Genomic DNA, 461373 nt, shown 5'->3' with positions numbered 1-461373 from the left:
GCGGATCCATCGCGATGAACATCGCGATGTCCATGAAACGCGGGGGCCTGCCGATGATGATGAACGGTTCGGCGGAGAACGCCTCGTGATTCTTGTCGACCGCGATGATGTCGGCGTGTCGCGTGACCGACCAGAACGGACCGAAGGGGCTCTCCGAACGGAAGTGCACCGGCGCCTCGTTGCGGACACGCTCGAAGTACGAGCGCCACATACCCTGGCGATACAGGAACGGGTTACTCAGGTCGATTTCGGCGAGATCGACCTCGTCCACCGGCGGGATCGGGGTCTCGGTGAAGATCTTCTGGCCGTCGGTCCTTGTGACGATTCGGCGGGTCTTGTCATAGACATGCGCCCCCCGGATCTGAAGGTCGATCGGGATCATTGATTGCGCCTTCTCGGCGACGGTGGCTGCGATGCTCATGATTGCATTCCTTCGTCGTTGCGGGTCAGAGTTGGAATTCCGGGAGGCGAACAGTCAGGCCGTCCCACTCCTCAGTCGCGATCATCTGGCAGGACAGCCGCGAGGTTCCTTCCCGTTCCGGATGCATGCTCAGCATCTCTTCCTCGCCCTCGCCGCTGCGCCCGACGGTCTTGATCCACGCCGGGTCGACAATGACGTGACACGTACCGCAGGCCGCTTCGCCACCACAATCACCGTCGATGCCGGGGACGGCTTCGTCGACGGCGGTCTGCATGAGCGACTTCCCCTCCACGAGATCGGCTTCGTAGTCGTCTCCATCGTGGGTGATGTATGTGATCGTGGCCATGGCCACCTCCTTGCACGTATGAGGTTCCCCTTGAGTGTGAATGTGCGGATCCCGACCGATCCATGTGTGAACGTCGCAATCTGTTGTTAATCTGGCTCACGTGACCCTCGGTGAATCCGGTGTGCCCCCGTTGGCGTTTGCACAGCTTCTCGACAGCGGTGCGCTGGGCACGGAGGCGACGAGCGCATTCGGTCGGATAATGGCCCAGGAGGGCACCGACCTCAGAACGTTGATCACGCAAGAAGCGCAGGTGCCGATGCAATGGTTTCATGACGTGTATCCGACGATGGGGCCGCACGACGGGTTTCGGCTGGGCCTCGCATTCGCTGAGCACGCTCAGCTGACCTCCTTCGGTCCACTGAGCCTGCCGCTGGTCAGTGCCGGGTCGGTCGTTGACATCGTCGAGTTGCTTCGTTTTCTGCCGTTGATCTCGACGGCGCTAAGTGCGGACTTTCATCATGGCGCCAGTGGTCTTACCATCGGTCTCGCAGGGCGCACCGACAGCGCGGGTACCGACTGCTTTGCCGTCACTTATGGGGGCCTGACCGTTCTGCGTCTGGTGAAAATACTCACAGGAGATGTGTCCTCAGCAGAGTTACACCTGACCTGCCCGGCGCCGACCGAGCCGCTGAACGTGGGAGAGATAGGGCATCGAGTCGTCTTCGATGCGCCAGCGTCATTTGTTCGCATACCAGCCGAGGCGCTTCATGAGGTGTGCCGCTTTTCCGATCCCGTCGCCTACCGGATCGGTACCGCCGAACTGCGACGGCTCTGCGATCAGCGGCGTCACAACTCGTACACGCAGCGCGTCCGAGCCCAGTTTGATGCAGACCCTGCTCGAGTCAACGCTAGTCGGATCGCAGCAGAGCTGTCGGTATCGGTAAGCACACTCAAACGGCACCTACACGCCGAGGGCACCACCCTGCGCCGCCTACGACAGCAATTCATGCAGGAGCACGCCATCCTCCGACTTCTCGATCCCGGCGTCGGAATCGGCCAGATTGCTACCGAACTGGGGTACTGCGACGTCGCAAGCTTTTCTCATGCGTTTGCTCGGTGGGTCGGCTGCTCCCCGTCGCAGTTTCGACTTCGACGTGCACGCCCGCCAGCCGCATGAATGCTCGACCAGCCCAATCGGGGCGTCAGCTGATTACACCACAACGAATTTCGCGACTGGTTCATAACGTTTCGATACGGTAACCCGGGCCCGCCCCGTCCGAAGCGCACGGTCGTTACAAGTCAGCCAGCATCGCCTACGCGGCAATTCTCAGCCACACCTCAACGTCTGCCGCCTCGCCGAGGACACCAGCCGGTTCGTTCTAGCCACCGTTATGGCCGCCATGGTGGGGTTCTCGAACAGTCTCGGCGAGGAAGTCGGTCGTTATGGCATCGGAGTCTCACTCGTCTGCCCTTCGGAGGTCAACACCGACTACTTCGAACGGAACGATGCAGACATGGGGTGGTACCCCCGGATGTCGCAGTGGTTTCCGGTTCTGGAGCCCGAAGACGTCGCTCGACGAACTGTCCGGGCGATACGCACCAACCGGCGTGAGGCCATCTTTCCCTGGGAATGGCGCTGGCCACCTGGCTGCACAAGCGATTCCCGAAGATGGGGATCAGTGTTCTCAAAGCGCTCGGCTTGGCTTGTTCCGTCCACGCGTCATCCCGCCGGGGGAGCTGGCGGGCTTGCGAACAAGGCGAGAATGACAGCGTGGATCTGCACGACGGATTCGGCACGCGAACCCCGGAGCTGGAGCAGGTGGCTCACGGTGAGTCGTACGAAGATCTCGGTGATCGACTCCAGCGCGAATTCGTCGAGATCGGGCTTCCGAGAACGGATCTGATCGGCTACCACCTGCGTCGCCCGCCCGAGGACGACCTCTGAGTCGACGGTGACCAGCGACAGGAGTTCGCCGCCCTGGAGTCTGCCCGAGATGATCGACATCAGAAGCTCGTTGTCCTCACCAAGGGTCAGTGTGCGCTCCGCGGCGGCTGTGAGTCCGTCAACGATGTCCTGTTCGTCCGCGATGCCCTCGACGACCCCGTGGAGGAAGCGGTCTGCCTCGCGTGCGATCAGCGATGCCGCAAGCTGATCCCTGGTCCCGACCTCGTTGTAGAGGGTCGTACGGCTGATTCCGACCTCGCGCGCCACCCGGGACATGTTCACCGCGGACCATCCCCGTTCCACCACGAGATCGCGAGCGGAGTCGAGTATGCGATCGCGCAGCAGGTCGCGTACTTCGTCGTGGAAGCTCGGGGGCGTAGCCATGTGTCCATCATGCCCGAATTGGCATGCAGGCCTAAGGCGCCCGCCTGAGTGTTTGACACATTAGGCAATTATGTGTAGAAACAATACAGTTCATCTCACAGTGTCAACACACTGTGTCCGGCCGCACCGCCCCGCTTGGCCAGGACGGACAGAAGCGGCGACCGGCACACGGTCATCACAGGGACGTGTTCCTGTAGAGGCTCAATCAGCCACGTAATACCCACGCCCACAGACGATTGCGAGCATCCAATGAACGCTGAGGCGAGCGAGAAAGACACCGACTACGACGTCCTGGTGATCGGCTCCGGGTTCGGCGGCAGCGTCACCGCCCTTCGCCTGGCAGAGAAGGGCTACCGGGTCGGCGTTCTCGAAGCCGGCCGCAGATTCGACGATGCGGACTTCGCCAAGACCAGCTGGGACGTTCGACGATTCCTGTGGGCGCCGAAGCTGGGTGCGTACGGGATTCAGCGCATCCACCTACTTCGCGACTGTGTCATCTTGGCCGGGGCGGGAGTCGGGGGGGGCTCTCTCAACTACGCCAACACCCTTTACCAGCCGGGATCAGCATTCTTCGGCGATCCGCAGTGGGCGCACATCACAGACTGGGAAGACGAGCTGACGCCCTACTACGACCAGGCGCGTCGCATGCTGGGCGTGGTCACCAACCCGCACATGACGCCTGCCGACGAGATCATCCGGTCGGTGGCCGACGACATGAGTGTCGGCGACACGTTTGTCCAGACTCCGGTCGGGGTGTACTTCGGCGAGCCCGGTCGTACCGTGTCGGATCCCTACTTCGGTGGGGTCGGACCGGATCGCACCGGCTGCATCGAGTGCGGCGAGTGCATGACAGGTTGCCGTCACGGTGCCAAGAACACGCTGCTCAAGAACTACCTCGGGCTCGCCGAACGCGCTGGAGTGGTGGTGAATCCGCTGACCACCGTCACCGACGTGCGTCAGCGACCCGATGGCTCCTGGACAGTCGACACAGTCAAGACCGGTGCCTGGATTCGTAAGCGCGAGAAGGCGTTCACCGCTCACAATGTCGTCTTCGCGGCGGGTACCTGGGGTACCCAGCAGTTGCTGCACAAGCTCAAGGACTCCGGCCGCCTTCCTGAGCTCTCGACGCGACTGGGCGAGTTGACCAGGACCAACTCCGAGTCGATCCTCGGGGCCACCCGTTACCGCGTCGACGAATCCCTCGACCTCACCAAGGGCGTGGCGATCACGTCGTCGTTCTACCCCACGCCGGACACCCACGTCGAACCCGTCCGATACGGCAAGGGCTCCAACGCGATGGGGTTGTTGCAGGCGCCGATGACCGACGGCGACGGACGGTTGCCGCGATGGCTGCGATTCATCGGCGTCGCGCTCCGGGATCCACTCGCCACAGCACGTGTCCTGGCGGTGAAGGGCTGGAGCGAGCGGACCGTGATCGCACTGGTGATGCAAAACCTCGACAACTCGATCACCACTTTCACAAAGCGCGGTCTGTTCGGTCGCCGGCTCACCAGCAAGCAGGGGCACGGCGAGCCCAATCCCACCTGGATCCCCGCGGGCAACGAAGCCACGCGGCGCATCGCCGAGAAGATCGGCGGCACCTCCGCCGGAACGTGGGGCGAGGTGTTCAACGTGCCGATGACCGCACACTTCCTCGGCGGATGCGTGATCGGGGACGATGAGGACAACGGTGTGATCGACCCATATCACCGCGTGTACGGCTATCCGTCGCTGAGTGTGGTCGACGGTTCGGCCGTGTCCGCGAATCTGGGCGTCAACCCGTCGCTGACCATAGCTGCTCAGGCCGAGCGGGCCGCCGCGTTGTGGCCGAACAAGGGGGAGAAGGACCTTCGCCCGATCCAGGGTTCGGGTTATCGGCGCATCGAGCCCACCGAACCCCGGTCGCCGATCGTGCCGGTCTCGGCGCCTGGAGCGCTGCGACTGCCCATCATTCCTGTCCGTCGAGTGGCAGACGAGAAGATCTCGCGGGCCGCAACGCGTGAGAGCTCCGACGCCCGATGAGCGCACTCGCCCCCGAAACAGCGCTCCCGGAACGACGCCAATCGTCAACGCTCGCACCGGTTCTCAAGAAGGCGCGCCACGGTACCGAAATGGTCGGCGACTTCTTCCTCACCTTCTGGGGCATCGTCAAGATGCTCCCACGGCGTCCCTTCCAGTGGCGTGAGCTGGTGGCGCAGGCGTGGTTCATCGCGAGCGTATCGATTGTCCCGACCATGCTGATGTCGATCCCGTTCTGCGTCATGGTGGTGTTCCAGATCAACGTTCTGCTGAACGAGATCGGTGCGATCGACCTGTCCGGTGCGGGCGCGGGTGTGGCCGTCATCCGAGAGATCGGACCCATCGTCACGGTTCTCGTCGTCGCGGGCGCAGGTGCCACCGCGATCTGCGCCGATCTCGGTTCGCGCACCATCCGCGAAGAGATCGACGCCATGAAGGTGCTCGGTATCGACCCGATCCAGCGACTCGCAGTTCCGCGCGTGATCGCCTCCTGCGGCGTCGCGGTGTTCCTGAACGGCCTGGTGACCGCCATCGGCCTGGCCGGGGGATACGTGTACGGCGTCTTCCTCCAAGGTGCCACGCCGGGTCAATACATCACCGCGATCCCGATCCTCACCGGAATTCCCGACCTACTCATCAGCGAGCTCAAGGCCGGCATCTTCGGTCTGCTGGCCGCACTGGTGGCCTGCCATCTCGGCTTCAACGCGGGAGGCGGACCGAAGGGTGTCGGCGACGCCGTGAACCAGACCGTTGTCTTCAGCTTTGTGCTGCTGTTCCTCGCGAACGCGGTCATCACCACGCTCGCACTGCACTGAAGGCCTCGACATGACTGCGCGAACACAAGAGCAGGGACCACGTTGACATCGACTCAGATGCCCACCGAACCGTCGCGGCGACTGACCGACCGGTTGGACGCCGGGAAGGCGCTGAAGCCCGCCGAATCCTTCGGAGAGAAACTGGCGTTCTACGGGGTGGCGCTGCGGGCGGTACCCAAGGCGATGACCCACTATCGTCGCGAGACCTTGCGCCTGCTAGCTGAGGTGTCGCTCGGCGCAGGTGCACTCGCCATCATCGGCGGGACCGTCGTGATCATCGGATTCCTCACGGCTGCAGCCGGATACGAGGTCGGTCAACAGGGATCGAGTTCACTGGGGCGCGTCGGTGTGGAAGCGATGTCGGGCTTCATTTCCGCCTTCTTCAACACCCGCGAAGCGATCCCGGTCATTGCTGGCGTCGCACTCACGGCGACGGTGGGCTCCGGTTTCACTGCGCAACTCGGTGCCATGCGCGTGAGCGAGGAGATCGACGCGCTCGAGGTGATGTCGGTTCAGTCGCTGCCCTATCTGGTGTCGACGCGGATCGCGGCGGGACTCGCCGCTGTGGTGCCGCTGTACGCGATCGCCCTCTTCACCGGGTACGCCGCCACCAAGTTCGTGAGCGTGTTCCTGTCGGACCAGTCGCCGGGCACCTACGACCACTACTTCCAGCTGTTCTTGCAGCCCGGTGACATCGCGATCTCACTGTTGAAGGTGATCGTCATGGCGGTCGCCGTGATGGCGGTGCACTGCTACTACGGCTACAACGCCAGCGGTGGACCGGCCGGGGTCGGCGTCGCTGTCGGCCACGCCGTCCGCACGTCACTGATCATCATCATGATGGTCGACTTCATCGTCGGTATCGCCTTGTACGGCGGCGTCCACGCGACTGTGCGGGTGTCGGGATGATCGAACACTCACGCAGACAACACCTGCTGTACGCGTTCGTCGCCTTCGCCGTGGTGGTGGGCGTCGTCGTGGCTGCGCTGATGTCGTACAACGGCAGGTTCCAGGCCACCGGGTCCATCTACCTGAACGCCCCGCGCACGGGGCTGCTGCTGGTGCCTGGATCGGACGTCAAGCTGTACGGCGTAGTGATCGGTCGTGTCGCATCTGTCGACGTGTACGGCGATCACGCTCGCATCGAGCTGGCGGTGGAGGAAGACCAGCTCGGCGATCTGCCGACGAACGTCCGGGCGGAGATGGAGCCGACCACGCTCTTCGGCCGCAAGTACGTCGCGCTGACGATGCCGGAGCAGCCGGCGGCATCGACGTTGAGCGCCGGTGCCACCATCGACACCTCGCAAACGCCGGTCGAGGTCTACGACACTTTCGAGTTGCTTGTCGGAATTCTCGACCGTGTGGACCCGGCGCGGGTGAATGCAACCCTGACCGCTGTGCAGACCGGCACCGTCGATCGGGGCGAGAAGCTCGGCGAGCTGGTCGACTCGGTGAACACCTACCTCGCGACCTTCAACAAGTCACTGCCAACTCTGCAACGGGATCTCGAGCTCGGTGCGGACAATCTCGACACATTCGCCGGACTGTCACCGGACCTGATGGCCACCGTCCGTCACCTCACCACCACCTCGAAGACGATTGTGGAGAACCAGTCGCAGCTGACTGCGTTCCTGTTGAGCTTCACCGAGTTCGGGAACACCGGCAACCGGTTCATGACTAACGCGGGCACGCCACTGGTGAAGGCCGCCGACGCCCTGGCGCCGCCGGCGCAGGTGCTCGGAGACTACGGACCGATCTACCCGTGCTTCCTGGACGGACTGAACACGAGCCGCAAATATCTCGAGCGGGCGTTCGGCGGAGCGAGACCGGGCCTCGACATCGTCGGCACCCTGCTCATCGGCGACCCGCCATACCGACCGGGCATCGACGCGCCCGAACACACGGCAGGAACGGCGGGACCGAGCTGCTACGGCTACCCGCGCGCACCCGGCGAAAAGGGGCCGGGGCACGTCGACTTCGACGACGGCAGTCACGCGTACCGCGATGTGAAGTCGATCGAAGACGTCATCGGAAACCCGTTCGCCTCGATGATCTACGGAATGACGAAATGACAATCACCGGACCGGCCATCAAGCTGGGGATCTTTCTCGCTGTCAGCTCGCTGATCACCTCGGCTCTGTTCGTGATCGTCGGCGACCTGCGTTTCGGTCCGACAACGGTTTTCCGCGCTCAGTTCATGTCCGCATCCGGCCTGCGGACCGGCGACGACGTCAAGGTGGCCGGTGTGGTGGTCGGGAAGGTCACCGATGTGGACATCGTGGACTCCGGTGCGGCTGCGCAGACGGGTCTGGGAGCAGAGGTCCGTATGGACGTCGACTCCCACATCCCGGTGACGACCACCACCAACGCCTACATCAGGTACAAGAACCTGATCGGTGATCGGTACCTCGAGCTGAAGACCGACCCCGGAGACGTGGGTAGGAGGCGGTCAGCCGACAGCGTGATCCCGGTATCGCAGACCAAGCCGGCTCTCGACATGGATGCACTCGTCAACGGGTTCAAACCCCTACTGACCGGGGTGAATCCAGAGCAGACCAACAAGCTGTCCGCTGCGCTGGTCTCGGTACTCAACGGCCGCACAGCCGATATCAGCGATCTGATCACCCAAATGGGTGAACTCGGCGAAACCATCGCCGATCGCGACGCGACGATCGGATCGGTGGTCACCGATCTGAACACCGTGCTCGTAACGGTAGCGGATCGCCGGGAGGCCTTCGGCAGCGTCGTCGTCCAGTTGCAGGAGCTGGTCTCCGAGCTTGCCGGTGATCGCCGGCTGATCGCCGACGGCCTCACGAACATCGCGGGCGCGACCACCGAGCTCGACGAGCTGCTGTCCCGAGCCCGCCCCGATCTCACCTCCGACATCGAGCATCTGCGCGGTCTGGCCCAGAACCTGAACAGCAACACTTCAACGATCAACATGCTGCTCGCGAAGATGCCGGAGGCCTATCGGCTTCTGGGCAGGTCGTCGGGCTACGGCAGTTTTGTGAACTTCTTCGTGTGCGGCCTCGCGATCCGCTATCCGACGCTCGACGGCGGACATGCGGACACACCGATGGTCCAAGTCCCAGCTCGGCGCTGTAAGTGAGGGAGACAACCAGATGAGGTCAAAACATCATGAGATCTGACGACTCCCGCCGTCGAATCCGGGCCGGTCTCATCGGAATCGGCGCGATACTCGCGGTTCTCGCGCTCGCGTTCAACTACCGCTCGATTCCGTTCCTGCCCGGCGTGACCGTCGTGGTCGCCGAGTTCTCCGACGCCAGTGGCCTGAATCCCGACGACGAAGTGCACATCGCCGGCGTGGCCGCGGGGAGTGTGCAGTCGATCGAGCTCGCCGAGGACCACGTCGACGTGACGATGCGGCTCACCGACGGCTGGGAGAAGCTCGGTTCCGAGACCACGGCCTCGATCAAGGTCGAGACCGCGCTCGGGCGTCGCTTCGTCCAACTCACGACCGCCGGCCCCGGCGAGCTCGGCGACCGAATCCCGGTGTCGCGGACAAGTTCCGGCTTCGACCTCACCGAGTCACTCGACCAGCTCACCGAGACCGTCGGAGACACCGACAAGAAGAGCGTCGTCGACGCGGTCGAGAGCCTCGACAAGGTCATGAACGATCTCCCGTCCGACATCGGCGGCTCCCTGGAGAACGTCGCCGCTGCGGCACGGACGGTGTCGTCGCGCGATGCCGGAATCCGGACGCTTCTGCAGAAGGCCGATTCGGTTTCCGACGTGCTGGCCGAGCGAAAGGGCAACATCACCAGGCTCATCGACGACGGGTCGGTGCTGTTCGAGACCCTCGTCGATCGGGCCGAGGTGATCCGCAGGCTGCTCACCAGCCTGCGCGCAGTATCCACCGAGATAGAGACGTTCGTCCATGACACCGGATCGTCCACCCCACAGATGCTCGAGGAGGTCCGTCAGGTGACGGCCACGCTCAACGCCAACTACGCCAACCTCGAAAAGTCGATCAAGGGGATGCGCACATTCGTCATGCAATTCGCCGACGTCCTGGGCAGCGGACCGTTCTTCTCAGTACTGCTCCAGAACATCACGCCGGCCAATCTCCGCGGCCAGCAGCCGGGCAGTCCGGGAGGCGGGCGATGAGCACGTCATCAGCCGTCAACCGACTCGGCGGGCCCGCGGTCATCGCCCTCGTCATCGTCGCCATGGTGGCCGTGACCGCGGCGAAGGTATGGGAGAGCACGCACACCTCACGGGCCACAATCTGGTTCACGGACGGCACCGGGCTGTTCGTCGGCGATCCGGTCAAGATGCGCGGCGTCACCATCGGCACTGTCGAAGCAGTGGAGGCCACACCGGCGAAGGTTCGCGTCGAGGTCTCGTACGACGACTCGGCGTACGTGGACTCCGAGGCACGGGCGGCGATCGTGGCGCCGACCCTCGTCTCCGGTCGGTATGTTCAGTTCGTCAACCCGGTCAAGCGATCGCCGGCTGGTGCGCTGGAAGACGATGCCGTGGTGGAGGTCGGCCGGACCGCGGTCCCGGTCGGGTACGACGAGATCAAGAAGCAGGTGACCGACCTCGCGCACCAACTCGGACCTTCCACCGGCGATGAGAAGGGGGCGCTCAGCCGACTCATCGACACCTCGGCCGGTGCGCTCGACACCAGCGGCGGCTCACTCCGGAAGTCGGTCGATGCGCTCTCCGACGCGATGAGGACGCTCTCCGCGGCCGGCCCCGACCTGTTCAGCACAGTCCGCAATCTCCAGCAGGTCGTCACCGCGCTGCGCACCGCCGACCAGCAGATCGTCGGTTTCGCCTCGCAACTCGACGACGCGTCGGCCGTGCTCGACGACAATCGGACGCAACTCGATGCCGCGATCCGTGCCCTCAACTCGATGGCCCCACGCCTGCGCGACTACTTGAAGCAGAACCAGGGTGCGCTAAGCCGTGACGTCAAGGACCTCACCAGGGTGTCCCGACTGCTCGTCGACAGGCAGGACGATCTGGCTCAGATCCTGCACACGGCGCCGACCGCGCTGTCGAACCTCTACAACATCTACGACCCGGACTCGAACTCACTGACGGCCGGTCTCGCGGTGGCCGACTTCCCGGATCCGGTGTCGCTCATCTGTGCACTGCTGACAACCGTGGACGCTCCCAAGTCGGAATGCCAGAAGGCCGAGACCACCCTGACCCGGGTCATCACGTCCGAGATGGCACGCTCGACCGGTCGCCCCGAGGAGGGAGGACGCTGATGGGACACAAGCGCTTTCACGTCGGCGCGGGACTGATCGCGGCGGCCGTCGCGATGTCGACGGTGGCGGGCTGTCGGTTCGACGGCGCCAACTCGTTGTCACTGCCAGGCGACGCCGTCTCCGGTGACAGCTACAGCATCACCGTCCAGTTAGCCGACGTGCAGAACCTGGTGTCGAACTCCCTGGTCAAGCTCGACAACGCGAATGTCGGGCAGATCCGGTCCATCACAGTGCGCGAGTCGTTCGCCGAAGTGGACGTGGAGCTCTCCGAGGGAGTGGAGATCCCGAACGGTTCGACCGTGAAGCTGGCACAGACCTCGGTGCTGGGCGCGCAGTACCTGGAGTTCATTCCTCCCGCGGAGCAGACGCCGGGCAAGCTGTTGCCCGGCGACACACTCGATGTCAACAGCTCCGCAGCCTATCCGTCGACCGAGTCGGTGCTGGCGGCCTTGTCGCTGATCCTCAACGGCAGTGGCCTCGAACAGCTCCGGTCGATCATGACCGAGCTCAACGACGCCACCGATGGCCGCACAGCCGCTGCCAACCGAGCGATATCTCAACTCAAGACCTTCGTCTCCGGACTACACAAGCAACGTGATGACATCGGCCGCGCCATCGATTCGCTCGGCAAGCTCAGCGCCACGCTGGCCGATCAGAGTTCGACCGTGGCGGAGGGCATCGACAACCTGGAACCCGCCCTGACCGTGCTGGCGGACCAACGCGAGGAGCTGGTCACGATGCTCGATCGCGTAGGAGTGTTCGGCGCAAAGGTGGGCAGCGTGATCGCACGCAGCAACGCCGATCTGAACTCCATTGCCGCGGAACTCCGTCCCGCACTGAAGGGGCTCGAGGAGTCCGGCGACGACCTGGTCGGCTCGCTCATCGTCGGGCTCACCGTTCCGTTCCCGGTGACCGTCATCGACAAGGGAATGAAGGGTGACTACCAGAACCTCTTCCTGACCCTCGACCTGTCGGTGGGCGCCATACGCGACAAGGTGCTCGGCAGTATTCCCAAGGTGGCCCTGGCCAGGATGGCGGCCTCGCGGCAAGCCGCGGACCCACTCCGCGCTCCATTCGGACTGCGCACCCCCACAACGGATCACAGCCCATCGAAAAAGACCTCACCGCAGCCCGCCGGGATGGGGGGCCCCCGATGAAACTCACCAGACTGGTGCGATGGCAGCTCGTCGTATTCGCTGTCCTCACCGTGGTCAGCGTAGTCTACGGGACTGTCACCTACGTCGGCATCGGTCGGGTCACCGGCATCGGATCGTATCGCGTGGTCGCCGAGTTCGACACCGCCGGCGGCATTTACGAGACCGGACTGGTGACCTATCGAGGTGTAACCGTGGGACGGGTGGATTCGGTAGACGTCGATCTGGCCGACTTGTCGGCGCCGGTTCGCATCACCCTGCGCATCGATTCGGACAACACGATCCCGCGAAACAGTGCGGCGCACATCAGGAGTCAGTCTGCGGTCGGGGAACAATACGTGGATCTGATTCCCCGCGACAACGGCGGGCCCGCGCTGACGGACGGAGACGTGTTGTCGGCCAAGGGCAATGAGGCGCCCACGCCCACCAAAGACGTCCTGGAGAGGACCATGAACCTCGTTGCGACGATCTCGCCCCAGAATCTGGAGACGACCGTCGACGAGGTGTCCGACGGGCTAGGACAGACCGGTGATCGCCTGGCTCGGTTGATCGACGCATCACAGCGGCTGCTCGAGTTGGCGCAGATCGATATCGGCCCCACCACCCGGCTGATCGACGACGCCGAACCGCTGTTGACCACTGGCAACCGGGTGGCCGCCGACCTGACCTCTGCGGTGGCGAACCTCGCGTCGTTCACCGATCAGCTCGCGCTGAGCGATGAACACTTGCGGACTCTGCTGACCCAGACCCCGTCGGCAGCCGACCAGGTGTCGGCCACCCTGACCGAGCTGACGCCTACGCTGCCGACGCTGCTCGCCGACCTCCAGTCCGTGGGACAGGTGCTGCGCGTCAACGTCCCCAACCTCCGGCACATCCTGACCGTCTATCCGGCGTTCACGTCGGGAACCCTGAACTCGGTCGACGGCTACGCGCTCGGCCAGAGTCCGCAGGCTCCACTCGACATCAAGCTCGGAAACACGCTGAACCCGCCCCCGTGCACCGAGGGATATGGCGGCAGCCGACGTCGTGACGCATCGGACATGCGGACTGTGCCGGTGGTTCCGGACCAGTACTGCGACGCGCGCCCCGACAACCCGAAGGTGGCGCGTGGCGCCCGGAACGTCCCGTGCGCGACCGACCCCCGCGTGAGGACTCCCTTAGTGGCCGATTGCCCCGGGGGACTTCCGTCCACGTGGCCGGAGATGTTGTCGCGTCCGCACTCTATGGGCGACGCCGGCGGTGACCCAGGGGCGAAGAGGGTGCCGAAGCGCTTACGTACAGCGTCGAAGCCGGTGCCGTATTCGGAGACCACCGGAAGGTTCCGAGGGCCCGACGGGGTGACGTACTTCGTGGGAACACCCACCAACTCAGCTTCGGCGAAAGGAAAGGCGACATGGCAGTCGTTACTGATCAAGTAGAGGCCACCGGTCCGGAAGTCGACGACGACGCGGTCGGCCCGGAGAGCGCCGGCGAAGGGGCGGGCACTGCTCCACTCCGGTCCGTGGTCACCGTGTGGGCGCTGGTGGCGGCCCTCGTGGCGGTGCTCGCGCTGCTCGGCGTGAAGGGCACCGATCTCTATCAGGCCAAGCAGGACGAGAAGCGGAACTCTGAGGTACTCGACGTCACCCGCGAGGTGGTCGCCGGACTCGTCAGCCTCGACTACCGCCGGTCGAAGGCCGACCTGGATCGGATCAAGTCCGTCGCCACCGGATCCTTTCAGCAGCAGTTTGAACAGCTGGCGACGTCGTTCGAGCAGGTCCTTTCCTCCGGCGAGGTCCTCTCGACTGGATCGGTCAAGGAGGCGGGGATCATCACCGCCGACGACGACGCCGCGCAGGTCCTGGCCGCGGTCAGCTCGATCGTCAAGAACACCGAGGCACCCGACGGGCAGCAACGCGTCTATCGGATGAAGGTGGATCTGACGGCCGCCGACCATGCGTGGAAGGTCAGCAACGTGGAGTTCGTGTCATGAACGCGGGGAGCGCGGACCAAGAGGCGTCGACCGACGCGAAGGCGGCAGAACCGAGGAGGAAGCCATGAACAAGGTTGTGGAGCAAGATATCTCATCCGAGTTCGCCGAGGCGGAGGTGGATCGCGACGTCGACACCGACGCGGCGCCTACCGACGGCGCCGAGAAGCAGGACAAGGTGCGCGGCGGTCATGTCAAACGACTCGGCCCCGTCGTTGTGAGCTGGCCCGCCAGACTTTCGACAAAGGCGCGTAACGGGTTGGTCAGGGTGCTGGCGGCACTCGTGATCGCCGGCGCCGGTGGACTCGGCTACGTGTGGTTCGCGACGAGCGCGGCGACGACGGAGGCATCGGCGGGGCAGTCCGCGCTTGCATCGGCACGTACCGACATCCCCAAACTGCTCAGTTATGACTACCGAACAGTCGACACCGCGCTGCCCGAAGCTGCCGAGACCATGCTGACCGGCAGGTTCCTCGACGAATACACCCAACTGGGCGAATCAGTTATTCAACCTGCTGCCAAGAAGGAGCAGATCGTCACGAACGCCGAGGTGGTCGACGCCGCACTCGTCGCGTCGGACGCCGATCACGCAACCGTCCTGCTCTTCGTCAACCAGACGACGTCCAAGAAGGACGCTGAGGGGCCGCGACTCGACGGCAGCCGCATTCGCGTCCAGATGGCCAAGGACGGCGATCGCTGGAAGATCTCCGAATTCACACCGGTGTAGCCGCGGAAACCCTGAGCCATCCACACCACACCATGGAGAACAACTCATGACTCTCACCACCGATTTCACCACAGTCGCGGAGCTCGACAGTGCGCTGCTACGACTCAGCGCAGGCGAGCGCCGGTGGGCAGACCTCCCGCTGACCCGGCGCGCCGACCTTCTGCAACAGGTGGCGCACCAGGCGGCCGAGCAGGCATCGGATTGGGTTGAGGCCGCGTGCCGTGCGAAGCGGATCTCGCCCTCATCGCCGCTCGCAGGCGAAGAATGGCTGTCGGGGCCGTACCCGGTCATCACGAACGCTGCCACGCTGGCCCGTTCTCTGCGCGACCTGAGCAGCGGCGACAGTCCCATCGCCCACGTACCGACTTCCGTCGCTCCCGGCGGTCGTGTTGCGCTCGACGTCTTTCCCCATCAGATCTGGGATCGGCTACTGCTGTCGGGCGTCTCGGCCAAGGTCTGGCTGAAGCCGGGGGTGAGTGTCACCCAGGCGCGGTCGGCGGCGGGATTGGCGCAACTCGACCCCGCGACGACGCACGGCATGTCAGTCGTCCTCGGCGCCGGCAACATCACCTCGATCGCCGTGCTGGACACCCTGTACGAGCTGATCGCGCACAATCGCGTCGTGATCCTCAAACTGAACCCCGTCTTGGGCGAGATGTTCGACGCGATCAACGCCGTCCTGCGACCCCTGTCCGAGCGCGGCTTCGTGGAGGTCGTCAGGGGCGGTGTCGAGGTCGGCTCGTATCTCGTCGATCACCCGAATGTGGCGCATGTCCACATCACCGGAAGCTCGGCAAGTCACGACGCCATCGTCTTCGGCACCGGCCCGGAAGGCGAGGCCCGTCGCCGGGCCGGCGTACCGAAGCTCGGCAAGACCATCACCAGTGAACTCGGCGGCGTATCACCCACCGTCGTCGTCCCCACCGGGTGGTCGGCCAAGGACATCCGTTTCCAGGCGGAGCACCTGGCCACCCAGCGTCTGCACAACGGCGGCTACAACTGCATCGCCGCCCAGGTTGCCGTGATCCCGTCCGAGTGGTCCAAGAAAGGGGAGTTCCTCCGGGAACTCCGCGACCAGATCGACAAGGCTCCCGCGCGGCCAGCCTATTACCCCGGAAGCGACCAACGGGTCGCCGCGGCAGCCCACCGGCACGCCACGGCCAACGCACGCGAGAACGGCCGGCTGCTGATCGAGGGGCTCTCACCGGACCAGGTGGCCGAGGCCTTCACCGTGGAGTACTTCTCGCCCGTGCTGGCCGTCGTGGAGATCCCCGGAGACGGGATTGCCTACCTCCGGGCAGCGAGCCGCTTCGTCAATGAGCGGCTCGAGGGCACTCTCGGCGCCAACGTCTTGGTGCACCCGAGATACCGCCGCAAGCTCGGTCGAGAGTTCGAGTGGTTCGTGGAATCGCTCCGCTACGGCACGATAGCGATCAACGCGTGGACGGGGGTCGGTTATCTCACCGCAGCAGCACCATGGGGCGGCTTTCCCGGTGCGACCCTCGTCGATGTCGAGAGCGGAATCGGATTGGTACACAACGCATCACTGGTGGACGACACAGAGCGCACGGTCGTGACCGGCCCGTTCCGCCCGCTGAGCCGATCTCTGATCACCGGCCAGCTGTCGATCACGCCGAAGCCGGCGTGGTTCGTCAGGAACACGCATGCGCACCATGTAGGCCGAAAGATGGTTGCATTCGCGGCAGATCCGAAGGCCACCCGGCTGCCGTCGCTCTTTGCGTCCGCCTTACGCGGCTGACGCACCGCGCGCAGCGAGGTGCCCCGTCACGAAGCGTACGGGGTGTGGTGCGTCCACCTCAGGCCGGCTCGAGCGCCCGCTTGGCCTTCTCCAACGCGGCGAGCGTGCGCAACACGGAGTCGCGCTTCGCGGTCAGGTCGGACACCTTGGCCTTGCCACTCAAGCCGCCATCCTTCTGCGCGACCTGCAGACGTTCCTCGATCTCGGTGAGCTGCGCCAGGAGGCTCTGCGCCCGGCTCATGAGCTCGGCGCGGTCGGGTCGTGAGACGTTCGCCGGCCCGGCGACGCCGGACCTGACATTCTGCGGCTTGGTGGCCACCGCCTTCCCGCCTGCCTTCGTGGGCAGTCGTCGTCGCGGTTCGACGCTTCGCCGCCGGGAAGCAGCAGGGGGAGTCTGCGTGCGCGTCTGGTTGAGCACCGTCCGCGCCTCTCGCCGCGGAACTCCGCGACTTCGTCGGTGGACGAGCACCACACGCAAACACTCGAAGTGGTTTCGGTCACGAACGCATCGGCAGCAGCGGGATTCACGGGGAAAAGAGTACGAAACAAAGTTTCTCACCCGGAAATCGGGTTTCCGGTACACCGTATCCCGCCGCTGACTTGACCCGCCGGACCGTCCCCGACGCGCTGTTCATCGTCGTCGAGCAACTCGGACCCACCCTCGTCGTTGCGGACACGAGCTCGAGCCGGCGGCGGGGCAGTGGCGTTTACCGGCCACCCCCGGCGGGAACCTCATCTGCGTGCGATTACCTTCGGTACAGATGACGACGTGTCGGGCTGGAACAACCGGCCCTGCTCGACGGTGACGACCGTGTACCTGGCCGAGGCATTGCTGGTTGTGGCGGAGGGTCAGCAACCTCCGGGTCTGATGCCGGCCCGGCAGCAGATGGCGGTGTCCCTGGGCTGGCACATCGTCCTTGCGTGTTTCGGGGTGGCGTTCCCGACGATGATCTTCGTGATGCGCCGTCGCGGCATCGTGCGCGACGGCCCTGTCGCAATGGGACTGGCCCGACGGTGGGCCAAGGTGTCGGCAGTGCTGTTCGCGATCGGCGCGGTCTCGGGCACGATCCTCAGCTTCGAGATGGGTCTGCTGTGGCCCGGTTTGATGGGCCGGTTCGGTGACGTGCTGGGATTGCCATTCGCGTTCGAAGGGCTGTCGTTCTTCGTCGAGGCGATCTTCCTCGGGATCTACCTCTACGGCTGGGACCGCATGCCGCCTCGACGCCATCTGCTGATGCTGATTCCGATGGGCATCGCCGGGGTCGTCGGGACGTTCTGCGTGGTCTCGGTCAATGAGGTTCCCCCCGAACCGTAGAGGCATCGATAGTGAGGAGCACGATGCCAGAGAAGCGGAAGAAGTACGACCGGGAGTTTCGTGATGGGGCGGTCCGGATCGTCGAGGAGACAGGTAAGCCGATCGCCCAGGTCGCTCGAGACCTGGGGGTCAACGAGGGCACCTTGGGTAACTGGGTCAACCGGGCGCGCGCCGAGCGGGAGGGCCGCGGCGAGCTGACCGTTGATGACGCTGCTGAGCTCAAACGGTTGCGTGACGAGGTCGCCGAGCTGCGCATGGAGCGTGATGTCCTCAAGCGATCAGTGGTCCTGTGGGTGAAGGAGGCGACGAAGTGAGCGTGGCACGCTTTATCGCCGACCAGAGGACCAACTATCGGGTGCCACACGCGGTGTCCTGCCGGCTGCTCGGGGTCAGCGAGGCGTGGTTCTACAAATGGCATAAGCGGACCCAATCGCCGGGTGCGGCAACGGGTTTGCACACCACCCGCGACTATCGCCGGGACACCATCGACCGGGCCGTGGCGGTGGCGTTCGACAAGGCCCGCGGCCTGCACGGGTCACCGCGCCTGCATGCGGATCTGCGTGCTGACGGGTGGACGGTGACCGAGAAGACTGTCGCTGATTCGATGTGTCGTCAGGGCCTGGTCGCGCGGCGGATCCGCCGGCGCAACGGGCTGACCCGTCAGGACAAGACCGCCCCGAAGTTCCCCGATTTGTTGGGTCGCGATTTCACCGCACAGTGCCCCGATCAGCGGTGGGTCGGCGACATCACCGAGATCCCGACCGCGGCGGGCAAGCTGTATCTGGCCACGGTCATCGACCTCTACAGTCGCCGCCTGCTGGGGGCGGCCACCAGTCGTCACCCGGATGCAGCGTTGGCGTGTGCGGCGATCGAGATGGCGGTCGCCACGCGGGGCGGTATGCAGGCGATATGGCGTGATGACGATGCGCAGAAGCTGATTTTCCACACCGATCGTGGGTCGACGTACACCGCGAAACGGTTCACCAGGCTGTGCCAGAAGATGGGTATCCGGCAGTCGATGGGCCGGGTCGGATCGTGTTTCGACAACGCCGCAGCGGAGGCATTCTTCTCTTCTTTGGAGTGGGAAGTGTTGTCACGCAACGAGTTCCATACTATCATGGAGGCGCAGGCGGTCGTGTTGGAGTGGTGCTACGGCTTCTACAATCACCAGCGTCGCCACAGCGCGATCGGGATGATGAGTCCGGTCGACTACGAGAACACCGCAGTCACCGAGCCCGAAGCCGCATAGAGGAGTCCTCCACGATTCCGGGGGAACCACAGTTGGACTTGCTATTCCGGTAAGGGTTGAGCGCCGCGCCATCGTATCGGCGCCCATCCACTTCTATGCCATAGTGCTGGATCGTGCGCCACTCCACATTGAGAAACTCGTACGCAAGGTCCGGTGAGGACGGGATGGTGAGTCCACCGGCGCGAGCCAGGCCGATCTCGTACATTTCGAGCGGTGATAGCTCGAGGCCGGGCGTCTCAGGGAGACACAAGCCTTCGTGTTTCGACCGGTGGTACACCCGAGCTGTCCACTCGCGAATTATCGACTCAAGCTCGGCGACGTAGTAGAACGCTTGACTCTCAATGTCTTCACCGCGGTGATAGACGTCGGGTCCCTTGTAGCCCGGCAGTTGCTGAAGCAGGCCGAGCCGAATGGTCTTGAAGAAGCGTTCGACAGTTGGCTTGTCTGACGCCTTCTTTACGATCGCAGGCTGAATCGAGATTCCGAGTCGCGCACAGGCGGATCTGACATGGTGCGAGAGGTAGATCTTGCCATGGTCAACAACGATTGACTCGGGTAGGCAGCCTGGGATGCTCGGAGTGGCATCGTCTGCGGTCGGGTCGTCGCGTTCGATTGCGATCGAACTAGGCACGCCGTGAAACGGCCACGCTCCGTCGTCGACCGGTTCTTGGGGCGTGACCGACTGGTGTAACACATTGGCCACGTCGATTGCCTTGGTTGAAATCGGGGTCAGGCGCAGACCGACAATGCAGCGTGTATAGAGGTCTTGCGCCACAGTGAGTTCGACCGGCACCCAACGCAGCGTGATCGGCTCCATCGCGAACACGTCGAGGCGCGTTGTGTCGAGTACGAAGTACTCTCCGGGGCGCGTGGCGCGCAAACGGCCATACGGGGCCTCCGGCCGGTCGGCGGCGATTCGCCGTGCCTTTCCGCTGCCAAATGAATAGCGACCCTTGGAGAGCTCGTCCAGCCAGCGGTAGGCGGTCGCATTGGATGGGGTGGGCGCCAGATCGGCGCCACACCGCTCGGTCAGCAGATTGTTGGCCTGGTCGATTACTATGTTTCTGCTGGGTGTGGATTCGCGTGTGTACCGATTGAGTACGTCGAGGCACGCCTCCCGCCAGAGTGGGTCGATCGGCGAGCGCTGTTTCCTTGCTTCGACGAGGCCGGCTGGTCCTGACTCTTGATACGCCTTCACCCAGCGTTTGACGGTGCGGTCAGACATGTTGTGTGCGAGAGCGACCGTTTCGGAGCTGCGACCGATAGAGTCGCGTGCTGTTGTGATGCATCTCCAGTACTGCTTCGACGACGGCGAGCCGTGCGTTGTAAGTCTCTTGCTGTTTCTTCGTAAGATTCGAAAGCAGTTGTCCGGACGTCTCGCAGGGCCTGCGAGGTGCGTCGAGCGGCTGAGAAGACCTCACGAGGTGTGGAGTGCTCACCGCTCGTGTGCCGCGATCCGATTCGACTATCGACCGACTGTCGCTGATCTCGACTATGCGGACCACGGATCCGTCGATCCACACCCGATCGCCAACAGCAAGTCGATAAGTGTTGCTCATACGGCCTCGGCTCGATGGATCAAGGTGTTGTCGCCGAATGGCCGGGTGAGATCGGCCGTGAAGGTGCCCGTCCACAGAAGCTCGAGGACGATGTGTCGAGGCCGTGCAATCCGCTCGGCTGCGAGTGTGGCTTCAGCGTGCGCGATTGAGAGCTCCTCTGGAAATCGTTCGAGCACCGTCTGGAACAGGGCCGCGCGCGACTCGCGGCGAGCCTGAGAAGCGAATCTGATGTTGTTGATCAACGCCGAGTCCTCGCCGGTCCAAACCTCATAATCGGCGGAGAGGCGCTTGGACACCACCTTGGTCCACGTGAACACGGCCTTGACCTCGTCTTTCTGCGCGATTCGTGGATTCTTGACGTCCACGACCAAATATGACCCATCAGCCCGCGTCAGTAGGAGATCGGGACAGTGGCGTCGGCCGGTACCTCTGTCGTCGCCGGTGATCCAGAAAGGTTGCGCCGTGATCCAAACGACTTCGGGATCGAAGTCGGCAAGCAAGATGCGGTCGCGTTCGAGAAGGCTTTCGTAAACCACGTGGTCGGCTGTTGTACGGGTCCAAAAAAGACCTGGATAGTGGCGTTGGCCGGCGTGGGACGGTGGCAGGCGCACTGGCTGGGCTCGGGCCATCGAGCTGATCGAGTGATCCCTGACCTGACTGATGGTCTCGTCACCGGCTTCGGTAACGAAGCGAATCTCGGTCGCACCGATCTGATCAGGCATTTTGCTATCGTGCCGCATGACAGCCCGATGAGAACGATGACACGCCTATGACAAGCCGATGAGAAAATGACACGTTCGGTGAGAAGCTACACTGTTCACCCCTGGCATAAAACACGCGGGAACAAACTTCCAGCCACCCCGGTTGAGTCGATCAGACTTAACTCTGGAGGTTTCATGTCGCAGACATATTCACTGCCGGTCCTCTTCGTCCCGGACGTCGTCGTCCTGCCCGGCATGGTCGTGCCGATCCCGCTCGACGATGCAGCTCAGGCAACCGTCGACGCCGCTCGGGCGAGCGAGACCGGAAAACTGCTGGTCGCCCCACGTCTGGACGACCGGTACCCCACGTACGGGGTCATCTCTTCGATCGTTCAGGTCGGGCGTATCCCCGGCGGCGGACTGGCCGCCGTCGTCAAGGGTGAGCAGCGAGCGCAGATCGGGGCCGGAACACCCGGCCACGGCGCCGCGCTGTGGGTCGAGGCCACCGAGGTCGAGGACTCCGAGGTCACCGATGAGGTCCGGGACCTGGCCGGCGAGTACAAGAAGCTCGTGCTGGCCATGCTGCAGCGCCGCGAGGCGTGGCAGCTCATCGACGCCGTCAACAAGATGGCCGACCCGTCGGATCTCGCCGACACGTCGGGCTACGCCGCGTGGCTCACCGACGAGCAGAAGCGCGAGCTCCTCGAGACACCCGACACCGCCGCGCGGCTGCGGCTGCTGATCGAGTGGACCGGTGACTATCTCGCCGAGTCCGAGGTCAGCGAGAAGATCGCCGAGGACGTTCGCGCGGGGATGGACAAGCAGCAGAAGGAGTTCCTGCTCCGTCAGCAGCTCGCCGCCATCCGCAAGGAGCTCGGCGAGGACGAACCCGAGGGAGCCGACGACTACCGGTCGCGCATCGACGAGGCCGACCTGCCCGAGAAGGTGCGCGAGGCCGCACTGCGGGAGGTGGGCAAGCTCGAGCGTGCCAGCGACCAGTCGCCGGAGACCGGGTGGATCCGCACCTGGCTCGACACCGTCCTCGACCTGCCGTGGAACACCCGCACCGAAGATTTCACGGACATCAAGGGCGCCCGCGAGATCCTCGACGCCGACCACCACGGCCTCGACGACGTGAAGGACCGCATCGTCGAATACCTGGCCGTGCGTGCTCGACGCGCCGACCGCGGACTGCAGGTCGTCGGCGGACGCGGATCGGGTGCCGTTATGGTGCTGGCCGGTCCGCCCGGCGTCGGCAAGACGTCGCTCGGTGAGAGCGTTGCCCGGGCGCTGGGCCGCAAGTTCGTGCGCGTCGCCCTCGGCGGTGTGCGCGACGAGTCGGAGATCCGCGGTCACCGTCGTACCTACGTCGGTGCGCTCCCCGGCCGTATCGTCCGCGCCATCGGCGAGGCGGGATCGATGAATCCCGTTGTGCTGCTGGACGAGATCGACAAGGTGGGCTCGGACTACCGGGGCGACCCGGCCGCGGCCCTGCTCGAGGTCCTCGACCCCGCGCAGAACCACACCTTCCGCGACCACTACCTCGATCTCGACCTCGACCTGTCCGATGTGCTGTTCCTCGCGACCGCCAACGTCGTCGAGAACATCCCGTCGGCCCTGCTCGACCGCATGGAGCTCGTCACCCTCGACGGCTACACCGAGGACGACAAGGTGGCCATCGCTCGCGACTACCTGCTGCCTCGACAGGCCGAGCGGGCAGCGTTGACGACCGACGAGGTGACCGTCACCGACGCGGCGCTCCGTGAGATCGCGGCGAACTACACCCGGGAACCCGGTGTGCGACAGTTCGAACGGCTCCTCGCGAAGGCGCTGAGAAAGGCGGCGACCAACCTCGCTCAGGAGAGTGCCACGGCACCGATCATCATCGACGAGCCGGACCTGCGCGACTACCTCGGCCGTCCCCGGTTCACCCCGGAATCGGCCGAACGGACCGCAGTTCCCGGTGTCGCAACGGGTCTCGCCGTCACCGGGATGGGTGGCGATGTCCTCTTCATCGAGGTCAACGCCACCGACGGCGAGCCCGGTCTCAAGCTGACCGGCCAGCTCGGTGACGTGATGAAGGAGTCGGCGCAGATCGCGCTGTCGTACGTGCGGGCGCACGCCCAACAGCTCGGCGTCGACCCGGAATCGCTCAACAAGACCATCCACGTGCACGTTCCGGCCGGAGCCGTGCCCAAGGACGGTCCGAGTGCGGGCGTCACCATGGTCACCGCGCTGGTGTCGATGGCGACGGGGCGACGGGTCCGCGCCGAGGTCGGCATGACCGGTGAGGTCACGCTCAACGGCCGCGTCCTGCCGATCGGCGGGGTCAAGCAGAAACTGCTTGCGGCACAGCGCAACGGGCTGAAGACCGTTTTCATCCCGCAGCGCAACGAGCCCGATCTCGACGACGTGCCGGCCGAGGTCCTCGACGCCCTCGACGTGCGTCCGATGACCGACGTCGCCGAGATCGTCGCGCAGGCTCTGGAACCCGCAGTGGGAGAACAGATCAGCGCGGCCTGAGATACACGAGCGGGGCATCGTCCGGGATCACCCGGGCGGTGCCCTGCTTTCTTGTCATCGCAATCCGACAGTGCGGGCAATCCTCTCCAACACGCTGTACACAACCCAGGCGAGACTCGTCATGGCAGCGGCGGGCACCAGCCACAACGCGCCGACGGCGGCGATCAGGCTGGCGGCCCACTGCCGTCCCCACAGGGGTGCGGCGACGAAGATCATCAGCAGTGCCACCACGAACGACCAGCCCGGCGACGACACCGGCCACGGCCAATCGAAAAGCCACGGCCAATCGAACAGCAGCGCACCCGCGGAGCCGATGGTCGCGATGATCCCCGCGACGCTGAGCACCAGCCACAGCACGATGCTCAGACGACGGTAACCGCCTGCGACCCAACGGGTACGGAGCGCGACGGCCGACCACATCAGCCAACGCTTCAGCCAGGGCACGCCGGACGTGCGCATCATCTCGCGGAAGAACCGATCGGACAGGGTGTCGCTGCCGAGCGCACCTGAGTTGACGGCGTCGGAAATGAGCTCGTCGTGGATCAACGCTGCCAGCGAGTGCTTTCCGTAGGAGTCCTCGAACCAGCGCATGAAGCGCGGGACCGATGCCAGATCCGTCGGATTGTCCTCGCGCGGAACGAACGTCCGGGCCCGGTCGACCGCCGCACGGGCCTGCGACTGCTCCATGCCACCGCGTACCAGCTTGGCCACCAGATCGTTCTCGACGCCCTGGTCGGAGTATCGAAAGGTGTTGAGGACGACGAACTGCCGCTCGTCGATCTGAACGATCCCGACGCTGCCCCTACCGGTCGGATCGTCGACCTCGAAACCCGACGCCGGCGCCACTCGCCATGGAACCCAGCGGGTGGTGCTCGATGTGGCGTCGCCCATCTCGACCTCCCGACCTCGGCGCCTCCGACGGTAGCGCCGCACGGTAGAGCGCCGAGCAGTAACCGGGGGACAGAGATCCAAGTGCAACCCGACGGTGCGTGAACCGCGAGCCGTCGATCACCGTGGGGCAGCGCTCGACGTCCACTCCGCGACGGCATCGGTATAGAACGCCATCCGTTCGCGTAGGGCATCAGGCTCGATCCCGAACTCCTCGGGGCTGTACCGGTGTCTGCCCTTGCCGTGCCGCGGCTGCTCCGCATTGTGCTGGGCGAGCATCGCCGCCACATCCGGGGCATCGAGATTCGCTGCTGCGTAAACCCGTTCGACGGTCTCCCCAGGGCGGGACACCAGGTCCCGGTAGTCGATGTCGACGACGGTCGCCGAACCAGCCGTTGGGGAGGCGCGGAACTCGAGCGCTCGACGGAACCACAACTCCGACTGTTCGATCTGGAAGCGGCCGACGTCGTGGCCGTCCACCTCGTCGCTGTAGGTCGACCGGTAGGTCGCGAACAGGCTGGCGCCCGACGCCACGGTCTCCACGATGTCGCGATGCAGATGGACGATGCAGACACCCGGGTATGTCCGGGTCAGTGCGGCCAGTTCGGGCGTGTGGGCCGGTGCCTTCAGCAGCCATCGCCGCCGGGAACCGTCGTCGAGGATCTGCAGCATCGTCCGATGTGCTGCGTATTCGCCGGTGAAGTCGTGGTCGGCCAGCCATCGGGAGTAGCTGTCGAGGCGCATCGTCGAGCTGAAGCCCCAGTTGCGCATGGTCGTTCCCATGCCGAGGACGCACTCCTCCGGGAGGGCCGGTCCGGAATCGTGGACGGCGGCCATCGCCGGATTCAGCACGTGGAGCGGGTTGGGCTCGGCGGCCTGCGTTTCGATCAGCCGTTCGCGTTCCTCCGGGGACAGCCTTGCAACCCGCCACGGGGCGTACAGCTCCACCGGACGCGGCGCGCGGAGTCTGGGGTCGCGCGCCATGAGCCGGTACAGGAACGTCGTCCCGGTGCGCCAGCCGCCGATGATCACGATCGGCGGGAGTACCTCGCGTTCGGCCACTTCCGGGCTCTCCCGCAGGGTCTTGTCGAAGATGGAGCGAGCCCGCAGTTTCCCGATCACCGCGTCCTGCGCATTACGGATGCCGACAGCGTTCAGACGCCCGTCCTCGGCCGCCGACGCCAGATACTGCTCCAGGCCCGGCCGCCACAGTGCCGGGTCGCCCAATCCCTCGACACCGTGCTCGGCAGTGGCCCGTTCGACGATCGTGTCGGTTGCCTCGACCCCTAGCCGGTACCGCTCGGGACGGGTAATCCGATCGGCTTCTGCGGCCGCGTAGATGCTCTCGGCGACCTCACTCCGCTGCGGTGGCGTCCACGTCACCATCACTCGCCTCGCAGTTCGTCGAGCCGGACCACCCGAGCGGACGGCAGAGGAGGCGTGTCGGCAGGTTGGAGGAAGCGCATCACGATGATCCCGAAGTCGCGCCCCTCGGAGTCGATCCAGTCGCCCGAGCCGCCTGGGTTCTCCGCCGCGACAACGAATCGATACCGTCCGTCGACGACCGTCGCGGTCGCACCCGTATACGACACCGGGCGGTACCGGAAGTCGAGCGAGTTCAGAAAGCGGCTGTACGCCAACATGTTCCAGTATCGACACTCCACGACATCCCCCTCGATGGCCAGTGCCTCGCCGGGTCCGAGCTGCCAGCCGCCGCGGACGTAGTGGATTCCGGGTTCGGTGAACACGGCGCCACCGGCCATCTCCGACCAGTGCCGCAACACGTTCGGTGGATCGAGATCGTCCTTGGTCGACATCTCGAAGATCGTCGGGAGCATCGAGGTCGTGGCCGCCAAAGAGTCCAGCGAGGACGCGAATCTCGCCGCGTCGATGGACGGCGGCACCGGCGGTTCGACGACCGGCTCGATACTGCACCAACCCATTTCGTCCCGAGCCACGTCGTCGTGGAAGAACCGGACCCAGACGACGCCGGCCTTCTCCGGTAGCTCCAGCCGGTCACCGGCTCCCGGCGCGGTGCCGCCGAGCACGATCTCGAAGGCGCCGTCGTCGTCGAATCCGATGGTGTCGCTGTCGATGCGGGCCGTTGCCTCGGCGCCGATGCCGCCGATGCCGCCGGTCCGGCGGTAGACGGTCACCGACATGTACGACGCATCGCCGCGGTTCCCGCGGATGCGGTACGCGCGGTCACCTCGGACCTCGGTGACCCAGTACCGGAAATCGGGGTTGTCCATCAGGAACTTGTGCCGCCACCCGTTGAACGGCACGAGCTCCGGGCGTTCTCGGTCGACCTCGAAGCGCGACAACTGATTCGACAACCCGCGCACCAGTGCGCGGAATCCGTCGGCCTGTTCTGCCGGGGCCAGGCCCGCGGTGTCGGCGGCGAGTTTGTCACCGGCGGAGCGGAGTGCGTCGACCAGACCGTTCCACGCGGCGACCTCTGGTCGGGCGTCCTCGGTCACGGGAGCCGGACCCGGTCGTCGTGCCGGTAGTGGGGTCCGATGTCATCGATGAGGATGCCCGGCTCGGCGTCGACCACCGCCGGGATGGCGTCGAGCACGGCCCGTACCGACGCGGTCGTGATCGGGTTGGTGTGGCCGGACCCGACGCCGAACTCGAGCTGGGTGCGCATCTCGGCCGGTTCGCCGCTGATGACCAGTGTGTACGCGATCGGGCTGGTGAACCCGCCGAACGGCAGATCGTCGCCTCGATACACCGCTTCGGCGCCGGGAGCGGGCCGAGTGGGTACCGAAGCGAGATACCAGCATTCCTCGTTGGTGAAGAAATGATGGTCACCGAGGTAGCCGCGATGCGTCAGGTGCAGGGCGGCCGCAGTGCCCTTCCTGATGGTGGTCGCGCCCACCTGCGCATCACGTTCGGCGGGGATTCCGCGTAGCGACGTCTCGACCCTCACCTCGGAACTGTCCACGCCGTACAGCGCATGGGCGACGTTGCCGGTGAGATCGCCGTAGTAGATGTCGCCGCCGCGTGCGACCGGGGATTCGGCACTGAGGGAGTCGAGTTCGGCGCCGAAGCCGAGTGCTCCCAACCCGCCCCACATCGATCCGGCACGAGAGAAGTCGACGGCCTCCACCGACCGCACATGACTGACCGACGACATCGCCCTGGCCATCGTCATCGCGACCCGCTCGACGATGAACGTGGGATGGACGCCGGTGCCGTGCAAGGTGGCGCCGCCGGCATGGCAGGCCTCGAGCATCCGGTGCGGGGACTTGCGGAACGGGCTGAGCCAGTTCGGCATCGACACATTGTGGTACGCCGCGGTCGCCACGACGTTCTTCCCCGCCTCCAGCAGATCGACGACGTCGTCGTCGAGCCCCTCGATCACCGGGGCCGGCGCCGGGGTGAGGACGACACAGTCCACGTCGAGTTCCTTGAACGCCTCGCGGTCGCGGGTGGCGCCGATCCCGATCGGATCAGTCCGGACCAGCTCGCCGATGTCCCTACCGTCCTTCTCACGGTTGTGGACGAGGGCGCCCACCACCTCGAAGGCGGGGTCGGCGAGTGCGGCCCGGATGACGGCACCGCCCACCTCGCCGGGACCCCAGACGGCGATGCGATACGGACGACAGGGTGGGGAGTCCCTGGTGCCCCTCGTGGGTGTAGGACTGGTCTGCGTCATGGGCGATCCTCGGCAACGGTCAAGTGGAATCGTGTGCTTCCTGTTGCTGGTGAATCTGCCCGGCGGGCCCGGGTGTGTCAAGGACCACATCATCAGGTCACCAGTTGAGCGAAACTCGCTCAACTTTTTCCAGTCATCCGGGAACAAACCCGCGAGGGGTCCCGTTACACACTTCGAGAAAGCTGAGTGAGACTGACTCAAGTAAGTTTGACTCGACGATCCATTGTGAGTAGGACATGAGTCGGACGCACTGAAGTCCGGTCCCGCCGGGTTTCGGACATCATCCCCGCGTCATCGAACCGCGGGGCCAAAGGACTTGGGGTGCACACCCACAAACTAGGAGGAAGCCAAACATGTCTCGTGCTGTTGGAATCGACCTCGGCACCACCAACTCCGTGGTTTCGGTGCTCGAGGGTGGCGAAGCGTCGGTCATCGCCAACGCCGAGGGCTCGCGGACCACGCCGTCCGTGGTCGCCTTTGCGCGTAACGGCGAGGTGCTCGTCGGTCAGCCGGCCAAGAACCAGGCGGTCACCAACGTCGACCGCACCATCCGCTCGGTCAAGCGCCACATGGGTGAGGGTGACTGGACGGTCGAGATCGACGACAAGAAGTACACCCCGCAGGAGATCAGCGCGCGCACGCTCATGAAGCTCAAGCGCGACGCCGAGGCGTACCTCGGTGAGGACGTCACCGACGCCGTGATCACCGTGCCCGCCTACTTCAACGACTCCCAGCGTCAGGCCACGAAGGAAGCCGGTCAGATCGCCGGCCTCAACGTGCTGCGCATCGTCAACGAGCCCACCGCGGCCGCCCTGGCCTACGGACTCGACAAGGGCGAGAAGGAGCAGACCATCCTGGTCTTCGACCTCGGTGGCGGTACCTTCGACGTCTCGCTGCTCGAGATCGGCGACGGTGTGGTCGAGGTCCGCGCGACCTCCGGTGACAACCACCTCGGTGGTGACGACTGGGATCAGCGTGTCGTCGACTGGCTCGTCGAGAAGTTCAAGGCTCAGAACGGCATCGATCTGACCAAGGACAAGATGGCCCTGCAGCGTCTGCGTGAGGCTGCCGAGAAGGCCAAGATCGAACTGTCGAGCTCGCAGAGCACCTCGATCAACCTGCCGTACATCACCGTCGACGCCGACAAGAACCCGCTGTTTCTCGACGAGCAGCTGTCGCGCAGCGAGTTCCAGCGGATCACCTCTGATCTGCTCGAGCGCACCCGCGCACCGTTCCAGGCCGTCATCAAGGATGCGGGCATCTCCGTCGGCGATATCGACCACGTCGTGCTCGTCGGTGGTTCCACCCGTATGCCGGCCGTCACCGACCTGGTCAAGGAGCTGACCGGTGGCCGCGAGCCCAACAAGGGCGTCAACCCGGACGAGGTCGTCGCCGTCGGCGCCGCCCTGCAGGCCGGCGTTCTCCGCGGCGAGGTCAAGGACGTGCTGCTGCTCGACGTCACCCCGCTGTCCCTCGGCATCGAGACCAAGGGCGGCGTGATGCACAAGCTGATCGAGCGCAACACCACCATCCCGACCAAGCGCTCCGAGACCTACACCACGGCCGAGGACAACCAGCCGTCGGTGCAGATCCAGGTGTACCAGGGTGAACGTGAGATCGCCTCGCACAACAAGCTGCTCGGCAGCTTCGAGCTGGGTGGCATCGCGCCTGCGCCGCAGGGTGTCCCGCAGATCGAGGTGACCTTCGACATCGACGCCAACGGCATCGTGCACGTCACCGCGAAGGACAAGGGCACCGGCAAGGAGAACTCGATCCGCATCCAGGACGGTTCCGGCCTGAGCAAGGACGAGATCGACCGCATGATCAAGGACGCCGAGGCGCACGCCGACGAGGACCGCAAGCGTCGCGAGGAGGCCGAGACCCGCAACCAGGCGGAGTCGCTGGTCCACCAGACCGAGAAGTTCCTCAAGGACAACGAGGACAAGGTCCCGGCCGACGTGAAGGAAAAGGTCGAGGCTGCGGTCAACGACGCCAAGGAAGCACTGAAGGGCACCGACTCGGCCGCGATCAAGACCGCGATCGAGAAGCTGTCCGAGGAGTCGCAGGCTCTCGGCCAGGCGATCTACGCCAACGCCGCTGCGGAGTCCGCCGACGGTGAGGCCGGCGCTGCCGCCGACAGTGATCCCGATGTCGTCGACGCCGAGGTCGTGGACGACGCCGACACCAAGGAGAACAAGTGACCGCAGGATCCCATTCGTCGAATGGGTCTGGCGAGGAGCCGGTGACGGTGACCGACCGTCGTCGCATCGACCCGGAAACGGGTGAGGTGCGCGACGAGCCGGCCGCCGGCCCCGGCCCGGCCGACGCCGAACCCGTCGTGGACGAGTCCGACACCGAACAGCCGGCCGACGAGGCATCCCCGGACGCCCGGCTCGCTGAGCTGACGGCCGACCTGCAGCGGGAACGCGCTCAGTTCGCCAACTTCCGGCGGCGAGCTGCCGAGGAGAAGCAGGGATCGGTTGCCTACGGCAAGCAGATCCTGATCGACAAGCTCCTCCCGGTCCTCGACGACCTCGACCGTGCCCGCGAGCACGGCGATCTCGAGACCGGCCCGCTCCGGGCGGTCGCCGACAAGCTGACCGCAGTGCTGAACGCGGAGGGCCTCGAGTCCTTCGGGGCCGCGGGTGAGGAGTTCAACCCCGAACTCCACGAAGCGGTTCAGCACGACGGCACCGGCGACCACCCGGTCATCGGCGCGGTGTACCGCTGCGGTTACCGACTGGGCGAGAAGGTGATCCGCACCGCCATGGTGACGGTCACCGATCCCGAGCCCGCCGGCGACCAGACCGGTGCACAATAAGGCAACAATCGCCCGTGCATGAGGGGCGATCCGACCACCGATCCCTGAGGTGCGAGGAGCGCAAGCGACGAGCCACGAAGGGCGAGGAACCCTTCGTGGCTCGCTCCGCTCGCACCTCAGGGGGCGGGGGAACAACTGAAATACCCATCCAGACAACAGAAGACTTGAAGGAGGTGACGTCTGGTGGCTCCACAACGTGAGTGGTTGGAACACGACTTCTACAAGGACCTGGGCGTTGCTTCTGACGCTTCGGCTGAAGAGATCAAGAAGGCCTATCGCAAGCTCGCACGCGAGCTGCACCCGGATGCCAATCCCGGCGATTCCGCGGCCGAAGAGCGCTTCAAGCGGGTGTCCGAAGCCCATAGCGTGCTGAGCGATCCGGAGAAGCGCAAGGAGTACGACGAGACCCGTGCGATGTTCGCCGGCGGACGATTCCGCGGCGGCGGCAACGGGTTCCCGGGCGGCGGTTTCCCCGGCGGCGGTACGACGTACACGACCGGGGGCGACTTCGACCTCGGCGACCTGTTCGGCGGCGGTCAGGCCGGCGGCGGTGGCGGATTCGGCGACATCTTCGACGGACTCTTCAACCGGGGCGGCGGATCCCAACGCACATCGACGGCCAGCCGTCCCCGTCGCGGCAAGGACCTCGAAACCGAGACGTCGCTGTCCTTCAAGGACGCGGCGCTCGGCACGACGGTCCCGCTGCGGGTGACCAGCCCGTCCCCGTGCACCACCTGTCACGGGTCGGGTGCCAAGCCCGGCACCAGCCCGCGAGTGTGCCCTAATTGCAACGGCTCCGGCTTCGTCAGCCGCAACCAGGGTGCCTTCGGGTTCAGCGAACCCTGCCAGGACTGCCAGGGCACCGGCTCGCGGATCGACGACCCGTGCACCGACTGCTCCGGCAGCGGAGTCAAGAACCGGACGCGCACCATCAACGTGCGTATCCCGGCCGGAGTCGAAGACGGACAACGGATTCGGCTGGCCGGCCAGGGTGAGGCCGGACGTCGCGGAGCACCTTCGGGCGACCTCTACGTCGTCGTCCACGTCACGCCGCACAAGCAGTTCACGCGCAGCGGCAACGACCTTCGGGTGCAGCTCCCGGTTCGGATCTCGGAACTGGTTCTCGGCGCGACGGTGTCGGTACCGACACTCGAGGGCTCGGTCGGGGTCAAGATCCCGCCGAACACCACCGACGGCCGCACGCTCCGCGTGCGCGGCCGCGGCGTCCCCAAGCGGTCCGGCGGTGCAGGCGACCTGCTGGTGACGGTCAAGGTCGCGGTGCCGGACAAGCTCGACGACGCTGCGATCGAGGCGATGCGTGCCTACGATCAGGCCGAGCGGGCAAGCGGTTTCGATCCACGGGCGAACTGGGGGAAGTGAGTCATGGCCGGTCAGAAGAACTTCGACGCCGACGGCGCGACCTTCATGATCTCGGTGGCCGCCGAGCTCGCCGGCATGCACGCCCAGACCCTGCGGACCTATGACCGTCTCGGTCTGGTCACCCCGCAACGCACGAGCGGCGGCGGTCGCCGCTACTCCTCCCGCGACGTCGACCTCCTGCGTGAGATCCAGCGTCTCTCGCAGGAGGAGGGCGTCAACCTCGCAGGGATCAAACGGATCATCGACCTGAGCAATCAGGTCGAAGCGCTGCAGCAGCGTGTCCGTGAGCTCTCCGACGAGGTCGCTGCGTCGCGGAATCGTCGCGGGGGCGAGCTCGTCCCGGTGCCCCGGACCAATGCCCTCGTCGTGTGGCAGCCGCGGCGGAAGCGCTCCGGCGACTGAACGGTCCGGTTCGTTTCGTCAGGGCGACCGGTAGGTCCCGCGTACCTTGGAGGTATGGCTTCCGACACCGTCACCACCGTTGACACGGGCCCGCACCGCGTTTCACGGCGCATCGTCGTCGACGCGCCGGCTGCCGAGGTCTTCGCTCTCATCGCCAACCCGCATCGTCATCCCGAACTGGACGGTTCGGGGACGGTGCGGGACACGCCTGTCAAGGGTCCGGAAAAGCTCACCCCCGGCGCGCGATTCAGCGTCGGGATGAAGCAGTTCGGTGTTCCGTACACGATCACCTCCACCGCGACCGACGTCGACACCGACCGCGTCGTCGAGTGGAAGCACCCCATGGGCCATCACTGGCGTTGGGAGCTCGTCGCCACGTCGCCGACCACCACGCAGGTCACCGAGACCTTCGACTACTCCACGCTCAAGTTCCCGAAGATCATGGAGCTGATCGGTTACGACAAGAAGAACGGGCAGGGCATCGAGGGCACGCTCCGCGCGCTCGCAAACCGGTTCGGCTGATGCCACCGCCATCTTGCCGACAGCATGTCGATAAGATGGCGGAGACCTATCAGACCCGCACCAGGAGTCGACGAAATGTTCGTGATCACCAACCGCATCGATGTCACCGAGAACGCCGAGGCCTTCGAGAAGGCATTCTCGGACTCCATGCGCACCACGCTCAAGGGTGTTCCCGGCCTGCACCGCGCCACCCTGATGCGTCCGGAGGCCGAGGGCCTGCCCTACGTTTCCACCATGGAGTTCGACGCCAAGGAGGACTTCCTGGCGTGGCTGAAGTCTGATTCGTTCCGCGCATCGCACTCCGACGACCAGGCCTCGGGCATGCAGGCTCCGTCGGCCGTCGAACAGCACACCCTGATCGAGACCTTCAACGCCTGATCAGGCCGTCCCGGGGCGGCCGCGAAAGGAAGCCTCTCCATGGAATTCGAGGACGATTCGCCGTCATCCGGCGAGGAAGCGGTGGTCGTCCTCGGAGTCGTGGCCGCTCCCGGACAACCGATCGGGCTCGCGCGCAAGCTCGTCGACGCAGACCTGACCGAGCACGTCCAGACCAGCTTCCCCGGAGCCCGATGGCAGATCGAGGTCGTCGAGGCATCCCTGGTGCAGCCGCCCGCGACCGACGCCCAGATCGTCGACGCCGCGAGAGACGTTCTCCTCGAACGTGAATGGGACCTGGTGGTCTGTCTGACCGACCTCCCCCTCCACGTGGGCCGGCGCCCCGTCGTCGCGCATGCGAACGCGGTGCACGGCGTCGCGGTCCTGTCGGTGCCCGCCCTTGGTCCGACCGGACTACGACAGCGGGCGCGGACCACGGTCATCGGTCTCGTCGGCCGACTCCTCGGTGCCGACGCCGACGACCTCCGAGACCACGAGAAGTCCCCGTCGAAGTCGCCGCTGCGGCACCGCGTCCGCCAGTTGGGCACCGACGTCGACGACGAGGGCACCGCCTTCACCGCCCGGGTGCTCACCGGCAATCTCCGCCTCCTCTCCGGGATGGTGCGCGCCAACCGGCCGTGGCGCCTCGCCCTCGGGCTGACCCGGGCACTGACCGGCGCCATCGCGGCCGGGGTCTTCGCGCTGGTCACCGCCGACATCTGGCTGCTGGCCGACACCTTCGGTTGGGTCCGCCTCACCGGCGTCGCCGTCGGCTCGATCGTCGCCATCACCGCCACCCTGATCATCGGCGCCAACCTCTGGGAACGAGGATCGTCGCGGCAGTCGCGCGAACAGATCGTCCTGTTCAACACCGTCACCGTCATCACCGTCGCGCTGGGGGTCGCGGCGTTCTATGCCGCTCTCTTCGTCCTCGCGACCGTCGGCGCGCTGTGCCTCGTGGTCCCTCAGGTCTTCGGCGACGCCCTCGGTCACGACCCCGGAATCACCGACTACCTGGAGGTCGCGTGGCTGACGTGCTCACTGGCAACCGTCGGCGGGGCGCTCGGTGCGGGGTTGGAGACCGACGAGGCGGTACGCGACGCCGCGTACACCCAGCATCCCGCCGACTCGGTCTGACGAGGTACCACCGACGGTCCGGCTGCCACAGATTCGGCCCCAGCCGTTAGGCTGCATGGGCAAATGTCGATGTGGAGGTGACGATGACCCAAGATCCGGCGAGTGGGGGACTGCCCGGATCCGTGGTTCTCGGGATATCCGTCGTGGACGATCAGATCGCATCCGTGGTGCGCGACGCCGATGGCCACATCCTGGCCAGCAACCTCGTCGACCTGCCTGATCCGTCGGCTCCCGCGGTAGAGGCCGCGATCGTCGAGCTGGTCGATTCGGTGCCCGTCGTCGTCGACCTGATCGGTGTCTCCGTGTCCCGCGAGGACGTCCGCAAGCACCTGTCACAGGCCTTCGGGTCGAGTGGCGCCGCCGAATCCTGGCACGACCGTGTCGTCGTCACCGGTTACGCCTCGGCACTCGCCGAGATCGCGTGCACTCATGCCACCCGTGGCGGCGTCGTCGCGGTCGTGGATCTCGATCGGGAGGCCGCACCGGCATCCGGTACGACGGTGGCCACGGTCGACACGACCTCGGGGGCGGTCCTCGGAACAGCCGATTTCACCACCCACCGGCTCGCGTCCGTCACCGATCCCGACGGGGCATCGGCACTGGCAACCGCGATCGCCAAGCTGCCGCGCGGTCGAGACATCACCTCGATCATCGTGGTCGGACCCGGCGCGGAGATGCCGGGCATCGCCCCCGCCTTCGAATACGCCGCCCAGCGTCCCGTCACCGTCGCGGACAATCCGCCGCTCGCCTCGGCGATCGGCGCGGCCGACGCCGCCCTGGTGGCGCTGTCGGCCCCGGCGGCGGCCACGCGGGTGTCGACCGGACGACGCTGGTGGTTCGTCGGCGCTGCGATCGGTGCCGCGGTGTTTCTCGGCGCGGTCGGCCTGACCCTGCTCCTGGCCGCCGAGGGCGAGACCCCCGAACCGACTCAGGTGACGGTCACCGAGACACCAGCGGCCGTCACGATCACCGCCGACGCGAAGACGGTCACCCCAGACCGAGACCGAGACCGGACGGGCCCGCACGACCACGATCACCAGCACGCCGCGCCCGGTCACCCGCACGACCACGGTGACCGAGGAGATCCCGGGACCGTTCACCATCACCGAGACCGAGACGACCACGGTCGAGGTCCCCGCAGCCGGATCGCCGGCGCCCTGACGCCCTGACCGGCGCGTCAGTACACCGGGTCGTGTTGGATGCGGCTCGCGCGGACCCCGGCGATGATGAGTTTGCGTCGGGTCGCCTCGATCATCTGCGCCGATCCGGCGATGAGCACCTGGTGGTCCTGCCAGTTCCCGGCGTTGACGACGACGTCGGCGAGCGTGCCGATCTCGTGGTCGATCCCGAGTTCGGCCGGCGTCGCCACCGCGGTGATCCACCACGGATCGCTCTCCTCCTCCGACACCGCGGTGACCTGCAACCACGGATTGGTGGACGCGATCCGTCGCAGAACGCTCAGGTCATAGAGCTCACCGGGGTAGCGCATCCCGTAGAAGATGTGTGTCGGGGGCGAGTCCGCGCGCTTGGACATCTCGATGAGCAGAGCACGCAGGGGGGCCAGTCCGGTGCCGCCGGCCACCATCAGGACGGGCCGATCCCGGTCGACGTGCAGCGTGCCATGGCTCTGCGACAGGGTCCAGACGTCGCCGATGCTGGTCTCGCTGACGATGGCCGAGCTGACCGTCCCACCCTGAATGGCCCGGACGTGGAACTCCAGCTCGCCGGCCGGGTTCGGCGGGATCGACGGCGAGAAGTTGCGCCACTGCTTGGGCCATTGCGGGACGTGCACCTCGAGGTACTGGCCGACGTGGAACGTCAGCGGCGCATGCGAGATGAGACGCACGACGGCGAGGTCGCGGCTGATGCGGTACTTCTCCACGACTTCCGCCGTCCACCGGGCGGGATGGGTGGCGGTCTCGGCGGCCCCGCGCATCACGCCGGTGACGAGCATCATCGCCTGTGAGACGGTCTGCTGTGCCTCCTCGTCCCAGTACCCCTCCATCAGACTGGCGAACTCGCCCATGAGGGCCGCATACATTACGTGATAGTGCTCGGGTTCGACCCCGAACTTGCGATGGTCGCGGCCGAGCTGGGCGAGGAACTCGACGAGGTCGGCGTGACCGGACTCCGCGGGAATGGCCTCGAGAACGTGGTCGATCACGCGATGGAAGGCGATCTGCTGTGCGGCCATCGAGACGCCGAACAGATCCCGAAGGTCAGGATCGATCGCGAACATCCGGGTGTAGACGTTGGTCACGAACCGGTCGGGCTGTCGGTTCACCGCTGTTCGCAGCTGATGCAACGTGTGGCGTGAGTGGCTCGCCATTCTCTGTGGACAACCTCCGTCGGCGTTCGTCCCCCGCCTGTTCCGAGAGCTCAACCCTAACGCCCGACGGTACAGAATTCAGGATCCGTCATCGTATGTCGGACTGTGATCCGGTGTGGCAAGGTACCAGCATGACGTCCCTCGACGGTGTCCTCCCGGCCATCGTCGACGCGCATGTGCAGCACTGGGATCCGCGGCGCACCCCATGGGCGGTGACACGCTCGTCGCGGCTGTACGGGCTCGTCCCCCGATTGGGGGACCGGGCATTCCCGTTCATCGCCTCGCGCGCCGACCGGGAGTTCGTGCTGACACCGCGAACGGTCGCGCGCCCGTACGAGCCACGGCAGTACGCCACCGACGCGGCTCTCGTCTCGACGGTCGTCGGGGTGCCCATCGACACCGTGGTGCACGTCGAGTCGCACTGGCGCAAGGCCCTACCCGCTGGGGAGCAGGCGTCGGCACACAGCACTGCCGTGGAGGAGACGCGCTACCTGGAGCGACTTCCGTTCGGTCACTCGGGGGCTCCGCGTCTGGGGGCGATCGTGGCTCACGGTGACCCGCGCGACCATGACTTCGCCGAGACGCTGAATCAGCAGTTCGCGGTCTCGCCGCGGGTTCGAGGTGTCCGCCTGGTGGCGACGCGCCATCCCGATCCGCGTGTCCGCGACGGCGGCGACGCCGACAACATCCTGGCGTCGCCGGCTTTCCTCGACGGTTTCGCCGAACTGGCTGGGCGCAAGCTCGTCTTCGAGGCTGCGGTCTACTCCCACCAGCTCTACGACGTCGTCGTGCTGGCGCGGGAGTATCCCGACACGACTATCGTGCTGAATCACTTCGGGATGCCGGCCGGGGTGTTCGGCCCGATCGGGACGCGCACCGGTGCGACGGCCGCGGCGCGCGCGGACATCTGGCGGTTGTGGCGGGAACGGATGACCACCCTGGCGTCGTATCGCAATGTGGTGGTGAAGCTTTCCGGACTGGCCATGCCGGTTCTCGGTTACGGCCGCGAACGGTGGGGCAACATCGGGGGGCAGGCGACGCTGTGCGAGATGATCGGCCCGTTCGTCGAACACGTCGTCACCCACTTCGGTTCGGACCGCATCATGTTCGGCTCGAACTACCCGATCGACCGCCCCAACGCGGCGATCGACGTCCTCGTCGGTGCCCTCGTCGATTGTGCGTCCCAGTGGGGAGACGAGGCGTTGCGACGTATCTTCCGCGACACCGCGGTTCGCGTCTACCGACTCGACGAGACCTGACCGGCGGGCGGTCCGTCACGGATGACGCGGACGCCCCCACCATCGCGATCGGGTCGGCTCGGGGACGGGCACGTCACGCATGAGGCGGACCAGGATGTCTACGAATTCCGCACACGTCGGATAGCGGTCCTGTGGTGCTTTGGCGAGCGCCTTGGCGAAGATCGAATCCATTGCCGACGGGAGCCACGGACGGCGCCGGGTGAGCCGCGGCGGGTCGTCGTTGATGTGTGCGTAGGTGATCGCGAAGGACGTGTGCCGCGGATACGGCGGTGTGCCGGTGAACAGTTCGACGAGGCTGCACGCGAACGAGTAGTTGTCGCTGGCCGGGGAAAGGCGATGTGCCTGAAGTAGTTCCGGCGAGGCATACCCGATGGAACCCTGTACCCGGCCGTTGCGCGCGAGCGGCCTTGTGTCGTCGAGGAATTGGGCGATCCCGAAATCGGAGAGATAGGCGTCCACCGGGGTGGGGTCGTCCGCGTCGGAGCCGAGCGGCCGGGAGAGCAGAATGTTCGCGGGCTTGACGTCACGGTGAAGAATGTCCTGTCCGTGCGCGTGGTCGAGGGCGTCGGCGATCTGTCCGGCCACTCTGAGGATCGTGTCCACGTCGGGTTCGGCGTTGCCGCCGGGGACGAGTGCGGTGGCCGCCGGGCCGGCGGCGTACTGCATCGCCAGCCACATCGACGGTTGGTGGCGAGGGCCGAGAGAGCCGGGCGGCGCGGCGATCTCGCCGTGAGCCCGCATCCGGACGATGTGCGGGTGGTCGAGGAGCGAGGCGATCCCGAACTCGCGCTCGAACCGTTCGCGGACCCGGGCGTGATCGGCGGCGTTCGGGTGCAGCACCTTCAGCGCGACCGGTCCGTCGCCGTCCTCGCGATGGGCACGGAAGACGTCCGCGCTCGCACCACCGCCGACGAACTCGTCGATGGTGAAGCCGTCTACCCGGTCGCCAGCCTCGAACACCCTGCCCAGGGTAGAGCGACGACGATCCGCGGGTGCGGTGCCGGACGAGGGTGTCGAGACCCGGGTGCCGGAATCGGACTCGACCGTCAGGATTTCGGTGTCAGCCGGAAGATCGGGAACTTCCGTCCCTGGGCGGTCTCGGTGTACTTGACGAACTGGTCGGTGAACGCCGTGAACTTCGCCCAGGCGGCCTCCCAGTCGGCGTCGGTGATCTCGGCGACCTGGGTCTCGTGGCGTTCGATGCCCTCGGCTGCGGGGGCTTCGACGGCAACCGAGTCGGGGTGCGCCCGGAGGTTGTGTACCCAGGCCGGCGTCGTCGGCGAACCCGCGAAGGAGCCGATGACGAGCCACGACCCGTCGTCGGCGAGGCCGAACAGCGGGCTGATGCGCGGCTCGCCGGACTTGGCGCCGAGGGTGTGCAGCAAGACGAGGTTCTTCCCGAAGCCCGCGGTCTCGACATGTCCGTTGTTGGCGCGGAACTCGTTGATGATGGTCGAATTGAAGTCGTTCACGACCTCCTTGATACGCCTACAGAGCTCTGACCGGCAGGTGTCTCGAAGTGAAACCGCGTGCCGGGCGTCGAAGAATACGCTGAACGCATGAGTGCCGAAACGAGTTCGTTGGCCGCCGCCCTCCCCGGCGGAATGGTGATCACCGACCCCGACATCCTCGCCGGTTATCGCCAGGACCGCGCATTCGACCCGGACGCCGGTACCCCGCTCGCGCTCGTGCGCCCGACCTCGACCGAGGAGGTCCAGGCGACGGTTCGGTGGTGCGCCGAGAACCGGATCCCGATCATCACGCGCGGCGCCGGCACCAGCCTGTCCGGCGGCTCGACCGCGGTGGACGGCGCCATCATGATCTCCACCGAGAAGATGCGCGAGATCGCCGTCGACCCCGCGACGCGCACCGCCGTCGTCCAGCCCGGGCTGTTCAACTCCGAGGTCAAGGCCGCGGCTGCCGCCGAGGGTCTCTGGTACCCGCCGGACCCGTCGTCGTTCGAGATCTGTTCGATCGGCGGCAACGTCGCCACCAATGCGGGCGGGCTGTGCTGCGTGAAGTACGGGGTCACCACCGATTACGTGCTCGGACTGCAGGTGGTGCTCGCCGACGGCCGCGCGGTCCGGGTGGGCGGCAAACAGCTCAAGGACTCCGCCGGGCTTCCGCTGACCAAACTCTTCGTCGGCAGTGAGGGACTCCTCGGCATCATCACCGAGGTGACCCTGCGACTGCTCCCGCCGCAGGGGCCGGCGAGCACGGTGGTAGGGGTCTTCGACTCGGTCCACGACGCCAGTCGTGCCGTCCTCGCCGTGACCGGTGAGATTCGTCCGGCGATGCTGGAATTCATGGACTCGGTGGCGATCAACGCGGTCGAGGACATGCTGCGCATGGGACTCGACCGGGACGCGGGCGCGCTGCTCGTCGCCCAGTCCGATGCGCCCGGGGCGGCCGGCGCCCAGGAGGTCGAACTCATCCGGAACGCCTTCGAGTCGAACGGCGCGGGCGAGGTCTTCACGACCGACGACCCCGCCGAGGGCGAAGCGTTCACCGCCGCCCGGCGTGCTGCGATCCCGGCGGTGGAGAAGCTGGGATCTCTGCTGCTGGAGGACGTCGGGGTCCCGTTGCCCTCGCTGCCCGATCTCATCGACGGCGTCGCCAAGATCGCGGCGGACAACCAGGTGATGATCTCGGTGATCGCGCATGCCGGCGACGGCAACACGCATCCGCTGATCGTCTTCGATCCGGCCGACACCGCAGAGGCCGACCGGGCGCAGACGGCGTTCGGTCAGATCATGGACCTCGCCATCGAACTGGGCGGCACCATCACCGGCGAACACGGCGTGGGCCGGCTCAAGAAAGGCTGGCTGCCCGATCAGGTGGGTCCGGACGTGATGGAGCTGACCACGCTCATCAAGAACGCCCTCGACCCGGAGGGGCTGCTCAATCCGGGCGTGATCCTGTAGGTGTGGTGCTCGCCGAGCCGCATCGCGATTGTCGCCCGCTCGGCGGCAACGAAATCAGGAAAATGAAAAAAGCACCTGCCGAGGTCCTCCCGTCCCCTCCGCGGGGGGACCTCAGCAGGTAGCCCAAACGCGAATGGCATCTGAATACGATGCCATGCAAAAACGAGCATATTGCGTCAAAGGTCAACCTACAATCACATCAATCTGGATAACTGACAGGGGATGGTTGATGAATGGTTCTGGGGACGTAGGACTCCGCGATATCGACCTACGTCGACTCCGCATGTTCGTCGTCGTCATGGAGGCGCCGAGCCTCCGCGTCGCCGCCGACACCCTGTTCATCAGCCAGCAGGCGCTGTCGTCGGCGATCCGTGAACTCGAGCGACAGTTGGGCGTCGAGCTCTTCTCCCGCTCGCGCCGCAGCCTGACCCCGACGCCTGCAGGGGAGGCGCTCTACCGCGGCGCGGTACCCCTGTTGGCCGGTGGTGAGCAGCTCGCCACGCAGGTCAGACGCGTGAACGCCGGGGCGCCCGCGCCGTTCGTCATCGGTCACGCACCCGACCTCGCGTCGTCGGAGGTCTTCCGCATCATCGAACCCGTGGTCCTCGCCGACCCTTCGGTGCCGATCACGGTGCGCCCGGTGTTCGCCGACTTCATGCGTGATGAGTTGTTGTCGGGGTCGATCGACCTCGCGCTGGGACGTGGTGTGTCGGCGCCACCGGACATGGCGACCACGATCGCCACCGAACACGAACTCCGCCTCGCGGTCCGCAGTGACCATCCACTCGCCGCGCACGCCCGCGTCGACATGGCCGCCCTCGCCGATTACGAGATCGTCGTGTGGGGGCCCGAGCACGAGTACGAGTACACCGACATCCTCGTCGGGCTGTGCCGGAGAGCGGGTTTCGAGCCGCGCATCATCCTGTCGACGCTCCTCGGCACGCCGCCGCACACGGCGGTGATCGCCCATCCGAAGGCGTGCGCGTTCGTCACCAACGAACCCGGCTGGATCTACGCGAATTCCATCCGCATCGTCGAGTTCACCGATCCGCCGTTCGCGCCCGTCCGTGCGATGTGGCTGCCCAACACCGCCTCGACGCTGCGCCGGCAGATCCTGGCAGCGGCGGAAGGGGTGGTGTGAGGCCTCGAGCCGGACGTCTCAGTGGCGCTCGAGGATCGCGGCGAGATCGGCGCCGTCGGGGAGTGCGCCGTACTCGAAGCTGCGGTCGGGGCCCAGTCGGCTCGCGATGAACGCCTCCGCGACGGCTGACGGGCTGTGCCGCACCAACAGTGACGCCTCGAGCGCCAGGGCCATCGACTCGACGGTCGACCGCGCCCGGCGCTGGGCGTCGGCCGGGGCGAGTCGCGACAGTTCGCCGAGTTGTTCCCGGAGTCGGTCGAGGTGCGCGTCGAGAGTCCGGTCGGCGCCGCGGGCGAGGGAGACCTCGGCGTCGAAGGCGGCGACCGATTCGGGTTCCCGGGTCATCGCACGCAGGACGTCCAGGGCGATGACGTTGCCCGATCCTTCCCACACGGCCATCACCGGCTGCTCGCGGTAGCGCATGGCGAGGGGGAAGTCCTCGGTGTATCCGTTGCCGCCCAGGCATTCCAGCGCCTCGTAGGCGTGGTGCGGCCCGCGCTTGCAGATCCAGTACTTGGCGACCGCGGTCGCAAGTCGGCGGAAGGCGCGCTCCTGAGAGTCCGCATCCTCGTCGTGCGCGCGGGCGAGGCGGATCGCGGTGGTGGTCGCGGCCTCGGATTCCAGTGCGAGATCGGCCAATACGGCGGTCATCGCGGGCTGGTCGGCCAGTGTCGCACCGAAGGCGGCACGATGGCGGGCATGCCAGACGGCTTCGGCGACGGCCTGGCGCATGCCGGCCGCAGAACCGAGGACGCAGTCGAGGCGGGTCTGCGCGACCATCTCGATGATCGTGCGCACGCCGCGGCCCGGTTCGCCGATCATGACGGCGACGGTGCCGTCGAGTTCGATCTCGCTCGAGGCGTTGGACTTGTTGCCGAGCTTGTCCTTGAGGCGCTGAATGCGGAAGACGTTGCGGGTGCCGTCGGGCAGGATGCGGGGGAGCAGGAAACACGAAAGTCCTTCGCCACCAGTGCCTTGCGCCTGTGCGAGGACGAGGAATGCGTCGGACATGGGTGCCGAGCAGAACCACTTGTGGCCGGTGAGAAGGTATTCGGCCCCCGGGCCGCCGGTCCCCGCGGGAACGGCGACGGTGGTGTTGGCGCGGACGTCGGAACCGCCCTGCTTCTCGGTCATCGACATCCCGAAGATCGCCGACCCCTTGGTGGCGCTCAGTGCGGGGGAGTAGCTGCGGGACAACGCCTTCGGTACCCAGTTCGCGGCGACGTCGGGCTGCAGTTCGAGCGAGGGGATGACCGCGTGCGTCATCGACACCGGACAGGCGTGGCCCGGCTCGATCTGACCGAAGAGCATGAACGCGGCCGCACGCACGACGTGAGAACCGGGTTGCGGGTCCGCCCAGCAGCGTGTGTGGGCGCCGTGGGCGATGGATTCGGAGATGATCCGGTGGTACGCCGGGTGGTATTCGACCTCGTCGATGCGGTGACCCCAGCGGTCGAACGTCCGCAGCACCGGCGTGATGGTGTTGGCGAGATGCGCGTCGTGCTTGAAGGATTCGCTGCCGACGAGTGCGCCGATCTCCCGGAGTTCGGCGTCACCCCAGGCGCCGTCGTGTCGTGCGACGGCCTCGGTGAGGACGGTGTCGAGTTCGTACTCGTTGACGTCCAGTCGCGGAGCGGACTGGTTGAAGACCTCGTGGGTGAGGTGAGGCTGCGGGTGGATGTGCGTCGCGAAGTGGGTCATCATGCCTCCTGGGGCGTGGGTGCGAGTGGCCGGTCCAGAACGCGGTCCGGGATCTGCAGATTCGTGAAGATCACGGCGACCGCGTCCTCGAGTCGGTAACCGAAATCGGCTCCGGTGGCGGCCTTCTGGACCGCGAGACCGAAGATCGCGGACCAGAAGGCCTTCGCCTCGACATCGATCCCGGCACGCAGCTGCCAGCCGGTGCGCACCAGCGTTGACATCAGCGCCTGCTCGCCGCGTTCGTGCAGCGTGCGCAGGGTGTCGGTGATGTGTTCGCGGAGATCGGAGCGGCGCGACGTCAGCAGCATGGCTGTGGTGAACAGTTCGATGTCCCGCGCGCACGGCCCCAGTAGGGTTCCGACGAGGGTGTTGGTGTAATCGCGGACGGTCGTGGTCTCGGCGGCGGCTTCCTCGGCTCGGCGGCCGGCGCGCAGCACGCCGGCACAGGCGACCTCGACGAAGAGTTGTTCCTTGGAATTGAAGTAGTAGGTGACCTGGTTCGGGTAGGCGTCGGCGCGTTGGCAGATCTGGGCGACCGACGCCGCCTCACCGCGCTCGGCGAACACCTCGGCGGCGGCACGCAGCAGCGCCTGGCGGGTTGCCTTGCCGGCTTCCCGGCTCGCGCGTCCGGTGGTGGCCACAGAAGTCCTGTTCATTCGACAACAGTGTTTGTATGGCAAACAATAAATGGGTTCCGAACCGGAGGCAAGAGGTTCGGCGCTAGGCGGTGTTTCGTGTGACATCCGTTCGAAGATGTCCGAATTGCATCGCTACTTGTCCATACTTGTCAGTATCTGGTGGTATCTGTCCAAGCCTCGGCAGGGCATCACTCATTCTGCAGCGGAGCGCTAAGTGGTCGCCGGAGGTGGTGAATAGACCGGCCGCGTGCAGTCCGCCGGTACGGGCGAAGGTTTTCTGGGCAGTGCGCATCCGGTCCGGTAGCCCAGCGAGGACGTCGGCAGTGACGCGACACGAATCGCGTGCCGGTGGGTGCAGGGTGCGTTGACGGATCGCGTCCAGGGAGGCCTTGCCGCAGACACCACACGAGGAGGTGGTGTAGAAGTTGCGTTCGATTCCGGTGTCGGGCAGCGAAATACCTGGTGCAAGAGTGACGTCGATGACGTTGTACGTGTTTCGGCCGCTGTCATCGAAGCTGTCGCAGTAGCGGATCGCCGAAACATCGTGAGGGTCGGTGATGAGTCCTTCGGTGAAGAGAAAACCTAGCGTCAGATCGATGTCGTTTCCGGGGGTGCGCATCGTGATTGCAAGTGGCCGGCGGTCAACGCGTATCTCCAGAGGTTCCTCGACGGCGACGCTGTCGGGCCAGGGTGTGACTGCTCCGGCGTGGATCCGGGTGGCGCGGAGACGTGCGGTGATGCGGCCGGTCACGGGCGGTGGCGTTCGAGACGGACTACTACAGCTTTGGATACGGGTGTGTTGGATGTGTCGGCGACGTGGTCGAGGGGGATGAGTGGGTTGGTTTCGGGGTAGTAGGCGGCGACGTTGCCGGCGGGTGTGGGGTATGCGACCAGTCGGAAGTTGGGTGCGCGGCGTTGTTCGGTGGTTCCGTCGGGTCGAGGCCATTCGGAGATGAGGTCGACGATGTCGCCGTCGGTGTATCCGAGGGCTGTGAGGTCGGCGGCGTTGATGAACAGCACCCGTCGACCGTTCTTGATGCCGCGGTAGCGGTCGTCGAGTCCGTAGATGGTGGTGTTGTATTGGTCGTGGCTGCGCATGGTTTGCAGGATCAGCCGGCCCGCCGGGACGGGGACCCATCGTAGTTCGTTGACGACGAATGTGGCTTTCCCGGAGTCGGTGTGGAAGCGGCGTTCGTCGCGCGGTGGGTGGGGTAGGGCGAGGCCGTCGGGTTGGCGAACGCGGGTGTTGAAGTCGTCGAATCCGGGCACGGTGCGGGCGATGGAGTCCCGGATGGTGTCGTAGTCGTCGGCGAATTGTTGCCAGGGCACCGGGTGGTCGGCGCCGAACAGTTCCTGCGCGAGTTCGCAGACGATGGCGACTTCGCTGCGTAGGTGTTCGCTGACGGGGGTGAGTCCGCCGCGGGAGAGATGGACCATGGACATGGAGTCCTCGACGGTGCCCAGTTGTTTGCGGCCGCCGCGAATGTCTTTGCCGGTGCGGCCGAGTGAGGGAAGGATCAGCGCGGTCCGTCCGGTCACGAGGTGGGAGCGGTTGAGTTTGGTCGACACCTGCACGGTCAGTGCACAGTTGCGCAGTGCGGCTTCGGTCACCGCGGTATCGGGGGTGGCGGCGACGAAGTTGCCGCCCATGGCCATAAAGACCGACGCTTTCCCGTCGCGCATCGCGCGGATGGAGTCCACGGCGTCCAGTCCGTGGTGGCGGGGGCAGGTGATGGCGAACTCGGTGTCGAGGGCGTCGAGGAACTCATCGGGCATCTTCTCCCAGATGCCCATGGTGCGGTCGCCTTGGACGTTGGAGTGGCCGCGGACGGGGCACACTCCGGCGCCGGGTTTGCCGATCATGCCGCGCATCAGCAGTAGGGCGACGGCGTCTTGGATGGTGGCGACTCCGTGGGTCTGTTGGGTCAGTCCCATGGCCCAGCAGATGATCGTCGCTCGTGAGGTGATGAGTGCCTGCGCCGTGGTGTGGATCTGTTCGAGGGTGAGCCCGGTCGCTTCGACGACCGTGTCGAGGTCAACCTGCCGGATGTGGTCGGCATAGGCCTCCCACCCGGTGCAGTGGGTGGTGAGGAAGTCGTGGTCGAGGACGGTGCCGGGTGCGGCGTCTTCGGCGTCGAGGACGAGTTTGGCCAGGCCTTGGAAGAGTGCTTGGTCGCCGCCGATGCGGATCTGAAGGAAGTCGTCGGCGATGGCGACACCGTGTCCGAGGACGCCGTGGACTTTCTGGGGGTCTTTGAACCGCAGTAGCCCGGCTTCGGGGAGGGGGTTGATCGCGATGATGTGGGCGCCGTTGGCCTTTGCCTTCTCGAGTGTGGAGAGCATGCGGGGGTGGTTGGTGCCGGGGTTCTGGCCGGCGATGAGGATGAGGTCGGCGTTTTCGATGTCGGGGACCGAGACCGAGCCTTTGCCGATGCCGATGGTCTCGGTCAGGGCTGAGCCGGAGGATTCGTGGCACATGTTGGAGCAGTCGGGCATGTTGTTGGTGCCGAACGCCCGGATCATCAGTTGGTAGACGAACGCGGCTTCGTTGCTGGTGCGTCCGGAGGTGTAGAACACCGCCTGATCCGGGGTGTCCAGGGCGCACAGTTCGTGGGCGATGATCGCGTTGGCGTGGCTCCAGCTGATCGGCGTGTAGTGGGTTGCGCCCGGAAGCAGAACCATCGGTTCGGTGATCCGTCCCTGCTGCCCGAGCCAGTAGTCGGTGCGTTCGAGCAACTCGGCGACCGAGTGTTGCGCGAAGAACTCCGGGTCGACCACCCTACGGGTGGCCTCCTCGGCGACCGCTTTGGCGCCGTTCTCGCAGAACTCGGCATGCTTGCGATGGCCGGGAGTTTCCGGCCACGCACAGCCGGGGCAGTCGAATCCGTTGCGCTGGTTCAGTTTCAGCAGGGTTTGGGCGGTACGCACGACGCCCATCTGTTCGACGCCGCGTTGTAGTGACACCAGCACGGCTTTGACGCCGGCGGCGTGGGTCTTCTCGGACGAGACGACGAGGTCGTGTTCGTTGATGTCGCGACGTGGCGCAGGGCTGGGCACGGTGTGAGTGATCTCCGGTAGGTGTCAGACGGTGCGGCGAGAAGCGCGGGGGCGCAGTTGCGACCGGGCGAAAGCCGACAGCTCGGCTGGCACGGCTGTTGTGCCTCGGTAGTCGAGGATGCGTTGGTAGAAGGTGTCGACGGTGATTCCGTAGGTCACCAAGATGTCCTCGGGGGGAGGTCCGCCGAAAGGCAGCCACTGTATCGCGAGCTCCACCATTGCGTGGTGGTCGGATGTCATCGATGGCCCCTTTCGTCATCGTCGCGCACACCGTGGGCGCGGTGGTTCGGCGCGTGTGGAGTCGCCTCGCGGATCGGTGTTCGGCGCGATCCGCGAGGCGAGGTCATGGGTCAGTCGCGCCGGTGGCACGCTGACGATGGGGGCGTCGATGTTCTCGATCGATACTGGTCAGCGAGTGTCAGGTTCCGAGACGTCTGAATCCGCAATTCGTGGGTTCACGCTTGCACAGGTCATACGTGGCGAGTGGTGGTGTTCGAGGTGCCGGGAACAAACAGGTGCCGGAAAGGATCGATGTCCCGCACTTCGGAGTGCGTCCCCGTCGGCCGACTGGTGCCAGTCGGCCGACGAGACCCACTACACCGGTGTGCCGGCGTGGGGGGTGCTGTCGCGAGCCTTGTCGTTGTCTTCATCTCGGTCGCTCAGTGAGCGGCGTCGACCGGAGATCACGGCGATAGCGATGAGCACGGCACCCCAAGAGCGCCAGACCGATCGGTGCCCAGATACTCAGGATGTCGAGTTGGCGAGATTGAGAAGACGCGGCGGCTGCCCCGTCTGCGACGGACTGATCGGTCAATGAGGTGTCGACAGCCAGCGCCGGCATCAAGTCGACCGTCTGACCATTGACGCTGACCCCGGCGATGACCTGCTGGTTGAGCGAGGCGTCGATCGGTGCGCCGGTGGTGGCGTCTGCTGCGAGTTCGATTGTGGTCTGTGCGGTGTAGATGAAGGGCACCACCTCCGGGAGAGTAGGAGCAGCATTTCCCAGCTGCTCGCGCAGTTGCGGAGGCAACAGCGGCGCCAGGCCGGCGACCGTGGCCTTCGGTAGCGATGGAGGGAGGGCAGCGAGAACAGCGGGGTCCTGGAGGGGTCCCCGTGCGTTGATCGTGTACTTCAAGACTTCTCGGCCCTCGACCTCGCCAGCCCCATGGTACTGCATCGGAACAGTGGTCCTGGTCGCGGAATCGTAGTATTCGTAGGCGGTTTCGGGGGAGGGGCGAAGGGGGAGCGCGATAGTGATCCCACGGTGCGGTTCGGTCGCGGACCCCGCGGATGAACCCGTGGCGGCGTCCATGCTGCGGCGGTCGATCGCGTACGTGTGATTCACCGGCAGCTTGGTGTCGCCGGCCTCGAGCGTGATGTCGTCGTGGGCGATCGCGGTGTCCCCAGACGTGCTCGAGACGTAGATGTGACGATCGATGGTGACCGGCACATCGCGGGCGATTACGTTCGCAGTGTCGCCTTCCTGAAGCGCTGTTGCGTTGAGAAGCGTTCCGACACCGGCGTACTGAGTGGTGACGTCGAGAGTGTCAGGCAGCCGCGACATCGTCGGCACCAGCCAGAGCCGCACCACAGCGGCGACGATCAGCAGAAGTACGCCGGCGATGATGGCGATCTTCGATCTCAGTTGTAGTTGCACGAGAATTCCCTCTTCCGTGGAGCTGGGTCGTCGGCGAGATGCCGACACAACGTCGCCACCCTGTGGTCGAACGCGTGAGTGACCGTGACGCAAAAAGTGCTGCACCGCAGCCAATTTCGATAACTCTGTCAGTGTGAGTCAGATCCGTGCGCCTGAAGGCACAGGTCCGTGCGCGTGACGACATGGCCGCAACCGCAGACCGCTCCTAGTGTTGTGAGTCACAGGCGGAGAGTGTCGGTGGCTCAACCCACGTGAATCGGCACAGCCTCGGAGAACACGCCGGCCCCTCGGGCGGACGGCAGAATCGAAAGGTGGCTCAGGCCAATGAATGACGTGATCGTGAAGACCGATCTGACCATCGCAACCATCGATGGTTTCGAGGTGGCGGCCGACCTCTACCGTCCGTCCGGGGAGGCCCCGCCGTTGGTGATCTACATCCACGGTGGAGGCTGGCAGCTGGGAGACAAGGCCGACGGCGCGTCGGAGCGGCTCGAGGGGCTCGCTTCGCACGGGGTGGCGGTGTTGTCGGTGAACTACCGCTTGGCGCCCAAGGCGGCCTTCCCGAACCCAATACATGACGTCAAAGCCGCTGTTCGATGGGCACGAGCGAACGCAGCCTCGCTCGACGTCGACGGGGACCGTATCGGCATATGGGGAGCTTCCGCCGGCGCCTACCTGGCGACCATGGTCGGTCTGAGTGACAGGGACACCGACCTCGAGGGCGATGTAGGTGGCAACCAGGACCAGTCCAGCCGAGTCGATGCGGTCGTGCACTGGTTCGGACCCTCTGATCTGTCTGCCAACTCTCGTCGAAGTCCAGTGGAGAGCTTCCTGCTGCCACCCCCGTTCGAGACCGCCATTCTCGGCGAGAGCGAAGTCGAAGCACCCACCGCTGCATCGTGGAATGCGAGTCCGTTGTCGCGCGTGCATCGCGCAGCACCTCCGTTCCTCATCGCGCACGGAGACCGTGATCGCATCACCCCCATCGAGCAGAGCCGCCACCTCCATGACGCGCTGGTCGCGGCGGGCGCCGATTCGACCTTCACAGTGCTGGGTGGTGCCGGCCACGAAGGCCGTGAATTCGACAGCACTGCGAATCTCGCGCAGACCGCTGCATTCCTACGCGCGCACCTGACACCTCGAGACTGACAACCGAAATCTGCGATAGCACGACAACTGCGGCCGTAAGCGCCATCTCAAACCCCTGACAACAGCCCATGCACAACGAAAGGACGCAACGATGACCCAAGAATCGATCACAGCGGAGAAAAGCGCACCAGAAGGCGTGCCGGTGTCCGATGTGAACTTGCACGTCGACGAGATCCTGACGAACCCGTATCCCACCTATGCCGCGCTGCGCGAAACCGGCCCGGTCGTGTGGATGAGTCACTACGGGTACTACGCCCTGCCTCGCTACGAAGAGGTGTCGTCCACGCTCGCCGACTGGGAAACCTTCACCAGCGGTGAAGGTGTCGGCTTCAACGACATGTTCAACTCGATCCGCGAGACCAGCCTGATGAACGAGGGCGACCTGCACGATCAGATCCGTCAGGTCGAGGGCTGCCCGATCAAGAAGGGCCCGCTCGAGGAGCTCAAGCCCCGGCTGGCGTCCTTCTCCGACGACCTTATCGCCGAACTTCGCGATCGGCCCCAACTCGACGGTGTCGCCGACATCGCCATGCGGATGCCCATCGACGTGGTCACCGATCTCGTAGGGATCGCAGAGGCCGGGCGAGCTCAGTTCTTCGAGTGGGGTAAGGCAGGATTCGACAGCATCGGCCCCCTGGACGCACCCCGCACCGGCGATGCCCTGCAGACGATGGGCGGCTACTTCCAGTACGCGGCGGAGAACTTCCCCAACAACATCCGCGAGGGTGGCTGGGCCGATCAGCTGTTCAAGAACGGCGCCGAGGCCGGATGGACAGAAGACTTCTGTCGCGGAGTGATGAACGACTACGTCTACCCGAGCATCGACAGCACGATCAGCGCGATCGGTATCGGATTGCTGCTCTTCGCAGAGAACCCCGACCAATGGGACCTCCTACGTAAGGACCGTTCGCTGTTGTCCCGGGCCATTCCGGAGATCGTCCGGCTGGCCTCGCCGCTGCAGTTCTTCACACGAGTGGCGACCGCCGATGCCACGGTTGCCGGCACGGTGATCCCCAAGGGGTCCCGAATCATCGTCATGTACGGCTCGGCCAACCGTGACGACCGACAGTTCCCGGACCCCGATCGGTTCGACATCACCCGAGATCCCACTCAGCATCTCGGATGGGGTCGTGGCAAGCACTCTTGCCTCGGCAAGCCTCTGGCACGCCTCGAGATGACCACCCTGTTCAACGCCCTGGCCGACCACGTGGAGCGCTTCCACGCCGGCAACCACCGATACGAGCCCAACAACATCATCCGCAGCCTGGGTGAGCTGGAGCTGACGATCACCTGGGCTGACTAACGCCACGTAGGCGTGCAGATCGACCGGGCATCGTCCGCCCGGATGGAAAGAAGGTAATCATGAAGATCGACATCGATTTCGACATGTGCGATGGACACGGTGAATGTGTCATCGCCGCCCCCGAGGTCTTCGACCTCAACGAAGACGGCGACACCGTTGTGCTGTTGGACGAGAACCCTGACGAGGGTTTGCGACCGAAAGTCGCTGCGGCCGTCAAGCTCTGTCCTCTCGCGGTCATTCGAGTCGAGGACGACAAGTGACGAAGACGGTTGTCGTCGGCGCTGGGCTGGCCGGACTCCGGGCAGCCCAGCGCGTCCGCGAACGTACCCCTGAGTCCGAGATCGTCATCGTCGGGGACGAAAAGCACCGACCGTACAACCGTCCGCCCGTGTCGAAGGAACTTCTCGGCAGCACGATGACGGCAGCGGAGTGCGTATTCGAGGACGCGACAGACGATTTCACGTGGCTACTGGACAACGCCGCCACCGGGCTGAACCCCCAGTCCAAGGTTGTGCAGCTGGCTCAGGACGACCTGCACTACGACAACCTCGTCATCGCCACGGGCCGTGGAGCGTACCTACCGTCGGCGTTCGCCGGCCTCGAGGGAGTCCACGTTCTGCGCGGCCTCGACGACGCCGCGGCATTTTCCGCGGCTGCTGCCTCGGCGAAGCGGGTGGTCATCATCGGCGGAGGGTTCATCGGTTGTGAGGTGGCGGCGGTACTCGCCGTGGCAGGGACCGTATCGGTCACCGTCGTGGAGATGGCGAAGACGCTGATGCCGGTCCTGGGGCCTACCATCGGCTCCTTCGCAGGTGAGGTTCACTCCGCACACGGAGTGAACCTCCGATGCGGGACCGGCGTGATCGAACTCCGCGGGGACACTCGAGTCGAACAGGTGGTTCTCACCTCGGGAGAAGTGCTGGATGCTGATCTGGTCCTGGTGGCGATCGGCTCGCGACCCAACACCAGCTGGTTGTCCGACTCCGGTCTTCCTCTGGCGCAGGGGTCGGTGGTCTGTGACGAGTTCTGTTTCGTCAAGGGCTATCGAGACATCGTCGCGGTCGGTGACGTCGCGACCTGGGATCATCACGGCGTGGGCCGGCAGGTGCGCGTCGAGCATTGGTCGAATGCGGCCGAAATGGGCCTACATGCGGCGGAGAACCTGACCGCCGCGCACCACCCGGTTGCATACATGCCGATCCCGACATTCTGGACCGATCAGTACGACCTCCATATCAAAGCCGCAGGTTTTGTGGCCTCGGCGGAGCGATTCGAGCCGACTGCGAATCGGGGGCCGACCAAGTGGAGCTGGGACGGCATCGCCGGGGGCTCGCTGGTTGCTGGGGTCACGGTGAATGACAACAAGGGGTTCATCCAATACCGCCGGCGTTTGGCGACCCCGAGTCCAGCCGCGGTGTGAGGCGTTAGTTGCTGGGGCCCGCTGACGTGTTCATGCCGTCAGCGGGCCCAGCCGACGATAGCGCCCCGGACTGAGTCCGTATTCGTCGGTGAACGAGCGACTGAAGTGAGACGACTCCTTGAACCCCACTTCGCCGGTGAGTGCGGCGACCGTGATGTCGCTGGTCACCAACAGCGACCGAGCCCGCTCGAGTCGGGCGCGGACCAGCCACTCGCGGGGAGTGGTTCCGTCGGCGGCGAAGAGTTTCTGCAGGTACCTCGTCGACATGCCCAATTCGGATGCTGCCCCTGCCACCGTGAGGGAGCTGTCGCCGAGTCGAGCTCGGAGGTACGTCTGCGCGCGACGATAGTCGGCAATGTGTGCTCTCGTCGTCGTCGATTGGGGTACACCGGCAGCAGTCAGCGCGACGACGATCATGTCCATGGCGGACTCGGCCAGCGCTGTGGATTCGGGCGAGTCGAGCTCTGTTCCGTGCGCTGCGATTTGCTCGAGAAACCTGCTGACCACTGCTCCCGCGCCGCTGGTTCCGGCGACTCGCCGCAGTATCGCCGCGTCGAGATCGCTCTCGCGGACACGACTGTGCATCACCGGGCGGGGTATGCGAACTACTGTTTGAGCAAACCGGCATGGGAAGTCGAAACGGTAGGGCTGCCCTGAGTCGACGACGGTGAAGTCGCCTTTGTCCAGGACGACAGACCTGCCATGTTGGGTGACAGTGCCGGGGCCACCAGTCACCGCACAGAGAAAGAAATCCTCGTGATCGACGTCGGAGATCATCGCCGGCGTCCGCACCACCGCGTGTCCGTCAGCGCGCACAGTGCTCAGATACAGGTTGCCGAAGTCACGGCCCGTGAGACGAGCGTGAAATCTCCCTCGTTCGGTGTACCACTGGGGATCCATCTCGCAGTACATCTCCGACAAGGTGTCTGTCCACCATGCGCGACCACCTGACCCCGACAACAACTCGCCGGCGTCAGACGGACAGTCTGAGACGCCGTTGCTTTCTCCCAGCGTTGCGATCTTGGAGACCATCGACATCACCTCTGTTGCATCTCGAACACCAGTGTTCCTTGTCAAATCAAGTGGCGAGTACACGGCAGTGGCGTGACTGTTCACAACCGCCACATGGGTAAGGCTCGCCGCGCTCGTCACGCCGGCAGGTGAGACGAGTGGCCGACCACCAGGGGTGATCGGCCACTCGGTTCACAATCTCACGTCGATCTGGCGACCGCGTGTACGCGTCACCCGGTCAGTTCGGCGCACCGGCAACCGCGCGAGAGTGCTCGATCGCATCGGGGAGGACGTCGGCGGCAGCTTCAGACTCGGGAGTGGGCGCTCCTGGCCCGAAGTGCGAGAACTGTTCGATGTGCTGATCCAGCGACAGGGGGCTCGGTGTGCCGTAGGTGAAGTAGGTCTCCCACGGAAGCTTCGCGCCGCCGATGGCCAGCCCGGTATCGATGTCCGACATCTGCCAGGTCTGGGTCTCCGCGGAGGGGTCGAGGTGCATGTACCCAGCCTCGCCGAACAGTTCGATGCGATTGCCACCGGGTTCGAACACATAGAGGAACTGCCCCTGGGTGATGCCGTGCCGGTCAGGCCCTGCCTCGATCTGAATGTCGTAGTCGCGGAACATCTCGGCGGCATCGATGTTGTGCTGACCGGTGCCGTAATAGAAGGCAAGGTGATGCAGTTTGCCTCGACCGCCGGTCATGTCGCGCAGGCAGGCCACCTCGTGACCGAGAAGGTTGGAACTCATCCATGCGCCCATCTCGACGTCGCCGTCTACAACACGCTCGGTCGTTCGGAAACCCAGATGCCGTTCGAACGAGTCCTTCATCGCGGTCACGTCGGAAGCCATCAGATTGAGATGATCGATGCGCTTCACAGGGATGCCCTGCAACGGCTTCTTCGATGGCCGGGTCAGGATCTTGCTCTGCAGCTCCGGCGGCGCGACGTACTTCTCGGCTTCCCAAACCAGCGAGAAATTGTGTCCGTCTGGCGTCTGGTACTCCAGCGTCTTGCCGTAGCCGAACTCGTTCTCGCTCCAGTTGCTGTCGATATTGGCGTCCGAGAGCGACTTCGCGCGGCGCTCGAGTGCCTCGGGTGAGCTGGTGCGCAGAGCAGCGTGCCCCATTCCGGCCTGGGCCGCTTCGGTGATCTTGAGGCTCCACTGGTAGGGGTCCTCGTAGGCACGCAGGTAGACCGACTGGCCCTCACGCTTGGTGACATACATGCCGAGGAACCTCGTGAAGAAATCCTCGGTTTCTTGCGGCTTCGGGCTGAACAGCTCGACCCGCGCGAGGTGCGCAATCTCGAATCGTGCGGGGTTCTCGCTCATCAGTTACTCCTGTTGATCGTTGCGGCACCGAACTCGTGCCTTCCAATGTGGATGCTACGAGCATGGCGGCCCATTGTGATCGCAGTCACCTATGTCCAGCGATCCTGGACATCACGATCGGATGAGTGCGGCAGATTCCGAATGAGTCGACGGCGTCGTTTGGGGTGGCATTTTTGCTCGTAGCCTCATCCTCAACGCGTCGAGAGAAGGAGAAGCTCATGAGTCGTTTGAGCGCTGCGATTGTCGGGTCGGGAAACATCGGTACCGACTTGATGTACAAGCTGCAACGATCGGAATGGGTCGAGCCGCGCTACATGGTCGGCATCGATCCTGACAGCGAAGGGCTCAAGCGTGCCGCAAAGGAGGGACTAGAGGCCTCGGCGGGCGGTGTCGACTGGCTTCTGTCCCAGTCGGAGTTGCCCGATCTGGTGTTCGAAGCGACCTCGGCGAAGGTTCACGCCGCGGTCGCGCCGCGCTACGCGGAGGCCGGTATCACCGCTATCGACTTGACCCCGGCCTCGGTCGGGCCCTATGTGGTTCCGGCGGTCAATCTGCACGAGCATCTTTCGGCGCCGAACCTGAACATGGTCAGCTGCGCCGGACAGGCCACGATCCCGATCCTGTACGCCATCAACGAGGCCGCCGATGCCTCCTACGGCGAAATCGTTGCCGCGATCGCGTCCAAGAGCGCAGGACCGGGCACCCGACAGAATCTCAGCGAGTTCAGTGAGAAGACCGGACGCGCGCTGGCCGCGGTCGCCGGCGCCGACACAGCCAAGGCGATCTCGGTGATCAATCCCGCCGAGCCGCCGATGAACATGCGCGACACGGTTTATGCCATCGTGCGCAACCCCGACGCCGCCGCCATCGAGCGGGCCGTGATCGACATCGTCGGCGAGGTCCAGAAGTACGTTCCGGGGTACTCCCTCAAACTCGTCGACGTCGACGGCGACCGGGTGACGGTGATGCTCGAGGTCGTCGGAGCAGGCGATTTCCTTCCCACCTATGCCGGCAACCTCGACATCATCACCGCCGCGGCGGCCCGAGTCGCCGACGTCATGGCCCAGCAGACCATCGCAACAGGAGCACGCCAGTGACCACCAACGCATCCACCACCGACGCTGCCACCAAGAAGGTCACGCTGGTCGACACGACCTTGCGCGACGGCATGTCGAGTGTCTCGCATCAGTTCACCCCCGCCAACGTCGCCGAGATCGCCGCCGGCCTCGACCGTGCCGGAGTGTCGACCATCGAGGTCGCCCACGGCATCGGACTCGGCGCGTCCTCACTGCAGTACGGGTTCGCGGCCGCGACCGACCCCGAGTACGTGCGCGCCGCCGTCGCCGCCGTCGACAACGCCGACATCGCCGCCCTGTACGTGCCGGGCATCGCCACCCTCAACGAACTGCAGTCGGCCATCGACGCGGGCATCAAGACCGTCCGTGTGGCTGTGCACTGCACCGAAGCCGACTGCGGTCAACAGCCCATCGAGTGGGCCAAGGACAAAGGCCTGACGGTCATGACATTCCTGATGATGAGTCACAAGCTGGACGCAGAGCCGCTCGCCGAACAGGCTGCCAAACTCGACTCCTACGGCTCCGACGTCGTCTACGTCGTCGACTCCGCGGGCGCCTTGGTGCCCCGGCAGGCCGGCGAACGCGTGGCGGCGCTGCGCGAGGCGATCTCGGCCGACATCGGCTTCCACGCCCACAATAACCTCGGCGTGGGAATCGCCAACGCGCTCACCGCTGCCGAGAACGGCGCGACGTTCATCGACGGCTCACTGCGCGGCCTGGGCGCCAGCGCCGGCAACGCGCAGACCGAAGTCCTCGCCGCCGCGTTCGAACGCGCGGGGTGGGACACCGGTGTGGACCTGTTCCCGCTGATCGACACCGCTGAACACGTCGTGGCGCCGCTGATGAAAGAACCGCAGATCGTCGACGAAACGGCGCTGGTGCTCGGGTATGCAGGCGTGTACTCGACGTTCTTCCATCCGACCAAACGCGCGGCGAAGAAGTTCGGTGTGTCCACCCGGGAGATCCTGCTCGAACTCGGCCGCCGCGGTGTCATCGGTGGCCAGGAAGACATGATCATCGACGTCGCCTCGGAACTTGCAGGACGCACCTACGAAACCCCCGCCACCGCCGGGGTCTGAAAGGACCATCGATGACTTCGACAGAGCAACGTAGCGAAGTACGCCACCTCATCGGCGAGAACTGGGTTCCGGCCTCCGACGGCTCCACCTTCGAATCGCGCGATCCGCACGACGGCTCGCTGCTGGCCCTCGTCCCCAAGGGAACCGCAGAGGACGGTACCGCGGCGATCGACGCTGCCCGTACAGCGTTCGACCAGGGTCCCTGGCCGCAGATGTCACCCAAGGAACGCGCAAAAATTCTGCACGCGGTCGCCGACGCCGTCGACGACCACCGCGACGAACTCGCGCAGCTCGAAACCCGCGACGGCGGCAAGACCATCACTCAGTCACTGCACGCGGAGATCCCGCGGGTGGCGCACAATCTGCGGTTCTTCGCCGATTACGTGTCGATGGCCGCGAACGAGGCCTACCCCGACGGCGACCTGCTGTCCTACGTCCTCTATCCGCCGGCCGGGGTGGTGTCGGCGATCAGCCCATGGAACGCCCCGCTGATGCTTGCCACCTGGAAGATCGCGCCCGCGTTGGCTTTCGGTAACACCGTCGTGCTCAAGCCTGCGCCGCAGACACCATTGACCGCGCATCGATTCGCCGAACTGGCCCTCGAAGCCGGACTTCCCCCCGGTGTACTCAACGTCGTGCACGGCTTCGGCGGCGAAGCGGTTGCCGGACCGCTGACTTCCGACTCACGCGTCGACCGCATCACCTTCACCGGATCCAGTGCGACCGGGGTGAAGATCCTGCAGGCTGCTGCGCTCAACCACACGCCGGTCTCGGCGGAAATGGGCGGCAAATCGGCCAACATCGTTTTCGCTGACGCCGATCTCGATGTGGCAGTGCCGATGTCGCTACGGGCGATCTTCGGCGGCAATGGGCAAGTCTGTCTGTCAGGGTCGCGGCTGCTGGTGCAGAACTCCATCATGGAAGAGTTCCTGGAGCGATTCACCGAGGAAGCCCGCAAGCTGGTCGTCGGCGATCCCAAGGACTCGGGCACCTTCATGGGACCTCTGATCGAAGCCCGTCATCTGGAGAAGGTGCACAGCTACGTCGAGCTCGCGCAAGAAGAGGGCGGCAAGATCGTCACCGGCGGCGAACGGCTCACCGACGCCGCCCGCGCCGACGGCTTCTACTACCCGCCGACCGTCATCACCGGACTGACCAACCAGTCCCGCACCGCCCAGGAAGAAATCTTCGGCCCGGTGGAGACCGTCCTGGGTTTCGACACCGAAGACGAAGCCCTGCGGATCACCAACGATTCGCCCTACGGGCTGGCCGGCATCCTGTTCACCCAGAACCTGGACCGCGCCCACCGGATGGCCGCACGCTGGAAGGCCGGCACGGTATGGATCAACACCTTCTTCGAACGTGACCTGCGCTTGCCCTTCGGCGGGGAGGGCATCAGCGGCCTCGGCCGCGAAGGTGGCCAGTACTCGCGTGAGTTCTTCACCGAGCCGCGCGCGGTGACCATCCGCCTGCGGCGCTAGTGCAACCACTGCAGTGCGTCGTGGTTGGCGCCACGGGCGCAATGGGCACGGTGATCACCGACCGACTCGTCACGCGCGGCTTGCGCGTTGTGGCGGTCGGTCGGGATCGCGCTGCCCTCGACACCCTGGCCGCGACCAGTGAGCTCATCGCTGTGTGCCCTACCGACATCGGTGACGACCGGGCCGTCGCCGACATCCGCGCCGCGATTGACGGCCCGGTCCAGCTGGCGTTGTTCGCTGCGGGTCTACCGGTGCGGGGGTCGGCAGACACCATCGATCCACACGCTCTCGCCACCGCGGCCAACATCAAAACCGGGGGAGTGGTGCGGCTCCTGCATGCGGTACGCGACCACTTTGTGCCGGGCTCACGGTTCGTGTCCATTGCGGGATCTCTCGGAATCGAACCGGGCCCGCTTGACGCGGCACCAGGAACAGCCAATGCGGCCCTACTGAACTTAATGCGGCAGATCAGCGCTCTCTACGGACCGCGGGGAGTTACCGCCCACACCATCGCGCCCGGTCCGATCGACACCCCCCGGCTACGGGCGTTCGCGGCGCGCGAATCCGCAGAGACCGGACGTCCTGTCGAGGAGATCTGGGACACCTATGTCGCACGCACCTCGCTGGGCCGGCTCCCCACTCTCTCCGAAATCGCCTGGCTCGTCGACGTTCTCCTGGCGCCCGAGGCGGCGGTCTTGCATGGAGCTGTGCTCACAGCCGACGGCGGTGTACGCCACGGCATCCTGTAGACCGATCGGAGCTCCGCGTGCCGGTAGCGCACTTTCATCTCCCCGCTGACACCTTCGACGGGTCCCAGCAACGCACAGTGCTGTTGCAGGCCTCACGAATCTACTCCGAGGTGCTCGACTCGCCCATCGAACGGGTGCGAGTTTTCATCGTCTCTCATCCGCCGAGCTCGATCGCGGTGGCCGGTGCTGTCGTCGCAGAAGGTGGTGCAGTGGCACCGTATTTCACTGCGATCGTGCTCGCAGGCCGTCCTGCTCGGCAGCGGCAGCTACTGCTCGAGCGGTTCACGGACCTGCTCGTCGAGGTCCTTGCAGTTGATCGAGCCGCAGTCCGCGGTCAGATCATCGAGGTCGAACCAGATAACTGGGGCATTGCCGGACGGGCGGCAAGCATCGCGCGAGCCGACGAGAGCGCGGCCCGCGCCGCCGGCATCAGCCGTCCGTCTGAGTGACCAGAACACCTCACACGCCGCAAGGCACCACGACGACGACGGATCGCGGGCACACCGGGGTGTGCCCGCGATCCGTCCCTGTGGTCAGCCGGTGATGTCGCGACCGAAGATCTGGCGGGCCAGAACCCACCGTTGCACCTCGTTGGCGCCCTCGTAGATCTCGCCGATCTTGCTGTCACGGTATATCGCCTCGACCGGGCTCGATGAATCGTCGTCGCCGAGTTGGCGAGTGAACCCGAAGCCGCCGAATGCCTGCACGGCGTCGCGTGCCATCTGCACCGAGACCTCGGTTCCGCGCAGTTTGGCCATGGCTGCCTCTGGCTCGGGGAACGCGACGCCGGCGTCCACTCGCAGCGCGGCCTTCAAGTAAAGGTCACGTGCGGTGGCGATCTCGGTGGCGCGATCGGCCATCAGGAACTGCCAGTGCTGCTTGGCGGCCAGCGGTCCGCCGAAAGCGTGCCGGGTGCGCAGATGGTGTGCAGTGTGATCGAACGCGGCTTGAGCCATGCCCACGCCGGCGGCGGCGATGCCGATCCGGCCGTAGGTGAGCGTCTGCAGGGCGACTTTGAGGCCGCCGTTCTCGTCGCCCAGCAGGGCCTCCGGGCCGAGGTGGACGTCATCGAGGATGACATCGGCGGTGATCTGTCCGTTGTTGCCCAGCTTGCGATCTGGGGTGCCGATGGTGACCCCGGGGGTCGAGGTGGGCACGATGAACGTGGACAGCTTGGCCCCGGTCTGGGCCAGGACGACCACCACCGACGCCACGACGGAGTTGGTGATCCAGCGCTTGCGGCCATTCAGCGTCCAGCCGTCAGCGGTCCGTTCTGCGCGGGTGCCGACCGCAGCAGGTGACAGGTCACTCGACGCGCCAGGCTCGCTGGTGGCGAACGATCCGATGATCTCGCCGGCCACCAGCGGAGCCAACCAGCGTCGGCGCTGCTCGTCAGTGCCCTGATTGATCGCGTTGCCGGCGAGAATGCAATGCACGTCGAAAATGGCCGCCACACTGTTGGAGTAGTACGCCAGCTCTTCGACCGCTGTCGCTGTCGCCGTCGCCGGATGTTGCAGACCATTGCCCCCGACGTCTTTCGAGAAGGGCAGGCGGAAGACGTCGTGCTCGGCGAGGGCATCGAACGCGTCCCGGGGGAATCCGTCGAGACGCTCATCACCGTGCGCGATGCGAGTAGCGATGGGGGCGATCGCAGTCCGCGCGATGTCGCGAATGTTGTGCCGAACCGAGACGATCTCGTCCGGCGAGAGCAAGTCGTGGTAAAGCTCGTCGGCAATCCGGGCGGGTTCTGCGGCGACGGGCCGGAGATCGGTGGTGGTCATAGCGACTCCAAGGGGTGAGCGGTCATGTTCCCCTTAGGTTTACGGCCCACCGCGACCCGGTTGCCAGGAGTAATCGGACAATCTGAATTCGGTCGTGGCCGCCCGGAGGTGTGGTTCAGCCACTCTGGCTGGCGGCCCGTTCGGCAATCGTCACATCGCCGGCCGCCCAATGAGTGGTGGGCACCTCCCGCACGACGACCCGAATGTTGCCCAGAGGGGCGTCGACCGCCCGTTGCGCGGCCAGGGTGAGTTCGTGCACCAGATTCCGGATCTGCTCGGGAGTGCGTCCCTGGGCGATGGTCACGTCGATAAAGGGCATGTCATCCTCCAGACACAGAGATGGAGCCAAGTGAGGTGAAATGGGCGGCGACCCGCGCCCCGGGATAGACCGGCACCGCGTCGGTCATGCCGCCGGTGAGGACGATCCAACCGGCCTCGAGTGCATGCCCCCTGGTAGCGAGCGTGTTGGCCGCGAAGGCCAGGGCCTCGGCCGGGTGGCCAAGAACCGCAGCCCCTGTCGCCGTGTCGACGACGTGGCCGTCGACTTCCAGCAGGCACGCCTCGAGAGCCAGATTGAGTTCCTCCACGCGTCGGCTGACAGGCCCGGTGAGGTAGGCACCTGAGGAGTTGTTGTCGGCGACGGCGTCAGCCAGCGTGAACTTGAAGCCCGAGTACCGGCTGTCGATGATCTCCAAGGCGCCCACCACATGATCGACGGCGCACAGCGCCTGAGCAGCGGTCACCCCGGGCCCCTCCAGGCGCCGGCCGAGCACAAATGCGATCTCGGGCTCCGCGCGAGGATGGATCAGCTTCTCCCGCGGAACGGCAAGTCCCGTAGGCAGGGTCATGGCGTCGGTGAGCCACGCCACCGATGGCTCATCAACACCCATCTGCTGCTGTTTCGCACGAGACGTCAGACCCAGTTTCACACCGGTGACGACCTCGCCCCGTGCGCGACGATCCGCGAGGGCGATGTCCTGCGCGGCGTACGCCACGTCGAGGTCGAGGTCTGGCCACTCAGCTTGCAGCGAAGTCCGGGGCTGCCGTGACCGTTCCGCCGAAATGAGGATGTTGGCCACCCGTGCGGCGTTCCACGGGTCGGTCGTGTCCGCGTCTGTCATCAGTTGTCCTTTCCCACAACGGCTGTGACGCTGCCCAAGCCGAGAACCTCGGCGACGATGGCGCTGCCCGCCGTAACCGGGAAGGCCTTGGTCATCGAGCCGGGCAACACCACATGGCCAGGTTCGAGAGTCACCCCCAGGGGGCCGACAGTGTTGGCCAGCCACACCAACGCGTTCAACGGCGATCCCAACACCGCCCCGCCGGCACCGGTGGCAACCAATTCGCCATTGATATGCAGAGCGCATCCAGCCAGACGCAGGTCCAGCTCGGACAACTGCACAGGCGTGCTTCCCAAAACGACGCCGCCGGACGACGCGTTGTCGGCGATCGTGTCGAAGATCCCGATCTTCCAGTCCCGGATTCGCGAGTCGACGATCTCCAACGCCGGGAGCACGAAGTCAACCGCGCGCGCCGCGTCGGCGACCGTGACACCCGGACCACGCAGGGGTTGGCCCAGGACGAAGGCGATTTCCGGTTCGATCCGCGGCTGTATATAGAGATCCGGGGCGATGGGATCGTGCTCGAGATGGAACATGCTCGCGGTCAGGTGGCCGAAGTCGGGTTGGTCGACACCCATCTGCTGCTGGATCGCCCGCGAGGCCAGACCAACCTTATGGCCTTTGACGACATCGCCGCGCTTCTCCCACGCCTGCACCTGAGCCTGTGCGATCTCGTACGCGACAGACAGCGGTTGATCGGCGAACTGGCCGGCAATGGGCTCGATAGGGATTTTGGAGTCGTAGGCACCAAGCAGTCCCGCGACTGCGGACTGAACGTCGGACGTCATGAGATCAGCACTCCAGTGGGTTCGGGGCAGGATCGTGCTCAACACGGACCTGCTGTGACGTATTGCACCTGGACTCAGCGTGGTGGAGCATCTGCAGTCATGCAACCAAACCGTTCCTCTCAGCGGGACAACCCGCGCGGAACCGGGGCCGAGGCGTCCAGCGCCATTGCCCGAACGATGCTGCTCCTCGAAGCGCTCGAATTCGAGTCGACCGGTCTCGGAGTATCCGAACTCGCCCGCCGGACCGGCCTGTCGAAATCCAGCGTGCACCGGATGGCCGCGGAGTTGGCATCGCTGCGCATACTCGAACGTCACGGCACCGAGTACCGGCTGGGACTTCGGCTGTTCGAACTGGGCCAGAAGGCACCCCGGCACCGGAGCCTGCGTGATGCTGCTAAACCGTTCATGTCCGATCTGCGCGAAGCCACCGGCCACTCGGTGCATCTCGCGGTGCTTGACGGCACCGCGGTGGTCTATCTCGACGTGCTGAGGAGCCCGACAGCTCCTCCTCTGCCAACTCGATCGGGAGGACGTTGGCCTGCGCACGGCACCGGTATCGGCAAAGCCATCCTCGCCTACTCCGACGAGGCCACCGTCGACCTGATCGTCGCGAATGGGCTCCCACGCTTAGCCGAACGCACCATCGACACACCCGGCCGTTTCCGCGCTGAGCTGTCCAGAATCCGGGACAGAGGCGTTTCCTACGACCTCGAAGAGTCACGCGCGGGGGTCGTGTGTGCCGCCAGCCCGGTCTTCAGTCACGACGGAACCGTTGTTGCAGGCCTGTCAGTCTCCGGATGGCAAAACAGGATCAATCTCGACCAAACGGCGTCCGCGGTACGCACCGCTGCTCTGGGGTTGTCCCGCCAACTCGGCAGCGGTCACTGAGGGCTAGTGTCCTGAGTCATTAATTCGTGTGCAGTAGTGGGCGATGGAGTCGAGGATCTGGTCAGCGGTCTTGACCCACACGTAGGGGCGGGGGTTGTCGTTCCAGGTCTCGATCCACGCTCTGATGTCGGCATTGAGTACTCGTACGGTGCGATGGGTGGAGCGTTGGAGTTTCTTGGTGGTCAGTTCGGCGAACCAGCGTTCGACGAGGTTCATCCAGGATGAGCTGGTGGGAGTGAAGTGGACAACAAACCGCGGGTGCGCGGTCAGCCATCGCTTGACCGCGGGTGTCTTGTGGGTGGAGGCATTGTCCATGACCAGGTGGACGTCGAGCTCGTCGGGTACCTCGGCGTCGATCTTGCGGAGGAATCCGATGAATTCCGTTGCGCGATGCCGTGAGTGAAGCGAACCGATGACTTTGCCCGACGCGATGTCCAACGCCGCGTACAGGCTGGAGGTGCCGTTGCGCACGTAGTCGTGGCTGGCCCGTTGCGGGGTGCCCGGGAGCATGGGAAAGATCGGCTGGGTGCGATCGAGCGCTTGGATCTGGGTCTTCTCGTCAACGCAGAGCACCAGGGCACGTTCGGGTGGGTTCATGTAGAGCCCGACGACGTCGCGGACCTTCTCGGTGAACATGGGATCTTTCGACAGCTTCCACGAATCCTGTTTGTGTGGAGCCAATCCGAACGCTCTCCATACACGCGACACGGTTGACTGTGACATGTCGAGATGCTCGGCCATCGACCGAGTCGACCAGTGTGTCGCATTCTTCGGAGTGGTCTCGAGAGTTGCGGTGATCAGGTCTTTGATCTGCTCGTCGCCGACGGTTCGAGGTCGCCCGGGCCGGGGTTCGTCGAGCAACCCCTCGCAGCGGTGCTCGACGAACCGGCCTCGCCATCGCCGCACGGTACCTCGGTTGAGGCCGAGTCGTTGTGCCACTTCGGTATTCGACCCGCCATCAGCGGCAGCGAGAACGATTCGTGATCGCATCGCCAAACCCGAGGCCGTCGTTCGCCGACGCGCCCACCCTTCGAGCTCACGGCGCTCGTCATCGGTCAGAACAATATCCACTGCTCGCGGACCCCGGGTTGCCATTCCCCAGTCTATCAACCGAATGACAATTAATGACTCAGGACACTAGTTGGGCACTGCCCGCAAAAGCGGGCTATCACGTTCCATCGGCTTCTCGGCAGGTTCCGAGGCCTGAATCAAGGCTTTGGAGACGGCTCCCGCAGCGGCAACAACCGCCGCCTTGTACTCCCGTTGTGACGGGACAAATCGGCTCGCCGGGGCAGTCATACTCAAAGCCGCCACTACAACCCCCATGTCGTCCCGGATCGGTGCAGCGACGCAATGAACTTCGGCGACAGCCTCTCCCGCGTCGAGCGCTACACCCATCCGACGTACCGAATCCAACTCCTGGAGCAGCGACTTGGGATTGGTGATGGTGGCAGGTGTCAACCGACGCAGCGGCTTGTTGGTCACGTTGCGTTCGATCTCACTGACGTCGCACTGGGCCAACAGTGCCTTGCCCACTGCGCTGCAGTGGCCCTCTAGGTGGGCCCCCACTCGAGCGCCCGCGACGTTGATGACGTGGTTGCCCAGCACCTTGTCGACGTAGAGCACGCGGTAGCGTTCCATCACCGCCAGATGCACTGTCTCGCCGAACTTGCCCGACAATTCGTGCAACATCGGGGCGGCCGTCGACCTCACATCCATGCAACCGTTAAGCGTCTGGTTAAGTTCCACGACACGCCACCCGATGCGGTAGCGACCACGCGTACGGCATTGCAATAGGCCGGTTTCCACCAACGAGGACAGCATTGCGTGTGCAGTAGAGCGGGGTACACCGAGTGCTTCGGCCACCTCGGAGACGCCCCATTCGGGGCGTTCGATCGTGAACAGATCGAGAAGGGGACCGATCTTCTGCACGGTCTGGATCGCGGCCATCGGGGGAACCTCCATCACTCGCGGTCCAAACATCGTGTGGCTCGCCTCACACGTATGTCCAGCACACTGTTCCTCTGAGCGGGACGGCGCCGCGGGCGCCTTCGTCACCGCCCGACGCATAGACGCATTCGTCGACCAGTGTCGGGGAAACGCCTGCGGTTGTCTGAGCAGTCGAGCCTTGTCGCAGACAATAGCGATCGTGTCCGGGATCAGGATCGACTCCTTGAGCATTCGCAGCGACTGGACCCCTAGCGAATGGACGGCCACACCGCATCCGCTGAGCGAACAACGGCCGCGTGGGGAAGTGGAGCAGCGCCTGCCTGTGATAGGCGCTCAGCAGCTACAGCGCCAAGTACTGCCTGTTAGCCGACCGAACTAGTGGTTTCTTTGGACAACTACAGCGGAAGATTCTCAGGACAAGAGTGGGAGGGATGCGCGAAGGCGCGCTGATGATTCGGACAAGTTCGATCGGATCTCACACGTCGCTCCCGCGTTGTCGGGAACCCGTTCCTGATACCGAAGTCGCCTGCCTCGATGGGTACGGACCGCTCGCCGCCGACGGCGGGCTGAAGTGGAGGAAACATGCTCGGCGTGATCATGGACGCCCCTGGGGAGATCCGGGTGGACGAACGAGAGAACCCGACGATCGAGGAGCCCACCGACGCGATCATCAAGATCGCCGCGACCTGCGTGTGCGGGTCGGACCTGTGGCCGTATCGCGGCATCGAAGACGTCGACCACGCGCCGATGGGGCACGAATACGTCGGTACGGTCACCGAGGTGGGAGACCAGGCGTCGACGGTGAAGGTGGGCGACTTCGTCGTCGGCTCGTTCTTCGCATCCGACAACACCTGCGAGATCTGCCGGGCGGGTTATCAGTCCCGGTGCGTCCATGCGGAGCCGATGGGTGCCATCGGCACCCAGGCCGAATACGCCCGGGTGCCGCACGCCGACGGCACCCTCGTCGCCACCCCTGGGCAGCCCGACGCCGACCTCATCCCGTCGCTGCTGGCCGCGTCGGATGTGCTGGGAACCGGGTGGTTCGGCGCGGTGGCGGCCGAGGTGGGCCCGGGGAAGACGGCGGCCGTCGTCGGCGACGGTGCGGTGGGTCTTCTCGCTGTCCTCGCCGCTCAGCGGCTCGGCGCCGACCGGATCATCGCGATGAGTCGGCACGCCGACCGGCAGGCGCTCGCCCGTGAGTTCGGCGCCACCGACATCGTGACCGAGCGCGGCGACGAGGGCGTGGCCAGGATCAAGGAACTCACCGACGGTCTCGGGGCGCACTCGGTCATCGAAGCGGTCGGGACACAGGAGTCGATGATGCAGGCGATCCGCTCGGCACGCCCCGGCGGGCACGTCGGATATGTCGGTGTCTCCCACGACGTGGAGTTGCCCGGGATGGAACTGTTCTTCTCCGAGATCCACCTGCACGGTGGTCCTGCCCCGGTGCGGCGTTTCCTGCCCGAGCTGATCGACCTCATCTGGAAGCGGGAGATCGATCCCGGGAAGGTCTTCGACCTGACCCTCCCGCTCGACCGGGCCGCCGAGGGCTACCGGGCCATGGACGAGCGTCGCGCGATCAAGGCGCTCTTGAGCGTCTGACGTCACCGTCCGACTCGCGCCGAGAGCTGATCGTCGACGACGCGGCGGGCCGACGATCAGACGGAAGGGCGGCAGTCACCAGCCCGGTCAGGACCGCTTCCAGGCGGTCACCTCGAGCGGGAAGAGAGCAAGGCGCCCACTTCTTCGGTACCGCCCAGACGGGTGATGGTCAGGGCTTCATCGTCGAGGTGCTGGGCAAATTCCCGCTGGTAGGACGCTCGAACGAGCCTCCGTGCCTGGCCGACGGCCGACGTCTGTCGATCGAGGAGCAGGGACACAACACGGTCGACGTCGGTGGCGAGTTCGTCCAGCTCCACCACCGCATCCACGAGGCCCCAGGCGAGTGCGGTCGACGCATCGATACGTTCGTTGAGAACGAGCATCTGAAGCGCCCGCCGCATGCCGATCGCGCGGGGGAGGCCGATCGACACCCCACAATCCGGTGACAACCCGATCATCGAGTACGCAGCGACGTAAGAGCTGGCGGGAGTGGCGGCCACATAGTCGGCTGCAAGGAGAAGGCCGAGCCCGGCGCCCGCAACCGGGCCCTGGATTGCGGCGACTATCGGGACGGGCAGCTCGTCGAGTGCGATGAGCGAACGATGTATGGACCCCGCGAGGTCGGCGAGGAACCGCGGGCGGTCCGACGCCGCTGCCATCGCCCGTACGTCGCCGCCCGCGCAGAAGATCTTTCCGGTCGAAGACAGGCGGACGACCCGTACGTCGGCATTCTCGCGGATCGACGTGATCGCCTGCGCGAGGCCGCCGGCGACCTCGAGATCGAGTGCATTGCCCGCGGACGGCCGGTTGAGTTCGATGGAGGCAACACCTCGATCGTCCACTCCGAAAATGACCGAACTCATGCCCACTCCATCCAGAAATCCAGTTCCAGCTCCACGTCGCCGGGTACGACGCGATAACCCGAGAAATCGGTCACACCGTCACCGGCCAGGACCTCGTCATCGATGAAGCACCGTCCGGTGACGAGGTCGGAGGGCTTGGTGATGATGCTGATCGCTGCATCGGCCATGATGTCCGGCGTTCGGCTACGCGAGATGAGTTCCTCACTCAAGATGTTGCGAACCGCGGCCGTGTTGATGGTCGTTCGCGGCCACAGCGAATTCACGGCGATGCCGTCGCCGGCGAGCTCGGCGGCAAGTCCGATGGTTACGAGGGACATCGAGAATTTCGAGATCGTGTACGCAGTCCCTATGTCCGCGAACCACTTCGGCTCGAGGTTGAGCGGCGGCGACAGGGTCAGGACGTGCGGGTTGGCCGATCGCCGTAGATGCGGGATGGCGGTCTTCGTCAGGAGAAAGGCGCCGCGCGCGTTGATGTCCTGCATGAGGTCGTACTTCTTCATGCTGATATCTGCGGTCGGTGTCAGATCGAGCGCGCTGGCGTTGTTCACGACGACGTCGATGCCACCGAACTGTTCGACCGTGCGCACGACGGCGTCGGCCACCGACTCGTCGTCCCTGATGTCACCGACAAGTGGCAGCGCCTTGCCGCCGGCCGACTCGATCGCAGCAGCCGCGGTGTAGATGGTGCCGGGCAGCTTCGGGTGCGGCTCGGTCGTTTTCGCGATCAGGGCCACGTTGGCTCCTCGACGGGCCGCCTGGATCGCGATCGCCTCGCCGATTCCTCGGCTGCCGCCCGACATGATCAGGGTGCGGCCTTCCAGTGATCTGTCCTCGGGTTCAGTGTGCACGACTGGTCCTTTCGCGAAGGGGCGCCGCCTTCAGGCGCGATGGAAAGTGGGGATTCTCGATGTATTCCAGGAATTACACGAGAGGATCCGGCCCGGAGGGTTCCCCAGGCGCGAGTGCTCCGGACGGCGCTGCGCCGATGACCGGATCGGATCAGGTCTGAGAGTTGTTCAGTCGAACTCGATCCCGATGCGGTCGCTCGTCGGGGTCGCCTGACAGGTCAGCAGGTAGCCGTCGTCGATGTCCTCGGGTTCCAGTGCAATCCCGTTGCCGTGGTCTACTTCTCCGGCGGTCAGGCGTGCCACACACGACCCGCAGTCCCCTTCGCGACACGAGTACGGGGCGTCGACGTCCGCGGCGAGGAGCGCGTCGAGCAGGACGGTGTCCGTGCCGCACCGGATGGCTCGGACGTCTCCGTCGATGGTGACCGTGATCTCCGATGCGCCGGAGCCCTCGTGAACGGGAGCGTCCAGCGTGAACGGATCCCCGGTCAACGACACATATCGCTCGACGTGTACCCGGTCGTGGTGGATGCCGTGTGCCCGCAGGGCGTGCTCGACGAGGTCCATGAAAGGTGCTGGGCCACAGATGAACGCTTCGCCCGTACCGACTGCGTCGGTGAGGACTCCGCTGACCGCATCCGCGGTGGGAAGACCCCGCTCGGTTTCGAGCCAGTGGTTCACGGTCAGTCGCGCGGGATGACGAGCTGTCAGTTCGTCGATCGCGCTCGCGAAGATGGTCGACTCATGGTCGCGGTTGGCGTAGAACAACACCACGTCGGTGTCGTGCTCCGCCAGTGCCGAACGCAGGATCGACATCACCGGGGTCACCCCGCTGCCGGCCGCGAAGAGGTACAGCGGTCCTTCCCAGGACCGTGGCGTGAAGACGCCCGACGGTGGGAGGATATGCAGCACCAATCCCGGTTCGGCGTTGTCGCACAACCAGTTCGACCCGTAGCCGCCGCGGGTTCGTTTGACGGTGATCGCCGGGGAGGCGTCGACGTTCGGGGCCGTGGACAGGGAGTAGCTGCGGGCGACGGGGCCGGTGCGGTCACTGGGGATACGGACGGTGATGAACTGTCCGGGCCGATAGTCGGTGCCGGCAGGGAAGTCCAGCACGATCGTGCGGGCCTCCGGGGTCTCGTCGATGACCGCGGTGACGGTCACGTCGATGCCGAGGGTCCGTGCGACGGGAGAGATGGTCGATTGGGTCATGTGGTGGTCCTGGAGATGAGGGGAATGGCTCGGTACCACAGTTCGCCGAGTGCGGTGCCGAGTGCTTCGAGTCGCTCTCGTCGAGGGGTGCTAGTCGGCAGCCCGACATGGATGTAGGCCATCTGTTCGGTGGCACATCCCAGCGTCTCCGCGAGCAGATTGGTGTCACAGCTTTCGATCGCGCCGCTCGCGACGAGGCGTTCGAGCCAACGTTCGGTGCGTCGGACGAAGTCTCCACGAAGGTTGAGCCACAACTGTTTGAATCCCGGGTTCTCGCTGGCCGCGGCGGCCTCGCGGAGCAGGCGCAGCATGTGGCGGCTACGGGCGTAGGCCTGTAGATATGTCGTGTTGACCTCGATCAGCGATTCCAACTCACCGTGGGTTCGGTCGGGCCGCAACCGGGCGGTGGCCAGTTCCTGCAGCGACGGCCGGAGAGCCGCGAGGAAGATGTCGTCCAGGCCTACGAAGTGACGGTAGAAGTTGCCTTGAGAAACGTTGGCGCGGTGGGTGATGTCCGAGATGCGGGTGCGGGTGTATCCGTACTCGGTGAAGCACTCGGTGGCCGCTTTCACCAGTTTGTCGCGGGTCTGTTCACCGCGCTTGTTGGCGCGTTTGGTCGAGACCGCGGTCTCGTCGAGCAGTCCGGCCGCCGAATAGGCCGCGTTGATCCCGTCGTGCTCGCGTGTGTCCGGGCCGGTCTCGGTACTCATCGGGTCGCTGCTTCCAGCGACCGCGCTGCCTGTAGTGCCTTCAGCGGATGGTCATCAGGCAAGGTGTCGGGGAGGAACGACAGCAGTTCGTCGAGATACTCGTCGCTGGTGTCCCCGGAGTTCAATGCGTCGCCTGCGTAGACCTTTCCGGTCGTACCGTCGACGGTGACCGTCTGTCCCGCCAAGGTCTGCGAGAGGCCGATCCCACAGCCGACGACGCACGGCACGCCGATCTCGCGGCACACGAGTGCGGCATGAGAGGTGGTTCCGCCGACCTCCGTGACCACGGCGACGGAGTCGAACATCGCCGGGACATCGGCCGGGGAGGTCGATGGGCGCACGAGGACCACGCGTTCGCCCTCGGCGGCCGCGATGCAGGCGGCGTCGGTGTCCGTGTAGACGACGCCGACGGCGGCTCCCGGTCCTGCGCCCGTGCCCGAGGCGAGCAGTTCGGCGCACGCGTCGGCCGAGTTGTGCTGCGCGAGCGTCTCGGCCTGCTCTGCGCTGATCCGCGAGACGGCCTCCTCGCGGCTGATGAGGCCCTCACGGGCCAGATCGACGGCAATGCGTACCGCCGCACGTGCAGACCGTTTGCCCGATCGACATTGCAGCATGTAGAGCGTGCCGCTCTCGACGGTGAACTCGATGTCGACCAGATCGCGATGCTCGGCTTCCAGAGTGGCCGAGATCGCACTCAGATCCTGGTGCAGCTGCGGGGAGTGAACCTGGAACTGATCGATCGTCTGCGGAGTGCGTTCTCCGGAGACCACGTCCTCTCCCTGTGCTTGCGAAAGCCATTCGCCGAAGAGCTGAGGGTCGCCGGTGGCCGGGTCGCGGCTGAAGATCACACCGGTGCCGGACTGCTCGTCGCGATTCCCGAACACCATGGCCTGCACGGTCACCGCGGTGCCACCGCCCTCGCCGAGTCCGTGGTGGCGGCGATACGCAGTGACCCGCTCATTGGTCCACGAGCGGAACACCGCGCCGATGGCCTCGCGCAACTGGTCGTGCGGATCGGCGGGGGGTGCGGACGTGGCGTCACCGAGAACGATCTCGCCGTATCCCGCGCAGAACCGCGCCCAGGTGTCGCGCGCCCAGTCGTGGTCCCCGGTCGCCTCGGCCAGCTCGGCGGTCAGCTGCTCGGTCAGACCGAGGTTGAGGACGGTGTCCATCATCCCTGGCATGCTCTGCGCGGCACCCGAACGCACCGACACCAGAAGGGGAAACGGTCCGGCGCCGAAAGTCTTTCCGGTCTGCTGTTCGAGGACATGCAGTTGGTTGACGACCTCGTCCCACACCTCGTCGGGGAGCTGGCCTCCGTTGTCGTGGAACCGTGCACAGACCGGCGTGGTGATGGCGAAGGCCGGCGGGACCGGCAGCCCCAGCGACCGCATGCGGTTGACGCTGTAGGCCTTGCCTCCAAGCAACTCCCGGTCGGCCGGAGCGGTCCCGTCCAGTGCCAGGACAGCGGGTGTGTTCATCAGAGTGGTCCTTTCACTTGGTGGTGTCGACCCGAGCTCGAGGCTGGGACAGAGGGGTGGGGAGGGCTGCTAAACGCAGCGCGGTGAGTCCGCCTTCGACCGGGACGTCGATGCCGTTGACCCAGTCTGCAGCAGGGCTGAGCAGGAAGTCGATCACCGACGCCGATTCCGCGGCGGTGCCATGGCGGCCGACCATCGATGCCGATCGTGCAATGGCGTCGACGCCCATGGACTGTTCGAAGTCGGTGAGGATCGGGGTGTCGGTGGGTCCGGGACTGACCGACAGCGCGCGGATACCTCGGGCCTGCAGAGACGCCGACAAGGCGATGGTCCAATCCACGACAGCACGCTTGGACGTGTCGTAGGCCGCCGGGCCGTCTAGCTGTGTCCGGTCCAGCCATTCACGTAGCTCGTCGCGGTCGCGGACCTCGAGGAGTTCGACGATGTCGTCGTGCCCCAGGCTGTTCCGGTGTGCCGCGATCGAGGCCACGTTGACGACCGCACCTCCTGACATCCGCTCGAGCACAGCGAATGTCAGCGCCCGCAGGCCCAGGGTGTTCACCGCCAGGACGGTCTCGGCCGGCGCGGTGCCCGGCACCCCGGCGACGTTGGCCAATGCGTCGACGTGGTCGGGTAGATCCAGTGTTGCGATGGCCGCCAGGTCGGACAGGTCGCACCGGAGGGAGTGCGCGCGATCGTCCGGGCAGGCGGCTATGTCGATCGCGATGACGCGGGTGTCCGGCTCTCGGTCGAGCAGCCGATTCACCAGGGCCAGACCGATTCCCGACGCGGCGCCGGTGACGATCACCGTACGTGCGATGGAGGAGGCGTCGTTCATGCCATCACCGCCGATACCTCGGTGAACTCGGCGATACCCACACTGCCGAGTTCGCGTCCGTAGCCGGAGTTCTTGACCCCACCGAAGGGGACGGTGGGCCGTTCGCGGGTACGCACCCCGTTGATCTTGACCTGGCCGACCTCGAGGTGTGTCGCGACTTCGACCGCGTGATCCCGGTCTGCGGACCACACCTCGGCGGACAGGCCGTACTGGCTGTCGTTGGCCACCTCGATCGCCTCGGCCACATCGCGGTAATACTGCACCACCAGGACCGGTCCGAAGATCTCCTCGCGCACCGCGGACGCGGAGCGGTCGAGATCACCGAAGACGATCGGGGCCACGAAGCAGCGGGAGTTGCCTATGCCGAGTTGCTCTCCGGTACCGGCGATCACGCGACCACCGTCGTGCCGGGCGAGATCGATGTGGTCCAGAACTCGGCGGGCGTGCGCGGCTGATGCCAGCGGACCATGGGTGGTCTCGGGTGCTGTCGGGTCGCCGAACACGAGTTCGGCGAGCGCATCGCCGATCAGCTGCTCGATGCGGTCGGCATGCGCGGCGGGGAGCACGAGTCGTGTGGTCGCGTTGCAGGCCTGGCCGGAGTTGACCAGCCCGGAGGCCAGGATCCTCGGGACGACGGCGTCGAGGTCGGCGTCGGGTAGCACCACGGCGGGTGACTTGCCGCCGAGTTCGAGCGTGGTCCGGGCCAGTGACTCTGCGGCCGCCGCAGCGACCGCTTTTCCGCCGCGGACGCTACCGGTGAACGACACATGGGTGATGTCCGGGTGTGACGACAACGCCTGCCCGGTCTCTGGTCCCGTGCCGTTCACGATGGCGAATGCGCCTGCGGGAAGCCCGGCTTCGAGGAAGCACCGACGGACCAGTGCGGCATCGAAGGGCGTCGCCTCGGAGGGCTTGAGCACCACGGTGCAGCCGGCGGCGAAGGCGGCGGCGACCTTGGCGATGATCTGATGTACGGGCATGTTCCACGGTGTGATCGCCGCGACGACGCCGCCGGCAACGCGGCGCACGATCGCGCCGTCCACGGTCTGCTCCCAGGGAAAGCGCTCGGCAGCGTCTGCGGTGGCGCGCAGGACCGATGCAGGCAGCACTTGCTGGGTGGCGGTGGACAGAGCGGTCGGCATTCCCATCTCGGAGGTCACGGTCGCCGCGATCCGGTGACCATGGTGATCGATCAGATCCGCGGTCGCACGCAACACCGTTGCCCGATGCGCCGCGCTGGTCCGGGACCATGACGGCAGGGCGGCCACGGCTGCGGCGACGGCCTCGTCGACGATGGCACCACCGGCCTCATGGGTCGTACCGATCGCGCGGTCGGTGAACGGGTTGATCACCGGGATCGGTGCGCCATCGGCGATGACGCGGTCCTCGATCAGGGCCGCGGGACCCGCTCCGACGCCGGCGGGTGTCTCCTGCTCGCCGATAGCGCTCATCGGGTTGCTTCGATCCGGACCGGGAGCGACTTGATGCCACGGAAGAAGTTGCTCTGCAATCGATTCGGCTGATCGAGCACCTTGATGTCCAGTCCGCGCTCGATGACGCGGGTGAAGAACAGCCGTGCTTCCATCCGCGCGAGGTTCGAGCCGAGACAGGCATGCGCGCCCCACCCGAAGCCGACGTGCTCGTTGGGGAAGCGGTTGCCGACGAACGTCTCCGGGTTCTCGAAGGCGCGTTCGTCGCGATTTGCCGAGCAGAACCACATCACGACCTTGTCGCCCTGGCGGATGGTCTTGCCGTGCATCTCGAGGTCGCGGGTTGCGGTGCGCCGCATGGAAAGGACCGGCGAGACCCAGCGAACCATCTCCTCGACGACCACCCGGATCTTGGCGGGGTTCTCACGCATGAAGTCCCACCACTGCGGATTCTCGGACAGGACGTTGACCCCGCCCGACAGCAGATTGCGCGTCGTCTCGTTGCCCGCGACCATCAGGATCAGGTAGTAGGCGTCGAGGTAGCCACGGCTGAGCGGTACACCGTCGAGTTCGGCCGCGGTCAGCACGCTGATCAGATCGTCGGCGGGGCATTCACGGCGGAGCTTCTCCAGCCCGCGGAAGTAGTCGAAGACCTCGTCACGCGCTTTCACCGCGGTTTCGGGTCCCTCGGAGTAGTCGGGATCCTCGCTGGCCATCTGGTTCGTCCAGCGCAACAGGTTCGGGCAGTCCTCGAGCGGTGCGCCGAGGAGGCGCCCGATCATCACCAGGGGGAGCTGCGCGGCGATGGATGCGACGAAGTCGACGTCACCGGTGCCGGTGTGGGCATCGAGGAGTTCGTCGATGACGGCGGCGATGTCGCCTTCGAGCGACTTGAGCTTCACGGGCCGCACATGTGGGGTGACGATGCCGCGCAGCTTGCCGTGCTCGGGAGGGTCGACGTGGTGGATGCTGCGCGCACCCTCTCCTTCGGCGCGTCGACTGGCGATCTGGGTACCCTGCGTGACAGTGAAGTCTTCGGCGTTGGAGGCCACGGCCTTGATGTCCTCGTAGCGGGTCACCGACCAGAATCCCGGGCCATCGTGTTCGGCGTTCCAGTGCAGCGGGTCCGTGTCGCGCAGCTGTGCGAACAGCTCGTGGTCGACGCCCGCGGCGAAGGGGCTGAGATCCATCAAGTCGATGTTGTCAGCGATTGTCATGTCGTCTCCAAAAGACTCTGGTTTGTGACTGCACTTTCACTAAACCATAGTCTATGGTGTGTTGTGAACCACAACAAGAGAAAAGTCCGAGGTTGCTTGCCTGCGATAACCGGCTGATCGTCCGGGGGTGAGCAATGCGACTTGCGATTCGCAATCAGGAGTGACGTGTACCCACCGTCGACCGTGCGTGACCGCCCCGACGCCATCGCCTATGTGATGGCGGGGTCGGGGGAGCGCATCACCTACGCCGAGCTCGATCGACGATCGAACCAGCTGGCTCGATTCTGGCAGTCGCGCGGCGTCGGCCCGGGCGGCTCGGTCGTGTTGGTGATGGAGAACAACCTGGCCTGGCCGGTGGCGGTGGCCGCCGGGATGCGCAGTGGCCTCTACGTGACGCCGGTCAACTGGCACCTCAAGCCTGCCGAGTTGGCGGCACTCATCAGTGAGGACCGTCCGGCGGCGATAGTCACCAGCGTTGCGCTCGCCGGGCAGGTGGTCGCCGCGGTGGGCGGCACGACCGACGATCACCCGGTGATCGTGTGCGCCGACGGGGCGGTCGAGGGGTGTGTCGAGTGGGATACGGCCCTCGCCGATCAATCCACCGACCCGCTGGAAACCGAGTTGCTCGGTGCGCGAGTGCTCTACAGCGGCGGGACCACCGGGCGCCCGAAACGGTTCGCCCAGCCACTGCTCGGAGTACATCCCTCCAAGGCGCCGCGCCGACACTCCGGGCTGGTCGACAAGCTCGGGGTCGGTGCCGACTCTGTCCTGCTCTCCCCGGCACCCAACTATCACGCGGCGCCGTTCACGTTCCAACTGATCACCTTGGCTGCCGGCGGCACGGTGGTGTGCATGGAGAGGTTCGACGCCGCAGGGGCGATGAGGGCGATCGTCGACCACGGCGTCACCCACTCACAGTGGGTGCCGACCATGCTGGTCCGCCTGCTGCGTCTACCGGATCGGGAATCCATCGCGCTCTCGCCCCGTCACCAGGTGGCCTTCACGTCCGGTGCCCCGTGCCCGCCGCACGTCAAGGCGGCGATCATCGACTGGTGGGGGCCGATCCTCCACGAGTACTACGGAGCCTCCGAAGGCTATGGCCACACCTACATCTCGCCGCTGGAGGCGCAGTCGCACCCCGGGTCGGTCGGCCGCCCCCTCGGCGCTGCCAGGGTGCACGTCACCGACGCCGACGGCGCCGACGTCGACCCCGGCGAACAGGGCACAGTCTGCTTCGAGGCCACCACCGGTTCCGGTGACGCCTCCCGTCCGGCACTGAAGCAGATGGGGGACATCGGGTACCTCGACGACGAGGGTTTCCTCTATCTCGTCGGGCGTCGTGGTTTCATGATCATCTCGGGCGGGGTCAACATCTACCCCGAGGAGATCGAGACGGCCCTGATGGCTCACCCCGCCGTCGCCGACGTGGCGGTGGTCGGTGTCCCGGATGCCGAGTTCGGCGAGTCGGTCAAGGCGGTCGTCGAGGTGCGCCCCGGAGCGGTGGTCACCGAGGCCGAGTTGATCGACCATGCGCGCGAGCGCCTGGCGCACTTCAAGGCGCCCAGATCCGTCGAATTCACCACGGACCTACCCCGCCTACCCACCGGCAAGCTCGACAAGCGCACACTGGTCGACCGCTTCGCCACCGCGGACGAGGGCGCCGGCCCCGGTTCGTCGAAGGTCCCCGATTCGCAACAGTTGCCCAGCCCGTCGACGTTTCAAGGAGAGAAAGTATGACGACTAAGACCTCAACCGCCGAATTCGATGTGCTGCACGCCCTCAAGGTGAAAGGGCTCGCCAGTGACGAGGCCTTGGCTGCGCTGACGGGTCTGGCCTCCGACACGTTGACCGCGACGGTCGATGCGCTCCGGGAATCGGGCTTCGTCCTGCGCCGTGAGGGCGGACGCATCTCCGGCACGATGATCACTCCGGCAGGCCGCGAGGAGTACGAGCGGTTGGCCGCGGAGTTCGTGCTCGGTGATTCCGAGCGTGTGGCAGTAGGTACGTTCCACGAAGCCTTCGGGCCGATCAACGGCGATTTCAAGAGAATCTGCTCCGCGTGGCAGGTTCGTCCGGACGAAACGCCCAACGATCACACCGATCCCGACTACGACGCATCTGTCGTCGCCGAGTTGGGCGAGGTTCACGAGCGGGTCTCCGCTGCGCTGGATGCGGTCGGCGCCGACATTCCCCGGTTGGGTCGGTACAGCGCCCGACTGTCGGTCGCACTGCAGAAGGTGCGCGACGGCGACACCGCGGCGTTCGCCCGTCCGATGTACGACAGCTACCACGACATCTGGATGGAGTTGCACCAAGACCTGCTGCTGACGTCGGGCCGCGAGCGCGGCGCCGGTGACGAGTGAGGACTCGGTCCGGCAGCAGCGACTGAGATCCATGTCGATTGAGCCGCCCGTCACCTGGTGACGGGCGGCTCAATCGGTGTACAGGTTGCTCGGCGCTGTCAGGCGAGTCGCGTCAGACCCAATGCGTCGTCCAGTCGCTCCGCTGCGTCCGCGTCGCGAAGGGGCTCGGTGTCCGCGTCGACTCCGCGCAACGCCGACACCGAGACCGGTTGGGTCGGTACAGCGCCCGACTGTCGGTCGCACTGCAGAAGGTGCGCGACGGCGACACCGCGGCGTTCGCCCGTCCGATGTACGACAGCTACCACGACATCTGGATGGAGTTGCACCAAGACCTGCTGCTGACGTCGGGCCGCGAGCGCGGCGCCGGTGACGAGTGAGGACTCGGTCCGGCAGCAGCGACTGAGATCCATGTCGATTGAGCCGCCCGTCACCTGGTGACGGGCGGCTCAATCGGTGTACAGGTTGCTCGGCGCTGTCAGGCGAGTCGCGTCAGACCCAATGCGTCGTCCAGTCGCTCCGCTGCGTCCGCGTCGCGAAGGGGCTCGGTGTCCGCGTCGACTCCGCGCAACGCCGACACCGAGACGAAACCGTCGGCCACGGCGGCACTGTCGGTGCCCTCGCGGAAGCCGGCATCTCGCAGCACACGATTGATCAGCAGTGCGTTCTCGGTGCGTGAGAGTCGAAGGGAGAACATGCTCCTGGCGGCGAGCGAGGTCATCCGGATACCACGAAGATCGGCGAAGTCGACGTCAGGAACATTGACGTTCAACGTCATTCGCGGGGCGTTGGAATCGGCGATCCACCCGACGATGCGCTCGGTCACCGCCGCGGCGGTGTCGTAGCGGCTACGCGGGGCGAAGCCGCAACTGACCGCGATGCCCCCGACTCCGGCCACGCGCGCGGCGAGGACGGCCCCGACCGTGCTCGAGAACAGGATCGAGCGTCCGGTGTTGTGGCCCTCGTTGATGCCGCTGACCACGAGCTCAGGCGGCGGTCCGAACGCGCCCGAGCAGAACGCGATCGTCGTCAATGCCGGCGGACAGTCCAACGCGAACACCGGGGTGTCACCGAGTTCGGCGAGCCGGTGCTCGGTCGTGGGAATCAGCGCGCCGTCCTCGATGGTGCCCAACGAACTGCCACTGCCGCTGCGCTCGGAACTAGGTGCGCCGACGACCACCTCGTGTCCCGCCGTGATCAGCGCCGACGCGACCGCGATCAACCCATCGGCGTCGTATCCGTCGTCGTTGGTGACCAGCACTCGCATCAGACTTCTCCTCTCGGCAGCCTGTCATCACCGGCGTGCCTGCCGTAAATAGTGACTCACTCATCACATCTGTGTCCAGTAGGGACGGAGTCGCCGGACGAAATCGCGTGTTTAGGCGGGCGACAAGCAGCTACGAGTGGTTGACAACGTGAGTGGTGTCACAGAATAATGTGACACAGCGTTCGCTAACCGCCAAGCCGGCGGCGCGATGTCGGAAGCGGTTCGAGGATTCGGCCGCTGACCCAAAACAAAACGGAAGGACGCCCGGACACATGACTGCCTGGCCGATCTCGAACGAGACCTCGAAAGTTTTCCCGCTGTACTCCCGCGCCAACGTCGGTGAGATCTTCCCGGACCCGATCACCCCGCTGAACGCTTCCCTCGGGTTCCAGCACACTCTTGAACCCGGATGGCGCGATGCGTTCATCGCGTGCGGGGTGTGGGACGACGACCTCTACGACGACTCGGTCGACTTCAACATCCTTCCGGCCTTCGGGAGCTACCTCTACATCAACATGTCCCTGATGCGCCTGTTCGGTGTGCGGGTACCGGGCATGGGTGCCGAGGCGGTCGACCTGCAGTACTTCGGCGACATGCCGGGCATCCCGAGCTACGAGAGTGAGAAGCGGGACTTCGACCAGAGCCCCGAGTACGAGGCCAAGGCCGGCGCGTGGCTCGCCGAGCAGGTTCTCGGCGCGACCGACCTCGCCGCCTACGACGCCGATCGCGACGAGGTCGACGCGATCCGTCGAAATCGGCCGGACATGACCACGCTGTCCGACGCCGAGCTGGTCGAGCGGATGAAGTCGTTCGAGACCCTCTTGCGTCGACTCTTCAAGCATCACATCGAGGCGAGCCTGAAGTCCGGTGTCGGGCTCGGTGCCATCGCACAGCTGGCCGAGGCGGTCGGTAAGCCGGAACAGTCCCTCACCCTCGTCGCGGGACTCGGCAACGTCGATTCCGCCGGCCCCTCGCTGCGTATGTGGGATCTCAGCCGTCGGGCTCAGCATCCGGACGTCGCGGCTCTGTTCGACGCAGGCACCAAGGGCCTCTACGCGAAGCTCAGGGCTTCCGAGTCGGCCGCGGTAGCGGAGTTCACCGCCGAGCTCGACACGTTCCTCGCCGACTGGGATTTCCGTGGCCCCGCCGAGTGGGAGATCCGAGCCATCACCTGGGGCGTCGACCCGGACCTGGCCCTGGCGACCATCGATCGGATGCGCGATGTCTCGGATGACGAAGCGCCGGAGGCGAAGTCCGCCGAGCGCGCCGCGCAACGCGATGCTGCAGCAGCGGCGATCCGTGAGACCCTGGCCGCCGACGCGGAAGCCTCCGCGCAGTTCGAGGCGGTTCTCAATGCGTCCGCGTTGTGGATGCGAGGCCGCGAACGAGGCCGAACCACCGCTGCCATGCTGATCCACGAGCTCCGTCTACCGGCTCTCGAACTCGGTCGTCGCTTCGCGGACAAGGGCGCGATCGACTCGAGCCGCCAGATCTTCATGGTGTTCGCCGACGAACTGCCGGACTTCCTCGAGAACCCGGAGTCCTACCGGGAAACCCTGGTGGAGCGGGAGAAGGTCTACCTCGACCTCTTCGATCGCACACCGCCGTTCGTCGTGGACGGCACCCCGCCCCCGGTCAGCGAATGGCCACTGCGTTCGGAATCGACTGTCGCTGCCGCATCCAGCGGTGACACCATCACCGGCGTTCCCGCCTGTGGCGGCACTTCGCGCGGCCGCGCCAGGGTTCTCACGAATCCCGATGATCCCTCGGCCCTGGAGCCGGGTGACATCCTCGTCGCACCGATCACCGATCCGTCGTGGACTCCGCTGTTCGTCGCCGCCGCTGCGGTCGTCGTCGACGTGGGCGCCCCGTTCTCTCACGCTGCGATAGTCAGTCGCGAGCTGGGCATTCCCTGCGTCGTGTCGGCCACCGAAGCCACCCGGCGGATCACTGACGGAGCCATGGTCGAGGTCGACGGCACCTCCGGCACGGTCACTCTTCTCTGACCGGACTCGGCGCCCCGAACCCGGGCGGCCCCGACGGACATCTCCGTCGGGGCCGCCCGTCCATCTGATCCGGGTTCGTTCGTCGGCTGATCGTCAGACCTCGCGGTCCGCCAGTTCCCCGGCATTGCGGGTCCACGCCAGATATCCGATGCCGACGCCTGCGAACCACACTGCGCCGACGATGAGTGCGATCCGACCGTCCTGGTCGAAGAACAGCAGCACGAAGACGAGCGCGAGGAAGGCGAGGGCGAGCCACGTCGTGACCGGGGCACCCGGCACGCGATAGTCGGAGGGAGGCAGTTCGCCGCGCGCGACCTTGCGCCGGTACGCAAGCTGGCAGAGGAGGATCGTCGACCAGATCACGATGATCCCGACCGTCGACACGGCGGTGATGTACGCGAAGGCGTGTTCGGGGTCGAGAACATTGACGACGACGCCGAGGACCATGACGGCCGCGCTCAGGGTGATCCCCGCGGCCGGCACCTTGCGGTTCGACAGCTTGGTCAGCTGCTTCGGGGCGTCGCCCGTGTGCGCCAGCGAGCGCAGCATGCGGCCGGTGGAGTAGATGCCCGAGTTGCACGACGACAGGGCGGCGGTCAGCAGGATGAAGTTCACGATGCCCGCGGCGCCGGGGATGCCGATGTAGGAGAACACCGAGACGAATGGGCTCTCGCCCTCCTGGTAGTCCTTCCAGCTGCGCACCGACAGGATCACGAACAGCGCGCCGACGTAGAAGATGCCGATGCGGAACGGCACCGAGTTGATCGCCTTGCGCAGCGTGACCCGCGGGTTCTCGGCCTCACCCGCGGTGACGCCGACGAGCTCGACGCCGACGTACGCGAACATGACGATCTGCAGGCTGAGCAGGGCATTGCTGAAGCCGGTGGCGAAGAACCCACCCTGGTCCCAGAGGTTGGAGACCGACGGCCCGACCTCGGGGCCGAAGCCGGAGATCGGCAGCAGCACCCCGATGCCGACGACGATCATGCCGAGGATGGCGGTCACCTTGATCGCCGAGAACCAGAACTCGGCCCTGCCGAACAGCCCGACGGAGATGAGATTGGCGCAGAACAGGACCAGGAGCGCGACCAGTGCGGTCACCCACACGGGGATCGACGGCCACCAGTAGTTGATGTACTTGCCGGCGACGGTGATCTCGGCCATGCACGTGGTGGTCCAGACGGCCCAGTACGTCCAACCCTGGCTGAAGCCGGCGAAGCGTCCGAGGAACTCGTCGGCGTACTCGCTGATGCCGCCCGAGATCGGACGGTAGATCAGCAGCTCGCCCAGCGCTCGCATGACGATGAAGATCGCGAGGCCGGCGAGTGCGTAAGCCAGGACCAGCGCCGGGCCCGCCTTCTCGATCGCGCCGCCCGACCCGTAGAACAGGCCGGTGCCGATCGCGCCGCCGATGGCGATCATCTGGACGGTGCGCGCGGTGAGCCCGCGTTCGTATCCCTCGTCGACACCCGGTTCGGCGTTGCCCTGCTCGATCGTCACGTGGAGAACTCCTGACCGCCGGTGTTGGTTGGCGGGGTTCAGAGTAAACCCGCGCAACAACGCGACTTCACCAGCCTGAATTGTCCGATCTGTGCAGGTCAGTCGGCGATCTCGGAGGCCTGACAGGACGCGGGACCAAATCACGACCCGGCGTTGTTGTGCACGGTGACGCCGGACGAGCTCCGCCAGACCGACGAGCGGCCGGCGTCGACAGGAGGAATCGTGAGCAACGAATACCGCAAGACCCCCGAGGCCTTGAATCGCCTCACCGACGCGCAGTTCCGCGTCACCCAGCGCGACGGCACCGAGCGCGCCTTCGACAACGAGTACTGGGACAACCACGAGCCCGGCATCTACGTCGACGTCGTCTCGGGCCAGCCGCTGTTCTCGTCGACCGACAAGTACGACAGCGGCACCGGATGGCCGAGTTTCACCAGGCCCATCGACGACGCCGCGGTGACCACCAAGACCGATCGGACCCTGTGGATGCGCCGCACCGAGGTGCGCTCGTCGGGCGCCGACAGCCACCTCGGCCACGTCTTCGACGACGGTCCACGACATGCCGGCGGACAGCGCTATTGCATGAATTCGGCTGCGCTGCGCTTCATCCCGGTTGGTGACCTCGAGGCCGAGGGATACGGCGAGTACACCGAGCTGTTCCGCACCACAACCCACATCGAAGAGGAGACCGCATGACCATCGACACCGGTCAGATCACCGTTCGCCCCGGCACCGAGACCGCAGTCCTCGCCGGCGGATGTTTCTGGGGGATGGAGGACCTGATCCGCAAGCAGCCGGGAGTCCTCGACACCCGCGTCGGCTACACCGGCGGACTGAACGACCACGCCACCTACCGCAACCATCCCGGTCATGCGGAGGCCGTCGAGATCGTCTTCGACCCCAACGAGACGACCTACCGGGACATCCTGGCGTTCTTCTTCCAGATCCACGATCCGACGACCCGCGATCGTCAGGGCAACGACGTCGGGACGAGCTACCGCTCGGCGATCTTCCCGCTGAGTCCAGAGCAGGAGCAGGTGGCCCGGGACACGATCGCCGACGTGGACGCCTCGGGTCTGTGGCCGGGGCCGGCCGTCACGACGATCGAACCGGCGGGTCCGTTCTGGGAGGCCGAACCCGAGCATCAGGACTACCTGCTCAACTACCCGAACGGATACACCTGCCACTTCCCGCGTGCGGGTTGGGTGCTGCCGAAACGAGGTGCGTCGACCACGCCGTGAGCAACCAGGACCGGTCGAGGCCGGTGGATCGGCAGAGGTGACTTGGATCGACAGCAGGTAGGGGTCGAGGCCGAGATGCCACAATCGCCAGACCACCGGGCTGATCGAAGGAGCCGACATGACCGATGCCGACGCGGCGAAGGTGCTAGTGATCGGGGCCGTGAACGTCGACCTGGTTGTCGCCGCCGAGCGACTCCCGGCTCCCGGGGAGACCGTCGTCGGTCCGGGCGTGAGCAGTCATGGAGGCGGTAAGGGTGCGAATGCCGCGGTGGCGGCAGCGCGCGCCGGAGCCGTCGTTCGGTACTGCGGCGCGGTCGGTGACGACGAGATGGGTGCGGGCGCGCTCGGCGGACTGGCGGACGAGGGAGTCGACGTGACCGAGGTTGCCCGGATCGACGGCGTCTCCACCGGCGCGGCGCTGATCGTCGTCGACCCGTCCGGCGAGAACCAGATCGCGGTGGGTTCCGGAGCGAACGCCCGGGTCGCCCCGGAGAGTGTGCGTGCAGCCGTGGCCCGAGCAGCGGACTGGGGTGCCGGATGTGTGCTGATCAGTACCGAGATAGCTCCCGACGCCGCGGTCGAAGCGGTGAGAGCTGCTGCTGAGCACGGCATCCCATGTGTCGTGAATCCGGCGCCGGTCCTCCAGGAGCTCGTCGGGGTGCTCTCGGTCGCGGACTTCCTCACGCCGAATTCCTCGGAACTGCGCGACCTGTACGCGCAGACCCTGCCCTGCGACCGGCGCGACCCGGCCGCAGCCGAGATGGCAACGGCGCTGGCCGAGCACCTCGACGTCACCGTCGTGGTCACGCTGGGCGCTGATGGAGTCCTGGTCGTCGACCGTGCCGGCGTCACATCGGTGCCGGCGGGAGAGGTCGAGTCGGTGGCCGACACGACCGGCGCGGGCGACACCTTCAACGGCGTACTGGCCGCTTCACTGGCAGCCGGGCACGACCTCGTCACGGCAGCGCGGCGCGGTGCGGCAGCGGCGTCGCTGTCGGTGGCCCACGTCGGGGCGCGTACCGGGATGCCGACCGCCGAGGCCATCGCGCACGCCGCGTCGGCAACCTAGCGCGACAGAGGTTTCGGCCGCTCCATGTACCGGTGGTGTTCGTTGCTGGGCAGGAAGTAGTCACCCCGACCGCCGGCGCGTAGCAGCGGCTGGGCACGGGCGGTCTCGTAGACCAGGTCGTCGGTCAGCAACTCCGTCGAGATGTGCACCTTCACGACCTCGCCGAGCACCATCCAGGTGTCGACGGAGTCTCCTGCGGCCGAACGCAGTTGGAAGGCGTCGGTGACCAGGCACTCGAAGGCGACCGGGCTCTCCGCGACCCGGGCCGGGCGTACGAGTTCGGAGTCGAGGGCGGTGAGACCGGCGTGCTCGAATTCGTCGGCGTCCGGGGGGAGCGCGGCCGAGGTGGCGTTCATCTTCTCGCCGATCGAATCGGTCGCGAGGTTCCACACGAACTCGCCGGTCGACTTCGCATTGGCGACAGTGTCTTTCCAGCCGACGCTCGCGAAGCCGATGATCGGCGGGGTGTAGTTGAACAGGTTGAAGAAGCTGTAGGGAGCGAGATTTCGCACCCCGGCGTCGGACACCGTGGAGATCCAGCCGATCGGACGCGGCGCGATGATCGCGTTGAGGGGGTCGTGAGCGAGACGATGCCCCTCTGCGGGGGCGTACGAGTGGTACCGGCTCATCGCTTCACCGTACGTGACCGGGGTACGGTGAAGCGGACATGGACCGGGCGAGACGACGGAGGCCGGAGTGACCTTCTCCCGTGCTGGTGAGCGCGACGCCGACCGGGTTCTGCGATCTCTCGCGAACATCCGCGATCTCGGGGGACTGCCGCTCGTCTCCGGCGGAACGACCTCGCCGGGAGTGCTGATCCGCAGTGACGCGCCCTACCCGGACGACGACGATCCCGTCGGTGTGGCGTGGCCGCCGTCGACCGTGGTCGACCTGCGTGACCCGTCCGAGTCGGGTGCAGTGCGGGTGACGTGGCCGGCGGAGGTCCGACTGGTGCACCGTCAGGTGTCGTCGGGAGCACGCGTGGACCGCCTCGCCGACACCGCACTGACCGACATCTACACGGCGATGATGCAGACCGGCGGGCATCGGCTGACGGCGGCCCTGAATGCCTTCGACCCGGCCGGCTCGACCCTCGTCCACTGCGCGGCCGGTAAGGACCGCACCGGCGTGATCATCGCGATCGCCGAACTCCTCGCCGGTGTCGACGAAGCCGCGATCGTCGCCGACTATCAGCAGACCGAGCAGAACATCGCCGGGGTCCTCGCGCGCCTGCAGCACCGCGACCGGGTTCCGAGAGGCATGACGCTCGATGCGCCGATCCTGCGTACCCCGCGGGAGGCGATCGATCTTGTCGTCGACGCCGTGACCGGGCACCGGGGCGGCCCGTGGGGCTGGTTCCGGGCCAACGGTGGTGACGTCGGTCATTTCGAGGGCTGGGTGGCACGATTCGCGCCCGGCACGGCACCCGGGTAGGGCGATCTCGCAGTCGGCCCGTCGGGCGTCAAGGGGTGGGCGCCCGACGGGCCTGGCGGAGGAACGTCGGGGTGGTGCATTCCTCCGCGAGGCGTATGCCCGACGCTATGCCGCGTCAAACCCGGGTGCGTCGCGAAGTCGGCGGACTCGATGACCGCAGGCCGCATCAGGGCTGCGTGTCAAGTGATTTCACGATGGCTCGTCGCAGTTCGGCCTGGTCGTCGAAGAAGGACGTGTGCGGACCGTACCGCCGGAAGGTGTCGCTCCCGCGCCCGGTCACGACCACGATGTCGTCGGGGCCCGCCATGGACACCGCCCGGGTGAGCGCGGCTCGGCGATCCGGTTCTTCGACGACCACTGCGGAGTCCCCGAGGCGCGCTCCTCGTAGAACCTCGGTTCTGATCGCGTCTGGGTCCTCGTCCTCCGGACTCTCATCGGTGACGATGACGACATCTGAGTGCTGTGCTGCCACCTGGCCCAGCGGTCGGCGCTTGCCGGGATCCCGTCCGCCGGTCGCGCCGACCACCAGGATCAACCGTCCGCTCGCGAGCGATTTCAGGTAGGGAAGCAGCGCATGCTGACCTGCGGTGTTGTGCATGTAATCGACGATCGCCACGAACGACTGGCCGGCGTGGACGGGTTCACAGCGGCCCGCGACACCGGTCACCGACGAGATCCCTTCTGCGGCCGCCGCGACGTCGACCCCGTCGGCCACCACGCTGGTGAGGGCGAGGAGCGCGTTGGCGACCTGGTGCGGGCCCAGGGTCTGCAAGTGAATGACGCCGACGCCGTACGGCGTGTGAGCGGTGAACCGGGTTCCCGTGTCGGCACAACGGATGTCGGTCGCGTACACGTCGGCGGCGGCATCCTGTGCCGAGCACGTCCACGTCTCGGGAGCAGTGCCCGCTGCGAGGCGTGCACCCCAGTCGTCATCGATGCTGATCGCAGCGATCTGCGTCCGATCGACGGTGAACATGCACGCCTTGGTCGCGAAGTAGCTCTCCATCGAGCCGTGATAGTCCAGGTGGTCGTCGCTCAGGTTGGCGAAGGCCATGACGCGGAAGGCAGTGCCGTCGACGCGGTGCTGGTCGACGGCGTGGGAGGAGACCTCCATTGCACACCCGGTGACACCGTGCCGTCGGAAGGTCGCCAGCGTTCGCTGCAGCATCGGTGCCTCGGGGGTGGTGCGTGTCGGTACCAGGTCGTAGCCAGGGCCCCGGATGCGTGCGCCGGAGATGAGTCCGGCCGATTCGCCCGCCGCGGTGAGTGCGGCGTCGATGAAATGGGTCGTGCTGGTCTTGCCGTTGGTACCGGTGACACCGAAGACGCGGAGGTCGCGGGAGGGTTCGTCGTGGAACCAGGACGCCAACGGTCCCATCGCTTTTCGCGGCTCGTCGATGATCAGGGTGGGGAGTACCGACGACGGTCGGTCGCTGATCGCCAGGACCGCGCCGGCGGCCGCCACCTCGTGTTCGAAATCGAGTCCGTGCCAGCGACTCCCCGGAATCGCCAGGTACGCATCACCCGGGCGGACGGTGCGCGAGTCATCGACCAGGTCACGAACCATCCGGTAGCCGGCATGGGGATCACCGACGATCGGCGTTCCGAGATACTCGGCGAGCCGATCGACGGTCATGCCCGATTCCGGGCTCACCCGAATCGGGAGCGTCATCCACCGGAGGTACCCGCCGTCGGGATCGCGAAACCTGAGGTCACACCCGTTCGAAGATCGCGGTGAGCCCCTGGCCGCCGCCGATGCACATGGTTTCTAGGCCGAAACGCGCCTGGCGCCGGTCGAGTTCACGCAGCAGCGTCGTCAGGATCCGGACGCCCGTCGCACCGACCGGGTGGCCGAGCGAGATGCCCGATCCGTTGACGTTGGTGCGTTCGAAATCGGCGGCGGTGAACTTCCACTCCCGGGTGACCGCCAGCGCCTGGGCGGCGAAGGCCTCGTTGAGTTCGACGAGATCGATGTCGGAGAGTTCGAGACCCGCGCGGGCCAATGCCTTGGCGGTGGACGGGACGGGGCCGATGCCCATCACCTCCGGTCCGACACCGGCGACCGCCCAGGTGACCAGGCGGGCGAGCGGTTTGAGTCCGAGGCGCTCGGCGGTCGCGCGGGTGGTCACCAGCGTGGCTGCGGCGCCGTCGTTCTGGCCGCTGGCGTTGCCCGCGGTGACGGTCGCCTCGGGATCTGACCTGCCCATGATCGGCCGGAGGCGGGCCAGTGACTCCAGCGTGGTGTCGGCGCGGGGATGTTCGTCGCGGTCGACGATCTTTGGCTCACCTTTGCGCTGCGGAACCGACACTGGGACGATCTCTTCCGCGAACTTGCCGCTGTCGATGGCGGCGACGGCGCGTCGATGCGATTCGACGGCCAGCTCGTCCTGCTCCTGACGCGGGATCGAGTACTCCCGGCGAAGGTTCTCCGCGGTCTCGAGCATTCCTCCGGGGACCGGATGGTTCTTGCCGCCCGACGTGACGCGGCCACGGGCCAGTCGATCGTGTAGGGCTGCCGGCGCACCCTTGGCACCCCACCGCATCGACTCGGTGTAATACTCTGCGCGACTCATGGATTCGACGCCACCGGCGATGACGAGGTCGGCGACCCCGGTCTGGATGCGCATCGCGGCGTCGAGAACCGCCTGCAGGCCCGAGCCGCAGCGACGATCGAGCTGCGAACCGGGCACGGTGATGGGGAGACCCGCATCGAGTGCGGCGACACGTCCGATCGCCGGTGCCTCGCCGTTCGGATAACACTGACCGAAGATCACGTCGTCGATACTCGCCGGGTCGACAGCGGTGCGGCGCAACAGCTCCGAGAGGACGGTCGCGGCCAGTTCGGTGGCCGGGACGTCGACGAAGGCGCCGCCGTAGCGCCCCACGGGTGTGCGAAGCGGCTCGCAGATGACGACGTCGTCGGCGGCAGGTGGTGGCGTGGTGACGGTCATGCAGGTGTTCCTTTGCGGTAGTTCACTTCCTGGCCGGCCCACCGCTGCGCCCACTCGCGCAGTTCGACGGCCCGTATCTTGGTTCCGTTGCCGCCCACCGTGGTCGGCATCCGCTCGATCACGTGTACCGCCGCGGGCACCTTGAAGGCGGCCAGGCGATCACGGCACCAGGTCTTCAACGACGAGGCGTCGAGGTCCGCGCTGGCATCCACCGGCACGACGAAGGCCACGGCCTCGGTGTAACCACCCGAACCGGTGATCCCGACGACCTTCGCGGTCTGCACGCCCGCGTGTTCGGCGAGGCGGTGTTCGATTTCGGCCGGGTCGACGAGGAAACCGCGCAGCCGCAGGACATCTCCCATGCGGCACACGTAACGGAATCCCCCGGTGTCGAGTGCACGTGCGAGATCGCCGCTGCGGAACCAACCGTCCGCGGTGAACGCACGTGCGGCGGCATCCGGGTTGCCGAGATAGGCGTCGACGACGTTGGGGCCGCGGAACTGCAGCTCACCTTCTTCGCCGATGTTCAGGACACGGTTGTCGAGCGGGTCGACGACCCGTACCTCGATGGCGGAGTCGACCGGACGGCCACCGCCGTTCCAGCGCAACGACTCCGGGTCGTCGGACGACCAGAGCAGGGCCAGGGCGAAGACCTCCGACGAGCCGAAGACGCCGGTCGTCTGGGCTCCGGCCTCGTCGCGTGCCCAGCGCGCGATGTCGTGGGACCGGCCGAGGAAGTCGGCGATGCCCAGCCACCGCAACGAGGCCAGATCGGTTCGCCGGCCGGCGTGCCAGGTGTCGTAGAGGCGCCCGAACAGGTCGTCGCCGCCGACGATGTGGGTGACGCGTAGCGACTCGACCCTCTCGAGGGTGGCCGCGGCGTCGAAGACGGGTTCCATCAGGAGGGCTGCGCCGCCCGCGAGACCGGCCATGGCCGTGCTGAATCCGAAGACACCGGACACCGGCAGGACACCGAGGATCACGTCGCCCTCGCGGACTCCCATGATCACCGAGTCGGCATGCGCATGCCGGACCACGGCCGCATCCCGGTGGGCGGCGAGCTTGGGGTGTCCCGGTGGAACCGGAGGTCGTGAACGCGACCGCGAGTTCGCCGGAACGCGCGGCCCGGTCGCCGGCCGGGGTCCATTCCGCCGTCGACGGGGTCGTCGGCGCGGAAACACCGGTGGTGTCGCCGCTACCGGCGATCCAGGCGCCGGCGCCGAGGTCGAAGTCGGATGCCGTCGCCTCGGGATTCGACGGCCCGGGGACGACCGCGATCACCGGGACGGGGTCGGCCGCCGAACTCGCCTCGCGCAGGGTGCCCAAGATGTCGAGGCCGTGAAACTCCGCGGGGACGGCGACCACCGCGGGTCGTGCCGACGTCAGGATGTGCGCGACCTCTCCGACGTTGTATCGGGTGTTGACCCCGATGACGTGCGCGCCGAGCGCGGATGCGGCGAACTGCCAGACCAACGCGTCGGACCAGTTGGGCAGGTACACCGCCAGACACCGGCCGCGGCGGATGCCGATGCGGGACAGCTCGTCCCGCAACTGGTCGACCCGACGGCCGAGTTCGGAGCGGGTGACGGGGATGACCTCGCCGTCGGCGACATCCATCGCGACCGGGCTGTCGGGGGACTGGTGGACGAGATCGGCGAGCATCCCGGCGAGCGTGGGATGGGTCGTGACGGTCATGCCACGACCTCCGGGGTACGGGTCCCGGCCGGAAGGGATCGCAGCCAGGCGTCGGCGCGTGTTCCGAAGTCGGGGAGTTCTTCCATCGGGTAGTGGCCGTACCCCTGCAGCTCGGTGAACTGCGCACGCGGGCCGTCGAGTTCGTTGATCTCGGCGGCGGCGCGACGGACGGCGTCGACGCTGATCCACGGGTCGTCGGCGCCGCAGATCAGATGCAACCCGCAGGTGAGATCGGAGAGCCGTTCGCGGACGTCGTGACTGCCCCAACCGATCAGGTCCGACGACGAGATCTCCGGGTCCTCACGTTTGTGCATGAGACCGATGAGATGGGCCTGTGCGGCGGGTACCGCCCGCCCCACGGAGGCGAGACTGCCGAGGTACGTGCGCTCCGCACGGGCCGGTCCGGCCACATCCTCGAGTTCGCGTCGCAGGCCGGCGATCTTGACGCGGCCCGGTCCGGTCTCGGCGGCCATCGCGATGGCCCCGGCGAGCGGATACTCCGGCCGCGTCGCCAGTTCCAGGGTGAGTTTGCCGCCGATGGAACAGCCGATTACGTACGGCCGTTCGACGTCCAGCTGCCGAAGGACAGCGGTCAGCCAGTCCGCGTAGTCGACGAGACTGGTGATCGGGCCCGTCGGGCAGGGTTCGGATCGACCGTGACCCGGCAGGTCCGGCACGACGACGCGGTACCCGCGGTCGGCGATGTCCTGTGCGGCGCGGCGCCATTGGACGCCGCTCTGCCCCGCGGTGTGGATGCACAACACGGTCGGGATGTCGACGATGCACTCCCCGGAGGTCGTGGAATCGGTGGTGACGATCTCGACGAATGCCAGAGCACCCTGGATCTCGAGGTAGCGCGCCTCGATCATGAGTGCACCTCCCGTGCCATCGACCGCGCGTTCTGGATGATCACGTGCAGCGGCTTGGTCAGTCGCAGGTATTCGTAACCGTTTCCGGTCGAGGAGAACTCACCGCGCAGTGCGCGGCGCATGAAGTCGTCCTCCTCGGACAGCATGAGATCCACCCAGGTGGCGGGGGAGGCCTCGAAGGTGAACGTGGCACCGAGCGGGGCACGCCGTGTGACGTCGATGATCTGGCCCTTGTAGATGCGCAGGTGCACCTCGAGATCGCCGCACCGCAGTCCGACGGTGCCGTCCCACGTGGACACCGACGAGGTGAACGCGGCGTCGGAATGCAGCCGCTCACGCAGCTGCCCGCCCCACTCGATGGAGCAGAAGTCGAGCGCCGGGATCACTTCGGGCCGGACGTCGGGACGCCAGGTCTCCGTTCCGGATTCGTGGACTCGCCCGGTGTCGTCGAGCAGGCGGACCTCGCGTTCGATCCCGTCGGCGCCGACCCTGGTCACCACGGTCGTCGCGCGGACATGGTCGGTTTCCCCGATGGGGGTGGTCGTCGACCAGGTGAGGCCGACACGCTCGGCGCGAGGTACGGGGTCGGTCAGACACTCCGCCAACGTCATCCCGAACGAACGTGAACGAGAGGGGATTCGGTACCCGTGACGGTCGAGGACGCCGGCGGCGTTCTGTGTGGCGGTGGAAGTTCGGACGCCGACCCGGAGCGACGCGGTGGCGGTGGTCATGACCCGGCCCTGCCCAGCAACTCGTCGGAGATGATCCGCATCTGGATCTCGCTGGTGCCCTCGAAGATCTTGGTGAGACGGGCGTCGCGCCAATGCCGTTCGACCTGGAAGTCGGTGGTGTAGCCCGCGCCGCCGTGGATCTGGACGGCCTCGCTGGTCACCCGTTCGGCCATCTCGGTGGCGACGAGCTTGCACATCGAGGCCTCGAGCGAACAACGCCGGCCGGTGTCGATGTCGGTGGCGACCGAGTACATCAGTTGCCGGGCCGCTTCGATGTCGGCGGCCATCTTGGCGATCTTGAAACGCAGGTGCTGGAAGTCCGCGAGTTCGTGGCCGAACTGCTTGCGGGTGTGCATGTAGGCGATGGAGTCCTCGAGCGCGGCGCGGGCCAGGCCGATGGCGCGGGCGGCGGTGTGGGCGCGCCCGACCTCGAGGCCGCTCACCGCGAGGTAGAAGCCCTTGCCCTCCTCGCCGAGCATCCGGTCGGCCGGGATGCGGAAGTTGTCGAAGGACAGTTCCCACGTGTTCCAGCCGAAGTAGCCGATCTTGCGGACCTTGGTCCCGGAGATGCCCTCCGGGAACTCGCCGCGTTCCTTCTCGACGAGGAAGGCGCTGATACCGCGATGCGGCTTGGCCGGGTCCTTGTTCGGGTCGGTACGGGCGAACAGCACGAGGTAGTCGGCTTCGTCGGCGTAGGTGCACCACATCTTGGTGCCGTTGACGACCCAGTCGTCGCCGTCGCGGGTCGCCCGGCACGAGATGTTGGCGACGTCGGAGCCTGCCTCGGCCTCGGACAGCGCGTAGGCGCCGAGGTATTCACCGCGTGCGACGCGGGGGAGCAGTGCGGCCTCCTGCTCGGGGGTGAAGCCGCCGCCCATGCCGTTGCCGCGCGCCAGCAGCCCGGACACGCTCATCCACGCCCGTGAGAGTTCCTCGGCGACAAGGCAGTACTCGAAGACGCCGAGCCCAAGACCCCCGTACTCCTCGGGAATCATGATGCCGAAGAACCCGACCTCGGCCATCGCCTTCTTGAGGGTGTCGGGAATGGTGCCCTGGACGGGGTCGAGTTCGTTGGCAACCGGCAGGACCTGCTTCATCGCGAAGTCCCGGGCGAGATCGCGGATCGCGAGGCGCTCCTCGGTCAGGTAATGCGGGCTGTCGGTGCGGGGCTGTGACGGCCGATGGGTCATGGCCTTCTCCTAGTGAATGTGGGCCGCAGTGAAGGGGGATATGCGCGCGGCCACTCATTAACGTGCGTTCACCATTAGAGCAGCGGGTTAGCCCGCGGTCAATGCCTCATCGGCGTTCGGGCGGAATCCGACGAGGTTGAGTGCGTACTGTCCGTAGTCCTCGGCGACCTGGCTCGCGGTCCGAGGGCCGTCGGGACGGAACCACACCGGGATGCCGGCGCACATCAGAAGAACCGCGGTGACCGCCTGGTGTACACGTTCCACATGGAAGAGTCCCTGGTCGACCGCGGTTTCGGCGATGTCGATGAACTGTTGCTCCTGCGCGTCGCGCGAGCCGACCACGCGCTTGCGGTCGATCTCGCCCAGGTAGCGCAGTTCGGTGTTGGCGACCAGGCATTCACGTGGTCTCTGTGCGGTGTAAAGGGCGTGCGCGACGACGGCTGCGCGCCACTGCTCGACGGGATCTTTTCCGGCCCGGCGGATCGCGTTGCGGGTTGCGGTGAACTGTTCGTCGCTCGCGGTGCGGAGGATCTCGACCAGCAGATCCGATTTGTTCTCGAAGTGGTTGTACACGTTCGCGGCGCTGCAACCTGCGCGGTTGCCGATGGTTCGCATCGTCGCACCGTGAAATCCGGCGGTGAAGAACTCGTCGAGCGCGGCGTCGAGAATTCGGTCGCGGGACGCTGCGGTCGCCGACGGCGATCGGGTGTTCATCTACTGAGGGTAAGGCGGAGCCGTCCGACCAGCAAGGACGCGTAGCGCATGTTGGTTGACGCGTCCCGTCGCGCCGGTTTATGGTGTCGCTCACATGAACGAGCGTTAATCTTGATCATCAACCACGCGGCCCCGATCGGGGGCCGACTCCGGAGGATGCGCATGACCACGAGCACCGAACCCGATCTGGCCGCGCGGGTGACGCGCCTCGAAGATCTCGAGGCGATCCGCGCCCTGGACGCGCGGTATTGCCGCCACCTCGACGACGGGAACTGGGATGACCTGATGTCGCTGTTCACCGACGACGGCGAATTCGACGGCCTGTCGAACCCGCGTGGCAAGACCGAGATGCGGGCCTTCTTCGCAGGCCTCGCCGATGGTGGCCTCACATCGTTCTGGCATTTCATCACCAACCTCGAGATCGAGATCGACGGTGACAGAGCCGTTGCCAAGTCCTTCCTGTGGCAGCCGTGCGTACTCGACGGTGTCGCGTCGATCGCAGCCGGTCGTTACACCGACGAGTTGGTCAAGCAGGACGGGCAGTGGTTGTACCGGGTGAAGAAGGTGCGCTTCCATTTTTTCGGCCCACTCACCGACGGGTGGGACGAGAATCAGTTCGCGCTGGACTCGGCGCGCGCTGCGGCGGTGAACCGATGACGCCGGCGGCCGGGGTGCGCTGGACCGACGTGCTGTCCCTGCCCGAGATCGTCGAACTGCGTCGGCGGCGCCGAACCGTCACCATCGGTCTGGGTATTGCGACGATCGCGCTGTTCGCGGCGTTCATCGTCGGCTTCGCCTACTTCCCCGAAACCCTGGGTAGCACGATGATTGTCGGAATTCCGTTGTCGCTGTGGGTGGTTCTCGCGGAGTTCGTCGGCACCTGGGTGCTGGTGTTCTCCTACTTCAAGCTGTCGGCGACCTATCTGCAACCGGCCGCGGACTCTGCGGCCGCCGCGGTGATGTCGGCCATCAGGGACGCCGACGCGACGGGCATCTCGACGAGGGAGTACTCGGCATGAGCAACGACACCGACTTCTTGGCCATCGCCATCTGCGTGGCGGTCATCTCGCTGACCCTGTGGATCACCTTCGCGGTGGCGCGACGGTCGCGCAGTGCAGACGGGTTCTTCGCCGCGGGCCGGTCGATCAAGAGCTGGCAGAACGGCTTTGCCATCTCCGGCGAGTTCATCTCGGCGGGCAGCTTCCTGGGTACCACCGGATTGATCTTCTACAAGGGTGTCGACGGAACGATCATCCTGTTCACCTCGGTCATCTCGTTCATCCCGGTCCTGTTGCTCCTCGCGGAGAAGATGCGCAACATCGGCAAGTACACGATCGGCGACGTTCTGGTCTTCCGGACCGAGTCCCGTGGTGTGCGGGTGGCCGTCGCCCTCAGCACCGTCGCGACCGGAACATTCGTCCTGCTCGCCCAGTTGGTCGCCGCGGGCACACTTCTCGAGGCGATCTCGGGAGTTCCGTTCTGGGTCTCGGTGCTCGTAGCGGGAACCCTCATGGCGGTGTATGTCTTCGTCGGCGGGATGGTCGCCACCACCTGGGTTCAGGTGATCAAGTCCTCCATCCTGGCCATCCTCGCGGCGGTGATCGCGGTGGGCGTGCTGGCGAAGTTCGGTTTCAGCCTCCCCTTGCTGTTCTCGTCGGCCACCGAGCACGCCGTGGAGGGCGACGCGATCTTCACCCCGGGCATCATCTTCGGCGACGGTGGAACGATCAATCTGCTCTCCTACGCACTGACTTTCGCGCTCGGCACGGCCGGCATGGCGCACATCCTGATCCGGTTCTTCACAGTGCCGGAGGCGGAAAGCGCGCGTCGCTCGCTCGGATGGACCGTGGCGCTGTGCAGCATGTTCTACCTGATCGTCGTCCTCATGGGCTTCGGCGCGGCTGCTGTTCTCGGTGGCGACGGTTCCGAGAAGGTCGGTCCCGGAGGCAACCTCGCGGCACCGGTGCTGGTCACGGAGCTGGGCGGCGGGGAGGGAACCCTTGGCGGGTCGCTCGCGCTCGCGCTCGTCTCGGCAGTGGCCTTCGCCTCGATCGTCGCGGTGGTCGCCGGCGTGGTGATCTCCGCTGCCGGCACTTTCGCGAGAGATGTGTGGCCGTCGCTGGTCCGGGCGAACGGTGGCGCCGGTGACCCGGCGGTCGAGGTCGACGAGGAGCAGCAGGCTCGGGTGGCCCGGTACGGCGCAGTGGTGTTCAGTGTTTTCGCCATCGGGATCACCCTCACGATCGGCGACGACACCAACATCACCTACTTCATGGGGATGGCGTTCATGGTGGCCGGCAGTGCTCATCTCCCGGCGCTGGTACTGAGTCTGAGCTGGCGGCGCTTCACCGCAGTCGGGGCCAGATGGGGAATCCTCACCGGATTGATCTCGACGATCCTCACCCTCATGCTGACCGACGCCCTCTGGATGGGCAGCGGCGACGCTCCCCTCGGCATACAGCTGCCGGTGATCATCACCATGCCCCTCGGTCTCATCGCCTGCGTGCTCGGGTCGCTGCTCTCCGGGCGGAGAACCGACCTGGCCGTTCACGACGACGAGAAGTTCGCCGAGATGATCGTGCGTGCCGAGACGGGTATCGGCGCGGAAGTTGCCACATCGCACTGAATTCGAACCCTCGTCGCACCCCTCGGTGACACGCCGCGGGGTGCGACCCGTTTCGGAGGGGGCCGAAACGACCTGCCGTCCGCGGGTCGTAGGTAGGGTCGGCCGTGGTGTGATCGGGTGACCGGACACCTGCATCCCGGAAACTTGGGACGAGGTGACCCCGCGGAGCTTCGGCGACACCATGGACATCAACGTGACCGGGGTCTGGAACACCGTGACCGCCTCGGTTCCTCATCTGATCGACCGGGGCGGGGGATCGGTGATCCTGATCAGTTCGCTCGCCGGAAAGAAGTTGCAGCCGTTCATGGTCCACTACACGACGAGCAAGCATGCGCTGGTCGGGATGTCGCGTGCGTTCGCCGCGGAGTTGGGACAGCACGACATTCGCGTCAACACCGTCCACCCGGGTGCGGTGATCACGCCGATGGGTTCGGGCCGGATGGTCGAACGCATCCAGGAGACCAACAAGGCCAATCCGCGGCTGGCGGGTATGGGAATGACCTTCCTGAATCAGTTCGCCGCCGAGGCCGACGAGGTCGCGAACGTGGTCGCATTCCTGGCGTCGGACGAGTCGAAATTCATCACCGCCGAGGAGATCTCGATAGACGGCGGTGCGCAGCACTTCTGACTTCTAGGTGGTGCCGCGGGCCATGAGCTCGACCGGCAGGCGCCGGGACTGCACCTCGCGACCTGCCGTCAGATCCAGCAGCCCGCGCACCGCGGTCTGGCCGATCTCCAGGGCGGGGGAGTGGATCGTCGTGAGCGGTACGGGAAGCTGCGCGGCGATCGGGATGTCGTTGTAGCCCACCAGGGCCAGGTCCTCGGGGATGCGGAGTCCGAGGTCGCGGGCGACGCCGAGGACGCCGACGGCGATGGTGTCGGACACCGCGAAGATCGCCCGCGGCCGGTTCGGTGCGTCGAGCAGGATCCGCCCGGCTTCGGTGCCTCCGCGCACCTCGAAATTCGAAGGGACGATGTGGCTCTCGGGCAGCGCGATGCCCGCCGCGGCTGCCTCGGTGCGGAAACCCTCGAGCCGGTCCGTCGCCGTCGTGGCATGGGCGGGACCGGCGATGACCGCGAGGTCGGTGTATCCGCGATCGATCAGGTGGCGTGCGGCGAGCGCACCACCGCGCACGTCGTCGCCGCCGACGAACGGGAGCCCGGCGTCGGCATGCCGGGTCAGGGTCATCATCGGCACATCGCCGACCCGCAGCGAGGCGATGAACTCCTTGCCCGGTCGGTGCAGACCGCTGAGCAGTAGGCCGTCGACCTGGCGCCCGACGAGCAGTTCGATGGCCGCGCGCTGGGCTTCCGGGTCGTCGGGCGGGCTCGACAACAGCACCGAGTAGCCGGCCCGCGTCGCTTCCTGCTCGATGCCCTGGTAGGTCGTGGCGACCACGCCGTCGGTGAGTCGGGTCATCACGACGCCGAGGGTCGTGGTCTTGCGGGTACGGAGACTCGCCGCCCAGAGATTGCGCTGGTAACCGAGCTGATCGGCGACCTCGCGGACCCGCAGCGCCGACTCCGACCACCCGTCCGCGGGTTCGGATTGCCTCAGAACCCGAGAAGCCGTCGACACGTGGACACCCGCGGCTTTCGCGATCTCCTTGAGGGTCGGCGTTCGCTGACCACCGGCCACGCTCGTTCCCCCATCTGTCGGTAGTGCGGTTGACGCTGCTCGTTCGAGCACCTACCGTAGCTCATGCAAACGTTCTCGCAAACGTTCTCAGACCGCTTGTACGATCAAAAGCACGCCCGATCCCCGGAGGTTCCGATGTCCCGACCCAGCACCTTGGCGCAGCTCTTCGCCCTGGACTCGTTGCTCGATGCGGACGAGATCGCGATCCGCGACACCGTCCGCGACTTCGCCGACGCACGTCTGCGTCCCCACATCGGCGACTGGTTCGAGGACGCCAAGCTGCCGGCCCGCGAAATCGCCAAGGAGCTCGGCCAGATCGGCGCCCTCGGCATGCACCTCGAGGGCTACGGTTGCCCGGGCACGAGCGCCACCGCCTACGGTCTCGCCTGCCTGGAACTCGAGGCCGTCGACTCCGGCATCCGCAGCCTCGTGTCGGTTCAGGGTTCGCTCGCGATGTTCTCCATCCACCACTGGGGTTCGGAGGAGCAGAAGAACGAGTGGCTGCCGCGGATGGCCGCCGGCGACGCGATCGGCTGCTTCGGCCTGACCGAACCCGACTTCGGCTCCAACCCGTCGGGCATGCGCACCAACGCCAAGCGTGACGGCAACGACTGGCTGCTCAACGGCACCAAGATGTGGATCACCAACGGGTCGATCGCCGACGTCGCGGTCGTCTGGGCGCAGACCGACCTCGCCGACAGTCCGGCGGGCATCCGCGGCTTCGTGGTCCCCACCGACACCCCCGGGTTCTCCGCTCCGGAGATCCACAAGAAGATGTCGCTGCGCGCCTCGGTCACCTCCGAGCTCGTCCTCGACAACGTCCGCCTTCCCGCTTCGGCGATGCTGCCCAAGGCGGAAGGTCTGCGCGGCCCACTGACCAGCCTGAGCGAGGCCCGCTTCGGCATCATCTTCGGCGCGATCGGCGCGGCACGTGACTGCCTCGAGACCGCCATCGACTACTCGCAGTCGCGCGAGGTGTTCGAGAAGCCGCTCGCCGGCTACCAGATCACCCAGACCAAGATCGCCGACATGGCGCTCGAGGTCGGCAAGGGCCACCTGCTCGCCTACCACCTGGGTCGTCTGAAGGATCGTGGTGAGATCCGCCCCGAGCAGATCAGCACCGGCAAACTCAACAACACCCGCGAGGCCATCAAGATCGCCCGCGAGTGCCGAACGATCCTGGGCGCCAACGGCATCACCCTCGAGTACCCGGTCATCCGCCACGCGAACAACCTAGAGTCCGTCCTCACCTACGAGGGCACCTCCGAGGTCCACCAGCTCACCATCGGTCGCGCCCTCACGGGCCAGTCCGCGTTCCGGTGAGTGATCGCGGCGCTCTCGACGGACTCGTCATCGCCGACTTCGGCCGGGTGCTCGCCGGGCCGTACGCGACGATGCTGCTCGCCGACCTCGGTGCCGAGGTCGTCAAGGTCGAGCGACCGGGAGTCGGCGACGACACCCGGTCGTGGGGTCCGCCCTGGGGTGGGTGGCCAGTCGTCGTACTTCCTGTCGGTCAACCGCAACAAGCGGTCGGTGGCGATCGACCTCGCCGATCCCGACGGGCTCGAGGAGGCGCGACGCGTCGTCGAGCGGGCCGACGTCGTCGTCGAGAACTTCATGCCCGGCACCATGGACCGGCTCGGTCTCGGTTACGACGCCGTCGCCGACCTCCGGCCCGACATCGTCTACTGCTCGGTGACCGGTTTCGGTGGCGCCAACCAGCTCCCGGGGTATGACCTGCTGATCCAGGCGGTCGGCGGGCTGATGAGCATCACCGGCCCCGACCCGCAGGCGCCGACCAAGGTCGGTGTCGCGGTGGTCGACGTCATCACGGGATTGCACGCGGCCGTCGGCATCCTGTCTGCTTTACGGCATCGGGACCGGACCGGGGAGGGGCAGCGGATCGAGGTGAACCTGCTGTCCTCGCTTCTCTCGGCGCTGGCCAACCAGTCGTCTGGCTATGTTTCTGCCGGAGTGGTCCCGACCGCGATGGGCAACCGGCATCCGAGCATCGCGCCGTACGAGGTCTTCCCGACCGCCGACCGGCCGTTCGTGCTGGCCGTCGGCAACGACCGCCAGTTCGCCGCACTGTGCGAGGTCCTCGGACGCCCCGACCTGCCCGCGGACGAGCGGTATGCGACCAACAGTGCCCGGGTCGCGAATCGTCAAGAGCTGGTGGCGATCCTGAACGACACGTTGTCGACGGCGAGTGCCGATCACTGGTTCGACGCACTCACCGCCCGACGGGTGCCGTGCGGACCGCTCAACGACATCGCCGACGCCATCGCGCTGGCGGATCGATTGGGACTCGACCCGGTCGTCGAGATCGAGGATCCGCGGCGGGACTCGCCGTTCCGGTCGGTGGCCAACCCGATCAGGATGAGCGCCACGCCGCCGAGGTACCGGTCGGCACCACCGCTGCTCGACGAGCATGCCACGGTGTCGGACCTGGTCTGACTCACGCCACAAACCCACCCATTTGCGGTCTTCCACCCCTTGACAGGATGCGCTGACAGGACACGGGCGCGGGGTGGGTTCGCCGAAAATGGTTGGGTTTGTTGGTGTTCGGGCTAGGCGGAGGCCAGCTCGCGGCTCTCGGCGAGTTCGCGGTAGGCAGCCACGACGGCGTCGAGCTGCGCAGGGGAGTGCCGACCGAGTCCGCATTCGGTGGAGATCCCGAAGTCGGGCAGGAACTCCGACGCGATCGCCGCACGCTCGCGGGCACCTTCGGCGCCGTCCTCTGCGTGCAGCAGGCCGAGGAAGATCTCGGTCGACGGCTCGACGGCGAGGTTCTGCAACGGCTGCCAGTGCGCACGACGATTCCAGGCCGCGACGGTCGCGGCGTGGATGGCGTCGATGGGTCGGGTCACGTGCCGCGACAGGCCGTTTGCGACGGCGACGATCGCCGACGCGTCGCGCGGCAGGATGTGGCGTCCCCCGCGCGCGGCGGCCTCAGCGTCCGGCGGATCACCCATGAACGGTGACGCCCCGAACTTCGAGTCGCCGTAGCAGAGGTGGAAGGTCAGTTCGGCGTCCTCGGGAACCCAGGACGCCAGACGTGCGGTCGCCGCGAAGATCGCCTCATGTCCCGTATACGGATTGGGGAACCAAGCCTCGACGGTGGCCAGCTCGGTCGGCAGATCCCACTGGACGGCGAGGTCGATCGCCGGGATGAGGGTGAAGAGTTTCTCGACGCTCGCGAGTAGGGCCTGTTCGTAGGCCAGCGCGACCTCCACCTGGGAGTCGAACTCCACGAAGGAGTTCACCGCGTTGAAGGGCGTCGGGATCGAGACGAGGAACCTCGATTCCGGCACCAGGACGCCCTTCTCGCGGGCCTCGACGAACTTCTCGTACGACGCGGCTGCTGTCGAGTGGTAGTCGACCTCGCCGAATTCGACTGCGACACCGCGCTTCGCCCGGGCGCTGCCGTCGACGACGTCGAGGGTGGGGTTCTCGAGGAACAGTGCGCGCTGGGTGAGAACCCAGTTGGCGCGGTCGCCGGGCTCGCCGTCGGGGACGCGGAGCACGGCCGGCTGGAGGTGGGTGCCGACGAGCGAGTAGGCCGCGTCGACGTCGGGCACGTTGATGCTGCCGGTGAGATAGAAGCTGGTCATGGAAAATCCTTGTGGTTCAGGAGAGTCGGAACGGGGGACAGGGTCAGAGGAGGACGCCGAGACGCGGTGGCCGCGTGCCGTGCAGGGTGTTGTTGCCCAGGTGGACGTACTTCCACCGGGCCGGGTCGTGCAGGGAGTGGACGCGGACGTTGCGCCAGTGCCGGTCCAGTCCGTACTTGCGATCGGTTGCCGATGCGCCGGCGAGTTCGATTACGCCCGAGGCGATCTCGACCGCGAACTCGTGGGCGAGAGCCTTGGCCGCAGCCACCGTCAACGACGCCGCCGCGGCCGAGTCGCGCGTCAACTCGACCTCCGCGCGGGCTGCGTCGATCAGGGAGGAACCCTTCTCCAGCAACGCCTCCAATGCGTACAGACGGGCGGTCAGCTCGCCGAACCGGCGGACGACATGAGGTTCGTCGGCGGCATGCTCGACCTGCGCCTCGAACCAGGGCCGGGACCGGGTCCGGACGAACTCCGCGCCATCGGCCAGAGCGGCGCGCGCGATGCCGACGTCGATGGCGGTGTGCAGGGCCTGGTCGAAGGCGCCCAGGACCGACGGGTCCGCGGTGACCGGGTCCGGGTCGGGCCCCTCGTCGAGGATGAGGTGATCCGGGACCGACACCTGATCGAGAACCACCTCACCGCTGGCGGTTCCGCGCTGTCCGAAGGACGACCAGGCCTCGAGGTTCAGGCGCACACCCGGATCGGTGGCCCGGACGAACACCGTGGCGCCGTGATCGGTGCCCTCGACGCGGGCGCCGACGCCGATCCAGGTCGCGCCCAGTGAACCGGTGGCGTAGTACTTCTTGCCGTCGAGCTGCCAGGTGCCGTCGTCGAGCCTGCGGACGGTGGTCTTGCGTTCCGCGGCGGTCCGGGTGCCGCGTTCGGCCGACGCGTTGCCGAGCTGCGCGCCGGCCAGGATGTCGCCGAAGATCGTCGGCGCCGGTTCGGTACGACCGAGCCCGCGGATACCTGCGCTGAGCACGAAATGGGAGAGCAGGAGCTGACCGACGGCCGAATCCGCCTGCGCCAGGCGCCGGATGACCTCGACCGCGACGGACTGCGGGAGGTCGGGGCCGCCGTGTTCGGCGGGTACGAGGATGCCCAACAGGCCGGATCGGGCGACGATCTGCAGTTCCTCGGCCGGCGGCACCCCGTCCAGCTCCCGCTGCAGCGAATTCGCACCGATCGCGGCGGCGACGGAATCGGCGGCCGCGAGCGCGGACGCGCGGTCGGACAGCACCGGGGCGCTCCGGGCCGCGGAGATCGGGGGAGTGTCGGTGGCGGACGTGGGGGCCATCGTCGAGATCCTTTCGTGGACGATCGGTTTCGCGCCAACGCTAAGGTCCCGCCAGGTTGTCTCGGCTATGCGTCAAGCAACGCTTACAGGTCGTGCAGGAACGGTGTAGGCCGGACGGGGGGAGCGGTCCGTGGATCGTTGTGCCCCCACCGCCCGGGCGACCGACAGCAGGGCCGCCACCGGACCGCCGGGCGCCGGCGGGGTGTTCGTCGCCAGCGCGATCCGGCGGACGGGCGGTGGACAGACGACCGGGCGGATCACCACATCGTCTCGCGCACTCCGCAATGCGAGCGACGGTACGAGCGAGACCCCGAGGCCGGCGGCGACGAGCCCCTGGACCGTCGAGTAGTCCTCCGCGCGGAACGACACCGACGGTGTGAAACCGGCCCGTCGGCAGGAGTCCAGGAACACCCGGGCGTCCGGACAGGTCCCGGTCGCCGAGCTCACGACCCACTGCTCCGCGGCGAGGGCGGCGAGGGGAACCTCCCGCACGCCGGCCAGGCGATGGCCGGGTGGCAGCACGACGAAGAACTCGTCGTCGGACAGCGGTGTGGTGCACAGGTCCTGGTGCTCGCTGCGACCCCCGGGGACCTCGGTGATCACGCAGACCTCGACCTCGCCCTCCCGCAACAGTGCGGTGCCGTCGTCGGGGTCCGCCGCGACGAGTCGTACCTCGGTGCGCGGGAACGCCTCTCGTAATCGGGCGACGGTGCGCGGCAGGATCTCCGACGCCGCACTGGAGAAGGAAGCGATGCGGATGACGCCGGACTCGGGTGCAGCGGCTTTGTGCAGGTCGCGTTCGGCGGCGTCGATCGCTGCCAGGATGACGGCGGCGTGGTCGACGAGTCGTGCGCCGGCTGGGGTCGGATGCACTCCCGACGAGGTGCGCACCAACAACTGATGGCCGAGTTCGCGTTCGAGCGCGGTGATCTGCTGCGAGATCGCCGACGTCGTGTATCGCGTCGTCGCGGCGGCCGAGGACATCGAGCCGCACCGGACGACCTCGGTGAACACCGCGAGCTTGCGTACGTCGAACACGCCGAAACCATAGAGCAAGCTCCGCGTCGAGCAGACGGTTCTGCTCAGCGCGACCGAAAGGGTCAGTACGCCGATGCGGGCTGGGTCGGGGTGATCCCGTGATGCAGCTCCGCGACATCCGGATGCGCGCGGGTGCGCGACTTCCAGGCGTTCTCGCCGTAGGTGTTGAAGATCGGGTTGCTCGGATCGGCCTCGACGCCGCGCGACGCGGCCGCCAGCGCGGGGGGAAGGTCGATGATCGGGATGACTGCGTCGAGGGCGGGATTGAGGAAAAACGGGATCGAGACCCGGTCGGTCCCTGGGCGGGGCGCGCGGACCCGATGCCGGGTCGCCCGGAGGTAGCCCCCGGTCGCGACCTCGAGCAGTTCGCCGATGTTGACGATGAACGCTCCCTCGACGGGCGGGACCGCGATCCAACTGCCGGTGGCCGTTTCGACTTCGAGCCCCTCGGAGCCGGGTTCGACCAGCAGCAGGGTGAGCACTCCCGAGTCCTTGTGCGCACCCACGCCCTGGGTGCTGTCGGCGGTACCCGGGTAGCGAACCACCTTGATCAGGGTCGCCGGTAGTTCCGCGAACGCCGCGTCGAAGAAGGATTCCGGGGCACCGAGCGACACCGACCAGTGCCGCAGCAACCGCAATCCGACCTCCGACAGCGCAGCACCCCAGCTCTCGAAGGCGGTGCGGAAGCCGGCCGGCGACCACGGCCAGAGATTCGGCCCCTGCAGCCGCCAGTACCCTTCGGCGCCGGGGATGACCGAGCGTTCCGGGCCGATGTCGATCTGCTCGCGCCAATCGACCTGGCCGTTGGTCAGTTCGCCACCGAGCCGCGAGTACCCGCGGAACTGTGGGCTCTGGAGCTGACTGATCTCGTTCTTGACGTCGTCGGGTAGCGCGAAGAACTTGCGGGCCAGCCGCAGAACCTCGGCGGGCGACTCGACCGGCACCCCGTGGCCGGTCAGATAGAAGAACCCGTGGTCGTGAGCGGCCTCTCGGAGCGCCGTCCGAAAGGTCGTGGGGTCGGTGTCCGCGTCGCCGAGATCGAGGATGGGGAGCATGGGGCAAAGCCTGCCAGAGCGACGTACGCGGGCGGAACGTCGTTCAGGGACCGTGAAACCCCGTTCATGAGGTTCGTAGGCGCTACGTTGGTATTCGGGTCCGTAAGCAGTGCGGCGGTATCGACCCGGCTCGCTACGTGGTCGGCCGCCTCGAGAGGAGTTGGATCGTGACCGAAGCGACCGACAATGTTCATCTCCGCATCGCGGAGCTGGCACGGGGGATGCACGGCGACGAAGCCGACGACGAGCAGGTTGCCAAGACGATCGTGGCAGGTGCGGTGGCGGAGATTCCCGGAGCCCAGTACGCAGGCCTGACGGTCACAACCGACAGGCGCTCCATCGAGTCGTTCGGGGCGACCCACGAGATCGCTGAGGTCCACGACCGGATCCAGGCCGAGGTGGGGGAGGGGCCGTGCCTGTCAGCGGCCTTGCACGATCGGGTTGTCCGTGTCGACGATCTCGAGACCGACGAGCGGTGGCCGAGATACCGGAGCCTGGCGATGGGCAGGGTGCCGATCCGGTCCGTGCTGTCGTTCCAGCTCTTCGCCAATCGCAACAAGATCGGCGCGCTCAACGTCTTCGCGGACGAGCCCCGTGTCTTCGACCTCCATGCCGAGGACATCGGCGTCGTCTACGCCACCCATGCCGCGTTGGCGTGGAACACGATCAAGAAAGACCAGCAGTTCAGCAGTGCCCTCGCGAATCGCGACGTGATCGGACAGGCGAAGGGCATCCTGATGGAGCGCTTCGACATCGACGCGCTGGCAGCGTTCGATCTCCTGAAGAAACTGTCCCAGGAGTCGAACACCAAGCTGGTGGAGATCGCACGGCAGATCACCCTGAAGAGGTGACCTGCCGGCGCGCTGCATCGAGTTCTACTCGGAGACCGCGAACTCCGTTGTGCTGGGGCCTATCTCTCCCTCGGTGAGCGTGCGGCCCGCCTCGTCGACGGTCTCGAAGACACGGATGAAATCCGCCATCCCGGTGAGTTCGAGGGGACGGCTGATGGTCCGTTCGCCCACGAGCACAACGGGAATCGATCGTGTCGCGGCGTCGTCTACGAATGTCTGTAGGAGTACGAGCCCGACGGTGCCGAAGAAGTTCACCGCGGAGAGGTCCAGGACGACGCCGTGGACGCGGTCACGCACGACACGGTCGAGAGCGGCGGCGAAATCCGCGGCCGTCTCGCGATCGACGCTGCCTGAGAAGCGTTGTACGCAATACGATTTCGCCGATTCGAAACGTCGAGTGGACGTTTTCGCGGCCGAGTCGGTGCTGGCGTCGAATGCGGAACGGAAGATGGTGCAGGTGGTAAGAGGCATGAGGTGCTCGTCTCAGTTGTGCGTCACAGACACGATCTGACGGTGACCGAACTGCCAGTGCCCGGGCCGGTGGGGCGCGGGACCCAAGTTCACGATCGTCCTCTGATAGAGATAAGCCGTGATATTGCGTGAGTCGTCGAGCCTTGGGGTGCTCTCTGACCCTTGTGTACGCAGCTCCTACCTGAACCGCACTCCTCACCCTACGGGTCCTTCGGATGCCGAACAAGCCCGAAGGGGGCACGGCAAAAAGATTCCGAAAATCCCACATCGTGAGACGCCGAAAGTGGACGTGTGGCGAAGAACATGATTGTCTAGTACCTGATCCGCGTCGAGTCGCGTGCGCGGCATCAATCCATGCTAGATGGGGCAGCAGTCAGCCCATCGGTCGCAAGATCTGAACGTCTGGGTGGTGACAAATGGCGACACAACGCGCCGAGCACGACGATTACAGCGACGTCCTCCCGATACTGCGAGAGATTCGCAGTGAACGCGACGACGACCTACGTGCCAAGAAACGCGACGAAGTGATCGAGCGGTGCCTACCGCTCGCGGATCACGTCGCACGGCGGTTCTCCGATCGTGGCGAACCGGTCGATGATCTGCGCCAGGTTGCGCGGATCGGTCTCATGCATGCGGTCGACAGATTCGATGTCGAGCGTGGCAACAATTTCCTCGCTTTCGCGGTCCCGACAGTGATGGGCGAGGTCAAGAGGTATTTCCGTGACAGCACGTGGTCGATCAGAGTGCCACGTCGTGCGCAGGAGGCCTCGCTCAACATCGCGAAGGCGAGCGAGGAGCTCTTGCAGTCCCTCGGTCGGTCGCCGCGGCCGAGTGAGATCGCCGAGCACCTCGGTCTGCCGGTCGGCGAGGTTATCGAAGGGATGGTCGCGCGGTCCGCATACACCGCGAGTTCCATTGACGCTGAAGCTGGTTCGTCCACGGACGGCTGGACTCTCGCGGACACGCTGGGCGACGAAGACGAGCGCCTGGACATGGTCGAGGAGTTCGTCACGCTACAGCCGGCGCTTGCTCGACTCACTGAACGCGAACGAACGATCCTCACCCTGCGGTTCTTCCGTTCGATGTCCCAGAGCGAGATCGCTCGCCAGATCGGGATCTCCCAGATGCACGTGTCGCGGCTCCTCACCCGGATCCTCGAAACGCTGCGTGAAGAGGTCGCCGACGACGAGGAGTACGAGGAGCCGCTGCTCAAGCACGCGTAAGACGCTGCCGGGCCACGTAATCGGTCACCGAGGGCCCATGCCGGGAGCACCTGGCATGGGCCCTCGATCCCGCTCAGGGCTTCAGGATGACCTTCACCATGCCGTCGGCCTTGCGCTGGAACTTGTCGTACGCCTCCGGCGCCTGATCGAGCGGCAATTCGTGGGTGGCGAAGGTGTCCACCCCGAGCGGGTCGGCGTCGGTCAGCAGCGGGAGGATGTCGTCGGCCCACCGCTTCACGTTGGCCTGTCCCATGTGCAGCCGGATCTGCTTGTCGAACATGGTCAGCAGCGGCAGCGGGTCGGCCATACCGCCGTACACGCCCGACAGTGAGATCGTCCCACCGCGTTTGACGATGTCGATTGCGGAGTAGAGCGCGCCGAGCCGGTCGACTCCCGCCTCCGACATGGCCTTGCGGGCAATCGGATCGGGGAGCAGCCCGACGACGGTCTGCATCGCCTTGTTCAGCGGTGACCCGTGGGCCTCCATGCCGACGGCGTCGATGACCGAGTCGGTGCCGAGGCCACCGGTGAGGTCGCGGATCGCCTCGCCGACGTCGTCGACCTCGTCGAAGTTCACCGTCTCGATGCCGCGACCCTGTGCGCGCCGGATGCGTTCGGGTACACGGTCGACGCCGATGACTCGAGCTCCCTTGTGGCTGGCGATGCGCGCGGCCATGTCGCCGATCGGGCCGAGTCCGAGAACGGTGACCGTTCCGCCGCTGGGGATCTCGGCGTACTCGACAGCCTGCCAGGCCGTCGGTAGGACGTCGGACAGGTACACGTAACGCGAGTCCGGATTCTCCAGCGGCACCTTGATGTGGGTGAACTGTGCTTGCGGCACGCGGAGATACTCCGCCTGCCCACCCGGCACCGATCCGTAGAGCTGCGAGTAGCCGAAGAGTGCGGCGCCCATCCCCTGATCTGCCACCCGGGTCGTCGAACACTGGGTCATCAGCCCGTCGTTACAGAACTGGCATGCGCCGCAGGAGATCTGGAAGGGGATGACGACGCGGTCCCCGACCCGGAGGTCGCCGGTGTCCGAACCGACCTCCTCGACGATACCCATCGGCTCATGGCCGAGGATGTCGCCGGCGTTCATGAACGGGCCGAGGACTTCGTAGAGGTGTAGATCGGAACCGCAGATATTGGTCGAGGTGACCTTGATGATGGCGTCCGTGGGTTCGATGATCTTGGGGTCGGGCACGGTCTCCACCGAGACATTGCGTTTTCCCTGCCAGGTCACTGCGCGCATTTCAGGCCTTTCCGTCGTCGTGTCGATCTGTGGAGCGTTCGTCTCGCGCTCGTTGGTGCTTGCCGGCATGGTCGACCGGGAAGTCGTGGTACCGCTCCTCGTACCGCTCGGCTTCCTCCGCGGTTGTCTCCGGCTGGATCGGATCCTGATGTGCGCGTTCGCCGTCGCGTCCGGCGCGGCGCCGCAGGAGCACCCGGCTGCCGATGAGGAGACCGACGGCCAAGACGCCTGCGACGACTGCGCCGATGGCCAGCCACACGGTCGCGTCGTGGTCACTCGCCCCGGCGGCGATTGCCACACCGCCGAGAACGAGCATCAGCCCGAGGCAGGACAATCCGAGGAGGCCGATGGCCTTCAGGCCGCGCGACTTCCGTGCCGGCCGGCGTGCGATTGCTTCGCGCGAGGCGACTTCGCGTTCCGGTGTGAGATCTGGCATAACCGTCCCTTCGCGAGGTGGTGTGAACTCATTGGGATGACGATCGGGTACCGCAGAGGCCTCCTCCTGAAACGTCAGACGGGTCTGCACCTGTCGTCGCTGCAGCTGAGAGCGCTGCAACGAGCCTGGAGGCGCTGTCGATACAGAAGGTGCTCTGCTAACGTTGCGAGTCGAGCTGTCGGTGCACGGGGGAGTCGTGCAAATGGAGATACGCGGTTTGGATTACGTCAACCTGGGGCATTCATGAGCGGTCCGATAAGAATCCACTCAAGACGACGTGTGAAGAAGACTCATTTGATGACCGACTCTGACGCCACATCCCAGCTGTCGATCGATGGCAGTCTGCCAACGGTTCTGCGGGTCCCGGCAGCCACCGACCGCCTTGCGTTGGTGCGTGCCCTCGTCGAGACGGCTCTGTACATCGACGACTGGTCCCTCGACGACGTGATCGACGCAAAGGTCGCGGTGGACGAAATCTGCTCGCAGATGATCTCCGCGGCAGCCGAGGAATCTTCCCTGGAAATAGTCCTGCACCTCGCCACCAACGGGGTGGTCGGGGAGGTCCGGGGTGAACTCGTGAACGATGTCGAACTGGACGAGTCGACCTTTGGATGGCGCATCATCCAGACCGTCACCGACACCCATTCGATCAGGTACGCCGACGCTGCGCCCGGGGACGACACCCGGAGGGTGGCCATCGGATTCTCGAAGTTCCGGGAGTAGTCACGGTCGTCAGCCGGGCAGCGCCTCCGAAGCTGTCCGGCGCCAGTCGTCGGCGGTCTCGTCGTAGCGGATGAGACCCATCTGGGCGAAGCCGTTGAGCCATCCCTCCATCGGCCAGGAGCCCCACCGCCGGTGGAACGTCCGCGCATTGCGGATGATGTCCTCAAGATGCTCGACGGGCGGATTCGACACTGGGTGATACTGGTGATAAGCATCGGCGCCGCCGACCCAGGCGATCCGAAAACCGTTGCGCGCGGCACACATCGCGAAATCGGTGTCCTCTCCGCCGTAGCCGCGGTAGCCGGTGTGGAACCCTCCGATGTCGAGCCAGTCGGCGACGTGAACCGCGAAGGACAGAGACCAGAACAGCGACATCGCCGACGACAGTTGCGTCTGGCACGGACCCGGAGCGGGTCGTGCCGGATGCGGATCGAGGAAGCGATGGAGCTCGTGCGGATCGAAGGTCAGCTGGTCATGCGGCAGGTAGGTCACGGGCCCGCAGTAGAGGAGTCGCAGTTCCGGTGTCGCGGCACAGGAACGGAGATAGCGTTCGATCATGACCGGTCCGGGGATACAGTCGACGTCCAGGAACACCAGTAGTGTCGCGCCTGCCTCGATCGCGGTGCGGGCACCGGTGTTTCGGGCATGGGCGAGCGGCAGTGTGCCGGGCTCGTTGCTGATGTGGACCACCCGCATCGGATGCCCCGGTGGCGCCGAATCCGTGACGACGGTGTCGATGCCGGGGTCGTTCATGGCGACGATCACGTGGATTTCGGGACGCACCGTCGAGTACTCGAATGCCTCGAGCTGACGCCGCAGATGCCGGTGGCGTCCCGACACGATGGTGATCACCGCGACGGTTTCGGAGCCGGAGCCGTCAGAGATGCCGTGACGGTAGGTCGGTCCGGTCGTCACCGGGCGACCGCTGTGACAACGCGGGCCGCACGCTCGGCTGCGCCGGCGGTCTGCCATCGGGACCACATCGGCACGGATTCATCGACCGACTCGACGATGGCCCGCCAGCGGGCGGCGTCGGGCCAGGACGAGGCGACGAGAGCGAGTTCGGACCGCGCGAGGTTGTTCGCGGTGGCACGCTGTTCGGCGAACGGGCGGTCCTCCGGCATCACGACGGCGGGGCGTCCGGCCGCGGCGGCGTCGGCCACACTCCCTTGACCTGCACCGATGACGGCGAGGCGGGCGCTGCACAGGAACGGCCACGGATCGTCGACCCAGGTGCCGAAGGCAGGTCCGAGGCCGACCACCTTCAGGTCGGGGAGTGCCTCGGCCAGGCCGATCGCGGGATGCCGTGCGCCCCGATTGCCGCCCGCGCCGGTGAGGACCAGGATGTCGGAGGCGAACGTGGGGTGGCTGACCCGAGGACGGCCGTCGAACCGGGAGATGCCGCCGGTGAAGACCGTCTTGTGCAGATGCTCTCCGAGCCAGTCCGGCCGGTACAGGTCGCCGGGCCAGGGGGCGATGATCGCGTCGGCGGCGCGGTAGGCGAGCTGGTGCGGCAGGTCGTCGCGCACACCCGGCATCGCCATCACGACGACCGGTACTCCGAGCAGCCGGAGGAACAGGGTGACCTCGACCGACACGTCGACGACCATCGCAGCCGGCCGCCGGGCCGCGACGAACTCCGCCAGCTGGGCCATCCGGTTGCGCAGCCCCGCGTCCTGGCGTGGTGCCCAGTGCAGCAGCCCGCCCGCGTCGACGTCAGTGGGGGTGGGATCGACGTCGTCCCGGTCGAGGGTGATCACCTCGCTGAAGGCTGGATCGGTCAGTTCGGCACTGGTCAGCGCCACGACCTCGGTCTGCAGATGCGCGGCGATCGCGGCGGATCGGGAACAGTGTCCGCGGCCCTGATGATGGACGTAGTAGCCGATCATGCCGGGCACGCCTCCGCGGTCGACGACGCGGTCAGGCGTTCCCGGTCGGCCACCATCTCGGCGTAGATGCCGGTGTACCGGTCGATCATCGCGATGTCGGAGCAGTGTTCCTCGGCGCGTCGACGAACCTCGCGCCGGTCGAGGGTGAACGCCTTCTCGGCGGCTTCGGCAAGTGCGTCGACGTCGTCACCCGGCACGAGCACGCCGGCGGTGTCGCCCACGATCTCCGGGATTCCGCCGCGGGCGAATCCGGCGACCGGCGTTCCGCTGGCGATGGATTCGGCGACGACGAGTCCATACGGTTCGTTCCACACCGGCGTCACCAGGGCGGCGCCGGAGGAACCGACCAAACGGGCGAGTTCGTTCTGGTGGAGGTGGCCCTCGTAGCGGACCCGGTCGCCGAGGAACGGGGCGACGCGGTCGCGGAAATAGCGGTCGTCGCTGATCGGCCCGGCGAGCCGCAATCGGCGGCCGGTGATGCGGGCGGCCTCGATCGCGAGGTGGGCACCCTTCTCGGGAACGAACCGACCGAACCAGACCAGGTCGTCGCCGCCGGTGCCGGTCGGCCAGCGATCCAGCTGAACACCGTTGTGCACCACCGGTATCGAGCCGAGAACGTGCGACCACGCCTGTGCGGTGTGCCGACTGACCGCGACACACCTGGTCTCCGGTGCCAGTGCCAGCGCCGACTCGAGCCACGGCGTGGGTGGGGTGTGCAGGGTGGTGACCATCGGGGTCTCCACCGACGGGCCCATCGCCACCGGCAGGTAATGCAGGCTGTGATTGTGGATCACGTCGAAGTCGCCGGGGTTCCGGGCAAACGAGAGCATCAGCGACAGGTAGGCGTGGTGGTCCTGCAGCGCCTCGATCGGCGGCATCGACACATCCGATCGAGCGGTTGCCGACGGCTCGAAAAGCTCGGCGCGCAGACGATCTGACTCAACCGGCAGATCGCTTCCGGCGCCGGCGAACAACGTGACCTCGTGGCCGGCCACGGTCAGCGCCCGGGTCAGGTGCCACACATGGGCCTCGAGGCCTCCGGCGAATGGTTGCGCTATCGGGAAACGACTGGACGCGACGACCGCGATCCGCAGCGACTCACGCATCCAGCACCCGCGTGTAGAGCCCGGCGTGCGCCTGGGCGATCGTCGACCGTTGCGTGCGGCGGTCCCGCCACATCGCGGGCGCCGGCCGAGCCGAATATGCCTGTGCGAGTGCGGCGACCAGTGACTCCGGATCGAATCGGTCTTCGGTGAAGTCGTAACCGAAGCACTCCTGCTGCTGGTGGTAGAACCCGCAGCTCGGCGCGATGACCGAGGTGCCGAGATCGTGGCAGGCCTCCAGCCAACCGGAGTGGGTGCCGAATCGGTAGGGCAGAACCGAGACCGAGATCTTGCTGAGGTAGTCCCACAGCTGATCGTCGGTGTAGTACTCGTGCACCAGCACCCGGGCGTACGGGTGGCGCGACAGCGCGAGCGCAGTGGTGCCGAAATCCGGGTTGTAGTAGTGATTTCCGGGCACGAAGACGTCGTCGTGGAGGTTGATCTGAATCGTCATGTCCGGGTAGTCGGAGGCGGCCTCGAGCAGCGTCATGATGACGGGCAGCGGGTCCATGTTGGCGCGCACGCTCTTCGCGTGCACGCCGACGACGAACTCGTCGGTCGAGGTGTCGCGCGGGGCGAACCGGGCCGGCGGCACGACATGCGGGTGCGGAATGACGGTCGCGGTCCGGGCCCAGCGCTGCGAGATCTGCTCGGCCGCTCCAGATGTCAGCGTGATGACCTCGTCGGCGGCCGGGACCAGGAGGTCGAGAACCTCTTCGTGGGCGCCGGGTTCCGGATGGTGCGGGTTGCGGAGGTCGTGCAGCGTGTAGACCAGCGGTTTGTCGTGCCGGTCGAGCTCGGTGAGGACGTCGGCCATCACAGCAGGCGTCACGGCGTCGAATCCGAAATGAAGGTGGAACACGTCGAACTCGTTGTGGTGCTCGGCAATCCACCGCGGGTCGAGCATCCGCGGCGGCCACCAGCGGCCGGGTAGCTCGGCGCCATCCGCAGGCGCCGGATCGGGGAGCCGGGTCACCGACACCGAACCCGTGTCCAGGACGCTGACCGATCCGTTCAGCGGTGAGAGGTGACGCACATAGACGTGCGACTCGGGGACGGAAGCCACTCGGATCTGTGCGGTACCCGTCCGCGTCGTCCGTGAGCTGCCCGTCATCTCGAGGGTCGCCGCACCGCCCAGTTCCCCGCCTGATCCGTTCACTGTTCCATCCGATCACTTCATGACATGACCGGCTGCGTGCTCAACCGGGTCCGCTGGATGCGGCGTGGCCGCCGCAGAATTGCCGACACTCGGCACTTCGCCTGCAGATACCCCGGATGAAGAATTGTGAAACCACGACGGCGCGCGTCGTGGTGGACCTCAGTTCTCGTTTTGGTGAGCGTTCAGGAGCAGGTGGTCGAAAGACTGGCGCACGGGATCGGGCAGCACGACGTACCTGTGCACGCCCGACACGATGTTCTTGGCCAGCTCGTTGACCTTGACGTTCGCCGTCTGGGACCGCCAGCGCATCACCTCGAAGGCGCGCTCAGGACTGACTCCGTAGGCCATCGAGATCATGCCCTTGGCCTGCTCGATCACGCCCTGGTTCTCGCGGAACCGCGCGACGTGCTCGTCGACCTGGAACTTGACCGTCTCCTCGTCATAGCCGGTCAGATCGAGATAGAACCCCTCGGCGCCGATCGGTTGACCGCTATCGTCGATGATCTGCTGCGAGACCACGGCGACGTGATGGACCGTGCCGGAGAGGTCGATGATCCGGTGCCGGCTGGAGAACGGCGTGCGTCGGCTCAGCATCGTCGCGACCATCTCGTCGAACGCGTGGCGGTCGTCGGGGTGCTTGTGCCCGGCCAGGAGTTCGGTCGTCGGGGTGACCTCACCAGGCTGGTAGCCGTGCATCTCGGCGACCTCGTCGGACCACCACCATTCCTCGGTGTCGAAGAGGAACCGGAAGCTGCCGACATGCCGAATCCGGGAATCATCGGCAGAAATGTTGTCAATCTTTGGCACGGTCACCCCTAGAACTTCGAAAAGGCACGCGGGAACTGCACGCCGACGGTCTCGGGCGAAATATGAGCTTACCTGGGATCCGCTGGACGCGAGCCGCGACCCGTGCTGCATCACGACGAGGTGGGCCTTCTTGGAAAAACTACAGTTCAGCGGCATTGTTTCGGCGATCTGATCGCCGGGTAGGCCGTTATCCACGGTGGCCGGGCGCGGCCGCCGGTGACACGCGAGGAGGTCTTGATGAGCACCAGCAGTGACGGCTCCGACGCCGTGGCGGCGACCGAAGGCGTCAATCCCGATCTGACCTCGACGGTCGGTGCGGAGGACCTCGACGAGGACCATCTGGCGCGCGACCCGCTCGAGGACGGTATGGATCCGCCGGAGGGCTGGTCGGCCAGTGACCGCACCGGGACGACGGCCCGTGAGCAGCGGGAGGGCGAATCGCTCGAGGAGAAGCTCGACCAGGAGATCCCCGACGAGAACCCCTGATCCGAGCGGCGGCAGAGTCGCCACCTCCTGTGCAGACGCGCCTGTTCCACATGGTGCGGCTTCGGGGAGGTGGCGATTCTCGTTTCTGAGGGCGGACGCGCGGGGCAGGTTTTCGATTTCACCGCAGCGGGCAACCGGCGGCCATGAGCGATCGAGAGAACTCCCCGCACGAAGCGACGACGATCCCCTACCCGGGCGAGACCGCCGACATGCCTGACCGTCCTCGCGACGAGATGACCGAGTACCGCGGCCGCGACCTGCTGGCGGGTAAGACGGCTCTGGTCACCGGCGGCGACTCGGGCATCGGCCGGGCGACCGCGATCGCGTTCGCCAAAGAGGGCGCCGACGTCGCAATCGCCTACCTCGAAGAGGACGAGGACGCACGGCACACCGTCGGACTCATCGAGGCCGAAGGACGTGAGGCGCGCGCGTACCGCGGGGATCTGGGTGACCCGGCCCATTGCGCCGCTGTCGTCGAGCGCACCGTCGCCGAACTCGGTGGATTGAACATCCTGGTGAACAACGTCGCCTACCAGCAGGTCGTCGACGACTTCCTCGAGGTCGACCCCGAGCAGTGGTACCGGACGTTCGACGTGAACATCCACAGTTTCTTCCACACCACCCGTGCCGCCGTGCCTCATCTGACCGGTGGCGGCGCCATCATCAACACCTCGTCGATCAACGGATTGCGCGGCAACGACAGCCTCATCGACTACTCGGCGACCAAGGGAGCGGTCCTGGCCTTGACGTACTCCCTCGCACAGTCGTTGATGGAGAGAAAGATTCGCGTCAACTGTGTCGCGCCCGGACCGGTCTGGACCCCGCTGATCCCGGCGACGATGCCGGCGGAGGCCGTGAAGGACTTCGGGACACAGGCGCCGATGGGCCGCGCCGCCCAGCCCGACGAGATCGCACCGTCGTATGTCTTCTTCGCCGCCGACCAGCTGTCGTCCTACTACACCGGCGAGGTACTCGCCCCGATCGGTGGCGAAACACTCCCGGGCTGAGGGGGATTCGTCGTCACGGGATCGGCAGTGGTCCAAGCTGTTCCCGCGCGGTAGAGCTCCGCAGTTGCCACGGGTCGGGAGGCCGGCGAAGCGTTCGGCGAGGTACTCGGCGGCGAGTGGTTCGAACGGGAGGAAGGCCTCCTCGGGTCAAGCCGTCCGCTGGTTGTAGGTGACACCGACTCCGCGCGAGCAGGGACGTCGAGCAATCCGGTGTGGGGCGCGATCTCAGCACCAGGCCAGGTGCCCACCGGGTCGAATGTTAGGTTGCGTAACGATGTCAGTTCAGTCCGTTCCCCGTCCCGCCGCGACCGTGCGGTCCAGGTGAGGCCTTCGCGCATGACGCGCCAGCACGTGACGAACGAACGGACCACCGCAGGCGTGATCATCACCGCTGTCGGCGTGATGCTGGTGGCGGCCAACCTCCGCCCTGCCGTCGTCTCGGTCGGGCCCCTGATCGGGACCATCTCCGCCGACGCCGGATTCAGCAGCGCGGTGGCGGGTCTGCTCACCGCGTTGCCCGTCCTCTTCTTCGGCATCTCGGCACCCGTCGCGCCGAGACTCGCGAACCGGTTCGGGATCGAGCGGGTGATCTTCGGCGCCCTGCTCGTGCTCATCCTCGGCATCGTCGTACGTTTTGTGCCGTCGTCGGTCGCACTCTTCCTCGGGTCGGCGGTCATCGGCGCTGCCATCGGCACCTGCAACGTGGTCCTGCCCGCACTCATCAAGCGGGACTTCGCGCACCGGTCGGGTTTGATGACCGGCTTCTACTCGATGACGCTGTCCGGCGGTGCCGCAGTCGCCTCCGGGGTGAGCGTGCCGATCAACGACGCGCTGGGCGGGGACTGGCGTCTCGCGCTCGCCTCCTGGGGACTTCTCGCGCTCGTCGCGGTCGTCGTGTGGATCCCGCAGCTGTCGCACGTGCACCGGGTGACGGCGGCGAGCCCGACGTCGTCGCTGTTGCGAAACCCGATCGCGTGGGCGGTGACCGTCTTCATGGGCACCCAGTCGCTGATCTTCTACACCTTCGTGGCGTGGCTGCCGCAGTACCTGGTCGACGAGAACGGGATGACCCCGGTGGGAGCGGGTGCTGTCGTCGCCTCGGCGCAGGTGGTTGCCCTGATCATGTCGTTGGTCGCACCGATCGTCGCCGGCCGGTTCGACGACCAGCGCGTGGTGACCTTCGTCGTCCTGTCCGTCTGCGCGGTCGGTTTCGCCGGGCTGATCGGCACCGACGTGTGGCCCGGGTTCTGGGCGGCATGCGTGATGGTCGGCCCCGGCGCTTCCATCAGCCTCTCTCTGCTCTTCATGGTTCTCCGCAGCTCGGGGTCGAAGCAGACCGGCCAGGTCTCCGGAATGGCGCAGTCGGTGGGTTATCTCGCCGCCGCGGTCGGGCCGATCCTCATCGGCCTGATCCACGACGTGACCGGCTCCTGGACGGTGGCGATGGCGGTGCTCTCGCTCGCCCTGGTTCCGCAGGCCCTGGCGGCCCTCGGCGCCGCCCGCAACGTCAAGATGACCGACTGAGACAGAACCGACGAACCATCTCATGTAGACGGGCGTCGGCAGCTACGCTGTGGCGCATGCATTGCGTGGTCGTGGGCGGGGGACTCGCCGGTCTGGCGTCGGCGGTATGGCTCGCGGAGGCTGGGCAACGGGTGACGCTCCTCGAGCGGCGCGGTTCGCTCGGTGGCCGCACCATCTCGATGCCGCTCGCCGCGGTCGACGATGTGCCCGACAATGGGCAGCACGTCTTCGCCAGCGGGTACGAGCACCTGATGCGGTATCTCGAGAGTGTCGGCACGCGTGAACATGTCGAGTTCCCCGGGCACATGACCATGCGGATGCCGGGTGGTGCCGCCCGGAAGTCGGCCTTCGGCGGACTGACCGGCCTGCGAGCGGCGATCGGCGATCTCCCCGGGGTCACCGGGCTCGACCGGATACGGACCGCGCTCGCCCAGGTGCGGCTGATCCGGCACGCATTCCGGCAGCCTGAATGGCTCGACGAGGTGACCGCCGACGAGTGGTTCCGTCGCATCGGCATGCCGCAGTCGGCGCGGGACGCACTCTGGGACGGCATCGTCATCGGTCTCACCGGCGACAAGACCGAGATCTCCTCGGCCAAGGTCCCGGCAGACCTGCTCGTCACCGGCGCCCGGCGCGCCGTCGCGACCCGGACCCCGGTGTCCATCGGCTTCCCGACCGTGGACCTCGACACCCTCTTCATCGCGGGCGCGGAGAAGCGCTTCGCCGATGCCGGCGTCGACGTCCGGCATCGCGCGGTGGTGTCCACCATCGACGTCGCCGACGGCACGGTCACCGGGGTGACGCTCGCCGACGGGGAGAAGGTCGCCGCCGACGCCGTCATCTGCGCGGTACCCGTGTGGAGTGTGAAGGGGCTGCTCGACCAGGTGCCGGGTCACGAACAGATCTATGAAGCCGTCGAGAACCTCACCCCGGTCCCGATCGTGAGTGTCAACCTCTACCTCGACCGGTCGATCGGCATGACCGACTGGGGCGAGATCCTCTACGGCGGTGAGGGAGTGCTGGAACAGGTCTGGGACCGCCAGCGCATGCACGGCCGCGAACCGAAGGGCGACTGGTTCTACTCGACGACCGTGTCGGCGTCGTATGACCTGATCGGCAAGACCAACGCCGAGATCACCGACATCCAGATGGCCATGCTGCGCAGATACTACCCGCAGGCCGCGGACGCGCAGGTGATCCACAGCCACGTCGTACGGATGCCCAAGTCGACGTTCGCGCAGCGCCCCGGAACCGCGGGAATCCGCCCCGACCAGCGCACCGCAGTCGACGGTCTGGCTCTCGCCGGGGACTGGACCAGGACGGACTGGACCACCACGATGGAGGGCGCCTGCCAGAGTGCCGCGCGGGCCGTCGACGTGATCCTGGAGTACGCGAACTCGCGACGTCGAGACGTCTGAGACCGTGCGACAACGCGGCTTTCGCAACCGGCATACCAGCATGGTTGCAGGGGACCGCATTTCCCTGGCAGGGTGCACACATACGGCCTGATCAGGCGCGTGCAGATGACCGCGTGCCTCGTGCAGCCGTATCTCTTTGCGGTCCGTCATCGCGTGATGCGGACTCGCGCACAACACAATCACCTTGCCTGCCGCCGGATGTCTTTCCCGAGCGGCCTGCCGGATGAGGGAAAGGATCGACTCGATCGTGGTAACTCAAACAGCAAACAAGAACACCCAAATCACAAAGACCGAAATCCCCAAGAGCGACAACCAGGCCCGCGGCGTCGACGTGTACCGAACCCGTCTCGCCCACCGCAGCCAGATCGAACCGCGCCCCCACAACACCGTCTGGGGCAGCATGGGGAACCCGGGGCCGCTGTCGGCGCCCGAGCTGCGTCTCTACGCCGACCGCGGGTACCACACCGAGAACAAGATTCTGTCGGCCGCGGACATCGACGCGTGTCTCCGCGAGGTCTCCGACATCACCGACCGTCTCGGCGAGGACGACCGGGTGATCCGCGAATCCTCCAGCGGCGACGTGCGTTCGCTGTTCGCCGTGCACAGGCTCAGTGAGCTCATCGCGGAGATCTGTGACCGTGACGCGATTCGCGGTGTCGCAGAACAGATCCTGGACGACGAGGTGACGATCCACCAGAGCCGGATCAACCTGAAGCCGGGCTTCGCCGGAGGACCCTTCTACTGGCACTCCGACTTCGAGACCTGGCACGCCGAGGACGGGATGCCCGCGCCGCGCGCACTCAGCGTCTCACTGGCACTCACCCCGAACCTGTCCACCAACGGTCCGCTGATGATCATTCCCGGATCGCATCGCCGATTCGTCAGCTGCGTGGGTGCGACACCCGATGGCTACCACCGTGAATCGCTGACCTCGTACCGGCCGCCGTTCGGCACGCCGGAAGAAGAGGATGTCGCCACGCTCGCCGACGAACTCGGGATCGACACGATCACCGGCCCGGCCGGCTCGGCGCTCTACTTCGACTCCAACTGCCTGCACGCCTCGAGCGGCAACATCACGCCGTACCCGCGGAGCAACCTCTTCGTCGTGTTCAACGCGAAGTCGAATGCGCTGCAGGAACCGTTCGGTGGCACCCCACCACGACCGGACCACCTCGCGCACAGGTGACCTGAACAGAGTGCGGGATCAGTGCCGGAAAACGGCACTGATCCCGCACTCTGTCTGTTGGGGGTGTCAGAATCCCGCCGACGATCCCAGCTCCGGGGCGGGTCCGGCGAAGTAGTGCTCACCGTCGAACCGGGCCGGGAGGCCGGCAGCGAGGTACGTGCCGATCCCCGGCTGATCCAGCTCGGTGAACAGCGGATTCTGCTGTAGCACTCCGGATTCGACGACCTCGTCGAAGGTGCGGTAGCGCTCCGACAGCACCGCGCTCTTCGCCAGGGCCTCCTCGACCTCGGCGGTGGTGTGGCGTTCGAACCACGCGGCGAACAGCGGCGTGAGGATTCCGCGATGGGTGTAGCGGTCGGCTTCGCTGGTGAAGTCAGCGCCGAGTGCCTTCTCGATCGCGGCCACCGCGTCGCTGGTCTCGGTCATGGCGACCAGATCCCGGAAGTGGCGCGGCGTGAGGGCGACGAGCATGAAGCGGCCGCCGTCGGCGGCGACGAAATCCGTTCCGTACGTGCCGTAGACGTCGTTACCGGTCGCCGGACGGCTCCCGCCGCCGAGCTGCGGTTCGGTGAGGTAGCCGAGCGTCCCGGCGATCGCGAGGGCGGTGTCCTCGAGGGGCAACGTGATCTGGGCGCCGGCGCCGGTCTGGTCGCGGCGTCGAACCGCGGCGGTGATCGCCAGAGCGGCGTACAAGCCGCAGGCCACATCCCATGCGGGTAGGGCGTGGTTGACGACGCCGGCGTAGTCGGTGGGGCCGGTGATCGACGGAAAGCCCAGTGCCGCATTGACCGTGTAGTCGACGCCGGGGGTGCCGTCGGTGCGTCCGAGCAGCTCGAGGGTGATGACGTCGGGGCGCTTCGCGGCCAGCGTTTCGTGACTCATCCACGCGCGACCGCCCGCGTTGGTGACGAGGATGCCGCCGCCCGTACCGCTCTCGGTGACGAGATCTCGGATCAGCTTCTGCCCCTCGGGCTCCCGGAAGTTCGCGGTCACCGACTTCTTTCCCCGGTTGAGACCGGTCCAGTAGATGGAGTTGCCGTCGGCGGTGACCGGCCAGCGGTTGGTGTCGGCGGCACCGCCGATGGGGTCGACGCGGATCACCTCGGCGCCGAGCTGGGACAGCGTCAGACCGCACAGCGGTGACGCGACGAAGCTCGACACCTCCACGATGCGAAGGCCCTCGAGGGGGCGGTCATTGGTGCTCATGAGCGAAAGATCCTCCGGGGGGCGGGTTTTCGGGTCAGGCCATCAGGACGTGGTAGCGCCAGTCGAGGACGTCGCGGTCCCCCTGGCCGTCAGCGTCGCCGTGGGCGACGACCTTCGACCGAAGCCGCAGGAGCCCGCCGCCACCGTCGAGCGGGGTGGCTTCCTCGACGTGGATCTCTGAGCTGAGGGTGTCGCCCTCATGCACGGGGCCGGTGTGGTCGCACGCGTCCCAGGCCACCACGGTCACCAGGTTCGGCAGGGCACGGTTGGCCTGCGACAGAGCGAGTCCGATGGTGTGTCCGCCGTAGACGAGTCGACCGCCCGCGGCCTTGCCCGCCACCCGCTCGTCATGGTGGGTGGCCGCGATGTTCAGCGACAGGCGCGCGAGTTCCGGTGCGCTGGAGACCACGTCGGCGCTCGAGCGGAAGACGCGTCCGGCCAGATCCGGGGAGAAGTGCTGTCCGCCGAACGACGACCGGAAGGCGGCCAGATCCCAATCGGGCAACGCGGGGTCGGCTTCGTCGCCGGGCCCGATGGCGCTCAGGTCGTCGGCGTGCACGGTGCGATTCGGGTCGGCGCTCGGTGACAGCGGCAGCATCGCGCAGCGGTAGAAGTCGAGGACCGTCGCGCCGTTCTGATCGGTGGTGACCATGTGCAGCGCGGCCAGGCCGGTCGGGGCGCGGCCGGGCTTGGACTTGTTCTCCCGCAGCCCGACGACCTCGGTCACGGTGGTGAGCGTATCGCCGATCTTCGGGTAGCTCAGGAAACGTAGCCCGCGGTAGAACAGGTTGGCCTTGACGTGATGAGTGGCGAGTGTCGACTGTCCGATCGCGACGTCGGTGACGAGCCCGGGATGTGCGAGCGTGCCCTCGCCCAGGACGCGGCCCGCCAGATGTGCGTCGAGTGAAAGCCGCAGGCGGTCACCGAGAATCGACTGATGGCCGGCGGCGAGGCCGGAGGTGAGTGTCAGCGACGAGGCGTCGTCGAAGACCTGTCCGTGGGTCAGTTCGTCGTAGTATGGTCCGCCGACCGCGATCGCCTCAGTCATCGACTGCCGCCTTCGCGAGGACCCGGCGAGCGGAGACGGCGAGTGCCTCGTCGAGCATCCGGCCGTCGAGCTCTGCGGCACCTGCGCCCGCGGCAGCCGCCTTCTCCAGCGCCTCGAGTACTCGTCGCGCGTCCTCGACGGCGTCGGAGTCCGGGGTGAAGATCTCGATGGCACTTACCAATTGCGCAGGATGGATCACCCCAGGTTCCGTCGAAGCCGAGGTCGCGGACCCAGCGCTTGGCGTCCCGAAAGGTGTCGTCGTCGGCAATGGTCAGGTGGGGGCCGTCGACCACGTCGACACCCGCGGCGCGGGCGGCGAGTAACACCGAGTCCTGCACGACATGCCACGTCTGCATGGGCAGACCCGACGCGCGGCCCAGCGACGCACCGAGATCGGCGTACCCGATCAGAACGGCATCGAGACGGTCGGTGGCCGCGCAGATCGCTGCGGCATCGCGGATGCCGCGCGGGGTTTCCAGCAGCGCCTGGAGCCGGACCGGGGAGTCGCCGAGCTGTTTGTCGGCCTCCAGGAGGTCGCCGGGGGTGTCGGCCTTGGGGAGCACCACCGAGGTCAGGTTCGGCATCTGCGCGCACGCCGCGAGATCGTCCGATGCCCACGGGGTGTCGATGGCGTTGATGCGCAGCGAGACCGCGCGACCGGCACCGAACTCGGCGACGAGTTCGGCAGCGGCGGCGCGTGCGGTGTCTTTGTTGGCCGGGGTGACCGCGTCCTCGAGGTCGAGGACCACCTCGTCGGCGATCGAGGCCAGCGCCTTGCGTGCCTTGCGGTCGTCGGAGGCCGGGGCCACCAGAACGCCTCGTCTTCTCTGCACCATTGCTCCCAAGTGATCGTGACAACCCGGATGTCGGGTTCAAATGTGCGGCCAAAGTGTGCCGTCACGGTTCTATCAGACCTGGACGTCTGAAGGAAAGGTTGACATAGGTACGGCCGATGGCCAAAATGGCCGTACAAATCCGCCCGATCACGAAGAGCACAGGTGAGCCCCTCCATGAGCACGCTGTCAGCCGAAGAATCCTTCCTCGTCGAGACCGTTCGGCGATTTGTCGATCGCGAGGTCAAGCCGACCGTGCAGGAGGTCGAGCACGCCAACGAATACCCGGAGAAGTGGATCGAGCAGATGAAGCAGATAGGGATCTACGGCCTGGCCGTGCCCGAGGAGTACGGCGGCTCGCCGGTCTCGATGCCCTGCTACGCGCGGGTGACCCAGGAGCTCGCCCGTGGTTGGATGAGCCTCGCGGGTGCGATGGGCGGTCACACCGTCGTCGCCAAGCTGATCACGCTGTTCGGCACCGAGGAGCAGAAGCAGAACTATCTGCCGCGGATGGCCACGGGAGAGATGCGGGCGACGATGGCCCTGACCGAGCCCGGCGGCGGTTCCGACCTGCAGGCGATGTCGACCGTCGCGAAGGAAGACGGTGACGAGCTGGTCATCAGCGGCGCCAAGACCTGGATCAGCAATGCCCGACGCTCGGGACTGATCGCGCTGCTGTGCAAGACCGATCCGGCGGCCCGGCCGCGGCACAAGGGCATCTCGATCGTCCTCGTCGAACACGGTCCCGGACTGACGGTCTCGCGCGACCTGCCTAAGCTGGGTTACAAGGGAGTGGAGAGCTGCGAGCTCGCGTTCGACGGTTACCGAGCTCCCCGGTCGGCGATCCTCGGCACGGTGCCCGGCCAGGGGTTCGGGCAGATGATGAAGGGTCTGGAGACCGGGCGCATCCAGGTCGCCTGTCGCGCACTGGGTGTCGCGACAGCCGCCCTCGAGGACTCGCTGGCCTACGCGCAGCAGCGCGAGTCCTTCGGTCAGCCGATCTGGAAGCACCAATCGATCGGTAACTACCTCGCCGACATGGCGACCAAGCTGACCGCGGCCCGGCAACTCACCTGGCACGCTGCCGAGCAGTACGACAAGGGCGAGCGCTGCGACATGGAGGCCGGCATGGCGAAGCTGTACGCCTCCGAGGTCGCGATGGAGATCGCTCTCAACGCAGTTCGCATTCACGGCGGTTACGGTTACTCCACCGAATTCGACGTCGAGCGGTACTTCCGCGACGCGCCGTTGATGATCGTCGGTGAGGGCACCAACGAGATCCAGCGCAATGTGATCGCCGCGCAGCTCGTGGCGCGGGGCGGTATCTGACGGCGACGGTTCGGCCGGCAGCGGTGGTACTCGAGCAGGGGAGTGGGATGGGCGAGGTCGGGCAGTCCGAGCCGGCGTACAAGGTGCTGGCCGCCGAATTGCGTTCGCACATCGCGCAGGGGCTCTACAAGGGGGGCGTCCGGCTGCCCACGGAGTCCGAGCTCTCGCAGGAGTACGGGCTGAGCAGGCAGACGGTGCGCCGCGCCTTCCTCGAACTCGTCACCGAGGGTTCGGTGTACCGCGTGCCCGGTCGAGGGACCTTCGCAACCGAGAACGCCGGGCAGTACCTGCGGCAGCTCGGGTCGATCGACGACCTGATGAACCTGTCCACCGACACCGAGATGCGGGTCCTCGAATCTCCCTCCCGTCGAGTGGATCTCGAGAGCGCAGGGCGCCTGCGCCTCGACACCGACGTCGTCTACCGGATCGTGTTCCAGCGATTGCACGACGGTGTGCCGTTCGTGGTCACGACGGTGTCGTGGCCGGAGTCGGTGGCGCGGCTCGTGATCGACGCGCCTGAGGTGAAGGCCGGGGCGACAAGCGACTCCACGATGATCGGCCTGCTCGAACCGCATCTGCGGTATCCGATCGACGAATGCGCGCAATCGATCACGGCCACCACCGCTGACGCCGAGGTCGCACGGCGTCTCGGCTGCCCAGAAGGACACGCCGTGCTGCGCGTCGACCGGCTCTACACCGACTCGAGGGGGCGAGCCGTGGAACTCGCGGTCAGTTACTTCCTGCCCGAGCATTACACCTACCGCGTGACGCTGCGCCGCAGCGGCCTATGAGGTAGATGCGACCCTGAGGTGCCCGAACGAGAGTGGCCCAGCAGTCCAGGACTGCCGGGCCACTGTCGTGTCTCCCGAGGATCAGTCGGCGGCGGGTGCCGGTTGCTCCTCGACGATGCTCGATGCCTTTGCCTTGGTGGGGATCAGCAGGGTGATCGCCACGCCGACGAAGGCTGCGGCGGCCGCGATCAGGAAGCACCAGGTGAACGTCGATTCGTCGGGGACCTCGGTGCCGCCCAGCGAGATGGTCGCGCTGGCCAGGACGAGGGCCATGACGGCGGAGGCGACGGTGGTGCCCAGCGAACGCATCAGGCCGTTCAGGCCGACGGCCGCGCCGGCCTCGGTCGGCGGCACCGAGCCCATTATCAGGGTCGGCATGGCCGCGTAACCGATGCCCACGCCGATGGCGCAGATGATCGAGGCGAGCATCAGCTTCCACGCCGAGTCCATGAGGAAGAAGGCGAAGATGTAGCCGGCGCCGAGGATGGTCGCACCGATCGCGAGGGTGAACTTGGCACCGATCCGGTTGATCAGCAGACCCGAGAGCGGTGCGAAGAACATCATCATCAGGCCGCCCGGGGCCATCCACAGGCCCGCAGCCAGAATCGACTGTCCCAGGCCGTATCCGGTCGCCTCGGGGAGTCGCAACAGCATCGGCAGGATGATCGCCTGCGCCATCATGCCGAAACCGATGGCCGCAGCCGCGATGTTGGTCAGCAGCACGGCCGGACGAGCCGACGTCCGCAGGTCGACCAGCGGCTCCCGCTGGCGGAGTTCGAAGAATCCCCACAGAACCAGCACGGCGATGCCGCCGAGGCCCAGACCCAGCGTGCTGGCCGAGGTCCAGCCCCAGTCGTTGGCCTTCGAGACGGCGATGAGGAAGGCCGAGAGGCCGATGGCCAGGCCAACGGCACCGGGGATGTCGAGGCGTCCGCCCGCGGCGGTGTTCACGCGGGGGAGGAAGACGAGGACGGCGACCACGATGAGCACGCCGAGGCCGGTGGCGACCCAGAAGAGAGCGTGCCAATCCCAGGTCTGGACGATCCAGGCCGACAGGGGTAGGCCGATGGCGCCACCGACGCCGAGGGTCGCCGACATCGCGGCCACGGCCATGGACGTGATGCGCGGCGGGGTGATCTCGCGGATGAGGCTCATGCCGACCGGGATGAAGCCCATCGCCAGGCCTTGGACGCCGCGTCCGATGATCAGCGGGATCAGGGAGTCGCCGAGCGCGCAGAGGAGCGAACCGAAGGTGAGCAGCGCGGCGCTCGCGAGCAGGACGCGCTGCTTGCCGAACATGTCACCGAGACGGCCGGCGATCGGCATCGCGACGGCTGCCGCGAGCAGCGTGGCGGTGATGATCCATGAGGCGTTGCCGATCGAGGTGCCGAGGAGACGCGGCAGATCCGGCTGGATCGGGATGATCAGGGTCTGCATCAGCGAAGCGACGAGGCCGCCGAAGCAGAGCACCACGACGCTGATGACGGCGCCGGCGGGTGCCTTGTCGGCTGCGGCCTGGTCGGCGGCAGGCGCCTGACCTTGTACGTGGCTCATATCTGAGACCTCCTTCGAGGTATGCAGCATACATATGTAACGTACATAGGCAAACCGGACAGTAGATTGTCCTGGTCGAATGTGATGGAGGAGCCATGTCCGAGGACCACGCGCCGTGGCAATCGCCGGTACACCGAGACCTGGCGGCTGAATTGCTGCGCATGTCCCGGCGCCGGAGCCTCGTCCATCCGTCCGTGGGACTGGAGAAGTCGGCGTTTGCCATTTTGTGGGTTCTGTCCGACGGGCGGCCGCGGACCCTTCGTGAACTGACCGAGGAGCTCGAACTCGAGCAGTCCACGGTGAACCGACAGGTGAACGCCGCGATCAAGCACGGCTATCTCGAGCGTTTCGAGGTGGAGGACTCGTTGTCCAAGCTGATCCGCCCGACCGAACTCGGCCGCGAGGCCTTCAAGCGCGACGGGTTGTTGCGTGCGCAGCGGCTGGAGCAGGTCTTCGCCGACCTCGCGCCGGGCAACCCCGAGGCGCTGCTCCACGAATTACGGGCGTTCAACGATGCCTATGAACGGACGCAAGACCGGCATGGGACCGGTGAGCGGGACAAGAAGAGCGATCAGAGGTTCAAGAGAGGGCTGGCATGACCACTGGGAGCGGCACGTACGTGGTGACCGGATCGGCGTCGGGAATGGGAGCGGCGGTGGCCAGATCCCTGTCCGGGGAAGGTCACACGGTGATCGGCGTCGATCTGCGGGATGCCGATGTGGTCGCCGACCTGTCGACCACGCATGGTCGGCAGAAGGCCGCCGCGGACGTCCTGGCCAAGGCCGGGGGCAAGCTCGACGGTGCGGTCCTCGCCGCCGGGATGGGGCCGACCAAGGGGCGCGAGCGGATGATCACCGAGGTCAACGTCCTCGGCGTCACCGACCTGTTGACTGCCTGGCGCCCGGCTCTGGCTGCTGCGGACAAGGCGAAAGTGGTTGTCTTCGGCTCCAATTCGACGACCGTGACACCGCTGGTGCCGCGCGGTGCGATCCGCCGGCTCATCAACGGAGACGCCGCCGGCGCCACCCGGCAGATCCTGCGACGCCGCGGAGTCACCGCGCCCGTCGCGTATGCGGCGTCGAAGATCGCGGTCACCCAGTGGGCCCGCTGGCAAGGCACCAAGCCGGAGTGGGCGGGCGCGGGCATCCGGATCAACGTGATCGCCCCCGGCCCGGTGATGACGCCGCTGTTGCAGGCTCAGCTCGACAGCCCGCAGGCCAAGGCCGTGACGTCGTTCCCGGTTCCGGTGCGCGAGTTCGGAACCCCGGAACAGCTCGCCGCGTGGGTGATGACCATGCTGTCGCCGGCCGCCGACTTCATGGCCGGCACCGTCATCACCGTCGACGGCGGAACCGAGGCCCTCATGCGTACCCGGGACTGGCCGAAACCGCTGCCGGTGCGCGGGATCCCGAAGCTGGTGTGGAAGATGTACCGCGCCCCGAAGGACGGGCAGGTCGCCCAGTACTAGCGCGCTAGGTGCTCGCGGTCGTCGAGGCGAATGGTGAACGCCGCCAGCACGACTCCGACGACGACGCCGACGAGTGTGTCGCCGATGCGGGCGGCCGCGATCCCGGTGCCGACGGGATGGCCGATCGAGGTCAGCAGCAACGCCATCGCGGTGACAAAGGTAGAGGCCACCGCGTAGTTGCGGGTCACCGTCAGTTCCGCGGCCGTCTGACAGGCCACGACCACCACGACCAGCGGCCAATAGCCGAGGCCGGCAAAGATCAACACGGCCGCGAGCAGGGCGCCTGCGGTGTTCCCGACGAGTCGCTGGATGCCTCGTTGAACGGCGTGGCCGTAGTTCACGCCCTGCAGCGTGGCGATCGTGCCGAGCGTCGCCCACAACGGGTGATCGAGTCCGACGCCGGCCGCGAACGCGCCGGCCACCAGGGATGCGAGGCCCACGCGGGCGGCGCTGAACCACAACGCCTTGTCCTTCGCCGTGCGGTGGTGGCCGGGGGCTCGTGTGGTGCCCGGCCGGGTCTGAGGGGCCGTCCGTGGCGTGCGGATGTCGCTGCGCACCTTGCGGAGTTCGGCCTCGAGCCGCGCGAAGTCGTTCCGTCTGGGCGATCCGGATTCGCGGTCGTCGAGGGCGTCCTCGGCGGCGTCGAGCAGTGTCACCAGCTCGCGGACGTGATCGTCGACGCGGCGCTTCGGGGTGTATGCGATGGTCTCCCGAGCGCGGGCGATCACCGCGTGCGCTGCCGTAACCGCACGGTCGCCCTGCTGTTCGATCGCCGACACGGCGGCGAGGGCGCGGGCCACGGCCACCCGCGCCGGGCTGTGCGGATGGGACAACGCGGGAGCCATCGCCACCACCCATCCGACGAGACCGCCGAGGACGGCGGCCCCGGTGACGGAGGCGGCGTCGGCCCAGGTGTCCGCGAACCCGGCTGCACCCGCCGCGGCGAAGATCATGACAACGGGCCCGGGGCCGGTGATGCCGAAGACCAGGACGAGCCAGTAGGCGATCCCCGCGCCCGCCGACACCAGCACCACCTGAGTCCAGATCGATGCGCCCATCACGCCGAGCACGGCGCCGAGTGCCGTGTAGGCGACGATCAGTGCCGCGACTCCCGCGAGCTTGCGGGCCAGCCGGGGGTAGGGCTCGTAGCGAAGGAACGCGGCCGCCAGTGAACCGAGCGCGGCGAACCCGGCGATCTCGGTCAGGCCGAGGAGTCCACCGGCGACCAGGACGATCGCACCGGCGAGTCCGACGCGGAAGGCGATCGCCACTGTCGGGTCGGCCCGGCGGAACTCGAGCGTGCCGCGCCACGCGGCCGGGGACACCGAATGTGCCAATGCCCTGCGCGAATGCTGCAACCGGCTGGGGTCACGGGTCGATGTGGCGGAGTCGTGCATCCGTCCACCGTAATACTTTTGCAGTAAAATATCTATAAAACATCTGTGAAGGGCTAGGATCGTCGCATGTCAGAGCGCTCCGAGGGATCGGATTACGTCGATCGTGTCCGCGGGGAGTGGGCGGCGCGGTACCCCGACCTCGACATCCGGCCGGTCGATGTCATCGGGCGCATCGTGCGGATCAGTTCGCTGGCGCTCGTCCGATTCGACCGCGACCTCGCGCCTCGCGGGATCACCCGCACCGAGTTCGACGTGCTCGGTGCACTCGCCCGCAGCGACGTCCCGCTCCGCGCCAGCGAGGTCACCTCGGTCGCCGGGATCTCCGGGGCGTCGACCACCAAGAACGTCGAACGCCTCGCGTCGATGGGGCTGGTCGAACGGAAACGCCTCGAACGAGACGGACGGGTGGTCCTGCTGTCGCTGACGGCGGCCGGGCGTGCACTCGTCGACGAGGAGTTCCCTCGTCGCGTCGAGAGCGAACACCAGATGCTCGCCGACCTCGACGACACGGAGATCGAGACGCTGGTGGACCTGTTGAGGCGGGTCACGCGCAACGTGGAGTGAACCCGCCGGTCTCGAAGTGGGCGCGCTAGAGTCCGACGCGTTCGAGGGCCTCGTCGAACTCCTCGGATGCCTCTTTCTCGGTCTTCCCGTCGGCCAGGGCCTGCCGGTACACCGCGAAAAGCTCGGTGCTGCGCTCGGAATAGCGTCGGGTCCAGCGTTCGGCGTCCTGTCGCCAGTAACCGATGACGTCGTAGGACTCTCGGCCCCAACGCAATTCGCTTCGCAGGTGTTTGCGGACGGTCCGCGATTCGGAGGCCTCACCGGCAAACCAGCAGTACCCGGCCGTGTTCGGGAGGTCCAACCCTGCGACGGTCTCCGCCAGTCGGCTCGGGGTCCGTCCGTTGCCGCCGATCAGCGTGACCATCTCGACCTCGCGCTCGGGTAGGTAGGCGAGGTCGGTCGGCGACGGCACCTCGGCCACCACGGTCACGCCATCGGTCGACGGGAGTTCTTCGACGATCCGCGCGAGCGCGGGGAGTCCGGCGAGGTCGGCGGCCAGCACGAGTCGGCTGGTCCGGGCCGGCGGAGTGAACCAGCTGCGGGCGTGCGTCATGACGACGTCGTGGCCGGGTTCGGTGCGCTGGGCCCAGGTGGTCGCCGGCCCTGCGGCGTGGATGACGAAATCCACGACGACGGTTCCCGCCATCGGGTCGGCGGCGCGGATCGAGTAGTTGCGCCCATCCGGCGCGGGAACGGTGTCGTAGTAGGCCCAGACTCCGTCCCGGCACTCCATGTCCGGAGTGGAGCGCTGCGACTCGAAAGGGAAGTAGATGCCCACCGCCTCGTCGGCGACGCCAGGTAGTCCCAGGCCGGGCAGGTCGGCGACGTCGAATGTCAGTCGGCGCAGGTTGGGCGTCAGGTGATCGGCCCTGCGGACGCGTGCTCTCGAGTAGCCCATGAGGTCACCCTAACCTAACTACCGCCGGGCACCCGGGGTCTGGCCTCTGTTACTAGGATATGCAACCATCTGTGGAGGCCTGTCGGTGTGGAGAGGAGTTTCGATCGTGTCGGAACAATCAGTGCTGGTCCCGTCTGTCCTGACGGAGGAGAACGGGTCGGCGCGGTCGCTGATCCTCAACCGTCCGAAGTCGATCAATGCGATCGACCACGAGATGGCCACCGAGATCGCGGAGCGACTCGACGAATGGGCCGGTGACGACACGGTCGCGGCCGTCGTCCTCTACGGCGCCGGCGAGCGCGGACTGTGTGCGGGCGGGGACATCGTCGCGATCCATCGCGACGCCGCGGCGCTCAGCGGAAATCCCGACTCCACCGACATCGACGCCGAGAACTCGCCGTCGGCAAAGTTCTGGTTCGACGAGTACCGCCTCAACGCCGCGATCTCGAGCTACCCCAAGAGCTATGTCGCGATCATGGACGGCATCGTCATGGGCGGCGGTGTCGGCGTCTCCGCGCACGGCAACGTGCGCATCGTGACCGACCGCACGCGTCTGGCCATGCCCGAGGTCGGCATCGGATTCGTCCCCGATGTCGGTGGTACGCATCTGCTCTCGCGCGTCCCGGACGGGCTCGGCCTGTATGCCGGACTCACCGCGGCCCACCTCCGTGGCGCCGACGCGATCGCCATGGGGCTCGCTGACCACTTCGTCCCGTCCGAGTCGCTGACCGCGTTCATCGAGGCCATCGGAACATCCGGAGTCGACGCCGCGATCGCGGAGTATGCCACCGAGGCCCCCGAGTCCGAGCTCGCCGCACAGCGTGAGTGGATCTCCGAAGCCTTCGCCGCCGGGACCATCTCGGAGATCATCGAGCGTTGCCGCGCGGTCGGCACCGAGGCGGCCACCAAGACCGCCGACACCATCGCGGCCAAGAGCCCCACCGCGCTCGCGGTCACGCTGCGGTCGCTGCGCGAGGCTGCGAACGACGCGACCCTCGAAGACACCCTGGTCCGCGAATACCGCGTCTCCCTCCGGTGCCTCCTGCATCCCGACATGGCCGAGGGCATCCGCGCACAGGTCATCGACAAGGACCGCAACCCGAGTTGGGCAGAATTCTCGGAGGCGGGCGTCGACGCGTTCTTCGCACCGCTGCCGCACGACCTGACGTTCCCTGCCTGACCGACCACCTCAACCGGAAGAAGGAAACACGTGACCGAATACCAGACCATCCTCGTCGAACGCCGCGGCCGGGTCGGCATCATCACCCTCAACCGCCCCAAGGCGCTCAACGCCCTCAACTCCGAGCTCATGAACGAAGTGGTCGGCGTCGTCAAGGAATTCGACGTCGACGAGGCCATCGGTGCCATCGTCATCACCGGTTCGGAGAAGGCGTTCGCCGCCGGCGCCGACATCAAGGAGATGTCCACCAAGACCTACGCCGAGGTTGCCAACCAGCAGTTCTTCGGCGCCTGGGACGAGCTGGCACGCACCCGCACCCCGATCGTCGCCGCGGTCACCGGCTACGCCCTCGGCGGCGGCTGCGAACTCGCCATGCTCTGCGACTTCATCATCGCCGGCGACAACGCCGTCTTCGGTCAGCCGGAGATCAACCTCGGCGTCATCCCGGGCATCGGTGGCTCGCAGCGCCTCACCCGCGCCGTCGGCAAGGCCAAGGCGATGGACATGATCCTCACCGGCCGCAACATGACGGTCGAGGAGGCCGAGCGTGCGGGCCTCGTGTCGCGCGTCTTCCCCAAGGAAGAAGCCCTCGCCAAGGCCATCGAGATCGCCGAGGTCATCGCCTCCAAGTCGCTCATCGCGTCGGCCCTCGCCAAGGAGGCCGTCAACCGTGCCTTCGAGTCGGGCCTGACCGAGGGCGTCCGCGCCGAGCGGGGCCTGTTCTACTCGACCTTCGCCACCGACGACCAGACCGAGGGGATGGCCGCCTTCGTCGAGAAGCGGGACCCGAACTTCACGCACCGCTGATCTGAAAAGCCGCGAACCCACCCTTTTTCCGTATTCCCACCCCGCGCTCGGCTGGTGGGTTTGCGGAAAAAGGGTGGGTTTGCCGCGTTCAGGAGAGCGTGCGCAGAACCGCGACCGCCCGTTCGATGAGCGGGGTTCGACGAGCCGCCGCGTAGGCGGCCGCCAGGGCCACCTGGTCGATCGGTGCGGACAGGGGTCGGTAGACGACGCCGGCCACGCCGAGCGCCGAGGTCGGTTCGGGCACGATCGCCACTCCGAGTCCGGCCGCGACCAGCGTCACGAGCGTCGATGTCTCCTCGACCTCGTGCCGGATACGCGGCACGAAACCCGCGCGCTCCGACGCGGCGGCCAGGACTCCGGCGATCACCGACCTTCCGCCACCCACGTGCGAGATGAAGTCATCGCCACGGAGTTGCGCGATGTCCACGGTCCGGTCGTCCGGGGTGTCGGCGAGCGGATGGTCCGCGGGGAGCGCGACGATCAGCCGGTCCTTCCGGATCGACTCGACGTGGAGGCCACGTGTCTCGACGGGCATGCGCAGCAGCGCCAGGTCGATGTCGCCCGACTCCAGTGCCGCTAGCTGTTCGGGGGCCAGCATCTCGCCGCGGACGCTGACATCCACGTCGGGCAACTCGTCGCGCAGGGCGCGCACGAAGCGGGGGAGCAGCGAGTAGGTCGCCGACCCGACGCAGCCGATCGCGAGGTTGCCCTGACGGCCGTCGGCGATGCGTTGTGCTCGACGACCTGCGGCGTCCACGGAGTCGAGGATGGCCTCGACCTGCCGGAGGTAGTCCTCACCGGCGGCGGTCAGTTCGACGCGACGTGTCGAACGGACGAGCAGGGCGATGCCGAGTTCTTCCTCGAGCTGACGGATCTGCTGGGACAGCGGCGGCTGGGCGATGTGCAGGCGTTGGGCCGCGCGGCCGAAGTGCAACTCCTCGGCGACCGCGCGAAAGTACCGCAGGTGGCGCAGCTCCATGCGGTCATCCTACCGATTGATACTCCACAAATATGAAAGGTGGCCAAATGGATACTTCTCCATATAGCTGCAGGTCCCTAGGCTGGGTGCATGGCTTCTTCGACTACCGCGGACACCGACATCGTTCTCTGTTCGCCCCTGCGCACCCCCGTCGGGCGCATGGGCGGGGCACTCGCTTCCGTGCCGGTCACCCGTCTGGCCACCGACCTGCTGAAGGAACTGGCATCGCGCACCGGACTCGGTGAGGGCGACATCGACGACGTCATCCTCGGACAGGGATACGCGAGCGGTGAGTCGCCGGCCCTCGGCCGGATCGCCGCACTCGACGCCGGTCTGGGCGTCGGTGTCCCCGGCATGCAGATCGACCGTCGATGCGGCTCGGGCCTGCAGGCCATCCTGACCGCCGCGTCGTCGGTGGCGACCGGCGGTGCGCGTCTCGTGGTCGCCGGTGGTGCCGAGTCGATGTCGAATGTCGAGCACTACGCGCTCGGTCTGCGCTCGGGGATCAAACAGGGCGGCGTCGAGCTGATGGACCGCCTCGATCGTGGACGTCTCACCGCCGGCGGCGAGTCGCATCCGGTGCCCGGCGGCATGATCGAGACCGCCGAGAATCTACGCGCGAAGTACGGCATCTCCCGCGCCGACCAGGACGAGTACGCCGCGCGGTCGCACCACCGGGCCGTCACCGCACACGAGGAGGGCCGCTTCTCAGACGAACTCGTCCCGGTCACGATCCCCGGACGCCGCGGCAAGCCCGACACCGTCGTCGACCGTGACGAGCACCCGCGCGCCGATGCCACCGCGGAATCCCTCGGCAAGCTGCGCCCCATCCGGCTCAAGCTCGACGCGGAGTCCACGGTCACCGCGGGCAACGCCTCGGGACAGAACGACGGCGCGGCCATGTGCGTGGTGACCACCCGCGCCGAAGCACGGCGTCGTGGACTGGAACCGCTTCTCGCCCTGCGTTCCTGGGCCGTGACCGGCTGCGAGCCCGAGACGATGGGCATCGGCCCGGTCGGCGCCACTGCGGCCGCACTGAACCGCGCCGACCTCACCCTCGACGAGATGGACCTGATCGAACTCAACGAGGCATTCGCCGCGCAGGTCCTCGCCTGCCTCGACGAATGGAAGATCGATGCCGGCGACGAACGTCTGAACCCCAACGGTTCCGGGATCTCCCTGGGCCATCCGATCGGCGCGACAGGCGGCCGGATCCTCGCCACCGCCGCCTACGAGGCCCGCCGTCGAGAGGCGCGCTACGTCCTCGAGACCATGTGCATCGGTGGCGGACAGGGCCTCGCCGCGATCTTCGAGGCGACCCGATGAGCGCCCCGGTGCAGGTGCACGCCGTCGTCTCCGGACGCACCGATGGTCCCGCGGTGGTCCTGTCGAACTCGCTCGGGTCCACGCACCGCATGTGGGATGCGCAGCTGGCCGCCCTCGAGGCACGGTTCCGCGTCGTCCGCTACGACACCCGCGGTCACGGTGAGTCCCCGGTTCCGCAAGGGCCGTACACGATCGACGATCTCGCCGACGACGTCATCGCCCTGCTCGACCGTCTCGACATCGAGCGCGCGCATCTCGTGGGTCTCTCCCTCGGCGGCATGACCATGATGCGGGTCGCCGCGCGCAATCCCGAACGGGTCGACCGGGTGTCGTTGTTCTGCACCGGGGCTCAGCTCTCGCCGCGGGAGGCCTGGCTCGACCGGGCCGCCATGGTGCGTGACCAGGGAACCGGTGCCGTCGCCGAGTCCGTTGTGCAGCGGTGGTTCACACCCGAGTACCTGAGTACCTACGGCAGTTCACGAAAGTTCCACGAGGACATGGTGGCCGCGACCCCGGCCGAGGGGTATGCCTCGTGCTGCGAGGTCATCGCCGAGATGGATCTCCGCGGCGACCTGCCGTCGATCACCGCGCCGGTGCTCGCGATCGCAGGCGCCGACGACCCCGCGACGCCGCCGGCCAAACTCGAGGAGATCGCGGACAACGTGCAGAACGGCCGCCTCCTCGTCGTGCCCGACGCCGCCCACCTGGCGAACGCCCAGCAGCCCGACATCATCAACCCCGCCCTGATCGAACACCTGGAGCAGCAATGAGTTACGACAAAGTGGTCGCCTCGGCAGCCGATGCCGTCGCCGACATTCCCGACGGTGCAAGCCTCGCGGTGGGCGGTTTCGGCCTCGCCGGCATCCCCGGCTTTCTCATCGACGCCCTCCTCGCGCAGGGCGCGAAGAACCTGACCATCGTCTCCAACAACTGCGGTGTCGACGGCGCGGGTCTCGGTCTGCTTCTCGAGAACCGCCGTATCGACAAAGTGATCGCCTCCTACATCGGCGAGAACAAGGAGTTCGGGCGCCAGTTCCTCTCCGGTGAGGTCACCGTCGAACTCACCCCGCAGGGCACCCTCGCCGAGCGGATGCGCGCCGGCGGCAGCGGAATCGGCGCCTTCTTCACCCCCACCGGTGTCGGCACCCTCGTCGAAGAGGGCGGACTGCCGTGGCGCTACAACGCCGACGGCACCGTCGCCGAGGCCTCCCCGCCCAAGGAGGTCCGCACCTTCAACGGCAAGCCGATGGTGCTCGAGGAAGCGATCGTCACCGACTACGCACTGGTGCGCGCCGCCGTCGTGGACAGGGCCGGAAACTGCAGATTCCACGCCGCGGCACGCAATTTCAATCCGCCGGCCGCGATGTCGGGCCGCACGACGATCGTCGAGGCGGAAAAGGTCGTGGAGGTCGGCGAACTCGGGCCCGACGAGATCCATCTCCCCGGCATCTTCGTCCAGCGCGTTCTCGAACTGACCCCGGAACAGGCCTTGCGCAAGGGAATCGAGAAGCGCACCATCCGCGAGCGCCCGACCGCCGCAACCGTATAGGAGACCGCCATGACCTGGAACCGGAACGAGATGGCCGCCCGAGCGGCAAAGGAACTCACCCGCGGCGACTACGTCAACCTGGGGATCGGTCTGCCGACCCTGATTCCCGACCAGTTGCCCGACGACTCGGGGATCTACCTCCACGCCGAGAACGGCATCCTCGGCGTCGGCCCCTTCCCGTACGACGACGAGGTCGATCCCGACCTGATCAACGCCGGCAAGCAGACCGTGTCCGTGCTGCCCGGGGCGTCGTACTTCGACTCCGCCACCAGTTTCGCGATGATCCGCGGCGGGCACGTCGACGTGGCCGTCCTCGGTGGGATGCAGGTGGCGATGAACGGCGACCTCGCCAACTGGATGGTGCCCGGCGCGCTCGTGAAGGGGATCGGCGGCGCCATGGACCTCGTCAACGGGGCCGGCAAGGTGATCGTGCTCATGGAGCACGTCACCAAGAAGGGGGAGCCGAAGCTCCTCGAGCACTGCGCCCTGCCGCTGACCGGCCGGAGCGTGGTGAGCCGCGTCATCACCGACCTGGGCGTGTTCGACGTCGCCGGAACGGGTTTCGAGGTCGTGGAACTGGCTCCCGGTGTCGACTTCGCCACCGTCGTCGAGAAGACCGGTGCCCCGGTGACCGATCGCACCGCGGTGCACGCCGCGGTCTGAGGCCGGTACGCAGCGGTCGACCGAACCTGCGATCAGGGTCGGAGATGGCGGTCTCTCAACGGCGCGAGGCCGCCAGCTCCGACCGTGACCGCAGTCCGAGCTTCGCGTAGATCCGGGTCAGGTGGTACTGCACGGTCTTGGGCGAGATGAACAGTTCGGCAGCCACCTCACGGTTGGAGAGCCCACGCGCCACGAGCGCGGTCACCGCTTCCTCCTGCGGGGTGAGCTCGGCGACGTCCTTCGCGGCGTGGGCATTCTCGACGCGTGAGACCGCCAGGCCGCCGGCCTTCAACTCGCGGTCGCAGCGCTCCACGTAGGTCGTCGCGCCCAGCGAGACGTACAGATCGCGGGCGGTCCCGATGACGGCGTCGGCGGCGCGTCGTTTGCCTGCCCGTCGCAACGTCTGGCCGTACGCGAAATTGACCCGCGCCTGGTCGTAGCGGAGCCCGAGGCCGTCGAGGAGTTCGATGCCCTCCTCGAAAGTCCGACGCGCACCGTGTATGTCGCCGGTGGCACCGAGGAACCGTCCGCGCGCGTACTTCATCCGGGCGGCAGACGAGCGGTGTCCGCGTTCCTCCGACCGTTTCTCGTAGGCCCGGAGCAGATCGTCGGCCGCGTCGTATTGACCCTCCAGGACGAGGGCATTCGCCAGTACGTCCACCCCAGGGCCACAGGCCGGGTTCGGACAGCGCGGGGACGCTCTCGGACATCGTTCTCAGCGGTGCGAGGATGCGCCGGACCTTTCCGTAATCCGCCGCGGCCTCGGCGAGCTGAGCACGTGCCAGCATGTCCGGGATGCGCATGATCTCGTAATCGCCCGCGGAGGTGGTGTTCTCGGCGACACTGCGGTGAGCTTCCTCCCAGTCGCCCCGCAGCGAATGAATCTGGCTCGCCGTCCAGTTCAGCAGCGGCGTCGTCAGCGCGATGCCACTGGATCGTGCCAGCCCATGGCCGGCTTCCACGTTGCGCATGGCCTCGTCCCAGTCGCCGGTGAGGAACTGCACCCGTGCCAGCCAGGCCACCGCCCACATCGAGATGCGCGTGGAACCGCCCAACTGTGCCATCGACACGGCGGTCTCGAGATTGGTTCGGGCGGCGTCGATCTCGTCGAGTCCCAGCTGCAACCACCCGCGACCCATGATCGCGCGCTGCGCCTGCGCGCCGTACCGGATCTGTTCGGAGACCGAATCGTACTCGGCGCGGGCGGCGTCGGGATGCCCCGACCACGCCAATCCGAGCCCACGGATGACCGCGGCCTCCACGCGGGCCGCCGACCCGCTCCCGGCCATCGTGATCGCCCGATCGGCCCAGGTCACCAACTCGGCGCCCTGGCACCGTACGAGGTTGTGCAACACGCGGCGCTGGGCGATCAGGGCGGCCACGTCGGGTTCACGATCGACGTTGACGATGTCCCAGGCGCGATCGAGGCGCAGCTGCGCTTCCGCCGAGCGTCCCCGCAGGATGGCCAGGTACGCCAGCGTCGCATTGCGCAGCGGTGTCTCGCGCAAGCTCTCCACCGTCGGGACCAAGGCGCCGGCACCGGTGCAATCACCCGCGGCGAGAAGCGAATCGACCGCGAGGGTCACTCGGGTGTCGCGCTCGAGCGGATCGGGCGTGAGCCGGCCCGACTGGCGGTAGAGACCGGCGGCCTCCGCCCATGCGCCGTCGGCACCGCGCATGCGGGCGAGATCGGCCAGGTCGTCGGCGAGACCGGCATCGGCGGTCGGGGTGGCGGCCACCCGGTGATGGAGCCGGCGCGCCGGATCGACGACCACGTCGGCCGCCCGTCGGTGCGCAGCGCCCACGGCCTTCATCCCCAGGACCTCGAGGATGGCGGCGCGCACCAGGGGGGTGACGATCCGGGGCTGCACCTCGGCGGGCGTCAGCGCGCCGTCGGAGGTGACCAGACCGGTGCGTCGCGCGTCGTCGATCGCCGCCAGCGGGTCCTCGACGCCGGCGAGGGCCAGAGCGGTCGAGAGTGGTTCGGCGACATCGAGTATCGCGAGCGCCTCGATGAGCGCGCGGGCGGGCGTGCCAGACTCCGGGAGTCGCTCGCGCACCGCACGGACGACGTGTGCGGGGGCCGGGAGCTGGGCGTCACTGCGTGACCAGGTCCCGGCCGGTACCTCGTCGAGCAGGGCCACGATGTCTCGTGGATTGCCCGACGTGTGCCGGGTCAGTTCCGCGCGCATCGCGGGATGGAGCACGATGCCGCGCTGTCCGGCCAGATCCGCGGTGCCCTGTGCATCGACCCCCTCGAGTCGCAGCTCGTCGAAGGCCTGTCCGGCGAGGCGGGTGCCGGGCCGAGCTGTCGTCACGACGACGAGGATGCGACGTGCCCGGTGCTCCCGGATCAGCGTCACCAACGCGTGGAGCGACTCCTCGTCGGCGAGGTCGGCGTCGTCGACAGCCACGAGCACCGGGCCATCCGACGTCGTCGCCTCGAGTAGGGCGTCCACGAGATCGCCGGCGCGATCCGGCTCGACCTGCTGGTCCTGGAGGAGTTGACGGATCAGCGAACCCGGAGTGGCGGCCTGCCAGGGCGAGACCCGTGCCCACAACGAGGTGCCGGCGTCCGGGGACGCCAGGTGGTACTGGACGAGGTGGGTGAGCAGGGTCGACTTGCCGCAACCCGGATTCCCGGAGATGGCGATCAGTTCCGCCCCGGAAACGGTGCGGAGCCGCGACGACAACACGTCGATCTCGCGGTCCCGACCGACACATGCGGCAGTGACCATCATCGCTCCATGGTAGGTAACCGTGGACGCCGGTGGCCTCGGGTTCCTATCCCTGGTCGCCGCCCGCGACCGGCAGGACCGTGCCGGTGATGTACGACGCCTCGTCCGACGCCAGGAAACAGATCGCCGCGGCCTGCTCGTCGAGCGTCCCGTATCGGTTCATCAGGGACGACGCCTTGGTCTGATCGATGTGGGCCTGATACCACTGCGCCTCGGTCTCGTTCCGCGGCTCGGGGGTGCCGCGGGAGATCCGGCGGGGCGGGGCCTCGGTGCCACCGGGCGCAGCGGCCACCACGCGGACACCGGCGTCGGCGTATTCCATCGCCAGCGACGCGGTCATCGCGTTGACGGCGCCCTTGGCGGCCGAGTAGGGGATGCGATGGATTCCGCGGGTCGCGGCGGAGGAGACGTTGACGATCACCCCGCCGCCGTTGTCGATCATCGACGGCAGAACAGCTCGGCACGAGTACAGCGTGGTCATCAGGGACCGGTCGATCTCCGCCCGGATCTGTGCGTCGGTGAACTCGGTGAACGGTTTGAAGTTGATCGCCCCGCCGACGTTGTTGATCAGCACGTCGACGCGGCCGTAGGAGGCGATGGCCCGGCGGACCACCGACTCGGCGCCGTCGTAGGACTCCAGGTCCGCGATCGCCGACACCGCCCCGGGACCGGTCGACTCGAGGTCACGCGCGACCTCCTCGACGAGGTCCGACCGGTCGGCCAGGACGACCTTTCCGCCTTCGGCGCTGATCCGGCGCGCGGCCTGTTCACCGATTCCCTGTGCGGCGCCGGTGATCACCACGACCTTGCCGGCGAAGCGGCCGGGGGTGACGAAACGCGGTCGGCGCGAAGTCATCTCGTCGGCCATCGCACGACGCATCGTCTGCTTGGACCGTTCGGCATGAGCGGCGATCAGCTCCCGGGCGGCGTCGTGGTCGCCGGATTCGAAGGCCGACACGATGTCGAGATGGTCCTGTGCGCACAGCGGGTGGCACCACGTCGCGTTGCGCAGCACCTCGGTCATCCGGCCCTTCACCCCGAGGGCCTTGTAGGCCTCGAGCAGGTGGTCGTTGCCCGTGAGCGTGAACAGGTAGTCGTGGAAGGCGGCGTTGGTCTCGGTGTACTGGGCGGCATCGACGAACCGGTCCCCGTCGACGTAGGGCACGGTGGCGTCGGCGAGCAACCGGTAGCCGGTCAGCTGCTTGGTGTTCAGGCGGCCGAAGGTCAGTTCCAGCGCGCCCAGTTCGAGCGCGGCACGCGCCTCGAACAGGGCGTCCGACTCGTGGATGGCCGGGTGTTCCTCACCGATCTGATAACCCTGCGAACCGACCACGGTCGGAGCGGTGACGGGCTCGGCGGAAGCGGTGTCCTCGTGCGGGGTTCCGGTGACCGGCGCGGGAGTCGGACCGGAAGCGTGTAGCTGGGTGAGGTCCGACGCCGCGAACATCTCCTGCCCGGCGATCGTGCGCACGGTCCCGGTCGCGTCCGACACCGTCGGCCGGATCGCGCCGTCGTCGGGATCGAGGTCCGGGCCGCCGATCCCGCCGCGCCACATCTGTTGTCCGGCAACGCGTACGAGCGAGTCGTCGTCGGGGGTGCCGGATTGGGGTCCCGGCCGGCTGTCGAGTTCGGCAGCCGGCAGCGTCAGCTGTCCCGCGACCGCGCGGGCGTCGGTTGCGAATAGGAGCTCTTCCACCGCCGCACGACCAGTCGCCGCCGCCACGACGACCGGAGCAGACTCGTCGGTCTCGGCCCCGGCGACCTCGTTCTCCGCGGCGGCCGTGGGCTTGGCGGCCAGCGCGAACTTCTCGTAGTAGAAGCCGGTCGGTTCGATCCCGGCCTGCGCGACGTGCTTGCGCACGGCCTCGACCATGGGCGGCGGACCGCAGAGGTAGATCGCGACGTCGCCGTCGTAGAGATGAGCCGGTTCGATCAGGCTCATCACATAACCCTTGTTGGTCGCCGAGCTGGCCGGGTCCGAGACACAGTGGTCCCAGGTGAAGCCCGGCAACTTGTCGGCGAAGTACTCGATCTCGTCGGTCGCGACCAGGTCGGTGTCGGTGGAGACACCGTAGATCAGGTGTACCTTCCGACGGCTGTTGTCGGCGTGCAGCTTTCGCAGCATCGACAGGATCGGGGCCAGGCCGGTGCCGCCGGCCAGCAACAGCACCGGGCGGGTGGCCTCGCGAAGGAAGAACGAACCGTGCGGCCCGGTGAAGCTGATCTCCTCGCCCTGGGTGGCGCGGTCGGTCAGATACGTCGACATCGCCCCGCCCGGGGTGAGCTTGATCAGGAAGACCAGTCGGTCCTCGTGTGGCCCGTTGGCGAAGGAGTACGACCGCCGGATGGGATTCCCGTCGCCGTCATCGCTACCGGGGACCTCGATGTTCACGTACTGGCCGGGAAGGAACGCCAACTGTCCGCGGTTCTCGATCCGGATCTCCAGGCGCATCGTCGACTCCGAGAGACGATCGAGCCCGACGACGGTGCCGGTGAACCTCGCGGCCTGTGTCTTCGCGACGTCCGAGGTGGCCGCGATCTGCAGCACCAGATCGGATTTCGGCTTCATGCAGCACGGCAGCGCAAAACCCTGTGCCGATTCGTCGTCGGAGAGAGCATCCTCGATGTAGGTGCCGCCGTCGTAGTCGCCGGACTCGCAGAACGCCTTACATGTTCCGCAGGCGCCGTCGCGACAGTCGAGCGGAATGTTGATGCGCTGCCGGTAGGAGGCGTCGGCGACGGTCTGATCCTCGCGGCAGGTGACGAATCGGGTGACCCCGTCCTCGAAGGACAGCGCCACCTGATGGGTGTTCGCGGTGCCGGCGGCGGCGCCGGCCTCTGCATCGGTGGTGACAGTCATGGACGGGATCCTCTTGATCGGCGTTTCGGGTGGTCGGGGCTGGTGAGGTGAAGGTCAGAAGTGGTACACGTCCACCACGTGGTGGATGTAGTCGTTCTTCAGCACGATCGTCTTGCGCCGGATCAACGGGCGTTCACCGGAGAAGTCGATGGTGTAGAACGAGGTCCCGTAGTACGGGTCGACCGTGTTGTACCGGAAATACATCGTGTGCCAATTGAATCGGACGTCGACGAGGTCGCCGCGCCGTTCGATCACCTCGACGTTGCTGATGTTGTGGCTGGTGCGCGGTTCGGGAAGGGAGGTGGCCGAGGACCTCTCGGTACGAATCCGGAACACCCGGTCCTCGAGGCCGCCCTTGTTGCCGTAGTAGATGAGCGAGATCTCGCGCTGCGGGTCCTCGGTCAGGCGATCGTTGTCGTCCCAGGCGGGCATCCAGTACACGACGTCGTCGGCGTAGCAGTCGAGCCACTTCTCGAACTCGCGGTCGTCGAGATAGCGCGCCTCTCGATAGAGGAACTGCTCGATCATGTTCTGCGTGATCAGTTTCCCGCCGGCGTCCGTCCCGGTCGCGGCGGTGTTCTCGGTGGTCGTCATCCCGTTCCCCTTCAGTGCTTCTCGGCGGCTGCGGTCGCGGATTCCTCTTCGGCGGCCACCGCAGCGCGCATCGTCTCGAGCCAGTAACCGTGCTGGACGGGGTAGAGGCCCTCGTCCTCGTTCTTGACTCCGGCGGAGATGACGCCGGTCATGCCCAGCGACTCGGCGACCTCGTCCGGTCCGGTCAGCCAGTGCTGCGCACCTCGGCTCATGTCGTTCCACGGAGCGGCCTGCGCGCGGAAGGTGAGCTGGCAGGAGCGGAACTCCTCGAGATCGTCGGGGGTGGCCATACCCGACGCGTTGAAGAAGTCCTCGTACTGGCGGATACGGTGCGCGCGTGCGGAGTCGCTCTCACCCTTGGGGGCGATGCAGTAGATGGTGACCTCGGTCTTGTCCGGCGCGATCGGCCGGAAGTGACGGATCTGGGTCGAGAACTGGTCCATCAGATAGACGTTCGGGTACAGGCACAGGTTGCGCGAGCCCTTCACCATGAACTCGCCCTTGGCGTCGCCGTGGGTCTTCTTGAGGTCGTCCATCTTGTCCCAGAGCGGCCGGTCCTGCGGATTGGCCGCCCAGGTCCACAGGCATAGATGGCCGTTGGGGTACGACCAGTAACCGCCACCGGACTTGCCCCATCCGCCGGCGTCGAGTGCCTTGGTGTCGTTCTTGGACTCGCCGGTGCCGCGCCGCGAGGTGGTGGCGGCGTAGTTCCAGTGGGTCGCGGTGACGTGGTACCCGTCGGCGCCGTTCTCCGCCTGGACCTTCCAGTTCCCGTCGTAGGTGTAGGTCGACGAACCGCGCAGCACCTCGAGGCCGTCCGGCGACTGGTCCACCAGCATGTCGATGACCAGGCGGGTGTCGCCGAGATGATCGTCGAGCGATTGCACGTCGTCGTTCAGGCTGCCGAACAGGAAGCCGCGGTAGCTGTCGAAGCGGGCGACCTTGGTGAGGTTGTGTGAGCCGTTGACGTCGAAGGTGTCGGGGTAGCCCGCGCCCTCGGGGTCCTTGACCTTCAGCAGGGTGCCGTCGTTGCGGAAGGTCCATCCGTGGAACGGGCAGGTGAGGGTCATCCGGTTGTCGGTCTTGCGGCGGCAGATCATGGCCCCGCGGTGGGCGCAGGCGTTGATGAGGCAGTGCAGCTCGCCGCTCTTGTCCCGGGTGATGACCACGGGCTGCCGGCCGATGTAGGTGGTGAAGTAGTCGCCGGGGTTGGGCACCTGACTCTCGTGGGCCAGGTAGATCCAGTTGCCCTCGAAGATGTGCTTCATCTCCAGCTCGAAGATGTCCTCGTCGGTGAAGATCCGACGGTTGGCGCGATAGACGCCGGCCTCGCGGTCGTCGACGACCGCGTCGCCGAGGACAGAGTTCACGTGGTGAAGATGTTCCGTTACGGACGCGGTCATGTGCTGTACCTCCAGATTTTGGCTGCTCATTGCACTGTCGCACCCGCGTGGTGCCGATCACACTAGGGCAATGGCCAGTCCTGACCAAGCATCCGATTGATAAACAGCTGCGATCAATACGATCTGCAAATGTCTTTGTCTTGTATGTATTCGACCTTTACCGTGGAATGCGTGGTCGCGGTCACACTTGATGACCGGCGACGGGGTTCTACGAGAAAAGACGAGTCATGGAGCTGAGGCACCTGCGCTACTTCGCAGCCGTAGCCGAGACCTGCCACTTCGGGCAGGCCGCGGCGACTCTGCACGTGGCCCAGCCGGCTCTGTCCTACGCGATCCGTCAGCTCGAGGCGGAACTCGACGTCACGCTGTTCGTGCGCACCACGCGCCAGGTGTCTCTGACCCCTGCGGGCGCATATCTCAAGGAGCAGGCCGAGCGCGTCCTGGCTGGCGTCGACGACGCCGTCGACGGGGTGCGGCGGATAGCGGCGGGACGGAGCGGCCTGGTGCGTCTCGGTCTCACCGGAATCGCCGCGTTCTCTCATCTGCCCCGTATCGCTCGCATCGTCAAGCGTGAACTACCGGACGTCGACCTCGACATCCGATCCGACATGCTGACACCGGGGCAGTGCGACGCTCTGCGCGCCGGTGCGATCGATCTCGGCATCCTCCGTCCGCCGGCGACCGGGGAAGACATCGAGTCCCGGGTGATCGACGTCGAACAGCTGGTGCTCGCCGTCTCGGTCGATCACCGGCTCGCCATCGAGCCCGTCGTGTCGGTGGCGGACCTTCGCAGTGAGTCGTTCGTGATGTACGACAGCCGGGACTCGGCAGTCAATGACGCGGTGGTGAAGGCATGTCGCGCAGCCGGATTCGTTCCCCGGCGGGCGCATCAGGCATCCGGTACCCCGGTGTTGCTCGCGCTGGTGGCCGCCGGACTCGGGGTTGCCGTCCTGCCGGCCTCCGTGCGTGCCCTCCCGCTGGACGGGCTCGTCGTCCGCGACCTCGCCGACGCCGACACCGTTGAGGTCGCACTGGCCTGGAAAACCGGTGTCGAGAACCCGGTGGTCGGCGCGGTCGCCGACGTCATCGCATCCGCTTTCGCAACCGGTTCGGCCGACGCCGACCCGCGCGACCTCAGCGCTCAGCTCAGTGCCCAGTTTGGAGATGAAAGATGAAGATCACCCGAGTGGACGCGATTCCATTCGCGATTCCGTACGTGAAACCGCTGAGGTTCGCCTCGGGCGAGGTGCACGTGGCCAATCACGTGCTGGTCCGTGTACACACCGACACCGGGGTGGTGGGCGTCGCGGAGGCGCCGCCTCGGCCGTTCACCTACGGAGAGACCCAGGACGGCATCATCACCGTCGTCAACACGATCTTCGCCCCGGCGATCGTCGGGCTCACCCTGCTCGAACGTGAGGTGGTCGCCGCCCGGCTGGCGCGGACGATCGGCAACCCGGCCGCCAAATCAGCTGTCGACATGGCGATCTGGGATGCGCTCGGCAAGACCCTGGGGCTTCCCGTGGGCGACATGCTCGGCGGGTTCACCGACCGGTTGCGCGTCAGCCACATGCTCGGTTTCGCCGAGCCCGCGAAGATGGTCGCCGAGGCCGAGAAGATGGTCGAGACCTACGGCATCCGGACCTTCAAGGTGAAGGTCGGCAGGCACCCGGTGGGCCTCGACACCGCCGTCGTCCGGGCATTGCGCGAACGGTTCGGCGCCGAGATCGAGCTCTACGTCGACGGCAACCGCGGCTGGACCGCCGCGGAGTCGGCCCGAGCCATGAAGGAGATGTCCGACCTCGACCTGCTGTTCGCCGAAGAACTCTGCGACGCAGCCGATGTGATGGGCCGACGCTGGCTCGTGGAGCAACTCGACGTCCCGTTCATCGCCGACGAGTCGGTGCCCACGCCGGCCGACGTCACCCGGGAGATTCTCGGACGCTCCGCCACCGCGATCAGCATCAAGACCGCGCGGACCGGCTTCACCACCTCGCGCCGGACCCACCACCTCGCCGAGGGGCTCGGCATCCCGGTGGTCATGGGCAACCAGATCGACGGCCAGGTCGGCACAGCGTGCGCGCTCGCCTTCGGCAGTGCCTTCGAACTGACCTCGCGCTACGCGGGCGAGCTGTCGAACTTCCTCGACATGAGCGACGACCTGCTGACCGAGCCCCTGCAGATCCGAGACGGCCACCTGTACCGGTCCACGGCTCCGGGTATCGGCTTCGAGGTCGATCCGGAGAAGCTCGAGCGTTACCGAACCGACAACTGAAAACACCACCAACACAGATCGTTTCGTGGCAGCCCCACGAGCAGTGAGTACAAGGAGAAAATCATGACCACCACCGAGCACCCGAACGAGGTCGCGACCGCAGCCGCGTCCGGCGCATCCGCCACCGAACGGTTCCACGCCGACAAGTCGCCCTTCGAGGCCGTCAAGGACACCCCGCCGGAGCGTGTGGCCACGCTGATCAACGAGGTCCTCGCGGGCGTGCACGCGACGATCCGCAAGCACAAGGTCACCTACGACGAGTACAACGCCCTCAAGGCATGGCTCATCAATGTCGGCGAGGACGGCGAATGGCCGCTGTTCCTCGACGTCTGGGTCGAGCACGTCGTCGAGGATGTCGCCACCGAGCACCGCGAGGGCAACAAGGGCAGCATCGAGGGTCCCTACTACGTCCCGAACGCGCCCGAGCAGGGCTCCAGGGGAGCAGTGCCGATGCGTGAGGACGAGAAGGGCGATCCGCTGCTGTGGAACGGCCAGGTCCGCTCGTGCGACGGCACCCCGCTCGCCGGCGCCAAGGTCGAGCTGTGGCACGCCGACGACGACGGTTTCTACTCGCAGTTCGCTCCCGGCATCCCGGAGTGGAACCTGCGCGCCACCTTCACCACCGACGACCAGGGCAACTTCGAGATCACCACGATTCGCCCGGCGCCGTACATGATCCCGACGGACGGCTCGTGCGGAAAGATGATCGCGGCGGCCGGTTGGCACCCGTGGCGTCCCGCCCACCTGCACCTCAAGGTGTCGGCGCCCGGCCACGAGCAGCTCACCGCGCAGCTGTACTTCCCCGGCGATGCCCACAACGACGACGACGTCGCCAGTGCGGTGAAGCCCGAGCTGATCCTCGATCCCCAGGACGACGGCAAGGGCGGCTACACGGTCGCCTACGACTTCGTCCTGGACCCGGTGAAGTAGATGCTGTTCCATGTCCGCATGGACGTCAACATCCCCGACGATCTCGACCCGGACGTCCGGGCAGACACCGTCGCCCGGGAGAAGGCGTACTCGCAGGACCTACAGCGCACCGGCAAGTGGCCGCACATCTGGCGGATCGTCGGCGAGTACTCCAACTACTCGATCTTCGACGTGGACTCCAACGACGAGCTGCACACGCTGCTGTCGGGTCTGCCGCTGTTCCCGTACATGGACATCAAGGTGACGCCGCTCGCGACACATCCGTCGGACATCAAGGCCTGACGCACACACGACCTGCCCCGCCGGCCTTACGCGTCGGCGGGGCACGTCGCGTTCAAGGGTGGCGAGCTCACGCCAGGTTGCGGTCCTCGCCGTCGATCAACACCGAAAGCATTGCGTCCCAATGTCGCAACGGCAGCAGGTGGCCTTCACCGGGGAAGACTGTGAGATCAGCGTCGGGTAGGTGGCGCGCCAGCCACTCGCCGTTGGACAGGGTCGTCATCGCGTCGTCGGCGCCGTACCAGAGGTGAACGGGCGCAGAGACGTCGGCGACCCGAAAATCCCACGGGCCGACGAAGGCGACGTTGTCCCAAGCGATGGCGTCGGGCCCTCGATGCAGCGCTTCGGAAAACGACTCGAAGAGCATCCGCCGTACCGACAGATCCTCGATGACCGCGGCGTCGCTTGTACCCCACATCCAGTCGATCCAGGGCGCGGCGGGGTCGTTCCTAACCGACATCATCGCGGCGAGCATGTCCCGGTTGCCCTCGAGGAAGGTCTCGGCCGCCCGTCCGGGGTCTGCCGGCAGATGCGCGAGGGCTCGGCGGTCGTTGTCGGTCAGGAGCTCTCGAGCCCCGGGTACGTCGAGCGCGGGTCCGGGGCCACCGGACACACCGACGCCGGTCACGCGGTCGGGCATCAGCGCTGCTGCGGCAAGCGCGAAGGGCCCGCCACCCGACCACCCGAAGACGGCAAAGCGGTCGAGTCCGAGGCGGTCGGCCAGGGCCTCGACGTCGCGTGCCACTGGCGTGAGGCCGATTGGTGCGGGGTCCGACGCGCCGTATCCGGGGCGGTCGAAACTCACCACCCGGACGCCGTGTCGCTGGGCGATCTGATCGCCGAAAGCGGCCTCGAGACGGGAGCCCGGAGTCCCGTGGAAGTGTACGACGACAGGTCCGGTGGCCTCGCCGACGTCCCGCGCCGAGATCGATCGTCCCTCGATGTCCATCGTGAACTCCGTCATCGTGCGGAGCCTACGTGGAACGTCACGGTTCTGTACGTACCGTGAACATCGTGATCTCTGGCGGCGCGAGAACCCTCACGGGCGGACCCCACGCACCGGCGCCGCGCGTCGTGTACAGGACGGTGTTTCCGATGCGGTCCAGTCCGGTGACCGAGGGCTGTTGCAGCGGAACGAGATAGCGGATCGGCCACATCTGACCGCCGTGCGTGTGTCCGGAGAACTGCAGGTCGACGCCGAGTTCGGAGGCCTCGACGGCCTGCTTGGGCTGATGTGCGAGGAGCAGCACGAAGTCATCGGGTGACGAACCCTTCAGCGCGGCGGTGAGATCGGGCTCGTACGGTTCGGGTGCGGTGGCGTCGTGCACGCCGGCGAGCTGGATGGTCGCGCCGTCGACCGTCAACGGGACCCGCGAGTTCCGCAGTGTGCGCACTCCGTAGAACTCCCAGGTGTCGAGCCAGCGTCCGCCGTCGTCGGAGTAGTACTCGTGATTGCCGCTGACGCCGAACACCCCGAGCGGTGCGCGGAGATCGGCGAGCGGCTCCAGAGTGTCGCGGACGTACGGGATCTTGCCGTCGGTGAGGTCGCCGACGAGGAGCACCAGATCCGGGTTCCGCGCATTGACCTCGTCGACGACGCGGCGGGTGAACCCGGCGTCGCGCGCAGGCCCGACGTGAAGGTCGGAGACCACGGCTATCCGCAGTCCGTCGAATTGCGCGGGCAGGTTGTCGAAAGTCGTGCTGACCTCGGTCACCTGCGGCCGGGAGGCCTCGAACACGCCGTAGCCGGTGACCCCCAGCGCGGCGACGACCACGGTGGCCGTGGCGATCCGGAGACGACGCAGTCTGCGCGGGGCCGCTTCGGCCGTCTCGCCGATCCCGGTGCCGCGGCGTCGGATCCGGCGAATGATGTTCGCCCCGGACGAGATCAGTCCGATGATCGCCAGTCCGAGGAACAGGTAGAAGACCACGCCGATCCAGATGAGGCCCACCGACCCGATCGGCCGCGCCCACGACGGGTCCAGCGATCGGCCACTGGCGAAGCCGATGACCGCCAGTGCCCACATCACGGTGAGCGCGACGTCGGCGACGCCCGACCACGGCCGGGGGAGTGCGGTGGCGCGGACGATCCGGCGGTGCAGCCAGAAGGTGATCAGACCGAAGAAGACCGCCGGAACCAGCACGGCCAGGAACAGCGCCACGAAAACGGCCCCCTGAGAATCGCGGAGTTCGTCCGCAGGCGCGGACCGCCTCATTCTTGCATCGTGGCCGTCAGGGGCCCGCCGGGGTGCGGGCCGTGCGTCGATAGGCTGGCCGTCATGAGCGATGTACTGATCACCCCGCTCGACCTGGCCGAGATGCTGCTCGGGACGCCGCCGGTGGTCCTCGACGTGCGCTGGCAGCTCGGCGACTTCGACGGTCGCGAGGCCTACCGGGAGGGCCACATCCCCGGCGCGGTGTACGCCGACCTCGACTCCGAGCTCGCGGCTCCCCCTCCGGAGCGGAGGGCGGCCGACACCCCATCCCGGCGATCGAGGACCTTCAGGCCGCCGCCCGGAGCTGGGGGATCAACGACGGTGTGCCGGTCGTGGTCTACGACGACTCGGGCAACCTGGCGGCGGCCCGTGCCTGGTGGCTGTTGCGTTGGGCGGGCATCGCCGACGTACGCCTGCTCGACGGCGGCCTCGCCGCCTGGCGAGCCGAGGGCCTGCGCACGACGACCGGTGACGGTGGGCGTCCGCGCGCCGGAACGGTCACGCTGACCGGCGGCAACCTCCCGATCGCCACGATCGACGACGTCGCTGCCGGCGCCGCGACCCTGCTCGACGCCCGCGCCGGTGAGCGGTACCGCGGGGACGTCGAACCGGTCGATCCCCGCGCCGGACACATCCCGGGAGCTCGCAGCGCCCCGACCGTGGACAACATCGACGAGGCCGGACGGTTCCGGTCGGAGGCGGAACTGCGCCGTCGCTTCACCGATCTGGGGTGTCATTCCCGGCGAGGTGGGCGATGTGGTGGTCTATTGCGGTTCGGGGATCAACGCAGCCCATGAGATTGCTGCGCTCGCCGTCGCCGGGATCGACGCGACCCTGTTCCCCGGCTCGTTCTCCCAGTGGTCGTCGGACCCCGACCGGCCGGTGGCTCTGGGCGACCAGCCCTGACCCGGGACCAACCGTGACCCGGTACCGAGCAGAATCCTGACATCCACTCAGGGCCACTGTTCCCAGTCGGCAACGGGGTCGCAGTAGAGAACCTGCGTCTGTTTGCAACGACGCCGCGCCGGGCAGCGGATGTGGGTCGGGCTGGCTCATCGTCGGGACTTCGGTGGATCCCCGGCTGGTTTCAGCGCCCAGGACGGAACCCAGTGCGTCACCTTCTCCTGCCGGTCCTTGGCGGTGATCGTGTAGGTGACCTTGCCGTACCAGGCACCCCATTCGTCGCGCCCCCATTCGGTCAGAACGCCGAGGTGGACGGACCGTATCTGAAGGCCTTCGGGGTGGTATTCGCCGGTGAAGTGGGGTGCGTTCGGGTAGAGCGCGCCCAGGTCGATGAGCACCGCCTTGTGGCCGACCCGCACGAACGCCGGCCGATGTGGTTGGCCGTTGTCCCCGCCAATCCACTTCATGCCCACTTCGGAAGTATCGCACGTATGTTCGATTCATGGCAGTGGAGGTGGCCGGTCGTCTCGTCGGCGGGCTGGCTCGATATGCCCCTCCGCTGGCGGTGGGAACGCCCCTCGGCCGGCGCCTCGGGCCTTCTCGGCCAGCAGGGGAGGCGCCGCCCCGCAGTCGGGGGGAGCCGGTCGCGCCCACCTGGTCCGTTCCCGCTCAAGCTGCGAAGGTGAGCGGGAACGGAACTGGTGCGCGGGAATCGTTTTCACACTATGGACTTGTCAAGGAACGGATGCGGTCCCGGCTGATCACCGGGTGCGAAAGGTGCTGCGCGAAAGTCTCTGCGTCTCAGGCGGCGTCGTCGAGTCGCATGGTGCGGCGGTTATAGGCGGGTAGTGGGCGGCGTCGGGGGTCGATGTCGGCGGGCGGGATGAGCCAGGGGTGCCGGTCGTATCCCATGACGACGTCCCACCCGTGGTGGTGGACACGGGTGTGGCAGCGCTGGCAGAGCAGGCAGCCGTTGTCGAGGTCGGTCTCACCGTCGTCGGTCCAGTGCTCGATGTGGTGGACCTGGGTATGTGAGTGTGGCGCTCCGCAACTGATGCAGCATTGGTCGCGGATGATGATCGCCTTGCGTAGATGTGGCGGGAAGAGTCGTCGTTCGCGGCCCATCTGTAGTGGCACGGTTTCGCCGTCGATGAGGACCTCGATCAGAGTTCCATCGCAGGACAACCGTTTCGCCGTTGCGTGTGTGACCGATCCGGTCCAAGGTAGGAAGCCGGGATCACCGCCGTCGGCGGGGATGGTCAGCAACGTTTGGGTTCGCGGGGCCCCGATGGTGTCCATCGCCGCACCCGTTGCGGCCTGGTCGAGCAGCACTTCGAGTGCGTCGACGCGGTTGTCGTCGGTGGTGTGGTGCGAGAGGGTGTCCAGGGATCTGTCGTCACACGCGGGGATGCCGCCGTTCTCGTCGGCGATGGTGTTGCCGATGGCCCCGGCGTGTTTCTGTATCTCGGTGGGGGTGGCACCCGATAGTGCCTGGGTGAGGAGTTCGGTCTCGTAGACCGTCCGGTCGCCGTCGGAAAGCTCTGTGGGTGAACGCTTCTCGATGGTCATCATGCCGCGAACAATGGCATCGACAACTTCACCCGATAGGCGTCCGTCGGTGGCGCAGGCCTCGACCTTGCTCAGCGTGCCGAGGTTCTCGGCGATACGTGCAGCGCGTGTCGCGACCGCAGGTGGGAAGCCCATCTCGATCAACAGTCTCTTGGTGGTGGAACCATGTCGTTCCGCGACCTTGAGGTCATCGAGATTCGCTGTGTGCGAGCCGAGTTGATGGTCCGCCGCGTTGCGGATCAGTCGAATCATCTCGAGTTGGGCGAAAGTCTTTGCCCCGGTAGGGTCGTCGGCGGGTGGGGTGATTTCGACGAGTCGGTCGAGGATTGCGTCGAGTGGAATTGTGTCGGTGGTGAGCATGACGGCTTCCGTCCCTCTCATGGAGGTGCATTGCGGTTGGGTGGGACCGTCGTTGACTACTGCTCCGTCATCAATTTCAGCTGTCTTCAGTTCTACCTCGGGGGTCTGACAAGAACTGCGGACCCGCTTCGCCGCCCAGGCTGATCGATGAAGGATCACACACAGCACGGCGAGACGAAGGCCTCAATCGAACCTCCGGCCTGCGAACCTCGCCAACCCGTGTGAATATGGTCTGAACACTCTGGAAGGTGCGGGTGACGCCGATGAAGGAACGTTTTGTTGGTTGCATCGTGGGGGGTGCGGTCGGCGACGCACTCGGGGGATCGGTCGAGTTCATGTCGCGATCGGCGATCATCGAGCGATTCGGCCGGTCGGGCATCACCTCGTACGCGCCGGCATACGGCGGAACGGGCACCATCACCGACGACACCCCAGATGACCCTCTTCACGGCAGAAGGGCTGCTGCGCGCGTGGCTACGGGACTGCGACGGCGGGATCTCGTGTTTTGCGGCGTCGACGGCCCGCGCCTACCTGCGTTGGTTCATCACACAGGGGGAGCACCCCCGGCACGGCGTGCTGCCGATGGGCGAGCGCATCAGCTGGCTGACCGAGCAGCGGGAACTCCACAGCCAGCGCGCCCCCGGCACGACCTGCCTGAGTGCTCTGCGTTCCATGACGCGCCCGGGTGCGCCGGCGTCCAACAACAGCAAGGGGTGCGGTGGGGTCATGCGTGCGGCGCCGGTCGGGTTGTTCGCCGCCCGCGCCGAATGGTCGGCGTTGGGCACTTTCGACCTCGGAACCGAGATCGCCGCGTTGACCCACGGCCACCCGTCGGGGTCGCTGACCGGCGGAGTCCTTGCGGTGATGGTCCGCGAACTCGTCGAAGGTGCGACGCTCGACGAGGCGCTCGGCGCGTCGAAGGCCATCCTGCGGACCAAGCCGGAACACGAGGAGACCCTGGCCGCCATCGAACTCGCGGAACAGTTCGCCGGCGACGACGTCGCGCCGGAGGAAGCGATTTCCCGCCTCGGTGAGGGGTGGGTGGCCGAGGAAGCTCTCGCGATCTCGATCTACTGCGCGCTCGTCGCGAGCGACTTCGAAGCGGGCGTCGTGCTCGCGGTCAACCATGATGGTGACTCGGACTCGACCGGAGCGATCACCGGCAACCTGCTCGGCGCGCGCGATGGTGCCGGTGTCATCCCGCAGCGATGGCTCGAGCAGCTCGAACTCCGTGACGTCATCACCGAGGTGGCCACCGACCTGTACGAGTTCGCCGACTGGGATCTCGACGCCCCGGTGGCGGAGAGGTATGTGGGTCTTCAGCCGACGGGCTGACCGATCCCGGCGTGTTGGAGGAATCGTTCGACGAGTCGGTCGCATCGGGCCGCGGCGTCTGCTGAGGCCGTCTCGATGTCGGCGGCGAGGGCGCGGGTGTCTACCGTCCCGTCGTCGCTGCCCGACCGGGCGCTCGTGAATCCCTTGCGCCATCCGGAGAAGCAGTCCGGTGTGATCTCCGGGTGGAACTGCACGCCCAGATGTGGACCGGAGACGTAGGCCTGCACCCCCGCGTCGTTGACCGCGATCACCTCGGCGACATCCGACACGGTGATGGTGTCGTGGTGGAACTCCATCCACGGGCCCGCATCGACCAGATCGGGACGGGTGGTGCTGACGGTGACGAAGCCGTGCTCGGGACGCGTGCTCGGCGCCACCGAACCGCCGAGAGCCCGCGCGAGGATCTGGGCGCCGAAGCAGATACCGAAGATCGGGACCTGTCGGCCGATTGTGTCGGAGAGGTACCGCAGTTCGGGTTCGACCCACGGCAGTGCAGCGTCGAAGGCCGAATCCGGGGAGCCGGTCACGCACACCAGGTCGAATCCGGTTGACGGGGGCGGGGGCCCGTCTTCGACGTCGTGGATGACGACGTCGAATCCGCGGTCGACGAAGGCGGGCAGCAACGAACCGAGCACCGTTTCGCGCCACTCCGGCCGCACACCGTGAACCAGTGCGAGAACCCTGCCGCCCACTCGAACTCCTTCCGAACATCTGTGACCGGTCAGGTTAGTCGTTCGCGCGGCCGGGAAGATGGTCGGGGCGGCCGCGGATCGGCGGTGACGATCGGCGTGGTTCGGCCGGCGGTCGGGATCCGGGCAGGTCAGAGTGTCGCTGTTCGACGACCGAGGTGCGCAATACGGGCGCCACGATCAGGTTGCCGATCGGTTACAGCGGTCGGATTGAGTACTCCTGCACGGTGATGCCGACGGTGGCGGCCGGCGCCCCTCACGGCCACCGGTGGCAAGGAGGCAGGACACATGACAACGAAGGTCGCGGCGGGCCGAGGCGACGCCGGAACCCGTTTGCTCGCAGGAGCATCGGGTGTGGGCTTCATCCTCGCGATCTGTGGTTCGAATGCGATGACGCCGCTGCTCCCCGGTTACATGGACCGCCACGGTTTCGGGTCGGCCGCGGCAGCGGTCCTGTTCGCCACCTACTTCGTCGCACTCATCGTGATCCTGCTGATCTCGGCCCGCGGTCCGCTGATCCGGCACACGCGCAAGGTCCTGCCCATCGCGTTCATCACGGCGATCGTCGGCGACCTCGTGGAGATCGTGGGCGCCTGGTACCCGTTGGTGCTCTTCCCCGGCCGATTGATGACGGGCGCGTCGGTGGCGCTGAGCACCGGTGCGGCGGCCGCGATGATGGTCGCCGCCCGTGGTGAGAAGGGCCGTGCGTTCATGGCGACCGGCTCGCTCATCGGTGCCGGTACCGGTCTCATCGCGGCGATCCTCATCGCCGTGTATCTGCCCTGGCAGTTGGTGACGGTCTACGCCATCCGCGCGGTCGCGATGACGATCTGTCTCGGGTTCCTGTTCGCCGGATTGCGGGCGGCACCGGATCTCCTTGCGCCGGAACATGACCCGGTTCCGGCTATCGTCGAGCCAGAGGTCGCGGACGTACCGTCGGCACGCACCGGTGATCTCGACGTGGTGGTCGAGGAGTCCCGATCCCACGACCCCGGTGCGTACCTCGTCGGGGCGCTCGCCTGGGCGATCGGTGCCCTCGCCGTCGGTGCGATGCCGAACGCGATCCTCACGACGGGCATCAGCGACTCGTTGCTCGTCGCCCAATGTGTCGGCGGCGCATGCCTGATCGTTTCGATGCTGGCCAACTTCGCCGGCGTGGGCCTGCGCGTCATCACTACTCTGCCTGCGGTGACGCTGCTGCTGGCAATCGGCTGGTCGATCGCCGTCGCGGGGCTCGCGGTCGGCCGGCTCGAGATCATCCTGCTGGGCACCGTCATCGGCGGCATCGGTCAGGCCGGCGGATATCGGGTCGCGTTGGCTTACATCACCATTGAACTCACGCCCATCCAGCAGGGCCGCGTGGCGGCGACGTTCTCGGCCTTCGCCTACAGCGGGGCGGGGGTGATGGTGCTGCTCGACGGTATCGCCGGAGAGCTCGCCGGGACCATCGGCGGGGCCGTGGCGATCGGTGTGGTCTACTCGGTCACCTCGGTGGTCGCGATCGCGTTGGTCCTGCGTCGTAAACGAAGGACGCCGTGGCCGCCCGTGACCCGACCGGCGGATCGCGAAACAGCGGACACTGCATCGCCGTCGGTCGCCGATGACTCCGCAGGTCAACGGAGTTTCGGTCGGTAGGTGCCGGGAATGTGCCTACGGTGGAGGCCATGGCACCCCTGGCACGCGTCTCCGGTCCGATCACCTGGCTCGCAGTGATTCTCGCAATGGCGCAGGTGGTGGCACCGGTTGTGCCGTTCTCCGGAATCGGGGCCTCACCCAACGAGTCGACGACCGATCTGCTCATCACACCGGCAGGATGGACGTTCTCCATCTGGAGTCTGATCTACCTGCTGTCCGTCGTCTTCGCCCTCGCGGTCGTGTGGAGAGGTGCGACGGGGACCGCAGATCCGCGTCGCCTGCTGATCGATCTCGAGATCGCCTTCGCCGGCGCGGCCATCTGGATTCTGGTGTCCGCGGCGGAATGGACATGGGTCACCCCGATCGTGCTGACCGTCATGACGGTGGTGCTACTCGATGCCGCACGCATCGCGGTACGCCCCGCCGACGACGCGGCACCAGGCTGGTTGCGCGTGCTCACCCGCATCCTGGTTGGCATCTACGCCGCGTGGGCCACCGCGGCGGTGTTCCAGAACTGGGCGGCTGCGATCGGCGCCGACCTCGCCGACCCGCAGTCCCTCGGCTGGCAGCTCACCATCCTCATCTTGTGTGCAGTCTTCGGACTCGCGGTCACCGCCGCGGTCGGGTCCGTCCTGGTCGCCTACCCGCTCACGCTGATCTGGGCGTTCCTCGGCATCCTGGCCACCGCCCAGGGTGAGACGACAGCCATCGTGGGCGTTGCCATCGCCACGATCGTCGCGCTGGTGGTCACCACGGGTGTCGTGTTCGTGTCGCGGCGTCGAGGTGCTGGTGCCATCTCGACTCCGAAGCCGGTCCGGCGCTAGTCTTCGCGGGTCCGCCGACTGCCCGCGTGCCAGTCCTCCTGCTCGGGCGTCTCGTCGGCGGTCACGCCGAAGGCGCGCAGTTGCGGCTTCTCCCGCAGGCTCCGCTTGAGTTCAGCGAATCCCGGGAAGCTCGCCAGCCCGATCACGTGGTCCCACAACGTGACTGCGTCCTCGTCGCTCGGCAGGCGGCTGATGACCGGCCCGAAGAAGGCGACGCCCTCCGGTGGCCGGAAGTGGATGATCGGCGTGCCGACATCGCGTCCGGTCAGGGCGAGTGCCTCGTCGGTCTCGGCCCGGATCTCCGCGTCGAAACCGGTGTCCTCGAGCGCGTCGATGTGATGGGTGGGCAACCCGAGCCCCTCCAGTACCGGGGTGAGGAAGCCGACGGTGCCGCGGTGGTCGGTGTTGTCGACGGTGTACGTGCCCGTGTGTTCCTCGAAGAACAGCGTGCCGAGGGCCGTGTAGAACGGATCGATTGCGGTGCGGCCATGCTCGCGACGGATACTCGCGGCGACGCGGAGCAGCCGGAGACCGGCGGTGTGCCCGGCCTCGTACTCGGGTGGAAAGTGCGCGGCGTAGTCGATGTGTGCGTTCAGCAGACGCAGCGAGATGAACCGCCAGTCGACGCTGTAGTCACGTTGCGCCTGAACCTTGCGAACCCATTTGCTCGTCATCCACGCGAACGGGCACACGGGATCGAAATAGAAGTTGATGTCGGCATCGACCATGGTGTCGACGGTAGTGCCGAAAAACGCCCCGGGTGAACAGATCACCCGGGGCGTTCTCGATCTGTGCGGCGAGGACTAGAGGTCGAGCGAAGCGAGAGCCTCGTTGAAGGTCTTGCTCGGACGCATGACGGCAGCGGTCTTGTCCCAGTCCGGGTAGTAGTAGCCGCCGATGTCGACCTGCTGACCCTGCACGGAGTTCAGCTCCTCGACGATCTGCTCCTCGTTCGCGGCGAGGGTCTCGGCCAGCGGCGCGAACTGCTTGGCCAGCTCGGTGTCCTCGGTCTGGCCGGCCAGCTCCTGGGCCCAGTACAGAGCGAGGTAGAACTGGCTGCCGCGGTTGTCGAGCTCACCGGTCTTGCGCGACGGGCCCTTGTCGTTCTCGAGCAGCTTGCCGGTCGCGGCGTCGAGCGCCTTGGCCAGGATCACCGCACGCTGGTCGTCGAACTTCTTGCCCACGTCCTCGAGGCTGACCGCGAGGGCGAGGAACTCACCCAGCGAATCCCAGCGGAGGTGGTTCTCCTCGATGAGCTGCTTGACGTGCTTCGGTGCCGAGCCGCCCGCACCGGTCTCGTACAGACCGCCGCCGGCCATCAGCGGCACGATCGACAGCATCTTCGCGCTGGTGCCGAGCTCCAGGATCGGGAAGAGGTCGGTGAGGTAGTCGCGGAGGATGTTGCCGGTGGCCGAGATGGTGTCCAGGCCGCGGACGACGCGCTCGAGGGTGTACCGCATGGCGCGGACCTGCGACATGATCTGGATGTCCAGGCCCTCGGTGTCGTGCTCGGGAAGGTACTTGTGCACCTTCTTGATCAGCTCGTTCTCGTGCGGGCGGTACGGGTCGAGCCAGAACAGGACCGGCATGCCCGAGTCGCGGCAACGGTTGACGGCCAGCTTGATCCAGTCCTGGATCGGGGCGTCCTTCACGATGCAGAGACGCCAGATGTCACCCTCTTCGACGGTCTGGGTCAGCAGGACCTCACCGGTCTCGATGTCGGTGATGTTGGCGGTGCCGCCGACCGGGACCTCGAAGGTCTTGTCGTGCGAGCCGTACTCCTCGGCCTTCTGCGCCATCAGGCCGACGTTGGGGACGGTGCCCATCGTGGTGGGGTCGAACTGTCCGTTGGTCTTACAGAAGTTGATCATCTCCTGGTAGATGCGGGAGAAGGTCGACTCCGGGTTGACCGCCTTGGTGTCCTTGAGGCGGCCGTCGGCGCCGTACATCTTGCCGCCGGCGCGGATCATCGCGGGCATCGACGCGTCGACGATGACGTCGCTGGGGGAGTGGAAGTTGGAGATGCCGCGGGCCGAGTCGACCATGGCCAGCTCGGGACGGTGCTCGTGGCACTTGTGCAAGTCGTCGATGATCTCCTCGCGCTGGGCGCTCGGGAGCGACTCGATCTTGCTGTAGAGATCCGACAGGCCGTTGTTGACGTTGACGCCGAGCTCGTCGAACAGTTCGCCGTGCTTCTCGAAGGCGTCGCGGTAGAAGACCTTGACCGCGTGGCCGAAGACGATGGGGTGCGAGACGCGCATCATCGTCGCCTTGACGTGGAGCGAGAACATGACGCCGGTCTTGTAGGCGTCCTCGATCTGCTCTTCGTAGAACTTGATGAGCGCCTTCTTGCTCATGAACATGCTGTCGATGACGTCGCCGTCGGTGATGTCGACCTCGGGCTTGAGGACCAGGGTCTCGCTGCCGTCGTCGGGGATGAGTTCCATCTTGACCTTGCGGTCGCCCTCGACGGTCATCGATTTCTCACCGTGGTAGAAATCGCCCTCGCGCATGTGCGCGACGTGGGTACGCGAGGCCATCGACCACTCGCCCATGCTGTGCGGGTGCTTGCGCGCGTACTCCTTCACGGCCTTCGGCGCGCGGCGATCGGAGTTGCCCTCACGCAGAACCGGGTTGACCGCGCTGCCCAGGCACTTGGTGTACCGGTCGCGGATCGCCTGCTCTTCCTCGTTCTTCGGGTTGCCGGGGAATTCGGGAAGGTCGTAGCCCTTCTCCCGGAGTTCCTTGATCGCGGCGAGGAGCTGCGGCACCGAGGCACTGATGTTGGGGAGCTTGATGATGTTGGTGTCGGGATCCTGGGTGAGCTTGCCCAGTTCGCCGAGGTTGTCGGTGACTTTCTGATCTTCGGGGAGGAGATCGGAGAACTCGGCGAGGATGCGCGCTGCGACCGAGATGTCGCTGGTCTCGACTTCGATGCCGGCCGCTCCGGCGAACGTGCGCACCACCGGTAAAAACGCGTGGGTGGCGAGCATGGGGGCTTCGTCGGTCAACGTGTAGATGATGGTCGGCTTCTGGGTGCTCATGCCTGATGTTCTCGATTCTGTCTGTATTAACCGGTGTCGCCGGCGACCTTGTGAGTCAGGCTTCACCGATACCACGCTTGCGGTGTGCTCGTGTGACAACTACTCCCCGATTCTGCCCCCTGTGATCAGCCTCGCGTTCAGGGGCCTCGGGTCTTGTGGTTTGATGCCGCCGGAGACGGGTCGTCCCGGTGCTCTTGAAACCGGCGTCGATGCAGGTAGTTCACATCCTCTCGCGTTCGACGTGACTTCGCGCGTGGGCGATGGCCTCGTCGAGGGTGTCGACGAGATGGTTGTCGTGGCGTAGGGAGTCGACGACGCCGACACCTTCGAGCAGCGCGAGGTGCTCGGGTTGCACCCCCTTGATGATCACGGTGACGCCGCGCTTCTCGAGATCGGCCACGATCTCGGCGAGCGAGCGGGCGCCGGTGGCGTCGAGCATGCCGAGGTGCGACATCCGGATGATGACGACTGACACCGACTCGTTGCGGTCGGCGCCCGCGGAGATGGTGGTCGAGATCTTCTCGGCAGCGCCGAAGAACATCGCGCCGTCGAGCCGGAGCAGGGCGATGCGCTCGTCGCCGGGTTGCGCGGGCCCCGGCAGCGGCTCGCGGGTCACGCTCGCCCGCTGGGCGACCTGGCGCAGCGCGAAGAACGCCGCTACGACGATGCCGATCTCGACGGCCTCGATGAGGTCGAGCGTCACGGTGATGATCGCGGTGACGACGAAGATCAGGGCGTCCGAGTGGGTCGACCGCAGGATCGCGCGGACGGTCCCGACGGACACCATGCGGAACGCCGTCACCATGAGCACGCCGGCGAGCGCGGCGAGCGGGATCTCCGACACCGGGCCGGTGGCCAGGTAGACGACGCCCAGGAGCAACAGGGAGTGCACGATCGCGGCGACCCGGGTGCGGGCGCCGGACCGGACGTTGACCGCCGTGCGGGCGATCGCGCCCGTCGCGGGCATGCCGCCGAAGAGACCCGACGCGATCGACGCCAGGCCCTGCCCGGACAGCTCGCGGTCGGGTTCGTACGGGCCGGTGGGCGACATGGTCGCCGCGACCCGAGCCGAGAGCAACGACTCGATGGCCGCGAGCGCGGCGATCGCCACCGCCGCGCTGAACATCGCCCGCAGTGCCTCGGAGTCGACGTGCGGGATGGAGGGCGCGGGCAGCGACGACGGCAGTTGCCCGATCGTCGCCACGTCGAAGCCATCGGTGAAGTAGACGATCAGGGTGACCGCGATGACCGCGGTGAGAGATTCGGGAATGGAAGCATGGACACGCGGCAGCACCACCATGATCACCGCGACCATCGCGACGACGGTCAGCGTGGACCAGGCCTTCGACCAGTCGGCGTGGACGACGACGTCGATCGCGGCGTTCAGGGTCCGCATGCCCGCCGGGGCTGCCGTGTTGAACGCGGCCGGCACCTGTTGCAGGAAGATGATCGCCGCGATGCCGAGGGTGAAGCCCTCGATGACCGGCCACGGGATGAATGTCACGGCGCGTCCGAGTCCGAGTACGCCCGCGATCAGCACCAGCAGGCCCGCGAGGACGGTGACCATGGCGATGCTGCTCAGGCCGTGTTCGGCGACGATCGGCGCCAGGATCACCGCCATCGCGCCGGTGGGCCCGGACACCTGGACGTGCGAGCCGCCGAAGACCGCGGCGACGAGACCCGCGACGACCGCGGTGATCAGGCCCGCGGCGGCGCCGACGCCGGAGCTGATGCCGAAGGCGAGCGCCAGGGGGAGGGCGACGATGCCACGGTCACGCCGGCGAGGATGTCGGTCTTCCAGCTCCGGGGGAGGTCGGCGTAATCGCTGCGTCGGGGGGCGAAGCCCTTGATCCGGGAGAGCGTGCCGGTGACGGCGTTGGTACTCACCGGCGGGTCACCGGTGGAAGTGACGAGATGGCGTCGAGGTGCTCGCGCTGAGCGTCGAGGGTGTCGATCAGGAACGTGCGCGCGATGACCAGGAGATCGGAGATCTTCGGGTGGGCGAGTTCGTAGAAGACGGCGTTGCCGACGCGGTTGGCGGTGACCACCCGGTGCCGCTTGAGGACGCCCAGATGCTGCGACAGCAGCGTCGGCTCGAGGTCGGTGGCGGCGAGGAGTTCACTGACCGGCGTCGGATCACCGTTGGCGCTGAGCACCTCGAGGACCCGGATGCGAGCGGGGTGCGCGAGGGCCTTGAACAAGTTGGCCTTGATCTCGTACAGCGGCTTGTCGGGGCCGGGATCGGTCACGGGTCACTCCAACGGCGGTCGGTAGGCAGGCAGTGCCAGTTGATGACTTGACGGATTGAGCAATTCATCAATCCACACTATAGCTCGTCCCTGAACACGGAAGCACCCCGCGGCCCTGGTCCGCGGGGTGCCCCCGATCGATCAGGCTGGATCAGCCCAGATCGAAACGATCGTTCTCGGCAACCTTCACCCACGCCTTGACGAAGTCGTTGACGAACTTCTCGGCGTTGTCGTCCTGAGCGTAGACCTCCGACAGCGCGCGCAGTTGCGAGTGCGAACCGAAGGACAGGTCGGCGGCGGTCGCCGTCCACTTGGTCGCGCCCGACGAGCGGTCGACGACCTCGTAGACGTTCTCGTCGGTGCCCGACTTCCACTCGTAGTCCATGCTGACGACGTTGCGGAAGAAGTCGTTGGACAGCACGCCCGGGCGATCGGTGAACACGCCGTGCTTGGAGCCGCCGTAGTTCACGTCGAGGGCACGGAGTCCGCCGATCAGCACGGTGAGCTCCGGAGCGGTGAGGCCGAGCATGTAGGCGCGCTCGAGCAGCAGCTGCTCCAGCGGGGCCTTCTCACCGCCACGGCTGTAGTTGCGGAAGCCGTCGGCCGCCGGCTCGAGCACCTCGAACGAGTCCACGTCGGTCTCCTCCTGCGAGGCGTCCGTGCGACCCGGGGTGAACGGTACGGTGACCGGGAAACCGGCGGCCTCGGCCGCCTTCTCCACGGCGGCGGCGCCACCGAGGATGATCAGGTCGGCCACCGACACCTTCTTGCCGCCGGACGCCGAGTCGTTGAAGTCCTTCTGGATCTGCTCGTAGACCGGCAGGGCCTTGGCGAGTTCGCTCGGCTCGTTGACCTCCCAGTTCTTGATCGGTTCGAGGCGGATGCGTGCACCGTTCGCGCCGCCGCGCTTGTCGGTGCTGCGGAAGCTCGCCGCCGACGCCCACGCGGTCTTGAGCAGCTGGGTCGGCGAGAGTGCCTCGAGCAGCTTGCCCTTCAGCGACGCGATGTCGGAGTCGTCGACGAGCTCGTGGTCGACGGCCGGCACCGGGTCCTGCCAGATCTGCGGCTCGGCAACCCACGGTCCGAGGTAGCGGGTGACCGGCCCCAGGTCGCGGTGGAGCAGCTTGTACCAGGCCTTGGCGAAGGCCACCTCGAGTTCCTCGGGATGGTCGAGCCAGCGGCGGGTGATGTCGGCGTAGATCGGCGACTCGCGCAGGGCCACGTCGGTGACCAGCATCGTGGGTGCACGTCCCGGTCCGCCGAACGGATCGGGGATCGTGCCGGCTCCCGCACCGTCCTTGGCGACGTACTGCCATGCGCCTGCGGGACTCTTCTGCAGCTCCCACTCGTAGCCGTAGAGGATCTCGAGGAAGCTGTTGTCCCACTGGGTCGGCGTGTTGGTCCAGACGACCTCCAGACCCGAGGTGATGGTGTCCTCCGCCTTGCCGCTGCCGTAGCTGGACTTCCAGCCCAGGCCCTGCTGCTCGATCGGTGCGGCCTCGGGCTCGGGACCCACGAGATCGGCGTCGCCGGCACCGTGGGTCTTGCCGAAGCTGTGGCCGCCGACGATGAGGGCTGCGGTCTCCTCGTCGTTCATCGCCATCCGGGCGAAGGTCTCCTGGATGTCGTAGGCGGCCGCGATCGGGTCCGGCTTGCCCTCGGGCCCTTCGGGATTGACGTAGATCAGGCCCATGGTGGTGGCGCCGAACGGCTTTGCCAGCTCGCGTTCACCGGAGTAGCGCTTGTCGGTGCCGAGCCACTGGTCCTCGGGGCCCCAGAAGACCTCTTCCGGCTCCCAGATGTCCTCGCGACCGAAACCGAAGCCAAAGGTCTTGAAGCCCATGGATTCCAGCGCGACGTTGCCGGCGAAGACCAGCAGGTCCGCCCACGAGAGCTTGTTGCCGTACTTCTGCTTGATCGGCCACAGCAGGCGTCGGGCCTTGTCGAGGTTGGCGTTGTCCGGCCAGCTGTTGAGCGGGGCGAAGCGCTGCGCACCCTGACCGCCGCCACCGCGGCCGTCGAAGATGCGGTAGGTGCCGGCGGCGTGCCAGCTCATGCGGATGAACAGGCCGCCGTAGTGGCCGTAGTCGGCGGGCCACCAGTCCTGCGACTGGGTCATCAGCGAGACGAGGTCGGCCTTGAGTGCCTCGACGTCGAGCTTCGCGAATTCCTTCTTGTAGTCGAAGTCCTCGCCCAGCGGGTTGGACAGCGGGGAATGCGCATGCAGGACCGACAGATCGATCTGCTCGGGCCACCAGTCCTTGTTGGTCAGCGGCGCATGCGCTTTGGGCTCCGGCGACGGGATCGCCGGGTTCTCGCTCTCGCTGTTGCTCCGGGTGTCTTCTGCGGAATTCGGTGGGCGGCTGTCGGAGGTCACGACATTCCTTTCGATGGTGGAACCGATTGGGCTGCGATCACGGGCGTGATCAAATCGGGGTTGAACTGACGCAATCCGGGCAGAGTCCCCAGTAGATGACCTCGGCTTCGTCGAGGACGAAACCGTGATCGTGGGAGGCGGTGAGGCACGGTGCCTCGCCGACCGCGCAGTCGACGTCCTCGACGGTTCCGCAAGAGCGACAGACGACGTGGTGATGGTTGTCGCCGGTGCGGAATTCGTAGAGCGACACCGAACCCGACGGTTGGATCCGCCGGATGAGACCGGTCTCGGTGAGTGCCCGGAGGACGTCGTAGACGGCCTGGCGGGACACGTTGGGCAGCGTCTGGCGAACGATGCCGTAGATGGTCTCGGTGTCGGTGTGGGGATGTTCGTCGACGGCATGCATGACCGTCACCCGTGGTTGGGGTGACTCGAAGGTCCGCGGCCCGGAGTTGCTGGGCATAGTCCGATGTCGATGCCACGCGACCACCTTAGGCACATCACCTACGAGATGACGTCGTTTTTCTGGATCTGATCAAAACTCCGTGGGAACAGCTGGTTGACACCGATCAGCGCAGGGAGAGCGTGACGCGGTCGGGGCGCAGGTAGTCCTCCGGGTCACGGAGATAGCGGACCTCGGGACGCGCGTCGATGGTCTTCAGGGCGTCGAAGAAGGCTCGTTCGCGGTTGACGGCGGGAGTCGCGATCACCGGGAACCAGTCGTCGTGATGGTTGGGCACAAAGACTTTCGGGCGCAGCGCGTCGATGTAGCGCATCGGATCGCCCAGTCCGTTGGTGATCTCGTTGAACCCCTGAATGGACCCGACGTGCAGGTCGACGGGCCCGAGATCGCGCAGGCCGGCGAGGATCGCCCGACCACCGGGATCCTGGCTCACCGGCCCGACCGAGTCGTTCCAGACGATCCGGCGGCCGCCGACGGAGAAGGCATAGAGGACCGCACCGCCCTCCGGATCGTTCAGATGCCCGGCGAGACGGCCGAGTTCGTCCGCATGCGGCGGATCGGTGATCAGACGGTCGCTCGGTGGGATGGGCAGCAGCGGGGGATGCTGCCCCGTGGGCGTCTTGAGGGTCGAGTGGATGTTGCTCATCGCGGTGACCGTGATCCCGGGGATGCCACGGTAGATCTGGGGTGCTGCCGGGACGCGCACCGGCCGCGACCACCGCGTCGCAGGAGACGCCGGACCCGCGGAAGAACGCGCAGTGACCGGCCGACCCGACGAGCCGCGCACCGGAGGCCTTCGCGATGTCGGGGGCATCGGCGGCGTGGTCGAAGTGCCCGTGCCCGATCAGGATGTGCGACGGCTTGATCGCGGCGATCTGCGCGCGGGTCGTCGGGACCTGGTTGCGATAGGCGTTGGGCACCCACGCGTCGGTGAGGAACACCTTGCCCGCCATGGCGACAGCGAAACTCGAGACGCCGAACCAGGAGAAGATGACGCGGTCGTCCCGGACCGCGCCGGTGGTCTGGTCGACATTGTGGGCGCCGAACACGGCGGATCGGGCGGAGGCCAGTGCGGGGTCGGCGTGGGCGGTGCCGACGCCCGGCAACGAGGTGGCGACGACGGCCAGGAGCAGTGACAGGACCAGAACGACGCGACGGTGCATGAGTGGGGAGTCTACGGCTGCGGCAACGGGAGTCGTCCGGGATCGTGATCCCCACAGCGCCTATGACTTGGCGCAGGCCGGCGCCTCGGCGTCCTCCGACAACGGCTTGCCGGGCGGCATCACGTAGAGGACGTCGAGGATCACCGGAACGGTGCCGAGGTTGGTGCCCTCGTGGGTGTTGACCTTCCCGCCGGGCTCCTCGATGATCTGGCCCGCCCGGTAGACGACCGGCTTGCAGTCCGCTCCCGGGTGGGTGAGAGTGCCCTGCCGGACGAAGCCGTAGATCTGGGCGTCGTGGTAGTGCCAGCCGGTGGTGCCGCCGGGGGCGATGGTGATCTCGCGGACCTCGACGTGAGCGCCTTGGGGGATGAACGGCAGCAGTCCGGCAGGGATGTCGGTGTGGGCGAGGGTGACCGCTGAGATCCCCGACGAGGGAGTCGCATTCGCGAGGGCCGGCCCGAGGAGGGCGGGCGTGAGGAGCGTGGCCGCGGCGAGGGCGGTGATTGTTGCGGTGCGGAAGGTCATCGCGCGAGATTACGACGCGACTGGGCGCGTGAGCTGCGATTTCGACGAATCGGTCGCGATTCTTCGCTCACTTCGTCCGTTCGCGCTCACGCGATATCGATGAGCGCGAACGGATCCCGTGATCGCGACGTCAGACGCGCGCGGTGCGGACACACGACGACGGCCGCCATCCGAAAAGGATGACGGCCGTCGTGTTGTCTTGTGCCAGATCAGCTGTCGATGCCGACCAGTTCCTTGGCGAGCTCGGCGAAACGGATCTCGATGGCCGAGACCACCCGCTGGCGGTTCTTGTGGGTCTCCTCGTAGGCGAGGGTCACCCGCAGATCGGCCGGCGTGGTGAGGTCCTTGACCGCGGCCACGGCATCGCCGACGTTGAGGTCGGTGTAACCCTCGATCGGCAGGTCCTCGGCCTCGACGGTCCCGGTGATCTCGCGGAGCTGGTGGAGTGCGTCCGCGGCACCCTTGGCGCCGTTGTCGCGGGCACTCTCCTCGACAGCCTCGAGGGCTGCGTCGCGGCCGGCGGCGACGGTCTTCGAGACAGCGGTGCCCGCGTTCTCGATGGCGTCACCGGCGCGTGAGGCGGCATCCGCGGCGTCGTCGACGGCGCTCGCGAAGCGGCTGCGTACCAGCGCGACCGGATCGGGGATCTGTCGGGCGAAGTCGGCGGTCCGGTCGATGGCCCACGAGGCGCCGTTGGCCGGTGCGGTGAGCGCACGCGCGGCGAGTCCGCTGACCCACTGGGTCGGGCCACGACGCAGTGCGGTCGGCCCGCCCAATGCTTCTTCGGCGAGAACGGTGGTCAGCCAGTCGGCCGTCGCGGTGTGGGCGACGATCAGCTTCTCGGCGAGATCGACGAGTGCCTTGTCCTCCTGACCGGTGGCGAGGGCCTTGAGGTACGTCGAACGTGCGAGGAGTCGCTGCTCGAGGGCGAGATCGTCGAGGAGTGCCTCGTCCAGCGGCTGGGCCTGCTCGACGACGGTCTTCGCCAGGGCGCCGACCCGGCCGATCACGGGGCGGATCACGTCGACGAGTCCCCCGCGTTCGCGGAGGGCTTCCTCGATCGCGACGGCGCGCAGCCGGGCGTTCTCGGCGTTCTCGGCGAGCTCCTTGCGGATCGCGTCGGTCCGGGCCTGGGCCTGACGCGTCTCGGCGATCTGGATCTCGGTGTGGGTCATCGCGAGGATTGCACGAAGTTGCTGGTGGACGGTGGTGGTCGAAACAGTCATTCGGTCTCGCTCCCTTCTCATCCGCGACGGGATGTGTACGTCCAGAGTGTTGCCACGACGACCGGGTACGTAACCTCCCTCTCGACACCCGCCGCAGTGTTGATACAAAAACTGTTGTGCCACAAACACATACATGGACAGTGAGGTGGGTCACAGCCGGGTTTGGTGGACGGGGTGAAAAGGGCGAAGACGACAAAACGCCCCCGGTCGACGCATGGTGCGTCGTCGGGGGCGTTCTGCCGGGATCGTCCCGGCTCGATCAGTAGGAGTAGAAGCCGCGTCCGGACTTGCGGCCCAGGTGACCGGCGTCGACCATGCGGCGCAGCAGTGCCGGCGGCGCGAAGTGCGGCTCGGCGAACTCGTCGTACAGCGACTCGGCGGCGGCAAGGGTGATGTCGAGGCCGATGGTGTCGACGAGGGTCAGCGGTCCCATCGGGTAGCCGCAACCGCCCTTCATCGCGGTGTCGATGTCCTCGGCCGAGGCGTAGCCGGAGTCGTACATCCGGATGGCCTGACAGAGGTACGGGATGAGCAGGGCGTTGACGATGAAGCCCGAACGGTCGCCGGCGTTGACCGGGTTCTTGCCCAGAACGTCCTTCACATAGGTGCTGACCGCTTCGGCGGTCTCCGGCGAGGTGACCAGGGTCGAGATGATCTCCACCAGCGGCATCACCGGGACCGGGTTGAAGAAGTGGACACCCACGACGCGCTCGGGACGCTTGGTCGCGGTGGCGACCTTGATGATCGGGATCGACGAGGTGTTGGTGGCCAAGATGGTGTTCTCGCCGACGGCCTCGTCGAGGCGCGCGAAGATGTCGCGCTTGAGCTGCTCGTTCTCGGGAGCGGCCTCGATGACCAGGTCGCGGTCGGCGAGGTCGGCGTAGTCGAGGCTGACGCGCAGACGGCCGAGCGCGGCGTCGGCGTCCTCCTGGCTGAGCTTGTTCTTGCTGACGGCGCGGGCCAGCGACTTTTCGACGCGCGCACGCGCGGCGTCGGCGAACTCCTGCTTGACCTCGATGATGACCACATCGCTGCCGGACTTCGCGCACACCTCCGCGATGCCGGCTCCCATGGTGCCGCCGCCGATGACGCCGATGTTCTGCACAGTAAAACCTCCGAGTCGAGTTACACGACAAACGGTAGTACGTCGGTTGGGTCCGGCGGAGTCGAGGTCACCCGCGCTCTCGGCCTGACTCGCCCCGCGGACCTGGACGATCGACCAAGCGGTTCCCGTGCGCAATCCCACGTGTTTACGATGGCGGAGCGCGGGGCTGTCGCCCCGGTGCACGCCGAGGTGGGAGTTCCGTATGAAGCGCAAGTCGGGGAATGACGTCACCAGGCCTTCGTGGCTCGTCGCTTTCGCTCCTCCCACCTCAGGCAGCTGGGGGCCGGGCGCTGTCGCACCCCGCACCCCAGGCGGCAGGGCGTCGGTGGGCATCACGATCTTCTCGGTGTTCGCCGTGGTCGTCGGCCTGCTGGGTATCGGAGCCGGTACCGCGGAGGCCCGCACGCTCGACGGCGTCCGGTACGCACAGGCGAGTCCCGGAGCGCCCTACCGGCAGACTTGGACGTCGCCACGGAATTTCGTCGCCTCGGTGTGGTCTCCGTCGATGCAGACGCAGGTCCCGCTGCTGATACAGACCCCGGCGAACGGCAACCAGGCCGCACCGGTGATGTACATGCTGAACGGGTCGTCGGGCGGCGAGGAGAACGACGACTGGACCCACGCCACCGACGCGAACGCCTTCTACGCCAACAAGAACGTCTGGACCGTGACCCCGATCGGCGGCGCGGCGACCTACTACGCCAACTGGCGGCGCGTGGACCCGGCGGCGAACTTCCGGTACCAGGTGAAGACGTCGCGACCGCTGCGCTGGGAGACGTTCCTGACCTCCGAACTGCCTGCGACGTTCGAGGGGAGGCACGGCGGATACAGCTTCGGGCGGTCGCGTGGCATCGCCGGGATCTCGATGTCCGGCAACTCGGTGATCCGCCTCGCGGAGAATCATCCCGGTCTGTACCGGGCGGTGGGTGCCTACTCGGGCTGTGCCGAGACCGCGACGCCCACCGGGCAGCTCTTGCTGAGGAATGTCGCTTTCGTTCCTTACGGAGCCGACGCGACGAACATGTACGGGCTGCCGGGCGACCCCGAATGGGCTGCGCAGGACCCCGTTGTCAACGCATACAAGCTGGCTCGTCGCACGCCGGCACTGTGGATCTCTGCGGCCACCGGCCTGCCGGGCGGGCACGACAACCCGGCCGACCGCTCGGTCCGCGGGGACGTCGGAAAGCTTGCTGCGCAGGTGACGGCCGGCGGCTTCAGCGAGGCCGCCGCCCGGAGCTGCACGGTCACCCTGGCTCAGCGGCTTGCGGCCCTTCGTATCCCGGCTGTCGTACGGTTCCCGGCGGTCGGGACCCACTCGTGGGGTTACTGGCAGGACCAGATGCACCAGTCCTGGCCCATGTTCGCCAGGGCGCTGGGGGCGTGAACTGCCTGCAGATGCGACGACAGGGCAGGCCGCGTACCTCGTACTTCAGCCGCCTTTCAACTTTCCGGGACTACGTTCGAGATGTGGACCCGGCTGAGCAGCACCGCCGACGATCGCCCGTCGAGGACCCGTCCCGGGGCGAACGGCGATGACGGCGACGCGACGTGCGTTGTGGATGTCCCAGGTCCTTCAACCGGACGTCTCTCACGTCATCGCATTCGGGCTCACCCTGCGTGGGCCGCTCGACGTCCCGCGTCTGGTCGAGACGACTCGTGCGGTACTCGAACACGTCGGGTGGGATGACGTACACATCCCGGCGGGATTCTCCCCGGCCGAGCCGACTACGCCGGATGGCGGTGTCGCCGAACCACTCCGGCGTGCGAACTCCTCACTCGAGTCGATGGTGAGTGTCGATCTCTCCCGGTCCGCTGATCCGGAAGCCGAAAGCGAGAGCCGCGCACAGCAGTTCATCGACGACGCCGACGGCGCAGACCTCACGATGCCGTTGTTCCGCAGTGAGCTGCACCGGCTGGCCGAGGATCGGCACCGATGGGTGATACGTGTCCACCACGTGCTGACCGACGGTGCCGGGGTCTTGCGGGTCATGGGTCATGTCGCCGATGTGTACGGCGGCTCGGCCTCGGCGGCCGATCTTCCGGTGTCAGACCCCGTTCAACTGGCGGCCGACGAGGACCGGTACGCCGTGTCGCGCCGTCGGGAATCCGATGCGCAACATTGGAAATCCGTTCTCGCCGGACATGAACCGTCGTTGCTGTCTGCAGTGCCCGCGCGGATGACGTCGGAGATCACCCGCGTGACAAGACGATTGACGAGTCCACGATCCGCCCGGTCGGAGGAGCTCATCGCGGCGCTGGCCGGTTTGTGCGCGCGGCTTCTCGACACTGCCGACGTGGGGCTCGCGCTCCCGGTCGCGGCGCGTACGTCGGCGGTGCGTCGAATCGCGGTGCAGCCGCTGTCGAATGTGGTGCCGCTCGCCCTGGGCGGGATCGGTGACCTCACGGCCGCGGAGTCGGTCGAAGCAGTGTCGTCGGCAGTGATCGACGTGTTGCGGCACCAGCTCTACTCGCGTGAGGACATGCTTCGCGACAGCCCGCGATCCGCCGCTGTCGGGGTGGTGGTCAACCTGTTGCCCTCGTTCTCCCCGCCGGTCGTCGACGGGCTCCACTGGTCCCTGGAGGTGATGCGGACCGGCCCGGTCGGTGACGTGGCGGTGACGATGCACCCTGCCGATCAGCTCGGGCACCGGGCGGTCACCTGGGAAGCGCCGACGGTGAGCTTCGACGCTGCGGCACTGGACACTCTTGCCGCGCGATACGACAACTTCCTGACGGCCCTGGTTCGCGAGATCGACGACGGAGTTGCGATCCCCGACGACGCGGTCTTCCTGGAGGGGGAGTGGGAACGTTTCCGGCGCCGTAACGGACCGCCGGCACCGCCGTTCAGCCCGACGGCCGCGTTGTTCGCCGACTACTGTGCAGCCGATCCGTCGGCGCCCGCGCTCGTCGACGGCGACATCGAGTGGTCACGCTCCGAGCTCGCGGAACGGGTTGGTCGCGGTGCTCGGCGGCTCGCGGCGGCGGGCGTGCGGGCAGGGGACCCGGTCGTCGTCGCCGTGGAGAGGTCGGCAGCCTCGGTGGTCGCCTTCTGGTCGGTACTGATGGCCGGCGGCGCCTGGGGTGCCGCTGGGAGATCCGACGGCCCCGGAGGCGCGAACGCAGGCGCTCCTCGCCCGCAGCGGAGCACGGGTCGGGGTGTGTGACCCGGGGGTGGTCGTCGACGGCCGTGTCCGCTGGGTCGACTTGACCGAAGAAGGGGACACCGCAACAACTTCCGTTGACACCCCAGGAGTGGAGACCGCCGGGGCTCGACCGCGGTCCCGACGACACGGCGTACATACTCTTCACCTCGGGTTCGACCGGGCGACCGAAAGGTGTGGTCATGCCGCACCGCGGGATCCCCGACCTGGTCGCCGAGATCCGAAAGTCGTATGCGCTGACCTCCCGGTCACGGGTGCTGCACGTCTCGTCCCCGACGTTCGACACCGGCTTCGTCGAGATGCTGTCCGCCGTCGCGACCGGCGCGACACTGATCGTCGCGCCGGCGTCGACCCGGGGCGGCGATCCTCTCGCCGAGCTCATTCGGCGAGCGGGCGTCACCCACATCATCATGACGCCGTCGGTACTCGACACCCTGCCGGTCGACCTCGCGGACGGGCTCACCCAGGTGATCGTCGGCGGTGAGGCCCTGCCGCCCCGACTGGTGGACAGCTGGAGTGGACGTGTGCCCATGCGGAATGCGTACGGTCCCACGGAAACCCGGTGCAGTATCAACATCTCCCGACCGCTGTCGCCGGACGGTGAGATCACTGTGGGCCCGCCGATGGTCGGGGTGACCGAGTCGGTACTGGACCGGCGTGGCCGACCTCAGCCGCCGGGCGGACTCGGCACTCTGTACTGCGCGGGAACGCAATTGGCCGACGGATACCTGGACGACCCCGAGCAGACCGCCGAGGCATTCGTCGAATGCACCATCGCCGACGATGCGGTGATGTACCGAACCGGTGACATCGCCACCTGGACCGACGCCGGTGACCTGCGCATCCTCGGCCGGCGTGACGGCCAGGTCAAGTTGCGCGGTCTCCGGATTGAACTCGGCGAGATCGACGCGGCACTCATACGCTGTGCAGGAGTCCGGCGCTGCGCCACGACGTTTCGCGATCTGCCGTCGGGGAGTCCCGGGATCGTGTCCTTCGTGGTCCCCGACGACACCTCCCGCCCTCCTGGTTCGCGTGCGCTCCGCCGGGAGCTGGCGCGGATGCTGCCGTCGTACATGGTGCCGACCATGGTCGTCGTCCTCGAAGAGATGCCTCGTGCCGCCACCGGAAAGCTGAGTGTCGCCGCGCTGCAGGACGTCCCGTTGCCGGTCAACGCGCCGTCGCGGGAGGCGGCGGGCCCCCACGAAGCGCTGCTGGTGAAAGTGGTCGGGGAAGTGCTGGGCATCGAAGCGGTGGACCCGATGATGGGTTTCGTGGAACAGGGCGGCGACTCGCTGGCCGTCGTGCGGGTGGCCCAGGGACTCGCAGAGGCGGGACACCCGGAGATCGGACCGAACGACGTGTTGACCGCGCCCGATCTCGCATCCCTCGGCGAATTGATGACGGCGGCGACGACACCGGTGCGCGATGTGTCGGCGGGCGCCGCGACCGCTGAGCGTTCTCTGACGCCCGCCGAGCTGACTGTGGTGCGCGAGCCGGGTCATCCGTTCGCGCAACTGATCTGCGTCGCCTGGGTCCCTGCGTCATGGGCGCGGCCGGGCACACAGGAGACAACGGCGCTCATCGGCGCCCTCCTCGAACGGCACCCGGCGCTGCGTTCGGTGTATCCCGACACCGCCACGGGCCCGGTTCGGCGGACGACGGGCCGCGATGTCGTCGACGCGGTCGTGGACCTCGCCGACGTGGTCGAGGTGCCGGATCGGGAGCGGCTGCGCGCAGAGGCGAAAGAGATGGCGGCCGGCCTCGATGTACGGGTCGCGCCGCCGATCGCGGTGCGTCTTCTCGTCGGTCCGGACGGCGACGTCATGGCCGCGGTCGCGGTGATGCATCACATAGCGGTGGACGGGCGCTCGCTCGGGGTGCTCGCCCGCGACGCCGAGACACTGATGACGGGCGGGGCTCTGGCGCCGGAGAGTGCGTCGTTCGCGCTGGAGACCACGACGCCGCCGGGCGCCGACGAGGACGACCTCGAGCTGCACAATTTCTGGAAGGAATTGCTCGTGCAGCAGAGCGATTCGGTCTTCGAGTGGGACGGCGTCGACCCGGGGTCGTGGGCGAATGATGTTGCGGTCCGGCGTCGTGGACTGATCGACGCCGCTGCCTACGAACGCTTCCGAAACCGCGCGGCAGCCGAGCACATGACGCCGTTCGAGGCATTCGGAGACGTGGTGGCCACAGCTCTGGCGAACATCGCCGGACAGACCCGCGTCCTGGCAGCCACGACGGTGTCGAAGCGACCGGCGGGTGCGGAGGACATCGTGGGGAACCACGTGCTCGCGGTCATCACCCCGTTGTCGGCCGGTGATGATCGGGATGCGTCGGTCACGCTGCGACGCAACTGCATTCGTGCCGCGACGGCACCCATGGAGGACATCCTCGACCTGGCTGGACGGACCGTCGACGCCGACCATCTGTTCCCCGTGCCCGTCCTGCTCGGTTGGTCGCCGGTGATCGCACCTCCGGCGTCCGGCGGTACCCTCTACGCGTTCCCGCCTCGCCGTACACGTTGGTTGCTACAGGTAGAGGGATGCCCGGCGACGACCGGTGAGCTCGAGATCGGCGTCACCGGTGCGGCTGCGGCGTTGGGGGTCGAGAGAACCGAGCGGGTGCTCGCCGAGGTGACCGCGTGCCTGCGTCGATGGTGAGATGAGCCCGGCTGTGCCACAACATCTCCGGCCCGGCAGATTCAGATGGCGGAGCGTCCGCATGCGGCTCACCGTCCTCGGCGTCGCGATCCTGTTCGCTGCCTTGGCGGTTGCCGGTGGATTGGTGCTCATCGTCGTCTATCGCTCGCTCGCCGACGCTGCCGATGTGGCGACGTCGACCCGGAGTCAGGAGATCGCCGACGCGTTGGCACGGGGTGGGCTCGGCGCTGTACAGCCCACGGAGATGGAGCCGACGGACTCGATCGGCATCGTGCAGATCGTCGACGCCGAGGGGTCGGTCCTGGCCGCGAGCGGCGAGCACCGGCTGACCCGGGCGCTCGTCGCGCCGGTCGGTGCCGGTGTCCGGTACACCGCGGTCGATGTGGCCTTCCCGGGGGACGACACCGAGTATCGCGTGACGGTGCGGGGTGTGACGACGCCGGACGGTGAGGTACTCAGCGTCGTCGTCGGATCGGGTGAGGGGTACATCCACGCGACGGTCTGGACGGTCTTCGCGGTGCTGTGCGTGGTGTTCCCGATCATTCTCGTCGTGGCGACGGTGACGACCTATCAGCTCGTCGGCCGGACACTGCGGCCGGTGGAGGCCATCCGCGCCGAGGTCGCCGAGATCTCGAGATCCGGCGTGGCGAGGCGGGTTCCGGTGGCCGGCACCGACGATGAGATCGACACCTTGGCCCTGACGATGAACGAGATGCTGGATGCGCTCGCATTCGCACGCGACCAGCAGATCCGGTTCGTCGGCGATTCCTCACACGAACTGCGAAGTCCGCTGGTCACGATCCTGGGTCTGCTCGAACTGGCGGTTCGGACCGGCGAACCGATCGACTCCGAGACCGTGTCAACCCTGCTCCTGCCGGAGGCGAATCGGTTGCGCGATCTCGTCGACGACCTCCTGCTCCTGGCCCGAGCCGACGAGTACGGACTCCAGCCGTCGCTCGAGGAGGTCGATCTCGACGACATCGTCAACGACGAGGTGACGCGGCTCGACCTGACCACCGATCTCCAGATCAAGGCGACCGTGCTGCCGGCGCGTGCGTTGGGGGACCGCGACCAGCTCGGCCGCGTGGTGAGAAACCTGTGTGACAACGCCGTCCGGCACGCCCGATCCACCGTCGCGTTGACCATGGACGTCGGTCCGGAGTGGGTGACGGTGAGCGTCGCCGACGACGGACCCGGCATCCCCGTCGACGATCGGTCCCGCGTCTTCGACCGCTTCGTTCGGCTCGACGACTCCCGGGATCGCCGCGGCGGCACCGGGCTCGGCCTGTCGATCGTGGACGAGATCGTTCGTGCACATCACGGCACGGTCACCGTTTCCGACACCGCGGGCGGGGGTTGCACCATCGGGGTGTCGCTACCGCGATGGGGCGTTCACACCGTCGGGTCCCCACCGTGCTCGTCGAGCCGATAACCGGCACCGCGGACGGTCTCGATGGAGCGGCAACCGAAAGGGGTGTCGATGTGCCTGCGGAGATAGCCCACGTACACCTCGACGATGTTGTCGTCTCCTCGATAGTGGGCATCCCACACCGCCTGCAGGATGGCGGTCTTGCTGACAACGGCGCCCTTGTGGCGGATCAGGTATTCGAGCACCGCGAACTCCCGGGCGGTCAGGCGGATGGGCGTCTCGCCGCGCCGGACCTCGCGTCGCGCCGGATCGAGTGAGAGTGATCCGGCCCGGAGGACGGTGGGTCGTTCCGGAGCGCCCCGGCGCGCGAGGGCACGCAATCGGGCGGACAGGACGACGAAGGAGAACGGTTTGACCAGGTAGTCGTCGGCGCCGAGGTCGAATGCGTCCGCCTGGTCGTATTCACCGTCCTTGGCGGTCAGCATGAGAACGGGGGTCCACACGCCGCGGTGCCGCAGCTCTCGAACGAGTTCGTAGCCGTTGAGGCGAGGCATCATGATGTCGCTGACGATGACGTCATAGCTTCGGGCGCAGGCGGATTCGACACCCTCGACGCCGTCGGCGGCCGTGTCGACGGTCCATCCCTCGGCTTGCAGTGTCCGACGCAGGGTCTCGGTCGCCCGCGGATCGTCCTCGACGACCAGTACGCGCATGTGTTCCAGTATCTGCCCGGAATCGCCCGGTTCGACGTGATTCACGCGTTCGTGCGTGTCAGGACCAGACCGCCTTGGCGCCGGTGTCCCCGGTCATGAACACGATGTACACCGAACCGAGTGCCACCACGACCGTTGCGATCCCCAGCGCAACTGCCACTGCGCGCTGCGAGAGCTTTTCTGAGGCAGGGATTTTCGTATGTAGGGTAGTCATGAACCGCTCGTCGTGCAGCGCCCACCAGAGGACGGCGAGCGCGAACAGCGGCCCCACCCAATAGATCACCTGCTCGCCGAATCCGGCGTGGCGTTCGATCGCGGGGCTGGGGCCCACCTGCTCTTCCAGTGATTCCCCGGCACTGGTGGTGAGCGGAAGTGCGATGAGCGCGACGAGAGTCACCAGGGGAGTGAAGATTCCCAGGCGGGCACGAGCGGCCGGCCAGCACACCGCGGCGATCGCCATGAGGGCGCTGAGCGGCACCAGCACCACGACGAGGTGCACCAGTAGCGGGTGAAGAGGTAGGCCGTTGATCGTGTTCACGCAGCGACGGTAACCCCGTGGTGTTGAAGGGGAGCTGAATCTGTCGAGCAGGTCACGTCCGGTGGAACGAACCGTCGTCGGTGCGCGTGACCTGGCCGTGGCGCGCAAGTCGTTCGAGATGGAGCTGCCCGGTACGGCGTTCGACGGCGTCGACGAACGGCATCTGTACGTGCGGCCGGTACACGAGTCGGTGCTCAACGATCTCGTGGAGTTGTCGGGGCCGGTCCAGGAACTCCAGCAAACGTTCCTCGCGGCGGTGGATGACGCCCTCGTACGCGGTCAAGCGTTCACGGAAGTCCTTGGAGCCCTCCACGACCCCCTTCTGATGAAAGGTTCCGTACCACCGGGCGTCGACCTCGCGCACACGCGCGATGGAGGCGAGATAGTCGTCGACGCTGCTGCCGACGTCGCCGTACATGGGGCCGAACGATGTGAGATCGATGTCGGCGATGTAGAAGAAGCCGGTCGGTTCGACGAGAACGCCGCAGTGTCCGCGGGTGTGGCCGGGGAGGTGGACGACGGTCGCGGTGACGTCACCGAGGTCGAAGACGTGCCCGTCGCCGATGCCTTGGGTCTCCGGGAAGCCGGGCGTGAGCGCGAAGGTGTCGCCGATCTGGGCGTCGACTGCGGCGCGTTCCTCCGGCGTCAGCCCGTACCCGTCGAGCAGGACCTGGAGTGAGCGAACCCCACCGACCTCGTCGTGATGCGCGAACTTCGCGGTGTCGAAGTGGCGCAATCCGGCGATGTGGTCCTCGTGCGCGTGGCTGATCATGACCGCGTCCGCATCGACCGGGTCGTGGTCGACGTCGAGGGACGGGTCGAGAACCAGCGTCGCCTCGGAGCCGTGTGCCACCACCGTGTTGCCGCGGGGGAAGGCTCCGCCCCCGGCGGGCTCCAGCACCGTGACTTCGTCGAAGCGGGTTTCGGTGAAGTTCGGCGCAGTGGTCACCTCGTCTGCCTACCTGCGTGGTGCCTGGACTGTCAACGGCGGTCGTCGCCGGGAGAGGGGGTCGTCGCCCGGGCGGTCAGCGGCAGGACGATCCAGGCCAGCGAGAACAGGACGAGCGTGCAGAGGCCGGCGACGACCGAGGGCACGGGCCCGGCGGTGGCTCCGAACACGACGGTGATCGCACCCGACAGCGCCAGACCGAGGAGAGTCAGCCCGGCGAAAGACAGATAGTGCGCGCGGTTGACCACCAGTGCGAGTTGATGCTGACGGAACAATGCGCGATGCAACGCGACCGGCGCGGCGAGCAGGATCGCCGCCCCGACAGCGAACGAGACGGTGACCAGGTAGACGACGCGTAAGGCACCGCCGAGTTCTTCGAAGCCGTCATGGAACGGCAACGTGAGGAGAAACCCGGTCAGGACCTGCACTCCGGTCTGCACCACGCGCAGCTCCTGGAGCAGCGAGTTCCAGTTACGGTCGAGGCGTTGTGTCTCGGTCTCGTCGCGTTCCGCCCTGTTCCAGTCGGCATCGCCCGATCGCCGTTCGGGAGGTTCGCGGTGCGGTGGGTTGGCCACCCTCTCATCGTGGCACCTGCCGGAGCCGATCTCCGCGTCCGCCGTGTTTCAGAGCGGTCACCGATGACGACCCCTGGCGGATCCCCGCGAGCCGGAGGACCATCGGTCCATGGCCACGTCACTGGATGAAGTCACGAAGTCTCAGGTGGGTCTGCTGCGGTGGACGGACATGCGCCGGCGTGTCCGCGCCTTCGCCGACGGCCAGGTGGTCGTCGATTCCGCTGCGCCTATCCAGGTGTGGGAGCCGCATCGGGTGGTCGGGTGTTACGCGGTGCCGTCCGCAGACATCGTCGGGCCGCTCGAACACCACACCCCGACGCTGCCGCCCGCCGAGCACCCGCCGATCCTGACCCCGGCGCACCCGTTCGCGCTGCACACCGCATCGGGCGCGACGTACGACATCGTTGCCGACGGGCGGACGCTCGCCGGGGCCGGCTTCCGGCTCGACGACCCCGATCTCGCCGGGTACGTACTACTCGACTGGGACGCGTTCGACGAATGGCGTGAGGAGGAGCAGACCGTGATGGGCCATGCGCACGACCCGTACCAACGCATCGACTGCCTGCCCACCAGCAGACACGTCGTCGTGCGGATCGGCGACACCGTGCTGGCCGACAGCCGGCACCCGACGCTGCTTCTCGAGACCCACCTACCGGTCCGGCACTACATTCCGCGGGAAGACGTCCGGATGGACGTCCTCCAGCGTTCCGACACCGTCACGGTCTGCGCGTACAAGGGGCAGGCGACGTACTGGTCGGCGATCCTCGGCGACGAGGTGATCCCCGACGTCGCGTGGACCTACACCGATCCGCTGCACGACGCGGAGCCGGTGCGGGACCTCATTTGCTTCTACGACGAGCGCGTCGACCTGGAGATCCGCTGATCACGAGAACGTCGGCGGGTCCGCAGGCCGCTTCAACTGGGCGAAGCTCGAGGTGCCCGCGAGGGTGACGAGCGCGGAGTAGAGCGCCTCGGCCTCGTCGCCGGTCGGGAGGTCGGCCAGCACGGGACCGAAGAAGAACGTGCCGTCGATCCCGAGGATGGGGCTGCCGCCGTCCTCTCCGAGGGCGTCCTGACCACGCTGGTGGGAGTCGCGCACCGCGCCGTCGAACGTTTCGTCGTCCATCGCGTCGGCCAGTTCGGCGGGGAGGCCGGCCTCGGTCAGCACCTCGGAGACGACGGCGGGTGTCATCTCGTCGCCGGCATGGTGGATGCGTTTGCCGAGTGCTGTGTAGAGCGGGTCGATCGCATCTGCACCGGTTTTCGCGGTCGCAGCAGCGACGACGCGACCCAGGCGGCGGGCGGTGTCGAGTTGGCGGCGCTGTTCGTCGGAGTCGGGTTTCTCGTTCTCGTTGAGGATCGCGAGGCTCATGAGATGCCAGTCGACCTCGGCGCCGTGTGTGGCCGCGCGTTCCCGGAGCCATCGTGACGCGGCCCAGGCGAACGGGCACACCGGATCGAAGTAGAAGTCGAAGTGGGTCATGGATGTCCGTGTACCCAGTTCGACCGGCTTCGACGCGTGTGTCTCAGCGCAGCGAGTAGCGGATCGGCAGGTGCTTGAGTCCGCCGACGAACACGGTGGCGGCCAACTCGGGTTCGCCGGCGAACTCGATCGAGTCCAGACGCGGGATCAGTTCGCTGAACAGGCTCCTCATCTCCATCCGGGCCAGGGCTGCGCCGAGGCAGAAATGCACGCCGTAACCGAACGCGAGGTGTTTGTTCGGGAAGCGGGCGACGTCGAAGGTGAACGGGTCGTCGAAGATCTCTTCGTCACGGTTCCCGGAAGTGTAAGCGAGGTAGACGGATTCGCCCTCGGCGATGGGTACGCCGCGCACCGTCGTGTCCGCGGCGGCGGTACGCATGAACTCCTTGACCGGTGTGGTCCAACGGATCATCTCCTCGACGGCGGTGCCGATGAGGTCGGGCTCGTGCCGGAGGCGGGCGAGTTCGCCGGGGTTCTCGATGAGCGCGCGCAGACCGCCAGAGATCGCGTCCTTGGTGGTGTCGTGGCCGGCGCTGGCGACGATCACGTAGTAGGACGCGGTGTCGACGTCAGACATGGGCTCACCGTCGATGCGGCCGTTGGCGATTGCCGACGCCAGGTCGCCGGTGGGGTTCGCTCGGCGCGAGGCGGTCAGCTTGCTGAAGTAGTCGAAGAAGTCGAGCAGTGTCGCCAGTCGTTCCTCGACGGTGGTGCCGCGCTGGTACTCCGCGTCGTCGCCGCCGAACAGTTCCTGGGTGAGCTGGTGCATCCGCGGGAAGTCCTCTTCGGGCAGCCCGAGCAGCGACAGGATGACGTACAGCGGGAAGTGGACGGCGACATCCTCGACGAAGTCGCATTCCGGACCGATCTCGGCCATCTTGTCGACGAAGCGCTTGGCGAGTGCGTCAACCTGGATCTGCAGCGCACGCAACGCCTTTGGCCGAAACCAGTCCTGTCCGATCGCGCGGACCTTCTTGTGGTGGGGGTCGTCCATGTGGATCAGGGTGCGCAGTCCCGCTCCGGACTCGAGTTGTGACTTGGCGAAATCGTCGGCCGCAGCGGTCACCAGCACGGGTCGCGGCTCGCTGAGCCACAGGTTGTGATCGCGCTCGATGTCCATGATGTCGGTGCGCTTGGTGATCGCGTAGAAGGGGCGGTAAGGCCATTTGTCCACATACGCGACCGGATTGTTCGCCCGGAGATGTGCCATCGCGGCGTGTAGTCGTGGTTCGTCGGCGTACGCCGTCGGATCGGCAAGTACGTTGGCGGCCTCGTCGGTCATGCTGGTGCTCACCGAAGGCGTCCTTCCGTCGAGTGGGTGTCCTCGCTCCGAGTGTCCGATACACGTGTGTCCCAGATCGGCAGATTGACGAACCCGCCCCATTTACGCTGGACACATGCCTTATCGGGTCCTGGCCGACGGCATAGCGGTCCTGCACATGATGTTCCTGCTGTACGTGATGTTCGGCGGGTTCATCGCCTGGCGGTGGCCGCGCACGATCCTGCTGCACCTCGTCGCGGTGGCCTGGGGGATCGCATCGGTGGTCCTGGGCTTGGAGTGCCCACTCACCGACGCCGAGAATTGGGCGCGTCACCAGGCGGGCGAGCGAGGACTGCCGCCCACCGGATTCATCGACAACTACCTGACCGGGGTGATCTACCCGGAGTCGGCACTCGGGCTGGTGCGCGGGTTGGTCGCTGTGCTGGTCATCGTGTCGTGGGTGTGGTTGTGGTGGCGGGTGCGGACCGGTTCGCGCCACCGCAAAATCGCGAGTTCGGGGTAGACGCGCTACCTGGGGCCAGCGCTTGTGGAGCGAGGTCGCGATCGTGACGGACGGCGGGTGGGTTCAGCGGGTGCCCCGCGGCAGCGCGCGCCGGGGTCTCAGCAGCGGGAGCATCCAGTCGTACACGGCGTCGTCGTTGAGCAAGGTGAAGTGGTGGGCGCCGCCGATGTGGAATCCGTCGTCGACCTCGAATCCGAGGTGATGCTTGCGATCCCGACCACCGCCACTGTTGGTCAGCACCAATCCGTCGCCGACGATGCGGCCGAACGGGTGGTCCGGACGTTGGGTCACCGTGGCCGTCACGTAGAGGTGTCGCGCCCCCTCCATCAGGGGCGGATAGTCGACGGCGGGCTGCGAGAAGGCTTCCGGATCGGCGTCCCGCCAGTGTTCCTCGGTGACGGCCCCGCGGAACAGGTCGCGAACCCCGGCGCTGCGACGACCGAGCAAGGTGCCGAACGGTCGGCTCGTCGGCCACAGGCGCAACGCTGCCGTTGCGCGGTGGACTCCTCGAGCCAGCGGTGCCCCGAGGTGGGGAGTGCCGAGGCATACGGTGTGTCGAACGAGCTTGGGCCAGTAAGCATCACGCGCAGCGCCTTGATGGCATGCGCTGCGGATGACCAGACCGCCCATCGAGTGGCCGATGAGGGTGAGGCCGGTGATCGGAACCGGCCACAGCAAGACCAGGTCGTCGAGCAGTCGCGCGAGATCGCGGCCGTTTTCGCTGATATGGCGTCCCGTGTTGTACCGGATCTGAACCTCGGTGCTGCCGAGATCGTGGGCGAGGCGAGTGCCGTAAGTGGGCCGTTTGCCGCGTTCCCACGCGAACTCGGTCTCCATCAGGCCGTGCAGGAAAATCGTCAGGTGTCCGGTTGCCTCGGGGAAGGCGGTCGCGAGTCCATCCGGGGTGATGGGAACGGCCGCGCCGTCGACGCGGATTGCGATGTCGGGGGCCAGGGGCGAATGCTCGGCGGTCAGCTGATCGCCGATCAGTCCGTCGAGGATGCCGAGGGCCACGGCGCCTCGTTTGGTCTCGGAGGGAACGCCGCTGTTGTGCACCGCCAGCGACTCGGCCAGGTCACCGGCCACGTCGACGGTCGACGTGATCGCCGAGTAGATGGACGTGCTGATCGCGTCGTGCACCATCTGGGCGGGGCGGACCCTCGGACCCCACACGACCCGCAGGCCGGTGAAGACGGTATCGGCCACGGATGAATGGACGGTCGCGATCCCCGCGACCGCTTTGTTCAGCTCATCGCGGCCCAAGGCTGCCAACGCCGGCAGTTCGCGAGTGCGTACAGGTTCGGCAGGCATGATCTCAGTGTACGTCTGTCCACTGAAAGCTGAGCCCGGATCGGCGAGTGTCTCGTCACCGGGCTGGTGCGGGTGGCGCTTCCTCTGAGAAACCGCGACCCTGGGGTGAGTGGCACACATCACAAAAATGGTAAGCATGAGCGGAATGGACTCAACTTTGTTGGCGTTGCATCCCTCGTATGGCTCATACTTGAGCCTGTTGGACTAAAGAGAAAGGTGCACGCGAGTGGACAGCTTCACCCCCACCACGAAGACACAGCAGGCATTGAGCGCTGCTGTGCAGGCGGCGGCCAGTGCTGGCAACCCCGACGTGCGGCCCGCCCACATCCTGGTGGCACTGCTCGATCAGTCCGACGGCATCGCGTCGCCGCTGCTCAAGGCAGTGGGCGTGGACCCGTCGAATGTTCGTGCGCAGGCCCAGATGTTGGTCGACCGCATGCCGACGGTCGCGCAGGCCAGTGCCACCCCACAACTCTCCCGCGAATCGATCGCGGCGGTCAGCGCAGCTCAGCAGCTGGCCGGTGAACTCGGCGACGAGTACGTCTCGACCGAGCACATCGTCGTCGGTCTGGCGACCGGTGACTCCGATGTCGCCAAGTTGCTGCACAACGCCGGAGCAACCCCCCAGGAACTGCGGGATGCGTTCGTCGCAGTCCGCGGGAGCCGACGGGTCACGAGCGAGGACCCGGAGTCGACCTACCAGGCGCTCGAGAAGTACTCGACCGACCTGACCGCGGCCGCCCGCGAGGGCAAGCTCGACCCGGTCATCGGTCGCGACACCGAGATCCGGCGCGTCGTGCAGGTGCTCAGCCGACGGACCAAGAACAACCCGGTCCTCATCGGTGAGCCCGGCGTCGGCAAGACCGCGATCGTCGAGGGCCTCGCCCAGCGTGTCGTCGCCGGTGACGTACCCGAGTCGCTGCGGAACAAGACCGTCATCTCCCTCGACATGGGTTCGATGGTCGCCGGCGCGAAGTATCGCGGCGAGTTCGAGGAGCGGCTGAAGGCCGTGCTCGACGAGATCAAGAATTCCGACGGCCAGATCATCACCTTCATCGATGAGCTGCACACCATCGTCGGAGCCGGTGCCACAGGCGATTCCGCGATGGACGCCGGCAACATGATCAAGCCGATGCTCGCTCGTGGTGAGCTGCGGCTGGTCGGTGCCACCACCCTCGAGGAATACCGTAAGTACATCGAGAAGGACGCCGCGCTCGAGCGTCGATTCCAGCAAGTGTACGTCGGCGAACCGTCGGTCGAGGATGCCATCGGCATCCTGCGCGGCCTGAAGGACCGGTACGAGGTGCACCACGGTGTGCGCATCACCGACTCCGCATTGGTCGCTGCCGCAACCCTTTCCGACCGCTACATCACCTCGCGCTTCCTCCCCGACAAGGCCATCGACCTCGTCGACGAGGCGGCGTCGCGGCTGCGGATGGAGATCGACTCGCGCCCCGTCGAGATCGACGAGGTCGAGCGCATCGTCCGCCGGCTCGAGGTCGAAGAGGTTGCGCTGCAGAAGGAAACGGACGCGGCGTCGAAGGAACGGCTCGAGAAGTTGCGCGCCGAACTGGCCGACCAGAAGGAGAAGCTCAACGAGCTGTCCGCACGGTGGCAGTCGGAGAAGACCGCGATCGACGCGGTACGCGACCTCAAGGAAGAGCTGGATCGTCTCCGTGGAGAAGCCGAACGCGCCGAGCGCGACGGTGACCTCGGACGCGCAGCCGAGCTGCGGTACGGCCGAATCCCCGGACTGGAGAAGGAACTCGAGGCCGCGCTGGAGAAGACCGGTACCGATCCCGGGCAGGACGTCATGCTCCAGGAGGAGGTCGGACCCGACGACGTGGCACAGGTCGTGTCGTCGTGGACCGGAATCCCGGCCGGACGCATGCTCGAAGGTGAGACCGCCAAGCTGCTGCGCATGGAGGACGAACTGGGCAAGCGAGTCATCGGACAGAAGGCTGCCGTCGAGGCCGTCTCCGACGCGGTGCGTCGTGCCCGGGCCGGCGTCGCCGACCCGAACCGGCCACTGGGTTCGTTCATGTTCCTCGGCCCGACCGGCGTCGGCAAGACCGAGCTGGCCAAGGCACTCGCCGAGTTCTTGTTCGACGACGAGCGGGCGATGGTCCGCATCGACATGAGCGAGTACGGCGAGAAGCACAGCGTCGCAAGGCTCGTCGGTGCTCCACCCGGTTACGTCGGGTATGAGGCCGGTGGTCAGCTGACCGAGGCGGTGCGGCGTCGGCCGTACACGGTGGTCCTGTTCGACGAGATCGAGAAGGCCCATCCGGACGTGTTCGACGTGCTGCTGCAGGTGCTCGACGAAGGTCGACTCACCGACGGCCAGGGACGGACGGTGGACTTCCGCAACACCATCCTGATCCTGACGTCGAACCTCGGCGCCGGTGGCGACAAGGAACACGTCATGAACGCGGTGCGCTCGGCCTTCAAGCCCGAGTTCATCAACCGCCTCGACGACGTGGTCATCTTCGACCCGCTGAGCCCCGAGGAGCTGGTGGCGATCGTCGACATCCAGCTCGGACAGCTCAAGAAGCGGCTGGCCCAGCGTCGCCTCGACCTCGAGGTCTCGCCGAAGGCCAAGGAATGGCTGGGTGCACGTGGATTCGATCCGCTGTACGGCGCCCGTCCGCTCCGCCGCCTGGTGCAGCAGGCCATCGGCGACCAGCTCGCCAGGCAGCTGCTCTCCGGCGACATCCGCGACGGCGACATCGTTCCGGTGAACGTCAGTGCCGACGGCGAGTCGCTGGTCCTCGGCTGATCACGAGTGACGCGACCAGGGGCCCATCCCTTCGGGGGTGGGCCCCTTTTGGTTGTCCTCGGTATATGACACCCGACGGGTGGACCTCACTTCGACGATGCGACGTCGATCGAGGTCGCGCAGTCGAAACGAGGTTCGGCGGTGGCGACCAGTGGGCTCAGCGCACGACCTCGCGGTAGCCGGCGTCGATACGACGGGTCCACCCCCGGGCGTCGAGGTGTTCGAGTAGTGGGATCACGACCCGCCGTGTCGTGCCGAGCGCCTGGCGTGCCTCGGTGGTCGTGAAGGGCTGGTCCAGCGCGGCGAGCGACCGCATGGCCAGTGCCGGCGCGGTCGGCAGCAACACCACGCCGTCGCGGAGTCGGTGGATGCGGCCCGTGCGTTCGGCCGCGGCGAGTTCTCTGGCGCCGAGTCCGAGCGCGCTGAGGTCGTCGGCCTCGGGGGCGCGGAACGGGTCCTCGGCCAGACGCCGCTCCAGTGCGCTCATCGCCTCCTCGGCGTCACCGAGATCCGGGATATGGCCAGGCATCGAGAGATACCCGTCGACGGAGGCGACCCCGGCCTCGGCGATCACGGTCGGCAACAGCGCCGCGTCCGGGAGTTCCAGCATCGCAGGGACTCCCGAGATCGACAGACCGGCCGACATGGGTTCCCGTTCATGGACTTCGCCGACCGCAGAACGCAGACGCCCGGTCCATGCAGCGCAGGATGATTCGTCGACCCACCAGTCGTCGACGACCCGGACCCCGGACGGCGCCGTGTCCTCATCGCCGACGAGACCGAGTCGCCGGAGCTCCGGCAGGCGCACCGCGCCACGTCGAGCGACCTCGTCCGCGGCGCCGTCGGCGTCGCCCATCTGCGCCAGAACCGCTGCCCGGCGAGCCGAATCGCCGCGGCGACGGAGTGCGGGCGGGTCGGGATGCAGGACGGTCCCGCCGCCGACGATCCGCTGACCGGGATTCCGCAACACCAGGCGGTCGCCCCGCGAAAGCGGCACGGTGCGTGCGAATGTGAGACGTGCGTGATCGGCGTCGAAGGGACGTAGCCGAGCGGAGAGTGCCGCCGTACCGAGGTGGACGACGAGATGTTCGGGCACCTCGTCGAACGCGACCCCGCCGACGCGCCTGATGTCGGCCTGAGCCGACGAATGCCACGCGCCCGGGGTGATCAGGGCGTCGCCGCGGGCCAGGGCGTCGACCCCGACGCCGCGGAGGTTGGCCGCGACCCGGCTGACCGGCTCCACCGTCGTGAGAGCTGTTCCTTCGCTGTGTAATCCGCGGACATCGACAGTCCGGGGCGCATCGGCGCCCACCAACTCCAGGGTGTCTCCGACCCCGATGGTGCCGGCGGCCAGCGTGCCGGTGACGACGGTTCCCGCCCCGGTGCGGGTGAAGGAACGGTCGATCCAGAAGCGCACGCGGCCCGACGTCGGGGGCCGTGGCGTCCGGGCGAGGACCGCATCGAGGGTGGTGCGTAGTTCGTCGAGCCCCCGTCCTTCCAGTGCGGACACCACCACGATCGGAGCCTCGGCGAGCCCGGTGTCGGCCAATTCGACACGGGTGGAGGCGATCACGTCCCCGATGCGGGTATCGGTAGCCCGGTCGGCGCGGGAGATCACCAGCAGTCCGTGCTCGACGCCGAGCGCGGCCAGCGCGTCACGGTGGTCATCGGACTGGGCGCTCCACCCCTCGTCGGCGGCGACGACGAACATCACGACCGGCGCGGGGCCGAGTCCGGCCAGCATGTTGGGGATGAACCGCTCGTGACCCGGGACGTCGACGAAGGCGACATCGGCGCCGGAAGGCAATGTGGTCCAGGCGAACCCGAGGTCGATCGTCAGTCCGCGGCGGCGCTCCTCCTCCCAGCGGTCCGGTTCGATGCCGGTGAGGGCTCGGACTAGCGTCGACTTGCCGTGGTCGACGTGCCCCGCGGTGGCCACCACGTACTTCACGCGTGCGACCTCACGCCTCGTCCAGCGCCTGCTTGATCGCGGTGAGGACCAGGGCGTCATCGGCCTCGGGGACGCAGCGCAGGTCGATGAGGCACGCGTCGTCGTGGACACGTGGCAGGACCGCCGGGTCGCCGAGTCGCAGACGTTGTGCGGTGCTCACCGGCAGACGCACCGCCCAGCCGGGCAGGGGCACGCCGGGTGCGCCGCCGCCCCCGACTCGCCCATCGTGTTCGACGACCGGGAAACCGGTTGCGGCACCCAGGCTCTCAGCCCGCTCTCGGAGACGATCGGTGTCGGCATGCAGGTACTCGTACACGGGGGGACGCGGTCCGCCGACCGTCGCCTCCATCGCGGCGAGGGCGAGCTTGTCGGCACGAACGGCGCGTGCCAGCGGGTGCTTGGCGACTCGCCGGACCAGCTCGGCGTCGCCGAGGAGGAGTCCGGCCTGGGGTCCGCCGAGCAACTTGTCTCCACTGGCGATGACCAGATCGGCACCGGCGGACAGCGTGGTGGCGGCGTCCGGTTCGTCGGGGAGCAGGGGATCGGGTTGCAGGAGTCCGCTGCCGATGTCGGCGACCACCGGTACGCCATGGGCCCGGCCCAGGTCGCGCAGTTCGGTCAGCGAGGTCTCGCTGGTGAATCCCTCGACGCGGAAGTTGCTCGGATGCACCTTCAGGATGGCGCCGACATCGTCGCCTGTGACGGCGTCGGCATAGTCGCGCAGGTGGGTGCGGTTGGTGGTCCCGACCTCATGTAGGCGTGCCCCGGTCGAGGCGATCAACTCGGTGAGCCGGAACCCGGCACCGATCTCGATCATCTCGCCGCGACTGATCACGACCGCCCGCCCGGCGGCCAGCGCGGTGGTCGTGAGGACCAGGGCCGCCGCCCCGTTGTTCACGATCAGGGCATCGCCCGCCGCGGGGCAGGCCCGCAACAGCGCGGCGCGGGTGACCGCACCACGTTTGGATCGTTGGCCGGTGTGCAGGTCGAGTTCCACGTCGACGTAGCCCGACGCGGCGACAACCGCGTCGAGCGCCGCGGCCGACAACGGGGCGCGACCGAGGTTGGTGTGCACCACCACGCCGGTGGCGTTGAGGACCGGACGGGCCGACGACACCCGGTGAACGCTCACGGCGTCGGCGACGCGTTGCGCGACGTCGTCCGGTGGGATCTCGCCGCGTCGGGCCGCCTCCTGGGCATCGCGGATGATCTCTCGAACAGCCGTGTCACCCAATCGCTCCCGCGCTTCCGTCACCAGCGGCAGGGCCAACAGGGCGTCGGTGCGCGGTATCCGTCGACGTGGGTCGGACACGCAGCCTCCTGGGTAATGGCGGAGGCGGACGGGAATCGAACCCGCCAGGCCGAGATACTCGACCTCCTCGGTTTTGAAGACCGGGGAGCCCACCAGGACCCGTACGCCTCCGTGCGTCTTACAACCTAACGCGTGTCATGTTCGGGCGCCGTCAGTCCTGCTGGTGCGGCCAATTGCCCTCGGTGATCAGCTCTTCGAAGTGGCGGATGAGTTTGGGATTGAGGTCGTCCTCGACGGCGCGTCGGAAGTCGTTGTCCCACCTGGCCAGCCATTCCTCGTCGCGTTTCATCAGAAAGATCGGCCAGCCGTGGGTGATGTCGAGCTCGTCGGAGTAGAGATCGGTGGACCCGTCTTCCCGCATGTACCAGTAATCGTGTCCGGACTCCCAGAACGCCTGCAGCTCGCCGGCCGTGACGTAGTACTCGCCGTCTGCTTGCCTCATCTCCCCGATGGTAGCCATCGTCGCGCCGCCCCATGAGCGATCGGATCGACGCTAGGGTCGGCGGGGTGACTGTCAGCAGCGAAACCCCTGGCCGACTGACCGGATACGCCCACGGTGGCGGTTGCGCGTGCAAGATCCCGCCGGGCGAACTCGAGCAGGCCGTCGCCGGGCTGACCGGGCAGTCCGGCGACGACATCATCGTCGGGCTCGACGACGGTGACGATGCGGCCGCGGTCCGTATCCGCGACGACCTGGCCGTCCTCTCCACCGCCGACTTCTTCACGCCCGTCGTCGACGATCCCTTCGAGTGGGGGCGGATCGCTGCGGCCAATGCCCTCTCGGACATCTACGCGATGGGCGGGACGCCGGTGGTGGCGATCAACCTCGTCGGCTGGCCGCGCGGCGTACTGCCGATGGAACTGATGACCGAGGTGCTGCGCGGTGGTCTCGCGATCGGCGCCGAGGCCGGATGCCCGGTCATCGGCGGTCATACCATCGACGACCCCGAACCGAAGTACGGCATGGCGGTCACCGGGGTGGCGGCACCGGAGAAGCTGCTGCGCAACGACGCCGGCGCACCCGGCCTGCCCGTCACGCTGACGAAGCCGATCGGGGTGGGGCTGCTCAACAACCGTCACAAGCAGACCGGTGAGGTCTTCGACGAGGCGATCTCGCCCATGACCACACTGAACCGCGACGCATCGACGGCCGCCGTCGACGCCGGGGCACGGGCGGCCACCGACGTCACCGGCTTCGGCCTCCTCGGGCATCTGCACAAGATGTGCCGCGCATCGGGCCTCGGTGCGGTCCTCGATCGCAGTGCGGTTCCGGCCGTCAGCGGTGCCCGCGAAGCCCTGCGCGACGGGTACGTCTCCGGTGGTACCCGGCGGAACCTCGACTGGGTGCGCCCGCATCTGAGCACCGACGACGGCGTCTCCGAGGACGACCTGCTGTTCCTCGCCGACGCCCAGACCTCCGGTGGGCTGCTGGTCATCGGTGAGGTACCGGGGTACCCGGTGATCGGGGAGACCGTCGTGGGGTCCGGGATCAGGATTCGGTAGCGGGACCGGTCGTGATCGAGTCGCCGGTGATTCCGGCTGCCCGCCGGGCGGCGAGCCGGCGCTTCTGCGGCTCGATCGTGTAGCGGGGGTTCTTCGCGGATTCGATCCCGGCATCGAAGACACCGAAGCGTGTACAGGCCGAGGCGGCGAGCAACGCGACACCCGACGCGACTGCCACCGGGCGCGAACGTCCGCTGACCAGGGCCCCGATGCCGCCCGCGACGGCGAGCCGCTCGCTCCACCGCAGGAGCTTCCCGGCCGTCCCGTCGTGCAGCGGTTCGGCCGTCACCGGGTCCATCCGGCTCTCCATGATCCGCATCGCGGCGAGGTCTCCGACGACCCCGAGTGCGGCCAGCGTGCGAGCCGGTCCGGCCTGCGATGTCCGGGTGGTGACAAGCGCCAGACCGCTCGATGCCAGGCTCGCGGAGCTGACGAAGACGAACGGCAGGTCGCGGTGCATGGCGTTCCAGGTCGGCACCGCGGTATCGGACAGGAGCACCGCGGTGTAGACGGCCAGCGGCGGTCCGGCGACCGCGGCGGCCAGCCCGGCCGGCGCTTCTACCGCGCGCAACAACGGGCGCAGCACGCCGAGCGGTAGGCGGGAACCGGTCATCCGGTCGACCTCGCCGACCGCGGCCACACCGAGGGCGCCGCTGAACGCCGAGAGAATCCAGGAGCCGACGCTCATCGGTGAGGTCACCTTGAACGTGCGCAGCATGTTGTAGAAGCGGTCGGGGCGCCCCAGATCGGCGACGAGGGCGATCGCGCCGAGTCCCACCGCGCCGAGTCCGCCGAGTCTCGCGTTCCGGCGCAGTTCGTCCCGGCCGGTGAGTTGGGCGCCGGCCGCCAGCACGCCCGAGCCGCCGGCGACGCCGCCGAGAAACAGGTAGGCGGCCACCTTCTCGTCCCACGGTGGTGGCTTGACGACGGGATGGCCGTAGTACGAGGAGAATTCGGCGTCGGGCACCATCGACATCTCGCGGTTGCCCTCACCTTGGCCGAAGCCGCTGCGCTGCTTGCGCTTTCCGCCACGTCCGCGTCTGCCGCGCCGAGGGGGCTCCGGAGGTCGGAAGGAATCGAACTCCGACGACGTCACCGGCCACCTCTCAGGAACGACACGGCGGCCGCGGCCAGCATACCCACCGCGGCGACGCCGGCCCGTTTGTACATCGCCGGGAGATCGGCGGTGCACACGCGCGGATCCGGTGGCAGGCCGTAGACCTCGGGTTCGTCGAGGAGCAGGAACACCGAACCCGTGCCGCCGACACCGTCGTCGGGGTTGGCGCCGTAGAGACGCGCCTCGGTCATGCCCTGCTCGTGGAGTTGCGCGACGCGCGTCTGAGCGTCCGCGACGAGGTCGTCGTGATCGCCGTACTTGATCGAGGTGGTGGGGCAGGTCTTCGCGCAGGCGGGCGTCTCGTCGTCGAGGAGGCGGTCGTAACAGAGCGTGCACTTCTGCGCGACACCCCGTTTCGGCACCTCGGGCTGCTCGCCTTTGCGTTCTCCGGAGCGGGTCGTCGGCGCCGCGGTGCCGTCGGCGCGGCGTTCGACGACGCCGAACGGGCAACCGGCGACACATGTTCCGCATCCGTTGCAGACGTCGTCCTGGATGACGACGGTCCCGAACTCGGTGCGGAACAACGCCCCGGTGGGGCACACGTCGAGGCACCCGGCGTGCGTGCAGTGTTTGCAGACGTCGGAGGACATCAGCCAGCGGAACTCGGGTGTGTCCGGCGGTGTGACGTCACGGACGCCCGCGGCAGAGGCCTCGGTGGTACCGGCCGACGGTTCTCGTCGGTCGGTACCACCGAACCCCTCACGGTCGGGCATCGACGGCATACCGAGTCCGACCAGTGCTCGCCCCGACTCGCGGGCCTCCGCGATACGGTCGGCGCTCTGTTCGATGAAGGCGACGTGGCGCCACGTGCTCGCACCCAGCGCGACGGTGTTGTCATACGACATGCCGGTCAGTTCGAGGTCGCCGTCGCGCGGGTTGGCATTCCATTCCTTGCAGGCGACCTCACAGGCCTTGCAGCCGATGCAGATCGAGGTGTCGGTGAAGAACCCCTTCCGGTTCTCGTGGGTGTGCCACCCCACGTCGGAGGTCGGATCGGTCGGTCCGGACAGCTGCCCCATCTACTCCTCCGCCTTTCCGGTGATGTGCTGGTTGTCGGTCTCGGTGGTCACGCCGGCGCGCTCCTGGTACGCACGTACCAGTTCGACCAGGGCGGTGCCCTGGGGTCGACGACCGGCGATCACATCGCACGAGCCGACCTTCGACTCCTGGATCTGCACGTTGGGATCCAGTGTGACCCCGATCAGGTCGTTGGCGGCATCACCGCTGACCACGGCGTCGGAGCCGACGCCCCAGTGGTACGGAAGGCCGACCTGGTGCACCTGACGGCCGTTGATGATCAACGGCATCATCCGGTCGGTCACCAGGACGCGAGCCTCGATGGCACCGCGTGGCGAGACGATCGTCGCCCACCCCTCGTTGGTCAGTCCGCGCTCGGCCGCCAGCTGCGGCGAGATCTCGCAGAACATCTCGGGCTGCAGCTCCGACAGATACGGCGTCCAGCGGCTCATCCCGCCGGCGGTGTGGTGTTCGGTGAGCCGGTAGGTGGTGAACACGAACGGGTACACCTCGGCGCCGGGCGTCTCGCCGCTGGGGGCGTCGAGATTGTCCTCGCGCGGGAAGAGCACCCGTGCCGGCGACTGCTGCTGCGGATACAGCGAGTTGACCACGGGCGACTCCTGGGGTTCGTAATGCGTCGGGAGCGGACCGTCGACGAGACCGCGCGGCGCGAAGAGCCAGCCCTTGCCGTCGGCCTGCATGACGAACGGGTCGTCGCCGCACAACGCGTCGACGCCGCCGAGTGACGGGTCCGGCCGCGCGTCGGGCGCGAGATCGACCGGGAAGTCCGGTACGTCGGGTCCCACCCAGCGGCCGGCGTCGGCGTCCCATTCCATGTACCGCTTGCGTTCGCTCCACGGTTTGCCATCGGGATCGGCGGAGGCGCGGTTGTAGAGGATTCGACGATCCGCCGGCCACACCCAGCCCCACTCGTGCTGCGTGACGCCGTCGCCACCCTGGGGTACGCGTCGGGCCGCCATGTTGTGGGCGTCGGCGTACACGCCGGTGTAGATCCAGCAGCCGCCGGCGGTCGAGCCGTCCCGGGCCATCTGGGTATACGACGTCAGGTTCTTGCCGGCGTCGGGTCCGGAGACGCGGTACCCGTTGATCTCCGACAGCACGGCCTCGGGTTCGGGGTTCCCGTGTTCATCGAGGGGATAATCCCAGGTGAGATCGAGCAGCGGGCGGTCGCGTTTGTCGGTCGAGTCGGCGAGACGCTCACGGATGCGTCGGCCGAGTTCGAAGAAGAAGTCCATCTCGCTCTGGCACTGGCCGGGCGGCTGGACGGCCTGATGGCGCCACTGCACCATTCGCTGGGTCTGGGTGAACGAGCCGGCCTTTTCCACGTGGGTGGCGGCGGGCAGAAAGAACACCTCGGTGGCGATGTCCTCGGTGCGCAGCTCACCGGATTCGATCTCCGGCCCCTCCTTCCACCACGTCGCCGACTCGATCATGTTGAGATCGCGCACCACGAGCCACTTCAGATGCGACATCGCCATCCGCGCCTGGCGGCCGTTGGCGGAGCCGACTGCGGGGTTCTGTCCGAGGACGAAATAGCCGTCGACCTTGCCGGCGAGCATGTCGACCGTCGTCTGGTAGGTGCCGGCGGGACCCGTCAGGCGCGGCAGATGGTCGTAGCACCAGTCGTTCTCGGCGGTTGCGGCGTCGCCGAACCAGGCCTTGAGGAGGCTCACCATGTAGTCCTCGGCGTTGGCCCAGTACCCCTTCTCGTTCTTCGACGTGATCGCCTCGATGTAGTCGTCGAAGGTGTCGTGCTTTCCTGCCGACGGCATCGGCAGATAACCGGGCAGCAGGTTGAACAGCGTGGGGATGTCCGTCGAACCCTGGATGCTCGCGTGGCCGCGCAGGGCCATGATGCCGCCGCCCGGACGTCCGACGTTGCCGAGCAGGAGCTGCAACACCGATGCGGCGCGGATGAACTGGGAGCCGAAGGTGTGCTGGGTCCAACCGGTGGCGTAGCCGAAGCAGGTCGTGCGGTCGCGGCCGGAGTTGTCGGTGACCGACCGGGCGAGGTACTCGAAGTCCGCGAGGGAGATGCCGCACATGTCGCGCACCATCTCGGGCGTGTAGCGCGAATAGTGCCGGCGCACGATCTGGAAGACGCTCCGCGGATGCTCCAGCGAGTCGTCGCGCACCGTTGCGCCGTGTTCGAGCGGCGGTCCGCCGGAACCGTGTTCGTGGCCGACGGCGCGATCTTTGGCGGGCGGGCCGGCGTCCGGTTCCCCGGGCGATTCGACCGTTCCCGACGTGTGCTCGGGTCGGCTCGACCCGCCCGGTTCCTCATAGGCCCACGAACTGGCATCGTATTCCCCTGTCTCCGGGTCGAATCCGGAGAAGAGGCCGTCGAGGTCCTCGGTGTCGCGGAAGTCCTCGGAGACCAGCGTCGCCGCGTTGGTGTAGGCGACCACGTACTCGCGGAAGTACTTCTCATGGCTGATCGCGTAGTTGATCAGCGCGCCGAGTAGGACGACGTCCGAGCCGGCACGGATCGAGATGTGCTTGTCGGCCACCGCCGAGGTTCGGGTGAACCGCGGGTCGACATGGATGACGCGTGCCCCACGCGCCTTGGCCTCAGCGACCCACTGGAAACCCACCGGGTGCGCCTCGGCCATGTTGCCACCCATGAGGATGATGCAATCGGCGTTGGCCATGTCCTGCAGTGATTGCGTTGCGCCGCCGCGTCCGAACGAGGCCCCCAGACCGGGAACCGTGGCGGAGTGTCATATGCGCGCCTGATTCTCGATCTGGATCGCACCCGCCGCGGTGAAGAGCTTCTTGATCAGATAGTTCTCTTCGTTGTCGAGGGTGGCGCCGCCGAGTGAGGCGATGCCCATCGTGCGGCGCAGTAGTCGGCCGTCGTCGTCGTGTTCCTGCCAACCGCGACGCCTTGCTTCGAGGAAGCGGTCGGTGATCATGTCGATCGCGGTGTCGCGGTCGAGGTCTTGCCATTCGGTCGCGTACGGCGCGCGGTACCGAACAGTGGTCTGACGCAGCGGGTTGTTGACGAGCTGTTCGCTCGACGCTCCCTTGGGGCACAGGCGGCCACGGGAGATGGGGGAGTCGGGGTCGCCCTCGATCTGGACGACGCGCTCGTCCTTGACATACACCTTCTGCCCGCATCCGACCGCGCAGAACGGGCACACGCTCTGCACCACTCGGTCGGCGGTGGCCGTACGCGGCTCGATGGCCCGTGTCTTCGCCGACGTGACGGCCGGTCCGCGCCCGAAGACGTCGCCCGACCGAAGCTGGCGGAACACCGGCCATTCGAGGGGGCTGAAGGCTGGCACGAGTTCGAGTCTAATCACCTTCGCGACGTGCGTGCTGGCATCATCGCCACCATGAACCGAAAGCCACCTCCTCTCCACGTCGTCGGCGGCGCGCGATGAGCAGGATGGATGCCGTCGAGCTGCCGGTCACCGCCCTCGCCGAATTTCTGGAGTCGACGGCCTTCGCCGAGATGCTCGACCCGGAGGACGAGCGGTCCGCCTCGCGGGACGCCCGGGCGCGCAAGGCCGAGGTCGTCGACGTCGTGCGCGCGATCGACGCCAACGCCGGTCGACGGTTCGTCGACCGGGAGCGCGCCGGCGAGGTCATCATCGGGGGTCTGCGCGGAGGTGGGCTAGGGGTGCGGCCCACGGTGGTCGATGCGGTGCTGAACCTCCTGCGGCCGGTCGGTGTTCCGGCCCCGGGTGCGCCGAAACCCGTTCCCGTCGAAGTCCAGTCGGTGCTCGGGGTGTACGTCTTCGCGCTGGTCGATCCGAGGGATGCCTCGGTGTTCTACGTGGGTGCGGGACGCGGGAACCGGGTCCACCACCACGCCCGCGCGGCGCTGGCCGGCGTGCCACCCGACGCCGGGGAGGCGGTGGGGGAGGCCGACTCGCCGGCGATCTTCAACGCAACCGAGGAACGCATCACAGACATCGACGCCGACGGATTCGGTGTGGAGCACTGGATTCTCCGACACGGCGACGACGTCGTCGACTCCGCCGAGGGGCTGGCGTCGTATATGCAGCAGTTCACGGTCGAGTTCGCCGACCTGGCGCGACTCGCGCTGACGAACAGCGTGCCCAGTGGCGCGATCCAGCTCTACGAGATGGTGTTGCAGCATGCGGCGCCGCTCGCACCGCCGCTACCCGAGCCGTGCGTGCTGGTGAAGGTCGACGACGCCGCGCGGCCCGAAGCCGGCGCCGAACAGGTCTACGAGTGGGCGCGCAGCGGATGGCGTGCCGGACCGCATCGCACGGTGCCCGACCTGCCGGTCCTGGTGTTCGCCGACGACATCGTCCGCGCGGTGCACCGGGTCGACTACTGGGAGGCGTACCAGGATGCCGACGGCAATCTCGACCCGAAACGGTGGGTTTACACCGGTGCGCCGGATGCCGAGCTGGAAGAACGGTACGTAGGGACCAGCCTGCGCGAGGTCCGCGAGCGACGGGGCGGCAAGTGGAACCACAACGGGTGGCACCCGTACGGACAGGTGTGACGGGTCCGAGATCGCCTAACCGGTCGCGGCCAGTCCCGGCACGGTCTGACGCAGCCGGATGAGGCCGTCGCGGATGCGTGACTTGACCGTGGGGAGGGCGACCCCGAGGTGCTCGGCGACCTCGCGGTAGGTGAGGCCGTGGAAGTAGGCCAGCTCGATGGCCTGCCGCTGGATGGGGGTGAGACTCTCGAGGCCGGTGTGGATCAGGCGGGCGATCTCGCGGCGCTCCACCGACTCGCTGACCTCGTCGATCTCGCGGCTGGTGTCGGCGATGCCGTAGGCGACGGTGCGCCGGGTCGCGGCGGACTCCGACCGGACGCGGTCGACGGCCCGACGATGAGCCAGGGTCAGAATCCAGGAGAGTGCCGAACCGGAGCGGGGGTCGTAGGTCTCGGCGTTGCGCCAGACGGCCAGGAAGGTCTCCTGTGTTGCCTCTTCGCTGTAACCGGGATCGCGCAACACTCGCAGGGTCATGCCGTACACCCGGTCGCAGGTGGCGTCGTAGAACTGGGCGAAAGCGTCCATGTCCCCGGTCGCCACGCGGGCAAGGAGGCTGTTCAGGTCGGATTCATGCATCACGAAACTCCTTGGCGCAGTGGTGTTGTCACGCTTCCGGGGCGGGATTCGGCGTCGGTGCCGGAGTGCTCTCGGTGCGATGTGTCCAACGCTATGCGGGCGGCAGCCGGAAGTGATCAGCGAGAGACACAACGGGATGCTTTCGCAATCTTCGGTAACGAAACGATAACGGCGGCCATCTGTCGTGACCGTGCCGTAGCCTCCTCGCCACGAGAGGAGTCGTATGTCCGAGGACACCATAGAGGGGCCAGACGGTCGGCTGCGTTGCTTCTGGGCGGGCCGCGAGCCGGAGACCACCTACCATGACACCGAATGGGGATTCCCGACCACCGACGATACGTCGTTGTTCGAGCGGGTGTGCCTCGAAGGCTTCCAGTCGGGCCTCAGCTGGCGAACGATCCTGACGAAACGGGAGAACTTCCGCGCGGCCTTCGTCGGCTTCGATGTGGAGAAGGTCGCGCGCTACACCGACGCCGACGTCATGCGCCTGTTGGGCGACGCGGGCATCATCCGCCATCGCGGGAAGATCGAAGCGGCAGTCAACAACGCGCGGCGGGCCGTCGAGCTCATCGACGAATTCGGCTCGCTCGAGTCGTACTTCTGGGGATATGCGCCTGCCGGTGATCACGTGCCGAATTCGATGACGACGTCACCCGAGTCGGTCGCGATGTCGAAGGACCTCAAGAAGCGCGGGTGGCGTTTCGTGGGGCCGACCACGATGTTCGCGCTCATGCAGGCGACCGGGATCGTCAACGATCACGCCTACGGATGCGTGATCCGGGACGAGGTGGACGCCGCACTCCGCCAGCGATTGTAGACAATCGAACAATGTGCCATCATCCGGAGCATGAACGCCCAGATCGGCATCGGGATGGTGTGCCCGTTCGACATGGCTCTCGACCGGGAGCTGTGGCGGTGGATGCCGGACTCGGTCTCGTTGTACTTCACCCGGACCGGCTACATCGGCGCACCCGTCGACGTTGAACTGTGCCGGGATCTCAACAATCACGCCGAGATCGCGGCGGCCGTGAAAGCTGTCTCCTCGGTCGGGCCGCGTGCGTTCGGCTACGCATGCGCGTCGGGCAGCTTCGTCTACGGGATGGCGGGCGCGATGGAGATCTCCCACTGCATGCTTGCCGCCGGTGCGGACCGGGCGGTGACGACCTCGGAGGCGCTGATCCGGGCGCTCGACACGATGGACATCGGCACCCTCGCCGTCGCGACGCCGTACACCGCGGAGCTCACCGGATTGCTCTGCGACTTCCTCGCCGAATCCGGGCGGAGCGTCGTGGCCCAGACCGGCCTCGGTCGTGATCGCGAGATCTGGAAGATCCCGTATCACGTGACGGCAGACCTCATCCGCGCCGCGAATCATCCCGACGCCGATGCCGTCTTCGTCTCCTGCACCAACCTGTGGACCTACGACATCCTCGCCGACCTCGAGGCCGAGCTCGGCAAGCCGGTCCTCTCCGCCAACCAGGTGACCGCATGGGCGACGCTCTGCGATGCCGGTGTGCTCGGCGGCGAGATCACACCCGCGGACTGGTCGACAACTCACGCGCAATCGCTGTTCGCCCGTAGCATTGCCGCATGACCTCTGAGGCCGCGACCTTCGGCGAGGCGGGTACCGCCAAGTACGTGAACCTGACGACCTACCGCAAGGACGGCACTCCGGTGGCGACCCCGGTGTGGGCGGTACTCGACGGTGCCCGATTGCTCGTGTGGACCGAAACCGAAGCGTGGAAGGTCAAGCGAATCAGGCGGAATCCGAAGGTCCTCGTTCAGGCCACGGATGCGCGGGGCAAGAAGCTGACCGGCGAGCCGGTCGCCGGCACCGCGGTGGTGCTCGACGCGGAGGGCACCGCACACGTCCGAAAGAAGCTGATCGAGAAGTACGGGCTGCTCGCGCGGGTACTGATCTTCGCCAGCAAGGTGCGTCGTGGAGAAAGCGGCACCATCGGGATCGCGATCACCGCGACCTAGTGGCACGCCCCCGGTGAGTACGACCGGGTGACAAGGGGTCGTCAAGAACGGCCGGCGTCCCGTAAGAACGGCGTTAAGAACTCTCCGGTGCCCCGCGGGGCGCGTGATCCTTCGGTGTGCCCACCGCACGGTGGGCCATCGGTGCGATCAGAGAGTGAGTCATCGTGGCGGATCTGCTGTTCCTGCTGCTCGCCATCTCCGGCTTCGGCTTGTGCGTACTGGCCGTTCGCGGCCTCGACCTGCGGATCAAGTCGTGACCGCCGACGGGGTGATCAACGTAGCGCTGCTGGCGCTGGCGGCGGTCACGGTGCTGCTCCTCCTCCTGGCTCTCGTGTTCCCGGAGAGGTTCTGAGAAGCGATGAGCACAACTGTTGCCGGGCTCCTGCAGGTCGGGACGCTCGTCGTGATCCTGGCCGCCGTCTACGTGCCGTTGGGCGACTACATGGCGCGTGTGTACACCGGGGATCGAGACCTCGGCGTCGAGGGCATCCTCTATCGACTGGCCCGCGTCGACCCGCGTAAGCAACAGTCCTGGGGTGGGGTATGTCCTTGCCGTACTGGGGTTCTCGGCGGTCTGCTTCGTGGTCCTCTACGCGATCCAGAGGATGCAGGGAGCACTTCCGCTGTCCGACGGCAAGTCCGGTGTGTCTCCGGCGACGGCGTTCAACACCGCGGTCTCCTTCGTCACCAACACCAACTGGCAGTCGTACTCACCCGAGATCGTGATGACCAACCTGACCCAGATGGCGGGACTGGCGGTACAGAACTTCGTCTCCGCCGCGGTCGGGATGGCCGTTGCCGTCGCGCTCGTCCGCGGGATCGTCAACCGCCGGGCCACCGGTGAGATCGGGAACTTCTGGGTGGATCTGGTCCGCGGGGTGATCCGGATCCTGTTGCCGCTGAGCATCATCGTGGCGACGTTGCTGCTGAGTCAGGGGGTCGTGCAGTCCTGGCACAGCGGATTCGCGTGGACGACGACGGATGGCGCAGAGGTGCGCAGTGTCATCGGCCCGTTCGCTTCCCAGGAGGCGATCAAAGAACTCGGTACCAACGGCGGCGGGACATTGTCGGCGAACTCGGCGCACCCGTTCTCCAATCCCACGCCGTTCTCGAATCTGGTCGAGATCTTCGCGCTGCTGGTGATCCCGGTCTGTCTCACCCGGACCTACGGAACCCTCGTCCGGGACCGGAGCCAGGGGCTGACCCTTCTCGGTGTGATGGCAGGGATCTGGGCGATCATGCTCACCGCCGTATGGATCTTCGAGAGCCACGCGTCCGGGTCGGCGTCCCACGCGGCGGGGGCCATGATGGAAGGCAAAGAGGTGCGCTTCGGGATTCCGGGTTCGGCGCTGTTCGCGGTCTCGACCACCGGGACCTCGACCGGTGCCGTCAATTCCGCGCACGACAGCTTCTCCGCGGGCGGTGGGGGCGCGGTCCTGTGGAACATGCTCCTCGGCGAGGTCGCGCCCGGTGGGGTCGGATCGGGGCTGTACGGAATCCTGGTGATGGCGATGATCACCGTCTTCATCGGTGGACTGCTGGTCGGCCGGTCGCCGACGTTCCTCGGAAAGCGGATCGGTCAGCCCGAGATGACAACGGCGGCGCTCTATGTCCTCGTCATGCCGGCACTCGTGCTCGCGGGTACGGCGATCTCGGTGATCCTGACGGCGACCGGGGAGGCGCAGGGGAACAGCGGCGAGCCGGGAACGCCCGGTGCGATCCACGGTTTCAGCGAGGTTCTCTACGCATACGCGTCGGCGGCCAACAACAACGGCAGTGCCTTCGGCGGGCTCACGGTGACCGATGACTGGTTCCAGGCCTCCCTGGGCGTGACGATGCTGCTGGGTCGGTTCGTGCCGATCGTGCTCGTGCTCGCCCTCGCGGGCCTGCTCGCCCGGCAGCGTCCGCGCGGCCAAGCCGATGAGAGCGCAGCCGAGCGCACCCCCGAGAGCGCCGGTGTCACCGGAGCCGGCCCCAGCGGCCTCGCGGGACCCGGTCTCGGGCGCGTCGTGCTGGAGGCCACGGCGGCCGATCCGGTCGCACGTCCGGAGGCGCTCTCCACCCTGCCCACGCACGGCTTCCTCTACGGGTTCCTGCTCATGGCGACCATCGTGCTGGTCGCCGGACTCACCTTCTTCCCGGCCATTGCGCTGGGACCGATCGCGGAGGCGCTGCTGTGACCACACGACTGATCGACACCGACCGCAGCGCCGCCCGCGCCGAACGCGACGCGCGCCACGAACCGGAACTGGTGTCCCGTGGCGCTTTCGATCTCCGCTCACTCGTGACGTCGATGCCCCTGGCCCTGCGGAAACTGAACCCTCGCGATCAGGCCCGTAACCCGGTGATGTTCGTGGTGTTCCTCGGCGCTGTCGTGACCACCGCCCTGGCGATCCTGCGCCCGTCCTGGTTCAGCTGGACCGTCGCGGCCTGGCTGTGGTTCACCGTCGTCTTCGCCGCGCTCGCCGAGGCCGTGGCCGAGGGGAGAGGGCGGGCGCAGGCCGAGAGCCTGCGAAAGATCAAGCGTGACACCGTGGCCCGTCGGTTACGAGGGGGTCGGTTGGGAGACGGGGCCGTCATCGACGAGGTGCTCGGTGGTGCGCTGCGCGTCGGCGACCTCATCGTGGTGGAGGCCGGAGAGGTCATCGCCGGCGACGGGGATGTGGTCGACGGCATCGGCACCGTCGACGAATCGGCGATCACGGGTGAGTCGGCTCCAGTCGTCCGGGAGTCCGGAGGAGACCGCTCCGCGGTCACCGGCGGCACCGTCGTGCTCTCCGACCGGATCATCGTCAAGATCACGACGGCACCGGGCGAGACCTTCGTCGACCGCATGATCGCGCTGGTCGAAGGTGCGGACCGCAAGAAGACGCCCAACGAGATCGCACTCGACATCCTGTTGACGAGCCTGACGATCATCTTCCTGCTGGCGGTGGTGGCGGTCGGACCCATGCAGCAGTACGCGGGTCGGTCGCCGGACCCGGTCGGACTGATCGCGCTGCTGGTCTGCCTCATCCCGACCACCATCGGCGCGCTGCTCAGCTCGATCGGCATCGCGGGGATGGATCGGCTCGTTCAGCGCAACGTGCTCGCGATGTCGGGCCGGGCGGTCGAGGCCGCCGGGGACATCGACACCTTGCTGATGGACAAGACGGGGACCATCACCTACGGCAACCGCCGGGCCACCGCCCTGCACCCGGCCCCGCACGTGCCGGTCGACGAACTGGCGCGGGTGGCCTCGGAGTGCAGTCTCGCCGACGACACTCCCGAGGGGCGGAGCATCGTCGAGTTGTGCCGGACCTCGTACGGGGTGGAACCGGTCGCGGAGGCGCCGACCGTCGGCGGGACTCGCCGCGAGGTGGTCGCCTTCACCGCCCAGACCCGCATGAGCGGCGTCGATCTGCATGACGCCGAGGCGACGGTGGTGTACCGCAAGGGAGCGGCCGACGCACTCGGACGCTGGGTCGCCGACTCGGCGGGAAGCGTGGAACCGGCGGTCCTCGCGGACGTGGAGCGCGTCTCCATCGATGGTGGTACTCCGCTCCTGGTCGGGGTGCACCAGGAGGGCCACCCCGCCCGCGTGCTCGGAGTGATCGCGCTGACCGACGTCGTGAAGCCGGGGATGACCGCGCGATTCGCCCAACTGCGCTCGATGGGAATCCGCACGGTCATGGTCACCGGCGACAACCCGCTCACCGCCCGGGCCATCGCGGCCGAGGCCGGGGTCGACGACTTCGTCGCCGAGGCCACCCCCGAGGAGAAGCTCGCGCTCATCCGTTCCGAGCAGCAGGCCGGACGCCTCGTCGCGATGACCGGAGACGGAACCAACGACGCACCCGCGCTCGCACAGGCGGACGTCGGGCTGGCGATGAACACGGGGACCTCGGCGGCCAAGGAGGCCGGCAACATGGTCGACCTCGACTCCGATCCGACCAAACTCATCGAAGTGGTCGCGATCGGGAAGCAACTGCTCATCACTCGCGGGGCTCTCACCACGTTCTCGCTCGCCAACGACCTCGCGAAGTACTTCGCGATCCTCCCGGCGATGTTCACCGTCGTCCACCCGCAACTCGACGCTCTCAACATCATGCGTCTGCACTCTGCGGAGTCGGCCATGGTCTCGGCGGTGATCTTCAATGCGCTGATCATCGTCGCGCTCATCCCACTCTCGTTACGGGGAGTGCGATATCGCCCGTCGTCGGCCTCGAAGCTGCTCGGGCGCAATCTGCTCGTATACGGCCTGGGTGGCGTGCTCGCCCCCTTCGTCGGCATCTGGCTGATAGACCACGTGGTCCGTTTCCTTCCCGGGATGGGGTGAGCGAGATGAAGATGATCGTTACCGGCCTTCTCCGGCAAAGCGTCGCAGCACTCGGGATGCTCCTCGGGCTCACCCTCATCCTCGGATTCGCCTATCCCGCCGGGGTGTGGGCGATCTCGCGGGTCGACTCGTCGAGTGCCGAGGGTTCCCGTCTCGTCGACGCCTCCGGATGTGTGGTGGGCTCGTCGCTCATCGGACTCGATCCACAGGTGCCGGCGGGTGGGCCGGACCCGTATCTCCACGCGCGTGTCCTCGGTGCCGAGGGTGCACCGATGGCCACCGGCGATCCGTCCGCGTCGGCGGCGAGCAATCAAGGTCCGAACAGCGTGATCCTCCTCGACAACATCGAGGATCGACGGGCGCTCATCTCCGCTCGGGAGGGCGTGGCGCCGCAGGCGGTTCCGGCTGACGCCGTCACCGGATCGGGGTCAGGGCTCGATCCCCACATCAGTCCGGCATACGCCGAACTGCAGGTGCCGCGACTGGCGCGCGAGAATCGCCGCTCGCCGGAGGCGATCCGCTCGCTGATCGCCGCCCACACACAGGGCAGACAGTGGGGGTTCCTCGGAGAGCCCAGTGTCGACGTCCCGTCGGTGAACGTGGCGCTCGGTCATGGGCCGGCCACGTGTCACACCCGTTGACCGGCGATAGAATCGGCGGATGACCTCAGCGGCGGGACCGGGGACGACGCCGGTCACGACACCGCAGGCGGCGTCGCACAGGCGCTCGGACGGGCGAGGCAAACTGCAGGTCTTCCTCGGATGCGCGCCCGGTGTCGGGAAGACCTACGAGATGCTCGCGCAGGCCCGGAACCTTCGGGACGAAGGTGCCGACGTGGTGATCGCGGTCGTCGAATCGCATGGGCGGCCGGCGACTGCGGCCCTCGTGGAGGGCCTGGAGGTGATCCCCAGGATCGCCCGCCCGTATCGGGGGTCGACATTCGACGAGATGGACCTCGACGCGGTCCTGGCGCGCCATCCGCAGGTGGCGCTGGTGGACGAACTCGCCCACACCAACACCCCGGGATCTCGAAATGCCAAGCGTTGGCAGGACATCGAGGAGATCCGCGACGCCGGCATCGACGTCTGCTCGACCGTCAACATTCAGCACCTCGCCAGCCTGAACGACGTCATCGCCCAGATCACCGGCGCCGTGCAGAGGGAGACGGTGCCCGACGACGTCGTTCGCGGCGCCGACCAGATCGAGCTCGTCGACATCGACCCGCAGGCGCTACGGCAGCGCCTGTCCGCGGGCAAGGTCTACCCGAGCAGCCGGGTCGACGGGGCCCTGGGCAACTACTTCCGCCAGGGAAATCTCACCGCGCTGCGCGAGCTGACGTTGCTGTGGCTGGCCGACCAGGTCGACGACAAACTCGCCGATTATCGTGCGGCACACTCGATCACCGACACCTGGGAAGCCCGAGAACGAGTCGTGGTGGCGATCACCGGCGGGCCGGAGTCGCCCACCCTGCTGCGTCGTGCGAGTCGTATCGCGTCGCGATCGAGCGCGGAATTGCTGGCCGTGCATGTGGTCCGGGGAGACGGCCTGAGTGATCACGGCGTAGATCTCACCGCACTCAGAGAACTCGCCGCCGGGTTCGGCGCGCGGATCCACACGGTGGTCGGCGACGACATCCCGGCCACCCTGCTGGAGTTCGCACGTGGGGTCAATGCAACACAATTGGTACTGGGTACCTCCCGCCGACCGCGTTGGCAACGGATCTTCGACGAGGGTGTCGGGGCGACGGTCGTGAGCGGCAGCGGACGCATCGATGTGCACATGGTCACACACGAGGAGACACCCCGCCGACATCGGCTCGACATCCGCGACACCAGGTTCCATCGACCGTTGAGCTGGATCCTCGCGGTGCTCGTGCCGGTGGCGGCGACCGGTGTGCTGCGGCTGCTCGATCCCTGGCTCGGGTTCACCAGCCAGTCGGCGCTGTTCTTCGTGTCAGTTCTCGCGGTGTCGATGCTCGGAGGTATCGCGCCCGCGGCGTTGTCGGCGGTGGTCTCCGGGCTGCTGTTGAACTACTTCTTCACCGATCCCCGGTTCACCTTCACCATCGATCAACCGGACAACCTGATCACCATCCTGGTGATGCTGCTGATCGCGACCGCCGTGGCCGCGCTGGTCGATTCGGCGACCGTGCGGCGCGCCCAGGCGCAGGACGCCACGCGCGAGGCGGAACTGCTCGCGATGTTCTCCAGCGTCGTGCTCGGCGGCGCCGATGTCCCCGGTCTGTTGGAACGGCTACGAGAGACCTATGACCAGTCGGCCGTCGCCCTGGTCCGTCGTACATCGAAAACCTCTCGGACAGTTGAGGCCTGGGTCGGCGACCGCCCGCTGAACGGTCCGGACGAGGCGGACACGACGTGTTCGGTACCGGGTGAACAGTTCGAGCTGCTGCTTCGCGGGCCGAAACTCGGTGCGCGGGACCGGCGGGTGCTGGCCGCGGTCGCCGGGCAGGCGGCAGGTGCGGTCGAGCGGCACGCGCTGGAGGTCGAGGCGGCATCCGCCGAGGCCCTGGCCCGAACCGATGAACTCAGGCGTGCGTTGCTGTCCGCGGTTGGCCACGACCTCCGCACCCCGCTCGCGGCGGCCAAGGCCGCGGTGTCCAGTCTGCGCAGCGATGACGTCACCTTCAGTCCCGACGACACCGCGGAACTGCTGGCGACGGTGGACGAGTCGGTGGACCACCTGGCGGGACTCGTCGGCAATCTGCTCGACTCCTCCCGTCTCGCCGCAGGCGCCGTACGCCCCCAGATGCAGCACACGTTCCTGCCCGAGGTCGTGCACCGCGCCGCGGCCGGGGTGCAACGGCTCAACCCGGACCTCGTCCTGACCATCGACCTCGGCCAGGCCTGGGCCTACACCGACCCGGGTCTGCTGGAACGTGCCCTGGCAAATCTCATCGACAACGCCCACCGGCATGGCGGGCCCGACGTCGAGATCACCGTCAGCGGAACCGGTGACGACCCGCCGCGCTGTGTGATCCGCGTCGTCGACCACGGGCCGGGGCTGCCCGCCACCGACCGCGAGCAGGTGTTCGCGGCTTTTCACCAGGGCGGCGACACCGCGGGGGCGTCGTCGGGGGTGGGGTTGGGGTTGTCCGTGGCGAACGGATTCATCACGGCGATCGGAGGAGAACTGTCGACCGCCGACACACCCGGGGGCGGTGCCACGATGATTGTGAATCTGCCTACCGTGGCGGACATTTCCGGGCCGGAGGAGGGGATACGGTGAACGCCGACAAGAGCCGCGTCCTCGTGGTCGACGATGAGCCCCAACTGCTGCGAGCGTTGCGGATCAATCTGAATGCGCGCGGTTTCGCGGTCTCGACGGCGGCGACGGGGACGGCGGCCCTGTCGGCGGCCGCGCGGTTCAACCCGGACGTCGTCGTACTGGACCTCGGGCTTCCCGACATCGACGGGTTGACGGTCCTCGAGGGTTTGCGCGGATGGACGACCGTTCCGGTCATCGTGCTCTCGGCGCGGACCGACGCGGCGGACAAGGTGGTGGCGCTGGATTCCGGGGCCGATGACTACGTCACCAAACCCTTCGGGATGGAGGAGTTCCTGGCCCGGCTTCGCGCCGCGCTCCGTCGCGGCGCGGCGTCGGGGGTGACGACAGAGTCGCCGGTGGTGGACGCCGGGGCGTTCGTCGTCGACCTCGCCGCGAAACAGGTGACGCGTGCGCAGGAGCCGGTCCATCTGACCCCGACGGAGTGGGGAATCCTGGAGATGTTGGTACGGCACGAAGGAAAGCTGGTGTCCCAGAGCGACATCCTGAACTCGGTGTGGGGTCCCGGGTATCTGGGGCAGAGCAACTATCTTCGCGTCTACCTGGCGAGTCTCCGACGGAAACTCGAAGAAGATCCGGCACACCCGCGTCACCTGATCACGGAGGCGGGGATGGGCTACCGATTCGTGCGTGCATGATCGGCCCAGCGGACATCCCTTCGGGTCTGGCAGAGCAGTCCACCCTTGGGCCCGCCTGGCAGGACTGGCTTCGCCGGCTGCCTGCAACCGCGTCGGGGCTTCTCGTCGACTGGGAACTCCGTCGCGACGGGCACGAACTGTGGCACGGTTTCGAGTCATTGGTCATTCCGGTGGTCGGTCACGACGGCCGGCGTGCGGTCCTGAAGGTCGCCTTCGACGGTGACGACGAAGGCGCCCAGGAAGCACTCGGGCTGCAGCACTGGGCCGGTCGTGGTGCGGTGCGGATGCTGCGCGCCGACCCTCGGCGACGCGCCCTGCTCCTGGAGCGGCTGGACCGGACCGACCTCACCTCGGTCGACGACGACGCGGCGTGCCAGGTGGTGGCTGACCTGTACGGCGCACTGCACATACCTGCTCCCGGCCGGATGTCACTGCTCACGGCCCACCTCGAGCGGTGGCTCGCGGGTCTGGAAACCATGCCCCGGGATGCACCGGTGCCGAGAAGGTTTGTGGAACAGGCTCTCTCGCTCGGCCGGGACTTCCTCTCCGACGCGGCGACGGTCGGCGCCGTCGTACACGGCGACCTCCACCACGAGAACGTGCTCGCCGCACCCTCCGGCGACCGGCGCTGGCTGGCGATCGACCCCAAGCCGATGTCGGGGGACCCGCATTACGAACCCGCGCCGATGCTGTGGAACCTGCTCGATCGCCGGCACGGCGACCCGCGGTGGGTGATCCGGTCGCGCTTCTACACGATCGTCGACGCCGCGGGCCTCGACCCGGACCGGGCGCGGGACTGGGTCACCGTCCGCATGATCCTCAACGCGCACTGGGCGATCCAGGATGCGGAGAGGGCGTCGCGTGTGCTCACCGCCGACGATCGCGAGTGGATCACCACCTGCATCACGGTGGCCAAAGCGGTCGTCGACTGACCGTCAGCGAGTGAACAGAGTGCCCAATTCCGGTATGACCGCGGAGATCCCGGCGAGACGCAGGCCCTGCCACGCGGTGACCTGATTGGCGGTCAGCACGGGCTTCGCGAACTTCTCCTCGAGTCCGGTGATCCACCTCGCGGTGTGCAGGGCGGTGTCGGGGATCAGGATCGCCTCCGCGTCGGGATGGTCGGCGGCCGCGATCATGTCGAAGAGGCCGTCCCCGTCGAGGAACCCGGCCTCGGAGGCGGTCTCGATGTCGTTGGCGCGCAGCGCGACCACCTCGATGCCGCCGTCGCCGAGGAAGCCGATGAACCGCGAGGCCAGGGGATCGGGGTACGTCGCGGCGATCGCCACCCGGGCCAGTCCGAGATGGTGACATGCCTCGACGAAGGCCAACGAGGTCGACGAGACGGGGCGGTCGGCCAGTGTGGCGATGTCGGCGACCTGGCGACGGGCGCCGTCGAGGCCGTGGACGAAGCTCCCCGAGGTACAGGCCCACATCACCGATACCGGCTCGTCGGCCTGGGCTCGTCGCAGCCCCTCGGCGAGGCGGTGCTGCTCGCCGGCCGCGGCCATGGCGTCGACGGTGTGGTCGTCGGAATCGATCTCGGTGATGGTCACCGGCAGCCGGACCGCGGCGCCCGAGGCCACGAGTGCGGACTCGATGAGTTCGTAGTCGTCTTCGGCAGCATGACCGGGATAGAGCATCGCGACGGTGGTTGTCACCCGCACACCTCCAAGGTAGATTGTCAACAATCTACCAAGTGCGACAGATGAGGGGGCGCATGTCGGAAACGGCCCGCTGGCTCAGCGCGATCGAACTGGCCGACGCCTACCGGACCGGTGAGCTGACGCCAGAGGCGGTGGCCGTCGAATTGCTCGACCTCGTCGACCGGGTCAACCCGTCCGTCAACCCATTCTGCCTCGTCGACCCGGACACGACGCTCGCCGCCGCCCGGGACTCCACCGAGCGTTTCCGGGCGGGCGCGCCGCTGGGGCCGCTCGACGGGGTGCCGGTCAGTATCAAGGATCTGCTGCTCACCCGTGGCTGGCCGACGCTGCGCGGCTCGCTGATGATTGAGCCGGACCAGATGGCCTGGGATACCGACGCCCCTGCGGTCGCGCGACTCCGCGAGGCCGGCGCGGTGATGCTGGGCAAGGTCACCACGCCGGAGTTCGGGTGGAAGGGCGTCACCGACAGCCCGCGCACCGGCGTCACCCGCAACCCGTGGAACACGCTGCGGACGTCCGGTGGGTCGAGCGGTGGTTCGGCCGCGGCACTCGCGGTCGGACTCGGTCCGCTGTCGGTGGGAACCGACGGCGGTGGATCGATCCGGATACCGGCCGCGTACTGCGGGGTCGTCGGGTTCAAGGCGACGCTCGGCCGGGTGCCGATGTATCCGCCGAGCCCGTTCGCCCCGGTCGCGCACGTCGGACCGATGACCAGGACGGTCGGCGACTGCGCGCTGCTCCTCGACGTTCTCAGCGGGCACGATCCGCGGGACTGGGCGGCGTTGGCGACCCCGGACGAGAGTGCTGCCGCCGCGATCGCCGATGTCCGGGATCTCTCCGATCTCCGGATCGGGTACAGCTCCGACCTCGGCTTCGGATCGAACGATCCTGGAGTGCAGGCGAATACGGATCGCGTCGTGTCGGTGCTCGAACAGCTCGGGGCGACGGTGGAGAAGGTGGACCTCGGTTGGGATGACCCGGCGTGGGCATACCACATCATCTGGTTCGCCGGAGCCGACGTGGTGGTGCGAGGACTCGGACCGGGGGCGGAGAAGAAGGTCGATCCGCTGCTTCTCGAGGCGCTCGACAGACATCGGGACTTCACCGCAGGCGATTTCGTGAGCGCGAACGCGCTGCGCATGGAGATGGGCACCACGATGGGTCTCTTCCACGAGGAGTTCGACCTGCTCGTCACGCCCTCGATGCCCACGGTCGCCTTCGAGGCGGGACGCACCGTTCCCGAGGGATCGGCGTCGCCGGACTGGACGTCGTGGACGCCCTACAGCTATCCGTTCAACCTCACGGGGCAGCCGGCGATCACGGTGCCCAGCGGATTCGTCGACGGTCTGCCGACGGGTGCGCAGTTCGTCGCTGCGCGACATCAGGATACGACCGTGCTACGGGTCGCGGCGGCCTATGAGGCGGCCGCCGGCTTCACGATGTTGGGAGATCGTCCGTGACCGAGCGGCCAGCCGAACGATTCATCACCGTGACACTCGAGGAGCGAGGCGTGACGGCGGTGGCGCGGATGCTCGATGCCGAGGCGCCCCGGACCGCCGGCGCGGTCTGGGACGCATTGCCGCTGGGTGGCCAAGTGTTCCACGGAAAGTTCGCGCGCAACGAGATCTACACGCTGCTACCGGCATTCGCGCCGGTGGAACCGGGTGCGGAGAACACAACCATCACGCCGATCCCCGGCGATCTGTGCTATTTCACCTTCGACGGTGTTTTGGACAACCCCGCATATGGGTACGATCCCACATCCGCGCCGGCCGAACATCGGCTGCTCATCGACCTCGCCGTCTTCTACGGAAGAAACAACCTGCTGGTCAACGGCGATGTCGGCTGGGTGCCGGGGAACGTGTTCGCCACCATTACGGCGGGCCTGGAAGACTTTGCGGCGGCTTGCAACGACGTCTGGATGGGCGGCGCGCGGGGTGAAACGCTCACCTATGCGCGCTTGGAGCGGTAAGAAAGAAGGAATGACGGTGGCGATCACAGTGGATGAGGACGACTCGGGCGCGGACCGCCCGGGAGGTCGAGCTACCACTCCTCACCAGGCAAAACGAGGCGGTTCGACGCGCCGTCGGGTGCTCACGCCTCTGGTGCAGGAGTCGACACCGGCGATCATCGCGCGTAAGTTGCACAATGCCATTGCGAACGGCGACTTCCCGCCCGGGTCGCAGTTGACGGAGTCCGGTCTCGCCGCAGACCTGGGCGTCAGCCGCGGTCCGTTGCGTGAGGCGATGCAACGTCTCACCGCGGAGGGTCTGCTGGTCAGCCATCGCAACCGGGGCCTGTTCGTCGTCTCGATGGAGAGAGACGACATCCGCGACATGTACGTCGCGCGCACAGCGGTGGAACGTGCTGCCGTGCAACAGGTCATCGCGCGCGGCGAATCAGAGGCGGTGGCCGCGCTGGACGAGGCCGTAGAGGCCATGCGCGCGTTCGTCGACGAGCCGAACGGTGCCGGGATGGCCGAGGCTGACATGGGATTTCACCAGACGCTGGTGGAACTCGCGGAAAGCCAGCGCCTTTCGCGTCTCCACGAGACGATCCTCGTGGAGACACGAATGTGCTTGCGAGCCATGCGAGGAACATATTCATCGGGAAAGGAACGGATCGACGAACACCAGGCGTTGGTGGACGCCATAGCTGCGGGGGATTCTGCCAAGGCGGATGCGCTGATGATCGAGCACATGGCCGACGGGCTGCGTCGATTGATCGGTGACGGCGACGACGCCGGCGATCTCACCGCATCCGGGAGCTGATCGCTCGCGGTTCGGATGTTCATGGTCGGTCGAGCAGGCTGCCGTCCGTGCACAGGGTTCACCAACGCCGGAGATGACCCAGCGAGGGGCGAATTCACGGCCCCGATGACATTCAGGAAGCGCAGATGAGCGACACGACGCCAGCGGACACTTACGAGCAGCTCGCCCCGGACCCGGAGTCACCCGAGGGACGGAAACTACTCCACAAGGCCATCGGTGCCTCGGCCATCGGAAACGCCACCGAGTGGTACGACTACGGCGTCTACGCCGCGGCCTCGGTCTACCTGACCCAGGCCTTCTTCCCGGGTGATTTCGGAACCATCGGCACCATGCTCGGTTTCGCGGTCTCCTTCGTGCTCCGCCCGCTCGGCGGAATGATCTGGGGACCCATCGGCGACCGCATCGGCCGCAAATCCGTCCTGGCCATGACGATTCTGCTGATCTCGGGCGCCACCGCGCTCATCGGCCTGCTGCCCACCCACGCGTCGATCGGTGTGTGGGCGCCCGTCCTGCTGATCCTGCTCCGCGTCGTCCAGGGTTTCTCGACCGGCGGTGAATACGGCGGTGCGGCAACGTTCATGGCCGAGTACGCGCCGGACAACAAGCGCGGTAAGTACGGTTCATTCCTCGAGTTCGGTACCCTCGCCGGCTTCTGCGGCGGTACCGCTTTCGTCCTGCTCCTGCAGCTGGGACTCTCCGATTCGCAGATGGATCAGTGGGGTTGGCGCATCCCGTTCCTGCTCGCGCTGCCCATGGGCCTGATCGGGCTGTACCTCCGCTCGCAGATGGACGACACCCCGGTCTTCCAGGAGCTGGAGCAGGAGGACGAGATCAAGGGTTCGGCGTGGACCCGGTTCAAGGATCTGCTCGTCAACTACCGGCGACCGATCCTGACGATGTTCGGCATGGTCATCGCACTCAACGTCGCCAACTACACGCTGTTGGCGTATCAGCCGACCTACCTGCAGAACACCATCAACCTGTCCGAGACCTCGGCGAGCGTCGTCAACCTGATCGGGCAGCTCGTGATGATGTTGCTCATCCCGTTCTTCGGCTGGTGGTCGGATTCGACCGGGCGTAAACCGATGTGGTGGGGATCGCTGGTCGGCCTGTTCGTCCTCGCGCTACCGCTGTACTGGCTGATGGGCCAGGGATTCGTCTGGGCGATCGTGGCATTCGTGATCCTCGGCGCGCTCTACATCCCACAGCTCGCCACCATCTCGGCGACCTTCCCGGCGATGTTCCCGACCCAGGTCCGATACGCGGGCTTCGCGATCTCCTACAACGTCGCGACCGCTGCCTTCGGCGGTACGGCGCCTCTGGTGAACGATGCCGTCGTGGAGGGCACCGACTGGAACCTCTTCCCGGCCGTGTACATGATGGGCGCCTGCGCCATCGGCATGGTCGCGCTGCTGTTCCTGAAGGAGACCGCGGGCTGCTCGCTCCGCGGCACCGAGATCCCCAGCAGGGAGAACGACTTCCACGAGCTGCAGAAGAAGCCGGCGGAGTCGAGGGCCTAGCCCAGCAACCTCAGCCCGGCGAGCGTGTACGCCTTTGCCGCAGTGACGAGATCTGCGATGGCGACCGACTCGTCGGGCTGATGTGCGTCGGTGTTGATGTTGCCCGGGCCCAGGACGATCGACGGGATTCCGAGGTCGCGGCTGACGAAACCGCCGTCGCATGCGGCGGTCCAGCCGCCGACCGAGGTCGCGGTGCCGGCGTCGGTGACCGAGCCGACCGCAGTGGTGACGAGCGGGTGGTCCGCGGCGGTCGCGAAACCGGGCATCTCCATGGTGACGCGCACGTCGACGGTGATGCCGTCGGTGTCGATCTTGTTGTCGCGGATGGTCTTCCGGAGGTCCTCGGCGATGGCGTGCGGATTCTCGAAAGGCATCAGGCGACGGTCGATGCCGAGGGAACACGTCGGCGCGACGACCGAGATGCCTTGTCCACCTTGGATGGTGCCGACGTTCCAGGTGCCGCAGCCGAGCAGGTCGTCGAGCGTCTCGTGAAGGTGTTCGTGGTCGGCGCGGATGATCTCGACGATCGCCGCGGCGGCATTGATGGCACTGCGCCCGTCGGCGGGACGGCCGGAATGGGCGGCGCGGCCGGTCACGTCGATCTCGATGTACGACGCACCGCGGCAACCGCGGACGATCTGCATGTCGGTGGGTTCGGCGACGATGCAGCCGAGGAAGTCGTGATCGGCGGGACGGCCGACGAAGTCGCGCACGCCGATGCCGTGCTCCTCCTCGTCGACCGTGCACACCAGGCGCACCGGGCCGGAGAGTTCGACGCCGACGTCGCGTGCACGAGACAACACGCTCATTGCCGCGACGACGGCCGCGATCCCGCCCTTCATGTCGGTGGTGCCGCGCCCGTAGAGACGGCCGTCGCGGGTCCGCACGGTGTACGGGTCGGCGGTCCAGTTCGGGCCCGCGGGCACCACGTCGGAGTGGCCGAGGAACATCAGGCCCGGGCCGTCGCCGCCGGGGAGGGTGGCGATCAGGTTCGGACGCCCGGGAGCCACCTCATGGGTGTCGACGTCGAAGCCGAGCGCGCGGCACGCCTTCTCCAGGATCTCGACGGCGGCGCCCTCGGTGCCGCCCGGATTCTCGCTCGGCGCCTCCACCAGCGCGGTGGTGAGCGCGGTGATCGCGGCCTCGTCGATCAGGTCGACGAGGGACTGCTCGGCCGGACTCAGCTCAGTTACGTGTTCACCGCTCACCGTGCCATCTTCTCAAGACTGGACGTGAGGCGTCGAATACCTTCGTCGATCCGGTCCGGCGTGCTCGACGCGAAGCACAGGCGCATCGAATTGCGGAATCGGCCGCCCGGCGACAGTGCCGGGCCCGGGATGAAGGCGACGCCATCGGCCAGGGCGATCTCGAACAGCTCCCGGGTGTCGATCTCGGCGAACTCCTCCCGCAGCGTCACCCACAGGAAGAAGCCGCCTTCCGGGTTCGTGGTGACCACGCGGTCGCCGAGGTGGCGGGCGATGGAGTCGAGCATGGCGTCCTTGCGCTCGCGATACAGCGAGCGGATGCCGGCGAGATGGTCCTCGAGGCCACCACGCGCGATGTACTCCGCCACGATGTGCTGGTTGGGCACGTTGGTGCAGGTGTCCATGGCCTGCTTGCCGTTGATGAGCAGCTGCCGCAACGACGGGTCGGCGTCGACCCAGCCGACTCGCCAGCCGGGAGCCAGGATCTTCGAGAAGGTCCGCACCGAGAAGATCAGCGGATCGCCCGGGCTCAGCGTCTGGAAGGTGGGGATGTCGGTACCCGCGAAGCGGAGCAGCCCGTACGGGTCGTCATCGATGATGACCGAACCCCAGGTGTGGGCCAGGCGCAACAGCTCGCGGCGTCGTTCCTCCGACATCGTGACCCCGGACGGGTTCTGGAACGTGGGGATCGTGTAGATCGCCTTGGGGGTCTTGTGGGTGTGCGCCACCAGATCGGCGAGCTGGTCGACCTGCATGCCGTCGTCGTCGACGGGCACCTCCAGCAGTTGTGCCCCATAGGACAGCGCGGTGGCGCTGCCATTGGTGTACGTGGGGGACTCGACGATGACCAGGTCACCGGGGTCGACGAACAGCTTGCAGGCGAGGTCGAGGCCCTGCATGCCGCCGGTGGTGATCACCAGACGGTCGTGGGTCGACGGATCGGGCGTCGTGGCGAGGTAGTCGACGAGCAGCTGCAGCAGCCGCGGTTCACCTTCGGTGGCGCCATAGGTGAACGACGTGTGGTCGAGGATCTCGCCGGCGATCTGACGGAACTCGTCGGCCGGAACGGCCTCGTCGGCCGGTGAACCCATCGCGAAGCGCACGATGTCGTGGGACTGTGCGGCAAGCAGGGAGGTCGACGAGTCGATCATCGACCCGACCAGGTCCTTCGACCGCCCGGCCAGAGGCAGCGTGGGGCCGGAATGCCGTACGTCGTTCACGGGTTCGGTCGTTGTGGTCATGTCGTGCACCTCGTCTCACCAGGCCTTCGTGGCTCGTCGCTTTCGCTCCTCGCACCTCAGGCAGCAGTTGGGTTGTCGTGTATTCCTTGGGCTTCAGGTGGCGTTGTCTATTTCTGGATCAATTCCCGCGGGAACGACGTGAAACACTCGACGCCGGTGGGGCTCACCCGCACCGATTCGGAGAGCTCGAAACCGTAGTTCTCCATCCACATTCCGCAGACGATGTGGAAGGTCATGTTGGTCTCCAGGATGGTCTCGTCCTCGGAGCGGATGCTGATGGTGCGCTCACCCCAGTCCGGCGGGTACCCGATGCCGATCGAATACCCCAGGCGCGACGGCTTTTCGAGGCCGTACTTGGCCAGGGTCCAGTTCCAGGTGGAGGCGAGTTCGCGTGTCGCCACACCCGGCTTGATCGCCTCGAGGACGTTGTTCAGGCCCTCGGCGGTCGCCTTCGCGACGTAGTCGAGATCCTTGTGTGGAGTGCCCAGCGAGACCGTCCGTGCGAGCGGGCAGTGATACCGGTTGTGGGCGCCGGTCAGCTCGATGACCACCGCCTCGTCCTCGACGAAAGTTCCCTGATGCCAGGTGAGATGAGGGGTGTCGGCCGCCGCGCCGGTGGGCATCATCGGCACGATCGCCGGGTAGTCGCCGCCGTAGTCGGGTGTCCCGGTGATCTGTGCCTGTGAGATCGCCGCCGCCGCATCACACTGCCGCACACCGACGTCGATCGTGTCGATCGCCGCGCGCATGGCCTCCGAACACACCATCCCGGCCTGACGCATCAGCTGGACCTCGGCCTCGGACTTGACCGACCGCACCCAGTTCACGAGCTCGAAGTTGTCGACCAGCTTCCACTCCGGGATCGCATTGTGCAATGCGCGATAGGCCTTGGGGGAGAAGAAGTGCGAGTCCATCTCCAGGCCGACCGATCCGCCACGGGAGGCCGGCGCGATCGCGTGCCGCTGACGGAGTGACCACGCGACCCAGTCGAAAGGATGCACGTGGGGTCGGTGTACGTAGCTCTCCGGGTAGCCGACGATCTGGTCGTCGGGCAGCCATGTGGTGCGGTGCGCACCACGGGCGTCCATCTCCCGGGCGTAGAAGACCATCTCGCCCTCGATCGGGACGAACAGCATCTGCGGGGTGTAGAACGACCACGCGTTGTACCCGATCAGATAGAAGATGTTGGCCGGGTCGGTGACGATGATCGCCGACAACCCCTGACGGTCCATGAGTTCACGGACCTTCGTCAGGCGCTGTTCGTACTCGCTGTCGGTGAACAGCTGAGCACCGAGGTACATGGGCTTGCTACTCCTTGGTCACACGTCGGTGGTCGGGGGATGTTCTGTTCGCGTACTCAGCGGCGGATCGGCGTCGCCGTGTACTTCATGTCGAGGAACTCCTCGATGCCCACGCGGCCACCCTCGCGGCCGAGGCCGGACTCCTTGACACCGCCGAACGGCGCGGCCGGATTCGACACGATGCCCGTGTTGACCCCGACCATACCGGCTTCCAGCGCTGTCGACAGGCGAGCGCAACGGTCGACGTCCTGGCTGAAGAAGTAGGCGACCAGACCCCACGGGGTGTCGTTCGCGAGGGAGATCACCTCGTCGTCGGCAGCCGGATCGAGGGGGTTGTCGGCGTCGCCGAACGGGATGATCGCCGCGACCGGACCGAAGATCTCGTTGCGCACCAGGTCGGCCTCGAGCCCGACACCGGTCAGCACCGTAGGCGGGTAGAAGAAGCCTGGACCCTCCGGCGCCTCCCCGCCGCAGGCCACGGCGGCGCCCTTCGACACCGCGTCGTCGACGAGCGAGGCAACCTTCGCGACGGCCTTGGGTTCGACGAGGGGTCCGACCTGTGTTCCGTCGGCGGCGCCGTCGCCGACCTTCAGTGCGGCCATCTTCGCCGTGAACTGTTCGGTGAACTCGTCGATCACGCTGCGGTGCACGAAGATCCGATTCGCCGCGGTGCACGCCTGACCGGTGTTGCGCATCTTGGCCAGCATGAGTCCGTCGACCGCGCGGGAGATGTCGGCGTCGGCGCACACGATGAACGGGGCATTGCCGCCGAGCTCCATGGAGGTGCGCATGACGGTTCCGGCGGCCTGCCGCAGCAGGGTCTTGCCGACCTCGGTCGAGCCGGTGAAGCTGACCTTGCGGGCGAGCCCGCTGTCCATCCACTCGGTGACCACCGTCGACGGATCGGTGGTGGTCACGACGTTCAGCACGCCGGCGGGCAGACCTGCCTCGACGAGGATGTCGGCGAGGAGAAGGGTGGTCAGCGGGGTGAGTTCGGCGGGCTTGAGAACCATCGTGCAGCCGGCCGCGATGGCCGGCCCGATCTTGCGGGTTCCCATGGCCAGCGGGAAGTTCCACGGCGTGATCAGGATGCAGGGACCGACGGGCTGCCTGCTCACCACGATGCGGGTCCCGCCGTCTCCGGTGGTGGTGTGGTCGCCGCCGATGCGCACGGCCTCCTCGGCGAACCACCGGAAGAACTCGGCGCCGTAGGCAACCTCACCCTTGGCCTCGGCGAGCGGCTTGCCCATCTCGGCCGTCATCACCGAGGCGATCCCGTCGACCCGGCTCATGATGAGTTCGTAGGCGCGGTAGAGGATTTCGCTCCGGTTCCTCGGCGACGTGGCCGCCCATTCCGCCTGATGCGCGGCCGCGGTCTCGAGCGCGCGTCGGGCGTCGGTCGCGTCGGCGTCGGCCACCTCGGCGAGCACCTCGCCGGTCGCGGGATTGAGCACGTCGAACCGGTCGCCGGCGGCGGCCGGAACCCATTCACCGCCGATGAACAGATCGGTGTGGATCGACGAGATGGCGTCGGGGACCTGGGGTGGTGGCGATGGCCGTCATGATCGGGCTCTCCTCGGTTGGTCGGCGGGCGGTCGGGGTCGGGTCGTGGAGGTGAGAAGCTCGGCGAGGTGGACTCCGCGGATCTCGCGTGCGTCGGTCAGTCCGACGTCGACAGCGGCGAGGTGTTCGACCGCCATCGCGCAACTGAATCCGTCGGTGACGACGGGGCGATGCGGGTCGTCGCGCAGCGCGGGTGCGAGTCCGTTCTCGGCGACGGCCATGCTGACCTCGTAGTGGCCCTTCTCGAAGCCGAAGTTGCCCGCGACACCGCAGCATCCGTCGGCGGAGTGCACGGTGACGCCGAGCGCTTCGAGAGCGGCGGTGCCGGTGCGTGCGCCGAAGACCGCGTACTCGTGGCAGTGGGTCTGGAGGGTCACCTCGTCCGGAAGGGGCGGCGGTTGCCATCCTGCGTCGAGGAGGGTCGGGAGGTGGGCGGCGAAGCTGCGTACCCGGGCGGCGACGCGACGCGCGCTGTCGGTGGGTACCAGTTCGGGCAGATCCTTGGCCAGTGCCGCAGCGCAACTCGGCTCGGGCACCACGATGGGCCGGTCGGTGCCGTCGTCGAGATTCGCGGCGGTGCGTCGAAGAGTCTTGCGCGCCTTGCCCAACTGCCCGGTGGAGATCCAGGTGAGGGCGCAGCAATTGTCCGCCGAACAACCGACCTGCTCGCCCGTCGCGCCCAGTACCTCCGCGGCGGCGGCGGCCACCCGCGGGCGGAAGGCGCGGGTGAACGAGTCGACGAACAGGATGACCTGCGAGGTCGGGGACACCGGGGCGAGATCGGCGAGATGCGCCTTGCGGGCGCGCCGGGTCGCGAAAGCCGGCATCGTCCGACGAGGGTCGAGGCCGCCGGCGCGTGCGGCCAGACCGCTGATCTTCGACGACAGCGCGCGATTGATCAGCGGCGCAGCCGTTCCGGCCGCCGACAGCCAGGCCGGCATCCAGCCCAGGGAGTAGTGCGACAGCGGGCGCAGACGGCGGCGGTAGTGGTGGTCGAGGAACTCCGACTTGTAGGTGGCCATGTCGACGCCGGTCGGGCAGTCCGTCGAACATGCCTTGCAGGACAAGCACAATTCGAGAGCGTCGGCGACCTCGGGTGAACGCCAGCCCTCGTCGACCGATGGGGCGGTGCGCATCATGTCCTGGAGGACGCGGGCCCGACCCCGCGTCGAGTCCTTCTCGTCGCGGGTCGCCCGGTAGCTGGGGCACATGACGCCGCCGGTGTCGGCGCGGCACCGGCCGACGCCGATGCAGCCCTGGACGGCGTGGACGAACGGATCGAGGAGCGGGAGCTCGTGAGAACCGCCCCTGGCCTCCGCCCCCGAGGGAGCCGCCGCCGACGTATCGTCGCCGGCGCCGCTGCTGAGGGCGGATCTCGGGGTCGTATCTCGGGAGTCGTGGCCGTGGCCGAGGTCGAAGGTGGTCGGCCAGGTGCGCCGGGGGACGTCGGCGAGGGCGAGGTCGGCGGCGATGGACGGCGGGTCGACGATGCTGCCCGGGTTGAGGTTGCCGGTCGGGTCCCAGATCGACTTGAACCGTGCGAAGGCGGCCATCATCGCCGGTGAGTACATGATCGGCAGCAAGGCCGAGCGGGCCCGACCGTCACCGTGCTCGCCCGACAACGAACCTCCGTGACGCACAACGAGTTCCGCGGCGTCGGTGCAGAAGTGTTCCATCACGGCGCGTCCGTCGGGGGTGCGCAGGTCGAACGTGATGCGCACATGCATGCAGCCGGCACCGAAGTGGCCGTACATGACACCGGTGAGACGGTGCCGGTCGAGGAGTTCGGCGAAGTCGTCGAGGTAGTCGGCCAGACGCTCGGGGGCGACCGCCGCATCCTCCCAGCCGGGCCAGGATTCGTAGTCGCCGCCGACGCTTTCGTCGTCGGGGTCGGCCAGGCGCGACGACAGGCCGGCGCCGTCCTCGCGGACGCGCCACAACGCCGTGCGCCGTGCCGGGTCGTCGACGACGGTGGCATCGATCATCCGGCCCTGGCCACGCAGGTGGTCGAGGAGTCGCTTGGCGGTCGCCGGAACGTCGGATTCGCCCTGTGTCTGGGCGCTTTCGGAGTCGATGTCGATGAACAGCCAAGCCGAACCCTCGGGGAGGCCGGCGACCGTGTCCCGGCCGCGGCGCGCTGCCATCGTGGCGACGATCTTGCGGTCGATGCCCTCGATGGCCGACGGTGCGAACGGGAGGATCGCGGGCACATCGCGGGCGGCGTCGGCGGGGGAGTGGTAGCCGACGCAGAGCAGGAGTTGCGAGGTGGCGACCGGGACGAGGCGCACCTTGGCCGACACCACGATCGCGCAGGTCCCCTCGCTCCCGACGAGTGCACGGGCGACGTCGAATCCGTTCTCCGGCAACAAACGTGCGAGGTGATACCCCGAGACCTGGCGGGGGATGGTCTCCAGTTCGGTGCGTAGGATCGCGAGGTTGCTCGACGCGAGTTCTCGCAGCTCGGAGGTGATCTCGGCGGCCCGTGCCACGGCCTTCCGGTCGTGGGAATCGGTGGCGTACAGCCCGTCGCGTGTCGCGGTGAGCAGCATCCCGTCGGCGGTGACGAGGTGGAGTTCGATCACGTGATCGCTGGTGCGTCCGTACCGGACGGAGTGGTTTCCGCAGGCGTCGTTGCCGATCGCCCCGCCCAAGGTCGCCCGTGACGCCGAAGACGGGTCGGGGGCGAAGGTCAGCCGGCCGTCCGTCGCCGACCGTGCCCGGGCCGCCAGAGTGGTGAGCACGATGCCCGAACCGGCCACGGCCGTGCAGGTCTCGGCATCGACCGACACCACCTGATCCAGGTGACGGGACAGGTCGATGACCACGCCGTCGCCGATGGCGTTACCCGCCATCGAGGTACCGCCGCCGCGCACGATCACCGGGACGTCCAGCGCGTGACACCTCGCGACAATCGTGGCGACCTCGCGCGCGGACCGCGGGAAGGTCACGGCCCGCGGCGGGACGCGGTAATTCGAAGCGTCGTAGGAGTATTCGGCCAGACGTCGGGGCGAGGCGTCGGCATCGACGCCGAGATCGGCGAGTTCGTCTGCGATGTCCACCGGCCTAACCTAGTGCGGCGTGCAGCGCCGCGCCGAACCGCGCGACACCGAGGTCGATCTCGTCCGCCGTCACGACCAGTGCGGGGATGAGACGGACGACGTTGGCCGACGGCCCGCAGGTCAGCGTCAACAAGCCCTGAGCCGTGGTCGCCTGCTGCACCGCGACGGCGGCAGGGGCGTCGGGCACCCTGTTACCGGCGGCATCGGTGGTGACGAACTCGATACCGGCCATCAGGCCGAGGCCCCGGACGTCGCCGATGCCCGGGAACGGTGCGCACACCTCCCGCAGGCCGGCGAGCAGCTGCTCTCCGCGCACGCGGGCGTTCTCCACGAGTCCCTCGGCCTCGATGACCTCGAGGGTCGCGATCGCGGCCGCCGCGGCCACGGCATTGCCGCCGTAGGTTCCGCCCTGTGAGCCCGGCCACGCCTTGCTCATCAGCTCGGTCGACGCGGCGATCGCCGAGATCGGGAACCCCGACGCCAGGCCTTTGGCGGTGATGATGATGTCGGGGGTCAGGCCCTCGGCGTGCTGGTGGCCCCAGAACTTGCCGGTGCGACCGAACCCCGCCTGCACCTCGTCGAGGACGAGCAGGATGCCGTGACGGTCGGCCCGCTCGCGGAGGCCCTGCAGGAAACGCGGCGGAGTCGGCAGGTAACCGCCGTCGCCGAGGACCGGCTCGATGAGGAATGCGGCGGTGTCGTTGGGGGCGACGCGCGACTGCAGGAGGTAGTCGAGTTCGCGCAGCGCGAAGTCGACGGCGGTGTCGGTGTCCCAGCCGTAGCGGAAGGCGTACGGGAACGGCGCCATGTGCACGCCGCTCATCAGCGGGGAGAAGCCCGCCGAGAAGCGGGTGCCCGCGGTGGTGAGGCTTGCGGCCGCGACGGTGCGGCCGTGGAATCCGCCCTGGAAGACGATGATGTTCGGCTTCGCGGTCGCCATCCGGGCGAGACGGATCGCGGCCTCGACGGCCTCCGAACCCGAGTTCGCGTAGAAGACGGAGTCCAGACCGGTGGGCAGGACCCCACCCCAGACGCTCGGTCAGCTCGAGCAGCGGCGGGTGCATGACGGTCGTGTACTGGGCGTGGATCACCTTCGCGCACTGGGCCTGCGCGGCCTCGACGACATGCGGGTGGCAGTGGCCGGTACTGGTGACACCGATGCCGGTGGTGAAGTCGAGGTAGTCGCGGCCGTCGGTGCCGTGGATCCAGGACCCCAGCGCATGGTCGACGACGACGGGTGTCGCCTGCTTGAGCGCAGGGCTGAGGGAGGCCGTCTGGTGGGTGCGGGTGGGGGAGTCAACGCCGGCAGTCATGGGTACACCGTGACGGCAGATCGTACGATTGTCAACAATGTGACAGTCGGCGGTGCTCAGGAGAGGTTCTCGGGTTACGGTGGCCGCATGAGCACCCGACGTCCGGTCCTCGCGCTCCTCGGTGCCCCAGGTGTCGCGCCGCCATCGAACCTCGATCGGCTCGCCGAACTCGCCGAGATACGCCATTGCGTCGCAGACGATCTCGCGGACGCACTCCCGGGGGCGGACGTGCTGGTGTTGTGGGACTTCTTCTCTCGGGCGCTCGCCGACAACTGGGGTGAGGCGACCGCGTCGCTGAGGTGGGTGCACGTCTGCGCGGCGGGTGTCGACTCGCTGCTGTTCGACGAGCTGAAGGCGTCCGACGTGGTGGTGACCAATGCACACGGCGTCTTCGACCGGCCCATCGCGGAGTTCGTTCTCGCCTCGATCCTCGCCCGTGACAAGCGATTACACGAGTCGATGAACCTGCAGCGCGATCACGTCTGGAAACACCGCGAGACCGTCGGCACGTCACGGAGTTCGGCCCTCGTCATCGGGACCGGCGGGATCGGCCGTGCCACCGCGCAGCTACTCCGCGCCGTGGGGATGCACGTCGTCGGCGGCGGACGGACCGCGCGGGAGTCCGACCCCGACTTCGGCCGGGTCGTCGCCACCGCCGAACTCGCCGACCATGTCGGCGACTTCGACAACGTCGTCACCATCGCACCGTTGACCCCGCAGACCGCCGGGATGATCGACGCAAACGTGCTCGCGGCGATGAAACCGGGCGCGCATCTGATCAATGTGGGCCGCGGGGAACTGGTCGACGAGGCTGCGCTGATCGACGCGCTGCGGTCGGGGCACCTCGGCGCTGCCTCGCTCGACGTGTTCGCCGCCGAACCGCTGCCCGCCGACAGCGAGCTGTGGGATCTACCCGGCGTCGCGATCTCCGCGCACATGAGCGGCGACGCACTGGGCTGGCGGGAGGCGCTGTCGGAACAGGTCCTGGAGAACCTGCGTCGATACATCGGGCTGAACGACGCCGCCGATGGTGCCGTCCTCGCCGAGACGCTGGTCAACGTCGTCGACAAAGAACGCGGTTACATATCGGCCACACGACGATAGGGCGGATGACGTCGTCGCGGCCCGGCCGATAGTAGGCTGTAGCGCGATGACCACCGTCTATTTCCTGATCGCCGCCGTGGCACTCGCGGGTGCCGGCGTCCTGTTGTGGCTCGACCGTCAGCGGTCGAGCGTTGCGCGGCACCAGCGTGCGATCTGGGGGGATGAGCACGAGTTCAAATTCCGCGAGACGGACACCAAGCTGCGCAAGGTGTTTCGTCGGGCGACGATGAACGCCCCCGATCACGTCGAGGTCCGCGACGTCGCCTACGGCCGCTACGGCGGCGTGGAGACCGTCGTCTTCGATCTCGCCGAGACCGCGACCGTGATCGCCGTCCGCCGATCGTCGCCCTCGCCCGTCGTCGTCGACCTCCGTCACGAGGATGTGCTCGCACCCGCCGAGGAGGACGTCGAACTCCTCGGTGCGATGGGGCCGCGAGTCATGTTCTCCAACAACCTCGACGTCGCCCGTCGTGTGTGCGATCGGCGGATGGTCGCCCTGGCCAACAAGGCCCCGGCGTTCGTCGAAGTGCTGTGGAACGAGGGCAACTGGGCACTCGGCTCGCTGCCGCTGACCAATGATCCCGCGACGCTCAACACCGGCCTCGAGGTGGTCCGACGCTTCGCCGACCTGCTGCGCGTCCTGCCGCCGATGCGCGAACCCGAGGACTCGCCCGATCCTCGCGACCCGCACGGGCCCACGCGTGCCGAACTCGCCGACGAGAAGACCGAGTCGATGCGCGACAAGCGTCGTCGGCAGGCTGCGGCGGCTCCCGCGACGGAGGCCTCCCCGGCCGCCAAACCGACCGTGCCGCCGGTCCGCACGGCGCCGCCGGCGACCGGTACCTCCTCGACGACGGGCCGGGGCATGGCCCCGATGCCGGTCCGCGGGTCCGCGACGCGCAAGTCCGAGGACGCGCCGCGCCGGGCCGAGGACACCGGCGAGCGGCCCAATCGCCACCGCAGCTGACCCGACAGGGCTGATCAGACCCCGTCGCGGACCCCGTAGGGTAATCGTCATCCAATGCACACCGGCCGACCGCCGGAGAGTTCGAGAGTGAGTGGTCGCATGTCCTCGTCAAGCCCGGTTTCCGACGGCACGCCGCCCCAGGTCGACGCTGCGGCGCGGGCACGACTCGCCGAACTGGTCCGCGAACTCGCCGTCGTGCACGGCAAGGTGACGCTGTCCTCCGGCAAGGAGGCCGACTACTACGTCGACCTTCGGCGCGCGACCCTGCATCACGAGGCCTCCCGCCTGATCGGCCGGCTGATGCGCGAGCTGACCGCCGACTGGGACTACGTCGCCGTGGGCGGCCTGACACTCGGCGCCGACCCGGTCGCGACGTCGATCATGCATGCCGACGGCCGTGACATCGACGCCTTCGTGGTGCGCAAGGCCGCGAAGGCCCACGGCATGCAGCGTCGTATCGAAGGACCGGACATCGTCGGGCGCAATGTGCTCGTCGTCGAGGACACCAGCACGACGGGCGCCTCGCCCTCGACCGCGGTGGAGGCCGTGCGCGAGATCGGCGGCGACGTTGTCGGCGTCGCGACCGTCGTCGACCGTGCGACCGGCGCGGATGCGGTCATCACCGGGCTGGGCGTGCCCTACCGCTCGCTGCTCGGTCTGAGCGATCTCGGCCTTGCCTGACACACCCGATCCGCACGCCGGGGTCGCCGGCCCCACCGAGTGGGTGACGGGGCCCCCGGTCGGCGTCGGCCCCTGGTCGGTCGAACACCCTGATGAGCCGATCCCGGACGACGACCACCTCGATCCCGAGCTGCTCGCGAACGGCGACACCCGCAACGTCGTCGACGCGTACCGGTACTGGAAGCGTGAGGCCATCGTCGCCGACATCGACACACGTCGGCACCCGCTGCACGTCGCCATCGAGAACTTCGCCCACGACGCCAACATCGGCACCGTCGTACGTACCGCGAACGCTTTCGCCGTCGCGGCGGTCCACATCGTCGGACGACGCCGCTGGAACCGGCGCGGCGCGATGGTCACCGACCGCTACCAGCATCTGATGCACCATGACACGGTCGGCGACCTGCTCGACTGGGCGCGCGGAGAAGGTCTGTCGGTCGTCGCAGTGGACAACACCCCCGGATCCCGGCCGCTGGAGACCGTGGAACTACCGCGCGAATGCGTGCTGCTGTTCGGTCAGGAAGGTCCGGGCGTGAGCGACGATGCCCAGCGGCAGGCCGACATGACGGTGTCGATCGCGCAGTTCGGGTCGACCCGCAGCATCAACGCCGGCGTCGCCGCCGGGATCGCCATGCACGCATGGGTCCGGCAGCACGCCGATCTGGATCAGGCCTGGTAGGCGCCTACTCAGCCGGGGGAGTGGGCGCGGGGTCCTTCGAAGGTGCCAGGGGCTCCTCCTCGACGACTCCCTTACGGGCACGCAGGATGCGCTTGCCGATCTCCGAGATGATCGGGAGCACCGACACGAGGACGATCAGCAGGAAGATGTAGTCGACGTTGTCTCGGATGAACTCGATCTGGCCGAGGAAGTAACCGAGCAGGGTCACACCCGCGCCCCAGGCGACCGCGCCGATGATGTTGTAGGTCAGGAAGACGGGATACCGCATGCGGGCGGCACCGGCGACCAGCGGCGCGTACGTGCGGACGATCGGCACGAAGCGGGCCAGGATGATCGTGACCGGGCCGTGCTTCTCGAAGAACTCGTGGGCCTCGTTGATGTAGGACTCCTTGAGCACCCGCGCGTTCGGTTTGAACAGGGTGTACCCGAGTTTCTTGCCAATCCAGTACCCGACCTGATCACCCAGGAACGCGGCGATCGGGATGGTGACCAGCAGCACCCCAGAGTGGGGCGAAGGGCTCGATGTCCGACGACTTCGCGGCCACGATCAGGCCTGCGGTGAAGAGCAGGGAGTCGCCCGGCAACAGCGGGAACAGCAGACCCGACTCGATGAACACCACCAAGAGCAGACCCGCCAGCATCCAGGTGCCGAACGAGTTGAGCAGGTTGACCGGGTCCAGGAATCCCGGCAGAAGCGCCAGGTTGGTGGTCGTGGTGGCAAGTGCTGAGTCGATCACGGGATCCCAGAGTACCCACGAATGCGACCTGGGCGGAATCTCGCGACCCCCGCGACGACGAATCGCGCCGTCCACGGGACGATCCCGACCCGCCATCCCGCCCCGCCCGAACTAAGCTCCTCGCAGGATGTCCGGTTCGTCGAACGACCCCTCCCCGCACCCCTCCGCAGCCTCCCACGACACCGCCGACGTGATCGTGGTGGGCAGCGGGTTCGGTGGCGCCGTCGCGGCATTGCGGCTGGCCGAGCAGGGTCGGCGCGTGCTGGTGCTCGAACAGGGGCATCGCACACGCCCGAGGATCTCCTCGCCGCTCGCAGCGACCCGCGCAAGTACCTGTGGATGCCGGAGCTGGGGCTGCGGGGCTTCTTCTGGCAGCGGGTGCTGCGACACGTCGGAATCATCGGCGGCGCAGGTGTGGGAGGCGGCAGCATCGTGTGGGCCGGGGTACTCCTGGAACCCAAAGATGGGTTCTTCACCGACCCCGCCTGGCCCGAGGTGGCCGACGGTTGGCGCGCCCAGCTGACCGAGCACTACCGCACCGCCGCCCGCATGCTCGGGCGGGAGACGACGCGGTTCGTCGGCGAGATGGACCGCCATCTCGAGACCACCGCCGAGAAGATGGGCGCAGGACAGACATACGGCCCCACGCCCATGGCGATCTGGTTCGGTGCGCCCGGTGAGGAGGGCGTGACCGTCCCCGACCCGTTCTTCGGCGGCGAGGGCCCGGATCGCACCGGGTGCCGACTCTGCGGAGCCTGCCTGATCGGCTGCCCGTACGGCAGCAAGAACACCCTGGACCTGAACTATCTGTGGCTCGCCGAGCGTCGGGGAGTCCGGATCCGCCCGGACACCCGCGTCGAGACCGTGGCCGCGATGCCCGAGGGCGGATACGAGGTGCACACCGCCGACGGCGAGGTCCTGCGCGCGGCCGAGGTGGTGCTGGCCGCGGGCGTGCTGGGCACGGTCGAGGTGTTGTTCCGCTCCCGCGAGCAGGGGCTGCTGCCGCACGTCTCACCCCGATTGGGTCACGGGGTGCGCACCAACTCGGAGGCCATCACCGCCGTTCTGGCCGACGATCCGGACGCCGATCTCACCCGAGGCCCGACCATCTCCAGCGAGTTCTATCCGGACGAGGCCACGCACGTCACCCAGAACCGGTACGTCGGCGGCTGGCACATGCGGCTGCAACTCGGCCCGCTGGTCGACGGTGACGTTCCCGCCCGGCGGCGGCGCGCGGCGCTGGCGAGCTCGGCCGCCACCCGTTCCGGCAGCTCCGGCTGATGACCGCGCGCAATTTCATCGAGCGTCTCAGCGTGTTCACGGTGATGCAGAACGTGGAGAACGAGATCCGCCTGGTGATGGACCGCTCCCCGGTCACCCCGTGGCGCCGAGTCCTGCGGTCCCGCACCGGCGGGGGTGCCCCCGCCCCGAGCTACCTGCCGCAGGCCAACGAGGTGGCCCGGCGGTTCGCCGAGTCGGTGGGCGGCCGGCCCCTCAACCTGCTTTTGGAGAGCGTGGGCGGCAAGTCCAGCACCGCGCACGTGCTCGGCGGGGCCGCGATGGGGGCCGACGCCTCCGCCGGCGTGATCGACACCGACCATCAGGTGTTCGGCCATCCCGGGCTCTACGTGGTGGACGGCTCGTCGATCCCGGCGAACGTGGGCGTCAACCCCAGCCTGACCATCACCGCCATGGCCGAGCGGTTCGCCGCCCGCTACCGTGCTCGCCGGACCTCGTCACCCGATCACGCCTCGAGCATCGGAGCACAGTGACCACCATCCTGCCCACCTCCCTGGGTCGCCTGCGCACCCTGTTCTCGGAGACGACGCCCCCGACCACGCTGCCCGCCCCGGGCGACTACCTCATCACCTTCGTGGGACCGGCCCCTCTGAAGGCGGTGGCGCCGCGGGCGATCGCGCTCGGCGGGATGCGGGGCTGGCGCGGGAAGCGGTTCGCCACCGGGGGCGACGCCGTCAACCTGGTCGACGACGCCGACGGCTCCCTCCGCGAGCTGATGCCCATGCAGGTGACGCTCGAGCGCTCATGGCTCGACGGCCGCCCGGTCATCGTGTGTTCGTACGGGCAGGACGGGCCGATGCCGTGGCGGTGGGTCTGCGACGAGTTCCGGGCACTCGACGACCACCGGCTGCTCGGGCTGACCTTCGCCGGCGGCCGGTGGTCCGCGCCGCTGGCCGCGCCGTTGCTGCTCACCCGCGCCTGAGTCGAGGACGGTGCAGGTCCGGGGCCCAATGGTGGGCGCACCCGCCGGTGTGGCACCTGCCATACTGAGGGAAGTCCGGCCGCGGGAAGTCCGGCTGCTCGCCACGGAGAACAACCGACGGCGAGAGAACCCGAACACCAGAGCACATCAACACCCTGGAGGATTCGTCGATGCCCATTGCAACCCCGGAGCAGTACGCAGAGATGTTCGACAAGGCGAAGAAGGGCGGTTACGCATTCCCCGCGATCAACTGCACCTCGTCGTCGACCATCAACGCCGCGATCAAGGGCTTCGCCGACGCCGGCAGTGACGGCATCATCCAGTTCTCGACCGGCGGTGCCGAGTTCGGTTCGGGCCAGGGCGTCAAGGACATGGTGACCGGTGCCGTGGCACTCGCCGAGTTCGCACACGTCGTCGCCGCCAAGTACGACGTCCTCATCGGCCTGCACACCGACCACTGCCCCAAGGACAAGCTGGACACCTACGTGCGTCCGCTGCTGCAGATCTCGCAGGAGCGCGTCGACGCCGGCCAGAACCCGCTGTTCCAGTCGCACATGTGGGACGGAAGCGCCGTGCCGCTCGACGAGAACCTGGAGATCGCCAAGGAGCTCCTCGCCAAGGCGGGCGCGGCCAACATCATCCTGGAGATCGAGATCGGCGTGGTCGGCGGTGAAGAGGACGGCGTCGAGAACGAGATCAACGACAAGCTGTTCACCACGCCCGAGGACTTCGAGAAGACCATCGAGGCACTGGGCGCCAGCGACTCGGGCAACCGCTACCTGCTCGCCGCCACGTTCGGCAACGTCCACGGCGTCTACAAGCCGGGCAACGTCAAGCTGCGTCCCGACGTGCTGAACACCGGCCAGGAGGTTGCCGCCAAGAAGCTGGGTCTTGCCGATGGTGCCAAGCCTTTCGACTTCGTCTTCCACGGCGGCTCGGGCTCGCTGAAGAGCGAGATCGACGAGGCGCTCAGCTACGGCGTGGTGAAGATGAACGTCGACACCGACACCCAGTACGCCTACACCCGTCCGGTCGCCGGCCACATGTTCGGCAACTACGACGGCGTCCTCAAGGTCGACGGCGACGTGGGCAACAAGAAGGTCTACGACCCGCGCAGCTGGTCGAAGAAGGCCGAGGCCAGCATGAGCGAGCGCGTCGTCGAGGCGTGCAACGACCTCAAGTCGAACGGCAAGTCGCTGACCGCCTGATCGTCTGACACTTCTGCCCGCACCCTTGCCAGGGTGCGGGCAGAACTGTTTTCGCGGTCCTGGTCGGTCTCGGCCGGGTCAGCGCCGGTGCTTCCCGGCATGGGAGGTCCTGGTCGCCGGACGCTCGCCCCGCGTCAGCGGCGGGAGGTGCTCGATCGCGCCCGCGGCGGTCGCGACGACGCCACTGGTCGAGCGCGCCGCCGACGACCAGGGTCGGTCACTACGCGCTGCCGCGTCGAGCAGGTCGCGGAAACGATCCAGCGCGGTGAGCGGTGCCGCGGCGATCGCGTTGCCCGGCGGGCGTCGGGCCACCACCGGGTGCGGTCGCGTGGGAGCGGTGGACCGGACGATCTGCGACCACGTGCCCAGGCGCACGAGTTCGTCGCGGTCGGTCGCCTCCTGCAGCCGCGGGAGCAGGACGTCCTCCTCGTCGCGGACATCTTCCCGTAGGAGGCGGGTGATCTCGGCGAACAGCCGATGGTGCTCGTCGGAGTCGGCGTCGAGGGTTTCCAGCGTGGTGAAGAGTTCGTTGATCGCCTGGTGTTCCTTCTCGATCTCCAGCGTGAGCTGCTCACCGTCGGCGAGGCGGCGGCGGATGGCCGGCCACAGCACTGCCTCTTCGGCGAAGGCGTGGGGGAAGACGAGTCGGCACAGCTCGGTGAGAACCGCCTCGCGGTGGTGCCCGTTGGCGCTCTAGGCGGCCTTGATGAGGCGGTCCAGGTCGACGTGGTCCCGCTTCTGGCGACTCAGGACCGAGCGGCGTCCACCCAGTTGGTCTTCGGTCTGGTCGGCCAGTGATCGGAGCATGGCGTTCCTCCCGGGAATTCGGTGGGTGTCACGCAGCGGGCTCGACGTGGGTTCGGTCCGGCGCTTACCCGACACCGGGGAGGCGAAACGACGGTGGCCCGATCAGGAGGTCAGCAACCCGACCATCACCGCCACCGCCAGGGCGATCATCACGAGCGCGGAGACGAGGACCGCGGGATCGGTGCGTGAACCGGAACGTGCACCCGACCTCCGGGGGTGTGTGGGCCGGATACGCCGCGACGGACCGCTCGACACCGGCGCAGGTGTGGGGCGCGGAGGGGTGAAGTAGGCGGGCACGTCCGATCCCTGATCCCGGTAATCCGGCAGGGCATCGAACCCGACCGGGGCCGGGACATGTTGCGGCGGCGGGGTTGTGGTCGACGGGGGACCCCACCCCTGACCGCCGGTCACGTGGGGTTGCACACCTTCCAGGCATCGCCTTCGCGCTGCAGGTTCAGCGTCACGGTCTCGGGGGTCTCCGGCGAGCTCGTGTGCACCGCGACGACCTCGACAACGGCCAGATCGCCGCCCTCGACGACCCGGACGGCGTTGATCGCCTGCGTCTGGACGAGCTCGTTGCGGGCCTTCTGCGCGTCGTAGGTCTTCCGGTAGGCGGCGTCGTCGAAGTCCTCGTAGAAGGCGTGCAGCTCGCCACACGTCACCGACCGCAGGGTCTCGAGATCACCCTCGTACAGCGCGGTCGTGTAGTCCAGCGCGACCTCGGCGGCCTCGTCGGCCGGCGGGGTCGCCGTCATGTTCTGGTAGGCGAAGATGCCGCCGATGGCCGCCACGAGCACCACGAGGAGCGCGACGACGGCGATCAGCGGACCCTTGCCGCGTTTCTTGGTGGCCTTCGACGGCTTGCTGCCGGGGATGACCTGAGGCTGGTGGGTCGTGGTCGTCCACTCACCGGTCGACGGTGCGGTGACCGCGGGCTCGGGGACGGTGTCGGTGCGCTCGTCCGGCGTCGCAGCCTTCGCGCCGGCAGCAGCCGCGCCCGCAGCGGCTGCAGCTGCAGCAGGGATGACCTTCGTGGCGGCATCGGAGTCGTCCGCGGGCTCGTCCTCCGGCGCAGCCGTCGCGGGGTCGTCCTCGACTTTCGCCAGGGACATCGCCTCGGTGGGTGCCTCGGCCGGCACCTCGTCGTCGGTTCCGGTGTCGCCGGCCGCGTCGGCATCGACGGTCTCGGGCTCGGTGACCTCGGGTTCTGCTTTTTCTGGCTCTGCTTCTTCGGACTCCGCGACCTCGGGTTCGGTCGGCTCGGGTTCAGCTGTGGGTTCCTCGACCTCGTCGGCGGCGTCGACCGCATCCTCGGTCCCGGTGGCGGCCGCGTCGGCGTCCTCGGCGTCGTCTGCCGCCGGGCCTGATTCCGCGTCGGCGACGGGTTCTTCGCTCTCGGCCGCGGCGTCGACCTGGTCGGCCTCGTCAGGGGTCGCCTCGTCGGCCTCGTCGGTGCCACCGGCGGCAGTACCGACGGCTGTCGCGCCCACGGCGCCGGCCGCGACCGCAGCTGCGCCCGCCCCGGATCCGTCGGTCTCGTCGGTCTCCGCCTCGTCGGTGGCTTCCGCCGTCCCCGTCTCGACCGCGCCCGTCTCGACCGTGCCCGGCTCTTCTGCGTCCGTCGACTCCGCGGTGACGTCCTGCTCCGCAGGCTCGTCGGCCGCGATCTCGGCGGGTTCCTCGGGCTCGGCTTCCGGCTCGGGCTCGGCTTCCGGCTCGGGCGCCGCGGAGGTCACGTCGATGTCGTCGAGATCCTCGAGCTCGCTCGGGTCCGGGAGGTCCTCACGGCGGATGACGGTGGTCTGGGAGTCGCTCGGCCCCAGACGGGCGGGCTTGCTCACCGGCTCGGCCGGCGTCTCCTCGGTGACGGACGTGTCTGGATCGGGAGTGTCCGCGTCGTCGGTGCCGAGTGGGTCGATCGAGTCCAGATCCTCGAGATCCTCCGGCGACGGCAGGTTGTCCCGGCTGATGATCTGGGTCGCACCGTCGATCCCGCGCCCACCCTTGGGCTTCGGCGCCGTGGCCGGTGCCTTCCGCGCGGGGGTCTGCGCGTCAGAAGAGTCTTTGCCGGTGTCCGCTGCGTCGTCGGCCCGGTTCTCGGCGGTGTCGTTCTGGGGTGGGATCGTCCACGGCTGGCTCGTGGCCCTCTCTGCTGGTGCTCTGGTTCTCGGCGTCGTCGCCGGTCCGAACAGTATCCGGGGTGGTGTCCGCGGTGTCCGGACGAGATCCGGCTTCCGTCGCGGGTTCGGGCGGCCGCGACGGGGCGGTGGCCGGTGTCTCGCCGGGACCTGCGTCGGGCCGGCCGGAGGGGTCTCGACGTGCACCGGCGCCACCTGGGGCGGACGAACCGGGCCCGGTGGCGGAACCCGATTGACCGTTGCGTCGTGCACGACGTTCGTCCCGAACCTGGCGCAGCGTCGAAAGTGCTTTGGTGACAGCGGCTCTCGGCTTGTCGGATCGAGCCATCGACTGATCACCCCGCATTCTGCCCATCGCATGGTTTCGGTCCGGCCACCGAGTAGCCCGGTGGCAGGACCGATTGCGCCATTCACCCTAGCGAATCGTCGGCAGGTCCAGCACTACGGCGTTCGGTCGATACGCTCACCCGAGCGGGCTCGATGCTTGAATGGGTACATGACGTCTTTCGGAGATCTCCTCGGCCCGCAACCGGTTCTGCTCACCGGCGACGACGACGCCGAGTCGGACCTGCTCAACGGGGCAGTCCCGGCCGAGGTCGCGGCCGCCCATCCCACCGCCTCCATCGCCTGGGCCTATCTCGCCGAGGCGGCGCTCGAGACCTCGACCGCAGCCGGCGAGGCCGGTGACACCGGTGCGGTCATCGCCGCCTACGCCTACGCGCGAACCGGCTACCACCGCGGGCTCGACCAGCTGCGTCGCCATGGGTGGAAGGGCTTCGGTCCCGTCCCGTGGAGCCACGAACCCAACCGCGGCTTTCTGCGATGCGTCGGTGCTCTCGCCCGGGCCGCCGAACTGATCGGGGAAGAGGACGAGCACCTGCGCTGCCTCGACCTCCTCAACGACAGCGACCCCAGGGCGGCCGCCGAGCTCGGCCTGGTCTGATCGACCCGCGACTCGTCGAATGTCGGCAGCCGCGAGCGCATGGTTCCCGCGCAGGGTCTACGACTCCCTGCCCGCGACTCTGAGGCGACGCCTCCGTCGTCTGAAGGTCTCCCTGATCCCGATCATCCAGTGTGCGCTGGCGGCGGGAATCGCCTGGTGGGTCGCGACGCACGTCTTCGCGCATCCGGACCCGTTCTTCGCGCCCATTGCGGCGGTCATCTCGTTGGGACTGGGCCTGGGACGCCGCTGGCGTCGGTCGGTCGAACTCGTCGGCGGTGTCGCGATCGGCATCCTCGTCGGAGACCTTTTCATCGGCTGGGTCGGCGAGGGAGCCTGGCAGGTCATGGTCGTCGTCGTCCTGGCGATGTCGCTGGCGGTCGTGCTCGATGACGGACTGCTGATCCCCATGCAGGCGGCGTCGTCGGCGGTCCTGGTCGCGACCCTGCTGCCGCCCGGCGGTGTCGCCGGGTTCCATCGGGCGCTCGACGCGCTGATCGGTGGGGTCCTCGGAATTCTCGTGGCCGCGTTGTTCCCGGTGAACCCGGCCAACCGGGCACGGGAGGATGCGGCGGGGGTTCTCCTGACCATCCGCGACGCGGCGCGGTCGGTCGCTGCGGGTTTGCGTGCGGGAGACGCGGATACGATCGCCGCGGCGCTCGAGGCCGCGCGCGGGACGCAGGCGGCCATCAACAACATGCGTGCCGACATGACCGGTGGCCGGGAGGTCACCCGGATCTCGCCGCTGTACTGGGGTTCGCGCGACCGTCTCGACCGGCTGGTGAGAACCGCGGATCCGATCGACAATGCGGTCCGCAACTTCCGGATCATCGCCCGTCGGTCCCTGGCCGTCACGCAGCGTGGTGAGCGGGTGCAACCGGCGATCATCGAGATCATCGAAGACGTGGGCGGCGCGTTCGAGGTGCTGCGGGAGATGATGCTCGCCGATCCCGGAGAAGACCCCGATCCCGTCGAGGCCGCACGCGTCATCCGCTCGATCGTGCGGAAGGCGCCGACCGACCTGGCCGTCAACAGCCACCTCTCCGAGGCCGCGCTGCTCGCGGAGATCCGCTCCCTGCTCGTCGACCTGCTGATGATCGCCGGCCTGCGCCGCTCGTCGGCGCTCGCCACGCTGCGAAGCTGAGACGGACTCGCGGGCACGCGGTGGGTCTGTTGCCACATATGCGAACTTCCGCATATATTTACCGCCATCATGGGTCACTCACATTCGCATTCCCACACCCCCGGCGCCGGTGCCGCAGGGGAGCGGCGGCTGTGGCCGATGGTGCTGGCGGTCGCGCTCATCGGCGGATTCTTCGTCGTGGAGCTCGTCACCGGCATCCTGGTCAACTCGCTCGCCCTGATCGCCGACGCGGGGCACATGCTCACCGATGTCGTCGCACTGATCATGGGTCTGATCGCGCTGCTGCTGGGTCGTCACGGCCGGACCACCGACACCCGTAGCTTCGGCTGGCATCGGGCCGAGGTGTTCACGGCCGTCGCCAACGCGGTCCTGCTCATCGGGGTCGCGGCCTTCGTCTTGATCGAGGCCATCGAGCGCATCGGCAACGATCCCCAGGTCCCCGGCCTGACGCTGATCATCGTCGCCCTGCTGGGTCTGGCGGTGAACCTCATGGTGATGCTCCTGCTCCGCGCCGATGCGAAGGAGTCCATCGCCGTCCGCGGCGCCTACCTCGAGGTCCTGGCCGACGCCGTCGGCAGCGTCGGGGTCCTGATGGCCGGCATCGTCGCGCTGACCACCGGCTGGGGTTACGCCGACATCGTGGTCGCGGTCCTCATCGCCCTGTGGGTGGTGCCGCGTGCGCTCCGGCTGGCGATCGACGCGTTGCGCATCCTCAACCAGCAGGCCCCCGCCCACATCGATGTGGAGACGCTGCGCTCCGACCTCGCCGGAATCCCCACCGTCGACGATGTCCACGACCTGCACGTCTGGACGCTGACCACCGGCATGGACGTCGCCACCGTGCACCTGGGCAGCACCCGGCCCAATTCGGAGGTGCTGCCCGCCGCGCAGGCCGTCCTGGCCCGTCACGGGCTCGAGCACGCCACGGTTCAGGTGGACAACGACGATCAAGGGCGATGTCGTGACGAGATGACGTGGTGAGCCTGCATCGATGAGTCGAAAATGTCGGTTATGCCTTAAATTGCCGGCATGGAACGACGCGATCTCCTCGCGATACTCGCGGCCGGCACGGTGGGAGCCCTGACCGCGAACACGCTGGCCGGTTGCGCCTCGCCGGTCCCGGCCGCCGAGATCATGCCCTCGACCCCGCCCACACCCACGGCGCCCAGCTCGATCACGCCGTCGGTGTCACCCGCGGGCCTGCTGCCCCCGGCGGTCGGCACGCGCCACCCGTTGCCCGGCGAGCCGATCACCGGCCTGCCCGGCAAGGGTCGGCACATCGCGCTCACGGTCGACGACGGTGCCAGCTCGGAGGTCATCGGCGCCTACGTGAAGTTCGCCCAGGACACCGGCGCACGCTTCACCTTCTTCGTGACCGGATCGTTCGACGGCTGGACCGACCACCGGGCGGATCTGCGGCCGCTCGTCGAGTCCGGGCAGATCCAGCTTGGCAACCACACCTGGACACATCCGGCGCTCACCGAGCTCTCGGCCAAGGGCATCGCCGACGAACTGGGCCGGACCAAACGGTTCCTGAAAAACCAGTACGGCGTTGACGGCACGCCCTACTACCGCCCGCCCTTCGGCTATCACAACGCGTCGGTGGACGCCGTGGCCGCCGACCTCGGCTACACCATGCCGACGCTCTGGTACGGGTCACTGTCGGACTCCGGCCTGATCACCGAGAAGTACCTCGTGCAGTGCGCACGCAAATACTTCCGGCCGCAGACCGTAGTGATCGGCCACGCCAACCACGACCCCGTCACCAAGGTCTATCCGAAGCTCGTCGACATCATCCGTCAACGAAAGCTGCGCATGGTGACCCTCGACGACTACTTCGCGTCCTGACCCCGCAGAACGGAACCTGCCGTCCCGTGCAAGTGCGCGACGGTTTTCGCTCACGCTGATTCGTAGTCGCCGAGAGACGGCGCGTCGCCGATACCGTTGGGCGGTCATGGCCTCCTCTCTGCAGACTTCCGCGACCCCGACGGCTCACGAGACCGACGCCGAGCGCCGCAAGCGACTCCGCACGGTCGTGGCCGCGAGTCTCCTCGGCACCACCGTCGAGTGGTACGACTTCTTCCTCTACGCGACCGCCGCGAGCCTGGTGTTCAACCAGCTGTTCTTCCCGGACCAGAGTTCCTTCGTCGGAACCCTGCTGTCGTTCGCGACCTTCGCGGTCGGGTTCGTCGTCCGGCCGATCGGCGGCGTGATCTTCGGGCACATCGGCGACCGGATCGGCCGCAAGCGAACCCTCGCCATCACGATGGTCATGATGGGCATCGCCACCGCGCTCATGGGTGTGCTGCCGACCGCGGAGGCCGTCGGCGTCGTCGCCCCGATCCTGCTTTTGCTGTTGCGCATCGTGCAGGGCTTCGCGCTCGGCGGCGAGTGGGCCGGGGCCGTGCTGCTCGCGGTCGAGCACAGCCCCGACCGCAGGCGCGGTCTGTTCGGCAGCATCCCGCAGATCGGGCTCGCCCTCGGCCTCGCACTCGGTACGGGTGTGTTCGCCCTGCTCCAGGTGGCGCTCGACGACGACGCGTTCCTGACCTACGGCTGGCGCATCGCCTTCCTCGTGAGCATCGTGCTCGTCGTCATCGGATTCGTGGTGCGGCTCAAGGTCGACGAGACGCCGGCCTTCGCCGAGGTCGCCGAACTCGCGCAGAAGTCCACCGCACCGATCCGCGAGGTCGTGCTCCCGCCGAATACCCGCAACACCGTGCTGGGCCTGCTCGCACGGTGGGGCGAGGGGTCGGCTTTCAACACCTGGGGTGTCTTCGCGATCGCTTATGCGACCAGCGAACTCGACATGGAGAAGGTACCGATCCTGGTGGCCGTGACCATCGCATCGCTCGTGATGGCGGTGCTGCTCCCGGTCTCCGGAAAGCTCACCGACCGGTACGGCGCCAAACCGGTCTACCTCGCCGGCATGACCGCCTACGGGCTGTCGGTCTATCCGGTGTTCGCTCTCTTCGGTACCGAGAACCTCGTCTGGTTCACCGTCGCGCTCGTGATCGTGTTCGGCGTGATCCACGCCCTGTTCTACGGCGCCCAGGGCACGCTGTTCGCCAGCCTGTACCCGACCCGGGTCCGCTACACCGGTCTGTCGGTGGTCTACCAGTTCTCCGGCATCTACGCCTCGGGCCTGACCCCGCTGATCCTGACCGCACTGATCGGTGCCGCCTCCGGATCGCCGTGGCTGTCCGCCGGCTACCTCGCGCTCACGGCGGTGATCAGTGTCGTCGCGACATCGTTGATCCGCCGCGACGACCTGTACCTGACGACCGGCCACGACGCCGAGGTCGAGGCCGCAGCCAAGGCCGCCGGGGACGCGACCGCCCCCACCCGGACGCCGACCCCGGTCGCCTGACCGGGTTCTCGTTCAGGGGCGGACGAGCAGCAGATCGGTGACATGGCGGTAGAACGTCGACCGCTTCAGCACGCGTTCGTTCACCACACCCTCGCGTTCGACCACGATGTTGGTGCCGCCGGTCTGCACCGCGCGTCCGGCGAACCACTTGCCCGGCAACAGGAACCTCTCGACCTGCGCGCGAAGACCGGGGGCCTCGAGCGTGGGTTCGATGAGGACGGAACGGACTTCGCCGTCGAAGAGTCGCTCGCTGTCGACGTAGGACTCGCCGTGCAGCTTGGCGCCCTCGGCGCCGAGGTGACGCGCGCTGCCGAGAATGACCGTCGCGGCGTCGTCGCGGATGAGGGGCACCGGGCTCGCGGTGCCGTTCTCGGCGAGTTCCCGGGCCACCGGCCCATGTGGGAGTCGGTATCGGCGTGTCGCCGCGGTGGCCTCCGCCGAGACATATGCCACTTCGACGTCGAGCCGTTCGGAGGTCATCAGGGCGGCCACCACCTGATCCAGGAAGGTGTCGGCTTCCTCGGCGAGAGTGGGCGCGAATCGTTCAGCCACACGAGGTTCGACGACGAGGCGGGCGACGGCCGAATCCGACAGGGCGTCGGCCACGGCGGCACGGATCGCCTTCTTGTCGTCGGCGCGACCGGCTTGGGTGATCAGGGCGAAAGACACGCGGATAGGGTATCGGGCGCTTGAACACAGTAGTGTTGGTGAGGTTTGTTCTGATCAGTTCAAGCGCGCCACACAAAGGAGTACCTGAATCATGGCCGCGATCGTGCTTATCGGCGCCCAGTGGGGCGACGAGGGCAAAGGAAAGGCCACCGACCTGCTCGGCGGCTCGATCAACTGGGTTGTCCGGTATCAGGGCGGCAACAACGCCGGCCACACCGTCGTACTCCCGACCGGTGAGACCTTCGCCCTGCACCTCATCCCGTCCGGCATCCTGACCCCCGGCGTGCAGAACGTGATCGGCAACGGCGTCGTCGTCGACCCGGGTGTGCTGCTCACCGAACTGGGCGGACTCGAGGACCGGGACGTCGACACCTCCGGCCTGCTGATCTCGGCCGACGCCCACCTGCTGATGCCGTACCACGTGGCCATCGACAAGGTCACCGAGCGCTTCCTCGGCAACAAGAAGATCGGCACCACCGGTCGTGGCATCGGTCCCTGCTATCAGGACAAGATCGCCCGCGTGGGTGTGCGCGTCGCCGATGTTCTCGACGAGAAGATCCTCGCGCAGAAGGTCGAGGCTGCCCTCGAACTGAAGAACCAGATCCTGGTCAAGATCTACAACCGCAAGGCCCTCGACCCGGCGCAGGTCGTCGACGAGGTCCTCGGCCAGGCCGAAGGCTTCAAACACCGCATCGCCGACACCCGGCTGCTGCTCAACCAGGCGCTCGAGCGGGGCGAGACCGTGCTCCTCGAGGGCTCGCAGGGCACGCTGCTCGACGTCGACCACGGCACCTACCCGTACGTGACGTCGTCGAACCCGACCGCCGGCGGCGCCGCGGTGGGCGCGGGCATCGGCCCCAACAAGATCACCACGGTCCTCGGCATCCTGAAGGCCTACACCACGCGCGTCGGCTCCGGTCCGTTCCCGACCGAGCTGTTCGACGAGTGGGGCGCCTACCTGGCCAAGACCGGCGGCGAGGTCGGCGTCACGACCGGTCGCGCGCGCCGTTGTGGCTGGTTTGACGCGGTGATCGCCCGCTACGCCACCCGCGTCAACGGCATCACCGACTACTTCCTCACCAAGCTCGACGTGCTCTCCAGCCTCGACACCGTGCCGATCTGCGTCGCCTACGAGGTCGACGGTGAGCGTGTCGAGGACATGCCGATGACGCAGACCGGGTTCCACCACGCCAAGCCCATCTACGAGGAGATGCCCGGCTGGTGGGAGGACATCTCCGGGTGCAAGACCTTCGAGGACCTGCCCCAGAACGCGCAGAACTACATCCTGCGGCTCGAAGAGCTCTCCGGCGCCCACATCTCGTGCATCGGTGTCGGCCCGGGACGCGAGCAGACGATCGTGCGTCGCGCGATCGTTTAGAGGCCTGCCAGCCACGCCCCGTGCAGTCCGGCGGGCACGCGGATCGGTAGGTCCACGGTGGCGATCGGGCCGTCCTCCGGCGCGTCGGCGCTGAGCAGGTAGAACCGTGACGTCATGTCGGTCGGATCGGTGCCGATCGCGCCCCAGTAGTCGCGGTCGGCGCCCGGGATGTAGATCGGTTCGCCGATCGCGGCACCCGGGGTCCAGACCGTCTCCGTCCCGGCTGCGAGGTCGTGGAACCACAGGCTGTCGAGATCGCCGCTGTCCCTGGGACCCTTCGCGACGCTGGCGATGCGGTGGTGCTCCTGCGTCAGCATCCGGTCGTCGACGCGCGGGAACTCCATGTCCGGTTCGGAGCTGTTCAGGACCGTCTTGGTGATCCCGGCGTCGGGCTGGATCACCGCTCGCGTCAAGGACGACGCCGCGGGCGTGGGCTGGTCGGAGAAGCCGCCCGGATAGGTCCATTCCACATAGTCGACGGTGACCGACCCGTCGGGGTTGTCGAAAGCGTTGGCGAAGTGCCAGACCCAGAACGGGTCGGTGTCGACCCAGCGCACGGCGGTGCCGTCCCGCGGGATCAGCGCGATGCGGGTCCCGCGCCGAGGCTGCCATGACAGCAACGACCCGCCACTCATCACCGATTCGAGATCGAAGACCAGCGGGCAGACGAACAGCACGATGTAGCGGCTGGTCAGCGCCATGTCGTGGATCATGATCGGGGCGTCGACGCCGTCGACCGGGGTCGGCTTGCGGGTCGCCCGGCCGTCCGGGCCGACGACCGCCCAGGTCAGGTACGGAGCCTCGAGTACGTAGTTGAACAGCACCATCTCCCCGGTCGACGGATCGATCTTCGGGTGCGCGGTGCTGCCGACGAACATCGCACCGTCACAGTCGGTTCGACCGATGGTCGCCAGGTCGGCCGGCGAGATCTCGTACGGGCGGTCCGCCTCGGCCATCGCCAGCAGCCGTCCGCCGTGACGCACGATGTTGATGTCGGGCAACTCGCGGGTCGTGCCCGCCAGCTCGTCGCCCACCTCCGCCGCCGACGGGGTGTAGCCGTCGGTGATGCCCGACCAGATGGCATGTCCGGCAGCCTCTTCCGCGAGCACCATCGGGGTGCGGACGAAACGGTTGCGATACGACGCATGCCCGCCGTCGAGGCTGATGCGGTGCACCATGGCGTCCCCGTCGATCGGATACACATACGAACCGATCGGGTCGAAGCGCATGTTGGGCCCGTTGCGCAGGTAGCTGCCCCGCAGGTCGTCCGGGATCTCCCCACTGACCGGCAGGTCGACCGCGTCCACCTCGTCGCGCTGTGGGGCGAAGACGCCGGTGAGGAACGGGTTGTGGGACATGTCGACCGGCGCCGGGCGGGTCGGGACATCGGATGCGGTCATGACGCTGCTTTCGGCGAGCCGTGGATGACGAAGATGTCGCTCCAGGTTAGGGCGTTCGTGCAGGTCGCGTCCGCCGATCGTCCGGTTCGTCCCGAATCGGCAGGGCCGGATGCGGGCGATCGACGCGGCCGTCGTGATTAGCTTGGGCATGCGTTCGAGGCGGGGGAGCCGCGACTACGGGTCGATTCTGCTCGGCTCGGTCGAGGAGAGCGGGATCAAGCAACGCGTCCGGATCCAGACGTTGCTGACCTCGTCCATCGTGTTGGCGAACATCTTCGGCGCGTTGATCGCGACCGCTCTGGCTGCCGTGGGTATCCCGCAGCCGACGGTCTTCACCGCCGAATTGTGGTGGGTGAACTACATCGCCGTACCCGTGTACATCCTCGGCGCGTTCGTGATCGGGATCGGTTGGGGCACCCTGGTGGGCGTTCGGAACCTCCGGTGGGCGATCCGCGACGAGGCCCCGACCAAGCGCGACGCACGCCGCACGATGCGCCTGCCGTGGCGGCTGTCGCTGGTGCAGGGTCTGCTCTGGGCGGGCGCCGCCGTGATGCTGACGATCATGTACGGCGTCGCCGATCCGCAGTTGATCCCCAAGACGGTCTTCGTCGTCGGCATGAGCGGCGTCGTCGTGGTGGGCATCTCCTACCTCTTCATCGACTTCACCCTGCGGCCCATCGTGGCCGAACTGATCTCGGCCGGATTCCACCGCCGCAAGCGCACCGGTGTGAAGACCCGGGCGGTGATGTCATGGATGGTCGGTTCGGCGATCCCGATCATCGGCATCCTGCTGGTCGTCGCGTTCGGGGTGGGGCGCGACGAGACGTCGAAGCTCGACCTCTTCATCGGGGTGACGGTCCTAGGTCTCACGGCTCTGTTCACCGGCCTTCTGCTGACACTGCTCTCGTCGATGAGCATCACCGGGCCGATCGGTTCGGTTCGGTCCGGGATGAACCGCGTGACCTCCGGCGACCTCGAGAACGCCGACCTCGTCGTGTACGACGGCACCGAACTCGGTGATCTCCAGGTGGGTTTCAACGCGATGGTGTCGGGGTTGCGGGAACGGGAACGGATGCGCGACCTGTTCGGGCGCCACGTCGGCCGCGAGGTCGCGGAGGCGGCGTTGTCGTCGGACCCCGAACTCGGCGGCACCGAACGGGTGGCCGCCGCCCTGTTCGTCGACGTGATCGGCTCGACGACCCTTGCCGCGCAACGGCGTCCGACCGAGGTGGTGGAGATCCTCAACAAGTTCTTCGCCGTCATCGTCCGCGCCGTCGAGGACAAGGACGGACTCGTCAACAAGTTCGAGGGCGACGCGGTCCTGGCGATCTTCGGTGCACCCATCCAGCTCGACGACCCGTCCGGCGCGGCTCTCGCGGCCGCGCGTCGCATCGTCGCCGACCTCGCGGTCGAGGTGCCCGAACTGTCCGCGGGGGTCGGTGTCAGTTACGGGGCCGTGGTGGCCGGGAACGTCGGCGCCATCGAACGTTTCGAGTACACGGTGATCGGCGACCCGGTGAACGAGAGTGCGCGGCTCTCCGAACTCGCCAAACGCGACCCGTCGAGTCCGCTGGCGTCGGGGCGCGCGGTCGAGGCCGCCGACCCCGCCGAGGCCCGTCGCTGGACGCAGCAGGAGACGTTGTCGTTGCGTGGCCGGACCTCCGAGACGATCGTTTACGCGGCCGCCGTGGGGGAGGACACGGCGACCGCGGAGAAGACGACCGGAAAGAAGAAGGCGGCGATGGAGAAAGCGACCGCGGAGACCGAGACCGGGTAGGTGCTCAGATGGCGTCTTCGGAGCTGACGAGGATGCCGTCGGGGCCGACGATGCTCAGGCCGAGCCCGTCGAAGACCGAGTACTTGTACCCGTTGTTGTAGGCGACGTAGTAGTAGCGGCCGCTGCCGTTCTCCTGCTCGAACACGCCGGAGACCGGGATGCGCAGGGTGTTGCCCGAACTGCGTGCGACGCCACGATATTCGAGATCGCCGTTACCCCACTGGCAGATGGTCGCCGCGGACTTCGCGGTCACGACCGAGGTGACGGTGTACTGGTTGCCGTCGCACGACGGTGCGATCGGGGCCGCGCCGGCCGTGGACGTGCCGACGGAGAGCGCCCCGGCGGCGAGGCCGAGAGAGGCGCCGGCCGTGGCCAGGCGGATGTGCGTTGTTGTCATGAGAACCGAAGCTAGAGCAGAGTTTTCGTCTGCGACATGGGCAGAACTACCCGCTGTCGTTCGGATGGATGATCATTCGATACGCCCTCCGCAGGCTCCGGGCTACTCCGAGGGAACAGAGTCAGGCGTCGCGGTCGCCCTGTCCCTCGGCGAAGTCCAGTCGGCGGAGCGCGATTCGCAGGACCTCGTCGTCGATGCGCCCGGCGTCGCGTTCCTCGATGAAGACCTTGCGTTGCAGGTGCAGGAGTTCGGTCCGAATCCGGGAGCCCGCGGCGGTGGGGCTCTCGCCGATCGCCTCGGGACCACGGCCGAGTTCCTCCCATGCCACATTGCGCTGCGAAGCGATCCACTTGCGCATCAAGACCACCTGCATCCGGCGGGGGTCGTCGTCGGCGAGGCCGGTGGCGATCTCCTCGAGTCGACGCTCCGCCTCCCGCGAGGCCCGGTCCTGGGCGGCGGCATACGCCAGACGATCCTGCGCGCGCTCGTCGCCGGTGACGCCGAGCTTCCGGATCACCCAGGGCAGCGTCGTGCCCTGGATCAGGAGGGTGCCGACCACGACCACGAACGTGAGCAGCAGGATCTCGGCGCGCGCCGGGAACGGTTCGCCGGATTGGGTCGTCAACGGGATGCCGAAGGCGGCGGCCAGCGAGACCACTCCGCGCATCCCCGCCCAGGAGACGACGAAGACGGAGGCCGGGGTCGGGCGCGGATCGGGGCCGAGTTTTCCGCGGAAGATGACACCCGGCAAGTAGGCCGCCGGGTAGACCCAGAGGAACCGGATGACGATGGTGGCGGTGAGCACCGCGGCCGCGTCGATGGCGACCTGGACCCAGGATTCACCTTCGACGCCCGCGATGATGAACGGCATCTGGACGCCGATGAGCAGGAAGACGAACGATTCGAGGATGACGTCGATGGACTTGCGCACCGCTTCGTCCTGGAGTCGGGTGGCATAACCGAGGCGGACCGAACGCTGACCGAGGAACAACCCGGCGGTGACCACGCCGATCACGCCCGAGCAGTGCAGCTGCTCTGCGACGAAGTAGGCGGCGAACGGCACCAGGATGCCGATCGCAGTCTCCATCGGAGGGTCGGTCAACCAGACCCGAACCCACGAGACCGCCATGCCGAAGAGGAGGCCGACCACGAGTCCGCCGACCGCGGCGACGGCGAAGGTCAACAACCCCTCGCCCAGTGAGGCGGTCAGGCCGATGGCGGCGGCGAGGGCGATGCGGAATGCGGTGAGTGCGGTGGCGTCGTTCAGGAGGCTCTCGCCGCCGAGGAGGGTCATGACCGGCCGGGGGAGTCCGAGGCGACGGCCGATCGCCTGCGCCGACACCGCGTCCGGAGGAGCGACCACGGCGCCGAGCACGAGTGCCGCGGACAGTGGGAGGTTGGGGACGGTCAGATGGGCCACGAACCCGACGACGAACGTGGTCACCAGAGGCAGGCCGACGGCGAGCGCCGCGATCCCTCGCCAGCGCGCCCGGATCGCCTGGTAGGAGCTCTCCTGGGCAGCGGAGTACAAGAGTGGCGGCAGGATGAGGAAGAGTACGAGTTCGGGGTTCAGCTCGGGTGTCGGCAGACCGGGAATCCAGCCGATCGCCAGGCCGACGGTGACCAGGATCAGTGGCGACGACAGCCCGTAGCGGCGGCAGAGCGCAGCGACCGCCAGCGCGACGACCGCGATGACCAGAAGCGATGCACTCATCCGAGCGACTGTAATCGCCGCAGGCACCGTTGATAATGGTGAACATGCAGATCTTTCGCCGTTCCCCGTCCCGCGGCGACGGCTCGTCGGGTCCGGCATCCGTGGCCGACGCCGCGTCGGATTCGTCCGCGCGCTGCCCCGAGCTGGCCGCGGTCGCGGGCGACTCGATACCCCTGCCGGAACCCCCGGCGGGCGAGAAACTCTCCTGCGCAGGATGTGTCGCGATCGGGGAGGACCACTGGGCGCATCTGAGGATGTGTCTGCGATGCGGGTACATCGGTTGCTGCGACTCCAGTCCGCGCCGGCACGCGACCGCGCACTTCCACGACACCGCCCATCCGGTCATGCGGTCCGCAGAGCCCGGCGAGAGCTGGAGGTGGTGTTACGTGCACGAGGTCATCGGTTGAGAGCCGCACCACGACGCCGCACCACCGGGTGTCACCGTGGCAGAACCCGTACCGGCGACAAGTAGGATTTGGGAATGACGTCGAACAGCGAGAGCGCGACCAGCGCGGATCAGCCGGCGCCGACGATCGGCCCGCCGGATGTCATCGGCACGCCGCTGAGTCCGACGGCGACCAAGGTGATGGTGCTCGGTGCGGGCGAGCTCGGCAAAGAGGTCGTGATCGCGTTCCAGCGTCTCGGCGTCGAGGTCGTCGCCGTGGATCGTTACGCCAACGCTCCCGGCCAGCAGGTCGCGCATCACGCGGAGGTCATCGACATGACCGACCCGGAGGCGCTTCTCGCCGTCATCGACAAGCATCGGCCCGCCTATGTGGTGCCGGAGATCGAGGCCATCGCGACCGAAGCGCTCGTCGACGTCGCCGAGCGGGGCATCGCGGAGGTCATCCCGACCGCGAGTGCCGTCGTCGCCACGATGAACCGCGAAGGCATCCGACGGCTCGCCGACGAGGAACTCGGCCTCCCGACGTCGCCGTACCTCTTCGCCGACACCCTCGAGGAACTGACGGTCGCCGCCCGGCAGATCGGCTTCCCGTGCGTGGTGAAGCCGGTGATGTCCTCCTCCGGCAAGGGGCAGTCGGTCCTGCGCGGACCCGACGACGTCGCGTCGGCGTGGGAGACCGCGAACACCGGCGGCCGCGTCCAGGGCAACCGCGTCATCGTCGAGGGGTTCATCGAATTCGACTACGAGATCACGCTTCTCACGGTGCGCGCGATCGACCCGCGGACCGGGCTGCTGACCTCGCATTTCTGCGCGCCGATCGGTCACCGCCAGATCAACGGCGACTACGTCGAGAGCTGGCAGCCGCACGAGATGAGCCCGGATGCGCACGCCTCCGCGACGTCGATCGCGGCACGCATCGCCACCGCGCTCGGTGACGGAAAGCTCGCCGGCCGCGGTGTTTTCGGCGTCGAACTGTTCGTGCAGGGCGACGACGTCTACTTCTCCGAGGTGAGCCCGCGGCCACACGACACCGGCCTCGTCACCATGGCGACCCAGCGGTTGTCGGAGTTCGAGATGCACGCCCGCGCGATCCTCGGCCTGCCCGTCGACGTCACGCTGGCGTCGCCCGGTGCGTCCGCGGTGATCTACGGGCAGCTCGACCAGCCCGCCATCGGCTTCGAGAACGTCGCCGCGGCACTCGCGGTGCCCGAGACCGACATCCGCCTGTTCGGCAAGCCCGAGAGCTTCCATCGCCGGCGCATGGGTGTGGTCACCGCGACCGCCGACGACGTCCCCGCCGCTCGCGAGCGCGCCGTGCGTGCGGCTTCGCTGGTGGCGCCCGTGCCGGGTCGTGCAGCTGTCCGGAAGGCGACGGTTCTGCCGCCGGCCCCGCCCGCGCCGCCGCGCCGTCCCGGTCCTGCGCCGGGTCACGCCGGTCCGCCGCCCGGACCCGTCGGTCCTCCGCCGGGGGTCGCCGGACGCCCGCCCGGTCCTGCCGGACCCCCGCCCGGTCGTCCCGTGCCGCCGCCCGGCCGGCCAGTACCGCCGCCCGGCCCGCGCCCGGCACCCCGACCCGCCGGCGGTCCCGGAGGTCAGCGGCCGATCGCACCTCCCGGGGGACCCCGCCCCGCAGGGCCTCCCCGTCCGGCGGCCCCGGGGCAGTCCCCGGTCATGACGTCGCTGGTCAAGACTGGTGATCCCGCCGACGAGCCGGCCCCCGGGTCGCCCGTCGCCGGCGAGTGACCGGGCGTCGGACAAGTGCCGCTCTGGGGTGAGCTGCTGGTCGCGGCCGTCATCTTCGTCGGCCTGATCGGGATCGTCGTCCCGATTCTGCCGGGAACGCTGCTGATCGCCGGCGCGCTCCTCGTCTGGGCGATCGTCGTGGGCGGGTGGGCCTGGTCGGTGTTCGCCGCCGCCATGCTCGCGCTCGTGGTCGGCGAGGTCATCAAGTACCTCGTCGCCGGAAAATCGTTGCGCACGGACGGGATTCCGAACCGGACCGTCGTGGTCGGTGGACTCGTCGGGATCGTCGGCTTCTTCGTCGTGCCGGTGATCGGTCTGCTGCTCGGCTTCGTCGTGGGTGCGGTGGCCGCCGAACTCGTGCGAACCCAGAGTCTCGAGCTGGCGTGGCGCGGTGCGGTGGCCGCTCTCAAAGCCGCGGCCAAGACGATCGGCATCGAACTGCTCTTCGCGCTCGTCGCCACCAGTATCTGGACGGGCGGCGCCTTCGTCTGGTGAGGCTCGTTCTCCGAGAACGGGATACGCCCGCCCTCCGCGTGCCAGAATGGCGCCTGTGCGCATCGGGATGACGATGCCCGTGATGGAGCCGGACCTCGACGCAGAGACCCTCCACTCATGGGCCACCACCATTGACGACGGCCCGTTCAGCTCCCTGTGCTGGGGTGAGCGGATAGCGTTCGACAACCCCGAATGCCTGACATTCCTCGGTGCAGCAGCCGCGTGGACCCGGCGCGTGTCCCTGGTGATGACCGTCGTCGTGCCGCAGCTGCACGACCCGGTCATGCTCGCGAAGGCGCTGGCCACCGGCGACATGCTGTCGGAGGGGCGACTCACGGTGGCGCTCGGGGTCGGCGGCCGACTCGAGGACTACCGGGCCGTCGGCGCGGACCCGTCCACCCAGACCATGCGGCAACTCACCGAGCGCGCCGCGACGATGAAACGGGTCTGGGCCGGCGAGAAACTGACCGAGTCGGTGCTGCCCGTCGGGCCACCGCCGCATCGCAAGGGCGGTCCGTCGCTGCACGTCGGCACCACCGGTCCCAAGACCATCCGCAGCGCCGTCGACTGGGCCGACGGCATCGCCGGTGTCACCCTCGACCTCGACGCGTCGAAGCAGAACGAACTGTTCGACGTCGCGCGATCGGCGTGGGCCGAAGCCGGGCGTCCCGCACCGCATCTCGCGACGTCGTTCTGGTTCGCCATCGGCGAGGGCGATGCGCCGCGGACGCAGGTGACCCGGCATCTGCACCACTACATGAACTGGATTCCGTCGGAGTTCGTCGACGCCATCGCGCCCACGACGGGGTGGTCGGGGACCGAGACCGAGTTGGGGGAGGTGCTGCGTCGCTTCGCCGACATCGGCACCGACGAGGTGCAGCTCATCCCGACGAGCTCGGACCCCGACCAGCTCCGACGCGCCGCCGATGTGGCCGCGGCCTTCGCCTGACCTGCCGCAACTGTTGGCTGGTGTGTAGCCGCGCCCGAGCCGGCCGTCTGACCCCGATTGACCCCTCGATGACACGAACCTGCTGTTCGGAAGTGTCGGATGGGGGCCCCGTGCGCGGTAACTTCCTTCTGTGACCTCGCCGACGATGGACAACCAGGGTCTGGTGCGGTTGTGCCTGCTCGCCGTCCTCGCCGGTTGCGTGACCGGCGTCCTCGGCGGGGCTTTCCGGTGGTGTCTCGACCATCTGAACCGGTGGCGGTTCGACATGCTGGACTGGGCCGACGGACTCGGCGTCCCGGGGTGGTTCATCCCGGTCGCGGTGACCGCCGCGGGTGCGGCATTCGGTGCGCTCGTCTCTCACCTGGTGCCGACCGCGGCGGGTAGCGGCATCCAGCACGTGGAGGCCGTCGAACGCGGTGAGGCGGAGCCGGCGCCGCTGCGCGTGATCCCCGCGCGATTCTTCGGTGGGCTGGCCGCGATCGGTTCGGGTCTCGTCCTCGGACGGGAGGGACCGACCGTGCACATGGGTGCCGCCGTCGGTTCCGAGACCGGGCGCCGTGCCGGACTCGACGAATACGACGTCCGCGTCATGCAGACCTCGCTCAGCGGGGCCGGCCTCGCCGTAGCCTTCACCGCGCCGGTGGGTGGCGCGCTCTTCGCGCTCGAGGAGGTGACCCACTCCTTCCGGCTCCGGGTGGTGGTACCGACCATCCTCGCCGTGGCCGCGGCGGTGGCCTGCGGCCACGTGATCCTCGGGGACCGGCCCGACTTTCTCGTCGGCGCGGTGGCCCCGCCCTCGATCACCCTGCTGCCGGTGTTCGTGGTCTTCGGTCTCCTCAGCGGCCTCATCGGGATCGCCTACGGGCGAGCGGTTCTCGCGGCGATCAGCGCGGTTCGCGGAATCACGCGCGTCCCGCAGATCGCGAAGGCCGCGATCATCGGCGCGGTCGTCGGCGGCCTGATGGCCATCGACACCGATGCGGCCGGTGGCGGAGACAATCTGGCGCAACAGATCTTCGACGGCTCGGTGGTCCTGCCGGTGGTCGCCGCACTGTTCATCGTGCGGTTCGTCGCCGGACCGCTGTCCTACGCCGCGGGCACACCGGGCGGTCTGTTCGCGCCGATGCTCGCGCTCGGTGCGCTGTGGGGTGTGTTGTTCTCCGCGGGCCTCTCAGCGGTTCTCCCGCAATCGGATTCGACGCTGCGCGATGCCCTGGTGCTCGCGGGCATGGCCGCGCTGTTCGGTGCAGTGGTGCGGGCGCCGCTCACCGGCATGGTCGTGGTGATGGAGATGAGTGCGACGACGACCGTGGCGGTCCCCATGCTCGCCGCGACCGCGGCGGCGGTGCTCGTCGCCCATCTCTCCGGGACCCCGCCGGTCTACGACTCGCTGCGGGAGAACATGCTCGCCGACGACGGCGCCCGCGAACGGGATTCAGGCGCCTAGAAGGCGCGCGTGTGTGCGCCGAGCGGCACGATCAGCGGTCCGCCCGAGATCGGGTCCGTCATCACATGTGCCCGCAGGCCGAAGGCCTCGTCGAGCATCTCGGCGTCGATGACGTCGGCCGGGGCGCCCGTGGTGACGATGGCACCGTTCTTCATGACCACCAGTGAATCGCTGTAGCGCGCCGCGAGATTGAGGTCGTGCAGAACCATCACCACGGTCTTGCCGTGGTCGTCGCGTAGGCGTCGGACGAGGTCGAGGACGTCGATCGAGTGGGCGAGGTCGAGGTAGGTGGTCGGCTCGTCGAGCAGGATGAGGTCGGTGCCCTGCGCGAGCGTGAGTGCGATCCAGACCCGCTGGCGCTGACCGCCGGAGAGCGCGTCGAGGGTTCGGTCGGCGAGTTCGAGGGTGTCGGTCATCTCCATCGCCTCGGCGACCGCGGCCTCGTCGGCGGCGGTCGCCTGCTGGTACCACCGCTGATGAGGATGCCGGCCCCGGCCGACGAGGTCGGCGACGGTCAAACCCTCGGGCGCGACCGGGTTCTGGGGCAGGATCGCCAGGGTCCGGGCGATCTGCTTGGGCCGCACATGTGCGATGTCCTCGCCGTCGAGGAAGACCGTGCCTGCCTTGGGCGGCAGCAACCGGGCGAGACATCGGAGCAGCGTCGACTTGCCGCAGCCGTTCGAGCCGATGATCGTCGTGACCCGGCCGTCGGGGATGTCGATGTCGAGGCTGTCGATCACCACCCGCTGGTCGTAGCCGACGGTGAGTCCGCTGCCGCGGAGCCGGGACGTCGCGCGCGGGGCGTTCTCGGGAGGGGAGATGGTCATACGGTCGCCTTCCGGGACATCGCGATCATCAGGTAGATGAGGAACGGTCCGCCGATCGCGGCGGTGACGATGCCGACGGGTAGACCGCCGGGCAGCACCGTGCGGCACAACAGATCTCCGCCGAGCACCAGCGACGCACCGACCAGGCCGGACAACAACGGCGTCGGCACCGCGGTGCGGGCCAGCCGCAGTGCGATCTGCGGGGCGAGCAAGGCGACGAAGGCGATCGGTCCGGCGGCGGACACGCACAGCGCACTGACCAGGACCGCGGTCAGTAACAGCGTCGTGGACACCGCACCGGTCCGGACGCCGAGTCCGCGTGCGAGATCCGGTCCGAGGCTGAGCATTCCGATCTGCCGCGAGAACACGACGATCACCACGACCCCGACGACGACCCCGCCGACCACCGGCCACACATTGGACCAGCCGACGTTGGCGACCGAGCCGACCAGCCACACCTGGGCGCGCCCCACGTCGCGGATGTCGGCGCGGGTCAACAGGAAGTTGGTCAGCGCCTGCAGCATCCAGGTCATGCCGACGCCGATCAGCACGAGCCGGAACGGGTTGATGCCGCTGTTGGCCTTGCGGCCGGGCCAGGCGAGCACGTACATGAGCGCCGCGGTCAGCAGCGCGCCGATCATCGCCGACGCCGGCACGCCGAGGTCGCCGAACCAGCTGCCCCAACTCGTGTTGGAGAAGGCGATGGCTGCGACCGCCGCCGCGCTGGCTCCGGCCGTGATGCCGAGGATGTCGGGGGTGGCGAGGGGGTTCTGGGAGATCAGCTGGGTGAGGGAGCCGGAGCATCCGAGCCCGATGCCCACCAGCAGGCCGACGAGGGCCCGGGGGAGCGCGACGTCGAAGACGACGACGTTCTCGATGCGGGTGCCGCCGCCCAGCAGGATTCGTGCGACGTCGATCGGGGTGAGCGGGAAGTCGCTGACGCCGACACTGGTCAGGAACAGCACCACCGCGAGTACCGCCGAGACGAGCGCGACGATCAGCATGCGCGGACGCACGACGAACGACACCGGTTCGATCGCGAGGCGGTAGCCCCCGGGATGCGGGGCGATGCTGCGCGTTCGTGCCCCGGGCTCACCAGCAGCGGGACCGGGCGTCTTCACGTCGGAGGAGTTCATACGGTTGCCAACCTCTGCCGACGGACCATGAAAATCAGGAACGGAGCGCCGACCAGGGCCAGCATGACGCCTACCTGGACCTCACCCGGGCGCGCGACGACGCGGCCGAGGATGTCGCAGCCGACGAGGAGCATCCCGCCGAGCAGCGCCGAATACGGGATGATCCAGCGGTAGTCGGCACCGACGAGCGCACGCGCGATGTGCGGCACGACGAGTCCGAGGAACACGATGGGGCCACAGGCCGCGGTGGCGGCGCCGATGAGCAGGGTGATCGTCAGAATGCCCAGTGCGCGAATCAGAACCACCCGCGAGCCCAGCGCCTTGGTCATGTCGTCGCCGAGGCTGAGGACGTTCAGGAAGAAGCCGCTCGCCAGCGCGAACACCAGTCCGACTCCGATGAACGGCAGACTCGCCCAGAACACATCGATGCCGCGGCCGGCCGTCGAGCCGACGCTCCAGAACCGCCACTGGTCGAGAGAGTTGGTGTCCACGAGCACGATCGACGACGTGATGGCGGTGAGCATCGCTGTGAGGCCGGTGCCGGCCAGCACCAGGGTCAGCGGACTCGAGCCGCTCAGTGCCGACAGCCCGAAGACGACGGTCGCGGCGATGATCGCGCCGAGCAGTCCGAAGAACATGAACGCGACGGGGCTGGTGATCCCGACCAGGTAGATACCGGCCACCACGGCGCATGCGGCTCCGGCGTTGACGCCGAGAATCCCGGGATCGGCGATGGGATTGCGCGTGTGTCCCTGGGTGATGGCACCGGCGGCGCCGACGGCCAGGCCGGCGAACAGACCGAGGAGGGTCCGGGGGACGCGAAGGTCCCAGACGATGCCGTCGACGTCGGTGTCCTTGCTGATCTCCGGCATCCGAAGGTCGAGGAGGGCCGCCCAGATCTCCGAGATCCCCGTCGCGAAACTCGTCCAGACCTCGTCCAGCGGGACGGGGCGGGTGCCGAAGAGCACGGAGGCGACGACCAGCCCCACCAGAACCGCAACCAGCACGGGGATGCCGAGAACACGGAGGGGGCGGCGCACGAAGGGTAACCTTACCAACGCGGCTCGGCGGCCCGGACAGCGCGGCCCGATGCATGTCGTTCGAATAACGAAAGAGCGCAAGAAGTTAATGGAGGCTGTGTCTTCGGTAACACTGCGATGTGCTCGAATCGATATGCCCAGTGTTTCCAGGGTTGCGAAAACAGGAGGATCGATGAAGTCACTCAAACGGGCCGTTGTCGGGGTTCTGGCTGCGGGAAGCATCGCGGCAGGAACGCTCGTGGGTGCCGCGCCTGCCCAGGCCGCCGTCCCCAACCTGCAGATGACGGGTGGGGTCTACTGCCAGTTCGGTGCCCCGGGTACCCCGTGGAACCAGGCGTGGAGCATGACCCGGTTCATGCGCGTCACCGCGCGTGACGGCGAATTCCGCAACGTCACCCTGCAGGAGACGGGCGGCGCGACGAAGTTCAAGGCCCAGTTGAAGAAGAACGAATCCCTCACCATCAAGACCACCTGGTTCGGCTGCTTCCCGTCGTCGATCTCCGGGTACGCGATCTCCGACTACGCCGAGAACCTGACCGACAACGTCGGATTCTGGTGGAACGTGCGACGCATCGACAACCCGTTCGACCGCTTCGGTACGGGCTCGTCCGCGTCGGCGGCAGCCGTGACGGGCGGCGGCAACACCGTCAAGGGAGTGCCCTCGATCCCGGGTCGCTGAGTCCCGCTAAGGACAGACGACGAGGGGCGGCCGGTGAGAACCCGGTCGCCCCTCGTCGTTGATGTTGCGGTGTCCGCTCAGGCCGACGGACGCGCCACCTTGTGGGGTTCCGACGCGGCGAGCATGTCCTCACGCTCGACGACCTTCACGCGTTCGCGGCCCTCGGCGGCGCCGAGCGCGCGTTCGTGTTCGTCGAGGCGGTACCAGCCGTCCCACGTGGTGAACGGGATGTTCTTGGACTCGAGCAGCTCGATGATCGCGTCCTCGCCCGGGGTGGCGGGCTCGAGCAGCTTCTCGGCTTCCATGTCCTTGAGGATGCAGTCGACCGTCTCGTTGGCGTCGCCCTTGGTGTGGCCGATGAGGCCGACCGGACCGCGCTTGACCCAACCGGTGGTGTAGACGCCGGTGAGCTGCTCACCCTCGTCGAACACGCGTCCGGCCTCGTTGGGGATGACCCCCGCCTGCGAGTCGAAGGGGATGCCGGGCAGGTTGTCCGAGAGGTAGCCGACCGCACGGTAGACCGCTCCGACCTCCCAGTCGGTGATCTTGCCGGTGGGCTTGACGTTGCCGGTGCCGTCGAGCTGGGTGCGCTCGGTGCGCAGGCCGACGACCTTGCCGTCCTCGCCGAGGATCTCGGTGGGGCTCTCGAAGAAGTGCAGGAAGAGCTTGTGGATCGCACCCTGCTTGGGCTCGCGGATCGCGTAGTTCTCGATGATCGTCGCGACCTGGTCGGTGATCTTCGAGCCGCGGCGGGCGACGGTCGAACCCTCGTCGTAGTCGATGTCCTCGGGGTTGACGATGACCTCGATGTTCGGCGAGTGGTCGAGCTCCTTGAGCTCGAGCGGGGTGAACTTGGCCTGCGCCGGTCCGCGGCGACCGAAGACGTGCACCTCGATGGCCTTGTTGGCCTTGAGACCCTCGTAGACGTTGGCCGGGATCTCGGTGGGCAGCAGCTCGTCGCCGGTCTTTGCGAGAACGCGCGCCACGTCGAGGGCGACGTTTCCGACGCCGATGACGGCGACCTTCTCCTGTTCCAGCGGCCAGGTGCGGGGGAAGTCGGGGTGGCCGTCGTACCAGGCGACGAATTGTGCGGCGCCGTAGCTGCCCTCGAGGTCGATGCCGGGGATGTCCAGTACGCGGTCGTCGGTGGCGCCGGTGGAGAAGATGATCGCGTCGTAGTGCGACTTCAGCTCGTCGAGGGTGATGTCGGTGCCGTAGTCGACGTTGCCGAGCAGGCGGACCTGCGGCTTGTCGAGGACTTTGTGCAGCGCGGTGATGATGCCCTTGATGCGCGGGTGATCAGGCGCGACGCCGTAACGGATCAGACCGAACGGAGCCGGCATACGCTCGTAGAGGTCGATGCTGACGCCGCGATCCTTCGCGGTGTCGGACTTCATCAACGCGTCGGCGGCGTAGATCCCGGCGGGACCGGCACCGACGATCGCAACCCGAAGCGGGCGGCTGTTGTCGCTCATGGGGTAGGTGTCTTCCGTTGCTCGGCGCGCCTCGACGGTGCTCTGGTGTCGACACGCTTGGATATGGCCTATCCCTTCTACGGTAGGCGCTCGGTGTCCACTCCCAAAATTAGCTGTGAGGTAATCCTCACTTGTCGACGTCACCGTGATGACGTCGCGTCCCGGGCGTCAGCGTGAGCCGGCCGCTTCGGCGATGGGCGCGACGGCTCGATCGGCCACCCACGGGATCGTCAGCACGGTCGGCACGGACATGGCGCTGCCGACCTCCTGGGGCAGATAGACGACACGTCCGGATCGAGCCGCCTCGAGCCGGGTGAACGCGGGGTTGGCCCGCAGCTTGTCGTTCGAGCCCTCCCAGTCGACGGCGACGACGATGTCGGCCGCGTCGAGCCGGTCGAGGCTCTCAGCGGGCAGTTCGCCGTAGAACCCGCTGGTGATCGCGTCCCGGAGAGCGGGTGGGAAGGTGAGGCCGTAGCCGGCGACGGTTTGGGCGCGGCCGTCCTCGGGCCCGTACACCGAGACCCCGCCGGTCGGGCTCGCGGTCACCACGACGGCGGTCTTGCCGGCGAACTGCGGGTTCTCCGACCGGATGCCCGCGAGGAAGGCCTCGGTCTCGCCGACCTTGCGCCGGGCGAGGTCGGGTTGCCCGATTGCGGTGCCGATCTGGATCGTCTGCGCCTTCCACGGCACCTGCCAGGGCTTGTACTGGGCGGGCCGGAGGATTGTGGGTGCGGTCTTGCTGAGCAGGTCGAACTGGTCGCGGGTGGGGTCGGCGCCCACGGCGGTGATCAGATCCGGGCTGGTGGCGAGCGCCTTGGGGATCTCGTTGCCGAGAGCCGCCGAGGTGTTGGCGAGGACCACCGGTTGCGCGTTGCCGATCAGCTCGGCGTTCCACGGCGCGGTCGCCTGGTCGGGATCGGCGAACGGGGCGATCGTCGTCGGCATGACGCCGAGGGCGAGCAGGGTGTCGCCGTCGCCCACTCCCAGCGCGGCGATCCGCGTGGGTGCCTTCTCGACGACCGCGGGCGCGTAGGCCTGCTGCACGGTGACGGGAATCGAGCCGGTCTCGGGGGTCGGGACGGACGCCGAATCGTCGGCGACCTTCTCCTCGGGAGCGGCGCAGGAGCTCACCACGAGGGCCGCCACGGTCGCCGCGAGCGCGATTCCGGACAGTCGATGGGAAAGCAGACGCATGTGGGTTCCTCGTCGGTCGGGGTTAGGTTAGGCCCACCTTACCGAGTGCGGATTCGGTGCCCGCGTGATTCGACGCGATGGCGGCCGGAGAAGCCGGACGGAGGTCACACCCGGACTGTCGTTACACTTCGCGCCATGGCCAAAGCTGCAGGCGGGGGCCCCGACAAGCCCTCCGGTAAGGGCGCCGCAGCCCGGAACACCTCCCGGGGCGCCGCGCCCGCGAAGAAGCCTGCCCTCGGCAAGGCCGCGTCGAACGACAACGTCGACGCCGCCCTCGTCGAGGAGGGACCACCGAACTGGAAGAACGCGTGGCCGTTCTTCGTGGCGGCGGGTCTGGTCGGGCTGTTCGTGCTGGGGATCGTGCTCTCGAACATCTCGCGGCCACCTGAGGACCGCGTCAGCGCCGACGCGCTGGTCCAGTACGCGATCAACGACCAGTACACGGCCCGCAACGGCCCGAACTACGCCGAGTACCGCGCGAACACCTGCGATGCGGACCTGAACAAGGTCGAGTTCGTCTCTGAGGCCCGATTCCTGGCCGAGAACCAGGCGTCGCTGGATGCGAACGGCCCCATCGAGATCCCCGAGATCACCGATCTGGTGGTCGACGGTGACCGGGCGACCGCGAAGGTCCATTGGCACTATAAGGACAAGCCCGATGACAAGCAGGTCGTGGATACGACCGTGGTGCGCGAGAACGGCGAATGGAAGGTGTGCTCCTCATGACCTATGCCGGCGACCTGACCCCGCGAGAAGCGTGGGAGAAGCTCGAGAACAACCCCGACGCGGTCCTCGTCGACTGTCGGACGCAGGCCGAATGGTCCTTCGTCGGTGTCCCCGACCTCGAGATACTGGGCAAACGCACGATCTTCGCCGAATGGACGACGTTCCCCGAAGGTCGTCGCAACGAGCAGTTCGTCGACCAGTTGCGCAGCGCCGGGGTCACCGACGACCACGAGGTCATCTTTCTCTGCCGCTCCGGGCACCGATCGATCGGTGCGGCCGAGGCGGCGACCGCCGACGGAATCGGCAAAGCCTACAACGTGGTCGACGGGTTCGAGGGTGCCCTCGACGAGAACGACCATCGAGGTGCGTCTGGATGGCGCGCCGAAAATCTGCCGTGGAGGCAATCGTGAGTCCTGATCTGTCCGTGGGATATGAACTGCCGGAAGGTCTTTCGCCCGACACCATCGCCGTCCGCGGTGGCCTCGCCCGCTCCGGTTTCCACGAGACCGCCGAGGCGCTGTACCTGACCAGCGGTTACGTCTACGACTCCGCCGAGGCCGCCGAGCGCGCCTTCACCGGCGAGGACCAGCGGTTCGTCTACTCCCGGTACGGCAACCCGACGGTCCACATGTTCCAGGAGCGGCTGCGCCGGCTCGAAGGTGCCGAGGCCTGCTTCGCGACCGCCAGCGGCATGGCCGCGGTGTTCGTGGCGCTCGGTGCGCTGCTCAAGGCCGGTGACCGGCTCGTCGCCGCCCGCAGCCTGTTCGGCTCGTGCTTCGTCGTGTGCAACGAGATCCTGCCGCGCTGGGGCGTCGAGACCGAGTTCGTCGACGGCGAGGATCTCGAACAGTGGGAGCGGGCGCTGTCCAAGCCCACCACCGCGGTCTTCTTCGAGACCCCGTCCAACCCGATGCAGACGCTCGTCGACGTTGCCAAGGTTTCTGAGCTGGCTCACGCCGCGGGTGCGAAGGTGGTGCTGGACAACGTCTTCGCCACCCCGCTGCTGCAGCGCGGCCTGGATCTCGGCGCCGACGTCATCGTCTACTCGGGCACCAAGCACATCGACGGCCAGGGGCGCGTCATGGGCGGTGCCGTCCTCGGCGCCAAGGAGTACATCGAGGGCCCGGTGCAGCAGCTGATGCGCCACACCGGCCCGGCGCTGAGCCCGTTCAACGCCTGGACGCTGGTCAAGGGTCTGGAGACGATGCGCCTGCGCGTCGACGCCTCGGTGTCCTCGGCCCTGCGCATCGCCGAGTTCCTGGAAGCCGACCCGCGCGTACGCTGGGTCAAATACCCGTTCCTGCAGTCACATCCGCAGTTCGAGCTGGCCAAGAGTCAGATGTCCGGTGGCGGGACCGTGGTGACCTTCGAGCTCAACGACCACGACGGCATCGACGGCAAGAAGCGCGCCTTCGAGGTCCTCAACGCGCTGAAGGTCATCGACATCTCCAACAACCTCGGCGATTCCAAGTCGCTGATCACCCACCCGGCCACCACCACGCACCGCGCGATGGGGCCCGAAGGACGCGCCGCGATCGGTCTCAGCGACTCCGTCGTCCGTCTCTCGGTCGGCCTCGAGGGCATCGACGACCTGCTCGCGGATCTGGATCAGGCGCTCGGCTGACGCGTAACCCCCCCGTTCTCGGCAGAGTGACAACCCTTCGGGGGTGCTGGGTTTGCCGGAAAAGGGTGGTTTGTCGCCGTCGCCTGCTTCAGATCGTGCGGATCCCCAGCGCGTTCAGGACGGTCCGCAGTTTGAACGCGGTCTCGTCCAGCTCCGCCTGCGGGTCGGAGTGTTCGACGATGCCGCCGCCCGCCCAGGTGCGCAGGCTCCGACCATCGGCGGCGAGTTCGGCGCAGCGGATGGTCACCATCCATTCGCCGTCGCCGGCGGCGTCGCACCAGCCGACCGCGCCGGCGTAGAAGCCGCGGTCACCCTCGACGTCGCGGATGATCTGTGCGGCAACGTCACTCGGTGTTCCGCACACCGCGGGGGTGGGGCCGAGGAGCAGTGCGAGGTCGAGGGCGGTGGTCGCCGGATCGCGGAGCGTCGCGCGGATCGGGGTGGCGAGATGCCAGACCTCGCCGGTCGACTCGAGCTTCGGCGCCGTAGGCGCGTCGATGTCGTCGCAGAGGAGTCCCAGGCGTTCACGCAGATGGTCGACGACGAACGCATGTTCCGCGAGATCCTTTGCCGAAGACAGCAATTCGTCGGCGGTTGCACGGTCGACGGCGGGGTCGGCGGACCGTGGGGCCGAACCCGCGTAGGGGTGACAGGTCACCGTCGAACCCGACTTCCGGAGCAGTACCTCGGGACTTGCGCCGATCAGCCACGTGCCCGAACCTGTTGCGGCGCCGACATCCACGCCGAAGGCGTTGTGTCCGGCATTGCCGCCGGCCAGGGCGTCGACGAACTCGGCCGGCCGAACCGGCTCGTCGAGCACGAGGTCGACGCTGCGCGCGAGCACCACTTTTCCGACGTGGCCCGCGACGATGCGCTTCACCGCGTGCGCGACACGTTCGCGGTGCTCCTCGGCGTCGGGGTGGAGCACGGTCGAGATCGCTCGCCGCGACAACGGGCCGGTCCCGGGCAGCGGTGGCTCGCCGGTCCGGAGTCGTGCGGGGGCGACCAGTGCCGCCGGGTCGCGGACATCGAAGGGAATCGCGCCGGTCAGCGACTCGACCTCGCCCTCCCGTAGCGCGGCGGACGCCCCGTCGACGTCGGTGAACGACCGGACCACCCCTTCGCCCCGCACGGTGCCGTGCGGACGCGACAACACGAAGACCTCACTCGATGACACGACTGCCAGGGTACAGGTAAGCCTGTCCTAACTAGGAATCACGGTGAATCTAAATTGACACTTTTCTCCGGGATCCGCGAACCTTGTCGCAGGTCATGAGTACCAGTGACAAGCCCCGGCTCGCTGGTCGGCAACCCTCCTCCACGGTGGGGTGCTCCGGGTGACGACCTGGCTGCGTTCGAACCCGAATGCGGCAAGTGTGGATTCTCGAGGAGTTCTTGTCATGACTGCTGTGCTCTCGGCACCCGTCACCTCTGTCCGTCCGGCCAGTGCCGCGGTGTCCGCCATCGCGGACCGGGCGCCCGTCATCCCCGCGCTCGCATCGGTGGTCGGTGCGGATGCGCAGGTTCCCGTCGCCGCCGGATTCAGCGTCCGGTACGCCAATCTCGACTACGCGGCGAGCGCCCCGGCGCTGGCGTCGGTGGCCGCGCAGGTCGCCGGCACCCTCGGCGAGTACGCGAGCGTGCACCGCGGTGCAGGTCACCTCTCGCAGGTCACCACCCGCCGCTACGAGGCCGCCCGCGAGACCGTGCGCGATTTCGTCCGCGGCCGCGTCGGCGACACCGTCGTCTTCACCCGCAACACCACCGACGCGATCAACCTCGCCGCCCACATCACGCCCGGCGACGTCGTGGTCCTCGACATCGAGCACCACGCCAACCTGCTGCCGTGGTGCGCACCGAAGGACGGTGGAAACCGGGCCCGCGTCGTCACCGCCTGCGACACCATCGAGGACACCCTGGTGGCGATCGAGGCCGAACTCGCGTCGAAACCGGCGTCGCTTCTCGCGGTGACCGCCGCGTCGAACGTCACCGGCGAGGTCCTGCCGATCGGTCGGCTGGCCTCGATCGCCCACCGCCACGGCGCACGCATCCTGGTCGACGCGGCGCAGCTCGTCGCGCATCGCCCCATCTCGATCGTCAGCCACGGCATCGACTACCTCGCCTTCTCCGGACACAAGGCCTACGCACCCTTCGGTGCCGGCGTCCTGATCGGACGTTCCGATTGGTTCGACGCCGCCGACCCGTACCTCGCCGGCGGGGGAGCGACCGCCGACGTCGAGCTGGGTGGCGAGGAGAGTTCGGCCGGGACCACCTGGCACACCGGCGCCGCCCGCCACGAGGCCGGCTCGCCGAACGTGCTCGGCGCCGTGTCGATCGCCGAGGCGTGCACCGCGCTCGCCGAGCTGGGGCCGGAGGCCATCGGCCTCCACGAACTCCGGCTCTGCGAACGGCTCGACGCCGGCCTCTCCCGCATCGGCGGCGTACGTCCCCTGCAGATCTTCACCGACTCGACCGACCGCGTCGGCATCGCCGGCTTCACCGTCGACGGCTTCGCCCCGCGGGCTGTGGCCGAATACCTGAGCAGCGAGCACGGAATCGGGGTGCGGGACGGCAAGTTCTGCGCCCACCCGCTGCTCAAGCGACTCGGTCATCCCGAAGGGGCCGTCCGCGCGAGCTTCGGTGCGGGCACCACCTCTGACGACGTCGACCGCCTGCTCGACGCGCTCGGCACGCTCTGCGCCACCACGACCACCGACCGACCCGAACTCGACGAGGGGTACCCCGCATGACCGTCCAACTCGACACTCCGCGCAACGCGGTCACCATCGGCCGTCCCGGCTTCCAGGTCGCGATCGCGGGAGATGCCGTTGCCCAGACCTTCCCGATCATCGTGCGTCGCGAGACCCTGCGGGACGCCCAGCGAGCGCGCTCGCTGCTGCGGGCCGGCACCCACGACCAGGCGAACTTCGTCGTGGCCCTCGAGATCGAGGTGGCGATCGCGCCGAACGCGGCATCGGCACGCGCCGCCGTCGAGCAGGCCGGAATCGCCGCCGACAACTCGGACACCATCCGCTACGTCGGCACGACCCACGGCCTGATCACCCTGCTGCGCGACATCTATGCCGCCGAGGTCGCCGACGCGGTGATCCTGGTCCCGATCGACGGTTCGGCCACCGACAGCCGGATACGCGAGCAGGTGCTCCCGGCCTTCGCCGACATCCGCCACCGAGTGGCCTGACCGACCCGACGCGCAATCGCCGCTTCCGGCTCACGATCGCTGCACGTAGCGATCGCGGCCGGAGGTGGCGATTCCGCTTTCGCCTCGGAAGAACACGAACCGCCGACGACAGCGTGTGTCGTCGGCGGTCGTGAATGACTGCGCGGGTGGCGTCAGCCGCGCGAGGGCTCGTTGGCCTCGTGGGGGTGAGCGGCGAGACGGTCGATGGCCTCCTGGGCGACCTTCTCGGCAGCTTCGCGGCCGACCCAACCGCCCGGCTGGACCTCCTTGCCGGGCTCGAGGTCCTTGTAGTGCTCGAAGAAGTGCGAGATCGGACCCAGCTCGTACTCCGACACGTCGGAGATGTCCTTGATGTGGTCCCAGCGCACGTCACCGGCAGGCACGCACAGCAGCTTGTCGTCGCCGCCGGCCTCGTCGGTCATCGTGTACATGCCGACGATGCGGGCGCGCACGATGATGCCGGGAAAGACCGACTCGGGCAGCAGGACCATCGCGTCGAGCGGGTCACCGTCCTCGCCGAGGGTGCCGTCGATGTAGCCGTAGTCGGCCGGGTAGCCCATCGAGGTGTACAGGTAGCGGTCGAGGTAGACCTTCCCCGTCTCGTGGTCGACCTCGTACTTGTTTCGGCCACCTTTGGGGATCTCGATGGTCACATCGAATTCCACTGTTCCTCCTGGCAGTTGCGGATCGGGGGTGTGATCGCCGGACGGCCCAGATGGCCGCGCGTCGCAACAACGATACTGTTAGTCCGACGACCTCGGACTTCGTACCCCCGCAGTTCGCGGGTGTTTCGAACCCCGGACCGCTCATATCCGACATTTCGGTCAGTGCAGCATCGGTCGGTCAGTGCAATATCGGTTGGGACAGTGCGAGAGATCCGGAGGCTTCGTGGGCGCAACCACCAGACCCGCAGGTCGTGATCGCAGACCCCGCAGTCGCAAACTCCTCTGGTGGACGATCGTCGCCGTCGTGGTCCTCGCGCTGGTATCGACCGCTGCGGTGGTCGTGGCACTCCGTCTCGACAGTGAGGCCGAGCTGCCGCCGGGGATCCCGCCGCAGCCCGCCGCGATCTCCCTCGACCCGCAGATCGACCCCGTCGCGGCCACCGCTCCGGCCCCGACGCCGGCCGGGGTGTCCCGGGCGATCGCCCCCGCTCTGCGGAATCCGGCGCTCGGCGTCCTGAGCGGCATGATCTCGGACTCGCTGACCGGCGAGGTGCTGTGGTCGCGCAACCCCACCCGTCCGCGCATCCCGGCGTCGAACGACAAGGTTCTCTCGGCCGCGGCCTTCCTCGAGGCCATGCCGCACGACGCGCGCCTGACCACGACGGTCGTCGCCGGGTCGAACGGACAGGTGATCCTCAAGGGCGCCGGCGATCCGACCCTGACGGCGCAGCCCGCCGATGCCGACACCTTCTACAGCGAACCCGCCCGGATCGCCGACCTCGCCGAGCAGATCAAACAGGCCGGCATCCCGGTCACCTCGGTGGCGGTGGACCTGAGCGCCTTCTCCGGCCCGACGATGGACCGGACCTGGGACCGCCGGGACATCCAGGGCGGCGACATCGCGCCGATCGAGTCGCTGATGGTCGACGGCGCCCGCCTCGAACCGCTCGACGAGTACTCGCCGCGGTCCGCGACGCCCGGGATCATGGCCGGTGAGGCACTGGCCGCGGCGCTCGGCGTCGACGCGCCGGTCACCGAGGCGTCCGCACCCGCCGGCGACCGCGTCGTGGCGAAGGTCGAGTCCGCACCGCTGGTGACCCGGGTCAACGACATGCTCCGCTACAGCGACAACGTGCTCGCCGAGACGCTGTCGGTCGAACTGGCGGTGCATCGCGGCAGACCCGCGACCCTCGCCGCCGGTGTCGACGCGGTCGAGGAGGTCCTGTCGACCACCTTCCCGGATCAGTGGACGGGCACCACGCTGGCCGACGCCTCGGGCATCTCCTACGCCAACCGCACGACGCCCGCGCTGCTCGACGCGGTGATGACCGCGGCGAGCGGACCCTCGCATCCCAAGCTGCGACCGATGCTCGACGGTTTGCCGATCGCCGCCGGTACGGGCACCCTCGCCGACCGTTTCCCGGTCGCCACCACACCCGGTGCCGGATGGGTGCGCGCGAAGACCGGAACACTCACCGGCGTCAGTTCGTTGACGGGCATAGTCCAAACGATCGATGGCCGCGTGCTGTCGTTCGCCCTCATGTCCGGCGGCACCTCGCCGGCGGACGCGAGACCCGCCCTGGACGCCGTGGTGGGTCAACTCAGAGAGTGCGGGTGCCGATGAGCATGGCAGGAACCGACAGCAAGGCCGCGGTCGAGCCGGTGGGTGAGCACGGCAGTCTGAGCATCGGGTCGCAGATCGACTGGCCGCTCGCCGCGTCGACGGCGAAACGGCTCGTCCGGCCCGGCCCCAAGACCACGGCCTACACCTACGAAGCCGCGCAGGCCGAGCTCGCCGACGCGGCGACGCGCGCAGAGGCTCCGGTCCGCGAGGTCACCGGTCTCGCCGACGGACTCCGCATCCCGACGACCCGAATCCTCGACCGCTCGGGCTGGATCGACGCGGCCTCCGTCTCGATGCGATCGATGCTGGGGTCCGACGCCGGAGTGGGATCGTCCGGCCTCGCCGCCAAGTTCGGCGGTGTTCAGGCCGGGGGGCTGCTGGCCTTCCTCTCCACGGCCATCCTCGGCCAGTACGACCCGTTCACGCCGGACCCGGAGACCGGTGAACCCGGCGTGCTGATGGTCGTGACACCCAACATCATCAACGTCGAGCGTCAGCTCAAGGTGGTGCCGTCGGACTTCCGCCTGTGGGTGTGCCTACACGAGGTGACGCACCGTGTGCAGTTCTCGGCCAACCCGTGGCTGCGCGACTACATGCAGGACAACGTCGCCGTGCTCACCTCCGAGACCGGTGAGTCGACCACCGAGATCGTCACGCGGATGACCAAGGCGCTCAGGGGCTCCGAACCCCGCGAGAAGGGCATCATCGGCGCGATGCAGCTGCTGCAGAGCCCCCAGCAGTTCGACGCCTTCCAGCGGATGATGGTTCTCGGCACCCTGCTCGAGGGTCACGCCGACCACGTGATGGACGCCGTCGGCCCGGACCACGTCCCGTCCGTCGCCCGTATCCGCGCAGCCTTCGACAAGCGCCGCAAGGCTCCGCAGAACCCGGTCCAGCGCATCATCCGCGCTCTCATCGGCATGGACGCCAAGATCGCGCAGTACGTCCGCGGCAAGGCCTTCGTCGACGAGGTGGTCGAGACCGTCGGCATGGAACGGTTCAACACGGTGTGGACCTCGCCCGAGACGATGCCGCTGCCGGACGAGATCGACACGCCGCAGGCATGGATTCGACGCGTGCTGTGACGCGGGTGGTCGCGGACTTCGCGACCACCGTTCTCGACGACCCGCACGCCTCCGTCTGCGTCGCGCTCTCCGGCGGTGCGGACTCGCTCGCCCTCACGGCGACGGCCGTCCGCGCGGGACTCGACGTCACCGCGCTGGTCGTCGACCACGGTCTGCAGGAGGGTTCGGGCCACGTCGCGGCCCGAGCCGCCGAGTCGGCACGCGGACTCGGTGCCGCCGCCCGCGTGCTCGAGGTCAGGGTCGGGACCCGCGGGGGACTCGAGGCCGCGGCCCGGGATGCGCGATACGGGGTGCTCGACGCGGCCCGGGACGGTCGCCCGGTCCTCCTCGCGCACACCGCCGACGATCAGGCGGAGACGGTGTTGCTCGGACTCGCGCGCGGTTCGGGGGCGCGATCCATCGCGGGTATGCGTCCGTGGAAGGCGCCGTGGGGGCGTCCGCTCCTGAGAGTGCGCCGGGTGCAGACGCTGGCCGTGTGCACCGAACTCGGACTCGTCGTGCACCACGACCCGCACAATCGCGACCCGCGGTTCACCCGGGTGCGGTTGCGCGCCGAAGTGATACCGCTGCTCGACGACGTGGTCCGCGGCGGCGTCGTGGATGCGCTGGGCCGCACCGCAGACGCGCTGCAGGACGACAACGACGCCCTCGATGCCTGGGCGGAGACGGTGTGGGGAAGCGTCCGAACTGCCGACGGACTCGACGTCGCACCGCTGCTGGAGGTGCCGAGGGCGGTACGGACCAGGGTGATCCGTCGCTGGTTGCTCGGAGTGGGGGCGACCGAGCCGAAGCAACGGGTGATCGCCGCGGTCGACCGGCTCGCCATGGAATCCGGAACGGGGCGCGCCCAGGTGGCGATCGGCGGCGACCCGGGCGTGCGCACGGTCGTGGAACGTGGTGGTCAAATGCTGACGGTCCGCCTCACCGAGAGGTGAGACGGACCGTCAGGAGAGAACTGCGACCTACCGCTTGGGCGGCGTGAACGGCGAGTTGATCGTGTTGAAGTAGTGGATTCCGGCTCCGATCAACGTGCCGCCTCCTCCGATCACGAGACCGACGAGGCCGCCGACTGCAGCTGCGGGGGCGACGCCGACGAGGCATCCCACGACTGCTGCGGTGATCCCGACGACGCAGCCGATGAATCCGCCGACGATCGCACCGATGATGGTGCCGACGAGCGAGGAGACCGATGTGCCCGCGCTCAGTTGCTGCTGGAAGCGGACCAATGCCTGATCGTCGCGCTCCTGACGGGTCTGAGGCGCTGCGACTTGGTGGCGTGCGCTGTCGCGCAATTTCTCGACCTCGGACGGGTTGACCGCCACCGATCGCGCGTTGTTACGAGACGGAATGAGCGTGACCTTGTTGCCGGCCTGACGAGCGTCGATCGGGAACTGACGGTCCTCCATGCGATATGCAAGAGGCATATGGAACAGCTCCGCGCCGTTGAGACCGCGAATGGTCAGCGAACCGTTATCGGTGCTCGCGGACGCATTGTGCAGCGTGAGGGTCAGCGACGACTGATTCCAGGTTGCGTCGTAGGTCGCCGGCCCGGCCTGCTTGGGGGCGGCGTGCGCGGTTCCGGCGAAGGCCGTGATCACAACAGTGGCAAGCGATATGGCAACGGCGACCAATGTGCGCGTGGATTTGCGCGACAAGGCCCCGTCCTGTCGTTCAGTTGACATGAAGGAATTCTTTCCATGAAGGGGAGTTCCCCGAGGAAGGGAATGGGGGAACTGTGATCGATCATATTCACAGGTCGAATTGCCCCTGCTACCCACGGTGCTGGCGGGTTCATCAACGTTCACAAACCCGGCAAAACAATTGTGAAAAAAAGTTTCGCAAGGGACTAATGTTAAACTTCGTTATCTGACTGTTATACATGCGAACAACTGCGACAGCAAATTCGTCGGAACGGGTTAGGAGCTACTCGCGAGTAATTTCCGGCGGCGGTCCCACCCGTCGGCCATGTGACCCGCGAAACATGACAAGCTGTAACAGTGCAGTCCGCTGACCCCTATGCCGCTGACATCGACGCTGTTCTGATCACCGAGGAACAGATCAAGCAGCGCACCGTCGAACTAGCCCACTCCGTCGCCTCCCGGTACACCGCCATCGAGGACGACCTGGTCCTGATCGGGGTACTCAAGGGAGCGGTCATGTTCATGACCGATTTCGCGCGCGCCCTGCCGATCCCGTCCCAGCTGGAGTTCATGGCGGTGTCGAGCTACGGCTCGTCGACCTCCTCGTCCGGCGTCGTGCGGATCCTCAAAGACCTCGACCGCGACATCCAAGGCCGCGACGTCCTGATCGTCGAGGACATCATCGACTCGGGCCTCACCCTGTCGTGGCTGATGAAGAACCTCGCCACGCGTTCACCCCGCAGCCTCGAGGTGTGCACCCTGCTCCGCAAGCCCGAGGCCGTCCGGTCGCCGGTGCGTGTCGCCGACGTCGGCTTCGACATCCCGAACGAGTTCGTCGTCGGGTACGGACTCGACTACGCCGAGCGTTACCGGGACCTGCCCTACATCGGGCGCCTCAAGCCCGCGGTCTACAGCAGCTGACCCGTGAGACCCCGAACCCGCCACGACCTGCACGCAATGGCGGTGATCCAGCGACGGGAACGGTTTCACCAGCGTGATCGTTGACCGGTAGCCTCAATGTGTACGTCGATGGGAAGGACATGGGAACGAAGTGGGCGCCGGGACTCGATCCCGCTCGCCGGTCGAACCCCCACCAACTGGCATGAACCGTAAGACAGTCTTCCGCAACCTCGCCATCCTGGCGCTCGTCCTGCTCGCCCTGTGGGGCTGGAGCGTGATGAGCGACTCCGACCGCGAGTACCGGGGCGTCGACACCTCCGTCGCGCTGGAGCAGCTGAACAAGAAGAACACCAAGTTCATCAGCATCGACGACCGCGAGCAGCAGCTGCGCATCGAGCTCAACTCGCCGATCAAGGTCGACGACGCCGACGCGGACAAGATCAGCACCAAGTACCCCGCGCAGGCCGGCGAACAGATCTTCGACGCGGTCCAGGAGACCGGCACGAAGTACACGACGAACGTCAACGAGCAGTCGGTGCTCTGGCAGATCCTCATCTTCGTCCTGCCGATGATCCTGCTGTTCGGTCTGTTCTTCTTCGTGATGAGCCGCATGCAGGGTGGTGGCCGCGGCGGCGTCATGGGCTTCGGCAAGTCGAAGGCCAAGCAGCTCTCCAAGGACATGCCGAAGACGACCTTCGCCGATGTCGCCGGCGCCGACGAGGCCGTCGAAGAGCTCTACGAGATCAAGGACTTCCTCCAGAATCCGGCCCGCTACCAGGCCCTGGGCGCCAAGATCCCGCGCGGCGTGCTGTTGTTCGGCCCGCCCGGAACCGGTAAGACCCTGCTTGCGCGTGCGGTCGCCGGTGAGGCCGGGGTGCCGTTCTTCACCATCTCCGGCTCCGACTTCGTCGAGATGTTCGTCGGTGTCGGTGCGTCCCGCGTGCGAGACCTGTTCGAGCAGGCCAAGAACAACAGTCCGTGCATCATCTTCGTCGACGAGATCGACGCCGTCGGCCGCCAGCGTGGTGCAGGCCTCGGCGGTGGCCACGACGAGCGTGAGCAGACCCTGAACCAGCTGCTCGTCGAGATGGACGGCTTCGGCGACCGGTCGGGCGTCATCCTGATCGCGGCGACCAACCGTCCCGACATCCTCGACCCGGCACTGCTGCGCCCCGGTCGCTTCGACCGTCAGATCCCGGTCGGCAACCCCGACATGGCCGGGCGCCGCGCGATCCTCAAGGTGCACGCCAAGGGCAAGCCGATCGACTCGGACGCCGACCTCGACGGTCTGGCCAAGCGCACGCCGGGTATGTCCGGCGCCGATCTGGCGAACGTCGTCAACGAGGCCGCTCTGCTCACTGCACGTGAGAACAAGCAGACCATCACGGCCGAGGCGCTCGAGGAAGCCGTCGACCGGGTAATCGGCGGACCGCGGCGCAAGGGCCGGATCATCAGCGAGCACGAACGCAAGGTCGTGGCGTACCACGAGGGTGGGCACACCCTGGCCGCGTGGGCGATGCCCGACCTGGACCCGATCTACAAGGTCACGATCCTCGCGCGCGGTCGCACCGGCGGTCACGCCCTCGCCGTGCCCGAGCAGGACAAGGACCTGATGACGCGGTCGGAGATGATCGCGCGCCTGGTGATGGCCATGGGCGGCCGCGCCGCCGAGGAACTCGTCTTCCACGAGCCGACCACCGGCGCGTCGTCGGACATCGACCAGGCCACCAAGATCGCCCGCGCGATGGTCACCGAATACGGCATGAGCGCGAAGCTGGGTGCCGTGCGGTACGGCCAGGACCAGGGCGACCCGTTCCTGGGGCGTTCGATGGGTGCACAGTCGGCGTACTCGGCGGAGATCGCCAGTGAGATCGACGACGAGGTCCGTCGTCTCATCGAGGCGGCGCACACGGAGGCCTGGGCCATCCTCACTGAGTACCGCGACACCCTCGACGTGCTCGCGACCGAGCTCCTCGAGAAGGAGACGCTGACCCGCAAGGACCTGGAGAAGATCTTCTCCGACGTCGTCAAGCGTCCGCGGATCACCGCGTTCAACGACTTCGGCGAGCGGACTCCGAGCGACAAGCCGCCGGTGAAGACGCCGGGCGAGCTCGCCATCGAGCGCGGCGAGCCGTGGCCCCCGCCGGAGGAGGCGAAGATCCCCGAGCCCGTCGGTGCGGGCTACCCGGGTGGTTCGCAGGTTCCGGGGCAGGTTCCGAACTACCCGCCCACCTACCCGGAGCCGGGTGCTCAGGGCGGACCGGTTCCGCCGACGGGAGATCCGACTCCCCAGTACCCGAACCCCCAGTACCCGAACCCGCAATACCCGAGTCCGCGGTACCTGGATCAGCCGTATCCGGGCGCCCAGAACCCGGTTCCCCCGTATCCGCACCACCCCGACCCGGGTCAATCGGCTCCGCCGCCCGGTGGTCCGTACACCGGCGGCACGCGCCCGGATTACGGTGCGCCGCGCGACTGGTCGGCGCCGGGATGGCCGCCGGAGCAGCCCTCGGCCGATCGTCCCGCGTCCAATGGGACCAACGGCTGGGGCCGACACGACGACCACCGTGCCCGGCCGGACAGTGCCGGTGACGGTGACGACGGGCGAAGCTCGTAAGGTTTGACGCATGACGATCAGCGAGGGGCGCGACACCGTGGTGAACGGTCACCGGTCGGAGTTCGATCAGGCCCGTGCCGAGGCCGCGGTCCGCGAGCTGTTGCTGGCGGTCGGCGAGGACCCCGACCGTGAGGGTCTGCTCCGCACGCCCACTCGTGTGGCCAACGCCTACCGCGAGATGTTCGCCGGCCTGTACACCGACCCCGACGAGGTTCTCGCCACCACCTTCGACGAGGACCACGACGAGCTGGTGCTGGTGAAGGACATCCCGATGTACTCCACCTGCGAGCACCATCTGGTGTCCTTCCACGGTGTCGCGCACGTCGGTTACATCCCCGGGGAGTCGGGCCGCGTGACCGGCCTCTCGAAGCTGGCCCGGCTGGTCGACCTGTACGCCAAGCGTCCGCAGGTCCAGGAGCGCCTGACCACCCAGATCGCCGACGCGATCATGCGGAAACTGGAACCCCGTGGCGTCATCGTGGTCATCGAGGCCGAACACCTGTGCATGGCGATGCGCGGCATCCGGAAGCCGGGGGCGACCACCACGACCTCGGCGGTCCGCGGAATCTTCAAGACCAGTGCGGTGTCCCGCGGCGAAGCCCTCGACCTGATCACCCGGTGACCCCGGCCGATCTCCCGATGACTCCCTCGATCGCGGTCCCGACCGGTGGTGGGAACCACCGGACTCTGGTGATGGGCGTCCTGAACGTCACCGCCGACTCCTTCTCCGACGGCGGCCGCTACCTCGACACCGACGCGGCGGTCGCGCACGGACTCCAGTTGATCGAGCAGGGCGCCGACCTCATCGACGTCGGTGGAGAGTCGACGCGTCCGGGCGCCATCCGTGTCGACCCCGACCTCGAGGCCGCACGCGTCGCCCCGGTCATCGCAGCACTCGCCGCGCAGGACGTCGTCGTCTCGGTCGACACCATGCGCGCCGACGTCGCAGCCGCCGCGATCGAGGCGGGTGCATCGATCGTCAACGATGTGTCCGGTGGTCGCGCCGACGCCGACATGGCGCGTGTGGTCGCCGACGCCGGACTGCCGTGGATCCTGATGCACTGGCGGCCGGCGGGCGAGAGCACGGACCGTCGGTTCACCCACCGCATCGGTGATGTCGGCGGCTACCGCGACGTGGTCGCCGAGGTCAGCGGCGAGTTGCTGGCGCAGGTCGACGCCGCGGTCTCCGCCGGTGTCGACCCGGACCAGCTCATCCTCGATCCTGGACTCGGCTTCGCCAAGACCGCCGAACACAACTGGGCACTACTGCATGCGCTGCCGACCTTCATCGGACTGGGCTTCCCCGTCCTCGTGGGCGCCTCCCGCAAGCGGTTCCTCGGCACCCTCCTCGGTCGCGACGGCGTCGACCGTCCACCAGTCGGCCGCGACATCGCGACCGCGTCGATCTCGGCGCTCACCGCCGCGGCCGGCGCATGGGGCGTCCGCGTCCACGATGTGGCGAGCACCTACGACGCCGTGACCGTTGCCGAGGCCTGGCGTGCGGGCGGCTCACGCACCACATTCGGAGCAGGAGGGTCACATGGCTGACCGGATCGAACTACGCGGTCTGAAGGTCCGGGGGAATCACGGGGTCTTCGACCACGAGCGCGAGGACGGCCAGGACTTCTTCATCGACGTCGTCCTGTGGCTCGACCTGAGTGCTGCGGTCGACACCGACGATCTCGCCGAAACCGTCGACTACGGCGCACTGGCCCAGCAGGTCGCGGCGATCGTCGGGGGCGAGCCGCGCAATCTGATCGAGACGGTCGGCGCGGAGGTCGCGGAGACGATCATGGCCGACGAACGCATCTCCGCCTGCGAGGTCACCGTGCACAAGCCGTCGGCGCCGATCCCGCTGACCTTCGACGACGTCGCGGTGGTGACCCGCCGCTCCAGGAAGGGCATGTGATGAGTCGCGCGGTTCTCTCGGCCGGTTCGAATGTCGGGGACTCCCTGGGCCATCTGCGGTCGGTCGTCGAGGGTTTCGCCGACGAACTCGTCGCGGTCTCCGCGGTGTATGCGACACCGCCCTGGGGTGGGATCGAACAGGGCGACTTCCTCAACATCACCCTGATCGTCGACGGTCCGTCGAGTGCACGGCAATGGCTGGACCGGGGCAACGGGTTGGAGCAGGCCGCCGACCGCACCCGTGAAGTGCGTTGGGGGCCGCGAACTCTCGATGTCGACGTCATCTCGGTGACGGAGTCCGGCCGGGTCGTCGTCGACGATGACCCGGTGCTGACGCTTCCGCACCCGCGGGCGGCGCAGCGCGCGTTCGTCCTCATCCCATGGCTGGAGATCGAACCGGAGGCCACGTTGTGGACGCCGGAAGGGGAGCGGCCCGTGCGTGACCTGGTCGATGCCCTCGACGCCGCCGAGCGGGACGCGGTGCGTGCCGTCGAGCGCATCGGCCCGGCCGGGGGTGGGGCGTCATGACGCTCCCCGACCCACGCCGTCCGGGGCAGGACGACGAGGAGGCCGGTCTCGGTCCCACCCGACTCCGCGACCTCGTCGTCATCGCCGCGGTCACTGCGATCGCCGCGTGGATTCTGGTGCGCTACAACTACAACGACTTCCCGCCGCTGCCGCTCCTGGCCGGGATCGTGCTCTATGTGCTGGCTGCCCTCGAGGTCGTCATCGCCTTCGTCGTGCGGTCGAGGGTCGAGTCCCGAGAGGTGGGCCGCGCTCGCGGACAACTGCATCCGCTGACCGCGGCGCGAGTGCTGGCCCTTGCCAAGGCATCTGCCATTCTCGGGGCGATCGCCGTCGGCGTGTGGACCGGACTGCTGGTGTTCCTCCTCGGCCAGCAGCACGTGACGGCCGCCGATCAGGATCGGCCCGGCGCGATCGTCGGTCTGATCGGCGGCGTGCTGCTGGTGTGCGCGGCGATGTGGCTCGAGTACTGCTGCCGGGCGCCCGAGGACCCACCCGCCGTCGGCGAATCCTAATTTCCGCTCGCCGGCGAACCCCCGCAGTATTCTCGGGACGGGAGAGCAGAACCGATTCGGCGGACCCCGGCGAATATGGGCTACATAACACGTCGCCGATCTGAGAAACTCCGAACCCGGTTCGCGTGTGAATGTACTGACAGCGGGTAAGTTCACGATCATGACGACCTCGAACGGCCGTTCTGCCGACTCGCGACGCTCAAGTCGGTCGGCGGCGCAATGGCTGCTCGGTCTGTTGATCGTGCTTGCCCTGGCAGCCAGCGTGCTGATGGTCTTCACCGACCGCCTGTCGATCCTGGGTTCGCTGGCGGTCATCGCTGCACTGTGGGCGGCGGTCATCGGCGCGATCCTCGTGACCAAGTTCCGGCGGCAGGCCGAGAGCGCGGAGGCCAAGAGCCGAGACCTCCGACTGGTCTACGAACTGCAACTCGAGCGGGAGATCGCCGCGCGGCGTCAGTACGAGCTCGATGTCGAGACGACCATCCGCAAGGAGATCACCGCCGAGTCCAATGAGGAACTGTCCGAGCTCAAAGCTCAGGTGCTCGCACTGCGTTCGAGTCTGGAAATGCTTCTCGGAGAACCGCTCCCGGATCAGCGGGCCGCGTTGTCGAGCGAGAAGATGCGCGAGCTCGCCTCCGGTCTGTCCGGAGCACACGCCGGTTCCTTCGGCGGGGAGTTCGGCGGCGTCCCGCCCTATCGCTCGACCTACGACGACGACGGCCTGCGCGCCGCACGCGACTTCGCGGCCACCGCGCCTACCGCGGATGACGGTCGCCACACCGGGCCCGTCGACCCGAACGAGATGACCGAGGTCATCCCCGTCATCACCGACGACCCGATCTCCGGCCGCATCGCCACCGAGGTCCCGGTCGAGGAGGTCGACCAGCACTCCGCCGGTTCGAAGCCGTTCGCCCCGGGTGCCGATGAGCCCTCGACCGCCGACACCGATGCTGCCGAGGACGTGTCGGACGCCGAGGTCGTCGACGACGATCCGCGCGTCGCCGACGACTCGGCCGCCTACGTCGACGAGACGCCGACCGATGAGTGGGAGACCGCTGCGAACGCCGAAGCTCCGGCCGAGTCCGCCGAGACCGGCCCTGCACCGGAAGAGGAAGAGTCGGCGACCTCCGACGCCGAGGCGCCCGCGTTCCTCGGTGCCGCCGGCCGGCACGAAGGAAGTGCCGGGCGACCCGCCTCGACGTACGGTGGTGGCCGCCGCCGACGCGCAGCCGACGACGACTCCGAGTCGGCGCATTCGGCGGGCCTGCCGGTCTCCGAACTGCTCAACCAGTTGCGTCAGCAGTCCGACACCACCGGTGGTGGCCGCCGGCGACGCGAGGGATGACACCCGCGCCGCCATAGTCGCCAAATCGCCGGCCCGCCTTTTCCTACACGCGAGTCGATATCTTTTCGAATTCACTCGAACCCCGACTCGAATACGCCGAAAATCGTCGCGCGAACATCGCCCCGGGCGCCGTCGGATAATGTCGGCCGACCGTTTCCGCCCGTCGCTGAGCCGGTCGTCGGCAGACGGTTCGGCGAATTCGTATCAAATCCGTCATCTTGTCGGATCACTTCTGTGACGTAGGTGTTCATTCGTGCCGTAGAAGTTGGACGATCGCCCTAGACTGCCCCCATGAGCGGAGCTCTGGCAGGTGGTGAGCCCGGTCTGGTCGACCGAGCCGGCGCCCCTTACGTGCCGCTCCGCCACACCGACCGCGGGACCGCGATCAAACGGTCGCTGGTGAGTGTGTCGCTGTTCCTGCCGCTGCTCGCGTGGTGGCCGATGGTGTTGTGGCTGTTCACCTTCGATCCGCTCAACGAGACCCCGTTCCCGGAGTACTACGCCGACTACGTCGCCAACGGGCCGGCGACGAGCCTGATCCTGATCTGGACGCTCACTGCGCTGATGCCCGTCTACATGGTCCTGGTACTCGCGTTCTGGTCACGCAGTGTGGTCCGCGCGGCCATCGCGGTCCCGGTCGGGGCGATCGGGGCGTTGGGCTTCTGGGGCGGTCAGGTCCCGGTGCTGGTCCGCTCGGGTGAGTACGGGATTCTCAATTGGTGTTCCGAGCACATGCCGGCGTGGGTCGTGTTGCTGATCGTCGCGTGGTCGATAGCGCGCCGGAGACAATTCTGGTGGGTTCTCGCCATTCCGGTGATCGCCTTGCTCGCGATCAATGCCTACGAGGGGTGGGCGGCGAATCCGGTGGACACGATCGTGAACGGCACCGGCGATCTCCTCGGGGTGCCCGCGGCCGAGGTCCTCGATCCCTTCTCGCCGCGCTTCCGGTCGCCGTTCGACGACTCCGTCGACATCATCGCCGGTGTGGTGACGCTGTGGATCGTCGACGCGGTGATCGGTGCGCTGGCGCGACAGGGCCGACCTGAGCCGACGACGTACACGGAAGACCAGCTCTGACCCTCGACGTTCGCGGAAAGACCGTCGTACGGGTGAACCCAGGCGTGGTCGGGTCACGACCGCCCGGGCGTCAGAACTGCAGGGCGATCGCCCGGCCGATGGTGAACCCGAGCAACCCGAGGCTGAGGAGCATTCCCAGGACGCACAGGATCCGGGCCAGTCGTGCCGCCGAGGAGGCGCGGCCGCGTCCGGCAAGGTACCAGCCGGCGACACCGACGGGCAGGCCGAAGCCTCCGACGACGCTGAGCGGCACGGCCGCGATCCCGCAGGCCAGCGATGCCGTGGTGAAGCGCGCCGGGTCGGTTTCGGGCGGTGGGGGCTCGATCACGTGCAGGTCCCCGGAGGCCCGGATCATCGTCGACTCGAGGGCGGGACCGGGGACTGTCTGTCCGGGGAGTTCCGAGTACGCCGTCGCCGCGGGGAACCCGTGACCGTGTGAGGACGCCGGGGGAACGTGGCCGGTGTCGGCGGGCCGCGGTCTCGCCGGTACCGGCGCGGCGCCCACGCCGGCGGCCTCGGTCGGCGGCAACACCCCGCGGACACGCATCGTCTTGGCCTGGGTTGGGATCGGACTGCTCGCTCCCATCCGGGCTCGGGGCGCCGCGGCACCGGGACGCGGGGCGGGAAAGAAGCCGGTGGTGTCGACCGCGTACCGGAACTCGGCGGCGAACGCGCCTGCCGAGGGCGGCCGGTCCGCGGGGTTCTTGGCCAGCCCGTGGCGCACCGCCTCCGACACCGCCGGCGGGAGGCCGCGGCGCAGGGACGACACGTCCGGCGGGGGTGTCGTGAGGTGATGATGGATCATCATCATCGGTGTTCGGGCGGTGAACGGAACTGTGCCCGTGAGCAGTTCGAAGGTCGAGCAGGCCAGCGAATAGACATCGCTGCGCGCGTCGAGGGTCTCCGCCGAGAGTTGTTCGGGTGACGAGTAGGGGAACGAACCGAGCACCAGGTTGGCCGACGTCAGCGATGTTCCCCCATCGGTCTGGCGGGCGATCCCGAAGTCCGCCAGGCGGATACGACGCTCCTCCGCGCCACCGGTGTCGGATTCGGTTGCGCTGATGAGGATGTTGGCGGGTTTCACGTCGCGGTGCAGCAGTCCGTGGCGATGGGCGTGGTCGAGGGCGGCGCCGATCGAATCGCACACCGCCGCGACGTCGTCGAGCGGAAGTCCTCCGGGTGACGCCTTGACGAGGGCCGCCGCATCGGTGCCGGCCACGTACTGCATCGAGATCCACAGCCGGCCGTCGACCTCACCGCGGTCGTAGACGCTGACGATGCACGGATGGTCGAGCTGGGCGGCCAGGTCGGCTTCGCGGGTGAATCGCGCGCGGAACGTCGGATCGTTGAACACGTGCTCGGCGAGCACCTTGATGACGTCGAGGCGGGGGAGTCGAGGATGTTGCGCGAGGTAGACCGCGCCCATGCCGCCGGCGCCGATCTTGCGCACGATCGTGTAGCCGGCGAACTGGGTACCCGTTTCCAGGCTCATCTGCGGATCCCTGAGGTCGGTCGATGGAGCGATGAACGCCTCGGACGGCCTCAGCGTACGCCGGTTCGGCCCAGGTCACAGCTGGGTCTGTCGGCCGACGGACACCGGCGGCCGTCAACTCGCCGTCGGCGGCGGACGATAGACCCGGGTGACACCTGTCACACAGTTGGCCCGGACCGCCGCGAGAGTCCTACCCTTGCTCTGCAACGTCTGGTACCCGTGCCGAGGCCGCCGTGGAGTGAACTCCATCCACGCGGAATCCGGCGAAGGCGGGACTGGAACGAACCATGGAGGACAGCGGTGACCTCACCGATCGGTGATCCCGGCGTGCCGTTCGCACGGCAGCCCGGTGGCGACGACGCCCACGGCAGCACTGCCGCGGACGCTCTCGCTGACCGCCCGTATCCGGTGCGGTCCGATCCTTTTCCCGGTACCTCGAACCTGCCTGCACCCGCCCGCCTCACGGTCGGCATCGTCTCGGCCGGTCGTGTGGGAACCGCGCTCGGCGAGGCGCTCGAGAAGGCCGGCCACGTCGTCGGCGCGGTCGTCGCGCGGTCGCCGCAGTCGCGGGCCCGCGCCGCCCAGCGTCTCCCCGATTCGGAGATCCTCGACCTCGAGGCCGTCGTCGCCCGTTCGGAGCTGCTGCTGCTGAGCGTGCCGGACGCCCGGCTGAGCGCGGTGATCGACGAGATCGCGGCATCGGGTGCGCTGCGTCCCGGCACGATCGTCGCCCATACCGCCGGCGCCCAGGGCGTGGACATCCTCGCGCCGGTGACCGCACGCGGCGCTCTCGGACTGGCGCTGCATCCCGCGATGACCTTCGTCGGCTCCGCCGAGGACACCGCGCGCCTGACCAATGCCTGCTTCGCGGTCACCGCCGCCGACCCCGTCGGCGAGGCCATCGGGTCGTCGCTCGTCCTGGAGATGGGCGGGGAACCGGTACGGATCGCCGAAGCCGACCGCATGCTCTACCACGCGGCACTCGCCCACGGCGCGAATCACCTGATCGCGCTGATCTCCGACGCTGTGGCCGCGCTGAACGTCGCGATCGACCACTCCGGACGCGACGCCGCGACCGTCGACGGAAGCGGCACGCGGCTCGCCGAACGCATTCTCACCCCACTCGTGACCGCGTCGTTGAACAACGTGCTCGAACTGGGCCCGTCGGCGCTCACCGGTCCGGTGGCCCGCGGCGACGCCGAGGCCGTCCGCCGTCACCTCGACGCACTGCGCGCCGTGCCCGGCGGGTCCGGCGACCACGGGATCGCCGAGGCGTACCGGGCCCTCGCCCGCCGCGCCGCCGAGCGCACCGACGCCCCGGCCGCGCTCCTCGACCTCCTGAGGGGGCGATGAGCACCACCGAGCTCCGGACCACCGATCAGACACCGCCGATCAAAGGAGATGCCGTGAGTGTCCCGCCCGACGAGACGCCGACCTACAAGGCCGGTCAGATGACCGTGCACCGCGAACCGGCGACCCTGACCCGGGTGACCCGCGCGCTGCGCGCCGCGGGCAAGCGGGTGGTCCTGGTCCCGACGATGGGCGCCCTGCACGCCGGCCACCTGCAACTCGTGCGGGCGGCGAAGGCCAAGGGCAACACGGTTGTCGTCGTCTCGATCTTCGTCAACCCGCTGCAGTTCGGCGCCAACGAGGACCTCGACGCGTACCCGCGCACCCTCGACGCCGACCTCGCGCTGCTCGAGCCGCTCGGTGTCGAGCTCGTCTTCGCGCCCAATGCCGCGTCGATGTACCCCAACGGACAGCGGACGATGGTGCACCCCGGCGAGGCCGGTGGAATCCTCGACGGCATCTCGCGCCCGACCCATTTCGCCGGGATGCTGACGGTGGTCCTCAAGCTGCTCAACATCGTCGGACCCAACGCCGCCTTCTTCGGTGAGAAGGACTATCAGCAGCTCGTGCTGATCAAGCAGATGGTCACCGACCTCGATCTCGACGTCGAGATCGTCGGCGTCCCGACCGTCCGCGAATCCGACGGGTTGGCGATGTCGTCGCGTAACCGCTACTTGACGCCCGAGCAGCGCGAGCTGGCCACGACGCTGTCGGCCGCGCTGGTCGCCGGCGCCCATTCCGCCGAGGGTGGTCGGGACGCGATCGTCGCGGCGGCCCGGTCGGTGCTCGACACCGTCCCCGAGATCGATGTCGAATACCTTGCTCTTCGCGGCCGTCAGCTGGAGGAGGCGCCGGAGAAGGGGGCCGCCCGGCTGCTCGTCGCCGCGCGCCTCGGAACGGCGCGTCTCATCGACAACGTCGGCGTGAACGTCGGCGGCCTCGCCGCACTCGAAGAAGAAATCGCCTGGAACAACGCCGCCACCACCACGACAGAGGGACGATGACCATGCTGCGCACCATGATGACCTCGAAGATCCACCGCGCCACCGTGACCCAGGCGGACCTGCACTACGTCGGTTCGGTGACGATCGACTCCGATCTGCTCGACGCCGCGGGACTGCTCGAGGGCGAACAGGTCACGATCGTCGACATCGACAACGGCGCACGTCTGGTGACCTATGCGATCGCCGGTGAGCGCGGCAGCGGTGTCATCGGGATCAACGGTGCCGCAGCGCATCTCGTGCACCCCGGCGACCTCGTCATCATCATCGCCTACGGCATGCTGAACGAGGCCGAGCTGAAGGAGTACGCGCCGAACGTCGTCTTCGTCGACGACCGCAACCGGATCCTCGAAGCCGGCGACGACCCGGCCCGCGCACCCGAGGGCTCGGGCCTGCTCGACCCGCGGCAGCTCGACGGCCCGGTCTTCGCCGACGCGACGGTCTGACGCCGGCGAACCACACGGAGCCCATCGATGCTGCTCACCGTCGACGTCGGCAACACCAACATCCACCTCGGCGCGTATGCCGGGACCGGGGATCACGCGCGGCTGGTGCGGGATTGGCGAATTCACACCGACCCGCACTACACCGCCGACGAACTCGCCTGGGTCTTCCGCGGCATGCTCGGCTCCGACATCGAGCAGGTCACCGGGGTCAGTGCCCTGTCGACGGTGCCGTCGTTGCTGCGCGAGCTGCGGCTCATGCTGCCCCGCTACTTCGGCGACGGCCCGCACGTCCTGCTCGAACCCGGTGTGCGAACCGGTGTTCCGTTGCTGGTGGACAACCCCAAGGAGGTCGGCACCGACCGCGTCTCCAACTGCCTTGCCGCACATCATGAATACGGCGGGCCCTGCATCGTCGTGGCCTTCGGTACCGCGACCGTCGTCGACGCCGTGTCGGCAAAGGGGGAGTTTCTCGGCGGCGCCATCGCCCCTGGCGTGAACCTGGCGGTCGAGGCACTCTCCGAGCACACCGTGACCGTGCGCAAGGTCGAGTTGATGCCGCCGCGCAGTGTGCTCGGCAAGAACACGGTCGAGGCCCTGCAGTCGGGCATCCTGTACGGGTTCGCCGGCCAGGTCGACGCCCTCGTCGACCGCGTGTGCGACACCGTGCCCGGCTTCGACGGCGACGACGTCACCGTGGTCGCCACCGGCTACCTCGCCCCGCTCATGTTCGACGAGTGCCGGTCCCTCACCGACCACCACCCGCACCTGACCCTCGAAGGACTGCGCCTCGTCCACGAGCGCTCGAAGGCGAATCCACGGCGGGGCAAGTAGACCCCGGACCGCGCTGCCTCATACGTAGTGCGAGGAGCGCAAGCGTCGTGCTGCGTGATCCGAAAGGGCGCGACGCACCCAGCTCCGATGCCTGAGGTGCGAGGAGCGCAAGCGTCGTGCTGCGTGATCCGAAAGGGCGCGACGCACCTAGCTCCGATGCCTGAGGTGCGAGGAGCGCAAGCGACGAGCCACGAAGGCCTGGTGAGACGACGTCGCACACCCACTCAACGCCGGCCCCGCAACGCCCCTTCGGTGTACGCCGCGATCCGTGCGGTGAGTTCGTCGTCGTCCAGCCCGCTCCCGGCGAACTGATGGATCTGCGCGTCCAACGCTGGGAACATGAGGCGTAGGTCGGCCTCCGCCTCGTCAGGCATCCAGCCGTCGGCGACGAGATACGCGACCAGCCTGGCGATCAGCCGGTCCGCCAATCCGGCATAGAGATCCCCGACGACGCCGGGGCTCGCCAGTTCGCGCAGTCGCCCGTGTGCCCGACCGTGACTCGAGTTCTCCGCCACGGCAACCGCGATCACCGCGCGCAGCACGACCGGCCAGTCGGTCGCCTCGACTGGATGCGCGTCGAGGACAGCGACCATTCGCGCCTCCGCTGCGGCGAGATGCCGTGCGGCGAGCTCGTCGAAGATCGCTTGCTTGTCGCCGAAGTACTGATAGATCGAACCGACCGAGACGCCCGCGGTCTCGGCGATCCCGTTGGTCGTCAGCGCTGCCCCCTCGGTGCCCAGAAGCTGAGTCGTCGCCTCCAGGATCACCCCGACGGTGAACGAAGAGCGTTGCTGCCGTGGTCTTTTCCGCATGTCCGAGGTCTCCGGTGAATGCGAGTTGTGCCGGGTTCGCGGGCGCTCGACGATGGATGTGTGACTTACGGATCGTACCTACGCTTCCTGCCCGAGCCATGGCGTTCTGCCGCCGCGGACATCGAGGCCACCTCGTCGTGGTGGAAGTGGCCGGCGAGCGACACGCGACCGTCGGGTCCGGTGGACGTCCACATCCTGCGCGCGATGCGGCCCGACGCGCCGCTGCGGGTGCTGCTGCTCCACGGCGGTGGTGGGCACGGCGAACTCGTGTGGCCACTGGGTGCCGTGCTCGCGGGGGAGGGGTACGACGTGCTGGCGCCAGACCTCCCGCAATACGGGCGGACGCGCGTCGCCGATCCTGGTCGTGTGCGATACCAGGACTGGATCGACCTGGTCGGCGATCTGATCGCGGCGGAGACCGAACGGGACCCGAGGCCGATCGTCGTGTTCGGTGCGAGCCTCGGCGGCATGCTCGGTTACGACGTCGCGGCCGGGGGTGCGCGCGTCGCCGCGGTCGTGGCCACCTGCCTTCTCGACCTCGCCGGTGACTCGGCTGCCCGACGAGCCGCATCCCGCACGCCCGCGCTGACCCGCTTCCTCCCGCTCATGACGGCCGCATCGGGGATCGGGGTCTTCGCTCGACTGCGGTTCCCGATCAGGTGGGTCGCGCCGATGGCGCGGATCAGCAACGACTCTGCGGTCTCGCAGGCCTGCATCGACGATCCACGGGGGGCGGGTTCGAGTGTCTCGCTCGGGTTCCTGGCGGACCTGATGACCCACGCGGTACCCGCGCCGGAGAACTACCGGGGTCCACGGGTGGTGCTGGTCCATCCGGCGGCCGATACCTGGACGCCGCCGGAGATCAGCATCCGCTTCGCACGACGGATCGCCGCGCGAACCGACATCCACCTGCTCACCGGTTGCGGGCACTTCCCGGTCGAACAGCCGGGCGTCGACGAGCTCGCCGGTCACCTGCGCGCCCTCGCGATCGACTTGGTGTCCGGGTCGGATTCACCGGAACGCGCGCAGTAGCCGCGTCGGATCGTGGTCGGCGTCGGTGCCGTCGGAGTCACGCAGCAGCGCGTCGAGCACCAGCCCGTCGAGTGCTGCGACGAGTTGCCGGGCGTCGACGAGCGGCATCCCGCGCTCGACGAGGCGCTCGACGAACCGGTCGCGCCCGGCGACCATGCGTTCGCGCATGACCTCGTCGCGGGTGGCCAGCAGCATCAGCTCGTAGCGGGCACGAGTGCGGACACGGTCGGCGCCCAGCCAGCGGGCGATCACCTCGAGGGTCGACTCGCCGTCGACCGGGACGTCGCGGGTGTAGACATGCTCGACGAGAGCGGCGAGAAAACCGTCCTGACCACCGAAATGGTGACGGATACTACCGTGGGGGACTCCGGATGCGTCCTCGACCGCGCGTGCCGACGCCTGCCTGATCCCGATCGTCCCGATCAGCTCGAGCCCGGTGTCGAGCAGGGTCTCGCGCGTCGATCGTCCGGCTGATTTCTCCACGCGGAGAAGTCTATCTGCTAGCGTTATTCTCCATGTGGAGAAGAACGTCATGAAGGTCGCCGTGGTCGGCGCGGGCATCGCCGGTCTGTGTACGGCGGCCGGGCTGTCGTCGTCGGGCGCGGAGGTGATCGTGATCGAGCGTGCGCCCGAGGTTCGTGGGGGAGGGTCGGGGCTCAGCCTGTTCGGCAACGGGCTGCGGGCGCTGGAGTCGCTGGGGCTGCGATCGGTGGTCCCCGAGGCGCCCGGGGTTTCGCCCACCCTGAACGGAACCCGTCGTCCCGACGGCCGATGGCTCACCCGCTTCGACCCGTCGGCGATGGAGGATCTCCGCGTCGTGCGGCGCGGCGACCTCCACGAGGCGCTCCTCGGCCGGCTCGGATCGGGCGTCGAGATCCGGACCGGAACCGGCGTGCGCGAGGTGTGCGGCAGGACCGTCCGGTTCGACGACGACACCACGATCGACGGTTGCGACCTGATCGTCGGAGCTGACGGTCTGCGGAGTCGGGTGCGTCCCGCGGTCACCTCCGACCCGGGCGTGGCCTACCGCGGCTACGTCGCGTGGCGCGCCATCACGGCGCGGCCCGTCGCCCCCGACGCGGCGGGCGAGACGATGGGGCGCGGACAACGGTTCGGCATCGCGCCGCTACCAGACGGACACGTCTACTGGTTCGCCGCGGTCAACTACGACGCGGGTGTCGAAACGGGCGGCTTCGACGAAGTGCGACAACGCTTTTCGTCGTGGCATGCGCCCATCGGGGAGATCCTCGACGCGACCGATCCGGTGGACGTCGGGGTGCTGCCCATCGAAGAGCTCGCGCGGCCGCTGTCCTCCTTCGTGCGGGGCCGATGCGTGCTCGTCGGCGACGCCGCCCACGCGATGACGCCGAATCTCGGGCAAGGTGCCAACCAGGCGATGGAGGACGCGGCGACCCTCACCGCACTACTGGGCCGAGCAGGGGCAGACGTCGACGACGCTCTGCGAACCTACGACCGTCTCCGTCGGCGGCGTACCCAACGCATCGCGCGTCAGGCGTCCGCCGTCGGGAAGGTCGGGCAGTGGAGGTCGGCGCCCGCGGTCCGGTTGCGTGATCTGGCGATGCGGGCCGCCCCGGACGCGGTGCTCAACGCTCGGTTGCGACGCATTCAGGATTGGCAACCGCCCGTGCGGTGATCGTCACCGGAGTCTGGTCCGGCGCGCTGACCTGTGGCATACTCGTCGCCGTGATCAAGAGCTGTCAGGAGTGTTGTCAGGGCTAGTACCGCATCCGCGGCTGCCCTACTTCGCGCTCCCCGCTCGTTTTCGATCACCTGAGGACTCCCTCTCATGACCGCTTCGGTTGCCACCCCTGTTCTGTCCCGCACCGTCTTCGCCGCGACCGCGCCGACCGTCGCCCCGGCCCCCGCTGCGCCCCTGTCGCTACTGGTCGGCGACTACAAGACGGCCGTCGCCGAGGGGGCCACCCCGGTGGACGTCCGCTCGCATCGACGACGCCAGATCGACGGCGCACTGTTCGGGGCGCTCGCCATCGACGCCGTCGAGGTCCTCGACCGCCTCACCCCCGGCACCTCCGAGTCGTTGACCGCGGCCCGAACCGACTCCCGCTGGATCCTCGTCAGCGAGGACGGCCACGAGGCCGAGTGGCTGGCCTGGCACCTGCAGGCGCGGGGCGTCCACGGTGCGGTGTTCGTCGTCGGTGGGCATCGCCGGATGCGTCAGGACAAGGTCAACGGCCGCATCCACCCGGACGAGCTCGCCATGATCTCCGCGCACGAGAGCTGAGCCGGTCCGTAGGTCCCTGGCCCGTCCCTGTCGCGGCTGTCACAGCAGGTGCGGCGAGTTGGGAGTCGGTGAGCGGCCCCGATAGTGTGCGTGGGGTGAGTGACAGCCCGACCAGTGCCGCTTCCACCGCGGCCGAGAAGACCACGGACGCCGACGACCAGACTCCCGAGCAGCTGCGAATCCGACGCGAGAAGCGCGAGCGCATCCTCTCCGAGGGTCGCGAGGCGTACCCGGTCTCGATTCCGCGCACCCACTCTCTCGGCGAGATCCGCGCCGCCTACCCCGACCTCGAGGCCGGCACCGAGACCGGTCAGCACGTCGGTGTCTCCGGGCGCGTGATCTTCCTGCGCAACAAGGGCAAGCTGTGCTTCGCGACCCTCCAGGAGGGCGACGGCACGCAGCTCCAGGCGATGGTCAGCTTCAACGGCGTCGGCGAGGAAGCGCTGGGCCGCTGGAAGTCCGACGTCGACCTCGGCGACATCGTCTTCATCTCCGGCGAGGTCATCAGCTCGCGCACCGGCGAGCTGTCGGTGATGGCCGATGGCTGGCAAATGGCGTCGAAGTCGTTGCGGCCGTTGCCGGTTGCCCACAAGGACATGAACGAGGAAACCCGGGTGCGTCAGCGCTACGTCGACCTCATCATGCGCCCGGAGGCCCGCGAAACCGCCCGCACCCGCATCAAGGTGATGGCCGAACTCCGTGCGGCACTGGGCCGTCGGGGATTCCTCGAGGTCGAGACCCCGATGCTGCAGACGCTGCACGGCGGTGCCGCGGCGCGCCCGTTCGTCACGCACTCCAACGCCTTCGACATGGACCTGTACCTGCGCATCGCACCGGAGTTGTTCCTCAAGCGCTGCGTGGTCGGCGGCATCGAGCGTGTCTTCGAGATCAACCGCAACTTCCGCAACGAGGGCGCCGACTCCACTCACTCGCCCGAGTTCGCGATGCTGGAGACCTATCAGGCCTACGGCACCTACGACGACTCCGCGAAGATGATCCGCGAACTCGTGCAAGAGGTTTCGCAGGCCGCGCTGGGTACCCAGACCCCGACCATGCCCGACGGTTCGACCTACGACCTGTCCGGCGAGTGGACCTCCCTGGAGATGTACCCGTCGCTGTCGGAGGCGCTCGGCGAGGAGATCGTGCCCGCCGGCAATCCGGACGAGACCACCGTCGAGCAGCTGCTGGCGATCGCCGAGCGCGTCGGCCTGGAGATCCCCAAGGACAAGGGCTACGGCCACGGCAAGCTCGTCGAGGAGCTGTGGGAGCACATGGTCGGCGAGAAGCTGGACCAGCCGGTGTTCGTCCGCGACTTCCCGGTCGAGACCTCTCCACTGGTGCGTTCGCACCGTTCGGTGACCGGCGTCGTCGAGAAGTGGGACCTCTACGTCCGTGGCTTCGAGCTGGCCACCGGGTACTCCGAGCTCGTCGACCCCGTCATCCAGCGCGAACGCTTCGTCGACCAGGCTCGGCTCGCAGCCGCCGGCGACGACGAGGCGATGGTCCTCGACGAGGAGTTCCTCGCCGCGATGGAGTACGGCATGCCCCCGACCACCGGCACCGGCATGGGCATCGACCGCCTCCTGATGGCGCTCACCGGCCTCGGCATCCGCGAGACCATCCTCTTCCCGCTGGTGAAGCCGCGCACCTAGCCCCGGGATTTCGTAGAAGTTGTGGACGTCATCGCCCTCTGATTTCTACGGATTCCGGCGTTGGGAACCGCTCGGTGCGCCCGTGCGTCTGAAGGTGCATGCCTCAGGATCTGCGCGCGATGATCGCGGCCCACGATGGAGTGTTCAGCACGGCGCAGTTACGTGAGTGTGGCGTCACCAACGACGCCGCGCGCCACCAGGTCGCCAGGGGCAATGGGTGCGCGTCTCCCGCGGGATCTTCCGCGTCGCCGACCGGCTCGTCGATGCTCGGATGGCCGCGCGACTGGCGGTCCTTGCAGCCGGTCCCGGTGCCGCGCTCGGAAGTGGTTCGGCAGCCTGGTGGCACGGTCTCGTCAGCTCACCGCCGGACGTCGTGGCGGTCATCGCTCCGCGCGGCCGGCATGGCGACCCCATAGACGGGGTCAAGGTGTGGCACCGGACGCTCGACTCCCGCGACCTCACCGAAGTTGACGGTCTGGCTGTGACTAGTTGCGAGCTGACTGTCCTCGATGCCGCGGTGGACGTCGGCGTCAACGTGATGGACTCAGCGCTGCTGAAGAAGCGGGTCACACTGACCGACCTCGACGCCGTTCAGAGGCGAAATGCGGGGCGCCGTGGTTCGCCGCGCGCCCGGGCGATGCTCGAGGCGATGTCGTCGGGTGCGCGGTCGGAGGCCGAGCGCATCACCGTCCGCCTCCTCCGTTCGTCGAGGCTCGGCGGGTGGAAGACCAACGTGCCCGTTTGTGGGTACGTGCTCGACATCGCTTTCGAGGCCGAACGCGTCGACGTCGAGATCGACGGGATGGCCTTCCACAGCGATGCGAAGGCGTTCCAGCATGACCGCACCCGTCAGAACGTGCTCGTCGCGAACGGCTGGACCGTGCTCCGGTTCACGTCACGTGATGTCACCACTCGGCCGAACTGGGTGCTCGCGCAGATCCGCGCCGCCCTCCGCCCGCGATCGGTAGAGAACAAAGACGCATAGCGCGCACTTTCTCTACGAAATCCGGCTAGGGGAGGTTGCGCTTGAGGATCTTGCCCGACGCATTGCGCGGGAACTCGTCGACGAACACCACCGAGCGAGGCACCTTGAAGTTGGCGAGGTGCTGCTTCGCGAAGGCGATGACCTTCTGCTCGTCGAGGTCGGCGTCCTTCTGGACGGTGAGGTAGACCCGGCCCACCTCACCGAGGCGGTCGTCGGGGATACCGACCACGGCCGACTCGATGACACCGTCGAGACGCGCGAGGGTCTGCTCGATCTCGGCGGGATAGACGTTGAACCCGCCGCAGATGTACATGTCCTTGAGGCGGTCGGTGATCTTGAGGTTGCCGCGCTCGTCGATGGTCCCGATGTCGCCGGTGTGCAGCCAGCCGTCGGCGTCGATGGTCTCGGCGGTCGCCTGCGGGTCGTCGAGGTACCCGACCATCACGTTCTCGCCGCGTGCGAGGACCTCCCCGACGTCGGAGAGTTTGATCTCCATGCCGGGGAACGCTCGGCCGCAGGTGTTGGCGACGGTCTCATCGTCGTCGTCGGGGGTGCACGTGGAGACGAAACCGCTGGCCTCGGTCAGCCCATAGGCGGTGATCACGGTGTCGACGCCGAGGTCGTTCTGCAGACGTTCGACGAGGACGACCGGCACGATCGAGGCCCCGGTGATCACGATGCGCAGGCTGGACAGGTCGTACTCAGAGCGCTTCGGGTCGTCGAGAATGGTCTGGAAGATCGTCGGGGCGCCGGGGAAGACCGTGGCGCGTTGGTCGGCGACGAGCTTCATCGCCTGCTGCGGTGAGTACACGGCCAGCGGCAGCATCGTCACGCCGAACAGCACGCACGGCAGGATGCCCGCCTTGTAGCCGAAGGTGTGGAAATACGGGTTGACCATCAGGTAACGGTCGCCGGGGTGCAGGCCTGCGTTGGCGCCCCACCCGTGCGACCCGTTGAGCGTCTGGCGGTGGGTTGCCAACACGCCCTTGGATTTACCGGTGGTGCCGGAGGTGAACAGGATGTCGGAGATGTCGTCGGGGGAGACGGCAGCGGCTCGACGATCCGCCTCGGTCAGCGCCTCGTCGGTCTGGCGTCCGAGGAAGTCGTCCCAGTCCACCGCACCGTCGGGGGTCGGCGACCCGCCTGACAGCGGCACCCGGATCACCAGATCCGGCAGCTTGCCGCGATGGTCGCGCAGGAGTTCCGCCGCATGGTCGGCACCCAGGAACTCACCGGACACGACGAGCCCGCGCGCGGCGGAGCGTTCGACGATCTCGATGGCCTCGCCCGCGGTGTAGCGGGTGTTGAGGGGGACCAGCGTCGCGCCGGCGTAGTGGACGCCGAGTGCCGCGATCGGCCAGTGGAAGCTGTTCGGCGACCAGACGGCCACCCGGTCGCCGGCCTCGATACCCGAGGCGATGAGCGCCGCGGCGAAGGTGCGCACCGCGTCGTGGAACTGCGACCACGTCAGTTCGAGCTGCGGATCTGTCGAAGGGAGCCACTGGCCGTCGACGATGGCGATACCGTCAGGCCAGCTGCGTGCGGCACGCTGCAACGCGGCCGGCGTCGTCGTCACGGAGAGAGTCCCTGCCCGGGAGGTCTGCGCCATGCGGCCCAACCTAGCACTTGCTTGGTGGGTTATGCTAGCGCCATGACCTCGATCAATCTTGCGGATCGTGGTGTCGACCTGGGTGAATGGGCCAAGTCGACGCCGAACGCCGCCGACGAGTTCGCTGCCGCTGTGCGGTCGTGGCTCGACGAGAACCTCGCGGGCGACTTCGCACATCTGAAGGGACGTGGCGGGCCGGGCAGCGAGCACGAGTTCTTCGCCGAGCGGCTCGAATGGGACCGGCACCTCGCGAGGGCGGGCTGGACCTGCATCGGCTGGCCGACCGAATACGGCGGCCGAGGCGCGACCCTCGAGCAGCGCATCGTCTTCCACCGCGAGTACGCCCGCGCGAACGCGCCCGCCCGCGTGAACCACCTGGGCGAAGAACTCCTCGGGCCGACGCTCATCGAATACGGCACCGAAGAGCAGAAGAAGCGGTTCCTGCCGGGCATCGTCGACGTCACCGAACTCTGGTCGCAGGGTTACTCCGAACCCGGCGCCGGCTCCGACCTCGCGGGCGTCTCGACCACCGCCCGCCTGCAGGAAGACGGTGACACAGGCGGCAAGTGGATCATCAACGGGCAGAAGATCTGGACCTCGCTCGCTCACGTGGCGCAGTGGGTGTTCGTCATCGCGCGTACCGAGAAGGGGTCGGCGCGGCATGCCGGCCTCAGCTTCCTTCTGGTCCCGCTCGACCAGCCCGGCGTCACCGTGCGACCCATCCAGCAGCTCACCGGCACATCGGAATTCAACGAGGTCTTCTTCGACGACGCGGAGACCGACGCCGACCTGATCGTCGGCGAACCCGGCGACGGCTGGAAGGTCGCCATGGGTCTGCTGCAGTTCGAGCGCGGCGTGTCGACGCTGGGTCAGCAGGTCGGTTTCGCGCGTGAGCTGGAGAACCTGACCGAGGTGGCCCGGGCCAACGGTGCGGTCGACGACCCCGAACTCGCCTCGCGTCTCGCACGCGCCGACATCGGGCTGAAAGTGATGCGCGCACATGCGCAGCGGACACTCGATGGCGACGTGACGAGTCAGGCAGGCGCCGCATCGGTGTCGAAGCTGCTGTGGGCCAACTGGCATCGCGACCTCGGCGAGCTGGCGATGGACGTCGTCGGCGCGCCGACCCTGATCGGACCCGACGCGACCGCGGAGGGGCAGACCAACGACATCGCCGATCCCGAGCACGTCGAACTCGACGAATGGCAACGGCTGTACCTCTTCACCCGTGCCGACACCATCTATGGCGGCTCGAACGAGGTGCAGCGCAACATCATCGCCGAGCGGGTGCTCGGCCTTCCCCGAGAGGCACGCTGAATGACCGCAACGGATGCAAATACCCAAGTGATCTCACCGCTCGCCACCCCACCCGCCGAAATCCCCGGCCACAACCTGTTGCTGGGCAAGAAGGTCGTCGTCACCGCGGCCGCCGGTACCGGAATCGGCTTTGCCTCCGCGCGTCGTGCGCTCCTCGAAGGCGCCGATGTCCTCGTCTCCGACTGGCATGAACGCCGTCTCGGGGAAGCGGCGGAGAAGCTGGCCGCGGAGTTCCCCGAGCGCACCGTCACCCAGCGCACCTGCAACGTGCAGGAGACCGCCGAGGTCGACGCCCTGATCGCCGACGCCGCAACGCAACTCGGTCGCATCGACGTCCTGGTCAACAACGCCGGACTCGGCGGCGAGACCCCGGTCGCCGAGATGACCGACGAGGAGTGGGACCGCGTCCTCGACATCACGCTGACCGGCACCTTCCGCGCCACCCGAGCCGCACTGCGTTACTTCGGTTCCGTCGAACACAACGGCGTGATCGTCAACAACGCCTCGGTTCTCGGCTGGCGCGCCCAGCGCGGACAGGCCCACTACGCCGCCGCGAAGGCCGGCGTGATGGCGCTGACCCGTTGCTCCGCACTCGAAGCCGCCGACGTGGGCGTGCGCATCAACGCGATCGCGCCGTCGATCGCCAAGCACCCCTTCCTCGCCAAGGTCACCAGCGACGATCTGCTCGACGAGCTCGCCTCCCGCGAGGCGTACGGACGCGCCGCCGAGGTGTGGGAGGTCGCCGCGACCGTCGCCATGCTCGCCAGCGACTACACCACCTATCTCACCGGCGAGGTCGTCTCGATCTCCAGCCAGAGGGCCTGAGTCCAGTTCCTGGACGGCGCCTGACCACGACTTACCCGAAACACCAAGGAGTACCGCTCATGTCCACACCGCAGGCCTACATCGTCGACGCGATCCGCACCCCGGTCGGCAAGCGCAACGGCTCGCTCGCCAAGGCCCACCCCGCCGACCTCGGCGCCCACATCATCTCCGCGCTCGTCGAGCGCACCGGCATCGACCCGGCCGCCGTCGACGACGTCGTCTTCGGCTGCCTGGACACCATCGGCGGTCAGGCCGGAAACGTCGCCCGCACCGCATGGCTCGCCGCCGGTCTGCCGCTCGAGGTGCCCGGGACCACCGTCGACCGTCAGTGCGGATCGAGCCAGCAGGCCATCCACTTCGCCGCGCAGGGCGTCATGAGCGGGACGCAGGACATCGTCGTCGCCGGCGGTCTGCAGAACATGAGCGCGATCCCGATCTCGCAGGCGATGATCTCCGGCAAGGAATTCGGGTTCACCACCCCCACCGCCGAATCCAAGGGCTGGCAGGAGCGCTTCGGCGACGCGCAGGTCTCCCAGTTCACCGGCGCCGACATGATGGCCGAGAAGTGGGACATCAGCCGCGAGGACATGGAGCGCTGGGCGCTGCAGTCGCATGAGCGCGCTCGTGCCGCGATCGCCGCCGGCAAGTTCGACAAGGAGAACGTCGCATTCGGCGACTGCGTCGTCGACGAATGCCCGCGCGAGACGTCGCTGGAGAAGATGGCCGGCCTGCAGGTCCTGGCCGAGGGTTCGCGCCTCACCGCCGCCGTCGCCTCGCAGATCGCCGACGGCTCGTCGGCCACGCTCGTCGTCTCCGAGCGCGCTCTCAAGGAACACAACCTCACCCCGCGCGCCCGCATCCACCACATGTCCGTCCGCGGCGACGACCCGGTGATGATGCTGTCCGCGCCGATCCCCGCCACCAAGTACGCATTCGAGAAGACCGGCCTGACCATCGACGACATCGACGTCGTCGAGATCAACGAGGCCTTCGCGCCAGTCGTGCTCGCCTGGCTCAAGGAGACCGGCGCCGACCCGGCCAAGGTCAACCCCAACGGCGGCGCCATCGCCCTCGGCCACCCGCTCGGTGCCACCGGCGCCAAGCTGTTCGCCACCCTGCTCAACGAACTCGAGCGCACCGGCGGCCGCTACGGCCTCCAGACGATGTGTGAGGGCGGCGGGACCGCCAACGTCACGATCATCGAACGGCTCGGCTGAGATAGGCGGTCAGCCGCGGGTGTGAGGGCGGCGGGACCGCCAACGTCACGATCATCGAACGGCTCGGCTGAGATAGGCGGTCAGCCGCGGGTGTGAGGGCGGCGGGACCGCCAACGTCACGATCATCGAACGCCTGAGCTGACACACGTATACAAGCGTCGAGACCTCGCCCGCAGATCCCCGCGGGCGAGGTCTCGACCTTTCGCCGTACCGGTCGTACCCTTCTGGCAACCGACGTGCCCACATGCACATGTGATCTGGCGCATACTATGGTGTGGGACAAGCGGACTTTTTTGTTTCAAAGTCCACATCGCCGCACGTCCGACCTGCAGCAAGAACTACCTGAGGGGATCTCGATGACAAAGCCTGCTGAGCACACCAGCACCGGGGCGCCGATCGCAAAGCGCGGCGTCTCGTCCGAAGAGCACACACTGACCGAGCTCGTCGAGATCCAGCGGGCCGCGTTCCTCCGTGACGGCATTCCGGACGCCGACACCCGCATCGACCGCATCACCCGTCTGGCTGCACTGCTGCTCGACCACTCGGACGAGATCGCCGCGGCGCTCACCGAGGACTACGGTTCGCGTCCGCGCGAGCTGTCGCTGGCCGCCGACGTCGCCGGCTGCATGATCGACCTCACGCACCAGCGTCGTGGCGTCAAAGAGTGGATGGGCGAGACCAAGTACGCCAAGGTCCAGGGCCTGCTGGGGTACAAGCAGAGCGTCCGCCACGACCCGCTCGGCGTCGTCGGCATCATGGGTCCCTGGAACTTCCCGCTGCAGCTGACGATCGTCCCCGCCGGATCGGCTTTCGCCGCGGGTAACCGCGTGATCCTGCGCCCGTCGTCGATCACCGCGAGGACCACCGACGTCATCGCCAAGTACGCGCCGGACTACTTCTCCATCGAGGAACTGGCTGTCGCCACCTCGAAGCACGGTTCGGGCTCGGACTTCGCGAAGCTGAAGGTCGACCACATGTTCTTCACCGGTTCGCCCGAGGTCGGCGCCTCGGTGGCCCAGGAGGCCGCCAAGAACCTGATCCCGGTCACCCTGGAACTCGGTGGCAAGAACCCGGCCGTGGTCGACCTCGACGCCGACATCGACAAGGCCGCGAAGATGCTCGCCGACGCCCGCCTGGTCAACGGCGGCCAGGTGTGCCTGTGCCCCGATTACGTCTTCGTCCCGGAGGCCAAGCTCGGCGAGTTCACCGACAAGGTCGTCGCCCGCTGGACCGAGCACTTCCCGACGATCTACGACAACGACCAGTACACGGCGACGATCAACCAGAAGAACTTCGATCGCATCGTCGGCCTGATCGACGACGCCGTCGAGTTGGGCGCCGAGAAGCGCCAGGTCATCCCCGGCGGCGAGCCGCTGCCGAACGCCGAGCGTCGCAAGATCCCGCCGACGCTGCTCACCGGCGTCAAGGCCGGCATGAAGATCGAGGAGGACGAGGTCTTCGGTCCAGTGCTGACCGTGTACCCGTACCGCGAGCTGTCCGAGGTCATCAGCCACATCGCGTCGCACCCGCATCCGCTGACCATGTACTGGTGCGGCGATCGCAACGACCGCTTCGAGAAGCTGGCCGACAACACCCGCAGCGGTTCGATCAACGGCAACGACTTCGCCATCCACCTGTTCAGCGGTGACCTGCCGTTCGGTGGCGTCGGACGTTCCGGCATGGGCGGCTACCACGGCAAGACCGGCTTCGAGACCTTCAGCCATGCCCGCGCGGTGGCGTTCTCGACGCTGCCGCTCACCGTCGCCGAGATGATGTCCCCGCCGTTCCTGGCCAAGGACTCGAAGATGACCGATCAGCAGCTCAAGCTGTTCAAGTTCTTCAACTCTCGCGCGATCAAGAAGGTGCGCAAGCGCCTGGGCGCGTGACACTGCCGCGCAGGACCTGCGCATAGCAACTCCGCTTGGCCGGGTTCGTCGTACGACGGACCCGGCCAAGCGCTTGCTAGGGTGATGGGCAGACTCTCCAGGAGGATGCGTGTCCCCACGTGGCCAGACGAAGACCAATGACAAAGCCGGCGCCGACACCGCCGTCCGTTCGTCGCGCCGCGACGAGTTGCTCGCCACCGCCGGGCGGATGTTCGCCGAGAACGGCCTGCGTTCGACGACGGTTCGCGACATCGCCGACGCCGCGGGAATCCTGTCGGGAAGCCTCTATCACCACTTCGACTCGAAGGAGTCGATGGTCGACGAGATCCTGCGCCGATTCCTCGACGACCTGTTCGCCCGCTACCGCGAGATCGCCGGAGCGGGACTCCCGGCAAGCGAGACGCTCCGTGGGCTCGTCGTGGCGTCGTTCGAGTCGATCGACGCGGAACGCAACGCGGTCGCGATCTATCAGGACGAGGCCAAGCGGCTGTCGGGGCAGGAGCGCTTCGGCTACATCGGCGAGCTGAACGTCGAGTTCCGCCAGCTGTGGCACGCGGTCCTGCAGCGTGGTGTCGACGACGGTGAGTTCCGTCCGGATCTCGATGTCGAACTGGTCTACCGCTTCATGCGCGACACCGTGTGGGTGGCCGTGCGCTGGTACCGCCCGGGAGGTCCGATGTCCGTCGAGTCGATCGCCGATCAATACCTGTCGATCGTCCTGGACGGCATCCTGCCCCGCTGACCGCAGTGAGTTAGGGTACCTTTCCCTACGGTGGCCGGCGGCCGATAAGGTGCGGCTATGACAATTGGCGGAACACAAGTGGCCGCACCTGCGCCGACTCCGGAGCCCGAGGACGCGCCCGACGATCCGAAGGCCGCGCGGACCAAAGCCCGTGCGGAGGCCAAGGCCAAGGCGGCGGCTCTCGCCGATGTGCTGGCACCGGTGAAGACGCGCACCGTTCTTGCCCAGTTCGTCCAGATCTTCGCCTCGGCCGCCACGGTGGTGCCCTTCATCGGCATCGTCGAACTCGGTCGCACGCTGCTGGCGTCGGGACCCACCGACACCGGCCGCGTGTGGTTGGTCGTGTGGCTCGTCGTCGGCGGGCTCGCGGCGCGGGCCCTGTTCGCGTTCCTCGCGCTGGCGATCACCCACTTCGCCGACCTCGACCTCCAGGCACAACTCCGAATCCGCATCGCCGACAAGCTGGGTCGGCTCCCGCTCGGCTGGTTCAGCCGCACCAGTTCCGGTGCGGTGCGCAAATCGGTGCAGAACGACGTCGCGGACCTGCACTACCTGGTCGCCCATGCCCAGGTCGAGGCGACCGCGGCGGTCCTGTCGCCGATCTTCGCGCTGATCTACTGCTTCGTCCTCGACTGGCGACTCGGTCTGCTCGCGCTGGCCACCGTGCCGCTGTACGCCCTGACCTACTCCTACATGGCGCGTGACCTGACCGCCGAGATGGAGAAGATGGACAAGGGTGTGGCCCGGATCAGCGCCACCATCGTCGAGTTCATCGCCGGCGTCGCGGTGGTCAAGACGTTCGGGCAGACCGGAAAGGCCCACCGTCGCTTCATCGATGCCGCCGACGAGTTCAACGACGACTTCGCCGGCTACATGGGCCCGATGCTGCGCGTGCAGGCCATCACGACGGTCCTGATCTCCGCTCCGCTGATCCTGCTGGTCAACCTCGGTGTCGGCTACTGGTTCGTCGACAAGGGCTGGGTCACGCCGATCGAGCTGGTCGGTTCGACGCTGATCGCGATGATCCTGCCGACTGCGCTGCTCACCGTCTCGACGGCGGTCCATACCCGTCAGCAGGCCTCGGCTGCGGCACTGCGCATCGCCGGCCTGCTCGCCGAACCCGAACTGACCATCCCGGAGAACCCACAGGTGCCCGCCGGCCACGACGTGCGAATCGACAACGTGCACTTCACCTATCCGCCGCGTCTCGGCGTGCCGTCCGGGGTGAAGGCGCTCGACGGCGTCAGCGTCGAACTCGCCGAAGGCACCGTGACCGCGCTGGTCGGGCCGTCGGGCAGCGGCAAGTCGACGCTGGCGACCCTGCTGCCGCGTTTCGGCGACCCCGACTCCGGATCGGTGCGCATCGGCGGCGTCGACGTCCGCGACATCGCTCCCACCGAGCTCTACCGCCACGTCGGCTTCGTGTTGCAGGACGTGCAGCTGCTGACGATGTCGGTCCGCGACAACATCCGACTCGGCCGGCCCGAGGCCACCGAGGAGCAGGTCCACGACGCCGCTCGTGCGGCCCAGATCCACGAGCGCATCCTGGAACTGCCCGACGGTTACGACACCGTCGTCGGCGACGGTGCACACTTCTCCGGCGGTGAGGCGCAACGCGTCTCGATCGCTCGCGCACTGCTCGCGGACACCCCGATCCTCGTTCTCGACGAGGCGACCGCCTTCGCCGACCCGGAGTCGGAGGCGCAGATCCAGCAGGCCATCGGTGCGCTGATGGTCGGGCGGACGGTTCTGGTCATCGCACACCGGCTCGGTTCGATCACCCACGCGGACAACATCGTCGTGCTGGACCGCGGGCGCGTCGTCGAACAGGGACGTCAGGACGAGCTGGTCGCCAACGGCGGTCTGTACGCGTCGATGTGGGCCAGTTACGAGGCCGGCACCACCCGGCAGGACGAGAAGATCGCGCTCGGCGTGGTCGGAAGTGACGAGGTGGCGCGATGATCCGCGGTTTCTACACGATCCTGGGTTCCGAGCGCGCCCGGATGGTCGTCTTCCTGAGTTGGGTCGTCCTCTACGGCGTCGCCCAGGGACTCGCGATGCTCACGCTCGTCCCGATCACCGAGAACCTCCTCGACGGTGACCTCTCGGCCGCCGCGAAGTGGTTGTGGCCGTTGGCCGTTCTGGTGGTCATCTGCGCGGTCAGCGCCTACATCCAGTCCCTCAAGGGCATGACGATGGCCCTCTACGCGATGCGCATGCTGCACCACCGGCTCGGCGACCACATGGTCACGCTGCCGCTGGGCTGGTTCACGCGCGAGCGGATCGGCGACGTCTCGCAGATCGCGGTCAAGGGAACGATGTTCGTCGGCAGCACCGGCGCGCACTACATCACGCCGGTCGTGGTGAACACGGTCAGCTCCGTGGTCGTCGTGCTGGGGATCTGCTTCTTCGACTGGCGGATCGGGTTGCTGATGGTCGCCGGGACACTGGTCCTGATGTACGTCGGCAAGCTGTCCAGCCAGTTCTTGTCGAAGGCGGAGCGCCGCAAGCGGGCCGAGGCCGTGAAGGTCAACAACCGGGTACTGGAGTACGCGCGCTGTCAGGCGGTGCTGCGGGCCTTCGGTGCCGCCGACTCCGCGCACGCACCGCTGGCCGAGGCCCTCGGACAGCAAGCGCGCGTGGGCAAGTCGATGCTGTGGCGCTCCATCCTCGGCATCCTGCTCAACGGCCTGACGGTGCAGGTCGTGTTCAGCGCGGTCCTCGCCCTCGGTGCCTGGCTCGCGGTGGCCGGCCACATCGAGCCGGCCCTGCTTGTCGCCGTGTTCGGTCTTGCCGCACGCTTCTTCGGACCGATCGGCGAACTCGCCGAACTCGGTTCGACGCTGCGTATGTCGACCGACGAGATCAACCGCATCACCGGTGTCCTCGACACCGACCGCATGCCGGTCCCGGATCGGCCGAAGCCGATCACCGAGCCGGGCGCGATCGAACTGTCGAACGTCGCCTTCGGTTACGAGAACGGCGCCCCGGTGCTGCGGGATGTGTCCCTGCGGGCGCAGCCGGGCACCATGACCGCACTCGTCGGACCGTCGGGTTCGGGCAAATCGACCATCTTCCGTCTGATCGCCCGGTTCTACGACGTCGACGGCGGTTCGGTGAAGGTCGGGGGCGCCGACGTCCGCGACCAGGAGACCGGTGCCCTGATGGGTCAGCTGTCGCAGGTTTTCCAAGACGTCTACCTCTTCGACGACACCCTGTGGGAGAACATCAAACTCGGCCGTCCCGACGCCACCGACGACGAGATCCGCGCGGCCGCGGAGACGGCCGGCGTCACCTCCATCGTCGAGCGCCTTCCGGATGGCTGGAACACCGCCGTCGGCGAAGGCGGTTCGGCGCTCTCCGGTGGTGAGCGTCAGCGTGTCTCGATCGCGCGTGCCCTGCTCAAGGACGCCCCGATCGTGCTCTTCGACGAGGCGACGTCCGCCCTTGATCCCGAGAACGAGTCGCACGTCGCCGAATCCATCCGGCGCCTCGCCGACCGAAGTACCGTGCTGGTCATCGCGCACAAGCTGTCGACCGTGATCGCCGCCGACCAGATCGTCGTCCTCGACGATGAGGGCGGCGTCGACGACATCGGCACCCACGACGAGCTCCTCGGCCGCGGCGGCCGTTACACCGAGTTCTGGAACCAGCGAACCGCCGCGGCCGGTTGGACGCTCACGCCGTCGTCGTAGGTCTCGAACACAGAATGCGGGGTGGGTGCCGGAATCCGGCACCCACCCCGCATTCTGCGAGCGTCTCGAAGGGTCAGCCCAACGACCCGAGCGTCTTCAGGCGGTCGTGGGCCTGCGTCATGATCGACTGGATCAGCTCGTCGCAGCTGGGCAGATCGTCGATCATCCCGACGACCTGACCCGAGGCGAGAACGCCTGCGCGGGTGTCGCCCTCGACGAGACCGGCCTTCAGCAGCATCGGAGTGTTGCCGGCCATGATGACCTGCTGCCAGGTGCGTTCGCCCGACTTCTTCATCGTGCGACCGTCTTTGAGCATGGTCGTCCAGCGCATACCGGTCATCTGCTTGAACTCGTTGGCATTTCGTGCCGCGGCGAACAGTGCCTTGACCGGGCTCCCGCTCTCCAGTGCCTCGACGAGCGGGGTGCGCAGCACGCGGTGGGGCATGCCGTCAACCTTCACCGAGACGACGGTGTCGTTCAACCCGCGCTGCAGGTACTCCTGCTTGACCGAGTCGGGAACCGCGCTGTCCGAGGTCAGCAGGAAACGGGTGCCCATCGCGACGCCCTGGGCGCCGTAGGCGAGCGCCGCGGCCAGGCCACGACCGTCGAAGAAGCCGCCGGCCGCGACCACCGGCATATCGATGTTCTTCGCTGCCAGGGCATCCAGCACCGACGGCAGCAGCAGGGTGGTGGCGACCGGACCGGTGTGTCCGCCGCCCTCGCCGCCCTGCACGATGACGGCGTCGGCGCCCCACGATGCGACCTTCACCGCATGCTTGGCCGCACCGATCGACGGGATCACGACGATGCCGTGGTCCTTGAGCTTCGCGATCAGTTCGGGCTTCGGGGCGAGCGCGAACGACGCGACCTTGACGCCCTCACGGATCAGGAGATCGATCCGTTCCGGCGCGTCGGTGGCATCGGCACGCATGTTCACGCCGAAGGGCTTGCTGGTCAACGACTTCGTCTTGGCGATGGCCGCCTCGAGTTCGCCGTAGGTCATCGTCGCCGATGCGAGGATGCCGAGGCCGCCGGCGTTCGACGTCGCCGAGGTCAGCGCCGGCCCGGATACCCAGCCCATGCCCGTCTGCACGATCGGGTACTCGATTCCGACCAGTTCGGTGAAGGAGGTGGAGAGACCTGCCGCTCGTGCGGGACTCATCGGACTTCCTTGTTGCGAACGCCCTTGGGATCGAGCACGTCTCGAATGAGGCCGAGTTCTTCCGCGGTGGGCTGCCGCGTCTCCGGAGCGTCGGCGAGGCCCTCGATCTCGAATCCCGTGTTCTCCGCGACCTCGTCGGCGGTGACCCCGGGATGCAGCGACAGCGCCCGCATCGTGTGACCCGCCCCGCCGAAGTCGAAGACGCCCAGGTTGGTGACGACCCGATGGATGTTCAGATCGTCGTACGCCGGGTTGTCGGGGTCGACCTTGTCGAATCCGACGCCGGACACGATGTCGACCGACTTTCCGAAGACGCGTGCCGAATGACGAGGCACCCAGTAACTCGTCGGGTGGTTGATGGTGTTGCCGGGCGCGCCACGAACACCGAACATCTGTCGCGTCGGGTGCTGCAGTGGCCCGAACGCCGACAGGTTCTGGTTCCCGTGACGATCGATCTGGTTGGCGCCCATGACCACATGGCGACGACCCGACGCCACGACGTCGAACACCTTGCGGAACGGCATCCAGCCCTCGATGGGGCCGGTCTTGCCGACCGGCGGGGTGTCGGCGAGGATCAGCGCCTCGCCGTCGGTGATCAGGAGGTCGGGTTCGGTGGTCAGTCGTGCCAGGCGAGCGCCCAGCAGGGGGACGGGCGCCATCGGCGACGCCATGATCTCGCCTGCGCCGGCGAAGATGTCGGCGCACGAGATGACGCAGTACTCGGCACGAGTCGCTTCGGTGGAAACCTGGGTCTCGGCGGTGCTCACTGTCCGTCCTCCTTCTGCTCGTCCTGCCATGCGCTGACCTCGCGCTGGTAGGTCTCCTCGTCGACCTGGAGGAACCTGCGGGAGAAGGCCTCCCACGTGTCGGGTTCCTTGGCGCTGGCGACGTAGAACTGCTGGAACTTCTCATCGCGCCCGTACTCGCCGGCAAAGGTGAAGTGGGCTCCGTTGGGAGTGTGCACCACCCGGTCGACGTTCATGCGGTTCAGCAGAAGCCGCTGATGCGGAACGGTTTTCACCAGCACTTCGGTCGAGACGATCTGGTCGGTCTCCAGATAACGACGCTCGGCGGCCGCACAGTAGAGATCGTCGAAGTACGGGTCGACGCCGGTGTAGGCGGCGTTGCCGTGCGCATCGGCCAGGTCCAGGTGGACGAAGGCGGCATCGAGCTTGAGCGCAGGCATCGCGATCAGCGTCTGGGTCCGGCCGTCGGCGTCGGGATACGGGGATTCGACGGTCTTCAGTTCACCCTCCCAGAACTTCAGCACGTCGGAACCGAGTCCGGCGCGGATCGGGAGGAACGGCAGGCGGGCCGCCGCGGCCTCGAGGCCGCACTTGACCATGCCCTCGTCCATCTCACGGACCTCGATCTCGCCGTTGGTGCGCGCCTTGGCAAACCACGGGTCGTAGAAGGGGGCGGAGTCGAGCGAGACGAAACCGTAGTAGGCGCGACGCACCTTGCCTGCGGCGCAGAGCAATCCGAGATCGGGGCCACCGTAGGTCACGACCGTGAGGTCCTTGACGTCCGAGCGGGCGATCGCGCGGACCAGTGCCATCGGCTTGCGGCGCGAACCCCAGCCGCCGATGCCGATGGTCATGCCGTCGCGGAGCTCCGCGACGACGTCGTCGAGAGTGCTTGTCTTGTCGGTCGGCATCTCAGGCGTGTCCTCCGTTGTGAGAAGCGTTCGAGGCGAGTGGTTTACCGGTCGAGACGAAGGCATCGCGATGCTCGTCGGCGACGCCGGCCAGGTTCAGCTCGAAGGTGAAGCCCTGTTCGAGGCGGTAGCTGGCCTTCACATCGATCGGGTCGATGTGGTTGATGGCCTCCTTGGCCGCCCGGATGACCCGGGTGTCCTTGGCGGCGATGGCCTCGGCGACCTCGAGCGCGGCGTCGAGGAGCTCCTCGCGGGGCACGACGCGGTAGATCGAACCGAAGTGCTCGAGCTGTTGGGCCGTCACGTTCTTCGCCGTGAAGTAGAGGGTGCGCATCATGTGCTGCGGCACCAGGCGCGCGAGATGTGTTGCCGCCCCGAGTGCTCCGCGATCGACCTCGGGAAGCCCGAAGACCGCGTCGTCGGAGGCGACGATGACGTCGGCGTTGCCGACCAGACCGATGCCGCCGCCGACGCAGAAGCCATTGACCGCGACGATCACCGGGACCGCGCAGTCGTAGACGGCGCCGAAGGCCGCCGCGCATCCGCGGTTGGCGCCGATGAGGGCGTCGAAGCCCTCGGTGGCCTGCATCTCCTTGATGTCGACGCCGGCGTTGAAGCCGCGTCCTTCGGCGCGCAACACCACGACGTGCGTGGCCGGGTCGACGCCGGCTGCGGTGACCGCATCGGCGAGTTCGAACCACGCGGCCGATGGCAGCGCGTTGACCGGCGGGTAGTCGACCGTGATGGTCACGATGCCGGATTCGGTACGTGTCGTGGTGATCGGCACGCGTGCTCCTCTCGTGGCTGCGATGTCAGCCTCGTGGGCTGCGCAAGCATTGAACCAAGCAAGTGCTTGGTTGTTTGGTAGGGTAGCACCCATGCAGACGCAGTCACAGGCCGAGCTGGGCCTGGTCGGAAAGGTTGTCCTGGTCACCGGCGGTGCACGAGGGGTTGGCGCGGGTATCACCCGAGTGCTGTCGGCGCTCGGCGCCCGGCCGGTGATCTGCGGTCGGAACGCGGACAATCTCGCCGACGACCTCCGCGACATCGACTTCTTCTCCTGCGACGTCCGCGACGCCGCGGCCGTCGAGGAGATGATCGACGGCATCGTCGGCCGCGCCGGACGCATCGACGGAGTGGTCAACAACGCCGGCGGATCGCCCTTCGCGCTGGCCGCCGACGCCTCGGTCCGTTTCGCGAGCAAGATCGTCGACCTCAACCTCCTGGCGCCGCTCGCTGTGGCCAAGGCGGCGAACGCGATCATGCAGACGCAGCCGGACGGTGGCGCGATCGTCAACGTCTCGAGCGTCAGCGGGCACCGCCCGTCGCCGGGCACCTCGGCCTACGGTGCGGCGAAAGCCGGCCTCGACAACCTGATGACCTCGCTCGCCGTCGAATGGGCTCCGAAGGTGCGGATCAATTCGGTCGTCGCCGGACCCGTCGAGACCGAACAGTCACACCTCCATTACGGAGACGACGCCGGGGTGGCGGCCGTCGGGGCCACCATTCCGCTCGGCCGGATGGCGACACCCGTCGACGTCGGGAACGCCGTCGCATTCCTGCTCTCGCCGCTGGCCGGTTACATCAGCGGTTCGACGCTCACCGTGCACGGCGGGGGCGAGAAGCCGGCCTTCCTCGACGCCGCGACCGCCGGCAACGCCGTCTGACCATCCCGCACACCCAGTCTTCGCAGTTCAGAAAGGAAACACCTTGAGTAGCAAGTTGAATGAGGGCCGCGTCGTCATCGTGACCGGCGCCGGACAGGGCATCGGACGAGCCCACGCTCTCGCTTTCGCCGCCGACGGCGCCAAGGTCGTGGTCAACGATTACGCGGAGGATCTCGCTACCGAGGTCGTCGACGAGATCACCACGGCCGGCGGCGAAGCCGTCGCATCGGTGGGTGACGTGGCCGACTGGCAGAGCGGCGAGGCCATGGTGGCCACCGCCGTCGACACCTTCGGTCGGCTCGACGTGCTCGTCAACAACGCCGGTTTCGTGCGTGACCGCATGCTCGTGTCGCTGACGGAGGACGAGTGGGATGCCGTCATCCGCGTGCACCTCAAGGGGCACTTCGTCGGCTTGCGTCATGCCGCGGCCTACTGGCGTGCGGAGGCCAAGGCGGGGCGCACGCCGCAGGCACGGATCGTGAACACGAGTTCCGGTGCCGGACTCTACGGTTCGATCGGACAGGGCAACTACGTCGCCGCGAAGGCGGGCATCTCCGCGCTCACCATCCAGGCGGCTGCCGAACTCGGCGGCTACGGCGTCACCGTCAACGCGATCGCGCCGGCTGCCCGTACCGCGATGACCATGGGTGCCGGTGACGCGATGGCCGAACAGATGGCCGCGCCCGCCGACGGCTCGTTCGACGCGATGGACCCGGCGAACATCTCACCGCTCGTGGTCTGGCTCGGCTCGCCGGAGTCGGCGTCGGTGACCGGCCGGGTCTTCGAGATCGAGGGCGGCAAGATCTCGGTGACCGACGGTTGGCAGCGAAGCGTGGAACGCGACAAGGGATCTCGCTGGGAGGTCGCCGAACTCGGCCCGGTGGTCGAGGAGATCCTGGCGAAGGCGCCGGTCCCCATGCCGGTCTACGGCGCGCGGTGACCTCGGCGGATCGAGATCAGCAACGGATCGCGGCGGCCCGGGCGTATGTCGACGCCCTGGTCAGTCACGACCCGTCGGCGGTGTCGTTGCATCCCGACTGCACCCGCGTCGAATTCGGCGTGCGGACCGGACGCAACGGACCGCACATCGCCCGCAGCCTCTCGAACGGTCCGCAGTTCCGCCTGATCCACCGGGTCTCGGACTTCACCGCGACGGTCGATGGGCACAGCGTCACCACCCGATATGTGGTGCACGTCCGCCCGCAGGCCCTGCGCCTCGGGGCTCCGGTGTCGGAGACCTTCGTCGTCGACGAGGAGAACCGGATCCGGGCGATCGTCGCGCGGTTCGGGTTGCCGCGACCCCAACCCGCCTGAGCTGCAACGCAGAACGGCCACAAACGACCGAACCCACCAGCCCCTGCGGGATGGTGGGTTCGGTCGTCTGCGCTGGAGCTAGGCGCCGGGTGCGCGCACGACCATCGGCACGCCGGGGAAGTAGGCGGCCATCTCCGAGCGCGACTTGCGCAGGGCCGCGGTGCCGTAGCCGGACTTGCGGTGCTGGGGGTGAATCCAGATGCGCAGGTCGACCTCGCCGTTCTTGAGCTCGCCGAAGACGAAGCCGACCTTGGAGTCTCCCTCCACGGCGACGAGCCACACGGCCTCCTCGGCGTCGACGCGGTCGGTGGCGGCGCTGATCTCAGCGGCGACGTCACCGGCCGGCGCGCCCGAACCGTCGCCCGCGGTGCCCAGTTCGTCGGTGCGGGCCGCGAACAGTTCCGCGTCGGCCTGCGGGTCGAACGGACGCAGGTCGAGGGTGTCGCCGCTGCTGGCGGGGCGCTCGGCCAGGGTGAAGGTGAGGGCGCTGTTGAGGTCGTCGAGCTCGGCCTGGTTCTTGCGGCGCTCGTCCTTGGTCAGCTGGTCGAGCTTCATGTCCAGGATCGCCTTCGCGCCCAGCTGCGACTTGCCGAGCAGCTCCGCGATGGCGGTGACGGCCTCGTCGTGATTCTCCGCGTCGACGATGGCGTCGAGGACCTCGTGTCGACGCTCCAGTGCGGTGAGCAGGGCGTCGGCAATGTCGCGGCGAGTGGTGGCCTGGTCAAGATCAGTCATGCTTCGATCCTAGGACACCGCGGCCGTTCCGGGGGTCGGCCTCATAGGCGTGGAAACGCCGAGATCTGCGTCGAGGTAGAACGTGTTCCAGGGCGGAGAACCGCGATTTTGGTGGACCTTCTTTCCAGAAGCTGTAACACGTCCTAGTCTTGTGGCATGACGAACGAGGGTACGACGACCGCACCGACCGACTTCGATCACCTTCGCGGGGGCACGCACATGGGCGACCTGATGGTCGCCGCGCTGAAGCGGCACGCCGATCGCACGGTGTTGTCCCTGGGGGACACGGAGATGACGGGCGGCGAGATGGCCGCCGCGATCAGCCGCTACATCCAGGCCTTCGAGGGGCTCGGCGCGGGCACCGGCACCGCGGTCGGTCTGCTGTCGCTGAACCGCCCCGAGGTGCTCTTCGTCATCGGTGCCGGCCAGACGCAGGGGTGGCGACGCACCGCGCTGCACCCGCTCGGCTCCCTCGACGACCACGCCTACGTCCTCGCCGACGCCGGCGTCTCGACCCTCATCATCGATCCGGTGCCGATGTTCGTCGAACGCGCGGCGGCGCTACTGGAGCGCGTCCCCGGCTTGAAGCAGGTGCTGACCCTGGGTCCGGTGCCCGAGCAGTTGTCGGCCCAGGCCCGCGACGTCATCGCCGAGGCAGACGGCTTCGAGCCGAGACCGCTTGTGGCGGCCCATCTGTCACCCGAGCACGTCGTCTCGATCACCTACACCGGCGGCACCACCGGAAAACCCAAGGGCGTCATCGGAACCGCCCGCGCGATGGCGACGATGACGCAGATTCAGCTCGCCGAGTGGGAATGGCCGGAACACCCGAGGTTCCTGCTCTGCACGCCGCTGTCGCATGCGGGCGCCGCCTTCTTCATCCCGACCCTGATGAAGGGCGGATCGATGGTGGTGCTGTCGAAGTTCGATCCCGCCGAGGTCCTCAAGACCATCGAGGAACAGAAGATCACCGCGACTATGCTCGTGCCGTCGATGCTGTACGCGCTGATGGATCACCCGGATTCGCGGACGCGTGACCTCTCGTCGCTGGAAACCGTGTATTACGGTGCGTCGCCGATCAATCCGGTGCGTCTCGCCGAGGCGATCGAACGGTTCGGTCCGATCTTCGCCCAGTACTACGGACAGTCCGAGGCACCGATGGTGATCAGCTACCTCGCCAAGGGCGATCATCCGGGACCGGGGGACGACCAGCGCCGCCTGAGCAGTTGCGGCCGGCCGTCGGCGTTCCTGCGCACGGCTCTGCTCGGTCCCGACGGCAAGCCCGTCCCTCAGGGCGAGCCGGGTGAGATCTGTGTCGCCGGACCGCTTCTCGCGGGCGGCTACCTCGGCCTCCCGGAGCAGACGGCCGAGACCTTCCGCGACGGCTGGCTGCGTACCGGTGACGTCGCGCGTGAAGACGAGGACGGCTTCTGGTTCATCGTCGACCGCACCAAGGACATGATCGTCACCGGTGGCTTCAACGTCTTCCCCCGCGAGGTCGAGGATGTCGTGGCCGAGCATCCGGCCGTCGGCCAGGTCGGCGTGATCGGTGTGCCCGACGAGAAATGGGGTGAGGCGGTCACAGCGATCGTCGTGCTGCGTGCCGACGCGGACGCCGACGACGCTGCGAAAGAACGCATCACCGCCGAGATCCAGCAGACGGTCAAGGATCGAAAGGGTGCGGTGCAGTCTCCGAAGCGGGTCATCTTCGCCGACTCGTTGCCGCTGACCGCGCTGGGCAAGCCCGACAAGAAGGCGCTGCGGTCGCAGTACTGGGCCGACTCCGAGCGCGGGGTCGGCTGACCTCAGTCGTCCTGAAAACCGCACCTGAGAAGCACCCCTGGGCACCGCCCGCGACAGCCAGTCCGTCGACACAGTGTCGGGCCGATCGTGGGAGGTGCTTCTCAGGGGCGTTTTTCGTTGTCGGAGAGGACTGCTCGCGCCCGGTCCGCCAGCGTCTCCCGGACCCACGCCGGTTCGAGTACGACGATGTCGCGGTCGAACATCAAGCCCCACAACGCACCAGTGGCATGCCGGTGGTCGGCGAACCGGAGTTCGACGCGCTGCCGGTCTCCGGCATCACTCGCCATTTCTGCGGTGAGCGCGGTTGCCCGGATCGTCTCGACGTCCGCGGGGGCGCAGTCGACCACCACGTCGACCGGATCGAACGAGGACCGGAACGCCGAGCGCCGACGCCGCCAGATCTCCTCGAGATCGACGTCCTCGTCGCGCACCGCCGGCTCGTCGAGGACCTCGACCTCGCTCATCCGGGACAACCGGTACATCCGTTCCTCGGCCCCCTCGCGCGACCCCACGCCGTGCGCGACGAGGTACCAGGTGTCGCCGGCGATGATGAGCCCGACCGGATCGAGGAGCCGTTCGCGTGCCTCGTCGGCGTCACGCGGGCGGTAGCGGGTGCGGATACGCCTGCCCGCGAAGACCGCGAAATGCACCGGATCGAGCGCATGGAGTCCTTCCGGCCTGCGCACGAATCCCTCGGGACGGACGAGTACCCGCTGTGCGGCCCTGACCGCGGTTCCCCGGTACGCCTCGGGAATGGCCGCGGTGACCTTGCGCATCGCACTGGCGAAGGCAGGGGAGTCGAGCCGGCCCGTTCCGGCGAGCAGTGAGGTCGCCTCCTCGACTGTCAGACCGGTGAGGTCGGTGCGGTAGCCGGGGACCAGCGAGAAGCCGCCGTGCCTGCCGCGCTCGGCGTACACCGGGACCCCGGACAGCGAGAGTGCCTCGATGTCGCGCAGCACGGTCCGCTCCGACACCCCGAGTTCGGCGGCGATAGTCGACGCAGTCACCCGATCGTGTCTCTTGAGCAGCATCAGGACCGCGATGAGGCGTTCGGCGCGCATGCCGTAATCATCTCGCAAAAATATGACAGAAGATGTCAGGTTTCACGGTTTGACTGGACTCGTCAGTCAGCGAGAGAGGAAAGACAATGAACGCACCGACCACCCCACCGGATCCCCGCCCGGCCTTCGCGGCCGCCACCACCTGGGTCACCGGACTGCTCTCCGAGGTGACCGCCGAGCAGTTGGCCGCGCCGACGCCGTGCGACGAGTTCGACGTCCGCACGCTCGGGGCCCATCTGCTGGCAACGGCACAACGAGCGGCGGCGCTACCCGAGGGGGTCGACGTACGGGCCATGCCGTTCATCGCCGACCGTTTCGACGCACAGGAGTACGCAACGGCGGTGGCGCGGGCGGTCGACCTATGGTCCGACGACGCCACGCTCGCCAGGATGGTGCAGGTGCCGTGGGGTGAGGTGCCCGGCGCCGGCGCGTTGTGGGGTTACGTCAACGAGACGATCGTGCACGGATGGGATCTCGCGGTGGCGACCGGGCAGCCGTCGGAGGCCGTCCCGGACGCCGCCACCGACACACTCGCGATCGTCCGCCGGTTCATCCGGCCCGAGATCCGCCAGGACCCGAACGTCCCCTTCGGCGTCGTCGTCGAACCACGCGACGGGGCGGGGCCCGTCGAGACTCTGGCGAACTGGTCCGGACGAGATTCTGCCGCATGGGTTTCGGCGGCGACCCCGTGACCCCGGTGATCAGCTGCGATACGCGACGTCGAGCTGCTTGACCCCGTTGAGCCATCCCGACCGCACCCGTTGCAGTTCGCCGAGCCGCGCGATGTCGGGCAGGGTGTCGGCGATGGCGTCGAAGATCAGGTTGAGTTCGAGCCGGGCCAGATTGGCGCCGATGCAGAAGTGCGCGCCGTTGCCGCCGAAGGACAGGTGCGGGTTGGGATCTCGGGTGATGTCGAAGGTGAACGGGTCGTCGAAGACCTCTTCGTCGTAGTTCGCGGAGCTGTAGAACAGCCCGACGCGCTGGCCGGCCGCGACGTCGACGTCGCCGATTCGGGTGTCGGCCAGTGCGGTTCGCTGGAAGCCGTGGACCGGCGTGGACCAGCGCAGGATCTCGTCGATGGCCGTCGCCGGGCGGTCCCGCTTGTAGAGATCCCACATCTCCGGGTGGTCCAGAAAGGCGTTCATCCCGTGCGACGTCGCGTTGCGGGTGGTCTCGTTGCCCGCGGTGATGAGCAGGACGACGAAGAAGCCGAACTCGATCTCGGTCATCCCCTCGCCGTCGATGTCGGCCTCGATGAGGGTGGTGATCAGGTCGTCGGTCGGATTCTTCCGCCGTTCCTCGGCCATCGCGTAGGCGTAGGCGAGGACCTCGGCGTTCGCGGTCGCCGGGTCGATGGTCTCATCGGGGTCGTCGTTGTTGATCATCGCGTCGACCAGCACGTGAAGCCGTTCGCGATCGGCCTGCGGCACGCCGATGAGGTCCAGGATCGACTGCAGGGGCAGGTGTACCGCGATGTCGTCGACGAAGTTGCCGCGGCCCTTCGCGGCCGCGGCCTCGACGATCTCGTGGGCCGACGCCGCCAGTTGTTCCTTGAGAAGGGCGACGGCTCGCGGAGTGAACATGCGCGACACGATCTTTCGTAATCGTGTGTGCTCGGGCGGGTCGTGATTGATGAGCAGCGCCTTGGTGAGTTCGATCTGGTCCGGGGTCACGAAGTCGGGGAGTCGGAGGATCGCACCATTGGCGTTGGTGGACCATACCTGGTGGTTCTTCGAGATCTCCCGGACATGCGCGTGCTTGGAGATCACCCCAGAATCCGGCGTCGGTGAACCCGGACGTCCCCTCCGGCTGCGCGTTCCACCAGACCGGTGCAGTGCGCCGGAGCTCGGCGAACGCCTGCACCGGTATGCCGTGCTGCTGAAGCAGATCGGGGTCGGTGAAGTCGAAGCCGTGGTGGAACGGGCCGGACTTCGTCGGTGTCGTCATCTCGAACCTCCGGTCGACGAGCACGCGCGTACGCGGTGTGTGATGCGTCACCGCACCATACATCGATTGGTTATCCGTATGGTCTATCGCGACGCGCTCGCTCCCTGGTCTGAGGGACGTGACACCAACCCTCGCTGACCGGGACTGAGGTGCGAGGAGCGCAAGGCGCCGGGCAGAGTGGTGACGAAGGGGAGTATCGAAGTCGACGGCCACGCCGCTTCTCGAAGCCTGGCGAGACGACCTCGTCAGGGCCCTCGAACGGGCCGGTAGGCTCCTGAGCTGATGCGCACACACGGTTGGGGCGGCCAGGTCCCCGTCAACGATGCGGAGGCGGTTGCGCGCATCCTGGCGGCGACCCGCACGACCATCGACCGGCGCGGCACGGCCACCAGCATCGCCGACGTGGCACGCGAACTCGGGGTCACCCGGCAAACCGTCTATCGCTATTTCTCCGGCACCGAAGAGTTGTTGTCGGCGACCGCACTCGACGCCGTCGGAGGACTACTCGAACGCGTGATGACACGACTGGCGGGCATGACCTCACCCGACGCGGCGATCGTGGAAGGCATCGCCGCAGTGCTCGAGGAGCTCGCCGAGGACGACTACGTCGGCGTGCTACTGCGGGCCGACAAGCTGAGCGTTCCGGTGGTCGGCGGATTCACGTCCGACGACGCCAGACGATTCGCGCGGACGATGGTCGACCGGCTGGAGGCCAGCTGGGATGACCACGGTTACGACGACGCCGCGCTCGACCTCATTGCCGAAATCGTTTTGCGCACATTGCAATCGATGGTGCTCGACGCAATGTCGCACCGGACCGGCGCCGAGCTGCGCGCGGTCCTCGACGCCTGGGCCGGCGCCGCGGTACGGGAGCTCGCGCGACGGGGTTAGCTCTGCGCCGGCTCGCAGATGACGACCGGGATCGTCCGGTCCGTCCACGCGACGTACGTGTCGAAGTCGGCGTAGACCTCGACCAGTTCCGGCCACACGTCGGCGCGTTCGGCCTCGGTGGCGGTACGCGCCGTGAGCTCGAAGGTCTCCTTGCCCAGCTGGATGGTGACGGCCGGATTGTCGCGCAGATTGAGGTACCAGGCCGGGTGTTTCGCCGAGCCGCCCTGCGACGCGACGACGACGAACTGGTCGCCGCGACGAAGGTAGACCAGCGGCACCGTCCGGGGTTCACCCGATTTGCGTCCGATGGTGGTCAGCAGGCACACCGGCGCGGGCTTCTTCAGGCCCGCGCCGACGCGCCAGGTGCCGCCGATGCGGCCGCCGGTTGCCTTGTACAGCCGCGTGTTGATCCGCGAGCCGACCTTGATGAGGGTGCCGACGATCGGCGAATCGAGTTGTGCGGGCTTCTTGTCCGGGTCGAGGAGGGGCATCCGATACTCAGATGCGCTCGAGGATGGTGCCGGTGGCCATCGCGCCGCCCGCGCACATCGTGATGAGAGCGGTCTGACCGTCGCGACGCTCGAGTTCGTGCAGTGCGGTCGTGATGAGGCGGGAACCGGTGCTGCCCACGGGGTGTCCGAGGGCGATGGCGCCGCCGTTGACGTTGACGCGGTCCATGTCGGCGTTGTGGACCTGCGCCCAGCTGAGCACGACCGAGGCGAAGGCCTCGTTGATCTCGACGATGTCGATGTCGGACAACGACATTCCCGACTTCGACAGGACACGCTCGGTCGCCTGGACCGGGCCGTCGAGGTGGAAGTGGGGTTCGGAGCCGACGAGCGCCTGTGCCTTGATGCGGGCGCGCGGGGTGAGTCCGAGCGCACGGGCCTTGGCCTCGTCCATGATCAGCACGGCGGCGGCGCCGTCGGAGATCTGCGACGACGTGCCGGCGGTGTGGATGCCTCCCTCGAGAACGGGCTTGAGCGCGGCGAGGGATTCGAGGGTGGTCTCGCGCAGGCCCTGGTCGCGGCTCACGTCGATGATGTTGCCGGTGAGCTCGCCCTCCTTGGTCCGCTCGGGCGCCTTGAACGAGAGGATCTCGCGGTCGAAACGGCCCTCGTCCCAGGCCTGGCGGGCGAGGCGCTGGCTGCGCTCGCCGAGTCCGTCGACATCGGCGCGGGTGATCCCGCGGCGCCTGGCGATCCGTTCGGCCGCCTCGAACTGGTTCGGGAGGTCCACGTTCCACGAGTCCGCGTGGTACGGGCCGGCGTTGGTACCGACGTTCGCGCCGAGCGGCACGGTGGTCATGGTCTCCACGCCGCAGGCGATGCCCACCTCGATGGCTTCCGAGGCGATGAGTCCGGCGATGAGGTGGTTGGCCTGCTGGGCCGATCCGCACTGGGCGTCGATGGTCGTGGCGCCGGTGTGTTCGGGGAGCCCGGCGGACAGCCACGCCTTGCGGGAGACATTGCCCGCCTGCGACCCGGCCTGCGTGACGCAACCGCCGACGACCTGCTCCACGAGAGCCGGGTCGATACCGGCCTTCTCGATGAGACCGCGCTGCGTGATGCCGAGCAACTCCTCTGCATGGAGGCCTGACAACCACCCGGCACGCTTGCCGATCGGCGTGCGTACTGCTTCCACGATGACCGGAACGCCCATCTCCACTCCTTCGTTCACCCGGCGGAACCAGTCCGTCGTCTGCGTGTAGACGGCACTTCGACGGAGGTGCCGAGGCCGTTCATTCAAGCTAGAACATGTTCTATGTTTGCGTCCATAAGCGGCCTTCGGCGGCTGTCCTCGGCCGCGTCGAGCGGCGTCGAGACGACCGCCTCGTAGCCGGCGGAACCGGGTCGATACTACGCCCTCTTCGGCCCAGACCTGCAGGTGGGGGCGATACGATAACCGAAAACTAGAACAAGTTCTCATCGGGGGCTGTCGCGTGTGTCACAATGTGGTCTAATGAGAGTGAAACAGGTTCTAAATCTCCAGCGAGGTGGTGTGACGTGACCCAGGCCCAGAGTGCCCCGATCGGCAGTGAGCCGACCACGGCGGATTCTGCGCGCACGAGCCCTTCCGACGTCGTCGGCAAGTGTGCGTTCATGGAGCAGGAGGGGTGGGATTTCACCAACCCGGACCTGCTCGAGCAGGGAATCCCAGTGGAGGAGTTCGCGCAGCTCCGTAAGACCGCACCGGTCTGGTGGAACGCCCAGGCGCCCGGCAAGGGTGGTGGCTTCCACGACGGCGGGTACTGGGTGATCTCCAAGCATGCCCACGTCCGCGAGATCTCCAAGAACAACGATGACTGGGAGACCAACGCCAACGGCGTGATCATGCGCTTCGAGGATGACATGACCTCGGAGCAGATCGAGATCACCAAGGCGCTGCTGATCAACCACGATCCGCCGGAGCACACCCGTCTGCGCAAGCTGGTCTCCAAGCTGTTCACTCCCCGTGCGGTCCATTCGCTCGAGGAGAAGCTCGACGACGCCGCTCGCGAGATCGTTTCGCGCGCAGCGCAGAAGGGGTCCGGCGACTTCGTCAAGGATGTTGCCGTAGACCTGCCGCTGCTGGCCATCGCCGACCTCCTCGGTGTTCCCCAGGAGGACCGCGAGAAGCTGTTCGACTGGTCGAACTCGATGATGAACGCCGACGATCCGGACTACACGACGGATCCGCAGCAGGCCAACGCCGAGATCCTCGGCTACGGCTACCAGATGGCCGAGGAAAAGCGTCGCAATCCGGGCGAGGACATCGTCACCACTCTCGTCAACGCCGACATCGACGGCCAGCATCTCGACGAGACGGAGTTCGGTTTCTTCTTCATCCTGCTGACCGTCGCCGGCAACGAGACCACGCGCAACGCGATCAGCCACGGCATGAACGCCTTCCTGGACAACCCCGACCAGTGGGAGCTGTTCAAGAAGGAACGTCCGGCGACCGCGGTCGACGAGATCGTCCGCTGGGCCACCCCGGTCAACGCCTTCCAGCGAACCGCCAAGCGCGACACGCAGATCGGCGGCGTCGACATCAAGAAGGGCGAGCGCGTCGGAATGTTCTACGGCTCGGCCAACTACGACGAAGATGTCTTCGACGATCCGTTCTCGTTCAACATCCTTCGCGACCCGAACCCGCACGTCGGCTTCGGCGGCAACGGTGCGCACTTCTGCGTCGGCGCCAACCTGGCACGCATGGAGATCAACCTGATGTTCAACGCGCTTGCCGACCTCGTCCCGGACATCACCAAGCTCGACGCACCGCGTCGTCTCCGCCACGGGTGGATCAACGGTGTCAAGGAACTCCGCGTCGACTACGGGACGAAGTGACCGCAGCTGAAGAGGCGCCCGCGTACCTGAACATCGACCGCGAGAACCATCCCGCGGTCGTGGCGGGGCGTCGTTCCCGAGAATTTGTGGAGTCCCGCGACAAGCAGGCGTGGATCGACAACTTCGCGCCGGACGCCATCGTCCAGGATCCGGTGGGCCCCTCGATGTTCGACCCGGAGGGTGTCGGATTCCGGGGGTACGACCGCATCTCGGAGTTCTGGGACAAGTCGATCGCAGCGACCGAGAGCATCGAGTTCCGCTTCGACGAGGAGATCATCTGCGGGAACGAGGTCGCCTACATCGGCAGCATCGTCACCCACATCGCAGGTCACGTCTCCGAAGCGCGCGGGGTGTTCACCTATCACGCCGACTCGGAGGGTCGCCTCTCGGCGCTCCGGGCCTACTGGGAGGTCGAGAAGACGATCAACTCGGTGCGCAAGGCCTGACCTCGCACAACGATCCGCCGCGGGCGGGACCGGTGACCACGTCACCTGTCCCGCCCGCGGTGTTTGTCGTGGGTGGTGTCCGTCGAGGATCAGATGCGATGGCCAGAAGATTCGACGCCGAGGGGCTGGCCGCGATGGCGCTGCCGGTCACATACTGGGTTGCGCGGCATGCGCAGCCGCCGACGCCGATGGGAGGGACGGGTATGCGGGCGCTACATCGAATCCGACACTTCATCTTCGCGTTCGGGCAGGCGAAACGGCACCGCACCGACCTCATCCGGCACATCGGACGCCGTCCGCTGCTGGCCGGGGCGACGGTCGGGGTGGAGACCGCCATGCTGCTGTCCAACAAGATGGACCCGAAGCTGAAGGATCTCGCCGAGTTGAAGGCCGCCGGGATGGTGAGTTGCGAGTTCTGCCTCGACATCGGTTCGGTGCTGGCGACGAGTTCCGGCGTCACCGAGCAGCAGATCCGGGATCTGCCGCGATACCGGGACTCGGCGGCCTACAGCGAGATCGAGAAACTCGTCATCGCCTACGCCGAGGCGATGACCCTGACCCCGGCGGTGGGCGACGACCTGGCAGACCTGCGACGGCGCCTCGCTGAACACCTCACGGAGACGCAGATCGTCGAACTGGCGATGACCGTCGCCTGGGAAAACCAACGGGCACGGCTCAACCAGTCACTGGGCGTCCGTCCCACCGGAATGTCCGACGGCGCGACCTGTGCTCTGCCGGAACCGGCTTCGTAGCATTCATACGCACATAGCGCGTATGAATGCTACGAAACACTGGTCAGTGGAGCGGTTTGTCGGCCCCGACGAGCCACATCGAGAAGTACTGTGAACCACCGCCGTAGGCGTGCCCCAGGGCCTTGCGGGCACCGTCGACCTGGTGGTCGCCGGCCTTGCTCATGACCTGGATCGCGGCTTCGGCGAAACGGATCATGCCCGACGCGCCGATCGGGTTCGAGGACAACACGCCACCCGAGGCGTTGAGCGGGATGCGGCCGCCGATCTCGGTGTCCCCGGATTCGGTCAGCTTCCAGCCCTGACCTTCGGCGGCGAAGCCGAGGTTTTCCAGCCACATCGGCTCGAACCAGGAGAACGGCACGTAGATCTCGGCGACGTCGATCTCGTCGAGCGGGTTGCTGATGCCACCCGACTTCCACAGGGCGGCCGCGGCATCGCGTCCGGCCTGCGGGCTCACCACATTGCGATGTGCGTAGGACAGCGGCTCGGTACGCATCGCGGTGGCGTGAATCCAGGCGACCGGATTGCCGGCGGCGACCGCGTCGTCGGCGACCTGCTCGTCACCGATCACGACCGCACATGCCCCGTCCGAGGACGGGCACGTCTCGTCGTAACGGATGGGGTCCCACAGCATCTGCGAGCTCATGACCTTTTCGACGCTCTGATCCGGCTGATGCAGGTGCGCCAGGGGATTGAGGGCGCCGTTGCGACGATCCTTCGCCGCGACCATCGCGCCGATGTGCTCCGGAGCGCCCGACTGGCGGATGTAGGAACGCACGTGCGGAGCGAAGAAGCCGCCCGCGCCGGCGCCGACCGGCTTGGTGAACGGCACCGGGATCGACAGCGCCCACATCGCATTGGACTCGGACTGCTTCTCCCATGCGACGGCGAGCACGCGCTTGTGGACGCCGGCGAAGACCAGGGAGGCGGCCACGTTCGCCGTCGAACCGCCGACCGAGCCGGCGGTGTGCACGCGGATCAGGCGCTTGCCGACCGCACCGATCGCCTCGGCCATGGCGAGTTCGGGCATCATCGACCCCTCGAAGAGGTCGGGTGCCTTGCCGATGACGATCGCATCGATGTCGTCGAGGGAGACCTTCGAATCGATCAGTGCCGCATCGATGGCCTCACGGACCATCCCGGCCATCGTGACGTCGGATCGTTTGGCGACGTAACGGGTCTGGCCGGTACCGAGGACCGCCGCACGGTTCTTGTGCCCCATCAGTTTCCGCCTCCCGCATTGTTCTGAGCGCTCAGGGTGACCACCATGTTCTGCTGCAACAGCGGACCACTCGTCGCGTGGGCGACGGCCGTCCCGGCATTGCCGCTGAGGATCTCGTGGGCCGCATAGCCGATGCGCTGTAGGCCGGCCGAGAACAGCGAGTTGCCGGCCAGCGCGCCGCCGGACGGGTTGATCCGCACCGAATCGGGGAGCTCCAGGGCGTTGCGCACGATGATCTCCTGGTGGGAGTACGGCGCGTGGATCTCGGCGACGTCCACGGCGCGATTCGCATCGCCGAACGCGGTGTCACCGGCGAGCTTCGTCGACGGCGAGACGGTGAGATCCCGGGCACCGAAGTTCGGGGTGTCGATGCGGTGGTCCCAACCCGTGACGAATGCCGGGTTGGCCACCAGCTCACGGGCTTTGCGTTCACTGGCGATGACGACCGCGGCGGCCGCATCGGTGTACGGCGCGATGTCGTGAGGGCGCAGGGGATTCGCGACGTAGCCGGCCGCCAGCAGTTCGTCGACGGAGCCGCCGGAGGTGCGGGCGCCGATCGCGGCCATGTCGGCCTCGGTCCAGGTCCCAGCCTCGATGCCGGCCCGTGCCTGCAGTGCCGCGAGCGACCGGGCGTCCGGGTGCAGCGGCGCGACCGTGTAGGGGTCGGTCTGCAAGGCGAGGGTCTGGTCGGTGTTACCCGCGGAGGCCTTGCCGAAGCCATAGGCCAGGGCGAGGTCGACCTCGCCGGTGGCGATCTTCACCCAGGCCTCGTACAGTGCCCAGGCACCGTCCATCTCGACGTGGGACTCGTTGATCGGCGGCATCGCGCCGATCGAGTCGATCGCAGAGATGAACGAGAAAGCGCGTCCGGCAAGGTAATCCGATGATCCGCTGCACCAGAACTCGATATCGGTCCGGGCGATACCCAGTTCGGCGTAGAGCTTGTCGAAGCAGGGGATGAGCATCTCGACACCGTTGGTGGTGCCGTGGGTTCCCTCGACGTTGGGGCTGTGGGCGAACCCGATGATCGCGATCGGCGGCAGTGTCATCAGAGGTGATCCTTGTAGGTCTCGTATTCGGCGTCGGGTTCGCCGGTGGGTGCGAAGTGGCTGATGTTGCCGATCGAGTACTCCCACTCGTCCTCGGGGAGCCAGACGGCCTTGACGCGCATGCCCATTCGGACGTCGGCGGCCTCGCAGTCGAGGATCAGGTGGAGGAAGGGGATGTCAGCGCCGTCGAGGAGCACGTACGCCGCGACGTAGGGCGGTTTGATCCGCTGCCCCTGGAACGGCACGTTGACGATGCAGAAGGTCGTCACGATGCCGGTGTGCGCGAGTTCGACGCGTTCGACGGCCGGCGACCCGTCGGCGGGGCTGACCCCGCGGGGCGGAAAGTAGACGCGACCCTCGTCGACGCCGGAACCGATCCGGGTGCCGATCAGCTTGCCTGCCTTCAGCCCCTCGAGGTAGACGGACTCCTCCTCGTTGGCGGAGTGCGTGATCTCGGTCCGGACGGGGGTCGGGATGACGACGAGGCCGGTGTCGGCGCCCTTCGGTGCCGCGGCGGTGTTCTCCGGTGCGGCATCGGTGTTCTCACCCGGCGCGAAGTACGCGATGTCGTCGATGCGGCCGATCCGTGCCGCGGAGAACACCGCGTGTACACGCTGGCCGGTCGAGATGTCCGACGGCGAGTCGACCGAAATCGCATGCAGCAGCGCGGTGTCCGCGCCGTCGAGTTTGATCAGCGCCCAGGCGAACGGCTTGTCCAGCGGCTGCCCCGGCACCGGGTCGTCGTGCCAGGTCCAGCTGGTGACGGTACCGACGGTCGAGACCTCCACGATCTCCGTCGACGGCCGTCCGGTGACGGGATCGAATTCGACCGGCGGCACAGACACTTTGCCGTCGCTGCCCTTCGACCCCACGATCCGGCCGTCGCGCAGTGCGAGCGCGAACTGGCTCAGCACCGGGCCCAGTGACCGGGTGTAGTCGAAGGAGTTGATCAGGGGAGCGGTCAGGATCGGGGACTTCGGCTCGGGCACCGTGGCAACGGGACTGGCGATGGGGTTGCCGGCGGCGGGAGACGTTACGCTCATGCTCACAACTTGAGTAGAACACGTTCTAGTATTGGACACAAGATGCATGTCAGGCCGCGAGATTCCCGACGGCCCGGCGAGAGGGGAGTGGAGTGAAGCTCGGTCTGCAACTCGGATATTGGGGTGCCGATCCGATCCCGAACGCGCCGGAGTTGATCGCGGTCGCGGAGGAATGCGGGTTCGACGCGGTGTTCACCGCGGAGTCCTGGGGATCGGACGCCTACACACCGCTGGCGTGGTGGGGCGCGGCGACGTCACGCATCCGGCTGGGTACCGCGGTGGCCCAGCTGTCGGCGCGTCCGCCGACGTCGCTGGCGATGCACGCGCTGACGCTGGATCACCTGTCGAACGGCCGGCACATCGTCGGACTCGGTGTCTCCGGGCCTCAGGTGGTGGAGGGCTGGTACGGCGAACCGTTCGAAAAACCACTTGCCCGCACCCGCGAATACGTCCAGGTGGTGCGTGACGTCCTCGCCCGCACCGACAAGGTGACCAACGCCGGGCCGCACTACCCGCTGCCCTATCCCGCAGACGCGCCCGGTGCCACCGGACTCGGCAAGCCGCTCAAGCCGATCACGCATCCGCTGCGCGCCGACCTCCCGATCTGGCTGGGCGCCGAAGGTCCGAAGAACGTCGCACAGACCGCCGAGATCGCCGACGGCTGGCTGGCCATCTTCTTCAGCCTCGGACTCGCCGATCAGTACAACTCCTGGCTCGACGAGGGCTTCGCCCGCCCGGGCGCCCGCCGCAGCCGTGAGGACTTCGAGGTCGCCGCCACCGTGCAGGTCGTCATCACCGACGACGTCGCGTCGGCGATCGAACGCTACCGGCCTTCGACCGCGCTGTACGTCGGCGGAATGGGCGCCAAGGAGAAGAACTTTCACGCCGAGCTGTACAAGCGGATGGGTTACGGCGAAGCGGTCGACGAGATCGTGAGTCTGTTCCTCAGCGGCAAGAAGGCCGAGGCGATGGCCGCGGTGCCCGACGAGATGGTCCGCGAGACGATGCTCGTCGGTACCGCCGACGAGGTCCGTGCACAGATCAAGGAGTGGGAGGCCGCGGGCGTCACCATGCTGATGGTCACCGCGCGCGACACCGACACCATCCGGGAGCTGGCGACGCTGGTGTAGTCGCGGAAGGATCGCTACTTGCACCACAGGAGCGCTGGTACGAGGTAGTGCTCCTGGAACGGAAGTAGCGATCCTGGGCGGCTGCTACTCGTCGAGGCCGTCCATGATCTCCGCGAGTGTCTCGTCGGCGAGCGGGAACGGTTGGTAGATGGCGACATCCGTGGCGATGTCGTGCGATCGTGCGCGGATCGTCGCAGCCACGTCGCGGGGGCTGCCGTGGGCGGCGATGAGTTCGAGGAGTTCGTCGTCGACGAGTCGGACCATCTCGGCCCAGCGGCCCTGCTTCGACAGCAGGTTGAGTTCGGTCTGCAGATCGCCGTAACCGTGCATCTCGAGCACCGGCCGGTAGGCGGGCGTCGAGCCGTAGAACGACAGCAGGCGCCGGGCCGCGTCGACCGAGGTCTCGAATTCCTCGTCGGTTCGACCGGTGGCCACGATGATCTCCGGTACCACCGTGAAGTCCTCACGACGACGCCCCGCTGCCGACAGTCCGGCATCGACACGCGGCAGGATCGACTCGCGGACGAAACGGTCGGTGGTGAACGGCATGACCAGCAGGCCGTCGGCGTGTTCGGCGACCGCGCGGGTCAGCCGCGGCCCGAGAGCGCCGACGAAGATCGGCGGTACCCCGTACGGATTCGGTCCCGGGTTGAACATCGGCGTCATGAGGCGGTGCCGGTAGAACTCGCCGTCGAAGTCCAGGCGGGTGCCGTTCTGCCAGCAGTCGAAGATCGCGCGTAGCGCGGAGACGAACTCGACCATCCGGTCGACCGGGCGCTCGAACGGCACCCCGAACCGCTTCTCGATCTGCGGGCGGATCTGGGTGCCGAGGCCGAGGGTGAACCGGCCGCCGCTGAGCAGCTGGAGATCGTTGGCCTGATGGGCGACCGTGATCGGGTTGCGCGGGAACGCGATCGCGACGTTGGTCATCAGCGCGACGTCGTCGACGCCGGCCGCGCCGAACAGTGGACTGAAGACGTCGTGCGGGCCGTCGAACGTGAACACCCCGTCGACTCCGACGTCCCGCAGTGCCCGGGTGCGTTCGGCCGCCTGCTGCGGACCGAAGAGTGCGGTGTGGATTCTCACCGGCGGTCGGTGGTCGTCACTCGCCGGTGAACTCCGGGGTGCGCTTCTCGGCGAACGCGCGGGGGCCGACCTTGGCGTCCTTCGACTTGAAGACCGCGACGCCGACCTTGGCGTCGAGCTCGAAGGCGTCGAGTTCGTGCAGACCCTCGGTGTCGCGGATGGTCTTGAGGATGCCCTGGACGGCGAGCGGGCCGTTGGCGGCGATCTTCTCGGCGAGCTCCAGCGCCTTGTCGAGGGCCTTGCCGTCCTCGACGACGTGCCCGATCAGGCCGTACTCGAGGGCTTCGCGTGCGGTGACGTGACGACCGGTCAGGAGGATGTCGCAGGCGACGGTGTAGGGAATCTGCCGGACGAGGCGAACCGCGCTGCCGCCCATCGGGTAGAGGCCCCAACGAGCCTCGGAGACACCGAACTTCGCGCTCTCACCGGCGATGCGGATGTCGGTGCCCTGCAGGATCTCCGTGCCGCCGGCGATGGCCGGGCCCTCGACCGCGGCGATGAGCGGCTTGGTCAGGCGCCGGCCCTTCAGCAGGGCGGGCAACGACGCGGGGTTCCAGGCGCCGGAGTCGACGGTGTCGCCGGGGGCGTTCTTGTTCATGCTCTTGAGGTCGGCGCCGGCGCAGAAGTATCCGCCTGCACCGGTGAGGATCGCGACCCGGATGTCGGGGTCGGAATCGACCTGGTCCCAGGCCTCGGTCATGATCCGCATCATCTCGGTGGAGAGCGCGTTACGCGCCTCCGGACGGTTCATCGTGACGATGAGAATGTGTCCGCGCTTCTCGACGAGGCACTCGGGAGCCTTGTCGGTGACGGACTCGGTGGGGGTGGCTGTGGTCATCGCTGTCTCCCGGTCATATTCCGCACTTGCCCAGAACGATAACACGTTCTAATTTTGGAGCCATGGCCTATACGATCGCCGATCTCATCGAGCATGCCGTCGACCTGGTTCCCGAGCGCGTCGCGCTGGAATCAGGCGACCGCAGCCGGACGTATGCGGAGCTCGAGGCGCGATCCAACGCGCTTGCCCACCAGCTCCGCGAGCTGGGGGTGCAGCCCGGCGACCGGGTGGGTTTGTACAGCAGAAACACCATCGAGTCGGTCGAGTCGATGATCGCGATCTTCAAGGCCCGCGCGGTCATGGTGAACGTGAACTACCGCTATGTCGAGGCCGAACTGGAGCACATCTTCACCGACTCCGGGATGAAGGTCCTGATCCATGAGCGCCGCTACTCGCCGCGCGTGTGCAACACGTTACCGAAATCGCCCACGATCGAATCCCGCATCGCCATCGAGGACGGGACGTCGGAAGACCTGTGCTGCGAGGGTCACGGCGAAGCCATCCGCTACGAGGACGCCATCGCCGAGTCGTCGTCGGAACGCGACTTCGAGGAGCGGTCGAACGACGACCTGTACATGCTCTACACCGGCGGAACCACCGGGAAACCGAAGGGCGTCGTCTGGCGACAGGAGGACGTGTGGCGCGTCCTCGGCGGCGGAATCGACTGGTACACCAGCGAACCCATCCCCGACGAGTGGCACCTCGCGAAGACCGGGGCAGAGGGTGGCCAGCTCGTGCGGTACCCGATCCCGCCGTTCATCCACGGCGGCTCGCAGTGGGCGATCTTCCAGTCGCTGTTCGCCGGCGGAAAAGCCGTGGTGTACCCCGAATTCAGCGGGTCGTCGGCCTGGGAGATCGTCGAACGCCACAAGGTCAACGTCGTGTTCATCACCGGAGATGCCATGGGGCGTCCCATGGTCGAGGCCCTCGGGCAGGGCAAGGAGTACGACCTGTCGAGTGTCGTCTCGATCGCCTCGTCGGCCTGCCTGTTCTCACCGAGCGTGAAAGAGCAGTTCCTGGAACGATTCCCGAACGCGGTGATCGTCGACGCGATCGGCTCGTCGGAAACCGGCTTCGGCGGTCTGGGCATCGTCGCGAAGGGCACGCCGCACACCGGTGGCCCGCGTGTGAACGCCGACAGCGAGACCCACGTCCTCCGCGAGGACGGCACGCCGGTGGAACCGGGCAGCGGCGAGGTCGGGGTGTTGGCGCGGTCCGGCCATGTCCCGCTGCGCTATCACAACGATCCGGAGAAGTCGGCGAAGACGTTCAAGGTCTTCCACGGTGTGCGTTACTCGCTGCCGGGTGACCACGCGGTGCTCGAGGCCGACGGCAGCATCACGATGCTCGGCCGCGGTTCGGTGTCGATCAACACCGGTGGCGAGAAGGTCTTCCCGGAGGAGGTCGAGGGCGCGCTCAAGGCGCATCCGGACGTCTTCGACACCGTGGTGGTCGGTGTGGCCGACGACCGCTGGGGTCAGCGGGTGGCCGCGGTGATCGCCGCGCGCGACGGGGCCCGCCCCACCCTGGAGAGTCTCAACGACGTCGTCCGCAAGGAACTGGCCGGCTACAAGTGCCCGCGCAGTGTCTGGTTCGTCGACGAGATCAAGCGTTCACCCGCAGGTAAACCCGACTATCGCTGGGGCGCGTCGGTCACCGCCGAACGACCCGCCGACGAAGCGCTGTAGCGCCGAAAATCTGACAGAGACGCTGTAGGGCGCCGGAAACGAGAAGAAGCAGATGCGTACAGAACTCGCCGACAAGTTCGGCATCGAGTACCCGATCTTCGGGTTCACCCCGAGTCAGGACGTCGCGGCGGCGATCAGCCGCGCGGGCGGCCTGGGCGTACTCGGTTGCGTGCGGTTCAACGAGGCCGAGGAACTCGACGAGGTCCTCGAATGGATGCACGAGAACACCGACGGCAAGCCGTTCGGCGTCGACATCGTGATGCCCGCCAAGATCCCCACCGAGGGTTCGAAGGTCGACCTGGACTCGATGATCCCGCCGGAGCACCGGGCGTTCGTGGAGCGCACTCTCGACGACCTCGGCGTCCCGCCGCTGCCCGGCGAGGAACGCGTCAATGCGGGCGTGCTGGGCTGGCTGCACTCGGTGGCCCGCTCGCACGTCGACGTGGCGATGGAGCACCGTCGTAAGTACGGGCAGATCAAGCTGATCGCGAACGCCCTCGGTTCGCCGCCGTCGGACGTCATCCAGACCGCGCACGACAACGGCGTGCTGGTTGCGGCTCTTGCGGGCGCGAAAGACCATGCGCTGCACCATGTCGAGGCCGGTGTCGACATCGTCATCGCCCAGGGTTACGAGGGTGGCGGCCACACCGGCGAGGTCACCTCGATGATCCTGTGGCCCGAACTCGTCGACGCGGTCGGGGACACCGCGCCGGTGCTCGCGGCCGGCGGCGTCGGCAGCGGTCGCCAGATCGCCGCCGCGATCGCGCTCGGTGCGCAGGGCGTGTGGATGGGGACGTACTGGCTGACCGCCGCCGAGTACAAGCTCGGTGTACCCGAGGGCTCGGACAAGCCGTCGACCGTGCAGCAGGCGCTGCTCAAGGCGACTTCGAGGGACACGGTGCGTCGTCGTATCTACTCGGGAAAGCCTGCGCGCCTACTGAAGACGGCCTGGACCGACGCGTGGGACGCCGAAAACGCTCCCGATCCGCTGCCGATGCCGCTGCAGAACCTGCTCGTCGCCGAGGCGCACGCCCGCATCTCCGCGGCCGACAACCCCGACGTCGTCGCCATGCCGGCCGGCCAGATCGTCGGACGCTGCAACGCGATCACCCCGGTCGCCGACCTCATCGCCGACCTCGTCAGCGAGTACGAGGAGGCCGTCGGCCGGATGAACAAGACGCTTCGCTGACCCACCCGCAGGCCCACCCCTTTTTCCGTAAACCCGCCCCGTCGATGCGCATCCTGTCAGGCTGTTCGTGAGACACCTGGCGGGGTGTGCGGGGGACGGAATGAGTGATGACGATCAGTGTCGAGGTAGGCCGAACTCCGCGAGGGCAGCGGTCCTATCCGTTGGGTTTCAAGGTCGAGTTCCTGCAGTTGTGGGACGCGGCGACGGTCGAACGCGGTGGCCGTGCGCGGCTGCTCCGGGAGCATGGTCTGTGCCGGGCGACGGTGCGGGGCTGGCTGCAGGCTCGTGGTCGGGGAGACTTTGAGGCGTCGATGGTGTCGGCGGCCCAGAAGTCGAAAGGATCACGGGTGGATGCTCAGGAACGAGCCGAGTTAGCGCGGTTACGCGCGGAGAATCAACGGCTACGTAAAAAGGTTGAACAGGCCGAAGCCATTCAAGAGATCATGGGAAAAGCTATCGAGCTCATGGACGGGATCACCGCGAGCTCGACCGACGAGGAGGAACAGATCCCGCCGGCGTTGATGAGCGCCGAACAGTATCAGCAGTGGTTGCAGCGCAAAGGACTGTCCTAGTCGAGACGGTCATCGCGCTGGCAGTTGCAGGCATGACGATCGCAGCGGCATGTGCGTGGGCGGGACTACCGCGAGCAACGTTCTATCGCCTCTCCCGCCGCTATCAGCACTACACACCGGTGGCTGATCCGATCGGGCAACGTGAGCGTTGGCAGCCGGGGGCCTTGACCGCCGATGAGCGTGCCCAGGTATGCGCGGTGCTCGAAGACGAGCAGTACGCCGATCTATCGGTGTGCCAAACCTATTGGCGGGCTTTCGATGCCGGTCGGGTGCCGTGTTCGCAGAGCACGTTCTATCGGATTGCCAAAGCCGAACGGATGACCGGTGATCGCCGTCGCGGACGACACAGTGGTGGCCAGTGTTCACGCAAGGTGCCGAAGGTGGTGGCCACCGCTGCTGGGCAGTTGTGGTCGTGGGATGTCACCGAACTCAAAGGACCATCACGGCAGCGCTACAAGCTGTATCTGGTGATCGATGTGTTCTCCCGCTACCCAGTGGCCTGGCGCGTCGAGCACGTCGAGGACACCAGGATGGCGGTGGACATGTTCGCTGCCGCGTTCGTCCGCCACGGCGCCCCGCAGGTGCTCCACGCCGACAACGGAGCGATCATGCGGTCGCGCGATCTGCTCGACGAGCTACCCGCCGACACCGAAGCCTCGTTCTCCCGGCCCCGGGTCAGTGATGACAATCCGTTCTCCGAATCGTTGTTCAAAACCATCAAGTACGACCTGTCCTGCCCCGACCGGTTCGACGACATCGAGCACGCTCGTACCTGGACAGCGCGATACCTCGCCGACTACGCCGAGAAGCATCGCCACAGCGGGTTGGCCTGGCACACCCCGGCATCGGTGTTTGACGGCACCGCCGCTCACCAGCGGCAGCACCGCCAAACACTGCTCGACCGCCGATACCTGGCCCACCCGCAACGCTTCCGGCGCCCTCCCCGGGCCCCGGACATCCCGGCCATCGTCGGGATCAACCACAGAAGAACAACCAAACAACCCCTGTCTCAGACAGGTTGAGAAATTCCGGATGCCGGGTGGGTCTACGGAAAAGGGGTGGGTTTGTGTCAGGGGCGGTAGGCGCGGCCTTCGCGCCGCCAGGTCGGCGGTTCCGGATTCGCCGCGAGCAGGCGCTTCACCGTCTTGAACGTCGCGGTCTCGGGAAGCGAGTCGACGATCCGCACGCGGTGCGGCCACTGCTTTGGGCCGAGATCGTCCTGCGCGGAGAGGAACTCGGTGAACTCACCGGAATCGAGGTCGCCGTCCACGACGACCACCGCCTCGATCTCGTCGCCGATCTCCACCGGTATCCCGTGCACCGCGACCTGCCGGATCTGCAGATGCCGCAGCAGGATTCGTTCGATGGGACCGGTACCGAGGTTCTCGCCGTCGACGCGCAGCCAGTCGCCGAGGCGGCCCGCGAAATGCAGATAGCCGTCGTCGTCCACCCAGGCGAGATCGCCGGTGTGGTAGATGCCGTCGCGAATGCGTTCGGCGGTCGCGTCCGGGTCGTTGTAATAACCGGCGAACAGTCCCGGACCGGAAGAGTTCACGATCTCGCCGATCACACCGGTCGGCACGGGTTCTCCGGTCTCGATGTCGACGACGGCCGTCGGTTCACGTAGGGGACCCAGCGCGTCGTGCGGGGTGTCCGGCGTGCGCGTGATGGCGACACCGCCTTCGGTGGAACCGAATCCGTCGACGACTCGGCAACCGAACCGCTCGGCGAAGCGCTGCCGGTCCACCGCCGACGCCTCGTTGCCGTACATGATCCGCAACGAACTCGACGCGTCGTCGGGATGCGGGTCGGTGGCGAGGATGTAGTTGAGCGGCTTGCCGACGTAGTTCGCATAGGTCACGCCGTAGCGATGGAGATCGGCGACGAAGCCGCGGGCAGAGAAGCTGCGGCGCAATGCGATCGACGCTCCACCCGCAACGGCGACACTCCAGCCGGCGATCATCGCGTTCGAGTGGAACATCGGCATCGACAGATAGACGACGTCGTCGGCGCCGATCTCGAAACGTTCGGCGAGCATCGGGCCGCTGACCGCGAAGGTGCGATGGGTGCAGCGCACCGCCTTCGGGTCGCCGGTGGTGCCCGAGGTGAAGATCAGCATCAGCAGGTCGTCGGGAGTCGGCTCGACAAGCTCTGCGGCGGACGCCGAATCGATCGCCGACGACCACTCCGGACCATCGATGTCGACGACCCGGACGTCACCGAGGTCGACGCCGGCGAGGAGCTCGCGGGTGTCGTCGCCGTACAGCACGATCTGGCAGTCGGCGCGTGCGACATCGGCGGCGAGCGCGGCACCTCGTCGGGTCGTGTTCAACCCGACGAGGACGAAGCCGTGGCGCGCCGCGGCCGCGAACAGCGCGGCGAATTCTGCTGTATTGGTGAGCAGTACACCGACGTGCGGGGGGCGGTCGGGTGACAACCAGTCGCGAAGGACGCCGGCGCGGACCGCGGCGTCGTGCAGGTGCCGCGCCCAGGGTGTGAAGGACTCCTCGAAGTACACACCACGATCAGCCACGTCGGACAGGTCGGCCAACAGGCCGGCGACCGTCGACCGCTGGGTCACGGCTCCCGGAACGCTCACGCCGGGGTGGCGGCCAACTCGGTGCCGATGGCGCGCACCGACGCGGTCGCCGAACCGTAGGCGAACTCGTTGTGCTTGGCGCGCAGGAAGTACCGGTGGACCGGGTGGCTGGTGTCGAGTCCGACTCCGCCGTGGACGTGCACCGTCGTGTGTGCGACCCGATGGCCGGCCTCGGCGGCCCAGAACTTGGCGGTGGCGATCGCGTTGTGGATCTCACCGGCATTGTCCGAGTTGGCCAGCAACCAGGCCGCCTGCGTGGTGGTCAGGGCGAGACCCTGAGCGTCGATGTACCCGTCGGCCAGACGTTGGGCGACGGCCTGGAACGATCCGATCGCTCGTCCGAACTGCTCACGCTCACGGGCGTATTCGGCAGTCAGCTCCAGTGCGCGCTCGACGACGCCCGTCTGCTCGGCGCTGCACGCCAGCGTGGCCCGGATCCGCAGCGCGTCGGCAACGTCCGTATCCGCCAGCACGGCGTCGGAATCGACCGGCACGTCGTCGAATTCGACCTGTGCGGTCGGGATGAGTCCGGTCGCCGGGGTGGCGGTGATCCGGATGCCGTCCGCGGTGGTGGGCACCGCCACCACGACAATGCCGTCGGGCCCGGTTGCGTTGACCAGCAACAGATCGGCGGCCTCGGCGTAGGGCACGTTCACCTTGACGCCGGACAGTCGCGAACCGTCGGACGAGAGCGCGGTGGTGGGGGAGTCGGCCGGGGAGCCCAGATCCTCCTCGATGGCCACCGACACTACGAGACCACCCGAGGCGGCGGAGGCCAGCACCCGGTCACGGAGACCGGGCGAGCCGTACGCGGCGATCACGGGCAGCGCGGCCAGCGCGTGCGGGCCGAACGGCACGCGTGCGAGCACGCGGCCGAGTTCGGTTGCGACGAGGGCGTTCTCGATGACGCTGAGGTCGCCGCCGGCATCGCCGACGGCCTCCGACGACAGTTCGAGCCCCAGCAGCCCGGCGGTGCGGAGTTGCTGCCACAGCTCCGAGTCGATCGGTGCGCGGCCGGCTTCGAGGTCGGCGACGCGTTCGTGCGTGCTGACGGAGGTGGCGATGTCGCGGGCCAGGCCGCGGACGTCGTCACCGGATTCGGGAAGGGAGAAGTCCATGGTGGAGAGCCTTTTCGGGGTGGGGTCAGCGACGCTGGTGCGGCAGGCCGAGGGCGAGCATGGCGATGATGTCGCGCTGGATCTCGTTGGTGCCGCCACCGAAGGTGAGGATCAGCGAGGTGCGCTGGAAGCGTTCGAGGCGACCGTTGATGTGTGCGCCGGGGCTGCCGGTACGCAGCGTCGCGGCCGGGCCGACGACCTCCATCAGCAGGCGGTAGGCCTCGGTCGCGAACTCGGTACCGTACACCTTGGTCGCCGAGGCGTCGGCCGGCGACGGTGCGCCGCCGGAGCTGGCCGCCGAGGCGATCTTCCAGTTGATGAGCTTGAGGAACTCGACCTTCGCATGCACCCGGGCCAGGTTCTGCTGCACCCACGGGGCGTCGATGACGCGCTGGCCGTCGCCGGTCTTGGTCTGCTGCGCCCAGGCGATCGTTTCGCGCAGGGCGGTCTGGATCGGTGCCGCGCTGCACAGGGCTACCCGCTCGTTGTTGAGCTGGTTGGTGACCAGGGGCCAGCCGCCGCCGACCTCGCCGACCACCGACGACGCCGGCACGCGCACGTCCTGGTAGTAGGTGGCGCTGGTGTCGACCCCGGACATCGTGTGCACCGGTGTGTAGCTGAAGCCCTCGGCGGTGGTCGGCACGATGAGCACCGAGATGCCCTTGTGCTTCTTGCCGCCTTCTTGCAGCGTCGACGGATCGGTGCGGCAGGCGAGCCAGATGTAGTCGGCGTACGGGACCAGGCTGGTCCACATCTTCTGGCCGTTGATCACGTAGTCGTCGCCGTCGAGGACCGCGGTGGTGCGTAGTGCGGCGAGGTCGGTGCCGGCGCCCGGCTCGGAGTAGCCGATGGAGAAGTGCAACTTGCCCGCCGCGATGCGCGGCAGGAAGAAGGCCTTCTGTTCCTCCGTGCCGTAGTGCATGATCGTCGGCGCCACGGAGTTGATGGTGAGGAACGGGACGGGGGCACCCGCGATAGCGGCCTCGTCGGTGAAGATCAGCTGATCCATCATCGAACGGTTCTGGCCGCCGAATTCGGTGGGCCAGCCGAGCGCGAGCCAGCCGTCGGCGCCCATCTGCTCGACGACGTCGCGGTAGGCGTCGCCCTCACCGAGTTCGCCTCCGTCGCCGCCGGACAGGGCTGCCCGGCGGTCCTCGGTCATCAGGTTCGAGAAGTATGCGCGGAGCTCCCGCCGGAGCTCGGACTGTTGATCGGTATAGGCGATTCGCATCGAAACTCCATGGGTCTGTGGCTAGCGTCCCGACCCCGCTTGTGGTCAAGTTATGGGGGTAAGGCTCGTCTAGTTTCTGAAACACGTTCTAACCTGTTCTGGCAGCCCCGTCAACAGGCGACGAGCCGGTGAGGAGAAGGTTCTGATGCGTATCAAGGCAGATTTCGACCTGTGCGAGTCCAATGCCATCTGTGTGGGGATGGCACCGGACTTCTTCGACCTGGACGATGACGATTACCTGGTCATTCTTCAGGAAGAGATCCCCGCGGACCGCGTCGAGGAGTTGCGGCAGGTGGCGGCCAACTGCCCCAAGTCCGCACTCTCGGTGGTGGAGGACTGACAGGGCTGAACTCCGGTTCGGTTCCATCCGACCGGGAATCATGCTAGAACAGGTTCTAGTTTCAGCTCAGGAGGAATGTCGGGTGGGTTACTCGTTGGACGGTCGCGTCGCGGTCGTCACCGGTGCAGGTGCAGGTCTCGGTCGGGCGGAGGCCATCGGCCTCGCCGCGGAAGGTGCCACAGTCGTGGTGAATGACCTTCCGGCAGCGCTCGATTCGAGTGATGTCATCGACACGATCACGTCGGCCGGCGGCCGTGCGATCGCCGTCGGGGGTGACATCAGTGACTCGTCCACCGCGAGTGCCATCATGGCGGCGGCCACCGAGCAGCTCGGTTCGCTCGACATCGTCGTGAACAACGCGGGCGTGGTCCGCGACAAGATGCTGTTCAACATGACCGACGACGAGTGGGACCTGGTCATCCGCGTTCACCTGCGCGGCCACTTCCTACTCAATCGCAATGCGGCGTCGCACTGGCGCGCGGCGTCGAAGGCCGCTGGTGGTCCGGTCTACGGCCGGATCATCAACACCTCCTCGGAGGCCGGGCTGCTCGGCCCCGAGGGGCAGGCCAACTACGGTGCCGCCAAGGCCGGCATCACCGCGCTCACGCTGTCCGCGTCGCGAGCACTCAAGCGTTACGGCGTCCGCGCCAACGCCATCTGCCCGCGTGCGCGTACCGCGATGACCGCGGACGTCTTCGGGGACGCGCCCACCGACGGCGTCGATCCGCTCGATCCGGCACATGTGGTCCGGCTCGTGACCTACCTCGCCGGACCCGAGGCCGACGGCGTCACCGGTCAGGTTTTCGTCGTGTACGGCCCCAAGGTCACCCTCATGGCGGCACCCACGATCGACGAGGTGTTCACCGCCGACGGCGATGCCTGGGACTCGGAGGATCTGGCCAAGACCCTCACGGGCTTCTTCGCCGACCGCGATCCCGGACGCACGTTCTCGGCAAGCGCTCTGGTCAACTGAGCATTTCGTCGAGTTTCTGCGTGATAGGTTTCGCGATGGTTCGAGGGTGAAGGGGGTCCGCTGGTGCTGAGCAAACTGGCCACGCCCCTTGGGGGGATCGGCGACTTCGTGGCGCTCGGCGTCGAATCGGCGCGCGAGTTGTTCCATCGCCCGTTCCAGTGGCGGGAAACAGTAGAGCAATCGTGGGCGATCGCCCGTGTTTCGATGGTGCCGACGCTGCTCGTCGCCATCCCCTTCACGGTGCTCGTCAGCTTCACGTTGAACATCCTGCTGCGCGAGATCGGCGCGCAGGATCTGTCCGGGGCCGGCGCCGCCCTGGGAACGATCACCCAGATCGGTCCGATCGTGACGGTGCTGATCGTGGCGGGTGCGGGTGCCACCGCGATCTGCGCCGACCTCGGTGCCCGCACCATCCGCGAAGAGATCGACGCGATGAAGGTGCTCGGCATCAACCCGATCCACCGGCTCGTCGTGCCGCGCATCGTGGCGTCGACCTGCGTCGCGCTGCTGCTGAACAGCCTCGTCTGCACCATCGGCATCGGCGGCGGCTTCATCTTCTCCGTCTATCTGCAGGACGTGAACCCGGGCGCCTTCGTGGCCAACCTGACGCTGCTCACCGGCTTCGGTGAGCTGATGATCTCCATGGTCAAGGCCGCCTTGTTCGGCCTCTTCGCCGGCATGGTCGGCTGTTACCAGGGACTCAACGTCAAGGGCGGTGCGAAGGGTGTGGGCGACGCCGTCAACGAGACCGTCGTGTATTCGTTCATGGCGCTGTTCGTGGTCAACGTCGTCGTCACCGCGGTCGGACTCAAAGCGACGGCGGGCTGAGCGATGGTACTTCCTTTCACAACCCGATTCCGGACCGCGCGCGTCGCGGTGAAACGAGCCGGCGAGGACTGGGACCAGATCGGCGATCAGGCACTGTTCTACTGGGACAGCGTCGTGTCGATCCCCCGCGCGATCAAGCACTACAAGAAGGAGACCCTGCGGCTCATCGCCGAGATCTCCATGGGTACCGGCGCGCTCGCCATGATCGGCGGAACCGTCGTGGTCGTCGGCTTTCTGACACTGTTCACCGGCGGCACGATCGCCGTCCAGGGTTACAGTTCGCTGGCCAACATCGGCGTCGAGGCGCTCACCGGCTTCTTCTCGGCCTTCATCAACGTGCGCATCGCGGTGCCGGTGATCTCCGGTATCGCCCTCGCGGCGACCATCGGTGCCGGAGCCACCGCGCAGCTCGGCGCCATGAGGGTCTCGGAGGAGATCGACGCCCTCGAGACGATGGCGATCTCCTCGATCCCGTATCTGGTCAGCACCCGCATCATCGCCGGCCTGATCGCGATCATCCCGCTCTACGCGCTGGCCTCGCTCGCCTCGTTCCTCGCGAGCCGCTCGGCGACGGTGTTCCTCTACGGACAGTCGCCGGGCGTGTACGACCACTACTTCGACACCTTCCTGATCCCGTCGGACATCCTCTGGTCTTTCGTGCAGGCGATCTGTATGGCGGTGGCGGTCATGCTCATCCACACCTACTACGGCTACAACGCCTCCGGCGGCCCCGTCGGCGTGGGCGTCGCGGTCGGCAACGCCGTGCGTGCCTCGCTGGTCGTGGTCGTCGTCATCACCCTGCTCACCTCCCTCGCCATCTACGGCGCGGACGGCAAGTTCAACCTGGCGGGCTGAACCATGAGCAGAAAACAAGAACGGACACGGACCACCCGTCGCCTGGCGGCAGTCGCCATGGTCGCGGCGCTGCTGTTCCTGATCATCGGCGCCAGCGCATCGTTCCTCGGCGCGTTCAAGGGCACCCAGCAGGTCACGCTGGTCGCTCCGCGCGCCGGTCTGGTGATGAACCCCGACGCCAAGGTCAAGCTGCGCGGGGTCGAGGTCGGACGCGTCGGCAAGATCGAGGAGCAGGGCGGTAACGCGATCCTCACCCTCGACATCGCGAACGATTCGATGTCGAAGATCCCAGGCAACGTGGTCGCCGACATCAAGTCCAACACCATCTTCGGTGCCAAGGCGGTCAACTTCTTCGTGCCCGGTGAAGCCGAAGGCGAGCTCACCGCCGGTGCGGAGATCCCGGCCGACCGCGTGGTCGTCGAACTCAACACCGTCTTCCAGCAACTCGTCTCGGTGCTCGCCGACCTGCAGCCGGAGAAGCTCAACGCGACGCTCGGCGCGGTCGACACCGCCCTGTCGGGTCAGGGTGAGGACATCGGTGTGGCCCTCGAGCAGCTGACGACGCTGCTGGGCAAGACCAATCCGCACCTGCCGGCGCTGAACCGGTTGTTCCGTGAGGGCGCCACCTTCACCAACGTGTACGCGGATTCGATGCCGGATCTGCTGCGCACCGTCGACAACTTCACTGCCGTGGGAAACACGCTGGTGGACAACACCTCCAACCTCGACGCGCTGCTGATCAACGCGACCGGGATGGCCAACACCATCGACGGTGTCATCGCTCCGAGCAAGAAAACACTGATCGGTGCGCTGTCGGATCTCAATCCCATTGCCGCGCTGCTCGGTTACAACGCGCCGGGGATCAAGTGCTTCCTGACCGCGAGCGCCGTGGCCTCGGAGGTCGCCGCCCCGTTCATGGGTGGGCGCAACGGCATGCTCATGCTCGACGCCAGTCTGCTGCCGGGCAAGGACCCGTACGCCTACCCGTACGACCTGCCCAAGGTTGCGGCCGAGGGACCGCCCACCTGTGCCGGCGGCCTCTCCGACCCGGCCAGCACCGAGCATGCGCCGTTCTACGTCAGCGACAACGCACCCCAGCCCTACCAGCCCAGGACCAAGCCGAAGGTGAACTCGAAGAAGCTGTTCCAGATCCTGTTCGGGGAGCCGCCCCGTGGATAACCGCGCACGCGCATTCCGCGCGACTCTCATCAAGCTCGGCGCGTTCACCGTGGTGATGATCCTGGTGTTCGTCGCGCTGGTCGTGGTTTTCAGCCGCTACCGCTCCGGGGCGTCGAACGAGTTCTCGGCGGTCTTCACGAGTGCGTCGGCGATGAAGTCGGGCAGCAAGGTCAAGATCGCCGGCGTCGAGGTCGGAGCCGTGGGCGGTGTCGAGCTGAACCGCGCCAACGAGGCCGTGATCACCTTCTCCGTCGACGAGCAGTACCCGCTTCCGAAATCCGTTCGGGCACTGATCCGTTACGAGAACCTCACCGGCGACCGGTATCTCGAACTCCAGCAGGGGACCGGTGACACCTCCACCTTCCTCGGCGACGGCGCGCAGATCCCGGTCACCCAGACCGAACCGGCCCTCGACCTCGACAAGCTCGTCGGTGGTTTCAAGCCGCTGTTCCGCACCCTCAACGCCGACGAAGTCAACGCCCTCACGAAATCGCTGATCGCGGTGTTCCAGGGCCAGGGCGGGGCGCTGAACACCCTGCTGTCCAACACCGCGTCGTTCACCGATGCGCTCGCCGACCGGGATCAGCTGATCGACAGCGTCATCGACAACCTGAACACCACGCTCGCCACGCTCGACGGGGACCGCGCGGGACTCGACACCAGCGTCGACCTGCTGCAGCAGCTGGTGACCGGCCTGGCCGAGCAGAAGGGCACGATCGGCAACGCCCTCACCCAGACGTCGCGCGTCACGAACGGGCTCGCCGACCTGCTCTCGACGACCCGCCCCACACTGCAGTCGATGGTGACCAACACCGGCCGGGTGTCGGAGGAACTGCTGCGGGCCGAGCCGTTCGTGCGGAACCTGCTGACGCGTCTACCGGAGGACTACAAGACCTTGTCGAACCTCGGTTCCTACGGTGCGTGGCTGCAGATCTACTTCTGCCGTCTGCGTCTCCTGCTCCCGGCACCGGGTGGCCAGACGATCATCTACACCTCGAACAACGTGATGGGCGACACCACCCGCGCGGGCGGAAGGTGTGACGGCTCATGAGTCTTCCCTTCGGCGGCATGTTCTCCAGCCGCAGAACCGAATCCGGGCAGGCCGACATCGCGCGTGAGGAGAAGCACGGCGGACGCAGCCGTGCGCAGGTGGGCGTCATCGGCATCGTGATCATCGCCATGGTCGTCATCACCGCGATGCAGATGGACAAGCTGCCGTACCTGGCACCCATCAGCACCTACAGCGCCTACTTCGACGACGCCGGCGGACTCGCCAAGGGCGACATCGTCGTCGTCTCCGGTGTGCAGGTCGGAACGGTCGAGGGCATCGAACTCGCCGACACCGAGCAGGGCACCAAGGTGAAGGTGTCCTTCCGGATGGACGACACGGTCGAGATGGGTGACCAGACCCAGGCCGCCATCCGCACCGAGACAGTGCTGGGTCGCCGCAATCTGACGGTTATCCCGCACGGCGGCGAACGCATCAAGCCGGGCGGATCGATCACGCTCGGAAACACCATCGCCCCGTACTCGCTGCAGGACGCTCTCGAAGGTGCCACGGACACGATCTCGGGCACCGACACCGACCAGCTCAACACCGCACTCGAGACCCTGACGGTCACCTTCTCCGAGACACCGGATCAGGTGCAGGGAGCGGTCAACGGCGTTGCGCGGCTGTCGAAGGCCGTCGCCGACCGGGACGACGAACTGCGGGCGCTGCTGGCCAAGGCCAACCAGGTCAGCAAGATCGTCGGGGACCGCAACGACCAGATCAACCGGCTGCTCATCGACGCCAACGCCCTCGTCGGGGAGATCGAGATGCGTCGGTACGCGCTCAACCAGCTGATCAAGGGGATCGGTGACGTCACCACGCAGCTGCGCGGCTTCATCGCCGAAAACAACGAGCAGCTGACGCCGGTCCTGCAGAAGTTCGATCGGGTGGCCACGATCCTCACCGACAAAGAGAAGGACCTGAAGGAGACGATCGACCGTCTCGGCCCGTTCGCCAACACCCTCGGCGAGGCCGTCGCATCCGGTCCGAACTTCGATTCCCTGGTGGGCCTCAACACCTTCGGCGACTACACCGCGATCTTCCTCAACGCGCTGCGCGGCCGTTACCCGCAGCTGTGGCAGTCGCTGATGTACTCGGGCTTCCCCTTGATCCCGGAGAACTACAAGCTGGGACCGCCGGACAACACCGACACCCCGCGCGGCCCGCTGCCGACCCCGACCTATCCCAAGCCGGTACCGACCACTAGAGGAGGACGGTGACCATGACGATCGGACGCAAGGTCCTGCTCGGCGTGCTCGCCGTCGTGCTCGCGATCGCCCTCGTGGTCGTCGGGTGGACGGTCTTCCTGAAGTCCACGACCAACACGTTCACCGCCTATTTCGGCTCGGCCGCCAGCCTCTACGAGGGTGACCCGGTGCGGGTGCTGGGTGTCAACGTCGGCAGCGTCTCGAAGATCACGCCACGCGAGAACGACGTGAAAGTCGAACTGCGCGTGGACAAGAGCATCGACATCCCGCAGGACGCGAAGGCCGTCATCGTCGCGCAGAGCCTGGTGTCGGGACGCTTCGTGCAGCTCACCCCGGTCTACTCCGGCGGCCCGGTGATGCCCGACGGTTACGACATCCCGATGGATCGCACGGCCATCCCGATGGAGTGGGACGACATCAAGGCCCAGCTGACGAAGCTGACCGAGGCCATCGGCCCGGAGGGGCCCGACCAGGGCACGGCGGCCAAGGCCGTCAACGTCTTCGACGAGAACCTCGAGGGCAACGGGGCCGCGATCAACGCCTCGATCAGAGAGGTCTCCGACGTCATCGGGACCCTCGCGGCCGGACGCGGCGACCTGTTCTCGACGATCCAGAGCCTGCAGAAGCTGACCGATGCACTGTCGGGCAGCCACGAACAGCTGGTGCAGTTCAACGGCCGGCTCGCCTCGGTCAGTTCGGTTCTCGCCGACAACACGACCGAGCTCGACGCGGCGCTGAAGGGGCTGGACTCGGCGATGACCGACGTGCAGGTCTTCATCGACACCAACTCCGACGCGCTCTCGTCGTCGGTCGAGCGGCTTGCAGCGTCCACCAAAATCGTCGCCGACAAGAACGAGCAGGTCGAGGGCGTCCTGCATTCCGCGCCCAATCAGCTCGCGAACTTCTACAACATCTACAACCCGCTCTCCGGGTCGCTGTCGGGTGTGTTCGGTCTGGCCAACGGCACCAACCTGATCACGCTGCTGTGCGGGTCGATGGACGCCACCAACCGGCCCGGAACGTCGAAGCAGGACATCGACAAGTGTGTGGAGATCCTCGCGCCGGTACTGTCGTCGATCTCGATGAACTACCCGCCGTTCCTCGCCAACCCGGTGCAGGGCGCCAACGCCCTGCCGAGCCAGCTGCAGTACCAGAATGCCGAGGTGAAGGCCCGCGCCCAGGCCGGTGTGCGGCGCATCGACAACGAGACGCGGCGCGACAACGCCGGTTCGCCGCTCGGGAACCTGCTGGTGCCGTTCGGGGGAGACCGATGATCTCGTCACGCCTGCGCGGCGGACTGGCCGCGGGCGCGGTGGCGTTCACGACGCTGCTCGCCGGATGTTCCTTCGACGGACCCAACTCCCTGCCCGTTCCGGGCGCCGCCGGGACCGGTGGTGGTTCGTATGAGATCACCGCGCTCATTCCCTCGGCCGCGGGCCTGGTCAACAACGCGCCGGTCCTCATCGACGACTCGACCGTCGGCAGTATCGGCGACATCGAGGTGCAGGACTGGAACGCGCTGGTCACCATCCGCCTGAACAAGGGTGTGATCATCCCGCGCGGATCGCACGTGATGGTCGGCATGACCAGTGTGCTGGGTTCGACGCACCTCGAGATCGTCCAGCCCGCCGAGCCCGAGGGCGGACGCCTCGAAGCGGGCGACGAGATCCCGCTGACCAAGTGCCCCGAGCAGTCCAACATCGTCAGCGATCCGAAGGTGCCGGCGGTGCCCGACATCAATGCGGCACAGCAGGTTGCGGCCTGCACCTACCCCAGCACCGAGCAGGTCCTGAGCTCACTGTCGGTGGTGCTCAACGGCGGCGGCCTGTCGCAGGTCGGCGACATCGTGCACGAGATGAGCGAGGTCTTCGGCGGCCGTGAGGACCAGATCAAGAAGCTGATCCCGCGCCTGAACACCCTCGTCGCCGATCTGAATGCGCAGAAGGACAACATCATCCGTGCGACCGAGGGGCTGGATCGCCTGTCCCGCACCATGAACGAGCAGAAGGACACCATCGAACGCGCGCTCGACGCCAGCCCGCAGATCCTGCAGTTGCTGGTGGACCAGCGTCAGCAGTTCCTGGACACCCTCGCGTCGGTGTCGAAGCTGTCGAAGACCGCGAACGACATCCTCGACGCCAACTCCGAGGACATCGTCACCATCGTCGAGGGCATCGAACCCGCCCTCGACCAACTCCAGGCCTCGGGCCCGGCGATGACGCAGTCGTTGAACATCCTGCTGACCTTCCCGTTCTACGAACCGACCGTCCGGAAGATCGTCAAGGGTGACTTCGTGAACTCCGACCTGACCCTCGACCTCACGGTGGACCGTCTGAGCGAGACCATGTTCGCCAGCCTCGGCGTCACCGGACCCGAGGGAGTCTTCGGCAAGCCGGCCGGGGCGGCCGCCCGCGGACTGAATCCGTTCACGGCGCCGCTGATCCCCGGTGGCGAGAAGCTTCCGGACACTGCGGAGCCCGTTCCGGCGAACCTCATCCCGCCGGTCCAGGTGCCCTCGCCCACGGCTCCGCCGACGGTGCCCTCCGATCAGGAAGGCGGCCGCTGATGAAGATCACCAGATTCGTCCGGATGCAGCTGATGATCTTCGCCATCGTCACCGTTGTCGCGATGGTCGTGATGGCGCTGTTCTACATCCGCATCCCGTCGATGTTCGGCGTCGGCAGCTACCGCGTGCAGCTGAACATGGAGACCAGCGGCGGGCTGTACCAGAACGCCAACGTCAGCTACCGCGGCGTCTACGTCGGCAAGGTCGACTCGGTCAAGCTCACCGACGACGGCGTGCAGGCCACCCTCGTCATCGACAACGGCACCGACATCCCGGCGTCGTCGAAGGCATCGGTACGCAGCGTCTCCGCGATCGGCGAGCAGTTCGTCGAGTTCACCCCGAATCCGGACCCGCCAGCCGACGCCCCGACCGGTTACCTGCACAACAATTCCGAGGTCACCGTCACCGAGGTGCCGGTGGAGATCTCGACCATGCTCGACCAGGCCGATGCGCTCCTCAAGGAGATCGGCGACACCAAACTCCGGTCGCTGGTCGACGAGGCCTTCGTGGCCTTCAACGGCACCGGTGAGTCGTTGCAGCGGCTGCTCGACTCGATGACCCTGTTCATCGGGGAGGCCAACAAGAACACCGACACGACCATCTCGCTTGTGGAGCAGGGCGCGCCGCTGCTGGCGACGCAGTCGCGCACGGCCGACGACATCCGGGCCTGGACACGCAACGTCACCGCGTTCACCGATCAGCTCCGGGCGAACCGGCCCGAGATCGGCGAGATCCTCCGCAAGGGGCCGTCGACGGCGTCGAAGGCCCAGGAACTGTTCGAATCGCTCGGTGGGTCATACCCGCTGCTGGTGTCGAACCTCGGCACGATCGCCCACACCCAAGTGGTCTACCTGCCGAACTGGAAACAAATCCTGGTGCTGTACCCGCGTCTGGTCAACTCGCTGATCACCGCCCTGAACACCGGCACCAACAACTTCGGTCCGAACGTCAACTTCTCCCTGGGCTTCCAGGACCGGCCGGGGTGCAACATCGGCTTCCTGCCCAAGGAGGAGTGGCGATGGGCATCGGCGCAGAACGCTCGCGAGCTGCCGCCGGGAATGCTGTGCCGGGTTCCGCAGAACTCCAACATCGCCGTGCGCGGCGCCCGTAACTACCCGTGTGCGGAGTTCCCGGGGCGTCGCGCGCCGACGCCGGCGGAGTGCCGCACGGGGTACAAGCCCAAGCCCGGTTCGGTCGATCCCTTCCAGAGCGGCCTGCCGTTCGGCCTGAAATGGCAGCCGGCGTCCTCCGGTACCGTGACACCGGGCACACCGAAAGACTTCGAGGCCGAGCCCGCGGTGTACGCCACGACATATGATCCGGAATCGGGCAACTTCATCGGACCCGACGGCAAGACGTACAACGCCGGCACGGGGCGTGAAGGGCAGGGACAGAGCAGTACATGGCAGACGATGATCAGCGGGACGGTCAGTCCGTGACGCCTGAGGGCACCGGCACCACGACCCCGGTCACCAAGAGCCCGACCGGCACGACACCGAACCGAACCGGCTCGACCGACCGTCGGACGACCAAGCGTCCGGTCCGCTCGGCACCCATCCGCCGCGGTCGCTCGGGAGTGAAGAAGCCGGCCGACCAGTCCGCGGCAGCGCCGGAGACGGAGACGGTCGTCGAGGCGTCCGCCGACGAGGCTGCCGCTCAGGGTGCTGTGCAGCCCCCGGCCGACCGGGCCGAAAAGACCGCGACCCACGAGGTGTCGCTCGCCAAGCCGGACCCGGGGGAGGAGATCGCCCCCGATCCGTCGGAGGTCGAGAAGACGGTCAGCTACCGCGAGCGGCGTCGCACACGACTGGCGTCGAGGACCCCGGAGAAGACGGGCACCGGCAAGGTCCGCTACCGCGGCTCGGGCCGGCGGTCGTCGCGGACCGTGGTCGGGGTCGTCGTCGGAATCGTGCTCATCGTCGTCTGCGCGGTGGCGTCGGTGGTGTTCGCGCTCGGCATCGCCCGCCAGGACCAGCAGAACGACCTGCGGGCCGAGTACTCCGCGTTCGCCTCGCAGGTGTTGATCAACCTGACGAGCATGAACCCCGACACCGTCGACCAGACACTGAAATCGGTGCAGGATGACACCTCCGGCAAGGTCAAGCAGGAGGTCCAGAACAACATCCAGCAGGTGGCCTCGCTCGTCCGCGACGGGAAGCTCGAGACCAAGTCGATCATCCTGAGTTCGGCGGTCACCAGATCCGAGCCCGACGAGGGTTCGGTGATCATGGTGTTCGGCTGGCATCAGCAATCGCTGGACGGCCAGACCCCCGCCCAGGACAAGGTGTTCCGCTGGCGCGTCGACATGACCCGCATCAACGGTGAGCTGAAGATGACCGACTTCGAGTGGGTGGCGTGATGGCCGACAAGAAGCCCGGGCCCGACAAGGGACGCCTCGGACTGATCGTGCTCGCGGTTCTCGTGGTGGCGGCTCTCGCGGCCACCGCGTTCCTCGGCTACCGGTACATCGAGGGTCGATCGGTGGAGGATGCGCGCGAGTCCTCGCTCGCCGCCGCACGCGACTACGCAAACACCATGTTCGGGTACAACGCCGAGAACGTCAGCGACCACATCGATCAGTCGATGAGCGTGCTCACCGGCCCGGCCAAGCCCGAGTACACCAAGCTGATCACCGAGAACAACCTCGCCGCCGAGGTCCGCAAGCAACAGGTGGTGTCCGAGGTGACCATCCAGGACGCCGGCGTGGTCACCAACACCGCCGACACCTCGAAGGTGCTGATCTTCATGAACCAGTCGGTCACCCGCGGTCAGAAGGAACTCGTCAGCATCAACCCGTCGCGGCTGACCTTCAACATGGAACTCCAGGGTGATCGCTGGATGATCAACAACATCGAGGTCATCACCGACGACACCTTCCGCTCCAAGCTCGAGGTCGTCGCGTCCCTACCGTCGGACGCCAAGCCGTTGCCCGGGCAGTCACCGGCTCCGTCGCAGACACCGTCCGCACCGCCCGCGGCTCCGGCCCCGGGGTCGGGCGCACCCGCGGTACCCGTGCCCTGACCCGCCACCCTCTCGAAATCCCGTTGCGGGACGCCAGAATCGGGCGTACTTTCGCGAGTACACAGGGAAGGAGGTGGTCTGATAGTGATTTCTCATCGGACATGTGAGGTGACCATCCGTTAGCAGCTGACCGTGTGGCATTCGTGTCGCCGGAGGTGGATTCCCACCTCGTCAGCGCAGACGAATACCAGGTGGTCACCCGGCCCCCGCATCCCGACCCGGTCCGGTCGGCACGAGGCTCGTATGAGCGATGCGGGGGCCGTTCCATGTCCGGGGATCGTCGTTCGCGTAGTGGACTACTCGTGAATTCAGGGCGCGGGCGTTATGAACTGGGGCAGTCCAACGATGTAACTGTCACGAATACCTGCCACAGGGAACACCCGCCCGAGAGAGAGAACGATGGTCGCCACGAACGCAGTCCGCGAACAGTCGATCGATCCTGGTCTCGGCGGGTCTGCCGTCGAGGACGCCGCGGCAGACGACGATCGCTGGGACGACCTGTACTGGGGCCCGGGCGATCCCGACTTCGGAACCACGACGCCGCCCCGCTTCGCCTTCGCCGATCCGCACGAAGCCGGACTCTTCCACGCCGACGACGAGCACGTGTCCCTCCACAACCGGGGCGTCGGCCCCGCGGCGGCACTGATCTTCTTCGTCGACGGCCGCGTCGAGCTCCGCCGTCTCGGACCCGGCGAGGTGATCATCCTGCCCGACGAGGATTCGTTCACCTACCTTCAGGCACCCCGACTCACCGACGGCCGTCCGGTGGTCTACGGCGGGGTGTGGGTCCAGCAGGGGCGCGCGATGCCGGTGACCATCCCGATCCCGACCGAGCGGGAGTTCCTCGCCCAGCGTTACCTGACCCCATGGAGCACGGACTGGGTCGGCGGACTCGCCGGCTGCCGCCTACGGGACCCGGCGGAAGATCGGATCTCGTACCAATATCGTTCCGGAGGAACGACTTTCACGGTCCGCAACGCCGGCGACACCTGGGTCGCGGTCGTTCATCGGGTTGGGACGGAGTACAGCGTCGTCGAATGCGGTCCGCGCGAGCGGGTCGACTTCCCGGTCTCCCCGCACTCGGCGCACAGTGACGTGTTCTCGGTGGTGGGACAGCGGCAGGCCGGTTCGCCCGGACGTGGCCCCTACGTCTCGGCATCGGGAACCGTGCACCCGGGATGGGTGGGTCGCCCCGGGGCTGCCACGGCATACGGATCCGTCGTGATCATGCTCGGATCGCTGGTCTACAGCGCACTGCCGAAGCGCAATCTGTACCTGGCGTTCTCGGATCGCCGGCGCGGCTGCAGCCGGGTGCATCGCTGAGCGGCCCGCTCAGCCGACACCCAGAAGAAGTGCGGCCGGGCTCAGCCGACGTGGCGTCGGAGTTTGGCCGAAAGGCGGGGGAAGAGGTCGCCGTCGGCGTCGACCCGTTCTTCGACGTAGGCGAGGTCGCCGTCGGGGACCAGACCGTAGAGACGCTTGGCACCGCCGGCGCGCCGGCCGGACTGGGACTTGATGACGACGTCGGTCGCCAGCTCCCACGAAGTCTGATTGAGAGGCGTCCCGTAGAAGAGCTCGACCGACCCCTCGGCGTGGGCGAGGAGCAACTCGATGGTGTCGTCCTCACCGATGCGCCAGAAACCCGATTCGCGGAGGTCGGGCCGCATGAAGGCGGCGTCGTCGTCGATGACCCACGAGCGCGACTCCCAGGTGAGGAAGTTCTGCCCGTCGTGCGAGACGACGATCTGCTGCGCGAAGTGGTAGTCGGTGTCGGTGTCGGTGTCATGCCCTTCGCCCTCGCCGCGCCAGACACCGACCAGCGGCAGCAGCGCCAGCAGGCCGGGATGGAGATCGGCGCCCAGGCGGAGGTTCGCGGTGTCCGCGGGCAGCGGGAGGTCGTCCCATGTGGGGAGGTTGCGCTCACGACTGCCGGACTCGATGGCACGTGCCTCGGCCTGGTTGATCGCCTCGTCACCCGAACGATGGGCGTCGCCGTCGGCGACGACGCCTTCGCCAAAGGGCACACCATCGCCCGAGTGGGCGGCGCCGACTGGCTTGTCTCCGGCGTCACCGGCTCCCGGGTGGGACGTCACGACTCGTCGGTGACCAGGCGGTAGAGGGTGTAGACACCGAACCAGGTGATCAGCACGGCGGCCAGGATCAGCAGGATTTCGAAGAAGAGAACCACGAGGCAAATTCTAACCCGGGGATGTCCGGGAGGTGCAGGGGGTCTCCCTTCGAGACGCTTCGCTCCTCAGGGAACGGGACGGTGCTCCGGCAGGCGCTCCACAGGGGGCGGGATGCGTGGACATCCACCCATTCTGAGCCCCCGGAGACGACGAAACCCGGTCACCGCAGTGCGGTGACCGGGTCGTCGTCGTGAGGTCTCAGACGCCCACGACCAGGACTGCATCACTTGGAGACGACGATGTCCTGTTCGTGGATGCCGGGACCCTCGGGGCTGATCGTCGCATCGCCGTTGCCCACGGAAGAGAGGGCGCGAACCGTCCAGGTTCCGGGAGCGGCGAAGAATCGGAAGTCGCCGGTGGGCGAGGCGACGACCTCGGCGGTGAATTCACCGGTGGAGTCGAGGAGACGCACGAAGGCGCCGGCGACCGGGTTGCCCGAGCCGTCGGTGACCTGTCCGGTGAGGACGGTCTCCTTCTCCACGTCGACGCCCGCAGGCAGCTTCTGTCCCTGCTTGGGGTGCAGCACACATAGTTGTTACTTTCCTTCTCCGAGTTCGATCGGCGCACCGACCAGCGAGCCGTACTCGACCCAGCTTCCGTCGTAGTTCTTGACGTTCTTCTTGCCGAGCAGCTCGGTCAGCACGAACCAGGTGTGGCTCGAGCGCTCGCCGATGCGGCAGTACGCGATGGTCTCGCGGCTGTCGTCGAATCCCTTGTCGGCGTACAGAGCGGTGAGCTCCTCGTCGGACTTGAAGGTGCCGTCCTCGTTCGCGGTGGTCGACCACGGGATGTTGATGGCGCCGGGGACGTGACCGCGCTGCTGTGCCTGTTCCTGCGGGAGGTGGGCCGGCGCGAGGATCTTGCCGGAGAACTCGTCAGGGCTGCGCACGTCGACCAGGTTCTTGGTGCCGATGGCGTCGATGACCTCGTCGCGGAAAGCGCGGATGCTGAGGTCGGGCGAGGAGGCCTTGTACTCGGTGGCCGGACGGGTGACCGCATCCGAGGACAGCGGACGGCCGTCGAGCTCCCACTTCTTGCGGCCGCCGTCGATCAGCTTGACGTCGTTGTGGCCGTACAGCTTGAAGTACCAGTAGGCGTAGGCGGCGAACCAGTTGTTGTTGCCGCCGTAGAGGATCACGGTGTCGTCATTGGCGACGCCGCGCTCGGACAGCAGCTTCGAGAAGCGGTCGGCGTCGACGAAATCGCGACGGATGCCGTCCTGCAGGTCCTGCTTCCAGTCGAGCTTGATCGCGCCCGGGATGTGGCCGCCATCGTAAGCCGAGGTGTCTTCGTCGACCTCGATGAAGACAGTGTTGTCGGCGTTGAGGTTCTGCTCAGCCCACTCGGTGCTGACCAGGACGTCGGAACGTGCCATGTCTGGTTCCTTTCGGATGGATAACTGGTGGTGGATGGATCTGGTGATGCGAAAACGGAGCGAGGCGCGGACTTCGCGCCCGCGGCTCTGATCTGTGATGAACGAGGAGGAGGCGTACGGAGAAGACACTCAAGCCTCGGAAGAAACGCACCCCGTCGTCATCGGCGGTGCGCATGGCGCGGCTGCAGGGCAGCGCTTGTCATGGCGCACCGTCAGCGGTGCGTGCGACAGCAACAGTCGGCGACACGACAGAAGTCGATCGCCCGGCGACGTGTGAGCAGGAACTCACGGCGCTGTTGCATGCCCACGAGGGTACAACAGTGCCGAACGGAGTCCGAAACCCCGGGTGGATTGCGCTCTGACCTGGGTAAAAAGACCACGAATGGAATCTCTCTGCGCTGGCTCGCCGGGTCGGATCAGAACCGGTCCGGGCGGACGTCGACGACGCCCGAATCGGAGACCAGTTGGACGTCCCCGCCGAAACTCTCCGCGCGCTGCGCCTCGAGTCCCCAGGCCATCGGCAACCGGGGGAGGACCATGCTGAATCGGTCGAGCACGGCCGCGCGCATGTCCTCGGGGACCGCGTCGTCCACGTGACGTTCGGGTCCGGTGTAGAAGTCGGTGGCCCGGATCTCCAGCGAGCCTTCGGTCACCGAGAGATCGACCGCGACGCTGACCCGGACCTTCGGACCGGTGTACGCCGACGCGGACGGCGGATCGTCGGCGTCGAGGCCGTCGTCGGGCGGTAGTGCCACCGTCCCGGTGAAGACGACACCTTCCGAACGTGAGACGACCCCGTCCTGGGGGCCACCGCCGCCGACCTTCCCGTCGGGTGCGGGAGTGCTGACGGTCAGATCGGTGATGCGCAGGTACCGCGCGAGAGTGACCGCGTCGAGGCGTGTGTATGCCGAGATCGACGAGGTGTGCAGAACATCACTCGCGCCGAAATCGCCTCGCGTGGGGCCCTGGAAACGGCCGAGTACGGCGCCGAGTTCGCCTCGACAGATGCCGCGAGCGGGTTCGCAGCCGGGTAGTACGACGCCTCGCGCGGCGATCGTCGCCCCGGCGTAGTCGCCCTTGCCCGCCTGGGTCAGGAACGGGAACCCGGCGAGTGTCACCTCGGGATCGAATGGGACGCGGGGGGATTCGGCGAGGGAACGGGAGAGGCGATGTTCGCTGCGGATGGCCGCGCCGACGTCGACGGCCAGCACTGCCCCCACCGCGAGGATCGACACGGTGACCGCGATGACGAGGACTTTCCGGATGCCCGGCATGCTCGGAAGACCACCCTCTCCATCGTGTTCGCCCACGGTCTCGACTCGACTTGTTAACAGCGGAGCGCGTCGGTGGCGCTATTCTGTCACCTATCTCGCACACGTTGGTAAGGCAGCGTAAACAATCGTCTATGTGTGTGCGGAGGCGTTCACAGAGTGGTGGGCGGATTGGATGGTCCGGGACCGAACGAGATCGGAGTGCTAGGTGGATCTCTTGTTGTTGACGGCCGATCCCAATCCGGAATCGGTCTTGCCGTCGCTGTCGCTTCTCGCCCACAACGTGCGAGTCGCCCCGACGGAGGTCTCCTCTCTCATGGAGGCGGGCAACGCGGATGTGGCCCTGGTCGACGCACGCGCGGATCTGGCAGCGGCACGAGGATTGTGCCGCTTGCTGGGCAGCACCGGATCTTCGGTGCCCGTGGCAGCTGTGCTGACCGAGGGCGGATTGGTCGCGGTCAATGCGGACTGGGGCATCGATGAATTCCTGCTCCCGGGTGCGGGGCCGGCGGAACTCGACGCGCGGTTGCGTCTGCTGGTGGTTCGCACCAGAGGAGTGGCTGCCGAGGAGACGTCGGGCAAGGTCACGCTGGGGGAGCTGGTGATCGACGAGGGGACCTACACCGCGCGACTGCGTGGACGCCCCCTCGATCTGACCTACAAGGAGTTCGAACTCCTGAAGTACTTGGCGCAGAACGCAGGTCGTGTGTTCACGCGCGCCCAGCTGCTGCAGGAGGTGTGGGGGTACGACTTCTTCGGCGGTACGCGCACGGTCGACGTGCACGTGCGTCGCCTGCGCGCCAAGCTCGGCAGCGAACACGAATCGCTGATCGGTACCGTCCGCAACGTCGGCTACAAGGCGGTACGGCCCACCCGCGGCCGGGCGGCACAGGCCGAGGCCGATGATGTGCCGGAAGATGATGTGCCGGATGTCGATTCGGCGGAGTTCGACACCGCCCTCGACGGTCGGGTTCCCTTCGACGAGGAGTTCAGTGCCAGCGCCGGAAGCTGACGAGTTGCAGGTACGACGAGGTGCCGCGCCGGCGGAGGTGGTGGCCGAGGCGCACCGCCTGGTGCGAGCGGCGACATCCGCCGAGGGCGTTGCGCCGCTCTCGGACGAGGCCGTCAAAGCGATTGACGCCGGGGCGGATTCGTCGGTCGTCCACCTGTGGTCGACGGGTGCCTACGCCAACATCGTTCCCGGCCGTGACGGCGAGCCGTCGATGATCGAGGCGGTCGTCGACCCGGAGCAACGGCGCCACGGTCTGGGACGGTCGTTGCTCGACGCCGCTTTCACCGCTGCGCGGCGGGAGGGCCTCGAGGCCCGGGTGTGGGCGCACGGCGACCTCCCCGGTGCGGTTGCCCTCGCGTCGGTGATGGGTTTGCAGAAGCGTCGCGAACTGCTGCAGCTACGGCGACCGGTCGGGAAGGGACACGAACTGCCCGAACTCGTCGTCGACCCCACCGTCACCCTCCGTACCTACGCCGGGTCGTCGGACGATGCGGAGATCCTGCGCGTCAACAACGCCGCTTTCGACTGGCATCCCGAACAGGGCGGCTGGGAACTCGATCAGATCGCCGAGCGTGTCGCAGCCGACTGGTTCGACCCCGAGGGTCTCTTCCTGGCCTTCGACACCGAAGATCCCGATCGGCTTCTCGGTTTCCACTGGACCAAACTTCATGACGCCGATCTCGGCGAGGTGTACATCGTCGGTGTCGATCCGCAGGCGCAGGGGCGTGGGCTCGGCCGGCTGTTGACGCTGGCCGGGCTCCATCACCTCGCGCGGCGCGGTGTCGCCGAGATCAATCTCTACGTCGAGGGCGACAACATGGCCGCGTTGCGCACGTACGAACGGCTGGGCTTCACCAGGTTCGCCGTCGATGTCGCGTACGGCTGAGTCCCAGCCGCAGGTCGTCGCGCACCCGCCGTGCCGGGTTCACCTTCCGTTCACCTTCTGTCGGGGATTCGGCCATCCGGCGCGCTTAGCTTTCCTTTCGGACACTCCGGACACCTGGTCCTCAGGACGGAGCACGAAAAGGAAAGGCAACACCTGCGGTGAGAATCAAGCGGAACGGCGCTCTGGCGGCGGTGTCGGCAATCGCGGCACTGACCCTGGTGACGGCGTGTGGTGGGGGAGACAGCCAGACGGTGAGTGGCGAGGGTTCCACCGCCCAGCAGAAGGCCATGGAGCACTTCAGCCAGATCCTCTCGGATGACAGCGACATCGTCCTCGACTACACCGGCAGCGGCTCCGGTGACGGCATCAAGAAGTTCATCGCCGGCGACGTCGACTTCGCGGGTTCCGACTCGGCACTCAAGGCCGACGAGGTCACCGCGGCCAAGGAACGCTGCAACGGTAACGATCCCTGGCATCTGCCGCTGGTCGTCGGACCGGTTGCGATCGCCTACAACCTGCAAGGCGTCGACAACCTCAAGCTCGATCCCAACGTCATCGCGAAGATCTTCAACGGCAAGATCACCAAGTGGAACGATCCGGCGGTCGCCGCGCTCAACCCGGGCGCGCAGCTGCCCGGCGACGACATCGTCCCGGTCTACCGCTCCGACAGCTCGGGCACGACCGACAACTTCCAGCGGTTCCTGCAGAACTCGGCGCCGAACGACTGGCCGTACGAGCACAGCAAGGAATTCGCCCCCAAGAACGTCGGTTCCGGCGCATCGAAGTCGACCGGCGTCGGCGACACCGTCAAGAAGACGCCGGGTTCGATCAGCTACGTCGAATGGGGCTTCGCCACCGAGAACGACCTCGGCGTCGCCGACATCGACTTCGGTGCCGGCCCGGTCGAGCTGAACGCTGCGAGCGCGGGCAAGGCCCTCGACGCGCTGGCGTTCAAGAACCCGGACAGCAAGGACCTCGTCGTCGACACCGATGCGCTCTTCGCGTCGAAGGCCCCGGGCGCCTACCCGCTGTTGCTGACCCCGTACTCCATCGTCTGCTCGGCGGGTTACTCCGATGAGGCGACCAGCACCACTCTGAAGGATGCGTTCACCAAGATCCTCAACGACGGTCAGACCGGCCTCGAGGAGATCGGCTACGTGCCGGTGCCGCAGAGCTTCAAGGCCAAGTTGCAGGGCACCGTCGACGCGCTCGCCGGTAGCGGCAACGCCTGACGTGAGACAACACAGCAGCGCGTGCGGGGCCGCCAGGGTTTGCGGCCCCGCGCTCGCGGTTGACACACTGACACGACTCTTCGCGTGTCGCACGGACTGTGAGCGGTGGACCGGGAAGTGGCCCCAATGACCAGAGCGGAAGCACGAGAAGGACGCATGACGTCGCTGAGCAACCAGGGTGGTGCGGTCCCGCCGGATTCCGACCGGACGAGCCTCCCCGAGGCATCGCCGGACGGTTCGTCCTCGGGCAGCCTGCACTCTGCGGCCCGTCACCGCGTGGCCGACCAGATCTTCCGCACGCTGGCCGTCGGCTCGGGGTTCGTCGTCTCGCTCGTCATCGGTCTGATCGCGCTCTTCCTCGTCGCGCAGGCCGTCCCGTCGCTGCTGAAGAACGAGGAGAACTTCTTCACCTACACCGGTGACTGGATCACCAGCGGCAACCAGCTCGCCTTCGGCATCCCGCAGCTTTTCTATGCGACGGTCGTCGTCTCGGTCATCGCACTCCTCATCGCGATGCCGGTGGCGCTCGGGATCTCGATCTTCCTCACCGAGTACGCGCCCAAGCGTCTCGTCGGACCCATCACCTACACCGTCGACCTGCTCGCCGCGGTGCCCTCGATCGTCTACGGCCTCTGGGGCATCCTCGTTCTGGGGCCGGCGCTGGTGCCGGTGAACGAGTGGGTTGTCGGACACCTCGGTTTCCTGCCGTTCTTCCAGCAGCCCACCCCAGGTCGCGAACATGTCCACCGGCGGCACGCTGCTCACCGCGGGCATCGTGCTCGCCGTGATGATCCTGCCGATCATCACCGCGGTGACCCGCGAGGTCTTCATGCAGACCCCGCGGGGACATCGGGAGGCGGCGCTCGCCCTGGGGTGCCACGAAGTTCGAGGTCGTCAGGCTCGCGGTGCTGCCCTTCGGCTTCTCCGGCTACATCTCCGGATCGATGCTCGGCCTCGGACGCGCGCTCGGCGAGACGATGGCGCTGCTGCTGATCATCTCCACTGCCGGGCCGATGAACTTCAACCTCATGGAGAGCGGTGAGACCTTCGCGACCAAGATCGCGAACAACGCCGCCGAGTTCGACTCGCCGGCCAAGACCGGCGCCTACATCTCCGCAGGCCTGACCCTCTTCGTCCTGACCTTCATCGTCAACGCCGCCGCTCGTGCGGTCGTCGCCGGAAAGAAGTGAGCATGACCGTCACCACCCCGTCGCCCACGGCCGACCCGGTCAAGAAGCCGTCCGGCTTCAGCCCGCTGGCGAAGCGTCGACGCGTCACCGATCACATGGTCCGGATCGCGGTCATCGCCGCACTCCTCGTCGCGCTGGTGCCGCTCGTGTGGCTGGTCGCCACCCTGGTCATCCGCGGCATCGAACCGCTGCTGGACATCGACTGGTGGACGTTGCCGGAACGCAAGGGCGGCGCTGCCAACGCCATCGTCGGCACGTTGATCCAGACCGCGCTGGCCGCCGTCATCTCGATCCCGCTCGGTATCTTCGTGGCGATCTACCTCGTCGAATACGCCACCAAGACGTCGGTGCTCGCCCGCGTCACCACCTTCATGGTCGACATCCTCTCCGGTGTCCCGTCGATCGTCGCGGCTCTGTTCGTCTACGCGGTCTGGCGCACCACGCTCGGGTTCCCCCGGTCGGGTTTCGTCGTGGCGATCGCGCTGGTGCTGCTGATGGTCCCGCTGGTGGTCCGCGCGACCGAGGAGATGCTCAAGATCGTCCCGCAGGATCTGCGTGAGGCGTCGTATGCGCTGGGTATCCCGAAGTGGAAGACCATCGTGAAGATCGTGCTGCCGACGGCACTGTCGGGCATCGTGACCGGCGTGATGCTGGCCATCGCCCGTGTGATGGGGGAGTCGGCGCCCGTGCTCATCCTGGTCGGTTCGACGCGGGCGATGAACTGGAACCCCTTCGACGGCAATCAGCAGTCGTTGCCGCTGATGATGGTCCAGCAGTACAACAACGGGCCCGGCGCCTTCGACAAGGTCTGGGGTGCGGCCCTCTGCTTGGTCATCCTCGTGGCCATCGTCTACTTCGGGGCCAAGGTCGTGTCGAAGATCTTCGCGCCCAAGACCTCCTGAACATCACTGTAGAAACGGAAAAGTCATGGCAAAGCGCCTCGACATCAAAGACCTGAACATCTACTACGGCGACTTCCACGCGGTGAAGGACGTGACCCTCGAGGTACCGCCGCGCTGCATCACCGCCTTCATCGGGCCGTCGGGCTGCGGCAAGTCGACGGTGCTGCGCACCCTGAACCGCATGCACGAGGTCACCCCGGGTGCCTACGCACAGGGCAGCGTGCTTCTCGACGGTGAGGACATCTACGGCCGCAACGTCGATCCGGTCAGTGTGCGCGCCACGATCGGCATGGTGTTCCAGCGGCCCAACCCGTTCCCGACGATGTCGATCAAGGACAACGTCGTCGCCGGACTGCGCCTGCAGGGCGTGCGCAACCGGGCCGAACTCGACGAGGTCGCCGAGCGCAGCCTGCGCGGCGCGAACCTGTGGGACGAGGTCAAGGACCGCCTCGACAAGCCGGGCGGCGGCCTTTCCGGCGGCCAGCAGCAGCGGCTGTGTATCGCGCGGGCGATCGCGGTCTCGCCGGACGTGCTGCTGATGGACGAGCCGTGTTCGGCGCTCGACCCGATCTCGACGCTGGCGATCGAGGATCTGATGGGCGAGCTCAAGAAGGAGTACACGATCGTCATCGTGACCCACAACATGCAGCAGGCTGCCCGCGTGAGCGACCAGACCGCCTTCTTCAACCTGGAGGGCGTCGGTCAGCCCGGGCAGCTCGTGGAGATCAACGACACCGAGACGATGTTCTCGAATCCGACGAAGAAGGAGACCGAGGACTACATCTCGGGTCGGTTCGGCTAGAGCCTCGCAACAACTTCGACAGGGTCCTTCCCACGATGGGAGGGGCCCTGTCTGCTTGTCACATGTTGATGAGAAGGATGACGAGCAGAGCGGTGAGCGAGGCGATGACACCGAGATAGGTGATGATCTGCCGGCGGTGAGCGGCGGCTGCCGCGTCCTCGTCGGTCATCGCATTGAAGTCGGGTTCGATCGGCTGATTCTGGCCCATGCCCGCCACCATAACGGCGACATGAGGAGCTGCGAAATCGTTCCCGGTCGCTGAGGGCTCTTGATGTTCACTGGTGTGAATACAGGAGGCGTTCAGTTCGTCGAACTGAATTCTCGGCTCCTTCGGATGTGTGCCCTCGCTCGCCCCGGGGAGGTGAGCGAGGAAGATCACCCGATGTTCTGGAACTGCTCGGGCGTCTTGCCGGTGGCGGTGAACACCACCCGACGGCCGATCAACACGGCGTGATCGGCGAACCGTTCGTAATAGCGTCCGAGCAGTGTCACATCGACCGCGGCGGCGACCCCGTGCTGCCATTCGCGGTCCATCAGGACGGTGAACAGGTGGCGATGGAGGTCGTCCATCGCGTCGTCGTCTTCTTGCAGGCGCAGCGCGGCCTGGGGATCGCGGGTCTCGAGGACCTCGTGGGCGCTTTTCGCGAGGGTCACCGCGAGCCGGCCCATCTCCGCGAAGTAGCCGTTGACCTCCTCGGGGAGGGCCTTGGCGGGATGGCGTCTACGGGCGACCTTCGCGACATGGAGAGCAAGCGCGCCCATCCGGTCGGCGTCGGCGACGATCTGGAAACCGCTGACGACGCCGCGGAGGTCACCGGCGACGGGGGCCTGCAGTGCGAGAAGGGCGAAGGACTGTTCCTCGGCACGGGCCGACAACTGTGTCATCCGTTCGGCGTCGCCGATGACCTCTTCGGCAACGGCGAGGTCGGCCTGCAGCAGTGCCTGGGTGGCTCGCGACATCGCGGTCCCCGCGAGTTCACACATCTCACCCAGGACGTTGGTCAGCGCCTCGAGTTGCTCTTGGTAGGCGGTACGCATGTTCCCAGGATACGTCGGGCATCGGTCCACTCCGCCCACGCCCGATGAACGCAGCATGAACGTCCGGTGCAGAGACTCCGACGTCGCTCGCCCGGGTCGGCCGAACTAGGTACAGGTGGTGTCGCCCGCGTTGGTGACAGCGAGGTCGTTGGGCAGGTCACCCGAGTTCTCGGCGGGTGCGAGCTGCTCGACGTTCACCGTGGCCCCGGCTGCGGGCACCGATCCGAGACCACCGGAGAAGTCGGAGCCGAGGATGAGTTCGACACCCGACTTGACCGTCCGGTCGAGCTGGATCTCGGCGCCGGGGAACATCGCGGCCAGGGTGGCGGCCGCGTTCTGCTGACCCGGGCCGTACCGCACGACGGTGTCGTCCCGGTTCTCCGACGCGTCGGCGACGCCGCGGACATCGAAGCCGTACGGGGTCAACTGCTCGGAGACCTCGGCGGCCAGGCCGGTGGTGGAGGTGCCGTTGAGCACGCGGACGCCGACGTTGCCGGGGTTCTGTGCGGTGGCGGTGATGCGTCCGGGGGTCTCGGTGGAGTTCCTCGAACTCGGAGCCCGCGAGGGTGCCTTTGACGTCGGGGTCTTCTTCTCGATCTTCTTCTCACCGGGGAGCGGGAGGTCGTCGATGATCGCGTTGAAGATCGCGTCGATGTCGTCGGTGCGCGGGATCTCGTTGTTCTGACCGTCCTCGGAGGTGCCGGACGTGGGGATGGTCAGGAAGGAGACGCGGCCGGCCTCGATGCCCTGCATCGACTCGGCGAGCTGGATCAGCGACTGGGTGTCCACACCGTCGACGTAGCTGTACTCGATGAAGGTGTTGACGATGCCGTTGAGCTTGTTCGGGTTGGACAGCACATTGCCCGAGAGTGTCGACCGCAGCAGCGACGACATGAACAGCTGCTGGCGCTTGATGCGGCCGTAGTCGCCGTTGCCCTCCGACGCGATGTTGCGGGCGCGGACGTAATTGAGTGCACGGCGGCCGGTGAGCTTCTGCTTGCCGGGCTTGCGCAGGATGTGGCCGATCTCGTAGTCGTACAGCGGGACCGTCGAACACACCTCGACACCACCGATCGCCCGGACGACCTTCTCGAATCCGTAGAAGTCCATGCCGATGAAGTGGTTGATGTTGAGGCCGCTCATCTGCGTGATGACGCGGACGAGGCACTGCGGGCCGCCGTAGAAGTAGACGCTGTTGAGCTTCACGCCGTCTTCTGCGGGCAACTCGGCGCCGTATTCGCCGGTCTCGTTGTCCCAGGAGTTGCACGCGGGGCGATCGACCTGGAGGTCGCGGGGAAAGGACACCGCGACGACGCGCTCGCGGTTGGCCGGGACGTTGACCAGGATGACGGTGTCGGAACGGGCACCCTCGGCGTCGGCGACGGTACCCGCGCCGACCTTCGAGTTGTTGCCGCCGCGGGTGTCGGTGCCGACGATCAGGTAGGTCTCGTCGCCGTGCTGGGCTTCCTTGTTGCGGATGTTCTGGTCGTCGGCGTCGACGGCGGTCACATTTCGCCAGTTGCCGTTCCACGACTGCAGGTAGTTCCAGACGAAACCCGTGCCGACCAGGGCGGTCACACAGGCGATGGCCACCAGGATGCGTCCGGTGGCGGTGGTCTTGCGGACGAGCGAGCCGCGACGGTCGCGGTCACTGCCCGGGTGGCGCCGTGGACCCTGACGGAGTTGCAGCGGACCGGTCAGATCGGGCGTGCGCTCGAGAGGTGCGCGCGGCGGGCTCGGGGCGACCGGCGGCACCACGGCGTCCTGGGCGCGCGACTCCTCGATGGCCCGCTTCGCGGTGGCCTGGTCCGACAGATCGGGTGCGGGGGCCTCGGGCTTGTCACCGATCGTGGGGATCTTCTGGGTGACGTCGTTGCCGAAGTGGTGGATCTCGGTGGGACGATCATCTGCCGCGGGCTGTCCCTGGTCGCTGCGGCCGAACGGAGGCCGCGGGGGGCGGGCCTGGTCGGGTTGCGCCGGGTCGAAGCGGCGTGACCGGCCGCGTGTCGTCGGCGGGATGTTCGTGGACCGACCGGCCGGGGTTGCCGCCTCTGGGGTGTCCGCGCGGGACCGTCCACGACGCGGGGAGTCGGTCGGAGGTGTCCGCGGTTCCTCCGCGTTCATCTGCTCCATGAGCTCGCGGACGGTCAGGCGCGTCCGTCCGCGCACGAAGCGATCGCTGGCACGCGGTTCCCGCAGACTCGGGTGCGCACCTGAGTCTGCGTCCTGGGCGCGGGGCTCCACCGGAGGGCGGCGGCCGCCGGCATCGTCCGGACGCCCGGCACGACGGCCACGACGAGACCTGTTGGCCTCGTCGCCCGTCTCCGGTTCGTCCGGTCCCGATGTCCAGCGACTCAATGCACGTTCCTCATGCCCCGAGGTCTACAAAGCGACAACCGCGCGCCGGGGCTGATCGACGCGGTGTGCACGCACGTAGGCCCCGGTAGCCCGGGACCTTCGCGCCATAGTACTGACCGCACCTGAGAAGCGGCCTCAGCCGGAGGCGCGTTGTGACGGTTTTCGCAGAATGTGTCAGCCGCCGGAGTGCATGATCTCGGCGCCGGCGGGCACGATGTCCTCATCCGGATCGTCGAGCCAGCCGTCGGGCAGCGCCACCTTGGCCGGCGAACCCTGCCGGCCACGCGGGCCGTGGCCGTCGCTGGGGAACGGCGCGTCGGCGGGAAGTTCGGACAGCAGTTCGCGTAGCTCGTCGACGCTTCCGACGAGTGCCATCCGCCGCCGGATCTCCGAGCCGGCCGGGAATCCCCGCAGGTACCACGCCACATGCTTGCGGATCTCGCGGCAGCCCTTCATCTCGCCGTGGTGGTCGACGAGGAGCTGGCAGTGTCGGACCATGATCTCGGCGACCTCGCCCAGGTTCGGGGGAGTGGGGGCGTCGAAACCGTTGAGCTCGGCGGCGAGCTCGGCGAACAACCACGGGCGCCCGAGGCAACCGCGGCCGACGACGACGCCGTCGCAACCGGTCCGGTTCATCATCGCCACGGCGTCGGCGGGCTCGAAGATGTCGCCGTTACCCAGGACCGGCACCGAGGTGACGTGTTCCTTGAGGCGGGCGATCTCGTCCCAGTCGGCCTCGCCGGAGTACCGCTGCGCCGCGGTTCGGGCGTGCAGGGCGACCGCGGCGGCGCCCTCCTCCGCGGCGATGCGGCCGGCGTCGAGGTGCGTGCGGTGGTCGTCGTCGATGCCGATGCGGAACTTGACGGTGACCGGGATGTCGGTGCCCTCGGTCGCCCGCACAGCAGCTGCGACGATCTTGCGGAACAGCGTCCGCTTGTAGGGGATGGCCGAGCCGCCGCCCTTACGCGTCACCTTCGGTACCGGGCAGCCGAAGTTCATGTCGATGTGGTCGGCGAGGTTCTCGTCGACGATCATCTTCGCGGCCTGGTATGTGTACTCCGGATCGACCGTGTACAGCTGCATCGACCGCGGGTTCTCGTCGGGCCCGAAGGTGGTCATGTGCATCGTCACCGGATGGCGTTCGACGAGTGCGCGAGCGGTCACCATCTCGCAGACGTACAGGCCGGAGACGGTTCCGGTGCGGGCGAGTTCGAGTTCACGGCACAGTGTGCGGAACGCGACGTTGGTGACACCGGCCATCGGGGCGAGCACGACGGGGCTCGCGAGTTCGATGGAACCGATGCGGAGTTTCGCGGACGACGCAGAACCGGCGCCTTCGGAGGTCGAAGGCGCCGGGCTGCTCAGGGTCGTGCTCAGGATGCCTGCTGCTCCCGCTTCTTGGCCTCGCGGGCGAGCGAACGATCGCGCATCTCCTCGAAGCGGATGGTGTCCTTCTCGAGCTGCTCGAGGAAGGCGGCCAGCTCCTCGCGGACCTTCTCGCCCTCGGCGGTGAAGTCGTCGCGCTCGAAGACGTTCCACTTGCGCAGAACCGGCATGACGACCTCTTCGAGGTGCTGGCGGAGGTCGTAGATGCCGTGCTTGGCCATCAGCACGCCGTGGCGACGGAAGTTGGGCATACCTGCGCCGGGCATCTGGAAGTTGGTCACGATGTCGGTGACCGCGCGCAGCGTCTGGTCGGGGGCGATGTCGAAGCCCGCGCCGCAGATGTTGCGGTAGAAGATCATGTGCAGGTTCTCGTCGGCCGCGATGCGCTGCAGCATCTTGTCGGCGATCGGGTCGTTGCAGGCCTTGCCGGTGTTGCGGTGGCTGACGCGGGTCGCGAGCTCTTGGAAGGTCACGTACGCGACCGAGTGGAGGAGGCCCAGTTCGTCGGCGTGCTCCTCGAGTTCGTCGACGCGGCCGGCGGCCGCCAGCATCGGGTCGTAGCCGTTGGTCATGTGGATCATCCGGGCCTCTTCGAGGGCGACCGGATCGACACCGCGGGTGACGACGAGGTAGTCGCGCATGACGATGCCGTGGCGGTTCTCCTCGGCGGTCCAGCGACCGACCCAGTGGCCCCACGCGGAGTCCATCGAGAAGTTGTCGGCGATGACCCGGTGGTACGAGGGCAGATTGTCCTCGGTCAGCAGGTTCGTGATCATCGCGGCCTTGGCGACCTCGTCGAGGTGCGACTGCTCGGGGTCGTAGTCGACGCCGCCGAGGGCGGCGAAGTTGCGGCCTTCATCCCACGGGACGTAATCGTGCGGGTTCCAGTCCTTGGCGGTCTTCAAGTGGCGGTTGACGTTGTCCTCGGCAACGGGGGCGAGCTCCTTGAGAAGCTCGAGTTGCGTCAGCTCGCGTGCCATATAGATGTCCTCCGAAACGGTGTCCGCGTATGTCGTCGTACGTGTGTCGTCTTTGTCAGCCGCGCGGCGGTGCCACGAGTGTGATCGCGACGTCGTCGTGGGCGGGTCGCGCCCACCCGGGCGGACCTTGGGTGGTCTCGGACACGCGGCCGCGCAGCCCTACCCCCACTGGTCAAAGCTCTAGCCTACGGCACTCGGGACCGCGTCCCAAGTCCGTCTGTGATGCTGTCGTGTCCTGCTGGTGCCGACGTTACGACCTTCCCCGGTGGTGTCGGTCACGGTCGTCGTGCCCGCGGCCCGGCCGCCCCCGCGCGGGTGAACCGGGCCTTCGCAGCGGTCAGTCCTTGCGGCTGGGCCGGGCGAAGAAGGCGCCGGTGGTCGTCATCCACTTCTCGGCGGCCTCGTCGAGGTTGCCGAACTCGCGGGCCTTCTCACACCATTTCATCGCCGCCCGGCCGAACTCCATCGGGTTGTAGACGTCCTCCTCCTTGCTCCACAGGCCGTCGCCCGCATAGGTGAGGATGGTGATGTTCGTGGCGGTGATCAGGCTCTGATCGCCGGGGTCGCGCATCGGGTTGTCGACCTCGCAGATCACCCGGCTCGTCGGGGCGTCGACGACGTGCCACAACGAGGGGAACGACGTCATGTGGCTGCCCGGGAAAGCCGTCATGGTGCGCCAGGCCCAGGCCCGGATCTCCTCGCGGCCGCGCATCGTCCCCAGCGCGTGCTCGACGAAGTCGGCGTCCTCGGTGAACATGTCGGCGTAGCGGTCCCAGTCCCCGCTGACCGCGACCTCGGCGACCGTGCGCTGGAAGCCTGCGAACGCCTCGTTCAGTTCGTCGGCGCTGAAGGGCCCGGTGGTGTCGGTGACTTTCTCGGTGGATTCCATCGACGCCGATCGTAGGGTTCAGACGGTGTCCTCCGGCCGCGTTTGGCGACACTCGGTAGCATTCGGTGCCTACGCATCCGCCCGAAGGCCGGGGTGCAAGGGGTATCGGTGAGGACGTCATGTACCAGGTAGGGGACCTGATCGCGGGGTACCGCGTACTTGACGTGCTCGGACGCGGCGGCATGGGCGACGTCTACAAGGCGGCCCATCCCCGGCTCCCGCGGTCAGATGCACTCAAGGTCCTGCGATCGGGGCATGCCACCGACCCGGTCTTCCGCGCCCGGTTCGAGCGCGAGGCCGACATCGTTGCGCCGCTGCACCATCCCAACGTGGTCACCGTTTACGACCGCGGGGTCTTCGATGGCCAGCTCTGGATCGCGATGGAGTACGTGCCCGGCATCGACGTCGCGCGGATGCTTGCAGCAGACTCGCCCCTCGACCCTCGCCTGGCGTGCACGATCGTCACCGGCGTGGCGGCGGGACTCGACGCCGCCCACCGTCGCGGGATCATGCACCGCGACATCAAACCGGCCAACATCCTCGTCACCCCCGGTGTCGGGAGCGGCCCCGGCAACACCGGGTCCCTGCCGCCGGAAGCGGTGAAGGTCACCGACTTCGGTATCGCGCAGGTGCTCGACGAGGTCACGAACCTGACCGGCACCGGCATCACGATCGGGACGATGCACTACGCGTCGCCCGAGCAGATCGAGGGCCGTCGCGTCGACGCCCGCAGCGACATCTACTCCCTCGGGGCGACCGCCTACGAACTCCTGACCGGCGCACCGCCTTTCGACTCCCCGTCGCTGCACGGCCTGATGACCGCGCACATGTACCACGAGCCGCCGGCGGCGAGTGGTCGCAACGGGGCGTTGCCGACCGCGGTCGACGGGGTGCTCGCACGGGCGATGGCCAAGAACCCCGACGACCGTTATCCGACCGCGGGGGATTTCGCCGATGCCCTGCGCGATGCCTTCGACACCCGGCAGACCCTCGTCGGGCCGGGCATGCCGGCGGATCCGCGTGCGCACCAGGGGTCTTCGGGGCCGGCAGGTGGTGGCCGCCCGGCGTCGTTCGCGGCCCTCGACCAGCCGACCGACCCGACCGTCCGGGCACGCCCGGGGCAATCCGCGAGTTCGGCTGAGACCCTGCACGGCTGGTCGCCCGCGGCCGCCGCGGAACCCGCGCCCACGGCCCGGCGCGGTGTGGCCACGCTCGTCGCGATCGGGGTCGCGCTGGCGCTGATCGCCGGGGTCCTCGGTGCCGGGGCCGCGTTCGTGAGTACGTCGGCTGGGCGCCTGGAGACCCCGAATCCGCCGGACGCCGAGGTGACGACGACCGCGGTGGAACTGTCCTGGGGCCACGTCGACGATGCGACCAACTACGTCGTCACCCAGAACGACGAGGTCATCTACTCCGGTCCCGACACCAAGTTCGTCGCGCCGCGTCCCATACCGGGGACCTACACCTATCAGGTCGCTGCGCAGGACGAGGACGGCCGGGCCTCCGAGCTCTCTCGTAACTCCGAGGCCGTCGACGTGTTCATGACGTGGGGCGAACTGCAACCCATCGCCGACCTCTACCACGACCTGGTGCCGGCATCGCCGTTGAGCACCAACGGTTTCGACGGTATGCGGTGCTGGGGCGAGGACGGTGACCTCGCGTTCAAGTCCTCCAAGCGCACCGTCTGGTGCACCCGCTATCTCGACGACGAGGGCAACGACGCCGACTATGAGGTGATCGTCGACGTGTACGACACCCCCGAGGAGGCGCGCGCCGCGGCGGACGTGACCGCGTACAACCTGCGCGGTACCGGTTACACGACGGCCCAGGGCCACACCGGGACGCTGTATCTCTCGGACAAGCAGCGTGATCAGGGGCAGGCCATCCTCGCTCACGACACCGGCGACCGTGCGAAATCCGTTGTGTGGGTTGTGGTTCCCGGCAAGCCGGCCGCCGCTGCGGCCGATCTGCTGAAGAGGCTGCCGATCTGATGGCGCAACCGGTCACCACCCAACCCGCGGGCCCACCCACGACCCCGCCGCGCACTTCGACCGTACGGCCGTGGACCATCGCGGTGATCGTGATCGCCGTGCTGCTGCTGGCGGTCGGCTCGTTCTTCTCCGTGCGCACGTTCATCAGCGTCGACGTGCCGGACACCCCCGGGGGTCTGACCCTCGACGCCGGGACGGGACGCCTCGTCGCGACCTGGGAACCGGTCCCGGGGGCGACGAGTTATCAGCTCGTCCGCGACGACGGCTTCGTGGTGTACCGCGGTACGGACACCGAGGTCGTCGACGCCGCGGTGCCGGCAGGCGAGCACACCTACCGGGTGGCCGCACTGGACGGCGATGCCGTCTCGCCGCCGAGTCCGCCGCAATCCGTGCGCACCGGCGCGAGCTGGGGTGTCTACGCGCCGCTCGTGGCGCTGTTCCCCGACCTCCTTCCGCAGACCCCGGACACCGCCGCGAAGTGGAAGAACGCCGAATGCGTCCGCCGATACGCCGGCGGCCGCGACGAGGTCGGGCCGTCGGAGACCGGAAACGGCAAGGTGCGCACCGTGTTCGTGGTGCGCTGTGCCGCCGGGGCCGTCGACCGCCCGTTCGGCGTGTTCTGGTTCGCCTCCAAGGACGCGCTCAACGCCGAGTACTCGCGTTCGTCGGCGACCTCGCGCCCGGTGCGGTGGAAGCACGGCACGGGCCTGATCGACGAGAACGGTCGCGGCGTCTTCAAGATCACCGACGACCCGGCGCGGGAACTCGCGATGATCGTGGTGTTGCAGACCCCCGCCCAGAACGTCCTCGAGATGGTCGATTCGATGCCGATCTGAGTCCTGGACAGGAGGTCGGTGACAACCTGGACGAGCGACTGAGACGAACACCCGTCCGGAGTCTCCCGCGTGCGGCATGATGGCGTGGGGGCTTGTGGGGCCGGGAAAGAAAGGCTGGTGTCATGCAGCGGTTGAGTGGTCTGGACGCGTCGTTTCTCTACCTGGAGACCCGTAGCCAGCTGATGCACGTCATCGGTCTCGTGGAGATCGATCCGAGCACCATGCCGGGCGGGTACGACTTCGCCAGGCTGCGCGCGGAGATGCAGCGTCGCGTCGCCGCGATCCCGGCTTTCCGCCGCAAGCTCGACAACTCCGTCTTCAACATCGACCACCCGGTGTGGATCGAGGACGAGGACTTCGACATCGAGCGGCACGTCCATCGGGTGGCCGTGCCCGCCCCGGGCGGCGCCGGTGAGGTCGCCGAACTGTGTGGTCATCTCGCCGGTCAGACCCTCGACCGGGGCAAGCCGCTGTGGGAGCTGTGGATCATCGAGGGGCTGTCCAACGGGCGCATCTGCGCGATGCTGCGCATGCACCACGCCGGCACCGACGGGGTCACCAGCGCAGAGATGCTCGCCCAGATGTGCACACTCACGCCGGAACCGCCCGAACTCGACTCGGCCAAGACACGCGAGTCGGCTGGCCCGCCGTCGCGCGCGACGATCGCCGCGACCGGTGCGCTCAACTACTTCGTCCAGCGACCGCTGGCGATGGCCAAACTCCTTCCTCGGACGGTCAGCGTCCCGGTCGGCTGGCTGCGTCGCGCGCAGCGCCAGTCGGCCATGCCCGCCCCGTTCATGGCGCCCCGGACCCGGTTCAACTCCGCGATCACGCCTCACCGCAGCATCGCCCTGAGCCAGCTGTCCCTCGAGGACGTCAAGCGGGTCAAGAACCACTTCGGGGTGAAGCTCAACGACGTCGTGCTCGCCCTGGTCGGCGGTGCGATGCGCGCCTACCTCCTCGAGCACGACGAACTGCCGGAGAAGCCGCTCGTCGGGATGGTGCCGGTGTCGGTGCACGACGCCGACGAGTCCGACCTGGTCGTGGAGGGGACCAACAAGGTGACGGGGATGTTCACCCTGCTGTCCACCGACGTCGACGACCCGGTGATCCGCCTGGAGAAGCAGGCGGAGTTCAGCCGCAAGTCGAAGGAACACCACGCCGAGATCGACGCCAACATCCTGCGCTCCTGGGCACAGTTCGCACCGGGAACCACACTGTCCACGGTGATGAAGGTGTACGGCGACCGGAAGCTGGCGTCGGCGCATCCGCCGATCTTCAACGTCCTCGTGTCGAACGTCGCCGGCCCCGACTTCCCGTTGTACTTCCTGGGTTGCCGGGTCACCGCGGTCTACCCGCTCGGCCCGATCTTCCACGGGCTCGGCCTGAACATCACGGTGTTCTCCGCCGACGGGAACCTCAACATCGGCATTCTGGCGTGCACTGATCAGACGCCCGACCCGTGGCAGATCGCCAACGCGTTCGACGATCAGCTCAAGCAGCTGCTCGCCGCCTGCGACTGAGCGTCACTCGACCCGCCCGCCCGCGAGCTGGTTGAGCCAGACGCGGGCCGACGCGTCGGACGGTGAGCGCCAGTCGCCGCGGGGCGACAGCGAACCGCCCGAACCGATCTTGGGTCCGTTGGGCATCGCGGTGCGCTTGAACTGGTTGCCCATGAACCGCTTCAGGAAGATGCCGAGCCAGTGCTCGATGGTCGCGGTGTCGTACTCGTTGCGTTTGTCCTCGGCGAGCAGTTCCGACCACGGCCCGCGGGAGCGATCGCCCCATGCCTGACGGGCGAGGTAGGCGACCTTGGTCGGCCGGTACCCGAATCGGGTGACGTAGTAGAGGAAGAAGTCGTGCAGCTCGTACGGTCCGACGGTGTCCTCGGTGGACTGTATTCTGCCGTCGTCACCGGCTGGGACGAGCTCGGGGGAGATGACGTCGTCGAGGATCTCGGCGAGCACCTCGGTGGTCTCCGCCGAGTGGTGGCTGTTGCTGATCATCCACCGGATGAGGTGCTGGATAAGGGTTTTCGGCACCGAGCCGTTGACGTTGTAATGCGACATCTGGTCGCCGACACCGTAGGTGCACCAGCCGAGCGCGAGCTCGGACAGGTCGCCGGTGCCGAGGACGATGGCGCCGTGGTGATTCGCCAGCCGGAACAGGTGCGAGGTGCGCTCTCCCGCCTGAACGTTCTCGAACGTGACGTCGTAGACCTTCTCGCCACGGGAGTAGGGGTGGTCGAGGTCGGCGAGCATCTGCTCGCACGACGGCCGGATGTCGATCTCCTTGCCGCTCACGCCGAGTGAGTTCATCAGCACGTGCGAGCGGCGCAGCGTCGCGCCGCCGGTGGCGAAACCGGGCATCGTGTAACCCAGGATGTTGTTGCGGGGCAGGCCGAGCCGGTCGAAGGTGTCGACCGCGACGAGCAGGGCGAGGGTCGAGTCGAGGCCGCCGGAGACCCCGATGACGATCTTGTCGATGCCGGTCGAACGCAGGCGCTGGGCGAGTCCCTGCACCTGGATGTGGCGGACCTCGGCACACCGTTCGTCGAGATCGGCGGAATCGGCGGGCACATAAGGGAACCGGGGTACGACGCGGCGCAGTACATCGTCGTCGCCGCTCAACTGCCCGAACGAGAAGTCGATGCGGCGCAACGACTTCAGTCGATCGGAGTAGTCGCCGGCCTGGTCGCGGAGGCTGATCATCCGCATGCGTTCCTGCCGGATCCGGTCGAGGTCGATGTCGGCGGAGATGACCTGATCGGTGGTCGCGAACTGCTCGCTCCGCGCGAGCAGGGAACCGTTCTCGGTGATGAGGGCGTCACCGTCCCAGGCGAGGTCGGTGGTCGACTCGCCGTAGCCCGCCGCGACGTAGACGTGTGCGGAGATGGTGCGCGCGGAATGGCCGGTGCACAGGTTCTTCCGGTAGGACTCCTTGCCGACGGTGACCGGGCTGCCGGAGAGATTGGCCAGCACGGTCGCGCCGCCGAGAGCGGCCCAGGTGCTCGGCGGGACCGCCACCCAGCCGTCCTCGCAGATCTCCACGTGGAGGGCGAAACCGGGGAGATCGGCGGCCTCGAAGATCAGATCGGCCCCGAACGGGACCTCCCGTCCGTCGACGGTCACGGTGTCCGGCACCGCGTCGCGCGCCGCGGAGAAGAACCGTTGCTCGTAGAACTCGCGGTAGTTCGGCAGGTACGACTTCGGGACGACGCCCAGTACCGCCCCGTCGCGGAGTACGGCCGCGCAGTTGAACAGTCCGTCACCGACGACCATCGGCAGGCCCACGACCACCAGCGGTCGGAGGCCCCGGCTGGCCGCGACGATCTCGGTCAGGGCGACGCGGCAGCCGTCGATCAGCGCGTCCTGGTGGAACAGGTCGTCGATGCTGTAGCCGCACAGCCCGAGTTCGGGGAAGACCACCAGCGCGGCGCCGTCGTCGGCGGCCTGCCGCATCAGTTCGACGGTGCGTGCGGCATTCGCGGCGGGTTCGGCGATCGTGAGGACGGGCACCGCACCCGCGATCCGGACGAAGCCGTTTGCGTAGACAGACACGTCGACAACATTAAACGGCGCGGTCCCCGGCGAGTGCGGTGTCCGTCGTCAGGCCCGCCACCAGCTGTCGTCGATTTCGACCGGCGTCGTGCGCTTGTGGCGATTGCGGTGCCAGGCGGCCTCGATCGTCTCCGCCGCCTCGACAGGGATCTCGTGGCCCTCGAGGTAGTCGTCGATGTGCTCATAAGTCAGGCCCAGTTCGTCCTCGTCGGTCTGGCCCGCCTTCTCGTCGAGCAGATCGGCGGTCGGGACCTTCTGCCACAGTTGTTGCGGCGCACCGAGGTGACGCAGCAGCGACCGGCCCTGGCGCTTGTTCAGACCCGACAGCGGCAGGATGTCCGCGGCACCGTCGCCGTACTTGGTGAAGAAGCCGGTGACGTTCTCGGAGGCATGGTCGGCGCCGATGACCAGTAGCCCGCGGTCGCCGGCCACGGCGTACTGCGCGACCATGCGGTGGCGGGCCTTCGCGTTGCCCTTGGTGAAGTCGGTGAGCGCGGTGCCGGTCGCCGCGGAGATCTCGTCGTTGAGTGCATCGACGCCGGGCGCCACATTGACCGTGAAGACCTCGTCGGCCGCGACGAACTCGGCGGCCGCGGCGGCGTCGTCCTCGTCGTGCTGCACCCGGTAGGGCAGACGCATGCCGACGAACACCGCGTCCCCGCCGTCGGCCCGGACCCGTTCCACCGCGATCTGGGCCAGCCGCCCGGCGAGGGTCGAGTCGACGCCGCCGGAGAGTCCGAGCACGTAGCCCGCGGCGCCGATCGTGCCCAGGTAGTCGGCGAGGAACTGCACCCGGCGCTCCACCTCGTCGGCTGGATCGACCGAGGGTTTTACGCCCAGGGCGTCGATGATGGTCCGCTGGGTCTCACGCATTCGCGCTCCAATGCTTCTCGAGGTCTCCGTCGAGCAGCCGAGGTCACTCCTCGCGGGGTATCCGGACGCCGACGAGGTGCGCGTCGGGGTCCGGGGTCATACCGAGGCGTTCCCAGGGCTGCGACACGGTGAGTACCGCATAAGCCGATGTCGGAAACCGATCGATGAAACCGGAGGGGTCGAGTGTCAGCGCGGCCTGCGGCATACCGGGTTCGTGACCGACGACGAGGAGCGTCGCGGCGTCGGCCGGCGCGTGGATGCGGATGGCCTCCAGGACGTCGTCGGCGTCGCCGCCGTAGATGTCCTCGACATAGGTGACCGGCGCCCGGACGCCGGTCCGCTCGAGGGTCTGACGGGTCCTGGTCGACGTCGAGCACAGCACCGCGTCGGCCTGGAGACCCTCGTCGGACATCCACTGTCCCGCGAGGGCGGCCTGGCGGTCACCGCGTTCGGCGAGTGGACGGTCGTGGTCGCGTGTCGCCGGGGGATAGCCCGACTTCCCGTGACGCATCAGGATCAGTGTGCGCGTGCCGTTCATGCCGTCCCGGTGTGCCGGGGCTCGGCCGGATAGGCGTCGGGGTCGGCGGCGATGGTGCGCAGCAGGCGGACGGTCGCGCGCCACGCCGCGGCCTCCTGGCGGAGGAAGGCGGCGTGCTCGTGCTCGTCGTACGCCTCGGCCTCGTCGGCCAGCGCATCGAACTCGAGATGTTCGTCGACGGCACACCCGATGAGTTCGTCCAGGGTCGTGCAGTCGGCGCAGGCCCGCTCGATCGCGGCTGCGTCGAGGGTCGCCAGGCGTTCCAGATCCGACCGATACCGCATGGTTGTCGAATGTACGCCGTCGGCGCTGGTTGCCGACGTTGCGACACCGGGTGCAACAGGACCGGCCGGTGCCCGACTCGGGCGCGGGGTACGTCCCGCCTCTACCCTTGTGGACGTGCACACCTGGGTACCCGCGCTCCTGGCGGTGCTGGCGGCGTTGTTGATCGCGGCCGGTACCGTCCTCCGGCAGCGTGCGTCGCGGGTCAACGGCGCGATCACCGCCGGATGGTGGGTGGGTGCCGCCATCGCCCTCTGCGGATTCGGTCTGCAGGCGTCCGCGCTGGGCCTGGGGTCGATCCTGCTGGTGCAACCGCTCGTCGTGCTGGCGGTGCTGTTCGCGCTGCCGCTGGAGGCCTGGGCCGATCACCGGCATCCCGCGCGCGTCGAGTGGGCGTGGGGAGGGGTTCTGGTCGCCTGCGTCGCGACCTTTCTTCTCGTCTCCCGGCCGGAACCGTCACTCCGACGACCGGACGCGCTATTGCTGTGGGGCACGGTCGGGGCCGTCGTCGGTATCGTCGTCGGCCTGGTGTTGCTCGCCAGACGCTCCAGCCCGCACTACAAGGCACTGTTCTACGGGCTCGTCGCAGGCACGATGTTCGGGGTATCGGCGCTGCTGATCAAGGCGGTGATCTATCAGATCACCCACGAGTTCTGGCGAACCTTCGTCCAGCCGGAGATCTATCTGTTCGTGCTGGTCGTGGTCGGTGCGGTGGTGGCGCAGCAGCTCGGTTTCGGAGCGGGTGACCTGCAGACCTCGTTCCCGTCGATGACGGTCGCCGAGCCGGCGGTCGCGATGGTGCTCGGCGTGCTGCTGCTCGGCGAGAACCTCAACGTCTCCGTGCCCACTGCGATGTTCCTCGGCATCGTGCTCGCGATCATGATCCGGGCGGTGTGCGAGCTGGCGAAACTGTCGGCGGTCCGCGGATACGAGCAGGCGGTCGCCGCAGAAGCAGAGATGCCGCCGACCGCAGGGCGGTCAGCGGCATGATCGAGCCGTGATCGGGCGGTTCTGAGCCCGCCCGGTCGGGTCAGCCCTCGACCAGCTCCGCGATGCCCTCGGCCCACTCCTCGGCCTGCTTGGCGGGCTTGACCGACGATGAGCTGTCGTGGCGGGCGTGCTCGCCGACCTGGACCGCGCCACGCTTTGTCAGCATCTCGGCGACGATCTCGCCGCCGCGGTTGAAGGTGTCGTAGATCGAGTCGCCGAGCCCGAACACGGCGAAACGCAGCCCGCTCAGGTCGGGGTTGATGCTCTCGAGCTCGTCGGCGAACGGCTCGGCACCGGTGGGCAGCTCGCCCTCGCCGTAGGTCGAGCAGACGATCACCAGGAAGTCAGCGGGGTCGAGGTCCTCGACCGCGTACTCACTCATGTCGTAGACGGAGGGATCGTGCTGGTTGAGCGCGTCCGCGATCGCGTCCGCGACGAGCTCACCCGTTCCGGTCTCGGTTCCGTAGAGGATGACGACCGACATGTGCAGAACTCCTCTCGACGTCGGCATTTACGCCAGAGAGGCTAGCCTAACCCGCTCGCTGGAACTAAATCGCTGGTGGAAGGGGGTTGGAAGAAATACTTGGATGTCCTACTATGTGGTGACTGAGGACATACCCCGGGACGATGGTGTCGGGGTGCTCGATCTCGGCCCAGTCGCCGGCGACCAGTCCGCACATCCCCGAATACGCGCCAGACCCCGAAGCCCCGAAACCCCCGAGAAGAATCAAGGTGATCTGAAGTGTCCGCTCCCGCAGTCCCGTCCATCCCGCACTTCCTGAACGGCAAGCGCGTCACCGCCGAGGGTGGCCGCTTCGCCGACGTCTTCAACCCCAGCACCGGTGCCGTACAGGCCCAGGTGCCGCTCGCCTCGACCGACGAGGTCGCCGCGGCCGTCGCCACCGCCAAGGAAGCCCAGAAGGGATGGGCTGCCTGGAACCCGCAGCGTCGTGCGCGTGTCCTGATGCGCTTTGTCGACCTGGTCAACAAGAACGCCGACGAGCTCGCGACCACCCTGTCGCTCGAGCACGGCAAGACCCACGCCGACGCCCTGGGTGACATCCAGCGCGGTATCGAGGTCATCGAATTCGCCATCGGCATCCCGCATCTCATCAAGGGTGAGTTCACCGAAGGTGCCGGCGGTGGCATCGACGTGCACTCGGTCCGTCAGCCGCTCGGCGTGGTCGCCGGCATCACCCCGTTCAACTTCCCGGCGATGATCCCGCTGTGGAAGGCCGGTCCTGCGCTCGCATGCGGCAACGCCTTCATCCTCAAGCCCAGCGAGCGCGACCCGTCGGTTCCGGTCCGCCTGGCCGAATTGTTCACCGAGGCAGGGCTTCCCGACGGTGTGTTCCAGGTCGTCCACGGCGACAAGGAGTCCGTCGATGCGCTGCTGACCCACCCGGACGTGAAGGCTCTCGGCTTCGTCGGCAGCTCGGACATCGCGCAGTACATCTACTCGACCGCCGCCGCACACGGTAAGCGTTCGCAGTGCTTCGGTGGCGCCAAGAACCACATGATCATCATGCCCGACGCCAACCTCGACCAGGTCGTCGATGCGCTGATCGGTGCCGGTTACGGCAGTGCCGGCGAGCGTTGCATGGCCATCTCGGTCGCGGTCCCGGTCGGTGAGGAGACCGCAGATCGTCTGCGCGCCAAGCTCATCGATCGCGTCAACGCGTTGCGTGTCGGCCACAGCCTCGACCCGAAGGCCGACTACGGCCCGCTGGTCACCGCTGCTGCCCTCGAGCGTGTCCGCGGCTACATCACCAAGGGCGTCGAGGAGGGTGCCGAGCTGGTCATCGACGGCCGCGAGCGCACCAGCGACGAGCAGACCTTCGGCGACGAGGACATCTCGAAGGGCTTCTTCATCGGCCCGACCCTGTTCGACCATGTCACCAAGGACATGACCTCGTACCAGGAGGAGATCTTCGGTCCGGTGCTGCAGATCGTTCGCGCAGCCGATTACGAGGAAGCCCTCGCGCTGGCCACCGATCACCAGTACGGCAATGGCACCGCCATCTTCACCCAGGACGGCGACGCGGCCCGCGACTTCGCTGCACGCGTCGAGGTCGGCATGGTCGGCGTCAACGTGCCGATCCCGGTTCCGGTGGCGTACTACACCTTCGGTGGATGGAAGCGCTCGGGATTCGGCGACCTCAACCAGCATGGTCCGGCGTCGATCCAGTTCTACACCAAGACCAAGACCATCACGACGCGCTGGCCGTCGGGCATCAAGGACGGCGCCGAGTTCGTCATCCCGACGATGGACTGAGTGCGGCCACAGACATGACCACACTTGCCGAGGCCGCAGTCGCGCGGCTCGACGGTGACGAACGCGTCATCGTCGAGACCGCCGCGGCTTTCGCGGCCAAGAAACTGGCGCCGTATGCGCTGGAATGGGATGCGTCCAAACACTTTCCGGTTGCCGAACTGCGTGAGGCGGCCGAACTGGGGATGGGTGCCATCTACTGTTCCGAGGAAGCCGGGGGCAGCGGGCTCCGCCGCCTCGACGGCGTGCGGATCTTCGAGCAGCTGGCCTACGCCGATCCGGCGGTGGCGTCGTTCCTCTCCATCCACAACATGTGCGCCTGGATGGTCGACCACTACGGCACCGACGAGCAGCGCAACAAGTGGGTGCCGCGGCTGGCGACGATGGAGACCGTCGCGAGTTACTGCCTGACCGAGCCGGGTGCCGGCTCGGATGCGGCGGCACTCTCCACCCGGGCCGAACGCCAGGGTGACGAGTACGTCCTCACCGGGGTCAAGCAGTTCATCTCCGGTGCCGGGTCGTCGGACCTGTACGTGGTGATGGCCCGCACCGGCGCCGCCGGCCCCAAGGGCATCTCCACCTTCCTGGTCGAGAAGGACACTCCGGGACTGAGTTTCGGTGCGCAGGAACACAAGATGGGCTGGAACGCGCAGCCCACCGCGCAGGTCATCCTCGACGAGGTGCGGGTCCCCGCGTCGAACCTGCTCGCCGAGACCGAGGGCATCGGTTTCGGCATTGCGATGAACGGCCTCAACGGTGGCCGGCTCAACATCGCGGCGTCGTCGCTCGGTGGCGCCCAGGCGGCCTTCGACAAGGCGGCCGCCTACGTCTCGAGTCGCCGTGCGTTCGGCAACTCGCTGCTCGACGAGCCGACCATCCGGTTCACGCTCGCCGACATGGCGACCTCGCTGCAGACCTCGCGGCTCATGCTGTGGCACGCGGCGACCGCCCTCGACGACGGTGCTCCGGACAAGGTGGAGCAGTGTGCGATGGCCAAGCGGTTCGTCACCGACAGCTGCTACGACGTCGCCGACAAGGCGCTGCAGCTGCACGGCGGCTACGGATATCTGTCCGAGTACGGAATCGAGAAAATCGTCCGCGACCTCCGAGTGCACCGCATCCTGGAGGGGACCAACGAGATCATGCGGGTCGTCCTCGGCCGCTCGATCGCGTCCCGCTACCGGGAGAGCTGACGCGAACTCGCGCCCAACGCAATGGTTTTCGCAGGCAAACACTTTAGGGAGCAATGACAATGACGACGATCGCTTTCCTCGGCCTCGGCAACATGGGCGGACCGATGGCCGCCAACCTGGTCAAAGCCGGCCACACCGTCCGCGGATTCGACCTGTCCCCCGAGGCGATCGAGACCGCCGAGTCCAACGGGATCGAGACGTTCCCCGCGGCCATCGAGGCGGTGTCCGGGTCGGAGGTCGTGATCACCATGCTGCCCAACGGCGGCATCGTGAAGAAGGTCTACGACGAGGTCCTGCCGGCCGCCCAGACCGGTGCGCTCTTCATCGACTCGTCGACCATCTCCGTCGACGATGCGCGGGAGATCCATCGCCGGGCCGTCGATCACGGTTTCGCCCAGGTCGACGCCCCGGTCTCGGGCGGCGTCAAGGGCGCCACGGCGGGCACACTGGCCTTCATGGTCGGCGGCGAGGACGAGGCCTTCGCCGCAGCGCGGGGAACCCTCGACCCGATGGCCGGCAAGATCATCCACTGCGGTGCGGCGGGTGCCGGCCAGGCGGCGAAGGTGTGCAACAACATGCTGCTCGCCGTCCAGCAGATCGCCGTCGGCGAGGCCTTCGTTCTGGCCCAGAAGCTGGGTCTCGACGAGCAGGCGCTCTACGACGTCGTCACCGGCGCCACCGGCAACTGCTGGGCAATCGAGACCAACTGCCCGGTCCCGGGCCCGGTCCCGACCTCGCCGGCGAACAACGACTTCAAGCCGGGGTTCGCCACCGCACTGATGAACAAGGATCTCGGTCTCGCGATGGACGCCGTCGCCAGCACCGGTGCCCGCGCCCCGCTCGGTTCCCACGCCGCGCAGCTGTACCGCGGCTTCGCCGAGCAGCATGGCGACCTCGACTTCAGCGCGATCATCACCTCGCTGCACTAGGTCGCAGCACCTGCCGTACGGCTCCTGAGATCCCGTTGCGTTCTGTCCCGTTTCCCGGGACAGAACGCAACGGGATCTTTTGTGCTTGGACCGATGGAACCGGGACGGCGCGCGCTGCGTCGAAGTTCCGTGGTCGACCTCAACGAGCTCATCATCCGGCAGGACGGTGTCCTGACGACGTCGCAGGCGCAGGCTGCCGGGTTGAGTCGGTCCGCCATCAGCCGACGCAGGACGTCGGGGGAGTGGACTGCCGTTGCCCCTGCTGTCTACCTCGTGTCGGGGCACCATCGTTCGGCGCGTGCGCAGGCCCGGATCGCGGTGCTGTCGGTCGGTGACGACGCCGTGCTCGGCGGGGTTGCTGCCTGCTGGTGGCATGGTCTGCATTCCAAGGGGCCCGCAAAGCATCATGTGTTCTCCGGACGTCGCGGCCGGCACGCGAGATCATCGGCCACCGCCGTCGTAAGGCACCGAGACCTCGCCGACGAGGACGTGATCGTCGTCGACGATCTCCGCGTCACCAGGCCCGCACTCTCGTTTCTCGACGCAGCCGTCGACCTGGGGATCGGCGTCCTCGATTCGGTCCTACTCTCGACGGACGTGACGCTCGCCGACCTGCGGGCCGCACATGCGCGGTACCCCAAGCGCGTCGGAACCGGAGTGGTGGCCGGGTATCTGGATCGACTCGAGGACGGGACGCGATCTGAGGCCGAACGCCTGACGGCTGAACTGTTCCGCGAAGCGGGCCTCGACGGGTGGACGGCGAACCTGCCGGTATGCGGCTACCTGCTCGATTTCGCGTTCCAGCAGTCCGGGCTCGCCGTCGAGATCGACGGCTTCGCGTTCCACCGCGACGCCGACACATTTCAACGGGACCGCACCAAGCGCAATGCGCTGATCGCCGACGGATGGACCGTCTTGAACTTCACGTGGGCGGACCTGACGGAACGGCCGGAGCACGTCATCGAGGCAGTTCGGAGTGCTCTACTGCGGGCCGCATCGTGACGACGACGTTGCGTTTTGTCCCGCTTGCCGCGACAAAGCGCAACGGGATCGGACTCAGAAGTCGCCGTTGTGCTTCCGCAACGACTGGATGGCCCCGACGAGTCCGGCCATCTCGTCGTCGGTCATGCCGACGTCGGCGAAGACCTTCTCGTTGAGCGTCTTGGTGGCGTCTTCGACGGTGGAGCGGCCGAGGTCGGTGATCTCGACGAGGGTGGTGCGGCCATCCGTGGGGTGGGGGACGCGGCGTACGAGGCCGCCCTCCTCGAGACGGCGGATCGCGTGGGTGACGCTGGTGACGTGGACCTGGAGTCGGTCGCTCGCCTTGGTTATCGGGAGGGCGCCCTGGCGTGAGAATGCGAGCAGTCGGAGAAGCTCGAATCGGGAGAAGCTCAGATCGAAGGGGCGCAACGTGGCCTCGACGCGGGCCAGCAGGATCTGATGGGCACGCATCACGGAGGTCACCGCGACCATGCCGTCGGCGACGTCGCCCCACCCGGCCTCGGTCCAGTTGTCCCGTGCCTCGGCGATGGGATCGAAGTCCATGCTGCGCCCTGCCATGAACCCACCCTAATCGGGTTGTCGTGTCACCGACCGACGGCGCGCCAGCCGTCGCCGGCGGCGTGCGAGCGTCGATGGTCGACTCGGGTCGGGCCAGGAGAGGGGCGGTCCGCGGAACCGATCCGAACTTACGACGCGGCTGTGATCCGCACCGGTGGAGCCGGCTCGACGCGTCGTCGTGCCCGTGATCTACGACTCCTTCCGAGTGACAAAGGTCCCTATGGATGTGACAAATGGCCTCCGCGGCAACGAAACAAAGTGTTTGCCATCTCGGGAGAATCTCTTGATTTGTTGTCGTTCCCTGGAACTACAACCCCCCAATCGAGATCATCCGGGTTGTTCGGGAACGGAGGTGTAGCTCAAATATCGATAAGGTCACGGCGTCGTTAGCGAGATTCTCCATACCCATTAGCTATCCGATCTAATTAAATCGCGATATGGGTAATTTGGGCGATTCAGGCGACTTGTCCTACTTCGTGTGGCGATCGAAAAGTGCACCAGTGCAGTCGGATTCAGTACCGTACCGGGCCGGATGTGAATCTGGATCCGAATCTGCATACGTCGCAAGCAGCATGCAGATAAACCTGTGAAGAACACGCGGTCGGGGGAATGTCATCCGATCGGACCAATTGCCGAATGTCATCGTTCCGAGACCTTTCTCTCCTGGGTCATACGACCGATCTAGCTTCTCGGAAATCGTTGTGGCGGAAAGTTTCGCGAGAGTAGGGTCCGTTCTTGTCGGCGGGGTGACAACTATCCAGGGGGGCTACATTGCCCATTCTCGCTTCAGGCGCGAGACGAGCAATTTGTGGTCTGACGATTCCGTCCGGGTTATGCCCCCAGGCCCGGTGGACGCAGTCGATGAGGACGCATGGGGAGGCCGCGTGACCATCTCAGAGAGAAATTTCGAGTCAACCTTCGACGGTGAGTCGGGTGCTCGGTCACGGGTCGGCACCTTGCCGCTGTCCGCGGCGCAGCGGGGTATCTGGTTCGCGCAGCACGTGGCAGGTGACCTGCCGATCTCGGTGGCGCAGTATGTCGAGATCGAGGGTGAACTCGACACCGACGTGCTCGAGGACGCCGCACGGACGACCGGGAAAGAGTTCGGTTCCGGATACCTGCGGCTGATCGAGGTCGACGGCGAGCCGCGACAGTACGTCGACGAGGCGCACGGGGGTCCGGTGTACACCGTCGATCTACGTGACGAGCCCGACCCGATCGGGACCGCACATCGTCTGATGACGGAGGACTATTCGCGACCGCTGGACCTTCTCGTTGACCACCTCATGACGAGCGTCGTCTATCAGGTCGGGACAAACCACTACTTCTGGTATCTGCGCGCACACCACATCGCGCTCGACGGGTTCGGTGCGGTCACGATGGTCCGGCGGATCACCGAGCGGTACAACGCCGGCATCCGCGGTGAGGAGCCACCACCCTGCAAGGCAAGCGATCTCGCCGACATCATCGAGCAGGACGCGTCCTATCCCGGGTCGAGCCGCTACGAGAACGACCGGAAGTACTGGAGCGAACACCTGGAAGGTGCCCCGCCGGTGGTCAGTCTCGCCGGCCGGCTCGGCAAGCCCACGCTGCACCCGACCCTCGTGTCCACGCCGCTGCCCGAGGAGACCGCGCGTCTCCTCGACGACGCGTCGCACGACGGTGGTGTCACCCCGGTGATCGTCGCGGCCTTCGCCGTCTACCTCGCCCGGATGACCGGGAGCCCGGAAGTTCTCCTGAGCCTGCCGGTCTCGGGCCGGCACTCGGCAGTCCTGCGCCGCTCCGGCGGCATGGTGGCGAACGTCGTGCCGCTGCGCGTCCCGGTCGCGGGCCGCACGCTCGACCAGGTTGTCACCGCCGTGAAGGGTGAGCTGCTGAGCGCACTCCGGCGGCAGCGTTACCGCCAGGAGGACATCTTCCGCGACATGGGGATCGCGCGCGACGAGGCGTCGTCGTTCGGCCCGGCCGTGAACCTGATGATGATCGACAGTGAGGTCGTCTTCGGCGATGTGGCGGGTCGCCTGCACGTGCTCACCTCCGGCCCGACCTCCGACCTGTTCGTCAACATCTACCCGGGTGCGGGACACGACAGCACGCACATCGACTTCCAGGGCAACCCGAACGTCTACACGCCCGCCGAACTCTCCGACCATCACCGTCGGTTCCTGATGTTCCTGCACGAGTTCCTCGAAGGCGCCTCGGACGACCAGGTGGGCCTGCTCGAGCTCCTCGACGAGCACGAGAGGAACGCGCTCCTGCCCGTGCGTGGTTCGGAAGGTTTTGCGCCGCGGCTCCTTCCGGACATCCTCGCCGACAGCGTGGCCCGTCACGGTGACCGCGTCGCGATCTCGTCGGACGGCCGCCGGCTCACCTACCGGGAACTCGACGCCGTCTCGTCCCGGATGGCACGCCGCCTGATCGACATGGGTTGTGGGCCGGACACCTCCGTCGCGATTCTTCTCAGACGGTCCGCAGAGTCCGTCACCGCCGCGTGGGCGGTTGCGAAGTCCGGGGCTGCCATCGTCCAGGTGGACCCGGACTACCCACGCAAGCGTATCGAGCACATCGTCACCGACAGCGGCGTCGACGTGGCCATCACAGCCGACGAGTTCACCGACCGACTCCCGGAGTCGATGCCCACGGTGATCGTCGCCGGCGAGGGCGGTCCCGGGGAGGGGGCCGCCCTCGCCCCGGACGCGGTGATCACCGGCCGCGACCGCATCCGTCCGCTGCGCGCGGACAACGTCGCATACATGACCTACACCTCGGGATCGACCGGTGTCCCGAAGGGCGTCCAGGTCACGCACCGCGGGCTCGCGAACCTCATCTCCGATCGGTCCGAGGTCTATGGCCTCGACCCGGGATCACGGGTGTCCTATGCCCTTTCGCCGAGCTTCGACGCGTCGATGGAACAGCTGCTGACCTGCTTTGCGAACGGCTCCGCGCTGATCGTCGTACCGCCGGACGTGATCGGTGGGGAGCGGCTGGCCCGTCTGTTGACCGACGAGGGTGTCACCCACCTGACGCTGACGCCGGCGATGTTGGCCACCATCGAGCCGGAAGCCCTGACCGACCTGCGGGCGGTCATGGTCGGCGGCGACAAGACCGCGCCGCGCATCGTCGAACGCTGGACGCGGTGTGCGCGGATGATCAACGAGTACGGTCCCACCGAGGCGACGATCACCGCGGCGAGCGGTGTCATCGACCCCGCCGAGGACCTGACGGTCGGACGCCCGGTGCGCGGTGCGTCGATGATGATCCTCGACCCCGCACTGCAACCGGTCCCGATCGGCACCGCGGGCGAGCTGTACCTGGCGGGGCCGGGTCTCGCACGGGGCTACGCGAATCTGTTCGGCCAGACCGCCGGCCGGTTCGTCGCCAACCCCCACGGTGAACCCGGGGAGCGGATGTACCGCACCGGCGATCTGGCGCGCTGGGTGGGGAAGCCCTCCGCGCTGTCGCTGGAACTGCTGGGTCGTACCGACTTCCAGCTGAAGATCCGTGGCTACCGGATCGAGCCCGGCGAGATCGACGCGGCCCTCATCGGTCACCCCGACGTCGAGGCGTCGATCACCGTGCCGGTCCGCAACAACGCCGGCGCGACCGTCCTCGCCTCCTATGTGTCGCCGGTTCGCGACCATCGGATCGATGTCTCCGAGCTGAGCCGGTTCGCCCGCGAATCGCTTCCGCCGCACATGGTCCCGGCGGTGATCACCACGCTCGACGCGTTGCCGCTGAACGCGTTCGGCAAGGTCGACCGGAAGGCGCTGCCCGCTCCGGTCTTCGCGGCCGCCCGCACCGGACGGCCGCCGTCGACGCCCGCGGAGTACCGGCTGGCGCAGCTGTTCTCCGAGGTCCTCGGCGTCGACGAGGTCGGTGCCGACGACAGCTTCTTCGTTCTCGGCGGCGACAGCATCTCCTCGATCGAACTGGTGGGCCGGGCCAAGGCCGCCGGGCTGGCGTTCTCGACCCAGGACGTGTTCGAGTGCAAGACCGTCGCAGCTCTGGCGGTTCGGGCGACCGAGGCGTCGGCCGACGACACGCTGCACGAACTCCCCGGCGCGGGCGTGGGTTCGTTCCCGCTGGCGCCGATCATGCACGCGATGCTCGAGCGGGGACACATCGACCGCTTCGCGCAGGCCGCGCTCATCGAGCTCCCCGACGACCTCCGCCGCACCGACCTGTTGCGCGCTCTGGGCGCTCTCGTCGACCGCCACGACCTCCTGCGGGCGGTCCTGCGCGACGACCACGCGGGCGAGGGCTTCGTCGAGGTCCGTGAGCACGGTTCGGTCGACGTCGAGGAGACGCTGACCGAGGTGTGGCTCGAACGGCGCGACGCCGACGAGATCGACCAGCAGCTACAGGCGGCCGCCGATCTGCTGGACCCGCGCGCCGGGCTGCTCACGCGATTCGTCTGGCTGCGGGACCGCAACGGCACCAAGCCGGACCTGCTGTGGCTGGTCATCCACCACCTCGCCGTCGACGGCGTGTCGTGGCGCATCCTGCTGAGCGACCTCGCGGTCGCCCACGGTCAGATCGCCGCGGGCGGCGAACCACAGCTCAGCACGCCGACGACCTCCGTGCGTCGCTGGGTCCACGGCCTGGTCGAGCGGTCCTCCGGCCGTACCGCCGCCGAGCTCGACCTCTGGTCGAACACCCTCGCGGCCGGCGACCGCCCGCTCGGGGACCGCGCACTCCAACCCGACCGGGACGTCACCGCCACCGCGGGACGCGTGCGGATGCGCATCCCCGCCGACGTCACCGAGACGATCGTCACGACCATCCCCGGCCGGTTCCACGGCAGCCCCAACGACCCGCTGCTCGCGGCGCTGGGACTCGCGCTCGCCCGCTGGCGCTCGTTGCACGGCGAGGCTCCGGGCGGCGAACTGATCGCACTCGAAGGACACGGCCGTGAGGAGTCGGCCGTCCCCGGCGCCGATCTGACCGGGACGGTCGGCTGGTTCACCTCGCGGTTCCCCGTCCGGCTCGACCTGGACGACCTCGACCTCGACGACGCCTTCGCCGGCGGGACGGCCGCCGGTACGGCGATCAAGCGGGTCAAGGAGTTCCTGCGCGCGGTGCCCGACAACGGCATCGGCTACGGCATGGTGCGGCACCTGGACCCGGTCGGTTGCAACGCACTCCAGAACCGTCCCGAACCGCAGATCAGCTTCAACTACCTGGGCCGCGCGGGTACCCGTGACGTCTTCGGACCGTGGACGCCGTCGCGCGAGTTCGACGCGCTGGCCGGCACCGCCGACCCGTGGATGGCCCTCCCGGCGGTCCTGGACATCAACGCGATCGCCGAGCCGGGTCCGGACGGACTCGAACTCGACGCGGTGTGGGAGTTCGCCTCGCTGGTGCTCGACCGCGCCGAGGTCGAGGAACTGTCGCAACTGTGGGTGCAGGCGCTCGAGGCGCTCGCCCGGCACGCACAGGCCGACGACGCCGGCGGGCACACGCCGTCGGACTTCCCGCTCGTGGAGACCACGCAGGAAGAGATCGACGGCTGGTTGCGCGAACACCCGTCGATGGTCGATGTCTGGCCGCTGACGGCACTACAGGCCGGGCTCCTGTTCCACGCCACCTACGACGGCATCGACACCAACGCCGCCGGCGGGGTCAGCGGCGCCGACGGCTACGTCGTCCAGGCCGAGCTGACCCTCGGCGGATCGCTACGGCCGGAGCGGATGCGGCGCGCCGCACAGGCGCTCATCGACCGGCACGACAGCCAGCGCGTGGCCTTCGTCGAGACCGCGGCCGGTCCGCGTCAGCTCTTGCTGCGTGACGTGGCCGTCGACTGGACGGACTCCGACCTCACCGGCATCGCCGATCCCGGGGAGCGGCACCGCGAACTGCGACGGCTCATCACCGAGTCGGCGACCCCCTTCGACCTGACGCGGCCACCGCTGATGCGGTTCCACCTCATCCGCGTCGACGACGACGAGTTCATGCTCCTGCTGACCAACCACCACATCGTGCTCGACGGGTGGTCGATGCCGCTGGTCGTCCAGGAGTTGCTGGCGCTCTACATCACCGATTCGACGGACGGTGCCGCGGCCGGGCTGCCCACACCGCGGTCCTTCCGGGACTACCTGCAGTGGCTGGACTCCCAAGACCACGACGCGACGGTCGAGGCCTGGGAGGAGATGCTGGCAGACATCGAGAGCCCGACCCGGCTGACCGGCAACCCGGAGCGGGTCGCCACCGCCGAGGTCGCACAGGTCGACCTCGATCTCGACGCCGCCACCACCGACGCGGTCCTCGGACTCGGTCGCGCCCACGGCGTCACCCCCAACACCGCCATCCAGGTGGCCTGGGCGCTGCTGCTCTCCGCCATGACCGGTCGGTCGGACGTGGTGTTCGGCAACACGGTCTCCGATCGGCCGGCGCACATCGCGGGGATCGAGCGGATGATCGGACTGTTCATCAACACCCTGCCGGTGCGGGTCCGGCTCGATCCCGACGAGACCGTCACCGAGCTGCTCACGCGGGCGCAGGCCGAGCAGGCCGCCATGCTCGACCACCGCAACATCGGCCTCGCCGAACTCCAGCGGGCCGCGGGGATGGCCGACATCTTCGACACCGCCACGGTTCTGGAGTCCTATCCCATCGACGCCGAGGGTGTGGCGGGCGCGCTCGCGGATGCCGGGCTGCAGTGGAAGGGCATCGTCGCCCACGACGCGACGCCGTATCCGGTCAGCCTCCAGGTCACGCCGCCGCGGCCGTCGCGGGCCGGAAGCGAGCCGGGGCAGTACGAGCTGATCCTGAAGTACGCCTCCGATCGTCTCGACGCCCAGTCCGCCGCACTGCTGCTCGAGCGCTTCGTGATGCTGCTGGGTCAGATCGCGGCGGACCCGGGCCAGAAGGTCGCGACGGTCTCCCCGTGCTGGGACACCGAATGGGCGGAGTTGGCCCGCGTCGAGGGGCCGCCGGCACTGACACCGCGGACACTCCGGGGCATCCTGTCCGACACCGCGCGCCGCCACCCCGACCTGCCGGCCGTGCGTTCGGGAGAGAACACGCTGACGTACCGGGAGCTCGACCGGCAGGCCGATCGTGTCGCCCGTGAACTCATGCGCCGCGGCGCCGGACCCGAGGGTTTCGTCGCGCTGGCGCTCCCGCGGTCGGTCGAGTTGATCGTCGCCATGTGGGCGGTGGCCAAGTCGGGCGCGGCCTTCGTCGCCCTCGATCCCGGCAACCCCGCGTACCGCCTGGCCGAGTTGCTGGCCGATTCTCACTGCACACTCGGCATCACGGTCGAGGAGGTCACGAAGAATCTCCCGGCTTCCGTGGACTGGCTCGTCCTCGACGCCGCCGGCCGGTCGGATGACGAAGGGGCGAAGGCGGACCGGTCGACGACCCCGGTGGAGGCCGACAGCAGTGCGTACCTGATCTTCACCTCCGGGTCGACCGGACGGCCGAAGGCGGTCCACATCGCCCATCGGGGGCTGCGAGACCGGGTCACCGCCCTCGCCGACTATTTCGGTGTACTGCCCGGTTCGTCAGTCCTGCAGGTGGCCTCCCCTGGTTTCGACGCCTGCGTCTCCGAGGTCCTGCTCGCCCATGGCAACGGGGCCTGCCTGGTGGTGGCGCCCCAGGACGTCTATGGCGGCGTCGATCTCGAGGAACTGATTCGGGCCGAACAGATCTCGCACGCGATCATCACGCCGACCGCCCTCAATACGATGGACCCCGCACGGGTGCCGTCACTGGCGACTATCGCGGTGGTCGGCGAGGCCACCGGCGCGGACATCGTGAACCGCTGGGCGCCCGGCCGCCGGTTGATGAACCATTACGGACCCACCGAGACCACGATCTGGGCCACCGCGGCCGACGACCTGCAGCCCGGGGAACCGGTGACCATCGGGGAACCGGTCCGCGGAGTGTCCGCGGTCGTGCTCGACGCATGGCTGCGTCCGGTCCCGGTCGGCGTGGCCGGCGAACTGTACCTGGGCGGACCGGGTCTGGCCCGCGGGTACTTCGACCGGCCCGGCCTCACCGCCTCCCGGTTCGTCGCGGACCCGCGGTCGGCGACCGGCGGACGCATCTACCGCACCGGTGACCAGGTGCGATGGATCCGCGGACGCGACGGACTCGAACTGGACTACCTGGGACGCAACGACCAGCAGGTCAAGATCCACGGCCTGCGCATCGAGACCGGGGACATCGACGCCCATCTCGTACGACGCGAGGCCGTGGCGCAGGCCGTCACCCTGGTCCAACCGGGCCCGACCGGTCAGCCGGTCATCGTGTCCTACGTCGTCGGCACGCCGGGGGAGCAGCTCGACGTCACCGCGCTACGCGCCGATCTCGCGGAATCACTGCCGCGCTACATGGTTCCGACCGCCATCCTCGAGCTGCCGGCGATGCCGGTGACCCGCACCGGCAAGGTCGACCGGAAGGCTCTCCCCGCGTGGGACTTCCGCGCCGAGAGCGCCGGCGGCCGAGCGCCGTCGACACCCACCGAGGAGCTCATATCCCGACTGTTCGCCGAGGCCCTGAACCTCGAGGCGGTGACCGCCGACGACAACTTCTTCGCCCTCGGCGGCGACTCCATCGTCTCGATGCGACTGGTGGCCCTGGCCAAGTCGGCCGGACTGAACATCACCGGCCGCCAGGTCTTCGAGGCCAAGACGGTCGCCGCTCTGGCCGCGCTCGTCGATCCGGACAGCGTCGGACACGACGACGCTGCCCGGCCGGTCGCCGTGGTGGAAACCGGTTCCGACGATCACGAGGCGCTCTCCGCCGATGACTTCGCCGACGTGTGCGACTCCGATGCGGAGAACCTCCGTCATCGGTACCCGGGGTTGTCGGAGATCTGGCCGCTGTCCCCGACCCAGTCCGGCATCCACTTCCACTCCACGCTCGATCCCGACGCGGCCGACAACTACACCGTGCAGTCCACGGTCCGGCTGTCCGGGTATCTCGACGGGGCGAGGCTGCGATCTGCGGCCCAGGCACTCGTCGACCGCCATGACATCCTGCGGGCGGGATTCGTCGAGACCTCGAGGGGCCCACGCCAGGTCGTGGTCGGCGACGCCGAAGTCGCCTTCCGCGAGATCGACCTGTCCGACCGGCCCGCCCAGATCGCGCAGCAGGACGCCGCGCGCATCGCCGCGGAGGATGCGGAGGCAGGCTTCGACCTCAGCATCCCCTCGCTCATCCGGTTCACCCTGATCCGGCTCGACGCCGAGGCGTTCGAACTACACATCACCAACCACCACGTCATCCTCGACGGCTGGTCGATGCCGCTGCTCATCGGCGAACTCCTCGAGTTCTACGGCGAACCGGAGCGGATCGAGCACGCCGGGTCGGCGCCGTCGTACCGTGGCTACCTGCGTTGGCTGGCGCAGCAGGATCACGAGGCATCCATCGCCGCATGGGCACGGGCCTACGCCGACGTCGACGGAGCCACCCGAGTCAGTCGGCGCGATCCGGCGATGTCGGGCGATCTGGCCGGTGAGGTCGGTGCGGAGTTGCCGGCCCAGGAGTTCCTGCGGTTGCGTTCCGTGGCAGCCGATTCCGCGGTCACCGTCGGTACGGCGGTGTCGACGGCATGGGCACTCGTCCTGCGCGTGCTGACCGGCGAGACCGACGTCATCCTCGGCTCGGCCGTCGCCGGGCGACCGCCGGAACTGCCGGGTGTCGAGCGGGCCCTCGGGATGTTCCTGAACACCGTCCCGGTCCGGGTCCGCCTCGATCCCGCGGCGACGCTGCGGGACCTGCTGGTCGGTGCCCAGGACAGCAATGCCGAACTGCTCGACCATCACTACGTGGGTCTCCCTGCCATCCACCGGGCGGTGGGTCTCTCGGAGATGTTCGACACCGCGCTCGCCTTCCAGTCCTTCCCGCTGCGCGAGTCGACCCTCCAGGAGCTCGTGTCCTCGGCGGGACTCCGCGTCGACGGGATCACCGGCGTCGATGCCACCCCGTATCCGCTGAGTCTCGTCGTCGCACCGAAGAACGATGTGGGAGAAGGGGAGCCGGGTCTGTCGATCACGTTGCGCTTCCGCCGCGGCGACTTCGCCCCCGCCAGGGCGCGGGAGATCCTCGATCTCTTCGTCGAGTGTCTGGCCAGGATCGCCGACGACCCGGACACGCGGGTGGGCGTGCTCGCGCACGGTGGCGGCGAGCTGGATCTGCCCGGGTCGCCGCGGACCCTCCGGCCGGCGACGTTGCCCGACATCCTTGCCGCTTCCGTTGCCCGTCAACCGAACGCCATCGCGGTGACGTGCGGTGCGTCGGTGTCGTACCGCTGGCTCGACGAGCGGTCGAACCGAATGGCCAGACTCCTCCTGCGCCGAGGAGTCGGATCACAAGATGTGGTCGCCTGTGTGTTGCCGAGATCGCTCGACGCGGTCGTCGCCATCTGGGCGGTGGCCAAGACGGGCGCGGCATTCCTGCCGGTGGACCCGACCCTGCCTGCTGAACGGATCGGATACCTGCTCTCCGATGCCGATGTCAGGCTGGGTCTCACGCACGCCGGGACCGCTACCCTGGACGGTCCCGGCGTGCCCCCCGGCATCGAGTGGCTCGAACTCGACGACGGACGGCACCCGTGCCTGCTCGACGCCGAGTCGGACGCACCGATCACCGACGCCGAGCGCGGTGGACCGATCCGGATCGGTCAGACCGCCTACGTGATCTACACCTCCGGCTCGACCGGCATGCCGAAGGGCGTGATCGTCAGCCATCGCGGTCTGGCGCGGCTCGTCGAGGCGCAGCACCGCGTACTCTTCGCCGACGACACCGCGAGCGTTCTCCAGGTGGCCTCGCCGAGCTTCGACGCCTCGGTGTTCGAGCTGCTGATGGCGCACGGTGCCGGTGGCCGCCTGGTGGTCTCACCACCCGACGTGTACGGCGGTCCCGAACTGGCCGAACTGATCCGACGCGAACACGTGACGCACGCGGTGGTGACGCCGTCGGCCCTGTCGACCGTGCCCGAGGCGGATCTCGACACGCTGCGCGTGCTCGCTCCCGCCGGTGAGGCCGTCGGCCCGGAGCTGGTCGCGCGGTGGGCGCCGGGACGGAAGATGATCAACATCTACGGCCCCACCGAGGTCACCATCTGGGCCACGGCGAGCGAACCACTCGATCCGCACGGGCCGGTGACCATCGGCCGCACGATCGGACCGGTCGCCGGAGTCGTGCTCGACACGTGGATGCGCCCGGTGCCCCAGGGCGTCGTCGGTGAGCTCTACCTCTTCGGACCTGGACTGGCCGACGGTTACGTCGGGAAGCCCACGACGACCGCGGCCCGGTTCGTCGCATGCCCGTTCGGCGACACCGGCGAGCGGATGTACCGTACCGGTGACCTGGTCCGGCGGGCCGCCGACGATCAGCTGGAGTACTTGGGACGCAACGATTTCCAGGTCAAGATCCGCGGCACTCGCATCGAGGTGGGGGAGATCGACGCGGCTCTCGGTGGCCGGTCCGATGTCGCCTACGCGGTCACCATCGTCCGCAGCGACAACGGGATGCCGCAGATGCTGGTGTCCTACGTGGTGGCCGCGCCGGGGGAGGAACTGTCGGGCGATGGATTGCGGGACTTCCTGTCGCAGAGCCTGCCCGCGTACATGGTCCCGGCCGCGGTCGTCGTACTCGACGAGGTCCCGCGGACCCCGACCGGCAAGCTGGACCGGGGCCGGTTGCCCGAACCGGTGTTCGCGGCAACGGAATTCCGGGCGCCGTCGTCTCCCGCGGAGTCCGCGGTGGCCACCGCCTTCGAAGCGGTCCTGGAGATCGACCGGGTGGGTGCCGACGACGACTTCTTCGCCCTCGGCGGCGATTCGCTGAGTGCTTCGGTGGTGGCGGCGCGGGTGGGTTCGGCGCTGGGAGTCCGTGTCCCGGTGCGAGCCCTGTTCGAGGCGCCCACCGTGTCGGCACTGGCCGGCCTCGCCGGATCGCTGCAGGAAGGGCACCGTGCACCGCTGATCCCCGGCCCGCGACCGGAGCGGATTCCGCTGTCGCTCGCACAGCAGCGCATGTGGTTCCTCAATCGCATGGAGCCGGAGTCGCCCGCCTACAACATCCCGGTTCTGCTGAAGTTGACCGGACGCCTCGACATCGCGGCACTCGAGGACGCGCTCGCCGACGTGATCGGCCGGCACGAGGTGTTGCGGACGATCTACCCCGACGACGCCGGTGAACCGCATCAGGTGGTGCTGGACCACGTCGCGGCCGCCGTCGAGGTGCGGTACGTGCCCGAGAGCGCGGTCGAAGAAGTGGTGTCCGAGTTCGTCCGTCGCGGTTTCGACGTGACCACCAGGGTGCCGATCCGGGTGGGCCTCCTGCGTATCGACGAGTCCGGCAAGCCGGCCGGCGGTCGGTTGGACCAGGCCGGAGAATTCCTGCTGGTCCTCGTCGTCCACCACATCGCGGGTGACGGGCAGTCCATGGCGCCGCTGGCCCGGGATGTCATGGTCGCCTACGCGGCCCGGCTCGAAGGACAGGAACCCGCCTGGGAACCGCTCGAGGTCCAGTACGCCGACTACGCACTGTGGCAGCGGCGGGTCCTCGGTGAGCCCGACGATCCGCAGTCCCTCATGCACGCTCAGCTGGACTACTGGCGGTCGACGCTGGCGGAGATCCCGGATGTGCTGGATCTGCCGACCGACCGTCCACGGCCCGCGGTCGCGAGCCTGTCCGGCGGCCACGTCCCGGTGGAGATCGACGCGCAGCTGCACGATCGCCTCATGGAACTCGCACACTCGCGGAACGCATCGTTGTTCATGGTGCTGCACGCCGCACTCGCAACGCTTCTCGGCCGCCTGAGCGGTGGCGACGACATCGTCATCGGCACCCCGGTCGCCGGCCGCGGGGAGCCCGGACTCGAACCGCTGGTCGGGATGTTCGTGAACACCCTCGCCCTGCGCACGCCGCTCGACCGTGAGCAGTCCTTCGGCGATCTGCTGGGTCAGGTCAGGGACACCGACCTGCACGCTTACGAGTACGGCGACGTCCCGTTCGAGCGGATCGTCGAAGAGCTGAATCCCCAGCGCTCGACGGCACACCATCCGCTGTTCCAGGTGGCGCTGGCCTTCCAGAACCTCTCGAAGACCGACGTCGTGCTGCCCGAGGTGACCGTGTCGCGGGCGCAGGCCGACACCGGTGTCTGCCAGTTCGACCTGCAGCTCGTGGTCGCCGACTCGTACGGCGAGAACGGTGCCGCCGGGGGCATCTCGGGCGCGATGATGTTCGCCAACGACCTGTTCGATCCGGCAACAGTCCAGGGCTTCGTGCAACGACTGTGCCGGATGTTGGAGGCGATCGTCGACGATCCGGAGACCCCGGTCGGCGAGATCGATTGGCTCGACGCCGCCGAACGTACCGACCTGCTGTCCCGCGTCGGTCGTCCGCGTCTCGCCGTGGAAGGACCGACGCCGGTGCTCCTGTCGGAGGTCTTCGCCGCTGCGGTCCGGCGCAACCCGCGCGGACCTGCGGTGATCGCCGGCGGCGTCGAGCTGACCTACACCGAACTCGACCGTCGTTCGAATCGTCTGGCGCGGCATCTCATCCGACTGGGCGCCGCACCGGAGCGGCCGGTGGCCGTCGCGGTCGAGAGGTCCCTGGACTCCGTGATCGCCTGGTGGGCCGTGGTCAAGTCCGGGGCCGCCTACGTCCCGGTCGACCCGCACTACCCGACCGCCCGTATCGATCAGATGGTCACCGATTCCGGTGCGACGCTGGGTATCACGACGCTCGGCGCACGCGCCGGGCTCCCCGGGACGATCGACTGGGTCGTCGTCGACGATCCTGCCGACGCCGCACGCATCGACGCACTCGACGACGCCGAGGTCGAGCAGGCCGAACGCCTGCGGCCGGTACGTGCAGAGAACACGGCGTGGGTCGTCTTCACCTCCGGATCGACCGGCGTGCCCAAGGGCGTCGCGGTCAGCCACGCCGGGGTCGCCGACTACCTGTCCTCACTGTTCGTCGATCCCGAGAGCGGTCCCGGCTCCCGGGTCCTGCACTTCGCGTCGCCGTCCTTCGACGCCTCCCTGCTCGAGATCCTGCTGTCGATCAGTTCGTCCTCGGCGCTCGTGGTGGCGCCCACCGATGTTCGCGGCGGCAACGAGCTCGGCGACTTCCTCCGCGATCAGCGCGTCACTCACGCGTTCGTCACCCCCGCCGCGCTGGCGTCGGTCGATCCGGAGGGCCTCGACGACCTGCGCGAGGTCCTGTCCGGCGGCGACGAGGTGCCGACCGATCTGATCACTCGCTGGGTGGGCGACGATCCGGCCCGGGCCCGCCGGTTCCGGGTGCTGTACGGCCCCACCGAGACCACGATCGTCGCGACCGCGACCGAACCGCTGGGCGCGGGGGAGCGCTCGACCATCGGTGCGCCGTTGGCCGGGATGCAGGCACTGGTCCTGGACCCGCGGATGCAGCCCGTGCCGGCGGGTGTGGCCGGCGAGCTCTACCTGGCCGGTCCGGCACTGGCCCGGGGTTACCTGAACCGCCCCGGTGTCTCCGCGTCGCGGTACGTGGCCCATCCCTTCGGCCGGTCCGGCGAGCGGATGTACCGAACCGGTGACGTCGTCCGCTGGAATGCGGCCGGTTCGCTGGAATTCTTGGGACGCAACGACTTCCAGGTGAAAATCCACGGCTTCCGGGTAGAGCTCGGAGAGATCGACTCGGCACTGGGTGAGCATCCCGGGGTGTCGTTCGCGGTCACCGTGCCGCGGCGCGACAGCGGGGTCGGCATGCGCCTGGTCTCCTACATCGTGCCCGCTCCCGGCGAGGTCGTCTCGGGCGAGAAGCTGCGGGCCCTGCTCCTGGACTCGCTGCCGCCGTACATGGTCCCGGCCGCGGTCATGGTCCTGGACGAGATCCCGCTGACGCCGAGCGGCAAGCTCGACCGCAAGGCCCTTCCCGCGCCGCTCATCACGACCCGTCGCTTCCGCGCCCCGTCGTCCCCGGTGGAGGAGATCGTGGCCGGTGTCTTCGCCGACGTCCTCGGGATCGAGGGCGGCGTCGGTGCCGACGACGACTTCTTCGACCTCGGCGGCAACAGCCTCGCCGCCACCCGCGTCGTGTCGAGGATCGGCGCAGCACTGGGCACCAACGTCCCGGTGTCGATGATCTTCGAGGCGTCGACGGTGTCGAAGCTGGCGGCTCGGGCGGAGTCCCACACGGCCATCGGACGGATTCCGCTGGGATCGCTGGACCGACCGGAGCGCATCCCGCTCTCGTACGCGCAGCAGCGGATGTGGTTCCTCAGCCGCATCGAACCCGACTCGCCCGCGTACAGCATCCCGATCGTCGTCCGGCTGTCCGGGCACCTCGACGTCGATGCCCTGCAGGCGGCGATCGGCGACGTCGTCGACCGTCACGAGATTCTGCGCACGGTCTACCCGTACATGGATGCCGAACCGACACAGGTGATTCTGCCGCCGGCGGTCGACCGCGTCCCGGTGGTCGTCAGCTCGGTGCCCGAATCGGAGATGCCGCGGGCGATGTCGCAGCTGCTGGCGCAACCTTTCGACGTCACGTCGGAGGTCCCGGTGCGGATCAGGCTGTTCTCGCTCGGCGACGACGAATGGGTGCTCGCGGTGGTCATCCACCACATCGGCGCCGACGGTTCGTCGTTGACGCCGCTGGCCCGGGACCTGATGAACGCGTACGCGGCCCGCACCAACGGTGGCGAACCCGGCTGGGAACCGCTGCCGGTGCAGTACGCCGACTACGCGGTCTGGCAGCGGGTGGTGCTCGGTGCCACCGACGACCCCGACTCGCTGCTCCGGGCGCAGATCGACTACTGGACACAGCAACTGGCCGACGCGCCCGCCCTGCTCGAACTGCCCGCCGACCGCCCGCGGCCGCCGGCGCAGTCCTACACCGGCGGTAACGTCCCGCTGACCGTGGACGCCGACCTGCACGCCGCGCTGCAACAGGTCGCACGCGCCCACAACACGACGCTGTTCATGGTGTTCCATGCCGCGCTGGCCGCGCTGCTGGCCCGGCTCGCGGCCACCGACGACGTGGCGATCGGCACCCCCTACGCCGGACGCGGCGAGCGCGAACTCGACGATCTGATCGGCATGTTCGTCAACACATTGGTCCTCCGCACGCGGCTGCGCCCGGACATGACGTTGCGCGAGCTGATCGACGACGTGCGGGACACCGATCTGGCGGCGTTCGGGCACGCGGACGTCCCGTTCGAAAGACTCGTGCAGGAGCTCAACCCGGTCCGGTCCGACGCCTACAACCCGCTGTTCCAGGTGATGCTGGCGTTCCAGAACATCTCGTCGGCAGACATCGAACTGCCGGAGCTGTCGGTGTCCGCCGTCGAACCCGACACCGGGATGTCGCTGTTCGACCTGCAGGTCACGGTGTCCGACACCTACGACACGAGCGGCGCGCCGGCCGGGCTCCGCGGCGGGATCACCTTCGCGACCGACCTGTTCGACGCGTCGACGGTCGCCGGCTTCGGCGAACGCCTGGTGCGGATGCTCAGTGCGCTGGCTGAGGACCCCGCATGCTTGGTCCACGAGGTCGACCTGCTCGACGACGACGAACGTCATGCGGTCCTGGTGCGGTGCAACGAGACCGCTCACGCCGTCGACCCCACCGCCACGCTGGCGTCGCTCTTCGCGGACTCGGCGGCCCGGTTCGCCGACAGCCCCGCGATCACGGCAGGCGACGTCACCCTCACCTACGGTGAGTTCGCCGGCCGCGTCAACCGGCTGGCGAGGTGGTTCGTCTCCCGCGGGGTCGGACCCGATTCGTTGGTGGCGCTGCGGATGCGGCGTTCGCTGGACCAGGTCATCGCGATGTACGCGGTGCACGCCGCCGGCGGTGCCTACGTGCCGGTCGACCCGGACCACCCGGCCGAGCGGATCGACTACATGCTCGAGTGCGCCGATCCGGTCGTCGTCCTCACCTCGCTCGACGGTGTCGATCTCGACGCATTCGACGATGCGCCGCTCACCGACGCGGACCGGCTCGGCCCGCTGACCCCGGCGAATCTCGCCTACGTCCTGTTCACCTCCGGGTCCACCGGTAGGCCGAAGGGCGTAGCGGTGTCGCACCGTTCGGTGGTGAACCAGGTGCTCTGGATCAGCGATGAATACGACCTGAACGTCGCGGACGTCGTCCTCCAGAAGACCCCGGCCACCTTCGACGTCTCCGTATGGGAGCTCTTCGCCACCCTCGTGGTGGGAGCGCGACTGGTGATCGCCCGGTCGGACGGGCACACCGACCCCGACTACCTCGCCGACACGATCGCCCGGGAGCGCGTGACCATCACCTCGTTCGTGCCGTCGATGCTCGCGGTGTTCGCCGATTCGGCGAGAACCGTTGCGCTGGAATCGTTGCGGGCGCTGCTCGTGGCGGGCGAGGCCTTCGGCCCGGACGTGGTCGCCGCGGCGCGGCGGATGCTGCCGGGAGTCGAGCTGCACAACCTCTACGGTCCGACGGAGTTCACGGTGCACGCCACGGCGTACGCTGCCCATCCCGACGACACGGGTGCCGTGCCGATGGGCAAGCCGGTGTGGAACGCCCGGGCCTACGTCCTCGATTCGAGACTGCAGCCCGTGCCGGTGGGTGTGACCGGCGATCTGTACCTGTCCGGGACCCAGGTGGCCCGCGGCTACCACGGCCGGCCCGGCCTGACCGCGGAACGGTTCGTGGCCGACCCGTTCGCACCGGGGGAGCGGATGTACCGCACCGGCGACCTCGTGCGACGACGCCCGTCCGGTGACCTGGAGTACCTGGGCCGCAGCGACTTCCAGGTCAAACTGCGCGGTCTGCGCATCGAACTCGGGGAGATCGAGGCGGTGTTCGCCGAACACCCGAAGGTCGCCCGCGCGGTCGCCACGGTCACCTCGACCGAGACCGTCGAGTTCCTCGCGGTGTACCTCGTGCCGGCCACCGGCGATGCCGAATCGCTCGACACCGACGAGGTGACGGCCTTCGCATCGACGGAGCTGCCGGGCTACATGATGCCGACCGCCGTGCTGGTGCTGGAGACGGTGCCGCTGACCGCGTCGGGCAAGCTCGACCGCAAGCGACTACCCCATCCGACGCTGAACACCGCGCAGTTCCGCGAACCGTCGACGTGGCTGGAAGGTGAGATCGTCCGCACCTTCGAACACGTCCTGGGCGTGCAGCGGGTGGGTGTCGACGACGACTTCTACGAACTCGGCGGCAACTCGCTGAGGTCGGTGCAGGTGGTCAACGACCTGAAGAGCGAACTGCACATGGACATCCCGGTCCGGTGGATGCTCTCCGCCTCGAGCCCGGCCGATCTGGCCCGGCGGATCGAGGACTGGATGGGCAACGGCGAGGGCGCCGACGCGTCGATGGAATTCGATGCGCTGCCGCCGCTCGGTTTCGACGTCCTGCTGCCCATCCGTCCGGGCGGGGAGAAGCCGCCGCTGTTCTGCGTCCATCCTGCCTCCGGTCTCTCGTGGGCCTACCACACCCTCGGCCGGCACCTCGCGTCCGGGCGGCCGGTGTACGGCCTGCAGGCACCTCAGATCGGTGGCGAGAAGGACGGTCCCACAACGGTGTCCGGTCTCGCGCGGCGCTACTTCGACGAGATCCGGGCCGTGCAGCCGCACGGGCCGTACCACCTGCTGGGGTGGTCGCTGGGCGGCACGATCGCTCACGCGGTGGCCGCCGAGTTGCGGGCCGCCGGAGAAGAGGTCGCGCTGCTCGCGATGCTCGACACCGAGGCCGACGCCGTCGACACCGACGCGATCCAGACGATCACGGCCGGTGAACTGATCAGCAACCTCGGTCCGGTCCTCGGCATCGACTTCGTCAGCGCCGACGCGACCGCGGAAGAGGCGGCCGAGCAGATCGCCGAGCGTCTCGGGACCGGACTCGGCATCGACGCCGATTCCATCGAGAACCTCACCGAGACATACAACTTGCTGCTCCGGGCGCTGGGTGACTGGCAGCCACCCGTGGTCGACGTCGACCTGCAGTACTTCACCGCGGTGCGCGACCGGCGAGCGGATGCGGTGGGACACGACGGGTGGGCGCCCTACGTCCGCGGCGACATCTCGAACGTCGACGTCGAGGTGCACCACCTCGGAATGACCGAGAACGAGGCGATCATCCGGATCGCCGGGATTCTCGACGAATACATGACTCGCACAAACGGTCACGAAGCCGGCCGTTCCGGGTCTAGCGTTTTCAACAATGGGAGATTCACCATCGAAGAAATGAGGTAGTCCATGAGCAGGTCAAGGACTTCGACCGAGCTACGCCGAACGCGCTTCCAGGGCTTGCGTGTTCGACGCCCAGCGGTCGCGATGTTGGGGTGTGCGATGGCCGCGTCGTTCGCGGTGACCGTGCCCGCCCACGCCGCCACCCCGGCGGCCGGCCCGCCGACACCGGGGATCGCGACGGTGGGAATCCCCACGATGGCGCTCCCGTCCGGGGCGCTATCGGATCTTCGTCCGGTGTCCCAGGTGGTGTTGTCCACTTCGTCTGGGCCCGAACAGGAATCGGTGGTGACATCGACCTGGCCGCGGGTCGCCGCGGGTGAGAGGACGATTCGTCCGACGCCCCTCGGACCCGCCCGCCCGGTTGCCGATCAGACCGCGGCGGCCGGTGACGTCGTACGGATCGGAAACCTCGAACTCCGCCGTCCTCGCGCGGTGTCCAGGCAACTGGCCGCCGACATCAGCGCCGGGTCCGGCGAACTCGTCGCGGGTATCTCCGATGTGCTGCGGAGCAACGGGGTTTCGACCGCCCGTGCGGACAGGGTCGCCGAGCAGATGGTCGGGGACGCCGCGGTCGGTGGCGTGATCGGCGCCGGTGTGGCGGCTCCGCTGGCCCTCGCCGTCGGCGGTGTTGTCGGTGGTGGGCTCGGACTCATCCTCACGCTTCCGCTCTGGCCCACCGGTCTGGTTTTCGGACCGCTGATCGGAACGGCCGTGGTCGCGACGCTGGTGGCGCTTCCGGCGGTGGCGGCCGGTGTCGCCATCGGCGCGGCGCACGGCTACGACCAGGGATGGAAGGTGCCGCTCAACCGAAAGCCGGCCAAGCGGCCTCAGCCGACGGCAGTCTCGCTCGACCGGGCCCCGGCCCAGGTGGCCCCACTGGTGCCGGCGACCGCCATCAGGCGGCTGTCCCCGGTGCCCGCCGTCAAGCAGGTGTCCCCGGTGCCCGGGGTGAAGCGCGTGACGCCGACGCCGGCGGTGAAGCAGATCGCGCCGTCGGTACCCGCCCGTCGCGATGCGACGCCGTGCACGTGGGGACGGTTGGCCGAGGTCGCACTACAGGGAGGCGTGATCGGCAGCTGCTGAGCCGCACCCGGAGGATCGGCCCTGGCGCAGTCACGGACTGTGTCAGGGCCGCTTTCTGTTCTGGCAGCCTCCCTGTCCGACTAGGGCTGGTGTTCGATCAACATCCGGATGGCGCCGACGATCGTGTCGACGAGCCCCTCCGCGGTGTTGCCGCCGAGCTCGCCGCGCTGTTCGTCGGCGCGCATCATGATGACCGACTCCACGAGCCGGAACGGCAACAGGCAACGCTTGTCGGCCGGATCGCCCAGTGCCGCAGCCGCCAAGGACGCATACCCCGCCGCGAGTTCTTGTCTCGCGGTGCGGAAGTCGACGAATCGCGGTTCACCCACCTCGGGCAGCAGATACAGCGCGCCGAGGTTCCAGCGCGCGCGGGCGAGCTGGTCCACGTCGTAACGTGCCAGCGCGAGCAATCGCTCAAGCGCCGGCCCGTCGGTGTCGAGCAGGGCGCGGGCCTGCTCCACCGAACCGACGACGGTCGTCTCCAGGAGGTGCGCCAGGATGTCGTCCTTGGTGCCGAAGTAGTGGTACATCGAGGCTTGCCGGATACCCACGGCCTCGGCGATCATCCGCGTCGACGTCCCGGTGTAACCGTGGCGCGTGAAGAGTTCGGCTGCGGCATCGAGGATCTCGTCCCGAGCGGTCTCGCCCCGGCGTCGAGACGGCACCAGACGAGGGCGTCCGGGGCTGCCGGATGTGGTGGCCGAACGGGTGCCGGTCGCCATGATTCCTCCTGCGTTGGTGGATGTTTCTCGACCCAGTTGACCATGCGCCCGGACCTTCCGATGGCGGTGCGACCCCGCGACCTGCGTCGATTAACGCAGTCGTTACCCAAGTTTTCGCGGACGGAACAAAACTGTCAATCGAAAGAAACGTGCGTTCGCTTATCTGTCAGTTGACAGATACGCGCTCAACGAGGAGCTCCTCGAAAAGAAAGAACGCATCATGACCACAACCCCGGAAAAGACCGTCGCGCAACCGGTCACCGCTTACGCCGGCGGCCACGACGCCGACGACCTCTCCGAATTCGGCTACGACCAGCAGCTGCACCGGTCGCTGGGCAAGTTCGCCTCCTTCGCGGCGGGTTTCTCCTTCGTCTCGATCCTGACCACGGTCTTCCAATTCTTCGGCCTGGGTTTCGGTTTCGGCGGGCCGGCCTTCTTCTGGACGTGGCCGATCGTCTACGCGGGCCAGTTCCTGGTGGCCCTGTGTTTCGCCGAAATCGCTGCGCGCTACCCGATCTCGGGTGCGATCTATCAGTGGTCCCGCCGCATGGGCGGTGAGGTCATCGGCTGGTTCGGCGGCTGGTTCATGATGATCGCCCAGGTCGTCACGGCCGCCGCGGCGGCCATCGCCCTCCAGGTGGTGCTGCCCTCGGTGTGGATGGGCTTCCAGCTGGTCGGCGACGATCCCACGCTCACCAGCACCAGCGGCGCGTCGAATGCGGTCCTGCTGGGTTCGATCCTGTTGGTGATCGTCACCGCCATCAACTGTGTCGGGGTCACCTGGATGAGCCGCGTCAACAGCATCGGCGTGGTCTGCGAACTCGTCGGTGTGATCGCGGTGATCCTGGCGCTGTTCACCCACGCCCAGCGCGGTCCGGGCGTCGTCTTCGACACCGGCGCCCCCGGTCAGCAGCCCGGTTACATCTGGGCGTTCATCGTCTCGGGCCTGATGGCCGCCTATGTGATGGTCGGATTCGGTTCGGCCGGTGAGCTCGCCGAGGAGACCCGAGACCCGCGTCGCGTCGCACCCCGCACCATCCGCATGGCATTGACGGTCTCGGCCATCGGTGGCGGCCTGATGCTGCTGGGCGCTCTGATGGCCGCGCCGACGCTCAGCGAGGAACTCGCCATCGGCGGACTGCCCTACGTGCTGGACTCGGTGCTCGGAAGCTTTTGGGGCAAGGTCCTGCTCTGCGACGTCGCGGTGGCGATCTTCATCTGCACCCTCGCCATCCAGACCGCATGCTCCCGCCTGATGTTCTCGATGGCCCGTGACGGCCGGCTCCCGTTCTCCAGGCAGCTGGCACACGTCAACTCGCGGACGGGCACCCCGATCGCACCGTCGATCCTCATCGGCGTGCTCTGCATCGGTGTCCTGGTGGTCAACGTGGGCAACTCCGCGATCTTCGCGACGCTCGCCAGCGTGTGCATCATCCTGATCTACCTGGCCTACCTCGCCGTCACCGGTCCGATGCTCTACCGCCGGTTCCAGGGTTGGCCGCGCCAGGGCGGCGTCGACGCCGGTGGTCGGAAACTGTTCAGCCTCGGCCGGTTCGGGATCGTGGTGAACCTCCTCGCCGTGCTCTACGGCGCACTGATGGTCGTCAATCTCGCCTGGCCGCGTGCCGAGGTCTTCGACCCCGCCGGCGACATGCCGATCCTGCGCTGGGCCGGACCGATCGTCATCGCGGTCACCGTCGCAGTCGGCATCGCGTGCTTCCCACGCGGCAAGGAACATCCGAAGCCCGTCGAGTTCGCCGCCTGAGGTGCGAGGAACGCAAGCGACGAGCCACGAAGGCCACTCAACCACAACGACTGTCGAGGAGACATCGAGATGACCATCACCGCCACCACCACCGGGACCACCGCGGGAGCCCGCGAACACGCCCGGGCGCAGGCCGGTCGCATCACCGACAGCATGCCCGTCGTCCCGGCGTCGAACTGGCCGAATCCGCCCGCCGACGTCGACCCCGCCGGACTCACCTGGGCCGAGACCGTGCCCGGTGGGCGGTACACGAGCAAGGTCCTGGCTCGCGGCACGCGGCTGCGCCTGCACGACGTCGCCGGGTCGGCCTGCGCGCACCTCCTCCTGTGGCGTGCCGACGCACCGTGGGAGCGACTCAATGTCGCGGACACCGTGAAGGTTCCGTGGCAGGCCTACCTCGGCCCCGGGCATCCGCTGCTGAGTGACCAGGGTCGCGTCCTGGCGACGATCGTCGCCGACGGGTCCGGACACCACGACGCCCTCTGCGGCACCACGACCCTCGCCGCCAACACCGCGAGATACGGCGCCGGACATGTGCATTCGGCCAGCCCGGCGGGACGCGAGATGTTCACCCTCGCGGCGGCGAAGCACGGCCTGACCCCGACCGACGTCGCCCCCTCGGTGTCGTTCTTCCACGGGGTCGAGGTCGACGACGACGGCTCGTTGCGGTCCACCGGTTCCGCCGGAGCCGGCACGTCGGTCGACCTGATCATGCACCTGCCGTGCGTCGTGGCGATCGCGAACACCGCACATCCGGTCGACCCGTCGCCGACCTTCGACACCACCTCGCTCGAGGTGCTCGCCTGGACGGCCCGGCCCGATCTCGACACCCTGCTGGCCGGTGTCGCGGACACCGATCCTGAGTATCAGCGTGCCGTCGCCAACTCCGAAGACGCTTGGGCCGCAGCTCGTTTCTGAGCTCTCCAGCTCTCTGAGCGTCATCGACCCGAGAGGAACACACTCATGACCACCACCATCGATTTCGCCGCAGCCCCAGCCGCGGATCTCGCCCTCGTGGCCGGCACCGTCGTCTACGACGGACTGGTCGGTGAGCGCGGGCCCTGGTCGGGCGTCGTCGCCGCCGGGGACGTGCTGACCATCGTCGACCTCCATGGCAACCAGGCCGTCGACACCCTCTTCTACGGTGCGGCCGACCACGCCAAGCGCTACTCGGCGCAGGCCACGATCGCCGCGCAGGGCAACATCTTCCTGACCACCGGCACCGTCATCCGCGACCAGGAGGGCGAACCGCTGATGACGATCGTCGCCGACGAGGTCGGCAACCACGACACCGTCGGCGGCGCCTGCTCGCAGGAATCCAACACCCTCCGCTACGGGCACCACACCAAGCATCAACACGCGTGCGTCGAGAACTTCCTGATCGAGGGCAGCCGCCACGGACTCGGCAAGGCCGATCTGGTCGGCAACGTCAACTTCTTCATGAACGTGCCGGTCGATCCCGACGGCTCCCTCGGCATCGTCGACGGCCTGTCGGCCCCCGGAAAGCGCCTCGCCCTTCGGGCCGAGGCCGACACCCTGGTGCTGATCTCCAACTGCCCGCAGATCAACAACCCCTGCAACGGATTCGACCCGACCGCGGTCCGCGTCATCGTGACCCGACCCTCGATCTGACGGCCAGTCGCGTCGATCCCCGCACCGCACAACGACCTTCGAGGAACCACACCATGACTGCCTCCACCGGGGCCGCCACGCCCGCCCCCGTCACCGTCCTGCGGTCCGGTCCGCTCACCACCATCCAGGACTGGCCCGGTCGTATCGGGTACTGGAAGGTCGGGGTCCCACCATCCGGGCCCATGGACGATCTGTCGTTCCGCCTCGCCAACCTCGCGGTAGGCAACCCCGAGACCGCCGCGGGACTCGAGGTCACCCTGATGGGCCCGGCGCTGCGGTTCGACGCCGACGCCGTGGTCGCGGTGACCGGCGCACCCGTGACCGTCACCCTCAACGGACGGACTGTGCCGCAATGGGTTCCGCTGCCGGTGTCGGACGGTGACGTGCTCGACGTCGGAACGGTGGGGTCGCTCGGTATGCGGGCGTACATCGCGGTGTCCGGCGGGCTCGACGCCGAGGACTACCTCGGGAGTCGTTCCACGTTCACGATGGGCCGCTTCGGGGGTCTCGACGGCCGACCGCTCGCGGCCGGTGATCAGCTCGCGCTGCTCGGCGGACCGACCGGCCCGGCGCGGCGCATCCTCGGCGACGAACAGCCCGCCTTCACCAACACCTGGCAGCTGGCGGTGACCGTCGGTCCGCACGGTGCGCCGGAGTTCTTCACCGAGGCCGACATCGCCGACGTCTTCGCCACCGACTACGAGGTGCACTTCAACTCCGACCGGACCGGCATCCGACTCATCGGTCCCAAACCGCGGTGGGCGCGCAACGACGGCGGCGAGGCGGGCCTGCATCCCTCGAACATCCATGACAACGCGTATTCCGTTGGTGCCCTGGACTTCACCGGCGACACCCCGATCCTGCTCGGTCCCGACGGCCCGAGTCTCGGCGGGTTCGTGTGCCCGGTGACGGTGGTGACCGCCCAGCGGTGGAAGCTCGGCCAGCTCAAGCCGGGTGACACGATCCGCTTCGTGGCCGTGCGCAGCGAGGAGACCGCCTCACCCCAAGGAGACCGGTCTCGGTCGGCGGGCCAGTTTCGTCGACGTCCTGTCGTCGGGCGGCGACGCCGACAACGGCATCCTCGGCTCGACGACGACCGCCGACGGGACCACGACGGTGACCTACCGCCGCTCCGGTGACGACAACATCCTCGTCGAATACGGAGACATGCAGCTGGATCTGGCCCTGCGTGCCCGCGTGCACGCGCTGAGCGAACGTATAGCGGTCGAGAAGCCCCGGGGCCTCGTCGATCTCACGCCCGGCATCCGGTCGCTGCAGGTCAAGGCCGATCCGGACGTGTGGTCGCAGTCCCGGATGCTCGAGTGGCTCACCGAATGTGAGAGCCAGCTGCCCGCGGCGGAGGATCTCGTGGTCCCCAGTCGAACGGTGCACCTTCCCCTGTCGTGGGACGACCCGGCCACCCGCGAGGCCATCGAACGCTACATGCTCGGCGTCCGCTCCGACGCTCCCTGGTGCCCGTGGAACATCGAGTTCATCCGCCGCATGAACGGTCTCGACTCCGTCGACGACGTCTACCGCACCGTGTTCGACGCCAGCTACCTGGTGCTCGGCCTGGGCGACGTGTACCTCGGTGCGCCCGTTGCGGTCCCGCTGGACCCGCGGCATCGGCTCGTCACCACCAAGTACAACCCCGCCCGGACCTGGACCCCGGAGAACGCGGTCGGCATCGGCGGCGCCTACCTGTGTATCTACGGCATGGAGGGCCCCGGCGGCTACCAATTCGTGGGACGCACCACGCAGGTGTGGAACCACCGGCACCCGCAGCCGGCACCCGGTTTCGATCCCGAGCACCCCTGGCTGTTGCGCTTCTTCGACCGCATCTCCTGGTATCCGGTGAGTGCCGAGGAGCTCCTCGACATGCGTGCCGACGTCGCAGCCGGGCGCGGGGACAGCACGAAGATCGCCGACGGCGTGTTCTCGCTGGCCGAGCACCAGCAGTTCCTCGACGACAATTCCGGCGACATCGCCTTCCGGCGGGAGAAGATGGAGATCGCCCGCGCCGAGGAGCGTCAGAGATGGTCCGCGCAGGGTGAGTTCGCCGCCGACCTGAGCACGGTCGGGGCCGCGGACGAGGAGCGGGTGGCATGAGCAAGATCGACGAGATCTACACGCGGATCGCCGAGGCGGACCGTCCCGAGGTCTTCATCACGCTGCGTCCGCAGGCGGATGTCGCTGCCGAGTTGGCTGGGGCCCTCGCATCGGGCGGGCCCCTGGCCGGTACGGTCCTCGCGGTCAAGGACAACGTCGACGTCGCCGGACTGTCGACCACAGCGGCATGCCCGGGCTACGCTTACACCCCCGCCGCCGATGCCCCGGTGGTCGCGGCACTGCGGGCCGCCGGTGCGGTGGTGATCGGCAAGACGAACCTCGACCAGTTCGCCACCGGCCTCGTCGGGACGCGCAGTCCCTATGGCGCGGTGCGAGATTCACGACGCCCCGGCCGCATCTCGGGCGGTTCGAGTTCGGGCTCCGCGGTGGCCGTCGCACTGGGGTTCGCCGACATCGCGATCGGCACCGACACCGCCGGTTCCGGCCGCATCCCCGCCGGACTCCAAGGGCTCGTCGGGATCAAGCCGACGGTCGGGGCGATCTCCACCGACGGGGTCGTGCCGGCATGTGCGAGCTACGACACCGTGACGATCTTCGCCGCCGGCCTGCCGCTCGCCAATCGGGCGATGGCGGCGATGGCCACCGCGCAGGGCCCCCGGCCGTTCGGGTCGTCGGTGCCACTGGCCGCACCGGAACGACCCGTCGTCGCCGTGCCGGCCGAACTGCCCGAACTCGACAAGGCGTGGCGTGCCGCGTTCGCCGAATCGGTGTCGCGAGCCGAAGCGGCCGGATTCGTGATCAAGACGATCGATCTGTCGCCCTTCCTGGCGGCGGCGAAGCTGCTGTACGAGGACGCGCTCGTCGCCGAACGACACGACGCCGTCGGCGATTTCCTGGACTCGGCGGACCCGTCCGCTGCCGGGCTTGACCCCACTGTCTCCGGAATCATCGGTGGCGCTTCCGGATTCAGTGCCGTCGACCTTCTCCGGGCACGACGCCGCCTGGGCGGGTTGCGGGCCGAGGCGATGGGGGAGTGGGGCGATGCGACCGTGCTGATGGTCCCCACCGCGCCGGCGCACCCGTCGATCTCCGACGTGGCCGCCGACCCGGTCGGCGTCAACTCGCGGATGGGTACGTACACCAACTTCTGCAATCTGTTCGACCTCTGCGGACTCGCCGTGCCGAGTGGCGTGGTGCCCGAAAACGATGGCAGCCAGGCGCAATTCGGCGTCACCTTCCTCGGCGCCGCGCACGAGGACGCTGTTCTCGTCGACGTGGCTGCGCGGTTCCTCGGTGTACCCGACGTCGGGGCGACGTGGGTGGAGACCGAGGAGTCGATCGAGCTCGCGGTCTTCGGTGCGCACATGCGGGGCGGTCCGCTCACCCATGAGCTCAGCGAGCGAGGTGCCCGCTGGGCGGGGGAGATCATGACGACCCCGGCCTACCGCCTCGTCGCCCTCGGCACCACCCCGCCGAAGCCCGGACTGATCCGCGATCCCGCTGTGGGACGGTCGATCCGGGGCGAGGTCTGGCGTCTGGCCCCGGCCGCGTTGGGCGAGTTCCTCGCCGCCCTGCCGGAACCGATGATGCTGGGCAAGGTCGAGGTGACCGCAGGGGAGACCGGACCCGCACGGTGGATCGTCGGCTTCGGTTGCGCGGCCGACGCCGGTGCGGCGGGAACGGAACTCGACCGCGACCGCTGGTAGAGCGCGTGTGAGTTCCGTATGACGTCGTGCCCGGAAACCGGGCTCGATGTCATACGCCAACCGCGTGTCCTCCGCCCGCGCGTCACCTGGTCGTTTGTCCAACCGGACGGTTTTGTGCACAGGCCTCGTTCCGGCTACCAATTTTCGATTTCCGATGCTTAACTTGCTCAGCGCAAGGGGTGGGAAGAAAGAAAGTTGGACGAGTGACCAGTATGGGGCGGAACGGAACTCAGCGTTCGGAGAAGGTCGCGCGGCGCGCCGACCGCAAGCAGAAGCGTCAGCACCGCGTCGTCGCGGGCGCGGCCGCGATCGCCACGGTGGCCGCGATCGGCGCCGGGCAGGCGGTGGAACCGGCGGCCGCGGAGGCCTCGGCGCTGGACGACCTCAAGAAGTGGTCTGCTGGTTTCAACCAGGGCAATCCCATCGGGAATCTCGTCACCGGCCTCGGTAACGGGCTCGGTGCGAACCTCGCCGCGGAATGGCGTGTCGAATCATGCCTCTCGGGAGGTGCGCGCGGCGGCGCCGATTGTTCTCAGTCGAACACCGACTGGGGCGGTCTCGGGATCGCAGTCGTTCTCCCCGATCGGATCGAGGTCGTCCCGGTCACCGTTTATGACCCGGTCAAGAAGACCTACGACACCCTTTCCGGGTCGGCGCTGGGTGACATTGCCCGATGGTTGGGTCTGGATGTGCCGAGGACGATGACTGACGCGCCGGGCACCGAGGGCTCGGCGAAGGTCATCGGCAACGGCTTCCAGCTCGCCGTGGCGTTCCGCGAAGGCGACGCGACTGCCATCTCGTACCTGCCGTTGAGCATCGCGACCGCGGGAGCGAGCGACGGCCGCACGGCCAAGTCCTTCGCCCTCCTCGGCATGGCCCACGCCTGGAACACCGGCGACCTCCCGGTCACCGTGCTGGGCAAGGAGATCCTCGAGATCCCCGGCATCAAGGGCGTCGGCTGCTACGGCGGCCTGACCGGTGCGTACGCCGACGGCGTCGGGGCGTGCGCGAATGTACTGGGCACCTTCGACTTCCGCTACCAGCAGCCCAACGGCGAAGTGCAGTTCGCGCTCACCGATCCGACGGCACTGCTCTCGGATCCGACGGGTGTCCTCGGTGACGCCGGACAGGAAGCGCTGCAGGGAATCCTGGCGGCCATCCTCAGCGGTTCCGGCATCGACTTCGACGGCGACTGGATGTCCCTGTCCAAGGACTTCGCCCGCCTCAGCATCGGCGGCGACTACGACCTGTTCAGCGGCAACTTCCTCCGCCTCACGAGCGACTACGGCTTCACCGGGCCGATCACCGTCGACTGGCTGGGTTCCCAGGTGACATTCCGCCCGCTGGTCGAGGTGAACGGGGAGTACCGCCCGAACCGCCTCGGTCTACCGGTCATCACCTTCGGACAGCTCGACACCGGCGAGATAATCCCGGTCATCCGCATCCCGAGCTACGAGTTCCCGTTCGGCATCCCGGCGACCGACGACGCGGTGATTCCGCAGTCGAACACCGTCGCGCGGGTCGCGGCCTCGGCTCCCACCGGGTTCGCAGCGTCGACCTTCGCGGAACCGGAAGCCGCTGAGTTCGTGGGGCCCGAGTTCGAAGCGCCCGAGGTCGCATCCGACGACTCCGGCAGCGGCGTCGTCGAAGAGTACGTCGGCAAGCATCGCGCGGCCGATGACGGCTACGAGGGCAAGCACCGCGCACCGGAGGCTCCCGATGCCGGGGATTCCGACTCCGGCTCGGACAACAACTCCGGCTCGGACAACAACTCCGGCTCGAACGACAACTCCGGCTCGAACGACGACTCCGGCTCGGACAACGACTCCGACAACAGCACCGACGGCGACTCCGGTTCGGACAGCGGTTCCGGTTCGGACAGCGGAAGCTCCGGTGCCGGCAGCGACTCCGGCTCGGACAGCGGTTCCGACAGCGGCTCTGGCTCGTCGAGCGGTTCCGGCGCCGAAGCGGCCTGATACCGGCCGCCCACAGACCGGCGCCCCGGCATTGGACTCGATCCGTGCCGGGGCGTCGACCACTTTCCGGCTCCCGCCCCCAAGCATGGGGCACACTGTCGGTCGACGGATCGACCTCCGACGGATGCGCGGCGGAAGGAACTACCCTGGACGCAACCGGGGCTGGTGGAAAAGCAAAGCCGAGCAGGGAGGCCGTGATGGCGATCGATCGCGACAGAAGCAGAGCGGTGTCGGAGGTCGTCCGGCAGCATCCCGTGATGAGTCTGGTGGCGGTGTCGCCGGGTATCGCCGTGTTCGTGGTCTTGCTGCTCCTCGACCAGACGTTCCTGGCCATTCTGTTCGCCATCCTGGCCGTCGGCGGCGGGGTGTACCTGCTGTCCCGCAAGCGGTGAGCGCTACGTCCGCGCGGTGAACCCCCGACTCGACGATCGGCGCGGTTACAGTGGTGGCCAATGAGCCCGACCGCATCGCTGCGCGGTGCCCGCGGGCGCATGTGGGTGAAGGGAGTGCGGGCGCATGATCGACGATTCGGGACGTCACCACGGCCGGACGGCCGGGCGGCCGGGTCACTGACCATGTCCACGCGTGTTGATGCCTTCATCTGGGCAATCCGTCTCACCAAGACCCGATCCGCGGCCGGCGCCGCATGCCGTGGGGGCCACGTTCGGGTGAACGGCGTGACGGCCAAACCTGCCCAGCCTGTGGTGCCGGGTGACGAGGTCCGCGTCCGGCTCGCCGGGCGCGAGCGCATCGTCGAGGTCACCAAGACCATCAGCAAGCGGGTGTCGGCGCCGATGGCCGCCGAGTGCTTCATCGACCGTTCGCCGCCACCGCCACCCCAAGGAGATCCTGGCGAGTCAGCCGCGCCGCGATCGTGGTGCCGGCCGGCCCACCAAACGTGAACGGCGGCAACTCGATCGGCTTCGCGACTCGAGTTTCCTCGTCGCCTTCCTGGCCGTCGTCGTGCTGCTCGTCGGTGGTTGTTCGGACGACGAGCCGTCCGATCCGAACAAGCCGAACACCCCCGAGGCGCCCGCGCAGGCCGGTTCCGGACCGTTCTTCGGCAAGTGCGGCGGCGTGACGCTGGAGGAGGTCACCCGCATCACCGGCTTCGGCGGACTCACCGAGACCGTCAACAACACGTCGGTCTGCGAGTGGGACACCACCGGTTCGCGAACGGGTGCTGTCGCCTCGTTCAACTGGTACCGCGGTTCGCCGATCGGCCGCGAAGAGGCCAACGTCAAACTGTCTCGCGACGTGACCGACAAACTCGAGATCGACGGTCACCAGGGGTTCATCGGCTACACCCAGTCCGGCCAGATCTGCGAGGTCGGTATGGGATTCGGCGCCGACTTCTTCGAGTGGTCCATCCGGGGCGACGCGGTCGAGCCGCGGCCCATCGAGCAGATCTGCGACGCCGCGCGGGAGTTGGCGAAACTGTCCATCGAGCGTGCGTCATGAGGCGGCCACTCGCGGTCCTCGTCGCGCTTCTCCTCGGCCTGACCGCACTCGTCGGTTGCGCGCGCACGGTCGACGGTGAGCCGGTGCCGGTGGGCGCCGCCGGACAGTCCGGCAGCAGCGACATCGACACCGATCAGTTCGACAAACTGCTTCTCGAATGCGACGTGCTTCCCGACGCGATGATCGCCGACGTGGTGGCCGGTGGCGGGTTCGCCGAACGGTCCTTCAGCGGTGCCATCTGCCGGTGGCTGGTGTCCGGCGCGACCGACGTCGTCAGCGTGACGTTCAACTGGTTCGAGTGGGGCAACGTCAACCTCGAGAAGGAGACGGCCAAGAAGCTCGGTTTCCAGACCGAGAACATCAAGGTCGCCAGCCAGTCCGCCTTCACGCAGCGCGACCCCAACCGTCCGGGCGTCTGCGGGGTCACCGCGCGGGCTCCCAGTCGCGGGATCTTCACCTGGTTCGTCGAACCCCGCAGCGCACCCGCGGGCGACCCGTGCGAGGCTCCGATCAAGCTTATGGAGCTGCTCCTCCAGGGTGGTCAGTAGCCCCGGACTTCGTAGGTGCGCGCTGTCTACGGGTTCCTTCTACCGATTGGTGGGTAGCGGCCCCACCACGACACTTGCCGCGACGACCAGCTCGTCGCCGGTGCCGGGCATCATCAGCCACACGGTCAGGTGATCGTCCTCGCGGACACGACGCAGGAGCAGACGCGTCCCCGGAACGATGGGCCGCAGGTACTCGATGACGACGCGGTGCGGCATGTCGACGAGGTCGGGGTGCTCGACCAGCTCGTCCTCGATGGCCTCGAGGTAGGCGGCGTTGTTCAGGTGCTTGAAGGGGTCGAAGTCGGTGATCCGCAGGACGTGCTCGCGGTCGGGGAACGGGATGTCCTCGCCGGCCGGGGCCTTCTCCGGGTTCATCGACTTCCACCGCAGGCGGTGCTCGTCGGTCATCGACGACAACATCTCGAACGCCTCGTCGGAGAGCCGTGACGGAACGCCTTTGTCGTTGACGTTGATCCAGAACGCCTCGGTCTCGATGAGGCCCCCGGGACGGTCGTCGGGATTGAACCGGTTGGTCTCGTGCTCTGAGGTGAGCCGGACCCGCATGTTGGTCCAGCGGGTCGACAACGCGCCGCACCAGCGCTGGGCGGTCACCGTGGCCGGCCAGGAGATGGGCCGGATGACGTCGATGATGGTGCGCCGGACGATCCAGAAGGGCTCGGTCTTCCCGAACTCGGTGGCCTCGAGGTTGTCGTTGGCGACGTCCTGCAGATACCGCGCGACGGCATCGAGCCGCACCCGCATGTCCTGGTCGACATCACCGGTCCGAACCCGGTACTCCGCCTGGTAGAACCGGGCGCCCTCCTTGCGGTCCGGTAGTGACCCCGCTCTCACGCCTGACGTAGCCTGGCTCACTCGGGTCCCTTCGATGGGTCGCAGGTATCTTTGCAGTTAAGATACAGTCAAGGCGGAAACTAGAACACGTTCTACGTGTGGAATTACGGAGAAACAGCAGATGGCGCATGTGATTACTCGTCCATGTTGCAACGACGCCAGTTGCGTGAGCGTGTGTCCGGTGAACTGCATCCACCCGACGCCCGACGAACCGGAGTTCTTGACTGCCGAGGCTCTCTACATCGATCCGGAGACCTGCATCGACTGCGGCGCGTGCATCGACGAGTGCCCGGTCGAGGCGATCGTTCCCGACGATCAGCTCACCGAGCGTGACGAGCCGTACCTTCAGATCAACGCGGACTACTACAAGGACCACGACGTCGAGGGCGGGCTCGTCCCGCCGCGCAAGGCACCGCAGCTGCCCGACCGCGAGCTGCACGTCGCGATCGTCGGAGCCGGCCCGGCCGCGTTCTACGCCGCCGAGGAGCTGGTGCGCAAACCCGCCATCAAGGTCGACATGTTCGATCGTCTACCCACGCCCTATGGCCTGGTCCGCGCGGGCGTCGCCCCGGACCACGCGGCCACCAAGGGCGTCGAGAAGACCTTCGCGTCGGTCGCCGCCAAGAAGAACTTCGCCTACTACCTCAACGTCGAGGTCGGCAAGCACATCAGCCACGACGAGCTCGTCGCCCGCTATCACGCGGTCATCTATGCAGTGGGCGCCGCGACCGACAAGCGGCTGAACATCGAGGGTGAGGACCTGCGCAACTCCGTCGCGGCCACCCAGTTCGTCGCCTGGTACAACGGCCACCCGGACTTCGCCGACCTCGATGTCGACCTGTCCTCGGACCGGGCGGTCGTCGTCGGCAACGGCAACGTGGCGCTCGACGTGGCGCGCATCCTCGTCACCGATCCCGACGAACTGGCGAAGACCGATATCGCCGACCACGCGCTGGCGAAGCTGCGCGAGTCGAACATCTCCGAAGTCGTGCTACTCGGCCGCCGCGGCATCGCGCAGGCGGCGTACACCAACAGCGAGTTCCTCGCTCTCGGCGACGTCGAGGGCGTCGACGTGGTCATCGATCCTGAGGACCTGGTCCTCGATCAGTCGTCCGAAGCGGCCCTGGCCGACGACACCCTCGACTCGACGATCGCCACCAAGATCCGGTTGGCCCGTGAGTTCGCCGAACGTCCGCTGACGCCGGGCAACAAGCGAATCGTCTTCCGTTTCCTCACCTCTCCCGTCGGAATTGCCGGTGACGGCGAAGTGGCTACGCTGACGTGCGTGCGCAATGCCTACACCGAAGCCGACGACGATGCCGCCGGCCGCGTGGCCGTGAGGGCCACCGACGAGCGATTCGATCTCGAGACCGGCCTGGTGCTGCGGGCCATCGGGTACCGCGGCGTCCCGGTCACCGACCTCCCCTTCGACGAGGGGCGCGGCGTCGTCCCGAACGCAGGGGGGCGCGTTCAGGCCGCGACCGAGGGCGATGTGATGCCGGGGCTGTACGTCACCGGTTGGATCAAACGCGGAGCGACAGGCGGCATCGGCATGAATCGACTGTGCGGTCAGGAGACGGCACGCGCCGTCATCGACGACTTCGTCGCCGGGGCCATCGGCGATCCGTCGACCCCGCGTGACGATGTTGCCGCCCTGTGTGCCGACCGTGGCGCCAACCGCATCGATCTGGCGGGATGGAAGGCCATCGACGCAGCCGAGAAGTCCGCGGGCAAGGCCGCCGGTCGAGCGCGGGCCAAGTTCGTCAGCATCTCCGAGTTCGAGGCGGCCGCCACCGCCGGAGCGCAGTAACCGTGCGGGTTGCATTGCTGTCCTACCGCAGCAAACCTCATTGCGGTGGGCAGGGCGTCTACGTCCGTCACCTCTCCCGCGAGCTCGCGCTGCTCGGGCACAGCGTCGAGATCTTCTCGGGACAGCCGTATCCGGAGCTCGACCAGTCGGCGATCGACGCCGGCGTCACGATCACCAAGGTGCCCAGCCTCGGGCTCTACGACGAGCCGGACCCGTTCCGTACGCCGAAGCTGAGCGAGTACCGCGACTGGATCGACATGCTCGAGGTCGGATCGATGTGGACGGCGAGCTTCGGCGAGCCGCTCACCTTCAGCCTGCGGGTCGCCCGGCTGCTGAAGGAACGGCGCGACGACTTCGACATCGTGCACGACAACCAGTGCCTCGGGTACGGACTGCTCGAGATCCAGAAGGCGGGCTTCCCGCTGATCGCGACGATCCACCACCCGATCACGCGTGACCGCACCCTCGCGGTCAAGGCGGCCAAGGGCTGGCGCAAGATCACCGCGTGGCGCTGGCACTCCTTCCTGCGTATGCAGGGACGCGTCTCGCGCCGGATCCCGGAGCTGCTCACCGTTTCTCGCAGCAGCGAGGTCGACATCCGCAAGGCGTTCGACATCCCGTCGGGCCGCATCACCACGATCCCGCTCGGCGTCGACACCGAGATCTTCACGCCCGGTGCCGACCGCGTACCGGGCCGGATCGTCTGTGTCGCCAGCGCCGACGCGCCGCTCAAGGGTGTGTCGTACCTGCTGGAGGCGGTTGCGAAGCTCGCCGCCGAGCGTGACGACGTCAAACTGGTACTGGTGTCCAAGTTGGACCCTAATGGGCCGTCTGCCAAGATGATCGAGGATCTCGCGATCGCCGACCGGGTGTCGGTGGTCTCGGGGCTCGAGGACGCCGAGATCGCGGAGCTCCTGGCCTCGGCCGAGGTTGCCTGCGTTCCGTCGCTGTACGAGGGCTTCTCGTTGCCGGCCGTCGAGGCGATGAGCTGTGGGACACCGCTCGTGGCCACTCGCGCCGGTGCGATCCCGGAAGTCGTCGGCACGAGTGAAGAGGCCGCGTTGCTGGTGCCGCCGCGGGATTCCGGGCGCCTCGCGCAGGCGATCGGACGACTGTTCGACGACGCCGAACTGCGTGCGCGTCTGGGCTCGGGAGGACGCCGCCGCGCCGAGGAGAACTACAGCTGGGCGGCGGTGGCCGCGAAGACTGCGGCCCACTACGAAACCGTGCTCGCCGGACACCGGCGGGCAACAGAAGGGACATCGAGTGCTGACAGTTGATTTCGACCGTCTGGGCGTGGGCCCGGGCACCAAGGCGATCGACATCGGGGCGGGTCAGGGACGACACTCTTTCGAGATGTTCCGTCGGGGAGCGGATGTCATCGCCTTCGACATGTCGGAGAGTGACATGGCCGACGTCGCGGAGATGTTCGACGCCATGACGGCCGAAGGGCATGTGCCCGCCTCGGCCAAGGCGCGCGCCGAGGTCGGAGATGCGCTGCGTCTTCCGTACGCGGACAACAGCTTCGACGTGGTCCTCATGTCCGAGATCCTCGAGCACATCCCGACGGACGAGGGTGCGATCAGCGAGATGGTCCGCGTCCTCAAGCCCGGTGGCGTGGCCGCCGTGACGGTGCCGCGGTACTGGCCGGAGAAGGTCTGCTGGGCCCTGTCGGACGAATACCACGAGGTCGAGGGCGGACACGTCCGTATCTACAAGGCCTCGGAACTGGCCGACAAGCTGCGCAAGGCGGGGCTCGAGGTCACCGGCATCGATCACGCACACGCCCTTCACGCTCCGTACTGGTGGCTGAAATGTGCTGTCGGCGTGGAGAACAACGACAACCTGCTGGTCAAGGGATATCACCAGCTGCTCGTCTGGGACATGATGAGCAAGCCGTGGCTGACCCGTGTGGGTGAGCAGGTGCTCAACCCGATGATCGGCAAGTCCGTGGCCCTGTATCTCCGTAAGCCCGAGACCGTCGCGTCTTCATGACGGCCGCTCCGGCTGTCCCTGGAGTGGTCACCGCCGAGCAGATGCGCGCCACCGGTGCTGCCATCGTCGGCATGCAGGAGGAATCCGGCGCACTGCCCTGGTTCCCCGGTGGCCAGACCGATCCGTGGGATCACATTGAATCGGCGATGGCCTTGTCGGTGACCGGTTTTTACGCCGAGGCCGAGGCGGCCTACGAGTGGTCGCGACGCAAGCAGCGGGCCGACGGCTCGTGGCCGATCCGCACCGTGCGCGGGAAGGTCGAGGACGCCGGTACCGACTCCAACTTCTGTGCCTACATCGCGGTCGGGGTCTGGCACCACTACCTGATCACCGGTGACGACGCCTTCCTGCAGCGGATGTGGCCGGTCGTCTGGTCGGCCATCGACTGTGTGCTGCGCTTCCAGCGGGACGACGGCGCGTTCCGCTGGGGCGGCGACCACCGCACCGGCGCGATGTTCGGCGAAGCCCTGATCACCGGCAATGCCAGCATCTTCCAGGCCCTCGATTGTGCGATCCGGATCGCCGCCGAGCTGGATCAGCCCGACGATGCGTGGATCGCCGCACACACCAAGCTCGGGGACGCCATCCGCGTGGACACCGCTCGCGACGCGGAGTGGGAGATCTTCACGCCCCCGTCGGAACACTCCATGGACTGGTACTACCCGATCCTCGGTGGCGCGGTGCGCGGGGAGGAGGGTCAGAAGCTCATCGCCCGCCGCTGGAACGATTTCGTCGTCCCCGGCAAAGGTGTTCGTTGCGTCGACCACCGTCCGTGGGTCACCGGTGCCGAAACCTGCGAGCTCGCACTGGCTCTCGACTCGCTCGGCGACACCGCCGATGCCATCGCGCTCATCGCCTCGATCCAGCATCTGCGCGATCCCGACGGATCGTATTGGACGGGTCTGGTTTTCGCTGACGGCAAGCGCTGGCCGGTGGAGAAGAGCTGCTGGACCTCGGCTGCGGTCGTCCTGGCGGCCGATGCCGTCAGCCGCACCAGCGTCGCCAACGGCATCTTTCGCGACGTTCGTCAGCGACTGACCGTCGCGCCCTAGACCTCCTCGCGACGCGCGAACCCCTGGTCTCTGTGGCACCCATCACCTAGACTGGTGTCCAGTCAACCGTCCGATTCTGTTCGGGCGGCAGCAACGGTGCCCGGGGAGGCCTCATGGATTTCGGAATCGTGCAGTTCACCAGCGATCGCGGGCTCAAGCCGCACGTGCTGGCGCCGCTGATCGAGAACGCCGGCTTCGCGTCGTACTACGTCCCGGAGCACGGGCACATCCCCACCCGTCGCGACGCCGCGCACCCGCAGACCGGTGACGAGACCCTGCCCGACGACCGGTACATGCGCACCCTCGACCCGTGGACGTCCCTCGCCGCCGCGGCCGCCGTCACCGAGCGCATCCGCCTGGCGACCGCCGTGGCGCTACCGGTGCAGTCGGACCCGATCACCCTGGCCAAGACCATCGCCACCCTCGACCACATCTCCGGGGGGCGGGTGACCCTCGGCGTCGGATTCGGTTGGAACCTCGACGAACTCGCCGACCACAACGTGCCGCCGAAGCGGCGTCGGACCATGCTACGCGAGTACCTCGAGGCGATGCGGGCCCTGTGGACACAGGAAGAAGCCGAGTACAGCGGCGAGTTCGTGAACTTCGGGCCGAGCTGGGCGTGGCCCAAATCGACGCAGGAGCACATCCCCGTGCAGGTCGGTGCGGCCGGCAACGAGAAGAACTTCAAGTGGATCGCCCGCAGTGCGGACGGCTGGATCACCACGCCGGGCGAAGAGGACATCGAGGGGTCTGTCGGATTGCTCAAGCAGATCTGGTCCGACGCCGGGCGCGACGGTCAGCCGGAGATCGTCGTCCTCGACTTCAAGCCGGTCCCGGAGAGGCTCGCGAAGTGGCGCGAGATCGGCGTGACCACCGTCCTCTACGGCCTGCCCGACGACTCGGTGGAACGCGCGACGGGTTACCTGGCCAAGCTGGCCGGGAAACTCGACCTCGCCCCCGCAACCGTCTGAACCGCCGAACGCGGTCGGCGTCGTTCGGCCGAGTCTGTACACCAGAGGAGAATCACGTGGACACACGGCTCGACGGCAAGGTCGCACTGATCACCGGCGCGGCGCGCGGACAAGGGCGTAGCCACGCCGCCCGGCTCGCCGAGCAGGGCGCCGACATCATCGCAATCGACATCTGCGACCAGATCCCGACGGTGAACTACGGGATGAGCACACCCGACGACCTGGCGCAGACCGCGAAGATCGTCGACGCCTTCGATCGCCGCGTCATCACCAAGATCGCCGATGTGCGCAGCCGAGATGCGCTCAAGGCCGCGATCGACGACGCGGTGACCGAGTTCGGGCGTCTCGACATCGTGGTCGCCAACGCCGGGGTCAGTCCACTCGGTCCCGACAGCCCGTCCGTGACCTGGCTCAACACGGTCGCGGTGAACCTCCGCGGAGTGATCAACACCCTCGAACTGACTGTGCCGCACCTGGAGTCGGGTGCGTCGATCATCTGCATCGGTTCGATGGCGGCGTTCATGGGTTCCTTCGAGTCGAAGGAGGCCGGACCGGGAGCCTCGGGATACAGCCACTCGAAGCGGGCGGTGGCGCGGCTGGTCAACGACCTGGCACGCAACCTCGCGCCGAAGGGCATCCGGGTGAACGCCATCCACCCCGGCAACGTCGACACCCCGATGGTGCACCACGACGAGATCTACCGTCTGTTCCGTCCCGACCTCGAGAAGCCGACGTACGACGACGTCAAGGGCGTCTTCGCGGCGCTGCACGGTATGCCGGTCGATCTCATCCCGCCGGAGGACATCAGCGAGGCCGTCGTGTATCTGGCGTCCGACGCCTCCCGCTACATGACCGGACAGCAGTTGCGCCTGGAGGCGGGTGCACTGCTGAACTCGATCCCGCCCGGTGTGCCCGACTGACGGCAGCCGGCAAACGCCCGGGTCGTCAGGGGGTCGGGTCGGTACGCAGGCCGGGCAGAACGAAACGGTCGAGGTGGCGCCGGACCTGTTCGGCATCGTCGATGTCGACGGTCTCGCCTGGCGACGTGCCAAGGCTGATCAGCACGCGCGCAACCCATTCGGCGACCTCGTGGAGATCGTGTCCGGCGTGGATCTCCCCGCGTCGGGCTGCTGCCTCGACATACGGGAACCAGAAGCCGGCGAGGTCGGGAACCAGTTTCACCACACCGACCCCCGCACACTCGGCGAACTCTGTCGGCTCATCGGTGCGCAGTCGCATGAGGAGGGTTCCGGGGTCGTCGTAGGCGCCGCGCCCGATCCGCACGCCGGCGGTCAGCTGGCCGGCGAGATCGCCGATGTCGTCGAGCGCCGCGCGTGCGTCGCGCCAGAACGATTCAGTCAGCCGCACGATGGTCGCGCCGATCATCGACGGCTTGTCGGGGTAGTGCCGGTACAACCACGCCCGGGAGACCCCGGCGGACTCGGCGACCTCCTGCATCGTGGTCGCCCTGATGCCCTTCTCGGCCAGCAACTTCTCGGTGGCGTCGAGCAACCGGTCGTGCACCGACGGGTTGGTCGTCTCGGTCACGGGGTCTCCTGCGTCGCTCGTCGCCTGGGCTTGCTCTGTCGTCGGTACTCCGCCGAAGACTAACAAGCGTAGACAGTTCGCGGAATCTGTGTACACGGCCCGGGCCGTGGGTGTAGACACAAACCAGATTGTGTCTACCGAGCGATGGTTGATCATCGCTGACGTTCGTCCAGAGGGGGCAGTGTGCCTTTACCGACCACCGCGATCATCGGAGCCGGGATCAGCGGCCTGACCGCTGGCAAGATGCTCACCGACTACGGCGTTCCGTACACCTGCTTCGAGAGCTCGGACCGCATCGGCGGCAACTGGGCTTTCGGTAACCCGAACGGGCACAGCAGCGCATACCGGTCGCTGCACATCGACACCTCCAAGCATCAGCTGTCGTTCCGGGACTTCCCGATGCCGGACGATTACCCGGACTTCCCGCACCACACGCAGATCAAGGCGTATCTCGACTCCTACGCGGAGGCCTTCGATCTCACCTCGTCGATCGAGTTCACCAACGGCATCGAGCACGCCCGTCGGCTCGGCGGCGGGGGGTGGGAGCTGGAAACCCAGCGCGGTGAACGACGCCGCTTCGATCTCCTCGTGGTCGCCAACGGGCACCACTGGGACCCGCGGTATCCCGACTTCCCGGGCCGGTTCGACGGCATCGAGATGCACGCGCACCACTACATCGATCCGCGGACGCCGCACGAGTTCATGGGCAAGCGCATCCTGGTTGTCGGGCTGGGGAACAGTGCGGCCGACATCGCCGTGGAGTTGTCGTCGAAGGCTCTCGACAACAAGCTGACGCTGTCCACCCGCTCCGGCGCTTGGATCGTGCCGAAGTACTTCGGCGGCAAGCCCGCCGACAAGTACTACAAGACCTCGCCGCACATCCCGATGGCCTGGCAGCGCAAGTTCGTGCAGATCATGCAGCCGGTGACCGCCGGCCGTCCCGAGGACTACGGTCTCCCGACGCCGAATCACAAGTTCTTCGAGGCACATCCGACGCAGTCGGTGGAGCTGCCGCTGCGACTCGGGTCGGGTGACGTCATCGCCAAGCCGAACGTCAGTCGCCTCGACGGGTCTACGGTCCACTTCGACGACGGCACCTCCGACGACTTCGACATCATCATCTACGCAACGGGTTACAACATCACTTTCCCGTTCTTCGATCCCGATTTCATCTCCGCGCCCGACAACCGCATAGATCTCTACAAGCGGATGTTCTACCCGGGTATCGACGATCTCGTGTTCGCCGGCTTCGCCCAGGCGGTCCCGACGCTCTTCCCGTTCGTCGAATGCCAGGCGCGCCTGATCGGCGCGTACGCGACCGGCCACTATCGGCCGCCGTCGGTGGCGGAGATGCGGGCCACGATCGCGGCCGACACCGAGTTCTTCACCGGCCACATGGTCCAGAGCGCCAGACACACGCAACAGCTCGACCACTATCTGTACGAACACAACATGCGTACCAAGGAGATTCCCGACGGTCGACGCCGCGCGCAGGAGCAGGGACCGATGACGTGGGCGGGCGTCGCGGAGTCGGTGTCCGTCGGCACCGCCTCGGAAGCGGAGGCCACCGCATGACCGCACCGTCCGGAGCTCAGTCCGTTCGTTTCCCGTCGTCCGGCATCGATTGCGACGCGTGGTTCTTCGCCGGTTCGTCGGGCTCGCCCTTCGAGGTCGACGGAAAACGCCCCGTCGTCGTGATGGCGCATGGTTTCGCGGGCACCAAGGACTCGGGTCTCGCGCCGTTCGCGCAACGCTTCGCGAAGGCGGGCCTCGCGGTCTTCGCGTTCGACTACCGAGGCTTCGGGTTGTCGGGAGGGCAACCGAGACAGCAGATCTCGCTCGAACGTCAGGCCGACGACTATCGGGCTGCGATCGTGGCGGCGAAGAAGCAGCCCGGCGTCGACCCGGATCGGGTGATCCTCTGGGGAGTCTCGCAGTCGGGGGGTCACGCGCTGACCGTCTCCAGCGGCCGCACCGACATCGCCGCGGTGGTCTCGGTGATCCCGCTGGTGAACGGCCTGGCCGCCGGCCGCGTGGCCTACGACCAGGTCGGGGGAGCGGCCATCGCACGCTCGACGGCATCGGCAGTGGCGAGCGCGGTCTCCTCGAAGCTGGGTCGCGGCCCGAAGATGATGCGCGTCGTCGGCAAGCCGGGCGATCGCGATGCAGCACTGACCGCACCGGGATTCCTGGAGAGCTACCTCGCGATCGCCGGACCGTCGTGGCGCAACGAGGTCGACGCGTCGGTGGGCCTGGAGATCGGCGGTTTCCGCGCGGACAAACACGTCGGCGACATCGCCGCCCCGGTGCTCGTCCAGATCGCCGATCACGACTCCGCCGCACCACCACATTCGGCGGCCAAGACGGCGTTCAAGGCACGCGCCGAGGTCCGGCACTACCCGTGTGATCACTTCGACGTGTTCGAAGGCAACGACTGGTTCGAACCGTGTGTCGGACATGCGATCTCGTTCCTCGCCCGGCACCTCGCCGAGCAGACGGTGAGCACCCGGTGAAGCGCGCCGTCGTCATCGGCGGGGCGTCGGGCATCGGGCTCGCGACGGTCGGCGCCCTGACGGCCGAGGGTGTGGAGGTCGTCGTCGCCGACGTCGACGTCGAGAGTGCGGAGAGGGTCGCCGCCGAGCGCGGCGACACCGTCCGCGCACTGCGTCTCGACGTCACCGACGAGGACTCGGTGGTCGCGGCGTTCGACGCGGCGGGAGAGTTCGACACCGTGGTGAACTGTGCGGGACTGTCTGATCCCGGTGCGCTCACCGAACTCGAGCTCAGCGCCTGGCAGCACACCGTGGACGTCTGCCTGACGGGCACGTTCCTGGTGGTCAAGCACGCCGGTCGTCGGATAGCGGATGGCGGTTCGATCACCTGCATCGCCTCGCTCAACGGACGTCAGCCAGGTGCCGGGATGGGTTCGTACTGCGCGTCGAAGGCGGGTGTTCTGATGCTGGTCGAGGTCGCGGCACTCGAGTTGGCGGACCGACGGATTCGCGTCAATGCCGTGTCGCCGGGACTTGTGCAGACGCCGCTGACCGAGGGCATCGGATTCGTGCCCGGTCTCACCGAGGAGTACATCGAGAACACCCCGTTGGGACGCAGCGGCGAACCGGCCGAGATCGCCGACACCATCGTCTTTCTCGCCTCCGAGAAAGCCCGATGGATCACCGGCGCGGCCTTCGACGTGAACGGTGGCGCCCACCTCAAGCGGTATCCCGACGTACTCGGAAAGGCGCGCGCGATGCTCGCCGGTTCGCTCCCTGAGTAGAGCTTGCGACGAGGCCCCCGGCCTGTTGGCTGTGTAGCCGAGGAGCTTGCGACGAGGCGTATCGAGTCAGCCTCCACCCACCCACCTGCTCCCGCTCAGAAGGGCGGTGGGTTGGCAATGTCCCACTCGTCGAGTTTTCGACGATGAGTTGTGGTGCGGGCGGCCCGATCGTCGGCGATCCGTTGCCGGGCGGGGTGATCGGGTGGCTTTCGCGGTGTCAGGGCGCCGAAGAGGTCCCGTCCGGTGAACGAGTTGCCCTGATAGACGTGACCGGTGGGCGATTCGAACCAGATCGACATGTACTCGTCCTGAGAGTCCTGCCACGCCCCGAAGGTTTTGATGCGGTGGTGGAACCGACACAACGGTTTCAGGTTGCGCTCGCTGGTTTTCCCGCCGTGGTCGGGGTTGGTGTGATCGAACGGGTGGGTGTGGTCGAGGTCGGAGATCCAGACGGGCTGGTTGCAGCCGGGGAAGGTACAGCACAGTTCGCCGGCCCGCACGAGTGACTGGAGTTTGCGGCTGGGTACATACCGGCTCGCGGCTGCGGCTGCTTGGGCGTCGGCGTCGCTTGGTCCGTTGCCGACCCCGGCGGTGACGACATCACAGATGGCATCGGCGAGCAGGCTGCGCATGGTGTCGGCGTCGATGAGGCCGTGGCCGTCGAGCATGCCGGGGTCGTTGTCGAGGCCGACGAGCGTCGAGAGGTTGCCGATGATGTGAAAGGTCGGCCGGGGGCCGTGGCCCGCGCACGAGCAGGACGGTGAGGTGTCGGCGGGTTCATCTGCCGGAGCCTCGGTTTCAACGGGTTGGGGTGGGCTCGAGCGTGTCGAGGTCTTGCTCGGCGGGTTCGGGTGCGCAGTCGGGGCAGTGACAGTCGAGTGCCCGCCGGCCGTGGGCGAGAGCGAGGAGGGCGTCGGCCCGGCGCTGAGACATGGTGCGCCCATCACTCGGGTGGACGGTGGTGGCGATGGCGGTCAGCTGGGCATTGAGGGCGGCGGCGTCGGTGTGGGGCAGGTTGCCGGTGATGCGGGAGCGGCCGGGCTGGAACCGGTCGGGTCGGATCGTCACTTCGCGGTCGCGGGTGGCGTGGTCGTTGCGTCGGCGGACCGCATCGGGAGCGTGTTTGTGCACGATCTGGTCGACGAGTGCGGTGAATCGTGTGGTGGACATGGGGTCGCGTGCCAGGATCGCTTCGGCCAGGTGCGCATCGACGATCGGCATGGTGGCGTCGTCGACGAAGTCGGTGCGTGTGAGGGCGATGGTGAATCGGCGCAAGTCGATTCGTGCGCAGGCGAGCGCGGTGCCGGTGAGTGGGAGTCGGTACCGCATGGCGTCGCCGGTGCGGATGAGGTCGCGGGCTTCGGCGGCGGTTAGGTTCAGTGCGGCACCGAGTTCGGCGGTGGCTTGTTCGAATCCGTTGGGTCCGTGCTCGGCGTAGGGGTCCACACCTGCGGCTGCGTTTGCGGTCTTGTTGAGTAGTTCGTCGACCGATTGTGCTTGTCCGGTGTGGAGCCAGCTGCGATGCAGGAGGTATTCCTCTTCGCGTTGTTCGTGCAGCAGGCTGGCGGCCATCAGGATGCGGCAGGTGTTGACCGCGTTCATCGAGGCCGAGTACGCGGCGGTGCTGACGAGTGCTTCGGCCGACAGTCCGGCCAAGGGTTCGAGCACGTCGAAACCCTCGCCGGGGAGGTCCCCGGTGGGGGTGGTGTCGCCGAACTCGAAGGCCATGACAACACCATACGATCGGTCACCGACAATTCTGTTCGGTGTCGAGCGGGTTGTCAGACGGTGTGGCAACGACTTTCGGTAGTAGGGCCTCCGGTCAGGCCTTCAGCGGCGCCCCGACCTCACCCGAGTCGCGCCGCAGCACGCGTAGTGAGCCCTCGGCCCGGACCTCGGTGAACTGGCCGGTTGCCAGTGCCTGGCAATAGATCTCGTAGGGCGGGCGTCCGCCGTCGGCGGGGTCGGGGAAGACGTCGTGGATCAGCAGGGCGCCGCCGATGCGGACCCACGGCGCCCAGCCGTCGAGATCGTTCTGGGCGGCTTCCATGCTGTGGCCGCCGTCGATGAAGACGAAGTCGGCGGGCTTGCCCCAGATCCGGGCGGCGACGGTCGACGGCGCGAGGAGTCCGACGACGGTCTTCTCCAGGCCGGCGTCGAACATGGTGCGGCGGAATCGAGCCGAGGTGTCGAGTGCGCCGGTGTGCGGGTCGACCAGCGACTCGTCGTGGTACTCCCAGCCCGGCTGATGCTCTTCGGAACCGCGGTGATGGTCGACCGTGACGATGACGGCGTCGTTGGCCTCGGCGGCCGAACCCAGGAAGACCGTGGACTTTCCGCAGTAGGTGCCGATCTCCACGCCGACCTTCGTCGAATCCGGTTGGGACAGATACTCTCCGGCGATCTCGAACAGCGTCTGTGCCTCGTCGAGCGGCATGAAGCCGGGTGCTTCGTCGGCGACTTTGCGGCGTTCGGGGGACGGTGCGTTCGGCGACGGCGCCGTGGACTGTGACATGGCACAGATCCTATCGGGTGTGTGAGCGGCGCCGCGTAGGGTGACCGGTATGAAAGCTCAGGTACTCAGTGCAGAGACAGGCCCTTCCGGACTCGAATTGACCGAGGTCCCCGATCCCACTCCCGCTGACGGTCAGGTCGTCGTCGACGTCAAGTCCTGCGGTGTGTGTTTTCCGGACCTCCTGATGAGCCAGGGGAAGTACCAGCTCCGCGTGCCCACCCCGTTCACCCCGGGCACCGAGGTCGCCGGTGTGGTGCGGTCGGCGCCCGAGGGTTCGTCGGTGAAGGTGGGGGACAAGGTCCTCGTCGCATCGATCGTCGGCGGTTTCGCCGAACAGGTCGCCGCCGCGCCGGAGCAGCTGCTGCCGCTGCCCGACGGACTCAGCTTCGAGCAGGGTTCGGCGATGGGCATCAACTACCAGACCGCCCTGTTCGCGCTGAAGACCCGCGCGCACACCCAGCCCGGCGAGGTCGTCGGTGTTCTGGGCGCGGCCGGCGGCGTCGGCACCGCCTCGATCATGGTCGCGAAGGCCATGGGTGCCAAGGTCGTCGCCATCGTCCATCGCAAGGGGGCCGAGGAGTTGCTGCGCAGCGCGGGCGCCGACGAGATCGTGCAGCTCGAAGAGGGCTGGGGCGACAAGCTCCGGGAGGTCGCGCCCAAGGGCGTCGACGTCATGATCGACCCGTCCGGCGGCGAGGTCTTCGACGAGGCGCTGCGCCAAGTCGCGCCGGACGGCCGTTACGTCGTGGTCGGCTTCGCCGCGGGAGGCATCCCGACGGTCAAGCTCAACCGCGTGCTGTTCCGCAACATCGCCGTCGTCGGTGCTGCGTGGGGCGAGTACGTGCGCACCCACCCGGAGCTCCCGGCGATCCTGCACGAGGAGCTGGCCCAGATGATCGCCGACGGCATGACCCCGCAGGTCAACGTCACCTACTCGCTGGATCAGCTGCCCGAGGCGTTGACCGATCTCGCCGAGGGGCGGATCCTGGGTAAGGCGGTCGTCAAGATCGGCGACTGAGGACATCGGCCCGGCCGGCGACGACCGCAGAAGAAACCACCTGCGAAGGGAACCGCCATGTGCCGCAACATCACCGAACTGCGCGGACTGGAACCGCCCGCCACGGCCGACGAGGTCGAGGCGGCCGCCCGGCAATACGTCCGCAAGGTGAGCGGCGTGCGGCACCCCTCGCCGGCGAACGCCGAGGCCTTCGAGGCCGCGGTCACCGCCGTCACCGCGGCCACCCGCACCCTGCTCGACGCCCTGCCCGAGCGGCGTCAGCCGCCGAAGACGGTGCCCCCGCTCCGACGCCCCGAGGTCCAGGCGCGGATCGCCGCGCGGGGCTAGCAGTCAGATGTCGCGATTCGTATCGGGCACGGTGGTTGCCACTCTGTTTGTGAGTCACTCCCGATGGGGAGGAGAACACTGTGAGCATGTCACCGGGTTACACGGTCGAGGAGATCGAAGCTCTTGTGGAGGAGTACATGGCTCTTCGGCAGGGGCAGAAGGGGCCGTGGCTGAAAGCCAGGTCGATCAGTAAGTACCAGCTGCATCGATGGCGCCAGGCCTATCTGGCCGGTGACCTGGCACGCGGCCTGGTGCCGCGTGACTCGGTGACCCGCGAGGACGCGATCCGACGGGCGATCGAAGCGGAGAAGCATCTAGAAGCCCAGCAGCGTACTCATGCCGACGAGCTCGAACGGCTACATCGGCAGATCGAGACCCTGCAAGGCGGTAACGCTGCGTTGGGAAAAGCTATCGGGCTCTTGCGAAAGTTGGACTCGCAAGAGCCCGGGGCGACACCGGACGATCCCAGCTCCGAGAAGTAAGGTTCGGCCTGATCGCCGAGCTGACAGCCTCGGGGTATTCCCAGCGGTCGGCGTTGACGATCGCGGGGGTCTCGCGCGGATCGTTTCACTACCGCCACCGGCCCCGACCTGCGGTGTCGCATCCGGTTGCCCAGCGAGACAGGGCCTATCCCAGCCAGCTCAACGGCGCCGACGTCGCGGCGATCAGCGAGTTGATCCGGGCCGGCTGGTCCCAGGGACGCTCGGTGATCGACACCTTCGCCCACACCTGGGATCACGGCCGTTATCTGGCGTCGGCGCGCACCTGGTATCGCATCGCCAACCGGATCGATCAGTCCACCCGCCCGGCCTCACCCCGGTCGCGTACACAGCGCACACGTCGCGTACCGGTTGTGGCGGCCACCGCCCCCGGGCAGGTGTGGATGTGGGATATCACCGACCTCAACGGCACCTACGTCGGCCAGCGATACAAGGCGTATTCGATCCAGGATCTTTACTCCCGCAAGATCATCGCGTCCTGCGTAGCTCCTCGGGAGGACGAAGACATCACCGCAGGCTTGTTCGCTGCAGCGTTCGACACCGATCAGGTTCCGCGCATCATCCACTCTGACAACGGATCGGTCATGCGGTCGGGTCGACTGGCCCGGCTGTGTGCGGCGATGGACGTGACCATGTCGTTTAGTCGTCCGCGTGTGTCGAATGACAACCCGTACAAGGAATCTGAGTTCCGCACCATGAAACACCGGCCGTCATATCCGGCCACGTTCGACGACATCCACAGCGCTCGGGATTGGGTCGAGTCCTACGTCGACTGGTTCAACGTCGACCACCACCACCGCGGACTGGCACTGTTCACTCCGCAATCAGTCCACGACGGCAGCTGGCGAGAGCACCACAGCGTGCGCGCCTCGACACTAAACACCTACTACGAGCACAACCCCGACCGGTTTCGACATCGTCGTCCCAGCGCGCACCGCCCGCCCAGCCGCGTCGGCATCAACCTGCACCACGAACACAACCAGATCGCACTAAACACGAACTAGTGACTCAACACAGGTTGACACCCACCGGCACCGATACGAATCGCGACACCTGCGAATCGGGGTAGGGCGGGCAACGAAGCATGTCCGCCGCCAGCCCTGGGGAGTACCTAGGTGCACCCGCGTTCTGGCCGGGTTAGGATCGCGAAGACATTTGTGCTGATCATGGGCATGCCGTGCGTGGCCATGCGGTTGGGGTGGGGGAGTAGTGGCACCGAAGCCTGTAGAGGTGAACACGGGCAGCCTTGCTGACACGGCGACACACCTGCATTCGTTGGGAGCGTCGATTCGGGGAATCGAAGCGCCGGCGTTTGGAGCGATCGGGAACTCATTGGCGGGTTTCGAGACCGCATCCGCCGCGGCCAGGGTCGACGGGTCGGTGAAGCAGGCTCTGACAACGATTGCAGGTCGACACGAGCAGTTTGGCGATGCGCTGGAGTCCGCTTCGATCGCGATAATCAACGCGGACTATGTAGCCGCCCGACTACTAGAGTCGCTTGGCGACCTCAATCAGCGTCCTGAGTGATGGTGGCGAAGACGCGCAGTGTTGTCCGCGATGCACACCCCGAGATACTCGCTCATGCGGCGTCCGCACTGGTACCGGTGTCCTCCGCAATCGAGGGTAAAGCCGAGGAGCTGCATGCAAAGGTTACCGGCCTCGACTGGAAGGGGGCCGCTCGTGACGGGGCGTTGACCCGCGCGGACCGAGAAAAGACACAGATGACCCGGGCAGCGGACGCCGTCGACCAACTCGGCGAAGCGTTGAAGTCGGGTGGCAGCCGGATGGCTCCGATGGTCGCGAGCCTCAATACGTCGGCTACCAACCTCGAAAACGACCAGTTCTCAGTCTCGGAGGAGTGGACAGTCCGCGACTTGCGAGACTACGCATCAGAAGAGAAACGCAACGAGGGCGACCCCACAGCACTGTCGGCGATCGCCGAAGCCCGTCGAATTCGGGGCGAAGAAGCTACCAACGAGACCATTCGACTGCAAAGACTCGCCCAAGAGTTGCACGCCGCTGACCTCGACACGAAGCGCGCGATCAGTGAAGCAGAAGAACTCATCAGAACACTTACGCCCATCACCGCGGGATTCAGTGTCCGCCAGTCAGAGATCGACCTGAAGGCACTCAGGGACGGCAAGCTGTCTCCCGCGGCCCGAGATCGACTGAGGCAAGCGACGTCGTTGAGTCCTGAGCAGCTCGAAGCACTGAGTGATGGGCAGGCCACGGTGATCCCTCAGGGGCAGTACGACTACCTGAGCAGCATCATGAACGAGCTCAAGACGGCGAACATGGACGAGCTACTCAGTATCAACAACGCTGCGCCGGGGCTACTCGGAGATGCTTTCCGCATCATGTCGAATCCGAATTTGCACACGAACGCGGGTTCAACGGGCGGGCTCGACCGCCTACCTGACTCGGTTGTCTCGCTACTGCGCGACAACCCGATTGAGTACACGACCGCGGGTATGTCGACGGGATTTCCGTACTCTTTCGCTGGGGTCCCACGCCTGGATGATTTCAAAATTCTGAACACGATACTGAGTGACCGCACCGACCGTGGTCTACAACTCGGAACGGATGTCGATCGCGGGATGCTCAAACAGGCCTCTGAGATCGTCGGGGCTCTTCCGGACGACGAAGACAAGCTCTTTGGCATGCGTGATGAGAACCAGCGCGTCGAGGATGTTCGGAAGCTTGCGAGCTCGATGCTCACCAACTCGAGTCACGACCGGCAGGCGGTGACGGACTTTCTCACAGGGGAACGGATGGCCGTGACTGTTGCCGAGGGGCATAGGTACGACGCCGACGCGCACGTGTTGAACATTCTGTCTGAGCGGTGGTCTATCGACGGTGCGAAGATCGGTGAAGAGGGCGACTTGTCGGGCGGTAGAGATCTGTTCGATTGGATCGGAGCTGCGGCGCCTGCAGACGGGTTCGAGGGACAGCTAGGTGGCAAGGCAGCAAATGCATTGGCACGCGCCATAATTGACCACGAGAACGAACTCGACTCCTTGGTTGTCGAACGAGACTCCGCGGGGAACAACAAGTACGAGACATTCGGTGACCGGAATGCCCTGCTATCGCAAGTACTTGCCAAGAATCTGGCGCCGTACTTCGGTAACTTTGCAGGTGCTCCGGACGAGGTGTTGACCAACCACTCGGCCGGTCAGCTTGAAGACACGGTCGAGTTCTCGAAGCTGATCGGGGTTCTGTCGACGGATCCTGGTGCCGGTCGAGTGGCGTTGAGTGCTGCGGTGCAGTGGGAGAACTTCCTTGCGCATGAGTACGGCAGCGACCCAGACAACGCGGAGTTGGCCACTGCAGCGGCGAAGATGCACAAATCCATGGATGAAGGCCTTACCATTGCGTTGACAACCCTCGCCGACAACGACCAATGGGAGCGGGTGCGCGAGTACAACGAGAAGTCTTTTCTGATCGATTCAGCAGGTGGACTCTTGGCTGCCGGCGGCTTGAAAGTTCCTGGGCTTTCGGAGGTTGCCGGTTTGGCAGTACCGCTCGTGAAGATGGATGAGGTCGCGTTGCCAACTGCCGATCCGCAAGACAACGAGGCTGCCTGGAAGACCGAGCTTGGGAACATGGGGACCAGCCTCGACAAACTGACCGCCGGGCAGGACCGAGTTGTTCATGTGACGTCCGGATACGTCGAGGATCGGCCAGATCTTTGGGGTAAGGCGTGGACTGCGCGCGACGGTGCTCAGATAACGTTCGTGAGGCCAGACGGTTCCCTTGACCTGGAAATAGTTCAGGCCAACGGCCGAGAATTCACGAGATTCTCGAAGGAAATCGGTGCGGAGAGTATTCGTTTCGAATACAACGACCACTTCGGTGAATCACTCGAAGACCCGACGATCAACGATTCTGACCAGTCCATGGAGGTAGTGGATCGTGCGCCGCGCTGACGTTGCTGCGATAGCTGTTCTGTGTCTTGGGCTTGTGACTGCTTGCGGTGACAGTGATCGATCCCCGTCCTCGGGGTCTGCAGGCAGCACCACGTCGAGTTCAGTCCGAACGGTGTCCCCCTCGGAAGCCCGTGCAGCCGACCGTTTGCAGTGGAGAACCCGATGGCTTGAGAACGGTGCTGTCGACCTGTCATCCCCGACGGGAACGTTCATTCGTGGAGTAATCGAAGGAGAGACCCTTCTGCTCTTCGATTGGAATGTTGACGGTGAGTTTCCGGGCATCAAAGACGCGATCCCTGGGCGGAAGGATTGGATGCCCCCACTGGGAAGCAGCGATTACCAGACAGTAGATGAGATCCACAAGATAGCTGACGTTCGTGACATCGGTGACAATTCAGCTGTCGCGCTTGTGTGCACCTCCGGAAAGGTAAGCTCCGATCCGACGAGTTTTCCACCCTATTTCGATTCGAAAAATATCCCCGATGCCCAAGACAGATTCGTGGCGGTCGGCCGCTTGACGTTTCACCGGGAGGGCGAGTCGCCGCCGGAAAGTCGGCCCGGTCCCAAGTTGTTTCCCGGGTATGACGTATTCGGAGACTGGTGGATCTCGGAGTACAAGGATTCCTGGTCGCCGACGTCGGGTCAGGACGAGTGGGGGCGGGAACCGATGCCTGACCCGAGTATCTGCGGTGACATGGGCGACTTGACCGCTCCTGGCCCGTCCTATCCCGGGTGGTCGGGGAGCGAAGTTCGAATCTCAGCGCGCCACGGTAGATGAGAGTTGCCAGCGGCCGAGCAGAACCCCAGCCAGAGGTTTCGCTCGGTGGGGCTGCTTGATGGTTGAGCGACGGGGCAACCCGGCATCCCGGACAAACCCCAGTTCAGCGCGGTTAGAACCACCGGCGAGCGAAAAATTGGGACCTCGCGTGGCGCCGCGGATAGTCTCGGAGTGGTGTCCAACCACCGATCTCATCGCGCGCGACCCGTACCGCGCGTGGTTCGTCTTCTCGCGCTCGCGCTGACGGCCGCCATCATCGGCCTCCTGTCCATCCTCGGCGGACCTGCGCCTCACGCGCAGGCCGCTCCCGACGACAGCTGTGCCCCGGCTGGTCTCGCGTCCGCGTCGGCCGCACCGGTCAACCTGGCCGCGGCGGAACAGGGCGGAGAGGACAAATACACCACCCCGAACACGACGCCGATCGATCAGCTCGACCTGAACGCGCTCGAGTTGCTCGCGCCGGGCACGCTCTCGGTCGGCACGCTCTCCGACGCCGGACCCAGCATCTGCGTCAACAGCGCTGGTGTCTTCACCGGCTTCGACAACGAACTGCTGAAGGCCGTCGCCGCGAAGTTGGGTCTGCAGGTCGAGTTCAACGGCACCGAATTCGCCGGTCTGCTCTCGCAGGTGGCCAACAACCGGTTCGACGTCGGGTCGTCGTCGATCACCACCACCGACGACCGTCGCAAGACCGTCGACTTCACCAATGGCTACGACTTCGGATACTTCTCGCTCGTCGCGCCCACGAGCGGATCCATCAAGAGTTTCGGTGACCTGTCGGATGCCACCCGCATCGCCGTCGTACAGGGCACCGTGCAGGACGACTACGTCGTCAACACGCTGGGCCTGGACCCGGTCAAGTTCCCCGACTACGCAACGGCCTACGCCAACCTCAAGAGCGGTCAGGTCGACGCGTGGGTCGCACCGTCGCAGCAGGCGGAGGGCGCGGTCCGGGACGGTGACGGCACCGCCATCGTCGAGAACACCTTCAGCGTCAACAACTTCGTCGCGTGGGCGGTCGGCAAGAACAAGCCGAACCTCGTCGAGGCGCTGAACTCCGGACTCGACGCCGTCATCGCCGACGGCACCTACGCGAAGTTGTACGAGGACTGGGTGCCGCGCGAACTGCCGGAGGGTTGGAAGCCGGGCAGCAAGGCCGCGCCGGCACCCGAACTCTCCGACATCGCCGCCATCGCCGCGGAGAACGCCGAGAAGGCCGGCCCGGCCGAGGCCACCGAGCCGAAGAGCACTCTTCAGCAGCTCGGCGACACCTTCTTCAACTGGGACCTGTACGAGAAGTCCTTCCCGGAACTGATCAAGACCGGCCTGGTGAACACGCTGATCCTCTCGGTCGTGTCCGGTGTGCTCGGCACCATCCTGGGCATGATCCTGGCGATCTGCGGAATCTCCCGGTCGCGTTGGTTGCGCTGGCCCGCACGCGTTTACACCGACATCTTCCGCGGTCTGCCGGCCGTGGTCGTCATTCTCATCGTCGGCCTGGGCGTCGGCCCGGTGGTCAAGGGCATCACCGGCAACAACCCGTACTGGCTCGGCGCGGTCGCGCTGGCCCTGCTCGCGGCCGCCTATATCGGCGAGATCTTCCGATCCGGCATCCAGAGCGTCGATGACGGTCAGCTCGAGGCGTCGCGTGCGATCGGTTTCAGTTACCGCCAGTCGATGCGGCTGGTCGTCGTTCCGCAGGGCGTCCGGCGGGTGCTGCCCGCGCTGATGAACCAGTTCATCAGCCTGATCAAGGACAGCTCGCTGGTCTACTTCCTCGGACTCCTGGCCAGCCAGCGAGAGCTGTTCGCCGTCGGTCGAGACCTCAACGCGCAGACCGGAAACCTGTCGCCGCTGGTCGCCGCGGGCATCATGTACCTCATCCTGACCATCCCGCTGACGCACCTGGTCAACTACATCGACCGCCGCCTCCGCACCGGCAGGCCCGCCGATGTCCACGACGACCCGCTGCCCGTCACCGCCGTCGAGAAGGGATAGGCCATGCCTGCCACCACCACACGAAAAGCGGTGTCGCTGACCGGCACCGATCTGCACCTGTCCTTCGGCAAGCATCATGTGCTGCGCGGCGTCGACATCCAGGTCGATGCCGGGACGACGACCACTGTCATCGGGCCGTCGGGGTCGGGCAAGTCGACGCTCCTGCGGGTGCTCAACCGCCTGCACGAGCCCGACCAGGGCGACATCCTGCTCGACGGCCGGTCCGTCCTGAAGGACAACCCGGATGAACTGCGCCGCCGAATCGGCATGGTGTTCCAGCACTTCAACCTGTTCCCCCACAAGACGGTCGTCGAGAACGTCGCCCTGGGACCCCGGAAACTCAAGGGGCTCAGCAAGGAGGAGGCCCGGGAGGTCGCGCTGAAGCAGCTCGAGATCGTCGGCCTGACCCAGAAGGCCGACGTGCGGCCGGCTCGTCTGTCGGGCGGTCAGCAGCAGCGCGTGGCCATCGCTCGGGCGCTGGCGATGACGCCGGAGGTCATGTTCTTCGACGAGGCGACGTCGGCCCTCGATCCCGAGCTCGTCAAGGGCGTTCTCGCACTCATGGCCGACCTCGCGTCCGAGGGGATGACCATGGTCGTCGTCACGCACGAGATGGGCTTCGCCCGCAACGTGAGTGACAACGTGCTGTTCATGGACCACGGCGCCGTGGTGGAGACCGGCGACCCCGGGCAGCTCTTCGACGACGCGAAATCGGATCGCCTGCGCACCTTCTTGTCTCAGGTGCTCTGAGACCTCACATCCACTGGACGAGTTCGTCGGACCGTTCCGGGTGACGTTTCCGGAACCGTTCGACGACCTCGCTGATGTGATCGTGCATCAGTGTCTCGGCCTTCCGCGGGCGGCCCGCGATGATCGCTCTGGCGATGTCGGCGTGGTCGTGTCTCATCGCGTCGTCTCCGGCGGTGGTGTCGCGTCCGGCTGTGAGGACATGCTCGACGACGATGTGGTCGATCGCCTGGGTCAGGAGAGTGAGTACGCGGTTTCCGCTGAGTTCGGCGATGACGGCGTGGAAGTTGGTGAGCTCGCCGAGGATCTCGTTGTCTCGGAGCGCTTCGACGTCGTGATCGAGGAACCGCGCGAAGGCGGTCTCCTTGGTCTTGCGGTCCTCGATCCGGGCGACCTTGGCCGCCAGCTGTGGTTCCAGGAGCTTCCAGGTGTCGAAGACCTCGTCGTACGTCGCGCCGGCGAGGTGAAAGTAGAGCGTCGCAGTCCGTGCGAGGTACGAAGCGTTGAGTGCGCTCACGAACGGGCCGCCACCCGGACCGCGCTTCAGTGTGATCAGACCCTGGACCTCGAGGATGCGCAGGGCTTCGCGCAGGGTCTCACGACTGACCGAGTAGTCGGCGAGCATGTCGCTCTCGGCGGGGAGGCGGTCGCCGTGTCGTAGGCCGAGGCTGACGATGTCGGAGACGATGGCCGCAGCGGTGGTCTCCGACGCCTTCGGGGCACGGGCGGCCTCGCCGGCTTTCGTCGACGAATGGATGTCGCCGGGCCGGTAGATGATCGGTAGGCCCGCGCGGACGATTTCGCGTGTCATCATCGACCTCTTCAGATGGGGTGAAACTGGCACGGAGCCGCTGGCTGGAATCCGATCGGTTGCACTCTACGTGGTCGCGGGACGAGACCCGGAAAAATCGTATGAGCGAATGAAACCGCGCTACGGTTCTAGCACGCGGCGGTCATCCGCGCAGCGGATGCGGGCACCGGCGGTTCACCGCCCCTCGAGGCCGAACAACCGAGCAGCGTTGCGGTAGAACACATTGCGCAGCCAGTCGTCGCCCATGTCGAGGCCGGTGATCACCTCGAGCGCGTGGGTGTAGCCGTACGGGATGTTGGGGAAGTCGCTGCCGAACAGGATCTTGTCCCCGGCGTCGGCGAGGCGTGACCGCAGATCGGCGGGGAACGGGGCGTTCTCCTCGGCGAAGTCGGTGAACGCCATCGTGGTGTCGAGGTGGACGTTCGGGTACTCGAGCGCGAAGTCGAGGAACGGTTCGTATTCGGGCATGCCCATGTGCGCGATGATCAGCGGTAACGACGGGAACCGGTGCAGCAGAGCGCGAATGGGTTCCGGGCCGGTGTGGTTCCCGGGTGCGGGACCCGACCCGCAGTGGATGATCACCGGGATCTGCGAGTCGGCGATCTGCGACCACACGCCGTCGAGCAACGAGTCCATCGGGGAGTAGTCGCCGACCTGGATGTGGGACTTGAACACCTGCGTTCCGGCCTGGATCGCACGTGAGACGTACGCGGCGGCCGATTCCTCCGGGTAAAAGGTCGCGGTGTGCAGACAGTCCTCGTGGTGGGCGGCGAAATCGTTGGCCCAGCCATTGAGCCACTCCGCCATGTCGGGCTTGTGTGGGTAGACGAGCGACGAGTAGGCGCGGATCCCGAAATCGCGCAGTGTCGACACCCGGACGTCTTCGTCGGCGCGGTAGGTGATGGGCCACTCGCGTCCGACGAGCGGGCCCGCGGAGTCGAAGTAGGCCCACACCTTGTCCATCACCGGACGCGGCATGAAATGCGTGTGGACGTCGACGATGCCCGGGAGGTCGAGGTCCTGCCAGACCGCGCGCACGCGATCCGCCTCGTGGGAACTGAACGGCACTGGGGACTCTGGAACGGCACTGTTCACCTGTACGACGGTACGCCCGGCGTCGGGCCCGGGGCACCTCGGCCGGTCAGCCGACGGCGGGGGAGATCAGCACCTTCCGATGGTCGTTGGGCGCCGACAGTTCGGTGAACACACGATGCACCTCATCGAGCCCGACGATCTCGCTGACCAGCGTCGACGACCCCACCGCGCCGCGGTTCAGTTCACCGGCTGCGGTGGTGAACTCGGTCTTCGTGTAGTAGGAGACGAAGTCCATCGACGCCTCTTTGACGATACCGGCGACGGGCATGAAGTGGTCGTCGCTCAGGCACACGCCGGCGACGACGATTCGTCCGTGCGTGCGCACCGCGTCGAGAGCCGCGGCGATCATCCCGGGTTTGCCGACGCATTCGATCACCACGTCGAATCCGTCCCGGATCTGCTCGATCACCGACTCAGGTGTGTGGACCTCGGATGCGCCGGCATCGAGTGCCGCGGCGCGACGACCGGGGGAGGGGTCGGAACAGCTGACCTCGCCCGCGGTCCCGCGCGACAACCAGTGCAGCACAGCTGTTCCCACCGGTCCGGCACCGAGTACGAGGACGCGGTCGCCGGGTTCGACCGCGGCGCGCGTCACGGCATGCAGGCCGACCGCGAGGGGTTCGACCAGCGCGCCTTCGACCGGGTCGATGCCGTCGACGCGCACGCTCTCGGCGGCACCGACGACGACGTACTCGGCCAGGGCGCCTGGCAACACACCCAGTCCGAGCGTGCGCGCGGACGGACACCGCGCGATGTCGCCGGTCAGACAGGCGCGACACCGGTGGCAGCCTCGGACGGGCATCGACGCGACCTGGTCACCGACGCGCAACTCCGGCGCGGCGTCGGGGCCGACCGCTACGACCTCACCCGCGAACTCGTGACCCATCACGGTGCCGGCGGGCAGGAACGGTGCGGTCGACAGATCGGAGCCGCAGATGCCGTTCGCGGCGACCCGGAGCACGAGGTCGCCGGGGCCGGGCGTCGGATCGGGGAGTTCGACGATCTCGAATCCGCCCGCCGAGATGACCGCCGCCCTCATGGCCTCAGCCCGCCGACCAGCGCACCGGCGGGGCGTCGAGCGCCGATCGCGGCACGATGAAGACGCCCTCGGCCTCACAGGTCACACCCTCGGCGTCGGAGATGGTGCCGCGCGCGATGCGTTTGCGGCCGGTCTGCTCGGTGACCCAGGCCCGCGCGGTCAGCGCGCCCAGTCGGGTCGGACGGAGGTAGCGGATGGTGATGGTCCCGGTGTAGCAGGCGCTCTCGTAGCTGGCGGCGTTGCCGAGGAGGTGGTCCAGAAGCATCGCGCAGACACCGCCGTGCACACATCCCGGCGGGCCCTCGTAGGCCGCGCCCAGGGTGAACTCACAGCGCACCCCGTCGTCGACATGTTCGACGTTCAGCGGCGGTGCGAGGGCGTTGCGTACCCCGATGACCGCGTTTCCCCAGGCCATACCGGTGTTCTCGCGCGTGTGCCGGACCCCGTACGGCCCGTCCATCTGCTCCGACCGCAGATCGGCGACGATCTCGGCGATCCGCCGCTGGGCGACGGCGAGGGCGTCCTCACCGACTTCGGTCCTGATCACCGCGTCGACCAGGTCGCGGACGGTGTCGGTCAGGGGTGTGTAGACCCCGCGACGGCGCTCGACCTCGGCTTCGGTGATGTCCTCGAGGATGAACTGCATATAGCTACCCATCAGTAGGTGTGGCATAGGTAACGCCGACTGGCGACGTCCACTAGAACGTGTTCTAATTCAACACTAGAACGTGTTCTAGTTTTCCGCTTTCGCGGACATCGACCACCAGGTCATCCAGCCCGAGGTGACACGTCAGGAGCGGTGATCCGCGACCCGGAGACACAACCACAGGAGTTACGACGATGAGCGCCGGCACCTTCGACCTCACCGCCCGCGACGAGACCTGGGTCAAGCGGGTCCTGCCCGTCCTGAGACTCGTGGCCAAGAAGTACTTCCGGTCCGAGGTCCGCGGCATGGACAAGGTCCCCGACGGGGGTGTCCTGCTGGTCTCCAACCATTCCGGTGGCCTGATGGCCTTCGACGTCCCGGTGATCAGCGTGGCCTTCGCCGACGAGTTCGGAGCCGAACGGCCGCTGTACACGCTGGCCCACGACCTGATCTTCACCGGCGCGGGCAAGGACGTCTTCGGCAAGTTCGGCTTCCTGCCGGCCCATCCCAAGAACGCCGTCGCCGCGCTCGAGGCGGGGGCCGCGACCATCGTGTTCCCCGGCGGTGAGTGGGAGGTGCTGCGTCCCACCAGCGAGTCCGCGACCATCGACTTCCACGGCCGCACCGGCTACATCCGCACGGCTCTCGAGGCGGGCGTCCCGGTCGTCCCCATCGTCACCATCGGCGGCCAGGAGACCCAGCTCTTCCTCAACCGCGGTGACGCGCTCGCCAAGCTGCTCAAGCTGGACAAGCTGCTGCGCATCGACAGCGCGCCGTTCGCCTTCGGCTTCCCGTTCGGTCTCACCGCTCATTTCCCGCCCAACATCCCGTTGCCCTCGAAGCTCGTCACCGAGGTGCTCGACCCCATCGACATCACCGCCGAGTTCGGAACGAATCCCGACCACGACGAGGTGGACCAGATGATCCGCAAGCGCATGCAGCACGCCCTCGACGGGCTCGCCCGCGAGCGCCGGTTCCCGGTTCTCGGCTGACCACGAAAGGAGAACGACGATGATCACACGACTACGCGATCGCGTCACCACCTACGCGTGGCTCGTGCGCACCCTCATCCGCAGTGGCTTCCTCGGCACACTGCGACTCGACCGGTACATCCGCATGGGACTCAACCTGCGACGCCACGGCGGTGCATCCCCGGTCAGCGGCATCGGCCTGGCAGCGGCCCGCGCCCCGAAGGGGCTCGCCCTCGTCGACGAGGCCGGCGAACTCACCTGGGGAGAACTCGACGCGCGCTGTGACGCACTGGCCGTCGGACTGCGCGGGCTCCCCGGCGCGCCGGTGAACACCGTCGCCATCCTCTGCCGCAACCACCGCGGCCTCATCGAGGCCCTCGCCGCGACATCGCGACTCGGCGCCGACGCGGTGCTGCTCAACACCGGATTCGCCGGACCGCAGCTCGCCGACGTCCTCGAACGTGAGGGGGCCGACGTCCTGATCGCCGACGACGAGTTCGACGCGGTCATCGCCCCTGCAGCAGAACGACTTCCGAATGTCCGCCGCTTCCACGCCTGGACCGAGGCGGGCCCGGTCTCCGCTGACACGATTGACTCGCTCATCGACGCGAACCTCGGTCGACGCCCCGTGCGACCCGAGCGTGCCGGCCGCATCGTACTGCTGACCTCGGGCACCACCGGCACCCCGAAGGGTGCACGACGGGGTGGCAGCACCGACATCGCCTCGCTGGCCGCGATGCTCGACCGCATCCCCTGGCGCGCAGGCGAATCCACGGTCATCGCCGCACCCATCTTCCACGCCTGGGGATTCGGGCAGGTGGCCATCTCGGCAACCATGACGTGCACGATGATCATGCGCCGGCGTTTCGACCCCGAGGCCACGCTGGATCTCGTCCGCGAACACGAGGCGACCGGACTCGCCGTCGTGCCGGTCATGCTCGAACGCATCATGGATCTACCCGACGAGGTGCTCGAGACCCATCCGATGCCGAGTCTCCGATTCGCGACGGCCAGCGGTTCGCGGATGCGCACCGACGCCCTGATCGCCTTCCTCGACCGCTTCGGCGACGTCGTCTACAACAGCTACAACGCCACCGAGGCCGGGCTGATCAGCACCGCCACCCCGGAGGATCTGCGCGTCGCCCCGGACACCGCGGGTCGCCCGCTGACCGGCACGAGCGTCCGCATCCTCGACGACGACGGTCTCGAGCTGCCGACCGGCGAGATCGGTCGCATCGTCGTCGCCAACAACTCCGGTTTCGACGGCTACACCACCGCCGACACCAAGGCGTTCAGCGACGGACACATGGTGTCCGGCGACGTCGGACGGATCGACGAGAACGGCCGGCTGTTCGTCGTCGGCCGCGACGACGAGATGATCGTGTCCGGCGGCGAAAACGTCTACCCGCTCGAGGTCGAACAGGTCATCGGAGCCCTCGACGAGGTCCACGAGGTCGCGGTGATCGGCGTCGATGACGAGAAGTTCGGACAGCGCCTGGCCGCCTATGTGGTTCGCGCCCCGCAGACCCTCATCGGCGCCGACCAGATCCGGCAGCACGTCAAAGAACAGCTGGCCGGGTTCAAGGTCCCCCGCGACGTCCACTTCCTCGACGAGCTGCCCCGCAACGCCACCGGCAAGATCCTCAAGCGCGATCTGCTGTCCGCCGCCCCGGAACGAAAGGTGAGCTGAACGATGAACGCACGCAACACGCCCCGCGTCACCGAGCTGTTCGCCGGCGCCGTTCCGCATGACGCCGAGCGCATGACCGGCCCGGACTCGCTGATGCTCAACATGGAGTCACCGTCGAATCCGATGCACACGCTGAAGGTCGCGGTGCTCGACACGAGCCGCCGTGATCGTCCGCTCACACTCGACGAGATCGCCGACGTGATCCCGCGCTACCTCGGGATGTTCCCGCGCGCCACGCAGCGGGTGCGCTGGGTACCCGGATGCTCGGCCCGACCGTTCTGGGTTCAGGACAACGCCTTCGACGTCACCCATCACATCGACGAGATGACGGCCGCCGCTCCGGGCCGGCGCGCCCAACTCGACGCCGTACTGTCCGAACTCGCCGTGCGGCAGCTCGACCGCGAACGGCCGCTCTGGGGGCTCACGCTGGTCCACGGCCTCGAGGGAGGTCGTCAGGCGATCGTGGTCCGCGTCCATCACGCGGTGGCCGACGGGCTCGCGGCGCTGAACACCTTCATGGCGGCCACCGCCGAACCCGGCGAGCGCGTTCACCCGGCACCCGTCCCCGAGGCCCTCGATCAGGACACGAAGGCCCTCACGAAGGCGGCCCGCGCAGAGTCGCGCCGACTGTTCCGCGGTGTGCCGTCGGTGTTCTCGGCCGGGCGGCGCGCGGTGCGGGCACGACGCCGGGCGGCCAACGGTGACCTGATCCCCAAGCCACTGACGGTGCGTCGTACCAGCTTCAACGCACGCAGCGGGGCAGACCGCGTGTGCGCGTCGGCCGACATCGCGCTCGCCGACATCCAGCGAATCGCACTGGCCGCCGGCACCACGGTGAACGGTGCACTGCACGGCGTGATCGCCGGCGCTGTCCGCGACGAACTCATCGCCCGCGGCGAGACGCCGGGTAACTCGGTGACCATTTTCGGGGTCTGCAAGGACCTGGCGTCGAACCGCGTGCACGGCAACGAGATCGCCACCGCCATGGCGTATCTGCGGTCCGACCTCGCCGATCCCGTCGAGCGGATCGTCGCGACGGGCGAGAGCTGCGGGGCCACTGTCGCCTGTCGTCGAGAAGTCGGTTTCGAACTGACCGAGAAGCTCTCGACCTACACCGGCCGGCTCGGCCCGCTGTTCCGCGGGCTGGCCGCCAATGTGATGCCGGTGGTGATGAACAACATCACCACCGCCAACATGCCCGGCCCGCGGACGACGCGCTGGGTCGGTGACATCGAAGTGGTCGACTGGATTTCGTTCGCCCTGGCCATTGCGCCCGCGGATGTGAACCTGACGACCTACAGTTACGCCGGACGGTTGAGCATGGGACTCATCGCGACACCGGAATCGATGCCGGATCCGGCCGGGTTCCTCCGCCGGGTCGTCGAGGCGGTCGACGAGGCGACCGATGCGCTCGGTATCGGTGCGATGGCACAGGAGGCCAGTTGATCGACTGGGAGACCGAGCGCGCCCGGCTGGGATTGTTCGCGGGCGTACTGCCCCGCGCGATCGGCAGCTCGTTGGCTGCGAGACGAGGAAATCCGGAAACGGGTATCCCGGCAGCCGGCTGCGGGCCGCGACAGGTCGGGGAGACCGCGATCGACGAGATGTTCATCGCGATCAACTCGGTGATCCGGGACATCCCACCGATGGAGTCGGTCGAGGAGATGGTGGCGAGGTGCGCCGACGTCGCCGATGAGTTCGTACGCCTCGGACCTGCCGGGGTTCATCGGGATCCGGGTCCGCCCCGCATCCTGTCGCGCGACCGCAAGATCTTCGGCACCACGTCGTTCGAGCACATCGACTACTCCGTCGACGCGAAACTGCCGGCATCGGTGGCGTCACTGGACCCGTATGCCGACGGCATCTCGTCGGTCCGGGTGATGACCAAGAACCGGCCCGGTGCCCGATGGCTCATCTGGGGTGCATGGTGCGGCGCAGGGCCGACCCGACGATCTCTACGCCTTCCGGGCGGCCCACCTGCACAAGAAGCTCGGCTACGACGTCGCCTTCCCGGTGTTGCCCGCACATGGCGGTCGGCGCGTGACCAAGGTGTCCTACCCGGGCTTCGACCCGCTCGTGAACACGCTCATCACCATCCGAGCCGTCGCCGAGATCCGGTCGTTGATCACCTGGATCGAGCACCACGACCCCGCCGAGATCGCGATCGCCGGAACTTCTCTCGGTGGTCCGATCGCCGCGCTGGTCGCCTCGCTGGACCCGCGGGTCGCCACCGTTCTCGCGGTGGTGCCGATGCTGGACATGCACGCGACGCTGGCCCACCACATGTCGCGCGGCGGACCCAAGGGTGAGCACCTGGCGTCGTTGATGCGCGACGAGTCGGTGCGCGAGGTCGCGAGCGTCATCAGCCCGCTGCGGGTCACGCCGATCGCGCCGCCCGATCGTCGGATGGTCGTCGCGGCTCTCAACGACCGCGTGACCTGGGTGTCGGCGGCACAGCAACTCCACGCACACTGGGGCGGCCGCATCCACTGGTATCCCGGAAGCCATGTCGGCCATGCCATCTCGACGGGCATCCGCCAGGCGACGGACGGTTTCCTCAGCGAACCCGCCCGCCCCGCCGGACCGGCCGAGGAAGGCGAGCGCGCGGCGTTCTGAGGGCAGCGCGGCGGGAGCGCGCAGCGAAACCTACTCGGGCACCAACTCCGGGTTCGCGTCTGCGATCAGTTCGTCGCGGTCTTCGACGAGCACGAACCCCGCGGCGATGGCGGCGTCGGCGGCATCGCGGTAGTGCTTCTCGTATTCGTCGCGGGTTCCGTAGCGTTCGGCGAGGAGGTGCTCGGGCACCGGGTGGGTCGACCCGAAGAGCAGGCAGATCCGAGAGATCGGCTCGGAGACGACGCCACTCAGCACCTGGGTCGGTGCGTCGACGCAGGGGGTGCGGACGCCGCCGAGGACGTTGCCGATGTCGTCGACCTCGAACTCGGGCTCGGGAGTGGTCACACCCCGGAGACGCAACGGGTCGGCGGACGGTGGCGGGTCCCCGCCGTCGGCCCAGGCGCGGAGGTGACGGAGTCCGGCGCGCAGCACGAAGCGCTGCTGGCCGCGGTTCACCGGGTCGGGGCAGCCGAGGAACTCCTCGAAGTCGCCGATCTGGTGGAGGTCGGCGTGTGAGGTGCCGGCGATCTCCCACACCCGCAGACGGTCGGTGTCCGGCTGGCGCACGAGGTGGTAGCGGAAGTTGGTCAGCACATCGGTCTCGGTCTGGACGACGAGGACCGGTGCGTCGAGATCGGTGCGGATCGTGGTGGGTTCGCCGCTGAACACGGTGCTCACGTCGATCCCGGTACCGACCTCGCCCGCGGGAAGTCCTGCTGCAGCACGGCTGTGGATGAGGAACCCATCGAAATCCGTGTCATCGGCAACAGCATTGACGTAGGTGGTCAGGGCCATCGCGGATTGGGATTCGCCGACCGCGAGCACCGAGCCGACGGTCAGCCCGGCGAGCGGGTGGTCCGGGGTCGGGCTCTCGGCGGAGTGATCACCGCGGACGGCGAGGCCGATCGAACGGAAGATGTCGTAACAGTACGCATCGCCGGGATGGTGCAGGCCCGCATAGCGATCGGGGTCCTTGGCGGCAAGGCTCTGGGGCTCCCCGGTGGCGACGCCCACCGAACCGGTGCCGCCCTCGATGCCGACGTACTGCGCCGACACCCCCACCCCAGGCGTAACCGGCACGCACCAGCTCCGCGGCGAGATACGAGTACTCCGGTGCGGCATCGCTGCCGCTGCTCACGTTCAGCCACTCCACGACGGCGCAGCCGTTGAACGCAGCGGCGTCGGCGGGGCGTCGGACGACGAGCCGCGTCGTGAACTCGGCGGGTGGAGTGTCCGCGTCGCCGACGAGGCGCCGGGCAATTCCCGACGCCGCGTACTCGGTGTCGGTGTATCCGGCGGCCACGAGGTCGGGGACCGGCGAGGCGCTCAGGAGTGATGAACCCTTGCCGTCGGTCAGGGGGCGAAACGTGATCTGTTGGTTCACTTCTGCTTCCGGTGCTTCTTGATGACCTCACCGAACATGAAGTGCATCTTGGTTCCCTGGGGCCAGCCGATGTAGTAGCAGAGGAACAGGCTGATCTCCTCGAGCTGCTCGGGCGTCAATTCGCCGTTGCCGAGTGCGGCGCCGGCCTGGATCTCGGCGACGTCGATGTTGTTGCTTGCGGCAAGAGCGCCGAGTAGGAGTAGGCGCCGATCGCGGTCGGACAGGCCCTCGCGGGCCCAGACATTGGCGAAGACCTGGTCGGCGGTGTGGGCGAAGTAGTCGCCGGGACCGTCGCTCATCTCCCAGCCGTAGACCTCGGACATCCGCTTGAGGCCGCGCTTGCGCACCTCGTCGGGTGCTTCGTCGGAGATGTTGGATCGGGTCATGCGGTTTCTCCTTCGAGATGGGGGACACCGAGTCCGGGGGCCAGCTCGCGGAGTGCGATCTGGCCGAGGGGCAGATCGACGCCGAGGTCGTCGGCGAGTGCGAGTGCCAGCGACAGGTCCTTCTCGCCCAGTGTACGAACGCCGGTGAAGATTCCGTACCACGGATCGTCGGCGTCGAGTGTCGCCGTGGTCTCGCGCAGCATGATCGCGCCGGCACCGCCGGTGACGGCGTCGGTGTGCCGAACGACCTTGCCCAGCTTGGCGATGTCGAGGCCGGCGGCCTCGGCGAGACGAGCCGCTTCGGTGGTGGCGGTGAACGAGATGAAGTGCAGGAGGTTGCGGGCGAGCTTCATCTTGGTGCCCGCACCGACCTCGTCTCCCGCATGCACGAGCATGTCCGACGTGAGCCGGAACGGCTCCTTCAGCTTCTCGTAGGCGTCGCGCGGGCCGCCGACCATGATCGCCAGCCGTCCCGACGCCGCGCCCATCGCGCCGCCCGAGATCGGGGCGTCGAGCAGGACGACCTCCCGTCCGGCGCACTGTCCCGCGAGATCGATCGCGGTGTCCGGGCCGATGGTCGAGTGGACGGTGATGATGGTGCCCGGGCGGGCCGTCGACAAGAGGCCGTCGGGACCGGCGACCACCGAGCGGACCTGCTCGTCGTTCAGTACGCAGATCCCGATGATGTCGGCGCCGGAGGCGAGTTCGGCGAGCGATCCGGCCGCCTTCGCGCCCTTGTCGACGACCTTGGCGATCGCCTCGTCGGACAGGTCGAACACGGTGAGCCCGCCCGGCCAGGCGGCCAGGCTGGCGGCCATGGGGCCACCGATGTTGCCGAGGCCGACGTACCCCAGGCGGACCGGGTTGTCCTCGGTCATGACCGGATGACCTGCCCGCCGTCGACGTTGAAGATCTGCCCGGTGATCCAACCGGCCTCGTCGGACAGCAGGAACAGGCACATCCCGACGAGATCCTCCGGCGTGCCGAACCGCTTGAGCGGCAGTCGGTTCACGATGTCGGCGACCATCTCCTTGGGGGTCGTCGTGCGCGTCGCCTCGGTGTCGATGGGGCCGGGTGCGATGGCGTTGACGCGGATGTTCTGGCCGCCGAGCTCGGTGGCGAGCTGCTGGGTCAGGCCGTTGACGCCGACCTTCGCCAGGCCGTAGAAACCGCTGTACAACCAAGCGGCGGTCGAGGATTGGTTCACGATGGCGCCGCCGCCGTTGGTCATGTGCGGGTAGACCGCGCGGGTCACGTTCAGCGCACCGTCGAGGTTCACGCTCATGAACTTCTTGTAGTAGTCCCACGGCACGGTGATGAGGAAGTCGAGCTTCATGCCGCCGTAGATCGCGGCGTTGTTGACCAGGCCGTCGATCGAACCGTAGGCGTCGACCGTCGCCTGCGCGAGAGCCTTCGCCGACTCCTCGTCGGCGACGTCGGTGCTGACGTACAGACCACCGATGTCGGCGGCGACCTGTTTGCCCTTTTCGTCGGCGAGGTCGGCGACCACGACGTTGGCGCCCTCCGCGGCCAGTGCCCGCGCATAGGCTTCACCGATACCGCCCGCGGCCCCGGTCACGATGACGGTCTTGTTCTCGAAACGCTTGGAACTCATTGTCCTGCTTTCTGTGTGGGTACTAGGCGGGCCGGGCGACGGCCTTGGTCTCCAGGTATTCCTCGAATCCCGCGACTCCCATCTCGCGGCCGATGCCGGACTGTTTGTAGCCGCCGAACGGAACATCTGCGGAGTACCAGATGCCGCCGTTGACGCCCATGGTCCCGGTGCGAACACCGTTGACCACCTTGTTGATCCGGTCCTCGTCGGTGCCGTAGACCATGCCGGACAATCCATAGGGGGAGTCATTCGCGATGCGGATCGCGTCGTCGTCGCCGTCGTGGGCGATGATCACCAGCACCGGCCCGAAGATCTCCTCCTGTGCGACGCGCGCCGAATTGTCGAGTCCGGAGATCAGCGTCGGCTCGACGAAGAAGCCCGTGGGCTTGTCGGTCGGGCGACCCCCGCCGATCTCGATCGTCCCGCCCTCCTGCTTGGCGAGTTCGATGTAGGACTCGACGCGCTGACGCTGACGCTCGGAGATCAGCGGCCCGCAGATGGTGCCCGAGCTCGTCGGGTCGCCGGCCGGCAGACCGGCCAGTGCGTCGCGGGTCGCGGTGATCGCCTCGTCGAGCCTGCTGCGCGGCACCACCAGGCGGGTGGTGATGGCGCACCCCTGACCGGCGTGGGTTACGACGTTGAACGCGGCCATCGCGCAGGCCGAACCGATGTCGGCGTCGTCGAGCACGATGAACGCGGACTTGCCGCCCAGCTCGAGGAACACCTTCTTCAGCGACTCCGAGGAGGCGGCCATCACCTTCTTGCCGGTCGCGGTGGAACCCGTGAAGGAGACGAGATCGACGCGGGGGTCGGTACTGAGCTGCTCGCCGAGCCGATGGTCGGTCGAGGTGACGATGTTCAGAACGCCCGGCGGGAAGTCGGTCTCCTCGGCGACGACCTTGCCGACGAGCGCGGCACACCACGGGGTGTCGGGGGCGGGCTTGAGAACAACGGTGCATCCCGCGGCGAGCGCGGGCCCGATCTTGGCGAAGTTGATCTGATGCGGGAAGTTCCACGGGGTGATCGCGCCGACGACGCCGACGGCCTCCGACCGTAGTTCGCGATGATTCTTCAGGCCCATCGGCTCGGCCGTGCCCAGGTCGCGGGTCCACTCGTAGCTCTCGGCGAGGTCGGCGAAGTAACCGAGATCGGTGACCGGACCCTCGAACTGTGGGCCGTGGGTGAGGAACGAGGGACAGCCGACCTCGGCGATCGTCAGTTCCCGGAACTCGTCGGCATGGGCGAGCAGGGCGTCGCGGAGCTGGCGCAGGCAGCGGGCGCGGAAGGCGTGGTCGCGTGACCAGTCGGTGGTGTCGAAGGCGGCGCGGGCGGCGGCGATAGCGGCGTCCATGTCGGCGGCGGTGGCCTCGGCGGCCTGCCCGATGACCTCCTCGGTCGCGGGGTTGACGACGTCGAAGACACCGCCGCTACCGGGGGTGAGTTTGCCGTCGATCAACAGATCCGACGCGGATTCGGGGCGAAGGGGCATGAGCTGGAACTCCATCTGGACAGGTGTCTGGACTCGCGTTCAAACCTAGTGTAGCGTGGCTCACATGTCCAGCCCCGTGTCCCAGGAATCCACACGTCGCCGCCTGACACAGCAGCAGGCTGAGACGGTCGCGCGGCTCACCGACGCGGCGGTCGACGTGCTGAATGCCGAGGGATTCGACGGCCTCACCGTGCGCTCGGTGGCCAAGCTCGCGGGCGTCGCGCCCGCCACGGCGTACACCTACTTCTCGTCGAAGAGTCACCTGGTGGCCGAGGTCTTCTGGCGCCGGTTGTCCGCGGGCGTCTCCGAGCCCGACCCGGCCGCGACGCCGGCTGAGCGGGTCGCCCAGGTGCTCCGCGAGGTCGCGCTGGTCGTGGCCGGCGAGGGGCAACTCGGTGGTGCGGTCACCGTCGCGCTGCTGGGTACCGATCCCGACGTAGAGCACCTCCGCGTACGCATCGGTGTGTTCATCCGCCGGCGCCTCGCCGCCGCACTCGAGGTGGATCCGGAGAATCCCGGGCCGCTGCTCGACGCCCTGGAGATGATCTACTCCGGCGGCCTCGTCTACGCCGGCATGGGCCACATGACCTACGAGCAGACCTCCGAAAGACTAGTTGCCGCAGCACATCTACTGATGGAGAAGTGATGACCGAGACGACATCGGTGCCGGGGATGGAGCGGGCGCTCCCCTTCGACCCGTATGCCTACGATTTTCACGAGGATCCGTATCCGACCTATGCGCGGCTCCGCCGGGAGTCGCCGGTCTACTACAACGCCGAGATGAATTTCTGGGCGCTGGCGAACCACGCCGACGTCCGCGCGGGATTCCGTGACGTGCAACGGTTCTCGAACAGTTGGGGCGTGTCGATGGACCCCTCGGCGTACGGGCCCGACGCACACAAGTCGATGTCCTTCCTCGCCATGGACGACCCGAAGCACATGCGGATCCGCAAGTTGGTGTCGAAGGGGTTCACGCCGCGCCGGGTCAACGACCTCACCGGCCGGATCACGGCGCTGACCCACCAGCACTGGAGCAAGTGCCTCGACATGGGCGAGTTCGACTACGTCCACGACTTCGCCGCGCTCCTGCCGATGGACGTGGTCTCCGAGTTGTTGGGCGTCCCCGAGGCCGACCGCACCCACCTGCGTCACCAGTCCGATCTGCTGCTGCACCGCGAGGACGGCGTCCTGGACATCCCCGAGGCCGCGATCTACGCGTACATCGAACTGCACAAGTACTATTCGGAACTCATCGCCGACCGGCGGCGGAACCCCGGCGAGGACCTGGTCTCGGCGCTGATAGAGGCGGAGATCGACGACGACGAGACCGGTGAGAAGATCAAGCTCACCGAGGACGAGATCGTCGGCTTCATGGTGCTGATGGTGGTCGCGGGCAACGAGACGACCACCAAACTCCTTGCCAACGCCCTGTATTGGGGCTGGCGCAATCCCGACGAGCTGGCCAAGGTGTTCGCCGATCCCGAGCTCGCGGTCCCGCAGTGGACCGAAGAAACTCTGCGGTACGACAACTCGACGCAGATCGTGGTGCGTCGCGTGGTCGAGGACGCTCCGTACGGCGATCACGTCATCCCGGCCGGCGACCGCGTGCTCCTCCTCGTCGGCTCGGCGAACCGCGACGAGGAGGTCTTCGGTCCGGACGCCGACAAGTACGACATCGGGCGCGACAACGGGCAGGCACTGATGAGCTTCGGCCTCGGTGCGCACTTCTGCCTCGGCGCCCATCTCGCCCGCCTGGAGGCCAACATCGGGCTCGGCGAGGTGATCCGGTCGATCCGCGCGGTCGACATCGACATGGACAGGGCGGTCCGGGTGCATTCGGTCAACGTGCGCGGCTTCGCCGAACTCCCCGTGAAAGTGACGGTGCGCTGATGGCTTTTCGTCCTCATCCCGAACGCCGACCGGTCCTCGTCGCCGGAGCGTCGTCGGGCATCGGAGCGGCAACCGCCGAACACCTTGCCGCCGCCGGTCATCCGGTGGCCCTCGCGGCACGACGCGTCGAGAAGCTCCAGGAGCTGGCCGACAAGATCATCGCGGCGGGTGGCGAAGCGGTCGCGGTGCCGCTCGACGTGACCGACGAACAGTCGGTCATCGACTGTGTCGCGAAGGCGGAGGCGGCGCTCGGTGAACTCGAGATCGTGGTCGCCGGCGCCGGCGACCTCGCGGTCGGACTCTCCTACGAGACGAGCCCGGAGCATTTCGCCGACCAGGTCAACATCCACCTCACCGGCGCCTACCGCATCTACCGCGCGGTCATCGGTGGCATGATCGACCGTGCGCGAGGCGATTTCGTCTTCATCGGCTCCGACGTCGTGCTCCATCCGCGGCCCTGGTCGTCGGCCTACGTGGCCGCGAAGTCGGGCATCGACGGTCTGGTCGCGACCATCCAGCTCGAACTCGAGGGCACCGGCGTGCGTGCGGGCGTCGTCCGGCCGGGACAGACCCTGACCGGCATGGGCATGAACCTCGACCCGAAGACCACCGAGGACATGCTCAACGACTGGATCAAGCACGGTCTGGCGCGGCACGGCAACTTCCTCGAACCACACCACATCGCGCTCGCCGTCGCGGCCATGGTCACCATGCCGCGCGGCGCCCACATGCGCGCGGTCGAGGTGGAGGCCGAAGGGGCCGTCCCCCGCGACCGGAGTTCCGGCAAGACACCAGCAGAACCAGAGTCGACGAAGGACAAGGGGACCGATCGATGACCGCGATCACCGAATCAGGCCTGAAGAAGCCGCCGCGGGTATCGGGCGGCGAGGGCGAACATGGACATCTCGACGAACTCGCCTCCGACCCGATCTCGCTGTTCTGGCGCGTCCGGGAGGAATGCGGCGACGTCGGCCTGTTCCAGCTGGCCGACCGTGAGGTGGTCCTGGTGTCCGGGGCCGCGGCCAACGAGGAGTTCTTCCGGGCTCCTGAAGAAGACCTCGACCAGGCGGCCGCGTACCCGTTCATGACCCCGGTGTTCGGTGAGGGCGTCGTGTTCGACGCGAGTCCCGAGGAGCGCTCCAAGGCGATCCACAACTCCGCCCTCAAGGGCGCCCACATGAAGCAACATGCGGTGACGATCCCCAACGAGGCCGAACGCATCATCGCCGAGTGGGGTGACGAGGGGGAGATCGATCTCCTCGACTTCTTCTCCGAACTCACTCTGTACACCTCGTCGGCGTGCCTGATCGGCCGCAAGTTCCGCGAGCGGCTCAACGGGCACATCGCCCATCTGTTCCACGACCTGGAGAAGGGCACCGACCCGATCGCCTACGTCGACTATCACGCCGACATCGAGAGCTTTCGCAAGCGCGACGAGGCGCGTGCCGAGCTCGTCGAGTTCATCCAAGGTGTGATGGACGAGCGGATTGCGAATCCGACCGAGGACAAGGAAGATCGCGACCTGATGGACGTGCTCGTCCAGGTCGGCTTCGACGCGAACACGATCACCGGCATGTTCATCTCGATGATGTTCGCCGGCCATCACACGACGTCGGGCACCGCGGCGTGGACGCTGATCGAATTGCTGCGCAACCCGGACTACATGCAGCGCGTCTACGACGAACTCGACGAGATCTACGGCGACACCCCGGACGGTGAACGTCCCGAGTACACGTTCGCGCACACCCGGCAGATGCCGCAGCTCGAGAACGCCCTCAAGGAGGCGCTGCGCCTGCACCCGCCGCTGATCATCCTGATGCGCGTGGTGCAGAAGAACTTCCACGTCGAGGACTACGAGATCGCCGCCGGCCAGTCGATCGCGGTGTCGCCGGCGATCTCGAATCGTCTGCCCGAGGACTTCCCGGATGCCGACACCTTCGACCCGGACCGATACGACAAGCCGCGCCAGGAAGATCTGGTCAACCGCTGGACCTGGATCCCGTTCGGTGCAGGTCGTCACCGCTGTGTCGGTGCGCAATTCGCCATCATGCAGCTCAAGGCGATCTTCTCGGTTCTGTTCCAGAACTACGAGTTCGAGATGCTGCAGCCCGCGGAGACCTACCAGAACGACCACTCGAAGATGGTCGTTCAGCTGCAGCAGCCCTGCCGCGTTGCCTACCGTAAGCGCCAGGATCGCTGATGCGTATCGAGGTCGACCTGGATCTGTGCCAGGGGCACGGCATGTGCGAGCTGGAGGCCCCCGGCGTCTTCGCCGCGAAGACGGACCACGTGGAGATCCTCGACACCAATCCCGACGAATCCCGGCGTGCCGAGGTCGAGGCCGCCGTGCAGTACTGCCCGACGCAAGCATTGCGTCTCATCGAAGATGACGAGTGAAGGTGGAACACATGTCTTTTGACCGTGCGGAACTGGAAGAGATGAAGGAGCGGTGGCTGGCCGCGAACATCGAGGCGGAGAAGGCGGGGGACTGGAAGCCGCTCGCCGAGTTCTACACCGAGGACGCCACCTACGGTTGGAACTACGGCCCCAAGAAGGACTTCATGGCCGTGGGTCGCGACGAGATCCGCGAACTGGCACTCGGCCAGGAGATGGAGGGCCTCGAGGGGTGGGAGTACCCGTATCAGGCATGGGTCATCGACGAGAAGACCGGCGACATGATCGGCCTCTGGAAGCAGATCTACGAGGGCACCCGTGAGGACGGCAGCCACTATGCGCTGGAGGGCATCCAGGGCAGCTGGTTCAAGTACGGCGGCAACTTCCAGTTCTCCTGGCAGCGCGACTTCTTCGACTACGGCAACGTCTCCGCACTGTTCATCGAGATGATGCAGAACAACGCCATGAGTGAGGGCATGCTCAAGCGCGTGGAGAAGGCGGCGCCGGGAAACCTGCCGGGGTGGTACGACTTCGGCAAGGCGCCGGTCGCGTTCTGGTGACCTGACATGACTTCCACAGCCCCGACCTATCAAGGTCTGAGTCAGGCGCAGCTCGCCGTCCTGGTCCCCGAACTGCTGCTGTCCGGTCAGATGATCGACCGCAGCGGGATGGCGCATCTCATCAGTGCTTTCGGACGAGATGTGATGGGCCGGATCGCCATCGAGGAATGGATGGCCGCGAGCCCGGTCTACACGAGCCGCGTCCGGACCGTGTTCGGCGTCGACGGCGACGGCGTCGAGGACATGTTCAAATGTCTCCAGCTCGACATCGGTGCGCCGCCGCAGTTCATGGACTTCCGGTACCGCGTCGACGACAAGTACCACGGCTCGTTCGTCCTCGACCACTGCGGCGCACTCCTCGACGTCGAGCCGCTCGGCGACGACTATGTCACGACGATGTGCCACGACATCGAGGACCCGACCTTCGACGCGACCGCCATCGCGACCAACCGTCGAGCGCGTATCCGACCGGTGCACCGGCCACCTCGGCGCCCCGTCGACCGGACCCCGCACTGCGAGTGGACGGTCACCATCGAACCGGACCGCGAGGAACTGCCCCTTCCGCCGGACGCGGAGGAGATGTTCGGGACACGCGCCGGCCAGATCGAACTGTCCGTGATCGACGCGTCGTCGACCGACGGCTGGGTCGACTACCGGGGCCCGCTCGTCGAAGATCTGCAGTTCGCGGAGTGGTCGACGTCGGCGCTGGTGCGGATCGCCGAAGAGGTTGCGCTGCAACATCAGCTCCTGTCCCTCGGCTTCCTGATCAGCCTGCGGCGCTATGCGGAGAGCGATGATCAGGTGGTCGAGATCTTCCGTAAGCAGCTGATCGGGATCGCCGGTCTCGCCGCCGATCGGATTCGCGCGGCCCTCGGCCTGTCGACCGACGCCGAAGGCCTGGCGCAGGTGCTGGCCCTGCATCCGTGCTTCGGGCCGGCGCAGTACACCGGTGTGACCGCGACTGCCGACGGCGACACCGTCGTCGTGCGGGTGCCACGGAAGTCCGATGCCATGACCGACGGCGGGTGGGTGTCGATCCTCACGCCGGATCATCTGGAACCGCTGCAGGCCGCGGCCACCGCGGTGAGCCCGTACCTGAGCGTCGAGGGTGCCGTCGTGAACGACGATGCGCTTGAGATCCGGATCGTCACGTCGGACACCGCGCGGAAGGAGAGCGGCGAGGTCGCCATCGCCCGGTTCAGCGGCGGCGCGAGTTTCGAGTTCGTCGATCGAGGTCGCTCGATCCCGATCACGCCGGTCGGCAGCTCGGCGTGAATCCGGACGCCGGCTGGTCTCCCGGGGCTGCCGGACTGGGCGGCCGGGTCGCCGTGATCGCGGGCTCCACCCGCGGGATCGGCCTCGCGGTCGCGTATGCGCTGGCGGGTCAGGGGGTTTCGGTCGTCGTCAACGGACGGGACGGCGCTGCGCTCGAGGAGACCGTCGCGGAGATCCGCGGCGGCGGGGGACAGGCGGTCGGCGTCCGGGGCTCGGCCGGTGACGACGGCGTCGCCCAGCAGATGGTCGACGCCGCGCTCGCCGAGTTCGGTGCACTCGACATCGCCGTCAACTGCGCGGGTGTCGCCGAACCCCCGGGGTCGACAGTGCTGACCATCACCCCCGACGAGTTCCGGGCGCAGGTGGACGCCCACCTCATGTCTGCGTTCCACCTGCTCCAGACCGCGGGACGGGTCTTCGTCGAGCAGGGTTCGGGGGCGATCGTGCTCACCGGATTGGCGGCGTCACTCGGGATGTTCGGTGGCAGCGGGTATCCCGCGGCGAAGGGCGGCGTCAACGCGCTGGCCCTCGCCGCCGCCGCGGACCTCGCCGAACACCACGTCCGGGTCAATGTCGTCATGCCCGGCGCCAAGTCGAGGTTGTCGACCGGTGACGACTATGTCGCCCACATCGAGGGTCTGCATCGCCGGGGGATTCTCGACGACCTCACTCGCGACGCGGCATTGGACCCCGCCCCGCCGGAGTACGTGGCACCCTTGTACGTCTTCCTCGCCAGTGATGCTGCCGACCACATCACCGGCCACATCTTCAGCGCTGCGGGTGGTTTCATCGGTCGATTCGAGACGCAGCAAGCGAGCTTCATCGCCTACCGCGACCACCGGGATACCTCGCCGTACAGCCTCGGGGAGCTGGCGGAGTTGCTGGGCTGATCCCCAAACCCACCCCTTTTCCGTAAACTCACCGCCCGGCTCGGAATTTCTCAACCTGTCTGAGACAGGGGTTGTTTGGTTGTTCTTCTGTGGTTGATCCCGACGATGGCCGGGATGTCCGGGGCCCGGGGAGGGCGCCGGAAGCGTTGCGGGTGGGCCAGGTATCGGCGGTCGAGCAGTGTTTGGCGGTGCTGCCGCTGGTGAGCGGCGGTGCCGTCAAACACCGATGCCGGGGTGTGCCAGGCCAACCCGCTGTGGCGATGCTTCTCGGCGTAGTCGGCGAGGTATCGCGCTGTCCAGGTACGAGCGTGCTCGATGTCGTCGAACCGGTCGGGGCAGGACAGGTCGTACTTGATGGTTTTGAACAACGATTCGGAGAACGGATTGTCATCACTGACCCGGGGCCGGGAGAACGAGGCTTCGGTGTCGGCGGGTAGCTCGTCGAGCAGATCGCGCGACCGCATGATCGCTCCGTTGTCGGCGTGGAGCACCTGCGGGGCGCCGTGGCGGACGAACGCGGCAGCGAACATGTCCACCGCCATCCTGGTGTCCTCGACGTGCTCGACGCGCCAGGCCACTGGGTAGCGGGAGAACACATCGATCACCAGATACAGCTTGTAGCGCTGCCGTGATGGTCCTTTGAGTTCGGTGACATCCCACGACCACAACTGCCCAGCAGCGGTGGCCACCACCTTCGGCACCTTGCGTGAACACTGGCCACCACTGTGTCGTCCGCGACGGCGATCACCGGTCATCCGTTCGGCTTTGGCAATCCGATAGAACGTGCTCTGCGAACACGGCACCCGACCGGCATCGAAAGCCCGCCAATAGGTTTGGCACACCGATAGATCGGCGTACTGCTCGTCTTCGAGCACCGCGCATACCTGGGCACGCTCATCGGCGGTCAAGGCCCCCGGCTGCCAACGCTCACGTTGCCCGATCGGATCAGCCACCGGTGTGTAGTGCTGATAGCGGCGGGAGAGGCGATAGAACGTTGCTCGCGGTAGTCCCGCCCACGCACATGCCGCTGCGATCGTCATGCCTGCAACTGCCAGCGCGATGACCGTCTCGACTAGGACAGTCCTTTGCGCTGCAACCACTGCTGATACTGTTCGGCGCTCATCAACGCCGGCGGGATCTGTTCCTCCTCGTCGGTCGAGCTCGCGGTGATCCCGTCCATGAGCTCGATAGCTTTTCCCATGATCTCTTGAATGGCTTCGGCCTGTTCAACCTTTTTACGTAGCCGTTGATTCTCCGCGCGTAACCGCGCTAACTCGGCTCGTTCCTGAGCATCCACCCGTGATCCTTTCGACTTCTGGGCCGCCGACACCATCGACGCCTCAAAGTCTCCCCGACCACGAGCCTGCAGCCAGCCCCGCACCGTCGCCCGGCACAGACCATGCTCCCGGAGCAGCCGCGCACGGCCACCGCGTTCGACCGTCGCCGCGTCCCACAACTGCAGGAACTCGACCTTGAAACCCAACGGATAGGACCGCTGCCCTCGCGGAGTTCGGCCTACCTCGACACTGATCGTCATCACTCATTCCGTCCCCCGCACACCCCGCCAGGTGTCTCACGAACAGCCTGACAGGATGCGCGGCTAGGGGGCGCGTTTACGGAAGAAGGGTGGGTGTGTGTCAGGCCCGGCGGGCGGCCCGGCGCTCCACCCAGAACCGTGCACCCTCGGCGATCGCTTCCGTCACCGGGCGCGGCGTCCAGCCCAGGTCGCGCTCGGCCTTGCCGTGGTCCATCTCGGACATGAAGTGCATCAGCCGCACCGACGGCACGGTCAGCTGGACGGGCCTCCGGCTGATGGCGGCCCGCGCCGAGCCCGCCGCGCCGGCGGCGTACAGGGCCGTGCGATTGAGCACGAGACGGGGAGGTTCCCGGCGCGCGGCGCGGGCGGCGATCTCCACGATCTCGCCGGTGTCGATGGATCGCTCGGCGACGATGTACCGCTCGCCCACCTCACCCCGCTCGGCCGCCAGGACGAGTGCGCGAGCCGCGTCGTCGATGCCCACCGACTCGGCCCGGCAACCGCGGATGGTGAACGGCAGCTTGCCCAGTGCCGCACCGGCGACGAAAGAGCCATGGGGAGTGGGCTGCCGATCGCCCGGGCCGTAGGTGTTGGCGACGCACATCGCGACCCCCGGCACCGCCCCGTCCCGGGAACAGCTCAACAGCAGGTTCTCCCCGGCCACCCGGCTCTTCACGTAATCCGGTGCGTGCTTCGACCAGTTGAACTCGTCGTCCTCGGTGGCACGACGATCCTTCACCCGTCCGATGGTGGCGACGGTGCTGGTGAACACGAACTTGTGCAGCGGCTGACCGGCGGCGACGTCGAGCACCGCACGCAGGGCATCGACGTTGGTGCGGTACAGCGGTGCCGGATCCCGCAGCCACGCACGGGTGTCGACGACACAGTGGAAGACGACGTCGCAACCGTCCATCGCCGCACGCACCGAATCGGCGTCGAAGAGGTCGCCGGTGACGTGCTCGAAGTCCAGGCCGGACAGCGTGCGGAGATCACTGGTCACCCGCGTGAGGACGCGGACGTCGTCCCCGCTCCCGACGAGCTGACGGACCAGTCGGGAACCGAGGAACCCGTTGCCGCCGATGACGAGCTTCATCGTCCCGGCAGGCCGCCCGGCGCGAGGTCCTCGATCGCGGCCGCGCTGCGGGACAGCATGGCATCGAACATGGCGGTGCCGCGTTCGGTGGGTTGTGCGGCGGCCGAACCGAAGACGATGATCAGCGGCGCCTGGATCAGGTTGGCGACGTAGTCGTCCCAACACTCGTCGAGCGTGTAGTCGGCGACGCCCTCGGTGATGACCGCACGGTGATACGACGCGACGATGCCACGCTCGTGTTTACGACGATCCTCGGTGGTCAAGCTGGTGCTGAGTAGAAACGCGATGTCGCGCAGCGGGTTACCGGTGGTGATGGTCTGCCAGTCGATGACCGTCACCTCGCCGGACGGGCCGAACAGCACGTTGTCCACACGGAGGTCGCCATGGATGAGTGCGGTGTTCCGCAGCGGCGCGACGAGCCAGTCGCCGGCCTCGCGGACCAGCCAGTCGATGGCCGCCGAAC

General features: G+C 67.3%; 395 protein-coding genes, 1 tRNA gene, 21 pseudogenes and 1 riboswitch (2 of these 418 only partly in view). Of the genes and pseudogenes, 239 read left to right on the top strand and 178 right to left on the bottom strand.

Annotated features, from left to right (window positions below; genetic code table 11):
* Positions 1-421, bottom strand: partial view of a cytochrome P450 gene (locus RVF83_RS03285; RefSeq protein WP_005195133.1) — the start only. 971 nt of this gene lie to the left of the window's left edge; the window shows 421 of its 1392 coding nt (coding positions 1-421); the start codon lies at positions 419-421; its stop codon lies beyond the left edge, outside the window.
* A gap of 25 nt (positions 422-446) precedes the next feature.
* Positions 447-767 (bottom strand): 2Fe-2S iron-sulfur cluster-binding protein, encoded by a 321-nt coding sequence (locus RVF83_RS03280; protein ID WP_005195134.1) that lies wholly within the window; start codon positions 765-767, stop codon positions 447-449.
* A 100-nt stretch (positions 768-867) separates the two neighbouring features.
* Between RVF83_RS03280 and RVF83_RS03275 the strand changes: the two genes are divergently transcribed.
* Positions 868-1884, top strand: coding sequence for a helix-turn-helix domain-containing protein (locus tag RVF83_RS03275; protein ID WP_005195135.1), 1017 nt, complete (start codon positions 868-870; stop codon positions 1882-1884).
* 543 nt (positions 1885-2427) lie between these two features.
* Here RVF83_RS03275 and RVF83_RS03270 read toward each other — a convergent pair.
* Positions 2428-3036, bottom strand: a complete 609-nt coding sequence (locus tag RVF83_RS03270; protein ID WP_005201328.1) for a TetR/AcrR family transcriptional regulator — start codon at positions 3034-3036, stop codon at positions 2428-2430.
* Between the two features lie 249 nt (positions 3037-3285).
* Between RVF83_RS03270 and RVF83_RS03265 the strand changes: the two genes are divergently transcribed.
* From RVF83_RS03265 to RVF83_RS03210, 12 genes are all read left to right on the top strand, one after another.
* A complete protein-coding gene (locus RVF83_RS03265) occupies positions 3286-5058 on the top strand; it encodes a GMC oxidoreductase (RefSeq protein WP_005201331.1) in 1773 nt (590 codons plus the stop codon).
* Positions 5055-5870, top strand: coding sequence for an MlaE family ABC transporter permease (locus RVF83_RS03260; protein ID WP_005201333.1), 816 nt, complete (start codon positions 5055-5057; stop codon positions 5868-5870). Before RVF83_RS03265 ends, RVF83_RS03260 begins: the two co-directional genes overlap by 4 nt.
* Positions 5871-5927: 57 nt before the next feature.
* The gene (locus RVF83_RS03255) at positions 5928-6779 is read left to right on the top strand and encodes an MlaE family ABC transporter permease (RefSeq protein WP_039881281.1); all 852 of its coding nucleotides are present in this window, start codon (positions 5928-5930) and stop codon (positions 6777-6779) included.
* On the top strand, positions 6776-7942 hold the full coding sequence (locus RVF83_RS03250; protein WP_005201337.1) for an MCE family protein: 1167 nt from the start codon (positions 6776-6778) through the stop codon (positions 7940-7942). Before RVF83_RS03255 ends, RVF83_RS03250 begins: the two co-directional genes overlap by 4 nt.
* Positions 7939-8979: an MCE family protein gene (locus RVF83_RS03245; RefSeq protein WP_005201339.1), complete on the top strand. Its 1041-nt coding sequence runs from the start codon at positions 7939-7941 to the stop codon at positions 8977-8979. The genes RVF83_RS03250 and RVF83_RS03245 overlap by 4 nt, the downstream gene beginning before the upstream one ends.
* 29 nt (positions 8980-9008) lie before the next feature.
* Entirely contained in the window at positions 9009-9998 is a 990-nt protein-coding gene (locus RVF83_RS03240) for an MCE family protein (RefSeq protein ID WP_005201341.1), read from the top strand.
* Positions 9995-11113, top strand: a complete 1119-nt coding sequence (locus RVF83_RS03235) for an MCE family protein (protein WP_005201342.1) — start codon at positions 9995-9997, stop codon at positions 11111-11113. Before RVF83_RS03240 ends, RVF83_RS03235 begins: the two co-directional genes overlap by 4 nt.
* The gene (locus tag RVF83_RS03230; RefSeq protein ID WP_005201344.1) at positions 11113-12270 is read left to right on the top strand and encodes an MCE family protein; all 1158 of its coding nucleotides are present in this window, start codon (positions 11113-11115) and stop codon (positions 12268-12270) included. Before RVF83_RS03235 ends, RVF83_RS03230 begins: the two co-directional genes overlap by 1 nt.
* Positions 12267-13685: an MCE family protein gene (locus RVF83_RS03225; RefSeq protein ID WP_005201346.1), complete on the top strand. Its 1419-nt coding sequence runs from the start codon at positions 12267-12269 to the stop codon at positions 13683-13685. Before RVF83_RS03230 ends, RVF83_RS03225 begins: the two co-directional genes overlap by 4 nt.
* Positions 13661-14239 carry a hypothetical protein gene (locus tag RVF83_RS03220; RefSeq protein WP_005201349.1) on the top strand — a complete coding sequence of 193 codons (579 nt, stop codon included), beginning with the start codon at positions 13661-13663 and terminating at the stop codon, positions 14237-14239. Before RVF83_RS03225 ends, RVF83_RS03220 begins: the two co-directional genes overlap by 25 nt.
* Before the next feature lie 64 nt (positions 14240-14303).
* Positions 14304-14963, top strand: coding sequence for a hypothetical protein (locus tag RVF83_RS03215; protein ID WP_005201351.1), 660 nt, complete (start codon positions 14304-14306; stop codon positions 14961-14963).
* A gap of 46 nt (positions 14964-15009) precedes the next feature.
* Positions 15010-16722, top strand: coding sequence for an aldehyde dehydrogenase family protein (locus RVF83_RS03210; RefSeq protein ID WP_005201353.1), 1713 nt, complete (start codon positions 15010-15012; stop codon positions 16720-16722).
* 58 nt (positions 16723-16780) lie between these two features.
* Here the strand turns inward: RVF83_RS03210 and RVF83_RS03205 are convergent, their stop codons facing one another.
* Positions 16781-17041, bottom strand: a complete 261-nt coding sequence (locus RVF83_RS03205) for a hypothetical protein (RefSeq protein WP_010844852.1) — start codon at positions 17039-17041, stop codon at positions 16781-16783.
* 450 nt (positions 17042-17491) lie between these two features.
* Between RVF83_RS03205 and RVF83_RS03200 the strand changes: the two genes are divergently transcribed.
* Genes RVF83_RS03200 through RVF83_RS03190 form a run of 3 tightly spaced genes read left to right on the top strand, consistent with a single transcriptional unit; the run spans position 17492 to position 19286 of the window.
* Positions 17492-18037 (top strand): cytochrome ubiquinol oxidase subunit I, encoded by a 546-nt coding sequence (locus RVF83_RS03200; RefSeq protein ID WP_005201356.1) that lies wholly within the window; start codon positions 17492-17494, stop codon positions 18035-18037.
* Between the two features lie 23 nt (positions 18038-18060).
* Positions 18061-18351, top strand: coding sequence for a transposase (locus RVF83_RS03195; RefSeq protein ID WP_005195137.1), 291 nt, complete (start codon positions 18061-18063; stop codon positions 18349-18351).
* A complete protein-coding gene (locus RVF83_RS03190) occupies positions 18348-19286 on the top strand; it encodes an IS3 family transposase (protein WP_020169777.1) in 939 nt (312 codons plus the stop codon). Before RVF83_RS03195 ends, RVF83_RS03190 begins: the two co-directional genes overlap by 4 nt.
* On the opposite strand, the gene RVF83_RS03185 is transcribed toward RVF83_RS03190, so the two are convergent.
* Both RVF83_RS03185 and RVF83_RS03180 read right to left on the bottom strand, forming a co-directional pair.
* Positions 19264-20511 (bottom strand): hypothetical protein, encoded by a 1248-nt coding sequence (locus tag RVF83_RS03185; RefSeq protein ID WP_244278413.1) that lies wholly within the window; start codon positions 20509-20511, stop codon positions 19264-19266. The genes RVF83_RS03190 and RVF83_RS03185 overlap by 23 nt on opposite strands.
* A 330-nt stretch (positions 20512-20841) precedes the next feature.
* Positions 20842-21567 (bottom strand): TnsA-like heteromeric transposase endonuclease subunit, encoded by a 726-nt coding sequence (locus tag RVF83_RS03180; protein WP_006369927.1) that lies wholly within the window; start codon positions 21565-21567, stop codon positions 20842-20844.
* Between the two features lie 174 nt (positions 21568-21741).
* Here RVF83_RS03180 and lon point away from each other — a divergent pair, with 174 nt between their 5' ends.
* A complete protein-coding gene (gene lon, locus RVF83_RS03175; RefSeq protein ID WP_005195179.1) occupies positions 21742-24069 on the top strand; it encodes an endopeptidase La in 2328 nt (775 codons plus the stop codon).
* 54 nt (positions 24070-24123) lie between these two features.
* Here lon and RVF83_RS03170 read toward each other — a convergent pair whose 3' ends face one another.
* The 4 genes from RVF83_RS03170 to RVF83_RS03155 all read right to left on the bottom strand — a co-directional run bounded on the left by RVF83_RS03170 (position 24124) and on the right by RVF83_RS03155 (position 28618).
* Positions 24124-24960, bottom strand: a complete 837-nt coding sequence (locus tag RVF83_RS03170) for a DUF1353 domain-containing protein (RefSeq protein WP_005195178.1) — start codon at positions 24958-24960, stop codon at positions 24124-24126.
* 117 nt (positions 24961-25077) lie between these two features.
* Positions 25078-26343 carry a sulfotransferase gene (locus tag RVF83_RS03165; RefSeq protein ID WP_005195177.1) on the bottom strand — a complete coding sequence of 422 codons (1266 nt, stop codon included), beginning with the start codon at positions 26341-26343 and terminating at the stop codon, positions 25078-25080.
* Positions 26343-27437 (bottom strand): DUF1214 domain-containing protein, encoded by a 1095-nt coding sequence (locus tag RVF83_RS03160; RefSeq protein ID WP_005195176.1) that lies wholly within the window; start codon positions 27435-27437, stop codon positions 26343-26345. The genes RVF83_RS03165 and RVF83_RS03160 overlap by 1 nt, the downstream gene beginning before the upstream one ends.
* Complete coding sequence (locus tag RVF83_RS03155; protein WP_210735990.1) at positions 27434-28618, bottom strand: hypothetical protein; 1185 nt, start codon at positions 28616-28618, stop codon at positions 27434-27436. The genes RVF83_RS03160 and RVF83_RS03155 overlap by 4 nt, the downstream gene beginning before the upstream one ends.
* 353 nt (positions 28619-28971) lie before the next feature.
* On the opposite strand from RVF83_RS03155, the gene dnaK reads away from it, so the two are divergent.
* From dnaK to RVF83_RS03115, 8 genes and pseudogenes are all read left to right on the top strand, one after another.
* Positions 28972-30819, top strand: coding sequence for a molecular chaperone DnaK (dnaK, locus tag RVF83_RS03150; RefSeq protein WP_005195174.1), 1848 nt, complete (start codon positions 28972-28974; stop codon positions 30817-30819).
* Positions 30816-31439 carry a nucleotide exchange factor GrpE gene (gene grpE, locus RVF83_RS03145; RefSeq protein ID WP_005195173.1) on the top strand — a complete coding sequence of 208 codons (624 nt, stop codon included), beginning with the start codon at positions 30816-30818 and terminating at the stop codon, positions 31437-31439. The genes dnaK and grpE overlap by 4 nt, the downstream gene beginning before the upstream one ends.
* Positions 31440-31622: 183 nt before the next feature.
* Positions 31623-32819 (top strand): molecular chaperone DnaJ, encoded by a 1197-nt coding sequence (gene dnaJ / locus RVF83_RS03140; protein WP_005195172.1) that lies wholly within the window; start codon positions 31623-31625, stop codon positions 32817-32819.
* Between the two features lie 3 nt (positions 32820-32822).
* A complete protein-coding gene (locus RVF83_RS03135; RefSeq protein WP_005195171.1) occupies positions 32823-33221 on the top strand; it encodes a heat shock protein transcriptional repressor HspR in 399 nt (132 codons plus the stop codon).
* Positions 33222-33275: 54 nt separating this feature from the next.
* On the top strand, positions 33276-33743 hold the full coding sequence (locus RVF83_RS03130) for an SRPBCC family protein (protein ID WP_005195170.1): 468 nt from the start codon (positions 33276-33278) through the stop codon (positions 33741-33743).
* A 75-nt stretch (positions 33744-33818) separates the two neighbouring features.
* Positions 33819-34121 (top strand): antibiotic biosynthesis monooxygenase family protein, encoded by a 303-nt coding sequence (locus RVF83_RS03125; protein ID WP_005195169.1) that lies wholly within the window; start codon positions 33819-33821, stop codon positions 34119-34121.
* A gap of 39 nt (positions 34122-34160) precedes the next feature.
* On the top strand, positions 34161-35255 hold the full coding sequence (locus RVF83_RS03120; protein ID WP_005195168.1) for a hypothetical protein: 1095 nt from the start codon (positions 34161-34163) through the stop codon (positions 35253-35255).
* A gap of 83 nt (positions 35256-35338) precedes the next feature.
* Positions 35339-36416, top strand: a pseudogene (locus tag RVF83_RS03115) (hypothetical protein).
* Positions 36417-36432: 16 nt separating this feature from the next.
* On the opposite strand, the gene RVF83_RS03110 reads toward RVF83_RS03115, so the two are convergent.
* The gene (locus tag RVF83_RS03110; protein WP_005195166.1) at positions 36433-37584 is read right to left on the bottom strand and encodes an FAD-binding oxidoreductase; all 1152 of its coding nucleotides are present in this window, start codon (positions 37582-37584) and stop codon (positions 36433-36435) included.
* A gap of 131 nt (positions 37585-37715) precedes the next feature.
* Between RVF83_RS03110 and RVF83_RS03105 the strand changes: the two genes are divergently transcribed.
* Positions 37716-38843 (top strand): amidohydrolase family protein, encoded by a 1128-nt coding sequence (locus RVF83_RS03105; protein WP_039879978.1) that lies wholly within the window; start codon positions 37716-37718, stop codon positions 38841-38843.
* 15 nt (positions 38844-38858) lie between these two features.
* On the opposite strand, the gene RVF83_RS03100 is transcribed toward RVF83_RS03105, so the two are convergent.
* Positions 38859-39803, bottom strand: a complete 945-nt coding sequence (locus RVF83_RS03100) for a serine/threonine-protein kinase (RefSeq protein ID WP_039879970.1) — start codon at positions 39801-39803, stop codon at positions 38859-38861.
* Between the two features lie 86 nt (positions 39804-39889).
* Positions 39890-40315 (bottom strand): nitroreductase/quinone reductase family protein, encoded by a 426-nt coding sequence (locus RVF83_RS03095; protein WP_005195163.1) that lies wholly within the window; start codon positions 40313-40315, stop codon positions 39890-39892.
* Positions 40316-40402: 87 nt separating this feature from the next.
* Between RVF83_RS03095 and RVF83_RS03090 the strand changes: the two genes are divergently transcribed.
* Entirely contained in the window at positions 40403-41767 is a 1365-nt protein-coding gene (locus RVF83_RS03090; RefSeq protein ID WP_039879976.1) for an FAD-binding oxidoreductase, read from the top strand.
* Positions 41768-41996: 229 nt separating this feature from the next.
* Complete coding sequence (locus RVF83_RS03085; protein WP_039879967.1) at positions 41997-42908, top strand: LysR family transcriptional regulator; 912 nt, start codon at positions 41997-41999, stop codon at positions 42906-42908.
* 18 nt (positions 42909-42926) lie between these two features.
* Here RVF83_RS03085 and RVF83_RS03080 read toward each other — a convergent pair whose 3' ends face one another.
* The 6 genes from RVF83_RS03080 to RVF83_RS03055 all read right to left on the bottom strand — a co-directional run bounded on the left by RVF83_RS03080 (position 42927) and on the right by RVF83_RS03055 (position 50066).
* On the bottom strand, positions 42927-44609 hold the full coding sequence (locus tag RVF83_RS03080; RefSeq protein ID WP_039879975.1) for an acyl-CoA dehydrogenase family protein: 1683 nt from the start codon (positions 44607-44609) through the stop codon (positions 42927-42929).
* Positions 44609-45250, bottom strand: coding sequence for a TetR/AcrR family transcriptional regulator C-terminal domain-containing protein (locus RVF83_RS03075; protein ID WP_005195159.1), 642 nt, complete (start codon positions 45248-45250; stop codon positions 44609-44611). Before RVF83_RS03075 ends, RVF83_RS03080 begins: the two co-directional genes overlap by 1 nt.
* A 79-nt stretch (positions 45251-45329) precedes the next feature.
* Positions 45330-45998 (bottom strand): formate dehydrogenase accessory sulfurtransferase FdhD, encoded by a 669-nt coding sequence (locus tag RVF83_RS03070; RefSeq protein ID WP_051989247.1) that lies wholly within the window; start codon positions 45996-45998, stop codon positions 45330-45332.
* The gene (locus RVF83_RS03065; protein WP_005195157.1) at positions 45995-48304 is read right to left on the bottom strand and encodes an FdhF/YdeP family oxidoreductase; all 2310 of its coding nucleotides are present in this window, start codon (positions 48302-48304) and stop codon (positions 45995-45997) included. The genes RVF83_RS03070 and RVF83_RS03065 overlap by 4 nt, the downstream gene beginning before the upstream one ends.
* Before the next feature lie 24 nt (positions 48305-48328).
* The gene (locus RVF83_RS03060) at positions 48329-48544 is read right to left on the bottom strand and encodes a hypothetical protein (protein WP_005195156.1); all 216 of its coding nucleotides are present in this window, start codon (positions 48542-48544) and stop codon (positions 48329-48331) included.
* Between the two features lie 406 nt (positions 48545-48950).
* The gene (locus tag RVF83_RS03055) at positions 48951-50066 is read right to left on the bottom strand and encodes a porin PorA family protein (protein ID WP_341262027.1); all 1116 of its coding nucleotides are present in this window, start codon (positions 50064-50066) and stop codon (positions 48951-48953) included.
* Between the two features lie 219 nt (positions 50067-50285).
* Here RVF83_RS03055 and RVF83_RS03050 point away from each other — a divergent pair, with 219 nt between their 5' ends.
* The 4 genes from RVF83_RS03050 to RVF83_RS03035 all read left to right on the top strand — a co-directional run bounded on the left by RVF83_RS03050 (position 50286) and on the right by RVF83_RS03035 (position 53833).
* Positions 50286-51110 (top strand): alpha/beta hydrolase, encoded by an 825-nt coding sequence (locus RVF83_RS03050; protein WP_005195154.1) that lies wholly within the window; start codon positions 50286-50288, stop codon positions 51108-51110.
* Positions 51111-51201: 91 nt separating this feature from the next.
* Positions 51202-52413: a cytochrome P450 gene (locus RVF83_RS03045; RefSeq protein WP_005195153.1), complete on the top strand. Its 1212-nt coding sequence runs from the start codon at positions 51202-51204 to the stop codon at positions 52411-52413.
* A gap of 59 nt (positions 52414-52472) precedes the next feature.
* Entirely contained in the window at positions 52473-52673 is a 201-nt protein-coding gene (locus RVF83_RS03040) for a ferredoxin (RefSeq protein WP_005195152.1), read from the top strand.
* Positions 52670-53833: an NAD(P)/FAD-dependent oxidoreductase gene (locus RVF83_RS03035; protein ID WP_005195151.1), complete on the top strand. Its 1164-nt coding sequence runs from the start codon at positions 52670-52672 to the stop codon at positions 53831-53833. The genes RVF83_RS03040 and RVF83_RS03035 overlap by 4 nt, the downstream gene beginning before the upstream one ends.
* A gap of 30 nt (positions 53834-53863) precedes the next feature.
* On the opposite strand, the gene RVF83_RS03030 is transcribed toward RVF83_RS03035, so the two are convergent.
* Positions 53864-54733, bottom strand: coding sequence for a helix-turn-helix domain-containing protein (locus tag RVF83_RS03030; protein ID WP_005195150.1), 870 nt, complete (start codon positions 54731-54733; stop codon positions 53864-53866).
* Between the two features lie 349 nt (positions 54734-55082).
* Positions 55083-56171 (bottom strand): VOC family protein, encoded by a 1089-nt coding sequence (locus RVF83_RS03025; RefSeq protein WP_005195149.1) that lies wholly within the window; start codon positions 56169-56171, stop codon positions 55083-55085.
* A 218-nt stretch (positions 56172-56389) separates the two neighbouring features.
* Here RVF83_RS03025 and RVF83_RS03020 point away from each other — a divergent pair, with 218 nt between their 5' ends.
* From RVF83_RS03020 to RVF83_RS03000, 5 genes are all read left to right on the top strand, one after another.
* Positions 56390-57268, top strand: a complete 879-nt coding sequence (locus RVF83_RS03020) for an acetaldehyde dehydrogenase (acetylating) (RefSeq protein ID WP_005195148.1) — start codon at positions 56390-56392, stop codon at positions 57266-57268.
* Positions 57269-57339: 71 nt separating this feature from the next.
* A complete protein-coding gene (gene dmpG / locus RVF83_RS03015; RefSeq protein WP_247602542.1) occupies positions 57340-58326 on the top strand; it encodes a 4-hydroxy-2-oxovalerate aldolase in 987 nt (328 codons plus the stop codon).
* Positions 58327-58337: 11 nt separating this feature from the next.
* Entirely contained in the window at positions 58338-59807 is a 1470-nt protein-coding gene (locus tag RVF83_RS03010) for an aldehyde dehydrogenase (RefSeq protein WP_005195146.1), read from the top strand.
* A 41-nt stretch (positions 59808-59848) separates the two neighbouring features.
* A complete protein-coding gene (locus RVF83_RS03005; protein ID WP_051989246.1) occupies positions 59849-60556 on the top strand; it encodes an SDR family oxidoreductase in 708 nt (235 codons plus the stop codon).
* 17 nt (positions 60557-60573) lie between these two features.
* Positions 60574-61005, top strand: coding sequence for a tautomerase family protein (locus tag RVF83_RS03000; RefSeq protein ID WP_005195144.1), 432 nt, complete (start codon positions 60574-60576; stop codon positions 61003-61005).
* Positions 61006-61089: 84 nt separating this feature from the next.
* On the opposite strand, the gene RVF83_RS02995 is transcribed toward RVF83_RS03000, so the two are convergent.
* From RVF83_RS02995 to RVF83_RS02980, 4 genes are all read right to left on the bottom strand, one after another.
* Positions 61090-62337: an acyl-CoA dehydrogenase family protein gene (locus tag RVF83_RS02995; RefSeq protein WP_341261995.1), complete on the bottom strand. Its 1248-nt coding sequence runs from the start codon at positions 62335-62337 to the stop codon at positions 61090-61092.
* A 115-nt stretch (positions 62338-62452) separates the two neighbouring features.
* Positions 62453-62656: a tautomerase family protein gene (locus RVF83_RS02990; protein WP_005195142.1), complete on the bottom strand. Its 204-nt coding sequence runs from the start codon at positions 62654-62656 to the stop codon at positions 62453-62455.
* A 1-nt stretch (position 62657) separates the two neighbouring features.
* The gene (locus tag RVF83_RS02985; protein WP_005195141.1) at positions 62658-63458 is read right to left on the bottom strand and encodes a 2-keto-4-pentenoate hydratase; all 801 of its coding nucleotides are present in this window, start codon (positions 63456-63458) and stop codon (positions 62658-62660) included.
* Complete coding sequence (locus RVF83_RS02980) at positions 63458-64246, bottom strand: 2-keto-4-pentenoate hydratase (RefSeq protein ID WP_005195140.1); 789 nt, start codon at positions 64244-64246, stop codon at positions 63458-63460. The genes RVF83_RS02985 and RVF83_RS02980 overlap by 1 nt, the downstream gene beginning before the upstream one ends.
* 177 nt (positions 64247-64423) lie before the next feature.
* Between RVF83_RS02980 and RVF83_RS02975 the strand changes: the two genes are divergently transcribed.
* Positions 64424-65134, top strand: coding sequence for an IclR family transcriptional regulator (locus tag RVF83_RS02975; protein WP_247602540.1), 711 nt, complete (start codon positions 64424-64426; stop codon positions 65132-65134).
* 3 nt (positions 65135-65137) lie between these two features.
* Here RVF83_RS02975 and RVF83_RS02970 read toward each other — a convergent pair whose 3' ends face one another.
* Together RVF83_RS02970 and RVF83_RS02965 are read right to left on the bottom strand one after the other, a co-directional pair.
* Positions 65138-66229: an IS630 family transposase gene (locus tag RVF83_RS02970; protein ID WP_341261994.1), complete on the bottom strand. Its 1092-nt coding sequence runs from the start codon at positions 66227-66229 to the stop codon at positions 65138-65140.
* 42 nt (positions 66230-66271) lie between these two features.
* Positions 66272-67084 (bottom strand): IclR family transcriptional regulator, encoded by an 813-nt coding sequence (locus tag RVF83_RS02965; protein ID WP_039880353.1) that lies wholly within the window; start codon positions 67082-67084, stop codon positions 66272-66274.
* 582 nt (positions 67085-67666) lie between these two features.
* On the opposite strand from RVF83_RS02965, the gene RVF83_RS02960 reads away from it, so the two are divergent.
* Positions 67667-68686, top strand: a complete 1020-nt coding sequence (locus RVF83_RS02960; RefSeq protein WP_005197936.1) for a zinc-dependent alcohol dehydrogenase family protein — start codon at positions 67667-67669, stop codon at positions 68684-68686.
* Positions 68687-68793: 107 nt separating this feature from the next.
* Here the strand turns inward: RVF83_RS02960 and RVF83_RS02955 are convergent, their stop codons facing one another.
* From RVF83_RS02955 to RVF83_RS02920, 8 genes are all read right to left on the bottom strand, one after another.
* Positions 68794-69549 (bottom strand): enoyl-CoA hydratase/isomerase family protein, encoded by a 756-nt coding sequence (locus RVF83_RS02955; protein ID WP_005197937.1) that lies wholly within the window; start codon positions 69547-69549, stop codon positions 68794-68796.
* On the bottom strand, positions 69546-70349 hold the full coding sequence (locus RVF83_RS02950) for an SDR family oxidoreductase (RefSeq protein ID WP_051989286.1): 804 nt from the start codon (positions 70347-70349) through the stop codon (positions 69546-69548). The genes RVF83_RS02955 and RVF83_RS02950 overlap by 4 nt, the downstream gene beginning before the upstream one ends.
* A gap of 216 nt (positions 70350-70565) precedes the next feature.
* Positions 70566-71609 carry a ferredoxin--NADP reductase gene (locus RVF83_RS02945; protein WP_005197939.1) on the bottom strand — a complete coding sequence of 348 codons (1044 nt, stop codon included), beginning with the start codon at positions 71607-71609 and terminating at the stop codon, positions 70566-70568.
* Positions 71606-72319, bottom strand: coding sequence for a TetR/AcrR family transcriptional regulator (locus RVF83_RS02940; RefSeq protein WP_005197940.1), 714 nt, complete (start codon positions 72317-72319; stop codon positions 71606-71608). Before RVF83_RS02940 ends, RVF83_RS02945 begins: the two co-directional genes overlap by 4 nt.
* Positions 72316-73800 (bottom strand): pyruvate, phosphate dikinase, encoded by a 1485-nt coding sequence (locus RVF83_RS02935; RefSeq protein ID WP_005197941.1) that lies wholly within the window; start codon positions 73798-73800, stop codon positions 72316-72318. The genes RVF83_RS02940 and RVF83_RS02935 overlap by 4 nt, the downstream gene beginning before the upstream one ends.
* 13 nt (positions 73801-73813) lie before the next feature.
* Positions 73814-74638: an SDR family oxidoreductase gene (locus RVF83_RS02930; protein ID WP_005197942.1), complete on the bottom strand. Its 825-nt coding sequence runs from the start codon at positions 74636-74638 to the stop codon at positions 73814-73816.
* Positions 74635-76089, bottom strand: a complete 1455-nt coding sequence (locus tag RVF83_RS02925; RefSeq protein WP_005197953.1) for an aldehyde dehydrogenase family protein — start codon at positions 76087-76089, stop codon at positions 74635-74637. The genes RVF83_RS02930 and RVF83_RS02925 overlap by 4 nt, the downstream gene beginning before the upstream one ends.
* Positions 76086-77285 (bottom strand): cytochrome P450, encoded by a 1200-nt coding sequence (locus RVF83_RS02920; RefSeq protein WP_005197960.1) that lies wholly within the window; start codon positions 77283-77285, stop codon positions 76086-76088. The genes RVF83_RS02925 and RVF83_RS02920 overlap by 4 nt, the downstream gene beginning before the upstream one ends.
* Before the next feature lie 165 nt (positions 77286-77450).
* On the opposite strand from RVF83_RS02920, the gene RVF83_RS02915 reads away from it, so the two are divergent.
* The 3 genes and pseudogenes from RVF83_RS02915 to RVF83_RS02905 form a co-directional block, all read left to right on the top strand.
* Positions 77451-79022, top strand: coding sequence for an AMP-binding protein (locus RVF83_RS02915; protein ID WP_005197961.1), 1572 nt, complete (start codon positions 77451-77453; stop codon positions 79020-79022).
* A complete protein-coding gene (locus RVF83_RS02910; RefSeq protein ID WP_005197962.1) occupies positions 79019-79648 on the top strand; it encodes a MarR family winged helix-turn-helix transcriptional regulator in 630 nt (209 codons plus the stop codon). The genes RVF83_RS02915 and RVF83_RS02910 overlap by 4 nt, the downstream gene beginning before the upstream one ends.
* Before the next feature lie 206 nt (positions 79649-79854).
* Positions 79855-80025: pseudogene (locus RVF83_RS02905) on the top strand (MarR family transcriptional regulator); the annotation flags it as partial.
* A 98-nt stretch (positions 80026-80123) separates the two neighbouring features.
* Here RVF83_RS02905 and surE read toward each other — a convergent pair.
* Positions 80124-80912: a 5'/3'-nucleotidase SurE gene (gene surE, locus RVF83_RS02900; RefSeq protein ID WP_005197963.1), complete on the bottom strand. Its 789-nt coding sequence runs from the start codon at positions 80910-80912 to the stop codon at positions 80124-80126.
* Between the two features lie 272 nt (positions 80913-81184).
* Between surE and RVF83_RS02895 the strand changes: the two genes are divergently transcribed.
* Entirely contained in the window at positions 81185-82918 is a 1734-nt protein-coding gene (locus RVF83_RS02895; RefSeq protein WP_005197964.1) for a PEP-utilizing enzyme, read from the top strand.
* 93 nt (positions 82919-83011) lie between these two features.
* Here RVF83_RS02895 and RVF83_RS02890 read toward each other — a convergent pair whose 3' ends face one another.
* Entirely contained in the window at positions 83012-84418 is a 1407-nt protein-coding gene (locus tag RVF83_RS02890) for an amino acid permease (protein WP_005197966.1), read from the bottom strand.
* A gap of 222 nt (positions 84419-84640) precedes the next feature.
* Between RVF83_RS02890 and msrB the strand changes: the two genes are divergently transcribed.
* The 3 genes from msrB (at position 84641) to RVF83_RS02875 (ending at position 86728) form a co-directional block, all read left to right on the top strand.
* Positions 84641-85114: a peptide-methionine (R)-S-oxide reductase MsrB gene (msrB, locus tag RVF83_RS02885; RefSeq protein WP_005197970.1), complete on the top strand. Its 474-nt coding sequence runs from the start codon at positions 84641-84643 to the stop codon at positions 85112-85114.
* Positions 85111-85659: a peptide-methionine (S)-S-oxide reductase MsrA gene (gene msrA / locus RVF83_RS02880; RefSeq protein WP_005197972.1), complete on the top strand. Its 549-nt coding sequence runs from the start codon at positions 85111-85113 to the stop codon at positions 85657-85659. Before msrB ends, msrA begins: the two co-directional genes overlap by 4 nt.
* A 118-nt stretch (positions 85660-85777) precedes the next feature.
* Positions 85778-86728 (top strand): PfkB family carbohydrate kinase, encoded by a 951-nt coding sequence (locus RVF83_RS02875; RefSeq protein WP_005197977.1) that lies wholly within the window; start codon positions 85778-85780, stop codon positions 86726-86728.
* On the opposite strand, the gene RVF83_RS02870 is transcribed toward RVF83_RS02875, so the two are convergent.
* Positions 86725-87357 carry a flavin reductase family protein gene (locus RVF83_RS02870; protein ID WP_005197982.1) on the bottom strand — a complete coding sequence of 211 codons (633 nt, stop codon included), beginning with the start codon at positions 87355-87357 and terminating at the stop codon, positions 86725-86727. The two genes, RVF83_RS02875 and RVF83_RS02870, sit on opposite strands and share 4 nt — an antisense overlap.
* 67 nt (positions 87358-87424) lie before the next feature.
* Here RVF83_RS02870 and RVF83_RS02865 point away from each other — a divergent pair, with 67 nt between their 5' ends.
* A complete protein-coding gene (locus RVF83_RS02865; RefSeq protein WP_005197983.1) occupies positions 87425-88162 on the top strand; it encodes a tyrosine-protein phosphatase in 738 nt (245 codons plus the stop codon).
* 166 nt (positions 88163-88328) lie between these two features.
* On the opposite strand, the gene RVF83_RS02860 is transcribed toward RVF83_RS02865, so the two are convergent.
* The 7 genes and pseudogenes from RVF83_RS02860 to RVF83_RS02830 all read right to left on the bottom strand — a co-directional run bounded on the left by RVF83_RS02860 (position 88329) and on the right by RVF83_RS02830 (position 96312).
* Positions 88329-89834, bottom strand: a complete 1506-nt coding sequence (locus RVF83_RS02860; RefSeq protein ID WP_005197984.1) for a Mur ligase family protein — start codon at positions 89832-89834, stop codon at positions 88329-88331.
* A 40-nt stretch (positions 89835-89874) separates the two neighbouring features.
* On the bottom strand, positions 89875-91113 hold the full coding sequence (locus RVF83_RS02855; RefSeq protein WP_005197985.1) for an acetyl-CoA C-acetyltransferase: 1239 nt from the start codon (positions 91111-91113) through the stop codon (positions 89875-89877).
* A pseudogene (locus RVF83_RS02850) lies at positions 91110-92808 on the bottom strand (AMP-binding protein). Before RVF83_RS02850 ends, RVF83_RS02855 begins: the two are co-directional and overlap by 4 nt.
* Positions 92805-93677 (bottom strand): alpha/beta fold hydrolase, encoded by an 873-nt coding sequence (locus RVF83_RS02845; RefSeq protein WP_005197989.1) that lies wholly within the window; start codon positions 93675-93677, stop codon positions 92805-92807. Before RVF83_RS02845 ends, RVF83_RS02850 begins: the two are co-directional and overlap by 4 nt.
* On the bottom strand, positions 93674-94408 hold the full coding sequence (locus tag RVF83_RS02840) for a hypothetical protein (RefSeq protein ID WP_005197991.1): 735 nt from the start codon (positions 94406-94408) through the stop codon (positions 93674-93676). The genes RVF83_RS02845 and RVF83_RS02840 overlap by 4 nt, the downstream gene beginning before the upstream one ends.
* Entirely contained in the window at positions 94405-95598 is a 1194-nt protein-coding gene (locus tag RVF83_RS02835) for an acyl-CoA dehydrogenase family protein (RefSeq protein WP_005197994.1), read from the bottom strand. Before RVF83_RS02835 ends, RVF83_RS02840 begins: the two co-directional genes overlap by 4 nt.
* A gap of 87 nt (positions 95599-95685) precedes the next feature.
* Positions 95686-96312: a TetR/AcrR family transcriptional regulator gene (locus RVF83_RS02830; protein WP_005197995.1), complete on the bottom strand. Its 627-nt coding sequence runs from the start codon at positions 96310-96312 to the stop codon at positions 95686-95688.
* A gap of 162 nt (positions 96313-96474) precedes the next feature.
* Here RVF83_RS02830 and RVF83_RS02825 point away from each other — a divergent pair, with 162 nt between their 5' ends.
* The 4 genes and pseudogenes from RVF83_RS02825 to RVF83_RS02810 all read left to right on the top strand — a co-directional run.
* The gene (locus tag RVF83_RS02825; RefSeq protein ID WP_005197996.1) at positions 96475-96969 is read left to right on the top strand and encodes a nuclear transport factor 2 family protein; all 495 of its coding nucleotides are present in this window, start codon (positions 96475-96477) and stop codon (positions 96967-96969) included.
* Positions 96966-97331: a DUF485 domain-containing protein gene (locus RVF83_RS02820; protein ID WP_005197997.1), complete on the top strand. Its 366-nt coding sequence runs from the start codon at positions 96966-96968 to the stop codon at positions 97329-97331. The genes RVF83_RS02825 and RVF83_RS02820 overlap by 4 nt, the downstream gene beginning before the upstream one ends.
* Positions 97328-98938 carry a solute symporter family protein gene (locus tag RVF83_RS02815; RefSeq protein ID WP_005197998.1) on the top strand — a complete coding sequence of 537 codons (1611 nt, stop codon included), beginning with the start codon at positions 97328-97330 and terminating at the stop codon, positions 98936-98938. Before RVF83_RS02820 ends, RVF83_RS02815 begins: the two co-directional genes overlap by 4 nt.
* Positions 98939-99068: 130 nt before the next feature.
* Positions 99069-99566 (top strand): annotated as a pseudogene (locus RVF83_RS02810) (SDR family oxidoreductase); the annotation flags it as partial.
* A 3-nt stretch (positions 99567-99569) separates the two neighbouring features.
* Here RVF83_RS02810 and RVF83_RS02805 read toward each other — a convergent pair.
* On the bottom strand, positions 99570-100577 hold the full coding sequence (locus tag RVF83_RS02805) for a LacI family DNA-binding transcriptional regulator (RefSeq protein ID WP_005198007.1): 1008 nt from the start codon (positions 100575-100577) through the stop codon (positions 99570-99572).
* Between the two features lie 135 nt (positions 100578-100712).
* Between RVF83_RS02805 and RVF83_RS02800 the strand changes: the two genes are divergently transcribed.
* Entirely contained in the window at positions 100713-101900 is a 1188-nt protein-coding gene (locus RVF83_RS02800) for an acyl-CoA dehydrogenase family protein (RefSeq protein WP_005198009.1), read from the top strand.
* A pseudogene (locus RVF83_RS02795) lies at positions 101897-103034 on the top strand (CaiB/BaiF CoA transferase family protein). The gene RVF83_RS02800 and the pseudogene RVF83_RS02795 overlap by 4 nt, the downstream one beginning before the upstream one ends.
* Before the next feature lie 113 nt (positions 103035-103147).
* Here RVF83_RS02795 and RVF83_RS02790 read toward each other — a convergent pair.
* From RVF83_RS02790 to RVF83_RS02775, 4 genes are all read right to left on the bottom strand, one after another.
* Positions 103148-104191: a hypothetical protein gene (locus RVF83_RS02790; RefSeq protein WP_005198014.1), complete on the bottom strand. Its 1044-nt coding sequence runs from the start codon at positions 104189-104191 to the stop codon at positions 103148-103150.
* A gap of 43 nt (positions 104192-104234) precedes the next feature.
* A complete protein-coding gene (locus tag RVF83_RS02785) occupies positions 104235-105491 on the bottom strand; it encodes an acyl-CoA dehydrogenase family protein (RefSeq protein WP_005198015.1) in 1257 nt (418 codons plus the stop codon).
* 72 nt (positions 105492-105563) lie between these two features.
* On the bottom strand, positions 105564-106529 hold the full coding sequence (locus RVF83_RS02780) for a LysR family transcriptional regulator (RefSeq protein ID WP_039880365.1): 966 nt from the start codon (positions 106527-106529) through the stop codon (positions 105564-105566).
* Positions 106530-106591: 62 nt separating this feature from the next.
* The gene (locus RVF83_RS02775) at positions 106592-107584 is read right to left on the bottom strand and encodes an isopenicillin N synthase family dioxygenase (protein ID WP_005198019.1); all 993 of its coding nucleotides are present in this window, start codon (positions 107582-107584) and stop codon (positions 106592-106594) included.
* Between the two features lie 167 nt (positions 107585-107751).
* Between RVF83_RS02775 and RVF83_RS02770 the strand changes: the two genes are divergently transcribed.
* A complete protein-coding gene (locus RVF83_RS02770; RefSeq protein WP_005198020.1) occupies positions 107752-108435 on the top strand; it encodes a GAF and ANTAR domain-containing protein in 684 nt (227 codons plus the stop codon).
* A gap of 24 nt (positions 108436-108459) precedes the next feature.
* Here the strand turns inward: RVF83_RS02770 and RVF83_RS02765 are convergent, their stop codons facing one another.
* Positions 108460-108906: an STAS domain-containing protein gene (locus tag RVF83_RS02765; RefSeq protein ID WP_005198022.1), complete on the bottom strand. Its 447-nt coding sequence runs from the start codon at positions 108904-108906 to the stop codon at positions 108460-108462.
* A 416-nt stretch (positions 108907-109322) separates the two neighbouring features.
* Between RVF83_RS02765 and RVF83_RS02760 the strand changes: the two genes are divergently transcribed.
* Positions 109323-110129: a SigB/SigF/SigG family RNA polymerase sigma factor gene (locus tag RVF83_RS02760; protein ID WP_005198023.1), complete on the top strand. Its 807-nt coding sequence runs from the start codon at positions 109323-109325 to the stop codon at positions 110127-110129.
* Positions 110130-110202: 73 nt separating this feature from the next.
* Here the strand turns inward: RVF83_RS02760 and RVF83_RS02755 are convergent, their stop codons facing one another.
* Positions 110203-111381, bottom strand: coding sequence for a zinc-dependent alcohol dehydrogenase (locus RVF83_RS02755; RefSeq protein WP_005198027.1), 1179 nt, complete (start codon positions 111379-111381; stop codon positions 110203-110205).
* Between the two features lies 1 nt (position 111382).
* Positions 111383-111817: a hypothetical protein gene (locus RVF83_RS02750; protein ID WP_005198031.1), complete on the bottom strand. Its 435-nt coding sequence runs from the start codon at positions 111815-111817 to the stop codon at positions 111383-111385.
* Between the two features lie 297 nt (positions 111818-112114).
* Between RVF83_RS02750 and RVF83_RS02745 the strand changes: the two genes are divergently transcribed.
* Positions 112115-112540 (top strand): anti-sigma factor, encoded by a 426-nt coding sequence (locus tag RVF83_RS02745; protein WP_005198032.1) that lies wholly within the window; start codon positions 112115-112117, stop codon positions 112538-112540.
* Between the two features lie 9 nt (positions 112541-112549).
* Here the strand turns inward: RVF83_RS02745 and RVF83_RS02740 are convergent, their stop codons facing one another.
* The 5 genes from RVF83_RS02740 to RVF83_RS02720 form a co-directional block, all read right to left on the bottom strand.
* Entirely contained in the window at positions 112550-113455 is a 906-nt protein-coding gene (locus tag RVF83_RS02740) for a glycosyltransferase family 2 protein (protein ID WP_005198035.1), read from the bottom strand.
* Positions 113452-114429 carry a hypothetical protein gene (locus RVF83_RS02735; RefSeq protein WP_005198036.1) on the bottom strand — a complete coding sequence of 326 codons (978 nt, stop codon included), beginning with the start codon at positions 114427-114429 and terminating at the stop codon, positions 113452-113454. The genes RVF83_RS02740 and RVF83_RS02735 overlap by 4 nt, the downstream gene beginning before the upstream one ends.
* On the bottom strand, positions 114426-115535 hold the full coding sequence (locus RVF83_RS02730) for a glycosyltransferase (RefSeq protein ID WP_005198038.1): 1110 nt from the start codon (positions 115533-115535) through the stop codon (positions 114426-114428). Before RVF83_RS02730 ends, RVF83_RS02735 begins: the two co-directional genes overlap by 4 nt.
* Entirely contained in the window at positions 115528-116691 is a 1164-nt protein-coding gene (locus RVF83_RS02725; protein WP_005198041.1) for a glycosyltransferase, read from the bottom strand. Before RVF83_RS02725 ends, RVF83_RS02730 begins: the two co-directional genes overlap by 8 nt.
* Positions 116692-116850: 159 nt before the next feature.
* Positions 116851-117498, bottom strand: a complete 648-nt coding sequence (locus RVF83_RS02720) for a PAS and ANTAR domain-containing protein (protein ID WP_039880366.1) — start codon at positions 117496-117498, stop codon at positions 116851-116853.
* 237 nt (positions 117499-117735) lie between these two features.
* Between RVF83_RS02720 and RVF83_RS02715 the strand changes: the two genes are divergently transcribed.
* From RVF83_RS02715 to RVF83_RS02695, 5 genes are all read left to right on the top strand, one after another.
* Positions 117736-117984, top strand: a complete 249-nt coding sequence (locus RVF83_RS02715) for a hypothetical protein (RefSeq protein WP_005198044.1) — start codon at positions 117736-117738, stop codon at positions 117982-117984.
* A gap of 143 nt (positions 117985-118127) precedes the next feature.
* Complete coding sequence (locus RVF83_RS02710; RefSeq protein WP_005198047.1) at positions 118128-118991, top strand: SDR family oxidoreductase; 864 nt, start codon at positions 118128-118130, stop codon at positions 118989-118991.
* Between the two features lie 336 nt (positions 118992-119327).
* Entirely contained in the window at positions 119328-120515 is a 1188-nt protein-coding gene (locus RVF83_RS02705; protein WP_039880335.1) for a CynX/NimT family MFS transporter, read from the top strand.
* A gap of 56 nt (positions 120516-120571) precedes the next feature.
* Positions 120572-121933, top strand: coding sequence for a hydroxysqualene dehydroxylase (locus RVF83_RS02700; protein WP_005198051.1), 1362 nt, complete (start codon positions 120572-120574; stop codon positions 121931-121933).
* 247 nt (positions 121934-122180) lie between these two features.
* Complete coding sequence (locus RVF83_RS02695; protein ID WP_005198052.1) at positions 122181-123119, top strand: phytanoyl-CoA dioxygenase family protein; 939 nt, start codon at positions 122181-122183, stop codon at positions 123117-123119.
* 66 nt (positions 123120-123185) lie between these two features.
* Here the strand turns inward: RVF83_RS02695 and RVF83_RS02690 are convergent, their stop codons facing one another.
* The 3 genes and pseudogenes from RVF83_RS02690 to RVF83_RS02680 form a co-directional block, all read right to left on the bottom strand.
* Positions 123186-124325: a CoA transferase gene (locus RVF83_RS02690; RefSeq protein WP_005198054.1), complete on the bottom strand. Its 1140-nt coding sequence runs from the start codon at positions 124323-124325 to the stop codon at positions 123186-123188.
* Positions 124326-124359: 34 nt separating this feature from the next.
* Positions 124360-125373 (bottom strand): MaoC family dehydratase, encoded by a 1014-nt coding sequence (locus RVF83_RS02685; RefSeq protein WP_005198055.1) that lies wholly within the window; start codon positions 125371-125373, stop codon positions 124360-124362.
* Positions 125366-126182, bottom strand: a pseudogene (locus RVF83_RS02680) (HpcH/HpaI aldolase/citrate lyase family protein). Before RVF83_RS02680 ends, RVF83_RS02685 begins: the two are co-directional and overlap by 8 nt.
* 201 nt (positions 126183-126383) lie before the next feature.
* On the opposite strand from RVF83_RS02680, the gene RVF83_RS02675 reads away from it, so the two are divergent.
* Positions 126384-127535 carry an acyl-CoA dehydrogenase family protein gene (locus RVF83_RS02675; protein ID WP_005198057.1) on the top strand — a complete coding sequence of 384 codons (1152 nt, stop codon included), beginning with the start codon at positions 126384-126386 and terminating at the stop codon, positions 127533-127535.
* 47 nt (positions 127536-127582) lie between these two features.
* Entirely contained in the window at positions 127583-128326 is a 744-nt protein-coding gene (locus RVF83_RS02670; protein WP_005198058.1) for a GntR family transcriptional regulator, read from the top strand.
* 81 nt (positions 128327-128407) lie between these two features.
* Here RVF83_RS02670 and RVF83_RS02665 read toward each other — a convergent pair whose 3' ends face one another.
* Positions 128408-129880: an MFS transporter gene (locus tag RVF83_RS02665; RefSeq protein WP_005198059.1), complete on the bottom strand. Its 1473-nt coding sequence runs from the start codon at positions 129878-129880 to the stop codon at positions 128408-128410.
* 95 nt (positions 129881-129975) lie between these two features.
* Here RVF83_RS02665 and RVF83_RS02660 point away from each other — a divergent pair, with 95 nt between their 5' ends.
* Positions 129976-130479 (top strand): MarR family winged helix-turn-helix transcriptional regulator, encoded by a 504-nt coding sequence (locus RVF83_RS02660; RefSeq protein ID WP_005198061.1) that lies wholly within the window; start codon positions 129976-129978, stop codon positions 130477-130479.
* Positions 130476-131348, top strand: coding sequence for an SDR family oxidoreductase (locus tag RVF83_RS02655; protein WP_005198063.1), 873 nt, complete (start codon positions 130476-130478; stop codon positions 131346-131348). The genes RVF83_RS02660 and RVF83_RS02655 overlap by 4 nt, the downstream gene beginning before the upstream one ends.
* Here the strand turns inward: RVF83_RS02655 and RVF83_RS02650 are convergent.
* Positions 131345-132745: an FUSC family protein gene (locus RVF83_RS02650; RefSeq protein WP_005198064.1), complete on the bottom strand. Its 1401-nt coding sequence runs from the start codon at positions 132743-132745 to the stop codon at positions 131345-131347. The genes RVF83_RS02655 and RVF83_RS02650 overlap by 4 nt on opposite strands.
* Before the next feature lie 66 nt (positions 132746-132811).
* On the opposite strand from RVF83_RS02650, the gene RVF83_RS02645 reads away from it, so the two are divergent.
* The gene (locus RVF83_RS02645; protein WP_005198065.1) at positions 132812-133309 is read left to right on the top strand and encodes a MarR family winged helix-turn-helix transcriptional regulator; all 498 of its coding nucleotides are present in this window, start codon (positions 132812-132814) and stop codon (positions 133307-133309) included.
* Positions 133310-133334: 25 nt separating this feature from the next.
* On the opposite strand, the gene RVF83_RS02640 is transcribed toward RVF83_RS02645, so the two are convergent.
* Positions 133335-134207, bottom strand: a complete 873-nt coding sequence (locus RVF83_RS02640) for a siderophore-interacting protein (RefSeq protein WP_005198067.1) — start codon at positions 134205-134207, stop codon at positions 133335-133337.
* Between the two features lie 106 nt (positions 134208-134313).
* Between RVF83_RS02640 and RVF83_RS02635 the strand changes: the two genes are divergently transcribed.
* Together RVF83_RS02635 and RVF83_RS02630 are read left to right on the top strand one after the other, a co-directional pair.
* Positions 134314-135387, top strand: coding sequence for an enoyl-CoA hydratase/isomerase family protein (locus tag RVF83_RS02635; RefSeq protein WP_005198069.1), 1074 nt, complete (start codon positions 134314-134316; stop codon positions 135385-135387).
* A gap of 30 nt (positions 135388-135417) precedes the next feature.
* Positions 135418-136194: an enoyl-CoA hydratase gene (locus RVF83_RS02630; RefSeq protein ID WP_005198071.1), complete on the top strand. Its 777-nt coding sequence runs from the start codon at positions 135418-135420 to the stop codon at positions 136192-136194.
* Between the two features lie 88 nt (positions 136195-136282).
* On the opposite strand, the gene RVF83_RS02625 is transcribed toward RVF83_RS02630, so the two are convergent.
* Positions 136283-137173 carry a LysR substrate-binding domain-containing protein gene (locus tag RVF83_RS02625; protein ID WP_005198073.1) on the bottom strand — a complete coding sequence of 297 codons (891 nt, stop codon included), beginning with the start codon at positions 137171-137173 and terminating at the stop codon, positions 136283-136285.
* A gap of 90 nt (positions 137174-137263) precedes the next feature.
* Between RVF83_RS02625 and RVF83_RS02620 the strand changes: the two genes are divergently transcribed.
* From RVF83_RS02620 to RVF83_RS02605, 4 genes are read left to right on the top strand one after another with little or no spacing between them, the layout of a single operon-like run.
* A complete protein-coding gene (locus tag RVF83_RS02620; RefSeq protein ID WP_005198075.1) occupies positions 137264-138499 on the top strand; it encodes an acetyl-CoA C-acetyltransferase in 1236 nt (411 codons plus the stop codon).
* Entirely contained in the window at positions 138496-139269 is a 774-nt protein-coding gene (gene pcaD, locus RVF83_RS02615; protein WP_005198077.1) for a 3-oxoadipate enol-lactonase, read from the top strand. The genes RVF83_RS02620 and pcaD overlap by 4 nt, the downstream gene beginning before the upstream one ends.
* On the top strand, positions 139266-140048 hold the full coding sequence (locus RVF83_RS02610) for a CoA transferase subunit A (RefSeq protein WP_005198087.1): 783 nt from the start codon (positions 139266-139268) through the stop codon (positions 140046-140048). The genes pcaD and RVF83_RS02610 overlap by 4 nt, the downstream gene beginning before the upstream one ends.
* A 9-nt stretch (positions 140049-140057) precedes the next feature.
* Positions 140058-140711 carry a 3-oxoacid CoA-transferase subunit B gene (locus RVF83_RS02605; protein ID WP_005198088.1) on the top strand — a complete coding sequence of 218 codons (654 nt, stop codon included), beginning with the start codon at positions 140058-140060 and terminating at the stop codon, positions 140709-140711.
* Between the two features lie 55 nt (positions 140712-140766).
* Here the strand turns inward: RVF83_RS02605 and RVF83_RS02600 are convergent.
* From RVF83_RS02600 to benA, 4 genes and pseudogenes are all read right to left on the bottom strand, one after another.
* Positions 140767-143452 (bottom strand): annotated as a pseudogene (locus RVF83_RS02600) (helix-turn-helix transcriptional regulator).
* Between the two features lie 43 nt (positions 143453-143495).
* The gene (gene benC, locus RVF83_RS02595) at positions 143496-146309 is read right to left on the bottom strand and encodes a benzoate 1,2-dioxygenase electron transfer component BenC (protein WP_005198090.1); all 2814 of its coding nucleotides are present in this window, start codon (positions 146307-146309) and stop codon (positions 143496-143498) included.
* Between the two features lie 54 nt (positions 146310-146363).
* Entirely contained in the window at positions 146364-146903 is a 540-nt protein-coding gene (benB, locus tag RVF83_RS02590; protein ID WP_005198091.1) for a benzoate 1,2-dioxygenase small subunit, read from the bottom strand.
* A gap of 11 nt (positions 146904-146914) precedes the next feature.
* Positions 146915-148306, bottom strand: coding sequence for a benzoate 1,2-dioxygenase large subunit (gene benA / locus RVF83_RS02585; RefSeq protein ID WP_039880336.1), 1392 nt, complete (start codon positions 148304-148306; stop codon positions 146915-146917).
* Positions 148307-148533: 227 nt separating this feature from the next.
* On the opposite strand from benA, the gene RVF83_RS02580 reads away from it, so the two are divergent.
* The 4 genes from RVF83_RS02580 (at position 148534) to catC (ending at position 151793) form a co-directional block, all read left to right on the top strand.
* The gene (locus tag RVF83_RS02580) at positions 148534-149481 is read left to right on the top strand and encodes a LysR family transcriptional regulator (RefSeq protein WP_005198093.1); all 948 of its coding nucleotides are present in this window, start codon (positions 148534-148536) and stop codon (positions 149479-149481) included.
* Positions 149478-150581, top strand: a complete 1104-nt coding sequence (locus RVF83_RS02575; protein ID WP_005198094.1) for a mandelate racemase/muconate lactonizing enzyme family protein — start codon at positions 149478-149480, stop codon at positions 150579-150581. The genes RVF83_RS02580 and RVF83_RS02575 overlap by 4 nt, the downstream gene beginning before the upstream one ends.
* Positions 150582-150644: 63 nt before the next feature.
* Complete coding sequence (gene catA, locus RVF83_RS02570) at positions 150645-151511, top strand: catechol 1,2-dioxygenase (RefSeq protein ID WP_005198095.1); 867 nt, start codon at positions 150645-150647, stop codon at positions 151509-151511.
* Entirely contained in the window at positions 151512-151793 is a 282-nt protein-coding gene (gene catC, locus RVF83_RS02565; RefSeq protein ID WP_005198096.1) for a muconolactone Delta-isomerase, read from the top strand.
* Between the two features lie 67 nt (positions 151794-151860).
* Here catC and RVF83_RS02560 read toward each other — a convergent pair whose 3' ends face one another.
* The gene (locus RVF83_RS02560; protein WP_005198098.1) at positions 151861-152754 is read right to left on the bottom strand and encodes an alpha/beta fold hydrolase; all 894 of its coding nucleotides are present in this window, start codon (positions 152752-152754) and stop codon (positions 151861-151863) included.
* 22 nt (positions 152755-152776) lie between these two features.
* The gene (locus tag RVF83_RS02555; protein ID WP_239581739.1) at positions 152777-154006 is read right to left on the bottom strand and encodes a metallophosphoesterase; all 1230 of its coding nucleotides are present in this window, start codon (positions 154004-154006) and stop codon (positions 152777-152779) included.
* A gap of 63 nt (positions 154007-154069) precedes the next feature.
* On the opposite strand from RVF83_RS02555, the pseudogene RVF83_RS02550 reads away from it, so the two are divergent.
* Positions 154070-154912, top strand: a pseudogene (locus RVF83_RS02550) (sulfurtransferase).
* 146 nt (positions 154913-155058) lie between these two features.
* On the opposite strand, the gene RVF83_RS02545 reads toward RVF83_RS02550, so the two are convergent.
* Positions 155059-155376, bottom strand: coding sequence for a hypothetical protein (locus tag RVF83_RS02545; RefSeq protein WP_005198115.1), 318 nt, complete (start codon positions 155374-155376; stop codon positions 155059-155061).
* 334 nt (positions 155377-155710) lie between these two features.
* Positions 155711-156838: an HNH endonuclease gene (locus tag RVF83_RS02540; protein WP_005198116.1), complete on the bottom strand. Its 1128-nt coding sequence runs from the start codon at positions 156836-156838 to the stop codon at positions 155711-155713.
* 263 nt (positions 156839-157101) lie between these two features.
* Here RVF83_RS02540 and RVF83_RS02535 point away from each other — a divergent pair.
* A pseudogene (locus tag RVF83_RS02535) lies at positions 157102-158173 on the top strand (ADP-ribosylglycohydrolase family protein).
* On the opposite strand, the gene RVF83_RS02530 reads toward RVF83_RS02535, so the two are convergent.
* Positions 158158-158865: a type 1 glutamine amidotransferase gene (locus tag RVF83_RS02530; RefSeq protein WP_005198118.1), complete on the bottom strand. Its 708-nt coding sequence runs from the start codon at positions 158863-158865 to the stop codon at positions 158158-158160. The pseudogene RVF83_RS02535 and the gene RVF83_RS02530 sit on opposite strands and share 16 nt — an antisense overlap.
* Before the next feature lie 285 nt (positions 158866-159150).
* On the opposite strand from RVF83_RS02530, the gene RVF83_RS02525 reads away from it, so the two are divergent.
* Both RVF83_RS02525 and RVF83_RS02520 read left to right on the top strand, forming a co-directional pair.
* Positions 159151-160497 (top strand): hypothetical protein, encoded by a 1347-nt coding sequence (locus tag RVF83_RS02525; RefSeq protein WP_005198119.1) that lies wholly within the window; start codon positions 159151-159153, stop codon positions 160495-160497.
* 29 nt (positions 160498-160526) lie between these two features.
* Positions 160527-161321, top strand: a complete 795-nt coding sequence (locus RVF83_RS02520; protein ID WP_039880338.1) for a hypothetical protein — start codon at positions 160527-160529, stop codon at positions 161319-161321.
* Here the strand turns inward: RVF83_RS02520 and RVF83_RS02515 are convergent.
* The 10 genes and pseudogenes from RVF83_RS02515 to RVF83_RS02470 form a co-directional block, all read right to left on the bottom strand.
* On the bottom strand, positions 161318-162049 hold the full coding sequence (locus RVF83_RS02515; RefSeq protein ID WP_039880340.1) for a hypothetical protein: 732 nt from the start codon (positions 162047-162049) through the stop codon (positions 161318-161320). The genes RVF83_RS02520 and RVF83_RS02515 overlap by 4 nt on opposite strands.
* 75 nt (positions 162050-162124) lie before the next feature.
* Entirely contained in the window at positions 162125-164365 is a 2241-nt protein-coding gene (locus RVF83_RS02510) for an NADP-dependent isocitrate dehydrogenase (RefSeq protein WP_005198124.1), read from the bottom strand.
* Between the two features lie 220 nt (positions 164366-164585).
* A pseudogene (locus RVF83_RS02505) lies at positions 164586-166252 on the bottom strand (SulP family inorganic anion transporter).
* Positions 166249-166614 (bottom strand): ArsR/SmtB family transcription factor, encoded by a 366-nt coding sequence (locus RVF83_RS02500; RefSeq protein WP_005198129.1) that lies wholly within the window; start codon positions 166612-166614, stop codon positions 166249-166251. Before RVF83_RS02500 ends, RVF83_RS02505 begins: the two are co-directional and overlap by 4 nt.
* Positions 166615-166765: 151 nt before the next feature.
* Positions 166766-168991 (bottom strand): catalase/peroxidase HPI, encoded by a 2226-nt coding sequence (gene katG, locus RVF83_RS02495; RefSeq protein WP_005198130.1) that lies wholly within the window; start codon positions 168989-168991, stop codon positions 166766-166768.
* Positions 168992-169040: 49 nt separating this feature from the next.
* Positions 169041-169473: pseudogene (locus RVF83_RS02490) on the bottom strand (Fur family transcriptional regulator).
* A gap of 136 nt (positions 169474-169609) precedes the next feature.
* Complete coding sequence (locus RVF83_RS02485) at positions 169610-170407, bottom strand: MBL fold metallo-hydrolase (RefSeq protein WP_341262026.1); 798 nt, start codon at positions 170405-170407, stop codon at positions 169610-169612.
* A gap of 270 nt (positions 170408-170677) precedes the next feature.
* Positions 170678-171142, bottom strand: a complete 465-nt coding sequence (locus tag RVF83_RS02480) for a cupin domain-containing protein (RefSeq protein WP_005198133.1) — start codon at positions 171140-171142, stop codon at positions 170678-170680.
* 209 nt (positions 171143-171351) lie between these two features.
* Complete coding sequence (locus RVF83_RS02475) at positions 171352-172368, bottom strand: hypothetical protein (RefSeq protein ID WP_005198134.1); 1017 nt, start codon at positions 172366-172368, stop codon at positions 171352-171354.
* A 259-nt stretch (positions 172369-172627) separates the two neighbouring features.
* Positions 172628-173473 (bottom strand): 3-hydroxybutyryl-CoA dehydrogenase, encoded by an 846-nt coding sequence (locus tag RVF83_RS02470; protein ID WP_005198135.1) that lies wholly within the window; start codon positions 173471-173473, stop codon positions 172628-172630.
* 202 nt (positions 173474-173675) lie between these two features.
* On the opposite strand from RVF83_RS02470, the gene RVF83_RS02465 reads away from it, so the two are divergent.
* The 4 genes from RVF83_RS02465 to RVF83_RS02450 all read left to right on the top strand — a co-directional run bounded on the left by RVF83_RS02465 (position 173676) and on the right by RVF83_RS02450 (position 180729).
* Complete coding sequence (locus tag RVF83_RS02465) at positions 173676-174857, top strand: alpha/beta hydrolase (RefSeq protein WP_005198136.1); 1182 nt, start codon at positions 173676-173678, stop codon at positions 174855-174857.
* 175 nt (positions 174858-175032) lie between these two features.
* Positions 175033-176637 carry a condensation domain-containing protein gene (locus RVF83_RS02460; RefSeq protein ID WP_341261993.1) on the top strand — a complete coding sequence of 535 codons (1605 nt, stop codon included), beginning with the start codon at positions 175033-175035 and terminating at the stop codon, positions 176635-176637.
* A gap of 74 nt (positions 176638-176711) precedes the next feature.
* On the top strand, positions 176712-179297 hold the full coding sequence (locus tag RVF83_RS02455; RefSeq protein ID WP_341261992.1) for an AMP-binding protein: 2586 nt from the start codon (positions 176712-176714) through the stop codon (positions 179295-179297).
* Between the two features lie 61 nt (positions 179298-179358).
* The gene (locus RVF83_RS02450) at positions 179359-180729 is read left to right on the top strand and encodes a sensor histidine kinase (RefSeq protein WP_005198138.1); all 1371 of its coding nucleotides are present in this window, start codon (positions 179359-179361) and stop codon (positions 180727-180729) included.
* On the opposite strand, the gene RVF83_RS02445 is transcribed toward RVF83_RS02450, so the two are convergent.
* The 4 genes from RVF83_RS02445 to RVF83_RS02430 are packed head-to-tail and all read right to left on the bottom strand — an operon-like array spanning position 180690 to position 183441.
* Complete coding sequence (locus RVF83_RS02445; protein WP_039880373.1) at positions 180690-181379, bottom strand: response regulator transcription factor; 690 nt, start codon at positions 181377-181379, stop codon at positions 180690-180692. The genes RVF83_RS02450 and RVF83_RS02445 overlap by 40 nt on opposite strands.
* A gap of 58 nt (positions 181380-181437) precedes the next feature.
* Positions 181438-181917, bottom strand: a complete 480-nt coding sequence (locus tag RVF83_RS02440) for a DUF2231 domain-containing protein (RefSeq protein ID WP_005198140.1) — start codon at positions 181915-181917, stop codon at positions 181438-181440.
* A gap of 52 nt (positions 181918-181969) precedes the next feature.
* Entirely contained in the window at positions 181970-182866 is an 897-nt protein-coding gene (locus RVF83_RS02435; protein ID WP_005198141.1) for an MBL fold metallo-hydrolase, read from the bottom strand.
* Positions 182867-182898: 32 nt separating this feature from the next.
* A complete protein-coding gene (locus RVF83_RS02430; RefSeq protein ID WP_005198142.1) occupies positions 182899-183441 on the bottom strand; it encodes a DUF6328 family protein in 543 nt (180 codons plus the stop codon).
* Positions 183442-183550: 109 nt separating this feature from the next.
* Here RVF83_RS02430 and RVF83_RS02425 point away from each other — a divergent pair, with 109 nt between their 5' ends.
* Positions 183551-184324 carry a DUF427 domain-containing protein gene (locus RVF83_RS02425; protein ID WP_005198143.1) on the top strand — a complete coding sequence of 258 codons (774 nt, stop codon included), beginning with the start codon at positions 183551-183553 and terminating at the stop codon, positions 184322-184324.
* On the opposite strand, the gene RVF83_RS02420 is transcribed toward RVF83_RS02425, so the two are convergent.
* Positions 184325-184924, bottom strand: coding sequence for a DsbA family protein (locus tag RVF83_RS02420; protein WP_005198144.1), 600 nt, complete (start codon positions 184922-184924; stop codon positions 184325-184327).
* Positions 184925-184967: 43 nt separating this feature from the next.
* The gene (locus RVF83_RS02415) at positions 184968-186206 is read right to left on the bottom strand and encodes a cytochrome P450 (protein WP_039880344.1); all 1239 of its coding nucleotides are present in this window, start codon (positions 186204-186206) and stop codon (positions 184968-184970) included.
* Between the two features lie 115 nt (positions 186207-186321).
* Between RVF83_RS02415 and RVF83_RS02410 the strand changes: the two genes are divergently transcribed.
* The gene (locus RVF83_RS02410) at positions 186322-186708 is read left to right on the top strand and encodes a DUF2784 domain-containing protein (RefSeq protein ID WP_005198146.1); all 387 of its coding nucleotides are present in this window, start codon (positions 186322-186324) and stop codon (positions 186706-186708) included.
* 63 nt (positions 186709-186771) lie between these two features.
* Here RVF83_RS02410 and RVF83_RS02405 read toward each other — a convergent pair whose 3' ends face one another.
* Positions 186772-188019: an esterase/lipase family protein gene (locus tag RVF83_RS02405; protein WP_005198147.1), complete on the bottom strand. Its 1248-nt coding sequence runs from the start codon at positions 188017-188019 to the stop codon at positions 186772-186774.
* A 226-nt stretch (positions 188020-188245) separates the two neighbouring features.
* Between RVF83_RS02405 and clpB the strand changes: the two genes are divergently transcribed.
* On the top strand, positions 188246-190798 hold the full coding sequence (gene clpB / locus RVF83_RS02400; protein ID WP_005198149.1) for an ATP-dependent chaperone ClpB: 2553 nt from the start codon (positions 188246-188248) through the stop codon (positions 190796-190798).
* 157 nt (positions 190799-190955) lie between these two features.
* Here the strand turns inward: clpB and selB are convergent, their stop codons facing one another.
* The 4 genes from selB to RVF83_RS02380 form a co-directional block, all read right to left on the bottom strand.
* Positions 190956-192749, bottom strand: coding sequence for a selenocysteine-specific translation elongation factor (selB, locus tag RVF83_RS02395; protein ID WP_005198150.1), 1794 nt, complete (start codon positions 192747-192749; stop codon positions 190956-190958).
* A 10-nt stretch (positions 192750-192759) separates the two neighbouring features.
* Positions 192760-194061 (bottom strand): L-seryl-tRNA(Sec) selenium transferase, encoded by a 1302-nt coding sequence (selA, locus tag RVF83_RS02390; protein ID WP_005198151.1) that lies wholly within the window; start codon positions 194059-194061, stop codon positions 192760-192762.
* A 16-nt stretch (positions 194062-194077) separates the two neighbouring features.
* Positions 194078-194172 (bottom strand) — tRNA-Sec (locus RVF83_RS02385).
* Positions 194173-194212: 40 nt separating this feature from the next.
* Entirely contained in the window at positions 194213-194503 is a 291-nt protein-coding gene (locus tag RVF83_RS02380; RefSeq protein WP_247602454.1) for a hypothetical protein, read from the bottom strand.
* Positions 194504-194535: 32 nt separating this feature from the next.
* On the opposite strand from RVF83_RS02380, the gene selD reads away from it, so the two are divergent.
* Positions 194536-195564: a selenide, water dikinase SelD gene (selD, locus tag RVF83_RS02375; protein WP_005198155.1), complete on the top strand. Its 1029-nt coding sequence runs from the start codon at positions 194536-194538 to the stop codon at positions 195562-195564.
* Here selD and nrfD read toward each other — a convergent pair.
* Genes nrfD through fdh form a run of 3 tightly spaced genes read right to left on the bottom strand, consistent with a single transcriptional unit; the run spans position 195551 to position 201006 of the window.
* Positions 195551-196660, bottom strand: coding sequence for an NrfD/PsrC family molybdoenzyme membrane anchor subunit (gene nrfD, locus RVF83_RS02370; RefSeq protein ID WP_039880346.1), 1110 nt, complete (start codon positions 196658-196660; stop codon positions 195551-195553). The genes selD and nrfD overlap by 14 nt on opposite strands.
* A complete protein-coding gene (locus RVF83_RS02365) occupies positions 196657-197700 on the bottom strand; it encodes a 4Fe-4S dicluster domain-containing protein (protein ID WP_005198159.1) in 1044 nt (347 codons plus the stop codon). Before RVF83_RS02365 ends, nrfD begins: the two co-directional genes overlap by 4 nt.
* Positions 197701-201006, bottom strand: coding sequence for a formate dehydrogenase (gene fdh, locus RVF83_RS02360; RefSeq protein WP_005198162.1), 3306 nt, complete (start codon positions 201004-201006; stop codon positions 197701-197703).
* A 104-nt stretch (positions 201007-201110) separates the two neighbouring features.
* Here fdh and RVF83_RS02355 point away from each other — a divergent pair, with 104 nt between their 5' ends.
* On the top strand, positions 201111-202202 hold the full coding sequence (locus RVF83_RS02355; protein ID WP_005198164.1) for a GIY-YIG nuclease family protein: 1092 nt from the start codon (positions 201111-201113) through the stop codon (positions 202200-202202).
* 15 nt (positions 202203-202217) lie between these two features.
* Here the strand turns inward: RVF83_RS02355 and sigK are convergent, their stop codons facing one another.
* Positions 202218-202778 carry an ECF RNA polymerase sigma factor SigK gene (gene sigK / locus RVF83_RS02350; RefSeq protein ID WP_005198166.1) on the bottom strand — a complete coding sequence of 187 codons (561 nt, stop codon included), beginning with the start codon at positions 202776-202778 and terminating at the stop codon, positions 202218-202220.
* Between the two features lie 223 nt (positions 202779-203001).
* Between sigK and RVF83_RS02345 the strand changes: the two genes are divergently transcribed.
* The 10 genes from RVF83_RS02345 (at position 203002) to RVF83_RS02300 (ending at position 213952) form a co-directional block, all read left to right on the top strand.
* Positions 203002-203595: a DNA-3-methyladenine glycosylase I gene (locus tag RVF83_RS02345; RefSeq protein WP_005198168.1), complete on the top strand. Its 594-nt coding sequence runs from the start codon at positions 203002-203004 to the stop codon at positions 203593-203595.
* Positions 203596-203625: 30 nt separating this feature from the next.
* Positions 203626-204372: a maleate cis-trans isomerase family protein gene (locus RVF83_RS02340; RefSeq protein ID WP_005198170.1), complete on the top strand. Its 747-nt coding sequence runs from the start codon at positions 203626-203628 to the stop codon at positions 204370-204372.
* On the top strand, positions 204369-204761 hold the full coding sequence (locus tag RVF83_RS02335; protein WP_005198172.1) for a PPOX class F420-dependent oxidoreductase: 393 nt from the start codon (positions 204369-204371) through the stop codon (positions 204759-204761). Before RVF83_RS02340 ends, RVF83_RS02335 begins: the two co-directional genes overlap by 4 nt.
* 253 nt (positions 204762-205014) lie before the next feature.
* Positions 205015-205113, top strand: coding sequence for a potassium-transporting ATPase subunit F (locus RVF83_RS02330; RefSeq protein WP_083877529.1), 99 nt, complete (start codon positions 205015-205017; stop codon positions 205111-205113).
* 184 nt (positions 205114-205297) lie between these two features.
* Positions 205298-206941 (top strand): potassium-transporting ATPase subunit KdpA, encoded by a 1644-nt coding sequence (kdpA, locus tag RVF83_RS02325; protein ID WP_423132999.1) that lies wholly within the window; start codon positions 205298-205300, stop codon positions 206939-206941.
* Positions 206942-206952: 11 nt separating this feature from the next.
* Positions 206953-209079 (top strand): potassium-transporting ATPase subunit KdpB, encoded by a 2127-nt coding sequence (gene kdpB / locus RVF83_RS02320; RefSeq protein WP_255220660.1) that lies wholly within the window; start codon positions 206953-206955, stop codon positions 209077-209079.
* Positions 209080-209084: 5 nt separating this feature from the next.
* On the top strand, positions 209085-209720 hold the full coding sequence (locus tag RVF83_RS02315; RefSeq protein WP_039880377.1) for a potassium-transporting ATPase subunit C: 636 nt from the start codon (positions 209085-209087) through the stop codon (positions 209718-209720).
* 19 nt (positions 209721-209739) lie between these two features.
* Positions 209740-212325 (top strand): sensor histidine kinase, encoded by a 2586-nt coding sequence (locus RVF83_RS02310; RefSeq protein ID WP_005198176.1) that lies wholly within the window; start codon positions 209740-209742, stop codon positions 212323-212325.
* On the top strand, positions 212322-213020 hold the full coding sequence (locus RVF83_RS02305; protein ID WP_005198179.1) for a response regulator: 699 nt from the start codon (positions 212322-212324) through the stop codon (positions 213018-213020). Before RVF83_RS02310 ends, RVF83_RS02305 begins: the two co-directional genes overlap by 4 nt.
* Complete coding sequence (locus RVF83_RS02300) at positions 213017-213952, top strand: aminoglycoside phosphotransferase family protein (RefSeq protein WP_005198181.1); 936 nt, start codon at positions 213017-213019, stop codon at positions 213950-213952. Before RVF83_RS02305 ends, RVF83_RS02300 begins: the two co-directional genes overlap by 4 nt.
* Positions 213953-213955: 3 nt before the next feature.
* Here RVF83_RS02300 and RVF83_RS02295 read toward each other — a convergent pair whose 3' ends face one another.
* The gene (locus RVF83_RS02295) at positions 213956-214681 is read right to left on the bottom strand and encodes a maleate cis-trans isomerase family protein (protein ID WP_005198183.1); all 726 of its coding nucleotides are present in this window, start codon (positions 214679-214681) and stop codon (positions 213956-213958) included.
* A 59-nt stretch (positions 214682-214740) separates the two neighbouring features.
* Here RVF83_RS02295 and RVF83_RS02290 point away from each other — a divergent pair, with 59 nt between their 5' ends.
* The 4 genes from RVF83_RS02290 to RVF83_RS02275 all read left to right on the top strand — a co-directional run bounded on the left by RVF83_RS02290 (position 214741) and on the right by RVF83_RS02275 (position 218978).
* On the top strand, positions 214741-216147 hold the full coding sequence (locus RVF83_RS02290) for an amidase (protein WP_005198185.1): 1407 nt from the start codon (positions 214741-214743) through the stop codon (positions 216145-216147).
* Positions 216144-216659, top strand: a complete 516-nt coding sequence (locus tag RVF83_RS02285; RefSeq protein WP_005198187.1) for a DUF3830 family protein — start codon at positions 216144-216146, stop codon at positions 216657-216659. Before RVF83_RS02290 ends, RVF83_RS02285 begins: the two co-directional genes overlap by 4 nt.
* A gap of 10 nt (positions 216660-216669) precedes the next feature.
* Entirely contained in the window at positions 216670-217458 is a 789-nt protein-coding gene (locus RVF83_RS02280; protein WP_005198189.1) for a GntR family transcriptional regulator, read from the top strand.
* Positions 217459-217583: 125 nt separating this feature from the next.
* A complete protein-coding gene (locus RVF83_RS02275) occupies positions 217584-218978 on the top strand; it encodes an MFS transporter (protein ID WP_005198191.1) in 1395 nt (464 codons plus the stop codon).
* On the opposite strand, the gene RVF83_RS02270 is transcribed toward RVF83_RS02275, so the two are convergent.
* From RVF83_RS02270 to RVF83_RS02245, 6 genes and pseudogenes are all read right to left on the bottom strand, one after another.
* Positions 218975-220186 carry a M20 family metallopeptidase gene (locus tag RVF83_RS02270; protein WP_005198193.1) on the bottom strand — a complete coding sequence of 404 codons (1212 nt, stop codon included), beginning with the start codon at positions 220184-220186 and terminating at the stop codon, positions 218975-218977. The two genes, RVF83_RS02275 and RVF83_RS02270, sit on opposite strands and share 4 nt — an antisense overlap.
* Positions 220183-221424 (bottom strand): PLP-dependent aminotransferase family protein, encoded by a 1242-nt coding sequence (locus tag RVF83_RS02265; protein WP_005198194.1) that lies wholly within the window; start codon positions 221422-221424, stop codon positions 220183-220185. Before RVF83_RS02265 ends, RVF83_RS02270 begins: the two co-directional genes overlap by 4 nt.
* A gap of 107 nt (positions 221425-221531) precedes the next feature.
* Positions 221532-222725, bottom strand: a complete 1194-nt coding sequence (locus RVF83_RS02260; protein WP_006360981.1) for a M24 family metallopeptidase — start codon at positions 222723-222725, stop codon at positions 221532-221534.
* A gap of 56 nt (positions 222726-222781) precedes the next feature.
* A complete protein-coding gene (locus tag RVF83_RS02255) occupies positions 222782-224251 on the bottom strand; it encodes an NAD-dependent succinate-semialdehyde dehydrogenase (protein WP_341262025.1) in 1470 nt (489 codons plus the stop codon).
* Positions 224252-224284: 33 nt separating this feature from the next.
* Positions 224285-227347, bottom strand: coding sequence for an FAD-binding and (Fe-S)-binding domain-containing protein (locus RVF83_RS02250; protein WP_005197926.1), 3063 nt, complete (start codon positions 227345-227347; stop codon positions 224285-224287).
* Between the two features lie 4 nt (positions 227348-227351).
* Positions 227352-228660, bottom strand: a pseudogene (locus RVF83_RS02245) (aspartate aminotransferase family protein).
* A gap of 87 nt (positions 228661-228747) precedes the next feature.
* Between RVF83_RS02245 and RVF83_RS02240 the strand changes: the two are divergent.
* The 4 genes from RVF83_RS02240 to RVF83_RS02225 all read left to right on the top strand — a co-directional run bounded on the left by RVF83_RS02240 (position 228748) and on the right by RVF83_RS02225 (position 232091).
* On the top strand, positions 228748-229764 hold the full coding sequence (locus RVF83_RS02240) for a D-2-hydroxyacid dehydrogenase (protein ID WP_039880330.1): 1017 nt from the start codon (positions 228748-228750) through the stop codon (positions 229762-229764).
* A gap of 46 nt (positions 229765-229810) precedes the next feature.
* Positions 229811-230731, top strand: coding sequence for a hypothetical protein (locus RVF83_RS02235; RefSeq protein WP_005197921.1), 921 nt, complete (start codon positions 229811-229813; stop codon positions 230729-230731).
* A 99-nt stretch (positions 230732-230830) separates the two neighbouring features.
* Positions 230831-231412, top strand: a complete 582-nt coding sequence (gene pyrE / locus RVF83_RS02230; protein ID WP_005197919.1) for an orotate phosphoribosyltransferase — start codon at positions 230831-230833, stop codon at positions 231410-231412.
* Positions 231405-232091, top strand: coding sequence for a TrmH family RNA methyltransferase (locus RVF83_RS02225; RefSeq protein WP_005197917.1), 687 nt, complete (start codon positions 231405-231407; stop codon positions 232089-232091). Before pyrE ends, RVF83_RS02225 begins: the two co-directional genes overlap by 8 nt.
* 4 nt (positions 232092-232095) lie before the next feature.
* Here the strand turns inward: RVF83_RS02225 and RVF83_RS02220 are convergent.
* Positions 232096-232828, bottom strand: a pseudogene (locus RVF83_RS02220) (VTT domain-containing protein).
* Between the two features lie 127 nt (positions 232829-232955).
* Between RVF83_RS02220 and RVF83_RS23690 the strand changes: the two are divergent.
* The 5 genes and pseudogenes from RVF83_RS23690 to fbaA form a co-directional block, all read left to right on the top strand.
* Positions 232956-233084: pseudogene (locus tag RVF83_RS23690) on the top strand (FAD-binding protein); the annotation flags it as partial.
* 83 nt (positions 233085-233167) lie between these two features.
* The gene (locus RVF83_RS02215; protein ID WP_005197915.1) at positions 233168-234109 is read left to right on the top strand and encodes a GMC family oxidoreductase N-terminal domain-containing protein; all 942 of its coding nucleotides are present in this window, start codon (positions 233168-233170) and stop codon (positions 234107-234109) included.
* Positions 234109-234600: a GMC oxidoreductase gene (locus tag RVF83_RS02210; RefSeq protein WP_005197913.1), complete on the top strand. Its 492-nt coding sequence runs from the start codon at positions 234109-234111 to the stop codon at positions 234598-234600. The genes RVF83_RS02215 and RVF83_RS02210 overlap by 1 nt, the downstream gene beginning before the upstream one ends.
* Entirely contained in the window at positions 234597-235049 is a 453-nt protein-coding gene (locus tag RVF83_RS02205) for a hypothetical protein (protein WP_005197911.1), read from the top strand. Before RVF83_RS02210 ends, RVF83_RS02205 begins: the two co-directional genes overlap by 4 nt.
* A 170-nt stretch (positions 235050-235219) precedes the next feature.
* Positions 235220-236257 carry a class II fructose-bisphosphate aldolase gene (gene fbaA, locus RVF83_RS02200; RefSeq protein WP_005197909.1) on the top strand — a complete coding sequence of 346 codons (1038 nt, stop codon included), beginning with the start codon at positions 235220-235222 and terminating at the stop codon, positions 236255-236257.
* A 78-nt stretch (positions 236258-236335) separates the two neighbouring features.
* Here fbaA and RVF83_RS02195 read toward each other — a convergent pair whose 3' ends face one another.
* The 3 genes from RVF83_RS02195 to RVF83_RS02185 form a co-directional block, all read right to left on the bottom strand.
* Positions 236336-236911, bottom strand: coding sequence for a hemerythrin domain-containing protein (locus RVF83_RS02195; protein WP_247602461.1), 576 nt, complete (start codon positions 236909-236911; stop codon positions 236336-236338).
* 255 nt (positions 236912-237166) lie between these two features.
* Positions 237167-237475, bottom strand: a complete 309-nt coding sequence (locus RVF83_RS02190) for a hypothetical protein (protein ID WP_005197903.1) — start codon at positions 237473-237475, stop codon at positions 237167-237169.
* The gene (locus RVF83_RS02185; protein WP_341261991.1) at positions 237472-239388 is read right to left on the bottom strand and encodes a hypothetical protein; all 1917 of its coding nucleotides are present in this window, start codon (positions 239386-239388) and stop codon (positions 237472-237474) included. The genes RVF83_RS02190 and RVF83_RS02185 overlap by 4 nt, the downstream gene beginning before the upstream one ends.
* 310 nt (positions 239389-239698) lie before the next feature.
* On the opposite strand from RVF83_RS02185, the gene RVF83_RS02180 reads away from it, so the two are divergent.
* From RVF83_RS02180 to RVF83_RS02160, 5 genes are all read left to right on the top strand, one after another.
* Positions 239699-240145: a DUF3151 domain-containing protein gene (locus RVF83_RS02180; protein WP_005197899.1), complete on the top strand. Its 447-nt coding sequence runs from the start codon at positions 239699-239701 to the stop codon at positions 240143-240145.
* 19 nt (positions 240146-240164) lie between these two features.
* Positions 240165-241286, top strand: a complete 1122-nt coding sequence (locus tag RVF83_RS02175; protein WP_005197897.1) for an FUSC family protein — start codon at positions 240165-240167, stop codon at positions 241284-241286.
* Positions 241287-241355: 69 nt separating this feature from the next.
* Positions 241356-242267, top strand: coding sequence for a cation diffusion facilitator family transporter (locus RVF83_RS02170; RefSeq protein WP_005197895.1), 912 nt, complete (start codon positions 241356-241358; stop codon positions 242265-242267).
* 48 nt (positions 242268-242315) lie between these two features.
* Positions 242316-243134, top strand: coding sequence for a polysaccharide deacetylase family protein (locus RVF83_RS02165; RefSeq protein WP_005197893.1), 819 nt, complete (start codon positions 242316-242318; stop codon positions 243132-243134).
* 106 nt (positions 243135-243240) lie between these two features.
* Positions 243241-244656, top strand: a complete 1416-nt coding sequence (locus RVF83_RS02160) for an MFS transporter (RefSeq protein WP_005197891.1) — start codon at positions 243241-243243, stop codon at positions 244654-244656.
* A gap of 12 nt (positions 244657-244668) precedes the next feature.
* On the opposite strand, the gene RVF83_RS02155 is transcribed toward RVF83_RS02160, so the two are convergent.
* Positions 244669-245325 (bottom strand): hypothetical protein, encoded by a 657-nt coding sequence (locus RVF83_RS02155; RefSeq protein ID WP_005197890.1) that lies wholly within the window; start codon positions 245323-245325, stop codon positions 244669-244671.
* A 91-nt stretch (positions 245326-245416) separates the two neighbouring features.
* On the opposite strand from RVF83_RS02155, the gene RVF83_RS02150 reads away from it, so the two are divergent.
* Positions 245417-246703, top strand: coding sequence for an adenylosuccinate synthase (locus RVF83_RS02150; RefSeq protein ID WP_005197889.1), 1287 nt, complete (start codon positions 245417-245419; stop codon positions 246701-246703).
* Here the strand turns inward: RVF83_RS02150 and RVF83_RS02145 are convergent.
* Entirely contained in the window at positions 246700-248103 is a 1404-nt protein-coding gene (locus RVF83_RS02145) for a carotenoid oxygenase family protein (RefSeq protein WP_005197888.1), read from the bottom strand. The two genes, RVF83_RS02150 and RVF83_RS02145, sit on opposite strands and share 4 nt — an antisense overlap.
* Before the next feature lie 148 nt (positions 248104-248251).
* On the opposite strand from RVF83_RS02145, the gene RVF83_RS02140 reads away from it, so the two are divergent.
* A complete protein-coding gene (locus RVF83_RS02140) occupies positions 248252-249880 on the top strand; it encodes an adenylate/guanylate cyclase domain-containing protein (protein WP_039880323.1) in 1629 nt (542 codons plus the stop codon).
* A gap of 4 nt (positions 249881-249884) precedes the next feature.
* Here RVF83_RS02140 and RVF83_RS02135 read toward each other — a convergent pair whose 3' ends face one another.
* Positions 249885-250277: a hypothetical protein gene (locus RVF83_RS02135; RefSeq protein ID WP_005197886.1), complete on the bottom strand. Its 393-nt coding sequence runs from the start codon at positions 250275-250277 to the stop codon at positions 249885-249887.
* Positions 250278-250398: 121 nt separating this feature from the next.
* Positions 250399-251991 carry a Na+/H+ antiporter gene (locus RVF83_RS02130; RefSeq protein ID WP_005197884.1) on the bottom strand — a complete coding sequence of 531 codons (1593 nt, stop codon included), beginning with the start codon at positions 251989-251991 and terminating at the stop codon, positions 250399-250401.
* A gap of 44 nt (positions 251992-252035) precedes the next feature.
* On the opposite strand from RVF83_RS02130, the gene RVF83_RS02125 reads away from it, so the two are divergent.
* From RVF83_RS02125 to RVF83_RS02105, 5 genes are all read left to right on the top strand, one after another.
* A complete protein-coding gene (locus RVF83_RS02125; RefSeq protein ID WP_005197882.1) occupies positions 252036-252398 on the top strand; it encodes a UBP-type zinc finger domain-containing protein in 363 nt (120 codons plus the stop codon).
* Positions 252399-252472: 74 nt separating this feature from the next.
* A complete protein-coding gene (purT, locus tag RVF83_RS02120; RefSeq protein WP_005197879.1) occupies positions 252473-254140 on the top strand; it encodes a formate-dependent phosphoribosylglycinamide formyltransferase in 1668 nt (555 codons plus the stop codon).
* Positions 254141-254155: 15 nt separating this feature from the next.
* The gene (locus tag RVF83_RS02115; RefSeq protein WP_005197877.1) at positions 254156-254635 is read left to right on the top strand and encodes a DUF456 domain-containing protein; all 480 of its coding nucleotides are present in this window, start codon (positions 254156-254158) and stop codon (positions 254633-254635) included.
* A 46-nt stretch (positions 254636-254681) separates the two neighbouring features.
* Positions 254682-255584, top strand: a complete 903-nt coding sequence (locus tag RVF83_RS02110; RefSeq protein WP_244971688.1) for an LLM class flavin-dependent oxidoreductase — start codon at positions 254682-254684, stop codon at positions 255582-255584.
* A gap of 130 nt (positions 255585-255714) precedes the next feature.
* Positions 255715-257031 carry a ClC family H(+)/Cl(-) exchange transporter gene (locus tag RVF83_RS02105; RefSeq protein ID WP_005197875.1) on the top strand — a complete coding sequence of 439 codons (1317 nt, stop codon included), beginning with the start codon at positions 255715-255717 and terminating at the stop codon, positions 257029-257031.
* Here RVF83_RS02105 and RVF83_RS02100 read toward each other — a convergent pair.
* From RVF83_RS02100 to RVF83_RS02090, 3 genes are read right to left on the bottom strand one after another with little or no spacing between them, the layout of a single operon-like run.
* Positions 257028-257858 carry an ABC transporter ATP-binding protein gene (locus RVF83_RS02100; protein WP_005197874.1) on the bottom strand — a complete coding sequence of 277 codons (831 nt, stop codon included), beginning with the start codon at positions 257856-257858 and terminating at the stop codon, positions 257028-257030. The genes RVF83_RS02105 and RVF83_RS02100 overlap by 4 nt on opposite strands.
* Positions 257855-258994 carry a FecCD family ABC transporter permease gene (locus RVF83_RS02095; protein WP_005197873.1) on the bottom strand — a complete coding sequence of 380 codons (1140 nt, stop codon included), beginning with the start codon at positions 258992-258994 and terminating at the stop codon, positions 257855-257857. Before RVF83_RS02095 ends, RVF83_RS02100 begins: the two co-directional genes overlap by 4 nt.
* Positions 258991-260034 (bottom strand): FecCD family ABC transporter permease, encoded by a 1044-nt coding sequence (locus RVF83_RS02090; protein ID WP_005197872.1) that lies wholly within the window; start codon positions 260032-260034, stop codon positions 258991-258993. The genes RVF83_RS02095 and RVF83_RS02090 overlap by 4 nt, the downstream gene beginning before the upstream one ends.
* A gap of 172 nt (positions 260035-260206) precedes the next feature.
* On the opposite strand from RVF83_RS02090, the gene RVF83_RS02085 reads away from it, so the two are divergent.
* A complete protein-coding gene (locus RVF83_RS02085; protein ID WP_005197870.1) occupies positions 260207-260713 on the top strand; it encodes a hypothetical protein in 507 nt (168 codons plus the stop codon).
* A gap of 77 nt (positions 260714-260790) precedes the next feature.
* On the opposite strand, the gene RVF83_RS02080 is transcribed toward RVF83_RS02085, so the two are convergent.
* Together RVF83_RS02080 and RVF83_RS02075 are read right to left on the bottom strand one after the other, a co-directional pair.
* Complete coding sequence (locus RVF83_RS02080) at positions 260791-262188, bottom strand: FAD-dependent oxidoreductase (RefSeq protein WP_005197868.1); 1398 nt, start codon at positions 262186-262188, stop codon at positions 260791-260793.
* Positions 262189-262356: 168 nt separating this feature from the next.
* The gene (locus tag RVF83_RS02075) at positions 262357-263382 is read right to left on the bottom strand and encodes an ABC transporter substrate-binding protein (protein ID WP_005197866.1); all 1026 of its coding nucleotides are present in this window, start codon (positions 263380-263382) and stop codon (positions 262357-262359) included.
* 135 nt (positions 263383-263517) lie between these two features.
* Here RVF83_RS02075 and RVF83_RS02070 point away from each other — a divergent pair, with 135 nt between their 5' ends.
* Genes RVF83_RS02070 through RVF83_RS02060 form a run of 3 tightly spaced genes read left to right on the top strand, consistent with a single transcriptional unit; the run spans position 263518 to position 265732 of the window.
* Complete coding sequence (locus tag RVF83_RS02070; RefSeq protein WP_005197865.1) at positions 263518-264108, top strand: DUF4878 domain-containing protein; 591 nt, start codon at positions 263518-263520, stop codon at positions 264106-264108.
* Complete coding sequence (locus tag RVF83_RS02065) at positions 264105-264518, top strand: rhodanese-like domain-containing protein (RefSeq protein ID WP_005197863.1); 414 nt, start codon at positions 264105-264107, stop codon at positions 264516-264518. Before RVF83_RS02070 ends, RVF83_RS02065 begins: the two co-directional genes overlap by 4 nt.
* On the top strand, positions 264515-265732 hold the full coding sequence (locus RVF83_RS02060; RefSeq protein ID WP_005197860.1) for an O-succinylhomoserine sulfhydrylase: 1218 nt from the start codon (positions 264515-264517) through the stop codon (positions 265730-265732). Before RVF83_RS02065 ends, RVF83_RS02060 begins: the two co-directional genes overlap by 4 nt.
* 88 nt (positions 265733-265820) lie before the next feature.
* Here the strand turns inward: RVF83_RS02060 and RVF83_RS02055 are convergent, their stop codons facing one another.
* On the bottom strand, positions 265821-266888 hold the full coding sequence (locus RVF83_RS02055) for an isochorismate synthase (protein WP_005197852.1): 1068 nt from the start codon (positions 266886-266888) through the stop codon (positions 265821-265823).
* A gap of 112 nt (positions 266889-267000) precedes the next feature.
* Positions 267001-267115: riboswitch (SAM riboswitch) on the top strand.
* A 17-nt stretch (positions 267116-267132) separates the two neighbouring features.
* Here RVF83_RS02055 and RVF83_RS02050 point away from each other — a divergent pair.
* A complete protein-coding gene (locus RVF83_RS02050) occupies positions 267133-268482 on the top strand; it encodes an aminotransferase class V-fold PLP-dependent enzyme (RefSeq protein ID WP_005197850.1) in 1350 nt (449 codons plus the stop codon).
* On the top strand, positions 268479-268931 hold the full coding sequence (locus RVF83_RS02045) for a hypothetical protein (RefSeq protein ID WP_005197849.1): 453 nt from the start codon (positions 268479-268481) through the stop codon (positions 268929-268931). The genes RVF83_RS02050 and RVF83_RS02045 overlap by 4 nt, the downstream gene beginning before the upstream one ends.
* A gap of 152 nt (positions 268932-269083) precedes the next feature.
* Here RVF83_RS02045 and RVF83_RS02040 read toward each other — a convergent pair whose 3' ends face one another.
* Positions 269084-269596, bottom strand: coding sequence for an inorganic diphosphatase (locus tag RVF83_RS02040; RefSeq protein WP_005197847.1), 513 nt, complete (start codon positions 269594-269596; stop codon positions 269084-269086).
* A 304-nt stretch (positions 269597-269900) separates the two neighbouring features.
* Here RVF83_RS02040 and dacB point away from each other — a divergent pair, with 304 nt between their 5' ends.
* The 3 genes from dacB to tilS are packed head-to-tail and all read left to right on the top strand — an operon-like array spanning position 269901 to position 273240.
* On the top strand, positions 269901-271220 hold the full coding sequence (gene dacB / locus RVF83_RS02035) for a D-alanyl-D-alanine carboxypeptidase/D-alanyl-D-alanine endopeptidase (RefSeq protein ID WP_005197844.1): 1320 nt from the start codon (positions 269901-269903) through the stop codon (positions 271218-271220).
* Positions 271217-272305 carry a zinc-dependent metalloprotease gene (locus tag RVF83_RS02030; RefSeq protein ID WP_005197843.1) on the top strand — a complete coding sequence of 363 codons (1089 nt, stop codon included), beginning with the start codon at positions 271217-271219 and terminating at the stop codon, positions 272303-272305. Before dacB ends, RVF83_RS02030 begins: the two co-directional genes overlap by 4 nt.
* The gene (gene tilS / locus RVF83_RS02025; protein WP_039880320.1) at positions 272284-273240 is read left to right on the top strand and encodes a tRNA lysidine(34) synthetase TilS; all 957 of its coding nucleotides are present in this window, start codon (positions 272284-272286) and stop codon (positions 273238-273240) included. The genes RVF83_RS02030 and tilS overlap by 22 nt, the downstream gene beginning before the upstream one ends.
* A gap of 27 nt (positions 273241-273267) precedes the next feature.
* Here the strand turns inward: tilS and RVF83_RS02020 are convergent, their stop codons facing one another.
* A complete protein-coding gene (locus RVF83_RS02020) occupies positions 273268-273987 on the bottom strand; it encodes a hypothetical protein (RefSeq protein ID WP_005197840.1) in 720 nt (239 codons plus the stop codon).
* Between the two features lie 315 nt (positions 273988-274302).
* On the opposite strand from RVF83_RS02020, the gene hpt reads away from it, so the two are divergent.
* The 9 genes from hpt (at position 274303) to RVF83_RS01975 (ending at position 282832) form a co-directional block, all read left to right on the top strand.
* Positions 274303-274866, top strand: coding sequence for a hypoxanthine phosphoribosyltransferase (hpt, locus tag RVF83_RS02015; RefSeq protein ID WP_005197838.1), 564 nt, complete (start codon positions 274303-274305; stop codon positions 274864-274866).
* 181 nt (positions 274867-275047) lie between these two features.
* Complete coding sequence (gene ftsH, locus RVF83_RS02010; protein ID WP_039880319.1) at positions 275048-277462, top strand: ATP-dependent zinc metalloprotease FtsH; 2415 nt, start codon at positions 275048-275050, stop codon at positions 277460-277462.
* Positions 277463-277472: 10 nt separating this feature from the next.
* Positions 277473-278084 carry a GTP cyclohydrolase I FolE gene (folE, locus tag RVF83_RS02005; protein ID WP_005197834.1) on the top strand — a complete coding sequence of 204 codons (612 nt, stop codon included), beginning with the start codon at positions 277473-277475 and terminating at the stop codon, positions 278082-278084.
* Between the two features lie 17 nt (positions 278085-278101).
* Positions 278102-279010 carry a dihydropteroate synthase gene (folP, locus tag RVF83_RS02000; protein ID WP_373278645.1) on the top strand — a complete coding sequence of 303 codons (909 nt, stop codon included), beginning with the start codon at positions 278102-278104 and terminating at the stop codon, positions 279008-279010.
* The gene (gene folB / locus RVF83_RS01995) at positions 279003-279371 is read left to right on the top strand and encodes a dihydroneopterin aldolase (protein WP_005197832.1); all 369 of its coding nucleotides are present in this window, start codon (positions 279003-279005) and stop codon (positions 279369-279371) included. Before folP ends, folB begins: the two co-directional genes overlap by 8 nt.
* Positions 279371-279898 carry a 2-amino-4-hydroxy-6-hydroxymethyldihydropteridine diphosphokinase gene (gene folK, locus RVF83_RS01990; RefSeq protein WP_005197831.1) on the top strand — a complete coding sequence of 176 codons (528 nt, stop codon included), beginning with the start codon at positions 279371-279373 and terminating at the stop codon, positions 279896-279898. The genes folB and folK overlap by 1 nt, the downstream gene beginning before the upstream one ends.
* On the top strand, positions 279895-280410 hold the full coding sequence (locus RVF83_RS01985; RefSeq protein WP_005197829.1) for a DUF3180 domain-containing protein: 516 nt from the start codon (positions 279895-279897) through the stop codon (positions 280408-280410). Before folK ends, RVF83_RS01985 begins: the two co-directional genes overlap by 4 nt.
* A gap of 160 nt (positions 280411-280570) precedes the next feature.
* Positions 280571-281755, top strand: a complete 1185-nt coding sequence (locus RVF83_RS01980) for a DUF6779 domain-containing protein (RefSeq protein ID WP_039880327.1) — start codon at positions 280571-280573, stop codon at positions 281753-281755.
* Positions 281756-282046: 291 nt separating this feature from the next.
* Positions 282047-282832, top strand: a complete 786-nt coding sequence (locus RVF83_RS01975; RefSeq protein WP_005197826.1) for a hypothetical protein — start codon at positions 282047-282049, stop codon at positions 282830-282832.
* 70 nt (positions 282833-282902) lie between these two features.
* Here RVF83_RS01975 and RVF83_RS01970 read toward each other — a convergent pair whose 3' ends face one another.
* Positions 282903-284324 carry a serine/threonine-protein kinase gene (locus RVF83_RS01970; protein WP_005197824.1) on the bottom strand — a complete coding sequence of 474 codons (1422 nt, stop codon included), beginning with the start codon at positions 284322-284324 and terminating at the stop codon, positions 282903-282905.
* A gap of 300 nt (positions 284325-284624) precedes the next feature.
* Here RVF83_RS01970 and RVF83_RS01965 point away from each other — a divergent pair, with 300 nt between their 5' ends.
* From RVF83_RS01965 to RVF83_RS01950, 4 genes are read left to right on the top strand one after another with little or no spacing between them, the layout of a single operon-like run.
* Positions 284625-285677 (top strand): Rossmann-like and DUF2520 domain-containing protein, encoded by a 1053-nt coding sequence (locus tag RVF83_RS01965; RefSeq protein ID WP_005197822.1) that lies wholly within the window; start codon positions 284625-284627, stop codon positions 285675-285677.
* Positions 285674-286678, top strand: coding sequence for a pantoate--beta-alanine ligase (panC, locus tag RVF83_RS01960; protein WP_005197821.1), 1005 nt, complete (start codon positions 285674-285676; stop codon positions 286676-286678). Before RVF83_RS01965 ends, panC begins: the two co-directional genes overlap by 4 nt.
* Before the next feature lie 2 nt (positions 286679-286680).
* The gene (gene panD / locus RVF83_RS01955) at positions 286681-287121 is read left to right on the top strand and encodes an aspartate 1-decarboxylase (RefSeq protein ID WP_039880318.1); all 441 of its coding nucleotides are present in this window, start codon (positions 286681-286683) and stop codon (positions 287119-287121) included.
* Between the two features lie 27 nt (positions 287122-287148).
* The gene (locus RVF83_RS01950; RefSeq protein WP_005197817.1) at positions 287149-287952 is read left to right on the top strand and encodes a type III pantothenate kinase; all 804 of its coding nucleotides are present in this window, start codon (positions 287149-287151) and stop codon (positions 287950-287952) included.
* Between the two features lie 224 nt (positions 287953-288176).
* Here the strand turns inward: RVF83_RS01950 and RVF83_RS01945 are convergent, their stop codons facing one another.
* A complete protein-coding gene (locus RVF83_RS01945; RefSeq protein ID WP_005197815.1) occupies positions 288177-288764 on the bottom strand; it encodes a TetR/AcrR family transcriptional regulator in 588 nt (195 codons plus the stop codon).
* A 60-nt stretch (positions 288765-288824) separates the two neighbouring features.
* Here RVF83_RS01945 and RVF83_RS01940 point away from each other — a divergent pair, with 60 nt between their 5' ends.
* Complete coding sequence (locus RVF83_RS01940; protein WP_005197813.1) at positions 288825-289796, top strand: alpha/beta hydrolase; 972 nt, start codon at positions 288825-288827, stop codon at positions 289794-289796.
* On the opposite strand, the gene RVF83_RS01935 is transcribed toward RVF83_RS01940, so the two are convergent.
* Complete coding sequence (locus RVF83_RS01935; RefSeq protein WP_005197810.1) at positions 289776-290279, bottom strand: TetR/AcrR family transcriptional regulator; 504 nt, start codon at positions 290277-290279, stop codon at positions 289776-289778. The two genes, RVF83_RS01940 and RVF83_RS01935, sit on opposite strands and share 21 nt — an antisense overlap.
* A 49-nt stretch (positions 290280-290328) precedes the next feature.
* On the opposite strand from RVF83_RS01935, the gene RVF83_RS01930 reads away from it, so the two are divergent.
* From RVF83_RS01930 to RVF83_RS01915, 4 genes are all read left to right on the top strand, one after another.
* Entirely contained in the window at positions 290329-291450 is a 1122-nt protein-coding gene (locus RVF83_RS01930; protein ID WP_005197808.1) for an FAD-dependent oxidoreductase, read from the top strand.
* A 153-nt stretch (positions 291451-291603) separates the two neighbouring features.
* Positions 291604-292059, top strand: coding sequence for a hypothetical protein (locus RVF83_RS01925; protein WP_005197806.1), 456 nt, complete (start codon positions 291604-291606; stop codon positions 292057-292059).
* A gap of 95 nt (positions 292060-292154) precedes the next feature.
* A complete protein-coding gene (gene lysS / locus RVF83_RS01920) occupies positions 292155-293711 on the top strand; it encodes a lysine--tRNA ligase (protein ID WP_051989281.1) in 1557 nt (518 codons plus the stop codon).
* A gap of 217 nt (positions 293712-293928) precedes the next feature.
* Positions 293929-294696 carry a DUF559 domain-containing protein gene (locus tag RVF83_RS01915; RefSeq protein WP_005197802.1) on the top strand — a complete coding sequence of 256 codons (768 nt, stop codon included), beginning with the start codon at positions 293929-293931 and terminating at the stop codon, positions 294694-294696.
* 25 nt (positions 294697-294721) lie between these two features.
* Here RVF83_RS01915 and RVF83_RS01910 read toward each other — a convergent pair whose 3' ends face one another.
* Positions 294722-296305, bottom strand: a complete 1584-nt coding sequence (locus tag RVF83_RS01910; RefSeq protein WP_005197800.1) for a FadD3 family acyl-CoA ligase — start codon at positions 296303-296305, stop codon at positions 294722-294724.
* Between the two features lie 42 nt (positions 296306-296347).
* On the opposite strand from RVF83_RS01910, the gene RVF83_RS01905 reads away from it, so the two are divergent.
* From RVF83_RS01905 to RVF83_RS01875, 7 genes are all read left to right on the top strand, one after another.
* Positions 296348-297622, top strand: coding sequence for an acyl-CoA dehydrogenase family protein (locus tag RVF83_RS01905; protein ID WP_005197798.1), 1275 nt, complete (start codon positions 296348-296350; stop codon positions 297620-297622).
* Positions 297623-298447: an SDR family oxidoreductase gene (locus RVF83_RS01900; protein WP_039880317.1), complete on the top strand. Its 825-nt coding sequence runs from the start codon at positions 297623-297625 to the stop codon at positions 298445-298447.
* A 59-nt stretch (positions 298448-298506) separates the two neighbouring features.
* Positions 298507-299664: an acetyl-CoA C-acetyltransferase gene (locus RVF83_RS01895; RefSeq protein WP_005197788.1), complete on the top strand. Its 1158-nt coding sequence runs from the start codon at positions 298507-298509 to the stop codon at positions 299662-299664.
* A gap of 356 nt (positions 299665-300020) precedes the next feature.
* A complete protein-coding gene (locus tag RVF83_RS01890) occupies positions 300021-301550 on the top strand; it encodes an aldehyde dehydrogenase family protein (protein WP_005197786.1) in 1530 nt (509 codons plus the stop codon).
* Positions 301551-301659: 109 nt separating this feature from the next.
* Positions 301660-302292, top strand: a complete 633-nt coding sequence (locus tag RVF83_RS01885) for a TetR/AcrR family transcriptional regulator (RefSeq protein WP_005197785.1) — start codon at positions 301660-301662, stop codon at positions 302290-302292.
* A 57-nt stretch (positions 302293-302349) separates the two neighbouring features.
* Positions 302350-304254, top strand: a complete 1905-nt coding sequence (locus tag RVF83_RS01880; RefSeq protein WP_005197784.1) for an ABC transporter ATP-binding protein — start codon at positions 302350-302352, stop codon at positions 304252-304254.
* Positions 304251-305987, top strand: coding sequence for an ABC transporter ATP-binding protein (locus RVF83_RS01875; RefSeq protein WP_005197783.1), 1737 nt, complete (start codon positions 304251-304253; stop codon positions 305985-305987). Before RVF83_RS01880 ends, RVF83_RS01875 begins: the two co-directional genes overlap by 4 nt.
* Before the next feature lie 73 nt (positions 305988-306060).
* On the opposite strand, the gene RVF83_RS01870 is transcribed toward RVF83_RS01875, so the two are convergent.
* From RVF83_RS01870 to RVF83_RS01855, 4 genes are read right to left on the bottom strand one after another with little or no spacing between them, the layout of a single operon-like run.
* On the bottom strand, positions 306061-307149 hold the full coding sequence (locus tag RVF83_RS01870) for an NAD(P)H-dependent flavin oxidoreductase (RefSeq protein WP_005197781.1): 1089 nt from the start codon (positions 307147-307149) through the stop codon (positions 306061-306063).
* Entirely contained in the window at positions 307146-307946 is an 801-nt protein-coding gene (locus RVF83_RS01865) for a CoA-transferase subunit beta (protein WP_210735901.1), read from the bottom strand. Before RVF83_RS01865 ends, RVF83_RS01870 begins: the two co-directional genes overlap by 4 nt.
* Positions 307913-308806 carry a CoA transferase subunit A gene (locus RVF83_RS01860; protein WP_005197778.1) on the bottom strand — a complete coding sequence of 298 codons (894 nt, stop codon included), beginning with the start codon at positions 308804-308806 and terminating at the stop codon, positions 307913-307915. The genes RVF83_RS01865 and RVF83_RS01860 overlap by 34 nt, the downstream gene beginning before the upstream one ends.
* A 1-nt stretch (position 308807) precedes the next feature.
* On the bottom strand, positions 308808-309593 hold the full coding sequence (locus tag RVF83_RS01855) for an enoyl-CoA hydratase family protein (protein ID WP_005197772.1): 786 nt from the start codon (positions 309591-309593) through the stop codon (positions 308808-308810).
* Positions 309594-309684: 91 nt separating this feature from the next.
* Here RVF83_RS01855 and RVF83_RS01850 point away from each other — a divergent pair, with 91 nt between their 5' ends.
* The 3 genes from RVF83_RS01850 to RVF83_RS01840 are packed head-to-tail and all read left to right on the top strand — an operon-like array spanning position 309685 to position 311787.
* Positions 309685-310473 (top strand): SDR family oxidoreductase, encoded by a 789-nt coding sequence (locus RVF83_RS01850; RefSeq protein ID WP_005197766.1) that lies wholly within the window; start codon positions 309685-309687, stop codon positions 310471-310473.
* Between the two features lie 43 nt (positions 310474-310516).
* A complete protein-coding gene (locus RVF83_RS01845) occupies positions 310517-311413 on the top strand; it encodes an SDR family oxidoreductase (protein WP_005197764.1) in 897 nt (298 codons plus the stop codon).
* Positions 311410-311787 carry a hypothetical protein gene (locus tag RVF83_RS01840; RefSeq protein ID WP_005197762.1) on the top strand — a complete coding sequence of 126 codons (378 nt, stop codon included), beginning with the start codon at positions 311410-311412 and terminating at the stop codon, positions 311785-311787. Before RVF83_RS01845 ends, RVF83_RS01840 begins: the two co-directional genes overlap by 4 nt.
* A gap of 78 nt (positions 311788-311865) precedes the next feature.
* On the opposite strand, the gene RVF83_RS01835 is transcribed toward RVF83_RS01840, so the two are convergent.
* Positions 311866-312522 (bottom strand): GNAT family N-acetyltransferase, encoded by a 657-nt coding sequence (locus RVF83_RS01835; protein ID WP_005197761.1) that lies wholly within the window; start codon positions 312520-312522, stop codon positions 311866-311868.
* 156 nt (positions 312523-312678) lie between these two features.
* Here RVF83_RS01835 and fadD8 point away from each other — a divergent pair, with 156 nt between their 5' ends.
* Positions 312679-314325 (top strand): fatty-acid--CoA ligase FadD8, encoded by a 1647-nt coding sequence (fadD8, locus tag RVF83_RS01830; RefSeq protein ID WP_039880315.1) that lies wholly within the window; start codon positions 312679-312681, stop codon positions 314323-314325.
* Positions 314326-314426: 101 nt separating this feature from the next.
* Here fadD8 and RVF83_RS01825 read toward each other — a convergent pair whose 3' ends face one another.
* On the bottom strand, positions 314427-315386 hold the full coding sequence (locus RVF83_RS01825) for a helix-turn-helix transcriptional regulator (protein ID WP_005197755.1): 960 nt from the start codon (positions 315384-315386) through the stop codon (positions 314427-314429).
* Between the two features lie 86 nt (positions 315387-315472).
* Here RVF83_RS01825 and RVF83_RS01820 point away from each other — a divergent pair, with 86 nt between their 5' ends.
* A complete protein-coding gene (locus RVF83_RS01820) occupies positions 315473-316078 on the top strand; it encodes a TIGR03086 family metal-binding protein (RefSeq protein WP_005197752.1) in 606 nt (201 codons plus the stop codon).
* Positions 316079-316087: 9 nt separating this feature from the next.
* On the opposite strand, the pseudogene RVF83_RS01815 reads toward RVF83_RS01820, so the two are convergent.
* Positions 316088-317333, bottom strand: a pseudogene (locus RVF83_RS01815) (cytochrome P450).
* Between the two features lie 282 nt (positions 317334-317615).
* On the opposite strand from RVF83_RS01815, the gene RVF83_RS01810 reads away from it, so the two are divergent.
* A complete protein-coding gene (locus RVF83_RS01810; protein ID WP_005197749.1) occupies positions 317616-318224 on the top strand; it encodes a TetR/AcrR family transcriptional regulator in 609 nt (202 codons plus the stop codon).
* Here RVF83_RS01810 and RVF83_RS01805 read toward each other — a convergent pair.
* Both RVF83_RS01805 and RVF83_RS01800 read right to left on the bottom strand, forming a co-directional pair.
* Positions 318221-318715, bottom strand: a complete 495-nt coding sequence (locus RVF83_RS01805; protein ID WP_005197747.1) for a nitroreductase family deazaflavin-dependent oxidoreductase — start codon at positions 318713-318715, stop codon at positions 318221-318223. The two genes, RVF83_RS01810 and RVF83_RS01805, sit on opposite strands and share 4 nt — an antisense overlap.
* 7 nt (positions 318716-318722) lie before the next feature.
* Complete coding sequence (locus tag RVF83_RS01800; RefSeq protein WP_005197746.1) at positions 318723-319886, bottom strand: steroid 3-ketoacyl-CoA thiolase; 1164 nt, start codon at positions 319884-319886, stop codon at positions 318723-318725.
* Between the two features lie 344 nt (positions 319887-320230).
* On the opposite strand from RVF83_RS01800, the gene RVF83_RS01795 reads away from it, so the two are divergent.
* The 3 genes from RVF83_RS01795 (at position 320231) to RVF83_RS01785 (ending at position 322748) form a co-directional block, all read left to right on the top strand.
* Positions 320231-321550, top strand: a complete 1320-nt coding sequence (locus RVF83_RS01795; protein ID WP_005197743.1) for a cytochrome P450 — start codon at positions 320231-320233, stop codon at positions 321548-321550.
* Positions 321547-321996, top strand: coding sequence for a nuclear transport factor 2 family protein (locus RVF83_RS01790; protein WP_005197741.1), 450 nt, complete (start codon positions 321547-321549; stop codon positions 321994-321996). Before RVF83_RS01795 ends, RVF83_RS01790 begins: the two co-directional genes overlap by 4 nt.
* A 203-nt stretch (positions 321997-322199) precedes the next feature.
* The gene (locus RVF83_RS01785; protein ID WP_039880312.1) at positions 322200-322748 is read left to right on the top strand and encodes a carboxymuconolactone decarboxylase family protein; all 549 of its coding nucleotides are present in this window, start codon (positions 322200-322202) and stop codon (positions 322746-322748) included.
* A 43-nt stretch (positions 322749-322791) separates the two neighbouring features.
* On the opposite strand, the gene RVF83_RS01780 is transcribed toward RVF83_RS01785, so the two are convergent.
* The 3 genes from RVF83_RS01780 to RVF83_RS01770 are packed head-to-tail and all read right to left on the bottom strand — an operon-like array spanning position 322792 to position 326062.
* Entirely contained in the window at positions 322792-323970 is a 1179-nt protein-coding gene (locus RVF83_RS01780) for a thiolase domain-containing protein (RefSeq protein WP_005197737.1), read from the bottom strand.
* Positions 323970-325019: a thiolase domain-containing protein gene (locus RVF83_RS01775; protein WP_005197735.1), complete on the bottom strand. Its 1050-nt coding sequence runs from the start codon at positions 325017-325019 to the stop codon at positions 323970-323972. The genes RVF83_RS01780 and RVF83_RS01775 overlap by 1 nt, the downstream gene beginning before the upstream one ends.
* Positions 325019-326062: a Zn-ribbon domain-containing OB-fold protein gene (locus RVF83_RS01770; protein ID WP_005197733.1), complete on the bottom strand. Its 1044-nt coding sequence runs from the start codon at positions 326060-326062 to the stop codon at positions 325019-325021. Before RVF83_RS01770 ends, RVF83_RS01775 begins: the two co-directional genes overlap by 1 nt.
* Positions 326063-326154: 92 nt before the next feature.
* Between RVF83_RS01770 and RVF83_RS01765 the strand changes: the two genes are divergently transcribed.
* The gene (locus RVF83_RS01765) at positions 326155-327192 is read left to right on the top strand and encodes an LLM class F420-dependent oxidoreductase (RefSeq protein ID WP_005197731.1); all 1038 of its coding nucleotides are present in this window, start codon (positions 326155-326157) and stop codon (positions 327190-327192) included.
* 84 nt (positions 327193-327276) lie between these two features.
* On the opposite strand, the gene RVF83_RS01760 is transcribed toward RVF83_RS01765, so the two are convergent.
* Both RVF83_RS01760 and RVF83_RS01755 read right to left on the bottom strand, forming a co-directional pair.
* Positions 327277-328278, bottom strand: a complete 1002-nt coding sequence (locus RVF83_RS01760; RefSeq protein ID WP_005197729.1) for a TIGR03617 family F420-dependent LLM class oxidoreductase — start codon at positions 328276-328278, stop codon at positions 327277-327279.
* A 16-nt stretch (positions 328279-328294) separates the two neighbouring features.
* Positions 328295-329116, bottom strand: a complete 822-nt coding sequence (locus RVF83_RS01755) for a crotonase/enoyl-CoA hydratase family protein (protein WP_005197727.1) — start codon at positions 329114-329116, stop codon at positions 328295-328297.
* 62 nt (positions 329117-329178) lie between these two features.
* On the opposite strand from RVF83_RS01755, the gene RVF83_RS01750 reads away from it, so the two are divergent.
* From RVF83_RS01750 to RVF83_RS01735, 4 genes are all read left to right on the top strand, one after another.
* Entirely contained in the window at positions 329179-330804 is a 1626-nt protein-coding gene (locus RVF83_RS01750; protein WP_005197726.1) for an acyl-CoA synthetase, read from the top strand.
* Positions 330805-330856: 52 nt separating this feature from the next.
* The gene (locus RVF83_RS01745; RefSeq protein WP_005197724.1) at positions 330857-331993 is read left to right on the top strand and encodes an NAD(P)H-dependent flavin oxidoreductase; all 1137 of its coding nucleotides are present in this window, start codon (positions 330857-330859) and stop codon (positions 331991-331993) included.
* A 107-nt stretch (positions 331994-332100) separates the two neighbouring features.
* Positions 332101-332565, top strand: coding sequence for a hypothetical protein (locus tag RVF83_RS01740; protein WP_005194716.1), 465 nt, complete (start codon positions 332101-332103; stop codon positions 332563-332565).
* Between the two features lie 32 nt (positions 332566-332597).
* Complete coding sequence (locus RVF83_RS01735) at positions 332598-333587, top strand: DDE-type integrase/transposase/recombinase (RefSeq protein ID WP_051989237.1); 990 nt, start codon at positions 332598-332600, stop codon at positions 333585-333587.
* A gap of 47 nt (positions 333588-333634) precedes the next feature.
* Here RVF83_RS01735 and RVF83_RS01730 read toward each other — a convergent pair whose 3' ends face one another.
* Genes RVF83_RS01730 through RVF83_RS01720 form a run of 3 tightly spaced genes read right to left on the bottom strand, consistent with a single transcriptional unit; the run spans position 333635 to position 337513 of the window.
* Entirely contained in the window at positions 333635-335164 is a 1530-nt protein-coding gene (locus tag RVF83_RS01730; RefSeq protein WP_005201566.1) for an AMP-binding protein, read from the bottom strand.
* Positions 335161-336282: an acyl-CoA dehydrogenase family protein gene (locus tag RVF83_RS01725; RefSeq protein WP_005201564.1), complete on the bottom strand. Its 1122-nt coding sequence runs from the start codon at positions 336280-336282 to the stop codon at positions 335161-335163. Before RVF83_RS01725 ends, RVF83_RS01730 begins: the two co-directional genes overlap by 4 nt.
* A 25-nt stretch (positions 336283-336307) precedes the next feature.
* Positions 336308-337513 (bottom strand): acyl-CoA dehydrogenase family protein, encoded by a 1206-nt coding sequence (locus tag RVF83_RS01720; protein ID WP_005201562.1) that lies wholly within the window; start codon positions 337511-337513, stop codon positions 336308-336310.
* A gap of 145 nt (positions 337514-337658) precedes the next feature.
* Here RVF83_RS01720 and RVF83_RS01715 point away from each other — a divergent pair, with 145 nt between their 5' ends.
* The 13 genes from RVF83_RS01715 (at position 337659) to RVF83_RS01655 (ending at position 350857) form a co-directional block, all read left to right on the top strand.
* Positions 337659-337853, top strand: a complete 195-nt coding sequence (locus tag RVF83_RS01715) for a ferredoxin (RefSeq protein WP_005201561.1) — start codon at positions 337659-337661, stop codon at positions 337851-337853.
* 82 nt (positions 337854-337935) lie between these two features.
* On the top strand, positions 337936-338826 hold the full coding sequence (locus tag RVF83_RS01710) for a 3-oxoacyl-ACP reductase (protein ID WP_005201558.1): 891 nt from the start codon (positions 337936-337938) through the stop codon (positions 338824-338826).
* A 63-nt stretch (positions 338827-338889) separates the two neighbouring features.
* Complete coding sequence (locus RVF83_RS01705; RefSeq protein WP_005201556.1) at positions 338890-339654, top strand: MlaE family ABC transporter permease; 765 nt, start codon at positions 338890-338892, stop codon at positions 339652-339654.
* A gap of 3 nt (positions 339655-339657) precedes the next feature.
* Positions 339658-340509: an MlaE family ABC transporter permease gene (locus tag RVF83_RS01700; protein WP_004022039.1), complete on the top strand. Its 852-nt coding sequence runs from the start codon at positions 339658-339660 to the stop codon at positions 340507-340509.
* A 57-nt stretch (positions 340510-340566) separates the two neighbouring features.
* On the top strand, positions 340567-341688 hold the full coding sequence (locus tag RVF83_RS01695) for an MCE family protein (RefSeq protein WP_005201553.1): 1122 nt from the start codon (positions 340567-340569) through the stop codon (positions 341686-341688).
* Entirely contained in the window at positions 341681-342739 is a 1059-nt protein-coding gene (locus RVF83_RS01690) for an MCE family protein (protein ID WP_005201551.1), read from the top strand. Before RVF83_RS01695 ends, RVF83_RS01690 begins: the two co-directional genes overlap by 8 nt.
* Positions 342736-343959: an MCE family protein gene (locus RVF83_RS01685; protein ID WP_005201548.1), complete on the top strand. Its 1224-nt coding sequence runs from the start codon at positions 342736-342738 to the stop codon at positions 343957-343959. Before RVF83_RS01690 ends, RVF83_RS01685 begins: the two co-directional genes overlap by 4 nt.
* A gap of 2 nt (positions 343960-343961) precedes the next feature.
* Positions 343962-345221, top strand: a complete 1260-nt coding sequence (locus RVF83_RS01680; RefSeq protein ID WP_039881289.1) for an MCE family protein — start codon at positions 343962-343964, stop codon at positions 345219-345221.
* Positions 345218-346513: an MCE family protein gene (locus tag RVF83_RS01675; protein ID WP_005201540.1), complete on the top strand. Its 1296-nt coding sequence runs from the start codon at positions 345218-345220 to the stop codon at positions 346511-346513. Before RVF83_RS01680 ends, RVF83_RS01675 begins: the two co-directional genes overlap by 4 nt.
* Positions 346513-347952, top strand: coding sequence for an MCE family protein (locus tag RVF83_RS01670; RefSeq protein ID WP_005201538.1), 1440 nt, complete (start codon positions 346513-346515; stop codon positions 347950-347952). Before RVF83_RS01675 ends, RVF83_RS01670 begins: the two co-directional genes overlap by 1 nt.
* The gene (locus tag RVF83_RS01665) at positions 347949-348872 is read left to right on the top strand and encodes a hypothetical protein (protein WP_005201536.1); all 924 of its coding nucleotides are present in this window, start codon (positions 347949-347951) and stop codon (positions 348870-348872) included. The genes RVF83_RS01670 and RVF83_RS01665 overlap by 4 nt, the downstream gene beginning before the upstream one ends.
* Complete coding sequence (locus RVF83_RS01660; RefSeq protein WP_005201533.1) at positions 348872-349534, top strand: hypothetical protein; 663 nt, start codon at positions 348872-348874, stop codon at positions 349532-349534. The genes RVF83_RS01665 and RVF83_RS01660 overlap by 1 nt, the downstream gene beginning before the upstream one ends.
* A gap of 399 nt (positions 349535-349933) precedes the next feature.
* Positions 349934-350857 (top strand): hypothetical protein, encoded by a 924-nt coding sequence (locus tag RVF83_RS01655; protein ID WP_005201532.1) that lies wholly within the window; start codon positions 349934-349936, stop codon positions 350855-350857.
* 41 nt (positions 350858-350898) lie between these two features.
* On the opposite strand, the gene RVF83_RS01650 is transcribed toward RVF83_RS01655, so the two are convergent.
* The 4 genes and pseudogenes from RVF83_RS01650 to RVF83_RS01635 all read right to left on the bottom strand — a co-directional run bounded on the left by RVF83_RS01650 (position 350899) and on the right by RVF83_RS01635 (position 354372).
* Positions 350899-351627: an FABP family protein gene (locus tag RVF83_RS01650; RefSeq protein ID WP_039881288.1), complete on the bottom strand. Its 729-nt coding sequence runs from the start codon at positions 351625-351627 to the stop codon at positions 350899-350901.
* A 319-nt stretch (positions 351628-351946) separates the two neighbouring features.
* Positions 351947-352253 (bottom strand): annotated as a pseudogene (locus RVF83_RS01645) (DUF1416 domain-containing protein).
* Positions 352254-352258: 5 nt separating this feature from the next.
* Complete coding sequence (locus RVF83_RS01640) at positions 352259-353098, bottom strand: sulfurtransferase (RefSeq protein WP_005201525.1); 840 nt, start codon at positions 353096-353098, stop codon at positions 352259-352261.
* A 416-nt stretch (positions 353099-353514) separates the two neighbouring features.
* Entirely contained in the window at positions 353515-354372 is an 858-nt protein-coding gene (locus tag RVF83_RS01635; protein WP_005201524.1) for a DUF2993 domain-containing protein, read from the bottom strand.
* A gap of 205 nt (positions 354373-354577) precedes the next feature.
* On the opposite strand from RVF83_RS01635, the gene RVF83_RS01630 reads away from it, so the two are divergent.
* The 6 genes and pseudogenes from RVF83_RS01630 (at position 354578) to pstB (ending at position 360393) form a co-directional block, all read left to right on the top strand.
* Positions 354578-355381 (top strand): winged helix-turn-helix domain-containing protein, encoded by an 804-nt coding sequence (locus RVF83_RS01630; protein WP_005201523.1) that lies wholly within the window; start codon positions 354578-354580, stop codon positions 355379-355381.
* Positions 355362-356267, top strand: a complete 906-nt coding sequence (mshD, locus tag RVF83_RS01625; RefSeq protein ID WP_255220842.1) for a mycothiol synthase — start codon at positions 355362-355364, stop codon at positions 356265-356267. Before RVF83_RS01630 ends, mshD begins: the two co-directional genes overlap by 20 nt.
* 158 nt (positions 356268-356425) lie before the next feature.
* Positions 356426-357499, top strand: a complete 1074-nt coding sequence (gene pstS, locus RVF83_RS01620) for a phosphate ABC transporter substrate-binding protein PstS (RefSeq protein ID WP_005201521.1) — start codon at positions 356426-356428, stop codon at positions 357497-357499.
* Positions 357500-357655: 156 nt separating this feature from the next.
* Positions 357656-358689, top strand: a pseudogene (gene pstC, locus RVF83_RS01615) (phosphate ABC transporter permease subunit PstC).
* Between the two features lie 2 nt (positions 358690-358691).
* Complete coding sequence (gene pstA, locus RVF83_RS01610) at positions 358692-359591, top strand: phosphate ABC transporter permease PstA (RefSeq protein ID WP_005201519.1); 900 nt, start codon at positions 358692-358694, stop codon at positions 359589-359591.
* Between the two features lie 25 nt (positions 359592-359616).
* Positions 359617-360393, top strand: a complete 777-nt coding sequence (gene pstB / locus RVF83_RS01605; RefSeq protein ID WP_005201518.1) for a phosphate ABC transporter ATP-binding protein PstB — start codon at positions 359617-359619, stop codon at positions 360391-360393.
* 58 nt (positions 360394-360451) lie between these two features.
* Here the strand turns inward: pstB and RVF83_RS01600 are convergent, their stop codons facing one another.
* From RVF83_RS01600 to RVF83_RS01575, 6 genes are all read right to left on the bottom strand, one after another.
* Positions 360452-360601 carry a hypothetical protein gene (locus tag RVF83_RS01600; protein WP_162904508.1) on the bottom strand — a complete coding sequence of 50 codons (150 nt, stop codon included), beginning with the start codon at positions 360599-360601 and terminating at the stop codon, positions 360452-360454.
* Positions 360602-360768: 167 nt separating this feature from the next.
* Positions 360769-361431, bottom strand: a complete 663-nt coding sequence (phoU, locus tag RVF83_RS01595; RefSeq protein WP_005201515.1) for a phosphate signaling complex protein PhoU — start codon at positions 361429-361431, stop codon at positions 360769-360771.
* Positions 361432-361536: 105 nt separating this feature from the next.
* The gene (locus RVF83_RS01590; protein WP_005201514.1) at positions 361537-363789 is read right to left on the bottom strand and encodes an LCP family protein; all 2253 of its coding nucleotides are present in this window, start codon (positions 363787-363789) and stop codon (positions 361537-361539) included.
* Positions 363790-363963: 174 nt separating this feature from the next.
* On the bottom strand, positions 363964-365049 hold the full coding sequence (gene dusB / locus RVF83_RS01585) for a tRNA dihydrouridine synthase DusB (RefSeq protein ID WP_039881298.1): 1086 nt from the start codon (positions 365047-365049) through the stop codon (positions 363964-363966).
* A gap of 113 nt (positions 365050-365162) precedes the next feature.
* Complete coding sequence (locus RVF83_RS01580; RefSeq protein WP_005201512.1) at positions 365163-366155, bottom strand: acyl-ACP desaturase; 993 nt, start codon at positions 366153-366155, stop codon at positions 365163-365165.
* A 337-nt stretch (positions 366156-366492) separates the two neighbouring features.
* Complete coding sequence (locus tag RVF83_RS01575; RefSeq protein ID WP_005201509.1) at positions 366493-367044, bottom strand: nuclear transport factor 2 family protein; 552 nt, start codon at positions 367042-367044, stop codon at positions 366493-366495.
* 119 nt (positions 367045-367163) lie between these two features.
* On the opposite strand from RVF83_RS01575, the gene RVF83_RS01570 reads away from it, so the two are divergent.
* From RVF83_RS01570 to RVF83_RS01560, 3 genes are all read left to right on the top strand, one after another.
* The gene (locus RVF83_RS01570) at positions 367164-369035 is read left to right on the top strand and encodes a serine/threonine-protein kinase (RefSeq protein WP_005201508.1); all 1872 of its coding nucleotides are present in this window, start codon (positions 367164-367166) and stop codon (positions 369033-369035) included.
* Complete coding sequence (locus RVF83_RS01565) at positions 369035-369871, top strand: hypothetical protein (RefSeq protein ID WP_005201507.1); 837 nt, start codon at positions 369035-369037, stop codon at positions 369869-369871. The genes RVF83_RS01570 and RVF83_RS01565 overlap by 1 nt, the downstream gene beginning before the upstream one ends.
* 122 nt (positions 369872-369993) lie before the next feature.
* Positions 369994-371394 (top strand): WS/DGAT/MGAT family O-acyltransferase, encoded by a 1401-nt coding sequence (locus RVF83_RS01560; protein ID WP_005201506.1) that lies wholly within the window; start codon positions 369994-369996, stop codon positions 371392-371394.
* A 3-nt stretch (positions 371395-371397) separates the two neighbouring features.
* Here the strand turns inward: RVF83_RS01560 and RVF83_RS01555 are convergent, their stop codons facing one another.
* From RVF83_RS01555 to RVF83_RS01540, 4 genes are read right to left on the bottom strand one after another with little or no spacing between them, the layout of a single operon-like run.
* Complete coding sequence (locus RVF83_RS01555) at positions 371398-373431, bottom strand: NAD(+) synthase (protein WP_005201505.1); 2034 nt, start codon at positions 373429-373431, stop codon at positions 371398-371400.
* 48 nt (positions 373432-373479) lie between these two features.
* Complete coding sequence (gene nadE, locus RVF83_RS01550; protein ID WP_005201504.1) at positions 373480-374304, bottom strand: ammonia-dependent NAD(+) synthetase; 825 nt, start codon at positions 374302-374304, stop codon at positions 373480-373482.
* A 43-nt stretch (positions 374305-374347) separates the two neighbouring features.
* A complete protein-coding gene (locus RVF83_RS01545) occupies positions 374348-374842 on the bottom strand; it encodes a SixA phosphatase family protein (RefSeq protein ID WP_005201503.1) in 495 nt (164 codons plus the stop codon).
* Positions 374839-375126, bottom strand: coding sequence for a hypothetical protein (locus tag RVF83_RS01540; RefSeq protein ID WP_005201501.1), 288 nt, complete (start codon positions 375124-375126; stop codon positions 374839-374841). The genes RVF83_RS01545 and RVF83_RS01540 overlap by 4 nt, the downstream gene beginning before the upstream one ends.
* 115 nt (positions 375127-375241) lie before the next feature.
* Here RVF83_RS01540 and RVF83_RS01535 point away from each other — a divergent pair, with 115 nt between their 5' ends.
* A complete protein-coding gene (locus tag RVF83_RS01535) occupies positions 375242-376114 on the top strand; it encodes a DMT family transporter (RefSeq protein WP_039881296.1) in 873 nt (290 codons plus the stop codon).
* A gap of 40 nt (positions 376115-376154) precedes the next feature.
* Here RVF83_RS01535 and RVF83_RS01530 read toward each other — a convergent pair whose 3' ends face one another.
* Positions 376155-376598 (bottom strand): flavodoxin domain-containing protein, encoded by a 444-nt coding sequence (locus tag RVF83_RS01530; RefSeq protein ID WP_005201497.1) that lies wholly within the window; start codon positions 376596-376598, stop codon positions 376155-376157.
* Between the two features lie 258 nt (positions 376599-376856).
* On the opposite strand from RVF83_RS01530, the gene RVF83_RS01525 reads away from it, so the two are divergent.
* The 4 genes from RVF83_RS01525 to RVF83_RS01510 all read left to right on the top strand — a co-directional run bounded on the left by RVF83_RS01525 (position 376857) and on the right by RVF83_RS01510 (position 381510).
* The gene (locus RVF83_RS01525) at positions 376857-378389 is read left to right on the top strand and encodes a CoA-acylating methylmalonate-semialdehyde dehydrogenase (protein ID WP_005201495.1); all 1533 of its coding nucleotides are present in this window, start codon (positions 376857-376859) and stop codon (positions 378387-378389) included.
* 14 nt (positions 378390-378403) lie between these two features.
* On the top strand, positions 378404-379579 hold the full coding sequence (locus RVF83_RS01520; protein ID WP_005201493.1) for an acyl-CoA dehydrogenase family protein: 1176 nt from the start codon (positions 378404-378406) through the stop codon (positions 379577-379579).
* A 59-nt stretch (positions 379580-379638) separates the two neighbouring features.
* Complete coding sequence (gene mmsB, locus RVF83_RS01515) at positions 379639-380508, top strand: 3-hydroxyisobutyrate dehydrogenase (protein WP_005201492.1); 870 nt, start codon at positions 379639-379641, stop codon at positions 380506-380508.
* 93 nt (positions 380509-380601) lie between these two features.
* Positions 380602-381510: a type IV toxin-antitoxin system AbiEi family antitoxin domain-containing protein gene (locus RVF83_RS01510; RefSeq protein WP_051989355.1), complete on the top strand. Its 909-nt coding sequence runs from the start codon at positions 380602-380604 to the stop codon at positions 381508-381510.
* A 54-nt stretch (positions 381511-381564) separates the two neighbouring features.
* Here the strand turns inward: RVF83_RS01510 and RVF83_RS01505 are convergent, their stop codons facing one another.
* On the bottom strand, positions 381565-382068 hold the full coding sequence (locus RVF83_RS01505; RefSeq protein WP_005201490.1) for a MarR family transcriptional regulator: 504 nt from the start codon (positions 382066-382068) through the stop codon (positions 381565-381567).
* Between the two features lie 884 nt (positions 382069-382952).
* Here RVF83_RS01505 and RVF83_RS01500 point away from each other — a divergent pair.
* Both RVF83_RS01500 and RVF83_RS01495 read left to right on the top strand, forming a co-directional pair.
* Entirely contained in the window at positions 382953-401255 is an 18303-nt protein-coding gene (locus tag RVF83_RS01500) for an amino acid adenylation domain-containing protein (protein WP_005201489.1), read from the top strand.
* A gap of 96 nt (positions 401256-401351) precedes the next feature.
* Positions 401352-402335 (top strand): hypothetical protein, encoded by a 984-nt coding sequence (locus tag RVF83_RS01495; RefSeq protein ID WP_247602500.1) that lies wholly within the window; start codon positions 401352-401354, stop codon positions 402333-402335.
* A gap of 80 nt (positions 402336-402415) precedes the next feature.
* Here RVF83_RS01495 and RVF83_RS01490 read toward each other — a convergent pair whose 3' ends face one another.
* The gene (locus tag RVF83_RS01490; protein ID WP_005201487.1) at positions 402416-403057 is read right to left on the bottom strand and encodes a TetR/AcrR family transcriptional regulator; all 642 of its coding nucleotides are present in this window, start codon (positions 403055-403057) and stop codon (positions 402416-402418) included.
* Between the two features lie 220 nt (positions 403058-403277).
* Here RVF83_RS01490 and RVF83_RS01485 point away from each other — a divergent pair, with 220 nt between their 5' ends.
* From RVF83_RS01485 to RVF83_RS01445, 9 genes and pseudogenes are all read left to right on the top strand, one after another.
* Positions 403278-404822 (top strand): amino acid permease, encoded by a 1545-nt coding sequence (locus RVF83_RS01485; RefSeq protein ID WP_005201485.1) that lies wholly within the window; start codon positions 403278-403280, stop codon positions 404820-404822.
* A gap of 69 nt (positions 404823-404891) precedes the next feature.
* Entirely contained in the window at positions 404892-405740 is an 849-nt protein-coding gene (locus RVF83_RS01480; RefSeq protein WP_005201477.1) for an urea amidolyase associated protein UAAP1, read from the top strand.
* A gap of 45 nt (positions 405741-405785) precedes the next feature.
* Entirely contained in the window at positions 405786-406454 is a 669-nt protein-coding gene (locus RVF83_RS01475) for an urea amidolyase associated protein UAAP2 (RefSeq protein WP_005201475.1), read from the top strand.
* A gap of 53 nt (positions 406455-406507) precedes the next feature.
* Positions 406508-408563: pseudogene (locus tag RVF83_RS01470) on the top strand (5-oxoprolinase/urea amidolyase family protein).
* Positions 408560-410230 carry an allophanate hydrolase gene (gene atzF, locus RVF83_RS01465; RefSeq protein WP_005201470.1) on the top strand — a complete coding sequence of 557 codons (1671 nt, stop codon included), beginning with the start codon at positions 408560-408562 and terminating at the stop codon, positions 410228-410230. The pseudogene RVF83_RS01470 and the gene atzF overlap by 4 nt, the downstream one beginning before the upstream one ends.
* Before the next feature lie 212 nt (positions 410231-410442).
* A complete protein-coding gene (locus tag RVF83_RS01460) occupies positions 410443-412206 on the top strand; it encodes a hypothetical protein (RefSeq protein WP_005201467.1) in 1764 nt (587 codons plus the stop codon).
* A gap of 197 nt (positions 412207-412403) precedes the next feature.
* Positions 412404-412598, top strand: a complete 195-nt coding sequence (locus RVF83_RS01455) for a hypothetical protein (protein ID WP_005201466.1) — start codon at positions 412404-412406, stop codon at positions 412596-412598.
* A 183-nt stretch (positions 412599-412781) separates the two neighbouring features.
* Positions 412782-413667, top strand: a pseudogene (locus RVF83_RS01450) (DUF3558 family protein).
* Complete coding sequence (locus RVF83_RS01445) at positions 413664-414215, top strand: DUF3558 domain-containing protein (RefSeq protein WP_005201462.1); 552 nt, start codon at positions 413664-413666, stop codon at positions 414213-414215. Before RVF83_RS01450 ends, RVF83_RS01445 begins: the two are co-directional and overlap by 4 nt.
* A gap of 39 nt (positions 414216-414254) precedes the next feature.
* Here RVF83_RS01445 and RVF83_RS01440 read toward each other — a convergent pair whose 3' ends face one another.
* The gene (locus RVF83_RS01440; protein ID WP_005201459.1) at positions 414255-415088 is read right to left on the bottom strand and encodes an acyl-[acyl-carrier-protein] thioesterase; all 834 of its coding nucleotides are present in this window, start codon (positions 415086-415088) and stop codon (positions 414255-414257) included.
* A 100-nt stretch (positions 415089-415188) separates the two neighbouring features.
* Between RVF83_RS01440 and RVF83_RS01435 the strand changes: the two genes are divergently transcribed.
* The 6 genes from RVF83_RS01435 (at position 415189) to RVF83_RS01410 (ending at position 421815) form a co-directional block, all read left to right on the top strand.
* A complete protein-coding gene (locus RVF83_RS01435) occupies positions 415189-416877 on the top strand; it encodes an FAD-dependent oxidoreductase (protein ID WP_081790154.1) in 1689 nt (562 codons plus the stop codon).
* 2 nt (positions 416878-416879) lie between these two features.
* Positions 416880-418157 (top strand): glycosyltransferase family 4 protein, encoded by a 1278-nt coding sequence (locus RVF83_RS01430; RefSeq protein WP_005201455.1) that lies wholly within the window; start codon positions 416880-416882, stop codon positions 418155-418157.
* On the top strand, positions 418144-418872 hold the full coding sequence (locus RVF83_RS01425) for a class I SAM-dependent methyltransferase (protein WP_005201453.1): 729 nt from the start codon (positions 418144-418146) through the stop codon (positions 418870-418872). The genes RVF83_RS01430 and RVF83_RS01425 overlap by 14 nt, the downstream gene beginning before the upstream one ends.
* Positions 418869-419924 carry a hypothetical protein gene (locus RVF83_RS01420; RefSeq protein ID WP_005201451.1) on the top strand — a complete coding sequence of 352 codons (1056 nt, stop codon included), beginning with the start codon at positions 418869-418871 and terminating at the stop codon, positions 419922-419924. The genes RVF83_RS01425 and RVF83_RS01420 overlap by 4 nt, the downstream gene beginning before the upstream one ends.
* Before the next feature lie 113 nt (positions 419925-420037).
* Complete coding sequence (locus RVF83_RS01415) at positions 420038-420895, top strand: LLM class F420-dependent oxidoreductase (RefSeq protein ID WP_005201450.1); 858 nt, start codon at positions 420038-420040, stop codon at positions 420893-420895.
* Positions 420896-420951: 56 nt separating this feature from the next.
* Positions 420952-421815 (top strand): mycofactocin-coupled SDR family oxidoreductase, encoded by an 864-nt coding sequence (locus RVF83_RS01410; protein ID WP_005201448.1) that lies wholly within the window; start codon positions 420952-420954, stop codon positions 421813-421815.
* 25 nt (positions 421816-421840) lie between these two features.
* On the opposite strand, the gene RVF83_RS01405 is transcribed toward RVF83_RS01410, so the two are convergent.
* Complete coding sequence (locus RVF83_RS01405) at positions 421841-422443, bottom strand: TetR/AcrR family transcriptional regulator (protein WP_005201446.1); 603 nt, start codon at positions 422441-422443, stop codon at positions 421841-421843.
* A 183-nt stretch (positions 422444-422626) separates the two neighbouring features.
* On the opposite strand from RVF83_RS01405, the gene RVF83_RS01400 reads away from it, so the two are divergent.
* The 3 genes from RVF83_RS01400 to RVF83_RS01390 are packed head-to-tail and all read left to right on the top strand — an operon-like array spanning position 422627 to position 425720.
* Positions 422627-424018 (top strand): flavin-containing monooxygenase, encoded by a 1392-nt coding sequence (locus RVF83_RS01400; protein WP_005201445.1) that lies wholly within the window; start codon positions 422627-422629, stop codon positions 424016-424018.
* Complete coding sequence (locus RVF83_RS01395; protein WP_005201443.1) at positions 424015-424956, top strand: alpha/beta hydrolase; 942 nt, start codon at positions 424015-424017, stop codon at positions 424954-424956. The genes RVF83_RS01400 and RVF83_RS01395 overlap by 4 nt, the downstream gene beginning before the upstream one ends.
* Positions 424953-425720: an SDR family NAD(P)-dependent oxidoreductase gene (locus RVF83_RS01390; RefSeq protein ID WP_005201441.1), complete on the top strand. Its 768-nt coding sequence runs from the start codon at positions 424953-424955 to the stop codon at positions 425718-425720. Before RVF83_RS01395 ends, RVF83_RS01390 begins: the two co-directional genes overlap by 4 nt.
* 95 nt (positions 425721-425815) lie before the next feature.
* On the opposite strand, the gene RVF83_RS01385 is transcribed toward RVF83_RS01390, so the two are convergent.
* The 3 genes from RVF83_RS01385 to RVF83_RS01375 form a co-directional block, all read right to left on the bottom strand.
* Entirely contained in the window at positions 425816-426388 is a 573-nt protein-coding gene (locus RVF83_RS01385; RefSeq protein WP_341261989.1) for an HNH endonuclease signature motif containing protein, read from the bottom strand.
* Between the two features lie 130 nt (positions 426389-426518).
* The gene (locus RVF83_RS01380) at positions 426519-427448 is read right to left on the bottom strand and encodes a DUF222 domain-containing protein (protein ID WP_341261988.1); all 930 of its coding nucleotides are present in this window, start codon (positions 427446-427448) and stop codon (positions 426519-426521) included.
* Between the two features lie 94 nt (positions 427449-427542).
* Positions 427543-428235, bottom strand: a complete 693-nt coding sequence (locus RVF83_RS01375; RefSeq protein ID WP_005201438.1) for a class I SAM-dependent methyltransferase — start codon at positions 428233-428235, stop codon at positions 427543-427545.
* Between the two features lie 49 nt (positions 428236-428284).
* On the opposite strand from RVF83_RS01375, the gene RVF83_RS01370 reads away from it, so the two are divergent.
* From RVF83_RS01370 to RVF83_RS01335, 8 genes are all read left to right on the top strand, one after another.
* Complete coding sequence (locus RVF83_RS01370; RefSeq protein ID WP_005201437.1) at positions 428285-429253, top strand: NADPH:quinone oxidoreductase family protein; 969 nt, start codon at positions 428285-428287, stop codon at positions 429251-429253.
* Positions 429254-429310: 57 nt separating this feature from the next.
* Positions 429311-429580: a DUF2277 domain-containing protein gene (locus RVF83_RS01365; RefSeq protein WP_005201435.1), complete on the top strand. Its 270-nt coding sequence runs from the start codon at positions 429311-429313 to the stop codon at positions 429578-429580.
* Positions 429581-429666: 86 nt separating this feature from the next.
* Positions 429667-430062, top strand: coding sequence for a hypothetical protein (locus tag RVF83_RS01360; RefSeq protein WP_039881292.1), 396 nt, complete (start codon positions 429667-429669; stop codon positions 430060-430062).
* Between the two features lie 113 nt (positions 430063-430175).
* A complete protein-coding gene (locus tag RVF83_RS01355; RefSeq protein WP_157226878.1) occupies positions 430176-431084 on the top strand; it encodes a DDE-type integrase/transposase/recombinase in 909 nt (302 codons plus the stop codon).
* Between the two features lie 226 nt (positions 431085-431310).
* Entirely contained in the window at positions 431311-431607 is a 297-nt protein-coding gene (locus RVF83_RS01350; protein WP_227026273.1) for a hypothetical protein, read from the top strand.
* Positions 431607-434006 carry a hypothetical protein gene (locus RVF83_RS01345; protein WP_005201428.1) on the top strand — a complete coding sequence of 800 codons (2400 nt, stop codon included), beginning with the start codon at positions 431607-431609 and terminating at the stop codon, positions 434004-434006. The genes RVF83_RS01350 and RVF83_RS01345 overlap by 1 nt, the downstream gene beginning before the upstream one ends.
* A gap of 994 nt (positions 434007-435000) precedes the next feature.
* Positions 435001-436782, top strand: a complete 1782-nt coding sequence (locus RVF83_RS01340; protein WP_244971674.1) for an ABC transporter substrate-binding protein/permease — start codon at positions 435001-435003, stop codon at positions 436780-436782.
* A 3-nt stretch (positions 436783-436785) separates the two neighbouring features.
* Positions 436786-437532, top strand: a complete 747-nt coding sequence (locus RVF83_RS01335; protein WP_005201422.1) for an amino acid ABC transporter ATP-binding protein — start codon at positions 436786-436788, stop codon at positions 437530-437532.
* Positions 437533-437536: 4 nt separating this feature from the next.
* On the opposite strand, the gene RVF83_RS01330 is transcribed toward RVF83_RS01335, so the two are convergent.
* From RVF83_RS01330 to RVF83_RS01315, 4 genes are all read right to left on the bottom strand, one after another.
* Complete coding sequence (locus tag RVF83_RS01330) at positions 437537-438340, bottom strand: FadR/GntR family transcriptional regulator (RefSeq protein ID WP_005201421.1); 804 nt, start codon at positions 438338-438340, stop codon at positions 437537-437539.
* A 174-nt stretch (positions 438341-438514) separates the two neighbouring features.
* Positions 438515-439435 carry an amidohydrolase family protein gene (locus tag RVF83_RS01325; RefSeq protein ID WP_039881283.1) on the bottom strand — a complete coding sequence of 307 codons (921 nt, stop codon included), beginning with the start codon at positions 439433-439435 and terminating at the stop codon, positions 438515-438517.
* A gap of 46 nt (positions 439436-439481) precedes the next feature.
* Entirely contained in the window at positions 439482-440474 is a 993-nt protein-coding gene (locus RVF83_RS01320; protein WP_005201419.1) for an alcohol dehydrogenase catalytic domain-containing protein, read from the bottom strand.
* A gap of 4 nt (positions 440475-440478) precedes the next feature.
* Positions 440479-441120 (bottom strand): PaaI family thioesterase, encoded by a 642-nt coding sequence (locus RVF83_RS01315; RefSeq protein ID WP_039881282.1) that lies wholly within the window; start codon positions 441118-441120, stop codon positions 440479-440481.
* Positions 441121-441314: 194 nt separating this feature from the next.
* On the opposite strand from RVF83_RS01315, the gene RVF83_RS01310 reads away from it, so the two are divergent.
* The 4 genes and pseudogenes from RVF83_RS01310 (at position 441315) to RVF83_RS01295 (ending at position 446397) form a co-directional block, all read left to right on the top strand.
* Positions 441315-442112 carry a 1-acyl-sn-glycerol-3-phosphate acyltransferase gene (locus RVF83_RS01310; RefSeq protein WP_005201416.1) on the top strand — a complete coding sequence of 266 codons (798 nt, stop codon included), beginning with the start codon at positions 441315-441317 and terminating at the stop codon, positions 442110-442112.
* Between the two features lie 19 nt (positions 442113-442131).
* Positions 442132-443781 (top strand): AMP-binding protein, encoded by a 1650-nt coding sequence (locus RVF83_RS01305; protein WP_005201415.1) that lies wholly within the window; start codon positions 442132-442134, stop codon positions 443779-443781.
* Between the two features lie 3 nt (positions 443782-443784).
* Positions 443785-445227 carry a wax ester/triacylglycerol synthase domain-containing protein gene (locus RVF83_RS01300; protein ID WP_005201413.1) on the top strand — a complete coding sequence of 481 codons (1443 nt, stop codon included), beginning with the start codon at positions 443785-443787 and terminating at the stop codon, positions 445225-445227.
* A pseudogene (locus RVF83_RS01295) lies at positions 445224-446397 on the top strand (alpha/beta fold hydrolase). Before RVF83_RS01300 ends, RVF83_RS01295 begins: the two are co-directional and overlap by 4 nt.
* Positions 446398-446427: 30 nt before the next feature.
* Here RVF83_RS01295 and RVF83_RS01290 read toward each other — a convergent pair.
* The 5 genes and pseudogenes from RVF83_RS01290 to RVF83_RS01270 form a co-directional block, all read right to left on the bottom strand.
* Positions 446428-447781: pseudogene (locus RVF83_RS01290) on the bottom strand (alpha/beta hydrolase domain-containing protein).
* A complete protein-coding gene (locus tag RVF83_RS01285) occupies positions 447778-448167 on the bottom strand; it encodes a carboxymuconolactone decarboxylase family protein (RefSeq protein WP_005201407.1) in 390 nt (129 codons plus the stop codon). The pseudogene RVF83_RS01290 and the gene RVF83_RS01285 overlap by 4 nt, the downstream one beginning before the upstream one ends.
* Positions 448164-449045 (bottom strand): NAD(P)-dependent oxidoreductase, encoded by an 882-nt coding sequence (locus tag RVF83_RS01280; protein WP_005201405.1) that lies wholly within the window; start codon positions 449043-449045, stop codon positions 448164-448166. Before RVF83_RS01280 ends, RVF83_RS01285 begins: the two co-directional genes overlap by 4 nt.
* Positions 449042-449782, bottom strand: a complete 741-nt coding sequence (locus tag RVF83_RS01275; protein WP_005201404.1) for an SDR family oxidoreductase — start codon at positions 449780-449782, stop codon at positions 449042-449044. Before RVF83_RS01275 ends, RVF83_RS01280 begins: the two co-directional genes overlap by 4 nt.
* A gap of 22 nt (positions 449783-449804) precedes the next feature.
* On the bottom strand, positions 449805-451271 hold the full coding sequence (locus RVF83_RS01270; protein WP_005201402.1) for an aldehyde dehydrogenase: 1467 nt from the start codon (positions 451269-451271) through the stop codon (positions 449805-449807).
* A 64-nt stretch (positions 451272-451335) separates the two neighbouring features.
* On the opposite strand from RVF83_RS01270, the gene RVF83_RS01265 reads away from it, so the two are divergent.
* Genes RVF83_RS01265 through RVF83_RS01230 form a run of 8 tightly spaced genes read left to right on the top strand, consistent with a single transcriptional unit; the run spans position 451336 to position 458280 of the window.
* Positions 451336-451917 (top strand): TetR/AcrR family transcriptional regulator, encoded by a 582-nt coding sequence (locus RVF83_RS01265; protein WP_005201400.1) that lies wholly within the window; start codon positions 451336-451338, stop codon positions 451915-451917.
* Entirely contained in the window at positions 451917-453161 is a 1245-nt protein-coding gene (locus tag RVF83_RS01260; protein WP_005201398.1) for a cytochrome P450, read from the top strand. The genes RVF83_RS01265 and RVF83_RS01260 overlap by 1 nt, the downstream gene beginning before the upstream one ends.
* Positions 453161-453997, top strand: a complete 837-nt coding sequence (locus RVF83_RS01255) for an SDR family oxidoreductase (protein WP_005201396.1) — start codon at positions 453161-453163, stop codon at positions 453995-453997. Before RVF83_RS01260 ends, RVF83_RS01255 begins: the two co-directional genes overlap by 1 nt.
* Complete coding sequence (locus tag RVF83_RS01250; RefSeq protein ID WP_005201394.1) at positions 453994-455361, top strand: cytochrome P450; 1368 nt, start codon at positions 453994-453996, stop codon at positions 455359-455361. Before RVF83_RS01255 ends, RVF83_RS01250 begins: the two co-directional genes overlap by 4 nt.
* A complete protein-coding gene (locus tag RVF83_RS01245; protein ID WP_005201392.1) occupies positions 455361-455558 on the top strand; it encodes a ferredoxin in 198 nt (65 codons plus the stop codon). Before RVF83_RS01250 ends, RVF83_RS01245 begins: the two co-directional genes overlap by 1 nt.
* Positions 455559-455569: 11 nt before the next feature.
* Complete coding sequence (locus RVF83_RS01240; protein ID WP_039881290.1) at positions 455570-456115, top strand: nuclear transport factor 2 family protein; 546 nt, start codon at positions 455570-455572, stop codon at positions 456113-456115.
* Positions 456116-456121: 6 nt separating this feature from the next.
* The gene (locus RVF83_RS01235; protein WP_005201389.1) at positions 456122-457390 is read left to right on the top strand and encodes a hypothetical protein; all 1269 of its coding nucleotides are present in this window, start codon (positions 456122-456124) and stop codon (positions 457388-457390) included.
* A complete protein-coding gene (locus tag RVF83_RS01230; protein ID WP_005201387.1) occupies positions 457387-458280 on the top strand; it encodes an SDR family NAD(P)-dependent oxidoreductase in 894 nt (297 codons plus the stop codon). The genes RVF83_RS01235 and RVF83_RS01230 overlap by 4 nt, the downstream gene beginning before the upstream one ends.
* A 50-nt stretch (positions 458281-458330) precedes the next feature.
* Here RVF83_RS01230 and RVF83_RS01225 read toward each other — a convergent pair whose 3' ends face one another.
* The 4 genes from RVF83_RS01225 to RVF83_RS01210 form a co-directional block, all read right to left on the bottom strand.
* The gene (locus tag RVF83_RS01225; protein WP_051989237.1) at positions 458331-459320 is read right to left on the bottom strand and encodes a DDE-type integrase/transposase/recombinase; all 990 of its coding nucleotides are present in this window, start codon (positions 459318-459320) and stop codon (positions 458331-458333) included.
* A gap of 32 nt (positions 459321-459352) precedes the next feature.
* Positions 459353-459817 (bottom strand): hypothetical protein, encoded by a 465-nt coding sequence (locus RVF83_RS01220; protein WP_005194716.1) that lies wholly within the window; start codon positions 459815-459817, stop codon positions 459353-459355.
* A gap of 100 nt (positions 459818-459917) precedes the next feature.
* Positions 459918-460910: an NAD-dependent epimerase/dehydratase family protein gene (locus RVF83_RS01215; RefSeq protein ID WP_005199957.1), complete on the bottom strand. Its 993-nt coding sequence runs from the start codon at positions 460908-460910 to the stop codon at positions 459918-459920.
* A protein-coding gene (locus tag RVF83_RS01210) for a phosphotransferase family protein (protein WP_005199956.1) crosses the window boundary here: on the bottom strand, positions 460907-461373 show its 3' portion. Its footprint extends 589 nt past the window's final position; the window shows 467 of its 1056 coding nt (coding positions 590-1056); its start codon lies beyond the right edge, outside the window — the gene reads right to left on this strand; the stop codon is at positions 460907-460909. The genes RVF83_RS01215 and RVF83_RS01210 overlap by 4 nt, the downstream gene beginning before the upstream one ends.

Source organism: Gordonia rubripertincta, from assembly GCF_038024875.1.
Taxonomy (GTDB): Bacteria; Actinomycetota; Actinomycetes; order Mycobacteriales; family Mycobacteriaceae; genus Gordonia; species Gordonia rubripertincta.
The sequence above is the reverse complement of the archived record's forward strand: the minus strand, read 5'-3'. Positions and strand labels throughout refer to the sequence as shown.

Coding starts and splice junctions, on each gene's coding strand:
- RVF83_RS03280 (WP_005195134.1), bottom strand. CDS start 767: ATGGCCACGATCACATACATCACCCACGATGGAGACGACTACGAAGCC.
- RVF83_RS03270 (WP_005201328.1), bottom strand. CDS start 3,036: ATGGCTACGCCCCCGAGCTTCCACGACGAAGTACGCGACCTGCTGCGC.
- RVF83_RS03265 (WP_005201331.1), top strand. CDS start 3,286: ATGAACGCTGAGGCGAGCGAGAAAGACACCGACTACGACGTCCTGGTG.
- RVF83_RS03260 (WP_005201333.1), top strand. CDS start 5,055: ATGAGCGCACTCGCCCCCGAAACAGCGCTCCCGGAACGACGCCAATCG.
- RVF83_RS03255 (WP_039881281.1), top strand. CDS start 5,928: ATGCCCACCGAACCGTCGCGGCGACTGACCGACCGGTTGGACGCCGGG.
- RVF83_RS03250 (WP_005201337.1), top strand. CDS start 6,776: ATGATCGAACACTCACGCAGACAACACCTGCTGTACGCGTTCGTCGCC.
- RVF83_RS03245 (WP_005201339.1), top strand. CDS start 7,939: ATGACAATCACCGGACCGGCCATCAAGCTGGGGATCTTTCTCGCTGTC.
- RVF83_RS03240 (WP_005201341.1), top strand. CDS start 9,009: ATGAGATCTGACGACTCCCGCCGTCGAATCCGGGCCGGTCTCATCGGA.
- RVF83_RS03235 (WP_005201342.1), top strand. CDS start 9,995: ATGAGCACGTCATCAGCCGTCAACCGACTCGGCGGGCCCGCGGTCATC.
- RVF83_RS03230 (WP_005201344.1), top strand. CDS start 11,113: ATGGGACACAAGCGCTTTCACGTCGGCGCGGGACTGATCGCGGCGGCC.
- RVF83_RS03225 (WP_005201346.1), top strand. CDS start 12,267: ATGAAACTCACCAGACTGGTGCGATGGCAGCTCGTCGTATTCGCTGTC.
- RVF83_RS03220 (WP_005201349.1), top strand. CDS start 13,661: ATGGCAGTCGTTACTGATCAAGTAGAGGCCACCGGTCCGGAAGTCGAC.
- RVF83_RS03215 (WP_005201351.1), top strand. CDS start 14,304: ATGAACAAGGTTGTGGAGCAAGATATCTCATCCGAGTTCGCCGAGGCG.
- RVF83_RS03210 (WP_005201353.1), top strand. CDS start 15,010: ATGACTCTCACCACCGATTTCACCACAGTCGCGGAGCTCGACAGTGCG.
- RVF83_RS03195 (WP_005195137.1), top strand. CDS start 18,061: ATGCCAGAGAAGCGGAAGAAGTACGACCGGGAGTTTCGTGATGGGGCG.
- RVF83_RS03185 (WP_244278413.1), bottom strand. CDS start 20,511: ATGTCTGACCGCACCGTCAAACGCTGGGTGAAGGCGTATCAAGAGTCA.
- RVF83_RS03180 (WP_006369927.1), bottom strand. CDS start 21,567: ATGCCTGATCAGATCGGTGCGACCGAGATTCGCTTCGTTACCGAAGCC.
- lon (WP_005195179.1), top strand. CDS start 21,742: ATGTCGCAGACATATTCACTGCCGGTCCTCTTCGTCCCGGACGTCGTC.
- RVF83_RS03170 (WP_005195178.1), bottom strand. CDS start 24,960: ATGGGCGACGCCACATCGAGCACCACCCGCTGGGTTCCATGGCGAGTG.
- RVF83_RS03165 (WP_005195177.1), bottom strand. CDS start 26,343: ATGGTGACGTGGACGCCACCGCAGCGGAGTGAGGTCGCCGAGAGCATC.
- RVF83_RS03155 (WP_210735990.1), bottom strand. CDS start 28,618: ATGACGCAGACCAGTCCTACACCCACGAGGGGCACCAGGGACTCCCCA.
- dnaK (WP_005195174.1), top strand. CDS start 28,972: ATGTCTCGTGCTGTTGGAATCGACCTCGGCACCACCAACTCCGTGGTT.
- RVF83_RS03135 (WP_005195171.1), top strand. CDS start 32,823: ATGGCCGGTCAGAAGAACTTCGACGCCGACGGCGCGACCTTCATGATC.
- RVF83_RS03130 (WP_005195170.1), top strand. CDS start 33,276: ATGGCTTCCGACACCGTCACCACCGTTGACACGGGCCCGCACCGCGTT.
- RVF83_RS03125 (WP_005195169.1), top strand. CDS start 33,819: ATGTTCGTGATCACCAACCGCATCGATGTCACCGAGAACGCCGAGGCC.
- RVF83_RS03120 (WP_005195168.1), top strand. CDS start 34,161: ATGGAATTCGAGGACGATTCGCCGTCATCCGGCGAGGAAGCGGTGGTC.
- RVF83_RS03110 (WP_005195166.1), bottom strand. CDS start 37,584: ATGGCGAGCCACTCACGCCACACGTTGCATCAGCTGCGAACAGCGGTG.
- RVF83_RS03105 (WP_039879978.1), top strand. CDS start 37,716: ATGACGTCCCTCGACGGTGTCCTCCCGGCCATCGTCGACGCGCATGTG.
- RVF83_RS03090 (WP_039879976.1), top strand. CDS start 40,403: ATGAGTGCCGAAACGAGTTCGTTGGCCGCCGCCCTCCCCGGCGGAATG.
- RVF83_RS03085 (WP_039879967.1), top strand. CDS start 41,997: ATGAATGGTTCTGGGGACGTAGGACTCCGCGATATCGACCTACGTCGA.
- RVF83_RS03080 (WP_039879975.1), bottom strand. CDS start 44,609: ATGACCCACTTCGCGACGCACATCCACCCGCAGCCTCACCTCACCCAC.
- RVF83_RS03060 (WP_005195156.1), bottom strand. CDS start 48,544: ATGACATCCGACCACCACGCAATGGTGGAGCTCGCGATACAGTGGCTG.
- RVF83_RS03050 (WP_005195154.1), top strand. CDS start 50,286: ATGAATGACGTGATCGTGAAGACCGATCTGACCATCGCAACCATCGAT.
- RVF83_RS03045 (WP_005195153.1), top strand. CDS start 51,202: ATGACCCAAGAATCGATCACAGCGGAGAAAAGCGCACCAGAAGGCGTG.
- RVF83_RS03040 (WP_005195152.1), top strand. CDS start 52,473: ATGAAGATCGACATCGATTTCGACATGTGCGATGGACACGGTGAATGT.
- RVF83_RS03030 (WP_005195150.1), bottom strand. CDS start 54,733: ATGGATCCCCAGTGGTACACCGAACGAGGGAGATTTCACGCTCGTCTC.
- RVF83_RS03025 (WP_005195149.1), bottom strand. CDS start 56,171: ATGAGCGAGAACCCCGCACGATTCGAGATTGCGCACCTCGCGCGGGTC.
- RVF83_RS03020 (WP_005195148.1), top strand. CDS start 56,390: ATGAGTCGTTTGAGCGCTGCGATTGTCGGGTCGGGAAACATCGGTACC.
- dmpG (WP_247602542.1), top strand. CDS start 57,340: ATGTCGAGTGTCTCGCATCAGTTCACCCCCGCCAACGTCGCCGAGATC.
- RVF83_RS03010 (WP_005195146.1), top strand. CDS start 58,338: ATGACTTCGACAGAGCAACGTAGCGAAGTACGCCACCTCATCGGCGAG.
- RVF83_RS03005 (WP_051989246.1), top strand. CDS start 59,849: ATGGGCACGGTGATCACCGACCGACTCGTCACGCGCGGCTTGCGCGTT.
- RVF83_RS02995 (WP_341261995.1), bottom strand. CDS start 62,337: ATGACCACCACCGATCTCCGGCCCGTCGCCGCAGAACCCGCCCGGATT.
- RVF83_RS02990 (WP_005195142.1), bottom strand. CDS start 62,656: ATGCCCTTTATCGACGTGACCATCGCCCAGGGACGCACTCCCGAGCAG.
- RVF83_RS02985 (WP_005195141.1), bottom strand. CDS start 63,458: ATGACAGACGCGGACACGACCGACCCGTGGAACGCCGCACGGGTGGCC.
- RVF83_RS02980 (WP_005195140.1), bottom strand. CDS start 64,246: ATGACGTCCGACGTTCAGTCCGCAGTCGCGGGACTGCTTGGTGCCTAC.
- RVF83_RS02975 (WP_247602540.1), top strand. CDS start 64,424: ATGCTGCTCCTCGAAGCGCTCGAATTCGAGTCGACCGGTCTCGGAGTA.
- RVF83_RS02970 (WP_341261994.1), bottom strand. CDS start 66,229: ATGGCAACCCGGGGTCCGCGAGCAGTGGATATTGTTCTGACCGATGAC.
- RVF83_RS02965 (WP_039880353.1), bottom strand. CDS start 67,084: ATGGCCGCGATCCAGACCGTGCAGAAGATCGGTCCCCTTCTCGATCTG.
- RVF83_RS02960 (WP_005197936.1), top strand. CDS start 67,667: ATGCTCGGCGTGATCATGGACGCCCCTGGGGAGATCCGGGTGGACGAA.
- RVF83_RS02955 (WP_005197937.1), bottom strand. CDS start 69,549: ATGAGTTCGGTCATTTTCGGAGTGGACGATCGAGGTGTTGCCTCCATC.
- RVF83_RS02950 (WP_051989286.1), bottom strand. CDS start 70,349: ATGTCGGGCGGCAGCCGAGGAATCGGCGAGGCGATCGCGATCCAGGCG.
- RVF83_RS02945 (WP_005197939.1), bottom strand. CDS start 71,609: ATGACCCAATCGACCATCTCTCCCGTCGCACGGACCCTCGGCATCGAC.
- RVF83_RS02940 (WP_005197940.1), bottom strand. CDS start 72,319: ATGAGTACCGAGACCGGCCCGGACACACGCGAGCACGACGGGATCAAC.
- RVF83_RS02935 (WP_005197941.1), bottom strand. CDS start 73,800: ATGAACACACCCGCTGTCCTGGCACTGGACGGGACCGCTCCGGCCGAC.
- RVF83_RS02930 (WP_005197942.1), bottom strand. CDS start 74,638: ATGAACGACGCCTCCTCCATCGCACGTACGGTGATCGTCACCGGCGCC.
- RVF83_RS02925 (WP_005197953.1), bottom strand. CDS start 76,089: ATGAGCGCTATCGGCGAGCAGGAGACACCCGCCGGCGTCGGAGCGGGT.
- RVF83_RS02920 (WP_005197960.1), bottom strand. CDS start 77,285: ATGACAATCGCTGACAACATCGACTTGATGGATCTCAGCCCCTTCGCC.
- RVF83_RS02910 (WP_005197962.1), top strand. CDS start 79,019: ATGACGACTAAGACCTCAACCGCCGAATTCGATGTGCTGCACGCCCTC.
- surE (WP_005197963.1), bottom strand. CDS start 80,912: ATGCGAGTGCTGGTCACCAACGACGACGGATACGACGCCGATGGGTTG.
- RVF83_RS02895 (WP_005197964.1), top strand. CDS start 81,185: ATGACTGCCTGGCCGATCTCGAACGAGACCTCGAAAGTTTTCCCGCTG.
- msrA (WP_005197972.1), top strand. CDS start 85,111: ATGACCATCGACACCGGTCAGATCACCGTTCGCCCCGGCACCGAGACC.
- RVF83_RS02875 (WP_005197977.1), top strand. CDS start 85,778: ATGACCGATGCCGACGCGGCGAAGGTGCTAGTGATCGGGGCCGTGAAC.
- RVF83_RS02870 (WP_005197982.1), bottom strand. CDS start 87,357: ATGAGCCGGTACCACTCGTACGCCCCCGCAGAGGGGCATCGTCTCGCT.
- RVF83_RS02860 (WP_005197984.1), bottom strand. CDS start 89,834: ATGACGCTCCCGATTCGGGTGAGCCCGGAATCGGGCATGACCGTCGAT.
- RVF83_RS02855 (WP_005197985.1), bottom strand. CDS start 91,113: ATGACCGTCACCACGCCACCACCTGCCGCCGACGACGTCGTCATCTGC.
- RVF83_RS02845 (WP_005197989.1), bottom strand. CDS start 93,677: ATGATCGAGGCGCGCTACCTCGAGATCCAGGGTGCTCTGGCATTCGTC.
- RVF83_RS02840 (WP_005197991.1), bottom strand. CDS start 94,408: ATGACCACCGCCACCGCGTCGCTCCGGGTCGGCGTCCGAACTTCCACC.
- RVF83_RS02835 (WP_005197994.1), bottom strand. CDS start 95,598: ATGACCCATCGGCCGTCACAGCCCCGCACCGACAGCCCGCATTACCTG.
- RVF83_RS02830 (WP_005197995.1), bottom strand. CDS start 96,312: ATGAACACCCGATCGCCGTCGGCGACCGCAGCGTCCCGCGACCGAATT.
- RVF83_RS02825 (WP_005197996.1), top strand. CDS start 96,475: ATGACCACGAGCACCGAACCCGATCTGGCCGCGCGGGTGACGCGCCTC.
- RVF83_RS02820 (WP_005197997.1), top strand. CDS start 96,966: ATGACGCCGGCGGCCGGGGTGCGCTGGACCGACGTGCTGTCCCTGCCC.
- RVF83_RS02815 (WP_005197998.1), top strand. CDS start 97,328: ATGAGCAACGACACCGACTTCTTGGCCATCGCCATCTGCGTGGCGGTC.
- RVF83_RS02800 (WP_005198009.1), top strand. CDS start 100,713: ATGTCCCGACCCAGCACCTTGGCGCAGCTCTTCGCCCTGGACTCGTTG.
- RVF83_RS02790 (WP_005198014.1), bottom strand. CDS start 104,191: ATGACCAGCTTCTATCTCACCGGCAGCATCAACGTGCCCGACGTCGAC.
- RVF83_RS02785 (WP_005198015.1), bottom strand. CDS start 105,491: ATGGCCCCCACGTCCGCCACCGACACTCCCCCGATCTCCGCGGCCCGG.
- RVF83_RS02775 (WP_005198019.1), bottom strand. CDS start 107,584: ATGCTCCCCATCCTCGATCTCGGCGACGCGGACACCGACCCCACGACC.
- RVF83_RS02765 (WP_005198022.1), bottom strand. CDS start 108,906: ATGCCTCTTACCACCTGCACCATCTTCCGTTCCGCATTCGACGCCAGC.
- RVF83_RS02760 (WP_005198023.1), top strand. CDS start 109,323: ATGGCGACACAACGCGCCGAGCACGACGATTACAGCGACGTCCTCCCG.
- RVF83_RS02755 (WP_005198027.1), bottom strand. CDS start 111,381: ATGCGCGCAGTGACCTGGCAGGGAAAACGCAATGTCTCGGTGGAGACC.
- RVF83_RS02750 (WP_005198031.1), bottom strand. CDS start 111,817: ATGCCAGATCTCACACCGGAACGCGAAGTCGCCTCGCGCGAAGCAATC.
- RVF83_RS02745 (WP_005198032.1), top strand. CDS start 112,115: ATGACCGACTCTGACGCCACATCCCAGCTGTCGATCGATGGCAGTCTG.
- RVF83_RS02735 (WP_005198036.1), bottom strand. CDS start 114,429: ATGATCGGCTACTACGTCCATCATCAGGGCCGCGGACACTGTTCCCGA.
- RVF83_RS02730 (WP_005198038.1), bottom strand. CDS start 115,535: ATGCGTGAGTCGCTGCGGATCGCGGTCGTCGCGTCCAGTCGTTTCCCG.
- RVF83_RS02715 (WP_005198044.1), top strand. CDS start 117,736: ATGAGCACCAGCAGTGACGGCTCCGACGCCGTGGCGGCGACCGAAGGC.
- RVF83_RS02710 (WP_005198047.1), top strand. CDS start 118,128: ATGAGCGATCGAGAGAACTCCCCGCACGAAGCGACGACGATCCCCTAC.
- RVF83_RS02705 (WP_039880335.1), top strand. CDS start 119,328: ATGACGCGCCAGCACGTGACGAACGAACGGACCACCGCAGGCGTGATC.
- RVF83_RS02700 (WP_005198051.1), top strand. CDS start 120,572: ATGCATTGCGTGGTCGTGGGCGGGGGACTCGCCGGTCTGGCGTCGGCG.
- RVF83_RS02690 (WP_005198054.1), bottom strand. CDS start 124,325: ATGAGCACCAATGACCGCCCCCTCGAGGGCCTTCGCATCGTGGAGGTG.
- RVF83_RS02685 (WP_005198055.1), bottom strand. CDS start 125,373: ATGACTGAGGCGATCGCGGTCGGCGGACCATACTACGACGAACTGACC.
- RVF83_RS02675 (WP_005198057.1), top strand. CDS start 126,384: ATGAGCACGCTGTCAGCCGAAGAATCCTTCCTCGTCGAGACCGTTCGG.
- RVF83_RS02670 (WP_005198058.1), top strand. CDS start 127,583: ATGGGCGAGGTCGGGCAGTCCGAGCCGGCGTACAAGGTGCTGGCCGCC.
- RVF83_RS02665 (WP_005198059.1), bottom strand. CDS start 129,880: ATGAGCCACGTACAAGGTCAGGCGCCTGCCGCCGACCAGGCCGCAGCC.
- RVF83_RS02660 (WP_005198061.1), top strand. CDS start 129,976: ATGTCCGAGGACCACGCGCCGTGGCAATCGCCGGTACACCGAGACCTG.
- RVF83_RS02655 (WP_005198063.1), top strand. CDS start 130,476: ATGACCACTGGGAGCGGCACGTACGTGGTGACCGGATCGGCGTCGGGA.
- RVF83_RS02650 (WP_005198064.1), bottom strand. CDS start 132,745: ATGCACGACTCCGCCACATCGACCCGTGACCCCAGCCGGTTGCAGCAT.
- RVF83_RS02645 (WP_005198065.1), top strand. CDS start 132,812: ATGTCAGAGCGCTCCGAGGGATCGGATTACGTCGATCGTGTCCGCGGG.
- RVF83_RS02640 (WP_005198067.1), bottom strand. CDS start 134,207: ATGGGCTACTCGAGAGCACGCGTCCGCAGGGCCGATCACCTGACGCCC.
- RVF83_RS02625 (WP_005198073.1), bottom strand. CDS start 137,173: ATGGAGCTGCGCCACCTGCGGTACTTTCGCGCGGTCGCCGAGGAGTTG.
- RVF83_RS02620 (WP_005198075.1), top strand. CDS start 137,264: ATGGCTTCTTCGACTACCGCGGACACCGACATCGTTCTCTGTTCGCCC.
- pcaD (WP_005198077.1), top strand. CDS start 138,496: ATGAGCGCCCCGGTGCAGGTGCACGCCGTCGTCTCCGGACGCACCGAT.
- RVF83_RS02610 (WP_005198087.1), top strand. CDS start 139,266: ATGAGTTACGACAAAGTGGTCGCCTCGGCAGCCGATGCCGTCGCCGAC.
- RVF83_RS02605 (WP_005198088.1), top strand. CDS start 140,058: ATGACCTGGAACCGGAACGAGATGGCCGCCCGAGCGGCAAAGGAACTC.
- benC (WP_005198090.1), bottom strand. CDS start 146,309: ATGACTGTCACCACCGATGCAGAGGCCGGCGCCGCCGCCGGCACCGCG.
- benB (WP_005198091.1), bottom strand. CDS start 146,903: ATGACGACCACCGAGAACACCGCCGCGACCGGGACGGACGCCGGCGGG.
- benA (WP_039880336.1), bottom strand. CDS start 148,306: ATGACCGCGTCCGTAACGGAACATCTTCACCACGTGAACTCTGTCCTC.
- RVF83_RS02580 (WP_005198093.1), top strand. CDS start 148,534: ATGGAGCTGAGGCACCTGCGCTACTTCGCAGCCGTAGCCGAGACCTGC.
- RVF83_RS02575 (WP_005198094.1), top strand. CDS start 149,478: ATGAAGATCACCCGAGTGGACGCGATTCCATTCGCGATTCCGTACGTG.
- catA (WP_005198095.1), top strand. CDS start 150,645: ATGACCACCACCGAGCACCCGAACGAGGTCGCGACCGCAGCCGCGTCC.
- catC (WP_005198096.1), top strand. CDS start 151,512: ATGCTGTTCCATGTCCGCATGGACGTCAACATCCCCGACGATCTCGAC.
- RVF83_RS02560 (WP_005198098.1), bottom strand. CDS start 152,754: ATGACGGAGTTCACGATGGACATCGAGGGACGATCGATCTCGGCGCGG.
- RVF83_RS02555 (WP_239581739.1), bottom strand. CDS start 154,006: ATGAGGCGGTCCGCGCCTGCGGACGAACTCCGCGATTCTCAGGGGGCC.
- RVF83_RS02545 (WP_005198115.1), bottom strand. CDS start 155,376: ATGAAGTGGATTGGCGGGGACAACGGCCAACCACATCGGCCGGCGTTC.
- RVF83_RS02540 (WP_005198116.1), bottom strand. CDS start 156,838: ATGCTCACCACCGACACAATTCCACTCGACGCAATCCTCGACCGACTC.
- RVF83_RS02525 (WP_005198119.1), top strand. CDS start 159,151: ATGACAACGAAGGTCGCGGCGGGCCGAGGCGACGCCGGAACCCGTTTG.
- RVF83_RS02520 (WP_039880338.1), top strand. CDS start 160,527: ATGGCACCCCTGGCACGCGTCTCCGGTCCGATCACCTGGCTCGCAGTG.
- RVF83_RS02515 (WP_039880340.1), bottom strand. CDS start 162,049: ATGGTCGATGCCGACATCAACTTCTATTTCGATCCCGTGTGCCCGTTC.
- RVF83_RS02510 (WP_005198124.1), bottom strand. CDS start 164,365: ATGAGCACCCAGAAGCCGACCATCATCTACACGTTGACCGACGAAGCC.
- RVF83_RS02485 (WP_341262026.1), bottom strand. CDS start 170,407: ATGGCGGGCAAGGTGTTCCTCACCGACGCGTGGGTGCCCAACGCCTAT.
- RVF83_RS02480 (WP_005198133.1), bottom strand. CDS start 171,142: ATGACCTTCCGCACCGCAACAATCACCGCCCTCGCCGCGGCCACGCTC.
- RVF83_RS02475 (WP_005198134.1), bottom strand. CDS start 172,368: ATGACTGTTTCGACCACCACCGTCCACCAGCAACTTCGTGCAATCCTC.
- RVF83_RS02465 (WP_005198136.1), top strand. CDS start 173,676: ATGAAGCGCAAGTCGGGGAATGACGTCACCAGGCCTTCGTGGCTCGTC.
- RVF83_RS02460 (WP_341261993.1), top strand. CDS start 175,033: ATGTCCCAGGTCCTTCAACCGGACGTCTCTCACGTCATCGCATTCGGG.
- RVF83_RS02450 (WP_005198138.1), top strand. CDS start 179,359: ATGCGGCTCACCGTCCTCGGCGTCGCGATCCTGTTCGCTGCCTTGGCG.
- RVF83_RS02445 (WP_039880373.1), bottom strand. CDS start 181,379: ATGCGCGTACTGGTCGTCGAGGACGATCCGCGGGCGACCGAGACCCTG.
- RVF83_RS02425 (WP_005198143.1), top strand. CDS start 183,551: ATGGCCACGTCACTGGATGAAGTCACGAAGTCTCAGGTGGGTCTGCTG.
- RVF83_RS02420 (WP_005198144.1), bottom strand. CDS start 184,924: ATGACCCACTTCGACTTCTACTTCGATCCGGTGTGCCCGTTCGCCTGG.
- RVF83_RS02415 (WP_039880344.1), bottom strand. CDS start 186,206: ATGACCGACGAGGCCGCCAACGTACTTGCCGATCCGACGGCGTACGCC.
- RVF83_RS02410 (WP_005198146.1), top strand. CDS start 186,322: ATGCCTTATCGGGTCCTGGCCGACGGCATAGCGGTCCTGCACATGATG.
- RVF83_RS02405 (WP_005198147.1), bottom strand. CDS start 188,019: ATGCCTGCCGAACCTGTACGCACTCGCGAACTGCCGGCGTTGGCAGCC.
- RVF83_RS02380 (WP_247602454.1), bottom strand. CDS start 194,503: ATGAGGCAAGCAGACGGCGAGTACTACGTCACGGCCGGCGAGCTGCAG.
- selD (WP_005198155.1), top strand. CDS start 194,536: ATGAGCGATCGGATCGACGCTAGGGTCGGCGGGGTGACTGTCAGCAGC.
- RVF83_RS02365 (WP_005198159.1), bottom strand. CDS start 197,700: ATGGGGCAGCTGTCCGGACCGACCGATCCGACCTCCGACGTGGGGTGG.
- RVF83_RS02355 (WP_005198164.1), top strand. CDS start 201,111: ATGGATGCCGTCGAGCTGCCGGTCACCGCCCTCGCCGAATTTCTGGAG.
- sigK (WP_005198166.1), bottom strand. CDS start 202,778: ATGCATGAATCCGACCTGAACAGCCTCCTTGCCCGCGTGGCGACCGGG.
- RVF83_RS02345 (WP_005198168.1), top strand. CDS start 203,002: ATGTCCGAGGACACCATAGAGGGGCCAGACGGTCGGCTGCGTTGCTTC.
- RVF83_RS02340 (WP_005198170.1), top strand. CDS start 203,626: ATGAACGCCCAGATCGGCATCGGGATGGTGTGCCCGTTCGACATGGCT.
- RVF83_RS02335 (WP_005198172.1), top strand. CDS start 204,369: ATGACCTCTGAGGCCGCGACCTTCGGCGAGGCGGGTACCGCCAAGTAC.
- RVF83_RS02315 (WP_039880377.1), top strand. CDS start 209,085: ATGAAGATGATCGTTACCGGCCTTCTCCGGCAAAGCGTCGCAGCACTC.
- RVF83_RS02310 (WP_005198176.1), top strand. CDS start 209,740: ATGACCTCAGCGGCGGGACCGGGGACGACGCCGGTCACGACACCGCAG.
- RVF83_RS02300 (WP_005198181.1), top strand. CDS start 213,017: ATGATCGGCCCAGCGGACATCCCTTCGGGTCTGGCAGAGCAGTCCACC.
- RVF83_RS02290 (WP_005198185.1), top strand. CDS start 214,741: ATGTCGGAAACGGCCCGCTGGCTCAGCGCGATCGAACTGGCCGACGCC.
- RVF83_RS02280 (WP_005198189.1), top strand. CDS start 216,670: ATGACGGTGGCGATCACAGTGGATGAGGACGACTCGGGCGCGGACCGC.
- RVF83_RS02275 (WP_005198191.1), top strand. CDS start 217,584: ATGAGCGACACGACGCCAGCGGACACTTACGAGCAGCTCGCCCCGGAC.
- RVF83_RS02265 (WP_005198194.1), bottom strand. CDS start 221,424: ATGACCACAACGACCGAACCCGTGAACGACGTACGGCATTCCGGCCCC.
- RVF83_RS02260 (WP_006360981.1), bottom strand. CDS start 222,725: ATGTACCTCGGTGCTCAGCTGTTCACCGACAGCGAGTACGAACAGCGC.
- RVF83_RS02240 (WP_039880330.1), top strand. CDS start 228,748: ATGAGCACCCGACGTCCGGTCCTCGCGCTCCTCGGTGCCCCAGGTGTC.
- RVF83_RS02235 (WP_005197921.1), top strand. CDS start 229,811: ATGACCACCGTCTATTTCCTGATCGCCGCCGTGGCACTCGCGGGTGCC.
- pyrE (WP_005197919.1), top strand. CDS start 230,831: ATGTCCTCGTCAAGCCCGGTTTCCGACGGCACGCCGCCCCAGGTCGAC.
- RVF83_RS02215 (WP_005197915.1), top strand. CDS start 233,168: ATGCCGGAGCTGGGGCTGCGGGGCTTCTTCTGGCAGCGGGTGCTGCGA.
- RVF83_RS02210 (WP_005197913.1), top strand. CDS start 234,109: ATGACCGCGCGCAATTTCATCGAGCGTCTCAGCGTGTTCACGGTGATG.
- fbaA (WP_005197909.1), top strand. CDS start 235,220: ATGCCCATTGCAACCCCGGAGCAGTACGCAGAGATGTTCGACAAGGCG.
- RVF83_RS02180 (WP_005197899.1), top strand. CDS start 239,699: ATGACGTCTTTCGGAGATCTCCTCGGCCCGCAACCGGTTCTGCTCACC.
- RVF83_RS02175 (WP_005197897.1), top strand. CDS start 240,165: ATGTCGGCAGCCGCGAGCGCATGGTTCCCGCGCAGGGTCTACGACTCC.
- RVF83_RS02170 (WP_005197895.1), top strand. CDS start 241,356: ATGGGTCACTCACATTCGCATTCCCACACCCCCGGCGCCGGTGCCGCA.
- RVF83_RS02165 (WP_005197893.1), top strand. CDS start 242,316: ATGGAACGACGCGATCTCCTCGCGATACTCGCGGCCGGCACGGTGGGA.
- RVF83_RS02160 (WP_005197891.1), top strand. CDS start 243,241: ATGGCCTCCTCTCTGCAGACTTCCGCGACCCCGACGGCTCACGAGACC.
- RVF83_RS02150 (WP_005197889.1), top strand. CDS start 245,417: ATGGCCGCGATCGTGCTTATCGGCGCCCAGTGGGGCGACGAGGGCAAA.
- RVF83_RS02145 (WP_005197888.1), bottom strand. CDS start 248,103: ATGACCGCATCCGATGTCCCGACCCGCCCGGCGCCGGTCGACATGTCC.
- RVF83_RS02140 (WP_039880323.1), top strand. CDS start 248,252: ATGCGTTCGAGGCGGGGGAGCCGCGACTACGGGTCGATTCTGCTCGGC.
- RVF83_RS02135 (WP_005197886.1), bottom strand. CDS start 250,277: ATGACAACAACGCACATCCGCCTGGCCACGGCCGGCGCCTCTCTCGGC.
- RVF83_RS02130 (WP_005197884.1), bottom strand. CDS start 251,991: ATGAGTGCATCGCTTCTGGTCATCGCGGTCGTCGCGCTGGCGGTCGCT.
- RVF83_RS02125 (WP_005197882.1), top strand. CDS start 252,036: ATGCAGATCTTTCGCCGTTCCCCGTCCCGCGGCGACGGCTCGTCGGGT.
- purT (WP_005197879.1), top strand. CDS start 252,473: ATGACGTCGAACAGCGAGAGCGCGACCAGCGCGGATCAGCCGGCGCCG.
- RVF83_RS02110 (WP_244971688.1), top strand. CDS start 254,682: ATGGCGCCTGTGCGCATCGGGATGACGATGCCCGTGATGGAGCCGGAC.
- RVF83_RS02100 (WP_005197874.1), bottom strand. CDS start 257,858: ATGACCATCTCCCCTCCCGAGAACGCCCCGCGCGCGACGTCCCGGCTC.
- RVF83_RS02095 (WP_005197873.1), bottom strand. CDS start 258,994: ATGAACTCCTCCGACGTGAAGACGCCCGGTCCCGCTGCTGGTGAGCCC.
- RVF83_RS02085 (WP_005197870.1), top strand. CDS start 260,207: ATGAAGTCACTCAAACGGGCCGTTGTCGGGGTTCTGGCTGCGGGAAGC.
- RVF83_RS02080 (WP_005197868.1), bottom strand. CDS start 262,188: ATGAGCGACAACAGCCGCCCGCTTCGGGTTGCGATCGTCGGTGCCGGT.
- RVF83_RS02075 (WP_005197866.1), bottom strand. CDS start 263,382: ATGCGTCTGCTTTCCCATCGACTGTCCGGAATCGCGCTCGCGGCGACC.
- RVF83_RS02070 (WP_005197865.1), top strand. CDS start 263,518: ATGGCCAAAGCTGCAGGCGGGGGCCCCGACAAGCCCTCCGGTAAGGGC.
- RVF83_RS02065 (WP_005197863.1), top strand. CDS start 264,105: ATGACCTATGCCGGCGACCTGACCCCGCGAGAAGCGTGGGAGAAGCTC.
- RVF83_RS02050 (WP_005197850.1), top strand. CDS start 267,133: ATGACTGCTGTGCTCTCGGCACCCGTCACCTCTGTCCGTCCGGCCAGT.
- RVF83_RS02045 (WP_005197849.1), top strand. CDS start 268,479: ATGACCGTCCAACTCGACACTCCGCGCAACGCGGTCACCATCGGCCGT.
- RVF83_RS02030 (WP_005197843.1), top strand. CDS start 271,217: ATGAGCATGGCAGGAACCGACAGCAAGGCCGCGGTCGAGCCGGTGGGT.
- tilS (WP_039880320.1), top strand. CDS start 272,284: ATGGATTCGACGCGTGCTGTGACGCGGGTGGTCGCGGACTTCGCGACC.
- RVF83_RS02020 (WP_005197840.1), bottom strand. CDS start 273,987: ATGTCAACTGAACGACAGGACGGGGCCTTGTCGCGCAAATCCACGCGC.
- ftsH (WP_039880319.1), top strand. CDS start 275,048: ATGAACCGTAAGACAGTCTTCCGCAACCTCGCCATCCTGGCGCTCGTC.
- folE (WP_005197834.1), top strand. CDS start 277,473: ATGACGATCAGCGAGGGGCGCGACACCGTGGTGAACGGTCACCGGTCG.
- folP (WP_373278645.1), top strand. CDS start 278,102: ATGACTCCCTCGATCGCGGTCCCGACCGGTGGTGGGAACCACCGGACT.
- folB (WP_005197832.1), top strand. CDS start 279,003: ATGGCTGACCGGATCGAACTACGCGGTCTGAAGGTCCGGGGGAATCAC.
- folK (WP_005197831.1), top strand. CDS start 279,371: ATGAGTCGCGCGGTTCTCTCGGCCGGTTCGAATGTCGGGGACTCCCTG.
- RVF83_RS01985 (WP_005197829.1), top strand. CDS start 279,895: ATGACGCTCCCCGACCCACGCCGTCCGGGGCAGGACGACGAGGAGGCC.
- RVF83_RS01980 (WP_039880327.1), top strand. CDS start 280,571: ATGACGACCTCGAACGGCCGTTCTGCCGACTCGCGACGCTCAAGTCGG.
- RVF83_RS01975 (WP_005197826.1), top strand. CDS start 282,047: ATGAGCGGAGCTCTGGCAGGTGGTGAGCCCGGTCTGGTCGACCGAGCC.
- RVF83_RS01970 (WP_005197824.1), bottom strand. CDS start 284,324: ATGAGCCTGGAAACGGGTACCCAGTTCGCCGGCTACACGATCGTGCGC.
- panC (WP_005197821.1), top strand. CDS start 285,674: ATGAGCACCACCGAGCTCCGGACCACCGATCAGACACCGCCGATCAAA.
- panD (WP_039880318.1), top strand. CDS start 286,681: ATGCTGCGCACCATGATGACCTCGAAGATCCACCGCGCCACCGTGACC.
- RVF83_RS01950 (WP_005197817.1), top strand. CDS start 287,149: ATGCTGCTCACCGTCGACGTCGGCAACACCAACATCCACCTCGGCGCG.
- RVF83_RS01945 (WP_005197815.1), bottom strand. CDS start 288,764: ATGCGGAAAAGACCACGGCAGCAACGCTCTTCGTTCACCGTCGGGGTG.
- RVF83_RS01930 (WP_005197808.1), top strand. CDS start 290,329: ATGAAGGTCGCCGTGGTCGGCGCGGGCATCGCCGGTCTGTGTACGGCG.
- RVF83_RS01925 (WP_005197806.1), top strand. CDS start 291,604: ATGACCGCTTCGGTTGCCACCCCTGTTCTGTCCCGCACCGTCTTCGCC.
- RVF83_RS01910 (WP_005197800.1), bottom strand. CDS start 296,305: ATGGCGCAGACCTCCCGGGCAGGGACTCTCTCCGTGACGACGACGCCG.
- RVF83_RS01905 (WP_005197798.1), top strand. CDS start 296,348: ATGACCTCGATCAATCTTGCGGATCGTGGTGTCGACCTGGGTGAATGG.
- RVF83_RS01900 (WP_039880317.1), top strand. CDS start 297,623: ATGACCGCAACGGATGCAAATACCCAAGTGATCTCACCGCTCGCCACC.
- RVF83_RS01895 (WP_005197788.1), top strand. CDS start 298,507: ATGTCCACACCGCAGGCCTACATCGTCGACGCGATCCGCACCCCGGTC.
- RVF83_RS01890 (WP_005197786.1), top strand. CDS start 300,021: ATGACAAAGCCTGCTGAGCACACCAGCACCGGGGCGCCGATCGCAAAG.
- RVF83_RS01880 (WP_005197784.1), top strand. CDS start 302,350: ATGACAATTGGCGGAACACAAGTGGCCGCACCTGCGCCGACTCCGGAG.
- RVF83_RS01875 (WP_005197783.1), top strand. CDS start 304,251: ATGATCCGCGGTTTCTACACGATCCTGGGTTCCGAGCGCGCCCGGATG.
- RVF83_RS01870 (WP_005197781.1), bottom strand. CDS start 307,149: ATGAGTCCCGCACGAGCGGCAGGTCTCTCCACCTCCTTCACCGAACTG.
- RVF83_RS01865 (WP_210735901.1), bottom strand. CDS start 307,946: ATGGCAGGACGAGCAGAAGGAGGACGGACAGTGAGCACCGCCGAGACC.
- RVF83_RS01860 (WP_005197778.1), bottom strand. CDS start 308,806: ATGCCGACCGACAAGACAAGCACTCTCGACGACGTCGTCGCGGAGCTC.
- RVF83_RS01850 (WP_005197766.1), top strand. CDS start 309,685: ATGCAGACGCAGTCACAGGCCGAGCTGGGCCTGGTCGGAAAGGTTGTC.
- RVF83_RS01835 (WP_005197761.1), bottom strand. CDS start 312,522: ATGACTGATCTTGACCAGGCCACCACTCGCCGCGACATTGCCGACGCC.
- fadD8 (WP_039880315.1), top strand. CDS start 312,679: ATGACGAACGAGGGTACGACGACCGCACCGACCGACTTCGATCACCTT.
- RVF83_RS01825 (WP_005197755.1), bottom strand. CDS start 315,386: ATGCGCGCCGAACGCCTCATCGCGGTCCTGATGCTGCTCAAGAGACAC.
- RVF83_RS01820 (WP_005197752.1), top strand. CDS start 315,473: ATGAACGCACCGACCACCCCACCGGATCCCCGCCCGGCCTTCGCGGCC.
- RVF83_RS01810 (WP_005197749.1), top strand. CDS start 317,616: ATGCGCACACACGGTTGGGGCGGCCAGGTCCCCGTCAACGATGCGGAG.
- RVF83_RS01805 (WP_005197747.1), bottom strand. CDS start 318,715: ATGCCCCTCCTCGACCCGGACAAGAAGCCCGCACAACTCGATTCGCCG.
- RVF83_RS01800 (WP_005197746.1), bottom strand. CDS start 319,886: ATGGGCGTTCCGGTCATCGTGGAAGCAGTACGCACGCCGATCGGCAAG.
- RVF83_RS01785 (WP_039880312.1), top strand. CDS start 322,200: ATGCGGGCGCTACATCGAATCCGACACTTCATCTTCGCGTTCGGGCAG.
- RVF83_RS01780 (WP_005197737.1), bottom strand. CDS start 323,970: ATGGGGCACAAGAACCGTGCGGCGGTCCTCGGTACCGGCCAGACCCGT.
- RVF83_RS01775 (WP_005197735.1), bottom strand. CDS start 325,019: ATGACACTGCCGCCGATCGCGATCATCGGGTTCGCCCACAGCCCCAAC.
- RVF83_RS01770 (WP_005197733.1), bottom strand. CDS start 326,062: ATGAGCGTAACGTCTCCCGCCGCCGGCAACCCCATCGCCAGTCCCGTT.
- RVF83_RS01755 (WP_005197727.1), bottom strand. CDS start 329,116: ATGACCACAGCCACCCCCACCGAGTCCGTCACCGACAAGGCTCCCGAG.
- RVF83_RS01750 (WP_005197726.1), top strand. CDS start 329,179: ATGGCCTATACGATCGCCGATCTCATCGAGCATGCCGTCGACCTGGTT.
- RVF83_RS01745 (WP_005197724.1), top strand. CDS start 330,857: ATGCGTACAGAACTCGCCGACAAGTTCGGCATCGAGTACCCGATCTTC.
- RVF83_RS01740 (WP_005194716.1), top strand. CDS start 332,101: ATGACGATCAGTGTCGAGGTAGGCCGAACTCCGCGAGGGCAGCGGTCC.
- RVF83_RS01735 (WP_051989237.1), top strand. CDS start 332,598: ATGACGATCGCAGCGGCATGTGCGTGGGCGGGACTACCGCGAGCAACG.
- RVF83_RS01725 (WP_005201564.1), bottom strand. CDS start 336,282: ATGGACTTCTCCCTTCCCGAATCCGGTGACGACGTCCGCGGCCTGGCC.
- RVF83_RS01720 (WP_005201562.1), bottom strand. CDS start 337,513: ATGCGAATCGCCTATACCGATCAACAGTCCGAGCTCCGGCGGGAGCTC.
- RVF83_RS01715 (WP_005201561.1), top strand. CDS start 337,659: ATGCGTATCAAGGCAGATTTCGACCTGTGCGAGTCCAATGCCATCTGT.
- RVF83_RS01700 (WP_004022039.1), top strand. CDS start 339,658: ATGGTACTTCCTTTCACAACCCGATTCCGGACCGCGCGCGTCGCGGTG.
- RVF83_RS01695 (WP_005201553.1), top strand. CDS start 340,567: ATGGTCGCGGCGCTGCTGTTCCTGATCATCGGCGCCAGCGCATCGTTC.
- RVF83_RS01685 (WP_005201548.1), top strand. CDS start 342,736: ATGAGTCTTCCCTTCGGCGGCATGTTCTCCAGCCGCAGAACCGAATCC.
- RVF83_RS01680 (WP_039881289.1), top strand. CDS start 343,962: ATGACGATCGGACGCAAGGTCCTGCTCGGCGTGCTCGCCGTCGTGCTC.
- RVF83_RS01675 (WP_005201540.1), top strand. CDS start 345,218: ATGATCTCGTCACGCCTGCGCGGCGGACTGGCCGCGGGCGCGGTGGCG.
- RVF83_RS01670 (WP_005201538.1), top strand. CDS start 346,513: ATGAAGATCACCAGATTCGTCCGGATGCAGCTGATGATCTTCGCCATC.
- RVF83_RS01660 (WP_005201533.1), top strand. CDS start 348,872: ATGGCCGACAAGAAGCCCGGGCCCGACAAGGGACGCCTCGGACTGATC.
- RVF83_RS01655 (WP_005201532.1), top strand. CDS start 349,934: ATGGTCGCCACGAACGCAGTCCGCGAACAGTCGATCGATCCTGGTCTC.
- RVF83_RS01640 (WP_005201525.1), bottom strand. CDS start 353,098: ATGGCACGTTCCGACGTCCTGGTCAGCACCGAGTGGGCTGAGCAGAAC.
- RVF83_RS01635 (WP_005201524.1), bottom strand. CDS start 354,372: ATGCCGGGCATCCGGAAAGTCCTCGTCATCGCGGTCACCGTGTCGATC.
- pstA (WP_005201519.1), top strand. CDS start 358,692: ATGACCGTCACCACCCCGTCGCCCACGGCCGACCCGGTCAAGAAGCCG.
- pstB (WP_005201518.1), top strand. CDS start 359,617: ATGGCAAAGCGCCTCGACATCAAAGACCTGAACATCTACTACGGCGAC.
- RVF83_RS01600 (WP_162904508.1), bottom strand. CDS start 360,601: ATGGGCCAGAATCAGCCGATCGAACCCGACTTCAATGCGATGACCGAC.
- phoU (WP_005201515.1), bottom strand. CDS start 361,431: ATGCGTACCGCCTACCAAGAGCAACTCGAGGCGCTGACCAACGTCCTG.
- dusB (WP_039881298.1), bottom strand. CDS start 365,049: ATGGCCGGTGTCACCAACGTCGCGTTCCGCACACTGTGCCGTGAACTC.
- RVF83_RS01580 (WP_005201512.1), bottom strand. CDS start 366,155: ATGGCACGCGAGCTGACGCAACTCGAGCTTCTCAAGGAGCTCGCCCCC.
- RVF83_RS01575 (WP_005201509.1), bottom strand. CDS start 367,044: ATGGAATCCACCGAGAAAGTCACCGACACCACCGGGCCCTTCAGCGCC.
- RVF83_RS01570 (WP_005201508.1), top strand. CDS start 367,164: ATGTACCAGGTAGGGGACCTGATCGCGGGGTACCGCGTACTTGACGTG.
- RVF83_RS01565 (WP_005201507.1), top strand. CDS start 369,035: ATGGCGCAACCGGTCACCACCCAACCCGCGGGCCCACCCACGACCCCG.
- RVF83_RS01560 (WP_005201506.1), top strand. CDS start 369,994: ATGCAGCGGTTGAGTGGTCTGGACGCGTCGTTTCTCTACCTGGAGACC.
- nadE (WP_005201504.1), bottom strand. CDS start 374,304: ATGCGTGAGACCCAGCGGACCATCATCGACGCCCTGGGCGTAAAACCC.
- RVF83_RS01545 (WP_005201503.1), bottom strand. CDS start 374,842: ATGAACGGCACGCGCACACTGATCCTGATGCGTCACGGGAAGTCGGGC.
- RVF83_RS01540 (WP_005201501.1), bottom strand. CDS start 375,126: ATGCGGTATCGGTCGGATCTGGAACGCCTGGCGACCCTCGACGCAGCC.
- RVF83_RS01530 (WP_005201497.1), bottom strand. CDS start 376,598: ATGTCGGTCGTCATCCTCTACGGAACCGAGACCGGAACGGGTGAGCTC.
- RVF83_RS01520 (WP_005201493.1), top strand. CDS start 378,404: ATGACCACACTTGCCGAGGCCGCAGTCGCGCGGCTCGACGGTGACGAA.
- mmsB (WP_005201492.1), top strand. CDS start 379,639: ATGACGACGATCGCTTTCCTCGGCCTCGGCAACATGGGCGGACCGATG.
- RVF83_RS01510 (WP_051989355.1), top strand. CDS start 380,602: ATGGAACCGGGACGGCGCGCGCTGCGTCGAAGTTCCGTGGTCGACCTC.
- RVF83_RS01505 (WP_005201490.1), bottom strand. CDS start 382,068: ATGGCAGGGCGCAGCATGGACTTCGATCCCATCGCCGAGGCACGGGAC.
- RVF83_RS01495 (WP_247602500.1), top strand. CDS start 401,352: ATGGCCGCGTCGTTCGCGGTGACCGTGCCCGCCCACGCCGCCACCCCG.
- RVF83_RS01490 (WP_005201487.1), bottom strand. CDS start 403,057: ATGGCGACCGGCACCCGTTCGGCCACCACATCCGGCAGCCCCGGACGC.
- RVF83_RS01485 (WP_005201485.1), top strand. CDS start 403,278: ATGACCACAACCCCGGAAAAGACCGTCGCGCAACCGGTCACCGCTTAC.
- RVF83_RS01480 (WP_005201477.1), top strand. CDS start 404,892: ATGACCATCACCGCCACCACCACCGGGACCACCGCGGGAGCCCGCGAA.
- RVF83_RS01475 (WP_005201475.1), top strand. CDS start 405,786: ATGACCACCACCATCGATTTCGCCGCAGCCCCAGCCGCGGATCTCGCC.
- atzF (WP_005201470.1), top strand. CDS start 408,560: ATGAGCAAGATCGACGAGATCTACACGCGGATCGCCGAGGCGGACCGT.
- RVF83_RS01460 (WP_005201467.1), top strand. CDS start 410,443: ATGGGGCGGAACGGAACTCAGCGTTCGGAGAAGGTCGCGCGGCGCGCC.
- RVF83_RS01455 (WP_005201466.1), top strand. CDS start 412,404: ATGGCGATCGATCGCGACAGAAGCAGAGCGGTGTCGGAGGTCGTCCGG.
- RVF83_RS01445 (WP_005201462.1), top strand. CDS start 413,664: ATGAGGCGGCCACTCGCGGTCCTCGTCGCGCTTCTCCTCGGCCTGACC.
- RVF83_RS01435 (WP_081790154.1), top strand. CDS start 415,189: ATGGCGCATGTGATTACTCGTCCATGTTGCAACGACGCCAGTTGCGTG.
- RVF83_RS01420 (WP_005201451.1), top strand. CDS start 418,869: ATGACGGCCGCTCCGGCTGTCCCTGGAGTGGTCACCGCCGAGCAGATG.
- RVF83_RS01415 (WP_005201450.1), top strand. CDS start 420,038: ATGGATTTCGGAATCGTGCAGTTCACCAGCGATCGCGGGCTCAAGCCG.
- RVF83_RS01395 (WP_005201443.1), top strand. CDS start 424,015: ATGACCGCACCGTCCGGAGCTCAGTCCGTTCGTTTCCCGTCGTCCGGC.
- RVF83_RS01385 (WP_341261989.1), bottom strand. CDS start 426,388: ATGCTCGACGGCCACGGCCTCATCGACGCCGACACCATGCGCAGCCTG.
- RVF83_RS01380 (WP_341261988.1), bottom strand. CDS start 427,448: ATGGCCTTCGAGTTCGGCGACACCACCCCCACCGGGGACCTCCCCGGC.
- RVF83_RS01375 (WP_005201438.1), bottom strand. CDS start 428,235: ATGTCACAGTCCACGGCGCCGTCGCCGAACGCACCGTCCCCCGAACGC.
- RVF83_RS01370 (WP_005201437.1), top strand. CDS start 428,285: ATGAAAGCTCAGGTACTCAGTGCAGAGACAGGCCCTTCCGGACTCGAA.
- RVF83_RS01365 (WP_005201435.1), top strand. CDS start 429,311: ATGTGCCGCAACATCACCGAACTGCGCGGACTGGAACCGCCCGCCACG.
- RVF83_RS01360 (WP_039881292.1), top strand. CDS start 429,667: ATGTCACCGGGTTACACGGTCGAGGAGATCGAAGCTCTTGTGGAGGAG.
- RVF83_RS01345 (WP_005201428.1), top strand. CDS start 431,607: ATGGTGGCGAAGACGCGCAGTGTTGTCCGCGATGCACACCCCGAGATA.
- RVF83_RS01335 (WP_005201422.1), top strand. CDS start 436,786: ATGCCTGCCACCACCACACGAAAAGCGGTGTCGCTGACCGGCACCGAT.
- RVF83_RS01330 (WP_005201421.1), bottom strand. CDS start 438,340: ATGACACGCGAAATCGTCCGCGCGGGCCTACCGATCATCTACCGGCCC.
- RVF83_RS01320 (WP_005201419.1), bottom strand. CDS start 440,474: ATGAGGGCGGCGGTCATCTCGGCGGGCGGATTCGAGATCGTCGAACTC.
- RVF83_RS01315 (WP_039881282.1), bottom strand. CDS start 441,120: ATGCAGTTCATCCTCGAGGACATCACCGAAGCCGAGGTCGAGCGCCGT.
- RVF83_RS01310 (WP_005201416.1), top strand. CDS start 441,315: ATGAGCGCCGGCACCTTCGACCTCACCGCCCGCGACGAGACCTGGGTC.
- RVF83_RS01305 (WP_005201415.1), top strand. CDS start 442,132: ATGATCACACGACTACGCGATCGCGTCACCACCTACGCGTGGCTCGTG.
- RVF83_RS01300 (WP_005201413.1), top strand. CDS start 443,785: ATGAACGCACGCAACACGCCCCGCGTCACCGAGCTGTTCGCCGGCGCC.
- RVF83_RS01285 (WP_005201407.1), bottom strand. CDS start 448,167: ATGACCCGATCCAACATCTCCGACGAAGCACCCGACGAGGTGCGCAAG.
- RVF83_RS01280 (WP_005201405.1), bottom strand. CDS start 449,045: ATGACCGAGGACAACCCGGTCCGCCTGGGGTACGTCGGCCTCGGCAAC.
- RVF83_RS01275 (WP_005201404.1), bottom strand. CDS start 449,782: ATGAGTTCCAAGCGTTTCGAGAACAAGACCGTCATCGTGACCGGGGCC.
- RVF83_RS01270 (WP_005201402.1), bottom strand. CDS start 451,271: ATGCCCCTTCGCCCCGAATCCGCGTCGGATCTGTTGATCGACGGCAAA.
- RVF83_RS01265 (WP_005201400.1), top strand. CDS start 451,336: ATGTCCAGCCCCGTGTCCCAGGAATCCACACGTCGCCGCCTGACACAG.
- RVF83_RS01260 (WP_005201398.1), top strand. CDS start 451,917: ATGACCGAGACGACATCGGTGCCGGGGATGGAGCGGGCGCTCCCCTTC.
- RVF83_RS01255 (WP_005201396.1), top strand. CDS start 453,161: ATGGCTTTTCGTCCTCATCCCGAACGCCGACCGGTCCTCGTCGCCGGA.
- RVF83_RS01250 (WP_005201394.1), top strand. CDS start 453,994: ATGACCGCGATCACCGAATCAGGCCTGAAGAAGCCGCCGCGGGTATCG.
- RVF83_RS01245 (WP_005201392.1), top strand. CDS start 455,361: ATGCGTATCGAGGTCGACCTGGATCTGTGCCAGGGGCACGGCATGTGC.
- RVF83_RS01240 (WP_039881290.1), top strand. CDS start 455,570: ATGTCTTTTGACCGTGCGGAACTGGAAGAGATGAAGGAGCGGTGGCTG.
- RVF83_RS01235 (WP_005201389.1), top strand. CDS start 456,122: ATGACTTCCACAGCCCCGACCTATCAAGGTCTGAGTCAGGCGCAGCTC.
- RVF83_RS01225 (WP_051989237.1), bottom strand. CDS start 459,320: ATGACGATCGCAGCGGCATGTGCGTGGGCGGGACTACCGCGAGCAACG.
- RVF83_RS01220 (WP_005194716.1), bottom strand. CDS start 459,817: ATGACGATCAGTGTCGAGGTAGGCCGAACTCCGCGAGGGCAGCGGTCC.
- RVF83_RS01215 (WP_005199957.1), bottom strand. CDS start 460,910: ATGAAGCTCGTCATCGGCGGCAACGGGTTCCTCGGTTCCCGACTGGTC.